This window comes from Flavobacterium sp. S87F.05.LMB.W.Kidney.N (assembly GCF_004366435.1).
Classification (GTDB): domain Bacteria; phylum Bacteroidota; class Bacteroidia; order Flavobacteriales; family Flavobacteriaceae; genus Flavobacterium.
Window position 1 is genome coordinate 1 of record NZ_SODX01000003.1, and the last position, 416,724, is coordinate 416,724.

Below are 416,724 nucleotides of genomic sequence, written 5' to 3' on the forward strand. Positions count from 1 at the left end.
TTTTCTCCCGGCTGCGGCCGGGAGAAGAAACTTTCTAAAATATATTTACTTTTCTTTATCTCAGTATGTTAAAATATTTGCCCGTCGCGGGCAGTCTTTAAGTCGAAAGATTAAAGAGTAAAGTCAAAGACTTTTACACTTTATGACCTTAGACTTTAGACTAAAAACCTTAAGGTGGTTATTGCGGCGGGGCTCACCTCTTCCCATCCCGAACAGAGTAGTTAAGCCCGCCTGCGCAGATGGTACTGCAGTATTGTGGGAGAGTATGTCGCCGCCTTTTTTTCAAAAACCCTGTTTCTGATCGAAACAGGGTTTTTTCGTTTTTATTGGTTTTTAGTTTAATGTAATTTCGGATTGTATTTATTGATTTTGAATCTAAATCCTGATTTATGCTTATGCCATTAGATTTTCTTGTCATTAACCTCATTTATAAATTTAATTACTCCATTCATAAAGATTTTTTGATCATCCCACATTGCTAAGTGGCTGCCATTTGGACAATATAAGTATCGTCCATTTTGAACTAATTTACTTTGTTCTTCCATAGCTTTTGGATCCATTGTGTCGTATTTGGCTCCTATCATTAAGGTTGGAATTATGATTTCATGTAATCTACTCTTAATATCCCATTTTGCTAATCTCCCGCTGATGCCAAATTCACTTGGACCTTGCATTAAGCTATAAATTTCTCCATTTATATGTTTGCTGGCACGATTTAATCCGTCTGGCCATTCTTTTAATCGGCACAAATGCTTTTTATAGAAATTGGGTATTAGTAATTCCATATATTTTGGATTATTGAAATCTTTTTTAACTTCTAAAGATCTTATTTGCCTAAGAATTTCTGGGTTCATTTGTTTTGCTAAAACCTCATCAGCATATTTTCCGTAATCTGGAGCACTTGCCATCATGTTAGAAACTAATAATCCTTTCATATTTTTTTGATATTTCAAGGCGTACTCCATTGCAAGAATTCCTCCCCATGAGTTTCCCAGAACATAAAAATTATCTTTATCTGCATTTATTGCTTTACGTACTTGTTCTACCTCATCGACAAATCGTTCAATTGTCCATAAACTACTATCTTTAGGCTGATCGCTGTAATAAGATCCCAACTGATCGTATTCATAAAATTCGAAGCCTTCTCGTTGAAAGAATGTTTCAAAACACTCCATATATTCATGCGTCATTGCAGGGCCGCCGTGTAGTAGAAGTATTTTGATTTTTGAATTATTTCCAAAACGTTTTGTCCAAACTTTAAATTCGCCAAGTGGAGTCTTTATTGGGATCATTTTTACTCCTGCAGATTCTACATCACCTTGATTGTAGCTGAAATAATTAGTAAGTTCATTCGATTGGTTTTCTTTTTTACAGGATGCTGTTAGTAAAAAAACTCCAAAGATCAGGATATAACGCATGGGTTTAAAATTTAGTAGTTTGAACTAATTTACAAATTATTTTCCATATCGATTTTTTTTCTTTTTTTGGTGAAATTGCAATGTATTAATCTTGTAATCAGTTGTATACATTGCATTTTAAAACACTAAAAAAATCTTAAATAGATTTGAATAAAAATTTTCTTGTAGTAAATTAGTAATACTATACTTAAATAAATCATTATGAAAACGAAAATATTTTTAGCCATAGGATTGTTAAGCTTAACAATCTCGGTCAGCGCACAGAAGAAGATCGAAGTATCAGAATTGCCAAAACCAGCTCAGGAATTTTTGAAAAAACATTTTAGCGAAACGACAGTCACAAGTGCTAGTAAAGATGCAGAACACGGTGAGAAAGGTTTTGAGGTAAAATTGCAAGACGGAACAGAAGTAGAATTCTGGAAGGATGGATCATATAGAGAAGTAGACGGCGGAGACAAACCAATTCCAACTGCTTTTATTTCAGATAATATTAAAGAGTATGTGTCAAAAAATTATCCGAATGAAAAAATTACTCATATTGATTATGGGCATAAAGATTTGGATGTGGATTTAACAAATGATATTGATTTGGAATTCACTAAAGAAGGTAAAATCCTTAAAGACAAAAAAAATGGCATAAAAGAAAAATAAAATTGATATTTACTATGCTTTGTTCGTCTAAAGTAAATCTTCAAATTAAAAGAAGGGCTTATTTTAGATGGACATTTTATTTTGAACCATTTCAGTAAAGCTAATCTTGGGAGAAAATAGTTTATATTTACATTTCTATTTTTTATTTCATGGAAGAAAATAAACATGTAACGATTTATGATATTGCTGAACGATTAAATTTGGCTACATCGACCATTTCACGGGCCTTAAAAGATCATCATACCATAAGTGATAAAACAATAAAGAAAGTGAAAAAAACTGCTGAAGAAATGGGATTTGTTCCTAATACTTTAGCAGCAGGTTTGCGAGGCAATAAAACCAGAACTATTGGTGTTTTGATTCCGACTGTTACTCAGCCATTTTTGTCATCACTAATTAGCGGTATAGAAATTACAGCTCAAAAGTCGGATTATACCGTAATTATTATGCAGTCGCATGATTCTTACGAAGAAGAAGTCAATATGGCTAAATCACTATACAGCAATCGTGTAAGTGGTGTGATTTGCTCTCTTGCAATGGAAACCAGAGATACAGCTCATTTTCATCAGTTTTCAAATAATAATATTCCGTTGGTATTTGTGGACAGGGTTCCTAAAGATTATAACACTTTTAGGGTTGTTATTGATAATTATACAGCAGGGTACAAAGCTACAAAACATCTTATAGAACAAGGATGTATTCGAATTGCTCATTTAACGGCTGGTTCAGAATTAGGTAATTTGTACAACGAAAGAAAAAGAGGTTATATCGAAGCTTTGAAAGATCATAATATAGAAGTTGAAGAAGAATTGATTATTAACTTGAATTCGGTTACTTACGAAGATGGTGTAAAAGCCAGCAATGCATTGTTTGATTTAAATCCAATTCCAGACGGTTTATTTGCACCTGGAGATATCCTGGCAGTAAGTGCTGTACAGACTGCAAAGAAACGAGGTATTAAAGTGCCAGAAGAATTCAAGGTAATTGGCTTTAATAACGATCCAATTTCACAGATTATTGATCCTAATTTATCTACAATTACACATCCCGCTGAGAAAATGGGAAAAGCAGCAGCTGATATTATTATCAAAAACCTGAAATCATCTAAAAATGATGATGCCAAGGAAATTACTTTTTTAAATACAGAAGTATTAGCTAGAGAATCTTCGCAGAAAAGTTAAAAATAGGATTTTAATACAAATTCAACCCAGTTAAAGCAGGATAGTTTTTATAATTATCCTGCTTTTATTTGTTATACTAATTATTTTTTGAAAAAAAGACAGCTAAAATTTTTTTCTTATATAACAATCTTATATTTTTACGCAACCGATTGCAATCAGTATTTTATTTCAGATAATGTATTTTTTAAATTAAAATTTTGTCAAATACTTTTATTAAGGAATTAAATATTGATTCTTTTAAAATAAAATTGTAAAGAATAAATTAAAACCAATGACTTCATTAAGATTTGTTTTCTTGTTTATTTTGATTTCCTTTTCAGCTTGGGCCCAAAAGGATTATAAATTGTGGCTTCAGTACAATGTTGTGAGCAATTCTGCAATTGCTTCAGAATATAAAAACAATCTTAAAAAAATTGTAGTCTTAGGAAATTCCGAAACCATAAAAATTGCTGAAAAGGAACTCAAAATAGGATTTTTAGATTTGTTCGGAAATATTCTTGAAATTAATTCGGATATAAAAGGAGAGAACAATTTAATAATTGGTTCACAATCGAGTTTAAATGCTGAAGTTAAAAAAGAAGTACAGTCTGATTTTGATAAAATAAATACAGAAGGTTTTATTATTAAATCTATTTCCCTTAAAAGCAAAAAACAAATCATTATTACGGGTAATAATGACATTGCAGTTTTGTACGGAGTTTTTAATTTCCTGAGAATATTGCAAACCAATAAATCAATCCAGAATTTAAATATTGTTGATTCTCCAAAAACAAATATCCGCATCTTAAATCATTGGGATAATCTCGACCGTACAATTGAAAGAGGTTATGCAGGATTTTCTTTATGGAATTGGCAGAAACTTCCTGATTTTATCGATCAGCGTTATATCGATTATGCAAGAATGAATGCTTCAATTGGAATTAATGGAACTGTTTTAAATAATGTGAATGCAAATGCTTTAATCCTGACCTCACAATATTTAGAAAAAGTTGAAGCTTTAGCGAATATTTTCAGGCCTTATGGAATTAAAGTATATTTAACTGCAAGATTTTCGGCACCAATTGAAATTGGAAAACTAAAATCTGCCGACCCCAAAGATCCTGAAGTGATGAATTGGTGGAAAAATAAAGCAAAAGAAATTTACAAACGAATTCCTGATTTTGGAGGGTTCTTGGTGAAAGCCAATTCAGAAGGTCAGCCTGGGCCTCAAAATTACGGAAGGGATCATGTTGATGGCGCCAATATGCTTGCAGATGCAGTTGCTCCTTTTGGAGGTGTAATTATGTGGAGAGCCTTTGTATATTCAGAACACGATACAAATGATCGTGCAAAACAGGCTTATGCCGAATTTCAGCCGTATGATGGAAAATTCAAAAAAAACGTAATTGTTCAGGTAAAAAATGGAGCAATTGATTTTCAGCCTAGAGAACCATTTCATCCTTTATTTGGTGCTATGCCAAAAACGCCTTTAATGATGGAATTTCAAATCACTCAGGAATATTTAGGATTTAGCACGCATTTGGTTTTTCTGCCCAAATTATTTCAGGAAGTTTTAGAATCAGATACGTATCAAAAAGGAAAAGGTTCAACCGTTGCCAAAGTTATAGATGGTACTTTATATGAAAATAAACTAACTGGAATTGCTGGTGTTGCCAATATCGGCAACGATTTGAACTGGACTGGGCATCCTTTTGCACAGGCAAATTGGTATGGTTTCGGAAGACTGGCTTGGAATCCGTATTTGGATTCAGAAACGATTGCCGATGAGTGGTTGAGATGTACTTTTTCAAACGATGAAAATTTTATAAAACCAGTTAAAAAGATGATGATCGATTCGCGTGAAGCCATTGTAAATTATATGACACCGCTTGGTCTGCATCATATTATGGATACAGGTCATCACTACGGACCGGGACCTTGGGTTTCAGATTTATCACGTCCAGAATGGAATCCTACTTACTATCATAAAGCGGACAAAAATGGAATTGGTTTCGACAGGTCAAAGTCGGGAACAAATGCCACTTCCCAATACGCGCCAGAACTAGAAAAGCTTTTTGATAATATAGAAACCTGTCCTGAGAAAGATTTACTATGGTTTCATCATATTTCGTGGGATTATAAACTGAAAAACGGTCAGACACTTTGGAACGGACTTTCGCTTAAATATCAGGAAGGTGTAAATCAGGTTACAGAGATGCAAAATGTTTGGAATAAAACAGAAAAATATATTGACTACGAACGTTTTAACGAAGTTAAAATGTTATTAGAAATTCAACAAAAAGAAGCAAAATGGTGGCGCGATGCCTGCTTATTATATTTTCAGCAGTTTTCTGGAAAAGAACTTCCTGAAGGAGTTGAAAAACCAACACAAACATTAGAATATTTTAAATCATTAAAATTCCCATTTGCGCCGGGAAATTAATTACATAATAAATTATGAGTAAAAAAACTGCAATTGTTACAGGAGGAAATTCAGGTTTAGGTTATGCCACAGCAAAAAAACTGTGTGATAACGGAATCAAAACGTATATAATTGGCCGATCGAAAGAGAAGACCGAAGATGCTTGTCGTGAAATTGGTGAAAATGCAATTCCAGTGATTTTTGATTTGAATGATTTGGCTGGAATTCCTGCAATGATTGAAAGTCTTACAAAACATGGTTCAATAGATATTTTGGTAAATAATGCAGGAATCAATCTTAAAAAAGAAATTCCAGACGTGACGGACGAAGATTTTCTTTCGGTAATTCACACCAATCTTTTGAGTGTTTTTACAGTAAGTAGAGAAGTGATTAAAAACATGAAAGAAAATGGCGGAGGAAGTATCGTTAATATCAGTTCAATGGCATCGCAATACGGAATTCCAAAAGTAATTGCATATTCTGCAAGTAAAGGCGCAATTGAATCTATGACACGCGCAATGGCAACAGAATTGGCTCCGTCTGGCATTCGCGTAAACTGTATTGCTCCAGGATTTATTAAAACTAAAATGTCAGCGGCAGCTTTGGATAATGATCCAGAAAGAAAAAATAAAGTATTGGGAAGAACTCCAATGGGATTTTTAGGAGAACCTTCAGATATTGCAGATGCTGTTTATTATTTTGCTTTAAACGAGTCAAAATATACAACAGGAACGATTTTGCCAGTTGATGGAGGAAATAGTATTGGGTTTTAATTGTGAAAATGCCACAAAGTCGCTAAGTCACAAAGGTTTATTTTAAAATATTTGTAAGAGAAAAACTTTGTGACTTAGTGCCTTCGTGGCATAAAAAAAAAAGAAGTATGATAAAAATGCAGCAAACCATGAGATGGTTCGGTCCTAATGACAATGTAAGTTTGACTGATATTAAGCAAGCTGGAGCAACGGGAATTGTAACCGCTTTGCATCAAATTCCGGTTGGTGATATCTGGACGATTGAAGCAATAAAGGAAAGACAAGAAATCATTCGGAATTATGGATTAGAATGGACTGTGGTTGAAAGTCTGCCTGTGCATGAAGAAATAAAAAGAGCCTCAGGAAATTATCTGCAATACATCGAAAATTATAAAATTAGTTTAAGAAATCTGGCAGAATGCGGTATCAAAATTATCACCTATAATTTTATGCCGATTTTGGACTGGGTTAGAACGAATCATAATTTTATCAACGGAGATGGAAGTAAGGCCTTACTTTATAATCAGGATGCTTTTACTTATTTTGATGTTTTTCTTTTAAAAAGACCGAGTGCTGAAAACGATTATTCTGAGATTCAAAAACACAATGCCTTAAACTTTGGGAATAAACTTTCAGAAGATGAAAAAGCATTATTATTTAAAAATGTTTTGTTGGGATTGCCGGGAAGTAAGGTCAACTTTACGGCAGAACAGATTTTATCTTTATTAGATAATTATGCCAATATTGATAATGAAAAATTGAGAGAAAACTTGATTTATTTTTTATCAGAAGTTGCTCCCATTGCGGAAGAAATTGGCGCAAAATTAGCGATTCATCCCGATGATCCGCCGTTTTCTGTTTTAGGATTGCCGAGGATTGTTTCTACAGAACAAGATATTAAAGCCATTTTTGAAGCTGTTCCATTACATGCAAACGGATTGTGTTATTGCACAGGCTCTCTGGGTGCAAATCCTAATAATAACCTGGAGAAAATAATAGACGATTTTGGAGACAGGATTCACTTTTTGCATCTTCGAAATACCATCCGCGAAAGCGAAACTATTTTCAGGGAATCAGAACATTTAAATGGTGATGCGAATATGGAAGCTATTGTAGAAAAATTATTGATACTGATGGATAAAACAAAAATAAGCTTGCCAATGCGTCCCGATCACGGATTTCTGCATTCAGCAGATGAAACGAAAGAAACCTATCCTGGATATTCTTTGGTAGGAAGACTAAAAGGTCTTGCTGAGTTAAGAGGATTAGAAATGGGAATTGCTTATAAATTAAAATAAAATAAACTTACGGTTTAGAAGATAAGTGTTCTATTTGTCATTCCGAGGAACGCGGAATCGCACGAGAAACTCTGCATAGAATGTCGCTAATCTTTGTCAAATCCTGAGTGCAATTTCTCCTTACTTCGAAATGATAAAACTGTGATCGTAGATTAGATAAAAACTATTAACTATTAAACCAAAAATATATGAAATTTATTAAACCTTATTTATTTGCCGTCACAACTTTACTGACTGTAAGCTGTACATCTCAAAAAGAAACCGCTTCACTAAAAGATGTTTACAAGAATGATTTTTACATAGGAACAGCTTTAAGTGCAGATCAAATCGAACAAAAAGATATCAAAGTGGATTCGTTGATTAAAAAAGAATTTAATGCAATTACAGCAGAAAATATCATGAAATCAATGTTCACGCATCCGCAGAAAGATAAATATGATTTTGTTTTATCAGATAAATTTGTGGAATATGGCGAGAAAAACAAAATGTTTATTCATGGGCACACTTTGATTTGGCACAGTCAATTAGCGCCATGGATGGAGAAAATTACAGACAGCACAGAAATGAAAGCTTTTATGAAAGATCATATCACAACTATTGTTTCTAAGTATAAAGGAAGAATCAATTCATGGGATGTCGTAAATGAAGCTTTAAACGATGACGGTACTTTGAGACAGTCTGTTTTTTTGAAAGCACTGGGCGAAAAATATTTAGTTGATGCTTTTAAACTGGCAGAAAAGGCAGATCCAAAAGCAGAGTTATATTACAACGATTATAATATCGAAGAACCTGCAAAACGAGCTGGAGCGATTGCTTTAATAAAAAGAATAAAAGCCGAAGGCGGAAAAGTTGATGGTGTTGGGATTCAAGGGCATTGGAGGCTGCAAAGTCCATCGATTGAAGAAATCGAGAAAAGTATTTTAGAATATTCTGCATTGGGAATTAAAGTTGCTTTTACAGAATTGGATATTACGGTTTTACCAAATCCGTGGGATTTAAAAGGAGCAGATGTCAATCAGAAATTTGAGGGAAATCCAAAAATGAATCCGTATTCTGAAAAGTTGCCAGATTCTATTCAAACAAAATTAGCAGAACGCTATGCATCTATTTTTAAATTATTTTTAAAACACAAAGACAAAATTAGCCGAGTTACTTTTTGGGGTGTTTACGATGGGCAATCCTGGTTAAATGACTGGCCAATTAAAGGCAGAACCAATTATCCGCTGCCCTTTGATGTTAATTTAAAACACAAACCAGCTTATGATAGCATTTTGAAGTTAAAAAATGCTGAAGAATAATTAGTTAAATATTGTTTCTATTAGAAAATTACTAACAAGCGGTTGTTTTTTAAAATATTATTGAAATAAAGTAAACTAAATTTGCATAATATGTTTTTTTACCTAATTTTACACAACCGATTGTTTTAATAAAGATTTTATTTCTGTCAGGTTTGAAAACCTTGCAGTAATGACTAAAAAAGCAGTGCGAACCAAGACCTACAATGTTTTGAAAACTTGCAGGAGAGAAGCTAACTAATCACAAAACCACTAATGACTAACATTTCACAAAAATTATCTATCAAAGAAAAAATTGGGTACAGCTTGGGAGACCTAGCTGCCAATTTAGTTTTTCAGACTTTGATGACATATCTGGCTTATTTCTACACTGATATTTACGGCTTATCGCCAACAGATTCATCTATTATAATGCTCGTCGTTGGGTTAGTTGCCGCTTTTATTTTTAATCCAATTATTGGAGTTTTAGCAGATAGAACCAGTACAAAATGGGGAAAATTCAGACCGTGGATTTTAGCAACTGCAATTCCGCTTGGAGTAGTAGCATTATTAGCCTTTTCAACTCCAGATTTCTCTTATAAAGGAAAAGTAATTTACGCAGTAGTAACTTATACTTTATTACTACTTTTTTATGCAGGAAATAATCTGCCTTATTCTGCTTTGAGCGGCGTTATAACAGGCGATATGTCCGAAAGAAACAGTATGTCTTCCTATCGTTTTGTAGCGGTTATGTTTGCTCAGTTTTTTGTTCAGGTTTTTATGCTTGGAATTATAAAAAGTGCAGGAAACGGAGACAAGGCAATTGGCATTGAAAAAGTAATGACAGTTCTAGCAGTTATTGGAACCATCATGCTTTTAATTACATTTTTGACTACCAGAGAAAGGATTATTCCAAAACCAGAACAAAAATCGAGTGTAAAAGAAGATTTAGGCGACCTAGTCAAAAACAGACCTTGGGTAATTATGCTTTCTCTTACTACTTTGGTTTTCATTACCTTGGCGATGAAAGGCGGTTCGTATGTTTATTATTTTGAAAACTATGTAGATAAAGAGCAGTTGGCAGTTTTTATTCAGCCTATTTTGGATACTTTATCAAATATCGGGTTGAATCATTTTGGAAATGATCCCGTTTCTGCAGGATTTGGATTGTTTAATGCCGGCGGAATTATATTTATGATCGTCGGAATTACATTATCTAAAAACCTGGCAGATAAATACGGAAAGCGAAATGTATTCAGATTGTTTTTATTTATTTCAACCTTATTTATTATCGCATTCTATTTCTACCCTCCAACATCAGTCAGATTGATGTTTTTCTCCCAAATTTTACATGGATTTTTCTACGGAATCACGATTCCAATTCTTTGGGCGATGATTGCTGATGTAGCTGATTATTCGGAATGGCTGAACAACCGCCGCGCAACTGCAATTATTTTCTCTGCAATGATGGTAGGTTTAAAAGCAGGATTGAGTATTGGCGGAGCCTTAACAACATTGTTTCTAGGTTATTTTCATTACGCTCCAAATTCGGCTGTACAGACAGAAACTGCCATTAACGGAATCAAATTATTGGTCAGCATCTTTCCTGCAATTCCATTTTTAATTGGAGCTGGATTATTGTTTTTCTATAAAATAAATAAACAGATGGAAGTGCAGATTGAAACAGAATTAAAAGAAAGAAGAACTTAATTATTAAACAAAGATATCACTATGCCTGAAGATAGTATTGAACAAATTAATTTCGAAGAAATTAATAAACTGGCAATTTCAAAGCCTTTAGTATCTCATATTTATACTGCAGATCCGTCTGCGCATGTATTTAATGGTAAAATTTATATTTATCCGTCGCATGATATTGATGCGGGAATTCCTTTTAACGATAATGGAGATCATTTCGGAATGGAAGATTATCATGTTTTCTCGATGGATGACATTTCATCAAAAGCCGTTGATAATGGTGTTGCACTTCATGTGAATGATGTTCGATGGGCCGAAAAACAAATGTGGGCGCCAGATGCTGCACATAAAAACGGAAAATATTATTTGTATTTCCCTGCCAAACGTGCCAACGGAATTTTTCAGATTGGAGTTGCTGTAAGTGATTCTCCAGTTGGGCCTTTTTTACCTCAGCCAGACGCCATAAAAGGAAGTTACAGCATTGATCCTGCGGTTTTTGAAGACGAAGACGGAAAGCATTATATATATTTTGGCGGTATTTGGGGCGGGCAATTACAGAAATATAGAAATAACAAATACAATCAAAATAACGAAGAGCCTTCTGGAAATGAACCTGCTTTAGGACCAATCGTAGCTTTGCTTCATGATGATATGCTTGAGTTTGCAGAAGATCCAAGAGAAATTAAAATTCTGGATGAAAACGGAAAAGATCTTTTAGCAGGGGATAACGACCGTCGTTTCTTTGAAGCTTCATGGGTTCATAAGTACAACGGAAAATATTATTTCTCATATTCTACAGGTGACACGCATTTTATTTGTTATGCTATTGGCGATAATCCGTATGGACCATTTACGTATCAGGGAAGAATCTTGAATCCGGTTGTAGGATGGACGTCGCATCATTCAATTTGTGAAGTTGAAGGTGAATGGTATTTATTTTACCACGATTCGAGTTTGTCAAAAGGTGTGACGCATTTAAGAAGCATGAAAGTTACCAAAATCGATTATCTTGAAGATGGTTCGATAGTGACGATTGATCCTTATGGGATAAGGAGATTGTTTGATTAGGATTTTTTAGTATAAAAAAATTTCACAAAAATCACAATCGGTTGTGTTGTTTGAAGTTTGAAATGAAATTTGAAGTTTGAAATGAAATAATATAATATAGGTCGCTCAGCTAGAGCTTTGCGACGATGAGGATGTCCTCTGGAGCTTTAGAGAAATTTATTTATAAATAATTCTAGTATTCCCAGCGGGGCGAAAATTTATAGAAACATTTATTGTATTAGTAACGAACTCCAAACGAGCGAAATATATCTTGAAAATATTTCGCTCCCTCCGAAGCTATTAAAATTATATAGAAAAGAATATCTAGCTTTTTTTTTGAAAACCGTCTGCGTGAGGGATAGTAGTGGAAAGCCCACAGCCTGACGAAGGAAGAGCGAGGACTTGAAGCGGATAGCCCGGCCGAAGGACACGCCCAAATTATTTTGATTTAAAAATTAACAATTTTAATGTCAAAAAGAATTTTTTATAAAATATTTTTATCTACTTTAGCATAACAGAACGGAACAGAACGGTATGCTAAAAGAAGAAGAAAAATTTGAATTTATAATCAATCATGATAGTGATATCCCGAAGTACCAGCAACTGGTTGACGGAATTACAAATTCGATTGCTGAGAATATTTTGCAAAAGGGAGATTTACTTCCGTCTGTAAATGTGATTTGTAAAACGTACCAGCTTTCGAGAGATACAGTTTTTAAGGCTTATTCGATTTTGAAAGAGCAGAATGTAATTGATTCGGTTCCGAATAAGGGCTATTATGTGGCAGGCGAAACGAGAAAAGTGCTTTTGGTTTTAGACACTTTTAAAGCATATAAGGAGGTTTTATACCATTCGGTTGTGAATAATCTGCCAGACAATGTGATTATCGATGTGCAGTTTCATCATTATAATATTGATGTTTTTAAAACGATTATCAACAACGGAATCGGAAAGTATTATAAATATGTGGTGATGAATTTTGACCACGCAGCTATTGCTCCAGCTTTGTCTGCGATTTCAAACGATAAACTGCTTTTAATTGACTGGAATATTCAAGCTGATAAAGCGAGTAATTATGTTTTTCAGGATTTTGGTAAGGCATTTTACGATTCATTGACACAAGCGGTTGATTTGTTTAAAAAGTATAAAAAAATAGATTTTGTTTATCCCGATTTTACGAATCATCCTTGGGAAACGGTTGAGTTTTTTAAGAAGTTTTGTGCTGATTTTAATTTTGAATATGGCATTATTACAGACCCTAAAAAGTTCAATATCGAAAAAGAAATTGCTTATATCAGTGTAAGTGACAGGATTCTAGGATATTTTTTGGAGCAGTGCAAAGAGAAAGATTTAGAACCTGGAAAAGACGTTGGATTTTTGTCTTATAACGAAACGCCAATGAAGAAATTTATATACAAAGGAATTTCGGTTGTGTCAACTGATTTTAAAGAAATAGGAACCAAAGCAGCGGCATTTATTACGCATGACGAAGATACTCAGTGTTATGTGCCGACAAATTTAATATTAAGAGAATCATTGTAAATTATGTATTATATCGGATATGATATTGGAAGTTCTTCTGTCAAGGCAGCCTTGGTGGAAGCAGAAACTGGTAAAAAAGTAATCGTTTTGAATGAACCGCAGAACGAAATGGAAATCCTTTCTATTCACCCAGATTGGGCAGAGCAGGATCCTGAAATCTGGTGGCAGCACATTTGTACGGCAACTAAACGAGCAATTAAAGAATCAAATATCGATGCATCGAAAATTCAGGGAATTGGAATTTCTTACCAAATGCATGGATTGGTGATCGTGGATCAAGAAAAAAAGGCACTTCGAAATTCGATTATCTGGTGTGACAGTCGTGCGGTAGAAATTGGTAATAAGGCTTTCGCCGAAATTGGAGAGCAAAAATGTATGGAGCATTTACTGAATTCTCCAGGAAATTTTACGGCTTCGAAACTAAAATGGGTAAAAGAAAACGAGCCTGAAGTGTATAACAAAATTGACAAATACATGCTTCCGGGAGATTACATCGCTTTGAAATTGACAGGCGAAGTAACGACAACCAAAAACGGTTTATCTGAAGGAATGCTTTGGGATTATAAAGAAAATAAAGTAGCAGACTGGCTTTTGGATTACTACGGAATCGATCAGTCTTTGACGCCAAAAATTGTAGAGAACTTTACAAATCAAGGAGTTGTTACGGAAGAAGCTTCGGCAGCATCTGGGCTTCCTGCTGGAATTCCAATTGTGTATCGAGCCGGAGATCAGCCGAATAATGCTTTGTCATTAAATGTTTTGAATCCGGGAGAAGTAGCGGCAACAGGCGGAACATCTGGGGTTTTTTATGCAGTAAGCGAAATGTCTTCTGGAAAAAGCACTCGAGTAAACAATTTCGTTCACGTAAATTACGAATTAGAAACGCCGAGAGTTGGTAAACTTTTAAATATTAATGGAGCAGGAATTCAATACAGATGGCTCCGTAATAATATGGGTAATGAAAGTTACGAAGTAATGAATGAAAAAGCTTCAAATGTCGAAGTAGGATCAGAAGGTGTTGTGGTAATTCCGTTTGGAAATGGTGCAGAGCGTATGTTCAACAACAAAAATATCGGAACACATTTTTTAAATCTAAACCTGAATATTCACAACAGCGCGCATTTGTTTAGAGCTTCTTTAGAAGGAATTGCCTTTTCGTTTGTGTACGGAATGGAATGTTTAAAAGAGGATAATGCGACGATTAATGTCATTAGAGCGGGGAATGATAATTTGTTCCGTTCTGAAATTTTCTCCAATACTGTGGCAACTTTAATTGGCCACGAAATTGAAATTTACAATACAACAGGAGCAGTTGGTGCTGCAAGAGCGGTTGGTTTAAAAGATGGTGATTATAGCAAATTTGGAGCTAATGTGAGTGACAATGATCATGTAATGACATTTTTACCACTTCACAACAAAGAACCATATGAGACTGCTTATCAAAAATGGAAAAAAGAATTAGAATTAATATTAACAAATAAATAAAAAAATCAAATGATAGTTTTAGGAGATAAAGAATACTACAAAGGTATTGGCCAAATTAAATTTGAAGGTAAAGAATCTGATAATCCGTTGGCATTTAAATATTACAATCCAGACCAAGTCGTAGCTGGGAAAACAATGCGCGAGCACTTTAAATTTGCTATCGCTTACTGGCATACTTTCTGCGGACAAGGAAGTGATCCATTCGGACCTGGAACACAGCAATTTGCTTGGGACCAATCTTCAGATCCATATCAGGCCGCTAAAGATAAAGCAGATGCTGCTTTTGAATTTATCAGCAAAATGGGATTCGATTACTTCTGTTTCCACGATTACGATTTAATTGCTGAAGGTTCAACTTTCGCAGAATCTGAAAAACGTTTGGCATTCATTACAGATTATTTAAAACAGAAAAAAGCAGAATCTGGAATTAAATTACTTTGGGGAACTTCAAACTGTTTCTCAAATCCAAGATTTATGAACGGAGCAGCTACAAATCCTGATTTTAATGTTGTAGCGAGAGCTGGAGGACAAGTAAAATTAGCTTTGGATGCAACAATCGCTTTAGGTGGAGAAAATTATGTGTTCTGGGGAGGTAGAGAAGGTTATATGTCTTTACTAAACACAGACATGGGTAGAGAATTAGACCACATGGCGCAATTCTTAGCAATGTCTAGAGACTATGCAAGATCACAAGGTTTTAAAGGAACTTTCTTCATCGAACCAAAACCAATGGAGCCATCAAAACACCAATATGATTTTGACTCGGCAACTGCAATTGGATTCTTAAAAGAATACGGTTTAGATAAAGATTTCAAAATCAATATCGAGGTTAACCACGCTACCTTGGCACAGCATACTTTTCAACATGAATTAGAAGTGGCTGCAAAAGCTGGAATGTTAGGAAGTATCGATGCGAACAGAGGTGATTATCAAAACGGATGGGACACAGATCAGTTCCCAAATAATATTCAGGAAACGACTGAAGCAATGTTGGTTTTCTTAAAAGCTGGCGGATTACAAGGCGGAGGAGTTAACTTTGATGCTAAAATTAGAAGAAATTCTACAGATTTAGAAGATGTTTTCTTAGCTCATATTGGTGGTGCTGATACTTTTGCAAGAGCTTTATTGACTGCAGATAAAATTATCACTTCTTCTCCTTATGAAAAATTAAGAAAAGAAAGATACAGCTCTTTCGATTCTGGAAAAGGAAAAGATTTTGCTGACGGAAAATTAAACCTTAAAGATTTATATGATATCGCGAACCAAAATGGAGAATTAACACTTCAAAGCGGTAAACAAGAATTGTTTGAAAATATCATCAACCAATATATTTAATTGGTTTAGATCTTCATATCAAACCTAACAGGTTTTCAGAGCCTGTTAGGTTTCTACAAAAAATATTTAGTGAGACAGCATACCTGAAATTTAAAGAGATAGTCAAATAACGTTAAGTTCTTTTGAAACTATTTTAAATATTTTTTTAAGATGAAATTTGAGAAATGTGTATTAAGATTATGACTTTTTTTTAGATTGAAATTTGATAAAAATAGCTCGAAGGTTTAGTTACTATTTTTTATAATGAAAACGAGGAAATAAGTCAGTTTAATAAAATAATAAGAAAGCATTTTATTGAAGGTTTTTTGAAGAACAGAATCATCGAAATGCACATTTGTTCTCACTAAAGTTTATACACAATCTTGTCATTTCGATTCCGATCCTTGGAATCAAAACGACAAATTACAAGGTTATACTCAAAATAAACCACTATTTAATCAAATTATTTAACCAAAAAACTATGAAATTTTTTATTGATACTGCGAATCTAGAAGATATTCGAGAAGCACAATCTTTGGGTGTCTTAGACGGCGTAACAACCAATCCGTCTTTAATGGCGAAAGAAGGAATAACCGGAAAAGAAAATATCCTTAAACATTATCTTGACATTTGTAACATTGTAGATGGTGATGTTTCTGCTGAGGTAATCTCAACCGATTATGAAGGAATGGTAAGAGAAGGAGAGGAGCTTGCTGCGCTTCATCCGCAGATTGTGGTAAAACTGCCTATGATCGGCGATGGTATAAAAGCCTGTAAATACTTTTCATCAAAAGAAATTAAAACCAATGTAACTTTAGTGTTTTCTGCAGGTCAGGCTTTATTAGCTGCGAAAGCCGGCGCAACTTATGTCTCTCCATTTTTAGGAAGATTAGATGATGTTTCTACAGATGGAATGCATTTAATTGAAGAAATCAGAGAAATCTACGATAATTACAATTACCAAACTCAAATATTATCAGCCTCAGTACGACATACTATGCATATTGTAAATTGTGCAAAAGTAGGCTCAGATGTAATGACTGGACCTCTGTCGGCAATTAAAGGTTTGTTGAAACATCCGCTAACAGATATTGGTTTGAAACAATTTGTTGAAGATGCTAAAAAAATGAATCTCTAAACTCTAAATACAGCATGGACCTAAGCCCTTTTCGTACTGAAAAGGGCTTTTTTTTTTAGCGATGCAGGGAATTTTACCAATAACAAATTTTAAAATAATGATGTAAAAACTTATTGCAAATTCTCCATCAACGTTTTCAAAAACGCAATAACCGCTTTTTTCTCATACACTTCTTTCAAAGAAATAAGCATCGCAGTTCTGGTCATGTTTTCTCCTTTTATGGGTATCGCATGCAAATCTTTTTCGTTTTCGATTGTTGTTTTAGTTAAAATGGTATGCCATTTTCCCGTTTTGATTAATTCAAGTAAAGTGGGAATATCATTAATTTCAATCGTAACTTCCGGATTGAGATTGTCTTTTTTAAAAGCTTTATTTATAAACTGTGTAGTACTGAAACCACTTGAAGGAAGTGCGAGCGGCAGAGAACTGACTTCACTCAAAGAAATACTTTTTTTAGTGCTAAATGATGTTTCGGTTGAGGTAACCAAAGCCATTGGAGATGTAAATAATTCCCTGTATTTAAAATGTGCTTCAGAAGCAATTTCTTCAAAAGTGAGAATCACATCAAGCTCAAAAAGATTTAGTTTTTGTATCAGTTCCTGCGAAGTTCCAAAGACGATTTCGAATTGAATTTTAGGATACTCTGAACTAAATAAAATCAAAGCTTTTGTAACCACATGACGAAGTGCGTATGTCACACCAATCGCTACTTTTCCATTTTCAAGATTATTCAAATCTTTTAAAAGTTCAAATCCGTCAGTTGCTTTGTTGACAGACTGCTGTGCGTAAACCGAAAATAAATCTCCTGCTTCTGTAAGTGTAATTCGTTTTCCAATTCTATTAAAAAGAGGTACTTGCAATTCATCTTCCAATTGTTTAATTTGCTGTGATAAAGTGCTTTGACTGATATGAAGCGCAGTTGCGGCTTCTGTAAAATTCAATAATTCTTTTGCTTTCAGAAAATATTTAAGTTGTCGAAGTTCCATTTCTAAATCGGTTTTATCGATTGATTTTATCGAAAAATAAGGTTTTACAAATATAAAAAATCTTAAGAACTTTGTATTGTCGCAAAATTAAAGCAGAACAAAAATGAAAATTATAGCTTTACAAGAAGGAAATTATATAGCTAATTCTAAAAAGGAGTTTAAGCTGATTACAAAAGAAACAACCGATACAGGTCTTAAAATGGCAATACAACCTTTTTTGGTCATTACAGATAATGATGTCATATTATTAGATTTGGGTTTAGGATTTATGAATGATGGAATTCCGTTTATTCATGAAATGCTGAAAAAGAATAATATTACACCAGACCAAATAACAAAAGTTTTAGTTTCACATCTGCATAAAGATCATATCGAAGGAATTGGTTATTTTGAGAATGGAAATTTCGTTTGTAATTTTCCAAATGCTAAGATTTACATTCAGGAACGGGAGATAGATTTTGCTTTAGAGCAAATCAATAATCCGTCTTATGTTTTTGAGATTTTAAATGAGCTGAAAAAACTGCCTAATGTAGAATTAATGCATAATGACAGCGGGCAGATTACTGATGAAATTTTCTACGAAGTTTCAGCCGGACATACCAAATATCATCAAGTTTTCTGGATCAAAGCCGATGATGAAATTGTTTTTTACGGCGCAGACGATTTGCCTCAAAAAATATACTGGTCAATGCACGTTGCTTACAAAACTGACTTTGATGGAAAACGCGCTATGGAATCACGAAAAAAATGGGAACAGCAGGCAAAAGACGAAAACTGGAAAGTGCTTTTTTACCACGATATGAAAATGCCAGTTCTGGAATTTTTTGAACAAAAAATGGAATACGTATCATAAATGAAAGATTTACAATCAATGCCTGCATTAATTATTTACGGTTCGCTGGCACCGGGCGAATCCAATCATTCTGTTATGAATCCTATTAAGGGAGAATGGCAGAAAGCAGCTATAAAAGGGAAATTGCAGGAAGGAGGCTGGGGATCATCTCTAGGATATCATGGTTTTATTCCTGTCAATGCAGAAGAGGCAGAAACTATCAATTGTTATGTACTTTTTTCTAATGATCTAACAGCAAATTGGGATTATCTTGACGAATTTGAAGGCGACGGTTATATGCGAATTCAAACGGAATATGAACTCGAAAACGGAAAAAAGGGAACAGGATTTATTTATGCTTTAAAACAATAAAAGGAAAATTCAGATTAAATTATTTAGTCTGAATTTTTTTTTAGCTGAAAATAACAAAAACAATACACTCCTTACTTTTTCTTCTAAAGAAGAACGGAGAATAGAAAAAGCTTTAGTAATCTGAGCTTCAACCGTTTTTATAGAAACGTCTAAATGTTCTGCAATTTCAATATTAGTCAAACCTTCTTTTTTACTCAAAATGAAAACCTCTTTACATTTTGGAGGAAGATTTTGAATCTCTTTATTTACCGCATTTAAAACTCTCTGAAAAGCTTCTGAATTATCTTCCTGAACGATTCCGTTCAAAGCATCATAATATGATTTTTCTAAAGAAAATAAAGATTGATTTTTTCTGTACAAATCTATAAACTCATTGTAAGTCAGTTTGTAAAGAAAACTTTTCAAGGCATGATCCGATTTTAATCGCGTACGATGTTCCCAAACTTTAATAAAAACATTTTGCACAATGTCTTCGGCACTGTACACATTTTTGACTAAACTGTTGGCGTAAACGCAAAGTTGATGATGATAAGTATCGATTAAATAAGTATACGCCGTTTCATCTCCATTTCTGAGAGACTCAATCAGTTTATCATTATCGTTGTAATCATCAGTTTTCATAGAAACAAATATATAAATTAATAGGTTTTAGGGCTTAAATTAGACTGTATTTGGTTCAATTTTCCCGATTTTTTGATTTTCTATTTGAAAATTATTACAAATAAAAGGAGCAAAAAATGCAAAAGTAAAACCATTTACCCTTTTATTTCTATCAAATTAGTAGTGTTTGTTGAAAGAAAAAACTTGTGAAAAGAAAAAAAATCAGCAAAATGAAAAAAACTTTATCAAATTGTTAGGGTTTTGTTTTTTTGCTTCGTAATAATATTAAAAACAACAAAAATGACAGTGAAAAAATCAGAGCGGTTAATCGTTAAATTTATCACAAATCAGGCAAGTCAGGAAGAAATTGAGAAGCTGACAGAATGGTTAAAAGAAGATGAAAACCAAATTGTGTTTAAGGATTTTGTGAAAACCAATTACGCAATAGATACTGCTATGAACAATTTTGATTCTACCGAAGTAAGAAAACAGCTTTCTCAAAGAATTCAAAACGAAAATAATGTTTTTGCAAAAAGAAGATTTTCATCTTATTATAAATATGCAGCGATTTTGATTGTGGCTCTGGGAGGATTTTATCTTTATAAAAATTCAGAATCTTCACCTTCAAAGCAAAATGTAGTGATTCCGAGAGAAGATGAAATTGTACTGCAGCTAGGAAATGAATCGCAAACTCTTGATCCTAATGAAGCCAGAAATGTAACCGACAAAAATGGAAACATCATTGGTAAACAAGAAAAAAATAGATTGGTTTATAACAAAGCTTATTCTGAAGGAGAGCTGGTTTATAATGTCCTTAGAATTCCATATGGTAAAAAGTTTGAAGTGCAATTATCAGACGGCACATTGGTGCATTTAAACGCTGGGACTTCATTTCGATATCCAGTGCAATTTGTAAAAAATCAAAACCGACAAGTTTATCTTCTTGGAGAAGGCTATTTTGAAGTAGAAAAAGACAAGCAGCATCCGTTTATGATTAATACACAAAATGTAAACGTTGAGGTTTTGGGAACCAAATTTAACGTAGATACATATACTGAAAATATAAGTACTGATGTGGTTTTGGTCGAAGGAAAAGTATCGCTTTATAAAGATCAGAAAGCAAAAGAAAATCCTGTTTACTTAAAACCTGGTGAAAAAGGATCGACTATAAAAAGTCGTTCAGAAATTAAAATAGAACAAGTTAATACAGACTATTATACGGCTTGGGTAAAAGGAAGCTTAGTGTTTAAAAATGCTTCGTTTAATGATATTATCAAGAAGCTGGAACGTCATTATAATGTCACGTTTATAAACCGAAATAAAATGCTCGGAAAAGAAATTTTCAATGCCCGATTTGATAACGAACCCATCGAAGTGGTTTTGAAATATTTTAGTGATAGTTACGCAATAGATTATATCATTGACAGGGATAAAATCACGATTAAGTAAGTTGTTAGTTATTAGTTGTTAGTTGTTAGTTGTTAGTAGTTAGTAGTTAGTTTGAATGTTAATACTCTAAAATCTGCAATCTAAAATCTAAAATCACCAATCTAAAATAAAAAGCGCCTATGTAACAAAAGTCCAAAAATGAAATGGATCGTTATTTATAAAAAAACCGGAAAATGCGCCAACATTTCCCGGTAGAGTAAATGCGGTCAGTTAATTAACCAACCAACATTAAAAAAACATTTTAAAAGTATGAAAAAAGTATTGAACAAAATCAGGTTCGACAAGCCTTTTTTGAAATTTGATTTGAAGATGAAATTGACCACATTATTTTTATTCACCGCCTTAACAATAATGCACGCCGGAACTACTTATTCGCAAAAAGCTAAAATCTCTTTTAGTGCTAATAATATGACTGTTGCTAAAGCTATTGAAAAGCTCGAATACACAACCAATTACAGATTTGTTTACAATGTAAGATCTGTCGATTTAAATAGAATCATTACTATTAATGAAAGTAATGTTGCTATTGAGACACTCTTAAATACCATTTTTGGAGATACAGGAACTGACTATAAAGTTTCTGGAAATCATATCGTTTTAATGGCTAAAAAAGCTCCTGAAGAAAGAACAGTAAAAGCCGAAGCAGACTTTATCGTAAAAGGACGTGTAACCGATGAAAAAGGTATGCCTCTAGTTGGCGCCGCAATTTCTGATAATGGTTCGGGTAGAGGCGTTCAGACAGATTTTAATGGAGAATATCAAATTATAGCGGTAAGCAGCGAAACTACTTTAGCATTTGCTTATTTAGGATATGTAAGACAAGAAATTAAAGTTGAAGGAAGAAGTGTTATTAATGTTGTATTGAAAGAAGATGTACTAGAACTAGAAGGTTTAGTATTAAAAACTGGATATCAAAATATTGATGCGGAAAAGGCTACAGGATCTTTTTCAAATTTAAAAGCTGCAGACTTTAAAGAACAACGTTTAAGCAGTATAGATAAAATTTTAGAAGGACGTATCGTAGGATATCAGGATGGTAAAATTCGTGGAACGACTTCAATGACTGGGTCAACAGCGCCTTTGTATGTTATTGATGGGTTTCCTGTTGAAAACACTAGGCTAACTCCTTATAGTACACTAGAAGAAAATCTTCCAAGTCTGAACTTAGAAGATATTGAAACGATAACGGTTCTAAAAGATGCTGCGGCTTCGTCTATTTATGGTGCTCGTGCCGCAAATGGAGTTGTCGTTATTACAACTAAAAAAGCAAAAGCAGGAAAAACAACTATTTCATTTTCAAGTAATTTAACGGTTACTCCTTATAGAAATTATACCGGAAACCTTACGAGTTCTGCTGATATTATTGGTTTAGAAAAAGGATGGGCAGACGGAAATCCTAATTTAAAAACGGCTAATGCAAGTACGTATGCACAATCATTGCTAAACAATGCCGTATTTACAAGTTTAGGAATGCAGACTATTTTAAATGGTTATGCAGGAAAAACTTCAATGGCAGAAATGAACAGTCGTTTGGATGCGCTTGGTTCTCAAGGTTATAAATATTATGATGATATAGCGCGATATGCAAAACGCGATCAATATTTTTTGCAGCATAATCTTAGTCTAGGAAAAGCGACAGAAACGAATACTTTCAATGCTTCTTTAACCTATAAAAATAATCAGCTTGAAGATATTTATTCTGAAAATGAAACAGTCGGTCTTAATTTAAAAAACTCAACTCAAATTAACAGCTGGTTATCTTTAGATTTAGGGACTTATGTTAATTTCGGAAAAGGAGATACGCAAAGTTACAACCCTATTAATTCGTCTTCCAGTACCCTTAATGCGGGTTATAAACATCAGCCATACAATCAATTAGTTAATAATGATGGAACTAATTTTGTATCTACACCAGAATCTCGCTACAATAGTTTTACACTTAATTCTATAAAGAATTATGGTCTTTATGATATGAACATCACTCCGATGGATGAGTTGGGGAGAAATTTAATTGAAAGCAAAAATTTCTTAAACAGGACGTATGCAAAGTTTAATGTGAAATTTAGTAACGCATTTACATACAATGCAATGTTTCAATACGAGTTTGGTTCAGATCGTGCTAATCAATTATTTGGTAAAGACTCTTATTATGTAAGAAGTAAGGTGAACGGAATGGTGACAATTGCCAATAACAAAGCTGTTTATAATTTACCATACGGAGATATTATAAAAGAAACCAATCAGTATTCTAATGCTTATAATTTCCGTCAGCAATTAAACTTCAATCAGACTTTTGCCGAAAAGCATGATTTTTCTGCGATTGCAGGTATGGAAATCCGCCATTCCAAACAAGAATATAAAGATAATACACGTTACGGATATGATTCGCAGACTTTAGGTTTTGCGCCAGTCAATCAAGCTGATTTATTAAAAGTGTACGGAACTGTTTTTAGTGGTTATATGTCACAAAACGAGTTTTCATTAGAAAAAGAATTACAAAATCGTTTCGTTTCGGTTTATGGAACTGGAGGTTATACTTATGATAAAAGATATACACTTTCTGGAAGTATTCGCTGGGATCGTTCTAACCTTTGGGGAACAGACAGTGAATACCAAAACAAACCAACTTGGTCAACAGGAGCCGCATGGAATATTGACAAAGAATCATTTTTTGATGCTGCATGGGTAGACGGGCTTAAACTTCGTGCTTCATATGGTATTGGAGGAAATATCGCTAAAGATTCTGCGCCGTACTTAACAGCATATTATAATTCTAACTCCAATGTTGGAGGAAACCAGGGAACTGTAAGCAAGAGACCAAACCCAGAATTGTCTTGGGAAAAAACAACGACAACTAATATCGGTTTAGACTTTTCATTTTTTAAGAGCAGATTAGGCGGAACTCTAGATTTATATAATAAAAAAGGAGAAAATTTGTTAGCGAGCAGCCAAGGAATTCCAACAGAAGGATGGGGTTATTCGACTTACACGCTTAACAATGGGGAAATGACCAACAAAGGTATCGAAGTTACTTTAAGAGGAACTATTGTAAAAACGCCTTCATTCTCTTGGGATGCATCTGTTTTATATGCTTACAACAAGAACAAAGTCGATTACGTAAATGTAAAAGCGCCCGTTTATTACCTGCAATTAGATTACCCACAGGCTTTTCCTAGAGTTGGAACAAGTTTTAATTCTATTTATGGTTACAAGTGGGCTGGCTTAAGCAGTACAGGAATACCTCAGGTTTATGATGCTTCTGGAACGGCAGTAAAATACAATCCGGGACAAATAGATGCTATTCAGGATTTTGGTTCAACAGTTCCTACGCACAGTGGATCTTTCCATACTTCTGCAAATTATAAAAACTTCTCACTTTCAGCACTTTTCATTTACGAACTAGGTCATAAAATTAGAAATACGTTTCTGCCAATGTTAGATAATGTTTATTCGGGTGCAATGGGAGGTTATATTACCAATATTTCAGTTGTTAATAATCATATTGCAGACCGTTGGCAGCAGCCTGGAGACGAAGCTTTCACAAATATTCCGAGAGCAGTATACGAATATGATCCAGAATTTAGCTCAGATTCTCGTACTATTTATTCCTATGCAGATATTAATATTTTAGATGCATCGAATGTAAGATTAAGCAACATTTCATTGGCTTATCAAATGCCAAGTGACATTATAAAAAGAGTAAAATTAGACGGTGTACGTTTCAATTTAAACGCAGAAAACGTATATACTTTTGCTAAAAGCAGAGATGCAAAGTATCTTTTAAATGGTTTCCAATCTCCAAGTTTTGTTTTGGGTGTAAACGTTAATTTCTAATTTATAAAGACTAGACGATGAAAAATATATATAAAAAGATTGCGTGCTTATTGGCTTTAGGATTGACTTTAGCATCTTGCGAAGATTATTTGAGTGACATTCCAAAAGGATCAAAATCACCAACAACATTAGCAGATTATGAAGCTTTTTTACGTGACGAATACACAAATCATAGAGTTGATATTACTGGAGCTTCACAATTATTAAATGACCAATATGTAACTGTTGCCTCTTTGGCAAATAATAGGTTATATGCTGCCAATTATATGTGGGACGAGAATGCAGACCGTATTGCATTGAAGGTATCTGATGAAACGATGTATTACTCAAGTTATGCTGGAATTTCGACATTTAATTTAATTATTGAAAATGCATTAAGTACCACTCAAGCAACGGAAGCAGAACAAAGAGTAGTATGGGCAGAAGCAAAAGTACTTCGTGCCATGAATTACTTTAATTTGGTGAATTTTTATGCAGATACTTATGTAGCTTCATCAGCTTCAACAAAATTATCAGTTCCGTTGATAACAAGTGCCAATATTAATGCACCGAGCAAACAAGTAACGATTCAGGAAATGTATGATTTCATTTTGAATGATGTTAAAGAAGCTTTACCCTATTTGTTGAAAGTTTCTCAAACGCCTTTACATCCAAATTTAGGAGCGGGTTACGCCTTTTATTCAAGAGTTTATCTGCAAATGAATAATTATACAGAAGCGTTAAAATATGCAGATTTAGCATTAGCAGAAAATAATAAATTGTATGATTGGATTGGATATTACAATACCAATAAAGCAATTATTGATGTTCCAAATTCTTATACTGCAACAACTTCTCCTATGGGATTTAACTATGTAGAAAATTATAATTATCGTCATGGTATTACAAATAATTTATCGACAGAAAATAGTATTCCAGTAGAGCGTGCACAGCGTTTTGAAACTGGTGATGCCCGTTTTATTTCTCGTTGGAAAATTTACACTGTTGGTGCAGAAACCTATTACAGAAGAACTTTGTCTGGCTTTTTTAACTTTGGCGGAATCACAACTGTAGAAGTTTATTTAATTAAAGCTGAATGTCTGGCTCGTGCAGGACAAATTAGTGAGGCGCTGAATGTTTTAAATACAGTTCGTAAAACTCGTATTCTTCCAGCTTCTTATCAGGATATTTCGACTACAGATAAAACAACAGCTTTGAATGCTATTTTCAGAACAAAAAACAATGAACTTACGAACACATTGATTCCTTTTGCAGACGCACGCCGTTTAAATGCAGAAGGTGTTTATAAAGTAAGTTATACTAAAACAGCAAACGGAACTACGTACACATTATCATCAGATTCTCATTTATGGACAATGCCATTTCCACAGGGAGCAACGCAAAATCCAGGAAACGGAACGATAACTCAAAATGTAGCGAAGTAAAAATCCCAAAGCTTCCTGAGTAAGAATCCCGAAAGGGAAGCTTTATTAAACATCAATCAAAAAAAATGAATACAATTAAATACAAAGTATTAGGATTGTGTGTATGCCTATTTGTAATTTCAAATAACGGTATTGCACAAAAGAAAAAAGCAATAGCGCTTGCACCAGCTTCTTATTCCATTGAAGGAAATATTACTGGTCTTGCAGACGGAACAACAGTACAATTAACACCGGGCGCAACACATTCTTCTGAATCGCCAGTCGCTGAAACAACCTTGAAAGAGGGTAAATTTACCTTTACAGGAAAATTAAATGAACCGCGTTTTTTTTATCTGGTTTTTGGAAAGAATAAAGGATATATTCATTTAATCGTTGAAAATTCTAAAATAAAAGTTACGGCAGATGGAGAAGTTTCAAAAAGTGAAGACGAGCGAATTAACTTTAAAAATGAAGTTATTACAGGTTCTAAATCAAACGACTATTATAAAAAGGAAACTGCTTTTAAAGCTGAATTAAATAAAGATTACGAAAACTATCATAAAGGTACAGAAGAACTTGGAAAACTATATTCGAAAGCCAGAACGTCTGGAAATAAAAAGCTGATAGACTCTATCGGCAATTCTCCAGAATGGAAAAAATTCGAAGCAGATGAAAAAGCATTTTTTACCAAAGTACAAAAAACAACAACAGATCTTATCGCCAAACATAAAACAACTTGGTGGGGACCTTTTTTCATGATGACCCAATACAGTTATTTTACGCCAGATCAAAAGCCGCTTTTTGAGCAATTTTCTGAAACGGCAAAGAAAAGTTATTACGGACAATTGGTAGACAAAGATTTGAATCCTAAATCTCTAATAGGAACAAGTGTTGCTAATTTCGGATTAAAAGATAAAGACGGAAAGGCTTGTACAGCTAAAGAAATCGTAGCAGGAAAAAAATATATCTTAATTGATTTTTGGGCTTCGTGGTGCGGTCCATGCAGAAAAGAAATTCCGAATTTAAAAACAGCTTATTCTGAATATGCCGATAAAGGATTTGAAATTTTAAGTATCTCAATTGATAAAGATGAAAAAGCCTGGCAGAAAGCACTAGGAATAGAAAAAATGCCATGGCACAATCTTTTAGACGATGATAAAGTAAGTAAATCGTTTAACGTAAAAACAATTCCAGCCACTTATTTAGTAGATAGTAAAGGTATAATTATCAGCGATAATTTAAGAGGTGCAGAATTGGAAGCAAAATTAAAAGAGCTTTTGAAATCTTAATTATTAGGAATTAAAAATTGAGAATTAAAAATTAAAAAACACTTGATCAGAAGTATAACTATGTTTGTTTTAATAAATGAAATGTATTTTTTAAAGCTTACAGCATCTATGATTCTACGTGTTTAAATAAAAAATAACAACAAAAAAATAACATGAAAAGTACAATCTTAAAATCAGGTTTGACTGCTTTGGCATTTATAACCGCGCTTTCTTCTTGTTCCAAAAAAGAAGGATTTACGATCAATGGCACAATCGTAGGATTAGATAAAGGAACGGTTTATCTGGAAAACACAGATGAAAAAGGAAACAAGAAAATAACCGATTCCGCACAAATCAGTCCAGAAGGAGCTTTTACTTTTACGGGAAAAGTTTCAGAACCATTGCTGCATACTATTAAACTAAAGGGAGAAGAATACGGTGCCTATTTTCTTTTGGATAATGAAGATATAAAAGTAGAAGCTAAAAAAGATTCCATTTTTAAAGCTAAAGTTAGCGGCGCGACACAAAACGATATTTATAAGTCGTATTATGATAACGAATTCAAAAAAATACAAAACATCGCTGGTCCTATTTACAAATTGTCTGATTCTTTAACTCAGAAGGGAAAAGTAAAATTAAATGCAGAACAGCAAACTGCAATGGATAAAAAATGGAAAGATCTTGCCGCTTTCGCTGATGATTTAACCGACAAGTTTATCCGAAAAAATAAAGATAAAATAGCAGCTGCTTTAATAATTAATGATCGAATTGTTTCTTACGGAACTCCAGCACAAGTAAAAACGTATTTTGCTGTTTTGTCTCCAGAAGTACAAAAATCATTTTACGGAAAACAGTTAAAAGAAGCCATTGATCTTAATGATAAAACAGCTGTTGGTTCTCAGGCACCTGAATTTTCTCAACCTGACGTAAACGGAAAAGCTGTGAAATTAGCCGATTATAAAGGAAAATATGTTTTGGTTGATTTCTGGGCAAGCTGGTGCGGTCCATGCAGAAAAGAAAATCCAAATGTAGTTTTGGCTTATAAAACGTACCATGATAAAGGATTTGATGTTTTAGGAGTTTCGTTAGATGATAAAAAGAAACTTTGGGAAAAAGCAATTGAAAGAGACGGATTAACGTGGACTCATGTTTCTGATTTAAAAGGCTGGCAGAACGAAGCTGCCGTTTTATACGGTGTAAAAATGGTTCCAACCAACTACTTAATTGGACCTGACGGAAAAATCATTGCCAAAAATCTTAGAGAAGCTGAATTACAATCAAAATTGAAAGAAATCTTCAGTAAATCTTAAATTAGTTTTCAGTCACAGTTTTCAGTTTCCAGTGGAACTGCGACTGAAAACTGTGACTGAAAACTAAAAAAATAACATCACAAAAAAATGAAAAAATACATCTTTTTGGGCTATTGCTCATTAGCTTTTTGTACGCTTGTTTCTGCGCAGAATAAATCGGTTAATTTTAAGAAAATTAAAGAAGTCGGCGGAATCGAAGAATATTTATATCAGCCCAACGGAATGAATATCTTGCTTTTGCAGGACAACGCTTCGCCAGTTGCAACGGTACAAATTGTATACCGCGTAGGATCAAAACATGAAGTTTTAGGAAACACGGGATCAACGCATCTTTTAGAACATTTAATGTTTAAAGGAACTCCGACTTTCAACAAAAAAAACGGAAATACAATTACTGATGTCCTTCAAAATACAGGCGCGCAGTTAAATGCGACAACTTGGTACGACCGTACCAATTATTTTGAAACACTTCCGAGTGATAAAATCGAATTGGCGATTCAAATCGAAGCCGACAGAATGCGAAATTCTTTATTATTAAAAGAAGATAAAGAAGCGGAAATGACAGTTGTGCGCAACGAATTTGAACGTGGTGAAAACGATCCGAACAGTTTATTAGATAAAGAAATCTGGGCTTCTGCTTATATTGCACATCCATATCATCATTCAACAATTGGATGGAAATCAGATATTGAAAAAGCGCCAATTGAAGTCTTAAAAAACTTTTACAATACCTATTATTGGCCAGATAATGCAACTTTAACAATTATCGGAGATTTCAAAAAAGAAAATGTTTTTGAATTGATTGAAAAGTATTTCGGAAAAATTACGAAAGCGCCACACGTCATGCCACAGCCATATACAGAAGAGCCTCAGCAATATGGAGCTCGTAAAATTGTGGTTAGAAAACCAGGAGAATTGGGCGTTGTAAATAAAGCCTACAAAATTCCAGGTGCATTGCATGAAGATCTTCCGGCATTGAATATTTTGGGAGAAATCATTGGTTCGGGTCCTTCGGCTATTTTAAACAAAACTTTCGTTGATACCCGAATGGGAGTTTATACGTATGCAAATGCAACGAATTTTAAAGAAGTCGGACTTTTTACCATTGGTGTTGGTTTTCCAACCACATCAAAACATGAAGATGTCGATGCTAAAATCACTGAAGTTGTAGCTAAAATTCAGAAAGAAGGCGTAACACAGGATGAGGTAAATCGTGTTGTGGCAAAAATTAGCGCACAAACAATCTTATCTCGTGACGGTTCTGGTGTTATTGCTTCCGAATTAAACGAAGCCATTGCAGCTGGAGACTGGACAGATTACATTACAGGAGTTGACCGTTTGAAAAAAGTTACTCCGGCAGATGTTATTCGCGTAGCGCAGCAATATTTAGTTGAAGATCAAAGTACAACTGGATATTTTATTCCGAAACAGTCAGGTTCTCAAAATAAAGAAACAGCTCAGGCAAATAATTTTTTACCAGAAAACGGACCATTTTATTACAGACATTCAGAGGAAGGACATGTACAGGAAGAAAGTTTATCTGTTGCTGCTTCAGCAATAAAAAATATTTTAGAGGTAAGTATTTCAAAAGAAAATATTGAAAAGACAGCTTCCGCTTATAAAAGAGAAAAGGTATCAGGAATAGATGTAGTTTCGGTTAAAACTTCGGCTAAAGATTTTGTGACAGTGGCAGCTAGCATTTCGTTAGGAAATTATTCGGGAGAACATAAAAACCCGATTATTCCAGCTTTAACTGCTTCTATGTTGTCTAAAGGAACAACTTTAAATGATAAATTTAAATTCTCAGAAAAGCTTCAAAAACTAGGAGTAAACTTGAATGTCAATGCATCAACATTTAAAATAAATATTGGATTTAAATGTTTGAAAAAAGATCTAGATCAAGTAATTGCTTTATTGGCTGAAGAATTGAGAAATCCTCTGTTTGATACAAAAGAGTTTGAAAATTTAAAACAACAGTTTATCGGAAACACACAACAAAGTTTAAACGATCCAGGCGAAAGAGGAAGCATTGCTTTATCTCAAGCCATTTATCCAAAAAACAATCCAAATTACAGCTTGAACGTTGAAGATAATATTTCGAATATTAAGATTGCAACGTTGGATGAAGTTAAAGCTTTCCACAAAAAATATTTCGGAACAACATCAATGCGTCTGGTAATTGTAGGAGACACAGATGGAGCGAATTTAAATGCTTCATTAAAAAAATCTTTTAAAAATTGGAATGGGGGAGTTGCGGAAAACTTGAAATTTGAAGAAGCTTCAAAAACTTCGGCTAAAACAGAAGTCGTTACAATTCCAGAAAAACCAAGTGCAGAATTGTTTATAGGACAGTTTACAGGTTTAAAAAGAGCAGATGCAGATTATATTCCGTTTTATATTGCTAATTATACTTTGGGAGCTGGTTTTGCAGGACGTTTAATGCAGACAGTTCGCGATAATGATGGTTTGACCTATAGTATTTCGTCAGGAATTGGCGGAAATATTCAGACAGGTGGTTACTGGTTTGTAAATGCTTCTTTCAACCCAGCGTTATTTCAAAAAGGTTTAGACGCGACGATGGTTCAAGTTGATAAATGGGTAAAAAATGGAATTACGGCAGAAGAATTAGAAAACAAGAAAACCAACTTAATCGGCAGTTTTAAAGTTGGAATGTCCACGACAAACGGAATGGCAAGAACAATTTTGAGTTTTATAGAAAGAGGTTTAGAGCCAAACTATATTGACCAATATCCAAAAGATATTCAAAAAGCAACTTTACAGCAGGTAAACGATGTGATTAAGAAATACATCCAACTGGATAAAATGATTATCATTAAATCTGGTTCTCTTGACCAAAACGGTAATCCGTTGAAGTAGTTTTTTTAAGTGGCAGTTTACAGTCACAGCTTTCAGTTAGTAACCTAATCTGTAAACTGTGATTGTAAACTGAGACTAAAATCATCAATCAGTAATCGTCTTTCATTATTTCATTTTAGAATCTGAATTAGTAAGCCATTTTCTATGAAAGACCTTTTAAGAGCTGTCGGCAAGCAGCTCTTTTTTATTTGGATTTAAGCTAAAACTTTCTTTATGAAAAGTTTTACGATCTTTATTTTTTAGATTTGTTAGTACAAAAATTTACTGTAATTATTTTCCCAAATGATATTTTGGATCAATTGCCATTAGTAATTTTTTAAAGAGCTGAATTAAACGATTTCTAATGGAGTTGAGAATTAGTGTTATAGCATCAAAATTTTCTACTTCTTTTTTTGCTTTTATTGCTATAATATTGCTGATTATAGAGATACCATCACTTACAATTAATAAATTCATTACTGCGGTTACAAACCAATTAAAATTGTAATTAAGCCCCTTACTCATTAAAGCCAAAGCAGTTGGAATTAATAAGACAGCTAATTTAGAAACAAAACCTACTGCTAGTTTTTTGAAACTAAAATGATTATTGAGTACTATAGTTTTGATAATTCCTAGAAAGGTGTCCATTATCATTAAGTAAAACAATACTTTAACAATTCCAGTATCCATTTCTAGGTACATAAAAATTCCGTAAAGTAATAGTTTTAATTCGTTTGAGTATTCTGAGATTTTATTTATCATGACTTTTTGCTTTTAGAAATTTTATTAAAGTTTTTAGATAAAATCTTTTGGGGTATGAAGCCCCAAAAGATTATTTAGTCACACATTCTATTTACAAAATCCTGCCTGTTACTGTGACAGTATTACTGTAAGGAGATGTGTATCCATTAGAATTAATTCGAATTTGGTATGAATAAGTTAAACCATTTGATAATTTATCATAGTAAAAGGTATCAGTTGATGTTTGAACAAGCATTGGTCCTCCACCATTTATACTGCGATATAATTCGTAAGTTAATGCCCCAGAATCAATAGAGTTAGGCCATTGAAGTATCATGTTTTCGCCTCCATAATAAGCATGCTGTAATGTAGGAACTGTTGGCTTCACAGTGGCTGCATTTATAGTTGTGGGATTGGATAAATTTCCAGCAGCATCTTTTGCTCTGACCTGAAAACTATATGAAGTATTGGTTAATAGTCCTGTAACATTATAAGTTAAAGTGTCTTTTGCTAACTCGGTTAGAGGAGTTAGACTATTATCTTTATAAATCAGATAATTAGTAACGCCTACATTATCTGTAGATGCTGTCCAGCTTAAGGATAATGAGCTGCTGGCAATATTTGAAACTGTTAGATTTTCTGGACTTGTTGGTGCTATTGTATCCACGGGACCAGTAATATTTCCTGTATATTCTATGAAATGAACGATATGATAAGGGTTAAGAATATTTACTGCAGTTGGAGAATTTCCTTTATTTACTGCATTTAAATATTCTTTTTCTCCTCCATATTCTATATCTGTTGCATTAATATATCTATAATCACCTCCGCTGTTGTCACCTTTAGATACTGGTAATGTCAGATCTAACTGAGGAATGTTTCCTTGTGTCAATATTTTATTTTTAGAACCACCATCCCTTATGTTCCAATTATTAAATTCGGATTGATTATTGTCAAAGCCAATAGCCATTCTTCCTCTTAAAGGAACATATTCTTCCCAGCCTTCTGGAAAAGGAGCAGGTTTCCCCCAAATAGCGATCATACCAATTGGAACTGTAGAAGCAGGTCTATCTTCTAAAATGGTAATACGATTAATTAAAGATTCAAGTAGAGTACTGCTTTTAACAACTTGATTTTGATTGTTTACTGCTAATAAATAATCACTTGTAGTTCCTGTATTTAAGTTGTTTAAATATAGATGATGAGTTCCAAGATTCAAATCTCCCTGCATTGCTTTTGAGCCATCAATTGGAAGATAAGATTGTTTAATAGTGTTAATATTTGTTTCAATTGAGCGAATATTTCCTTCAACAGCAGTAACATTAGCTTTTATAGCATCAATATTATCTCCAACTGCTTTTAGAATTTCTTCTATAGATTTTAGATTTTTTACAATTACAAAATCTTTTAAATCATAATAATTAACTGCTTGGTTATCATTTGTTACTGGAGTTCCTGCATCACCTACATATTCTGCTTCATAATCAGTATATGCAGTTTGTGAGTTTCCGTCTCCGTAAGTTAAATTGGTGGTAGTTTTGGTTGTTTTTAAGTAATTATTTGTAATTCCTGTTTTTATTGGATACAAAATACCTTCTCCTGTTTGCGTAGGTTCGTGAATAACTGCCCAACCTCTGGTTTTATCAGTAGCATGAGCTATAATATAATTTTTGCCTTTTTCAATACTTAAATGTGCTTTTATAGCTTCATATAATTCAGATCTGTAAGCTGTCTGAAGCCTTTCTAAAGTTTCCTGCTCGAGAGGAAAACCTCCGGGATGACTAAAATTTACTTGTTTCATTTTTTATTGATTTATATTATCTGTTGTTTTTATTTTTGGATTTCATTTTTTGATGTGTAACTATAACTTTGGTAACTTTTGCCTGCTAGTTTATAAAAGTTAAGAAGATTGTGATACTCGGCCGAAATGATGTTAATTGCTTGCGTTTGCTGATCAGGAGAATTTCTATGCGTTTCAGCCACTATAGTTTGGTTGGTAATTAAATTTTCTGGAATAAAAACTCTAAAATTCGCATAAGAAATTGTGGTATAATCTTCTCGATGAGCTAAATAAACAGGTTTGTGATCTCCGTTTTCATACTCGTAATTTCTAAAAATTTCAAACATTGGAATTCTTAAATCACCTTTAACGATCGTTCCGTCAGAAGATTTGTCCGGATTATAATATTCTTTGTGCAGATACAAATATTGTAATGAAGGTTTAATCGATTCATCAATATAAATTAATCCCTCTTGTCGTTTTTGCCCGATGCTTAAATTTGGATTGTAATTTTTGCTGATGTTAAAAGCTTCGTTAAGTACTTTCTCCAGATAAATTACCTGTCCAGTATGCTGCATTTTATAAAGTATGCTTTCATAAAGAGAATGAAGCGGAGTTAGCAAAACATCAAGCCACTCTACATGTGTTTTTTTTCTGAGAATAGGGGGGATGAGCCATAGCAAAAGCTTCTCCCATTTTAAAATTGTGTATGTATTCATTGTAAAAGTATTAGGCTATTGTTTGTCGCGGTAAAATGTATAAGGAATGTAGTTTACTTCAATTTCCAAGGCATCCATATCAAAATATCCGGCTTTAGGAATAAAATATTCTATTCGTGTAACATCCGTTAAATCGTTATTGTCATCGTCATTTGGATTTTTCGCAATAGAAGTTTCAACTTTATTTAATATCGGAATTTTAATTCCTTCCGCTTTTTGAATAGCATCAACCAAAAATGTTTTTACGAAAGCACCATTAAATTCAATATTTTTTAAGTGGTCTTTAACTGCATCCAATACAGGAAAAATGGAATTATTTAAGATTAATGAACCGTTTCTTATATCTAAAGGTTCTGCCAACAAATCTTCTTCGTATTTTTTTAATTTGGCCTGTTCTTCTGCTTCTAAAGTTCTGTTTAAACTTTTTAACTGATAATATTCAATGTCTTTTGGATTGATATAAATGCTCAAAGGATCTACATAAACATTTAAGTTTAATTTTAAAATATCACCATCATCAGAAGTTATATAAACCTGATTTCCTGCGTCTTTAATTCTAGCGATGTATTCCTTAAAAGCAAAAAGCTCATTCGGAACATCAATTCTTGAAATTTTGTCGTCCTTTTCCGTGGCCACTTTTATAAAAACAACCCCGACTTTATTATGGAAATAATCAGAAAAAATTTCTTTTACTTTTTTTTCAGGGTTGAGTACTGTTTCCAGATCAATTTCGCTTACAGCACAATGTTTGATTATTTTAGATTCTTCAATTTGAGTCTCAGAAAGGTTTTTAGTGTCAAACTGATAAGAACCATCTTTCCAGATCAATGACATTCCGTTACTGGAATTTGGATCAAGAGGAGAACCATAATGAAAATTTAAAGCCTGTTCGCGATACCAGTTTAAGGTATGTGGTCTAGATATTAGGGCGTTTTTCTCTACTATTTTTTCATGTACCCAAATAGCGGTCGCTACGATATTTACCCATAGTCCCCAAATGCTTGTTTTTGAGCTGCTGTTTAAGCCATTGAGGGAACTTTGTTTCTTTTTTTCATTCAGAATTTCATCCTGAATTTCAGCAATTGTACGTGCCATATTTTATTTTTAGATATAGTTTAGCCTGTAAGACATGTTTAATATGCTTATAGATAATTGTTTATGATGATTTGTGAATTACTACAGGGCTGTAGTTTTGTTTTAGAAGTCCTAAAAGAGAGGATTTGAATGTAATGTGATCGTGAATGAATTTCAATTCAGAATTTATATTTGGAGATTTTTAGTAAATAATAAAATCCTCCTCAATAATCATATAGTCAATTCCAGAGAAGTTGTTCAGTAAATATTGTTCTTCTTCACTAATTGAAGTGGCAGGTTTTAAATTTCGCGTATTGTAGTATTCTACAATATCTTTTTTAAAAGCTTCCCTTCCGATTTTTAATTCGTTATAAACAGAAATATCTTCTGTAAGGTCGAATTTGTCATTGTCTTCTAAAAGGTCAAATACTTTCTCAATGCTTCCATATTCTTGCAGAGAGATGTCAAAAATGTTTTGATTTTCTTGTGGTTTAATAGTTTCCATCGATTTTAATGTTTTGTAAATCGTTGACATCTAATGTTTTTACATGAAAATTGTCATACGATAATTGTTTGTCTATTTCGTTTTCTAGTCTCAGCCTGGAAGTTGCATCCGGGCTGTTGATGTATTTTTTAATTCCTACTCCAAGAATAGGAAACTCTTTATAACTTCCTTTCTGGCTTAACAATAGATGCTCTATATTTTGCTGATCAGCGTCTTTAATGGCAAAATCTCCATTTGTAATTAACAAGTCTTCATCTATTATAAAATCTTTCATATGTCGTTATTATTATTTGTTATTGATTAAACATCTTTGAATTTGCGCGCCGTACTCAAAAGATGCTTTTTTTGATACTGTAAAATTAAGCTATGCAGATTCTTTTATCAAGGTTTTAAAGCTTAGTAATCAGTAGCTTCAGTAAGTTCTGCAAGTTGTTTTTTTAGTTGCTTTTTTTGATTTAAAAAGTATTTTTAGCAGCTGGAATAATCAGGTTCGTAATTATTTGAATAATCATTTTTATAATATTATTTTTAATGGTATTCAGTTTTATTTTTGAAATTCCTGCTGTTTGTAATGCCTGCAGTGCAGTTAAATCAAGCTGACTTTTTAAAAGCCATTCGAAATCTTCTTCGGTTAAATCTCCAGATGAAAAAAGAATAATCCAGCGTTCCAGTTTTTCTTTCGAAGCTTCCAAAAACAAGTTGAGATCTTTTTCCAGCTGAGGTTTAATATCTTTGTAACTGTTTGTTAGAATAGTTTTTAGTTCTTTTTTTAAGTTTTCTATTAATTTATCTTTGTCCATTTTTTATGTATTAAGATTTATAAGCTCTATAAGTTCATCTTTTGATTGTTTATCTTTTTTGATTTCATACTGGATAAGTAAATCAAAAGCTTCTAAAATTTGTTTCTTCGATTCTTCTGAAAATGATTGAGATACAATTCCTTTTGTTTCCCAACGTTTAAAAAATCCTGCTACTAGATTTTTTTCTTTATCATTAAGTAATTGCCACATTTGAAAAGTGATTTCATTGTCAGGTTTATTTTTTTCGTATTCAACAAGTTTTTCAATGTTCAAAAACAGTTTGTCAATATCTTCTTTGTTTTCAGAATAGAGGATTGTAGATTTATTCATTAAACTGACTGTTTCGACTTTCAATTCTATTGTTTTTTCATAAGAATACTGATCGAACAATGCGGTTCTGGTAGAGTTACAGGATGAAATTGCAAGTGAAAGAATAAATAAAAAAGCGAAATGTTTTAATTTTAAATACTTCATATTATTTGTATAAGATTACATAATTTTTTTTATCACGTTTAAGTCGGCTGAGCAGTTTCCAGTCGTCATATCCCTTTTTGTCAAAATGAGGAAGATCTTTAAACGTTTTCCAGTCGCCACCCCAGTTCCAGCCATTTTTTTTGAAGATGTCCACACATTCCTGCCAATCCGAAATCTGATCGTCGTCCCAGTCTTTTGCCGTATCCCATGAAGCAGTTTTTCCGTCAATAATTAGGCAGATATCTACAGCAAATCCGTAATTATGAATAGATTGGCCTCCTTTGGCATTCGTTACTTTTTTTCCAGGTTTGGTTCGGCCAAAAGCATAAAGATCCTCTTGCTCCTGAAAAGTTCTTAGACCTTGAGTAATGCGTACTTTTGCTCTTCCGGTTAATGCGAGATCACATTCTTCGATGATTTTAGTGACTTCTTCCCTGACGGAAGGATGAAGCAAATCAATGTGTTTTTTTGTTGTTTGGTCCATATTTATATTTATTAATGATTTAAGAATAAAAAAGCCTTCCCAATTGTTTGAAAAACAATCAGAGGATGAAAATGCAATAAAAATATTTATGTGTTTTTAGAATTTATTTTTGATTAAAAAGAAGGAAATAAATTCTGAAAAAATCTTTTTTTTAATCTCGTTTGGAGATTAAAAATGTGGTTTTAATTACAATGTAAAAATAAGCGGAAGTTGGCTGTTTTAGAAATAATATGGCATTGTAAAACAGTAGTTTCAGTAGATGAAAGAATGTTTTTTGGAAGGTGTTTATGGAGTGAAATTATAAAAAAATAACCCGTATTTCTAAAACTGAAAAACGGGTTTATGATTAAGAGGTGCAATAATATTGATTAATAAGAACCATCAACTTCTATATATCCTGCTTTTTTCATTATATAAAGTAACTCTAAAGTTTCTGCATCAAAATAAGCAAAACAAAACATTCCTTCAAATAGTGAAATAATTTCACCTTTTTTATTGTATTCTATTTGGTCTTCAGTTTTAAATGAAACAACATATACTTCTTTTTGTGTTTTTCTATCTCTCAAAACAACTAATTCTTTATATCACAATCTAAACCAATATCTTCGTCATATGAAAAATTATTCTTTGCTATCCATTTTTTTAAGGACTCCACTACTTGTTGTTTTGGATTCATATTTTACTGTTGGTTTTTAGAAATGAAATCTTTGAAATCTTCCATGAACTCAATGAATTGATTAAAAGTCCAGCTGAAATCTTCTTCCTCTTGAGGTGTTCTCCAGTCGAAAAAATAAACATATTCTTTATCTCTTGAAATTGCTAGGTTTCTTGAACCGTACAGGCATATGTGAATTTTCTTCGTAGTTTTATAGTTTGTAATTTAATTTTTTTAAATAAACCCTAACTCCATTTCTTCTATAGAACTATGCCAGAAATCGGTATTAACATCATTTTTTTCTACAGATATTAATCTGTTTTTTAACTCATGAGCATATTTCTTGTGGTTTAAATAATATTCTCCTAATGTTTGAGGAATTTTTATTTCATGGTGAAAGCGTGTAAATGTGTAGATATATTCAAGATATGTTTTTAAATCTTTATTGATAGTATAAGTTAATATTTCTTCGCTATAGTGAGTTCTCCCTATTATTTTTTCGGTTTTTATGTCTATGCACAACGCAAATGGTTCATTAAAGAAAGTATTTTTAGTACCAAATTTCAAATATTTGTTATCTAATAATTCTACGTTTCCAAAAAATTCATAATCTCCCCCAAAAGTGTGATGATTAGGTAATCCTATTTGGTATAATATATAAGTTGTTTCTTTGGATAGACCATCTATTAAATTACTATCTTTAAATTTTACTAGACTATCGGAATAGTATTTTTGGATTTCTGTTAAGCTCATTATTCTTTAATTAATTTATCTAAATCTCTTTGTCTCTTTGTTCTAGACTTTAATCTAGATGCAATTATTTCTGGAGTATCTCCTACACCACCGGTCCCGGGATATTTATAACTATATTCAACTTTTATATTTGGAAAATTATCCTTTAAAACCTTTTTGCATTGAGATTGTCCTAAACTACAGGGCTCTAATTCTGAATAGATTTTCTTTACATTTTTATATGGAATATTATTATCCCTTAACCATTTCATCCCTAATATTTCTGCATGTGTTGTACTCTCAATTTCTGTAGAAATAGCTTTATACTGTTTTGCCCCGTCTGTATCAATAAACTTGAACACTGCAATATTTCCGCCATGTTTTGGCATTGCTAAAGATTTACGATGTTCGATTGCTAATTTACTCATTTTTGATTCTCCTAAAGGGATTTGTATAAATTTAGTTTCTACAAGTACTTTTTTAGTTAGAATATTTTCAGCAGTGTCTATAAATTCAGCATATTGTTCAGGATCTCCTTTTTGGTTTTCTTTAAGAAATTTTTTAAACTCCTTCTCTGTCATCTTACAAACATCTTTCCCTGTTTCAGCTTTTACAAGTTTATTGGCTTCATCTGTAACTTTTTTTATTTCTTTCGCATCTTCAACTGTTTCTGACAATTCAGCTGCGGCATTTCCTTCTCTGGCTATCTTTGACATATTTGGTAATCCAAATGAAAAAAGGTCAACTGTTACGCTAAAACCAATCCAGAGATTGGCCAACCAGCCATAACCATTGTCATGTAATTTCTGTAAAGTATCATTGCTGAGCATGGCATAATGGGCAACATCTTTTGCTAAAACAACACCTGCTAATGTCCTTGCGGCTATTGGAGCTCCTTTAGCTAATAGAATACGTAATGCACCGTAAGCAGACAATAAACTCAGTAAATCTGTAGCAACATTAAACAAGTCCCAGTTAGATTGTTTAGTTGACATATTATGGATTTTGAGAGCAAGAACAAAAGTGTTATCGTCACCCACTTGTTCGCCTAGTTCACCTAATTTGGTTCCGAAGTTTAATTTTGCAAGAGGATTAAAAGGTCTATTTAGAATATAATATTTTGGTATGTATACTTCAGAAACTCCAGGCGGATACATTCTGTCAAGTTCTTTTGGATTATATGCTTCTCTAGGTTTTCCGACCAATTGAGTCGCATCTTTGTAATTATTTAATATTATTGTTTTTCCTGACCATTCCGTTTTTATGTGAGTATCTCTAAACAAATAATAGCTATTGTCAAAATAGACCGTTTCTGTTGGTTTTGTGTTGTCAAACTCAGAGACTAATCGAGTTAAAAAACGAAGTAAATCCTGTACTTCTTCGCCGTGAAGTTTAGAATATATTTCATACAGTAAATCAGTATCTTTAAGTTTTAGATATAACTTTTGCCTGTCTTTTATTGCGTAAAGAATTTGGAGGACAGCTTTATCTTCATTTGTATCAAAGTCTGTAAGAGCCGTCATTCCTTCAAATAAAGAATTGTCTTTTAAAATAAGATTAAGATGTCTATATAGTTCCTCGTCATCCATTTTGCCAAATAGAGTTTTGGGCAACGATTCATAAATTACATCTAATTTATTTGGGTTGTCATTGGCTTCTTTTATCTTTTTACGATATAAATCAATAATTATTTGTTCGTCACTAGTAATTATAACTCCTAATGAGTCTAGTAAGGTAAGAAAGTGATCAAAATCGTAAACGATAAATTTGAAAGCAATTTTTTCAAGATTATGATCGAAAATGGCTAAAGTAAATTCAGTATGATATTTGCCAATTTTTATATTAGGTTTAAAAGTTTTTGGAATTAAGTTTAGCCCTAAAAAATAGTTCCATTCTAAATGTATGGCTCCTGTTTTTTGCGTTCCATGACTGTCGTTGTAAAACATAATTCCAGTTTTTTCTGGAGTACTGTTTGGAAGTCCTATAAAATCACTGAAAAGCATTTTTGGATAAATTTGCTTAATGTTTCTTTTAATACAATCTATAACTTCTACTATAGAAATGAAATAAGCGGTGTTAGTGATTTGTGAACTTTTAAAAGAATCAACCATTATTTTTGCATTCCTATCATCCTCAATCTGCTGTCGCCAAATGTTGAGCATAATTTGTCTAAACCTTGCCATTTCAGAAGCGCTGGTGTCATTTAGTTCTATAGTATGGTTTTTAATAATCATGATTTTGGTTTTTACAGAAAGGGATAAAAAAAATATGCTTTTATAGTATTTCTACTTTTACGGGTTTTGGCTGAATATGATCTGAGAAAGCGGTTGTGATATTAAGTCGTAAATCATCTTCCTGCTCGATTTTTCCATCGCCTCCGAGATAACAATTTTTAAAAAGGACTTCAAGCGCTTTGAATTCATCCATTTTTGAAGCCTGTAAAACAGCAGAACGAATACTCATGTCTGGTTTTTTGAAATAAGCAAAAAGGGTAGTGTCATCATCGTCTTTAATAGAAAGTTTAACCACTTTTTTATGTTTGTATTTCCATTGGTTAAATTGTGCTTGAGTGATATTTCCATCAAGAATTTCTGTATTTTCTGGTGTTTTTGTTTTCATGTTGAAAATCGATTTTATTAAAAAAAGAGGCTGCCTGAGCTTTATTTCAGGACGAAATGCTCAGAGCAGCCTTCTGAAGTAAAAAATTGTTTAAAAACGGACTGCTAAAAGAGCAGATAAGAATAGTTTGCATGCAAAAATCATGTTGCTCAGAACTTCTTTTTTGCGTAAAGCATGGTAAAATTGGTTTTCTCTTTTGGGTCGGTTTTTAAACAATTTTATAGTTAAGGAAAGTATTTTAATAGATTAGTTCCATTCAATATGAGAACAAATCAAATCGAAAGAAACCGCAATTTTAGTATCTCCCTGGCTAATTCCTCTGCTGTTTGAATTGAATTCGCAGTTTCTGATGGTATGTGTTATTACTTCATTACTGTCGTCTAAGTAGCTTACAATGATACTAAAAGGATTAATATCTTGTAATCTTTGACCTTTTGGTAAAGCGGCCAATATAGCCTCAACTTCATAATTGTATAAAGTCATAGAAGCTTTGGCTTCATATTTTCCTCTACCTCTGTGTACAGGCATATCGCCCGCACCATAATGGTTTTCTTTAGAAACTGAGTCGCTGTAGTTTACAGCAGTAATTCCTGTAATAATATTTCCTGCAATGCTTACTTCAATTGATGACCAGCTGTGTTGTTGTCCGTTAATTAATGGCAATTTATTCATATGTCGCTTTTATTTGTTTTCATACCTGTAATAACTGTTTACGGCTATCACATTATATTATCGTTAGAATTTAAATTTTTTTGGGAATTGTAATTTGTGAAAATTATGCCTTATCGATTCCGAAAGGATTTTTAAATCCTAAATCGACCACAATTTTGCGGGCAGTTCCAACAGGAGTGATTTCTGCTTTTACTTTTAATTCTGAAGTTGCTAAGATGTTTTGTTTTGGATCTACATAAACATCAAAAGCAGATACTTCCTGATTGGCAACCATGCCTTCTAAAGCGTTTCTGCATAAATCCTCGAAACTTTTAGAAACCGACTGCGGTAATTTACCATCAATGTCAACTAAAACCGGAGAAGCCAATTTTGGTAATAAAGCAGTACGCAGTAATCGGGTCGCTTTGTTTATAGTACGGTTATTCTCGATATAGGCAAAGTCTGAAGTTGCTGAGGTGCAAGTGTGGCTGTCATTAAAATAAACCCCCGCCAAACCAGTGTGAGTCTGCGTAAAAATGTATCTTTTATCATTTAAAGTTCTTAAATCTCCAAGTGATTTAATTTCTTTTCCACCCACAAAACCTGGTTTTGCAAAACCATTTCCTGTAAGATTGAATTTTTCAATCCAAGCAATATTTTCAGATACCTTTGCTTTAGACAAAGCTCCTAATGCTAAACCAACTGCAGCAGTATTTTTGTAATAAACTGCTTTTTCCACATCCATTGCAACTACTACAGATACATTTTCTGAATTTAGTTCTGCTAAAGACGGTGAGGTAGCCTCTGCTGCAGTGTCAAAACCTTTTCCTTCTAAAAGGATTTCAAATGGCATATAATCAGTGTAAGCAAGGTTCGCTTGTTCTTGTGCTATTGCTAATGCTGCTTTTGTTTGAACAAATGTTGTTTCGCTAGAGCAGATAATCGCCATTTGACGAATGTTTCCATTTGCTTTTTCCTGCATGTCTATTGCCTTTTTTACAGTGTCGGCAAACGATGCTGCATCTACAACCATAATGTACAAATCGCCTGAAGGATTCATTCTAAAAAACTGCTGAATTTGGTAATAGGCAGATTGTCCGCTTAAGTCGTAACTTTCTGTAATGCCAAGGTCTTCTGCATCTTCTAATGAAGCTAAGCGCTCGATTTTGTCAAATTTTAAATTTAAAGTTTCTTCACCGCTAAAAAGTAATCCTGAAACCATGTCCTGTTCTGGATTTCTTCTTCCTAATCCGCCTGAAAGTTTGTTAATTGCTACATCGTTTAATGTACTCATAATATAATTATTTTTAATTGTTTAATTGTGTTTTAGTTTGCTGGATAAAAGCAAAAGAGTGGCCGTAACAAGTTGTTAAACTTGTTAATATGAATGTTATAGTTTGAGAATGTGATTGTAACTCCTAATCCAAAAATCTGGTTTTTGATTTTTTGAATTTTCTGTAATATGTAGTTTTTTTGCCTCGATTTCACCTTAAGCCATGTGGTAAAATATATACTTATAAGCGAGAACAAATTTAAGTTTCATTGCTGTTTTTTCCAATTTTTTTAAACTTCAAAGCCAGTAGTTTCAGTTATTTATGCTTTGGCTTCTGTAGCAAGTCCTTCGTTGATAATAGTGTAAATGGTGCGTTCTGTAAGAAATAAAGTGTCTGAAAGTTCTGCAACTACAACCTTCATTTGTTTGGCTTGATTAGTGTTAATGTAGTTCATAACATAATCTCTCCTTTTGTCTAATAATGTTCTGCTTCTTTTCATGATTTTTCGGTTTATAATGTATGTTTATTCTTTTTGTTTTTAAATGGCTTTGTATGGTTGTGCTGCAGTTTTTTCAGACTAAATATTATTATTACTTATATCAACACTTCCTTCAACTTGATTTGGGTTGATTCCGATAATTCCGGAAGTCAAATTATACCCTAGTTCTTCCAGTTCTTCGTTCGATAATCCATTATTGAAAAGAATATATTTCTTTTTTAAGATGTTTTCGATCAAAGTAGTTTTATAAGTAATCTCCCAAATGAAGTAATCGTTTTTAGTCCAATAGTCATATTCATTACAATACTGTTTCTCTTTTATCTTAAAAGTAGAATTAGTATCAATAAGTGAATTGCTAATGTCTGCTGATAATACAGATTTGTCAATACGTTGGGCAATTTCAAAAACATCTTCGTAATTTGAAGATTCACTTCCACTTGGCATTACCACATAAAGGCAAAATGAAACTTCAGCTTTATAATTTTTTTCAGAAGATGTCTCCCAAAATATATTATCATACTTAAACATTACTATAGGTTTTTCTATAGGCGTTTTAAAAATAGCATCGCTATATAAATGAACTGTTAACGAGTCAGAAATAAATTCTGTTTCGATAGCTTTTTTCTTTTCTTTATAAAATTCTTTTAAAATCATATGTTGGATTATTTTTGAGCAAATTTAAAACATATGTTTTAATTTAGCAAACATATTACATATAAAATCGCAATAGTTTCAGTAATATGATTTAACTATTTGACTACTAATATGTATGATAATTCATAAGTTTTTAAAATATAATTAACTGATAATCAGTAAATTTTAAAAATATTTAATAGTAAATGTGATTATTTGTCATATATTGTGTAGATTTGCAACATATACTTGAAGTTTTGCTTTAAGTAAACATATTACATAATCAGCCAAACGAGTTGCAAAATGGAAATACACGATAAGATAAAACGTATTATAGATGAAATGAAGTTAAATAATAACTCATTTGCAAAGTTAATTGGAGTTACAAGTACTACTATTGATAGTATTACTATTGGAAGATTACAAGTCGATGGTGAACGAAAAAGAACAAAACCAGGTTTTGATTTGCTGCAGAGTATTATTTCACATTGTCATGTAAATCCAGAATATTTTTTTGGAAATAGTGAAGATATTTTTACCACTAAATCAAATAATGCGGTTAATTTAAATGTCCCTAAAATTATAACGGTAAATGATGAAGGAGATGAAAATATCAATTTTGTGGGAGTAAAAGCCCGTGCAGGTTACCTAGATGGTTATGCAGATCCGGAATATATGGAAAGTCTTCCTTCTTTTAGTATGCCAATGCTTAAAAACGGTACTTATAGATGTTTTGAAATTAAGGGAAATTCAATGTCAACAACGATTCATGACGGAGATTATCTTTTCGGAAAATATGTAGATAATTTTGACGATATACTTGACGGAAGAATTTATGTTATAGTCAGTAAGAATGATGGAGTAGTGGTAAAAAGGGTTTTAAACAGAATCAGGGAAAGCGGAAAATTGATTCTGAAATCTGATAATAGAGACGGAAATTATCCAATGTATTCTATTTATGCCGAAGATATCCTGGAAGTTTGGTACGCTAGTATGTACGCATCCAGACAAATGCCCGATCCGATTAATATTTATGAAAAGATTCATGATCTGGAGAGTAAGTATTATGAATTGGAAGAAAGTTTAAAAAAGAAGCTGAATTGAAATAATAAAAGTCAAATACAATTTATAAAAAGAAAGAGAAAGTCTTAAATAATAATAAGGCTTTCTCTTTTTTATTTGATATATGTTTTATGATGTATTTCTATTTTGTTTCTTTTTAAATATGTTAACTTGATAGGAACTCAATTTGAATTTATTTTACGATTAAGGTATATTTAGTTTTTATTCCAATTACATTAAAAAAAAATTCTAATTGCTTATACATATTGTCACTCAAATCTAAGTTTTCAATTTTACCAAAAGTTTCTTTTGTTTTGCATTCAAAACAAATTTCTATATATTCGAATACTTTGTTATTCTCATCAAAGAAAAGAATAGCATTTCTAGGAAGATAGCAGCCTCTTGTAATTTCTGAACAACTTATATTCAATTTTGAACAAGTGTTGTACAAGATGTCAGACAACTTTTCTATTTGAGGAATTGTTAAAGTTTTTATTTGAGCTACATTTTCTAGGGATAACGAATCTAAATTCTTTCTCGGTAATTCAAAAGGAGTTATATACTCTAGATTTGTTATATTGACTTCACGTTTTTTGTTTACTGTGTCAGTTATTATACTTGCAACTAAATTTTCGTTATTTAAACTTAAGTTACAAGAAATAATTTTTATCTGAGAGGATTTATTAAATGGATATGAATTAATACGTTTTGAAAGATTTGCAATATTTTCTTTTTTTGTATTAAGAATTTTAGGCTCGGATAAACTATTTTTTTTTGATTTATTTTGGGCGCTAACAATTATTGACACTAGAAAGATTAGGCTTAAAAGTTTTTTTTTCATTTTTATAAGTTTATTGTTTAAAATCAGGATACTTATTTTCTACTCCATTTTTCCAAAAGTCAAAATTATTTTTCCCATATTTTTTTATATAAAACGTCTCCCACGAATTTGAAAAATATTGCTGAGCATATTCTAATTTATCACTTTGATTTTTTGTTAATTCTTTTTTTCGATCTATTAAGTCATATATTTTTGAACGATTTTTACTGTATATCCATAAATCTTTTTTTGTTGTAACTGTTTTTTTTTCTTCAGAGTCGTAATATATCCATCCATCTGTTTTTATCCAATCTTCAGAAGCAACTAAAAAGTTGTTTAAAATTGAACCATATCCATTATAAATTAACTTTCCCTGTTGTCTATAATCATTATTTTGTTTAACCTTGACATAGTTAGTGCATCCAAAGACTTTAATTTTTTTATTTGAAAAACTAGCTAATTCAATTAAGAAATCAGGAGTTTTTCCTTCCCAGCAAGCTACAGAAAACAAACAACCATTGTCAAGTAATTCATTTATTATTATTTTTAAGCTAAAAAATGCTTCAATCCATTTTTTAGGAACACCTATAATCTTTTTTTTAGATTTATCAGCTGACTCAATATTAAATACTGTAATAGTTTTACTTTTCTCAAAAACATCAGTTATATATTCATCCTTAATTTCTACAGGCTCTTCATCTGCTAATAAAATAGCTTTCTTTATTTCTTTCATAACCGAAGTGTCCAAGTGTACTTTGTTTGCATCATTGAAAGAACGATCTGAATAAGTATATCCATGATGAACAATACAAATGTTTTTATATTCGTATTTCTTATTAAGTTCTTTAAAAAATTGAATATCAGCAAATGTTCTAATGTACTTTACAACCCAAATGTCATTTTTTACATCGCTAAATTGTTCTATACTGTCATCATCCAAAACTATTAAAAGGTTTATTTTTTTCTTATCTACAATTAACGTTTTATCCTGAAAACTAGTATCTCCGTTTACTTCTTTTATTCTAAATATTCTTTCCATTTTTAGTAACTAGTTTTCATTTTCAATTGAGATTTCTTCTTTTAAAACCGCAAAACCATCTACATTTACCTCTCCACTAAATTTTACCAGTTTGGTATTTGATTTGATATTTTTGCCATTCGCTTCATCTATTACAATGACTACTGTTTCTCCTTCATTGTAGTTTTTTGTCTTTACAACAAGGCTTACTTTGTCGCCAATGTTTGTGGAATTTATCTCATTTTCCAAATCATTATTTTTCCAATTAACACTTACAATTTCTTTTTTTAAAGGTGTTACTACAGGTGGAGAATAATTATCAAATATAACTATTTTAGAACCTGTTTGAAGAGAATTTGTAATATTAATCTTTCCTCCAGTTCCGACATTACACTTTAGCTGCGAAGTTTCCAACAAAGCTTTTTTATTTCCTCCATATACATTATTTGAAGGGGTTTCCCATTTAGCTATTATTAGAGGATTGCATGGATTATTATTTTTTAATTTGCAAGTTCCAAAAGGATTTTTAAAAGTAATATCATTTTCAGTAGCCATTAATTTTTCTTGGATAAAAATTGTGTTTTGAGAGTTAACATCTACAGTACTAGGTGCAGAACCTTGGTCGCAAGTGCATGAAGCACCATTGCAAACATATTTTACTCCCATAATTAGTTTATTTTTACATTATTACCTGTGATGATAGTATCTCCAGAACCATTGATGTTTATCTTTTCTGTAGATTTCATATTTATATTTTTTGCTTCTATGTGAATATCTCCTTCAGTTTTAATGTTTATTGCAGTCTTGCCTTTTAGTTCGATTAGATTTTGATCGTCTTTCTTTAAACGTATATTGTCACTTTCTCCATTTAATTCAAGAGCTAATTTTTTAAGTTCATCTTCTTCAAATAAATATCCAGCAATTTTATTTTTTTCAATAGCTAATGAAGCTTGTTTTTTATCTTCATTATTTTTTAATAAGATATTGTATTTATCTGATGCTACTTGCATAGAATTTAATTCTATGCCTTTATCATTTTTAAATTTAAGAGAAACGTTGTCTTTAGAAACATTTAAGGTTAAACGTTCTTTAGTTTCTTTATTTTCTATTGAATTAAAAGTCGTTGTAAGACTATCAGGTGTAAAATGAGTAATTGCCAGAGGTTTTTCATCCTCATCAAAATAGCTGATTTTAAAATTTTGACTTTCATTAAATTCTATTTTGGCAACGTCAATAATTTTTGTCTCATTGATTTCGGCTTGATCATCTGCCTTTATATAACGAACATATAGTTTATTACCATCTGCACTGTAATCAAAAAACAATTTTGGATCGTTTACTGCCTGGATTCTTCCCATTATTCGATCTACTTCAGCATATTGTGAAATAAAAGCCCTCGTTTCCACTCCGTCAATAATCGAAGCCAAAACCCAGCTGTCTTTTTTAGGAATTGTAATAATTCCCTGTTCCAGATCCTGAATGGATGCTTTTAGGCGCACATTTTTAATAATGGCACCATCAGCTCGCATGATGTTTACTGTATATGCATCTTCTGGATTGTGAAGTGATTCTTCTTCTTTGTTTATTTCAATGACTTTTGCCGCAAAAGTTTCAATGTTCTTATTGTTGCTGGCGACATTTTTTATTAAATCTTTTATGTTTCCCATTTTCTATTATTTACACAGATTCGACTCTTCTTCCTAAATAAATTTTTTGTCTATAGCCATTTTCGCCATAATTTCTTTCTACTTTTTCAACTTGAAAGGTTCCGTTTTTTTCTTTGTCTTTGGCGTTTTCAAGAATAACTTTATCTGTCGGGCGTACAAATGGTTCGCCAAAAGTGAGAATATAGCCTTCAAGCCCGTTTGGTTTAGATTGCATAGCTCTCAAAGCCCCATATTGGTACAATTCTGAAGCTATTTCTGTTGTTGTTTTTTCAAAAACTGCGGGATCTTTTGGCAGATTTTCATTGTCATCATGTAAAACATGTGTTTTTACAAGCTGACCGTTAGGATCTCCTAATTCGATATAAATTGGCGTGTTTGAATTTTTAAAGTATTTCTCAACTCGTGTTCGGGTATTTTTGCTTGACTCGTTGACAACTACCAATTTATCTTCAATAATATTATGTCTGAATCTAAAATTTACTCTTCCCGAAAAACCTCCGGCAATAGACTGTAAGGCTTTGTTTAATTGTGAAGCGAGAAGATTAAGGCCTTCATTAATCAGTTTTTTTACCAACGCTCCCGAGATTGGACTTTTGATAAAATTGCGATCAATGAAACCAGATAATTCATTTGCCGTATGCTGTTGCGGATTGTTGGTTATTGTTAAAACGGGACCTGTCAGCTCAGTTTTAAAATAAGTATAAATTCCTTTGTCTTTAAGCATTTCAAAAACTTGTGATAAGCTATGATTTCTGCTGACGACTATATTTCCTAAGTTTTCATCAAGAGCATTAACTTTAAAAGGCAGTTTAAGTTCTTTAATTCTTTTTTCGAAAAAAATTTTAGGATTAAAATTGTCAACATTTGTGGCTGGATTAACAGCAACAATATTGAGATTATCTTTTTTATCCTGAACATTATTGTCTTTTACCGCTTTTACTTTTTTAAAAGCGTACATAGCATCTTCGCAGGTTATTACAGCATTTGTGTCGGATTGAACTCCGGTAATATAACCTCTAAAAGCAGGTTTGTAATCACCATCATATCCTAAAAATATTTCGATATAATTTTCAAGTTTAAAAAAATCATGAATTGTTTTTTCCTCTCCGCTCGCGTTTGTAAAAAGACTTTGATCATATCCTTTGGTGTCGGTATAAACTTTTTGCGGCATTACGATAGTTGCCGTATCTGTAAGCGATTTATAGGAACTATTTATGCTTACATTTTTAACATAATTAAATTCATAAAATTTAGGCGAGGGGATAAGGCGTACGGTTTCGTAAACTTTAATTTTGGCATTGAGTTTAAGCATTATCTCTAATTATTAGTTCGACGGTTTCATCTGATGTAGCGCTGGCAGTAAATTTTTGGATATTTTTTGTTCCGGAAATAGAAGGAATAGAATACGAATCAATAACCAATTCGTAAATACCAAAACGATTCAAAATGGCATGTGTTACTCTTAAAGAATAAGGCGCATTAAGAAATTGTTTCAACAAAAAAAGCTTTTCTTTAGGATATTCATCTCCAGTTTCATTGGCAATTAAACCCTCCATAGAAATACTAAAATCACCATTTGTAATGTGTTCTTTGATAGTTGAATCTCTTCCTTCAACTCCCTCTTTTTTAATAGTTTTAGAACGGCTTAAATTTACCGTAACAGCATCGACCCTTAAACTTGGCAGGTTAAGGTCATTTTTTATAAGTGGTTCAAAAACTAAAGGAGCAAACACGCGAAGATTAAATTCACCTCCGGTTTTATCAATAATGAAATCTTTTGATTCTGATTCGTTATAGTTAATACCGCTGTATTGAATGTCTTTTGGTTCTAAAATTTCGTTTACATTAAAATTGAATTTCATAATGATTTTGTTTTTTATCTTTAGTTTGAAAATGTTTTGGCAAAAGCTGTAATCATAGTATTTTCCATTCGGCTGTCACTATGTTTTTGAAGCCAGAGTGCTTCCTCAAGAAGTTTATAAAATTCATCCATGGGAAGTTTGTACGGGTCTACCTGAAAAGCATATCGAATAAGCGCTGCAGATTTTTTAAATTCATCTTTCTGCGGAGTTGCATTAATTGTAAATTCACTATCTTTTTTTATCGTTGCTACAATCGAATTTCCTGCAGAAAGCATGAACTCTTCATCGTAACTTTCTTTGTCAAGAAGGCATTCTTTAAATAAAAATAAAATCGCTTCGTGCGGATTGTCTTTATATTTATTTTGATATTCCAGATAGATGTCAAAAGTTGGTTTTTTACAATAAACCGTAATTAATTGATCATCAGAGGTAAGTTTTAATATTTTTCCGTATTTTTCTTTAAGGTTTTGGATGGATATTTCGTCTGTCATTTTTTTGTTTTTTTTTTTGAGATTAAATACAGCTGTCTTTGCTTTCTTTTTTTATGATTTCAGCCAAACTTTCACTTTTTTCAGTTGAAGATAAAGGAGTGATGTTGAAGTTTTCTATAAAAATGTTTCCAGAAGATTGCGATTCCAGTGGATTTTTAAAACTGCTCATGTCTGGTATTTTAGGTGTTTCACCTAAATCTTTTGGTGTATAGTCCATGATTGGTAATTGTTTAATGTTTGACGTAATTATTTGAATGATTTATGCAATAAGAGATGACTTTCTGAAAATATCCTGAAAGTAAATCGTGGTATTTTGAAATGTTTTGGAGAATCTAATAGAGGCATTAGAGTCTGTAAAAGTAGAGTAGAGGATGCTAAAAAAAAGAATAATTAGGCCTTGGTTTTCAGTAGTTTCAGTGGAAATTAAGTCTTCTTTTTTTGCTTGTAAAATGAGTCCTTTTTTTTTAAATAAAATCCACAGTCTATTATATTTTTCTAAAATATATTTAGTTAGCATTACAGATAAAAAAATCCAAGATCATAGAAAATTATTTTCTTATAATCTTGAATTTTTTAATAAAAGTTATACTATAGATGTAACATTATTTTGTACCCAACCCGTATCTGTTTTTGTGTAAATTACTGATCCAGTTGTTATATTTAAACATTGAACTGTATCGCCCTTTTGAGCCTGTCTATAAGTGCTATTCAAAGATGAAGTACTTAAAGCGTTTGTCGTATTATTTGTAAATACTTTTGTTAATGCGATTTCGTAATCTCCTGAAATTGTTGGAGCTGGAAATCTTAAATTGGCATTAGCTACTGGCTCTACAATTTGAATTTGTGTATATCCGGATGCTCCCGTTTCTTTTACCTGAAATTTTCCATTACCGATGATAAGATTTGAATTATTTACATCTTTCTTTGAGGCAAAACTTATCTGATTATCTCCACTTGAATCATAATTGAAAAAAGCTTCGTAAAATGACGTTAATTTAGTATTCCCTTTAATTGCGTAACCTCCGGCATTCAGCACATTTTCCAATGTAATAGTATCTCTAAAATCTTTTTTATCCAATCCAATCACTTTACCTTGATCATCTAAAGCAAGAAGATAGTTTTTTTCAGAATAAATTAACTTTGTCCATTGGCTGCTAGACCAACTTACACCATAAAAATTATTCTCAGAGTCTTTGTAAATATCTCTAAAATTGGTACCAACTTGGTTTGCTATAACTTTTGACTCACCCGAAGGTTTAATTAGAGTAAATTGTGATATAAATAATGGAGAGTAATTGCTATACACAATTATATTGTTTGAATTGTCAAAAATGATGTGTTGTGGCCATTGTCCCGTAGTTCCTTCAAGAACAACAGAACCTTCAGAATCCAAACCTATCAGTTTACTATTTGTGTAATCTAATATATATATGATACCGTTTTTATATGCTATATCAGTAATTGATTTTAATAAATAAATAGGTGTTATGATATCCTCATCAGATCTATATACACCTTCATTGTCGGTACAGTAAAATTCGTTATTATCTCCTAAAGTAAAATAAGAGTAAGGCTTTATGTTACAATGTATTTCAGTTTCGCCTGTATTAGTATTTAATTTAATTACTGAGCCAGTCTCTCTATTAATGCAAAACATTATTTTATTTGAGAAAAACAAGGTTGTGTTTGTTATATTGGTTAAAAAATTTTCAATAATATTAAAGTCTGAATCAATTTTGGTAATACTGTTATTAGAGTGCGATAGATACAAATTATCAGAAGAATCATATGCAAGACTTATTGCTATACTAGATAATATAGTTGTGAATTTAACAACTCCATCTGTATTTAGAATATCAACTTTATTTACATTTTGATAGGTAATAGCAATATCTCCATTATTTTCATTTTGGGCAGTTAACATTGGAAATGATTCAGAAGTTCTAACTGTTGTTTTTGTAAATGAAGTATAATTTTTTAAATCGGCAAATTTTAAGCCTGAATCATTTAATATTCCAGAAGTAACTACTGCTGTATTTCCATCAATTGATATTAAAGAATTTTCGAGACCATCACCATTCCCATTAAATGTAGGTATTACATTCGGAGTTCCTGAAATATTGCCGCTTGGTAAATTAATGTTTCCTTCCTCATCTGCAAACTCTCCATTTACGGATACAGGTATTATATTTGTAGTACCATCAGGGTTTTCGGGTAGATTAAAAAAATTTATTCCAGGTATATTTCTTTTTAAATATAAGTGGTTAACACCTCCTCCAGAACTTTGATAATCTGATCTTAAATAAGAACCTTGAGATATTAAATGAGTAGAGTTCCCCTCATTATTAAGAGAAAGTGAATTTGGATGCAAAAAGATTTCTGCTGTTTCATCAAAATTACTCAATGTTAAAGTTTTTCCTATTGCTGTATTACCTTTTTCAAGTGTTTGGTCTAAGTCAGAAGAGGCAATTAAACTAATATTACCAGTACCAACTATTGATTCACCATTGACTGTTTTAAAATCGGATTTAACAGTAACTTCTTTGTCACTAAAAATTACATTTCCATCATTATCCAAGGTTAATAATTTAGTATCTTCTTGTAAAGTAATTTTTATAAGATTATATGAAGCACTATTGCTGATATATACGATCCCTGATTTTGCTACAGTCATATATCTTGGAGATTTACCTGCCGAGCCTAAAATGATTACTTCTCCCAGAGGAGAAATTTTATAAACTAAACCATTTTCATAATCATTATTATGCACATAAAGAAAACCATTTTCTGATACAAAAGGTTCGTTTGCTTTGTAACCAATTGAAGCAAAAAATGTTACGCTAGTTCCATTTTTATCTACAGAGTAAATATTTATGTCAGCATAATCATAGGGTGTAATATATAAGGATCCATCAGGCTTCACGCAACCGTTTCCAACTTCCAAATTAAGTAAGGCAAAATTGGTTATTATGCCAGATTCATTTATTTTGTAAATTACATTTCGAGATTCAAAATCGAAAAAGTAACCATTTAATTCCTCATCAAATCCTAGGAAGCCTAATGATAAATTTCCAGCATAATAAACAGTTTCGCTTATTGTATAAGTGTTTATTTTGAAAATTTTTCTTGAACTACGTTCCTCTACATATATATTATCATTTTTATCAATATCGATATATGAAAAATATGAATTTGAAGATTTTAAAACAGACAAAATGCCTGATTCATCAAATTTTATCAGTATATAGGAAACTCCATCAAAATAGATTAGAAATAAATCTCCATTTTTTGGACTTACAATAATTTTACTTTGTATATAATCCCCTTCGGAAAATGAAAAATAATCTACAACTGTTTTATCAAGATTTACTTTTTTAACAGTATTTCCATAAGGAAAATAAGCTGTTCCGTCAATTCCAGCAGATGGAATAACATCTTGATTATATACAATTTCACTTATGCTTTTGAATTGATTTTTTAAATTTTTAAGTTTCAAACCACTTTTACCATCAATTTTACTGTTAATTTCGGTATTAGAATTGATAATTATTTTATCTCCAGTATCAGTAATATTTGATTGTATCAAATTTAGTTTTTCTTCAGAATCATATCCAATCTTAGTTAGTCTGTTTAAATCTCCTGAAATTGATGTTTTTGGGATAGATTTTTCAATTAATTCTTCAATTCCATCTACATCTTTTACCGGAACTTTATCGAGTTTATGTCGAAAAGAATCCCAAGTGTCCCAAAATTGTTGCTGAGAAGGTTTTAGAGAAGTTTTAAACCAGTTTTTTATTGTATTTAATGTTTGTATTGCCATGATTTTAAGTCTAATTAAGTGATTGTTTTTGGAAGTTGATTTTCTTTCATCAGGATCTGATGAAATTGATTTTTAAAACTATTCTTGTCGGGAATTTTAGGCATTTTTACTTTGCCTTTTACTAATAAAGGATTCATAGTGGTATTTATTTAATTGATTTATATACTAATTGAAGTACCGTTTTTAAAAATAGCTTGAGATAAAGATTGTGTTAAAATGTAATAGCTATTAAAAAATTTGAGGATGTAAAAGTAGTTTGGAAGGATACAAAAAATGAAAAAAATGAAGTTGGTTTTTCGGTAGTTTCAGTAAGAAATAAATAACCCAGAACAACCGGAAATTTCTTTTCTCCAATTATTCTGGGTTTTATTTAAATAAAGTACTTTTACTTTTGTTTTTTAGAAGTAAATTATTGAGTTTGCGCAATGACCGCCTTTTTTCCAGTATCGATAGTCAATCGTCCAAAGGATGTAAACAAGTATCCAGCCTAAAAAAGATAATTTTTTATTGATTTGATTTTTTCCTAGTGCGCTTGAAATTGTTTCCCCTTTTGTACCAAATTGATAACCGTTTCGTTTTCTTAGAATAGTATTCCACAGTGTACGAAACTCGTAATTTGCAAAAATGTCTAAGCCAATTGCTCCAGTAAAAAAATATTGATCAAGTGATTTAAAAAAACCACTGCTTTTTGAATTTTTCCAGACGACAACAATTATATTTAAACATGTTAATGGTAAAAATAATAGTACAGCTACCAAGTATAATAATATTCCCATGCTATAATTAAAAATTGAACATTCCGTCTGCATCCTGTTCAATAATGTATGCCGACATAATTGTTTTTAATGGTATGTTTTTATCTAAAATTAACATTGTTATATAGTCAAATGCAGGCATTCTGTAAAACTTTTCTTGTTCATTGATAATAATACCGTCTTCATTTTTTTGCTCTTCGTATTCAGGATTTAAAATTGGCTGAAACTTGTCATCTCTAACGATTATTTGTTGTGTATTATCTATGTGCCATTCTGGTACTTGTGTTGTAAACTGACTGCTTACATCTTTATCATCCTTATTATATAAAATGCGATAATAAATATCAAAACTTGTAGAATCAGAGTTTATATTTATTCCTATTATATTTAAAGTGCGACTTACTTCTTTAAAGTTTTTGCTGTTTGAAATTGATTGTTCTATTAACATAGTTTATTCTTATCTAATTGTTTCTAAATAAAGTGCGTAGTTATTTAATCGAATTGTTCTATCAGTATTTTGTCCATAAGTATTTGTAGGATCTGCATATGTAACAGTGTTTATAAAGACAAAACTAAAAGAAGCTTCGCTTCCTCCAAAAGTTCTTGTATTATCAGCATTTCGTAAATAGTATGTCGCATCATCATTGGATATTACACCATTATTGATTTTCTGAACAACTAATTGAATTGTTGACCACTGTGCTAATAAAGGATTAGAATTTTGAATATTCGTCATAATTGGATTTTGATAATTTTTAAATCCATTATTATCTAATCCAGAAAATTCCATAATCAATACTTGATTTGTAGGATTTGAACCATTGTAGTGAGTTGCAAAATAGCCATTATTTATTTTTAAAAAAACCTCAGTTTTTGCAACTAGTGGGGCTATTATTCCTGAACTAGGGCTTGGATAATAAACTTCATTTAAGGCATTCAATCTCATAATTGAATTATTTCCAATTTTTCCTGTAATTGTGTTGATGGAGTAATTTTTTGCTGTTGCTGATACACTTCCAGCTATATTTATCTGAATAACTGAAGGTTGTTTAAAGGCAATTAAAATCACACCATCTGAGGTTGTAATGAGTCTAGACCTTACTCCAGAATGGGTTTCCCATAATTGCCCGCTTGAATCTCGTTCAATTGCTCCATTTTGAGGTACGGTAGTTAATGTTCCATTCGGAATTATTAAAGAAGGACTAGTGGTTGTTCCAACTGCAGTTGTAATAAAATCACTTGCTAAAGCAACAGTTCCTGACTTATTTGGTAATATAATATAATTATCTTGGGTGGGAGGTTCAGGTTGGAATTGGGTTAGAAATCCATTGGAAATCCATCGAAGAAGACCAGCTTCATATTGTGCTCTAACTAAACCGTAAATACTATTTATTTGTACAGAAAAAACACTACTATCAACTTGAGATGTATAAGTATAATTTCCTGTGACTTTTTCTGCTTTAATTCCTTTTGGAAAGTTCCAAATTGCACTAATTGTTTGAACATTTGATCTTATCCAGATCCACCAATTAAATAGCTTGGAACGACTAACAACTTTATTGTCTTCAGTAGTTTGAGCTGTTATTTGTGTTTCTGCATCTGTAGCAATTGTGGCAGTTAGTTTTGTTTCGTTTAACTTTTTACCCATTTCGGCAGTAAGTGCTTTTGTAATACCGCCACTAGTAAGATCATTTGTCAAAATAGTGCTTAAAGACATCTGGACATCCTCAATTGCGTCAACAATTTCTTGAATGGTATCTAGGTTAACATTATCAGAAGATAATAGCGTATTAATTCCATTTATTTGATTCTGCAAATTTTTACCCTGTTCCGCACTTAGTAATGAACTCGCGCCTCCAGTAACCAGGTCATTAACTATATATAAATAGTTATTTGCGATTTTTACCATCGAATCAAGAGGGACATATCCATCAGCAATACCTTTTTGTGATTTGTCTTCTTTATTTGTTTCTAATAATTTACCCATTTCAGCTGTCAAAGCTTTAGTGGTTCCTCCAGTAGTAAGGTCATTTACAAAAATAACATCCAACGACGTTTGGATTTGCTGAATAGTATTCACGATTTTCTGAATCGTATCAAGATCAATATTATCAGATGCCAGCAACGTATTTACAGCAGTTATTTGGTTTTGTAAAACAACTCCTTGTTCTGCTGATAATAAAGAAGTTGAACCTCCCGATGTTAGATTATTAATTATATTAAGATAATTATAAGCGATTTTAGAAAGTTCATCTAACGGAACATAACCGCCCGCAGTACCTTTTTGTGATTTATCCTCTTTTGCGGCAAATAATTCAGCATGAGCATTTTGATTTGTATTGTGTTCCTCTAACTGCAATTTGTCAACTTTTGAATCAAATACTGAATCAAGTCCTTCAATGTCTGTCATTGGAACTTTTTCAAATTTATGTCTAAAAGAATCCCATGTGTCCCAGAATTGTTTCTGAGATGGTTTTAGGCCAGTTTGAAACCAGCTTTTTATAGTATTTAATGTCTGTATTGGCATTTTTTTTTAATTATATGATTTATTGATTTTGAGTTCGATAGTATTTAGGTATCGAAAAAGCATGAATTGAGAGTTTTCCAAAATTCCTCTAGGATTTATAAAAAAAAATCCACTAGAATTTTTTTTGATTGGAAAAAAATAAAATTTACTCTTGTCGGGAATTTTAGGCATTTTTCTAATGCCTCTTAATAGTAAAAAATCCATAACGGCTATTTTAATTGATTAATAATAAAGTCGAATGTGGTATTTTTTTGGTGTAGATGAGGATATGATTTGTAAAACAACAGCGTGTTTTAATTTCATTTTTGGAAAAACAAAAGTAGGAATAGTATTATGTGAATGACGAAAAAAAAGTTGTAGGATTTCAGTAGTTTCAGTAGAAAGAAAAGTTGCTGAAACTACTGAAAACAAAGAGTTTGTAATTTTAAATTGTTATAACATGAGACTATTTTTGCATCTAGAAAAATAGTCTCATTATGAATAAAAATACAATTCACAATTTCAACCTAGTAATAAAAAATAGTGCTTATACAGAAAGGCCAGAGGATTTGACGAAAACTATTATAAAGGAACTGGCTGAGGTATCAAAAGAAATTAGCCAGCATAAAGATATCGTACAAGTTTGGCAGGAGCAAAACACTTTAAACACTGTAATAAATAATATTGGAGACTCAGTCGGAGAAGGCGTTTTCGATACCAATGCTGTAATTGAAACAGCTACATCGCCCAACATTACTTCTTCGGCTTCAGAGTCTCATTTTTTTGCGCCAAGTTTTAATGCTTCAATCGGAAGAGACGCTTCCGATACTACTGAAAGGAAAATTATCAATTCTTTTACATCAGCTAGCAATACTCTTCCGATTTCAGAAGCTGAAAATATAATTTTAGACAATCCAATTAGCCAAATTTACGAGAGCATTGAGTCAAAACAAATGCTGACAGTACCACAAACACTTAGTGCAGAGCCATCTGTAGAGCTTATTAAAGCCGAAATCAAAAAGAAATTGGATCTTGCTGTTAAAGAAAATGATATTGAAATTATTCAGTATTGGAGTCGTATTCAGAAAGCTTTTGATGAAGGAGCCACAGCTGCAGATTTTTATGAGAAACCAAATGAAATGTTGTTTACACAAATGTATGTCGCTTTAAAGCAGTCAAGTTCATCATTCGTTGACATTCAAAATTTTAATTGGGAAATCGTTCGTGAAAAAATGATTAAAGCAATCGATGCCAATATACTTAAAGGGTTTATTTCTAAAGTAAATAAAGACCGTTGGCAAATAATCAAGAACCAGCTGCTTAATGAGAAAATAAACATTGCAAATCTTTTTGAGCAATATGATGAACTGTTTTTATTACTAAAAGAAGTTGAAGGTCTTGATAATTTGCCTGGAAGTATTACCATAACTACTAAAACAAAAATTTATCCAAATCTAAGTGCAGACAAAACATATGCTTCTATTGGTCGGGAAGATGTTTACGTGTTCCTTAAAAATGTTAGTGAAAAGGATTCTGATGGAAGCGCAGTAAACAAAGGCGCGGTACAAATTAGGAACAGTACATCATCTTCATTTATTGTTGGTGAAAGTTTGGAATTCTTCATTGATGAAGCTTTTATAAATCAGAAATCACATCAAAAAGAAGATATAAACTGGGTGGTTTGTAATACAAATTCAAATAAAGAAACTATTTTTAAAAATGAAGGTACATCATTTAGTTATAATTTCGATAAGCCAGGAATATATAGAATTGATGCCTATGGAAAATATCATACAGTTAAACAGAAAAAAAGTGCAGCTACAGCTACTTTCATAGAGCTTAAAGTCGTGGCACAAGACATTATAATTACACCTCCAGCAAATGCTAAGGCTGAATTTATAAGACCTTTTGCTGAAGAGAAAACTTTTAGAGTAGCTCTGAAAAATACTGAGGTACAAACGATAAATCCTCTAAAATTATACTATCAGATCGAAACTACGATTACCGGAAAAACAACTATAATTTCAGAAGAAAAAGAATTAGACTCAACGGGTAGTATCAAACTTGCTATGCCCAATTTAGGGACTTATAAAATTAAAGTTATAAGTAAAGACCAATATGGATTGGTGAAGGAATTTAAAACTTCAGTAATTAACAATGAAGTTATGAGTATTGGCATTAAAGATTCCTCAGATAAAGAGGTGTTTTTATTAGGTGATTCAAGTAATAGTTTAACTCTGGAAGTCAAAAAATATAAAATAGATCCAGCCGTAGATAAAGAAAAAGAAGGCGTAAAATGGATGATTTATGATTCAAGTAATAAACCATATTTGCCAGCTGGAGAAATAATTATCAACGAAAACGGAGATTCTAAAAAACCATATATCCATAAATGGGATTTATTTCCTGTGCATATTCCTAAAAAGGAAGGGCATTATACTATTGAAGCCTATTTAAACGATAAAAAAGGTCCTAAAAATGGTGTTATATATAAAATAGAAGTAAAACAGCCAGAAATAGCAGAAGCTTGTTGGGCATGGAGCGGGGGAAGTAAAAAAATAACTTCTGGATTTTCAGGAGAAAGTAATTATATAAAAGCTAATATACCTCACTATGACATTCAAAAGGTTAGAATTTATTTTTATCTGAATGACAAAAAAACAAATCACTATATTGATGTAAAAACCAATGAAAAAGGAGAGATTTTTGAAAAGATAAATTTTGATTCTAATTTCCAAAAACTTATTGGATTTCACGATAGAAAAGATGCCAAAATTGGATTTACGCTATTAGGGATTCAGAATAGTAAACCTTATCCATTTAAGTCGCCAGCTAATTACGATACTAATACAACGATGTCTCTTACAGCAGATAAAAAAGTACTCGATGTTTATTTTACCTATAATGGCAATAGAGTAACACCAGAAGATGAGGTTCCGTTTGGCAAAAAAGGTGCAATTGTAACCATTGTTGCGAAAACCCAAAATATGATTGGAGAAGAAGTTGCATTGACTGCTCATAAAGTAAGCGAGAAACCATCTTTCACCAGTAAAGCAATAGTAAACTCAGAAGGAGTTGCTACAACAAGTTTTCTTTTAAAGAATCTTGATAAGAAACTCAAGTTAGGATCAAAAATAAATTATTACGCAGGTGTTGAGGGTTATTCTACAAAGCATTTTGTTAATAAGGTTTTGGTTATGATTGTTGGGGAAGGGAAAATAAATAGAAAGGAAATTATTGATGAAAAGGATCCACAATTAATTTGGGGATCTAGAGTAAGTAAGGAGTTTAGAATTAAGGTTGTAAAAATATGTAAAAATATAGAAGAGAAAAAAGATGTTGCATTCTCTCCTAATGTATTAATGAATATTATGGCTTTTGAAACAGTAAATACCTTTTCTCCCAAAGCAGGTACTTTTAAAAACATTATGGATGATGATAAAAAAGCGGGATTTGTCGGATTAATACAATTTGGGAAAGATGCTTCTGATCATCTAAAAATAAAACGTTCTGAACTATATAATATGACTGCTGAAAAACAGTTAGATTATGTTGAAAAATGGTTTTTGTTAAAAACTAAAAATGAATTAAAAAGTGCAACAGATATTTATTTGTCAGTAAATTATCCTGTAAAAGCAGGAAAAGGACATTTAGATCATGAAGTTGTTTATGGTGATCCAAATGCAGCTTATCGAGCTAATAAACCGTTCTTAAGGGAAGCTGATGAAATTGATGAAAATGGAAAAAAAGTTGGTATAGACGGTGGTAAAACTTACGTTTGGGAGGTTAGAGAAGCATTGGAAGAAAGTGAAAAGGAAGGACAATATGCTAGAAATATATGGTGTAATCCTCTTGATAAAATGGAGTTAAGAGGATGGTACAGTACTTGGAGACCAGAAGATAGTAATGATGGTATAGTTCCGACAAGAACTGCAGGTAAGCATGATGGACTTGATTTGTATGCTCCTGTTGGAACTCCAGTATTTGCATGTGTTGATGGAGTACGTGTTAGGGTTGGTCCCAATCCGTCAAATACTTATGGAAATACAATTACAATTAAAGGTTTTTATAATGGTAAAGAATACTATTTCTTTTATGCTCATTTAAGTGAAACTTTTATAAAAATAGGTGAGAAAGTTAAAGCAGGAAAAAAAATTGGATTAACTGGTAAAACTGGAAATGCAAGAGATTTATTAGCTAAAATGACACATTTACATTTTGAAGTGAGAAATTCAAGTGCAAGTCAGGGAGCTTCTTTAAAACCTTTCAAAGCAATTTCAGAATTAAAAGAATCTGTCAATATAAATCCTAATAAGGAAAATCAAAAATAGTGAAGGAAAATAATATTATCTTCGTAAAAAATATCAATAATGAGAAATGTATTATTTATTTTAATATTTGCTTTCTTTTCGTGTAATCAAAAGCAGAAGTACGAAAAAGTAAGCAATAGATCATCTGTGGATAAAAACGATATTCATAAAAGTGAAGCTAAAAAATTTGTGATTAATAATGTGTATGATGAAAATGATTCTGATTTTTCAGATGTACAGGTCAATTATAATATAGGAAAATTTGTTTTCGACAAAAATTATAATGAATTTATTATTGATTCAACTTGCGATCAGGACATCGCATATCAAAAATTAAAGGATTATTTACTAGATCAATATGCTGACGACAAAAATATTATTCGATTATCTAATTATGTTTTTTCACTTCAAAAAGACGAAGGCTTTTTATACATAGGTCTTTTTAGAAGAATAGATAGGAATAAATGGAAATGTAAAGATTTAATAAAACTTGAAAAATATTCAGAATTAGGTGAATATAATTACATTTTAGGAGATGGAAAAATCTTTAGTTATACATGTAATACAAGTTCGGGAGACTCATGTTTTGCAGTAGTTATTGATAAAGTTAATTCAGGAGGCAAATATGATAAGATTTTAAAAGCTGTTAAATTCGATATAGTAAATGAAAAGATTATTGAAATTGACCTAAATAAAGAAAAAATAGAATGTCTCCCAGAAAATGAGTGATCAATAAGAAAAATATTCTTGAGGTATATTTTTAAAAACAATAATTAGCAATAAAAAAGCGCAAAAAATCAGAAGATTTTTGCGCTTTTTTATGTTTAGTAATTCATAAATAACCATTTCAGATATTTTTAAAAAAAAAAGATGTGTTTTCGTATAAAAATAATTTATGAAAAGTAATATTTCTAATATTTGTATTTATAGTCATTTCTTGTAATTCTAAAAAGAATGAAAAAGTAGAAGAGAAAGAAATTACTAATAAGCCAAAATTAAGTAGTAAAATTTTGATAAAATCTTAAGAATAAATGAATATGTATATAGTGTTTCTGATTATGGTGATTTTTTTACAACATCTTATGATAATGGGATAATATATGATCGTAAGCAAGGATTTGCTTTTGTTATAAATTTAAAAAACATGAAATCTATCTTAGATACATTTCAAGGTACTTTTAAAGTTGAAACCGAGGGAGAATAGAATGGAGAAGGTCATACAACTTATTATTTTTACGATTACAAAAAAATAAAATTATGTTAAGAAAAGTCTTCTGTATACTAATAGTATCAATAAATATAACCTCATGCAAAAAAGAGAATTCTTTTGACGATAAAAAAGTCTTTAATGGAGTTGTAACAAATTTTGAAGGCTTAAATTTATTTTCTGACAAAGATTTATTTTAGGAAAATTGCACCACTAAATTAGGCATCAAAAATTAAGATCATCTCGATTGATAGTTTTAAAAGTATTGTAAAAATTCAATACGGAAAACAAGAATTTTATACATCGTTAAAATATTTCGAGTTATTTTCTGATGATGAAAATGCAAAAAGTTATTTTACAAATGTTAGGCTTGAAAGAAATAAAAACAATTAACTATCCTACAAAATATGATACGATATATTATTTTGTTAAGGATAATAAAATAAGACTTTATAAAAGAAATTTCTTCATTCCAACCTAGTTATGAAAATTTAACAATCTTATCCAAATTAGATTAAATCTATATAAAAATTCATAAAATCTACATTAAAAGTCAGAATGACAATAACTTGGTAAAATATAGTATTTACTGAATATTCTATTTAATTTTAAGCTTAAAAAAGAGATTTGTTGAAAAAAAATTTTACTAAAACGTTTTTGTAAGTTTTGCTTACATATATTTGCGATGTACTAAAATATTCAAATATAAATTTATTACCCGATGAAAAAGATTACAATTAGAGATATTGCGAAACAGGCAGAAGTTTCGATTTCTACTGTGTCTTTTGTTATCAACGGCAAAGGCGAAAAAATGGCTATCAGCCCCACTGTAATCAAAAAAGTTCAGGATGTGGCGCAAAAACTGCACTACAAACCAAGCATGATCGCCAGCAGTTTGCGAACAGGAAAAACAAGATCAATAGGACTTATTGTTGAAGATATATCGAACCAGTTTTTTGCAGATCTGGCAAGAGTTATTGAAGACGAAGCCAAAAATATTGATTACAGGGTTTTTTACTGCAGTACAGGAGATGATAATAATCGTTCGGAAGAATTGATAGAAAGTCTTTTGCAAGCCAATGTAGAAGGGTTTATTATTACTCCAACCCGAAATTTAGAGAAAACAATCAGTCATCTTTTAAAATTACAAAAACCAGTTGTACTAATCGATAGGTATTTTGCCAATCAAAAAGTAAGTCATGTTGTAATGGATAACTACGAAGGATCTTACTCGGCTGCTAAATTCTTGATGAACAAGGGACGCAAAAATATAGCTGTCGTTAATAATAAATCTGGTATGATCCAGATGAAGCTGAGAGAAAAGGGATATGTTGAAGCGTTAAAAGAAGAAGGTATTTACAACGAGAATTATACGCTGCATCTAGATTACCATGCTAGTGAACAAAGCAGAATTGAAGCAATCATAGACTTTTTTAATAAAAATAAAGAGATAGATGCAGTTCTGTTTTTAGCAAATTACCTCGGACTAGCAGGACTTCAGGCTTTTAGGGCCTTAAAATGCAAAATTCCAGAAGACATTTCGGTTATCAGTTTCGATGATCACGACAGTTTCAAACTTCATACACCAACAATAACTGTTATTGCGCAGCCAATAGAGGATATAGCGGTAAAATCAATTCAGCTCTTAATGAATCAGATGACAAACTTTGATGATTTCAAAATAGAAAAGGTTCTCGAAAAAGGAACTTTGATCGTAAGAGAATCGGTTTAAAAAATTTAAAAAAAGGTGAGGACTTTTTTTTTAATCATTTTGCTAAAACGATTTAGTAAAAAAACTAAAAATCAACTGCAGCCTTAAACAGCTGTTTATTATGATATTGCAAACAGAGTACAATTTTTTATTAATTATTTAAAAACAAACACAAATCAACAAAACGAGTCAAAACCAATAACCAAAACAAAAAGCTTATGAGACGAATATTAGCAGTGTTAGGAGTGATATTGCTTAGCAGTTTAAGTGCTGCCGCGCAAAATCGATTAATAACCGGCATAGTTACAGATGCAGAAAACAAGGGAATTGTTGCTGCGTCAATCGAAGTTCAAGGAAAACCATTTAGTGCTGTTACAGATGCCGAAGGGCGTTTTAAAATGAATGTTCCTGAAGGGAAAGTTACTCTTAATGTATCCTCGATGGGATTTCAGTCAAAACAGGTGGTACTTCAGGAAAACGAAAGCAGAGTTTCTGTTGTATTAATTGAAAACACACAGGAATTAAAAGATGTTGTAGTAACTTCATTCGGAGTTAAAAAACAAAAGAAAAGTCTAGGGTACGCCGTAGGAGAATTAAAAGGCGAGGACCTGACAAAAAATAAGGAAATTAACTTAGGAAATGCACTTCAAGGTAAAATTGCCGGAGTAAACGTTTCTGCACCAGTTACAGGACCTTCTGGTTCGAGCCGTGTTGTAATTCGTGGAGCAACTTCTGCGTCTGGACTTAACCAGCCTTTATATGTTGTAGATGGAATTCCGATTGACAATACTCAGCAGGGAAATGCTGGAATGTGGGGTGGTGCCGATAAAGGTGATGGTATGTCTTCTTTCAATCCAGATGATATTGCTTCGATGTCTGTATTAAAAGGTAGTGCTGCTTCTGCGCTTTATGGTTACAGAGGATCAAATGGTGTTATCTTAATTACAACTAAAAAAGGTAAAAACGGATCAGGAATTGGTGTAGACTTCAGTACAAATTCTACTTTCAATACACCTGCTAGCCTTTTAAAATGGCAAGATCAATATGGTGCCGGGGCTCCAAATGCAAGCGGTGTTCCAACTAGATTTACCAATTTACAAGAACTTAGAGATTCCTACTATTTTGCATGGGGAGATAAATATGACGGAACACCTTCATTATCTCTTGACGGTAAAACTAGACCTTATCAGGCTTACGGAAAAGATAATGTGGAGAATTTCTACAGAACAGGATATTCTTTCAGTAATACTCTAGCAATTTCTGGAGGAAATGAATCAACAAACTTTAGATTATCTTTTGGAAATACTAAAGACGAATCTATCTTGCCAGAAACTACTTTTGGAAGAAACAACGTGGCTTTGAGTTTAAATTCGGCTCCAAATAAAAAAATAAGCATAGAGAGTAATGCTCAGTATATTTCGGAGAAAAGTCATAATCGTCCATACTTAAATGATTCACCAAGAAACCCATCTTTCCCAACGACTTTCATGACTCCAGGAACAGATATCAGATGGATAAGCAATCCTTATGATGCAAACGGTGGTGAAGAAGACTTTTTAGGAGCCAATGTATATCATACAAACCCATATTTTGCTACGAAATCTCCTTTAAATGACGATCTTAGAAAGCGTTTTATTGGTTCTGCAAAAGTAAATTATAACATTACAGATAAAATTTATGCTAAAGCTGTTATTGGTATTGATGATATCAATTATGAATATACTGAAATTGAGCCTACTGGAATAAATTACAACCCAGGAGGATCTATTGAAAACAGAATTGAAACGCGTTCTGAAGTAAATGCTTCTGGTTTTTTAGGCTACAAAGGAGATATTGCTAAAGACCTTTCATTGGATGCCTTTATTGGTGCAAACCGTCAGCATAATAGATACAGCGGTATTAAAATGAAAGGAAATAACTTCATTGTTCCGTTCAAATATTTCTACGGAAATACACAGCCAGATAAAACTGAAAAATTATTTTCTGAAAGTGAAGTAAACTCTCTTTTCTATTCAGCAGATATTGGATACAAAGATTTCTTATTCTTAAGTTTAACAGGCCGTGAGGATTGGTTCTCCACTTTAGATCCTGCAAATAACAGCACTTTTTATCCTTCTGTAAGTTCAAGTTTTATTTATTCTGAAGTTATAGGTCTTCCTGAGTGGATTTCGTATGGTAAAATTAGAGCAGGCTGGGGTAACGTTGGAGGAGCATTACCAGATGCTTACGCTTTAGCATTGACTTATACTACGCCAGACGGACAAACAGATTCATTAGGTCAGCCAATTTTGGGTGTAAATGGAGAAACAATTCCGAATAGAACTTTAAAACCGTATAACGTAAGTACAATCGAATTTGGTTTTGAAAACACATTTTTCAACAATAGAGTAAGTACAGACTTAACATTCTACAGCAAGAAAACAACAAATGATATTACAGATGCCGATGTTTCTCAAGCTTCAGGATATAGAACTACAAAAATTAATGTTGGAGAAATCCTAAACAAAGGGGTGGAGTTTGCTATTAATGTAAAAGCAGTTAAGACTGAAAATTTCTCTTGGAACGTAGGTTATAATTTTGCTTACAACGATAGTGAAGTTTTAAATCTTTCTGATAAAATCACAACAAAAACATTAGAAGGAAATAGAGATGGAAGAGCTAATGTAGTTTTAGAAAAAGGACAGCCTTTTGGAGTTATTAAAGCGTACGATTATTTAAGAGATGCAAATGGTAACATTGTATTGGATACAAATGGAAAATTCTTAAGAGGAAATTTAATCATTGCGGGACAAGGTGTTGCGCCAACATCTATGGGACTTTCAAATGATTTTTCATATAAAAATTTCACTCTTTCTGTTTTTGTTGATGCTAAATTTGGAGGAGAAATCTATTCTGCTACCAATCAGTTAGGAACACGTTATGGATTATCTGAAATCACACTTCCAGGTCGTGAAACAGGAGTTGCAGTAAGCGGTACAGATGTTAACGGAAACCCTGTAAACACAACAGTTTCGGCATACGATTACTGGAGAAGCTACAGTGATGTAACATCAAACTTTGTTTACGATGCTGATTTTGTTAAGCTTAGAGCGATTTCATTTGCTTATAATTTCCCAAAAGAATATTTAAAAAGAACACCATTCCAGTCTGTTAGTTTAGCATTTTCTGCTCATAATTTATGGACTATTTATGACAAAGTTCCAAACATCGATCCAGAGTCAAATTACTCAAACAGTAATGCGCAAGGTATGGAAAGAGCTTCTATGCCTTTGACAAGAAACTATGGTTTTGCACTTAATGTCAAATTCTAATTCTAAAAAAGATGAAAAATAGATATATCAAAATATTTTGTATCGCAATAGTTGGTGTTTTGACATTAGCTTCATGCGATAAAGGATTCGAAGAAATGAATAAGAATCCAAATGCTTTAACAGATCCAGCGGTAAAATCAATGTTTACACTTGCAGAGATTTATGTAGACGGACAAGATTTCTCTAACACAAGAGGAAACAATTTATATGCAGCTCAAATTGTACAGCAATTTTCTTCACTTGGAGGGCCAGGTTCAAAATACACGTATTCTTCGGAATATTCGGCTGCTCTTTTTGGTGAAACTTACGGAAAAGGATTAAATCAGATTTTCCAATTGTTATCTGTAGTCGAGAACACGCCAGAGAATTCAAATATGATTCAGGCCTGTAGAATTATGAAAGTTTTCTTGTTCCAAAAACTAACAGATACTTACGGTGAAGTTCCTTATTTTGAAGCAGGAAAAGGATACAATGGAAACGTATTTTCGCCAAAATATGATACGCAAGAAGCTATTTACAACGATCTTTTAAAAGAATTAGATGAAGCTGGAACGGCATTAGATGGTGGAAAACCTTTTGTTGGCAATGCCGATTTGTATTATCAAGGTGATGTTGCAAGATGGAAAAAACTAGCAAACTCTTTAATGCTAAGAGTAGCCATGCGTTTGTCTAAAGTAAATCCTGCAAAAGCAAAAGAATTTGTAGAAAAAGCGTTTGCTAAAGGTGTTTTTACATCAAATGATGACAGTTTGGTTTTAAAACATGATGCAGGTCCTGCGGGAGTTAAAACAAACCCTATTACTTCTTCATGGGTTAGAAATGATTTGAATGGAGGAGAATCGAACATTAAATTCAGTAAAACTTTCATCGATTTATTGAAAAACACAAACGATCCTCGTTTAAGAATTTATGCAAAACTAGAAGCTACAGGAGATAATAATCCTGCAAGTCAGCAAGGTTTGGCAAATGATGCAAAAGAATTTCCGGGAGGAGACAAAAAACTTTTCTCAGATCCAAATACTTCAACAGTATTACGTTTAGATGCTCCAACATTAATTATGTCTTATGCTGAGGTTCAGTTTTTATTGGCTGAAGCGGCAGTAAAAGGATGGAACGTTGGCGGATCGGCTCAAACGTATTATGAAAATGGAGTAAGAGCGGCTATGAATATCTTAATCATTTTTGGAGATAAGGTACCGGCAGTTTCACCAGCAGAATACAATACTTACATTACAACATATCCTTTTAAAGCTTCAGGAACAGAAGCAGAAAAGATCGAGCAGATTATTACTCAAAAATGGATTGTATTATTATTCAACGGTTTTGAAGCATTCTCAGAATACAGAAGAACCGGTTATCCAGTTTTAGTTCCTGTGAATGATCCAACGGGAGACACAAAAGGAACAATCCCGAGAAGATTAATTTATGATCAGTCAGAACTTATTACAAACGAGGCTAATTATAAAGAAGCAATTCAACGTCAAGGTTTAGATTTAATGACCACAAGAATCTGGTGGGATAAATAATTTTTAAAGTGGTTGGTTAGTTAAGATAAGTCGGGTAATGAGCATACCCGGCTTATTTTTAAAATCATATAATGGATTGATTTAAAAAGTAAGCAATTTGAAAAGTTACTTTACAGATTCAAACGCCTTTTTTTTCGCAGCAAACTGAGAGTGATACTGCTGAAAAAGATGGATTTACTTTCTGCATTTTAAATGTTTCAAAAAGCCGATACTTAAAAATTTGTTCCATTTTTTGAATTTAAAAAGACTCATATCAAAACCAAAATAAAGCAAAAGGCAGTGGTAAAGAAGATATTTCTAGTTGTATTTTAGAGTTACTAACAAAAAATAAATTCTAAAGAGAAGGAATAAACTTGGTCATTTCTTTCCTTCTCTAAACTGCCAAATTAGTTACCTTTTTACTAATTTTAGAAGGTATTAATATAGAATTCCATAAAATGAATTGTCAAAAAAAACTTCATTGTGTCATGTGCCTATTTTGGGTAGGTTTTACATCAATTGCCTTTGCACAGCAGATTGATTTAAAAAACAATTGGAAATACCGTGAAGAGAAAACGCAAAAATGGTATCCGGCGACTGTTCCGGGAGAAATTCATACAGATTTGCTAAACAGTAAATTAATACCAGATCCGTTTTACCGAGATAATGAAGAAAAACTGCAATGGATAGAACGTAAAAACTGGGAATACAAGACCACTTTTCAGGTTACAGCAAATATGCTGAAAAAGAAAAACACAGATTTAGTTTTTGACGGATTAGATACTTATGCATCTGTTTATGTAAACAATCAACTGGTTTTAAAAGCGGATAATATGTTTCGTCAATGGCGTGTTGAGGTCAAAAAAGTATTGAAATCAGGAAATAACGATTTACGAATCGTATTTCAATCGGCACAAAATGTGGTTGATTCGTTGGCTAAAAAAGATTATCCATTCGTAATTCCAGACAATCCACGTGCTTATGTACGTAAAGCACAATACCATTTTGGCTGGGATTGGGGACCAAAATTTACAACTTGCGGAATCTGGAAAACGCCAAGATTGGAATCTTATGACAAAAAAAATCCTGAGAAACCTTATGTTTTAAATCGAAAGATTGAATTAATACAAGAGCCAGATAGTTTGGGGAGATCTTTCTATTTTAAAATTGATGGAAAGCCAGTTTACATGAAAGGAGCCAATTATATTCCATCAGACGCTTTTCTTTCTAGAGTAAATAAAAAAGAATATGAAAAAATAGTTTTATCTGCCAAAGAAGCCAATATGAACATGCTTCGCGTTTGGGGCGGAGGCATTTATGAAGACGATTATTTTTACGATTTATGCGATAAATACGGAATAAATGTCTGGCAGGATTTTATGTTCGCTGGTACAATGGTTCCTGGAGATGACGCTTTTTTTGATAATGTAAAAAAAGAAGTTCAGTATCAGGTAAAGCGATTGCGCCATCATCCAAGCATCGTTTTATGGTGCGGTAACAACGAATCTGATGAAGCCTTTAAAAATTGGGGCTGGATGAAAAGTTTCAAAATTTCAAAACAAGATTCAATCCGTTTGTGGAAAGATTATACACGTTTATTTCATGACAGTATTCCGAAATGGGTAAGAGAAGTCGATGGTAAACGTCCGTATTTAAGTTCGTCGCCTTTACATCATTGGTCAAAAGCAAAAAGTGTAACCGAAGGAGACAGCCACTATTGGGGAATTTGGTGGGGATTGGAGGATATTGAAGCCGTTCAGAAAAAAACAGGACGTTTTGTGAGCGAATACGGAATGCTGTCTTTACCGAATTATGCTTCAATTGAAAGTTTTACTTCTCCAGAAGACCGTTATTTATATTCAGATATACTAAAAGTACATTTAAAAGCGGGCAAAGGTTTTGAAAAATTAGATTCCTATCTCGGTAAATATTTTATCGATGCTTCTAAAATAAAAAAGATGAACTTGGAAGATTATGCCTATTTGAGTCAGTGTCTGCATTATTATTCAATCAAAAATATTGTTGGAATTCATCGTTCGAAAGCGCCTTACAATATGGGAACTTTAGTTTGGCAGTTAAATGATTGCTGGCCTGTAGCAAGCTGGAGTATTACTGACTATAATAACCGACAGCCAAAAGCAGCCTGGTATGCTATAAAGGAAGCATACAGAGATGACATAAAACCAGAAACTGATTTTACACATCCGAAAGATCTGCAAATGGAAGATCCAAAAATCAGCTGGGAAATAAAAGGAAATAACATAATCGTAAAAGCTCAGAAAATGGCAAAATACGTTTGCATCTCGATGAAAGGGTATAACGGAAAATGGAGTGATAATTATTTTGATTTAAAAGAAGGAGAAGAAAAAACAATTTCGTTTGAAGGGAAAATAACAAAACCAGAAATTAAAATTTATTCTTTGTTTGAGGTTTTGGAAAGATATAAATAGAGGTTCAAAAACTCAGAGATACAAAGGGACAAAGGTTTCGTAGAGACGCACTGTATTGCGTCTAACACGCAGAATTAAAAGATAAAATATGAGAATACTATTAAGCGGTGTCTTGGCATTAAATTTATTTTTTGCTAATCCGGCAATTTCACAGCAAAAAAAAGGAAAACAAACCGATATAAATTATACACAATATGTAGATCCGCTTATTGGTTCGGCGGGGCATGGTCATGTTTTTGTGGGGGCCAATGTTCCTTTTGGAGCGGTGCAGTTAGGTCCGGTAAATATTTTTGAAGGCTGGGACTGGTGCAGCGGTTACAATTATGCCAGTAATACCATTTTGGGTTTCACACACACGCATTTAAGCGGAACTGGAATTGGCGATTTAAATGATATTTTGGTGCTTCCTGTAAGTGGAAAAGTCAGTTTGACAAAAGGAACGAAAGAAGATATGGTAAACGGTTACGGTTCGTATTTCTCTCATAAAAATGAAGTGACTAAACCAGGATATTACAGCGTTTTATTGGATAAATATAAAGTCAAGGCCGAATTAACAGCCAGCGAAAGAGTTGGTTTTCATAAATATACTTTCGAAAACACAAGCGATTCACATATTTTAATTGATTTGGCTGACGGAATTGGCTGGGACAGACCCGTAAAAACTCTCATTAAAAAAATAAGCGAAACCAAAATTGAAGGATATCGCTATTCTGCAGGCTGGGCTTCAGATCAGCGTATTTATTTTGCGATGGAATTTTCTGAACCAATCACCAATATGATGGTTTATGATAGTACAGCTGTGATGAAAGGAACGGAAGGAGAAGGCTTGAAAATAAAAGCGGTTTTAGATTTTAAAACTTTAAAAAACAAACAGATTCTGGTAAAAGTCGGAATTTCTCCAGTAAGTGCCGAAAATGCATCTGCCAATATAAAAGCAGAAATTCCTGATTGGGATTTTGAAGCTGTCGTAAAATTGGCAGATTCAAAATGGAACAAGGAACTTAATAAAGTTCAGATTAAAGCTGATGAAAAAATAATGAAAGTTTTTTACACTTCATTGTACCATACCATGTTTGCTCCTTCTATTTTTAATGATGCCAACAGAGATTACAGAGGAACAGACAAAAAAGTGTATGAAAAAGCCAATTTTACCAACTACACGACTTTTTCGCTTTGGGATACTTACCGTGGACTGCATCCATTGTACACCATTACACAACCTGAAAAAATCAATGATATTGTAAAGTCGTTTTTAGCGATTTATCAGCAGCAGGGCAGATTGCCGGTTTGGCATTTAATGGGTAACGAAACTAATACAATGAATGGAAATCATTCTATTGCCGTTATCGTCGACGCTTATTTAAAAGGATACCGAGATTATGATGTCAATTTAGCTTACGACGCCATTAAAAAAACAGCAATGCAAACGCGTGACGGAATGGATTATGTTCAGAGATTAGAATATATTCCTGCCGATAAAATGCTGGAATCTGTTGGAAATGCTTTAGAATATGCTATCGATGATTATTGTATTGCTTTGATGGCAAAAGCTTTAAATAAAACAGACGATTATAATTATTTTACCAAAAGAGCCAATTTATACAAACTGTATTTTGATAAAGAAACCACTTTTATGCGCGGTAAATTAACCAATGGAAATTGGAGGACACCGTTTAATCCGCTTTCTTCAGCACATCGAAAAGACGATTACGTTGAAGGAAATGCGTGGCAGTATACTTGGCTGGTTCCGCAAGATCCGTACGGTTTAATTGATTTGTTTGGCAGTGAAGATAAATTTATTGCAAAACTAGATTCACTTTTTTTAATAACTGATAAAGTAGAAGGTGAAGATGTTTCGCCAGATATCAGCGGTTTAATAGGTCAATATGCTCACGGAAACGAACCAAATCATCATATTCCGTATTTGTATGCTTATGCTGGACAGCCTTGGAAAACAGCGAAATTAATTCGAGAAATCGATGATAAATTCTACTCAACAAAACCAGACGGATTATGCGGGAACGAAGATTTAGGACAAATGTCGGCTTGGTATATTTTATCTTCTATGGGATTTTATTCGGTTAATCCTGCAAACGGAATTTATGTTCTAGGAAGTCCGTTAGTAAACAGTGCTGAAATTCATCATAAAAAAGGCATTTCATTTACAATAAATGCGGTTAATAACGGCGCATCAAATATCTACATCCAAAAAGCAGAATATAACGGAAAGCCATATACAAAATCATATATCACGCAGGAGATGATCGTAAAGGGAGGAGAATTGAAATTATACATGGGAAGCAAACCGTCATCAACTTTTGGGGTTAAGAAAGAAGATAGGCCAATTTAGTATTGAAAAGTAAAAAGTAAAAAGTAAAAAGTAAAAAGTAAAAAGTAAAAAGTAAAAAGTAAAAAGTAAAAAGTAAAATGTAAAATGTAAAGTGTAAAGTGTAAAGTGTAATGGACAGATCACATTTACATCTCACATCTCACATTTCACATTTCACAAATCACAAGACTATGAAAATAAAGAGTTTAATTTTTTTAGGAATATTACAATCCTGTCTTTTTTTAAACGCGCAGGTAAAAGCTTTAGATCCTGTAGAATATGTAAACCCGTTAATGGGAACACAATCATTACATAATCTTTCGAACGGAAATACATATCCCGCCATCTGCAGGCCGTGGGGAATGAATTTCTGGACGCCTCAAACGGGCAAAATGGGCGATGGATGGGCTTATACATATACAGCAGAAAAAATTAGAGGATTTAAACAGACCCATCAGCCTTCGCCTTGGATGAACGATTACGGTCAGTTTTCGATTATGCCCGTTACTGGTAAATTGGCTTTCGCCGAAGACGAAAGAGCAAGTTGGTTTAGTCATAAAGCGGAGGTTTCAAAACCTTATTATTACAGCGTTTATTTGGCCGATCATGACGTTACGACCGAAATTACAACAACTGAAAGAGCAGCACATTTTCAGATTACATTTCCCGAAAACGAAAAATCTTCTATTGTAATCGATGCTTTTGATAAGGGTTCTTATATCAAAATAATTCCATCAGAGAATAAAATAATAGGTTATACAACACGAAACAGCGGTGGTGTTCCACAAAATTTCAAGAACTATTTTGTATTAGAATTTGATAAAAAGTTTGAAAGTAATTCGACTTGGTTGGATAAAGATTTAACCGCTGATAAATTAGAAGCTGAAGGAAATCATGTAGGAGCAGTTATCGGATTTCAAACTAAAAAAGGAGAAAAAGTAAATGTTAGGGTGGCATCCTCTTTTATAAGTCAGGAGCAGGCAGAATTGAATCTGAAGAACGAATTAGGCACGTCGACTTTTGAAGAAACAGTTTCGCAATCTAAAGCAGAATGGAATAAAGTTCTTGGGAAAATTGCGGTAGAAGACACCAATACCGATCAGTTAAAGACTTTTTATTCTTGTTTATACCGTACAGTTTGTTTTCCTCAAAAACAATATGAAATTGATCAAGACGGAAAAATTGTGCACTACAGTCCATACAACGGAAAAGTGTTGCAAGGCTATATGTATGCGGGAACGGGATTTTGGGACACTTTCCGTGCTTTATATCCTCTGTTAAATCTCGTTTATCCTTCTATAAACAAAGAAATGCAGGAAGGATTAATAAACGATTATAAAGAAGGCGGATTTCTGCCAGAATGGTCAAGCCCAGGTTTTAGAAATGTAATGGTAGGAAATAATTCTGCTTCTGTAGTTTCTGATGCTTACATGAAAGGATTACGCGGCTATGATATCAATACTTTATACGAAGCTTTGCTGCACGGAGCCAATAATGAAGGGCCAATGGATGCTGTGGGCAGAAAAGGAGTTCAATATTACAATACTCTTGGGTATGTTCCGTATGACGTGAAGATTAATGAAAATGCGGCTAGAACACTTGAATATGCCTATGATGATTTTGCGATTTGGAAATTGGCAAAAGCATTAAATCGCCCGAAAAAGGAAATCAGCCTTTTTGAAAAACGAATGCTGAATTATAAAAAACTGTACAATTCGGAAATTGGATTAATGAGCGGACGAAATAAAGACGGAAGTTTCCCTCCTAATTTTAATCCGTTTAAATGGGGAGATGCCTTTACTGAAGGAAACAGCTGGCACTACAGCTGGAGTGTTTTTCATGACATTCAAGGTTTGATTGATTTAATGGGAGGAGAGAAAAATTTCACAGCGAAATTAGATGCAGTATTTACAATGCCTCCCGTTTTTGATGACAGTTATTATGGAGCCGTTATTCATGAAATCCGCGAAATGCAGATTATGAATATGGGACAATACGCTCACGGAAACCAGCCAATTCAGCACATGATTTATTTGTACAATTATGCAGGAGAGCCTTGGAAAACACAATATTGGTCAAGAGAAGTCATGAATCGTTTGTACAAGCCTACTCCAGATGGTTATTGCGGAGATGAAGATAACGGACAAACTTCTGCTTGGTATATTTTCTCAGCCATGGGATTCTATCCAGTTTGTCCGGGAACAGAAGAATATGTTTTGGGAGCGCCTTTGTTTAAGAAAACAACTTTGCAGTTAGAAAACGGAAAGCAACTTATTATCAATGCGCCTAATAATTCAGAAACTAACAAATATGTAAACGAATTAAAATGGGATAATGTTCTTCATTCTAAAAATTACATCAATCACTTTGATGTGTTGAAAGGAGGAGAATTAAATTTTGATATGACCAATTCTCCTAATTTTAAAAGAGGTACAACAAAAGAAGCATTCCCATATTCTTATTCAACTTCAAAATAAAAATATATGCAGTCACGTAGAAAATTTATAAAAAACGCAGGCATTTTTTCAGCAGGATTATTAGCACTTCAGACAGAAGCTTTCGGATTTAATTCAGATACTTTTCAGTTTCCACTAAAAGATTTTATTTCAAAAAGACCTCCCGTTGCCGAAAGAAAATTTACAAGTAAAGCAATTGAAGCCGCTATCGTGCGCATTAAAAAACAAATTGCCAATCCAGAACTGGCGTGGATATTTGAAAACTGTTTTCCAAACACTTTAGATACCACTGTCGATTTTGAAATTATTGATGGAAAGCCAGATACCTACGTAATTACAGGAGATATTGATGCTATGTGGTTAAGAGACAGTACAGCGCAGATCTGGCCGTATATTCCGTTTGTAAAAGAAGATCCAAAACTGGCAGAATTGGTAAAAGGAGTAATTAATCGTCAAGCGAAATGTATTCTTTTGGATCCGTACGCAAATGCCTTTTATAAAGATTTTACAAAAGAAAGCGAGTGGAAAAATGATCTTACCAAAATGCAACCTGGAATTCATGAAAGAAAATGGGAAATTGACAGTTTGTGTTATCCCGTTCGATTAGCGCATGGATATTGGAAAGCAACAGGAGACATCAGTTTGTTTGATGCAAAATGGAAAGAAGCGATGCTTTTAATTCTGCAGACTTTTAAAGAACAGCAGCGAATGGATGGCAAAGGCGGACCTTATAGTTTTCAGCGTCAGACGGCGTGGGCAACAGACGGAGTTCCGCTAGGAGGTTATGGTTATCCTGTAAAACCTTGCGGACTAATCGTTTCAACTTTCAGACCAAGCGACGATTCTACTTTATTCGGTTATCTGATTCCGAGTAATATGTTTGCGATCGAAATCTTAGGATATCTAATTGAAATTTTTTCTCTTCCAGCCTTAAAGGATAATGATTTAGTTGCGAAAGCCACAAAATTAAGAGATGAGGTTCAGAAGGGTCTTAATGAACACGGAGTCATCAATCACCCAAAATTCGGAAAAATTATAGCTTTTGAAGTAAACGGATATGGCAGTTTCCACATGATGGACGATGCCAATGTACCGTCATTATTATCATTGCCGTATTTAGGTGCTATTGCTCCAAATGATCCTTTATATCTGAATACAAGAAAAGTAGTACTGTCTGAGAATAATCCATTTTTTTATAAAGGAAAAGCAGGAGAAGGTATTGGTGGTCCGCACACAGGAGTAGATACGATTTGGCCAATGAGTATTGTTTTGAGAGCCATTACAAGTGTAGACGAAAAAGAAATAAAAAACTGCATCAGCAATTTAATACAAACAAATGCCGATACTGGATTTATGCACGAATCATTTCATAAAGACGATGTAAACAAGTTTACGCGTAAATGGTTTGCTTGGGCGAATACATTATTTGGTGAAATGATTGTTCACACCAGTGTCCATTACCCTCATATTTTGAAAGATAAAAATATCTAGTACTAAAAAGCGAAATAATTAAAAATGAATACATCACACGCCATTGGGCTTGATATAGGAGGAACGCATATTACAGCTGCGGTTATTAATAAAACAGAGATGAAGATTCTTGATTTTTCTCTCTGTAAAGAATCTTTCGATTCGAATAGACCTGCAGATGAGGTTATGAGCATTTGGAAAAAAGTAATTCACACCGCAATAGAAAATTCTAAAATTAAAGATATCGCAGGAATTGCAATTTGCATGCCTGGACCATTTGATTATAAAAATGGCATTTGCTGGATTAAAGATCAGTCTAAATACGAACATTTTTACGGATTAAACATTCGAGAATTGCTTTTAGAAACTCTAGATTTTCCTGCAAATTTTCCAATTCTTTTTGAAAATGACGCTGTTTGTTTTGGAAAAGGAGAAGTTTTTAAACAACAGGAAAATCTTTCTAAAAAAGTAATGGCTGTAACATTAGGCACAGGATTAGGAGCTTGTTTTATTGACAAAGGAGCATCAATAAGTTCGGGTAATTCTGTTCCCGCTGATGGCGAAATATACAATTTATCTTATAAAGATGGAATTGCAGAAGATTATGTTTCAGTTAGAGGTCTTTTATCACATTACAAATCATTAAGTGGTAGCGATCTTAATAATGGTTTAGAACTTTACAATCTAGCGAAAAATGGAGATAAGCAGGCAATTCAGGTATTTGAAAGAATGGGAGAGGACTTAGCAACAGTCGCAATTCCATGGATTGCCAACTTTACAGCAGATCATATTATTATTGGTGGAAAAATAGCCAATGCAAGCGATTTGTTTTTGCATTCCTTTAATAAAATAATTCAGGAATCTGATTTTAAAATTGAGGTTTCCATTTCAAATGACAATGAAGTTGCAGCCTTATTAGGAGCAGTCAGTTTTCTTTGTGATTAAAAATAAAAACGGATGAGTCAATTACTCATCCGTTTTTATTTTACAGTTGTTTTAAAGCTTCTTAGGTTGCCTTTGTAAAAGTTTTGTCGGTTCTGTGAAAACAGTATATTTTCTATTAAAAGCAATAAAAAAAATCCTTTAAATCGTAAGATTTAAAGGATTTGACTTTTAGAGTTTCTTCTGAAACTCAATCTGGCGGAGGAAGAGGGATTCGAACCCCCGGACCTGTTACAGTCAACAGTTTTCAAGACTGCCGCATTCGACCGCTCTGCCATTCCTCCAATAGAACGCAATAATTTTCTCATTGCGGGTGCAAAGATAAAATGTTTTTTCAATTCTAGAAATTTATTTAATAGTTTTCTTAAGAAAATATATTTTTTCGCGTTTATAGCTTTAATTTAAAGTGTTAATTAATTGTAATTCAGTGTTTTAATTAATAAAAAATTGAATATTAATTGATCTTAGTTATTTCTATATATTTTGATATGATTAGTTCAAATTGTGTCCGCACTGTGGACACAATTGAAAGTATTTGTAAATGTTTTGAATGATTCTGAAAAATCTTATCAATGCTTTCCTGTTAAGCGCAATGGAAAAACAGAAGCAGATGGTTTTTACCGGAAATGGAGCTAAAGTTGCTTGAGCAAGAGCTCGCAAGCTTTCTTTAGAAATCTAGAAAGTTTTAAAAGAAATTAAAAAGTTTCTAGCCAAGAACTAAACAATAATCCACTATTATTTAAAATGCCTTTAAATTTAATTTGAAGGTATTTTACATTTTATTGATTTCTAATACTTTTTTAGAGGCCAATAGCAATTGAAAAATTGTTATTATTACCTGCAATAGTCTCTTGAAAAAAGTGCTGATAACCAATTTTAAGATTAAACTTATTATTTTCAGCTATTTTAAATGCAAAATAAGATTGAAACGACGTTACATAATCTTTGTCCGTATTAAATAAACTTTGAATTATCTCCTTTTGTCCCACCGCACCCTGAAGTATCATTGAAAACAGCCATTTCCCTGGCTCATATTCCCCGTTGCTACTATAAAATCCTGCTTCACCATCTCCTTGAAATGTAAAACCAACACCGCCAGAGCCAACAATTTCGATAGAATAGTCATTTGTTTTTGGGTGAAAAATATTCAATCCTCTAGCATCAGCATAAAATCCAAAAAGCATTTTTTCCTGGTAATGTTCATTATTGCTTATTTTAAATGATGGCATTATACGCATAGTAATTGGTGCTGCCTCATAATCTAAAACGTCAATTGCACTGGCACCGCTTATGGAATCATAAGATGTTGATAGCTTTGAGATCAGCATAAAAGGAATATTGTATTTATAATTTGTGTTTTTGTCGACCGGAGTAAAAACTTTAATCTTATATGAAATAACTTGAGAATTGACTGATAATCTATTGGCACCTTTGTTAATCAAAGAAAGTGCCAAAGAGTTATTTTTAAAAAAATCAACATCTTTGCTTTCTTTTGTGTCTGTACTAAGAATTCCATTAGTTTTTAAAGTTGTTGCGTCAGTACTTTTATTTGCCGCAACATATCCTTCCATATCAAATTTTTTATATTTCTCTTCTACTTTTTCCACAAAATTTGGTTCTTGCGCCAATGTAGTAAAAGGGGCTTGTGCAGATAATTTTGAAAATAAAATGAAGAATAAAATTAGGGTAAAGTTTTTTTTCATAGATTCTAATTATTTATTTCAGAGTTTGACAAATACTATTGACTACTTATTAAATTTTAACGAACTGCATCTAATCTCTTTTTCCAGGCGGACTTACTTGACGCAAATTGCTTTTGAAATGGGGCAAGAAAATCTTTATATGGTTTAATTTCATCGCTCACTATTGTTCCTTTCAATGCATTTGTCAGGCTGTCAAAATTTTCAATGAGATTTATAAAGACTTTTCTCTTCTCTGATGAAGGATTTTCTTTTAAAACATCCTTAATCATTTTTATTGCAACCTCATTAACAGCCAACGCTTCTTCGACCCACATTTCTTGTAAACTTATTCCATCGTTGCGAAAAAAGTCGCCAGTAAGCAAGCCATCCATACATGGAGGAAGTGGGTAAGCAGTATTATTACAGTAATACTTAAATTTGTCGGTGGTTGCATAATTATACCATACCGGATCGATAATTGTAAAATATGATGTTGGTGCATTTTGCAAATCAAGCCACTTTTGTTGTGTGATTAACTCATCACTTAATGCAGGATCAACTATCATAGGAACAACCTCCTTACCTTCATTCACAAATACGAGTATTGCAACATGATATGCCCAACTTATATTTGGGCTTAGTCCAGCTTTGCTCGTGGCAGTTGGTTTTTGGGATTTATTAAACAGCGAAACTAGCATTGGATCAAAATTCCATATTTTATAGTGTTTGATTTTTTTTGCATTTAGCAATAATGATACTGCATGTGCTCTTTTTTCACAGCCAGCATAAGAATATTTAAATTCAATACCGGTTTCATTTTTAACATAATTAAAGATATCCACAGCTTGCTTCATAGATACGAGCTGATCGTCTGTATAATTGCTGAACGTTGGCAGACTTCCAAAACCTTGAGAATATGATATCGTAAATTTTGTTTGTCCTTTTGATAAATTGACTATTAATAAAAAAATGATTAAATAAATTGACTTTTCCATTTTAAATCTGGTTTATAATAATATTATTTGTGACCACTTAAAAACAATTCTACATAATTTCAACAAACTTATCGCGTTTATTTATTAAAACTGAATCGAATACTCTAACTAAAAAAGGAAAAGAGCTAAAGCTGGAAGCAGAGAAATCTCAAAAGTAATTGATTAAAAAAGCTTCGTTTGAATTCGGTTTTACGTGCTAAATTTTCGTATATAAATCATTATTAATTTTTGTTGATCTTACATTTTCTGAACGTGGATTTCTTCCAATACACGCTAATACATGAGTATCTTCATATTTATTACCAGAATTATCGGCAAACTTTGGCTTCATAATATTTATGATTTCGGTGGAAATATTATTATCACTACCATGATGCGGAATTTTCAACCAATAGATATCTTTTAACTCTTTTTCCCAATCTGGAATATTTTTAAAAGAACAAATTCCTGCATCTCCTGTAAACAGATATCTATCTGTAATATTATCAATTGAAATTATTATGCTAGCCTTATTAGTTGGAGTTAATTTAGCGTTTAAATCTGTTTTAAGGAATTGACAAGGATTATCTAAGTAACTGCTTAATGCCACAAATCTTTCAAAATTTACGATCCCTTCCATTTTAATGTCAACTATTTCCTCAAGCAAAAGTTTTTCTAATGGATGAGAATCTGGAAAAAGGCTATTGTAATATTCTTCAGTTGGACCTAAAACTTTCATTTCTGGCCACCCGGGATAAAAATAACCAGCAAAAGCTTGTCGCAATTTATGAGGTGGTATCTTACGTACAAATGTATCCAGTTGGTTTATAGACTCAATCAGTAAATTCCTTTTGTCAATAATAGCTACTTCTTGAACATGCTTATTAAATGACATAAAACTACTATCAAGCAGAAGCTCGTCCGTAATTTTCAAATGATTTAGTTCTTCACTTGAATTTTTAAATGTTAAAGCTTCATTTACCAATTTTGAAGAATGATGTACCCATACTTCTTTTATATTATCTATGTAGTCATCTATTAATGGAATTAATCCGCCAATATGATCACTATCGTAATGTGTTGCGACTACTATATCAGGTGCTGATTTTCCATTCTTTTCTAATATTGGAACAAGCTTTGGCTTAACCGTCGAATGATAATGGCTGGCTTCCCCTCCGTCGATAACCACAACTAGATTTTCGCTTTCTTTTTTTAATGTAACTATTATCGCATCTCCATCACCAACATTTAATACGTCAATTGTTCCCTCCATATTTATAGCTATTTTTTGTTGAACATTATTATTAATATGAAAATTATAGATTTAAAGTACCGATGTAAGTCCCTAAGGAGTGATTCGTGATTCTTTCATTTTTAAGAAAATCTACTGTGTAACTTGTACTTGAAGAATAAAAATGCACTTTTCCTTGAAGACATTCCATAGTAATATCTTGTGCTGAATTTTGAGTTATTGTGTTGTAACCTTTATAATAATCAATATCATCGCAAGAAGCTTCTCCAATAATTATTACTTTTGGCTTAATTTCATCCAGAAACTTTTTAGAAACCTTTCCCGATTTTCTTCCATGGTGAGGCGCAATCAAAATATCTGTAGCCGGAATACTTATATCATTAATAATGGAATCCATAAAAGGTGTTTCAAGGTCTCCCATCCAGATTACAGAAGCTCCATTTTGTAGCGAATATCTAAAAATAGGTGAAATATTATTAGGACTTTCTCCTACGTTGGCCTTTTCTAATGCAGTAAGAAAGGTTCTATTATCTGAAATTGGCCACAATATATTTATTCCCGAAGATCCTCTTTCAGCATCACCTAGATTCATCCATTTTCTTGTAACTCCTTCACTAATATAAAAAGCTTTATCTGAATCATGTAATTCTCTATACTTTTGAAAGTCTACATTATCTGAATTTTTTAAAGCATCATTTTTCACAACGTAAAAATTCGCAATACCAATTTCTTCATCCAATGTTTTGATACCACGTATATGATCCAAATCAGGTGAGGTAGAAATAAATCTTACAATTCCCTTTTCTTTAGCTAAACTTTTAAGTTCATTTATTCTGACGATTTTATCATCATTAATCAAATTACAATCAATTATAGTAAAGTTATCACTACCATGGAAGATATAAAACATATCCCCGTTACCTACAGAAATGGATTTTATTACACTCATTTTATAATAGTTTTGCTAAAGTTGGACAGTAAAGCTTTATTAATATTTCAGTAAGTACTTCTCCGTGCGTGGATAATCTAGTTATTGTCTCTTTTTTCAAAGCTGTTAGATTTGTACCTACCCTAGAAATCTCATCAATTTGTTCGTCAATTAGTCCATTCTTAATTATCTCAGTTAAGCCAATCTTCTTTGAAAGATAATCATAAAGTTCTTCAATACTCAGATTAAGTTTATCCTCATCAACTTCATGATAATCAAGTACGATTTGAGAAATTTGATTATTCTTCGCGGCTCTAACAAACTCAACCAAACATGATTTATATTTCCAATTTAGTGAAAAGTAAGCAATTTCTTTATCTGCAGAATACACGTCCCGAATAAACTGTAAATTCTTTATCTTTCTCATCATTACATCTAAAGCACGATAAAGGATAAAGACAGTATTAAATGATAAAAAATTACCTGTAAAAGGCTGTGAGCCATCACTTACAATTAAAATATCACATGAATACGTAGAATTTTTCTGAGTTAATTTGTGAATTCCTTGATTATCATACAAACCACCATCAATAAGTTTGGGTTTTACCCTAAATTTATCTTTCTCACTTTCAAAGTAAATTCTATCTATCTCAACGGGTCCAAATGGAACTGGAACACAAGTACTTGATGCAACAGCAATAGCTACTGGCATCTTTGAACAATTAAATCCAATAGGCTTTCCCCCATCTTTAATATACTCATAACTAGAATCGGAGCATTTTCTTCTTGAAAATGTAAATAATGTCCCCGTAGATAAGTTAGTTGCGTTAATAGCTAAAAGAGGTTTACTTGGCAAATCTGAGATTGTTGACTTCCCGAAGAAAATACTTTTGTATGCTTTAATTTTCAATTTAGTTAAGGGAAAAATTTTGAAAGGAAAAATAAATAATAAAACAACTAATACTAAAAGCAAGCAATTAACTAACCATTTGGGAAGCTGTAAATTTAAGGGATCAAATAGTAAGAAAGAGACATAGCCCAACAAAATAATTGAAGTAGTGAGAAAACGTGTACTCAATAATATCTTTCGAATACAACTTTTTTGTAATTTTTGTGTAAAAGATTTTTCAAAATTTTCAAAATCTCCCTTGTTCAGTGCATAATACGTTCCAATTATGGATCCTCCAGAAATTGTTGAAATGACATCAAGATTCTCCAAAATCTTCATTTCATTTAATTTCCTAAACACTCCCAAATGAAATGCAGCTGCACGATATCCACCTCCTGATAAGGCCAACCCAATTTTAAATTTTTCCTTCAATATGTAATTTAATTAAATTTATAGGGCTAAAATAAACTTTCTCTAGTGGATTGATTAGCGTATTTTTACCTGTTTTTTATAAATAAAAGTATAAATCAATGAAATTTTTAGTTAAAAATTAGTATAATATTTACAAATACACATTGATGCAACTTCAAAGAAAGTATCAGTTACATTACTGAAATAATATTAGCCATATTACATGAAGATAATCCCAATCGCCATAATCTAAAGTCACATGTAAGTGCGTCCCCATCTAATAATTTTGTAAAACCTTTTAAAACTGAAACGCAGGAGTGATAAATGATTGTGATTCCCCGAAAATCTCGAACATTAGTTAAGACAAATTTAAAAGGCTCATCGCTGCTGCATTTGTTCCCAATGATTTTTGCTTTCCCGCCTTATTTTTGACTTGTCGCAGATATAAATATGCATTCTACAGTTGTGTAACTGCCTGCTTATTACCGAGAATTTCAACTTGAAGCAGATTAATCACATTCCCTAATCTCATGAAATCATCAAAAGTTAATGCACTGAATATGATCAATAACTAAATGATTTATTATTAATATGCTTAAATAACGTAGCAACTGGAAAAGCGGTAAATAATAAAATAAAATTAAGAGCAGAAATAACTTTATTATTTCAAAAAATTAAATTAGGTTATGATCGCTCTGCAGTTCGAACCTCAGTAGAGAAAATTTTGAATTTAATGAATTTTAAGAAGAATTTGCGTTATGTGCCACGAGTACGCCACAAGACTTGGAGCACTATATTATTTGTAAATTCGCTAGCTTTTTGCAGCAGAAAAGGTATCAATTCTGTTAAATAAAGAAATTAAAATATTATTAATTACACCAAAGTGGGTTAAAAAGCAAACTAATTGCTTTTTACGGAAGATAATTGTTTTTGGAATTCTTCGATTGTTAAATATTCAAGAGCTGAGTGTCTTCTGCAGGTGTTGTAGAAATTTTTGATATAATTGGTGACTGATGTTTTTGCTTTTTTAATGGATGTATATTGGTTTTGATAAATTAACTCTGATTTAATTGTCTTGAAAAAACTTTCTGCAACTGCATTGTCGTAGCAGTTTCCTTTTCTGCTCATACTCTGAGTAATCTGATTGCTTTTAGATAAAATGTATACAAAGGCTTTGCAGGCATATTGGATTCCGCGGTCTGAATGAAATATTAATTTTTGGTTTCGAATTAATGGACGGTTGCGCAAGGCCTGCTTAAAAGCAGCTATAGTTGTATCTATTGCTTTCATTGTTTTGCTTATGGACCAGCCTATAACTTTACGATCGAAAAGGTCTATAACCGCGGTAAGGTATATCCAGCCTTTCTTAGTTTGGATGTAGGTAATGTCAGATACCCAGACTTGGCTTTGGTTTCTAACTTTAAATTCCTGATTTAATAAATTGTCAGCTGGATATTTGGGAGATGAGATTGTAGTTCTTTTGAACTTTAGTTTTGCGACCCGTTGAAGATGATTCTCTAGCATTATCTTTCCAACATACGTGCGGGATACATTTATGCCTATTGCTGAAAGTTCTTTAGTGACTCTTATGCTTCCGTACCTTCCTTGGCTCCAATGATAAATTCTTAAAATTTCAGATGTTATAAATATTTTTCTTTCAGCTCTGCTCGTTGGTAGGTCTTTCCTCCATCTGTAGAAACAGCTTGAATCTACCTTGAAAATTTTACACATCTTAATAATTGGAAATTTATCACAGTTTTCCATAATGAATTTATAGCGAAGCCGTCTTTTTTGTAAAATAATTCCTGTGCTGCTTTCTAAAATATCCTTCTCTATCTGAATATTTTTGATTTCTTTTTTTAATCTTATTATTTCTTTCTGGTCGGCATCTAAATCTGATTTTTTCTCAAGGGTCAGTTTTCCTTCCTTGTAAAGTTTCTTCCAATGTTGGAGGCTATTTTTACTGATGCCCAATTCTTGAGCTACAGTTAATACACTTCTATATTGATTACTGATTGTGACGGCACAAATTTTAAATTCCAGCGGCCACTTTTTTCGAGTATTTTCCATGGTTTCAAATTTATAGAGTAATGAATTGTTTTGTAATTATTTATTCTTACAATTTATCAAATTAAAATCTAATAAGTGTTTTTAAAACCGCCTTAGCTTTTTGTGGCAAAAAAGGTATCACCTCCATATTATAGACAGTGAGAATATTGCAGTTATTATTTATTTATTTATTTATTTTTACGAAATAGTTCGCTGTGTAAGGTTTCGCTGATTCTGTTAATGCAGGCTTTGTGGTATGATTATTCAGAGAAGTTTCCGGTTTCTCTGTGTAAAGTTCGAATTAACAACAACCATCCAAGAAAGATTTTAACATCACTTAGCTGGGACCATATTAGGAGATTTATCCCAAATATAATTTTAATAGCTGTAGAACAATATTTGGTGAATTAGGTAAAATATTAATTAATACAAAATTTAGAAATGTATGCAGAAATCAAAGATTCATTTAGTATCACTTCTTATCTTCATTATACTATGTCAGCCTGTTTTTAGTCAATATATTCCGTACTGTGAGAAAGGTAAATGGGGATTTGCAGATATTGATGGTAAAATAATCATACCATGTATATATGATGCTGTGGACTTTTACTCTGATGATAACCTTGCAAAAGCAAAAAAAACAGAAAAGATAGGATATATTAACAGGGAAGGAGTGACAGTAATTCCATTTCAATATGACCAATGCACCCGAATTTATGAAGTTTATCATGGCCAGCACTCAGTAGGGATTAAAAACAATCCTGATATACATTTAAATAAAGATTTTGATTTCCAGGACATTCCTAATAATAGATTTATTGTCACCAAAAACAAAAAAATCGGTGTGATGCGTCTTATGGATGGAAAACCTAAGGTATTAATTCCCCTGACCTATTCCAGGATTCAATTTGATCCTTCAAATAAAACATTTCACTGCGATTACAATGGCAGCACGGTATATTTTAGTGCAAACGGAAAAAAGCTTACAGAACAAGAAGTTAATAACATTGAGAAAATTCAGTATTCAGGGGTTATCATGGGAGAAATGGAAAGCCCAAAAATTATTAAAAGCAAAGGTAAAATGGGGGTTATTCTGAAAAATACTTCGCGGATGCAGGTCGCCTTTGATACATTAGTTCCTGCAATTTATGATGACATCATTACTGAAAAATATGACAATAACTATGCTCCGGGCAACGATGTATTTGGTGTAAGGATTGGCAGAAAGTGGGGGATAGCCGGCAGTAAAAATATTGTTCTTCTGCCAGTTGACTTTGATGAGATCAATTTTGATCTGAGTAAAGACTCAAGGCACTGGGCAGCTTATCAGCGTATTTTTGTAGTTAAGAAAAACAATCGATGGGGAATTATTGGAAAGAAGAATGACAGCAGCATAGATCTCAACGTACTTCTTCCTTTTGAATTCGACAAAATTAATAAAATGTATTACTCTTATCTTGTGGTTGAGAAGGAGAATAGATTTCAGGTATTCAATATGGAGACTTACAATTTAATCAGTGGGAAAAATTATTCATCAATAAAGCCATATGAATATGAATCAGTTAATGATTTCCAGATCTTTGAAGTGACTAATAAATTAGAGCAGACTGTATATGTTGGAAAAAATGGTGTGGAATTTTTTACAGATTAGTGAGAAATTATTAGTTTCAGCAATCCTTCTGTTTTGCTTCACTTTATACCTTAAACTTAAAGCTGGAGCAATTTTATAAAATATAAGTTGTTGATTGGAATGGGGAGATTATCTTAATACTTTAGGGAAAGGATTAATATATAATCGAACCTAAACTCGGGAAAGCTAGATTTTACTTAGTTTTTCACTTTCTCAAAAAGTAATGTGCCAAGATTCTGCCACAAAACTAGCAGCATGTCATTTAGTTTATAAAACTTTAGCTTTGTGACAAAATCAGAGCAGATATATTTAAGATATTATAATTATTTGCAGACAGCTGATTCTTACCTAATTTTGATGTTTTCTGATTCAGTTTTTAAATCATTTAGCCAGTGTGTTATTGAAGTATCAAGTCCCGATTGAAATTTGCTTTCAAATAAAGCAACTAACCAGCCTTCCATACTTTCATTAACTTCCACAAGTGTTCTTCCATTTAGATTTTTGAATTTCCAGGAATGAATGGCAAAAGATCCAAATGCTGGTCCCGACCAAACTATTTTTTTGTTTGAATTAACGGTGTTTAACGTTGAATGAATAGTTAAACCGTTCGATTGCCAGTCAAAGGACACACCTTCTTTAAACGAACCATTAATTTTACTGCTTGAAATCTCATTCTGCCATGAACTCCACTTATCCACATCGCAAAAAATCCTCCATACTTTTTCAATTGCAGCATTAATTACAATTGTTTTTTTTGTTTTGACAGGGGCGTCATTTCTAATTTCTGCCGAAGCTTTATAATCACTCTTATATTCAAGAATCACTACACAGACTGCTAATACAGCTGCAGCGGACAGAACGGCTTTCAATACTTTTTTCCAGATTTTGTTTTTCATATGCATAATTAAATGTCTCATAGTCTTTTTTTAAGTGATTTGATGAGACAAAACTACAATGGAGATAGCCGCTAAAATTGTAAGAAAACGAAATCAGCTTTTTGAGTAGCAGTTATCCCGCTGTAATTTGAGATATTTGGCCGAAACTACATGTTTATAATGCTTAAAAAAGGGCGGACATTTGTCCGCCCTTTTATTAATTGTTGTTTCCGTGAAAAATATTGGAATTGAAATAAATTTTTCCTTTATTTTAATTTCTCTAATGCCTTAAGTACCTTGTGTTTTCGAAGCTGCACAAATTTCGTTGTGTAGGTAAACGAGCCTTTCTTTTCAGGATAGGTAATAATCATTTTGAGCAGTATGCCGTGAAATTTATCCTCAAGACCACGAAAAAACACAGGGGGGCTGTTTTTGGCCGGGCAGGGCTGCAGATAAACCTCATAGCGCTCTCCCTCCTTGGTTAGATAACTGACTTTTTTGACTTTCTTTCCCTGTAAAAATGAGTTTTCAGTTTTGTAAGTTTCATTTTTATGCCATACAGCTGTGAATTTAAATCCCATTTTCTTTTTACCGAGAGGCTCCCATGGAATTTTATTAGTCTGTTTTTCAAGATCCTTTCCAATATCTTTGAACCTGTCTTTTTTAAAATCAATAAGATAATACGTTTCTAATAATTCCTGCATGTCTGTTTTGCCGTTGAAATCCGATAGATATATTCCCAGCATCTTTTGGACCGCAAACCGGTGGCTTACAAAAATGCTGTCATCAGGCAATTTCAGTGATTTGCCTAGTTTGCCATATCCTCTGCTTACCAGTGAAATCACATATACACCCTTAGAGTTCTGCGAAAAGTTTTTTACCGGCATAAGCATTAGAAAGAAAACACAAACCAAAAAGGGGAAAGAAAAGATTTTCATATTAAAAACCGTTGTTGTACAAACCGTTTGACCCAACGACACTGGTAATATTTGCAAATCTGTTTCCATGTACTGGAACGGGCGTACCTTGAGGAGCATTTAAATTCCCTCCCACTGTGAACCATGCGGAGTACTGGCCGGGTGCTGTACTGCTGCTGGTTTCGGACCATCCGAGAGGCCCATAATCGCCCGAAAGATAGCTGGCTTGATGCTGGGCCGAATAGATGGAGTAACGGCCCTGAAAAGGCGAAAGAGGACCATTATCTCCAACCATAAGATTTTCCTGCGAAATCAGGTTGAATAAGCCCAGAGCATTTTTTAGAATGGTCCATCTGTAAATAAGCCTTTGCAGGCCGCCCGAGAAGTTATCCAGTTCTACGCTGGCTCCATAATCAGGCTCGGACTGGTTCTGGGGCTGAAGCTGCATATATTCCCCAATAGTATAGGAAGCTGTTTTTGCACTGTTTTTTGAATCTGAATTTATTTTTATAGTCGCATTTGAACTGCTTCCTTCTATCAAATATTTGTAATCCTCAGGCTTTTTATCCAGATGATTTACAATAAGCTGTCTTTCAGACTGGCTTAAGGTGCTTTTATCAGGGGTCCTCATCAGCCTGATCACTGCGGCATCTGCCTCAGTCTGCCGGTTTTGAGTTTCTTCTGCACAGGAATACAGCATTCCTAAAATGAAAACTAAAATAATTTTCTTCATAATTTTAAAAAGTTAATGTTATTAATAATTACGCTGTGTAATTTTAAGTAAGAGCGGTAAATAGATAAAATGGGCGGAAGAAAAAAAGTTAAAAAAAAGTTAATTTTGTAAGTTTAATATGTAGTATTCTGATTACGAAATGATTAGGGAAGTGATGTTTTTCAGTGCATTAAAGCAGACTCTAATTTTAGAAGTAAAAAAAGTTCACTTAATTTTATTTTTAATCTTACCATAGGTGCAAAAATATAATGAACACAAATGGAATAAGCCAATTTCTCATCTTAGTGGAACTACAGGCAATAGTAAAAGTTATTTTTTGCAGCCCAAAAAATCGCAGCTCCACTTTTAAACAAGAAAATAAATGACGCTTTTCTGGTTTCTGTTTTTTTTGTGACGCAGTTTATATAGCCGTATTCATTTAAATCTTTTATGCACCTGTGATACGCAGCAGGACCGGACATTTCGGCTGTTTTCATAATTTCATGCCCGCAGGCTCTGACAGGATTGATACTGCCTTCATTGGCTCTGAATTGAAGCAGTGTGGCAAAAATTCCAATAGGGGTGATGCTGATGCGCTGGTCTTTATTAAATGTATAGCGGATAGGGTGTTTCTTTGTTTCTTTTACAAAATAAGGGTCGACATTTACAGGACAGCGATCAGGTAATCAGATGGGTGGGAATAATCGGTTGTTAGGAATTGTTTGCGGAATCTAATCGGGATGATTAGCATTGTCAATCGCATTTAATATTTTTTTAGGTTTAATATTATTTTTAGGAGCTTTTTCCCGCTATCCGCTGCAATCTTTTGCGCCTCCCGAAGCCTCGGGACCGGCACAAAAGGATTTCCACTGCTATCGGGGCTAAAAAAATGCTAACGGCTGTTAGCTGTTCACCCATTATCTCATAAAATCCCTGGCTAAGTTCCTTGCCATTTTATCAGTAATTTTTTCCCATTGGTTAGGATGGATTATTCCAATTCTTGATGTGTATAACGAAATATTTTCATCTAATAGGCCTCTATCAATAAGTGTTAGACTCTTAAAATTCCCTGTTAAATCTTGGCTGGTCCAGTAGACACTTTCATTCCTGCGCTTTTGCCTGCAAGCATTCCTGAATAGGAATCTTCAATGGCAGCACACTGCTCTGGTTCTACTTCCAGCTTACGGTATGTAGTTAAATATACACCAGGATCAGGTTTGCCATTTCGTTCTGATCAGAGGAGGATACTGCATCAAAATATTGTGCCAATTTTAATTTTTTGAAAATTTCAAATTCTGCTTTCTGCCACAAAGGTTCCCATTAAACCAGCACTCTGTCCATTAAAAATAATTGCCGTTGTTTGTAAGTTGCCACATCCATTTTCTGTAGTTATTTTAAAATCTGGACTTGGAACCATACTACAAGGTTTTAATGTTTACATGCGTTCTCTACATGATATGAGTGTATTTGGAATCTTCCTTGCTTATAGCCAGCTTAAAATTGGAAACAAAGATTTGGCAAGTTACTGTAGATGTCCACGGCCGCTTTGCAACGAGAAACTTCCGCAGCAAGACATTGTAAATCTGAATTTTACTTCTGCTAAATTATGCAACCAATCTGAAATTAAACTTAACTGTTGATCAGTAAATTCTCTTTGTGCGAGAAAAGTTTTAAGTCCAAATTTAATGAGCCATGATTTTGTCAAAGAATTTATACGTTAGTTATCTGTAAATGGCTTTGCCTTTCTTGCAGAAAAGCCATCATATAAAGTTCAAAGGGTTATGAATTTTAATTTTTTCCATTGGTTATTCCACTGTTTATCATCTGCTCTTTTTTGAAATATAATCTGGTTGAAATTTGGCGTAGGTCTAACCAGTAGATTAAATAAATCATCTAATCCGTAAGGCGCCAGTATTTCGATTTCATCATCTGAATTTAATCTAGCTGCCACCGCTGTTGCGGTTTCTGGCCAATGTGATATGGCATTTCTCGTATCATCATATTTGCTATGATTATTTCGAAGATGCATTCTCGCCTGATTTTTAACCGACCATTTAAAGGTTTTATTTAGTTCTAAAAGTTTTTCTTCAATTTCTTTTTCAAGCCTTTCCGAAATATCTGATTCATCAAAAAAGATTACATCCACATCGTTAAACTGTTCTGTTGTCAGCTCATGTAAAACATCCCAAACTTTATTTCTTATACATCCAGCTCCTACCCAGCAGTCATTTAATTTTAAACCTCTGATTATTTTGAGTATTTCAAAAATTTGTTCGTCTTCCGCCAATATTTGTATTAATTTAATTCTGTATTCCATCTTTAATTTACAGACTGTATCACATTGAGTTACTTATAGCCTTACATTTAGTCGCGCACTGCCTTGTGTAACAAAAATAATAAAAACCCTTGGACTTGATGAAGTATTAAGAAATACTATGGAATGTAAAAGAAGGGTTGCATTTTTTCAAGATATAAAATTGGCACCGTTTATTGGGGATTGCCTCAACTGAAATGTTGATCCAGATTCAAATAAGAAGTTTTTCTCTCGCCGCATAAATTTTTTGTAAAAAATAAATGTAAAAAAGGAGGCTGGAAAAGAAAGTAAAAAATTTAAATTAGAAATCGCCATTATAAGACTGGTAAAAACAAATGCTGAGGTATGGACCTTTGTCGAGTAAGACGTTTGTCCTATTTGGATCTTCTGCTGCCTTCATCTGTTTCTATGTAGGCTATATCAGAAACCCAGATTTCGTTTCTTCTGGCTGCCTTGAAAATTTGTTCTAATCTGTTTTCTGCTTATCTGTTATTACGGGGTGGGCTTGTAGTTTTTTTATATTTAGATTTTGCAATTCTTCTCAGATAGTTTTTCTTCATAATCTGCCCGACAAATTTTCTGGAAACTTTTATCTCTATGGAATCTAATTCTTTAGCAATTCTCGGGCTTCCGTATCGGCATGGCTCCAGTGGTAAATTCTTATAATTTCTTTTATTATATTGGCTTTCCGCACTACGTTGCAGTGGGTGTTCTTTTCCTCCATCGGAAGAACTGCTCTTGTGAATCTGAAAAATCCGGCACATCTTCTCGACAGGAAATATTTCAGCATTTTCTCTAATGAATTCATATTTCAACCGCCGCTCCTGGAGAAGATATTTTGAGCCTTTTTTAGGATGTGCCTTTCCATTTCTAATTCTTTTATCAGTTTCCGAAGATTCTGCAGCTCATTTTTATGGGATATTTCAGATGAAGTTTTCTTTATGGTAAATCTGCCTTCTTGGTAAAGCTTCTTCCAGTGCTGAAGGTTACTTGTAATGATGTTGAGTTCTCTTGCCACGTCGCAGACTCTTCCGCAGTGGATGCTCATGGAAGCGGCAACGATCTTAAAGTCTAAAGTAAAGGTTGTTCTCGTATTTTCCATGCTGTTTAAAATTAGCAGGAATAAAATTAGCTGCCAGTCAGAATTTTTGAGGCTATATATCTTCATTTTTTATTGCTTCAGATAAACACTGCCTAAGCTTTTAGTCGCAAAAAAGGTATCAACTCCAATTTTAAGCTATATATCTTCATTTTTTACTGCTTCAGATAAACACTGCCTAAGCGTTTAGTCGCAAAAAAGGTATCAACTCCACTTTTTTGTAGACTTTGAATAGTTTCCTTTTACCCAACCGCGGATGCTCCGCCATTCGAACCTGTATTCAAGAACCTTTTATTTTGCTGAGGTGCTGCTTTTCATAACTATAATGCGCCATGATTCTGCCACAAAACTTAAATTGGGTAAAAATTGACAAAATTCGCCTTAGCTTTTCTTGGCAGAAAAGTATGAAGTCCACTTATTCAGCTTTAAACAACCAATATATCGATTTTTCTATTCTTTCCGGTGAATGTTATCTATATGTAAAGTACTTTTAAAATCGATTTTAACAAAATTATCGCCATTATTTTAATTATATCTTTCAAAATCATGCGAAATAATTGAAAAACACTTCCTTTTGCTGATAAAAGTTATAGATTTGTTTCGAAAAACAATAGCAATTTTATTCTTTTAATGGAGAATACCACAACAGATATTTTATTATGGCAGCAGATTAAAAAAGGTGATATTACCGCCTTTGAAAAGCTCTATGATATCTATTCTGATGGTTTACTTACTTTTGCTTTACAATATACTACCGAACCATCTATTGCTAAAGATGCAATTCATGATGTTTTTCTTGATATTTATAAATATCGAACCGGTCTTGCTGAAAGTGTAAATGTAAAATCATATTTATTTAAAATTACACAAAGAAATGTTTTAAAAAAGAATAAAACTTCTCAAAAAATTTTTCATTTAAATACTGATTACAGCAAACTTACACCCAAAGAAGCTTCTTTCGAAGAAACTTTAATTGAAGAGGAAAACAATTTAGAATTAAATGCAAAATTAGCTTTTGCCATGCAAGAACTTACCGAAAATCAACGCAAAGCATTGTTCTACAGATTCAACGAAGATAAACCTTACGAAGAAATTGCCTCTATTTTAGGTATCTCTATCGAGTCTTGCAGAACGTTGATATACAGATGTTTGAAAGAACTTCGAAAAAAGCTTTAAAAAAAGGTTATTTTTTTTGTCTATGTTTCTAAATAGTTGTTCTCTATAGAAATATATACCCCATAAAAAACATCGCCTTGCAAATTAATTTTAACAACATATCAAATGATGAAAAAGATTCTTTAAAGAATCAAATTCGTCTCGGACTAATCGAACTGGAACAAAAAGAATCCAGACGCAGGAAAAAGAAAAGACTTCTAGCCTTTGCTGCTGCTGCGAGTGTCGCATTATTAGCCGCTTTATTTATGAATCAGAATTCCTCAGAAAGCGCCAAACCTCTAACAGCATTAGAACAATTTGCCCAAACCTCTAAATCAACAGAATCAAACCTAGATTTAGAAAATATTTCTCTTGTCTTGCAAGACCAGAAAACTATTACGGTGCAAGATAGCACCGTAATTAGCTATGAAAAAAACGGTGAAAAAGTTACTGTAGGTCAGCAAGCTATAAATACTAATCCTACTAGCGTTTCTGCCTTTAATACCGTTAGAGTTCCTTACGGGAAGAAAACCCAAATCGTTTTGACTGACGGCACAACCGTTTGGCTTAATTCTGGTTCTTCTTTAATTTATCCTACTCAGTTTTACGGATCAATACGGGAAGTTTACTTAACTGGTGAAGCTGCTTTTGATGTAGCCCATAATAAAGCCAAACCGTTTTTCGTAAAAACAAAAGAGTGCAATGTGCGAGTACTTGGAACAGTTTTTAATGTAAGCTCTTATCCTGAAGACGAAACGGTACAAACTGCTTTATTGCAAGGAAAAGTTAGAATTACCTACAATAAAAAAGGAATTTTAAACAATCAGGAACTTCAAGAGGATTTAACTCCTGGCATGATTGCTACCATCAATAAAGATCAAAAACAGCTAAAAGTAGAACGAAAAGATGTTGCTTCTATCTTGTCTTGGCGTGAAGGTTATTTTACTTTCAAAAGCCAGTCATTAAATAGTATTCTAAGCAAACTTTCAAAATATTATAAAATTGAATTCATAAAAGGTGCAGGTTTGAATCTGGATGCTAATTATTCTGGCTCTTTTGCTTTAAATGAAAACCTTAATTCACTTGCAAATACATTATCTAGTATAACTAATAACAGCTGCACTGTTAACGCAAACCAAAGAACTATTACAATTAAATGAATAAAAAAATCAATTCAAAAACCGTAAACGCCTATGATATAAAACCAAAAATAAACATATCAACCTTATTTGTAAAAACTAACCAAAAAAAAAACCAAAAGATGTTGGAACCATCTTTTGGCATTGTAGAACTGTAGTCAACGCTAATTGACTATCTCTTAAATTCAAAACAAAATTATGAATAAAAAACATAATTCAGAAAAGTATTTTTCTGGACGATACCACTATTACCTATATCTGCTGCTTATGAGATCTGTTACTGCATTTATTTGGATAAGTATGTGTAGTTTATATGCGAACCCTTCTTTAGGACAAAATAAAATACATGTTCGTTTCAAGAACACTCCGCTAACTGAAGTTTTTTCTACTTTAGAAAAACAGACTAATTATGTCTTCTTTTATAATGATGATGTACTAAAATCTGCCAATACCATTACTTTGGACAAAGATGCTACTATAGAAGAAATCTTGAATAATGCTTTAAAAAGTAACAATCTTACTTTTGATATCATAGATAAGCAAGTTGTTGTAAAAAGAAACAAAAAAAGAGCTGAACAGTTAGAATATGATTTAACTGGTAAGGTTACCGATAAAAAAGGTGCACCGCTTATTGGTGTAAATGTTATTTTAAAAGGCAAACAATCTTGGGATATTACTAGAAAAGAAGGAGACTATCGAATGAGAGTTTCTCCGTATGATACTATTGTTTTCAGTTCTTTAGGATATAAAACTGTAACCGTTGCCGTTAACAATAAAAGAGTTATCGATGCAACACTTGTACCAGATGTTATGGAACTTCATTCTGTAGAAATTCCTGTTTCTAACGGTTATACAGAAATTCCAAAAGAAAGAGTTACTGGAGCTATCGGGGTAATGACTGCAAAAGAGCTGGCCGAAGTTCCAACAGTAGACATTCAGTCAAGACTGGAAGGAAAAATGGCTGGTGTAAATGTTGATCCAAGAACAGGTTCCATAAGCGTAAGAGGAACTAATAGTTATAGCGGAACAGGACAGCCATTAATTGTTATCGATGGTTTTCCGCAGTCAAGAGAAGATTTTGCTTTCTCTAAAAGAGGTGTTCCAGGCTCTTCTATTTTAAGTTTTCTTAATCCAGATGATGTAGAAAGCATAACCGTTTTAAAAGATGCCGCTGCAAGTTCAATTTGGGGATCTATGGCCGCTAATGGTGTTATTGTAATTACAACCAAAAAAGGAAAAAAAGGTGAGCCAATTATAAGCTTTAACACCACTACAAGCATCGGAGAGAAAATAGATTTGGGAAAACTGCGTGTCATGAATACAACTCAATATATTGATTATGAAAAAGACCTTGTAAATGGTGGATTCGTTGTTGATAACATTTCCAACTGGCAGGCCCTTAATCCAAGTGCTGCACAGGAAATCATGTTTAGACAAAAAAGAGGTGAAATTTCTATAGCGCAAAGAGATCAGTTATTAGCCCAGCTTGGACAAAATGATAATTTAGGACAGATCAATAGATATTTGCTAAGAAATTCGGTTACAACGCAATATGATTTATCTATAAATGGCGGAAATGAGAAAAGTACTTATTATTTGTCTTTAGGATATAATAAGGATGAAGCTGCTATGAGAGGAAATGATTCTCAATCTTATAATATCACATTAAATAACTCTTTTCAGCTTAAAAGCTTCTTAAAGTTAAATACAGGAATCAATTATGTTCCAACGTCATATCAAACAAATACAGTTGTAAACGAAGCTTTGTCAAATGTATCGGCTACAGCTTTACGCCCTTATGATATGATCGCCGATGAAAACGGAAATGGAATTGACCGTTATTTCCTTTTTAGACCAGAAGTTTCAAAAGGATTTGAGGCAAAAGGATATTTACCTTGGTCTTACAATTATTTAGATGAACTAAATTATTCTAACGTAATAACAAAAGGAGCTAACATTAGATTAAATGCGAGTTTAACAGCAACAATTACAGATTGGTTAAATTTTGAAGCATCGGGAATGTATACTTCTATTACAAATAAGACCAAATCTTTGAGTGAATTAGACAGTTATTATACTCGAAACATGATTAACCAGGCAACATCTGTTAATACAGCTGGAAAATTAGTGTATGGTATACCGCTGGGATCTTATCTATACAACACAAACTCTAACAACGATAATCAGAATATGCGTTTTCAAATGAATATCAATAAAAACTTCAATGAAAACAACAGTTTACATTTTTTAGCTGGTACAGAAATTAGAGAAGAACGAAGAGAAGGTTCAAGCCAAAGATATTATGGTTATAATACTGACACAAACTCAGGACAATCTGTAAATCCTACCGTTTATTACAATACCGTTTATGGATGGCAGAGCATTATTGGAGCTTCAGATAATAGCATTAGTAAATCAAGAAGCCGTTATTTGTCCTACTATGGACTGGGTTCTTATGATTTTATGAGCCGATACCATGTTTCAGGAAGTCTCCGTTTTGATGATACTAACTTAGTGGGAGCTTCTAGAAAAAATAGAGCATTACCGCTATGGTCTGCAGGTGGTAAATGGGATATAAATAAAGAATTTTTCTTAAGTGATTTAAATTGGCTGAGTAATTTAGCTTTTAGAATTACTTACGGTAAAGGCGGAAGTTCGCCTACTGGTGGTTTTGGAAGCCAAAGTCCTATAATTAGTATTGGATCTGTAGATTTTAATACGCAGCTACCAACAGGCTCTATTAGTATACCTGAAAATCCTGAAATTAAATGGGAGACAACATCAACATTCAATTACGCTTTAGATTACGGTTTTTTCAATAATCGTTTAAGAGGAAGTGTTGATCTATACTATAAAAAAACAAAAGATATTTTAGTAAATCTTCCTTTTAACCCTACTTACGGATGGTCTTATGTAAATTATAATACCGCAACTTTAAAAGGAAATGGTATAGATTTATCTCTTTCAGGAACTATTATAAATTCTGAATTTAAATGGAACAGCAGTTTAAATTTCTCTTATAATACCAATGAAGTTACAGACTCTCGTTTTATAGCAACGACCACTAACCAATACCTATCTGGTGTAACAACAAAAGGTAATCCTATCGGATATATTTATGCTTATAATTGGGCAGGTTTAGATAATACTGGCCAGTCTACTGTGTACAAAAAAGACGGTACAATTGTGAATTCAACTCAAGGAATTGCATCAATTGATAAAGAAGATTTAAAATATATGGGAACTACTTTTGCTCCTTATTTTGGAGGTTTCATGAATGATTTCTCTTTCAAAAATTTTAAATTAGGGGTTCAGATTACCTATTATGCAGGACATGTGTTTAGAAATACAGTTTTACAAAATTATCCTTCATATACTGGAGTACAATATGGATCTGTTGCTAAAGACGAATTAGTGGCAGAACGCTGGAGACAAGCTGGAGACGAAGCTTTTACAAAAGTTCCAGGCCTTACAAATATTAGCTATAACAGTTTAAACCGTTACCAGATGGCAGATATTAATGTACTCCCTGCAGATAATGTGAGATTACAGCAGGTTTCATTAGGCTATAATGTACCATCAGAATGGCTACAAAAAACTTTTATTAAGTCGTTAAGTTTCAATTTTGCAGCGAGAAATTTAGGATTGTTATGGGTTAAGAATGATTTAGGAATAGATCCTCAATACCTGTCAAACAATAACTATAATACGCTTCCACCACAGCGTAATTACTCTTTACAGTTTAATTGCAGTTTTTAATTTTAAAAAACAGACTATTATGAAATTTCTAAAATCCACGTTATATATATTCCTTCCTTTACTTTTACTAAACTCATGCCGAGATTATGTTGAAGTTGAACAAGTTGGAAACAACAGAATTTTAAAATATACTTCTGATTACAGAGCTTTGGCAAACAATTATAATGACATAACTTCTTCTGGAGGAATTTATCTTATTGCTAATGCTGATGTCGAATTCCCAACAACTTATCAAAACGGAGTCACTACTATTTGGGGTAACAGTTATACTTGGCAGGATAGAATTTATGATCCTTCTCAAGGTGATTCAGACTGGACAGGATTATACAAAGCGGTTTATTACAGCAATGTAATTCTTGATGGCGTGATGGGCAGTGAAAAAGGAAGTGATGCAGAAAAAAAGGAAATTTATGCTGAAGCTTTCGTACATAGAGCATTTGCTTATTTGCAGTTGGTTAATACTTATGCACCACAATTTGATCCTGCTTCTGCCAATTCAGAAAAAGCAGTTCCAATTTTGTTAAAACCAGAATTGTTTTCTTCATTAGAAAGAAGTACAGTTGGACAAGTTTATGATCAAATTATATCCGATTTAAAAAGTGCTTTGGAAAATGGCATTCAGGACGATCCTCAGTTTAATGTGCTTCCTTCAAAAAGAGCCGTTTATGCATTGCTTGCGAGAACTTATTTGTTAATGGGACAATATCAATTGAGTCTTGAAAATGCCGAGAAAACGTTACAGATGCAAAATGGTTTAATCGATTTAAAAACATTTGCGTCTGGTTACAGCTATCCCGTTTTAATTCAGAATCCTGAGGTTATATTTTCAAAAACTTTGCTTTTAGCTTATAACAGAGCTCCTTTGTCAAATGATTTATTAAATAGTTTTGGGTCAAGTGATTTGCGCTATGATTATTATACAATCGCTGGAAACATTGCGATTTCTCCAACTTATACAGGAAGAGGATTTGGAATTGCAACTTACAGCTACACAAACGGAATTAATGTAGGAGTTTCTGTTCCTGAAATGTATTTAATTGCGGCAGAATGTTATGCAAGATCTGGTAAGATTGCAGAAGCAGTTAATTACCTAAATATTCTAAGAGCAAAACGTTTTAAATCGGGATCAGCTTACACAGTTAGTGCAACAACAAACAAAGAAGCTTTAGATTTAGTGTTAACAGAAAGACAAAAAGAATTTATCGGAAGAGGATTTCGTTGGTTTGATCAGCGACGTTTAAACTTAGATCCAGCTTTTCAGAAAACCTACACCAGAGTTTTTAAAGGCCAGACTTACACTCTTGCACCAAACAGTGATGGATATGTATTCCCAATCAATCAAAATTATATCGATCTAAGCCCTGAATTAGGGAAATAAAAAAAAACTTACAATGTTTAAAAAAATAAAGAATATCAAATTATTGGTATTGGCGATCTGCGCCTTTACCCTACAGGTTACAAGTCAAGAAGTTAAATCCAGATTGCAAGGAATGATCGACATTCCGATTCCTGGAGCTTCTTTCAGCATGACTTATGATCCAAAAGGCGGACCATTAGAAAATGTGAAAAATATTAGTGGTTATGCTTATGTTTTCAATGATTACAGATGGGAAATTGAAGATCTTAAAATGAAAAAAAATGGCGCTGTTTACAGCGCCGATTTTACAGTTCCAAAAAACTGTGCTTTTATGGCTTTCAAATTTTACGGAAATACCGAAAATGGCTTGGTAACAGACACCAATCAAGACACCGGATATATGCTGGTTGCTTTTAAAGAACCAAAAGTAAAAATGCCAGGAGCCGATTTAGCTTGGGCGACTTTCAGAAACAAAGATTTCAATGGTCAGTTTGGCGGTTACTTCAAAGATTTTACAATCGATGGCGACGCTACTGAATATTGGTTAAAAAAAGAAGTTGCAGCTAACGGAAATAGATTTCCAGAATTTTTTGATACCTATTTTAAAGTATTGAAAGTGCAAAAACCTGAAAAGTTTCAAGAATTAGGAACTCGTTTTCTAGCAGATTTTACAAAGAAAATGAATGGAATGCCAGAAGAAGTTTATCTTAAAGTTCATAACATTTATTTATATGAATTAAAAGACAAAGCCAAATCAGATTCTGTTGAAAATGTAATCGTAAAACAATTTCCAAAAGGCGCATTTTTACGACAAAAAGCGTATCAAAAAATTATGCTGATTGCAGATGCATCGGAAAGAAACAAAGTTAGCAGCCAATTTTTAGTTGATTTTCCATACACTTCAGATGTACCAGATTCTCAAAAGTATTTCTACGATAATATTGTAAAAATGCAGTTTGGTTATTATTTTGAAACTAAAGATTACAAAAGTATTTCAGCTATGATTCCAAACATGAATTTTGCTAATCTAAATGATGCTTACCACCAGAATATTTCGAAAGCGCTGTATCTGAAAGTTGTTGATCCTGCTGTTATCGAAGCTATGGCGGTGCCAATAATCAAGCAGATGCAGCAAAAAGTAAATGATATGTCTTACATGCAAGGACTTTACTGGTCACCGAACCAAGCGACAGAAAATGCAAAAAATCAGCTTAATAATGAGTTGGTTATTCAGATTCGTATGTACGACATTTTGAAAAAGTACAAAGAAGTTTTAGAAACTTTTGAATTGCTGCCTATCGAAAAACGTTACGAAAAAGCAAGCATCAATGATATTCATATTAAAGCTTTAGAAGCATTCAACAAACCAATTTTAGAGGTTTTAAAAAATGCAGCAAGAGCTAATACTTTATCTGAAAGTGCCACAGCAAAACTGAAAGAGTTATATCTGAAAGAAGGCAAAAAAGAAGCTGATTTTCCTGCGTATTTAGAACAGTTGAAAAAAGAAAATAAACCTGAAGAAAAAATCGCTTTAATGGATCCAGTTCCTGCACCGGCAATTAAAGTGCAATCTGCAGACGGAAAAACAAAAGATTTAGCTTTAAACAGCGGTAAAATTATCGTAATCGATTTTTGGGCAACTTGGTGCGGACCTTGTAAAAAGGCATTCCCAGCAATGCAGCAGTTGGTAAACAACTTTAAAGAAGACAAACAAGTTGAAGTCTATTTTATCAGTACTCAGGAAACCAAAGAAGGCTACAAAAAAGATGCTCTGGCATATCTAAAAGAAAAAGGTTTAAAAATCAACACTTATTTTGATTTAGTTAAAAAGGGTGGCGGAACAAATAACGCTTCTTTCACGAACTATGCTAAGATTTTTAAATCAAGCGGTATTCCTAGAAAAGTAGTGATTAAAAACAGGCAGATTCGTTTTACATCTGAAGGGTATTCTGGAAATCCAGGTCAGTTGGTCGATGAACTTACTAACGTGATTAATGCTTTAAAAAACGAATAATTGCTTTCTGAAAATAAAAAAATATGAAAAAAATAGTTTTACTATGTGCACTCGCTTTGAGTTTGCATAGTTTATCTGCGCAGAAAAAGGCAGTAGACGAATCGGCATATCAATCATGGAAGAGAATCAACAGCAAAGCTTTGTCTTACAATGGTAAATGGATGTCTTACAGTACCGTTTTTCAAGATGAAGAAAAAGAAAATAAAAAACAGATCGTTATTCAGGAAGCTCCAAAAGGAAAGCGTCTGGTGCTGGATAATATCAGTGATTTAAAATTCATCGGAAAAAAAGACTGGATTCAGTACAGTAAAAACGACAGTACGCTTTTAGAAAATTTAAAAACTGGAGTAAAAAAACTTTGGAAAAGCAAACATTACACCAATGCTCTTGAAGGAACCGATTTCTTGTATTATACGCGTCCTGAAACTCCAAAAGGACAATTCTTTTTGCAGCGTTTAGTTTGTTATAATCTTGAAACTAATGATAGTTTATTTGTGAACAACATTAAATCATCCCGCTTTTTAAAGAACAAATCAATTGTATATGTACAGATTGAAAAAGACCAAGTTTTTCTGAAACATGGAACAATCGGAGGAAAACAAGAAACCGTTTTCAGCGGAAAAACATGCGATTTTGGCGATTTTCAATTAAATGATAAAGAAAACGGTGGAACTTTTACTTTAAAAGGTAATAACAGCTCCGATTTCAATATGGTTTATTATTTTAATTTGAATACAAATGCGACTCGTCCTGTATTCAATTATGATGAAATTGCTTTAAACAATTCTAATTTTTCTGTCTCTAAAGTGGCTTACGGATTAAATGAAAATAGCAATTTCATAAACTTACTAGTAAATTCTAATAAACGTCCTGAAAACACGCAGATTGCAAAATCTAATATTGAAATCTGGAGATCAAATCAAGGAACTATGGAGCGTAGGCAAGAACTATTGAGAAGTTCTAAAACACTTCCTAGCGAACCAAAATTCCTTTATAATATTGCAAATAAAAAAGTAATCCAAGTAGCTTCAACAGGCGAATTTGATCAAGTTTTAATACCAGAATCTGGTAATTTTAAAGGTGTTTTTGCTATTGATAAAAAACCGTATACAGTAGAAACTGACTGGACTTTTAACGAACGTAACGACATTTATTGGATTGATGCTATAACCGGAAAATCGACCAAAGTACTTACAGGCGTTTTTGGAAATCCAAATTGGAATCCGCAGGGAAGTTTTGCTGTATATTATGACGGAAAAGCAAAAATATGGACCATTTTTGATAGTGCTTCTTTAGAGTTTAAAAACATCAGCACACAGATTCCTTATCCTGTTTCAGATGATAATGTAGACATGAAATCGGCTGACACTGCTTTTGGAATTGCAGGTTGGTTAAACAATGGAAACACGGTAGTTCTATACGATCAATTTGATTTGTGGGCTATTGATCTTACGAATCAAAAAGCAGCTTATTCAATAACTCAAGGTTACGGAAGAAAAAACAAAATTGAACTTCGATATGGAGAAGAAGGTTTTATTGGCAATTTGGATCAGAAGAAAAAAGTTACTTTAATTGGTTTTGATTTTGATCATAAATCTAATGGAGTTTATACCTTAAACAACAATAATTCGATAACAAAAGTATTTGCCAATTCGGATTACAATGCGCGAATAGAAGCCGTTTCTGGAGATAATTCTAGTGTTTTATTTTCTAAATCAAGTTATACTATTTTCCCAGATTTATGGTGGGCAACGTCTAGTTTTGGCTCACAGTCCAAAATTTCAGATGTCAATCCGCAACAAAAAGACTACGCATGGGGAACGGCAAAAGTATTGACTTGGAAAACTTTTAACGGAAAAGAAAACCAAGGAAATCTATATTTGCCAGACAATTACGATAGCAAAAAAACATATCCGGTAATTGTTCATTTCTACGAAAAACATACGGCAGAATTTAATAGCTATCAACTACCAGAAATGAGTTCTTCAAACATTAATATTCCAAGTTATTTAAGTAGAGGTTACATCGTTTTTCAGCCAGACGTACATTATGTTTATGGCAATGTTGGAAACAGTGTTTACAATGACGTAATGAGCGGTGTAGATTATTTAATTGCAAACGGTATTACGGAAAAAGGTAAAATCGGGATTCAAGGACACAGTTTTGGAGGCTATGAAACTTCTTTCTTAACTACTAAAACGGATATTTTTAGCTGTGCTATTGTAGGTTCTGGAGTAAGTAATTTTACTGCCAATTATCCTGTTATGAGATCAAATGGTATTTCGACCATGTTTAAATACGAAGCCGATCAATATCGTATGGGAAGTTCTATGCATGATAATCTTGACGGTTATATTAAAAACTCTCCTTTATTTGCAGCAAAAAATATCAAAACGCCAATCCTTATTTTCCATAATGATAATGACCGCGCAGTTCCTTATCAAGAAGGACAATCTTTGTTTTTTGCACTTCGCCGTTTAGGAAAACCTGCTTTGCTGATCAACTATAAAAAAGAAGGGCACACTTTAAACGATGCTGCCAACAGAAAAGACTGGACACTCAAAATGCAGCAATATTTTGATTACTACTTAAAAGGTTCCGCAAAACCAGACTGGATGTAAAACATACAAGCCTATAACTTTATTATAAACCTAAGCCTGTTGTTTGAAGGTTTCTCACGAAACCTTCAAATACACAGTAGGGACTTCTTATACCATTTTCAAACTAAAATTCAATCAAAAAAAAGAACAATAACGATCAACAATGAAAGCAAAATTAATTTTAGCGCATTTCTTAATCTTGGGTTTAACTCAGGTTTCGGCGCAGTTTAAAACCACTTTTCCACTTCCTAAAGAAGTCGTACATGGAACGCTTCCGAACGGAATGCAATATTTTATCATGCACAACGAATGGCCAAAAGAGAGAGCCGATTTCTATTTTGTACAAAACGTTGGAGCAATTTTAGAAAACGACGATCAAGACGGATTAGCGCATTTTCTGGAGCACATGGCTTTTAACGGGACAGAACATTTTAAAGGAAAAGGAATCATCAACATGCTCGAAAAACAAGGTGTTTCTTTTGGAAAAGATATTAATGCCTATACAGCTTATGATGAAACGGTTTACAACATCAGCAATGTTCCCGCAGATAACAAAACTTTATTGGATTCTTGCATGTATGTTTTACATGACTGGTCAGGTTCTTTGCTTTTGGCTAATAACGAAATTGATGCCGAAAGAGGCGTAATTCGTGAGGAATGGCGTACCAGAAGAAATGCAGATTACAGAGCGGGTGAAAAAATTGACAAAGTAGTATTTGCAGGTTCTAAATATGCGAAACGAAATGTAATTGGAGATTTGAATGTTATTAATAATTTCAAATATCAGGTTTTAAGAGATTATTATAAAAAATGGTATCAACCGCAAAATCAGGCTGTCCTGATTGTAGGAGATATCGACGTCAATTTAATCGAAAAACGTGTTAAAGAAATTTTCGGTTCGATACCAACTCCAAAGAAAATCAACAAAAGAGAATACGAAAAAATTCCGTTGCAAAAAGAAAATCGTTATGTGCTGGCAACCGACAAAGAATTACAGCGTTCTGGAATTTCTCTTTCGTTTACACAGCCCAAACCTTTAGTTCAAGATCAGGCAGAAATGACCAAAAGCATGCAAGAAAGATTGGCGATGCAATTGATGAACATTCGTTTTGGAGAATATATTATCAATAATGAAACAGCTGGTTTATCTTTTGGAGTTTCTAACAATAATCTATCTAGGTTAGCAAGTAAATTTTCGCTAAACATTACACCAAAAAAAGGGAAGTTTTTAGAAGCGTTTTCAGAAGCCTACAGAGAATTTGCTAGAGCTATTCAAAACGGATTTACACAACAGGAGTTAGATCGTTTAAAAACAAAAATGCGTAGCAGTTATGACAATCGTCTAACGAATAAGGACAAAATCAGTAACGCATCTTGGGCAGAGCAATTACAGCTTTATTTCTTAGAGTCTAATCCAGTAATGACAATGGATGAAGAATTTAAGTGGATGAATTACTTCTTGGATAAAGTAACACTGCAGCAAATTAATACTGTTTTTAGAGCTTTAGAACCTAAACAAAACTTAATCTTATCGGTTTCTGCTCCAGAAGATGGTGTCACTAAATTTCCTGAAGCAAATGACTATTGGAATGCAATGAAAACCATTTCAAACAGCAAACTAGAACCGTATAAAGAAGAAGAATTAACGGCTTCATTGGTAAAAGAGCAATTAACAGAAAAAGTGATTGTAAAAACCAGCGAGATTAAACCATTTGCGAATGCAAAACAATATACTTTGGCAAATGGAGCTAAAGTGATTATTTATCCTACTGCATGGAGTAAAGACCAAATTCTATTTTCTGCTTACAGTGCAGGAGGAAGTTCATTGGCAGATTGGCAGGATCTTCCATCAACTCAAATTGCATCGGCTGTGGCTGCTTACTCTGGTTTAGGCGATTATAAGTTTACCGATTTAAAAAAGAAACTTACTGGCAAAACAGCGAGTGTGAGTCCGTATATTGGCGGGTTATACGAAGGTTTTAACGGGAACAGTAATAAAGAATCTTTAACGACTTTATTGCAGCTTACGTACCTTTATTTCCAGCACCCAAGATTTGACACCACTACTTTCGATAAAATTAAGGAGCAATATCAAAACAAATTAACAAATGCTTCAAATAGCAACGAGAAAGCACTAAGCGATACAATTTCAGTTTTAAACACCAATTACAGCAAACGAAATTGGTTATTGACACAAGATTTTATCAATGCTTTTGATTTGAATAAAGCAAAGAAATTCTACACCGAACGTTTTTCGAATGCAGCAGATTTTACTTTCTTATTTGTCGGAAATATTTCTGAAAAAGATATTGCACAAATCAATACTTATTTGGGTAATCTTCCATCAACCGCGAAAACAGAAAAATACGTTGATCACAAAATCTACATGAAAGACGGAAAGACCGAGAAAACGATCTTCAGAACAATGGATACACCAAAAACGACAGTTTACCTTCATTTAGAAAACAAAGACGTCGTGTATTCAAAAAAGAACAAAATCATAAGTTATGTGGTTTCTGAGTGGCTGACTAAACGTTATTTGGAAACCATTCGCGAAGAAGAAGGTGGAAGCTACGGCGTTCAGGTTGGAGCCGATCTATTACATTCTCCTACTCCATTATTTTCATTAGAAATCAATTTTGACTGTAATCCTGACAAGGCAGATGCATTGGTAAAAATTGTTCATGCTGAACTTGCTAGAGTGCAAACGGAAAACATTCCTGCCAATATGTTGGAAGACATCAAACAATCTATAATTAAGAATTATCAAGAACAGATAAAAGAGAACAGTTATTGGCTGAATGCCTTAACCTCTTATGTTCGTAATGAGGAAACACCTCTTGATATAGAACTTCTTAAAACTACTTTAAGTACTATAACTGCTAAAGATTTAAAAGAATTTACTGTAAATGCTTTGAAAAAATCGAACAGCGTACAAGTAGTGATGAAAGCAAAATAAGAATCTCTTATAAACTAAGTTTCCAGATGGTTTATAATATTCTTATCGATTTTTTTATTTTTTATTTTAATTAGTTTTTAAGGGCTGTCTACAATGTAGGCAGCCTTTATTATTTATAAAATTCATTTAAAAAATTAAAGAAACAGAAAAACTACTCAAATTGACTGGCTTTTTGAGATCGCTCCGCCATTCGAATCTGTATTCAAGAACCTTTTATTTTACTGAGGTGCTGCTTAGAAATAAATCAATTTTTAGCTTATGTTGAACAGCCGGGAATGTGGGTTCTGTCGCATCTGTTAGATAACTATTATATTTAGACCTAAAAAATACATTAAATGAATACGAAAGGTTATTGTTATCCCAAAGCTATTATATTGCAGGCTGTTTATTTTAAATTAAGATTTACATTGAGTTACCGGGATGTTGGAGGAAATAATGAAAATGCGAGGAGTAGCAGTTGATCACGCTACAATTCAGCGTTGGGTATTTAAATTTTCACCTCTGATTGACTCGGAACTCAAGAAGAGAAAGAAGAGTGTAGGAGCCAGCTGGCGAATGGATGAAACCTATATAAAAGTAAAAGGTGTCTGGTGTTACTTATATCGAGCTGTTGATAAATGGGGTAATACAGTGGATTTTCTTTTGACCACAAGGAGACAGTGAATGAGTGCGCAGTCATTTTTAATAAAAGCGATAAGAAATAATTGCAGGCCAACGGTAATAAATATAGACAAAAGCGGCTCTAACACCAGTGCAATACGGGTTTATAACAAACGATCATTTTCGAATATAAAGATTCTTCAATGTAGATATCTCAACAATATTGTTGAACAAGACCATCGCTTCATAAAGTGGCGGATACAAATCGGCTTGGGTTTTAAAAGTTTTGCGTCTGCCAAAAGAACCCTGGCAGGAATTGAAGTTGTACAAATGTTGAGAAAAAATCAAATGCTTAACCAAGGAACAAGTATGTTCAAATCATTTTGTAAATTGGCTGCATAATTTTCGGGTTTCTGATTTCTTGCGGATTTACATGGCAGATGCGACAGAACCCTTATAATTGATTGTTATTTATTTTAATTATAGTCAGCTATTGAGTAGTTTTGTCTTATGGAAAATAAAAATAGAATTCTTGAAATGGTCGAAAGAATGGGCGTAAGGGCAGAGAAGGACGGTTATCCGCCGGCCGCTGCTCGCATTCTTTCATTACTTTTAATATGCGATCCTCCCTTTCTGACTTTTGATGAAATTAAAGACACGCTGCAATTAAGTAAAAGTGCTGTAAGTAATGGCATAAGTTTATTGGAACAGAAATGCTTGATCGAATATTTTACACAGACAGGGAGCAGAAAAAGATATTTTAAAATTCAAAGCACCGCTTGGTACGAATTTATGAAATCTATAGTGCGAACCCAGCGGCCATTTACCATCGATGTAATTCCCGAAGCATTAGCCTTTAGATCGGACAAACATCCTGAGACCAATAAAATATTGAAGGAGGCGAAAGAATTTACCGACTATATGTTTGATCAGATGGATGCTGCATTAACCAAATGGGAGCTAAAAAATAAGATAAAATAAAAATTTTTACTTTTTGGTTCTTTTTGTTCAGAACTAAGTGTATATTTGCGCAATGAATTACTTTGTTATTGTCGCAGTTTGTGTACTTATGGTCATTTTTGTATTTCTAGGCTTTCGATTAACCGGCCTGGAAAATTATTCATGGATGCTATCAGCAGTTATTGTTGGATTGCTTGGATCATATCCCTTAATTTGGTACGGGGTTCTTCCCTCGCAGTTGGATAAGGTTCTCCGAACAATTGTCCATTTTGATATGGGAGTATCAGGAATTCTTTTATTTTTCGTGCTGATACGGGAAATTATTGTCCTGTCTGTAAGGGTCATAAACGACCACGCTGGAGAAATTTTATATTCTAAATCAGCAACGCTGAGCATCATAGTGTTCTCGGTAATTTTGGTTATGATCGGTTATTTGAATGCATCTTTGGGGCCTAAACTGGTAAATGTTGAAATCCCTATTGATAATCTTCCATCTGATTTGACAAATATCAAAATCCTGCAGATAAGTGATCTGCATGCGGGTGCAGGTATCGATTCATCTTACGTGCAGAAGGTAGTCGATGTCTCAAAAAAAAATAATCCGGATGTAATAGTTATGACAGGTGATATCGCAGATGGTGATTTTGAAAAATATAAAGGTGAAGTTGAGCCATTATTTGCCCTTAACTCCTGCCCGGTGCTCTACGTTACCGGGAATCATGAATATTTGAGGGATTCTGAAAAATGGAAATCTCATTTTGAAAAAATGGGAATGATTTTTTTAGATAACCAGTACACCATTATAAAGAGAAATTCGGCGACGATGATGTTTTCAGGAGTCGATGATCCGTCGGGCAGGGAAGTAAATCCGTCATTCGGTCCAGATTTAAAAAAGTCATTGCTGGGAGCTGATGATGCTGATGTTAAAATATTATTAGCTCACCAGCCAAACATTGCCGATAAATCGAATGTCCTATTTGATCTTCAACTTTCAGGACATACACACGCAGGACAGTTTTTCCCTTGGAATCTGCTTATTAAAATATTTCAGAAGTACGACAGGGGGCTGAAAAAGTCCGGCGATATGTGGGTTTATACCAGTCAGGGGACTGGTTACTGGGGACCACCTCTGAGGCTGGGCACAAGATCTGAAATTACTTTGATACGATTAAAGAAGAAATAAAATATTTGAACAATTCATAAATAAGCGTGTTTAATTGGTTCTTTTTGTTCGGAACTAAAAAAATAAGTTAATATTAATATCTAAATAATTTTACATGAAGTACAAAGTATTAGGAAACACAGGTCTTTTTGTGTCTGAAATGTGTTTAGGAACAATGACTTTCGGCCAGTCAGGTGGAAAGTATGCAGCTGCATCTGGTGTATTACAAGATGAAGCGAATGCAATCATCAAAAAAGCCTTTGATTCCGGCGTCAATTTCATTGATACAGCAAATGTTTATGCTCGCGGAGAGTCGGAGCAGATCGTAGGAGAAGCAATTAAAAAGTTAGGAATTTCGCGCCACGAAATTGTGCTTTCCACTAAAGCTGGACACTCGACAGGAGGAGGACCGAACGACGGAGGTAATTCACGCTACCATCTTATCAATCAAGTAGAGCAGAGCCTAAAAAGGCTGGGAACTGATCACGTGGATGTTTTTCATTTGCACGGCTGGGATCCGGCTACGCCCTTGGAGGAAACAATGCGTGCGCTGGACGACCTTGTAAAAAGAGGTCTTGTAAGATACTTGGGTGTTTCTAATTGGACAGCATGGCAGATAGAAAAAACACTTGGGATTTCCGCAAATTTGGGAAAAGAACGCTTTGAATGCGTTCAGTCATATTACTCTTTGGCAGGAAGGGATATTGAAAGAGAAATCCTTCCTATGCTTGCTTATGAAAACTTGGGCTTGATGGTTTTCAGTCCTCTGGCAGGCGGCTATCTCTCAGGAAAATACTCTAATGGCGAATCTGGCAGAAGAACTACTATTCAGTTTCCACCTGTTGATGAATCTAGAAGCAGAGAGACGTTATCGGTTCTCGAAGAGATTTCGAAGATTCATAATACCACGCCTGCCTCAGTCGCTTTGGCTTGGCTACTGCAAAATAAACACGTTACTAGTGTGATTTTGGGCATTAAAAAGATAGAACAGCTTGAGGATAATCTTGGCGCTTCAAAAATTTCGCTGTCAACCAAGGAAATTATAAGTTTAAATGAGTCCAGTGAACTTCCTGTTGAATATCCTGGCTGGATGGCAGGAACAACTGCTCATCGCCAAGAATTATTACATTCTGGTACTTTACAATAACAATTATAGACTGGCAGAGGGTTCATCTGCCAGTACTATTTTCTTTGCAAGATATAAATCAGCAGGCAAAAACAAACTAATTTCGTATATGAAAAAAAATTTTGATGACATTTCTTTTCAGTTGTCCCGGTCAGTTACAAAGACGTATAGCACGTCATTTTCGCAATCAGTTAGGTTTCTTTCCCCGCATTTCAGGCAGGACATTTATAATATCTACGCATTTGTAAGATTTGCCGACGAAATCGTAGATTCATTTCATGATTACGACAAACAGACACTTTTAGAAACGTTCAAACAAGACTGTAAAAAAGCGATCAGCAGCGGTATAAGCATGAATCCTGTGCTCAATTCATTTCAATCTACCGTAAATAATTCTGACATTCCTTTAACACTGATTGATTCGTTTTTTAGTAGTATGGAATTGGATTTGATCAAAATCAGATATAATTCTTCAGACCAGCTTAAAGAGTACATCTATGGAAGCGCGGAGGTGATTGGAATAATGTGCCTGAAAATATTTGTAAAAGGTGATGAGGTGATGTTCGAAAGACTTAAGCCTGCAGCTATGAAACTCGGTTCTGCATTTCAAAAGATAAATTTTTTACGTGACTTAGGTGCTGATATGTCCGATTTGAACAGGATATATTTTCCAGAACTAAGCAATGAAAAATTTCAAGAATCCGCTAAAATCTTGATTCTGAAAGATATTGATGATGACCTGAAGGCCGGACTCAGCGGCATAAGCCAACTTCCTTCTACGGTGAGATTTGGGGTTTATCTATCATATGTTTACTTTAGCGCCCTTCTTGATAAACTTAAAAGACATCCAATATCTGAGATAAAATCAACAAGAATCAGACTAAACAATTTTAAAAAGACACTTATTTTATTCAGGAGTTTTATTTTTTATAGGTTGTGAGCGCGTACTCTAAATTTTAGCCGTTACAACAAAATCAAGTTTATTTAGCTTATCATGCCCTAATTTACTCTTTGCATATTCAAATAATAAAATCTTTTTTTTAAATAAATGTTAAAATGCTATTATGATTTATGTTTTTAAAACTTCGGTAGACAGCCCATTAAAACTACAAGCTGCCAGCGAATTGCTGGATCAATTATTTCCAAACTGTAAATGGAATTTTGATCTTGAGGACTGTGACAATATTTTAAGAGTGGACAGCAGATTGAATGCCGCGGCCATGCTTGAGAACAACACCGTTTTCGAGTGTATCGAATTAGAATAGTGATTAAAAAGAAATAAAAAATTGCTGATAAAAGTTTAATAACAGTTGGAATTACATGTAGTATATGTTTTGTGGAAAAATCGTGAAGAAAGAAACAAAGATGTTAAGCTGTTTTTTTAAGTTCTTTTAGTGATATTTAACGACTACTTTATACTTGGAACGATCTTTAAATATTATATCCTATTAATTAGATTATTTTTCTTAGAGATTGAGAAAAGTTGACTGTTAAATTTTTCCGTAAATGGGATCAAGAAATAAATTCGAACTTCTCAGTATTACACAACTTGCCTGTTGATGGTATTTTGTAAGTCCTGGGTACAAAAGCCTGATTATTGCATATAGCACAGAAACCATTTTGGCGGAGATTTTAATGAAATGACGGATGAAGGCCCGAAGAGAGTGGAATTCGTATACCAATGCGTTCTTGCTTACATGCGCAGTGACGTACTTCAGACACCACTTAAATTAAAGCACTCTTTCAACTAGATAATTTATCCCAGTTTTATGCTCTGCAGCAAAACTGCTACCTGTAAGATACTGTCGTTAGGTTCTTGATCGTCTGCACAGAACTTCTCACTTTAAATCTTCGCTTAACCAATGTTTAGGGCTAAGGTTGGATGGCTTGCCAATGCCTCTGAATTCCAAAACCTCTTGAATGAAACCCAATCGCATTTCAAAATGCAGCGGTTAAATTTGTCAAGGCCGAATAAACAAAAAATCTTTATGCCGGCATAAACGGCCAGAATGGCCCCGCATTTTTAAGGAAACCTTCAAAGGGCATTCCTTCGCTTGCACCAGGAAATGAGAGACAGAAATATCCAAATTCTTCTACGTTCATTAATCTAAGTTTTAATAAGATGAATAATTTATTTACAAAAATATAGGACAGTTCCAAACTGTCCTATATTATATAATGTTTGATATTTATTATTATATTTTTTATCAAACTAGTATTTGAATCATGTTAATGACCGAATGAAGAATTTGAAAATATTCTGTTTAAAAAAAAATGTTTCGTTTTGTAATTTTATTCTTTTATTGTAGTATAAAGTTTCGAGACTAAGCTACGAAAGCCTTGATTTTGCTGGTTTTGTAGTTGCGTAAAATTTAGATTACAATGTTTTTGCAACAAAACTTAAAACGTCTTTTTTGAAAATAGATTTAGATTAGGTATGGTAAATTTGTTGCGGATGAAGAGGTTCCGCTTTTGAATTAGTATGACCGTAGTAAATACTAAGTTTTATATTTTATCTGAGAGAAGATGTAGAAAAAAAGTGTACCTCGAAATTTTAAACCATTTCTTTGAACAAATATAGTTAAAAAACAGCCTAAATATATAAAATTATATGGGATTTCTAGAGCTTTGAAAATCTAAAATTGATATCTATTTGTCAATTGATATATTTTGAAGGTATCCTTAAAACATTATTATGGGGCTTTTGAGTAATAAGAGTTGTGATGATGTTAATCTATTTCAAATTTGGATGATCCAATGAAATAATGCATATAGTTTTGAAAGAAAGATTGCACCTGCAATTTTATGATAGAGTTTTATTTATAAGGTTGAATGCTTTTAGAGTTCTACTTATATTTTTATGGGATCCAAATAGTATGAAGTCCAATCAATAATTTTTGATTTAAAGATAATAAAATTGCGCCATCTTATTTTACAGAATTATTTAAAAATCTACTTACTTATTGTTCTTCCAATGACGCTAAAAAGTGAGTTGTTTCCCATTTAGCGGGCGGACTAAACTGTAGAATTGAAAACAAGAAAATAGTAGGTTTAAGATTATCTAGAAAATATATTGAATTTGTAAAAGAATATACAAAACAACAAGTCTTTGACTATCACGGTAAGCCAACATTTGAACTTATAGACGATATGGCATTTGGTGGTTTTGACTATTCAATCGAAAACTATATTTTAGTCTACGAAACAAAAAGGATTAGTTTTTATTTTGACCCAAATAGTCTAAAATTGAAAGAAATAAACACAAATAAACTGAATTATGAATGTTTTACAGTTGAAAAATAGATTACCTACAGCGAACAGCTTCAGTAGATTTTGGCAATTGACTTAATGGAAAGTTAGTTTTGTATTTGGAGATCAACCTTAAGGGGACTCGAACCAAATTTCCTTGAAACAAAGGTTTTTAAATTTCCAAGAAACTGAAACAAAATTTATCGAACCACAAAAAAAGCCTGAGAATCTAGATTTTCAGGCTTTTTCTTTTTTATAGTAGCAGGAACAGGACTCGAACCGGATAATCAGAAAAAAACAACTAGAATAAAAAGCTGTATAAGTTTCGAACCTAACTTCGGGAAGCTTTTATTTTACTGAGTTATTAATTTGTAAAGAATCAATGTGCCATGATTTCGCCACAATTTTAGATTTTGCATTTTTTTGTTTTTGTTTGTTTAAAGTGCTGATATATAGACTTTTGTTTTGGTTAATTATTGTTTGGCCAAATTATGAGTCAAATAACTAATGGTTTATTCTATTTGATTTAGTATGAAATGGAAAGAAATTTTAGTCTGCATCTTATTTTTACCTTGACTTCTCTTAATTACTAGGAATAAAAGATTCTAACTGTATGCATCGTAAATTTATTAATATATTGGTAATGTTTTTGACAAAAATGTTTTCAATAATTACGACCATTCAAAACTTTATGATTTTCATTCTAACAGAGTAAATAAATCAGATTTTAACAATTTCAGGATACGTAGTTATGGTATGTTTTTTAATAATATTCAAAGATAAATAAATGAGAATAAATCTTACAATAGTTCTGTTGTTTACACTGTTGGCATCATGTCATGAGAATAAAATGCAGTTAAAATTAATCAATAAAGAAGTTGTGTGTAAAGGTTTTTCTTCAGATACGATAGAGTCCTTTTACAATCATTCCGTGTTTAGTAATGAAAATCAAAAATTTGATTATACGAATGTTGTAAAATTCCAAGTGTCAAATGCAACAGATAAGAAATACTTATTATTTATTAAAAATTTTAGTTTGTCTGATATATATAATGTAGATATACTCATAGAGGATGAACATGGTAATGTATCTAAGAAAAATGCCCCTTTAATTGATCCCTCATACAGCTGTAAGCTAATCAGTGTAATGGAACAGGATTTTGATGTGAAGTTTGAAAAAAAAAGAATACTTAAAAAGATGGGGTATAATATAAATAGTGGAAATGTAAATTATTATGATCAGGAAGTAGTGATTTCTTCCGGAGAAAATTATATTTTTCAATCATCATTATCTCTTCCATTTGTAGTAGAAGACAAAGTGGAGAATTTAAGAAGTCCAGTCTATTTTAAGTTAAATCCTGAAAAAAAATATACATTCCGCTTAAGGTATAAATTAAAAGATGACATTGAAAAAAAATTGCCAAAAGATATTTTATCCAATTACAAAGAAAATAATGTAGAAATTTTTAAAGGTGAAATAATGTCTCAAAAAATTCCAATTGTATTTAAATAAAGGAGAATCGGTTGGAGCAGTTTTCATTAAAGAGCATGATGCTGGTTTTTTGGGATATCATAGTTTTTTCGGTATCTTTTAAAAATTATTAAAGCCTTTGAAGTTATTTTTTCAAAGGCTTTTTTATTAATTATTGTTGATTAGAGGCTGTAATTCTAACCTAGTAGAAAAGAGTACGATTTTACTGATTTTATCCAATTCTTTAGTTAGATATTAGTTAGATATTAGTTAGATATTAGTTAGTTAGTTAGTTAGTTAGTTAGTTAGTTATTTGTATATAGTTTCGAACCTTAAATTGTTAAAAACTATTTCTAGTTTTAAATACATCCTTTCTTTGCTGCGATTTTTGCAAAAAAAAAGATTGCTAAATATCTGTAGAACTTCGATAACTTCTTCGGTAAAATTGGAGGCAGCTCCTTTATTTATTACAATGAAGATTCTTTAATTTTGAGCTAAAGAACTTTAGTATTGAAAATTTGGATTTAAAATTTTTATAAGTATAAAATTCTGATATTTTGATAAATAATAAAACTTTTTATTATGTTTACATGATCTTACAGGGATTTTTATCTATATCATAAATAACAAATCAATGGCATTTTTATAATTTATTTCATTATTTATAAATATTTATTTGAAAATAAAATTACTTATAATTTTCTTCTTTTTATCATTTTCTTCCGTTGCACAAAGGGAAGCAAGTGTTTGGTATTTTGGCAGAAATGCCGGAATTAAATTTAATGCCGACGGATCTGTAACTGCTTTAAAAGATGGAAAATTGAACACCAATGAGGGATGTGCTTCAATTGCAGACAGTAATGGCGATTTATTGTTTTATACTGATGGGAGGACAGTATGGGACAAGAACCATTTGGTGATGCCTAATGCTGATTATTTAGGGGGTACTGGGCTGTTAGGTGATCCTTCCAGTACAAGTTCAGCAATGATTATTCCTAAGCCTGGAAACCCTAAGATTTATTATATTTTCACCCTCGATGAACCGCACCATGAAAATGCAGCGGTATATCCAAATGCTTTTTCAGGAACTTATGTAGACAGCGATAGTGGTAAAACTCCAAGCGATGACGATGGTTTAAACAATGGTTTGAATTATTCTATCGTAGATCTAAGCATTATTGGGAATAATGGAAGCAGTGGTGATGTGGTCAGCCGTAATAATCCGCTGATTACTTATGACATTAATCCTTTTGGTGAGGAAATAAAATATAAATGTTCAGAAAAATTAACGGCAGTCCGTGATGGGGCTGGAAACGGTTTTTGGGTAATTACACAATTCTCAGCTAATTTTTATGCTTTCCATGTTACTTCATCCGGGGTGACAGCAGCACCGGTTAAGTCATTGGTGCTTCCTGCTGTTCCAACTTTTGGATACCGCAGAAATGCAATAGGAGCTCTCAAAGCATCTCCTAATGGAAAAAAAATAGCAGCTGCATACGACCAGATTGATACAGAGATGAGTCCTTACAGTAATTACAAAGGGAGTGTATATCTCTATGATTTTGATAATTTTACAGGAAAAGTTAGTAATCCGAAATTGCTCCTAACCGAGGTCAATGCTTATGGTGTGGAGTTTTCAGGTGATTCAAATGTTCTGTACGCCAGTTACAATGACTTTAAAACTTCACAGTCCCTGGCGCAGTTTGACCTGCTGAGTGATGATATAAAAAATTCGAAATTCTTACTTTTTAATTCATTTTATGGCATTGGTGCTTTGCAGTTAGCGCCTAATAATAAAATTTACTATAGCAGCTATTTTCTTAATTCTCTCGGGGTCATTAATAATCCTACAGTTTTGGGCGCTGGCTGTGGTTTTAATGCAGTCGGGCAAATCTTGGCTGAAGATAAAATTCATGCTAAGGGACTTCCTCCATTTATGTCTTCATTTTTCAATGCTTTTTTTGAGGCTAAGCACTTATGTCTTGGTCAGGAAACAAAGTTCTCATTAAATGCATCTCAGACGGTTACATCCGTTGGATGGGACTTTGGGGACGGAAGCAGTTCTGTTGAAATTAATCCTATTCATAAATTTGCCCAGGACGGGATTTACAAAGTTTCAGTTACCGCTGCTGGGCCTGATGGCACAGCCAGTTACAGCAGGGAAGTAATAATATCTAAAATGCCTGAAGCTTTCAAACCAAATGATCTTCTGGTCTGTGACGATAATAATGATGGATTTTATATATTTGACTTGACCATAAGAAATGAAGAAATTTTAAAAGGACAGGATCCTGCATTATTTGAAGTAAATTATTTTAAGGATAATGTGAAGATCGTTAATCCAGCTGCATTCATAAACCGTGTCGCGTATCAAAAAGAAGCTGTACAAGCAGAAGTAGTTAGTAAATTTAACAACGAATGTAAAAGTACTACAGATTTTATGGTTGGAGTATTTGACATGCCAACTCCAAATCCATCCATTACAATTCCGGCTCTTACCATTTGTGATAATACAAGTGTGGGTACGGAAAATGATGGAAAGGTGCTTTTTGATTTAACCCAAAACAGCGTTAATATTTTAAAAGGGCAGTCTGAAGAAAGGTTTTTAATTTCCTATTATAAAGATCAGTTTTATACCCAGTTGATAGCAGATCCGAAGGCTTATCAGAATAATGATAAAAGTGAAAAAATTTATATTAAAATTACAAATAAGGACAATCCTTTATGTTTAGCTTTTACCTCATTTGATATTGAAGTTTTTGAGCTTCCCTTAGTTCCAGAGGTAGTTTACCTTAAACAATGCGATGATGATACAGATGGTTACAGCTTTTTTAATTTAGAAGAGGCAATCGGTAAAATATCGCTAACTTCGACCAATGGCAATATTAGTTTTCATCAAACAATACAAGATGCTGTAAGTAATTCAGATCCAATTTCAAATACCACTACCTATAGAAATAATGCAGTAAGTACGGATAAAGTTTTCGTAAGAGTTTCAAACGGTAATGGATGCAGCAGAACGACAGAGTTAAATCTCATTGTTTCAACTACACAGATACCTTCAAGTTTTGTTAAAGTCCTTACACAGTGTGATGATGATAGTTTGGGAACTAATAGCGATGGAATTGCAGCATTTAACTTGAGTAGCGTAACAAATGAAATCCTTAGCATTTTTCCTGCAGGACAGTTTTTGGATGTTACATATTATCAAAAAATTGAGGATGCGCTAGCGGAAAAAAATCCTATTATTGATTTGTTCAATTACAGGAATTCGCTGTCTCCATTTGAACAGAAAATATTTATCAGGGTAGACAGCAGACGTGATAATGACTGTTTAGGACTAGATTATATTACTCTAAAGGTAGAGCCTGTTCCTTTGATTAAATCTGTTGAAAGAAGTCATTGTGATGATAATCAAGATGGTATGTTCGCTTTTGACACTTCAGATATTGAATCTGAATTGTTAAATGGACTGACGAATGTTACTATCTTATATTATGATAATGATGATACTTTGCTTCCTAGCCCGCTTCCAAATCCATTTATGACAACTTCCCAGACGCTAAAGGCTGTTGCCGTAAATGCTAATAGCTCTCAGAGCTGCAGTTTTAGCACTTTTATTAAATTTACAGTCCAAGATCTTCCTGAAATTTTTGATATTAACCCATTATTGACCACAAGCTGTGACGAAGAAGAAGATCCGCTTTTACAAGACGGTAAATTTGCATTTGACACCTCAGATTTTGATTCTTTATTATTAGGCGGTCAGAAAGAAATGGAAGTTCATTATTATGATATAGATAACAATAAACTACAGAATCCTTTGCCAAATCCTTTTATTACAGGCACACAGAATATAAAAGCGGAAGTTGTAAATCCTAAAAACAGCTCTTGCAGCGCCAGCACTATTATTCGTTTTGTTGTAAATACAGTTCCTAAAATCAGTTTAAAAGGGGAAGAATTGGTATGTAATAATCTATCTTCTTTCACAAAAGTGATTGACGCGGGTATCTCAGACTTAAATTTAATTGACACCTATAATTACCAATGGTTTTTTGATGGTAACATTATTAGTGATCAGAGAGGTTACAGTTTGGAGGTAAACAAGGAAGGCAGGTATGAGGTACTGGTAACAGACAAATTAACCGACTGTGAAAGAACCAGAATGATAAAAGTTAGCGCATCCGACAAAGCTTCCGAAATTTCTGTAACTGTTGACCAGGCCAATACAGTTTCTGTTTTGGCTGAAGGAAAAGGAGATTATATTTTCGCTCTTGATGAAAGCGACGGAACTTATCAGTCTGAAAATATATTCCAAAATGTCAAACCCGGTATTCATATGGTGTATATCAAAGACAAAAACGGATGTGGGGTTGTTTCAAAAGATATTGCGGTTTTTGGTATTCCACCATTTTTCACCCCTAATGTGGACGGTTATAATGATTACTGGAATGTAGAAGGAATCGATACAGTTACCAAGGAAAAAGCACGGATTGAAATCTTTGATCGATACGGAAAGCTATTAAAAGTAATCACTGCCTTAAGTCAGGGATGGGATGGTACTTTTATGGGCAGACAGATGCCCGCTGATGACTACTGGTATGTGATAAAACTAGAAGGTGGAAAGGTTTTCAAAGGTCATTTTGCTTTGAAGAGATGATTATAAATATTCCCGACAGTGTGATAAAGTATATTTCGCATCCTAGTGGATTTAGCAAATTTTCTAATATTTATTAGATTCTCCCAAATCAATAATTCTAACTTGGTGTGTACAAGTTACATTATTTTGGTTTAACTTTTTCTTGCATTTTTTATTTACAGAATATCCTTTAAATACTGGCTTTTTGGTTTTAACTATGTAAAAATTAACAATTTATATGTTTATTTGAATAATTTAATAATATTTTTTTTGTAAGATTGTATATAATTTAACATAATTTTTTAAGGTTTAATTTTATTAATTTACACTTATGAGAAGATTATTTTTAGTGTTTTTCTTATTTTACTGCCTTTGCTCCGAAGCACAGCATCAGATAACTTTCCAATATGACAGCAGTGGTAACCAGACCAACAGGACATACTGTTTCGGCTGCTCTTCAAAATCGGTTAAAGAAATTAAAGAAATAGAAGCTGTCCAAGAGGATGATTTTGAAAAATTTTATCCAGAGGATCAAATTTCGTACTATCCAAATCCCGTAAAAGAAGAGCTTTATCTTAAGTGGACAGCTTCCGATGAATTAAATGTAAATTCTATAGGTGTCTATTCTATTACAAGTGCGGTTTTAGATTACTATCCTATCAAATCTGGTCTTAATAATCAAAATCTTCCCTTTCAAAGTTATTCAGTAGGTGTTTATTTTGTTGTACTTAATTACAATAACGGAGAGCAAAAATCTATTAAAATCATTAAAAGATAATTAATTTATGAAGAAAATTTACTTTATTCCTATTTTTTTATTTTTCGGTTTTTGTGCTTTAGGGCAGACCATACCAACGGGATCTTCAGCTGAAGTTGGTGAAACTGGAGGGCAGTTGACAGTATCTCTCTCTGGAGGAGCAAACTATGCCATTCCCATCAAAGTTCCGCCAGGAATAAATGGCGTAGAACCACAAATTAGTTTAGTATATGATAGTCAGTCAGGAAATGGATCTGCCGGTTACGGTTGGAATATTGGAGGACTTTCCACTATTTCCCGTATTCCATCAACAAAATTCCACGATGGAAACGCAGGTACTATAAAATATTCTATAGAGGATAAATATGCCTTAGATGGCCAGAGGCTAATTGTCAAAAGCGGAACAAATGGGGAATATGGAAGAGACGGAACAGTTTATGAGACGGAAAATTTTTCTAACGCTAAAATTACTTCATATGGGGCACAATCTTCCAATGGAGATAATGGTCCTGCCTATTTTAAAGTAGAGTATCCAGACGGTTCCAAAGCTTATTATGGTTACATATCAGGCAATAGCTCAAATTCTTTATCACAAATTCATTATGCATTAACATACTGGGAAAATCCACAGGGAATTAGAATAAGTTATTTTTATAATATTACTCTTTTTGATAAATTGATGCTTACTAGCATAAAATATGGTTCGAAAAATGATGATACACCGCCTAATGAAATTAATTTTATATATAAGAATAGAGCACTAAACGATATACAGATTATTGCAGGGGATTATAAACGAGATTTAGTAATCTTATCTGAGATTAATGTTAAAACAAATGGCATCGGATTTAGAAATTACTTTTTAGGCCATGATCTTTCCTCTAGTAAATATGAGAGGTTAACTTCTATAACAGAAAAAAGCGGTGATAATTCAAAAAGTCTGAATCCGACAGTTTTTTCGTATGTAGAAAATCAAGGAGCTGTTGGGATGCAAATGGAATGGAGTAGAAAATCCCCTGGAATTAGTTTGACATCAAGTGATGGCAAGATTCTGACGGCTGACTTCGACGGGGATGGAGAAGCGGAATTTATATCAGCGCCTTCATCCAGTCAAATTGTTATTGGGAAGATTAATGAAGATTATACAACTAAAAACACTTCTTTCACGCTCTCAAATAGTGACAAAAGATATGCAATAAATTCCCTTGATAGTAATTTTGGAATTTCAAGCAAACAGAACTTGTGTATAGCAGTTACAGAAAACAATCTAAATAAATATAAAATTTACAGCTTTAATTCCTCTCTAACTAGTCTTACACTTGATTATGAAAAAACAAGCCCAATAAGCGAAGGATATCCTTCAAAAGATTTATATGGTGATTTTGATGGGGATTATTTAACAGACCTACTTGTTTTAAATGAGCCGGTTAATGGAATTTGTTCGTTAAAATTAATTAATTTGGATCGTCAGATAACCTCAAATTTTATTTCCAGTGCAGGTCAGATCGATATAGGGATATGGAACGATAATGGATCTGGCCAGATTAGCGGAACCCACATAATAAAAATAGCGGATATAAATGGAGATGGAAAATCTGATATAGTTATTTTCAGAGGAGCACCCTACAATGATATCTTAGGATATACTCTTAAGAACAATACATTTGAAAAGTTTATTGAATGGGATTATAATATCCCTGGAGATATTGGAGATACAAGTCATTACAGTGTTAACGAGTTTCCTGTTTTAGTGGGGGATTATAATGGTGACGGAAAAAGTGATATTTTTTTGGTAGCTACTGGTAAAATTTTAATTTCAACTGGTGGATTGTATTTTTCAGAAGAAGTTCTCCCGGCAACTTATTCGCCGCCTACCTACCCATATACTCCATACGAACAGATAGTAGCATTTGATTTTAATAATGACGGCCGATCTGATATCATAAGAATTAAACCTGGTAGAAGAGACTATACGCCACCTATTCCAAATAGTGGTGTTTATTTGAACCAGGAAACTTTGGAAGTATTTTTGTGGAGTAATACAAGGGAAAATAGCAATCAGTGGGGATTCCAGAATTTTTACAGATATGTTTTTCCCTATCCTTATGGTAATTTTTATAATTCGGCCGATCCAGATCCTTATTTAGTAGATATAACTGCACTAGTTTCAAGAAAGAGCAAATTAAGTCCCAATAAAGCTGAACTAGCAGTTAATGTAGGGGGGAAAGTAGTTTTTTTATCCAATAACAGCTTTTCTACTGACCAACATCTTTTAAGATCTATTACAACAGGAAATGGAGTAAAAGAAGACATTACATATAGTTCCTTAAAAAAGGATAATGGCGTTTACGAAGCAGGTGCAGTAAAACCATATCCCTATCTGGCGATTCAGAACAGTCCGGAATTTAAGGTAGTATCTCAAATAGATTATCCTAGTAATGAACAGAGCAAAAAAGTTTTTAAATATTTCGATGCTGTAAATAATGTTGAGGGGCTAGGTTTTATGGGATTTCAGGCAGTCTTAAGAACTAATCTTCATAATTCCACTGTGCCTGTAATCTCTAATGTAATCAAGAATAATTATCTTTTAAGGGGAGCAAATGTTGAAAATTACAGCGTGGATGGACTTGTGGTTCCTTCTGCAGCCACACCGGGGAGCTTCATCTCTAAATCGGTTTTGGAGTACAATTCCCCAGTTGATGCCCTGCAGAGCAACAAAGTATTTAAATTAAAGAATATTGGCTTAAAACAATATGATGGATTAACCAACACTAGTTCAGAAATTTCAACAGGTTTTGATTCATTTAATAATCCTCTCACGGCTGCCATCATAATCAAGGAAGGGGCTTCAGTTGTGCAGACCAGCATTAAAAATTTGTCGTATGATGCTCCAACTTTGTCTCCTTACATTGTCGGGAGACCCAACAGCAAGACAGAATCAGTTTCATATAATAATGATACCGCACTTAGTGAAGAAGTTTATACATACAACTCCCAGCAGTTATTATCACAGGTCAAAAAAAGACCCGATGGAACTGTGGGATATATCACCGAAGATAATATCTATGATTCATTTGGAAATTTAACATCAAAGACAATTACAGCAGGTGCAAATTCAAGAACTACGGGATGCTCATATGATACTTCAGGACGTCTTTTATTAACAAAAACAGATATTGAATCATTACAGACGGTTTTTACCTACTATCCAAATGGAACTTTAAAAACCCTGACGAATCCTTACGGTCAGACTTTAACTTATGAATATGACTCTTGGTTTAGAAAGATAAAAACAACTGATTATTTACAAAAAATAATTACATATAGTTACACTAAAGATACAGGCAATAATACAACCATTTTGTCTTCTGTTAATAGTGATGGTACAGCAAGCTCCGATATTTACAATGCACTGGGGCAGATAATTAATGAAAAAGTAAAGGCGAATGTAAATGGTCTATTTATAAGCAAACATTATTTTTATGATATAAATGGAAGAATCATAGAAGAAGGTGTTCCTCATTATCCGTATTCTATACGCCGAACTCTTACACAATACGATGTTTATGGAAGAATTATAAAGCACCAGGGTCCAGAATCATCAGGTATAGGAACTGGAACTGTAATTTCTTATTCGGGTCTGTTGAGTACTTTGAATGACGGTACTCTGACCAAAACAGTTAAGAAAGATGCTGTTGGAAATATTATTGAAGTAAATGATGGATCAGGACAGTTAATAACTTACGGTTATTTTGCAAATGGAAATTTGAGGCAGAGCAGCTGTGGAGGGGTAAATATTTCAATAATTCAGGATAAATGGGGACGAAGAACCCAGCTTACGGATCCCTCGGCAGGTATCGTAAAATATACTTATAATGATTTTAATGAGCTGACTCAAGAAGAAAATTCTAATGGAATCACTACCTATAGCTTCAGTCCGCTTGGGAGGCTGGAAGAAAAGACTATAATTGGATCAAATACGAATTCTAAGACTGTGTATAGTTATGACGCAGGGTCAAAGAAGATTTCATCATCATTATTCACAGATTATTTTAATGGAGGGACAACAATAACAAATACTTACTTCTACGATTCATGGAAAAGGTTATATAAGGTGGTTGAAGCAGCTCCCTATGCTACATTTACAAAGACATTTGCGTTTGATAGTTTTGGAAGGGTTGACACCGAGACGTCAGCAGCCTCTTCAGGAAATAAAGCTAGCAGTAAAACATTAAAAAGGACATATCAGAATGGGGCCCAATATCAGATTCTCGATGGAAACACTGTTTTATGGCAGAAAGATAATGTAAATGATAACGGGGAACTGCTTTCCGGAGTATTTGGAAACGGCACCAATGTTCGGCAAGATTATAACGGTAATGATTATATGATTAATAACGATTATAGATTGGGAACAACAAGTTTGCTGAAAATGGAAACTTCTTTTAATGTACTAAAAGGGAATTTAGAAAGCAGAAATAACAGCCTTTTTAATTATACAGAAGAATTTAAATATGATAATATGAACAGGCTTACTGATATTACAGCAACTAACCAGTACATGAATTGTACATTTAGTACCTCTGATGTAGAAGGATTTCAGGGTGAAAACGGAGGTTCTGTAGTTAGTTCAGCTGGTGGCCTGAGTGTAGCAATACCTAATGCAAACGGTGCAGTTAAAAGGTCTTTACTTACAGGAAAATCACCTGGTGATGAACTTACAGTACGATTTGATATTAAAAAGGTTTTAGGTACTGACACATTTAATGTTTACATACAGGAGCAGGATCCGGTTACCTTAGCAAGCACAAAATATTTTAAGGGCACTCTTCCTACTTCTGCTACAGGGACTGTTATGAATTTAAGCCATACCGTGGTTCAGTATCCCAACGTTAATTTAAGGATTGAAAAAGTAAATACAACATCAATCAATGTCTTTATTCTTGATAATGTAACTGGTGGACAGAAAAGTAAAACGCTGCAAACATATGATGTTAAGGGAAGAATTACCTCAAATGAATTGGGATGGTATAATTATCCAAGCAGCGGAAAGATTTATCAAAATTCGTCTATTAATGTCAATCCGAGTTCAGTCGCTTATTACCAGAGCAGACCCACGCAGCTTATCACTTATAACACCTTCAAGTCACCTTATCAGATAGAGGATACAGGAATTGATAAAATCAGTTTTGAATATAATGATGATAACGGCCGAAGTGCAATGTTTTATGGAAGTACTCAAGATAAGCTTCTTAGGCCTTTTCGAAAATACTACTCTGGTGACGGAACAATGGAAGTTAAGCAAAATACGTTAACAGGTGGTTTTGAATTTCTAACTTATATAGGGGGAGATGCATATACTGCACCCATAGTACTTAAAAGCGACGGCACAAATGAGAATTATTTATACTTGCAGCGCGATTTTCAAGGATCAATAATGGCTGTGGCTAGTAATACGGGGACGATATTGGAAAGACGTCTATTTGATCCATGGGGAGGCATACTCTCAGTACAGAATGGAGCAGGAACTGCTCTGAGCGGTCTTACCATTTTGGACAGGGGATATACTGGACATGAGCATCTGCAAAGTGTGGGTATCATTCACATGAATGGAAGATTGTATGATCCAAAGCTTAGGCGTTTCCTTCAGCCAGATAATAATATACAGGATCCGCTCAGTGTCCAGAACTATAACCGTTATGCATATGTAATGAATAATCCATTAAAATATACAGATCAAAGTGGCGAATTCTGGAATGTTGTATTTGGTTATCTTTTCAGCGCCTATGTGCATGGTGCTTATTCAAATGGAGGTGAATTGAATCCATTTAAATGGAATTCGATAGGTTTTATTAATGCTGCTTCAAGTACAGTCTCATTAGGCGCCAGCAATGTTGCAACAAATTTTACAAATAATTACCTTGATAATTATAACAAACCACCAGAGTTAGGTATTAATGGACTTTACGATAAGACTGGATTTTATAAAAATAAAAGTATAATGTACGGTGATACTGAAAAAAGTGTTACATTAACCAATGATAATATTGATTTTTTGACTGCTGTCGGGGTTGGTTCTTGGGCAGGAAATTTTCTTAGATTTAAAGAGATGTATGGTTATACATTAGATAAATCAGGATTTTTAATTGGAACTTACAGTCCGAAAAATGCTATTGATTTGACTGAAAGTATACTACCCGGCCAATTTAATATATACGAAAAAGAATATGTGGAATCCCTTTCAAAACTGAAAGTTATAGGTTCGGCAGGCAAAATAGTTGCTAAAGGAGGATATTATCTAGGTTATTTAGACGGTTTAAATAAAGCAAGCCAAGGAGATTTAGCAGGTGGCGCTGCTTCTGCAGGATCCAATTATGCTGCGGACGCTATTGGCACTTCCTATGGATGGGGATACGGACTTGCTTTTCAATTGACTTGGGTAGCTATGGACAAACATGTTAGCCAGACAGAATGGTACAACAGGTTTTTTTTCGGAAAAGATTCTGATACTTACAGAGAAAGAGGAATTTCGAATGGATGGTATTTTGATAATTGGATAAGATAAATTAATTTTCAAATTAGAAAGATGAAATTTTTAAAGGATTTTTGGCTCGATTACGCCGTTTCAAACTATGTTAGATTAAAAAAACATGATAATGATCCCGAAATAGATATTCTTTTGAATACGTCTTTTATACAATCAATAAATTTAGATATTTTGCTTGTAATAGTATTTAAATTCGTCGATTTTAGAATTACTGATTATAAATATTTGATTGTTACAACAGTTAGTATATTCGTTTTCAATTTTGTCTGGTACAATAGATTAAAAGCAGCGAAAAAAATAGAGCTAAAGGAAAGGGTTCCTAAATACGGTATAGGTTTTTACAGGACATATGCATTATTTTCGGCTGTTAGTTTATTTTTAATAGTTTATTTATTGCGTTGAGATTTGATAATCTACAAGATATCATGGGGAGTGGTAGTGTTTAAAAGTTAGTATTATGGAAATTTAGATTTGTGACGTACTGAAATAGAATAATTATTATTGAAAAACAATTTAAAGATGAGCAGTAAATGCTCATCTTTTATGCTTTAATATTGCCTTAAATGAACTAAAATATATAAAAGTAACTTAGGGGTTTTTCTTTGCCGTATACAGTTTCGAACCTAAAGCCGGAAAGCCTTGATTTTCCTATGTTTATCATTTCCTAAAATCACAAGTGCCACGATTTTGCCACAAAACTCAGATTAATGATTTTTATAACATTTTATTGTAGTAATGTTTCGAACCTAGGTCTATAAGTGACAGTTGTATAGTGTTTTGCGTTGCCTTGTAAAAAAATTGCACCGATTCTGCACCCAGAATCTAGTTGATCCATTTGAATATTTTATTATGCCAAATATCGTCCTCTAAAAGTTTCGAACCTAAACTTCTTAGACCTTGATTTTGCTGAGCTTGTAGTTTTCAAAAACTCCATGCGCCAGGATTCTACCACAAAACTTAGACTGGTGAAACATATTTAATAACCGCCTTAACTTTTTGTGGCAAAAAAGGTATCACTTCCAGCCGGAAAGTGCACCGATTCTGCACCTTTAATTTTGTGAGCATTTATAAATATTGAAAACAGCCCATAAAGCAAAAAAGCCAGTAAATCATCGGATTTACTGGCTTTAAGACATTTTTTAAGGCTTTTTGAAAAGATTGAAAACTTTAAGTTTTACGGCTTTTCGGCCTTTCCGTGGGGAGAGCAGGACTGGAACCCTTGAGGTATCTTTTCAACATGTTAAAGATGCTGATGTAAGGATAAGTTTAAAATTGATAATTCTTACAAATTGGTGTATTGTTTACGTCTCATTTTAATGTTAAAGTGATGCATTTTTATATTTATTTTTAATTAATTGAATTTCTTTTTCAAGTTTTTCAAGCGTGGTTAAATCTTCTGTAGAAATCTGAGTTGTCTGCGGATTGAGTTTTTGATTTAGTAGAGACATTTCTCTTCCTATAGTTGCTTGTTCTGTTATGGCATACGCTTCTGTCTGCTTTACGGATGAGTGTCCAAGCAGTTCTTTTACTACGTTAATAGGTACATTATTGTTCAATGTTACCGTGCTTCCAAATGTGCGGCGTGCCATATGGGTGTTAAGTGGGAATGGAAACCCGCATAATACGGCAATTTCTTTAAGATAGCCATTCATTTTCTGATTAGAATAAACTGGCAGTAGAGTACCTCGTTTAATGCAGACAGGATGATTTTTATATTTTTCAAGAATTTTGACAGCGTGCGGAAGAAGTGGAATTTTTGCTGTGGAGTTCGTTTTCTGTCTTTCAGAGATAATCCACGGTTTTCCATCTACTCCGTCTTTTATATCAGCACTTGTGAGCTGATAGGCATCAATGTATGCAAGTCCCGTGTAGCATTGGAATACAAATATATCGCGGACTATATTGAGCCTTTCTATCGAAAATTGATGTGCTTCCAGTTCTGCTAATTCTTTTGCAGAGATAGGCTTTTTTACAATTTTCGTTTTTTTGCCTTTAAAGCTCTTGAATGGATCTTTTTCGATAATTTCTTTATCAATTGCTCGTATTACAATTTTTTTGAAGTTGGCAATGTATTTAAGGGATGTATTATTGCTGCATTTGCGGACAGATCGAAGGTAAAACTCAAAATCTTTTACGAATTCAAGATCTAAATCGGCAAATTCAAAATCATCAGCATTATACTTGAATTTTATAAATGTGGACACATGATTTTTGGTTATGTTAAACCTCTCCAGGGTTGCACCAGTATAGCCATTGCCAACCAGTGCCTCCAATTCATCATTATGTTTTTGAAATTCTTCAAGAACTTTTACCCTTGGAGAATTTCTTTCCATGACATGATCCATTATTTTCTGAGAGGTTATTGGTTTTCCACTGTAGAGGATCTCTGTTTTGATGTCATGGATTTTTGTGGTAAGTGAGTCCAAGAAAAAATTCAAGGATTTTGCATCTTCTTTTGTGCCTATTGCTCTCTCTGTTCTTTTGTTCCAGCGTTCAATGTCCCACTGGCGTCTGGTAGATGCTTCTTTTGGGATACCGTCTACTGTAATCCTAAAATAAACGGTTCTAATGTTACTTGCATGGCGGGGTACTTTCAAAAAGAAAATTAACCCAAAGCTGTTCTCTAGCATAATTCAACTTATTAGATTAGTAAATGTAGAATTATAACCTTATTTAAACAAGATGTAAACGTGCTTAACCCCTTTGATATCGGGACTTAAGATGAAATTTTGTGGCACAATTTTAAAATCTTAGCCTGTGCCATGAATGCGCCACGAAGATTTTGTTTGTTTTTGTAAATATTGAAAAGCGGTATAAAAGAAGAAACCCTGCAAATCGTTTGATTTGCAGGGTTTTCCGTGAATTTTAGCCTTTTTTGTAAACTTTGAAAAGTCTCATTTTAAGCTTTCAGCGGAGAAAGAGGGATTCGAACCCCCGGACCTGTTACAGTCAACAGTTTTCAAGACTGCCGCATTCGACCGCTCTGCCATTTCTCCAATATGTCGCTATCATTTCGTGATTGCGAGTGCAAATATAGTGCGCTTTTCCGATTATAAAAACTTTTTTCTGAGTTTTTTTAATATAATTTTCAAGTATCTAATTATCAGTATTTCCGAAACACGATTTTTTTGTAAATTAATCCAAATCGTCCAAAATCGGGGTCGGTTTTTTGTTCTCATCAACTGCAACAAAAGAAAAAGTTCCCGAAACTACCGTTTCGCGAAGCTCAGAATACATTTGTTCCATAAAAATATCAACATGGATTTTACAGCTGGTTCTTCCAACGCTGTCTACTTTTGCAACTAATTCGATTAAAGTACCGGCCGGAATTGCTTTTTTAAAGTCAATTTGTCCTGTAGATATTGTAACAACTTTTTTACGGCTAAAGCGTGTTGCGCAAATGAAAGCAACTTCATCCATTAAATGAAGTGCAGTTCCTCCAAATAAAGTATCATAATGGTTAGTTGTGCTTGGAAAAACGGCTTTGAATATACGTGTCTCAGATTTCTGAATTCTTTCTTCTATTGTCCCCATATTAGTAATTAACGTATTCTGTAATTTCAAGTCCGTAACCAATCATACCAACACGTTTTGTTTGCTCTGTATTCGAAACTAATCTAATTTTAGAAATATCAATATCATGAAGGATTTGAGCACCAATTCCATAGTCTTTGCTGTCAATAATAACTTTTGGAGCTTTTAATGTTCCTTGCGATTGGAGGGATTTAAGTTCTGAAATTCTGTTTAAAAGATTTACGGCGGTCATATCTTGATTGATAAATATAACAGCACCTTTTCCGTTTTCATTAATCACTTTAAACATGTCGTCTAACTGCTGTTCTGCATTATTAGTCAATGTTCCTAATAAATCATTATTTACCTGAGAAGAGTGGATTCTAGTTAATATAGGTTCTCCAGAACTCCACGTTCCTTTTGTTAATGCAATATGAATTTGTTTATTGGTAGTCTGCTCGTAAGCTCTCAAACGAAAAGTTCCAAAACGAGTTTCGATATCAAAATCTTCTTTTTTAACGATCAAACTATCGTGCTGCATTCTGTAAGCAACCAAATCTTCAATCGAAACTAATTTCAAATTAAATTTCTGCGCCACTTTTATCAATTCAGGTAAACGAGACATTGTTCCGTCTTCGTTTAAGATTTCACAGATTACACCAGCTGGTTTAAAACCTGCTAGTCGAGCAAAATCAATTGCAGCTTCGGTATGGCCTGTTCTTCTTAAAACACCGCCTTGTTTAGCGATCAAAGGAAAAATATGACCAGGACGAGCTAAATCGTGTGGTTTTGTATTAGGATCAACCAAAGCTTCAACTGTTTTTGAACGGTCGGCAGCCGAAATTCCAGTTGTAACTCCATTTCCTTTTAAATCAACAGAAACTGTAAAAGCAGTTTCCATATGATCTGTATTGTTAGTAACCATGGCGCGAAGGTCTAGTTCTTTACAACGGCTTTCTGTCAATGGTGTACAGATTAAACCGCGTCCGTGGGTAGCCATAAAATTGATCATTTCAGGTGTTATTTTTTCAGCTGCTGCTAAAAAATCACCTTCATTTTCACGATCTTCATCATCGACTACAATGATTACTTTACCTTGACGAATATCTTCTATAGCTTCTTCAATGGTATTCAGTTGTATTTTTGTTGTTGACATAATTATTGTTGCTTTTGAGCAGGTGAGAACCGCTCAGAAATTTTCTGAAATAGTTGTGAAATTGGAGTTGTAATCGCATCAAAATTAATTAATCCGTTGTCGTTTGTTGCTCTATAAGTCAAAAGAACTGCTAACGGCAATAAAATAAACGACGACATCCATGATCCCATAAAAGGAGTCATACCGCCCTCTTGTGATAATCTTTTTCCGAAAGTATTGATAAAGTGAAAAGTAATAAAGATTAAAACGGCAAAAACAATTGGAAGCCCAAGTCCGCCTTTTCTAATAATAGCACCGAGGGGAGCTCCAATAAAAAACATTAAAAAACAGGCAAAGGCAATAACAAACTTTTCGTAAAAAGCACTTAAATGTTTGTTGATTTCACGTTGTTTGTCCTTTAAATCTTTTTGAGTAGTTTCTATTGAATAAATATTACTTGTAACAGTGCTTGCAGCCATTTTTAAAATGTCTACTTGGTCTTTGTTAGAATACATTGACATAAGATCGTTAGGAAGTTGTTTTTTCTTAAAATCTTTTTTTACTGTTACTGGAGGAGCTTTTCTAATTCCGACACGCTGATTAATATTCTCTGAAAAAGAAATAATTTCGTTGTCTAAGTTTTTGTTTAATGAATCTAATGTGTATCGTAATTCATTAACATTCAACATTGCATTTGTACCAGCGATACTTTCCTTGCTGTCATCCACTTTGTTTAATTCCGATAAATCTATGTTGATGATCTGTTTTTTGAACTTTCCTTTTATAAAAGGAAGTTTAGCGCGATCTTCGTATTTTTTTGGAGTGACATCTTGATAATAATAACCATCATTTAAAATCAGTTTTAAAATACTAGACTGCTCGCTGCTTACCAGTTCGCCAGTTTTAGATTTTATAACTGTTTTGTTTTCGCCCATATTATTAGGCTTTTCATGAATGGTTACTCCTGTAAGATGATTTCCGTTTTCGCCTGTTTTTTTATTGACCTTGATATTATAGAAGCCAACATCGTTAAACTGACCCTCAGCAATCGCCATTGCAGGTTTAGCTTGTGCTATATTTTTTCTAAAGTTGACAAATTTATATTCAGCGTAAGGAATAACATTGTTAGCAAACCAAAATGCAACAATACTTAAAACGAAAATAAAAATAATTAAGACTCGCATCGCTCTCTGCAGCGAAATCCCTGACGATTTCATTGCGGCAAACTCATAGTTTTCGGCTAAGTTTCCGAAAGTCATAATAGAGGCCAATAAAACCGATAAGGGTAAAACCAGAGGTATAATACGAGGCATAGAAAAAAGCAGGAATTTCACAACCAATATTAAGTCGAGATCTTTACCTGCTAGTTCTGATATAAATAGCCATACTGTTTGAAGTATGAATATGAAAAATAAGATTACAAATACCGTAGTAAATGTAAGTAAGAATGTTTTTAATAAGTATTTGTCTAGAATTTTCAACCTTCTGATTAATCTAATTTATTGATGTAGTATTTCGGATATTTACTCGCTACAAAGGTAAATTGATTTTTTGATAAAGGCTGATTGGTTTTAAAAGAATTAACGGTTAAAGTTGTTTTTGTTCCGTTTTTTCCAGTTTCAATCAAATTATAGATGTGTTTTGTCTGAACATCAATACCTAAAAGAATTTCTTTTCTTTGGTCTTTTCCAGTAGTTGGTACTAGTTTAATGTATTGAATTTTTCTTCCTTTTACGTTTTGTACAATATCCATATTGTATTTATAACCAGAATTAAAGAAAGTAAGCATTTTTGAAGGAGTGATAGCATTATCATCTTTCTCGTTCACTTTAGAAACTGTAACTTCTTCGTCTTCAGGAACAATAGTGTATGTTTTTTGTCCGTCAAAAATTTTAGTAACCCCCATGAAATTTAATACATATTGGTTGCCTTTCATGGTAACATTTCCTTTACTGTCTTGATTGATATTTTCTTTGGCATTGTTCAAAGAGTATTTAAAATCAATAACAATATTATTGTAGCTTTTTATTTTAGAAGTTACTTCGTTCAATAAATCTTTAGCTTTTTTATCTTGAGCCTGAACAGAAGTGAAGCTCAAAAGCAATATAGCTGCCATTTGAAAACATCTTTTGGTCATGTTTGTGATAGAATTGTTGTTGATTTCTTGAATTTTTGCTTTCATGATTGGATTAATTTTGTTCATTGTTAAAAAATTGATCAAGAGCATTTAAATCTAAGATGTTTACACTGCGTGCTTTACTGCCTTCGAACGGACCAACGATTCCTGCTGCTTCCAGTTGATCGATCAAACGACCGGCTCTGTTGTATCCTAATTTTAATTTTCGCTGCAATAAAGAAGCTGAACCTTGCTGCGCATTGACAATAATCTCTGCCGCTTCTCTAAATAAAGTATCTCTTTCAGAAATATCTATATCAAGATTAATGCCACTTTCTTCTCCAACAAACTCTGGAAGCAAATAAGCTGTAGCATACGCTTTCTGGCCTCCAATAAAATCTGTAATTTTTTCAACTTCTGGAGTATCTATAAAGGCACATTGTACACGTACTACATCATTTCCATTGGTATATAATAAATCTCCACGTCCAATTAACTGATCGGCTCCTTGGGTATCAAGAATTGTTCGCGAGTCAATTTTAGAAGTTACCCTAAAAGCAATTCTCGCTGGGAAATTGGCTTTAATTAAACCTGTAATAACGTTTACAGATGGTCTTTGTGTTGCAATAATTAAGTGAATTCCGATCGCACGGGCTAATTGTGCTAAACGGGCAATAGGAATTTCGACTTCTTTTCCAGCTGTCATAATCAAATCGGCGAACTCATCGACAACCAGAACGATATAAGGTAAAAATCGGTGGCCAGCTTCTGGATTCAATTTTCTGGATTTGAATTTTTCGTTGTACTCTTTAATATTACGAACCATCGCATCTTTTAGTAAAGAATAACGATTGTCCATTTCCACACAAAGTGAATTTAAAGTATTTACAACTTTTGCATTATCTGTAATGATAGCATCTTCTGTGTCTGGAAGTTTGGCTAGATAATGTCTTTCTATTTTATTGAAAAGAGTAAGCTCTACTTTTTTCGGATCGACCAAAACAAATTTTACCTCTGCAGGATGTTTTTTGTATAATAATGAAGTTAAAACCGCATTTAATCCAACAGATTTTCCTTGTCCCGTTGCTCCAGCCATCAATAAGTGAGGCATTTTGGCTAAATCGACAACAAAAGTTTCATTCGAAATGGTTTTTCCTAAAGCAATTGGCAGTTCCATTTCAGCTTCTTGGAACTTCGCTGCTCCAATAACACTTTTCATAGAAACCATAGTTGGATTCTTGTTTGGAACCTCAATACCAATCGTTCCTTTTCCTGGAATTGGCGCAATAATACGAATTCCTAATGCAGATAATGATAAGGCAATGTCATCTTCTAAACTCTTAATTTTAGAAATTCTAATTCCTGCTTCAGGTACAATTTCGTATAAAGTTACCGATGGTCCAACGGTTGCTTTAATCTGCGCAATTTCAATTTTGTAATTACGAAGTGTATCTACAATTTTGTTTTTATTTTCTTCTAATTCCTCTTGATTAATTGTAATTCCGCCAGTCGAATATTCTTTTAATAAATCGATGGTTGGGAATTTGTAATTGGATAAATCCAAAGTTGGGTCAAATAATCCAAAATCGGCAACTAGGCGAGAAGCTAAGTTTTCTTCAATAATATCTTCTTCTTCCGCTTTTTCAATTACAAACGCTTCATCAGGAGAAACCAGCGGTAATTCCTGTTTTGGAGTAATTGGTTTTAAAATCGGATTCAATTCAATTTCTGAAGAATGAGAAATAGTTGGTTTTAATGCTTCTTTGTTGATTTCAAATTGAGAATCGACAGTTTTGATATGAATATCATCTAAATCAGGATCTTTTTCTGGTTCTTCAACGGCAAATTCTTCTAAATTATAAGCGCTTTCTGGCTGTTGAACAGCAGGTTTTAAAGCATCTAATTCTGATTTGAATTCTTTTTTAGTAGAATCAAAATACGATTGAATTTTTTCTGGAGATAATTTGATTTTGAAAATCAAATATACAATTAACCCAAAAAGCAGTGTAAGCAAAGTGCCAGTTTTTCCGATATAATCTTGCAGGAATAAATTTAGTTCGTAACCAATTGTACCGCCTAATTCTGGTGCAGAAGTAGCAAAGAAACCAAATAAAATAGAAACAACTATGATAGCAAAAATATCCCAAAACCAAGTATTTTTTAGTTTTTGGGTAGAAAGTTCTAATGCTAAAAACATTCCAGTAAGGAAAAATAAACGTACAAGAATGAAAGAGGCGATTCCAAAACCTTTGTAAATAATCAAATCTGCTAAAAAAGCTCCAAATTTTCCGAGCCAGTTCTCAGCAACTTCTGTACGGTCGCCAAGCTGGTCTACAACACTTTGATCATTCTGCCATTGTCCATTAACATAAAAAGAAATAAATGCCACTAATAGTGCAATAGAAAAAAGAACCAAAAGACATCCTAAAACAAATTTTTGTTGTTTAGATATCTTAAAAGATCTTTTATTTCCTTCCTGTTTGTCGTTTTTTTTATCTACAGTTTCTTTTTTGCTAGTTTTTGCCATTCTTGCGTTTCCCTTTGCCTAAATAAATTTTGGAATATAAATAATCAAGCCTATTGCTATTGCAGTCATTGCAGCAAAAAATACTGCCCCTGCAGCAATATCTTTGATAAAACCGATCCTTTTACTGTAATCGGGATGAATAAAATCGGCAATTTTTTCAACTGCCGTATTTAATCCTTCAACACTTAAAACCAAACCAATTGCCATTGTTTGACAAAGCCATTCGGTTTGTGAAATATGAAAATAGAACCCCGCAATGGTCATAATAATTCCCAATGAGAATTGAACCATAACGCTGTGTTCTGTTTTAATCAATTTTACAGCTCCTTTAAAAGCATAAGTTACGCTCTTTAATCGACCTGTAACAAAAGTATTATCTTTTTGAAACTCCATTTAAGGGAAAATATTATAGTGCTGCTAAAGCTGCTTCGTAATTAGGTTCGTTTGCAATTTCAGCAACTTGTTCTGTGTGAACGATTTTTCCATCAGCATCAACAACAATAATTGCTCTTGAATGTAAACCAGCTAAAGGTCCGTCAACGATTTCTAAACCATTTGCTTTTCCAAAATCACCAGTTTTAAAATCAGATAAGTTTACAACATTTTCTAAACCTTCAGCACCACAAAAACGTTTTTGAGCGAAAGGTAAATCTCTAGAAATACATAAAACAGTAGTGTTGTCTAATCCGCTTGCACTTTCGTTGAATTTTCTAACAGATGCAGCACAAGTTCCTGTGTCAACACTTGGAAAAATGTTTAAAACTAATTTTTTGCCAGCGAAGTTACTTAATGAAGCAACAGATAAGTCATTTTGAACTAATTTGAAGTCAGCTAATTGTGATCCAACTGCTGGTAACTCGCCTGATGTATGAACTGGATTTCCTCCTAATGTGATAGATGCCATGATTTTTGTTTAAAATTAATGAGGCTCAAAAGTAAGGATTAATATTTGAATCTAAAAGTATTTGTTAGGGGTTTAAGGAGAGATTAAGGAGGTGAATTTTTATCTGGCTTTTCTCATAGATTGAACCCCGATGACACGGATTTGCTTACGCAAAAATGCGGATCTAAGCGGATTTTTTTCTTTTTACTATTAAGTAGGAAACAACAAAATTCGTTTAGATCCGTGACTTTACGAAGTGAATCCGTGTCATCCGCGTGCCATTTGACACAACCAAAAAAAAGCGTCTCTAAAATAGAAACGCTTTCTCAGTCATGTTTTTTTTTTTTTGTGATATAGAGGCCGATTTATTTATCGATAGAACCTAAAACACGTTTCATGAACGTATTTAGAGCTTCTTTTTTATCTGTTCCTTGAGCAACCAATTTTTGTACTTCAAGGGCACCGTACATATTCGAAATCAATTCACCAATCACGTCTAATTCTTCATCTTTAAGAGAAGGAATTTCAGTCATCGCTTCCAAAACTTCGATCGTTTCGATAATATAATCTTGATCGTTTTCTTCGATAAATTGCGTTAAATGCTTTATTACGGGTAATTTCATAATTTTAGACTTCTTAGATTTTTAGACATTCTTAGACTCCTTAGACTTTTTTAAAGTTTGTAGACAACTTCTAAGAAGTCTAAAAATCTAAGCCAGTCTAACTAATCTAAATTTAAGCAATTGCGTTAACTAAATCGATTAAAACTTCTTGTTTGTTGGTTTGAGTTTCGCCAACTAATTGTCCGTTTACGAAAGTTGCAAATGTAGGCAGGTTGCTCACATTAGCTAATTTTCTTGATTCTGGAGAGTTTTCTGCATCAACCAAAACAAAAGTGATAGCTTCATTTTCTGTTGCTAATTTTTTGAATTTTGGTTTCATAATACGGCAATTTCCACACCATGAAGCTGAATATTGTACTACTACTTTTTCGTTTTTAGCAACTAAATCTGCTAACGTATCTTCGTTTAAGTCGATTAACATAGTTTTTTATTTTAAGACACTAAGTTGCTAAGGTTCTAAGAGGCTAAGTTTGCTCTCGAACCGAATAACTTTGTGTGGATTTATTTGATTTTTTTTAAGTCGTTGAGATTCTAAGATCTAAGTTTAATCTTAGAATCTCTTGACTTTTATTGTAGAATTGTATTTAAGATTCAAAAGTTAAGTTAAAAAACTTAGCATCTTAGAACCTTAGTATCTTAGCAGCTTAATTAGCGCTTAAGTATTCAGCAGTACTAACTCTGTCTGCAGACATAGCTTCTTTACCAGCTTCCCAGTTTGCAGGGCAAACTTCACCTTTAGTTTGAATGTGTGTGTAAGCGTCAACCATTCTTAAGTATTCGTTTACGTTACGTCCTAATGGCATATCGTTTACACTTTCGTGGAAGATTTTTCCAGTTTCGTCAATAAGGTAAGTAGCTCTGTAAGTTACGTTTGAACCTTCGATGATAACTGAATCAGTATCTTCGCTGTAGCTTGTAGATTCGATATCAAGAATACCTAAAATGTTAGCTAAGTTACGGTTTGTATCAGCTAAAATTGGGTAAGTAACACCTTCGATTCCACCATTGTTTTTTGGAGTATTTAACCAAGCAAAGTGAACTTCATTTGTGTCACAAGAAGCACCAATTACGATAGTATTTCTTTGCTCAAATTCTGGTAATGCAGCTTGAAAGGCGTGTAATTCAGTTGGACATACAAAAGTAAAATCTTTTGGGTACCAAAATAAAAGTACTTTTTTATTGTTGTTTACTGCTTCTTCAAAAATGTTGATTTTTAAATTGTCACCCATTTCTGAGATAGCATCTACTGCAATACTTGGGAATTTTTTTCCTACTAAAGACATATTTTTCGTTTTACGTTAAAAATTTATTTCTGGTGCAAAAGTAGGGCATAAGTACAGGTACTTACAATAAGATGTGATTATTAATATTTATAAGTTGATAGTATTTGATTATTAAGAACTGTAAGTTATTGGATATCAATATTTACAGGAAGAGTCCCATTGCAAGGAATATTTTCTAAAAATTGATTTCCTGCTGTTTTTTGAAATTCGTTAAAATCCTGATACGCCTGAATCAGCCCTGAAGCCTTTTTTAGATTCGGAATTATGGGCAAAACGTAGGGATTTCCGAAAACATAAACGATACATTTTTTGGTTTGAAGCAAATCTGAAAGCAGCGCTAAAACTTCATCGTCAATTTCAAAATTATTCATAGGTTTTGCCTTTGGAACAAATAATGAAATAATAATCGTTTCGAAATTTTCAAGTTCTTTTTTGATTGATGAAATATCAGAAACTTCTAAATTTTCAAAAGCAAATTCTGGTGAAGGTAATTTTGAATTTAAAGTTTTGAAAAAAGTATTTTCATTATTTTTATATAAACTTAATTTCGCTAATTGATTGTTTTTCTGTGCGTCAAATGCTAATTCTGTATTTGAATTATCTATAATTTTTGTAATTGAGTTTCCTGCAATTTCAAGATTTAATTTTGATGCACTTTCGAAATTTAACTCACCAGCAGTAAAAGTATTTTCAGAAAGAATTCCAGCTTTTTCTTTTGCTTTCATGATTCGGTTGAAGCTTTCTTCGATTCTTTCTGGTGAAGCATTTTTTAGAATTTCTTCAATTCCTTCAGGAACATTTTCCGCGAAGCATAAAACATCATTTCCAGCGTTAAAAGCTTCCCATTCTAAATGTCCTTTTGTTTCATATAATTTTGAAACGCTGTGCATATTTAAAGCATCAGAAATTACCAAACCGTCATAGCCTAATTTATCACGCAAAAGATCTTGAATAACAGCTTTTGATAATGTTGCAGATGTGTCTTTTCCATCATTTAAACTCGGAACCGCCAAATGACCAATCATAATCGAATCAACATTATTTTCAATTCCCTTAATGAATGGATACAATTCGTTTTCTAATAATTCTTCCAAGGTTTCTTTTAAAACCGGAAGTCCTAAATGCGAATCAACATTGGTGTTTCCGTGTCCAGGAAAATGTTTAAGGCAACCTAGAACGCCAACTTCTGACATTCCCTTTAAATATTCAACTGCAAAATTGGCTACTTTTTCTTTGTTTTCACCAAAAGAACGATAACCAATAACAGGATTATTTGGATTATTATTGATGTCTGCCAAAGGCGATAAATTATATTGAATTCCAGCAGCTTTTAAATCTAAACCAATTTGTTTTCCAACTTCGTAAATTAAATTTGATTTATTTTCAGGCAATGCACCAAGCGTAATGGCATACGGATATTGAGGTGTTTTTTCAATTCGCATTGCCAATCCCCATTCTGCATCAATACTGATTAAAAGCGGGGTAGAAGCCGCTTTTTGGTAACGAACAATTAAGGCTTTAATTTTTTCGTAACTGTCATCGTTAAATACAACTTTCTTTTTACTTTCATAGTTTGTTGCAGCGCTTGCACGACTGTGAAAAAAGGTTAATCCGCCAATATTGTGTTCTTTAATAAGGCGTTCGGTTTCCTGAATGTTTTCTTCTGTGTCGTTGATAAAAACAGCAGGAAAAAAGAATTGTCCCACTTTTTGTCGTAATGCTTGAGCTGTCATTTTCATTATTATAAAGTCTTTTTCATACAGACGCTGTTATCCATCTTTTCATAAGGAGGATAATTTGGAATTATGCTGTAATTTAATTTTTGATATAAGTTAATAGCTTCCGGCTGATTTTTGCCAGTTTCGAGAATGGTGTAAGTGTAACCAACTTCTTTTGCCCAGATTTCTAATGCTGCTAAAACAGCAGATGCAATTCCTTTTTTTCTGTGATCAGGACGAACGTACATTCTTTTGATTTCTGTTGTTCCTGGTTCTTTTTCTCGAAAAGCGCCACAGCCAACAGGAATTCCGTTTTCGTAATAAACAATCGTATGTTTTATTTTATCGGTTTTATTAAACTGATTGTAAAACGCATGATCTTCTCCGTCTCTAATCGCTAAATCCTGATCTAATAAAACAACCAGATTTATAAAATCAATATCGTCTGAGTTTGTTCGTTTTAAGGTAATCATGATTTTGTGTAAAAAAGTAATTTTATTTCAATTTCGCTTTCTTTTGTTTAGCCAATTGTTTTTGGGTTTCAAGAGCTTTTTCCAATCTATTTTTAAAACGGAAAAGCTTTGGCAGTCCTTCAAGTCGGTCTTCAATGGTAATTTCTTCGTAAACGATAATGGCTTTTTCTAAAACTCGAATTTCATTTTCCAGATCATTTTGGTTTTTGTAGATTGTTGCTAATCGATCGTACGGGTGATTTCCTTTAAAACCTTCTGCAGCATTTTGTTCATACAACTCAATTGCTTTGTCAAGATCTCCGGTTTTTTCGAACTCAGCTCCTTTCAGATTGCGTTCGGCCTGCAAATTTTCATTGATTTCCATATATAAAAGTTTGATTTGGGATTAAACTTCTTCTGTTTTCTTCCCAAAATCTTTCGGGAAAATTAAAAAACGTGATAAAATAAGACCTGGAATTGTGGCAATGAAAACCCAAATAAAGAAGTTTTGATAGCCTAAATATTGTTGTATAAAACCGCTTAACATTCCTGGAAGCATCATTCCTAATGCCATAAAACCAGTTGCAATTGCATAGTGTGCGGTTTTTGATTCTCCTTCGGCAACATTAATCAAAAACATCATGAAAGCTGTAAATCCGAAACCGTAACCAAATTGCTCTACAATAACAACGGCATAAATATAATAAATAGATGATGGGTGAAAAAATGCTAATAAAATAAATCCAATTATTGGTAAATGCATTGCTAAAAACATGGGAAGCATCCATTTCGTAAGACCTTGTTTTGAGATTGCGATTCCTCCCAGAATTCCTCCTAAAGTCAAAGCGCCAACGCCAAAGGTTCCGTAAATTATTCCAACAGCTTCAGTATCCAATCCCATTCCGCCTAATTCTTTACCATCCAATAAAAAGGGGCTTAACATTTTAAGCAATTGTGATTCTCCCAATCTGAAAACCAAAATAAAAGCTAAGATCAATCCGATTTGTTTTTTCTTGAAGAAGCTGGTAAATACAGTTGCAAAGTTTTGATGGTTATGAGTTTCCTTATTTTGAGTTGTATTAATTTCGTTTTTTGGAGTAAAGATGAAATTATAAACAGTTATAAATGTCATTAGTAAACCAACTGCAATCATAGTATAGGACCAAGCTTTTGTATTGTCGCCGTATTTGTGCTCCAAATATCCAGCAAATAATACAACCAAACCATTTCCTGCGAGCATAGAAAGTCTGTAAAAAGTACTTCTGATTCCGATAAAAAACGATTGTTTGTCTTCTGGTAAAACTAATAGATAAAAGCCGTCGCTCGCAATATCGTTTGAGGCAGAAGCAAAAGCAGCTACCCAAAATATAGACAATGACATTATGAAAAAGCCGTTGAGCGGAATTATAAATCCGACCAGTAAAAATGCGATTGAAATTAATAACTGCATTGCTAAAAACCATTTTCTTTTGGTTCCAACTAATTCAATTAGCGGACTCCAAAGTGGTTTTATTACCCAAGGAAGATATAATAAACTGGTGTAAACTCCAATGTCTTCATTTGAAATTCCCAGATTTTTGTACATAATTACCGAAACCGAAATAATTATGGCGTATGGTAATCCAGAAGCAAAATTAAGAAGCGGAATCCAAAACCACGGTTTATTATCTATTTTCATTTGGCTGAGCTGGTATATAGTTTTTAAATGGTTTTTTTAGATCTATTGCTGTTGGTGTACTTTCGTTAGCGTAATAATCAATAAAAGTGACTGCACATGCTTTGAAAAGATTTAGTTTTCCGGCAGCAATTGAGAAAGTAATTGTTCCATCAACTTCTTTTACGGTTACTTTTTCGATAATTTTTGTGGCATCATTAATATCGATTTTCGAAACGTGGTCGCTTCCGTAAACTACCATATAACGAACTTTGGTATTCAGCGGACTTTTGAAGGTAAAAGTATAACGAATACTGTCTTTGTTGTATTCAATTGCTCTTGGTGTGTCAATAATTACATGTCGTAAATTAGGAACAGCAGCAGGAAGTGCTGGATATTTATATTGATTTTCTTCTAAATGACGAACGACATCAAAATTCTTATTAATGAACCATTTTGAACTAAAATAGGCACTTCCCGAAACATTTTTGAAACTTCTCGCAAAGTCAATCTGCGTTGGAATTTCGTTCATAAAATTCCAGTTTTTGTCTCCGTCAGCTCTAATTTTGTATGATGCATGTCCGATGTAAACGGCAGTGTTATTAGAATTTTCTGCCCACCATTTTACTAATTTTGAATAAGATGCTCTCGGATTATTCATACTCCAATACAATTGAGGCAGGATATAATCGATCCATTTTTGATCCATCCACAAAAGCGGATCAGCATATAAATCGTCGTAATTTGATGTTGATTGTGTCTCCGAGCCTCTTGGATCCTGCGATTTATTTCGCCAAACCCCAAACGGACTAATTCCGAATTGAACCCAAGGTTTGCTGGCTTTTATAGTAGTTGAAATGGTATGTACAAAGTTGCTCACATTTGCGCGGCGCCAATCGGCAAGGCTTAAACCTGCGCCGTATTTTTTATAAGAAGCCGTGTCGTTAAAAACTTTTCCAGGAACGGCATACGGATAAAAATAATCATCAAAATGAATCGCGTCAATATCATATTTATCAACAACTTCTTTTACCACTTTAGTCAAATGTTCTTGAACTTCTGGCAAAGCAGGATCGTAATAATATTTTCCGCCATATTCGATCATCCATTCTGGGTGCTTAAAAACATCATGTCCTGGACTTAAAAGATTTTTATTTAAATCGAAAGTCGCACGGTATGGATTTAACCAAGCGTGAAATTCAAATCCTCTAGCGTGAGCCTGCTCGATCATCCATGCTAATGCATCATAATAAGGGTTTGGAGCAAGACCTTCTTTTCCTGTTAAAAAACGAGACCACGGCGCCAGTTCTGAAGGATAAATAGCATCACCAACACTTCTAACCTGAACAATTACAGCATTGTAGTTCAGTTTTTTGTAAGCCTCTAAAATTTCAAGATAATCAGCTTTTTCTTTTTCTACGTTATCTATACTTGCCTTTGGCCAATCGATATTTACAACGGTTGCGATCCAAACACCTCTAAATTCATTTTTTGGGTGCATTGTGTTTTCCTGCGCTTGAGAAATCGTCGAAAAGAAAAATATAGATAGGATAGAGAATATTAAATACTGATTTTTATGCATTTCAATGTTTTTTAACAGAAACCAAAAATAGTTTTTTTAGGTGATATAAGAAATTTAAATTTTGCAATAATAATTATGGTTTTTCTTCAAAAATTAGACTTTGAAAATAATCTTATTTTTATAAAAATACCACAATACACAACTCCATAATAAAATGTAAATTATAGAATATGTTAAGGACGAAAGCATTTGATTTTCAAACAGCGGACTAATCCAAAAATTATAAGCATAATCTCTAACGTTTATTTGTTCGGAAATATTTTCTGGGTCTTGAATTTTAATCATTGTTAAGGTGCGCGGTAAAATTCCAGAAACAAAAAACACAATCATCGGATTAACGCCCCAAGTCAGTAAAAAAGTTGTCCATTTTTTATAACCTCGAACATCTATTATGTAATAAATTAGTGAAAGCAATAATAAGGCCAAACCTGCGGTGAATAAAACATAAGAACTTGTCCAGATGGATTTATTTATAGGAAAAGCCAATGACCACAGCAAGCCAAGAAGAATTAATACTAAACTAATTCCAGCCATAATTTTGTTGATTTTTATTTTCTGGATTGGCTGGATTAAAAGCTGTCCGATTAATAAACCAATTAAACCGTTTCCAATTACTGGCAAAGTGCTTAATAAACCTTCTGGATCCCAAGTCTTGGTTTCGACATACATATGATTTTCGAGTAAAACGCTGTCTAACCAAGAAGCTAAATTTGTTCCAACTTCTAAATTCGGATATCCAATACCAGGAACTGGAACTAGTGTCATTAAAGCCCAATATCCTAATAAAATTGAAGCACTCAAAATAATTTGAGTTTTAATATTGGTTTTTAAATAGATAAGAGAAACAAAAAAGTAAACAATTCCAATTCGTTGTAAAACACCAAGTAATCTAATTTTAGCAAAATTCTCATGTCCGCTGTAAGCCAAACCAATTAGAATTGCAAAAATAATCAGTGCAAGAATGTTTTTTGTTTTAGGATTGAAATCTCCAATTAACGCATAACCAACGCAGAAAGTGAAAAATAAACGAATGCACAAAAGTGTAATTCCAGGCTGCAATCCCATGAAATGAATTGAATAGAAATAGCTTAGAAATAATCCTAAACAAAAAATACGTAAAGATCGCGTTATAACTTTAGTGATATTTTCGGCATTGTCTTTTTTTATTGGCATAGCCAATGGAACTGCGATTCCCACAATAAAAATGAAAAACGGAAACACTAAATCTGCAAGGGTACAGCCATTCCATTTTGCGTGGTCTAAAATCGGGTAAACGTAACTCCAGCTTCCGGGATTGTTCACTAAAGTCATTAATAAAACAGTCAGTCCTCTTAAAACATCAACTGAAATTATACGGTCTTTCATTGTTTGTGGTTTTGTGGTTAGATTGGGTTGTTAGTATTTTTAATCGGGCATTGAAATTTTTCCCATAGTTACTGATGGAATTTTTACAGAATTAAATTTGAAATCTCCTCCAGCAACCGTTTCGTTGGCTAAAATGGCAAACAAAATTGCTTCTTTTGCATCGCTGTTAATTCCTAAATCATTGCTTTTGAAGAAAGAACACGGCAATAATTCTTTTAACCACTGCACTAATAAAGGATTATTTGCACCTCCGCCTGACATATAAATTTTAAAATCCTCAATTTTATGAGAACTATTTTTGACAGCAAATTGAATTGCTTCGGCAATAGTTTCGGCGCTAAATCGCGTTAGGGTTGCTAATAAATCTTCAATAGAAATAGTTGTATTCCCGCTCTTTTCCAGATTTTTATTGACATATTCGTACCCAAAAAGTTCCTGGCCAATTGTTTTTGGAAAATCTTTTTTGAAGAAATCATTGTCTTTTAAATGCTCCAAAAGCGATTGGTTTACAATTCCTTTTTTGGCTGTCTCCGCATCTTTATCATAACTTTTTTCTGGAAAATGACGCTTTACAAAAAGATCAATTAAAGTATTTCCTGGTCCTGTATCGGTTACAAAAGTGTCTTCTGTAGTTATGGCAGCTGGTAAATAAGTGAAATTGGCAATACCGCCGATATTGAGCATAATTCTGTTTTCGCCTTCTTTTCCGAATAAAAAATAATCGCCATAAACGGCCAAAGGCGCGCCTTCGCCTCCTGCGGCAACGTGTTTCTGCCTAAAATCAGATAACGTAATAATTCCTGTTTTTACAGCAATATGATCGCCGTCGCCAATTTGTAAAGTAGCATTTGGAAACTTTTCCTGCTGATGTAAAAATTTAGGCGCATGCAAAACGGTTTGTCCGTGCGAAGCAATTAAATCAACTTCTGCAGCAGCAATATTCCATTTCTTTAAACTGGTATTAATCATCTCTGCATGAAGAATTCCGATCCATTCGTTGAGTAAAACCAAATGCTGAAAATCAATATTTTTTTGAGCAAAAACTTTACGAATTTCTGTTTTGATTTCATCTGAGTAATCAACCGTTTCAAATTCAATAAGTTTAACTTCTGTATCAACACCAGATCCCGAAATTTCACACAATGCAATATCAAGTCCATCAAGAGAAGTTCCCGACATCAGCCCAATAATTCGTCTCGTTTCTTTTTGGGCAATTTGATAAAGTGCTTTAATATTTTTGTTCATAAAAGTTCATTTAAAATGCTGCTAAAGTTAAACAGTTGGTAGCATTAATTCTAACACATAGAAACATAGATTTTATTAACTTTATAAAAAGTCCTTTCACTCAAAATAAAGCACACGGCTCTATGTGTTTAATAAAATCTAAGTTATTTTAGTATAGATTCATAAATTATTTTCTGAATATCTTCTCTAATTTTTTCTTTGGCTAATTTATTGCCTTCCTCGCCAATTTTTGGATAAGTCCTGTTTGATAAAAACACATAAACCGTTTCATTTTCTGGATCAACCCATGCCATATTTCCTGTAAAACCCGTGTGTCCAAAACTTGAAGCAGAAGCGCATTGGCAAGTCGGGCCGTCTTTTCCTAATCTTTTATCAAAACCTAAACCTCTTTCTACGCCTTGAGCACAGTAAAAGCAGGTATTAAAAGTGTCAAATGTTGCTTCAGAAAAATAACGTTCGCCACCATAACTTCCTTTTTGGAGAAAAAGCTGCATCATTTTAGCCACGTCCATTGCATTCGAAAAAACGCCAGCGTGACCAGCGACACCGCCTTCCATTGCAGCCGCCATATCATGAACATAACCCTGAATAAGTTGATGTCTGAAATAAGTATCAATTTCGGTTGGAGCGATTTCATTTTTATCAAATCGCAGCAGCGGATTGTATGTCGTGTAATTCATTCCGATAGAATTGAAAAAGTTATTTTGGCTTAAATCTTCTAACTTTTGATGCGTTACTCTTTCTAGATATTCTTTTAGAATGATAAAAGTAAAATCGCTGTATTTGTATTCTTTTTTAAGCGAAATAGGAGAGTCGGCGATAAACTTCATGATCGTGTCGTGATAATCATTTCGAATAAAAAGACTGTCTGCTACTTTGGTCGTGAAATTTTTCTCTGGAATTTTTCTGTAATATTTCTCCAAAGGATAACCTTTCGCATCAATTGTCGATTTGTAAAACGGACTCCACGCAATAAGTCCTGCATAATGATTTAAAAGATCTTTAAACGAAATATCTTTTTTGTTAGATTTCGCAAACAACGGCAGCATTGTACCTAATTTTGTTTCTAAGGTAACTTTGTTTTTGTCATACAACTGCATCACATTTGGCAGTGTCGAAATCATTTTTGAAATCGAAGCAACATCGTACAAATCGGTATTTGAAACTTTTACATCTTTATCATATGTGTGATATCCGTACGATTTCTGGAAAACAACATTTCCTTTCCTTGCCACCAAAACCTGCATTCCCGGTGCCATTTTGCCATCAATTGCTTTTTGGGCAATGGCATCAATTTTAGAAAGAATAGCAGAACTCATTCCGAGATTTTCTGGCGTATCAAAAGCTAAACGATCTATTTTCTGCGTATTAATTCCAGCATTGACTTTGAAATTTTCGTTTATAGAAACTGGCAGTTTTCCTTTTGCTTCTTTCGCTCCAAATAAAATTTCAGCAGAAACAATTTGAGAAATGTTTGAATTTTGATACGAAACCACCAATCCTTCCAGATCATCAAAATTCTGGATTGGAAGTAATGTGTAAGGTTTTGCAAAAATGTCGAGAATAACTTTATTGTTTTCGGCGATTTTGTTTAGAAAAAACAACTCGTTTGAACTGAAATCTTGTTTTTCCCAAGCTTTATTCACTTTGTGATAACTCACAATTACCAAATCGTATTTTTTTAATTCTTCGTTTAAAGCATCAATATTGCTATTAGAAATCTCTGTAATATTGGTATACTTTTTTAAAGTAGTAATAAAATCACTGTTTACATCTTCTCCCAATTTTACGTAAGCGATTTTTTGTTCCAGATCTTTAATTGGAAGAATGTCTTTTTCATTTTTTAAAACCGTAACGGCATTTTCATACAAAGTATATTGAAGTGCGTCTTTATCAGGGCTGTTCAAATCTTTTTGCAGATTATTCAAATCAATTGGTTTGTATTTATTTAAACCAGCTTTGAATTTATAATGCAGTATTTTTTTAACCGAATGTGCCAAACGCTCCTCTGTTATTTTTCCTTCAGAAAAAAAAGTTTTTAATTTTTCTAAAGCCACTGGAACATCATCAGGACAAAGGAAAATATCATTTCCAGCTTCTAAAACGGCCAATTCCAGATCACCGACACCTTTAAAATTACTCGCGCCTTTCATACCTAAACCATCCGTAAAAATCAGACCTTCAAAGCCTAATTGTTTTTGAAGCAGGTCTGTAACCACATTATAAGAAGCAGAGGAAGGAATATTTTCTTTCGGTTCTAAACTCGGAATATTAAGATGCGCGACCATAACCGAAGCCAGACCTTCATCAAAAAGCTGTTTGTAAGGATATAATTCGACTTCATCCATATGTTCTTTGGTAAAAGAAACTGTTGGAAGTGCTTTATGAGAATCGACAGCCGTGTCGCCATGACCCGGAAAATGTTTTCCTGTGCACAAAACACCTTGACTTTGAATACCTTTCATTAGTGCAGTCGCGCGGTTGGCAACGTTTGTTTTGCTTTCGCCGAAAGAGCGATTTCCGATAATAGGATTCAGCGGATTGGTATTGATGTCTAAAACAGGAGCAAAATTGAAATGAATTCCCATTCTTTTGCATTCTATTCCCATATTACGGCCAACTTTTTCGATTAAATCCAAATCCTGAATGGCGCCCAAAGTCATGTTCCAAGGATAAGCGTAAGTCGAATCTAAACGCATGCTTAATCCCCATTCGGCATCAAGTCCTATGAACAAAGGAATTTTAGCTTTCGCCTGATATTCGTTAGTTAATTTCGCCTGACGAACTGGTCCGCCTTGAAAGAAAATAAGACCGCCGACTTTATAATTAGCAACTAAATCTTTTATTTTATTTACGTGAACAGAATCTTTATTGGAATAAGCCGAAACAAAAAACAACTGCCCTAATTTTTCGTCCAAAGTCATTTTGCTGTAAATGCTGTCTGTCCAGCGATTTTCGGCATCAGAATCTTGAAGGAAGTGTTTTTTCTCGGCTTGAGTTTTGGGTATATAAACTTCTTTATTTTCGGTAGAAACAGGCTTATTTGTTTCAACCGCAGTTTTACTTTTTTTAGAAACACCACAATTGATGATAAAAAAAAGCATTATTGTAAACAAGCCTATTTTGATAATAGCATTTTTCATGAAATAGTTTTTGGGCAATTAAAAAGAGATTCTTTCTGAGGTGCGTTTACTGGTAAAATAAATTCCGATATAAGTGAATAAGCCGTTGATTATGATTAATTCATTATCAAATGTATAACCGAATAATTGAGCCGAATTTTCGCTTAAAAAATATGTCAGTATCGGCGAAATAATACAGATTATCGGGATCAATTTGTCGTTTACTAATCTTGATTTTTGTAATAATCCAAAAGCATATAATCCTAATAACGGGCCGTAAGTGTAAGATGCGGCTCGGAAAATCAAAGCCACAACAGAGGCATCGTTAAAGGAATTCAGCACAATAATTACGAGAAAAAGTAATATGGAAAATCCGAAATGTACCCAATGTCTTGTTTTTACATTTTTGTTATTTCCTAAATTTTCAGATTTATCCATTCCGAGAAAGTCCACACAAAAAGAAGTTGTAAGTGCCGTTAACGCAGAATCGGTTGTAGCAAAAGTCGCGGCGATAATTCCTAACAGGAAAACAAACGCTGGAACAATTGACAAATGATTTAAGGCAATTTCTGGAAAAAGTAAATCGGTTCTTGGTTTTCCTGTTGCTAAATCTAGCGGAATCGCAACGCCATTTTTATCGGCATAGATATAAAGTAATGCGCCTAAACTCAAAAATATAATGTTGATTAAAACAAAAATTCCCGTAAAAGTGAACATGTTTTTTTGCGCTTCGCCGATGTTTTTACAGCTCAGGTTTTTTTGCATTAAATCCTGATCCAGTCCAACCATTGCGATCGTAACAAACATTCCTCCTAAAATTTGTTTTACGAAGTGATATTTGCTCGTAAAGAAATCATCAAAGAAAAAAATCTTTGAATAATTGCTTTTTTGAATGGTTGAAACAGACTCAAGAACAGTCAGGTTAAGACTGTCACAAACAAAATAAATGGTTATAAACACGGAACTAACTAAAAAAAACGTCTGTAAGGTATCTGTAATAATAATGGTTTTTAAACCGCTTCTAAACGTATATAAAAATATAAGTGCCAGCGCTAAAAGCACAGTAACCGGAAACGGAATATTAAAATCATTAAAAACATAACGCTGTAAAACAATAACAACCAAATACAATCTAAAAGCGGAACTAATGGTTCTGCTGACTAAAAATATAGAAGCTGCAGTTTTGTAACTTCGAACTCCCATTCTTTGCTCGATATAACTGTAAATCGAAGTCAGATTCATTCTGTAATAGAGCGGTAGGAGGACTTTTGCAATAATGACAAATCCGATCGCATTTCCTAAAACAAATTGAAAATATTTGAATTGTTCTCCGTTTGGTGAACCAACTTCTCCGGGTACAGAAATAAATGTTACGCCTGAAAGCGCTGTTCCAATCATACCAAAAGCAACTAAATACCATTTAGAATTTTTATTTGCTTTGAAAAAAGAATCATTGTCTTGTCCTTTCTTACTGATTATGTTTGAAATAAAAAGCAAAAGACCAAAGTAAACAAAGATGAAAATGAGAATGGTGGTAGAAGACATTTGGTTTTGGATTTAGAAATTATATTATTTTTTGCTGTTATGATCCAGCAGCACAGCGCGTACACTTTTATGTTTATGCAGTAATTCTTCGGCTAAATCATATTCAATTTCCAGTTCTTCCATAATCATTTTGATGCCTCGTTTAACCAGTTTTTCATTCGATAATTGCATGTCAACCATTTTGTTGCCTTTTACTTTTCCAAGCTTAATCATAACCGAAGTTGAGATCATATTCAGCGTCAGTTTTTGTGCCGTTCCCGCTTTCATTCTGGTACTTCCAGTTAAAAATTCAGGTCCTACAATTAATTCAATTGGATGATCTGCTTCTTGGGCAATAAGTCCATTACTGATGCAGGAAATACTTCCAGTTTTAATATTATGTTCTTTGGCTTTTTTCAAAGCGCCCAAAACATAAGGCGTATTTCCAGAAGCCGCAATTCCGATAATAAAATCCAGACTTGAAATCTCAAATTTAGCTAAATCTTTCCATGCTTGTTCCGTATCATCTTCGGCATTTTCTACCGCTTTTCTAATCGCAGTGTCGCCGCCCGCAATTATTCCGATAATCATATCGTGTGGAACGCCAAATGTTGGCGGACATTCCGATGCATCTAAAATTCCGATACGGCCAGAAGTTCCAGCACCGATATAAAATAATCGTCCGCCAAGCTGCATTTTTTTTACGATTGCTTTAACCAGTTTTTCAATTTTAGGAATTTGTCCTTCAATGATATGCGGTACTTTTTTGTCTTCTGTATTAATGTTCGTCAAAAGTTCTTTCACGCTCATTTGATCCAAATCTTTGTATAAAGATTCTTGTTCAGTTTCAGGATTTTTATTTTTCATTTTTCTTTTTTTTTGATTTTGAAGCCCTTCTTTTTCTAATTTCAAGCTTCAATATTTTGCATTAGTAGTCTCTATTTTATTAAAAAATAGTTTGATTTGGGGGAAATTTAGGGATGTAAAAATGTTTTTTTTAATAAAGCATATAAGCTTTTCTCATCGTTTTAAAATCTTCTAAACCTTTTTTCCAGCTGTCTCGAATATCTTTTTCAGAAACTCCAGCTTCGATTTGCTGCTGCAGTTTTTTTGTGCCGGCCAATTTGGTAAAAAACGGAATAAAAAATTTCGATTTATCAGTGGTGTTTTGATATGCTTTTAAAAGCCATTTTAATTCTAATTGATTCACTTTTGGTGCTTTAGAAAGATCTTCGCCATAACATTCTTTTCCGTTATAAACAGGATCTTTGGCTCCAAAATTTGGTTTTGGCGTAAATTTAAAATTGGTTTTGGTTAAATAAGGAGAACCATAAATCTGGAATTGCTTTTCTGTTCCTCGTCCAAGGCTCACATTTGTTCCTTCAAACAAACATAAACTGGCATATAAATTTATTGCCTGATCGTTTGGAAGATTTGGTGAAGGTTTTACAAGCAGACTGTACGGCATGTCTCTTTTGTAATTGGTACAAGAAATTACAATCAATTTACATTGTATGCCGTTTTTAAGCCATTTTTCACCATTAATCATTTGGCCGTATTCGCCAATTGTCATTCCGTGTAAAATTGGAATTGCGTGCATTCCCACAAAACTGGTAAATTCTTTTTCCAAAATAGGTCCGTCAACGATGCTTCCGTTTGGGTTCGGGCGATCTAAAATAATTAACGGTATATTGTTTTCTGCGCAGGCTTCCATCACATAATGAAGTGAAGAAATGTAGGTGTAAAATCTAGCTCCAACATCTTGTAAGTCAAAAACTAAAACATCAATTGCAGCTAATTGTTCTTTTTTTGGTTTTCTGTTTTCTCCATAAAGTGAAACAATCGAAAGTCCAGTTTTGGCATCTTTTCCATCAATAACATGCTCGCCTGCATCGGCAGTTCCTCTAAAGCCGTGTTCTGGTGCAAAAATGGTTTTAATGTTGATTTTTTTCTCTAATAAAAAATCAACCAGATGTTTTTTATTGGATAAAATTCCAGTTTGATTGGTGACAATCCCAACTTTTTTGTCTTTTAGTAAAGGAATATATTTCTCGAAATTATCAGCTCCTGTTTTAATTTCATTACTGCTATCATTGATTTTATTTTCAATTATTTCGGTTGATGAATTGGCATTCGATGCATTTGAAATGATTAAAAATAAAATAAAAGTGATTTTTTTAAAGGATTGAAACATAAGACAAAAGTTTAAATTACAATTAAAATTACGTTTAATAAAGGACAAAAAACTAAATTGGGTAATTAAATCGAACCACTTTAATCAGAAAGTGGTTCGATTTTTTAGCTTATTTATTTGTTATAAAAGTAACAGACGGAGCATTTGATGTCGCCGTTGGCAGTCCACCGATAATTCCTCTGCAATAAATCGTATACACTCGTCCTGCTCTAGGAATAAAAGCGGTACTTGCCGGTGAATTCGCAAGATTGGCAATTGTTGTTCCAGTTGTTGTTCCTGGAACATTTGTTGGTGAACCAGCCACACGAACCTGCAATTGATATCCTCTTGTATCTTTTGGATCTTGAGGCTCAATCGGGATGTATTTTTCGTCACCGCCTTTAAAAGTCACATTTCTATAAGTGTAAACTTCTTTTGTAGTCACAGGTGTTGCGCCAGAGATTGAAGTTTCTTTTAGTAATCCTAAATCATAACCTGCTGGAGCAGAATTGCTGATGACATTTATAAAACGAATGTAAGCCTTAGTTGGGTCTAAATCTGCTACCGATAAATCGTCATTTAACTGATAAAGAGAATATACTGGAGGCGTAACAGAAGGCGGAGTTGACAGCAGGAAACTAGTATAATATTTTCCTGTTTCGGTAACAATATTTCCGTCATAAATAGTAACTGCTGGAGTTGCAGGAGTTACAATACTCAAAGGCTGTGTTCCAGGTTTCATCAAAACATAATTGATTGGAACTGGATACTGCGCACCATAACTCATGCCAATTGGAACTCCAGTTGAAACACCGACAGCAGAGATTTTTTCTGCTCCTGTAAAGTAATTGATTTGAAAATTAGTTCCGTTTGGACCTACAGCCGCATGAACAAATTTTACGTTAGAAGCATTTGCTATTCCATCCTTAGTTTGATAAGGAGTTTGATCGTTCTCGTCACCGCAGGATGTAAACGCAAGTACTCCAAAAACGGGAATGATTAACTTTTTAAAATGGTTAAATATATTTTTCATCTGATTCGATTTTTAGTTTAAAATTACGGTTGAGAAAACCACATTTCTTGTGTGTGATAATCTACTTTATCGGCTCCGATCGCTTTTAAAGCATCAAAATTCCAAACATATTCTGAGTTAAATCTCGGACGAACTCTGTAAGGTAATTTTCCATTATTGTCAACAAATATTCCTCCATTTGGTGTTAAATTCATTGATTTGTAAATGTCAGTATTATAGTGATATTTACGTAAATCTGTCCAAGTTTCTAACATTCCATAACCAAATAAAGCTACATATTTTTGAAGCATAATATGACTGATAGTCAAGTCTGCAGCCGCTGGAACAATATTGACATTCGTTAAAAATGCTGTTTTCTCTGCAGCTGTAATTGTTGAGGTAATAGGGAAAGTTGTGCTTACAACCGTATTTGCATTTACAAAATCAATATTGGCGTCAATTGCTTTTCTGTAAGCATCTAAAGCCATCGCTTTGTCTCCTTTAATGAAGGCTGCTTCAGCTTTAATAAATTGAATTTCAGAATACGTCATCAAAGGAAAATTCGCTTTATCTCTAAAAAGATATCTTCCAGGAGTTGTAATAGTTCCCGCAACATAGGTTCCATAAATATTTGGGATTCTGCTTACGTTGGTTGCAACTGTTGAAGCTGTAGTATTTAAAGGATTTCCATTAAAAGTATATTTACTCGGATCTGGATTTGCAGCAGAAGCCGGAGCAGTTTCAGAAAGACCTACAGATGGCGCTAAAACTCTAGAAATTCTAGGATCTTTTACGTTTCCAAAAAGAGTTCCGTCCATTGTTCGTACTGCAAAATCAGTTTGACGGTACGTATTGAAATTGTTTCTTCCAGGACCGTAAAAATTGATATCGGCAGCTACTGTTCCGTTGTATCGAATTAAAGCATTGTCTGCGTTTGAAGCCAATGATTTATCGCAGTATTCGATAACTTTATCTGGATTGTAAGAAGCTTTATTAATTTGATTATTTAGGTTTCTAGCCAAAACTCCGTACGCAAATTTCACCCATTTAGAGCGGTCGCCGCCGTACATTTTGTCGCCTGAAGCCGTGTAAGTCTGCGAAACATTTCCATCTGTACGATCTAAATCGACTAAACCTTCGTTTAATAAACGAACAACTTCAGCATAAACTTTATCCTGAGAAACATAGTCAAAAGAAAGACGTGAAGTGAAAACCTGATCAAAATCAATTAATTCTGAATGATAATCTGTTGCAACCTGCCAAGACCAAGCTCTGATAACTTTTGAAATTCCAGTAATATCATGACGCTGCTCTGCAACGGCCTTTTCTTGTAATTTGGTTAAGTTTAAACCAATAGCAAAATACGCCATTTTCCAGATTTCACCGCCTGTATCGCTGTTTGCCTGATATCCAAAACGATCCCATTCGCTTCCTACTGCACCAACCGTAGCAATACTGAAATTTTGAATGTATCGTCCTAGACAACGGTTGTCAAATTGCAGTCCAACAGCCATTTGTTGTTCGATTGGCGGTAGTAAAGCTGGAGCAGAAACATCAACAGGAAAACTAGGATTCACGTTTATATCCTCTAAATCATTGCAAGAAATCATTGTGGTTACAAGACCTAATGCGGCTATATATGTTTTTATATTTTTCATGGTCAATTAATTAAAGTCCGATTTTCAATCCTAAGTTTACACCTCTTGGCGTAGAAACTACCCCAAAGTCAAAACCTGTTCCTCCAGCACCTCCAGTCGAAGCATTAGTTCCGTTAACAGAAGGATCTGCTCCAGTGTAATTAGTGATGATGAAAACATCGGTCATTGTTAAATAAAGCGAAAGATTGTTGATGAATGTTTTTTTCAAGATTTCTGAAGGCATTTGATAGCTTAAAGTGATATCTCTCATTCGCAGCCAATTAATGTCTTTTTCAATAAAATCGGCATCGATAGCTCCAGTTCTATAATATTCGTTTTGAACACTTGGTCTTACCGGAATATTATTTTGTGTTGGAGTAGCTGAATTTTCTAAGCCATCTCTTAGCACACCTTTTACAATTCGGGTTTGATCGCGATCTAAAGTTTTAGTAGACAATCCGTTTTGGTATAAATAAAACTCCGTTGCATTGTAAATATCGCCGCCTTTTCTAATGTCTAACAAGAATGATAAACTAAGGTTTTTGTAAGTAAATGTATTTTGTAAACCAAGCATAAAATCTGGATTTCTGTCTCCAACAATTTTAAAGTTTGGATCTTTTAAAGGGAAACCAGTATTGGGATCAATTAAAGGTTCTCCGGCATTATTTCTTAAATAATCATTTCCAGTTAAAGTTGTTAACGGATTTCCAACGGTTACCCCGCCGCGAACATTTCCGTAAAGCCAAGTATCTGAAACATAATATTCAGAAACTACAGAAGGAAGATTTAATAATTCTGAACGCGTTTTGCTGAAGTTCGCACTTACATTCCAAGAAAAATTATCTTTTTGAATTGGACTTCCGCTTAAAGTAATCTCTAAACCTTGGTTTTGTAAATCTCCAAAGTTTGCAGAAGTTACTACGAATCCAGTTCCGTAGCTTAAACGCATATTTTTCAAAATTGGATCGATCGTTTTAGTACTGTAAACAGCAACGTCTAATCCAACGCGGTTTTTAAAGAATTTTAATTCTGTACCAAATTCAAAAGATTTACGGAATTCAGGTTTCAAATTCGGATTCGCACCTGTAACTCCATATGCATAACCTCCATCTGTAGTCAATTGCGGTGTGAAAACCGGCTCTGCAGAATAAGGCGATGGAATATTAGCTGCTTCCGCATACGAAGCTCTTAATTTTCCGTAAGAAAGAATTTCTTTGTCTTTCAATCCGTTTAAGTTTGTGAAAACAAAACTCGTTGAAACAGAAGGATAGAAAAATGGATCAGGTAATACAGAAGTCCAGTCTTCACGTCCAGTCAAAGTCAGATAAACAATTTTATCGTAATCTAAACTCAGCTCAGAAAAGAAACCAATGATTCTGCTTTGGATAATTCTCTCTTGAGATCTTTGCGTTGTAGCATCTGTATTGTTGATAGAGTAGAAGTTAGGATCGAAAAATTTGCTTCCTGTTGTAGATAAAATTTTATAATCATTATCGTTAACCGAATTACCCACCATCAGTTTGGTATTGAATTTTCCGAAAGATTTCTTAGCTGTAACTAATAAAATCGTGTTTAAATTACTCGTATTCGAATAGTAAGATTCGATATAACCACCAGAAGCAATACCCGCAGCAGATTCTGGATGAATGGCTCTGTAACCTTGAGCAGAATTGACATCCCAGCCCACACGGCCAGTTAAGTTTAACCAAGAAGTTGGATCATAGATTAATCCAACATTCGTAATAAAACGATTATTGAAATCCTCCGATAAATTTTTGTTTACCTCCCAATACGGATTATCGGTTTCGTTATCCAAAGCACCGCTGGTGATTTTTCTTCTCGTTCCGTCAGGATTTAGATAAACACTTGCATCATCATTTGCCGGCCAAGTTAATAATGAAAGCAGATAACCTGCATTTGTTACTCCTGGAATCTGTATGGCAGATCCAGCTCCCTTTGCTGCTTTTTGATTGTCTGATTTTGTAAAATTAAAACTAGCTTCTGATCTTAATTTTGAAGATAATTTTGCAGAAGCATTCAAATTAGCAGTTAAACGGCTGTATCCTGTATTTGGCACAACACCTTCCTGATCTAAGTTGGCAATAGACAAACGGTAAGAAGTAGTTTCTGTACCCGCCTCAAATGACAAATTATGATTGGTTGAAACTCCAGTTTTAAAGAAATTTTCAACATTATTATAAAATTTAGTTCCTGGTTCGTAAGCCGTTCCAAATTGTCTTCTGTAATCTGGATTGTTTACACCATCAGAACCTCTTTGATATACTTTTTGAATTTCTGGGAAACGATATAAATTATCAAATCTTGTGTTCGTAGAGTAGGTTAGTCTTCCAACTCCTTTTTTACCTTTTTTAGTTGTAATAACGATCGCACCATTTCCAGCCTGCATTCCGTAAAGCGCTGCCGCCTCAGGTCCTTTTAAGATAACTACAGATTCAATATCGTCTGGGTTAATGTCTGCACCTCTGTTGGTGTAATCCTGCGTTCTGTTTGGAGCATTAGAAATTGTTACACCTTGGTCCATTGTTTCGTTATTCACTGGTAATCCGTCAACTACATACAAAGGAGAGTTGCTCCCGCTAAGCGAATTTACACCTCTTAACTGAATCGCAGCAGAGGCTCCCGGTGCTCCAGAAGTACTCGTTACGGTAAGACCCGCAACACGACCTTGCAAAGCCGTAGCAAAGTTTGGGCGCTGAGTGTCTGCGATTTCTTTTCCTTTTACTTCCTGAACCGCATATCCTAAAGACGATTTGTTTCTAACAATACCCATAGAACCCACAATAGTTACATTGTTCAGCGTTTGAGCACTTTCTGAAATAACAATTTTAAGATTGCTGCCATTTACAATAACTTCTTTGGTATTAAAACCAATGTAAGAAACAAGAAGTACTGCTCCTTGGTTTGCTTTGATCGAAAAGGTTCCATCAACTCCAGTCGAAGTTTGATCTTTGGTTCCCTGTACTAGAATGTTTGCGCCTGGCAATGTGTTACCGCTGCCATCTGTAACGACACCTTTTACTAGATTGTTTTGCGAATAACTGGTTAGTATTCCAAAAATGAAAAGTAAAAGAATTAAATGCTTTTTTTTCATAAGGGTTAATTTATGGTTAGAGATGCGAAATGTATAAAATATTTTTAAAAAATTGCAACTTTATGTCGTATTTTTATTAATCCTATTCAATAATGCATAAAAACGCACAAATAACTTTGAATTAATTGGAATTATGGAAATCGTAAAAAGTTTTATTTTGAGGATTTTCAAAACTGCGATGTTTTTCTAAATTTGTAAAAAAGAAGATCTTATGCTCAAAAAGGAAAGACATCAATTCATTATGAATAAATTTCAACAAGTCGAAAAAATAAATACGATCGACTTAGCTTTAGAATTGAATATTTCTGAGGATACTATTCGCAGGGATTTTATTGAGTTAAATGATAAAGGCTTAATAAATAAGGTGTATGGTGGCGCATTTTTAGCCAAAAACAATCATAAAAATGTTTTCGACATTACTATTATTAATGAGGATAAGAAAATAAGCGTGGCTAAAAAAGCGCTTTCTTTTTTGAATGAAGGTCAAGTGATTATTATGAGCGGAGGAACAACAAATTTGACTCTCTGCAAACTTATTCCGCTAAATTTTACCGCTACGATTTATACCTACAGTCTTCCAATTGCGATGCAGTTATCGCAGCACCCCAATATCGAATTGATTTTTATTGGCGGGAAATTGCAAAAGCAGGCAATGGTAACCGTTGGTATTGATGTGGTTCAGGTGCTCTCCAAAATTAAAGCCGACATTTGTTTTATGGGTGTCAGCAGTATCGATGTAAATCAAGGACTTACCGAAATTGGTTATGAAGTTTCGGTTATTAAAAAAGAGATGATTAGGGCATCAGACAAGGTAATTGCGCTTTTTACCTCTGAAAAAATGAACAGCAAAATGCCACATAAAGTTTGTGATCTTGATAAACTTTACGCCGTTGTAACAGACCTAAATGTTGCAAGTCCGAAAATAAAGAATTTTGTAGATTCTGGAATTAAAGTATTGTAGAATTATTTAAAAATGCATTTTTATGCGTTTTTAAAAAAATGTGGTATATCCTACAAATAAAGTATAAAACTTATTTGCTTTTCTATATATTTGCCTTCAAACCAATTAAATTTTTTAAGTTATGATTATAGTTATAATCCTTGTTGTTTTTTTAGCAGTTGGCGTATTTATTTATAATTCTCTTATCGAAAGAAGAAATCAGGTTACTAATGCTTTTTCGGCAATTGATGTCATGCTTAAAAAACGTTTTGATTTGATTCCCAATCTTGTTGAGATTGTTAAACAATACACCAATTACGAACAAAGTACATTAACTAAAATCGTAGAACTTCGCGCAAAAGCAGGTTCAGGTTCACTTACAGAAACCGAAAAAGCAAGTTTAGATACGGAATTAAGTACAGCTGTAAAAGGTTTAATGGTTACCGTTGAAAACTACCCAGACTTAAAAGCCAATACTAATTTCCTGAATTTACAATCGACTTGGACAGAAAGTGAAGAACAAATCGCAGCTGCGAGAAGAACTTATAATGCTTCGGTTACTAGTTACAATAATGCTATTATGATGTTCCCAGGCAATATGTTTGCGGGAATGCTCAATTATACTAAAATTGATGTTCTGGAAACACCAGCAGAAGAGCGTAAAAACATTAGTGCAAAAGAGCTTTTTAATAATTAATGGATTCAGAAAATACTACTTATAAAGCTTTACAGGAGGTTTTAAATACATTAGAAATTGACCGAAAAAAAATAGCAGAAACCTATAGAACCTGCTATATCTTGTTTGGTCTTGCTGCATTAATTTTAGCTATTGGTTTATTAATTAGGTTTCCAATGTTAGCCTTTTTTGGAGCTTTAGTTCCTCTGGTTATTGGTGTTGTAATGTATTTTCAAATACAAGATGAAGTCAAAAAATACAAATTTGTTTATAAAACCAATGTTGTTTCATCAGCATTAAAAGAGATTAATGAAACTTTTTCGATTACGCCTCAAAGCGGACTTCCCGAATATGAGTTTATAAGCTCTGAACTTTTTACAACCGAACCAGATCGTTATAAGACCCAAGATTTAATAAGCGGAACTGCCGATAAAACTGCTTTTTGGTTTGCCGAAGTTCACGCTGAATATAAAACCGAAACCCACACCAAAAACGGAACGAAAACAACTTGGCATACAATTTTTAAAGGAATTATTTTCGTAGCCGATTTCAATAAAAACTTTGAAGTGTCGACGGTCGTGCGTCCAAAAGGTGTTGGAGATGCTATTGGTGCGTGGTTTTCTAAAAACGTTTTTAGCTTTGGAAACAGTGAGTTAGTGCATTTAGAAAATACCATTTTTGATGAGATTTTTGTTACCTATTCTAGAAATCAAATTGAGGCGAGATATATTTTAACTCCAGCCATGATGGAAAGAATTTTAGAATTAAACAAAAAATCAGAAGATACTATTTCGCTCTCATTTATAGATTCGAAAATGTATATTGCTTTTCCGCTGTCTCATAACTACTTTGAAGCGCCTATCCATTCTTCGCTATTAGTTCCTAATTTACTTACTGATGATCTTTCGATAGTTCAGTTTATGCAGGATATTGTTCATGAACTGGATTTGAATACTAGGATTTGGGGGAAGGGGTAAGAATCTTATTGCGAAGATATCTTTTTATTTAAATTCCAATTTTTTAAATCCCAAATTCCAAAAAAATGGAAGTTTAACTTGTCATAATCCTTCGACTACGCTCAGGCTGACAATTGTGTTTGGAAGAAATCTCTGAACCTTTGCCACTTTGGACCTCTGCACTTTACTTCAACACAAACTCATTTTCTTTTAACTTTTTCAAGACTGCAGCAATAATTTTAGAACGGCATTCTGAATTTTCTGTTGTTGATGCAGTTTTCACCCAATACCGTATATTAAGCTGAATAACACCTGCAGCAGCGACATCAGTAATTACGGCTGCGTTTTCGTGGTCTTTTTCGGTGACGTCTTCGCTGTTTCCAAGAACTTCTTTTACGAGTTCGATAGCACGTGTGTAATCAGAACCGTATTCGAGTCCGACTGTGAAAGTCTGGAGCAGAAAACCTTCGCTGTTGTAGTTAATGAGCGTGTTTTTTATTAAAAGTGCGTTTGGAATATAAATGATTTTCGAGTCGCTTTTTACTTCCGTATCGCGCAGGTTGAGGTTAATTACTTCGCCTTTAACGCCATTACTTTCAATAATATCTCCAATATTAAAAGGTCTTTTAAAAGCCAGCAGAATTCCCGCAAGGAAATTTTCGCCAATATCTTTAAGCGCAAAACCAATTACAAAAGCAGAGATTCCGGCACCGGCCAGCATGCTTTGAGCGATTCCGTCAAGACCGATAATTCGGAACATAATAAGAATCCCGATAATAATAAGAACAGACTTAATTAAACGAGCGATAAAAGTTGCCAGAAGACGATCGTGCATTCTGACTTTTAGTCGGTTGCCTGCAAAAATTCCGACACGGCTTGCAATAAACCATGAAACCAAAATGACCAGAACTGCCAGAATAAATTTTGGCGTAAGATCGACAATGCTATAATAATATCCTTCTAAATGTTTGACAACGTCTTGCAGAAAGTCTTCCATAATAAATAAGTAATTGGCATAAAAAAGTTAAATTCTAAAAGTAGAGATTTAGAAAGTGGAACACTTTACAGGATTCTCTTAGAATTTTATAAAATCTAATGGAGGAATCAGATAAAATCACAAATTATATCAATTTAATCTGCTATATTTTTATATTTGCTGTCTGAGTTTTTTCAGAACTATTTTATCAAAAAGCACCACTTACATGTTGACCCAATCTCATTTAGAGCAATTAGCCGATACTCTCGAAGGCAAACTTTTATACGATGATCTTCATAAAACACTTTATTCTACAGATGCATCAGTGTATCGGATTCGGCCAAATGCAGTGGCTGTGCCTAAGACGGTAGAAGATATCAGCAAATTAATTCGCTTCGCAGCACAACATAATATTTCGATTACGCCAAGAACTGCTGGAACTTCACTGGCCGGACAAGCGGTAGGGGACGGACTTGTGGTGGATGTTTCGAAAAATTTCACCAAAATTATTTCGTACAATGCCGAAAAGAAAACCGTTACGGTACAGCCTGGTGTTATTCGAGATGAACTGAATTTATTCTTGAAACCTCACGGGGTATTTTTCGCGCCAATTACATCAACCTCAAACCGCGCTATGATTGGCGGAATGGTTGGAAATAATTCATCTGGAACAACTTCGATTCGGTATGGTGTTACGCGCGATAAGATTGTTGAGGTTAAAGCAATTTTGAGCGACGGTTCTGAAGTAGCTTTTGGCGAACTGACTTCGGCGGAATTTATGGAGAAAACCAAAGGAGATTCTTTAGAAAATAAAATCTACAAACGACTTTACGATGAACTTTCGGAAAAGGAAAATCAGGAAGAGATTATAAAAGAGTTTCCGAAACCAGAAATTCACAGAAGAAATACAGGTTATGCCGTTGATATCCTATTAAGATCCGATTTATTTGGAGGAACAGAACCTACAATTAATGTTGGAAAATTACTTTGCGGAAGCGAGGGGACTCTGGCCTTTACAACAGAAATCACTTTGAAAGTTGACGATTTACCACCTGTACATAATATTATGGTGGTTGGACATTACCATACGATTCAGGAATCTTTAGAATCTGTGGTGGTGGCAATGAAACATCATTTGTACACTTGTGAAATGATCGACGATACCATTTTGGATTGTACAAAAACCAATCGCGAACATATAAAAAATCGTTTCTTTTTGGTAGGTGAACCAAAAGCTATCATGTTGTTTGAAGTGGCTTCTCATTCTCTAGAAGATGCCGAAAGACAAGCTAATGATTTAATAGCCGATTTAGAAAAACATAATTTTGGTTACGCCCGCGTAAAGATTTACGGTCCAGATATTGATAAAGCTAACGAACTGAGAAAAGCCGGTCTTGGACTTTTGGGAAGTATTGTTGGTGACAATAAAGCAGCCGATTCTATTGAAGATACAGCAGTTGAATTAAGTGATTTACCAGCGTATATTGCGGAGTTTTCGGCGATGATGCTGAGCCACGGACAAGAAGCGATTTATTATGCGCATGCGGGTGCAGGCGAACTGCATTTGCGTCCGGTTTTGAATTTGAAAAAAACGGAAGATTTAAAATTATTCAGAACTATTGCAACCGATGTGGCGCATTTGGTAAAAAAATATAGAGGTTCATTGAGCGGTGAACATGGTGACGGAATTGTGCGAGGGGAGTTTATTCCGTTTATGATTGGCGAGAAAAACTACGAATTGCTGAAAAGAATCAAATTGGCATTTGACCCGAATTCGGTTTTTAATATCGGAAAGATTGTCAACGCCTTGAAAATGGACGAAAATCATCGTGTAATTTCAGGAAGAGTAGAGCCGGATATTAAAACCTTTCAGGATTTCTCAGACAGTTTAGGAATTCTTCGTGCAGCCGAAAAATGCAACGGTTCCGGCGATTGCAGGAAAATGCCATCGGCGGGAGGAGCGATGTGTCCGAGTTATCGCGCGACCAGAAATGAAAAAGAAACGACGCGCGCCAGAGCAAATGCTTTAAGAGAATATTTGACATATTCTGAAAAAGAAAACAAATTTGACCAGAAAGAATTATACGAAGTTTTTGAGTTGTGTGTGAGTTGTAAAGCCTGCGCAAGCGAATGTCCGAGTAACGTGGATGTCGCAACGCTAAAAGCCGAATTTTTATACCAATATCAAAAAGCAAACGGATTTTCGACCCGAAGTAAAATTTTTGCCAACAATGCAAAATTGAACAAAATGGGAAGTTTGTTTCCATCGATTACTAATTTTATTTCGAATCAGTCGCTTGTTAAAAAGTCAATGGGAATTGCGCCAGAAAGACAAGTTCCGCTTTTGGCGAAAAAGACTTTCAGAAAATGGTATGAAAATAACAAGCCTGCAGCCAGTGATTTTCCAAACGGAAAATTGTATTTGTTTGTCGACGAATTCACCAATTATTATGATGTAACTATCGGGATCGACGCTTTTGAATTATTAACGAAATTAGGATATCAGGTTTTAATCGCAGATCACGAAGAAAGCGGCAGAACGTATTTATCGAAAGGATTTTTGGAAGAAGCCAAAAAAATCACCGATATCAATATCAATATCTTCAAAGATTTAATTTCAAGTAATGCGCCGTTAATCGGGATCGAACCTTCGGCAATTTTAACTTTTAGAGATGAATATCTGCGATTGGCATCGGACAAAGAAAATGCAGAGAGAATTTCGCAAAATGCTTTTACTATTGAAGAATTCTTTAAAAAAGAAATCATCGACGGGAAAATAACTCCAGATTCATTTTCTGAAGAAACTAAAGAAATCAAAATTCACGGACATTGCCATCAAAAATCGTTGAGTTCTGTTGAAGCAACTTTCGCGATGCTGAATCTTCCTAAAAATAATACTGTTACGATTTATAATTCAGGCTGCTGCGGAATGGCAGGTTCTTTTGGATATGAAAAAGAACATTACAAAGTAAGTATGCAAATGGGAGAGGATACTCTTTTCCCAAAAGTTAGAAATACTGCTTCAAACGTAAAAATCGCCGCTGCGGGAACGAGCTGTCGTCATCAAATTTATGATGGAACAAAACGTGAAGCGCAGCATCCTGTTTCGATTTTGAGAAGTTGCTTAAAATAAGTTTGACCGAAAAGTTCGCAAAGTTTTTATAAAAGATAATTCGTGAATTCGTGGCTATTTTTTCCGCCACGAATTCACGAATTGAAATAAACTATTTTAATGAAATTTTCTTGCCGGTTTCTGCTGCTTTATAAATCGCATTAATAATTTTCATGTCTTTCATTCCTTCTTCTCCAGTAATATGATTGGGTAGTTTTTTGTTTGCTAAAATCACTTTACAAATTTCATCCATTTGGGTTTGCTGTTGGTTTATCACAGGAAAATTAAATGCTTTTCCATCAGATCTTTTACCTACAAAAGGTCCATAGCTCACAGCAGGACTCATTTCAAATGTGCCTTCATCTGCGGAAGCGAAAAATCTATCAATACCAAAACCATATGAACTGCTGCAATTAGCCACAGCACCACTTGGAAATTCCATTTGCCAGGTAATATTTTCTTCCACCTGAGCAAACATATTTTTATTATTTACAGTTCCAAATTGTGCCGTTACAGCAATTGGTTCTTCGCCTAATACATAACGCGAAACCTGAATACAATAAACGCCTAAATTGATTAAAGTACCGCCTCCAGCTAGTTTTTTATTCAATCTCCATTGGTTACGGGCATTTAAATCTACAGGTGAATTAATATCACGAAAATCATACGTGCTGTAACCAAGAGAGGCTTCAATAAAACGAACCTGACCCAAAACTTTTTCCTGCCCAAGTCGCTTTACTTCCAGATGATTAGGTTCATAATGCAGACGATAACCCATTGCGAGTTGTACATTGTTTTCATTACAGGCTTTAATCATTTCTTGGCAGTCTTCGATAGTAATTGCCATCGGTTTTTCGACAATAACATGTTTTCCAGCTTTTGCTGCCCTAACGGTAAGTTCTTTGTGCAGTGAATTGGCAGTTACGACATAAACTAAATCAATATCTTTGTTTTTTACGATGGAATCGAAATTCTCATAATTGTAAATGTTCTTCTCTGGTATATTATATTTCTTTTTCCAATTTTCGGCTTTAGCAGGTGTTCCTGTCACGATTCCCGCAAGCTGGCAGTATTCAGAAACTTGAAGACCTTCCGCCAGAAGTGAAGCGTAATTTCCCAAGCCGCAAAGCGCAATATTTAGTTTTTTTCCAGTATAAGGCATTTTATTTGTTTGCGGCGCAGATAAAAAAGAAGGAAGAGCTGTCATCACAACAGACGCGCCAACGCCAATTCCAAATTTATTCACAAACGATCTTCTTGAAATTTTTTCCATATAATTTATCTTTTAAGTTAAATAGCAATTTATTAGTAAGCTGTTTTTGATAAATGTTACATTTGTGTTTGATGTTATTGACTTAGGATGTTTTTGTTTCCCGCAGATTCCACAGATCTAGCAGATTAATTTTAATGAATAAATTTAGATAAAACGATTCTTTTTGTTTCACGCAGATTTGGCAGATTTTAGCAGATTTACTTTTAAGTTTATAAAAAATAAAATCTGCGTAAATCATTTAATCTGTGGCAAAAAAATAATTCGAGAAAATTCGAGAAATTCGTGGCAAAAAAACACCCTCAAAAAACAAAATCGTTTTATATATTTGAAATCAGGATAATTTTTGCATTATTTGCAAAATAAAACCATAAAGTCCGAAGTAAATTAATTTTATAATAGCAAAACATATATGGCATTTTCAAGTTTATTCCGAAAGAAAACAGTACAGGATATTCTGAAGCAAGTTGCTCAGAACGAATCAGATGGTCATAATGCATTAGGAAAACATTTGACGACCAAAGATTTGACTGCATTCGGAATTGCGGCTATTGTTGGGGCAGGGATTTTTAGTACTATCGGAAAAGCCAGTGCAGACGGCGGACCAGCTGTTATTTTCTTGTTTCTATTTACAGCTTTAGCTTGTAGTTTTGCTGCTTTTGCTTACGCGGAATTTGCTTCGATGGTGCCGGTTTCAGGAAGTGCTTATACCTATTCGTATGTTGCTTTTGGAGAATTAATCGCCTGGATAATCGGCTGGGCTTTGATTATGGAATATGCCGTCGGAAATATAACCGTTGCCATATCATGGAGTGATTATTTTACGGGACTGCTCCAGAGCGGCGGTATACATCTTCCGCAATGGATTCAGATGGATTATTTAACGGCATCAAACGGATTTAAAGATGCCGAAGCTTTAATGCGAGGCGGAAAATCATTCGAAAATTTAAGTACAGCTTTACAGCAGGCCCATACAGCTTGGACAACAGCGCCAACAATAGGATCTTTCCATTTTGTTACTGATTTACCGGCGTTATTTATCATTATTTTGATTACTGCCTTAGTTTACAGAGGAATGAAAGAATCTCGTAACGCCAGTAATTTAATGGTTGTTGTTAAACTTTGTGTAGTTCTTCTAGTAATTGCTGTGGGTGTATTTTACGTAGATACAGCAAACTGGGATCCGTTTGCTCCAAATGGAGTTGGCGGGGTTTTAAAAGGTGTTTCTGCTGTTTTCTTTGCTTATATTGGTTTTGATGCGATTTCGACAACTGCCGAAGAATGTAAAAATCCGCAGCGTGATTTACCACGAGGTATGATGTGGGCAATTATCATTTGTACGATTTTATATATCGCTATTGCTTTAGTTTTAACGGGAATGGTAAAATACCACGAACTAAATGTTGGAGATCCTCTTGCATTTGTTTTCGATAAATTAGACCTAAAATGGATGTCGGGAATTATTGCTGTAAGTGCTGTAGTAGCTATGGCAAGCGTTTTATTGGTTTTCCAAATGGGACAGCCTCGTATCTGGATGAGCATGAGCCGTGATGGTTTATTGCCAAAGAAATTTTCTACCGTTCACCCAAAATATAAAACACCATCTTTTGCTACGATTGTTACTGGTTTTGTGGTAGCAGTTCCAGCTTTATTTTTAAACCTTACAATGGTTACTGATTTATGCAGTATCGGAACTTTGTTTGCCTTTGTATTAGTTTGTGCAGGGGTTTTAGTGTTACAAAACAAACCTGAAATTCCAAGAGGAAAATTCAAAACGCCATATGTAAATTCAAAATATATTTTACCAGTTTTAATGATTGCTGGATTGTATTATGCTTTTACGTTCAACAATAAAGCTACAATGGCTTTTATAAATAATGAGGCGCAAACGAATGATGCGACAACAATTATTACTTCTTTAGATAAAGAAGAATCGGCAAAAGTTTTTAATTATTTGGAAAGCATTGACGTTCAAAATAAAACTGCAGAAACATCAGATTTAGAGCATTTGCTAAGTCAATACCAAGACGACGACGCAAAATATGCTGAGGTTGTAAAAGGATTACCAATTAACGATTCTTTAAAATACGAATCAGGATTCAGCTTATTCAAACACAAAATTCCAATGTGGATTTTCTTATTTGTTTTGATTGGATTAGCCGTTTGGGCATTCAGAAAAAATCTATCTTTAATTCCGCTTTTAGGATTAATTTGCTGCCTGTATATGATGGCCGAATTAAGCGTTTGGAACTGGATTTACTTCACCATTTGGTTACTAATCGGATTGTTTATTTACTTTACTTATAGTAGAAAAAATAGTAAACTAAATACTCAAGTTGTGAGTTAGAAGTAAAACGTTATATGTGAAAAGCCGTTCTGAGAATAATTTCAGAACGGCTTTTTTCATATAAAATTCACTCAAATTTTCTCGCGCAGATTGTGCAGGTCTAGCAGATTTTTTTATAGATTTCTACAACAATAAGCATGATCAGCCAAATCTGCGAGAGAGAAATCTTAGTGAACCTCTGTGTAAACTTCTTTACTAATCTCTGGGGAATTCAAAATACCAAGCTCAACCATACAAGCTTTCATCATTTGGTAAGTGCGTTCAATATCATTATCCAATCCAATAGAAAAGCGAATCAAACCGTCTGTTAATCCCATTTCTTTTTGCTCTTCTAACGGAATTTCACTAGAAGTAGAGGTTCCGGGTGCGCTGAATAACGTTTTATAAAAACCTAAGCTTACTGCCAAATATCCAAGGTTTCGTTCCTGCATCAATTCCATTAATTCATTAGCTTTTTCCAAAGTTCCAACATCAATCGTTAGCATTCCTCCAAAACCATATTCGGGATTAATCATCGTTTTATACAATTCATGACTCGGATGGCTTTTCAATCCTGGATAAACCGTTTTTAAGCCATCTTTCTCAAATTGATCGGCAAGAAAATGCGCATTATGACTGTGCTGTTTGATTCGGATGTGAAGCGTGCGAAGATTTTTCATTACAGAAGCCGAACGCAAACTATCCATCGTTGGCCCTAACAGCATACTTGCACCAGAATTTACATTTTTTAGCGAATTAATAAATTCTTTTGATGCACAAGTCACACCTCCGACAGTATCGCTGCTTCCGTTAATGTATTTTGTCAAACTATGAATGACAATATCGGCGCCTAATTTTGCAGGAGAAACAGATAAGGGTGAAAATGTATTATCAACAACCAATTTCAAATTGTACTTTTTGGCTATTTTAGCTAAACCAGCAATATCGGCAACTTCCAGAAGTGGATTACTAACCGTTTCGCAATATAAAACTTTCGTTTTTGATGTAATTGCTGCTTGTACAACGTCCAACTTAGTAATGTCAACAAAGCTTGTTTCAATTCCGAATCTTGGAGTAAAGTTTTTTAGAAAAGCGTATGTTCCGCCATAAATAGTTCGGCTCGAAACAATGTGATCGCCCGCACCGCACAGCTGTAATAGAGTAGGCGTAATCGCACCCATTCCTGAAGCCGATACATTTGCTGTTTCCGTTCCTTCCATTGCCGCCAAAGCCTGATCCAAATACAAATTGCTTGGCGATGAATGACGCGAGTATAAATAACAGCCTTCCATATTGCCTTCAAAAGTATCAAACATCGTTTTGGCCGAAAGAAAAGTATAAGTAGAAGAATCAGAAATCGAAGGATTTACACCTCCAAATTCACCAAAGTACTGCAAATCCTGAATTTTATCTGCTGGGTTAAAGTTTTTCATTATAGTTGGTTTTTGTTTTGTTTCAAGTTTTAGGTTTCAAGTTGAGAGCGAGGAAGCTCGTTTCTAAGAAATTCTATCCAAAATAAGATCTATTTAGAATATTAATCAATCATAAATTGAATAATTAGATTTTAAAACTATAAAAACTTATTTTTAATGATTTTTAATCTAAATTTGGTGTTAAAGATGTAATCCAGTAGATTTTCTTTCTAGTAAAAAAAAAAAGAATAAATATTAATCAGAGGATGAGATTGCTTCGTTCCTCGCAATGACGTAACTATGACTCTAGACGCTACAGATAAAAAACTTCTGGTTTTACTTCAAACCGACAGTAAAAAAACAACCAAAGAGTTATCTTTAAAACTTGATCTTTCTGTTACAGCAGTTTATGAAAGAATTAAAAAATTAGAACGCGAAGGGGTAATTAAAAACTACGTCGCCTTAGTAGATAAATCCAAAATTGAGAAAGGGTTTGTAGTTTTCTGTCATCTAAAACTTATTCAGCATACTAAAGAGTTCCTAACCAAATTCGAAAGCGAAGTCATCAAACTAAACGAAGTTTTAGAATGCCATCATGTAAGCGGTGATTACGATTATATCTTGAAAGTTTTAGTAAAAGATATGGAAGCGTATCGTGAATTTTTGGTTACCAAATTGACTTCGCTTCAACATATTGGCAGTACGCAAAGTATGTTTATGATTAGTGAGGTGAAGAACTCGACGGTAATTTCTTTTTAGGAGGTTCAAAGGTTTTAAAAAAGAGACTAAGATTCTAAGTTACTAAGGTTCTAAGTTTTTTTAATAGCGTCCAACTTTAGCTGACGCAACTAATCTTTATTCTTTAAACTTTGCGACTCTGCGTCTTTGCGAGATTAAAAAACAAAACTTTGCATAATTCTTAGCGTCCTTTGCGGTAAAACCTTCCTCCAAAATTTCACACAAAAAACATTGAGATTTAAACTTTAAACAAAACTTTATTCCTTAAATTTGTGACGCTAAAATTAAAAATAGACAAACTATGAGTTCATTTGACGTAGTCATTATAGGTTCAGGTCCTGGCGGATATGTATCAGCAATTCGTTGCGCACAATTAGGTTTCAAAACTGCCATTATAGAAAAATATAATTCATTAGGCGGAACTTGCCTTAACGTAGGTTGTATTCCTTCAAAAGCATTATTGTCGTCTTCTCATCATTATGCTGAAATTGCTCATTTTGCAGATCACGGAATCGAAGTTTCTGGAGATGTAAAAATCAATTTAGAGAAAATGATCGCGCGCAAACAAGCAGTTGTAGATCAAACCGTAGGTGGAATCAACTACTTAATGGATAAAAATAAAATTACTGTTTTCACTGGTTTAGGTTCTTTCGTAGACGCAACGCATATCGCAATTGCAAAAGCTGACGGGACAACAGAAACTATCGAAGCAAAATATACTGTAATCGCTACAGGTTCAAAACCATCTTCTTTACCATTTATCAAAATTGATAAAGAAAGAATCATCACTTCTACTGAGGCTTTAGCTTTAAAAGAAGTTCCAAAACACTTAGTAATTATTGGTGGAGGAGTTATTGGAATCGAGCTTGGACAAGTTTACTTGCGTTTAGGAGCTCAGGTTTCTGTAGTAGAATTCATGGACAGAATTATTCCTGGAATGGACGGTTCTCTTTCTAAAGAATTGACTAAAGTATTGAAAAAACAAGGAATGAAATTCTACGTTTCTCACAAAGTAAAATCAGTTGAAAGAAACGGCGATGCTGTTGTAGTTCAGGCTGAAAATGCAAAAGGAGAAACAATCACTCTTGAAGGAGATTATTCATTAGTTTCTGTTGGTCGTCGTCCTTACACAGACGGATTAAATGCTGACAAAGCTGGAGTGAAAATTTCAGACAGAGGACAAGTTGAAGTAAACGATCATTTACAGACAAATGTTCCAAATATCTATGCAATTGGTGACGTTGTTCGTGGAGCAATGTTAGCGCATAAAGCGGAAGAAGAAGGAGTAGTAGTTGCTGAAATTTTAGCAGGTCAGAAACCGCATATCGATTACAATTTAATTCCTGGTGTGGTTTACACTTGGCCGGAAGTTGCAGCAGTGGGACAAACTGAAGAGCAATTGAAAGCTGCGGGAGTGAAATATAAATCTGGAAGTTTCCCTTTCAAAGCGTTAGGACGTGCAAGAGCAAGTGCTGACTTAGACGGATTTGTAAAAATCCTTGCTGATGAAAAAACAGATGAGGTTTTAGGAGTTCACATGATTGGTGCCCGTACAGCAGATTTAATTGCTGAAGCGGTTACTGCAATGGAATTCAAAGCTTCTGCTGAAGATATTTCAAGAATGAGTCATGCGCACCCAACTTTCGCGGAAGCGGTAAAAGAAGCAGCATTGGCAGCTACTGAAAATAGAGCTTTACACGTATAATTTGCGTAAATCATATTAACTAAACCGTCAGAGCAATCTGGCGGTTTTTTTATACGTTATTTTAGCTTCTTAATAATATAATAATTCAAAATAATTTTGTAAATTAGATGTGTATTTCAAGTGCTATCTTTATGATTATTAAAAGATAACATTATGAAAAGTAAATATATAGTTCCGATTTTGATTGGAGCAGGAATAGGAATTGCCCTTACATCTTGTGGAGGAGGTATTCCGAAAAAAGCACAAGCTGTAACCAATTTTGACAGCAAAAAGTATCTCGGAAAATGGTATGAAATCGCTAGATTAGATTACAAATGGGAAAGAGATCTGGACAATGTAACTGCTGAGTATTCTTTAAACGAAGATAAAACTATAAAAGTCGATAATAAGGGCTATAATGTCAAAAAAGACAAATGGGAACAAAGTGTCGGGAAAGCTAAATTTGTCAAAAAAGACAATATTGGTATGCTGAAAGTCTCATTTTTTGGTCCTTTTTATTCAGGATACAATGTAGTAGCTATTGATCCTGACTACAAGTATGCACTTGTTGCTGGTGAAAGTTTAAAATACATGTGGATCCTTTCGCGTGAGAAAACTATTCCAGAAAGTATAAAGGCAGACTATTTAATTAAAGCTCAAGAAATTGGATACAAAGTAACCGATCTCATTTGGGTTAAGCATGATAGAACGAATTAAAAAAGAACCCGACAGTTTAAATAGCTGTCGGGTTTTATTTTTAGTTTGAAAAATAATTTATGGTGTGAAAATACTTTTATAATTACCCCAATATCTGTAAATCAAAAATAAATTGGCTAAGAATAATAACACTGCAATTGGCAGGCCTTCTGGAGCAAGAAAATAATTGATAAACAAAATATTTACCGTAATAGGCAGGATCAAAATATTAGCAAGTGTTACATATCGCCCAGTTATAAATGCAATTCCACACAGCAATTCAATTGATTTAGCAAGTGGCATTAAATAAGTTGAAGCCATCAAACCTACATTAAAAGCTTTAAAATTTCCTGTAGTTTCTGGTTCAGGCATTAAATGAAAAAAGTAACTGATAGAGGCAAAAAGTAACAAAAGACCAATTAAAACGCGGACAATAATTGTGGCAATTTTCATAATACTTAGGATTTTTTAAGGTTAAAAAATATAATTAAGTTATTGGAAAAGATACAATCTAAGGTCTCAAAAATTAAAAGCACAAATCATTTTTTGTGGTTCTTTTTTAAGAATTTTACAGTCATACTAATTCAATTTTGGGATTAATCTAAGAGTATATCAAATATAACGAATTTTTTCTTATAAAAAGTAAGTCTTTTTAACACTTTTGCTTTGCTGTTATTATCGTTTCATTATTTCTTTTGCGTTCTAGTAGTAAAGGAATTTTGTCGTAATTTTGAAGTTTAAAATTTACCCATTTTTGAGAGTTTCCATTCATAAAAATATTGCAAATCCAGAACTGTTTAAAGAACAGCTATTAAGTTGGGCGCAGCAGTTTCGCGAAGTTATTTTTTTAGACAGCAACTCCTATCCGCAGCAATATTCTAATTTTGATTGTTTATTGGCGGTAGATGCTTTTACCTCTTTAAAAACGGACTATTACAACGCTTTTGAAGATTTAAAACAATATCAGCAGAATACTAAAGACTGGCTTTTTGGTTATCTTTCTTATGATCTAAAAAATGATATAGAAAATCTTCATTCCCAGAATTTTGACGGATTGAATTTTCCTGATTTGTTTTTCTTTCAACCTAAAAAACTTTTTATACTAAAAGGGAATCAGCTTGAAATTCAATATTTAATGCTTTGTGATGACGAAGTTGAAGAAGATTTTGAAGGAATAGTCGAAAGTCGAAAGTCGAAAGTCGAAAGTGACGAAAAATTGAATATTCAACAACGTATTTCTAAAGAATTATATATTCAGAAAATAAATAAAATGCTCGAACATATTCATATTGGAGATATGTATGAGGCAAATTTTTGTATGGAATTTTACGCTGAAAACGCCCTTATAAAGCCGTTAGAAAAATTTCAAAAGTTGAATGAAATTTCTAAAGCTCCTTTTTCGGTTTTCTTTAAAAATTACAAACACTATCTGCTTTCTGCTTCACCAGAGCGTTATATTAAAAAAGTGGGAGATAAAATTATTTCTCAGCCCATTAAAGGAACTTCTAAGCGATTTTTGGATCCGGTTGAAGATGAAAAGTCAAAAAACATTTTGGTTTCAGATGAAAAAGAACGTGCAGAAAATATCATGATAACCGATTTGGTTCGAAACGATTTGTCGCATACTGCACAGAAAGGTTCGGTTGAGGTTGAAGAGCTTTGCGGGATTTATTCGTTTTTGCAGGTACATCAAATGATTTCTACCATAACTTCAAAATTAGATGCGCAATATTCTGCTGTAGATGTTTTAAAAACAACTTTTCCAATGGGAAGCATGACTGGCGCGCCAAAAATTTCTGTCATGGAAATTATTGAAAATCTGGAAGAAACAAAAAGAGGATTATACAGCGGTGCAATTGGATATTTTACGCCTGAAGGAGATTTTGATTTTAATGTGGTCATTAGAAGTATATTATATAATCAGGAAAATAAATACATTTCTTTTTCGGTTGGAAGTGCCATTACATCACTATCCGATCCTGAAAAAGAATATGAAGAATGTTTATTAAAAGCTAAGGCAATGCACGAAGTTTTACAATAAAGTGAACTTGTCGCGAATTAGCGGAATTTGCAAGAAATTTTTTTGCCATAGTTTATTAAGATTTACACAGATTTAGAATTATTTTAATCTTCTAAGCTGTGGCTTTTTTTTTTTAAAGTTTTGCAAATCAATTAGTGGAAATTTAATTCCGGCAGAAAAAATAACCGCTTAACATTTCATTTAAAAATAGAACGAATTTAATTTTTTACATTTATCAAATGTTTTCAAAATTTCAAAATCATATAATTTCAAGATTTCCTTTTTTAGCAGAAAAAAAGCTTTTTCTGGCAGTAAGCGGTGGCTTAGACAGTATGGTTTTACTGCATTTGTTCAATCAATTACCTTATGAAATCGCAGTTTTACATTGTAATTTTCAACTTCGAGGATTAGAAAGTTTTGGAGATCAGGAATTTATTCAAAACTATTGCGATCAAAATAATATTCCGTTTTTTACGACTCACTTTGATACCGAAGCTTTTGCTAAAGATTATAAATTATCTACGCAGGTTGCAGCAAGGGAACTTAGATACAGCTGGTTTTACGAACTTTTAGAAGAAGAAAACTTTGATTTTATTTTAACGGCGCATCACGCAGATGACAATTTAGAAACTTTTATAATCAACTTGACGCGAGGAACAGGTTTAGAAGGTTTAACGGGAATTCCAGAACAGAACGATAAAATCATTCGTCCGCTTTTGCCATTTTCCAGACAAGAAATTCTGAAATATGCGGAAGAAAATAATATAGAATGGCGCGAAGACAGCAGTAATGCTTCGACTAAATATCTTCGAAATAAAATTCGTCATGATTTAATTCCTGTTTTAAAAGAAATCAATCCTAATTTTTTGGATGCATTTCAAAAGACACAATCATTTTTGCAGGAATCAAAAGAAATGGTTGAAGATGCTTCGATTATGATTTATCAGCAAGTTGCAAAAGAAGCAGGCGATGATATTCATTTTGATTTAAATCAGTTAAAAAAACTTCCCAATTATAAATCATATTTATATCAATGGCTGAATGAATTTGGTTTTTCTGCTTGGAATGATATTTACGATTTGGTCGAAGGGCAATCGGGAAAACAAGTTTTTGCAGAAGAATTCAGATTATTAAAAAACAGAGAAACATTAATTTTGAGTCCGCTTTCTGAGTTGTCAGAAAAAGAAGAATATGAAATTAATTCAAACGATACAGAAGTTAATTTTCCCATAAAATTAAGCCTTTGTAACGTAGGTCACACAACATTCGATTCAAATAGAGTTATATTTGTGGACGTCGATAAAATCCACTTTCCTCTTATATTACGTAAATGGAAAGAAGGAGATGTTTTTCAGCCTTTTGGCATGAATGGTAAGTCAAAAAAAGTCAGTAAACTTTTTAAAGATGAAAAGTTATCATTGATCGAAAAAGAAAAAACATGGATTTTATGTTCTAATGACCAAATAGTCTGGGTTGTCGGAATAAGGCAAGATGAACGTTTTAAAATTGAAAAAGCCACAAACAAAATACTAAAAATAGAACTACAATAATGAACTTTACTCAAAATCTTCAGACAAGCTTGTCAAAAAATATTTGGACTAAAACTATTTTACTGCTGTTGTTTTTCTTTGCTTTTGCAAAAGGTAACGCTCAAATTCTAGAGCCGGTAAAATGGACTTCAAAAATTGAAAAAAAAGGGAATAATGCTGTATTAATTTTTGATGCTGTTATCGAAAAAGACTGGCATATGTATTCGCAGTTTACACCAGAAGGCGGACCTCTTGCTCTGGAAATTGCTTTTAAAAATCAAAAAGGTAATTACGAATTAGTAGGAAAAGCAAAAGAAGGAAAAACGAAAACTTCTTTTAATGATGTATTTGGTGTAGATGAAACCTATTTTGAAGGAAAAGCACATATTGAACAAGAAATAAAAATCATTAACCCGAACTTAAAAACGGTTGATGTGGATTTCGATTTTCAGGTTTGTAAAGAAGTTTGTATCAATTCGAGCAAAAAGTTCTCAATTGCAGTTCCATCAACTTTTAAAATGGATCAAGTTCCAGTTGTAGCAGAAGCTCAAAAAGACGAAACTAAAGTAGTTGGTTTAGCAGTTGATACTATTCAAAAAGAAACTAATGCTGCTAAAGATCAAACTGTAAAAGCAGAAAAAGAAGTTAAAGCAGCAGAAATTCCTGCTCCTGCACCTGCAAGAAGTTTGTGGTCAATCTTTTTTATTGCTTTTTTATCTGGATTTGCAGCATTGTTAACGCCTTGCGTTTTCCCAATGATCCCAATGACAGTAAGTTTCTTTACTAAGCAAAGTAAAAGCAGAGCAAAAGGAATTAGAAATGCAGTAATTTACGGACTTTCTATTATTGCTATTTATGTAATTTTAGGACTTATTGTAACTAAAATATTTGGTGCGGATGCGTTAAATGCTTTGTCTACCGATGTCTGGTTTAACCTAATTTTCTTTGTAATCTTAGTTGTTTTTGCAACTTCATTTTTAGGAGCTTTTGAAATTATGCTTCCAAATTCATGGGCAAACAAGGCTGATCAGCAAGCGGATAAAGGCGGAATAATCGGAATATTATTCATGGCTTTGGCTTTGGCAATTGTATCTTTTTCTTGTACAGGACCAATTGTTGGAACTTTATTAGTTGAAGCAGCTTCAAATGGAGGAATCGCTCCAGTTGTTGGAATGTTAGGATTTTCATCTGCATTAGCTTTACCGTTTATGTTATTTGCAATGTTCCCAGGATGGTTAAACTCATTACCAAAATCTGGTGGATGGTTAAATACTGTAAAAGTGGTTCTTGGATTTTTAGAATTGGCTTTGGCATTCAAATTTTTATCAAATGCAGATTTAGTTTTACAATTACATTTCTTAGAAAGAGAAGTTTTCATCGCAATCTGGATTGCAATTTTTGGAGCTTTGACTTTATATTTATTCGGAAAAATTACATTGCCTCATGATAGCCCAATGAATCATATTTCTGTTGGGAGATTATATTTAGGACTACTTACTTTAGTATTTACAATGTATTTAATTCCTGGACTTTGGGGAGCTCCATTAAAATTAATTAGTGCATTCCCGCCGCCGCCGCAATACAGCGAAAGTCCGTTTGGAGTAGGAGGATCAGGAAATGGAGCCGTTTCAGGAGAACCAATAAAAGGGCTGCCAGAAGGAGCAGAATTAGGCCCTCACGGAATTATGGTTTTTCACGATTATGAGGATGGTGTAGCTTACGCGAAAGAAATCAATAAACCTATAATGCTGGATTTTACGGGTTACGCTTGTGTAAACTGCCGAAAAATGGAAAACAATGTGTGGTCTGATCCTACGGTCTTACCAATTCTAAAAAATGATGTTGTTTTGATTTCACTTTATGTTGATGACAAACGTGAACTTCCAAAAGAAGAACAATTTACAACTGCCTCTGGAGATAAAATTATTACAGCGGGAGATAAATGGACAGATTTTATGATTTCTAAATATAAAACTAATACACAGCCTTTATATGTGATTACAGATTTAGAAGGAAATAATTTAAATAGTACTAAACCAACTATTAGTTACGTTAGTACAGAAGAATATTTAAAATGGTTAAAAGAAGGTATTTCTAATTTTAAATAGATTTTAGACTTTTAAAATTTCAAATCTATCCCGAGGCTTCGGGACTAAAATTTAAAATATATTGGGGTTGAAATTAATTCAAAACAAAAAGCGCTCTAAGTAATTAGAGCGTTTTTTTATGATCAAGATTTAAGCGGATTAAAGTTTTTTAAAGGAGTTTTTTTTGTTGAATAATTAAGGTTGTTAATTTGTTAGCCTGTAGTGAAATTAATTCAGATAAATAAAGTTCCATACATATGTGTGTGTTTACTCAAGATATACATAAAATTAAATCTTTAAAGGACTTCTTAGATTGCTTAAAAATTAATTCAAACAAAAAACGCTCTAATTACTTAGAGCGTTTTTTTTATCAAGATTGAAAGTTGAAAATTAATTTCTTATAGGAATTCTCCGTGTTGAGAAATATCTAAACCTAATTCTTCTTTTTCTTCAGTAACTCTTAGAGGTGTAATTTTATTTACAATAAAGAATAAAATGTAAGAACCAACAAAAGCAAAGATTGATACCACAACAAGAGCAGTTAATTGGTTGATGAATAAAGTTGGAGTTCCAAAGATTAAACCTTGATTATCTCCAACAGCTGGGTTAATTGCTTTTGAAGCAAAAACTCCCGTTAATAACATACCTACCATACCACCAACACCGTGACAAGCAAATACATCTAAAGCATCATCAATTTTTCCTTTAGGGAATTTACTAACTACAAGGTTACTTACAATTGCAGAGAATAAACCAATGAAAATTGCGTGAGGAATACTAACGAAACCAGCAGCAGGCGTAATAGCTACAAGACCCACAACAGCTCCAATACAAGCTCCAAGAGCAGATAATTTGTGTCCTAAGATTTTATCAAGGAAAACCCATGCCATAGCAGCGGCTGCAGCAGCAACAGTAGTTGTTCCTAAAGCTTGTACGGCTAAACCATTTGCTCCTAATGCAGATCCAGCATTGAAACCAAACCATCCAAACCAAAGTAAACCAGTACCTAATAATACGTAAGTAATTCTAGCAGGATTAACTTTTTGTACTTTTCTTTTTCCTAAGAAGATTGCTCCAGCCAATGCAGCCCATCCAGCGCTCATGTGTACTACCGTTCCACCAGCGAAATCAAGAACTCCCATTTTGAAGAAAACTCCATCAGGATGCCAAGTCATGTGAGCTAAAGGAGCGTATATTAATAATATAAATAAAACCATGAATAATAAATAAGCCCAGAAACGTACACGTTCTGCAAAAGCACCTGTAATTAAAGCAGGAGTAATGATGGCAAATTTTGCTTGAAATAATGCGAATAACATAAAAGGAATTGTTGGTGCAAGGCTCCATGCAGTATTGGTTCCAACACCTTCAAAGAATAAATTATGAGACGGATCTCCAATAATTCCTCCAATAGTTGGTCCAAAAGCTAATCCGAAAGCAACGACAGTCCATAAAATAGTAACAATTACCATTGCCATAAAACTCTGAAGCATAGTACTAATTACGTTTTTCTTACCTACCATTCCTCCGTAGAAAAATCCTAAACCAGGAGTCATTAACAATACAAATGCAGTTGCCACGATCATCCAAGCTGTATCTCCTGTGTCAAACTTAACCGCTTCAGCAGGAATTGGGTTATCTGCAATTATAAAGTTTGATATAAAGGTTAGTACCAAAATAGTGATAAGAATCACAGTTAAAATAATTTTTCGCATAGTTATTTAGTTTTAAAATTTTTTATAAAAGTATAAAATGATTTCATACCCCCTAAAAAAATAGGGTTCAATGTTTAATTTTTGTTAAATTTAAAATTTGACCCCGTAAATTTTGCATGAATTTGTTAAAACAGACTTAAAATTTGTAATTCATCAACATTTATTTTCGTCTTATTAAGACTTTTAATAATTTTTGGGTTAATTGATTGTTACTTTTTACGATATATTGGATATTTGTTGTTTAAAAACGTCTGATGTTTTTTAAACGAAATAGTTTTTTAATGTTTTTTAACAATTTTGATGATTAAAATACAATGGCTGATAGAAAAATTAAATGGGGAATAGTTGGGCTGGGTAATATTGCAAGCCAGTTTGCGTCAGATTTATTATTGATAGATGATGCTGAGCTAACGGCAGTTGCTTCAAGAGATATTTCTAAAGCAGAGTTATTTGCAGAAAAATTTGGTGCTTTAAGAATGTATAATTCTTATGATCTACTTTTTGAGGACAGTGAAGTTGAAATTATCTATATCGCAACACCACATAACTCGCATGCAGAATTATCCATAAAAGCACTTGAAAAAGGCAAACATGTGATATGCGAAAAACCAATGTCGCTATCTTATAATGATGCAGAGAGAATGATTGAAGCTTCTACAAAAAATAACAGATTTTTTATGGAAGCGTTTTGGACACGTTTTATTCCGTCTATTCAAGAGATATTACAAAAAGTAGATAACGGAATAATTGGTGATGTAAATTACATAAAAGCCGATTTTGCTTTTCACGGAAGTGAAACTGAAAACAAAAGACTTTTTGACAAAGAATTAGGTGGCGGAGCTTTATTTGATATTGGAGTTTATCCATTATTCCTCTCTTATATACTATTAGGAAATCCAAAAGAGATAATTGCAAAAGCCATCAAACACAAAAATGATATTGATCTACAGACTTCTATGCTATTGCAATATGAATCGGCTCAATCGGTTTTGCATGCTTCGATAGTTTCAGAATCTGATATGAAAGCATCTATAAGCGGATCAAAAGGAAGAATTGAATTGAACTCGCCTTGGTTTGTTGCCGACGGATATTCTTTATTTATAAATGACGAAAAAGAAGCTGCTTTTACTTTGCCAACTTTAGGGAAAGGATATTCACACGAAATAATAGAATGTCACAATTGCATTCGAAACAATCAAATAGAAAGTAAACTTTGGTCGCATCAAAATAGTTTGGATTTGAGTAGGATTGTGGAGGAAATTAAAAATCAAATCGGATTAAGTTTTGCTTAATCCGATTTCCGTATAATTATATTCCATTAAAAATTTAATAGAAATCAATATAGTACATCCATTCTTCGGTTTTCCTATTTTTTGCTAAATAAATATTACCATTATCTACAATATTCAAATTAGCTTTTTCATCAGAAGATATTTGGAAAACAAATTCGTAATCATCTCCAAAATATACTCCTGATTGACAATAGGTAGCGTATCCCCCAAGTTTATGACCGTAATTGTTTTCAATTATATCATAATAAGAATCTATAATTCCTTCGTCTTCAAGTTGAAGTATTTTATCTGATATATCTTCTGGAATTTCACGATCTTCCCAAACCGGATAATCTTCTTCAATTAATTTATTTGACAATGGAAAAGGTTTAATGTGAGAACTTTCATTTTTTAAATCTTTAAATATTATCTCATTAGTATTTTTATATTCTCGTAAAACCCAATGATTTCCATTTGGAGTTAGATCCATTGGAATATTTTTAGAAATGAATACTGTTATTATTTTAGTATTTGTGAGAATATCAGGGACGAATGGTAATTCATTTAAACATAATTGAAATAAAGGTAACATTAAGTCACCGTTATTATCGACAGGAATTTCTTCATTTTCTCGATATAAATAAACTCTTCCAATCCAACTTTCTGTATTTGAATTTGTTGGCTTAAATCCTCCAGTAATAAATCCTGATGCTCTTTTTGCAAGTTTGGATTTTATTTTTTCGAGATCATTCATATAAATAATAAATTTTGAAAGAGTTAGTAAAAAGTAATAGAATATTTACAAAAATAATGATTTTTTGTCTATAATTAAATATTTTTACCTTTTCATTTAAGATTAATTTATGTTGACAAAAGTTTACGGAAGTGCTGTTTTTGGAGTTGAAGCTACAACTATTACTGTTGAAGTTCATATGGATAAAGGAATTGGTTATCATTTAGTTGGACTTCCCGACAATGCAATAAAAGAAAGCAGTTATAGAATCGCAGCCGCGCTTAAAAATAATGGCTTCAGTTTGCCAGGAAAAAAAATTACCATCAATATGGCGCCTGCAGATCTTCGAAAAGAAGGTTCTTCGTATGATTTGACCCTCGCCATGGGGATTTTGGTAGGCTCAGATCAGATAAAAGCTCCCGAAATTGAACGTTATATTATAATGGGTGAACTTTCTTTAGACGGAAGTCTGCAGCCTATTCGCGGTGCTTTACCAATTGCCATTAAAGCAAAAGAAGAAGGTTACAAAGGCTTTTTTCTTCCTATTCAAAATGTAAAAGAAGCTGCCATCGTATCTGATTTAGATGTTTATGGAGTAGAGAACTTAAAAGAAATCATTGACTTTTTTGCAGGTAAAGGAACTTTAAAGCCGACAGTTATTGATACCCGTGCTGAATTCTACAAAACTTTAGATTTTCCCGAATTTGATTTTTCAGATGTTCGCGGACAGGAAAGTATAAAACGCTGTATGGAAATTGCGGCAGCCGGCGGACATAATATTATTTTGATTGGCCCTCCTGGTGCAGGAAAGACAATGCTTGCAAAACGTGTTCCAAGTATTTTGCCACCAATGACTTTGCGAGAAGCGCTTGAAACCACTAAAATTCATAGTGTTGCAGGTAAATTAAAAGAGGTTGGGTTGATGAATCAGCGTCCGTTTCGAAGTCCGCATCATACGATTTCTAATGTTGCATACTTAAACTATGTGGACTATATTTGTTGTACTAAAAGTTAATTTATGGGTAGGATTTGCATTTATTCAAGAGTTTCAACAGTTGATCGACAAGATTATAGTCGCCAGATTTCTGATTGCTTAGAAGCTATAGGCGATCGCTATCATTCTGACGATATAGATGTATATAAGGAAAAAATCTCTGGTTATAAAGCACATGGAGAACGTCCTGAACTCACTCGCATGCTACACACCATCGAGCAAGACAATAAGTATTACGATCGTATTTATGTGACTGAAATTTCACGTCTAGGTCGTGACCCATCCGCCGTTAGAAATCTTGTTGATTACCTTAGTGATCTTAAGATTCCAATTTATTTTACTTCCATTAATCAATGTACACTTGATGACAATGGAGATCGCTCATCCACAATGAACATTATAATACAGATTCTAATCGAATTTGCGAACAACGAAAGCATTACTACTAAAAAAAGAAGTAAGTCTGGGCTACTGCAATCTGCAAAAAATCAGAATGTAGGAGGTGGTAAATTCATCGCATATGGATACAAAAAAGGTGATGACAAAAAGATGATCGTTGATGATGAAGAAGCAGAAGTTATCAGAAGGATCTTTAAGTGGTATTCAGAAGGTAACGGCTTTAACAAAATTGCTGGTTTTCTCAATAATGAAAAGGTACCAACTAGAGTAAACAAATTTGGTACCCAGTTAATGAAATTTCAAACCGAGAAAACTGCTGACAAAGTAATCTGGAGTAGTAAGACCGTTAATGATATTGTTGCTAATCCACTTTATAAAGGACAAAGGCGTTACAAAGGTGAAAAACTTACCAGCGAAGAAGAAAAAAATTATGATGGAATTATTACAAAACGCGGACAAGAAAAATTTAAAACATTGTTATTGGATGCGCCTGCAATTATTAACGCTGAGTTGTTTGATAGGTGTAATGAGCTGATAAAAACAAAAACACATAGAAATTCAATAAATCAATATAGCTATCTGTTGAAAGACCTGCTTACGTGTGGGATATGCGGCAGAAATGTTTTTGCAAGATACAAGCCAACACCTCGGGGTGATAAGGTTTATATATGTTCGTCACGATTAACAAGTGCTGGTAATTGCGGCAACAAAGGCGTTAATATAACTTATCTGGAAAGTGTGGTATATGACATTCTAATCGGTACGAAAGCCCTTCATAATCATATCGACCAATCTGATAAGTTGATTCCCACCGTGAAAACTGACATTGAAACTCTGAAAAGGCAGCTTTCGGTTGCAGAATCTGCACTCGAAAAGCAGACTAAAAAAAAATATAAACTCGAGTTGCTTTTTACTTCAACTGACATGACCATTGAACGATACAAAATGATATCAGCAGAGTATTCAAAAGAACTTACAATTACCAAATCTAAAATTGATTTGCTTTCAAAACATTTGAGCGAACAAACAGAAATATTGAAGAAAATTACGAACAAAAGTAAAGACGTACAATTTCTGGCTCGCTTGTCATCTGAAAGGCCCGAAGTTATCGCTATATTTAAACAGTTTATTAAAAAAATTTATATAACCAAGATGACACGTAACAATAACGTGTTAGTTGATATCCATTTAAATATCGGTAAACAAAAACCCGGAATGTCACTAAAGCTAATGCTAGATTTGAACGTAACAAGGTTCAAAGAAAAAACGCAATATACTTATAAGCTGAGAGGGCATCATTTGTTGACAACATATGATGATCGAGGCACTCTAATTACAACCGAGGACGAAATTGACAAATCATTCGGGGATTACAGTATAGGGAAATACATAGTTCCTGACGAAAATATAATGAAATTATGATATAAGATGCGAATTATTATGCAATAACAGCCTTTTAATTTAATTAAGATTATACTGGAACTGTTTGCAATTTTTAACGAAACTTATTAGTATTTTGGAAAAAAGTCGATGATTTTACCGCTTTCCAGTCGTTTTTTATTTTCTGTTCATAAGTAGTCAGGATCAATTGCGTTTAATAGTAGCAGGGTTTTAATTAATTTTTCACCAATCTCCTCTTGAGTGATTTTACCATCAATTTGAATGTTCCAAACTTCAATTGTATTATTAATCGCTTTTGTGTTTGCAAGTTTTAGTTTTTGCCATCAATATAGTTGCAGTCCTTTGCTGGTCTTAATTCAATATAAACTTTTTTGTAATGTTATATCGCATATTTAACCGATGATAACCTTCGGTAAATGACGTTATTCAAAATCAAATAAGGCATTATTCCTAAATCTTCTAATTTTTATCGTGATAGCGCTCTAAATAATTGTTTAAATTCCATATGTAGTTTATTTGATATTTAATATAATTGTTACAAAAAATAACATATTTAGTGGTTGTTGAAAATTAGATTATGATATATAAATTATTCTCCTTAGAAAAAACGATATTTGTTGCAACTCCTTTCAGTTTATTTTTAAATGATTATTGAACAAACCCAAAATATAGCAGATAATTTTCAAACTATTGATAATATCGATACAAAATCCACTAAACCTATCTTAAAATGGGCAGGCGGGAAAACTCAATTAATACAAGAACTTCTAAAAAGATTTCCAGAAAATTTCAACAATTACATCGAGCCATTTATAGGTGGAGGAGCACTTTTTTTCCATACTCAGCCATCTAAATCAATTATTGCCGACATAAATCCCGAGTTAATAAATTTATATACAGTAATTCGAGATTCTCCAAAAGATGTAATCAAAATTCTAAAAAGCTTCGATAATAACGAAGATTTTTTTTACGAAATCAGGAATTGGAAAAGAGAAGAGCTTTCAAATACTTTGCAAGCTGCTAGGACACTTTTTCTAAATAAAACTTGTTTTAATGGATTGTATAGAGTTAATAAAAAAGGAGAATTTAACACTCCTTACGGTAATTATAAAAATCCTAATTTTGTAAATGAACAAGGACTTTTACAAGCATCAAAAGCATTAAAAAATGCAAAAATTGTAAATTTAAACTATAAAGAAACGTTAGAAAAATATGCCCAATCCGGGGACTTAATATTTCTTGACCCTCCTTATCTACCTATCAACAATAATGAAGATTTTAAAAGATACACTAAAGAAGGATTCACTGAAGGAGACCACTTTGAATTAGCCGATTATGTTAAAAAGCTTTCAAATATGGGTTGTCATGTAATTTTAACCAATTCAAATTCTCCGCTCGTATACGATTTATATAGCAATTTTGACATTTCTGTTATAAAAACAAAACGCTTTATAAATAGTGATGCTAATAAAAGAATTGGTGAAGATGTTATAGTTTGTGCACCTCCAAAAGTTGGATTTAGAATTAATTCTCAGAATAATACTATTCCAGAGCAAAACAGTTTATTTCCTCAAACAAGATATATGGGGAGCAAGCAATCTCTGCTTAAGCAGATATCAAGTGCTACCTCCTCTTTTGCTTTTGATTCTGTTCTTGATTTATTTAGTGGAAGCGGAGTGGTTTCTTATTTATTTAAAACATTAGGAAAAAAGGTAATTTCTAATGACTATATGACAATGAATTCGAAGATAGCTTCTGCTCTTATTACTAACTCAAAAACTATCTTGTCAGATAAAGATATCGAATTGCTATTAAGAAAATCTGATGATGTAGATTACTTTGTGTCAAAAACATTTAAGGGTATTTATTATTCAGATTCAGATAATGAATTTATTGATTTAGTTCGAAGCAATATTTCAAAATTAAGGAACGAAACAAAGAGAGACATTGCTATGTGTGCTCTGATAAAAAGTTGTGTAAAAAAACGTCCTAGAGGTATTTTTACATACACAGGACTCAGGTATGATGATGGTAGAAAAGATTTAAAAATGTCATTTGAGGAGCAATTTCGAATAGCTGTAGGAACGCTTAATAATGCCGTTTTTGACAATGGTAAAGACTGTAAAGCCTTGAATCAAGATTCTATGGAAATAAAAGTTAAAGCAGATTTAGTGTACATAGACCCGCCATATTACAGCCCTACTTCCGATAATGAATATGTTAGACGTTACCATTTTGTAGAGGGCTTGGCTCGAAATTGGGAAAATGTAGAAATGCAGTGGGAAACTAAAACAAAAAAATTCAAAAATTATCCTACTCCATTTAGCACTAAAATTGGTGCATATGAAGCGTTTGACAAATTGTTTAAAAGATATAGAGACAGTATTCTAGTTGTATCATATTCATCCAACTCTTTTCCTACGAAAGATGAAATGGTTGGATTAATGTCTAAATACAAGGATAATGTTGATGTGATTGCTATTGATTATAGATACAGTTTTGGAAATCAAGGGCATAAAGTTGACGATAATAAAAATCAAGTTCAAGAATATATATTTATTGGATATTAATTATATACTATGACAGAAGTAGAACAATATTTTAAAAACTATAAAGACGCTGGCTTTCACTTCCCAAATTCCTTATTAACTAACTATGCTTTATCATTGGTATCAAAACCTTTTGTAATATTATCAGGAATCAGTGGCACTGGAAAAACAAAAATCGCTCAACTTTTTCGTGTTCCAAAAATTAATACTGACATACTTCCTGATGCAGTGAGAGACGCTAATCCGCTATCAATTAAAGTTACCTCAGAATTCGGACGTTTTAATTTCCCTCAACAAATTTTATCAGATCTTTTAACTGAAGAAGAATTACAAGATTGGGAAACAAAAGCAGAGGAGTATAAACAAAGAGGCAATATTGGTAATTTTACAAATACATACATATTAAATGTTGAAGATCAATTTGGAACTTTTAAATTAGGCTTTTATGGACAGAGAGCGGTAAGTCCATTGCTAAGAGTGCGTTTTTTTAAAAGTAACAGAGATAAAACTTCTCCAGACTATGATGCGACTGAACATTTAACGAAATTTTACAAGGTAGGAGATGTTTTAGAGCTTGAAAAAACAGGAGATAAAAGATACATAGTAAAATCAGTTAATAATGATTTAGTAAAAAAGAAACTAACTGAATTTGAGATCAGCTCTATAGAAAACCATTGTTTCATTTCAGTACGAAGTGATTGGACTGATAACAATGAACTCCTAGGGTATTTTAATCTTATTGAAAAAAAATATCATGTTCCAAGCTTCCTTGAGTTTGTTTTAACTGCAAGGAATAATCCTGAATATCCATTTTTTGTAATTTTAGACGAAATGAATTTATCAAAAGTAGAGCACTACTTTAGTGATATCCTAAGTTGTTCTGAAAGTAGAATACAAACAGCTGAGGGAATTACCCAAGAAAGTATTGTTTTGCATAATGGAACTGATAGACTGGAAACAGATTCTGAAAATTTCGAATTTATTAGCAATAAGATTGAAATTCCATTTAATTTATTTATAACTGGTACAGTGAATATTGACGAGAGTACATATTCGTTTAGTCCTAAAGTTCTCGATAGAGCAAATGTAATAGAATTTAATGATGTTGACCTACTCGCTTATGGTGGTAAGGAAATTGAGGATACTAGTAGTTTTAGTTTGCAGAAATTTCCTGATTTTACACAGGTCACTGTGCCTGCAAAATTCTATTATGAATTGCTATCTGACGAAATTAAAAGTTTTCTCGTTGATCTGAACGCAATTCTTAAAAATCACAATCTTCATTTTGGATATCGTGTAGCAAATGAAATCGCTTTGTATTTGCATAATACGAAGAAGTTTATTGGAGAAGATTCAACAATACTAATGCAAGCAATTGATTACCAACTTATCCAAAAGGTTTTTCCTAAATTAAATGGTGATTATGCAACGTTAGAGGAACCTCTAAGAGAAGTTATTCTTTTTCTTTCTGGTGATTCAGAAATTTCAAACGTTGAAGCTCAAAAAACAAACTTCCCAAATACGATCAAAAAATTGAAAAATATTTACAGTAAATTATCTAAAACAGGTTATGCAAGTTTCATAGAGTAATATTATGAAAATTTACAAGTTATCAGGAGAAGAAGTAGATTATGAATTGATTGAAAATCAAACGTATAAATTAGATTTTCAGTCTGAAGATTATTCCTTGATATTAAAAGAAATTAATAATGCCAAATTGTCAAATTTTATTGATTGGCAAGAAGGTAACAGATTAGGAAAACTTTGTATCTCAAACTACATTGGCAATATTTATTTCTTTAAAAAAACATACAATGTTAAAAGTGTTAAATTTTTAAAAGAACTATCTGGAGTTGAGCAATTTAAAAAGGTTCTAAATGAAATAGAACAGCTTTCAAAGAATATAATTTTTTCATATAATTCACCTTCATTTATTTTAAGAGAGGTTGATTATAAAAACACAAATCCATCTACACTTTTAATATTTAATTATTTCAAAAAAATAATACTAGATTGGGATTCAACAATTAATCTAGAAACCAGTATTAGTAGAATTTTAAAAAACCCAAACTTTAAATATTCTAAGTTATATGAAAAGGATAAAATAGAAAAGATTAAAAAAATAAACAACAAGACAATTAAGCTTATAGTTAATAAAACTAATGAAGTTACTAAGTTACGTAATCAAGATACTCATCTTTTAAATCTTCCATTAACACAATTTTTATCAAGAAACTCTTCTGAAAGTTATTTTCCAACAAAGAGCTTCATGGAGAAAAATAAACTTAGTTATGACACTCTTGAAAATAGATTTGTAAAGCATTTCGTTAGATACGTGGCAAGTTTTGCTTACAGATTAAATTTTGTGAAAAATTTGCCCGCTTCAGTGCATGATGAAAAAGAACTCATATTAAAAGTTTGTAGGAATATATTAAATAAGTCTTTTTTTAGAGAGATTGGCGAAATGACCGTAGTACCGACAAACTCAACAGTTCTACAAAGTAGAATCGGATATAAAGACATTTTACAACATTACTCAAGAAGCCAATTTGGTATTATGCATATTTTTGAGGAATTTGAAAAAAACGCACTATCAGTTGACTTAAAAAGAATTTCTGATTTATATGAATATTGGGTGTTTTATAAAATTGCTAAGGCTTTTCTTGGAAATGATATAATAGTTGAACAACAAAGTATACTAACAGAAGAAGGAAACTTATCTTATGGAGTTTGTTTTAAAAATGAAACTATATCAGTTTATTATAACTGGACTGAATCAAAAGCAAGACAATCCTCTTACAGCGTATCGTTTCGACCTGATGTAACTGTAGCTATAAAATCGAAAGATGGCTCAATTATGAAACTAATATTTGATGCAAAATATAAAGTTGAGCGCAAAGAGAGGGAAGATAATACTGAAGGACATGTCAAAATTGATGACATCCACAAAATGCATGCTTATGTTGATGCAATTAAAGATACCTTATTTGCGATTGTTGTTTATCCAGGAACAGAATTTTTATTTTACGAAAAGCAACATAATACTTCTATAAAAAGGTCGGTAAATGAAATAGATACATTTATAGGTGTGGGTGCAATACCATTAACTCCGGAAAATATTGAACAAGACATTCAGTTACAGTTACTTGTAAATAGAATTAAAGATTTTTTATTTTAATACAATTATGTAGGTTTAATTCTTGATTAATGTTGTTTTTAGATTTTGTTAATAATTAATGCTAATTGTGAGTAATATGAATGATAAAATAATAAAATGTGTTGTGACAGATTTAGATGATACTATTTGGGATTGGCTCAATATGTGGTACGGCTCGTTCTATCCTTATTTTAAAGAGATTAAAACAAGATATGAAATTGATGACACTATTTTAAAAGCTGATTTTAAAAAATTACATCAAAAATACAATACTACTGAAGTGTCATTTGCATATGATGAACTAACCTCATTAAGCAGTGCGAACAAATTAGATATAATTGCCAAACCAAAAAAGGGAAAAAGCATATACCACAACTACAATTCTAATAAAAAGTCTAAATTAAAACTTTATGATGGAGTTCTAGAAACATTAGTAGAATTAAAATCCAAAGGAGTCCTTATAATTGGCTTTACTGAATCAAATGCTTTTTTTACAAAATATCGGATTAAGCATTTAGGATTAGATGGAATTTTTGACTGTATTTATAGCCCATTAGACACTGGGATTCCACAAAACACCCATCGCGTTTATGATGACGAATTTTGGGAACCTAAATTAACTGAAATAAGATATCTTTCAAAAAGTACAAAAAAGCCTGACAGTGAAATTTTAGGAATAATTCTAAGAGATTTTAAAGTTAAAAATGAAAATGCTATTTATATAGGAGATAAAATTGATAGAGATATTAGAATGGCAATTGATACAGGTGTTACTAGTGTTTATGCAAAATATGGAAGCGAAATTGATAATAAGAAATATCAACTTTTAAAAGAAGTAACCCATTGGACAAGTGAAGATGTAGCCCGAGAAATTGAATTTCAAAACAAACACAAGAATGATGAAATTACACCAGATTATACTCTAAATTACTCTTTTAATGAAATATTATCTCATTTTTCTTTTTCATCTTATCAAGATAAATTAAATATAGATTTACTTCCAACAGTAGTGAGTATTTGGAGTGACACCGTAAAAGTTCAACAACACTTTAATGATATAGGCCTTCGAATTAGAAACTTATCGTTAACTGCATTTACCTTTATTATCGCAACATTAGGATATATAATAAAAGAGAATTTAATTTTTAACGTCGGTAATTATGAAATTAAAGCAGTTTCTCTCATTGCACTTATAGGAGCATTAATCATTTGGTGCTTTTTGTTTATGGATAAAAATTGGTATCATAAGTACTTAGTCGGCGCTAGTATTCAAGCTTCATGTATTGAAAACAAATGGAATAAACTTCTTCCAGAATTGAATTTAAGTACTTCTATTTCAAAACAAAGCACTTATCAATACTATTTCGTTAATTTCAAGTCTTTTAAAAAATTTGGAGTTACATTAAATTCTAATAAAAGATTTAGATTTTTCTATTATCCATTAATTGGAGTACTATTAGTATTTAGTTTTGCTTCTTTTTTTATGGACTCAAATGCAAGTAAGGATAAGGTAAAAGACAAACAAGTAATTTTCCTTTATCCAGTTACGAATGCTTTAAACAAAATAAATGGTTTGCCTCAAAACAAATATTCAAAAGCAAGTACTGAGTCTGCAAAGAAAGGATTAAATAATATTAGCAGAAAAACTAATGATTTAACAAATATAAATAAGGATAAGGATAAACATTAGATATTAACTTTAAAATGTTAGAACTATAAATGCCGTAATGTCACATTTATTTTCCTAGTAAAAATGATATAATTTTCTGTGCAAAATTATATTATACCTATACGTTGCACAATTTGTCCATAGTGGATTTTTGTAAAAACGAAACAAAACTTTGTGCAAAATACACTACTCTAAATTTGCACAAAATATTCAAATTTTATATCTTTGAAAAATAAAATGAGAAGAATAGAACTATGAAGGCAAGATATATTAGAATAAGCTCAGGAACACAATCAGTATTAAGGCAATTGGTAAAGGCCCATCCAGATGAAATGTTGTTTATTGATATATGTTCCGGTTCTATTTCATTTAATGAAAGGCCAGAAGCACGCAAATTAAATTATGAGATAAATTTAGGAAATATTAAATCACTATCTGTTTCAAGTGTTGATCGACTTGGACGTAATAGTTTTGATGTACAATCAACGTTAAATCAAATAAACAAAAAGGGAGTTAATGTATTTATTGATAATCTTGGAATTTGTTCGATTGTTGAGGGAAAGCCAAGTTCAATTTTTAAAATCATAACCGATGTTCTAGCCAACGTGGCGTCAATGGAACGTGAATCTCTACTCGAGCGTCAACGTGAAGGTATAGAGGCAGCTATTCGAAAAAATCCAGATACTTATAAAGGTAGGATGAAAGGGACTACTGATACAGAAGAAGAGGTTCTTGCAAAACACAAGTCATTGGTTAAAATAATACGGGCAAATCCAAAATTATCTTTAAGAGATCTTTCTAAATTATCAGTTGATAAAGATAGGGGATATAAGGCTAGTCCTAATACAGTGAAAAAGGTTAAAGAACTACTTAATATACGAAAAGAGAAAGCGGTTGTTTAAACCGCTTTCTCTTTTTTTAAAGTTATATAGTTCCACCAGCAGGAGTTCCACCAGCAGGAGTTCCACCAGCAGGAGTTCCACCAGCAGGAGTTCCGCCAGTAGAGGTTTTCTTTGCATAAATGGCCGCTTTCTTGCCGGCAACCTCTGTTATATTATCTATATTTGATTTGCTATTATCTGCTTCTTTTTTAGTTGATGCATTACTAAATGCGACGTTTATACCTACTCCAACCCAAAGTTTTTCATTATAAATCCAGTTCATTTTTCGATCATTTTTATTTAAAAAATCACCTCCTAAGAATAGACCCAAATTAGCATTCTTAGCAAATTTAAAAACGGTACCAAAGCTTAACGTTAATGCTGTTGCAGTTCTGTTTTCTGTTGCATCGCTATTATCTTTGGTTAAATTTATACTAGTAACTCCAATTCCAACTGAGGCATCTAGCCAAGATTCTTGAGAATCTCTTGTGCCGATGCCAAAAGCTAAATTAGTGGATAACGAAAGAGCAGCTTCAAAATCACAATTTTTCGCAATTCTTAATTTATATGGTACAGTATACATACCAACGCTGACTCCTTTGTATCTTTGAAACTGTTGTTTTGCATAATAGAAAAACAAATATTTAGGTAATGTTTGTTCAAAGATATCTACTTTGGCCTCTTTTGCTTGCTTAGTATTTACACTTTGAAAAGTAATGTTATCACCTTCCTCTTTGATGATTTCAACAAAATCATTTTTAATAATGGAAACATCTTCAGGAATACCATAGTCACCTTTTTTAAATTCTCTACTTTCAACAATTAAATATCGACCTCCGACAAGAGTTTGTCTATTATTAATCTCTGTCTGGACTTGTGAATAACTTATTAATGTTGTTAAATACATTAATTATATGGGTAAAATTTTTTTCATAGTTTTTGTTTTTAGTTATAAACGAAAATACGAAAGTAAATCCTGTTAAAATCAGGTATAAATACTTGTGTTTAAATAATAATGAGGTTCTTTCTTTTAATAAGAATTAAAAGGGAGTTATCGTGATAAATAAATTTACTTTGAGCTTAAAACGTTCAAAATAGATTGTAAATGTGTTTTTAAAATAAAAAAATGTTGTATAATTGTCTTGAAATGGAAAACACAGGAACACTAATAATTCGTGTCTTAGGTACTTCAAATGGGGAAAAATTGTCTCCTTCAAACTACGATATTAAAGAAATTGTTAACCTTTTAACTAATATCGAAGATGTGCTGTATCCTAATCAAAAACAACGCCCTCTCATAGCATATGAGTTGGGTGAAGGTTCTGTTTTACATAGATTTAAAACTACTTTACAAGCTGTCATTTCATCGACTGCTATTTTCGCAAGTGTTCAGAAGGCACAATCTACGGAGCATTTAGAGCTCCAAACAGCTAAGGCATTGGAGGTTATTCAAAAAATTTCATATCAGAAGAATTATGTATTTGAGATAAGTTCTTCAGAATCTGAAAATGTTATACTAGAGATAAATCCTCAGACAAAATTCATAATTGCTAAAGATTATTTTGTAGAAACAGAGTTGTATGTATATGGTGAATTAACTGATGCAGGAGGAAAAACAAAACCCAACTTACACTTAGATACATTGGATTATGGAGCTTTGACAATACAAGTTTCAAAAGAGGTAATTAAGGAATTAAATGGAAATCCTTTATATCGAAACTTTGGAGCACGTATTAAAACTAAACAGCACGTAAATACTGGAGAAATAGATAAGACTTCAATTGTATTTTTGGAGTTAATTCCATATGATTCCAACCTAGATGAAGAATATCTAAATGACTGTATCAATAAAGCAACTCCTAATTGGTCAGATTTTGATAGTGACACATGGCTTGATGAAATGAGAGGAGGTTATGATGCATAAAGCAGTTTTAATTGATACTTGTTTTTTAATTAAGCTTTTAGATAAAAATAGCGATTTACATCAGAATGCGGTAGATTACTTTCGTTATTTTGTGAAGGAAAAGATAGTAATGAAAATTTCAACTATTTCAATAGCGGAGTACTGTGTGAGAGGTAATCTTGAAGATATTCCAATTAGAAATTTACAAGTGTTAAATTTTAACTTGCCTCACGCAGGTTTGGCAGGATGTTTTGCTGAAACTGTATTTAGACATAAAAGAAACGGAGATATAGGGGCAGAAATAAGAGCAATTATTCCTAATGATACAAAATTATTTGCTCAAGCTTCTTATGAAAATACGATTACTTGTTTTGTTACTTGCGATGGAAAGGCGGAAACGGTATACAATGCAATTAAATCAGAGCATATGGTCAGTTTCGCATTTTGGAATATCAATACGCCTGTTAGTGAGATGGTAGGATTATTGCCTTTTTAGGTTAAGAAGTAATTAATTTAATACTATAGAATTGTTCAATCTTTTGCAAGAACGTTTCCATATCTAAATAAAGGGCTTTTTAATTATTTAGATTCTATATTAAGATTTAATCTTTTATATTACAAAGATACATATATTGTATTAATATATACTGGTTTCAAATATTAAATCGATACACTTCGAGTTATGATACGAAAGGCAATCAGGTTGGCCATAAATCAGTGAAGCTTTTAAAGCTATGGCAAATCTTCCAGATAACAAATCAATCAAAGGAAAAAGTTTCACTTCTATCAGAAGTGAAACTTTTTAATTATTTATGCTTTTGATAGTTTTGCCATTTACCTTTATTTGGAATAGGTGCAAAGCCAAATGTTGCAGATTTTTTTCTTTGTTCTCGAACAGCTTTTGCTAATGTTGCATGTTTTTCGACTACGATGTCAGTCCGGCTTTTACTTATTATTATATAAAACCCGTCAAATAACAGACACTCATTACGCCATATAGGTCTTTCAATACGAATGTGGAGTACACTGCCAGGAATAATTTTTCGAGTATCAATTTTATAGTCTTTAAAATCTATATACTCATTCTCAATATATTTGAGTGTGTCATATAAGTGAATTAATTCTCCCCAACTTTTGTTCTTTGGTTCGCCATATAAAATTGTTAATTTTATATTTTTTTGGACATCACTGGAAAAGTCGATGTAGCTGTTGTTAATATTTTTCGTTAATTTATTCATTGAATAGCGTTATATTGTTAACTATGATTTTGTAGCTAATGATTATTTGATAATTTATGACATGCTCATTTTCGAATTTTAGTCTTAGTGCCAGTATATATTGATTTTTAAACAGGAAATTGACGTACAAGTAAATCTGAAGGAATTTCTTTAACCTTGTCGATCTGTTTAAAGAAAAACGGAATACGTTTCTTCTTGCAGTCATCTCTAATTAATCTAGCCCATTGACAGTTAAAAGGCCTTTTTTTAGAGCCGCTTTCTCCACCATTTATTACCCAATCCACGATATCTAATAAGTTTTCCTCACTATCGTTTTTAACTTTAGCCATCAAATTAACTTCCTCCAATTGAGGTTCGATAGATAAAAACTTTTTTCCGTTCACTTTTGAAAGTTGGAAGGTTAAGTTTTTCGCCGTTTTTTGATCAACTGGTGAAGTGCCAAACATAACATTTGCCGGGGGATTATGTTTCCAACTTTGTGGAATAAACTTATTAATATTGGAAGGTCTTTTAGTTAGCAATAGGAAAATTAGATTTGGTGAATTCGGAACAATTTCATTGAAGAACTTTTCCCTTAATTGACCAGTATGCCTGAATTCACTCTCAGATCTCAGTAGCGGATTTCCCTTATAGTCGACTAATGGCATGGACTTTTCGAAAATATCCATCATGCTGCCGACAAAAACACGATGAGTCTCGCCTGCTTTTTCAGCCTCCTTTTGAAATTTAGCGATCTGTTTCCAAACATCCTTCACTATTCTTCTTGGTTTATCATTCCCCCAAACGTCATTATTCCTCCACTTCGCAATATTCAACGCATAACAATTGTCACATCCCGCATGCACCTTATCGCAGCCCCACCAAAGGTTTGCTGTATGATCGGTCCATTCTATTTTGCTGTTCTTAGCCATAATTTTAATATTTAAGTAATAAGCTTCAGTGCTTTTACACTACCTTATACAAGAAAGTTTTGAAAAAGTTTAATTTATTTTTCAAATTATTGAATTTTTTTATTTCTGGCGAAGAAAAAGAAATGCATAAGATTTGATATTTAATGGTTTAATACTTTTTTTGAAAGCAAAAAATATTAAACTTAAAGCAGTTATTTTATTGTGGCAACTAGATTATTCTATAGTGGTATGTCTAGGTATTCCCACGTGCTAACCTATCGTTTACATTTTTCATTGCACTTCTCGCAACCTCGAAATTGTAACATTATAAAGATACAATCTGTGGAATTGAAGGGAATAGATATTTTATGCGATTAACATTTAAAATTTAGTTATATTTATTCAACGTTAAGAACAATCTAATGAATATTGATTATCAGGACTGTAATATCTTTGAGACAGATTATATTTTCCGAATCCAGACTTTTGAAAACTACCTCGGGATTCCTATTTCCTCGCAGGAGCATTATGCGAATTATAAAGCAGGACTGATACCTAATATCTTTTATGGGCATAATTTGGAGGAAGTCTTGGAACTTTTCCGAAAAGAATTCCGTGAAGTAAAATCAGGACTTGAAAAGTATGAAATGGATAACAACAATGATTTTCCAATGCTGAAATCCTACGTCAACACCGAAAGGGACCTGCGCAAAATTTTGGATGAGAGTCAGCTCCAGGTTTATACAGGGCTACTGGAAAGGTCTTTTGATAATCAAAAGCTGGATCAGAATGCTGCGGCAGTCAGCCGGTTTTTCCTCTCAACGCCGATATTGAAAAGCTATATCTTTCAGATAGAGAAGATATTTGGAAAAGGTATTCTTGACTGATGTGATAACTTGTCGAGCAAGTTTTTATACTATAGAACAGGGTAAAGAAGGGAAACAAGATAGAATATCTCATCACATTGTTAATTTGCCAACAACTTAAAAATATTGTGTTGAGCTGCCAATTGCAGAGAGTTTTCTCAGACCGGCAAAAATGCCTAATATTCCAGATGATTTAAAATAAACCCTTCCAGTTCCTTGTCGATCAGCGGGTCACGCTCGACCGATGTGAGTATCTTACTGAAAAGGACAATCAAATTGTCACTTAAGAACTCATCCAGTGCGTCAAGGCACTTTAGAAATGTAGGCTGAGAGGTTGCCCAGAGGTATTTACTGCTGTCGGCTATGTCAGTCAGGACAACCTGATAACTATTCTGCTGTTCGGAGGTGGCAGTTTTTGTAACTGTAACTTTGAGTTCAAAATCATTATCATGGTCGTTAAATGATCCGGTAAGAAAGTAGGCGGTAGTCATCATTAGTACTTATTAAAATGCATTTTTTCACTTTAAATTACATTAAAACAGTAATTTAAAAAAAGATACTCTGGGCTTTCGCCACCGCTTTTTTCATGTCAATCCCTTTTTTGAGCGATCCTTTAAAAATATCACCTTCAGATCTCATTCGGGCTATTGAATTCTCTATGGTAAAATCTTTCATGGCCAGTCCCTTTTTTACCTCTTCCCAATGTAGGGGCATCGATACAGTTGCTCCGACTTTTGGGCGAAGCGAATAAGGGCAGGCGATTGTGGCACCGGGCCTGTTCTGCAAAAAATCAAGGTACATTTTTCCGTTCCGGTTTTTAATCTGACGCTCCAAACTTGTGAAATCCGGAAGCTGCGAATGCACGATCGATACAATCATCTTTCCGAACATCTGCGACTGGTCGTAGCTGTATTTGGCGCCCAATGGTATGTAAATGTGAATTCCCGTTGAGCCTGATGTCTTGACATAACCGGTAATATCCAATGCGTCAAGTATGTTTTTTACTTCACACGCTGCTTGGATGACCTGCTCAAAAGTATTCTGATCGGGATCAAGGTCTATGACGCAGTAGTCAGGGTTCTCAGGATGCTGCACACGGCTGAACCACGGGTTCATTTCTATACATCCCAGCGAGGCCATATACAAAAGCGTCTTTTCGTCGCCGCCGACAAGGAATTCCTTGCTTTCCCCGTCACTTGTGATGTATGGAAAAGTATCTGCCCAATCGGGCGCTTTTCCTTTGACATCTTTCTGGTAAAAGCTCTTGCCGTGGATGCCGCCGGGAAAGCGGTTCAGCGACAGCGGTCTGTCTTTAAGGTAAGGAAGTATAAATTCAGCCGCCTGATAATAGTAATTGAACATGTCGCGTTTGGTGAAACCGACCTCAGGCCAGTAGATTTTACTTAAATTCGAAAAGGTTATATTAACGCCTTTTATTTTCTTTGTCTGGGTTTCCTCTGACGGGTTCAGCAGTGTCCCGCGCGACGATTTCCCAGGTGCTGTAAGCGGTGAGGACCCTGACTTCTTCTGGCTCTTTTTGCCATCTTTAACGATAGATGAAGCAGAGTCTTCTTTTTCCAGCACAACATCACCTGCATTTTTATCGCATCGCATGCCTTCGAAAGATGGGTGGCGGAAAACGCCGTCTGATGTTATTTCTGCAAAGCTGACCTCGCAGACCAGTACAGGTTTCAGCCAGACTGCCTGCGCATGGGGAGGGTTAGGGCGGAAGCGGGACGGTTTATTGATATCCGGCTCTGATTCAAAAGGAATTGTTTTGGTTATGAGTGGTTTGAACTGGTCCATCATTTCCCTCTGAATTTTATCTGAGAATCCCGTTCCGACTTTTCCGGTATAGACTAGCTTTCCATTCTGGTAGACCCCTAAGAGGAGTGAGCTGAAAAGCTTGGAAGAAGAATCATTTTTGGTATATCCCGCAATAACGACTTCCTGTCTTTTGTTTGCTTTTATTTTAAGCCACTGCTTGTTTCGACTGTCCGGGCTGTACAAGGAATCTTTCCTTTTTGCCATGATGCCCTCAAGTCCCATTTTTGCTGCAGTCTCAAAAAAGTCGATGCCTTCGCTAAAGGTTTGGCTCAGGCGAATCCTGTCGTCGTCTGTCGGCAGAATGTGTTTTAGGATTAGCTGCCGCTGGGAGAGTTCCAGATCCATAAGTTTAATTCCATTGTACCACAGAATGTCAAACACGTACAGGACAAGGTGTCCGTCCGCTTCACTGCGCCAGTTCTGTAGCGCACTGAAATCTGCTTTACCATCCTCTTTTATTACAAGGATTTCCCCATCCAGTACTGCATCGTTTTTCCATTGCTGTAATGCCTGCGTTATGGGATAATATTTGTCGGTAAAAGGTTTGTTGTTCCTTGAGGAAAGTGAAACTTCACCTTTTTTGATATAGGCAATCGAGCGGTAACCGTCCCATTTTACTTCATAGCTCCAAAGCGGATCGTCAAAAGGTTCGTTTACAAGTGTTGCCAGCATCGGCTTTATACCGGCAGGCATGTTTGAGGCAGTACCGGTTTTTAGGAGTGCTTTTAATTCCTGCACGCTATTTGAGATATCTTTCTTCTTTGCCATTTTCATTGTTTTAAATATAATAAATAAAAGGTGCAGGCGCATCTGTGGTAAAATACTGTAGAGCCTGCCCCGCGGATTACGAGACAAAAAATCCCCAGTACATATATTCGAATATGCCGGGGATTTGGATGTGTGATGGGCTTTGCTATTTGGAGCGCAGCACCTGCGCAACAGCGTCTGCAGAACTACCTGCCTGGTCAACGGCTCTTTGCAGTTCTTCCCTGCTGACATTGAACTTATCTGTCCAGTAGGCTACCTCGTGATCCTCATTCATATTGATACGTGACCTGTCCTGTTGGCCTTTTTTATTTAAATCGTCGCTCATGATTTCTTATTTTTGATTTAATAATTTTAAATATCAGCTGTTTGTAGCTGCGCTTCCAGTGCTTCCTGCACCTCCTGAGTTATTGTTCCCGCCATTTTCATTAGGTTCCGGATTTGATCCCTTCTGGTCATCTTCAATATCACCCCAGTCACCGGTATTTTCGTTTGGATCATCTTTACCACCTTGCGCACGTTGATGGTATGGACATTTTTGCAATTCTTCTTCGTTGAAGTTATCTATATTTTCCATGATATTAGTATTTGAAATTATGTACTTTAAAGTTATGCAGATTATGCGAACGCGGCTTACAGGAATATTTTCAGATGTTATTAAATTAACATGCATGACAGCACAGGTCGGACAATGAAAACATTGCTTTTAAATATTAAAATATAATTCTTCTGATATTTTCTTGAAAAGCTATCCAATATTTTGTAAATTAGGATATTGAATAAAAAGAAGAATATCATGGTACAGCATACTCTTGTTTTGTCGACAGCAAAAATTTCACTGCCCGATAGTGTTTCAATTGATTTTGTTTCTGGCCTTATTAACAGGGGACTAACCCAGGTGGAATATTTCGGCTGTGAAATCGATCATCATTGCGATATTGTTAGTGAGGATATGGAAGCAGTGACCAAGGAAATCACGTACATTGACATGCACTTTGATTCCGACACGCCAATCAACTACGAGGAATTTGATCAAACTGATGTATTTAACCTCGCAACAAACCTGCTTGGGGACTGCAGTCCGGAAATACGAAAAGATGAGAAAGACATAACGATCTATTTATAAATAGACTTTGCAACTGTGGGCACGTTTTGTCGATGGTCTATAATGGAGCGAGTCATTGGGCTGTATATTTTTTCTTGTAGCAAGACAGCAGGAGTTGACGAGAGCTGCACTTTCTAAAAAGTACCTATAATATAAGTTAAAGATTATGAGCGACGTATCTGAATCCTTAAAAGAGAATTGTGACTATGGCACAGAAGCTGTTTTAATAGCACCTTACAAACTGCCAGACGACTATACGCTGGAAAAGCTTGCGGAGCACTTCGCCTTAAAGTTGAGGTGCGCGGTTGAGCATGAAAACGGAAAAGTGTCAGGGGAGGGTATAACTCGTGAACTCTATAAAATGCAGCAATCCAGCGGACCGGATTATGTCTTAGTACTGGGAGAATCGGATTTGTCATTTTACAAAGAGTTTGTAGTGATTCAGCCCGCAGGTGAATTCGAGGATTTTTGTATATGGAGGGATGATTTCGAAGAAGGAGGAAGTGCAGTTAAATTTTATGACCAGTATGCATTGGACGATTTGAGGAATCTTGGTATAGATGAGCTATATTGCATCAAAAATAACCTAATACCTAATGATGCATTGTCTGTTTGTTCTCTGTGGCATGATGTTGAGGCACATCTTCTAGACGAAGAGGAATATTTTATTATTCCACTTCTGGTTGATCAACAATAAATCAAATAACTCCTAGAACAATTCGTACTGCATTGGCAGGTCGAGATTTATAGCATTGAGGCTTCCGCTATATGGAAATGCGAATTCGGATATTTTAACGCTCTGATTAAGCCACGCGCACTCATCCTGTTTATTTAGCATAATTGGCATTCTGGCATCATGAATATTTCCTGATTTTATGGATTTGCTATTGTGTACATATTTCATAATATCATTACCTTCCGTTGTAACCATGGTGAAACTGTTTACCGTATGGCCAAAATTTGTATCGGTCCATGAAGTGTAGAGTCCGGCAAAAGTAAAAATATCGTCATCATTTGATACAATCTGATGTTTTTCCTTTGACTTTCCCTGTTTATCATTCCAGTGCCACTCATAGTAACCAGTAGCAATGATTAAACACCTGTTTTGAATAATGTCCTTGTATGAACTCCTGCTGTCCAGAGTTTCAATTCTCGCGTTAAGGGTTTTCCTTCTGGCAAAAGTTGCAGGATCTGCCCATGACGGAAGCAGGCCCCAGTTATGACCCGTTGTTATTACAGCGGGCGAGGTATCGAGTATCACAGGTATGTTTGGAAATTTAAATCCCGTTATAAAATCTGATTGGAGGAAGTTTTCCTCATTGTCCACTTCGGCTTTAAACCTTCCTTTTACTGCCTCGATAGTGGCCATCTGCTGCGTATAATAACACATCTTTCTAGTATTGATTTATAAGTATAACGTTGCCTTTATTAAAGTTAGTGTAAATTTCTATATCATTAAAAAATCCTTTCTAAATAATTTGGAATTTGTTTTAAGAATTCATTTTATGCCTTGGCAGGTTAATTTCATGCTCCTGCGGATAAGGAAGTCTTTCTGTTGTGCTTACGTCTTCCCGGATAAGCTCCTGTGTCCTGTATTGATCCTTGGCATCCATATAGCGCGGATCAGGGATAAAGGGCATTTTTGCCATTTTGTGAATGGTAATAGTGGGGAAGTGATAGTCAATTTCCACTGTGCCAAGCAATAAATAACAGCCGCCTCCCTTAAAGGGATACTCCACAAGGGAATCGGGAAAGTGGGCCGTATCAAAATACGCCCCCTCGTTGTCGATCCAAGTGCCGAAATACATATTTCCCTTTTTTGTCGGGACTTGCTTAGTAGAAATCAGGTAGGCAAGCATCCTTACCTGTCTTTTATGGCAGGAGGGCAGGTCGCGCACTTTTATATCCCCTCGATGTTTGGTCTGCAGCAGGTCAAAAACTGTACAGGAAACAGGGAAGCTTAGAAGCTCAATTTCATCAAAGGCATCTTCAAATATTGACCTTTCGATTGTAGGCAGGTTATACTCTTTTACCGGTTCCTGCAGCAGCATTGGTGCCCTGTTTTCGGGTTTGAAATTGTTTAAAAGCAGGCTGGCAATTACAAGCAGCTGATTTTTGGTTTTGCTGGTAAAGCGGAAAGCGCCGATAAAAATGAGGATCTTTACACTTTCAATACCCATCGGGACTCGGTTTATGAAATCTTCCAGTGATTGATACAAACCGTTTCTTTCCCGTTCAGATTCTATAAACTGTGCCATCTTAGAGTCCAGGTTCATCAGGTGCATAAAGCCCAGATAAATGTCATCCCCATAAAGTGTGGTCTCAAAAGTGCTTTTATTTACACATGGATTATGGATCACGGCACCTGCCATCCTTGCCTCATGGATATATATCTCAAGCCTGTAAAAACCGCCACCGTTGTTTATAACTGCTACCATGAATTCAATTGGGTAGTGAACTTTTAAGTAAAGACTTTGGTAGCTTTCAACCGCGTAAGAAGCTGAGTGCGCCTTACAGAAAGAGTAACCGGCAAAGGACTCGATCTGGCGGTATATTTCCTCGCTGAGCTGTTTCGGGTGGCCCTTTTGCGCGCAGCAGGCAAAGAAATTATCTTTCACTTTCTGAAGTGCCGATTTAGATCTCCCTTTTCCCGACATGGCACGTCTGAGAATGTCACCATCTGCTGCGGGAAGCCCGCCATAGTGAAGCGCGATTTTAATCACGTCTTCCTGATAAACCATGATACCATAAGTCTCGCCAAGCTGCTGCTGAAATACTGGATGGAAGTATTCAAATTTTGAAGGGTGGTTGTGACGGAAAATGTATTCCTTCATCATACCTGACTGTGCCACGCCGGGACGTATAATGGAGGAGGCAGCTACAAGGGTCTTATAATTGTCGCATTTTAATCTTCTCAGCAGTCCACGCATGGCAGGGCTCTCTATGTAGAAGCAGCCGATGGTTTTCCCCTCGGATAGAAATTTATTGGCGGAGGATTCATTTTTAGAGATTGACGTATCACGGATATTGATGCGGATGCCCCTGTTTTTTTCGATCAGTTTCACACTCTCGTCAATATGCCCGATACCGCGCTGACTTAGGATGTCAAATTTCTCAAAGCCGATGTCCTCGGCAACGTGCATATCAAAAAGCGCAATGGGAAAACCCTTCGGTGGCATTTCCAGAGGTGTATAGTTGGTGATTGGCTCTTCGGATATCAGGATGCCGCACGAATGCATACTTCTTTGGTTGGGATATTTCTCGAGCATCATTCCGTACTCCTGCACGAATTTTACAATTGAATTTGACTCATGGAATTTCATGGGATTTTTCGCCAGCATATCGAGTTCTTCCTTAGGAAGACCGAATACTTTTCCAACCTCCCTGAAAATGGAGCGGTACTTGAATTCGACATTTGTCCCACAGAATGCCACATGTTCATAGGTATAACGATTAAAAATATATTCCAGAATGACATCTCGTTCTTTCCAACTCCAGTCGATATCGAAATCCGGAGGGCTCTTACGGTTCTCATTTAAAAAACGCTCAAAATATAAATCAAGTTCGAGTGGACAGATGTCCGTTATACCCAGACAGTAGGCCACAATACTGTTTGCGCCGCTTCCCCTTCCAATATGAAGAAAGCCTTGGCTGTTACTGAAACGGATAATATCCCATGTGATAAGAAAGTAACCACTGAACTCAAGCTGGCTAATTACCTTGAGTTCCTTTTCCATCCGCTCCCTTGCCTTTATATTTTTTGCGCCATAACGCCATACCAGTCCCTGTTTCGCCAATGAGGTCAAGAGGTCTATATCGCTTTTTTTGCTGTTAGTATAGTATTTTTTGTTTTTTGGTGTCTGGAAGTCATAGGTGAAATTACACCCTTCTATAATTTTCTGTGTATTTTCAATGATCTGCGGATATTCTTTATAGAATTCCAGAAGTTCACCAAGCGGCATCATCTTGTCCGAAGTACTGCAGGTATCCCCGGGTTCCAGTCTGGAGAGGATTACATTACGGTCAATAGCACTTAAGATGCGATGCAGATTGAATTCCTTTTTGGTACGGAACGTGACCGGCTGAAGGATGACCATTTCAGCGATGCGTTTTCTCCATTCTGAAAGCACCAGCTTTTGCAACTGGTCGGGACGTATGCCGATGAATTCATTAGGAAGAAGTTTTTCTGGTGCGTTTGCTAAAGGATAGATCACGAAAACATCTGTAAAAGAAGGGGCATGCTCCGGGAGCGGTTTCTTTTCAAAATTGTAACCAGTTAAAAAACGGTTCATTTGTGAGAGTCCCGTCGCATTTTTAGCAAGTCCGATAAAACGCAGCTGAAATTCGCAGCGGAATTCCATCCCGACTATTGGCTTAATACCCGCCTGGTGACATTGTTTTATAAAATCGTAAATTCCCGTTACTGTATTGATATCGGTAAGCGCCATAGCCTTGACCCCGCAGGCTAAAGCCTGAGGCACCAGCTCGTCCAGCGGTATGGTTCCATAGCGCAGGGAGTGATAGGAGTGACAGTTGAGGTACATGGCTTCTCAGGGTTTACGTTTTAAGATTTCATTTTTAGTATTGGGCTTGAAAGATGCTCCTGCACATCGCATTACGGCATCGAAACCATAACGGCTTTTCATGCGGTCCATAGCCTGGTATAGGGCAAGCATTTCTTCAGTATCCTGAAAAAGATCTATCTGATAGGTTCCTCTGACAAGTCCGCTGAAACGTATACCAATTAAGCGAAGACGCATGCGGCGCTGGTAGAGTTTGTCAAAAAGTTCCTGTACGGTTTGCGTCAATATATGATCCGCTGAGGTATAGTGCACCCTGCACTGTTTGGTTTCAGTGTCAAAGTTGGCATACCTGATTTTAACGGTAACCGTTGAGGTCAGCCATTCTTCTGAACGAAGCTGAAAAGCCAGTTTTTCGACCATACCCAAAAGGACCCTGTTTAGTTTAGGGATGTCAATAGTATCTTGCAGGAATGTATGTTCGGTTGAAATGGATTTACGCTCGGTGTAAGGTTCAACCGGATTGTTGTCAATCCCATTTGCCTTTTTCCATAACTCTCCCCCGTTTTTCCCGATCATCTGCTCAAGCACATCCAGAGGCATTTTAGAAAGATTTTCAATGGTTCGGATGCCAATACGCGATAAAAGCTGGAATGTTTTTTCCCCTACCATAGGTATTTTCTGGATTGACAGCGGATTTAAAAAGGACTGCACCACATGTTCAGGAATTTCCAAATTCTGTTTTTGTTTTCCTTCTCCTGTGCCTATCTTGGAAACAGTTTTATTTATTGACAGGGCAAAGGTGAGGGGAAGCCCGGTTTCTTTTATTATTTTTTGCGCAAGCTCATCGGTCCACTTGTAGCTTCCGTAAAATTTATCCATGCCGGTAATGTCAAGATAAAATTCATCGATACTTGCTTTTTCTACCACTGGCGCTTTTTCCTGGATTATCTCGGTAATGTCGTGTGATAATCTTGAATAAAGTTCCATATCACCCTTCATCACTTTGGCTTGGGGGCACAATCGCAATGCCATTTGTATTGGCATGGCCGATCGTACGCCAAAGCGTCTGGCTTCGTAGGAACACGAAGCCACAACGCCGCGTTCTCCTCCGCCAATAATCAGCGGAATGCTATTAAGTCCTGAATTTGAAAGCCTCTCACAGGAAACAAAAAAGGTGTTCATATCTATGTGTACAATTGATCTCTCCATAATCTCGTCCATTTTATACTTGTCAAAATTAGTACAGATTGGAACAATGATTCAAAAATATTTTGTTATTAATAATAACAACTTTAAAAAATCCTTATTTTTCAATAGGTTTGAAAATCTTCAAATAACACCAAAATCGGCTTTATTCAGAATTTACGCTATTCTAAATTCTGATCCTTCTTTTATAATTTAAGAAATGGTAATGTTTTAAATAGGTCCTTATCTAATTGATTTTTTAATATTTAAAAAAATGATTAACTTTAATTATGCACAACCTGTTAAAATACTAATATTTATCATGAACAACCTTAATCGATTCTTAGAAGCGCAGGACAATGTATACCATCAGGCAATGCATGAAATCCAAAATGGAGAGAAGAAGTCGCATTGGATGTGGTTTATTTTTCCTCAGGTAAAAGGGCTGGGTTTTACACAGTACAATATTTTTTTCGGCATTGAAGATCTGAAGGAAGCGCAGTTATATTATGATCATCCTGTTCTTGGAAAAAGACTCATCGAGATTACCTGTGCATTACTTGAAATTGAAAACAAAAGCGCAGTTGAAATTATGGGCAGGCCGGACGAAAGAAAATTGAAATCCAGTATGACTTTATTTAGTCTGCTGCCAAATTCATCACCTTGTTTTGAGCTTGTATTGCAAAAGTTTTATAACGGAGAAGTCGATGAAAAAACCATTCAGATTTTAGCAATAAATTAAGTTTGTTCGTAATTTTTTGTGCATTGACATGGGCTTTACAACTGCCGGATAAAATCTGCAATAAATATAGGCTATTATGATTTTGGATATAAATTAGTACTAAAAAACGAGGTAGAAAATCAATATGAGAGCTAAAAATTAAATATTTTTCGTAATATACTGACTTACAGGTTTTAAAAGTATGCATTCTGCTGTGCTATTCTTATCTTAAAAAAATGAAGTTTTGTTAATGAAAAATGCGTATTACAAAAAAATCCCGTTTTATAGATGATCAAGCCACAAAATATAGTAGTTTTAATATTTACATTTTATTGAAGAGTCAATTAGATTTTCGTACAAACTATTTGGAACCGAAGAATGAATGTATCTATTTAAAACTTTAATTTGCATATATTTATTATTGGATCCGTCAAAAATTGCACTTTTATATCGATGATTAATAATTCAGCAATGTGAGACTTAACTCTAAATATTGTGAGATTAATATAAGAAAAATCAATAGCCCTTCCCGCTTCAATAGGACAATTTATGCGTTTGTAGTTAATCTGTGCAGTAATAGTCACAAGCTCATAAATGAATTCCAACGCGAGCTTTCTGACTAAAGAAGAAGATTCTGAAAGTTAACGCTTCCGTTTAAGTCAGCACTTCTGTCTTAATTAATATATATTTTTCTGAAATTATCTTCCAATTTTCTTTTATAATAACGTGAGTCATCACTTTAATCAAACAAAGTATTACGGACATCCCTGAATCTTCCATTTTGTACTTTTAGTTTTATCGTAAGCCCGTTTGCAGATCATAAATTATATCATTAAAGTTTAGCTCATTAAAATCGTCGTCATTCGTAAAAAGATCCAAATATTGCATATAACGAAAGATTCCCGGAAGGTACTTTTTATGCGCGATTATACTTTCTGGTAAAAATTGATTCATTTTATGAAAATTAGAACCGTCAATTTCAACTCTTTTCACTTTGCAGTTTTTACCTCCGGTATATAATGATTTTATTGTGCTATCAATGGATAAAATATCCCCAATATGATTCGGTAGACCGAGTAAATTATCAAGTAAATTTCCAGTTAGATGTATAGAGTTACCAACATACTTAGGTGAGCCTATTAGAGTCTTCAATTTATTCATATTTAAAAAGCAGCTCTTTTCGACGAGTTCAGGTCCACACTCCATTGACTCTAATTCATTAAGAAAAGCATTGAAATCACCTTTTATATGCATAGGGACACCTCTTAACGCTTTTAAAGAGTTTTCGTTGCATGAGTAACTACCTCCTACTTCGAGCGGTGCGTATTTAAGCGATTTTAACTGGTTGTTGGCACAACTGAAATTACCACCAACAAAATAGGGAGCACCTTCTAATGTTTCTAACTTATTATGACTGCAAATAAAGTCACCATAGACCTTCCCGAACTTTAGAGGCAACTTCCTCAGTAATGTATTGGTAATAATCACATTGCCATTTACATCGATCTTATTATCTCTAAGAGCGAAACTCGAGATGCGTATATTGTATTTTTTTTTAATGTATCCGACCTGTTCTCTTGTAACTATACCTTTGCTCATGGAAGTGTTTTAAGCAAATATAGTCCTCCCTTAAAATATATACCAGTCCACCGGTAAAAAATAAACAAAAATGAACAATTTCTGGTCGTTAAATGTATAATAATCAATTAGAAATCTTTTTCTCTGGATGTTGTCAATTTTTTAAATATGTTAAAAGTAATAACTATATCTAAACTTAATGAGTTGAAAATTGTATAAGTGTAAGGCTAAAACAATCAGAGTGAGAGAGAGAGGGAAAAGACATACTAAACCATATGTCCCCCTTTTATTTGTTCGTCAAAATAACAGTTAATTTCAATGAGGGACATCAATCTTAATATATATATATAATAGTAACTGATTTTTAAAGATACAATAGCTCCCGGCTCACATATAAATATATTAGGTAAAAATGATCTTCAACAAGTACGCAAATTGCAAAAAATTTTCTAATGAGAAAATTACACTGGACCAGCTTTTTATTTCCATACTAGATAATCCGAAGAAGAAGGAAATTCTACATTTGAGATCTTTGGTATACAAATCATCTTATTATAATAAATTGAAACTGAAATTACCAGTAATAACCCCCCATGGAACATTTGCTGATTCAAAAAAAGAAAGTATTGAGAATCTTTCTGGATATCTTTATTTTGACATCGATGGTTTTGCATCGACTGATCAACTTAATGACAGTATACAGAAACTTAATACAGAATTTCCATTGACTATTATTTGTAAAAGTTGCGGTGGAAAAGGTATTGCATTCCTTTTAAAGGTTGACGGAGTTACAAAAGACAACTTTCAAATAATGCATTCTTTTATTCGGCATCAATTTAAAGAGAAAGGATATGATATTGATGACGCAGCTGGAGGATTAATCAGGAAGTGGGTCGTAAGCTACGACCCAGACGTTATTTATAATCGCGATCACGAATATAAAATTGATGAGGCTGAATTTAAAAAGTTTACTGTGGTTCACAAAATCGCGCCGGCCACAAAAATAAAAAGAAGAGATCCAGCGCCCATTTGTGCGAATTCTATTGATCATCCCATACCTTATTTGCAATTATGCACAGAGATCAAAACTGAAACAGAGTATCAAGGCTTAATAGCGGGTGATTTTAGTATTGACGCAATGGAGTACTATAGGATTATCCATCCCCTCCATATCAAAGACGGCACAAAGCATAAAACTTATATCCGAATAATTAATGCGCTATATTACTTAAACGACGAAATTAGTCAACATCAGGTTTTTTCTTATATTTACCATGTCAACAATTTTGCCGAAAACAAAATGTGCCCACTTAAACTAAAATCACTGGTAACAAATATTGGAAATAGAATTGAAAGTACAGGACAAATCTTCATTAAAACTCGAACGAAGATAATACACTTCAGTAAAGAATCGAAATTGTCAAGAAATCAAAAACAAAGTATTGGTGCAAAGGTAAATGGCGCACTTAAATTAAATAAGACAAAGATGTTAATTGAGACAGCAATATCTAAACTTGAAGCATCTAACATCAAAGTAACCAAGAAAAAGATTGCAGAAGAGCTGGGAATTTCTGAAAAAACAGTCCAGAGAAATTGGAAAAAGAAAGTTCAGGAAATATCAGAACTGGATTTTACATTTATCGATAAACCAAAAAATAATAACAATATTTTATCCGAGTTTGATTACGATGAGCAGAACATTTCGTTCGACGATGAAGATGATTTTAATTCTGGCGATTTTGATTTTTGGAACTAATATGTCCAACGCAATTTTATAAGAAATCAAATTGATATATACAAAATATAAATTCGGTTTGTACTTATAGATTACTTAACATTATTGAAATGAAGGGCTTCCCTACTTTTTATACCTAATCCTTCAATAGTGCAGATAATTTGTTAGTGCATGAATTGTTAATAATCTATAGAAAATAAAAAGTCAGTCTCTAAAGACTGACTTTCTAGTTGCATAATTTACCTGGCATCAGTCTCGACGCTCAGTAAAGTATGCCCATATAGCGCTTGCTATTAATGTAATAATGATATACGAAAGAATCTGGCCGTAGATAGTATTTAAATAAAATGCAACAGCTAATAAACCTATTAAGATCGGAACAATTACTTTCCAACGTGGCACTAACTTTCTAACAATAGACATTACTTTCTTTGCGCTTTCTACATCATTGTTATTATTATAGCTTTTACCACTAAGTTGGTTTTGCAGACTTTGGATTGACTTTAATTCATCACTATAGTCCTTGATATGTTTTGGTTTTTTCGCTGTAAAGTTACCATACTCAAAACTTTGATTAGATACATCCTCACTAATCGACTTGGAACTGTTATTTGACTTAGAATTAGAATCCTGACTGGAATTTTTCCATTGTGTTGCGCACCTGTTACTGCAAAAAGAATAACCTAAGATCAAATTCCTACGATACCAAACCGTGTCGTGATCCGACACTTTCTTATTGCACCACTTGCAAATATTCATATTTAAAAGATTTAAAAGGTTATTGTTAGTTTATTTAGTAATTACGTTTGTCCCAATATCAATAATGAAATTAAAATCCCCTTTGAAAAGACACTTTTCAAAAGTGACATTTGATTTTTTCTTGGCAATAATTTCAAAAGTTCGATCAGTATTATTTTCGAATGTGCAATCTTTAAATTTTACCTCTGAATCGTAAAATTCCATCAACACAATCCCAAAAGAATTTAATACCGGGTTATCAATAAACTCATACTGTTCAATTGTGTAAATAAAATTTAGACTAGAATATGTAATATCATTATTATCCGAGTGAAAAAATAGAGTTGAATTAAATTTCCATTTAGGATTTGAGTTTAATTCCTTGGGATCGAGATAAATATTATAACTGCTATTATCTCCATTTACATTGAGTTTCACATCTTTTAAGTGACGAAACAGATGGCAATGATTTACACTGCCATTTATAGCTATTGAAGCCTCTTTAAGATCTTTATTTTGTATTTCTGTAATAGCATCAAAAAAACTATTAGTGTCGCCGACAAGATACTCTTTCATTACAATGTTGTAATATAGATTTTTTCACTAGTACTTGTTCCCAGACTATTTGTAGCAGATCCGACTATGTAATATTTGCTTTTTGACGATAACCCGGAAATTTCAAATGTCACTGGTGCGTAAATGTTGCTATTGCTCCATCCACTACCACTAACTAATTTTCCGACATTATTACCGTCCATATCAAAGCATTTTGCATTAATCGCTGTGATATTATCACTTCCTTGTTTTAGCACCTTTACAGTAATATAAACAGTGTTTTTACTTGCGCTGACTGAAGCTTCAACCGTAGGTTTGTCACCACCGATCGTCTTTACCCAAATTTGCTGTCCATAACTAGTACCAGCTGCACTCGTCGCATATGCTCGAACATAATACTGAGTAAATGGTTTTAAGCTTTTTAAATTAGAGGTAAAAGAACCTGCACCATTTCCGTCTTTAGTTCTGTCATAAGTTATAGTAGGGTTAGGAGCAGTATCCCAGCAGACACCCCTTTCTGTTACTGGATTACTTCCTTCCTGTAAGACTACACCACCTGAGACAGCAGTATTTTCAAGTATTGATGTAGCGACCGTTGTTGAAACCGTTGGAAGTACGAAAGATGTTGTTTTAAACGAAACAACTTCTCCTAATGCTGTTCCTGCAAGATTACTTGCAAATGCACGTACATAGTAGATTGTATTAGGTTCCAAATCTGTAACCGAATTAGAGAATTCAAAATTTTCGTTGCTTTCAATTTTTTGATCTTTATACTCAGGTTTAGAGTTTGTTTTGCTGAAATAGAATCCTTTAGATAATAGCTTGGAAGAATCATCATTTTCAATCTTTCCATTGAATACAGCACTATTTTGCGTAACCGAGGAAACTTCCAAAGTGCTTACAGTGGGAACGCTAATGTTTTTGGTCGTAAATGTAATTTCGTTCCCATAAATAGTTTTCGAATTTGTTGTAATGAAAGGTCTTGCATAGAATTTGGTATTGTACGGCAGATTTTCAAATTTAGCTGTATACAATCCCAAAACATTCCCTTGCTCTTGATGCTTTGTGTCATTAATCGTTGGATTAGTTTGCGTGCCGATACAAATGCCGCGAAACAAAACATTTTCGTTTCCATTCGAATTTAAATCAGCACTTACGACCGCGGAAGTTTCAGTAATATTGGTAATTTCAGTTATTTCGTTATCAATGGTTACTTTTTCGGCATCTCGTTCATTGTTTGAACAGCTAACGCTCATTTGTAAAAGACTGCTGAACAATATAACACATAGTGAAATTAGAAAGTTGCTAGTATTTTTTCTCATATTAAATTAGATTTTTGGTTTTACAATTTTAGGTTTCGCTAACAAATATATTTAAAAAAATTCTATTTTATAGTGTACTATTTACAGGAGTACCATACAAAGGACAAAAACTTGAGATTTGTGTATGGAAAACTCAAGAAAAAAAGATAGTATTCAAGAATTAGACGCTATTGCTATTCGACTAAAAGAATTAAGGAAGGCAAAGGGATATACCAATTACGAGCATATTGCATACGCCTTAGAAATGAGTCGCTCGGCATACTGGCGACTTGAATCTGGAGCGAATTTTGAATTAAAAACACTGATAAAAATCTGCAGATTGTTGGATGTAAGTCTACAAGAATTTTTTACAGGAATTGATATTCCTAATTCAAAGCAGATTTCTTGACCAACATTAGTAAAAATAATAAGCGTGATGCTTTATACGCTAAATACAACAAAATAGCTTGACCTGAAAAAGAACGATGCTCTTCTACACGGCCATTTATTACAAGAAAGCTCAATAATTTGTCAGTTTTGAAATCGTTAATTCTTTACTCCTTAATCGCTTCACTTGCCGTTTTTCCCTTACAAGAATAATTTACTAAAGGCAGTATAGAAAGTTAATTAACTTTCTATAAAATTTTATTTCGAGATATTGTAAATAAATTAAATAGAATTATCTATAAATATTTACCACCCACTTTGCCACTGCAAGTAATGTTGCGCTTGTTGGCGGCGGCAGTTACCCACAGCCGGGAGAAATTTCGATGGCACATAATGGGGTCTTGTTTTTAGATGAATTGCCAGAATTTAAACGAGATGTTTTAGAGGTAATGCGTCAGCCTTTGGAAGACCGAGAAGTTACGATTTCGCGTGCCAAGTTTACTATTACGTATCCTTCATCGTTTATGCTTGTGGCCAGTATGAACCCAAGTCCGAGCGGATTTTTTAATGATCCGAGTGTGCCTAATACTTCTTCGCCACACGAAATGCAGCGTTATATGAGTAAAATTTCAGGTCCATTATTAGACCGAATAGACATTCATATTGAAGTTACACCAGTTCCCTTTGAGAAATTGGCAGATGAACGAAAAGCAGAAAGCAGTGTAGAGATTCGTAAACGCGTAACCGCAGCAAGAGAAATACAAACCAAGCGATTTGAATCTGTTGAAAATGTTCATTACAATGCACAAATGAGCAGTAAATTGATTAGAGAATATTGTGTTTTAGACGAACCCTCAAAAGAATTACTGAAAACGGCAATGGAAAGACTAAATCTTTCGGCGCGAGCTTACGACAGGATTCTAAAAGTCTCCAGAACAATTGCCGATTTAGATAATGCACCCAATATAGTTTCATCGCATATTGCAGAAGCAATTCAATATAGAAGTTTAGATCGAGAAGGGTGGCTGGGATAAGTTAGTATAGTCCTGATAAATAATATCAGGACTATATTTTTTAAAGTATCAATCTTCGTATTTTGTAATATTCCAGAAACGCATTTTTCTTCTGGTAACAAAACCAAGTTTTTCATATAAGTTGATTGCACCAATATTACTCTCAACAACATGTAAAAAAGGAGTTTTGTTTTCTGTAAAAATTTGGTTTACAACATATGCAGTCAATTGTTTGGCATATCCTTTTCCAGTATAATCGGGATGTGTGATAATAGCGCTGACTTCTGTAAAATCATTCATTTTCATTCGTTCACCTGCGACAGCAACTAATTTTTGATCTACAAAGATTCCGTAATAATTTCCCAGTGAAGTTGTTTTTGGTTTAAAAATACCCTGGTTGCACTAAATTGACCAAATCCAATAATTCGTGCTTATAATCATCCGTCAGTTTGATGATTTCATTGTCGATTTTTAGTTGAATTTTTTCATGAATAATCATTTGAAGACAAACCAATTCTTTAGCAATTTTTAAAGAACTTGAAATTGTGCGATTTCTAAAGTATGTTCTTTTTTGACGCTTTCAAGCTTCTTATCAAATAAGCTTTGAATCCTTCCCTGAATAATTCGTGTAATGATTAAAGTAATCAATGTTGAAATAATCGAATAGCTTAAGATGTTAGTAAATATGTTGTTCATTTTACTGGTCTTTACTTACAAATATATGCATTATCACTTAGTTTTTAGTGAAAAAAAATGATTGTAAATTTGTTTAAAGGTGACTAAAAAAATAAAGTTGAAAGTTTTATTTTATGTATTTACGGTTTTCTGTAATCTTTTATTTATTAAAATTTTTAAATTAGCAAACTAATTAAACGATATTAAATGAGAAAAATTACACTCCTTCTCAAAAGCTTTACGCTTTTGTGCTTTCTTTTACTCCTTTCAAATTGTGGTATAAATGAAATTGAAGATAATTCGACTGCTAGCGCAGTAAATGAAGTGAAAAATTGGTATGGTTTACACAAAAATGAACTTAATTCACCAATCTTTGAATATATAGACGCACTAGAATGGGAAAATGCTATAATTTCAGATGGTGCAGATGGTGTTGTAATTGAAGTTCCATTTACTTTACAAAGCCAATTGCAATCTTCAAATGAAAAAGCTAGTTTATTTAACGACCATCACCGATTGATGTTCTTAAAAAATGACCAAAATAAGTTTCGTGTTTTTTATGTTCAGATTTTTACAGATTCTAAGCAATCAAATGTTGATAATAATAACTTCAATTATTATAATATTAACGAAAATTTTGATGGAAAAGTTTTTTTACAAGACTTGTCTAATGGTGTGAATACTCAATTGCAATTTAAAGATGGAAATAAAGTTTTACCTTCGCAAACTGCAAAAATGCGTGAAGAAGCAATAACTTGTGTTTGGATTGGATGGTGGAAGGAAGATGGTTTTCATCCGATTCAATTGTTGTATTGTGAAGGTGGAGGACCAACAGGAGAAGAAGACATTCCTCCAAGCTATGGCGGCGGGGGCGGCGCTGGTTCAAATCCTGGAGCAAGTACTCCAGTTAAACCACAAATTATTGATAATCTTACTGGTAAGGCAAAATGTCTAAATAGTTTATTGAGTAGTAATGGAAACAATTTTGTCCAAAATATATTTAATCAATTTGCAGGGAATTCAGAATTTAATATTCAAATTGTTTCACTTCCGAATGTTTATTCATCAACCACTCAAGAAGTAAATGGGACTACAAGTTTTGATAAGGTGAATAGACTTATAACGATAGAAATAAGTACAAATAGATTGGATGGATTGGCAGCTTTAGAATCTGCTAGGATTATCTTGCACGAATACATACACGCAGATATTTATCGAAAGTTAAATACGACAAATTCTAATGATATTGATGCGAGTAATTTTAAACAAGTTTTTGAAACTTACGAAAATCAGCATAATGCAATGGCTCAGGTCTATCTTAGTAGTATGAAAGATGCTTTAAAAGCATTTCATAAAACAGTTTTAAGTGCTGATTATAACAATTATACTAATTATTATGGAGAAGAGCCAAGCGACGCTTTCTATGAGGCTATGGCTTGGGGAGGTTTAAAGGATAGTAATGTAAAAGCTTGGACGGATTTGCCTGAAGACAAAAAAACTTCGATTAATTCGTTAGCAAGTAGAGTGCCTATTTTAGGTAAAACAGTTTCTTGTCCATAAAAAGTGCAAAATAATTGTACTTTTATATTATGTACCAAAATTCAATTACCTATTTTTAAAATCGAGTTATGAAAAAATATATATATTTATATGCGGCATTCTTATTTGGATTCAGTTTATATGCTCAAGAAAAATCGAATGGCACATTTTTTTTTAAATTAGATGATTCATACATTGTCGAATCCAAAACTAGCCCAAATAAGTTTTTATTAAAAGACAAAAATGAAGATGAAGTATTTTATTTTAAAGGAGTCGAAATTGTAAATGACTTAAAACCTAAAGAAGTGCTGTGTCTTAAAGATTTTGTAAGAACTTCAAAATACTACAATAAAAACAAAAAGAACAAATTGAATAACTCTGAATTGGTAAACTTTTTTAGTAACTCTACGGTTTATCTAGTTAAAAGAAAAAATGATAAAACAGAGTTTATTAAAGTGAATCCAATTGTTGAAATTTATGATTAGATTGTCTGTTTAAAATTTCAAACCTCGAAATTACTTTTCGAGGTTTTTTATTTATGCTAGTTTAAGTTTGCTTACTTCTTTGAATTTGTTCATTATTTTTCAATATGTTGCTGTATTTGATCTGGTCTTATTTCTTGTTCCGGCTTATGGTAACTGTTTCTATTTGTAGTTATAACTATAACTCCTGCTTCGCCGTAATTTCCATAAATTTTTAAGCCAGCTTGCTTTTCGAAGGTAATAATTTTTTTGATTTCAATTTTAGAAAGTACTAGTTTTTCTTTTTCTAAATCCTGATAACGATGAGGAATTCCATCAACAACTACTATTGGATGAGGCGTAATTTTGCCGGCATTAGCAAGATCCGAAATAGAATCTGAAAGATAGAATTTATCTTTGCCTTCATCCGAAAGCTCATATCTGTTTTGAGAAAAAGCGGTAACTGAAACGAATAAAAAAAGTAAACTCAAGAATTTCATTATTTGTCTGTTTAAGTGGTCACAAGATAGTTTATGTTTTCAAATCGAAAATACAAAAAAATCCTGCATACGCAGGATTAAATATAATTGCACAACCAAAATTGCTCATGCTTGTTTAGCAAAAATCTCATCCAAACCTTCCATTGCAATAGTAAAGCCTTCTTTAAAGCCCATTTGAATGATTGCTTCCAAATCAGAAAGTTTTTCGTGTTTGATTACTATATCAACAAAAGTATGATCTCCTTCTTCCGAAAAAGTCACATCCCAATTTGAGCGTGGAAAATCTGTGTTCAAATTTCCTTCACTATCGCTAAAAGCATCCTTATATTTAAAATTAGTTTTTGGACTAATAGAAGTAAAATCTGCAATTGCCCAATGTTCTTCACCTTCGGGACCAACCATTGCATATAATCTTCTTCCGCCTTCTTTAAAATCCATGCTTTTTGTGCGTGATTTCCAAGGAGCAGGCGCCCACCATTGATCTAAAATAGCAGCTTCTGTCCAAGCAGACCATACATTTGACAACGGGGCATTAAACTCACGTTTTACATTTACGGTATTATTTTCCTTATTTACAGTAAAATTCATTAATAGATTCGATTTCATTTTCTTTAGATTTTAAATTCATTAATAGTTATTTTGTAGAAAGATTTTATTTTTTTGCTTTCAGAATTTTTTCTAATCCTTGCAGTGCGCTTGTAAAGCCTTCTTTGAATCCCATTTCAATTATTTTTTCTAATTCTTCTAAACTGCCGCGCTTAATAGCAATATCCACAATTGTAGAATCGCCATTTTCAGAGAAATTAATGTCCCAGTAAGAACTGCCTAAATCAGAATTAGGAACCCCTTCTGCATCGCAGAAAGTAGATGAGTGTTTAAAATTTGTTTTAGGAGAAATTGAAGTATATTCAAAAACAGCCCAGCGTTCTTCTCCTTCTGGACTTACCATGGCGTATAATCTTTTGCCGCCTTCTCTAAACTCCATAAACTTTGTTTTAGATTTAAATGGAGCCGGCGCCCACCACAAATCTAAAATTGCGGCATCTGTCCAAGCAGACCAAACGTTTGATAATGAAGCATTAAATTCGCGTTTTACATTGACAGTTTTATTTTCCTTGTCTACAGAAAAATTCATTAAGAGATTAGATTTCATTTTCTTTAGATTTTAAATTCATTAATACCTGATCCAATTGATCAAAACGCTGTTCCCAAATCTTTTTGAATTGCTCCAGCCAGTGATCTATTTCTTTCATTTTATCTATTTTAAGTTGATAGTAAATTTCTCTTCCTAATTTTTTTTCTTCCAATAAATCACATTCATTCAATATTTTGATGTGTTTAGAAACGGCTTGTCTTGTAGTTTGAAACTGTTCTGCGATAGCATTTGGGGTTAATGCAGTCGAAGAAATCAAAACTAAAATTGCTCTACGTGTCGGATCGGCAATAGCCTGAAAAATATCTCGTTTCATTTTTTTTATATTTGCGCAACTAATTAGTTGCAAATATACGCAACTTTTTGGTTGCGCAATAAAAAAAACAATATTTTTTATTGATTAATTTTGAAAACAAAAAAAGGCGCATTAAAAAAGCGCCTTTTATGTATTTTAATATGAGGTAATTATCTTCTAAATTTATTGCGAACAATAATATCTTTTAGCTTAGCTTTCAGGTCTTCACCTGTATCAAAAACCATTTGTTCGTTATTAGGAAACGGAACTGGTCGTTTTGCAAAATAAGTTTGATAATTGTCTTCACAAGCATTTCGATCCCCTTTATATTTCGAATAAATATTCTCAAAAACAAATTCGCTGCTTATTGGAAACGTTTGCACCAGCTGATTCGATTTTAAATCCACATAATCGATTTTTGCCGTTACCTGACACGATTTAAATTGTCTAAATTCATAAACTGTAGCACGAAGAATTTTATAATTATCTACTTTTATTTCTCTGCCCAAACTATCTTTTACAGGTCTTCCGCGGTTGTCCAAAAGCGTTTTTACACCATCTTTTATCTGTCTCTCTTTGCTAAATTCTTTTTCTTTAATTTGTTCTGGAGAAATATATATATCCCTAAAATTAATAATCAAACTATAATCATAGTTCACATTTTTTTGTCTTGCACTATGATAAACTGTCCATTTATCATTTAATCCGTAAGTTTTAAAATCCAGCAAATCATCCTGAAGCATCTTAGGAATTACCATATTGGTTTCGTTTTTTGCATAAACATCCACAAAATCGGTTCCTTTAAAAAGTGCATCATCCATTAATTTTTTGGTATTTTTATACCCAGGATTAATACTTTCCAAATACGAAAAATCATCATACGCTTTTCTAAAATCCATTTTGTTATTCGATTTCAGAAGTGCAGAAGCATTCTCATACAAATATTTCGAAAGTGCATTTTTACTGTTCACAATCTCATTTGAATAATTGTCAAATGCAAAATTCGCATTTCTGCCTTGCTTTATTAATTTCAAAGGCAAAATCGGACTAATTTTTTCCTGACGGCTATTCAGCTGTAAATAAGTATTATAAATACGCTCTGCATTGGCAGGATTTGCATCTTTCGACAGTATTTCCAGATCACGCAGATCTCGGTCTTTCGCTTTTGCAAAAGCCTCTTCGAGTAAATACACATAATCTTGTTTTCCTTTCGAATCCTTATTAGTTCTCAATGCTTCAAGAGCGCGGTCAATAGCACCATCATAATTTCCGTCGCTTATCAATGCCTGAGTCGTTTTTACGCCGCAGGAAGAAAGAGCCAAAAAGAATATAAAAAATAGTAAAGTAGTTTTTTGCATAGTATTTCTTTTGAAGGTGTAAATATATCTTTTTTAACTTTCAACAACTATGCCTTTTTTTGATTTATTTTTAGAAGCAGAAATACAGGTTTTCACAAGAACTTTTAGTCCCGCTTTCACCTTTATCTCTCCATTTCATTACGAGGATATCGGCTCTATCGGGGCTAGAATAGAACATTTTGTTTTCATAAAATCCTTTTTAAATTCGATTATTCGATTACTTTTTTATACTCAAAAGTACCAATTTGTGGAGTTGTAATAATTCTTTTCTGAGTATCAAAGTAGTCAATACTAAATTTTACAGGCATTAAGATTGCAATAATAGTAAGCTCTTTATTGTCTTTAGACAACTTCCATTTCGCTTTGTGCGATTCGTCGCCAACCAAACTTTCAAAATCACCATTTTCTTTAAAAACCTGAAAAACCTGATCGGTTTTATAATATTCCTGAATATTTTTGTCCTTACCGTTTTTGGTCCATTTTACCAATTGCCATTTTCCAATAAGCTCTTTAGAAGTCTGTGCACTTGTCGATAAACCAATTAAAAGAACAAAAGCTAAAATTAATTTTCTCATTTTAAATAGATTAGGATTGAAGAATAAATTTAGTGAATTTCCGAATTATATAAAATCCTTTAATCCTCCCAATTTTCAATCAAATTATCTTTCCATAATTTTTGGGCAAATTCTTTAAAAACTTTTGGACCTTTTTTGAAATTTTCATCCAATTTATATTCACCGCCAATAAATTGTTTTTCGCCGTTGTCGAGAACTCCAACTTGAACTCTGCTTTCGCCGCGCACCGCATATTTTGTGCTTCCTTCATACATAATAATTTTCATGTCACACGGACTCACATCACCGTGGCAGGTTGTTTTGTACATCATCCAAGTTTCAGCGATTCCGTTATTGTTTAAATCAGTTACTTGAAAAGTATCTTTTACAAACGAAGCCACAATATCAACTGGGCAGTCTGCAATAAAATCGTAAACTTTCCAAGTTTGTTTTACTTCATTTCCAGAAATTATAAAATGATAAGCAAACAATTCAGCATCAGAACTGTCTTCAAATTCATGCTCGAATTTTTTGTTGATATGATATCCTGTTTCGGTAGTAATAACAATATTATCGCCCAATTTGTCTTTCCATCGAACGGCATTTTTTACAAAACCTTCATATTTAATAGAAGATGGAAATTGTGTTGAATCGATTTTTTGTACGTTTAAAATAAAGTTTTCGTTTTCAGTTTTATTTAATTCTTGGTTTGTCGATTCTTTTGTTTCTGCTTTCTTCTCATCTTTACAACTTGAAAAGAAAATAAAACCCACTAACAAAATGGCAATTTTTTTCATGGATAGTTTTTGGCTTTTAAATATTTTAATTTGTTAATAGTTTTTTGATCAATACAATTTGTCCTAAATGATAATAACTATGTTCCAGCATAGCTTCGATATTTCTTTTGTAAGTTCCGTATTTTTCATCAACAAAAGCATGATCTAATTTTTCGTCAGGGATTTGCTCAACCAGCGAAGCGAATTCTTCAGCTTCATTCCAAAATTTAATTAAAAAGTTTTCCCATTCTTGCTGTGAATGAATAGGAGGAAAGTCGAAGCTGAATTTATCTTTTATATCCAGCGTTCCGCCTTTAAAAACATTATTTATTCCGTTAATGTAATAATGAATGTGCTGCGCTAAAAGTGCGATCGTATTTAAATTTTGAAATGGAGTAACTGCAATTTCCCAATTTAGATTCTGTAGTTGGTCTTTGTAATTTGTGTTGGCAATCCAAGTTCCGTTTAAAATGACTTCTCTAAAACGATTCGCTATTTCTGTATTGTTTTTCATAATCAAAATAGTTTAGAAGTTAATTTATTACAATTTTATTCCTGCTGAATCCAGTTGTATTTTCCGTTATCTAGATAAATAATCCCGCCTCCGCAGCTTTCTTCGGCGTGAATAAAGATTCCATCATTTGGCAATTTTATTTTATCTTCTTCTTTTACTTCTTCGTCGGCCATAATTTCGCCGTCGTCATTTATATTATTCCAGTAAATTTCACCTTTCGGTGCTTTTTCAAATATTCCAGCCCAATCAATTTCGTCAAAACCTTGATCTAAAATTGTATTTCCCAGACCGAAATAATCTGTTCTTTTCCCGTTTCCGTAAGTAATTTTTATCCCACTTTTGTTGTTGTTTGTACTTCTTACAATTTCTACGGTTTCATTTTTTCCATCTCCATCGAGATCGCAGAAAATTTGGTTCGTTTTATGTTTTTTTGAAATTACGATAGTGTCTGTTTTTTCGGTTTCAGATTCAGGAATACTCTGTACACTATCTTTTTGTACAACTGGAAAAGTTTCGGTTTTGATTTCCTTTTTACAAGACACAGCAATTAAAGAAAGGAGAATTAAAATTCTGGTTTTCATATTAGAATTTTTGGCTTGGAATTTTAAAATGCTAATATAAAAAAATACCTACGAAATTCTACAATTTATCATGTCATAAAGACGTATCACTTAAATATATTTCAGCCACCAATGATTATTTTCAGTCTTATATTTTCCGAACCATTGACAAGGTTTATAAAGTAGCGCAACAACAAAAATCCAGATACAATAAATTGCCCAAAGAGGTAAACCACTTTCAACGCTTTTAGGTCTGCCAAAAGTTCCCGAAGCAAATTCCAATTGGGACCAATTAAAACCTTGTGCCAAAAGCATAAAAAGTGTTAGAATATGAATGACATAAAAGTGAACAACGAAATAAAATAAGGGCACTTTTCCGTAAACCATAGTTGCTTTTTTAACCGTATTATGAAATTGTTCTGCAAAAGCGAGCAGTAAAAACATAATGCCTAAAGTAACCAAACAGAATAGGAGAGAAGGCGGATATTTGGTTACATTCATAAATGATAAAAAGGTGAAAGTTGAGTCTTTTTGTGTAGTCCATAAAGCGGGATCACCATAAATATTTACCAATCGAATTACCGTAAATAAAGCTAAAGCACTCAAACCGATTTTTAAGAATAGTTTTTTTCTTTGTCCTTGTGCCAGTTCAAAGAATTTTCCTGCTGCAAAACCAACGAGCATAATTCCAAGCCACGGAATTGGCGGATAACCCATAATAAATGCTTTTCCTGCAAATGGAAAAACCGCTGGTCCAAAGAGGGGAGTTAAGATGGTTTTTAAAACTGAATTTTCTGCAAATGGAATAATTGGCAGGAGATTATGGAAAAAGATAATTACAAGTCCCACAATACCTAAAGTTTGAGAACGGACTTTTAATAATAAACTCAAAACGACAAACCCAAAGCCTATTGCGGCTATGACTTCAAATAAAAGGGTATGAAAACCAATATCGAAAAACAATCCAAAATTGACAACTGTAAATTCAAGCAGGATTAACCAAAAACCTCTTTTCAATAAAAGCTGTCTGGTTTCGGCAGCATTGTTTTTGTTTTGAAGCGAAAGATAGACCGAAGTTCCCGCCAAGAAAACAAAAATAGGCGCGCACAAATGTGTAATCCAGCGTGTACAAAACAACAAAGGAGAAGTCGTTGCCAAATCGGTTGGGCTTTGTGTAATCGAATCGACATGCATTAAATCCCGAACATGGTCAAGAGCCATAATAATCATTACAATTCCGCGTACAATGTCTATCGAAGGTTGTCGTTTCATGTTTTTGATTTTTAAATACTTAAGGGTAAAACTATGAATTATTTTTTAAGTTTTATAATCAATATTTTGACTTTAAAATTATTAAATGATAAAGTAAAATGAATTGCCTCCAGCTTTAGCGGGAGGTCACCTATAGCAAAAAAAAATGGCTTTAGCCAAAATAAAATTTATTCATTTGGTTAAAGCCTATTCTAGTCTAACTATATGAACCTCAAGCTAAAGCTGGAGGCAATTGAAAGATTATTGCTTTCTAATTTTTATCTGATACACAATCTCCCAAAAAATAATAGAAAGAACCGCATTAGCAAAAATGGCCGTTTTAACCTGATATGGATCGTAATTTACAAGCAGATGCAGATTGGTAAACTGTAGAGCTAGGAACATAGCTAAAGCCGCAATCCCGACAGCGCAAAGTACGTTAAGCAAAGGTTTCCATTTTAGGGCAAAAAAAGCATAGATGAGATTTAAAACTCCAAAACCAACTCCTAAAACTACAAACGGATCGCCTTTTATTTTTTCGTTTAACGACAGTAAGAAAGGTGTCGAAGTCAGATATAAAAAGAATAAGATGGAGTAAAGAAGAATTCGTATTTGTGGTTTCATTTTGTGTTTTTTTATCCAGCAAAATTAAGCATTTAAAATGAAGCTGTGATTAGGATTTATTGTAAAAGAGCTTCGATCTTAGTTTCAGACTTTTCTTTTAACGGACTATCTGCCTGCAAACTCCAAATAATTAGAAATTTTCCTTTTGCCAGATATTCTTCTGGATGTTCAGCTGTTGGTTCGCCTGCTTTTCCCCAAAGCAAACCTTGCAAAAATCGATCGCCTTTGAAAACGTGATCAAATTCAAAATACATAATAGAACCGCGGTCTGCTTTGCTTTTAAAACTTTGAATGGCTTTACTTTTTACAGTTCCAACAATATTGCTGTAGGTTTCAATATCATTATAAAAATTGCAGGCTTGCGGCGTAATACAAATATTTCCGTCACTTACCATATAACCGCCTTTTGGAATTTCTTTTGGTTTTAGTTTTAAATCAGCAAGGGTTTGGCTGAATAAATTAGTTGTAAGTAGTAGGAGTAGGGTTGATAGGGTAATTGTAAGTTTCATTGATTTTTGGGGATTGATTTGGGAAGGCTAAAATAATATTTTTTATTTGAGTTTATTGAGTTTGATGTGTAGAGAAAAATCTGTGTCAAGCTATTTAATTTCCTTTAGACATTCTTGATAAATTTTTTCACGCCATTTTTTAAAAAGTTCAATTAAATCGAAAAATAGCTTTTCGGATGGATTTTCTGGCTGCGGTTTTTTAAGTAAAATTCCGATTCCAACATTATGAGATACACCGCCATGATTAATAACAAAATGCTGAGTGCTCATATCATCCATACTCATATCTGCGTAATAATATTTTAATGTTAAAGGATCAAGATTCATTAATTCAGAAATTATATTTTTAATCTCTAAAGGGACTTCGCATCCAAATTGCTTTTCATATCTGGTGCTATCGCGATTCCATGTGCGAAAATCAATATCAACTTTGCATTCGAAAATTAGATCAATATAGATTCCTACTCCCAATGATCTTTCAGACCAGCCATCAAAATGGTCATAAGAAAGAACGTAATCGTGATTTAATTTGAAATTTCCTGTAGAATCTACTTTACGAATATCGATTTGTTTGAAGTTCATTGTTATTTAAATTCTCAGTTTCTTTTTTATTGAATGTTTCGGTTATTAAATGTAGAATTGGATTCATGTTTTTTTGTTTATAAAAAAAGCACAGAGTAAAGTGTTACTTGTGCTTTTTAGAATTTATATTTTAGAAAATTATTTACCTTTTAATAATTTTTCTAAATACTCAACTTTGTCTTTTTCAGCCTGGACCAAACGTTCGTAAAGTTCTATAACTTTATCAAGCGGATTGAAATTACAAATATTATTATGACCAAAATTGCTGTTTGAAACGGAATCATTAAATGTATTAAAATAATTAAATACATTTTCTTCAGAAAAACTTTCAATTGCTTCTACTGTAACGCCTAGCGCTTCTGCAATTTTCGTAAGTTTTGTTTCGTCGATAGTTTCGCTTCCTTCAATACCAGAAATCGCCTGTTGATTTGTGCCAATTGCCTGCGCAAGTGCTTCCTGCTTCATACCTCGAAGTTCTCTGATTCGGCTTATGTTTCTGCCAATATGTTTTGGTTTTAGTGTTGTGCTCATATTTCAAAGGTATTTAATTTTTTATTTATTTGAATGAAATAAAAATATGTTTTTTCTGATAACGACTAATATTTGTGGAGCGATTTAATTTCTTGCGTAAATAAAATTTAATTGTATTCTTCTTCAATTCTTTCTTTATTACCTGCACTATTTAAAACTTTTTTTATTTGCAATTCAATTGAATCATTTAATTTTTGTGAAAAATTTACTTCTGATGAATCTAAACCTAAATCAAAAAATTCTTGATTTTCAATTTTTGATAAGTAATCAATAAACTCTTTTACTCTTTTTATCCGTAGTTTAATTCTCGACATAAACTCTCTTTCGTAATAAAGTTTAAGCTCTTTTCCTGCAGATTTTACAAATGAATTATTTAAGCTCTCATCGTATATTCCTGTGTCAAAACTTATTAAGTCTATATATGCAAAATTAAATGCTAAATATTCAAAAATATAATTTCCTAAAGCTGTAATTTTAATTTGATTTACATCTTCGGAAAATTTTTCTAATCTATTATTCGCTTCTATTAAACCTTTTTCTAGATATAAATCTAGATGTGCTATACAATCTTCTTTCGAATCATATTTAACATCAAAATTATGAATAAGAAATTTTGCATCAATAAAGCCATTTGAAATGTTGTCACCAGCTTTATTATGTAGATAACTCATAATTCGTAATCCAGTAAAATGAGAGCTATTAGTGTCATTTCTAAGTTGATATAGATTTGGTATTCTGCTATGACGCTCATCATAAAAAAACCTATCTGGAATCATCATTGGTTTAACTACTTGATGAACTTGGAATACCCAGTCTGGATGTGGTGCCATTTCATTAATATTTGTATAACCCGATGTTAAAAAACCTTTGAAAAATTCTAAAGCTTGTCTCACGTCACCATGTGTGGCATATCTCAGAAAATAACTTAAAGGTGATGTTTTTCTAATAAGTTGTGTTTTACATATATTTAAAAATGCAACTAAAGTCTTTAATTCTTTGGTATCTTTTATTGCGAATTCAGAATCAATATCAATAGTAAAATTAATTTTGTTTAATATATAATTTATTCTTTTAATTATTACTTCAGTAATAACCGGAGAAGAAAGATGAAACCCAGGGCTCTGATATGCATCCAATACACCTCGTGAACTTGCTTCAGCATATCTTTCTTCTCGCATTGAAACAATTGCTAAACAACTTAATTTGTCTGATATTTCACTTGCTGTTAAAAAACAAACATCTTGCAGTTCAGGCGGTAATTGATCCATATTATCAATAAAAATAACTAATGCTTTATTTTTATCTTTCCATTTTAAGCTAATCTTTTCGCATATTAACTTTGTATTCTTTAAGTTTTTAGAGATAAATTCTCTTACTAATTTGTGATATTCATTATCTGTTTCATCTAATTCAGCAAGCATTTGTTTTTTATAAACATTAAATTCATCCGAAAATAAATCTAATACTTCTTCACGAGTTCCATTTCTTAAATTTAATGTGTCAATACTTTCTAGTAATTTTTGCCAAATTTCTTCACTTAACTGTTCTTTTGTTTGGGCTGCATATAGTAGTGTAATTAATCCAACTTGGGAATGCATCTTAATTTCAATTGGTTGTGTATGATATAAGAAACGTTTAATAAAAGTTGATTTGCCAGCGCCTCTCCCGCCAAAGAGAATCATTACATTGTTTAATTTTTCTTTTTTTATTATTTCAGCGATTCGTATTCCGAAAGCTCCTCCCTTTTTATCATCAGAAAAATCTCGAAATCCAAGATTTTTAAAGTAAGGAGTCAAAGAGTCGTGTAGAAAACCTTGCATATCTTTTTGAAGAGAATCATATAGTCCTTTGTTTGTTACATAACAAGAATCCATAAAATCTTTGTCTGATTCGGGTATCGGTCCTAAATATTTTAATGAAATTGATTTTAATGCTCCGGCATATGTGTTACTATTTACAGGGGTATTATATGCTACAATATTATTTTTTGGATAAAAAATTTCAGAATATGTTTTTTTTGTGACCCCAATATTCGTGTTCAATGAATCAGAAGTATTTACAGCTTGATATCCAATAAGATTTATTGCGGTTGTAAAATTCTTTTCAAAATAATTAAGATCCTTAATGACATACGCAGGTAATTTTTTCCAAGGTTTTAATTTTGAATGAATTCTAAAAATTATCCATACTTTACCATTACAAATTGCAGCAAAATTACATAATAAGTCTTCGGCATATTCTTTTACTTGTAAAATAGCGTCTTTTATAGCAACGTCAGTTAAAAGTTTTTCAATTGTAATTTTTTGAAAAGATTCTTTGCTATTAGCGGACAATGGTAATTCAAAATATACTTCATTTTTTTTGCTTTCTATTATAATTAATGGGCGATCATTTTTGTCTTTTAAAACATAATCAGCTCTGTTGCCATTAATATACTTTTCCGTTGTAATTGTTTCTTTTGGCCATTTTAGTATGTCCACAAGTAACGTGTCAATTATTTGAAATCTCGTATCTGCTTCATTTAAATCAGCTTCTTGAAATTTCTGTTGTAGTTGATTCAAAATTTCTAGTTCTGTCATATAGTTTTTGGTTAGATAATAATTAGTGGTTGCTTCTTTGGTTTTTGCTAAAATAATTATTTTTTTTTTACAATATTAACATGATTTTTCTTTTTTTTTAATAAAAAACATTTTCTGCTTGAACATTGTTCTTTGATTTTATGGTTTTTATGGACTATTTAGATCAAGTAAAAAATAAATTTAATTTAGGTAAATTAAAAATTATAAAATATCCTTTGAGTTGTTAATTTTTTACTGACAATATTGGCAAAAAAAATCCCGCTTCAATTAAGAAACGGGACTTCGTAGATATTCTCTTTTTTTTTATTTTAAACTGTTGCAGCAATTTCTTCTGGCAACGGAATTTGATTTTTAAGTAAATCTTCGAAAGTTTCGGCTTGGCGAATCAAGATTCCTTGTCCGTTCATCCAAAGAACTTCGGCTGGTTTGTATCTTGAATTGTAGTTCGAAGACATTGAGAAACAATAAGCTCCAGCGTTTCTGAACGCTAAAATGTCTCCTTCTGTGATTTCTGAAATTCTGCGGTTGTTGGCAAAAGTATCCGTTTCGCAAATGTATCCTACAACTGAGTAAAAACGCTCTTTTCCTTTCGGATTTGAGATGTTTTCAATATGGTGTGAAGATCCGTATAACATTGGGCGAATTAAGTGGTTGAAACCACTATCAACTCCAGCGAAAACCGTTGACGTTGTTTGTTTTACTACGTTTACTTTTACTAGGAAATGACCTGCTTCGCTCACCAAGAATTTTCCTGGTTCGAAAATCAAAGTTAAATCTCTGCCATATTCTGCACAGAAAGCATTGAATCTTTTAGATAATTTTTTACCTAATTCTTCGATATCTGTTTCGATATCGTCTTTTTTGTAAGGAACTTTGAATCCGCTTCCGAAATCTAAGAATTCTAGATCTTTGAAGTTTTTCGCTGTATCGAACAAAATTTCAGCAGCATACAAGAATACTTCGATATCTAAAATATCAGATCCTGTGTGCATGTGAATTCCAACAATACTCATTTTTGTGTTCTCCACAATTCGTAAGATATGAGGAATTTGGTGAACAGAGATTCCGAATTTACTGTCGATATGGCCAACAGAAATGTTAGCATTTCCACCCGCCATTACGTGCGGATTGATACGAATACATACCGGAATCTGCGGATATTTTGTTCCGAATTGCTCCAGAATAGATAAGTTATCAATATTGATTTGAACACCCATCGCGGCAACTTCTTCGATTTCTTCTAGAGAAACTCCGTTTGGTGTAAAGAAAATTTTGTCAGGATCATAGCCAGCATGAAGTCCCAATAAAACTTCTTGAATTGATACAGTATCTAAACCAGACCCCATGTTCTTTAATAACTGAAGAATCGCAACGTTTGACAATGCCTTCATGGCATAATTAACTCTTAAGTTTTCTACCTTAGAGAAAGCTTTAGTTAACCTATTGTACTGAGATTGGATTTTTTCGGCATCATAAACATATAATGGACTTCCAAATTGGTCTGCTAACTGCAGTAAATCTTTTGCTTGCATTTTTAAATCATTTTGGGCAAAGTTATTACACTTTTATCTACTGACAAATAATTTGTAGAAAAATAACAAATTATAACAAATTGTTTGTTTTTAAACAAAAAGTTGGTTGTTTTGGATTTTTATAACCTTTACGATACTAAGGTTCTGAGATATAAAGATAATAAGTTTTTTTGCAATGAATTCACGAATTTGACTAATTCTTAAATGCTGCTGAGAATTTTTTGCCACAGATTTTACTGATTAGCACAGATTATTTTTAAGAATTAAGTTAAATTGAAAAAAAATAAATTAGTGGAAATTAGTGTAATTCGCTGCAAACAAAAAAACATTTAATCCATGTTATCTGTGGCAAAAAAAAAAACAAAACCCCTGAATATAAATTCAAGGGTTTGTAAGTAGTTATGTTGTTTATAGGAATAAAGATTAAATAAAATGCAAGGAAAAAACTTAGCATCTTAGAACCTCAGAACCTTAAAATTAAAGACTCGGTAAATCTCCTTTTCCTTTAGTAGGCAGGTTAGTAGATCCCATAAGGAATAAATCTACCTCTCTTGCTGCTTCGCGACCTTCTGAAATAGCCCACACGATTAATGATTGTCCTCTTCTCATATCACCAGCAGTGAAAATGTGAGGTATGTTTGTCTGATAGTTATGCGCTTTGTAATTGCTTCTTGCATCAGTTTCAATTCCTAACTGCTCGCTTAACGTTTTCTCTGGACCTGTAAATCCAAGAGCCAATAACGCTAAATCGCAAGGCCAGATTTTTTCAGAACCTTCTTTTTCGATTAATTCAGGTCTTTGTCCTGGAGTCATTTTCCATTGTACTTCAACGGTTTTTAGTCCAGTTAATTCTCCTTTATCATTAGAAATAAATTCTTTAGTATTGATTAGCCAGTTTCTGTCACAGCCTTCTTCGTGAGAAGAAGATGTTTTTAACTGCAACGGCCAGAAAGGCCAAGGAGTTGACTCGCTTCTTCCAACTGGAGGCTTTGGTAAAATCTCAAAGTTAGTCACCGATTTAGCTCCGTGTCTGTTTGAAGTTCCAATACAGTCAGAACCAGTATCTCCACCACCAATAACGATTACATCTTTTCCAGTTGCTTTAATTTGGTCTGGAATAGATTCTCCATATAAAACTTTAGTCTGCTGCGTTAAGAAATCCATTGCCTGAACAACGCCTTTGCTTTCGATTCCTTTAGTTGGCAAGCTTCTTCTTTCTGTTGCTCCTCCGCATAAAACGATAGAATCGAATTGGTTTAATTCTTCAACACTGAAATTTACACCAACATTTACGTTAGTTTTGAAAGTGATTCCTTCTGCTTCAAGAATTACTACACGTCTGTCGATAATTTCTTTTTCTAATTTGAAATTCGGAATCCCGTAACGTAGTAAACCTCCAATAGCATTGTCTCTTTCAAAAACTGTAACGGTGTGACCCGCTCTGTTTAATTGCTGTGCAGCTGCTAATCCTGCAGGTCCAGAACCAATAACGGCAACTGTTTTACCAGTTCTTGTTTTTGGAGCTTGTGGTTTTATCCATCCTTCAGCAAAACCTCTTTCAACAATGTTTTTCTCGATGTTTTCGATAGATACAGGATCTTTAATAATACCTAATACACATGCTTTTTCGCATGGAGCAGGGCATAAGCGTCCTGTAAATTCTGGAAAGTTATTAGTAGACTGTAAAATCTCTAATGCACTTTGCCATTCTTCCTGATGCACCATATCGTTGAAGTCCGGAATTAAATTTCCTAATGGACAACCGCTGTGGCAAAAAGGAATACCACAATCCATACATCTTGAACCTTGTTCTTTTATTTTATCTTTTGCTAACGGAATAGTAAATTCGTTGTAGTTAGAAACACGTTCTGCTACTGCTAAATTACTTTCGTCGGCTCTATTATATTCTTTAAATCCGCCTATTTTACCCATGACATTTTAAATTAAATTCCAATTTCTTTAAATTCCAAATTCCAATCCTTCGACTTCGCTCAGGAAGACATTTTCATTGGCATTGACATTGCCATTGGAATTTGGAATTTTATTTTTTGAAATTGATTTTTATCCAGCTATTAATTCTTCTATTTTTTTCTCTTCTGCAATTCTTTGTAATGCTTTTTTGTAATCAGTTGGCATTACTTTTACGAAGTGTTTTTGTTCATTTTCCCAGTCTGCTAAAATTCTTTTTGCTAATGGACTGCTTGTGTACAATGAATGATTTTTGATCAATCGTCTTAGTTTGGTAACGTCCTCTTCTTCCATCGGGTCGAATGCAACCATTTCCATGTTACATACTGTCGAATCGAATTTCTTATTTGGATCGTAAACATAAGCAACACCACCGCTCATACCAGCTGCGAAGTTTCTTCCTGTTTTTCCTAAAACTACCACTGTACCACCGGTCATGTATTCGCATCCGTGATCTCCAATTCCTTCAACAACTGCTGTTGCTCCAGAATTTCTCACACAAAAACGCTCACCGGCCATTCCATTAATATAAGCCTCTCCGGTAATAGCTCCGTAAAGGGCAACGTTTCCAATAATGATGTTATCTTCAGGTTTGAAGGTTGCAGTAGGAGGTACTTTTACAATTAGTTTTCCTCCAGAAAGACCTTTTCCTAAGTAATCATTACAGTTTCCGTGAATTTTAAACGACAATCCGTTTGTTGCAAAAGCACCAAAACTTTGTCCGGCAGAACCTTCAAAATCAACTAAAATAGTGTCTTCAGGTAAACCTTGTGCGCCATATATTTTTGAGATTTCGTTACTCAAAATCGCACCTACAGAACGGTCTGTATTTTTAATTTTAAAGGTTACTCTTGTTTTCTCTTTTCTATAGATTGACGGAATTGCTTCTTTGATGATGTCAAAATCCAATACGTTTTCAAGTTGGTGATCTTGAGTAGTTGTATTATGATTTGGCTCTGTTTTGGCTTTTTCCGGTTTGTATAGAATTGTAGACAAGTCTAAACCATTTGCTTTATAATGTTTAATGGCTTTGTTCACATTTAATTTTTGTGACTGTCCTACCATTTCTTTTAAAGTTCTGAAACCTAACTGCGCCATGATTTCTCTCAGTTCTTCAGCAATAAAATACATGAAGTTGATTACGTGCTCTGGAGTTCCTTTGAAATTTTTTCTTAATTCTGGATCCTGAGTTGCAATACCAACTGGACAAGTATTTAAGTGACAAGCTCTCATCATGATACATCCAGAAGCAACAAGAGGTGCAGTTGCAAAACCAAATTCTTCTGCTCCTAATAATGCAGCGATAGCAACGTCACGACCAGTTTTCAACTGTCCGTCACATTCTAAAACGACACGGCTTCTTAAATCATTTAAGATCAAAGTTTGTTGTGCTTCAGCTAAACCAAGTTCCCAAGGAATACCTGTGTGCTGTAAAGATGTTAATGGAGCAGCTCCAGTTCCTCCGTCATAACCAGAAATTAAGATAACGTCAGCTTTTGCTTTCGCAACACCGGCAGCAATAGTTCCAACTCCAACCTCAGAAACTAATTTTACGTTTACACGCGCTTCACGATTGGCATTTTTCAAGTCGTAAATCAATTGAGATAAATCCTCAATAGAATAAATATCGTGGTGAGGAGGAGGCGAAATCAAACCTACATAAGGTGTAGAGTTTCTTGTCTCAGCAATCCAAGGCACCACTTTTTCTCCAGGAAGCTGACCACCTTCACCAGGTTTCGCTCCCTGAGCCATTTTAATCTGGATTTCTTTAGCGTTTGTTAAATAGTTGATTGAAACACCAAAACGTCCCGAAGCAACTTGTTTAATTGCAGAGTTTCTAGAATCTCCGTTAATTTCTTTTTGGAAACGTCTTGGATCTTCTCCACCTTCTCCAGAATTACTTTTACCACCGATTCTGTTCATGGCAATTGCTAAATTCTCATGCGCTTCTTGACTGATAGAACCGTAAGACATTGCTCCGGTTTTGAATTTCTTAACAATTTCTGTCCAAGGTTCTACCTCGTCAATAGAAATTGGATCTAAATTGTTGAATTCAAATAAACCTCTTATAGTCATTAAGTTTGAGCTTTGCTCGTTAACGGCATTAGAGTATTCTTTATAACTTTCTGGGCTATTTAAACGAACCGCTTGTTGTAATTTAGAAATAGTGGTTGGGTTAAACATGTGTTTTTCACCACCGCGTCTCCATCTGTAAATACCTCCAATTTCAAGAGAAAGCAAGTTTGCAATTTTTGAATTTGGGAAAGCTTTTTGGAAACGTTTTTTAACCTCTTTTTCAACTTCCATTAAACCAATTCCTTCAATTCTAGATGGAGTATAAGGGAAATATTTTGATGTAAATGTTTTGTTTAAACCTAAAATCTCGAAAATTTGGGCAGCTCTGTACGAATGTAATGTAGAGATACCAATTTTGTTCATGATTTTTACGATACCTTTTGCAATTGCTTTATTGTAATTTACAATTGCATAATCAGCTTTTACACCTGTAATAAATCCTTGAGCAACTTGATCATAAATGATTTCGTTTACCATGTATGGATTGATCGCGCTTGCACCGTATCCAAACAATAAAGCAAAATGATGAGGTTCGCGAGGCTCTGCAGATTCGATAATGATTCCGAATTTAGAACGAACCTGTAAAATGTTCAAAGAGTGATGAATGTATGAACAAGCCAATAACATAGGAATTGGAGCTAATTCTTCGCTTACACCTCTATCTGATAAAATAATGATATTACATCCTTCAGAAACAGCTTTGTAAGTTGCCTGAACACATTTTTCTAGCGCACGCTCTAAACCGTTAACTCCTTTTTCTATTTTGTATAAAGTAGAGATAGTAGCCGATTTGAAATCTGGGTGATCAATGTTTCTGATTTTATCCAAATCCTCGTTAGAAATAACTGGATTTTGGATTTTTAGTTTTTTACACTGCTTAGATTCAATTTCAAAAATATTGAAATCGCCGCCCACTGCTAAACTGATATCCGTAATAATTTCTTCACGAATACCATCCAAAGGCGGATTAGTAACCTGAGCAAATAATTGTTTGAAATAGTTATACAACAATTGAGGCTGGTCTGACAATACTGCCAAAGGCGTATCGTTACCCATGGAACTGATTGCTTCAGCTCCCTGGCCTCCCATTGGGTTGATGATTGTTTTTAAATCTTCAATAGTATAACCAAATAACTTTTGTCTAGTTACGAAATCTAATTTTTCAACAGGAGTTGGGTTATTTGTGTATGGAATTTTAGCTAAAGGCAATAAGTTAGCATCTAACCATTCTTGGTAAGGACGTTTTGTTACAATTGCTTTTTTAACTTCTTCGTCTTCAATAATACGACCTTCGTTCATATCAACCAAGAACATTTTTCCTGGCTCTAAACGACCGTGCTGAATTACATCTTCTGGATCGATATCTAGTACACCAATTTCAGATGACATAATTACGAATCCGCTTTTTGTTAAAGTATAACGAGAAGGACGCAGACCATTTCTGTCTAACAAGGCACCAATAACGTTACCATCTGTAAACGGAATAGAAGCAGGACCATCCCAAGGCTCCATAATACAAGCGTTGAACTCGTAAAATGCTCTTTTTTCTGGAGACATTGTCTGATGTTTCTCCCAAGCTTCTGGAACAACCATCATCATTGCCTCAGGAAGAGAACGGCCAGTCATTAATAAAAGTTCAACCACCATATCCATAGAAGCAGAATCTGATTTTCCTTCTAAGATAATTGGGAATAATTTTTTGATATCATCGCCAAAAACAGCACTCTGCATAAGCTCTTCACGAGCACGCATACGGCTAACGTTTCCACGAAGTGTGTTGATCTCACCATTATGACACATGTATCTAAACGGTTGAGCTAAGTCCCAAGAAGGGAATGTATTTGTAGAGAAACGCTGGTGTACAAGTGCTAAACGAGTCACCAAGTCTGGATCTTTCAAATCTATATAATAACGGCTGATGTCTTCCGGCATCAATAGACCTTTATATATTATAGTAGTTGTCGATAAACTAGTAAAATAAAACATGTGGCTTTCTGAGGTTTTAGATCCTCTTACGGCATGTTCAGCAATTTTTCTAGCTGCAAAAAGTTTTGCATTAAATTCTTGTTCAGTTAAGTTTTGTCCGTTTTTAGAAACGAAAACTTGTTTAACTGTTGGTTCTTTTTCTGCGGCGATTTGCCCTAAATTTTCAACGTCAACAGGTACATCTCTCCAACCTAAGATCTTTAAGTTTTGATCTTTAATAGTTGCTTCAAATGCATTAATACAAAAAGAAACCTGGTTTTTGCTTTTTGGTAAAAAAACCATTCCTACTGCATACTCACGCGCTTCTGGGATTTCAAAGTCACAAACTTTCTTAAAAAAATCATGAGGGATGTCGAATAAAATTCCGGCCCCGTCACCAGTTCGTCCATCAGAACTAACTGCACCACGATGTTCCAATTTAATTAAGATGTCTAATGCTTTGTGAATGATGTCATTTGACTTAATACCATTCAAATTACAAATAAATCCTGCACCACAATTGTCGTGTTCAAATTCAGGCAGATAAAGCCCTTGTTCTTTAACTCTCATTCTTGATATTTTTTCTACAAAAATAAAGATTTCGTTAAACATAATGTATTGAAATTATGTATTCGCTTTCATTTTTATAGTAATATTAGAAAAAGGGTTCTTAAATGATAATATTATTATATAAACGATTGCGAATTATCAAAATCATAATTGACAATAAAATATATTAAGAAAAATCGTCTCTAAGGTATTGAATTCAGTGAAGTTTTTGTTAAATATCAAACGTTTTAGCGGTTTTGTGTTAACATTAACAAAGTGTTTCGTTAACTATTTGTTTGCTTTCAAAAAGTTTCAACGTTTAATACCTATGGGTAACATTTATTTAATTGAAAAAGATTTTACTATTAAGTTGTATTTTGTTACTTTTGTCGCACTTTTATTCTGAAATAAATTCAGAACCAGACAAATTCTATATTATGAACATACACGAATATCAAGGAAAAGAAATTTTAGCGAGTTACGGAGTACGCGTACAACGCGGAATTGTGGCTAACAATGCGGTTGAAGCTGTAGCTGCTGCAAAACAATTAACTGCCGAAACTGGTACAGGATGGCATGTAATAAAAGCGCAAATTCACGCAGGTGGTCGTGGAAAAGGTGGTGGAGTTAAGCTGGCAAAAAACTTACAACAAGTTGAAGAGTTAGCAGAACAAATCATCGGAATGCAATTGATCACGCCTCAGACTCCGCCTGAAGGTAAAAAAGTAAACAAAATATTAGTTGCAGAAGATGTTTACTATCCAGGTGAAAGCGAAACTTCTGAATTTTATGTTTCTGTTTTATTGAATAGAGGTACAGGACGCAACATGATTATGTATTCTACTGAAGGTGGAATGGATATCGAAGAAGTTGCTGAGCATACTCCACACTTAATCTTTACTGAAGAAATTGATCCATCTGTTGGATTACAAGGTTTCCAAGCTAGAAGAGTTGCTTTCAACTTAGGTCTTTCTGGAAATGCTTTCAAAGAAATGGTGAAATTCATCGATGCGTTATACAATGCTTACATTGGTTCTGATGCTTCTATGTTTGAAATCAACCCAGTTTTAAAAACTTCTGATAACAAAATCTTAGCTGTTGATGCTAAAGTAAATATCGACGATAACGCTTTATACAGACAACCTAAATATGCTGAAATGAGAGATATCCGTGAGGAGAATCCAATTGAAGTTGAAGCTAAAGAAGTTGGTCTAAACTATGTTGACCTTGACGGTACTGTAGGATGCATGGTAAACGGAGCTGGTCTTGCAATGGCAACTATGGACTTAATTAAATACGCTGGTTTTGAGCCTGCTAACTTCCTTGACGTTGGTGGAACTGCTGATGCTAAACGTGTTGAAACAGCTTTCAGAATTATCTTGAAAGATCCAAACGTAAAAGCTATTTTGATTAACATCTTTGGAGGTATCGTTCGTTGTGACCGTGTTGCTCAAGGTGTTGTTGATGCTTACAAAAACATGGGAGACGCTATCAATGTGCCAATTATCGTTCGTTTGCAAGGAACAAATGCTGAAATTGCAAAAGAATTAATTGACAACTCTGGTATGCCAATCTTATCTGCAGTTCAATTCCAAGAAGCTGCTGACCAAGTTAAAGCTGCACTTTCTTAATCAAATAAGAAATCAATTTATATAGAAAATCCCTTCGATATTCGGAGGGATTTTTTTTGTGGGCAATTTAACCGCAAAGAGCGCAAAGTTTTTTATTTATAGGATTTAATATAACCGCAAAGTTCGCAAAGCTTTATCAATAAAAACTTTGCGAACTTAGCGTAAATCCTTGTGCCCTTTGCTGTTAAACTTTAACAGTTATTAATTATTTTTTATTCTTACCGTTTTTGAAAACTACTTTTTCTACAACAACTGGTTTTCCATTTCCTTTTGGGAATGCTTTCTTTTTAGGTTTTCCAACTGATGAACCTGACTTTGAAGAACTTTGATCGCCTCTGTATTTTTCTGAATCTTTTGGAGCTGCTTTAAATTCTGGTCTTTCTTTAGACGTTTCCTTCTTCGGAATTTCAGCCTTATGTTTCGCCAAAACGTCATTTGGGTTTTTAGGGTTTTCTTTCGTTCCTCTTAAATGAATTACCAATCCGTTTAAGAAATTACGCAAAACCTGATCGCCGCATTCCATGTAATTTGGGTGATCTTCTGCTCTAAAAAAAGCACCTAATTCTGATTTTGTAATTCTAAAATCTACCAATTCTAAAATTTCAACTATTTGGTCATCACGGAGCATCAAAGCCACGCGAAGTTTTTTAAGTATATCGTTATTCGTCATAATTTTTGTTTCAGGTTTTTTTGTTTCAAGTTTAGGATTTAAGTTTTTCCAATCTTTACTCCAAGTTAAACTCATTATTTATTTTTTGCAAAGGTAGTTTTTTTAAATGATTAAAATTGAGAATTAAATTCATTTAAAATACTAACCAATTTGTCCAAATCTTCTTTAAGATGATTGGCTGTAACTACAATACGATTGAGAGGTTCGGCATCTTTTGTGTATTTAAAACTGGCAATAATTATCTTTTCCTGTTTTAATTTTTCTACTAGATCATTTGATAGAAGATAAATTAAAGGATAGCTTTTATCAAATTTAATATTGATGTTTTCGTTTAATATCGAATCTAAGTAACTTAAGTTATCTCTAAGTTTTTGATGCTGCTTAGCATAAATTTCGGAAGCATCAGAAATACTCTGAACAAAAGAAGGATTCATTCCTGCTGCACTTGTAAAAACTTCCATTTCTTTTATTTGGTTGATAGTGGCAGCATCGGCCGCAATAACACCTCCGGTTAAACCAAAAGCTTTCCCCAAAGAAGAAACCATGATTTTTCTTTTAATTGGATATTGAATTGAATTGAAAATTCCTGAGCCATTTTTTCCAATAATTCCGAAAGAATGGGATTCATCAACAATTAGTGTGATTTCTTTATGATCGGGGATTTCTTTCAAGAAAGAGAAATCAACAGGTTTTGTTTCAAAAGAAGGAACTCCATCCGTTAGAATCGTTATTTTTTCAGATTTCGGATTCAGTAATCGATCATTTAATTTACCATTTTCAAATAAGGAAAGACTGTTTTCGATTCTAATTGCGGCATGTGTATCATTAAAATGAAAGAAACAATCCGTTTGTTTTTTCATTAAATCTATGACCAATTTTCCAGCCAGCATTCCTGAGGAAACCGTAACAGCATTTTCTGATCCAATATGCGATGCTAGAAACTTTTCACCGCTATCATAAGCACTTAATTTGACATTGGCAGTTCTGGAGCTTCCATATGTAGTTCCCCAAGTGCGAATGTTGTGGATTACTAAATCTTGAAATTCTTTGTTTGTTGGTAAACCTAAATAGGCAGTTCCGCCAAAATACAAATATTGCTTTTGGTCAATTTGAATAATTCGATCTGGAAATTGTTCGACTTTCATTTTTATAAAAGTGTAACTCCAGTTCCGTTAAGATCAGAATAACTTACAACACCGTCTTTTATAGTGACGCCGGTTGCAATATCTTCAGCCAATAGAAGTGCGCCATCCATATCCACATAATCCAATTGAGGCAGTAAATGTGCGATTGCAGAAATTCCAACAGTAGATTCGGTCATGCAGCCTACCATGGTTTTTAATCCCAATTTTTTAGCTTCTTCGATCATGCGTTTTCCAGGAGTTAGGCCGCCGCATTTTACCAATTTAACGTTCACGCCATGAAAATGATTGAAGCACTTTGCAACATCTTCTTCAATAATACAACTTTCGTCTGCAATTACAGGAAGAACAGAATGTTTAAAAACTTCTTTATGTCCTTCCCAATTATCAGCTTTCATGGGCTGTTCTAGAAATTCGACCCCTAGTTTTTTTAATTCAACCGCATTGTTGATTGTTTCCTCAACTCCCCAGCCGCAGTTGGCATCAATTCTAAAAACGGCATTGGTATGTTTTCGTAGTTCTTTTACAATTTCAATATCTTCTTTTGTTCCGAGTTTAATTTTATAAATAGGCCAAGGAAGTTCCTGCATTTTTGAAACCATTTTGTCGATAGAAGCAATTCCGATAGTATAATCTGTCATCGGGTTTCTTTCGGTTGTGTAGTTCCATAATTCGTATAACTTTTTACCTTTTTTTCGGGCATATAAATCATTATAAGCCAAATCTAAAGCGCATAAAGCAAACATGTCATCTTTTAAATATGGATGGATTTTTGCCCAAAATACCTCCGGAGTTTCATTTTCTGTACTTTCAATAATGCTTCTAATTTTTTCTAAATCCTGCATCATCATCGGAACCGTTGTATTGTAATACGGATTTGAAGTTGCTTCTCCAAAACCAGAAAGACCGTCGCTTTGTAATTCAACAATTAGCGAAGGCTGAAAATCAATTGATTCTCTTGAAATCGTGAAAGTATGTTTTAGTTTGAGATTGTATTCTCTTAAAATTAATTTCATTTTTATAAAAGTATTTTTTTATTAATAACCCAGCCAAATTAAAGCTTCAGCAAAATGATCGCGCCAAAGTTTTTCATTGTGTTCACCATTTTTTACAATTTTGGTTTTGTCCAGATGAAGGCAGTAACAACGTTTGGTATCTAGTAAACGTTTCATTTTAGTTAAATCTTTTACCATATCGTCACTTTCTTTATCACCGCACAGAAAATAAATTTTAGTTTTGATTTTGGATTGTTTTTCTGTGAAAGTATAAATATCATTAGAAAACCAAAAAGAGGGAGAAAAAACACCTGCTTTACCAAAAACGTCTGGATATTTCAAAGCACCGTAATAAGAAACCAAACCGCCCAATGAACTTCCGAAAAGAATGGTGTTTTTAGGTTTTGTTTTGGTTCTGTAATTCTTGTCGATATGCGGTTTTAGCGTTTTTGCAATAAATTCCAGATAATTGTCAGCGTTTCCGCCACCGTATTTTTCGTTTTTAAACGGAGTAAGTTCATCGATGCGTTTTTCATTTCCATGTTCAATTCCCACAACAATTACGGGAGCTTTTAAGCTGTCTAATTTTTCATCGATATTCCATTCGCCAGAAAAAGAAGTTTTAGCATCAAATAAATTCTGCGCATCGTGCATGTAAATAACACTGTATTTTTTTTGAATAGTTTTTGAATAGTTTTCAGGAAGATAAATCCAGATTTTTTTTGAAGTATGGAGTTGAGGAGCTTCAATTGTAAAAGTAGATACATTTTTTGAAGCTGTACTTTGTGCTTTTCCGATAAGAGCAAATAGAAGTAAAACTGCTAGGAAAATCCTCTTCATTATCTGTGTTTTGTATTTTTGTTTAAAAGCAATATTTTAGCTAAAAATAATAAATTGATGAATACAGAAGCAGAAAAAAGAAGTTTACTTTTAGAAATGATTATGTTCGCTACTGTCGATGGACATTTGCATAAACGTGAGCTTGAATTTTTAAGACTTGTAGCTTTGGAATTGAGTATTAGCGAAGAAGAATTTCAAGATTTATTTCATCAGGAAACCAAAACGATTCCTATCAAATCTGAAATGCAACGTATCAACCAATTTTATAGATTGGCTTTATTAATGCATTGCGATGGTGTTTTACACGAAAGGGAATTCAAAGCAATTCAGCAGATTGCATTAGAAATGGGGCTAAATCCATCTGCTGTAAAACGTGTTTTGGAAATGATGAAAAAAGCCCCTAAAACCGTTATCAATCCAACTGTTGTTTTACAAGTTTTTCAAGAACAGCATAATTAAGCCAGCTGTTCTTGTAATTTTTTAATTTCGTCTCTCAGTTTAGCTGCTTGTAAAAAGTCTAATTCTTTAGCTGCTTTTTCCATCGTTTTACGTTTTTCCCGAATCATTTTTTCCAATTCACCTTTAGATAAATAAGCTGTTTCAGGTTCAGCAGCAACAGGGATAGGATGTCCTAATTCGTATTCTACCAACGGATTTTTGGTGAAAGCGCTTTCGATTTTTTTATTTAAAGCCTGAGGAGTTATGTTATTTTCAACGTTGAAATTAATTTGTTTCGTTCTTCGATATTCAGTTTCGTCAATTGTTCTCTGCATGCTGGCAGTAATTTTATCGGCATACAAAATTGCTTTTCCGTTTAAGTTTCTTGCCGCACGGCCAATAGTCTGCGTTAAAGATCTGTGATTTCTTAAGAAACCTTCTTTATCGGCATCTAAAATAGCAACAAGCGAAACTTCGGGTAAATCTAAACCTTCACGAAGTAAGTTTACTCCAATTAAAACATCAAAAATACCTTTACGCAAATCCTGCATGATTTCTATTCTTTCTAAAGTGTCGACTTCAGAATGGATGTAACGGCAGCGAATGCTTACTTTCGTCAAATATTTGGCTAATTCTTCAGCCATTCTTTTGGTTAGAGTAGTTACTAAAACCCTTTCGTCTAATTCGCAGCGAACCTGAATTTCTTCAATTAAATCATCAATCTGGTTTAAACTTGGTCTAACTTCGATAACAGGATCTATTAATCCAGTCGGGCGAATAATCTGTTCAACATAAATACCATCTGATTTTTGTAATTCATAATCAGCAGGAGTTGCAGAAACGTAAATTACCTGATTTTGAAGAGCTTCAAATTCTTCAAATTTCAAAGGACGGTTGTCCATTGCAGCAGGTAAACGGAAACCATATTCTACTAAGTTTTCCTTACGCGAGCGGTCACCTCCGTACATCGCATGAACCTGCGAAACGGTAACGTGACTTTCGTCAACAACCATTAAATAATCACTTGGGAAATAATCCAATAAGCAGAAAGGTCTTGTTCCAGGCTGTCTGCCGTCTAGGTAACGAGAATAATTTTCAATTCCAGAACAGTAACCTAGTTCCCGAATCATTTCTAAGTCGAAATTGGTTCTTTCTTCCAGACGTTTGGCTTCTAAATGTTTGCCTATTTCTTTAAAGTAATCAACTTGTTTAACCAAATCCTGCTGAATTTCCCAAATTGCACCTTGCAGTACTTCTGGAGAAGTTACAAACATGTTTGCTGGATAAATAGTCAGTCTTTTGAACTTTTCAATGACTTGTGAAGTCTTAACATCAAAAGATTCAATTTCCTCAATTTCATCTCCAAAAAAGTGAATTCTGTAAGCGTCGTCAGCATAACTTGGATATACTTCAACCGTGTCAACTTTTATTCTAAAATTTCCAGGGTTAAAATCTGCTTCTGTTCTGGCGTACAAACTTTGTACAAGGCTGTGAAGCAGTTTCGTTCTCGAAATTACCTGATCTCTGGTTACCTCAATTACGTTCTTTTTAAATTCGACAGGGTTTCCAATACCATACAAACAAGAAACTGAGGCAACTACTAAAACATCTCGACGACCAGAAAGGAGGGAAGAAGTAGTGCTCAAACGCATTTTTTCAAGCTCTTCATTGATAGATAAATCTTTTTCAATAAAAACCCCAGTTACCGGCATAAAAGCTTCGGGCTGATAATAGTCGTAGTAAGAAACGAAATATTCAACGGCATTGTTTGGGAAAAACTGCTTGAATTCAGAGTATAATTGTGCGGCCAAGGTTTTGTTATGTGCCAAAACCAGAGTAGGTCTTTGTACTTCTTCAATTACATTAGCCACAGTAAATGTTTTACCAGATCCTGTAACTCCCAATAAAGTTTGATATTTTTCTCCGTCGATTACACCTTGTGCCAGTTTCTGTATGGCTTGAGGCTGATCTCCTTTTGGACTATATTCTGAGGAAACTTGAAATTTCATGTGTTTACGCTGAAAATTTGGTTTTGTAAAGATACAAAGTTTGACTGCTATTCTAAAAAATTAATGATTGCATCATTGGTGATTTTAGATTGGTCTATCGATAAAAAATGACCAGCATCTTTTATAGTTTTTGTTTGGCTGTTTTTTAAATATTTTTGTGCTCTTTTTAGGCTTTCGTCAGAGTTAATTACGTCTCTATCACCAATTAATACCAAAACAGGATTTTGAATTGATTGTAATTCTTTATCTGAAAATGGATGCATTTTAAGCATGCTCGAATTTGATTTTGCATATTTGTTGGCGAGATAAAACTGCCTTTTATAGATTTGGCTTATTTTTTCTGGATGCGTAGAAAATGTGGTCAATGTTTTGCCAAATTTCTTTTCACTTGGAAATAATTTCAACATCAAAGCTGACGTTGTTTTTCCAACTTTATCAATAAATTTAAAAGTTTGTGCTGGACTTAACAAAACGATTTTATCAATCGAATTTGGTTTTTGTGTTGCTAATAATGTTGCAATCCAACCGCCGCGAGAAGCGCCTATAATATCAAATTTCTTTAATTTATAATGATCGAAAATTTCGTTATACCAAATCGCAATTTCTTCGGTCGAAAGAGGTTTTGCAGTTAAGTTAGATTTCCCGGGTTCCATCAAAAAGTCAATGGCATATATACGGTGGTTTTTGGCTAAAGCCTGAATGTTTGGATACCACATGGTAGAGCTGGCGTCCATTCCGTGAAGTAAAACTAAATCTTTCCCGTTTTTTGGCCCTGCAATAACTACGTGTGCTGTTCCAAAAGTTGTTTTAACATTTTCCTCGGTATACGGGATATTCCAAAGTTTTAGGGCTTTATCGTAGGCAGTTTCATATTTCAGCTCTTCGCTTTTAGTTTTAAAAACATAATCTTCAAATTTTGCTTTTTTAGAAGCACAACTTGTAATTAAAAATAGTACGATTACCAAACGAGAATATAGTTTCAACATAGTTATAAAATTCAATTTAGCTTAAAGTTACGGGTATGGTAAGCGAATAGTGTATCAGAATTTTATTTTAAAGTATCATAATTTTACGATTTATCATCTTTCAAAGTGAGATAATAAATTTGGACAAATGCTAAAATGGCATTAGGAATAATCACTGGTAAAAGCCATTTGCTAAAATCACGGTAGTCGATTAAAAAAATGCCATAGATTACAAAACAAATGCATCCAAACATATTAATGAAACGGATGGTTCTAAGGTTTTTCAGCATGAAACCGCCAACAATAAATACTGATGCGAGATAACCAATATATTCTGCCATGATCTTGATTTTAAATTGCTTACAATAAATGTAGCGAAAGCAAATTATATAATCAAGATTTTGTTTTGGAAATCAGGCGTTTAAAATGTTTTTTTGTTTGAAGTAAAAAGTAAATTATATTTTTTTAGGATTTTGACTAGTGTGTCTAATTCTTAAAATCTGAATTTCTTTTGGGGTAATTTATAGGTTATTCGATAATTATAAATTTCGTAAGCACGATAATTTTTGTCATTAGGAATTTTCATTTCATCCAATTCATAAATTTCCCAATTAGTCCTTAAGATAACAGCGGAATTATAAATGCTGTCAATTACTTTGTTAGGGATATTTTTACTTTTGGTTTCTTTGTATAAATAAGAGTAAATTTTTTCAAGCTGATTTTGAGCAGTTCTTGACCAAATTATTTCTTTTTCCATTGTTCAATTTTATCTTTAATTTCATCGTGGGAATAAAAATTTCCACTTTGAATTTCCTCTTCTGCAGTGTTTAGATCTTCATTATATCGCTCAGAATAATTTTTAGGTAAAGTTTTACGACTTTCCAAGATTGTTTTTAATGCAGATAAAAATGTATCGTCATCAATTTTTTCGATTTCAGAAATTAGAATATTTTTGAGTTGAAGAGTGTTCATAATTGAATAATTTTATCGAAGTTACAAAACAAAAAGGATATATGAGTTTTGAAATTCTTAAAATTTCCAAGTGCTATAATCTGCATCGGTTATAAAACTCCACGCCACAATACGGCTGTTTTTTTGCCCTTGTGACATTTCAATTGTTTTTACAGAAACGGCATTTACTTTTTTCAGAATTTTATAAATAGAAGAAAGATTTTCTTTTTTAGAAACCAAAGTGGTAAACCATAAAACCTGCGAGGCATATTTGGCACTTTCATAAATCATTTGGGTTATAAAACCGATTTCGCCGCCGTTGCACCATAATTCGGCATTTTGACCTCCAAAATTTAAAACAGGATTTGTGTTTCTTTTTTCTTTGGGATTTAGATTGGAAACTTTTCTAGAGGTACTTTTATTCGCTTCTTCTGCAGAGGCATGAAAAGGCGGATTGCACATTGTAAATGTAAATCGATCTTCCGGCGTTATAATATTTTTAAATATAAAACGAGATTCTGTTTGCTGCTGCAGACTTATAGCTTCAATTAGTTTTGGGTTTGCTTCAATGATTTTACTGCAGTTTTCGATAGCTTTTTGATCAATATCTGTTGCTACAAAACTCCAATTGTAAATCGAATTTCCTAATATCGGATAGATTAGATTTGCACCTGTTCCGATATCTAAACCTAATATGTTGGATGTTTCTGGGATTTGATTGTTATGGGTTTCTGCCAATAAATCAGCAATGTAATGAATGTAATCTGCGCGTCCGGGAATTGGCGGACAAAGGTAATTTTTCGGAATATCCCAGTTTTGAATATCGTAATATGTCTGCAGTAATGCTTTATTTAAAGTTTTTACAGCAAGAGGATTACTGAAATCTACAGTTTCAATTCCATGCTTGTTGATGGAAACGAAAGCTTTTAATTCGGGACAATTTGAAATAAGAAGTTCAAAATCATAACGGGAACGATGAAGGTTTTTTGGATGTAAATTGTCTTTTTGTGAATTGTTTTCTGCTTTCATTTTTCTTTATTTCTATGCAAAGATAGGTATTCCTTTTTTTACAAAAAGATATTATGAAAATGACAGCATGATCAGCTTCTAATCAAAACACTCCATCAAAAGCAAATCACCTCCGCGATGTGTTATGGTTACGATGCCATCTTTTTCGACAGAATTACTGCTCCCGGTTCGATAACCCATTGTTAGGGTGTCGTTGTTCAATTCGTATTTTAAATTGCTGGAATTAATTCCGTTTACAACTCCAATTGGAATAAGGGAAATTGGAGTTTTTGCCGTATACCATTTTTCGAATTTTGATGGTAAAAGGAATATTTTCGAATGATCGTCGAGAATTACAATTTTAAGTAAATTGCGGTAACGAACGATATTGGTAAGATTGGTAATCGTGTGATCGGCACGTCTGCCAGTTGCCCAAACAACATTTACAGCAGGAATTTTTCTATCAACAAGATAATCAAACGCTTTTTCTAAATCTGTTTTGTCTTGATCTGGGGTGTGAACGATTTCGATAGGAAATTGAGAAGTTTTATAAATCTCAGGATCAAAACCACGATCAAAATCGCCCAAAAGTACGTCGACTTTTATGCCCAATTCAATCACTCTTTCGATAGCAGAATCTAAAACGATAACTAGCGGAGACCATTCTAACAATTGCCCTAATAATTCAGGATCGCAGGAGGCTCCATTTGCAATTATTAAAGCAGGTTCCTGATCGTCTCGAACTATATGGTGTGATGACATGTGATTTTTTTTGAATGTGGTGCTAAGTTACATTTAGAATTTTAGATTTCTAGTTTTTTGCCACAGATTTCACAGATTAAAAGGATTAATCTCTTTAATTCTTTTAATCTGTGGCAAAAAAATTAAAAATCAAGAAGTCTTCGATGGTAATTAATTTGACCTAAATGATAGGCAAGATGTGTCGCAAGATGCACTAAGAAAAATCCAGTTGTCATTTCTTTTTCAAAAACAATTTGTGGATAAATTGCATTCAAATCTTCTTCAGTTAAAACCTCAAAGGCATTATTTACCACTATGATAGTATCTTCAATTTTCTGAATCAATTCTGATTTTGGAATGTCTTTTAATGAAAATTCTAAAGGACGATTTCTAATGTATCCTGTTTTTCCAATTTCTGCTCCAATGTAAGTATTCAAATTACCTATTAAATGAAGACAGAGATTACTGCCAGAATTAGAAATGTCGTTATTAACAGTCCACATTTGATTTTCGTATTCATACGATTCAATTTCAAATTTGAGTTTATTTAAATCTCTATTGAAAAGTATTTTTAGTGTTTCGATTAGCATATCAATTTCTGTTTTTTATGGGAATCCAGATTTTTTCTTCAGAATCGGGATCATCTTTTTTATACTTTTCATCCATAACAGCAAAATGAGGTCTCTCGTCTACAACATATTCGGAGTTTGGAAGCCATTCTGTGAAAATATAATGATAGGTTTTATGCGCTTCTGCTGCTGGTCCTAAATGAAGAAAAACGGCATATAAGCCACTTGGCACAATTAGTGTTTTCATTGGTGTAGGATGATCATCAAAATCTGAAACTTTTACAGCCGCCCATTTTTGAAAATTGTCATTAGGATCAAAATTATCAAAATGATTTTCAGGATAAACCTCTAAAGAATATAAATTAGGGTTTACTACGTTTTTTATCTCTTTTCTTTTGGGCATAAAACCACTCCACAGTTGAAATGTTTTATTTTCTATGAAAGACATTTCAATAGAATGACCGATAAGTTTTTTTTCGGCTAAGGTTTTAATTTGTACTTCCATTTTTATTTTGAAGTTATTTTATACTTGACTGTGTACGTTTCGCAAAGTGAAAAATAGCCTAAAGGATAATTTTCTTTAGTAGTTACATTGACAATATTTCCTTTTACAGTTGCCGGAGGAGATTGAAATGGTCCTCCAAAATTACTACCAGCAATACTTACTAAAATACTCATATAATTAAAGTATTGTTTTGAGATTCCAGAATGTGTGATTTCAATTTCATTTCCAATTTCTAAATCATCATCATCAGAAAGACTGAAAAATTCATTACCGTTGAAAAATTTATCCTCATCTACATAATAAGTTGATTTGACTTTATTAGGGTAAACATATTTGTATAAATAATAATTATCTGCATCGGCAGGATCATTATAAAACGCTTTTATTTCAATATCTTTTCCTGTAAACCCGCCTTCATTATTCTGATCTATTCGGGTAATGGGTGCTACTGATTTTAAGGTTTCATTTGCGATATATCTACTGCCTCTGCTAATTACAGTTAACGTGTATTGTTCGTCGATAACTGGCTTAAAATTAATACATACATATTGGCCGGTTTTTTTAACTTCTATAAAATTAAATTGTTCGTTATGACTATTTGTTATATAGACAATTGCACCAGAAACCGTTGGGATTGTGTTTTCAAAATAACCAGTTGTTGTAGTTAATCTAATTGTCTGTTCATTTCCTGTTGTGCCTTTTTCCCAATTAATGGCAGCTTCTATTACTAATTTTGGAGGCGCTGTATCTAAATCAACATCAACCACCTCTTCACAACTTGCGAAGAAGAATGATATAAAAAACACGATTAATAAGGTTGCTTTTTTCATAATATATCTTTTATTTCTTTGACAGAAAGTATTTTTAGAACTTAAAATTATAACTAACGGCTGGTACAATTCCAAAAATGGATGTTTTAACAGCTTCGTTATCACCAGTGTCTACATTTTGTCTAAAATTTATAGACGCAGCATTCATACGATTATAGAGATTGTAAATACTGAAAACCCATTCGCCTTTCCAATTCCTATCCTTATTTTTTCTTGGAGTTAAAGTCGCAGAAATATCCAAATGATGATAAGCAGGAAGTCGGTTTTCGTTACGTAATCCGTAGCTTGGAACGGTAATTCCCAAATATTCATATTGCCCATTCGGATATGTAACCGGCTGTCCAGACTGCAATGCAAAATTGGCCCCAAATGACCATTTTTCATTTAAATTATAAGCGGATGTGATAGCTAAGTTGTGTGTTTTGTCATAAGCCGAAGCATACCATTGTCCGTTATTAATTCCAATTTCTTCTGGTGTTCTGCCAGGAGTCTGCTGTTCTGATTTTGACAATGTATAAGAAACCCAGCCATTAAACTTGCCTGTATTTTTCTTAACCATAATTTCTAAACCATACGCCCTCATACGGCCATTTAAAATTACTTGTTCAATAGCATCATTAGCAATTAAGTCGGCTCCATCAATATAATCGAGTCTATTTTTAACTTCCTTGTAATAGGTTTCAACTTCAAATGAATATGCTCCGCTGCTGATATTTCTAAAATATCCTAATGCAACTTGATCTGCAAGCTGCGGTTTAATGTATTTGTCGCTCGGCATCCATACATCTAATGGAGTAGGAGATGAGGTATTTGAAATTAATTGAAGATACTGCGCCATACGATTGTAACTTGCTTTTATGGCTTGGTCGTCATTTAATTGATAAGAAACTGAAAACCTAGGTTCAAAATTATTATAATCTTTTATCACTTTATTTTTGCCAAAATATCGTGTAGAAGTTGGTGTTCCTTTTTCGTAAATCTGAATATCGCTATTAAAAACGACTGCTTGATTATTGTCATAATAATTAATAGTTGAGGAACCTAATCTATAAAAAAGGCTGTAGCGTAATCCGTAAGCAACAGTAATTTTATTTGAAAGCTGACTTTCCGCATCTAGATAAACAGATGGTTCAAAAGCATATTTTTTGTCTAATTGATCGGGGTTAATTCCAGAATCTGTGCTGCTTGGTTTTATGGTTCCTGGATTAAACTCATAATAAGTTGCGTTTAAACCATAATTAAGTTTTAATTTATCCGAAAGATAATGTTTGAAATCGTATTTGATGTTATAATTTTTAATTCCAGAATCCCATTTAAAACCTACAAAATCAAGATCTAATCCGTAATAGTAATCGCTGTAAATCAAAGAAAGATTTGAAAATAATTTATCAGAATATAAATGATTCCATCTTAAATTCAAGATCGAATTTCCGTATATATTGGTGAAACTTTTATTTAAACTGAAAACATCACGGCCAAAATAACCTGATAAATATAAACTGTTATTATCGTTGAGTTTATAACTTAATTTGGTGTTTAAATCGTAAAAATAAGCAGCATTGTTTTTGTCATCTTCGGAAAGTTTTAAAAATAAATGAGCATAAGAAGCTCTTCCTCCAATTAAAAAAGAGCCTTTGTCTTTTACAATTGGACCTTCGGCAAGAATACGGCTTGAAATTAATCCGATACCTCCGTTCATATGGAAATCCTTACTGCTTCCGTCTTTTTGGTAAATGTCTAAAACAGAAGAAGCTCTTCCGCCGTAACGCGCAGGAATTCCCCCTTTATACAATTTTAAATCTTTGATTGCATCGGGATTAAAAACAGAAAAGAAGCCGAAAACATGCGATGAATTAAATATTGTGGCTTCGTCTAAAAGAATCAAGTTTTGATCTGCGCCGCCTCCGCGGACATTAAATCCAGAAGCGCCTTCTCCGGCATTTGTAACGCCTGGAAGTAATAAGATAGATTTAAGTACATCGACTTCTCCTAAAACAACCGGCATTTTTTTTATAGTGGCAATAGAAAGTTTATTGGCACTCATTTCTGGCGATTTGATGTTGATTTTGCTTCTGTTATCTGTAATGACAACTTCTTGAAGTTCTTCACCGTTTTCGCTGATAGAAAAGTTATTTTTGGTATTCTGATTTAAAAGGATATTTTTTTGAATGGTTTGGTAGCCAACATAGCTAATCTCAATTTCGTATTCTCCTTTTGGGATAGAAAGAGAATAAAATCCGTATTCGTTTGTTGTAGTTCCTATTTTAAGAGTTGGAATATAAATATTTACTCCAATTAAAGTTTCGTTGTTTTTGCTGTCGCTGACAGTACCGCTTAAAGTGAATCGTTCCTGTGAAAAGGATGTAAAAATCGTTAAAATAAAAAGAAAAAATGCGCAGGTATTTTTTGTAATCATTACATTGATTTTGATATACATAGTTAACAATTCTTACTTAACATTTTAGCGGAACTTTTGTTAAACATAAGTTAAGATAAAAAAAGGACAACTTTTTGAGTTGTCCTTTTTAATATCATTGAAAAATGCACTATTAGTACATTTTGACAATTATTTAATTTTTGCAATAATAGCGTTGAATGTTTCGCTCGGACGCATTGCTTTACTTACTAACTCAGGAGTTGGCTGGTAATAACCGCCAAGAGTTTGAGGTTTTCCTTGAGCACCAATTAATTCTGCATCGATTTTTGCTTCGTTAGCTTCAAAATCAGCAGCAATTGGAGTAAAGATTGCTTTCAATTCAGCATCTTTGTTTTGAGCAGCCAAAGCTTGAGCCCAATAGAATGCTAAATAGAAATGAGAACCACGGTTGTCAATTTGTCCAACTTTACGAGCAGGAGATTTATCGTTTGCTAAGAACTTATCGTTTGCTTCGTCAAGAGTTTCAGCTAAAACAATTGCTTTAGAATTATCTAAAGTTTGTCCTAAATGCTCTAATGAAGCACCAAGAGCTAAAAATTCTCCTAATGAATCCCAACGTAAATATCCTTCTTCTGTAAATTGTTCAACGTGTTTAGGAGCAGAACCTCCAGCACCAGTTTCGAACAATCCACCACCATTCATTAATGGAACGATAGATAACATTTTTGCTGAAGTTCCTAATTCTAAAATTGGGAATAAATCTGTTAAGTAATCACGTAACACGTTTCCTGTTACAGAAATAGTATCTAAACCTTTGATGATTCTGTCTAAAGTAAATTCAGTGGCAGCAACTGGGTTTAAAATACGGATATCTAAGTTTGTAGTATCGTAATCTTTAAGGTATTTTTCAACTTTTACGATCAATTCTCTATCATGTGCTCTGTTTTCGTCTAACCAGAAAACAGCAGGCGTACTAGATAAACGAGCTCTGTTTACAGCCAGTTTAACCCAGTCCTGAATAGGAGCATCTTTTGCCTGACACATTCTGAAAATATCATTTGTTTCAACGTTTTGTTCCATTAAAACATTTCCATTTTGATCTACAACACGAACAACTCCGTCAGCTTTTATTTGGAAAGTTTTATCGTGAGATCCGTATTCTTCAGCTTTTTGAGCCATTAATCCGACGTTAGGAACACTTCCCATTGTTTTAGGATCAAAAGCACCGTGTTTTTTACAGAAATCGATTGTTGCAGTATAAACTCCCGCGTAAGAACGGTCTGGAATAACAGCAATTGTATCTTGCGCTTTACCATCTTTGTTCCACATTTGTCCAGAAGTACGAATCATTGCCGGCATAGAAGCATCAACAATAACATCCGAAGGAACGTGTAAGTTTGTAATTCCTTTATCAGAATTAACCATTGCCAAAGCTGGTCCGTTTTCGATCGCTTTAGTAATGTCAGCTTCAACTTCAGCCTGCTCAGGTCTTCCAGCAATTTTAGCATAGATATCACCTAAACCATTTTTAGTATCCACATTTAACTCAGCAAATAAAGTTTCGTATTTTTTGAAAAGATCTGCAAAATATACTTCAACGATAGCGCCAAAGATAATTGGATCAGAAACTTTCATCATTGTAGCTTTTAAATGCACAGAAAGTAAAACACCTTCTTTTTTTGCTTCAGCAATTGCATTAGCAGCAAATTCTTTTAATTTTTTTACACTTAAAACAGAGCTGTCGATAATTTCGCCTGCTTTTAGCGGAGTACTTGCTTTTAAAACAGTAGTTGTTCCGTCTTTTGCAACAAATTCGATTTTAACATCATTTGCATCTGCAACAGTCAATGATTTTTCACTTCCGTAAAAATCACCATTTGGCATAGAAGCAACTTTAGTTTTTGAGTCAGCAGACCAAGCACCCATTGAGTGCGGGTTTGCTTTTGCGAAGTTTTTAACTGCTCTTGGAGCTCTACGATCAGAGTTTCCTTCACGTAAAACTGGGTTTACAGCAGAGCCTAAAACTTTTGCATATTTTGCTTTTATTTCCTTTTCAGCATCGTTTTGAGGATCTTCTGGGAAATTTGGCACGTTATATCCGTGAGATTGTAATTCAGCAATAGCCGCTTTTAATTGAGGTACGGATGCTGAAATGTTAGGTAATTTAATAATGTTTGCTTCTGGCTGAGTTGCTAATTGGCCTAATTCTGCCAATGCATCTCCAGTTTTTTGAGCATCTGTCAAAGAATCTGGGAAGTTTGATAAAATTCTTCCTGCCAGCGAAATATCTCTGGTTTCGATTTCAATTCCAGCTGTTGCTGTAAAAGCTTGAACAATTGGTAACAAAGAGTAAGTTGCCAATAACGGCGCCTCATCAGTTAAGGTGTAAAAAATTTTTGATTTATTCATTTTCTTTTTTTTTTATAATCGTATCGTCAGGAGTTAACGATGTAAAAGATATATTCGGCTCAAAATGAGCGGAGCAAATATAATAAAATCACAACGAAAACGGTTGAGTTTTCCTGAGAAAAGGAGAAATTAACAGATTGTTAATTCGAGCTCCTTAAATTGCTAAATTGATGATTTTGATATTAAAAAATTACAGTTTTGATAGTGATGAAAATAGAACATAAAAAAAACTCGTTTCAAATAATATGAAACGAGTTTTTTATAACAATTCGATAAATGATTATCTTCTTTTATCTTTAATCTTAGCTTTTTTACCAGTAAGTTGTCTGAAGTAGAAAATTCTAGCTCTACGTACAGCACCTTTCTTGTTGATTTCGATTTTTTGTAAAGCTGGTAAGTTTACTGGGAAGATACGCTCAACTCCAATAGCTCCAGACATTTTACGAATAGTAAAAGTTTCTGTGTTACCAGAACCTCTTCTTTGAATTACAACTCCTTTAAAAAACTGAGTTCTAGTTTTTTCACCCTCTTTAATTTCGTAGAAAACTGTGATTGTGTCTCCAGCTCCAAATTCAGGGAAATCTTTTTTAGCAACGAATTCGTTTTGAACGAATTTTAATAAATCTGCCATGATAATTTTATTATTATAGTTTAGATAGAGTAACATTCACGGATTTCGCCAGAGGTTAGTCTAATTCGGGTGCAAAGATAAATTAAAAAAATAAAAATCCAAGAAATAAAATTCCAAATTCAAATTTTTTAATGAACTGATTATTTGGGATTTGGGATTTTTTGAGTTTCAAATTTATTCTAATAAATCTGGTCGCCTGTTTTTAGTGTGTTCATACGCCATATCTTCTCGCCATTTATCGATTTTGGCAAAATGGCCGCTGGTTAAAACTTCTGGGACTTTCCATCCTTTATAATCTGCAGGCCTTGTATATATAGGTCCAGAAAGTAAATTATCTTGAAAGCTGTCTGTTAATGCTGAGGTTTCGTCGCTCAATACACCAGGAATTAATCGAATTAAAGCATCAGATAAAACCAAAGCTCCTAATTCTCCTCCTGATAAAACATAATCACCAATCGAAATTTCTTTAGTAATAAAATGATCTCTAACTCTTTGGTCAACACCTTTATAATGCCCGCATAAAATGATAATGTTTTCGTACATAGACATTTTATTGGCCATTTTTTGATTTAAAGTTTCACCGTCAGGCGACATATAAATGATTTCATCATATTCTCGCTGACTTTTCAAATGGGTAATACAGTCATCAATTGGCTGAATTGTCATTACCATTCCAGCACCGCCCCCAAACGGATAATCATCAACACTTTTCTGTCTGTTCGTGCTGTAGTCACGAAGATTGTGAAAATGTACTTCGACTAAACCTTTGTCAATGGCACGTTTCATAATCGAAGCCTCAAATGGACTTCTTAATAATTCTGGTAAAAGTGTAATGATATCAATTCGCATTTTCTGTAAGTTATTCTAAAGTGCAAAGATACAAGTTAATATTTGGCAATAAAAAAACAAAATTCAAATCCTTAGAAATGTTTTTAAATATGAACTCATTATTAGTGTTGAGTAAAAATATTTATACTACAACTTATTGCTTTTTAATTCGTTATGTAATAATTATATAACACTAAAATGTAATTATGTAATTTTTTATTTTGTAATTTTAAGTACCATTACACTACCTAATTATATAATTAAAGTTTTACAAATTCCAAAAACGTATCTATATGAAAAAATTAATACTGTTTACCGCAATACTTTTGCAGCTTTCATGCTCAAGTTCGAAAAACGCAATGAATAATTCTGTTGGAGAAACCAAAGCGAAATTGATAAAAACTTGGGGATCTCCTGTGCGGACTTTGGCTGATAATCAAGATGGACAAATTCTTGTATACGCGGACCAAGTTTTTACGAATGAAGATAATTCTGATGGTTCAAAAATAGCTGGTCAAAATTATTGGACTTATAATTATATATATGTAAATAAAGAAGGTAAAGTTACTTCAACAAGACAAGAAAAACAGAATTATCCTCCTCAGGCTATTGACTCACAAAAAATGGAAGGGATGAAATTGTTAACTTCGAAGTGATGGTATTCTAAAATTGAAATATTTTAACGGTGAATCAAATTGTTAAAATATTTTTTATTTGACTTAAATTGTAGCTGTTTTTTGAATATATTTAGCAAAAAGTATATGAAAAAAATAGCTATTATTGTTTTTATATTATTATGTTCTTGTAATAAGGAAAAACTAAAAAATACTGCAAAAGAGATCCGAAAAGATATTCCTAAAGCAGCATTATATTTTACGCAGATCAAAGGTAATGATGTCAAACTAGGAAAACCTGTTTATGGGGATTGGCTGTTTTCCCGCAAAGAAAAAGGACAAACTTTTGAACAATACTTTTTATCTAAACATATCGTTCCGACAAAGGATGAAAATATTATTTATATACGACCAATTGGGAATTTTAATTCTTTACAAAAGAAACAAATTGAATTGTTAAATGAATATTTAGCAATTTTTTTTCAATTAAAAACAAAAACTCTAAAATCCATTTCTAATGATGTAGTGCCAAATTCTGCAAGAAGAATGATGTTTGGGCACGAACAATTATTGGCTGGTTATCTTTTAGATGATGTATTAAAGAAAGAAAAACCTGCAAATAGAATTGCGTTAATGGGACTTTCAGAACTTGATCTATATCCTAAACCAGAATGGAACTATGTTTTTGGTTTGGCTTCTTACCGCGACAAAGTTGGTGTGAGTTCAATTTACAGACTGCAGGATGGAGAACTGACTTCTGAAAATTTTAATGTTTGTTTGTCTCGATTACTCAAAATAAGTTCTCATGAAATAGGTCATATGTTTGGATTACATCATTGTATCAATGCCGATTGTGTAATGAATGGATCTAACAGCATGAGCGAAACAGACAAACAATCTATACGATTATGTTCTGTCTGTCAGCAAAAATTAAGTTCTTGTATAAAATACGATGACAGGAAGAGGCTGGCAGATTTAGAGGATTATTTTAAACGAAATAATATGACTCCCGAATTTTTGGCAATGAAAAAGGATGCTGAGGCTGTTTCAACAAAAAACGATTTATAATTATTTGGATTTACTAAAAAATGATTACTAGAAGAAATTTTATAATTAATACGGGTCTGGCTGCAACAGCAGTTCTGGCTTCGCCGTCATTCGCATTTTCTATGAATAAAAAAGAAATAGGTTTACAATTGTATACACTTCGTGAAGAGCTTCCGAAAGATGTAAAAGCAACTTTAGAAAAAGTAGCGAAAGCAGGATTTACAACTGTCGAAACATATGGTTTTTCAATTAAAGATCAGTTTTGGGGATTAACGCCAAAAGAATTGAAAAAGATTTTGGATGATAATGGACTTAAAGCAGTAAGCGGCCATTATAATTTAGGGAGCTTTTTATATGATGGAAATATCGAAGAACTAGTAGCTTCAATAGAAGCTGCAAAAATTCTAAAAAGTGAATTTTTAACCATTCCGTGGGTCGACGAACCTTTTAGAAGAAATATAGCAGATTATAAAAAGATCGCTGCCCGAGTAAATGAAGCAGCTGTAATGTGCAAAAAAGAAGGTTTGAAACTGGCCTATCATAACCATGATTTTGAATTTCAAAAACATGATGGAGCTACTGGTTTTGAAATCTTATTAAATGAAACCGATAAAGATTTGGTTTATTTTGAATTAGATTTATACTGGGTGATTCATTCTGGAAATGATCCTCTAAAATTATTTAAAGAAAATCCGGGACGTTTTAAAATGTGGCACGTAAAAGACAAGGATAAAAATAATAATGATTTAAATACTGAAGTTGGTAGCGGAACTATAGATTTTAAGTCTCTGTTTGCGGCAGCAAAACAATCTGGAATGATTCATTTTTTTGTGGAACAAGAGAATAATTTTGCCGTAAATTCTTTTGATTCTATTAAGAAAAGCTGTGATTTCATTTCTAAAAAATTGCTTTAAAATGACTAGTTAAAATGCTTATTTTTGTAAAAAATCAATTTTAAAGTTATGCAGAACATAGGAACAAGCAAAGAATTTATAAAAGGAGATGATATTGAATGGGAAGTAGTTGGTGAAGGAATCAAACGCAAAATCCTAGCTTATGACGATAGAGTAATGCTCGTAAATGTGCATTTTGAAACTGGAGGAATTGGTGTTTTGCACGAACATTACCATACACAAGTCACTTATGTGGCAAGCGGTAAATTTGATGTTACAATAAATGGTGTAACAGAAACTTTAAAAGAAGGCGATAGTTTTTATATTCCGCCTCACGCAGTGCATGGAGTGGTTTGCTTGGAAAGCGGTATGCTTACCGATGTTTTTGGCCCAGCGAGAGAAGATTTCTTAAAATAGATTAAATAGAAAATCAATAAGTATGAGTGTCTTCCTGATAGTGAATCTGAGTAAATTGTGTCCTAAAAATTGACGCTGATTAAACGGATTCGCTATCGGGAAGACGCAGATTTAGACAGATTTTATAAAAAAAATAACTTTAATTATAAATATTGATGGTATTTTTGCAAAATGAATTTATCTAAAACCAACGTCCTGTTTATGGCAGTTTGCACTGGTCTTATAGTTGCAAATCTTTACTACTGCCAGCCTTTGATTGTTTTAATTGCCAACGAATTTAAAATTCCAGAAGCCAGCGCCGGAACTATTACGTATTTAACGCAGGCCGGTTATGCTATTGGATTGTTTTTTATGGTTCCTCTTGGTGATAAAATAGAAAGAAAAAGGCAGATTTTAATGACCACTTTTGCATCTGTAATTGCATTATTGATTGCAGCAACAGCAAAAAGTTTTTTGATTTTACAAATTGCTTCATTGCTAATCGGAATCACATCTATTGTACCACAGCTTATTCTGCCTTTAGCAGCTTCTTTGAGCGCTCCCGAACAACGCGGAAAAGTTGTTGGAACCATTATGAGTGGTCTTTTGGTTGGAATTTTGCTTTCGCGAACTTTAAGCGGTTTTATTGGTGAAGTTCTAGGTTGGAGATCAATGTTTTATATCGCGGCAGGAATTTGTCTTTTGATCTTTTTTGTAATTCAAAGTAAATTTCCAGTTAATAAACCACAGTTTCAAGGAACTTACGGCCAATTAATTAAATCCTTATTTACACTTATAAAAACGCAGCCGGTTTTGCGTGAGGCAACAGCAATTAATGTTTTTAGTTTTGCTCAGTTTGGAGCTTTCTGGACGACAATGGTTTTACTGCTATCTGGAGAACCTTTTCACTTTAATAGTGCGACAATTGGATTATTCGGAATTGTCGGTGCATCTGGAGCATTGGCAGCGCCTTTGGTTGGTAAACTTGGAGATAAAGGAAATTCAAGAATTGCAGTGGGTTATGGATGTTTGCTGATCTTGATAAGCTTTTTGGTTTTTTATTTTTCAATAGAAAGTGTAATCGGAATTGCGATTGGAATTGTATTTATTGATATCGGAATCCAAGGTGTTCATATTTCAAACCAAACGAGGGTTTATTCACTTTTGCCAGAAGCTAGAAATAGATTGAATACCGTATTTATGTCTTTCAGTTTCTTAGGAACTGCTGCAGGATCTGCATACGGATTATTATTATGGAAATTGGGCGGATGGCATGCTGTAGCTATTGGCTGTATGGTTTTATCGTTAATTTCATTGGCAATTTATGGACTGACTTATAAATCGACCCCGAAACGTCGGGACTAAAAAGCAAAAGCACAAATTGATTAAAAAATTAATTTGTAAATTTGCGTTCAAATTAAAAATAACAACATGGAAAACGGAATATACGCTAAATTCAACACTAGCAAAGGTTCGATTTTAGTAAAACTAACACACGATTTAACACCTGGTACTGTAGGGAACTTTGTAGCTCTTGCAGAAGGTAATATGGAAAATAAAGTTAAACCTCAAGGACAAAAATTCTACGACGGATTAACATTCCACAGAGTAATTGCTGATTTCATGATTCAAGGTGGATGTCCTAAAGGAACTGGAACTGGAGATCCAGGTTATAAATTTGATGATGAATTTCACCCAACTTTAAAACACGATCGCCCAGGAGTTTTATCTATGGCAAACTCTGGACCTGGAAGCAATGGTTCTCAATTTTTTATCACTCACGTTCCAACTCCTTGGTTAGATGGAAAACACAGTGTTTTTGGTTATGTTGTTGAAGGACAAGACATCGTTGACGCTGTAGCTCAAGGTGATAATCTGGATTCAGTAGAAATCATCAGAGTTGGTGAAGAAGCTCAAAAATGGAATGCTATCGAAGCTTTTATTGGTTTAAAAGGTGCTCGTCTAAAACGTGAAGCAGCTTTAAAAGCAGAATCTGAAGCGAAAATGGAACAATTAGCTGCTGGTTTTGATAAAACAGAAAGCGGTTTACGTTACAAAATGATACAAAAAGGTGATGGTAAGAGAGCTGAAGCTGGAAAAACAGTTTCTGTTCACTACGAAGGATCTTTAGAAAACGGAAAAGTTTTTGATTCATCTTACCCGCGTAAAAAACCAATCGAATTTAAATTAGGAATTGGACAAGTTATTGAAGGATGGGACGAAGGTATTGCTTTATTACAAGTTGGAGACAAAGCTCGTTTTGTAATTCCATCTGATTTAGGATACGGACCATCAGGTGCAGGAGGAGTTATTCCGCCAAACGCAACCTTGATTTTTGACGTTGAATTAATGGACGTAAAATAAGACTTTAGAAGCAATTTACTATTGTTTTAAATAATAATCCCATGCGCTGTGGCGTATGGGATTTTTTTTATATTTACTAAAAAACATTATAATGAGAAAAATTTTAATTTTGGCAGGAACGGTTTTAGTTTTAGTAGCGTGTGGTGCTAAACAATCAATGGCTGAAGCTCCTCCGCCACCTCCACCACCTCCTTCAAAGGAAGTATCTGCTAAAGATCTTGTATTTGGAGATCCAGCTTTGGCACAAGGAAAACAATTGTATGATAATAATTGTGCAAAATGTCATAAATGGTACGAACCAAAACAATTTAGCAAAGAAGAGTGGAAACCAATTTTAGTAAGAATGCAGAAAAAGGCGAAACTTGATGATATGCAAATGGCTTCAATAACTAATTTTATTGATTCTCAATTGTAATTCGTATTTCAAAAAATAAAAAAAAACGATTCAATGATTTATTGAATCGTTTTTTTGTTTTCAATTAGATATAAAAAAACACCTTCACATAATGAGGTGTTTAAAAAGTTAAGAATGATGTACAGCCGAATTATCTACAGCAATTACTTTTAAAGTTTTTATACCTGCCGGTAATTCCCAATCTACTTGGTCATTTTCTTTAAAACCAATAATAGCAACACTTAAAGGAGCTAGAATTGAGATCTTAGATTGCTTTACATCTGCAGCAGAAGGTAAAACGATTTGAATTTTCATTTGTTTGTTGGCTTTTACATCTTCAATCGTTACAAAAGAATTGATCCTGATAACGGTACTGTCAAGTTCGCTTTCTTTGCTTATAACAGCACGATCTAATTCTTGCGAAAGCTGATTGGCTTCTTTAGTATTTGTTGAATTTTTACTTTTTAAAATCAATTCTCTTAAAAATTGATAATCTGATTTACAGAAAGTGGGTGTTGGTTTCATATCTATTGAATTTATTGTTATACTATTTGAAATGATTTTCTTCTTTTGTATTGTTTAAAAACTGTTTGTTTCTCAGTTCATGAGAAAGAGAAAAATTTTAAATGTTTAATTTGAAAAACAAAAAGATATCTGAACAAAATTGATTTTGTCAAATAAATAGATGTTTAAGTTTGATGTAATCCTCCGTCAGAAAGAAGAAATTGAAATAGACGGAGGCCTAATTAATAAAGGCCTTATTATGCGAAATAATTACAGCAGGTAGTGGTTCTCCAGAAAAGGAAAACAACTTTGCAGGCGCTGTAAATGGTATTCTATTTCCCATAAGGATAATTAAATTGATCAGCAAAGATAGGTAATCTTTTTGAATTTAGTGAGGTTTTACTTCCATTTAATGCTGCAGCCAATACTTGGTTTTTGCGGTTCTTTTAAACTTCTGTTGTAAATTAAAGCATCTATAGCGCCTCTAAGGTCACTTCCGCTGAGTGAAATTCCGTTGCCCGGCCTAGAATCGTCAAGCTGTCCGCGGTAAAATAATTTGTCTTGGTTGTCAAATAAATAGAAGTCAGGAGTGCAGGCTGCATTGTAAGCTTTAGCGGTTTCTTGAGTCTCATCATAAAGATAAGGAAAATCAATTTTGTTTTCTATAGCAAATTCTGTCATCAATTCTGGAGAATCCTGCGGATACTTTACAATATCATTGCTGGAAATAGCAACAATGCCGATTCCCTGCACGCGGTAATCATTAGCAATCATTACAACTTCTTTTATAGAATGAATCACAAACGGACAGTGGTTGCAGATAAACATAACCAAAGTACCTTTAGAACCTTTCAAATCTTCAAATGAAAGCATGTCATTTGAATTAGTGTCCTTTAAATAAAAATCAGGTGCAATAGTTCCTAAAGGAAGCATTGCGGATGCAGTTTGTGCCATTTTTGCAAGATATTTGAATTCCAAAAATAGTTTTAAATATCTGTAAATAAAAGAGCACAAGAATAAAAAAATACCCAAAGAAGCAGTTAGCTTTATCAGCTTGCTTCTTTGGATGCTTTTTTATATTTTTTTATGAATTTAAAAACTGAAGTAAATCTTCATTTAATTTTTCTTTTTCTGTGTAAAACAGACCGTGAGGAGCGCCTTCGTATTCAATAAAAGTATTATTGGCAATTCCTTCTGCCGCTTTTCTTGAAGTAAGGTCTATTGGGACAATTTTGTCATCATTTCCATGAATGATTAATGTTGGAACTTTTACAAAATCAAGTTCGTCTCTAAAATCTGTAAACGAAAAAGATTCAGCACATTTTAAAGTAGCTCTTGGAGAAGCAAGAGAACATAACGTTCTGTAATATTCTAACAATGGAGTGCTTATAGGTTTGTTGATAATATTGATTCCAAAGAATGTTTTCCCGAAATTGTCTACAAAGCCAATACGATCTTCTTTAATTGCTGCTGCAGTAGTTTCGCTTTTCTCTTTCGGATGCCCGTCCGGGTTATCGTGAGTTTTTAAAAGGAATGGAATAATAGATGAAATTAAAGCTGCTTTAATAACGCCTTTTCCGCCGTGACGGCTGAAATAACGTACAACTTCGCCGCCTCCCATTGAGAATCCAACCAGCGTAACGTTTTCTAATTCCAATTGTTCAATGATTTCTTTAAGGTCATCGCTTAAAGTATCATAGTCATAACCATCCCAAGGCTGAGATGATTTACCAAATCCGCGTCGGTCATAAGCAATAACGCGATAGTTATTTTGTACTAAATGATCAATTTGATATTCCCACATTTCATTAGAAAGAGGCCAGCCATGAATAAGAATTACTGGTTTTCCCTGACCGTAATCTTTCACATAGAGTCTGACGTTTTGTGCTGTTTCTATATATTTATCTGTATGAACCTGTTTTAAATTAGATTCAAAATCTTTTATTGACATGCATGCATTTGGTTCAGTATGTTCCATGTTATATGTTTTTTTACGTGAGTGTATAATTTTCCTCAAGTAAAATTAGATTGTAAGTAAAAGAAAATGGTTATAGAATTAGGAGGATTAATTACAAAATTAATAGGTTTGTAAGACTAAATAATTAATAATGGATTTAACTTGGAATGAATTTGAACGCACCGATATGCGCGTAGGAACTATTATAGAAGTAAATGATTTTCCTGAAGCAAGAAAACCTGCTTTTCAATTAACAATCGATTTTGGTTCAGAAATCGGAATTAGAAAATCATCTGCACAAATTACTAAAAGATATCAAAAAGAAGATTTAATAGACCGCCAGATTGTTGCGGTTGTTAACTTTCCAAGAAAGCAAATCGGAAAATTTATGAGTGAATGTCTTGTTTTAGGAGCTGTAGGAGAGGAAGGAGATGTGATTTTATTAGCTCCTGATTTTAAGATTCCTAATGGATTACGTATAGGGTAGTTTTTTAGTCAATATATTCCGCAAAGCACGCAAAGTTTTTTTGTAAGTGGTGTTTTTGGAAAAGGTTAAAGTTCGCAAAGCTTTGTGAACTTTATCGACAAAAACTTTTCAAAAAGCCTTGCGATCTTTGTGTAAATCTCTGCGTGCTTTGCGGTTAAATTAGAGTTCTGTTTTTTCAATAAGCTTTTTAAGAATCAACTGTCCTTCTTCCCAATATTTTAAATCAGAATCGGAGTTGATGTGGCCTTGCTGACCAACGTTTACGAAATCGCTTCCCCATTTTTCGGCAAAATATTTTTTTCTTTCAAAAGAAGCATAAGGATCATTTTCGCTGGCTACAACTACAGAAGGAAAAGGAAGTTTGTATAGAGGAATTGGCGAAAAGTTTCTTGTACATTCTGGTGTATGTTCGGGTGAATCTACATCTGCAGGAGCGACTAAAAAAGCTCCAACTATATTTGGATTATTGTTTTTTTCTGCCCAGTGTAATACCAGTGAAACTGCTAAACTGTGTGCAACTAATATTGTAGGTTTATCAAGTTTTAAAATATTTTCGTTTAATCTTGCAAGCCAATCTTCTCGAAGCGGTTCGTCCCAATTGTCTTGTACAACACGAATTGAGTTTTCGAATTTTTTATGCCAAAAAGTCTGCCAGTGTTTTTCTCCAGAATCTCCAAGTCCTGGAATAATTAATAGTTGTGTCTCCATTGCCGTGGATTTATTTAGTGATTATTTTTTATTTTCTTTAATAATGCGGTTTACTTCATTAACTAAGAGCGGAAAACCAGGTTCGGTCATTCCGTGGCCATAACCGTCAAGTTCGTAAAGTTTTGTTTGTTTGTGTCCAACCAGTTTCATCATTCTTGCCATATAGGCGTTTTCTTCATAACGTCCCAGCATTTCTAATTCACGATCTCCGGTAATTAGCAACATTGGCGGAGCGTCGGCACGAACGTGGTATAAAGGTGCAAAAGCGTCAATAGTTGGCTGTTTTTCTGGAATTCCATTTTCTCTTCTAATTTCAAAATGAGTAATACATTGTCCGCTGAACGGAATAAGTCCGGCGATTTTATCAGCATCTATATTTTCTTTTTGCAGCCATTTTTTGTCCAGACCAATCATCATTACTAAGTAACCTCCGGCAGAATGTCCAGAAACGAAAATCTGAGATTTGTCACCTCCATAATTTGATATATTATTAAAAGTCCAAGCAACTGCTGCTGCTGCATCTTCGATCGCTTTTTCAGCTTTTGCTTTTGGTGACAATCTGTAATTTACACCAATAATAGCAAAACCTTTATTTTTTAAAGCTTCAGGAATTTCTTTATTTCCGCCTGTTAGTCCACCGCCGTGAAACCATACGATAGTTGCGAATCCAATTTTGTTTTTAGGATAATAAATATCCAAAACACATCTTTCATTAATGTATTTATCAGATTTATTTAGTGCTGAACTGTAATATTGAATGTTATTTTTGGTTTCATATTCTACATTCTGTGCAGACAATGAAATTCCGTATAGAAAGAAAGTTAGAAGGATAATTAATTTTTTCATTTTAGTTTGTTAGAAGTTTTAAGTAAGATGTTAAATGTGAAAGAGAAGCATCTTAAAATTCGTTTGTTTTATTTCACATTTTACAAATCACATTTCACAATAAAATAAATATATAAAAAAAGTCCAAAATGCAGAACAAATTGGACTCGTACTTTATAAAAAGTTTATTTTGAATTAAATATCGTCAAAATCAATATCTGTAAAGCTAGATCTTTGGCTTTCAGATTTTTCAGAACTGTATTCTTTCTTAAAATCTTTTTGATGTCTTTCAGAAATTACTTCTTCGCCTTTGTGGTTCAAAACATAAGATGTCATTTCTTCTAGTATTTCGGCAAAAGCACTAAAATCTTCTTTGTATAAGTAAATTTTGTGTTTCTTGAAATGAAATGAACCATCTTCCTCAGTAAATTTTTTGCTTTCGGTAATAGTGATATAGTAATCATCAGCTTTGGTAGCTCTCACATCAAAGAAATAAGTTCTTCTTCCTGCTCGTAATACTTTAGAAAAAATCTCTTCTTTTTCTAACATGTCATTTTCTCTCATAATACGTTCTATCATTTTTGGAATTAATAGTACTCAAAAATCATAAAAAATTATCTATTACGCAACAATTAAAGTAATTCTTTTTCCGAAAGTTGTTTTAAATATAACGATGCATAATATCCTTCCTGATTTATTAATTGATTATGAGAACCTTGTTGAATGATGCGGCCATCTTCTAGTATAATAATTTTGTCTGCATTCTTTGCAGATGATACACGATGGCTTACAATTATAGTTGTTTTATCTTTAGAAATTTCAAACAAATTATTCAAAATCATTTCTTCTGTTTCGGTATCAACGGCAGACAAACAATCGTCAAAAAGTAAAATAGCAGGGTTCTTAATTATCGCTCTTGCAATCGAAACACGCTGTTTCTGTCCGCCCGAAAGCGTAATTCCTCTTTCTCCTAAAATAGTATCATACTGTTTGTTAAACGCAATAATATTATCGTGAACAACAGCATTTTTAGCAGCTTGGAATACCTCTTCGTCAGTAGCATTTTGATTTCCGAATTTGATATTATTTTTAATAGTATCCGAAAACAGAAAAGCATCCTGAGGGACAATTCCGATATTATTTCTTAAATCATTTAAATTTAAAGTGCTGATTTCGTTTGCATCAATCCTAAGTTCACCTTCTGTTACATCATACAATCTTGAAATTAAGGAAAGAATGGTCGATTTTCCAGAACCTGTTTTTCCTAAAATGGCCAGTGTTTCTCCTTTTTTTACCGTAAATGAAACATTTTTTAAAGCTTCAATATTCGTGTCTTGATAAGTGAAAGAAACATTATCGAAAGTTATTGTTCCTTGAATATCTGATGAATTTTCGTTATTATTTTTTATTTCTGGTTCGATTTTCAAAAATTCATTTAGACGTTTTTGAGAAGCTTCCGCTTCTTGCACCATTGACGAAACCCATCCTAAAGAAGCAACAGGCCAAGTCAGCATATTTACATATAAAATAAATTCGGCAATAGTCCCAATATTCGGAATGGTTCCGTTGATGTACATTACGCCTCCAAAATAGATTACTACTAAATTACTGATTCCGATTAGGGCAATCATTAAAGGACCAAATAAAGACTGTACTCTCGCTAAGCTTAAACTTTTGCGTTTGCTTTCTTCCGCAAGATCTACCATATTGTTTTGATGCTGGTTTTCTAACGAATAAGCTTTGATGACACGAATTCCAGAAAATATTTCTTGAGTAAAACTCGAAACTTTTGATAAGTATTGCTGAAAGGTGGTGCTTCGTTTATTGATTTCTGAACTTAATTTAAAAATACAATACGAAAGTATAGGAAGCGGTAATATAGTATATAAGGTAAGAAGCGGCGAAACATTATACATATATAGTATAACAATCGCGAAACGAATAAATGTATTAATAGTATACATAACCGCCGGCCCAACATACATACGGACTTTAGAAACGTCTTCACTTATTCGGTTCATTAAATCTCCTGTTCTGTTTTGCTTGTAAAAAGTCTGAGAAAGATTTTCATATTGTCTAAAAACTTCATTTTTTAAATCAAACTCAATATGGCGTGACATTACAATTAAAGTCTGGCGCATTAAAAAAGTTAAAAATCCAGCTACTATCGTAGTAGCTATGATTAGCAATACGTTATGAATCAAATCTTGTCTGAAAGCTGCAATTACGACTTCTGATTTTTGGTCAGTCGGAGATAATTTGTCAAAATTCTCAATAGCGTTTAAAGACTTACTGATTAATTTTGGAGTAAATAACGAAAATATTTGTGCGATTATGGTGATTAAAATACCCAGCGAAAAACTGTATTTATACTTAATGAAATATTTGTTTAAATAGCTTAATTCTTTCATTTTTTTAAGAAATATGATATAGAATTGATTTGAAATTGTGAATTATTACTAATTAAAATTATAATAAATTGCAATTTAATCAAAACAATTATATTGTAAAATTGTTATTTTAAAGATAAAAAATTAGCACATGTGTATTTTTTAATTATGTTTGAGAAGTCTTTTTGACAAATTCATAATTTTAACCTAATTAATACTAGCGCTATGGATGCAACTTTCGCAACTGGAAAGGAACTTCAAAAAATGGATCCTGTTTTTGGTCAATTATCTTTTGACGATCACGAACAAATTGTATTTTGCAATGACAAAGATACAGGTTTAAAAGCAATTATTGGTATTCATAATTCGGTTATGGGTCCAGCTTTGGGAGGAACTAGAATGTGGAATTATAACACAGAATGGGAAGCTTTAAATGATGTTTTACGTCTTTCAAGAGGTATGACTTTTAAATCTGCCATTACTGGACTTAATATTGGTGGAGGTAAAGCTGTTATTATTGGCGATGCTAAAACTCAAAAAACACCTGAATTGATGCGTAAGTTTGGTGAATTTGTACATTCATTAAGCGGAAGATATATTACTGCAGAAGATGTCGGAATGGAAACAAAAGACATGGATACTGTAAGAGATGTAACGCCTTATGTGACTGGTATCTCTGAAGAAAGAGGCGGGTCTGGAAATCCTTCTCCTGTAACTGCTTACGGAGTTTATTTAGGAATGAAAGCTGCTGCTAAAAGTCAGTTTGGAACTGATGTTTTAGATGGTAAAAAAGTTTTGGTTCAAGGAATTGGACACGTGGGTGAAACATTGGTGGAGTATTTGACTAAGGAAGGAGCTCAGGTAACTATTACTGATATTAATGAAGAAAAATTATATCAAGTTGCTTCAAAATACAATGCAACAATTTATACCGGCGAAGATTTATATACAGCAGATGTTGATATCTATGCGCCGTGTGCAATGGGAGCAACAATTAATGATAATACAGTAAACAAAATTAAAGCTAAAGTTATTGCTGGTGCAGCCAACAATCAATTAGCTGATGAGAATGTTCACGGTGCAAGATTGCAGGAAAGAGGTATTTTATACGCTCCAGATTTCTTGATCAACGCGGGTGGAATTATCAATGTTTACGCTGAATTAGCGAACTACGGTAAAGCTGAAATCATGATGAAAACAGAAAATATCTACAATACAACTTTAGAAATTATTGATTTTGCTGCTCAAAATAATATGACAACTCATAAAGCGGCTCTTACAATTGCTCAAAATCGTATCGATCAAAGAAGAATCGAGAACGCTGCGAAGTAATTTTTTTAGTTTACAGTCGCAGTCTCAGTTTTCAGGTTTTTCTGGAAGCTGGGATTTTTTTTAGTTTATAGTCCCAGTCGCAGTTTACATTTTTTTTGAGGACTTCATTATTTTGCTGAATACTGCGACTGAATACCGCGACCGCGACTGAATACCGCGGCTAAAACTGAATACTTTTTTACGAATTAATTTTAATATCAGGATTGAAATTCCTAATTTTGCAGACTAATTTTTAAATGTTCTTACAAGGTGGTAAATAGAAGACACATACGCGTTAAAGTAATGCAATCCATTTATGCAATGCACCAAAGCGGTTCTGATAATATGGAAAAAGAAGAAAAATTTCTTTTTTATAGTATTGATAATATTCAGGACTTATATCTTATAATGCTTTCTTCATTGATAGAAATCTGCAAAAAAGAAGCTGTCTATTTGCATCTTTCAAGTAAAAAACACCTGGCAACTGCCGCAGAACGTAATCCGAATGAAAAGTTTGTAAAGAACAAAATTTTTCAACTTCTTGCCGAAAGCAATTCTCTTAGTATCGCTCTAGAAAATCGTAAAATCAATAACTGGTCATTAAACGATGATTATATCATTTTACTTTTAAATGATGTAAAAGCCAGTGATTTGTACAAAAACTACATGAGCAATAATGTAAATACATTCGAAGAAGACAGACAATTTATTATTGATTTGTTCGAAAATGTTATTGTTCCAAACGAAAAATTATACGAGTATTTGGAAGATGATAAATTGACTTGGGTTGATGATATTCCTGTTGTAAATACGCATATCGTAAAACAATTAAAAGCAATTAAAACAGAAGATCCAGACGATTTTAGAGTTCCGAAATTGTACAAAGATGTTGAAGATAAAGATTTTGCAAAAGATTTATTTAGAAGAACTGTTTTGAATGAAGCTGCTTTTGCAAAAGAATATGAAGATAAAACGCCAAACTGGGACAGTGATCGTATTGCTGAAATTGATACAATTATCTTAAAAATGGCAATTTGCGAATTTTTAAAATTCCCTTCAATTCCAGTAAAAGTAACTCTTAACGAATATTTAGAAATTGCAAAAGAGTATTCTACACCAAAAAGTAGTATTTTTATCAACGGAATTTTAGATAACCTTGTTAAGGAACTTACAGCCAATAAAAAAATGGTGAAAGTAGGAAGAGGGTTAATGTAAAAACAACGAAATTTCAAAAAGAAAAATCCAAATTCCAATGGCTTTGTCTCTATGAGCGAAGTCACAGATATTAAAAAAGATATTAATAATAAATCAAAAACAAATTTAAATTATGGGACAATTAACTCAATTTGCGCCATTTCTATTGATGTTTGTGGTAATCTATTTCTTCATGATTAGACCACAACAAAAAAGAGCTAAAAACGAAAAAGAATTTGAAAACAGCCTAAAAGTAGGTGATAGAATAGTTACTAAAAGCGGTTTCCACGGTAAAATTGCAGAATTAGCAGAAACTACAGTTGTAATCGAAACAATGTCTGGAAAATTAAAATTAGAGCGTTCAGCTATTTCTCTTGAATTGAGTGCTGCTTTGAATAAGAAAGCATAATTTTAAATTACAATATTTTAAATCCCAAATTCCAAAAGGAGTTTGGGATTTTTTTTGTTTTGAAATTAACGAGCTGCATTGTCATTGCGAGGAACGAAGCAATCTCATTTACTATTTCAAAAATTATCTTTTGTTAGTAAGGTTGCTTCGTTCCTCGCAATGACATTTTTGCGCATAAAAAAACCTTTGTCAAAGTTTTAAACTTTGACAAAGGTCTCTGATTACTTGGAATTTGGATTTTAAATATTGAAATTTAACTTACCTGTATTTATCATTCAATCCAACATTATTCAAAATCATGGGAATCACTTTTTCAATTCTCGAAAGTTTTGTTTTTTCCTGTTTTGCCGTTTCAATATATTCTAAAAACTCATATTGTTTATAGGGCGAAAACTTGGCAAATGCTTCTTTTAAAGCTGGATTTTTTGTCATTTCTTGATCTAAAAGTTCAGAAACAATTGCTTCTTTTTTAGAAGGTTTAATAACTTTTCCTTGCTTTTCGTTTTCAATCGCTTCGTGAATGTATTCTAAGACTTCTTTTTCGTTTATTTCATCCTTCGAAGTAAAACGCCATTGACGCATTGATTTTGTTTTGTCTTCCTGAGCATTGATCAACCTCTTTTTCTCATCTTTCAGAAAAACACCGTTTAAAAACCAGATTGCAAAATAGTTTTTAAAACCTCCAATTCCGATAACATTTTTTTTGTTGTAAACATAAATAGGTCCTCCCCATTTTATGGTCTCAACCAGTTCAGTTTTGTCAATAATTGATTTAAGAAAAAGAAGTTCTTCTTCCCACTGATTGACTTTGTCCCAAACGTGCTTTTTATCAGAATTCGGTTCCACTTTATCTTTTTCTTTTAGGTTTTTCAGTTACATCAAAAATTCCTGGAATTGCAGTAAGCTCAGCAATTTTTACGATTACGTCTGTCGCTTTTTGAATGCTTTCGGCAGGAACATATTCATATTTTCCGTGGAAATTATGTCCGCCCGCAAAAATATTTGGGCAAGGTAATCCCATAAAAGATAATTGAGAACCGTCAGTTCCGCCGCGGATTGGTTTGATGATCGGTTTGATGTTTAATTCTCGCATCGCTTTTTCAGCGATATCAACAATATGTTTTACTGGCAGAACCTTTTCTTTCATATTGTAATATTGATCTTTTACGACTGCAATTACGATATCTTCACCAAATTTCTTAGCAAATTTTTTATTGAATTTTTTGGCAATTTTTTCGATAAGCTCTTTTCGCTTTTCGAATTTCTTTTTATTATGATCACGTATAATCAATTCTAAAACTGTTTCTTCGATGTTTCCTTTTATGTGATGAACGTGAAAAAATCCTTCGTAACCTTTTGTTTCTTCTGGGGTTTCTCCTTTTGGAAGTTCATTGATAAATTCATTTGCCAAAAGCATAGAATTAATCATTTTTCCTTTTGCATAACCAGGATGAACACTTTTTCCTTTAAAAGTAATTTTAGCTCCAGCTGCGTTGAAATTTTCATATTCTAACTCGCCAATCTGACTTCCGTCCATCGTATAAGCCCATTGCGCTCCAAATTTTTCTACATCAAAATGATGCGCACCACGTCCAATTTCTTCATCTGGAGTAAATCCAATTCTGATTTTTCCATGTTTAATTTCTGGATGCTGAATTAGATATTCCATTGCCGAAACAATTTCTGTAATTCCCGCTTTGTCATCGGCACCAAGAAGTGTTGTTCCGTCGGTTGTAATAATGGTTTGCCCTTTGTATTGCAGTAAATCTTTGAAATAATTTGGAGATAAAACAATGTTTTTTTCTGCATTCAAAACAATATCTTTTCCGTCGTAATTTTCAACAATTTGAGGCTTCACATTGGCACCGCTAAAATCTGGCGAAGTATCAAAGTGAGAAACAAAACCTACTGTTGGAACTTCGTGATCTACGTTGCTTGGCAGCGTTGCCATGATATACGCTTTATCATCAATAGTTACATCTTCAAGTCCGATTGTTTTTAGTTCTTCAACTAATTTATTGGCCAAATTCCACTGCTTTTCAGTACTTGGCGTTGTTTGCGAATTTGGATCTGATTCTGTATCAATTGTTATATAACTAATAAAACGATCTATGATATGTTGCATTTCTTTGATTTTTTAGCAAATATAGAAAATTTTTCTCCTGCATAATTTAGCTTTCCATATCTGAATTAATAAAAAAAGGGATTCTGTGCAGAATCCCTTTCATTTGTTTTTTTACTATTATTTGCTTTTGACGCATCTAAAACCCACATGATTTGCCGCAGATCTAATTTCGCCTTTTCCTCTCGTTCCAACCATGTATCGTGTGCAATATTGGTCGGTACATAAAAATGAACCGCCTCGATGAACTCGTTTAACTTCTGTCGGATCATTTGGATCATTATAAGCATCAGGTCCTTGCGGATTTTTTACTGTTTTGCCGCTATCGGCCAATGATTTGTAATAGTCAACACTATACCAGTCATTTACCCATTCCCATACATTTCCTGCCATATCATATAAGCCATAAGCATTTGGTGCATATTGAGCTGTAGGAGCAATTCCTTTAAATCCGTCTTCGCCAGTATCGCCATCTTTAATTGGGAAATGCCCTTGATAAATATTGGCTTGAAATTTCCCTTTCGGTTTTAAATCATTTCCCCAAGCATATAGATTTCCTGTTTTACCACCTCTAGCAGCAAATTCCCATTCTGCTTCTGTCGGAAGTCTTTTTCCAGCCCATTTTGCATAAGCTGCTGCATCTTCGTATACTACATGTACCACAGGATATTTTTCTTTGCCTTTAATTGTACTTTGAGGACCATCAGGATGTCTCCAGTCGGCACCTGGCTCATAACGCCACCATTGCAGGAAATTGTTTAAATTAACAGCAGATGGAGTAGGTGTAAAGACAACCGAACCCGTTACAAGATCGTTTTCATTCGCACCAGGAAATTCTTCTTTGGTTGGTTTTTGCTCTGCAACCGTAACATAACCAGTTGCTTTTACAAATTTTTCGAACTCTTCATTGGTAACTTCGGTTTTATCCATATAATATCCATCAACATATACGCGGTGAATAGGAGCTGCATCTTTCGTTACACCTTTGATACTACATAAACTTTCATCTTCGACATTGCTTCCCATTGAGAATTCTCCGCCTGGAATCCAAACCATACCTTCTGGAGCTTTTCCTGCAGGTTTATCTTTATTTTCGATAGTTGGCTTAAATACTGAGGGTGCTGAAGTGTTTGGAATTTCATGACATTCTGCAGTTTCAGCTATTTCTTTTTTAGGCACCATTAATTTGGTATAACCGTAAGCAAGAGAAATAATAGAAATTGTCAGGACAGCAAAAATCCAAAAGGTTTTATTTTTCATGGTAATTGATTTTGATCTGAATTGGTTGTCAAATTGATGGGATAAAATTATAAAAATAATTATTAATACTATAGTAATTATATAGGATTAATAAATTATTTGTCTTTTTCAACAAGAACTACTTCATATTTTTCTTTGCCGTCAACTTGAACGGGTTGATAATAAGTTTCTCCAAATTTTACATATTTTACATCTCCAATCGTAACTTCTTCGCCGCCTTCTGGTAAATTATCAACTATTGTTCCTGCTGTTGGAGGCACAACCTTATAAGTATTGCCGTCTTTTTCATAATAAGTTCCTCCATAGTAATAATTATTTACTGTTCCTGTATTAACAGTTTGTGCGCCGCTTGGAATATTATTAACAGTTCCTCCAACTGGAGCCGGAACAGCCGTGTAACCTCCGTTAGAAGGTGCATACCAAACTCCCTGATCATAATGATATTGTGAACTTTCGACGCTTACTACTATTGCTGTAACCGCTAAGGTTGCTACAAAAAATCCCCAAGGATGCCATGTTGGTCCATAGTAATAAGGTCTGTAAGGATGAAAATAATATGGATTATAAGCATGATATCTATAACCGCCATATACATACGGAGGACGTGCATACACAACAGTATTTCTTCTCACGACAGTGTTTCGGTTATTATTTATCGTTATATCTCTACTTCGGTCAACATTTCTTGTATTGCCGCTTATGTTTGTATTTCTATTGCCTGAATTTATGGTGTTATTAGAATTACGGTTTGTTGTATTGTTTCTGTTGTTAATGCTAGTGTTCGAGCTATTTGTAGGTCTGGTTACTTTAGTTCCCGAGCCATTAGATCCAGGTCTAGTTACTGCTGGTTTGTTTGTAGAAGGTCTGTTTACAGCTGGTCGGGATTGGTTTGCGGGTCTTGTTGCCGCAGGCCTTGTTTGAGTTCCTCCACTCGGTCTGTGAACTCCTCCGCCATTTCCTCCAACTCGTCGCTGCGCCATGCTGTCAATAGAAATCAAAAAAAACGATCCAGCTAAACAAGTTAGTACTGCTTTTCGTATTGTTTTATTTATATTTTTCATTTTCAGTATTTTAAGTTAGATAAAGTTATTAAAAAAAAGAATTTGTATTTAAGATTTAGGCAAGTATTTTTGATTTAAAAAATAGAATATTCTTACAATGAAATATCCCATTGTATTCTAAAACGCCAGCCTTGCTCAAGCGGTAAAGTTTTATCCTGAAAACTAAAATAACTTACTTCAGAAGTTAGTTTATTTTTATGGCCTTTAAAAAACCAATTAAAAGCCAATGTCGACTCATCTTGTCTATTTTGTCTTATTGAATTATCTGGTCTGTAAGCAGCATGTCTTCCTGCCATTTCCAAATGTTTTGGCCACCAATCGAAAACATTATGAAAGAAATATCCAGCCTGAACATAATATCCTTTTAGCGTTGTTGTTTCATTATTGTTTAATTTATCAATAATTTCTTTAGTATGCCATTCGCTCTGCCAAGAAAAACCACGATACATAAAAGCCGTTTCTACATTCCATTGATTAACTCTATATTGACCTGGCAAACCATTTTCGTATCCTTCTAAGGAACCTCCACCAGCTTGAGAAAAACGAGTGTATGGACTTCTATTTGTTATGGCTGAAAAAGCAATAATTGGTGTAAGTTTTTCGTGAAATTCTAAATCACAGCCTTCAAAATCCAAAAATCGACCCAAAAAATTCCATTGCGCTCTTCCAAAATACATTAAATGGCTGTCATCATTTACCGAACTTCCTCGTCCAGTTCCTGTCAGCGCAGCCGCCCAGTAATTAAAGTCAGCTATGCCGCTGCCTTTCAAATGTCCGTAAACTTCGACTCCCAATTGTCTGTCTACTGTAAACGGACGATTAATTAAAGACCGCTCTGCCATTTGCTGTTCGCCGCTGCTAATGAAACGTTCGCGGGTAAATTCTGTTTTCCATTGCCCGACTTTAAAACTCAGCCACTCCCATTTTTCGATCATAATTCTAAAGTCAAGTAAGTTGGACTGACTTAATTCGTATTCCCAATAGTATTTTAGCCAAGGTTCAAAAGCATGTCCGCCGACTTTTAATCTGGCACGATTTATTTTAAAAACCGTTTGTGCATCTTGAGCATAATCATCGTAAGTAACTGGATCTGCATCGTAAGGAGTAGAAAAACGAAACTGAAATCTGCTTTGTAATTGAAATAGAAATTTATTATCTCGTGTTTGTAATTCGATTCCCTTGTTGCCATAACGGACAGTCATCAGTTTTGTAGTGTCTTTTTCATGCTGCGAAAAGCCTTTAAAACCAATTAATAATATGAGAATTAATGACAGAATGATTGGGTTTCGATTTGTTGGATATTCTTTATACATATAGTTGCATTGATTTGTATAAAAGATTCTTAATTGCTTCAAAATTAATTAATAAAAAATCTGAAGCAGGTAGTTTAAGTGCTTGAAGTTGTTTCATATTATAACTTGCAACCTTAAAAATTGAATTTTTGACTTTATGTTTTTAATTATGTTTTTGAAGAATGAAACAAAATTGAAATTATTTGTTTTTGTAAAAAAGCACCTTTTTAAACTATAATATTTAAATTTGCACCCAAAATAACAACAACACACTCATGTATAAATTGATAATTCGTCCGATACTTTTCTGGTTTGATCCTGAAGAAGTGCATTACTTTACTTTTTCATTTGTTAAATTCATTTCAAAAATCCCAGGAGTTTCGTCAATTATAAGATCAATTTATGAAGTAAAAGATTCTCGATTAGAAAGAGAAGTTTTCGGAATTAAATTCAAAAATCCCGTTGGACTTGCAGCAGGATTTGACAAAGATGCAAAGTTGTACAAAGAACTTTCTGATTTTGGTTTTGGTTTTATTGAAATTGGAACCGTTACGCCGGTTGGTCAGGAAGGAAATCCAAAAAAACGTTTATTTCGTTTAAAAGAAGATCAGGCAATTATTAACCGAATGGGTTTTAATAATGGCGGCGTTTTGGAAGCTGTAGAACGTTTGAAGAAAAATTCTGGAGTTTTGATTGGAGGAAATATTGGAAAAAACAAAGTAACTCCAAACGAAAATGCTGTAGACGATTATATCATTTGTTTTGATGCTTTGTTTGATCATGTAGATTATTTTGTAGTGAATGTAAGTTCGCCAAATACACCAAATTTAAGAGCTTTACAAGACAAAGAACCTTTAACTGCTTTGCTGCAGACTTTGCAAAACAGAAACATTGAAAAGCAGAAAACAAGTACGCAGAAAGTAAAACCAATTTTATTAAAAATTGCTCCAGATCTTACAGATGAGCAGTTGTTAGATATCATAGATATTGTAAAAACTACCCAGATTGCTGGAGTAATTGCAACCAATACTACAATTTCAAGAGACGGTTTACAATCTGCAAATCAGTCAGAAATGGGAGGTTTGTCTGGAAAACCATTGACAAAACGCTCTACAGAAGTAATTCGTTTTCTTTCTGAAAAAAGCAATAAAGCATTTCCAATTATTGGAGTAGGCGGAATTCATTCTGCAGATGATGCGATCGAAAAACTAAATGCAGGAGCAAGTTTAGTGCAATTGTATACAGGTTTTATTTATGAAGGTCCAGCGCTGATTAAAGCAATCAATAAAAAAGTTTTAGGGCAGTTGTAAAAGAAGCGCCTGAAGAATTAATCCGACTATTATCGCGATTCCGAAACTAATTAAAGTACCAATCATCACGTATTCGGTGAGCTTGCGGTCTTTGGCTTCTTTTAAATCTCCAAATCGAAAGATAGATTTTGCGGCCAATAAAAACCCTATTGCTTCAAAATGAGCAGTTAGGATAAAGCAAAGTATAAATAAACGTTCTAATATGCCAATGTAATTTCCTGCACTGGCAAGAGAATTGTCTTGATGGCTGTTTTGACTTTCTGGACTCCAGATCGAAATAATGGTTTTTATGAAAATAGAAGTGGGCTTGGTTACCAATAAAATTCCGGTGATTAAAATCCAGAATTCATTCATAACCCAAAAGTCGATAATGCCATTATTTTCGTAAAGCATTACAACGGCAATTAATATAATAATGTGCGCAATTTGGTCTGCAACAAACCAAGTTCGCTTTGTTTTTGCTTTTTGAAAATTGAGTTTAATTAAGTCAATGATACCGTGGGTAACAGCAATTAAAACCGCATAAGGTATAAAACTGACTTTTCCAGCCACAAGCGCAGCTAAAACTCCGTGAAGTAAAATATGAACATACAAGTAAATACTTTTATGTTTTTTAATTTCTTTATCGGCTACCCAAGAATTAGGCTGCCAGATAAAATCTCCCAGTAAATGAGCTAAAAGCAGTTTTATAAATAAAATCATGAGGCTGTAATTTGTTTTATTTCTTTTCTAAAATAGCGGTCTAAATTCATAACCAAATCAAACTGAGCGCGTTTTTGTCTTCGGCTTACCGCAGCTTGATTAATTCCTAGTTTTTGTCCTAATTCTTCTTGAGACAAAGTGGGATTTTCTATCGCGACGGCCACAAATTCTGCCGATTGCACCAGCCAGCTGTCCATAAAAGTTAAAGCTAACTGCAGCATTAAATTTAGTTTTTCGTCAAAATCATTGTTTCCAGTTCGAAGTGCCAATGTGACTTTCTGTTTTTTTAAAGTCTCAAAAAGTTCTCCAGAATGTATAAAGGCAGAACCATTACTTTCGGATATTCTTTTGGCATTATGAGTTTTATCTCCAAAGCCAATACTCATTCGCGCATCTGATTTTATAGCTCGTAAATGCGCTTTTACCAAAATGGCAGCTAATATAGCGTCTTCTGGATTTGGAATCTCAATTTGAAATTCATCTCCGCGGTAAACCTCCCATTTATTGGGTGTTGATCCAAATGGAGCTAAGATGTTTTTTAAATCATCTACCCAATGATCTGATTTCTGCTGTCTTGAGCCAATTATATCGCCTGTAATTACGCTAGTCATAATCAAATATAATTAAAAAATAATAAACTTTGTATTACAAATATAAGTAATAAAATTAATTATTACTCTTTTTGGTAATATTTAAAATTATTACATTTTTAGGTAATAATTCTTTCTATTACGATATTAGGTAATAACTGCATTATCTAAAATTATCTTTTATTTATTTAAAAAAGAAACTAACTTAGCCTTTTACAAATGAGTAAGCTTTGAATAAAGAAATCAAAATTATTGAATGCCCTAGAGATGCCATGCAAGGCATTAGGGATTTTATTCCGACCAAAAATAAAGTTTCCTACATACAAGCTTTGCTTAGAGTAGGCTTTGATACTATTGATTTTGGAAGTTTTGTTTCTCCAAAAGCTATTCCGCAAATGCAGGATACTGCTGAGGTTTTAGCACAGCTTGATTTGTCTCAAACTTCAAGTAAACTACTTTCTATAATTGCCAATACTCAAGGAGCGGTTAAAGCATCAGAATATGAGCAGATTCAATATTTAGGATTTCCGTTTTCTATTTCCGAGAATTTCCAGATGCGTAATACACATAAAACGATTACAGAATCTTTAGTTACGCTTGAAGAAATTTTAGAAGTTGCTTCTAAGAAAAATAAAGAAGTAGTCACCTATCTTTCAATGGGTTTTGGAAATCCTTACGGAGACCCTTGGAATGTTGAAATTGTGGGAGAATGGACGGAAAAACTTGTTGGAATGGGAGTGAAAATTTTATCACTTTCAGATACTGTTGGAAGTTCTACCCCAGACGTTATTACGTATTTGTTTTCGCATTTAATTCCTAAATATCCTCAAGTAGAATTTGGCGCTCACCTGCACACCACACCTGACAGCTGGTTCGAGAAAATCGATGCTGCCGCAAAAGCAGGCTGTACTCGTTTTGATGGTGCAATACAAGGTTTTGGAGGCTGTCCTATGGCAACCGATAAATTAACCGGAAATATGCCGACAGAAAAACTAATTTCTTACTTCACTGCTAATAAAAAAACTACAGGCTTAAACGCTCTAAGTTTTGAAAGCGCTTATAATGAAGCTTCAAAATTGTTCGGAAAGTTTCATTAAAAAATAGTTATTTTTCTTACCTTAGATAATGAATGTAAACATTAAGCGTTACATTTATTATTCATATAATTTTTGTTATGAAATCGAATTCTTCGCGCAAAATTTCAAGCATAATACTTTTGGCTTTTTTATTTTTTTCCTGTTCAAGTGATTTAGATTTCGATCAGGTAAAAGATTTAAAGTTAGAGCCCGTCTTCGTAGCAAATCTTGCTTATTTTGATATTCCTGCTAATCAGCTTATAGATGATGGGGGAACTCACATTGCTTTTGATACAAGAAGCTTTGACGTTTTTAAAGAAAGCTTTTTTACCAACCGTTTGAAGAAAGCAGAATTTAATTTCGAAATTGAGAATAATATTGATAGAACTTTTATTGTGAATCTGCTGTTGATGAACGATGATAATCAAATATTGCAAACCATATCTTATACCGTTCCGGCTTATCAAGGAATGACGAATGTTATAAAATATCCGACAGAAGTGTTTGAAAACGAGCGATTAAATCTTTTAAAACAAACGACCAAAATTGGTTTTGTAGTTATAATCGCCGCTGGGCCGCCATTAAATAATGAAAGTTTAGGAAATTTAAAATTGAGATCAAGTGCAACAGCTTATTTAGTGATCGAATGAGAAAAATATATCTGATTTTCTGCATCGTTTTTCAGCTTTCTTGTTTTTGTCAAAATAAAGAACTGTTGTATAATTTCACTTCTATTCCACAATCCTCTCTCGTGAATCCTGGAGCCGACGTATCGTATAAATACTATTTTGGTTTCCCAGTTCTATCTGGAATTTCTGCCAATGTAGGTTCAAACAGCTTTTCGGCGTATGATTTATTTGCCGATAATGGAGTAGATTTTAATCAAAAAGTTCGAGACGTAATTAATAGATCGTCTAGTAATGATAAAGTAGTAACCAATCAACAGTTAGAAATATTCTCTGGTGGCTTTAGAGTTGGAGGCAGAGAAAGCCGTTCGTACGTTTCGTTCGGATTGTATCAGGAATTTGATTTTTTCATGTACGTTCCAAAAGACCCGGCTTTATTGGCGTTAAACGGAAATAGAGATTACATTGGAAAATCATTTAATCTCGGAGATATAAGTGCTAAAGCTGAGGTGCTTTCTGTATTTCATGTCGGATATCATAAAAAAGTAAGCGATAAATTTGTATTTGGAGGACGCGCCAAAATCTATTCAAGTGGTGCAAATGCTACTTCAACTAAAAATTCCGGTTATATCTATACAGGACAGAATGCTGGAACTCCAAATTTGTACAATCAAATCATTTCTTCAAATTTAGAATTAAAAACTTCTGGAATTTCTAAATTCACAAAAGATGAATACGAAGGAAATGTAGTCCGAGATATTGCTCATAATACCTTCTTTAATGGAAGTTTAGGACTCGGATTAGATGCTGGAATTACCTATTATATAAAAGAAAATTTACAGCTTACAGCAAGTATAGTCGATCTAGGTTTTATAAGGCAGACAAAAGATATTGAAACACGCACCTACAAGGGAACGTATCAATACAATGGTGTAAATCCTGATTTTATGGGTACTGATAACCCAGAAAATGTTTTTGATGAATTTAAAGAAGCCATACCAGAAGAAACACTTTACAATAAATATACAACTTGGCGTCCTACTAAATTTTATTCCTCAATTCAATATTCATTTGGAGAAGCGCGTCCAGATGACGAATGTAATTGCAGAGGACAAGTCGAAAAATATTATAAAAATGCAGTAGGAGCACAGCTTTTTGCCATGACAACGCCACGTGAACCTTTAGTTGCTTTGACTGCTTTTTATAGAAGAAATATTTTTAGAAAATTAGATGTAAAAGCCACTTATACCTTCGATACATTTTCAAACAAAAATATCGGATTAGGACTGGCGGGAACAATTGGTTCAGTCAATCTTTATGCTTTGGTAAATAATATTCTCGAATACAAAGATTTGTCCAAAGCCAGAAGCGCGGCATTCCAGATCGGAATCAATTTTGTATTCCAAGATCGAGAGGATTAATTCAAAAAACTTTCAATTTTTTAAATTCCAAATTCCAATTAGATTGGGATTTGGGATTCAAAAAGATTGGAATTTGAAATTTAAAAGAATGAAAATTTCAAATTGAAAATTTGTAAAACTATTCTTGTAAAGTTAAATTTATGAATAAGTTAGTATTCAAGTTTCCAATTTATTCACTATATTTGCACGCAATTCAACTAGAAATTGCAACATGATAGCACACAACTCCAAGATTATCGGCGAAGGTTTAACTTACGACGATGTATTATTAGTACCTAACTACTCGAATGTGCTTCCCCGCGAAGTGAGTATCAAATCAAAATTCTCAAGAAACATTACATTAAACGTTCCGATTGTATCTGCTGCTATGGATACTGTTACAGAAAGTGCAATGGCAATTGCTATGGCGCAAGAAGGCGGAATAGGTGTTTTACATAAAAATATGACTATCGAACAACAGGCAGGAAAAGTTCGAAAAGTAAAACGTGCTGAAGCAGGAATGATTATCGATCCGGTAACATTACCAATGAACTCTACAATCGCTGACGCTAAAAATGCCATGAAAGAATTCGGAATCGGAGGTATTCCAATCGTTGACGAAAACAAAATCCTTAAAGGAATTGTTACCAATCGTGACTTACGTTTCGAGAAAAATGGTGCAAGACCAATCGCTGAGGTTATGACAAGCCAAAACTTAGTAACTGTTTCTGAAGGAACTTCATTAGAGCAGGCAGAAGTGGTATTACAAGGTCATAAAATCGAAAAATTACCAGTTGTAAACGAGAAAAACGAATTAGTTGGTTTAATTACGTTTAGAGATATTACAAAACTGACCCAAAAACCAATCGCTAACAAAGATTCATTTGGTCGTTTAAGAGTTGCAGCTGCTATTGGAGTTACTGGAGATGCAGTTCAAAGAGCTGAAGCTTTGGTAAATGCAGGTGTAGATGCAATCATTATCGATACAGCACACGGACATACAGAAGGTGTGGTAAACACATTAAAAGAAGTAAAATCAAAATTCCCTCAAATAGATGTTATCGTTGGAAACATTGCAACACCAGAAGCTGCTAAATATTTAGTAGAAAACGGTGCTGACGGTGTAAAAGTTGGAATCGGTCCTGGTTCTATCTGTACGACACGTATCGTTGCAGGTGTTGGTTTTCCTCAATTCTCAGCAGTTTTAGAAGTTGCTGCAGCTATTAAAGGAACTGGAGTTCCAGTTATTGCTGATGGTGGAATTCGTTATACAGGTGATATTCCTAAAGCAATCGCTGCCGGTGCTGACTGTGTAATGTTAGGGTCATTATTAGCAGGAACAAAAGAATCTCCAGGTGAAACTATCATTTTCGAAGGAAGAAAATTCAAATCTTACCGCGGAATGGGGTCTGTTGAAGCTATGCAGACAGGTTCTAAAGATCGTTATTTCCAAGATGTTGAAGACGATGTTAAAAAATTAGTTCCAGAAGGAATTGTTGGACGTGTTCCTTATAAAGGTGAATTAAACGAAAGTATGCTTCAATTTATTGGAGGTCTTCGTGCTGGAATGGGATACTGTGGTTCAAAAGATATTCCAACTTTACAAGAATCTGGGCGTTTCGTTAGAATTACTTCAAGCGGAATCACTGAAAGTCATCCACATAACGTAACTATTACAAAAGAAGCTCCAAATTATTCTAGATAATTTTTAGTTTTTTATATAAAAGCAAAAGGCGTAAGATTTAGTTCTTACGCCTTTTTTAGTTGTTAATCTTTAAAACTAATACCATTCTTTTTTAATTCTTCTAATAATTTTGGAATGCTGCTTGGACCAATTCCATGCCAAGATAAAATTTCTGCTTGACTATACTTAGATAAATCTTCGACCGTATTTATATTTTTACTTTCTAAAGCTCTTCGAGCGGGAGCTGATAGAACAGATAAAAGTCCTGATTTTGGTTTTCTCTGCGCTTCGCAAATAGGACAAGTAGGGCAGTCACTAGTTTTGGTATAGCGATGCCCTTTTTTGCAAGTTCTATTATTTTCTGAAGAAGTCATTTTTGAATTTATTCTTTTGATTTGTACTTACTAAATTTAGCATTCCATCCATCTTCTGAATAAGATTCCCCATGAATTCCATCGCTAAGTTCAACGATGTTTTCCCCATTTACTGATATTTGAATATTGTTTTCAAAATCAGCCAATTCTTGTAATGAAAAAAGAAAATTATGAATTGCTGTATCAATACTTTTAATAATAATTTCTTTGATTAACTCTTTTTGTGATTCATTAAATTTACTAATTTCAGTTTGTATTTTTAAATTTGAAGGCGCTTTAGATTTATTGTTTAAAAGGGTTTCTGCATTTTCAATTCCATTGTCTCTTAAATTTTTAACTAAGAATTCTCCAAAAATATCGAGCGATTGTTTTGACATTTTAATCTTTGATTATAGTTTCAATCTTTCAAAATTATTGAAAAATACTCAAATTAATTTCATAATTATTAAAACCTGCTATCTAAAATATCTTGTGCAACAATATCAGAATGCAGTAAATCTTCCATTTTCTTCGTCATACGCTGTGCTTCTAGAGCATAACCAAACATCTTTTTCTCGTAATCAGCAATTGCATCGTCAATTGTTTCGAATTTTCCTTCGGTTAGGTTTTTAGTTAAATGATAAGCATCAAATAATCCCATGTTTACACCTTCACCTGCAAACGGCGGCATTAAATGCGCTGCATCGCCGACAAGAGTAATGTTAGAATGTTGTTTCCAAGGTTCTTCTAGTGAAAACAATCTTAAAGGTAAACCTGAAAATTCACTAGAAGCAGTAAAGAATTTTTTATAATCGTCTCCCCAGTTTTTAAACTTTTCGTTTAAAAATGAAATTACAGCTTGATCATCTTCAAAATCAATTCCGTTGTTCAGAATCCAGTTTTCATCGGCTTTAAAAGAAACCCCGAAATGTACTGATCCATCTCGCATGGTATGGGTGTAAAACATTTTATGATCACCCATTGCCATCACATTTCCGTTACCATACTTAGGTTTAAATTCAGGATACTCTTGATCTGGATTTGATATTTCTCCCTGAATTATATAGGTTCCAGAAAGCTGCGGTTCTTGATCGCTTACAAATTTTCTAGCATTCGATCTTCCTCCGTTTGCCACAATTACGAAATCAGCGACTGCAGTTTTTCCATTTTTGAATTCTAAAAAATATTGATTTTCAGTTTTTTCAATATTAATTAATTGACTGTTCCAGACAACTGTATTTTCTTCAAGATTATCCAGCATTATTTTTCGGAGATCATTTCGGTCAATTTCTGGGCGTGAAAAAGCATTTGTTTCATCTGGCATTTCGTCAGATGTTATATTTCCGTCCATATCGGCCATTTTTTCGCCAGTCGGTCGGGCATATTTAAGAAATTCCTCCATTAAGCCTGCTTTTTGAATTGCCAACTGACCAGAATTTGAATGTATATCAAGCGTTCCGCCCGAAGTTCGAGCTTGAGCATTTATATCTCTTTCATAAACCGTAACATCGGCACCATTTATTTGTAAAATTCGGGCAGTTGTAAGTCCAACAGGACCGCCGCCAATAATGGCTATTTTTTTATTTTCTATAATTGAAGTTTTCATTTTATTAAAATTGAATTTAATATGATATTGAAATTTAAAATTGCATTTTGATAATGTTAAGGTGTCAGTGCTTTTAAAACCAAATTAAAAGTTTCATTTTTTAGATCGTCATTAAGTACAAAAGATTTTCCAGACATCGATTTTCCCTCTCTATGAAGTTCTAAAAGAGAATAAAGTGAACCGTAAGCAATGCTCCAAAAAACTTCAAAAGTGACAGGAACAAGTTCTTTTTTTTCAATTGAAGAAAGCATAAATTGTGACATAGTTTGTTTAAATTCGCCGGTAATTTCTGCTAAAATTGCATCACCGTAAGTAGAGTGTTTCAAGAGTTCAAAACAAGTTGCTTCTAAAGTAAAATTAAGCAGGAAGTCAATCCGATTTTCCCATTGATTTCTCAATCCGTCTTTAAAAGACATTTCTGGAGAAAACCCGTTAAGCATTTTATTGAAAAGATTACTGCCAATTTCAATTCCAATCTTCCGGATCAAATCTTCTTTATCTGAGTAGTAAATGTAAAGCGTAGCAACAGAAACCCCACATTCTTTTGCTAAACGGTTCATTCCAAAACCTTCAACACCTTGCTTAACAATCATTTCTATTGCTTTCTGTTTTACAATTTCTTCTTTGTTAATATCTCTTGTCCTCATAATTCTAAATTAATTATGATGCAAAGATATAAATAAATAATAAATGAACGATCGCTTATTTATTATTTTTATAGGTGCAGAGAGACAAGGGTGCTGAGGGACTGAGGTTTTATTGGTGGTTGATGGTTGGTGGTTTATGGTTGGTGGTTAATGGTTGGTGGTTAATGGTTAATGGATAATGGATAATGATTGGTTATTGATTATTAAAGGTTGATTTGTTCGTGGTTGATGATTTTGTTTGAGGTTTTGTGCGATTGGCTATAATCAATTGAATAGGCTCCAGCTTTAGCTGGAGATTTTGGAAAAAATAGGGGAAAGGCTTTAGCCGAATACTTTGTAATTTTGAAAGGCATAAAAAAAGTCAGCTGAAACAATATTTAATCGTTTCAGCTGACTTTTTTACTAAATAAATATATTTTACATAGTTTTTGTTGGCTCGGCTTCTCTTAGATTTTGATTTTCTAGGATCTCTTTTAGAAACGGTTTTACCTGAGTTTCAATTTCCGATTCTGATATTTTTAAAGCTTCGGGATCAGTGGCTAATTTTAGCCAAGGTTTTGGTCCGTCAAAATCATAGCTTCCAAAAACTACAACTGGAGTTCCTTTTACTTTTACATTTTCCTTGTCTTTTAAAATCCATTCATCAGCAAATTTGTAAAGGTATTTAGCATCTTTCTCTAATAATCTTAAACAAGAATGCGAGGCAGGATAACCTGGCAGTTCATATTGGTGAAAACCAACTCCAAGTTTATTTTCGATATTGAAATTCCATTTCAAATCCCATTCGTCATTAAATGTACTGGTAGTTTTTTCTGCTTTCCAATTCGTGAAAAATAGTCCAGTTGGTGTAGGATCTTTTTTTCTTCCCATATTTGTTGGCCCTGTGTAAACTAACTCGCCATTTTCGTAAGCGGCAAAAGTTTGTGTCGGATATGAAAAAAGAATAATCTTTGAAACTTCCTGTAAAGCTGAAACATGCAATGGAAATGGAAGATAATATACTAAATCGCCAGTAAAATCTCCAGGAATTACAACAGAATCTAGTTTTTTAAAGTTGGCTTTATCAGTCCTGTTTAGTGCATATACAATATCCATTTTACTGCTGTCAGCTTCATTAATTTTCAGCCAGTCTTTAGTGTTTTCAACTTTATATGTAATAGCAGATTCCGGTTTTTTATACTCAATTGCTTTTTTAGTAGTTTTATTATTCTCAGTTAAATTGATTGTATCGCTTTTTTTGCAGGAAACTGCTAAAGTCAAAATCAAAATAAGTAACGCGTTTGCTGTGTAATATAACTTTTTCATAGGTTGTATTTTTATGATTGTAAAGTTATAAATGTGATAGCTGAAAAGGGTTACATAATTTTTTGAATTGTTTGTTTGATTTACATTTGAGTAAATAAATCGTGCTAAATCAAACCTTTTATTTTAGCATGTTGTAAAAGCAAAATAGTCTTAGCATCTGTAATTTCTCCAGATTCAATCATTTTGTAAGCTTCATCAAAAGTATATTCTAAAACTTCGATATTTTCCTGTTCGGCATCTAATCCGCCGCCTTCGCTAACTTTCATACTTTCGTCGTATTCACCAACAAATAAATATAAAATCTCTGTTACGGCGCCTGGAGACATATAAGTTTCAAAAACTTTTTGGACTTTAGAAATGCGATAACCAGTTTCTTCTTCAGTTTCACGAATGATCGCAGTTTCAGGATTGTCTTTGTCTAAAAGTCCTGCGCAGACTTCAATCATCATTCCAGATTTATTTCCGTTAAGGAAAGTTGGTAAACGAAATTGACGTGTTAAAATAACCGTTTTTTTAGTTGAATTATATAATAAGATTCCTGCGCCATTTCCGCGGTCGTAAACTTCGCGGTTGTGTATTTCAGGTTCTTCGTTTTCTTTTTTATAGCTGAATGAAACACGGTTTAAAATATACCAATTATCGGATAATAACTTAGTTTCTTTAATTTCTATTTCTGGATTTTTTCTCATATCAATATTATTCAAAAAAAACGCCCTGATTATCAGAGCGTTTTTAAATGTATTATTTTGTTATTGTTTGTTTTCTATCAGGTCCAACCGATACAATTTTGATTGGCACTTCGATTTCTTTCTCAATAAACTCAATATATTCTTTTAGCTCAACAGGTAATTGATCGTAAGTTGTAAGTCCTGTTAAATCTTGCTTCCATCCTTTAAACTCTTTGTAAATTGGAGTAACATTTTCTGGTTCAATGTTGTAAGGGAAGTGAGAGATATTTTGTCCTTTGTAGTTGTATTCAGTACAAACTTTTAAAGTTTCAAAACCAGAAAGTACATCACCTTTCATCATCATTAATTGAGTAACTCCATTTACTTGTACAGCATATTTTAAAGCTACTAAATCTAACCATCCGCAACGTCTTTGTCTTCCTGTTACAGATCCAAATTCGTTACCCACTCTTGCCATTGTAGCACCAACTTCGTCAAAAAGTTCAGTTGGGAAAGGTCCGCTTCCTACACGTGTAACGTAAGCTTTGAAAATTCCGTAAACCTCTTTGATTTTGTTAGGAGCAATTCCTAAACCAGTACAAGCTCCAGCTGCAGTAGTGTTTGATGAAGTTACGAAAGGATAAGTTCCGAAATCAACATCTAATAAAGATCCCTGAGCACCTTCACAAAGAATAGATTTACCAGCTTTTTGAGCTTGGTGCATGTATTCTTCACTATCAATAAAATCTAATTTTTTAAGCTCTTCAATAGCTTCGAAGAATTCTTTTTCTAATTCAGCTAAATTATATTGAATATTAACGTCGTAAAAAGCAATCATAGCTTCGTGTTTGTCTGCTAATGCTCTGTAACGCTCTTTGAAGTCTTCTAATTCGATATCTCCAACACGCAAACCATTTCTACCAGTTTTGTCCATGTAAGTTGGCCCAATACCTTTAAGTGTAGAACCAATTTTTGCTTTTCCTTTTGATGCTTCAGAAGCGGCGTCAAGCAAACGGTGTGTTGGTAAAATTAAATGCGCTTTTCTAGAAATGATCAATTTGCTTTTGATATCAAGATTGAATTTCTCTAAACCTTCAATTTCTTTTTGAAAAACTACTGGGTCAATTACAACACCATTTCCGATGATATTTACTGAATTTTTATGAAAAATTCCAGAAGGAATTGTTCTAAGTACGTGTTTGATTCCGTCAAATTCTAATGTATGTCCTGCATTTGGTCCTCCTTGAAAACGTGCAATAATATCATAATTTGAGGTAAGAACGTCAACAATTTTTCCTTTACCTTCATCTCCCCATTGTAATCCTAGTAATAAATCTACGGTCATTCTGTTTTAATTTGCGTTGGGACAATCTAATTTGTCCTACTGATTATGTAGTTAATTTTTCTTTTTTTTATTTTTTTGAATAATTCCTTTCTGGATTATTGTTTTTCTTTTTTGTTTCCGTAGAAATAAAGTGAGTGATTCGTAATTTCGATATCAAATATTTCTTCGATTGTTTTTTTGATGGTTTGAATTCTTGGGTCACAAAATTCAATTACTTCGCCAGAATCAGTCATGATAATGTGATCGTGCTGTTTGTCGAAATATGATTTTTCGTAGTAAGCTTGATTTTGCCCAAATTGATGTTTTCTAACCAAAGCACAGTCTAACAATAACTCAATCGTGTTGTACAAAGTAGCTCTACTCACACGATAGTTTTTGTTTTTCATTTTGATATAAAGATTTTCTATGTCAAAATGTTCCTCGCTGTCGTAAATTTCCTGAAGTATAGCATAACGCTCAGGAGTTTTGCGATGCCCTTTTTGTTCAAGATACATTGTAAATACGTTTTTTACAATTTCTTGATTTTTAGTGTTGTCAGTTGAAATGAGTGTCATATCCGGCAAAGATAAATTTTTATTTTTAATCAATAAAAGTTTCGGGTTTAAAGTTTAGTTATAAAACCCTTATAGATAGGTTAAAAAGTTAGGTTCTGTATTCTCTGGTAACTTTATCAACTCCGTCAATTTTCTTAATTGCATTAATCATTTTCTTCAAAATGGTGTTATTTTTTACAATTACAGCAATCTGACCGTGAAAAATTCCTGCATCTGTACTCAGCGAAATACTCTGGATATTTACGCTCATATTGTTCGAAATTACTCTTGTCAATTGGTTGGTAAGTCCTAAAACATCCATTCCCGTAATATTGATAATCGCTTTGAATTCCTCTTGCGACGAGTCAATCCATTTAGCGCTCATGATTCGATACGCATAATTAGACTGCATTCCAATTGCGTTTGGACAATCTTTTTTATGTACTTTAATTCCTTCATTAATAGTCACAAAACCAAAAACATCGTCACCAGGAATAGGGTTACAGCATTGTGAAAGTTTGTAATCGAGTTTGTCATGTTCAGTTCCAAAAACCAGCATGTCGTAATTACTGCTGATAACTGGTTTATGAATATCCTCAGCTGCAGTCGTATCTTTATTTCTTTTGATTTTATTTTTAAAGAAATTGATAAACGAATTGCTTTTCTGAGCGGCATAATCTTTTAACTGCTGATTTTCAATCGCGCCGATTCCGACTCTATAAAATAAATCTAAGCTCGTTTTGAGTTTAAAAAAGTTAACTAACTCGTTTGTAACCTGTTCGTTAAAAGTAATTTTTAAATGTTTCAGTTTTCTAATAAGCAATTCTTTTCCTTCTTCTGCGATCTTTTTAGTGTTCTCGTTCAGAACATTCTTGATCTTATTTTTTGCTCTAGAAGTCGTTACGTATTCCAGCCAGTTTACCGTTGGTTTCTGATTTGGAGAAGTAATTACTTCAACCTGATCACCACTTTTAAGTTCGTAATTCAAAGGAACTAATCTTCCGTTTACACGTGTTCCTCGAGTCTTAATTCCGATTTCAGAGTGAATGCTAAAAGCAAAATCCAAAGAAGTCGCTCCTTTAGGCAGTGATTTGATTTCTCCTTTTGGCGTAAAAATGAAAATTTCTTTTGAATATAAATTCATTTTGAAATCTTCAACAAAATCTACTGCATTGGTTTCAGGGTTTTCTAATGCTTCTCTCAAAAGATTCAGCCAAACATCTAAACCACTTTCTTCTGTTGCTCCATTTTTATATTTATAATGTGCAGCATATCCTTTCTCAGCAATTTCGTCCATACGTTCGCTTCGCACCTGAACTTCAACCCAGCGTCCTTTTGGTCCCATTACTGTAATGTGAAGTGCTTCGTAACCGGTAGATTTTGGTGACGAAATCCAATCACGTAAACGGCTCGGGCTTGGTCTGTAATGGTCGGTTACGATTGAATAGATTTTCCATGCCACAAATTTTTCATCGTGGGCATCCGATTTATAAACGATTCTAAGTGCAAATTTGTCGTAAACTTCATCAAAGCTTACATTTTGAGCACGCATTTTTCTACGGATAGAATAAATAGATTTTGGTCGGCCTTTGATGATATAATCAATACCTTCATTGTCTAGAGATTTCTTTAAAACATCAGAAATATCTTTGATGTAAGCATCTTGTTCTTCCTTGGTTTCACGAATTTTACTGACAATATCATTGTAAACAGCTGGTTCGGTATATTTTAAGCCTAAATCTTCAAGTTTGGTTTTTATATTGTAAAGTCCCAAACGGTGGGCTAGAGGAGCATAAATATATAAAGTTTCAGATGCGATTTTGGTTTGTTTATATTCCGCCATCGAATCCATTGTCTGCATATTATGAAGACGATCGGCCAATTTAATGAGAATAACGCGGACATCATCATTCAATGTCAGAATCATTTTTCTGAAATTTTCAGCCTGCATTGAAGCATTCAAATCTTTTTGAACTAACGAAATCTTAGTAAGGCCTTCAACCAATTGCGCTACTTTCGGATTAAACAAACGCTCAATATCTTCAACTGTAATTGGAGTATCTTCTACAACATCGTGAAGTAAAGCCGCGGCAATAGAAGTCGCTCCCAGACCAATTTCTGAGGCAACAATTTTTGCAACTGCAATAGGATGAAAGATATACGCTTCTCCCGATTTGCGTCTCTGCTCTTTGTGGGCATCAACAGCAACATCAAAAGCTTTTCGAATTAATTTTTTATCAGCTGGGCTTAAAGTTTGGTAACTTATTCGAAGTAATTCCTTGTATTCCTGCGCAATAGCTTTATTTTCTTTTTCAATATCTATTTCTGTCATAACGGCATAGTTCAAGTACTAAAAATAAGAATTAGTTTCTATATACACAAGGTTTTGCGGTTGTAGATTTTAGTCCCGAAGCCTCGGGAAAGATTGTAGATTTTTGAAGGGGTAAAATTCCAAATTTTTTAAATCCCAAATTCCAAAAAGGAGCGAAGCGACTTTTAGAAAATCTAAAATCTATCCCGAGGCTTCGGGACTAAAATCTAAAATCAGAATCCTCTCTGGCGCTTCGCTTCAAAAATTAAAATCGCGGCAGCTACAGAAACATTCATACTGTCAATTTCGCCCCGCATCGGAATAATAATATTTTGAGTAGCAGCTTCACGCCATTCCTGCGTTAGACCTGTTGCTTCTGTGCCAACAACCAAAGCGGTTGGAGCAGTAAAATCTTGAGTATGATAAGAAGTTGAATTTTGTAAAGTTGCGCTATAGAAATTAATCTTTTTTTCTTTTAAAAAAGCAATAATTTCAGAAGTGGTTCCGCTTGCAATTTGATTGGTAAAAAGACAGCCCACACTTGAACGCACAATATTCGGATTGTATAAATCACTTTTTGGATTGGCAATTAAAACAGCGTCTAAATTGGCTGCATCTGCAGTACGTAAAACGGCACCAATATTTCCTGGTTTTTCCAGTGATTCAACAACTAGAATTAATGGGTTTTCCGATAATTTTAAATCGGATAATTTTAGTGATTTGCTTTTAGCTACAGCCAAAATTCCTTCGGTAGTATCGCGATAAGCCAGTTTTTGATAAACTTCTTTATTGATTTCGATAATTTGAAACGGATTCTGAATCAGTTTGTTGATTTCATTTTCAGAAACTAATTCTGGTAAAAATAAAACCGTTTCAATTTCATAACCGCCTTTTATTGCTAATGAAATTTCTCTTAAACCTTCAATTAAAAATGTTCCGGTTTGTTTTCTGGCTTTGGATTTTTCTTGAAGTAAAACCAAAGATTTTATAAACGGATTTTGAATTGAAGTGATTTGTTTCATTTTTTTAAAGGCTCAAAGTTGCAGAGGGGCAAAGGTACAGAGTTTTTTTCTTCCTGCAAGGTTTTTAAAACCTTGTAAGTCTTATAAAAAAGTTTGCCGCGAATTTCACGAATTTCCACTAATTTTTTCTCGCAGTAATGCAAAAATGAATTCGTGTAAATTCGTGAAATTCGCGGCAAAAAACTATTCTTCTGTAGAATTATTTTCTTCTAAAAGTGCAGTTTCTTCTTCTGCAGGTCTAGCAACAACTTGGTCTTTGCTACCAAAAAGAAATTTCTTTACGGCTGCAAAAGCGGCAATAATTCCGATTACGATGAACTTTCCGAATTTTGCTAAAATGGCGAAAAATCCAACTTTTGCTAATACTTTTCCAGCAACTAAACCGCCAATTGTCCAAGCAGCGACTGTGTCTGTATCGGCATCAAAATCTAAATATTTGTTTCCATCATTAAACTCAACACTTTTGATAATTCCAGGAATACTTGCTTTTACTTCTTCTAACTGATTTACACCAGCAACAGCCGAAATATTGTACATTCCTTTTCTTCCCAGAACCCTTAAATCGTAGTTTAAAGTGTGGTTTTTATCAACGCCAAACTGCAATTCTTTTGCCCAGTGAAGTACTTTTAACTTGTTGTCGTAAAAAGGTTTAGAAGCCCATCCAATTAATTGAACTTCAGGATAACCAGCGTTTTTTCGCTCTACATTTGCAGTTGCAACATCTTCTTTCATAGTTTTAAGAAGATCATCATAATCAATATCATCGGCATCATCATCTTTTACATAACCATCACCTTGATAGCTGATTACAAACATCCAGCTGTCCATGTGTGTGACACCTTTTCCGTCAGGAACTAATGAACCCAGAATGGATTTATCCTCTGGATTTCCCCATAAATTACTTAGAACATTTTGGGTTTGCTCTGCATTTAAAAACTTGAAACCTTTAGGAACATTTAAAGTTCCGTCGCCTTCAGGAAGTGTAATTTTTCCCGATTCGTAATTGAAGGATTTTTCAATTTTGTCGTAATAAGCTGTGAGCGTGTCCAGCTGTTGTGCAGCCATTTTGAAAATAGAGATCGTCCATAACAAAACGACTAGTAATGTTTTTTTCATTGAATTGGTTTAAAATGGTTAATTATTTTGGGTTTTTGGTTTCGTTAGAATAATTCTGAAATTTCTTTTTCTACAGGATGGGACGTTTTAAAATCGTATCCCATAATTTTTGCTAAAGTCTGAGCAAATTGTTTTTGATACACTTGAGAGTCGGTTTTAATTTCGCCTTTTGGAGCAATTTCAGGTCCCATTGCAGCAAACCAAATTTCAGATGCACCAGGAACGTCTGAACCATGGTCTGTCCATTGTGCTTTTACTTTGTCGCCTCGGCCGTGGTCAACCGTTATAAATAAAGTAGTTTTGTTTTTGTACTGCGGGTCATTTTGAACAAAATTCCAAATTTCCTCGATCCATTTATCGACTTGGTTTGCAGCGTCTAAATACGAACGATATTGTGCATGATGTGCCCATTCATCGGTTTCGCCATACGCGATGTACAATACTTTTGGCTTTTTCGTTTTAAGTTCATCCATTGCCTGATAATGCGTAAAAACATCGAGACATTCATCCTGATGGAAAGGCTTATAGGAGTTGTCACGCATTTCATTTAGTAATTTTTGAGCCGATGTAGGTTTATTACCGCCAACTTTATCAAAGGCAGAAATGACAGGAAACCCGCTTCTTTCTTCATTTAAAATTCTATCAAAAGCATCCCAAGCACCAAAAGCGACTACTTTTCCTTTTAGTTTAGGCTGCTGGTTCAAGAACTCTAAAACATTGACATTTGGGTTGGCTTTGTAACTGTTTGAATTGACTTTCAGGTCAACATTTCCAGTCATTATTTCGCTGTAGCCTGGATAACTAAACCAATACGGATTGGCAACATCGACCTTATTTCCTAAATCTCGATTACCGTAAATCTGACCTTTTGAAGCGATTTCGGACCAGAAAAAAGGCATTAATTTTTTACGTGCTTCTTTGATATCGGGATTGGAATATTTTTTATAAATATAGGCGCTGTCCCCCTGATTGAATTTTTTATCATTGGCAATCGCTGGGTCAATTCCTTTAAAAACTTCCTGCCATCTAAAACCATCTGTAGTAATGATGATTATGTTTTCTGTTTTTTGTGCCAGAGATTTAAAGCTTAATAAAATGAACAGAATTGGGATTAATTTTTTCATTTTTTATTAATTGAAATTACAATGAATCGTTTTGATTTTTTTTCAAAACTAATTAATTTAATCAATTAATTTTTACGTGATAACGTATGGTAACTTTAACTTAATAGAAGGGAAAATTTATAAAATTCCTCTAGACTTAATTTCCAAATATTTGTTAATGGCGTCAAGCGTAAGATTTTCTGGCTGTGTCAAAACCGAATGGATTCCGTATTTTTTCAGTTCGTTTACGATTAATCGTTTTTCGAACATAAATTTTTCAGCAATTACTTTGTCATAAACTTCCTGAATAGTAGTTGTTTTCTTATTGATGATCGAATTCAGTTCGGTATTTTGAAAGAAAACAACAACCAATAAGTGACTTTTTGCAATTCCTTTTAAATAAGGTAACTGGCGATTCAATCCGTCCATTGTTTCAAAGTTGGTGTACAGAATAATTAAACTTCTTTGATTGATATTTTTCTTAATATCAACATATAATCGGCTGTAATCGCTTTCGAAAAAATCGGTTTTTACATTGTATAAAGTTTCTAAGATCTTTTGCATTTGAGAAGCTCTTCTTTCGGCAAAAACTCTGTTTTCTACCTTTTTAGAAAATGAAAAAAGTCCTGCTTTATCTTGTTTTTTCAGAATGACATTTGATAAAACCAAAGCCGAATTTATAGCATAATCTAACAAACTCAATCCGTCAAAAGGCATTTGCATGACACGGCCTTTGTCAATTGCCATATAAACAGTTTGCGATTTTTCGTCTTGAAACTGATTGACCATCAAAGAATTTCTTTTGGCAGTAGCCTTCCAGTTTAATGTTCTTAAATCATCGCCTTGTACATATTCTTTAATCTGCTCAAATTCCATTGTGTGTCCAATTCGGCGGATTTTTTTAATTCCGTATTGAAAAAGATTATTAGAAAAAGCAATTAAATCGTATTTTCTTAACTGAATATAAGATGGATACGTCGGAACCATTTGGTCTTTGTCAAAAGCAAATCTTCTAGCAATTAGTTTTAAAGGCGAAGATACGTAGACATTTAAAGCTCCAAAATGATATTCGCCTCGTTCTGTCGGACGAAGTTCGTAGCTAATTTCTTTTTGCGTTGATGCTTTGATCGATTTTACAATCTTGAAATCACGAACTTGAAACTGAAACGGAATTTCATCAATTATCTTAACCGAAACAGTAAAATTGTAATGATTTTTTAAGTTGATTCGAATAGGATTTAAATCTCCATTAGATAATTTTTCCGGCGTAATTCTTTCTGCTTCAAGTCCAGTTCTTGCCAAATATAAAATCAGGATATCAAGACCTAAAAAAGTCACCAAACCTAAAACAATAAGCCAAACCGCATTATAAAGATTCGGAAAAATAAAAGCACAAATAAACATTCCTATTATGCCTAAAAGCAAATAGAAGAAGAAATTATTCAGATATAGACTTTTTATGAACTTCATTTGTTCGATGTTTCAAGTTTCAAGTTTCAGGTTTCAAGTTTATCCCAACATTAACCATTAACAATTTATAATTAATAATTATCGTGGAATTTCTACAGTTTCGATAATTTGTTTAATAATTTCTGAGCTTGTAATACCTTCCATTTCACGTTCTGGCGTTACAATAACACGATGCTGTAAAACAGGAATCGCAGCTTCTTTAATATCTTCTGGCGTAACAAAATCACGTCCTCGGATGGCGGCAAAACCTTTAGCAGCATTCAAAATAGCGATCGAAGCACGAGGAGAAGCTCCTAAATATAAAAAGGCATTTTCGCGCGTATTAACCACGATTCGAGCAATGTATTCCAGTAAATTTTGTTCTACTCTAATTTGTTTTACCAAACCTTGATATTCTTTGATTTCATCAGAAGAAAGAATTGTTTTTATCGCATCTAGTTTTCCATGATCTTGTAAAGAATGTTCTCTTTGAATGATCAAAATCTCTTCATTTAATTTTGGATAATCGATAGTGATTTTGAAAAGGAAACGGTCTAATTGCGCTTCTGGAAGACGATAAGTTCCTTCTTGCTCGATTGGGTTTTGGGTTGCAATTACCAAAAACGGCGTTTCTAATTGATAACCAGATCCGTCGATTGTAATTTGACGTTCTTCCATAACTTCAAAAAGCGCCGCTTGTGTTTTGGCAGGAGCACGATTTATCTCATCAATTAAAATTAAATTAGAGAAAATTGGTCCTTTTTTGAATTCAAATTCTGAAGTTTTTAGGTTAAAAATCGAAGTTCCTAAAATATCAGAAGGCATTAAATCTGGCGTAAATTGAATTCTGCTGAAACCAATATTTAATGTTTTTGATAATAATTTGGCTGTGATAGTTTTCGCAACTCCAGGAACACCTTCCAAAAGAACATGCCCGTTTGACAAAATTGCAACCAAAAGCTGGTCCACCATTTTATGCTGCCCGACAATTACAGTTTCAATCTCTTTTTTGATTGTATTTACGTGCTCTAAAAGAGGTCCTAAATTAATTCTGGTTTCAAAATTCACATTTTCATTTGTGATTTCGTTTGATGTATTGATATCGTCCATAATTTGGTGTTTTTTTTATTTGTTTTTTGCCACAGATTAAAGGATTAAAATGATTTTGACTAATCTCTGTTAATCTTTTAATATGTGGCTAAAATATTAATGTAAAATCTTTTCTATTGCTGTATTTATTCGGATTAAATCTTCTTCCAGACTTCCGTGATAACTCTTTCTGTGATTGTTTATTAAGTCGATAAGTTCTTGAATGTCTTTTTCGTCTTTTCCTGTTTTATAATGCAATTTTTTGATAAAATCATCGTCTAATTTTGACGTATCAATCAAATAATCGGTTCTGATTTTTTCTAGGAAATAAATAATCTTTTTATCAATAATATTAGTGTGATCTCCTTCCTGATAATATAAATTTCCAATGGTTTTGGTAAAATCAACCGTTAAATTCTGCAATGGTTTTATAATTGGTACGATACGCTGCTTACGTTTTGCATTAAAGATCATAAAAATCAAAATACCAAGTAAAGCTAAATACCATGCCCATTTTAAAGCTGGCTGCGATAAAATATAGCGCATCGGAGAATTTGAAATTCGCTTATCGTTAAGACTTTTATTGTACCAAAATATATCTCCTTTTGTAAAGTACGACAAAACATTTTCGGCATATTGATAATGGTCTTTTTTCAGCAGGTTATAATTTGTAAACGCTACCGGCTGCGTATGCAAATAGACATATCCATTTTTATAAGGAACTTCAATAAAATTAATCTGTCTTTTATTTTTATTGCTGTTTTGATAGCCTAAAACTTTTGTAGTTAGAGTATCTATTTTGGAAAAATAATCGCTTAAACCAGTATTAAAAGTATATTTTTTGGTACTGACTTTTTTATTGGCCATCCAGATTGAAACATTTTCAGATGGCATAAAATCTGTTTTTAATTCTACTTTTAAAGAATCTAGTAATAATTTTGGAAATGCTCTCATGCTTAAAAAAGCCTTATTTCCATGCGAAACAAAATATAAAATCTCTTTCATAGATTGATCGTCAATATTATTGGCTTCAGAAATATTGATGAAAGTACCTTTAATTTTATAATTCTCTACATTTTCATTTTCATCATATTGAGAATCTAGATACTCATAAGGCGTTTCGGTTGAAATTTTTTGGATTTTTTGTTTCTTAAAAAAGACGTTAACTTCATGATCAAAAATGTATAAACCAAATGGAATTTTATCATTGACAGAATAAGTTGGAGTCCAGTCAATTGGTTTTTGCTGTCCCTTGTCTGTTAATAATACGATGCCTAATATTAAAACCAGAATCGCAATGTAGATTTTCATATTTTTATCCATTGCCGAAGGTTTTTAAAGCTTTTTTAAATCTGTTTTCAGTTTTTTGGAATATTGCATCATCAATTTCAAATTCGCCGTACCAAATGTAATTATACAAATAAGAAAGATAGGTAAACTCTTCTTTATGGGCAGGCTGCTGTAACTCGTATAAGTAATCTGAATTTGTTTTTTCGATATCCCATTCAATATAATTATGCTGCGCCATTACTTTTAAAAGCCACAGATAATAATATCGTACAGCAATTCTTCTTTCGCCAGCTTCGATACTCTCTTTTATTAATTTTTCGAAATCTAAAAGATGTATATTTTTTTCGGCATCAGAATAAAAGATCGCTTTCTTATTGGCATTTTTTCCAAAAATCCATCTCCCATCTTGTTTTGTCAGATTCCTTGCTATCAAGTAAATCAATACAATAACTATTAAAACGGCTAAAATCCGAAATAAAATACCAACAAAAGTCAGTGAGGTTTTAACGCTTTTGAAATTGAAAAGACTGGCAAATACTCCAGCCAGCCAATGCATAAAATGATCCCACCAGCTTTTTTCTGGCGCTTTATATTCGTAGATAAATTCGGGATCGGTGTATTTTTTTTTGAAATTTTTCTCAAAATGTTTCGCTTCGACAGAATTCGAATCAATTTGAATGTCCTTTTCAGTATATTTAATTCCAGCAATTTTTGGTGGATCCTGTGGTATAACAATTGAATCCTGAGCCTTAGAAACGCCGCAGCAAAAAAGAAAAGATAAAATAAATAATAATCTTGTCATTACTTGGTCTTAAAGATTTTTGGCGGTTAAAGAATGTATTTTTTTGTGCACAATAAAAGGATAAATCAAGTAATAGAATGAGATAATCGCAAGTGTAACCAGAATAATAAAAAAGCTTAACCAATTGGGCATATCGATAGAATATCTGGTAATAAAACCTTCTAAAAATCCAGCGCTTATCGTGAATGGAAAAGTACTCAAAAATATTTTAAAACTGTTTTTAAATCCAATCTTAAATGAATTTATTCTCGAGAAGGTTTTAGGAAATAGGATAGATGCACCTAAAATAAATCCAGCAGTAGTTTCTATAACAATGGCAAAAATTTCCATAGAACCATGAATCCAAATTCCTCGAACGCTTTTCCAGAAAACACCTTGCTCGTAAAAGAAATACTGAAAAGAACCCAGCATAATACAGTTTTGAAGGAAAATATTAAAAGTTCCGATACCAGCAAAAATTCCGTAAAAATAGCATCGAGCACCAACAAAAAGATTGTTGACAGTAATGCCAATAAAACTTCCCCAATTGCTTCCAGAACCGTATACGGCCATTGGATTACCTTTTTTGATATTCTCCAACGTCATATTGACATATTCGTCTCCTAAAATTAAACGAACAAAATCTTGATCGTAACGGGCAGAAAGTACTCCAATAGAAACCGTCACAAAAAATAAAGCAAATGCATAAAGCAAATACCTTTTGTACTCGTAGACCAAAAGCGGAACATCAATTTTAAAAAAATCAATAATCTGATTTCTGTCTGTTCGTTTGGTTTTGTAAATCTTCTGATAAATTTGAGAGGCAAGATGATTCAAGTAGACAACCGTTTTACTTTTAGGGTAATACGTTTGAGCGTACGACAAATCATTCATCATTTGAATGTATAAATTAGCTAATTCATCAGGATTTTTTTTAGCTTTACCAAAAATTGCCAGCTCAAATTCGAGCCATTTTTCTTTGTTTTGTTTTATAAAGGCGATTTCTCTCATTGTTGGCTAAAATATAAAATATGTCAGAATTATCTATTAATACGACACAAAATGTCAAAATAAATTTTATTGCTGCTTCTGTAGGCGAAAGATTAGGTGCTTTTTTCATTGATTTGTTCATTATAATCTGTTATTCTACGGCAATTTCAGTAGTTCTATTTGACTGGCTTCAATTAGATCGCTTGATGGCTAGTTTAGACAGCTGGTCTCGCGGCGCAGTATATTTAATCTTGTATTCACCAATTATAGTTTACTCCTTAGTTCTTGAAAGTATTTTTGAAGGACAATCGCTTGGAAAAAAATTAGTAAAAATTAAAGTGGTAAAAATTGACGGTTATCAAGCTGGTTTTGGCGATTATTTAGTGAGATGGTTTTTTAGAGTAATAGACTTTTTCAGTCTTTTTGGTTTACCAGGAATGATTGCAGTAATTACCAGTCAGAAATCTCAGCGCCTGGGTGATATGGCTGCGGGTACGGCAGTTATAACGTTAAAAAATAAAATTAATATTAGCCACACAATTTTAGAAGAAATAGGAGATTCGTATGTTCCCACTTATCCTTTAGTGATAAAACTTTCAGACAATGATATGCGAATCATCAAGGAAACATACCAAAAAGCCGAAGCCAAAAATGATCATGAAATCATTTATAAATTGGTAGCAAAAATAGAAAGTGTAACCGGAATTAAAAATCAATCTGGAAATAACAGCGATTTTATCCGAGTAATTTTAAAAGACTACAATTTCTACACACAGCATATGTAAAAATTTTCTTTAAGGAATTAGAATTATTTTGAATCTTTAGATTTTAATTTTTTATATTTAACTGATTATTTAGTTATGATATTTTTAATTAAAAACTCTGAACATGAAAAGTAAAAAGCCACTCCTCATTATATTAATGTTATTTACCGTTGCTTTTAGTTTCGCTCAAGGCGGAAAAAAATTGGATAAAATAATAAAAAGAGATTATCAGGTTATTGAATGTACGATTTCAAAAATGTCTGATAAAACCGTAGAATATTCACTTCCAGGCGAAACATTAGTAATTTCACTTGACATTTCGCAGATTGCAAGAATTGATTTTGCCAGCGGAAGATCACAAACTTTTGATGTAAGTTCTGGGAATAGTTCGCCGTCTTCAGGTTCGTCAACAATTACAGCGTCAGAAATGAAGCCCAATACAATTGCGGTGCTTCCAGTTCCTTACGTGAATTCAGATACGCAGGAAAGCTCAGGAGACATGGCTAAATTTGCTCAAAACGATCTTTACAATAAACTGCTGGACAAATCATCAAATATTTTTCCGTTAACAGTTCAAGATTTAAGAACCACAAATAGTTTACTTCATAAAGCTGGAATAGATCATAATAATATTGATGAAACTCCAATTGAAGATCTTGAGAAAATATTAGGAGTTGATAATATTGTTGCTGCAAAAGTTTCTTATACTATAAATTCTGGTACTACAGCCACTACTTATAATAGCGGAAATGCAAAAGTAAGCGACAATAACAAAAAAATAAAAACAAACGATATTTCTACAACTACAGCAAACACGCAGGTTTATTATTACTATACCGTTTATTTTGACATGTATAGAAATACGACCAAAATATATTCTCAAACTCGTAAACCGCTTTTAGCAGTAAAAGACAGCTGGATGGATTCTGTTACTTATTTACTAAAAAGAAGTCCTATTTACGTTAAAAAATAATAGAATAATAGATGGAAAAATTCAAATCTAAAATTGATTTATGGTTTGTAATTCTGGTAAGCATATTATTTACGCTGATTCTAATACGATTAGCGTATGATCAAAATTGGTTTGGTTTTATTTTCATAATTTTTGTAATTAGTTATGTCATCTATTCATTTTCAACAACGATGTATAGTATTGAAGGCGATAAACTGAAAATAAAATGCGGCTATTTCTTTAATTTTTTAATTGAAGTTAAGGAGATAAAAACAATATCGGAGACTTTTAATATTATAAGTTCGCCTGCACTTTCTTTTAACCGATTAGAAATTTTATATAATAAATATGATACGCTTTTAATTTCTCCAAAGGATAAAAACAGATTTTTAGAAGCAATCAAGAGAATAAATCCTGAAATAAAAATAGTACTAAAAAAATAGAAACAATTATAAAAATCTCTGCACCTTTGTACCTTTAAATCTTTGTAGCTTAAGAAAAAATGTTTCACTTACTAGATATTATTGGGACAATGGCGTTTGCTATGTCTGGCGCTTTAACCGCGATGCATAAAAAACTAGATCCGTTTGGGGTTTTTATCATTGCATTTGTCACCGCGGTAGGAGGAGGAACGCTCCGTGATGTTCTTATTGGACGAACTCCAGTAGGCTGGATGCGTGATATGCAGTATGTTTACGTGATTATTTTAGGATTTTTTCTAGCCATTATTTTTAGAAAAAAATTCGATAAACTCAGAACTTCATTATTTTTGTTTGATACAATTGGTTTGGGAGTTTTTACTTTAATTGGTCTCGAAAAAGGAATTGTGATTGGACTTCATCCCGGAATTTGTATTGCTTTAGGAACAATGACCGCGTGTTTTGGTGGTGTAATTCGAGATATTTTATGCAACGAAATTCCGAACGTTTTTAGAGAAGAAATATATGCTACAATCTGTATTTTTGGCGGATTCGTATTCTTTGGTTTAAGAGCACTAAATTTAAACGTCGATGTTTTATATTTAGTTACTTCACTTGTAATTATTGTAATTAGACTGCTGGCAGTAAAATACAAATGGCATTTAAAAGCATTTGATCATAAATAATTGATGACAAAATATACTGTAAAAAAATACAATCAAAATGATTTTGCCATTTGGAACGATTTTGTCGCTCAGGCAAAAAATGCCACGTTTCTATTTCACCGTGATTTTATGGAATATCATCGCGATCGTTTTGAAGACTTCTCTCTTTTAATTTTTGAAGAAGAAAAACTACGTGCCATTCTTCCAGCCAATAAACGAGAAAATGCCGTGTATTCTCATCAAGGACTTACTTACGGTGGTTTGGTCTATTTATCTAAATTGAAGGCAGAAAAAGTATCATTGATTTTAGACGAAATTTTACATTTTTTGAAAGAAAATAAAATACAAACCTTTTATTATAAACCAATTCCAGATTTTTATTTTTCGGAAGGAAATAAAGAAATCGAGTTTTTTCTAATCAAAAGAGGCGCTGTTTTAGAAAGAAAAGAAATGAATCTGGCGGTTAATTTGTCTATGCCTTTAAAGATTTCGAAAAGTAAATTAAAGCACTTTAGAAGAATTGAAAAAAAAAATGATTTATATATTGTTGAAGAACAAAATTTTTATCCTTTTTGGGAAAAAATTTTAGCGCCACGATTACTAAAAAAATTTGGCGTAAAACCTGTTCATTCTAAAGGAGAAATTACACTTTTAAAATCTAAATTTCCTCAAAATATCAAACAGTTTTCTGCATATAAAAATGATCAAATAATTGCCGGAATAACGATTTTTGAAACCAAAAATGTCGTTAAATCACAGTATGGTGCAACTTCAAAAACAGGAGAAGAATTTAGAGCACTCGATTTTTTATTCATTAATCTAATACAGATGTATAATCAAAATGGGAAGTGCTTTTTCGATATGGGTATTGTTGATGAAGATAATGAATCAGGTTATAATGAAGGGCTTTTGAAGCAAAAAGAAGAATTAGGGTGTTCTGTTTATGGACAGGAATTCTATAAAATTAGTATAAAATGATACTGTTTTTTAATCAAAAAATAAATTGATCAAATGAAATTATGTTTCAGAAAAAATGGAAAGCAGTCTTACATAATTTCTGGTATGTTTTAAGAAAAGAAGAAGTAACATCGGCGAAAAATCTAATTAAATTATGATTTAGTATTAAAAAAAAATTAAATCACTTCTAAATTGAATTTCTATAAAAAAATAGGTCAAACCAGTTTGTTTAAGATAACTTCTTTAAACAGTTTCAGCATTGTTCTAAAAATCGGAATTGGATTAATTACATCAAAAATACTTGCCGTTTTTGTCGGACCAAGCGGCATGGCTTTGGTTGGAAATCTTCGTAATTTTTTAACTTCATTAGAAAATATTTCCACTTTAGGATTTCAAAATGGCATCGTAAAATACACCGCCGAAAATGAGAAAAACAAAGTTGAACTTCAAAAAATAATTACAACTGTTTTTATAAGCCTCTCATTCATAGCCGTTCTTCTAGGTTTTGTTTTGTTTTTTACAGCCCAATATTGGAATACCAGAATTTTTGGAAATAACACCGAATATTTACCAGTTTTTAAAGTTTTGGCTTTGGCTTTGCCTTTTTATGCCGTTTCAATTTTTTTTGTTGCATTAATTAATGGTTTAGGGAAATTTCAAAAAGTAATATGGATCAATATCATCGGAAACATCATTGGTTTAGCGGTTTCTCTCTTTTTGATTTTACAATACCAAACGATTGGAGCTTTAATGGCTATTGTGATTGCGCCCGCGCTTTTGTTTTTCGTTACTTTTTATCTAGTTCAAAAAGAAATTAACTTTTTTCAAATTATTAAACTGGATTTATTTGACTTTAAAATCATCAAAAATCTTTCCTCGTATTCCTTAATGGCTTTGGTTTCTTCGGTTCTAGGGCCTTTTGTGTTCTTAGCAATTAGAAATCATATTATACATGATTTAGGAATTGATCAAGCTGGATATTGGGAAACCATGACGAGAATTTCGTCTTATTATCTCTTATTTATCAGCACTATTCTAACCGTTTATTTTTTGCCGAAACTATCAAAAGCATCCACTAATCAGGAAACAAAAAGTGTTTTTTGGGAGTTTTATAAGTTCATTCTGCCTGTTTTTGTTTTGGGTTTAATTGTGCTTTATTTGGCTAGATTTTTTGTGGTTAAACTGCTTTTTAGTAAAGAATTTTTACCTGTAACAGATTTGTTTTTTTGGCAGTTTCTCGGAGATATTTTTAAAGTTTGTTCACTGATATTAGGCTACCAGTTTTTTGCCAAAAAATTGACTTTGGCTTTTATACTTACAGAATTATTTTCCTTATTTATTCTGTATACGGCTAGTGTTTATTATATTCAAATATTTCAAATAGAAGGAGTTGTAATAGCTTACGCTTTTCAAAATTTGAGTTATTTGATAGTCCTTGCGATCTATTTTAGGAAAAGTTTGTTTTAGTTTTCGTTCCATTTCTGCACGTATTTTTGAGCAATATTCATATAATTATGATGTTCTTCTATAAAAGTTCTGGCACGTTGTGCTATTGCCGTAATTTCTGCTGGATTTTCAATTAAAAAAGACAATTCATTTACTAGGTAATCTACATTTGGAATAGCGTTTATACATACTTTTTCAGTAAGATTGTAATATTCCTTAAATTCAGTTTCGGCGTTGGTAAAAACGACTTTTCCTTTTGCCATTGCTTCAAGTGCATTGTATCCTTGATCGTATCCATAAATTTGATCTAATAAAATATGTGATCTATTATACAAATCGATATATTGAGAATATGGAATACTTCGAACAGTGATTATTTCAACTTTTGAACCGTATTTTTTCTCAATTATTTCCAGAGCTTTTTCAAAATAATCATTTCCCTTTTTTAAATAATTATCATTGTTGATGCCATGGAAAATGATGATTTTATCAGAAATATATAAAGATTCAAATTGAAGGTTGTCAATATTAATTGGGTTTGGAATCATTCCCAGATATTTACTGTTTCCTATTAATGGAAGATGATAATCTAAATCTGAAGCAATAATGCCCCTGCAGTTTTTGTAGATAAATTGATGCAGTTTGAGGAACTCTTTCTTGCGGAATTTTAAAACATTCGCGAAAGATTTTTTATCTATTTTATGATTTTGATATAACGGAATTACAGATTTAAAATCAGGGTTTTCAAAGCAATATTTCACATTTAAATAGTCGTAGCCACAACTCAGTAAAAACAATTTCTTATTGTTTTTTAAAAGGCTCGAAATGATTTTCTTCTCGAAATGATACGTGCAATGAAAGCTGTTTTCGTTAATTAACTGCACGACATCAAATCCTGAACATTGTTTTTCGAATGTTAGAAACTGGCGATACGTTAAATACGAGGTAATATCGAATCCAGAAAGTTTATATACTGCAATTTTTACTTTTTTTAGAAAACCAGAATCCCATTTTTTCTGAATAGGAAAGTCGACTGGGAAGTTTTTAAAACCGTCGCTCTGACCAATAATAAAAACATCATGTCCCAATTTTCGCAAACCATCTTTCAAAGAATTGTGCAAATGACTGTATTCGCCTACCAGTAAAACTTTCATTTATGTGTATATTTGACAAATATATTTACTTTTTTAGTTAAAAACATGAATAAAAAGAAAGTTGCAATTGTTTCAAATTCTTTAGGAAAAGGAGGAGCAGAACGTTTCGCAGCTTTACTGACTTTTATGTTAGAAGAATCTGGGTTTGAAGTCCATTCTATTGTTGTAAATAATGTTGTAGATTATTCATATACAGGAACTTTATTCAATTTAGAAAAAGAAAGCTTAGGCTCTTTTTCTTTCCTCAAAAAATTAAAAAAAGGAATTTTACTACGTCGCTATTTGACCAAAAATAATATAGAAATTGTCATAGACAGCAGAACTAGAAATGTATTGCTGAGAGAATTAATTACAAGATTAATTTATCAAAACACAAAAATCTATTACGTTGTGCATAGTTATAATTTTAAAAATTATTTTCCTTCGTCGGTATTTTGGTCGAAAATAATGTATAAAAATACTGAGGCTTTAATTTGTGTCTCAAAAGCAATCGAAGAAAAAATAAATCAGCTTTATAAGTTTAAAAACACCATTACAATTTACAATCCTTTTTTTATTGCCGAAGAAGAATTAAAAAAAGAGACTTTAGAAACCCAAAAAGTGATTTTGTTTTTTGGACGATTTGATGAAAAAGTAAAAAATTTTACACTAATGCTGGAAGCTTTTTCTAATTCTCAAATTTTTTTGAAAGGATATGAATTACATCTTTTAGGTTCTGGTAATGATTTGGATTTTATAACACAAAAACTTGAAAGTTTAGATTTAAATAATTACGTTAAAACATTTCCTTTCAAACAGAATCCATTTGATGAAGTTCGTAAAGCTAAATTTACCATTCTGACAAGTCATTACGAAGGGTTTCCACTTTCCATAATAGAATCATTAGCTTTAGGAACGCCTGTTGTGGCTGTTGATTGTAATTCTGGGCCACGAGAAATTATTCAGAATGAATTTAATGGTTTATTGGTTGAAAACAACAATATTAAAGCTTTATCCAAAGCCATAAAACGGTTTGCAGATGACAACGAATTGTATCATTTTTGCAAAAAGAACGCCTCAGAAAGCGTTAAACATTTGTCTTTAAAAAATATTTCTGAACAATGGAAAAATCTTCTAGCCAATCAAAAATGACCAGTATTTCAGATATTCAATTAATCGAAATTCCTAAAATTCAGGACAGAAGAGGGAATCTTTCAGTTGTTGAAGGAAATACGATTCCGTTTGTTTCCAAAAGAGTGTATTATTTATACGATGTCCCAAGCGGAAGCAAAAGAGGCGGACATGCACATATAGAGCAGCAGGAATTTTTGATTCCTTTAAGCGGCAGTTTTGATGTGATTTTAAAAGACGGGAAGAATAAAGAAATCATTACCCTTAATAAGCCAAATGTTGGTTTGCTTATTGTTTCAGGAATTTGGAGAGAACTTCAGAATTTTTCTTCAGGAAGTGTTTGTTTGGTTCTTTCTTCAGCGGAATTTAATGAAGAAGATTATATTCGAGAATATAAAAAATTCAAGTTATTTAAAAACAGATGAGCCTAAACCTAAATTGGCTAATGAAGTTTTTACTTTGGTTAAAAAAACTAAAGCAAAAGAAGGAAGAAACAATAAAATTTGTTTTTTCAAACCTAAATTCTTCATATCAATTGGTTGAGAATATTTAGTAAAAAGTGCTTTTTCTCCAGCTATTTTACTTTTTACAGCCAATGAAAACCGATTCAAATCGAGAAACTTTTTCAAATCTAAATTGGTTTTTTCTATTTTCTCATATTTCGAAAAATCCATTTTTTCGTGAATCAGTTTGTTATTTTTCGAAAGGCTTTCAGGATCGTAAACGTATCGGGCTAATATTTTCCAAGAAAAAACTACAGGATAAATAAGACCAATTCTAATCCATAAATCGGTGTCTTGACCGCTTTTAATTTTTGTATCAAAATTTCCAGCATCTGAGAAAACAGTTTTATGGAAAACAGCGCAGGAAGTACAAAGAACAGTTTCTTTTAAACTGGCTTGAAAGTAGTTTACAATTTCAAATTCGTCATTAGATTTTGAAATCGAATATTGTACTGGAATTATTTTTTTTGAAGTATCAAATTCAATTGCAGCAGAAAATACTTTTTGATCTGGAATCTTGGAAATAAGATTAAACATTGTTTCTAAAAACGTCGGATACCAATAATCGTCTGCATCGAGAAATGTTATAAAATCGGCAGCTGCTTTTTCGATTCCGTAATTTCTTGCGGTAGAAGCACCTTCGTTTTTTTTGCTATAATAATTAATTCTAGCATCATTAAACTGCAATAATTTTTCTTCGCTTTTATCTGTTGATCCGTCATTTACTACAATGATTTCAAAATCTTGAAATGTTTGATTCAAGACACTTTGTATCGTGTTTTCGATAAAATCTTCTTTGTTGTAAAGCGGAATTATGATAGAAAAGAAAGCCATTTATTTTGATTTTAAAAAGCAATAACAGCCTAATTTATAAATGTCAAATAAAAATAGTGACGGTTTTTCTGAAACTAAATTTCGCTCAATTTTAGTTTCCAATTTTCTAAAGACAAAATTAAAAACAGAGATTAGTTTTAATCTGTTTAAAAATTCAAATGATGCAATAATTTTACTTTCCTTTTTTGAAATTTTATTTGAAGCATCTAAAAATACCAGATTTTGTAATGCCGTTTTTGTTTTACTTAAAAATAGGGCAGAGGATTCTAGATTTAAATGAAAAACAGGATTTTCAATATGTGTAATCGCAATAAGATTGGATTTTAAGACGGAGAAAAAAAGTAAATCTTCATAACCGTATTTTGTCAGATTTTCGTCAAAAGGAAAACGAACAACGATTTCTTTTTTAATTAATAAATTAGAAACCAATGCAAAATCAGATGGATTCTGAATTCTGTCAGCTAAGCTTAAAGCTTCTCTTTTTCTGCCATATATCCATCGTAAAAGCAGCTCTTTTGCAGGTTTTTTATTTTCGTATAAAATCCCTCCAAAAACAACTTTTTTATTCTTTTTTATTGCTTCAATATAATTAGAAATGAATTGATTATGAACAGGAAATGTATCAGCATCCAAAAAAAGCAAATTTTCATAAACTGCTTTTTGTGCTAATAAATTTCGAATGGTACTACGGCCAATATTTTTTTCTAAAATAGAAAAAGAGCTGTTATTAAATTGATTAATTCTTTGGTTTTCAATTATAAAATCTTGCGAAGCGTCGTCTAAACAAATAATTTCAAAAGGAATATTACATTCCAAAGTTTGTTTACGCAGCGTTTCTACGAGAGTAAAAATGTTGTAATTGTAAACCGGAATTAAAATCGAAAGCATTACACGCTTCTTTGCACCACTTCGAAGATTCTTTCATCTTCACATTTTAGTGTTTTAGAAGGGAATTTCATCAATAAAGCATAATCGTGTGTTGCCATAATGATGGTTTTTCCAGTTGCATTAATTGCTTTTAATACTTCTAAAACTTCAGAACTTGTCTGCGGATCAAGATTTCCTGTTGGCTCATCGGCCAAAATAAATTCTGGATCATTAAGAAGTGCTCTTGCAATTGCAACACGCTGTTGTTCTCCTCCAGAAAGCTGATGCGGCATTTTGTTAACGAAATCTTTCATGCCAACTTTATCCAAAACTTCATCAATTTTGTGCAGCATTGCATCTTTTTCGTGCCAGCCGGTTGCTCTTAAAACAAAAAGCATATTGTCTTTGATTGAACGGTCTGGAAGCAATTTAAAATCTTGGAAAACAATTCCGATTTTACGTCTCAAGAATGGAATGTCGTTTTCTTTTATCCCTGCCAAATCAAATTCAACGATATGTCCTTCTCCTTCAACTAATGGTAAATCAGCGTATAAAGTTTTTAGGAAACTACTTTTTCCAGAGCCAGTTTTTCCGATGATGTAGATAAATTCACCGTGGTTAACGTCTAAATTAATATGAGAGATAATTTTTCTTCCTTCTTGATATATAGTGACTTCTTTAAGAGATAGTACGGTTTGTGACATAATAAATTGATTTGAATCGTAAAAGTAATAAGATAACGCTTGTATTCAAAATAAATTTCAATCATTTCTTAAGAAAAAGTTTAAAAAATTAAACCATTAGTGCCATAAGTTCATTTTAATAAATTCCAAGTAAAGCTTTTAATGCTTATATTGCTTAGACGGTTTTGATTTATTTGCTTTTTAGAAAGTTTGAGAACCAATATTTTGAAGTTTTGTAATGCAAAAAATCACAGCCGTTTAATAATTTGTTCATAATAAAACCTCAAAACGTTTCGTTATAAACGTTATAAAATGATACATTTGAATACTAAATATTACAAAAATGCGTAAACTTTCCTGGTTCTTTTTATTCCAAATTATCCTTATTTCGACCACAGTTTCGGCACAAAAATCAGCTATATATACCTACGATTTAAAGGATTTTGACAAAGCACTGGCTTTATATAATGACAAACAATATGCTTCGGCACAGCTTATTTTTCAACACGTAAAGAGCAATGCGACGACCGAGGAAGTGGAGTCAGACTGCGCGTTTTACATTGCTAATTGTGCGATAAGAACCAATCAGGCAAATGCTGATGCTTTAGTAGAAAAATTTGTCAGCGATTATCCAACGAGCACCAAACAAAATCAGGCTTATATAGAAGCAGCGCAGTATTTTTTCGATCAGGGAAATTATCCAAAAGCTCTGCAGTGGTTTGACAAAGTAGACGAAAGTTACATGAGTAAAACCGAGTCTGATAAGTTTAATTTCATGAAAGGTTACAGCTATTTTAATGCAAAAAAGAAAAAAGAAGCCACCAATTATTTTAATAAAGTAGTGAATTCTAAAGAATACGGTTCTCAAGCCAAATATTATTTAGGATTTATGGCTTATGAAGGCGACGATTATAAAGAAGCGACTAAATATTTTGACGAAGTTTCTGGCGAAGAAAAATACAAAGAAAAGCTTTCCTATTATCAGGCTGATATGAATTTCAAACTTGGAAATTTCCAAAAAGCAATTGACTTAGGGCAGACTGCAATGGCTAAATCGAATGCTTTAGAACAATCAGAATTGAATAAAATTATTGGAGAAAGTTATTTCAATTTAAAACAATACGACAAAGCAATTCCGTTTTTAGAAAAATATGAAGGTAAAAAAGGGAAGTGGAATAATACCGATTTTTATCAGTTAGGTTACGCATATTACGAGCAGAAAAACTACGAAAAAGCAATTTCTCAATTCAATAAAATTATTGAAGGAAGAGATTTCGTCGCACAAAACGCCTATTACCATTTAGGTTTAAGTTATTTAAATATAGGTAAAAAACAGGAAGCTTTAAACGCTTTTAAAAACGCTTCAGAAATGGATTTCAATGCGCAGATTCAAGAAGATGCGGCTTTGAATTATGCTAAATTAAGTTATGATATCGGAAATGCTTATCAGGCTGTTCCTGGAATTTTGCTTGATTTCTTGAAAAAATATCCAAACAATTCAAGTCGCTCAGAAGTAGAGAAATTATTGGTTGATTCTTATATTTCTTCTAAAAACTACAAAGAAGCGCTGACTTTATTAGAAAAAAACAGAACGGCTGAAAATAAAGCTGCGTACCAAAAAGTATTGTTTTACCGCGGATTAGAGTTGTATAATGAGTCTAATTATCAAGAAGCTGGCAAAATGTTCAAAAGCGCTGTAAGTGAGCAAAAAACTCCAGAATTTACAGCCCGTGCTACTTTCTGGAAAGCAGAAACAGAATATCTTAATGATGATATGCAAAATGCATTGTTAACCTACAAACAGTTTGCAGGAATGGCAGCGGCAAAATCTACAGATGAATATAAAAACATCAATTATAATATTGGTTATACGTATTTTAAACTAAAAGAATACGATCAGGCGGCTAATTCTTTTCAAGCGCAAATTGATAATTCTCCTTCAGATAAAGTTCGTTTAAACGATTCTTACTTACGTTTGGGAGACTGCCGTTTTGTGACTTCAAAATACAGTGCAGCAAATGAAGCTTATGGAAAAGCAATTGCAGCAAAAGGTGTAGATGCAGATTATGCTCAATTTCAAAAAGCACTTTCTTACGGATTCATGTCAAATAATGCGAAAAAAATTGATGAACTGAACAATTTTGTTAAGATGTACAACAAATCATCTTACCGTGACGATGCTTTGTACGAATTAGGAAATACGTATGTTGCAGAAAAGAAAAACGACCAGGCTTTAAAAGCTTACGATCAATTGATTTCTGAATTTAAAAACGGATCATTTACTTCAAAAGCAATTTTAAAACAAGGTTTAATTTATTATAATTCTGATCGTGATGAGCAGGCTTTAACAAAGTTCAAAAAAGTTGCTGCAGAATTTCCAAAAACTCCAGAGGCTTTAGAAGCAGTTTCTACAGCAAGATTAATTTATGTTGATTCAGGAAAAGTAGATGAATACGCAACTTGGGTCCGCACTCTTGATTTTGTTGCCGTGACAGATGCTGACTTAGACAACGATACATACGATGCTGCTTTCAAACAATACAGTCAAAACAATGCTAAAAATGCAATAACTGGTTTTGCTGGTTATGTGAGTAAATTCCCGAACGGAATGCATGCGCTTGAAGCTAACTTCTATTTGGCACAATTGTACTACACAGAAGGTTCTGAAACTAAATCTATTGCGAATTATCAATTTGTAATTGATCAGCCGAGAAATGAATTTACAGAACAGGCATTAAACAGATTAGCTCAAATTTATTTAAAAGCCAAAGACTGCGATAAAGCAATTCCAGTTTTAGTGCGTTTAGAAAGTGAAGCAGATTTTCCTCAGAATAAAAACTTTGCACAAGCGAATTTGATGAAGTGTTATTATGATAAAAAAGATTATGATAATTCAGTTGTTTCTGCAGAGAAAGTATTAGAAAATCCAAAAGCAGATGCAGGTGTAAAAGCAGATGCACAAATTATAGTTGCCAGAGCAGCAATACAAACTGGAAATGAGGATAAAGCAAAAACAGCTTATGCAAAATTAGCGACAACTTCTAAAGGAGAATTAGCGGCAGAAGCGTTGTATTACGATGCTTATTTTAAAACAAAAGAAGGAAAATTTGATGCCTCAAACACTGCCGTTCAAAAATTAGCAAAAAGCTATTCTGCTTATAAATATTATGGCGCAAAAGGTTTGGTATTGATGGCGAAAAACTTCTACGGATTAAAAGACAGTTATCAAGCAACTTACATTTTAGATAACGTAATCAACAATTTTACCGATTATCCAGATGTAGTTGAAGAAGCTAAAAAAGAATTGAGCGCGATAAAATTAGAAGAATCTAAAACAAATTCGTCGATTAATAAATAAGTTAGAAGTGAAACGATAAATGTCTTTACATTTTACATCTCACAAAACACATTTTACAAGTTATGAGTTTACCCTTTTATATAGTTGATGTTTTTGCCGATAAAAAATATGCTGGAAATCAGCTGGCAGTTTTTATGGATGCAGAGAATCTAAGTTCTGAACAAATGCAGCAAATTGCTCGTGAAATTAATTTCGCAGAAAGCACATTTGTAACCAAATTGGACAGAGAAAACAATAAAGCTGAGATTAAAATTTTTACTCCGGCTAATGAAATGCAGTTTGCAGGACATCCAATTATTGGAACTTCATGGGTTTTGATAAATAAAGTATTTGAAAATTCACCAAACGAAATCAAACTTAAAGTTCCCATTGGGGAAATTCCAATTCACCAAACAGAAGATTTGATTTGGTTAAAAGCAGCTCAGCCAAAATTTTGGGATATTTTTTCAAAAGAAGATTTTACACTTTTCAGTAATTTACAAGTAAGCGATTTTGAAAATCAATTTCCAATTCAGGAAGTAACAACTGGAAGTGCCTTTGTTATGGTTGGATTAAGCAGTAAAAGAGCCCTTGAAAATTTAGTTTTAGATAAAGATAAAACAGATGATTGGCTTAAAAAGAACTGTAAAACAACACATAGAGCCCTGTATTTTTATTATTTAGAAGGTTCAAAATTGTTTAGCAGAATGCTATGTATTGAACATAACCAATTGGTGGAAGATGCAGCAACTGGAAGTGCAAGTACTTGTCTTCAGGCTTTTCTATTAAAGTATCATAAACCTGAATTTGAATTGATTAATTATCAAGGAGATTATATAGGGCGTCCGTCTCAAATTTATTTTAAAGGGAAATTAATTGACGATCAGTTCGATATAAACATTGGAGGAAAAGCTCAATTTATTGCTAAAGGAGAGTGGGAAGCTTAGCTCTAACATAATAGAATAAAGAGTAAAGAAGATAGATTATAAAATCAAGAAATAAAAACAGTATATAGAGGAAATTAGAAAAAGAAGAGAAGTCTATATTCTTTCTTCTATATTCTTTTCTCTAAAAAAGAAAGAAATATGAAATTAAACTGCCGACATAAAATAATCATTTTGTTAGTGTTATTTACAGCTCAGTTTTCGATTGCGCAGAAGAAAAATGAAAGTATCGGAACGGAGACTGTAAACGTAGTAAAACCTTATTCGCCGACTATTTCTGATGCTTTTAAAGTAAAAGAAACTCCTTCGCTTGACGACAGCGGCAATCAGCCGAAAGAAGTTATTAAATATAGTATTTTATCTGTTCCTGTTGCTTCGACTTTTACGCCGTCTAAAGGAAAAGCAGAAGGTGTTGAAAAAGCTAAAAAAGAAAGATTGTTTAATAATTATGCCACTTTAGGACTTGGAAATTACAGTACTTTAAACGCAGAATTATTCGTAAATCAGGATTTAGGGAATAATGATTATCTGGCAGGAATGTTCCGTCATCATTCTTCGCAGGGAGGGATAAAAGATGTGGAGTTAAATGATGAATTTTACGATACCGCAATTAATGTTGGCTACGGCCAAAACAATAGAGATAATTCGTGGAATGTTGATTTAGGATATCAAAATCAGATTTACAATTGGTACGGACTTCCGTCAGATTTTGGTTCTACAATTCCAGATCAGCGTTATGATTTAGTAAATAGTATAAATCCAGATCATTCTTATAACACAATTTGGTTGGGTGGAAATGCTGAATTTACAGAAAGTATTTTTAGTAATCTTGCTGCAAAATTCACTCATTTTTCAGACAGCTATTCTTCATCAGAAAATAGATTTTTTGTGAAACCTACGTTTACTGTCGATGTAATGGATCAGGCGATCAAAACAAATGTAATTGTAGATCATGTAAGCGGTTCTTTTAAAAATAATTATTTACAAGATAATACAGAAGCTTTAAAATACAGTTTTACAAATGTTGGAATTGAACCGAGTTTTGTAATTAATGAAAATGACTGGACATTAGAATTAGGAGCTGGAGTTTTCTACAGCGCAGATTCTGAAAACAGCGGCAACAAATTCTACATTTATCCAAAAGTAAATGCTTCTTATAAATTGGTTGGTGATCTAATGATTTTCTACACGGGAGTAAATGGAGGTTTAACTCAGAATTCTTACGCCGATTTTGTGAATGAAAATCCATTTTTGTCTCCAACTTTAAACATGCGTCCGTCTAGCACACAATACAATGTTTTTGCAGGTTTGAAAGGAAAGCTGGCAAATAATGTCAATTATAACTTGACAGGTTCTTATATGAATGAAAAAGATAAAGCATTATTTAAAGCAAATGATTACACAGAAGTAATTACAAATGAAGATTATGCTTTTGGAAATTCATTTGGGGTAGTTTATGAGGATATTAGAACTTTCCGTTTTTACGGAGAATTAAAAGCCGATTTTTCGCAGAATGTTACTTTCGGAATCAATGGAACATTCAATAGTTACAATACAGATAACGCAGTTGAAGCATGGAATTTACCAACAATGAAATTAAGTTCAACTTTAGACGTTAATATTACTAAGCAATGGTATGCAGGATTAAATGTATTTTACGTAGGAGAAAGAAAAGATATGCAGACGAATACCTCTTTAGGAGTAAATGCTGAGCCAATTACTTTAAAAAGTTATTTTGATGCAAATGCTCATTTAGGTTACAAGTTCAACGAGCGTTTAACATTTTTCCTAAAATTAAATAACATTGGAAATCAAGCTTACGAAAAATGGTTAAATTATCCTGTACAAGGATTCCAAGTTTTAGGAGGTGCAAATTATAAATTTGATTTTTAAAGCATAACCACAAAGACACCAAGGCACAAAAATTATATATAATATAAAAGTGCCTTTTTTTTCAGCCATGAACTCATGAATTTTTTGGAGTAGATTCGTGAATTCGTGGCTGTTTTTTTTAATAAAGGAAAAACCTTTGCATCTTTGTGCCTTAGAACCACAGTACCTCAAAAAAATGACTTTTAAAGAAAAAATATATTCCCATTATACACAAATGGTTCAAGACCGAATGGATGTTTTTAGAGACATGATTACGAACTTAACCGAAGATTCTAAAAACGATGCCAAAGGTTCTGCGGGAGATAAACACGAAACTGCTTTGTCGATGATGCATATTGAACAAGAAAAGCTGACTACTAAACTAAAAGAGGCGATTGAACAAAAAGCAATTTTAGACAAAATAGATCCGCTTAAAACTACTGAAAATATAGTTTTAGGAAGTTTAGTAAAAGCAAACGGAATCTATTTGTACGTGAGTGTTGCACTTCCTAAAATAACAATTGACGGAATTAATGTTATTGCGCTTTCGCCACAGTCTCCGCTTGGAAATCATTTGATGGGAAATAAAGTTGGATTTCAGTTTGAGATTAATAAAACCCATTATACAATTGAAAGCATTGAATAATCTGTTTTAAGTTTACGAAGAACTTTGTCAAAGTTTTAAACTTTGACAAAGTTGAATTAACCAAAAAGTATTCTCCTTAATATTGTCATTCCTCGTTCTTTGGAATGACAAACGAATGTGAATTACTAACTATATGATAATCTTAAAACATGATTTAAATTAGTTATTGAAGATATTTTAAGGTTTCTTTAAAATCTCATAATTTAATTCAAAGAATTACATCTAACTTTCAGTTTTAAACCTTTTTTTTGTTCCAAATTAAAATTTTCAAGTTTGGAGCTAATTTTTACTTCTAAATTTTACATTTTGTATGTAAAAATACAAATATGATTGAAATTTGTAATTGAAATGACTATTTGTGTTTTTCAATTGTAACCAATACCGCATCTTTGCCCTATCAAAATAAAATTTAAAAATAAAAATATAGAATTATGTGTGGAATTGTATGTGCCTTTGATCTAAAACAAAAAGCCGAAGCGTTAAGACCTCAAGTATTAGAAATGTCTAAAATCATTCGTCACCGCGGACCAGACTGGAGCGGAATTTACAGCAATGATAAAGCGATTCTTTCTCACGAGCGTTTGGCAATTGTAGATCCAGCTTCAGGAAAACAACCTTTATTTACAGAAGATAAAAAATTGGTTTTGGCTGCAAATGGTGAAATTTACAATCACAGAGACCTGCGCAAACAATTCGAAGGAAAATATAACTTTCAAACTGAAAGTGACTGCGAAGTTATTTTAGCTTTATATAAAGAAAAAGGCGTAAGCTTCGTTGACGAATTAAACGGAATCTTCGGATTTGCTATTTACGATGTTGATAAAGATGAGTATTTTGTTGCTCGCGACCATATGGGAATTATTCCATTATACATTGGATGGGATCAACATGGGACTTTCTATGTAGCTTCTGAATTAAAAGCCTTAGAAGGATATTGTACCAAAATTGAATTATTCCCTCCAGGACACTATTTATCAAGCAAAGACGGTGAATTTGTACAATGGTATAAAAGAGACTGGACAGAATATGATGCTGTAAAAGATAACGAAACAAGCATTCCAGAAATCAAAAAAGCGTTAGAAGCTGCGGTTCACAGACAATTAATGAGTGATGTACCTTACGGAGTTTTACTTTCAGGAGGTTTAGATTCTTCTATTACTTCGGCTGTAGCCAAAAAATTTGCACAAAAACGTATTGAGTCAGATGATACGACAGATGCTTGGTATCCGCAATTACACTCTTTCTCAGTAGGTTTAGAAGGTTCTCCAGATTTAGCTGCTGCGCGTAAAGTTGCAGATCATATCGGAACCATTCACCACGAAATTAAATTTACAATCCAAGAAGGTTTAGATGCTGTTCGTGATGTAATTTACAACTTAGAAACATATGATGTAACTACAGTTAGAGCTTCAACTCCAATGTGGTTGATGGCGAGAGTTATCAAATCAATGGGAATCAAAATGGTTCTTTCTGGTGAAGGTGCAGATGAGTTATTTGGAGGTTATTTATATTTCCACAAAGCGCCAAATGCTAGAGAATTTCACGAAGAAAACGTTCGTAAATTAGGAAAACTTCATATGTACGATTGTTTACGTGCCAACAAAAGTTTGGCAGCGTGGGGAATCGAAGGACGTGTTCCTTTCTTAGACAAAGAATTTATGGATGTTGCAATGCGCATCAACCCGCAAGATAAAATGATCAACAAAGAACATCCGATGGAAAAATGGGTAGTTCGTAAAGCTTTTGAAGATATGCTTCCGGAAAGTGTAGCTTGGAGACAAAAAGAACAATTTTCTGATGGAGTAGGATACAGCTGGATCGATACTTTGAAAGAAGTGGTAGCTAGAGAAGTTTCAGACGAACAATTGGCAAACGCCAGATTCAAATTCCCATTGCAGACACCAACTTCAAAAGAAGAATATTACTATCGTTCGATCTTTACAGAACATTTTCCTAGTGATGCAGCGGCTTTATGTGTGCCTCAGGAAGCAAGTGTTGCTTGTAGTACAAAAATTGCTTTGGAGTGGGATGAAGCTTTCAAAAACATGAATGATCCTTCTGGTAGAGCGGTAGCAAGTGTTCACGATGATGCTTATGTTAAAGCTTAAAAAACGAGTTTAATTTTTAGAATTAGTATATATATTGCAGAAAGACGTCCTAATAAGGGCGTCTTTCTTGTCTAAAATTGTTAAATTCTCTATTTCAGTTCTTTGGAAAAAGTTTTTGGCATTTATTTAACTTACTTTTTTTATATTTGACATTCCCCGAATAAAGTTAAATCCCCGAAATTTTAATATAGAAAATTTAGGAAAGCAAAAAATAATATTTAGTTTTGCTTTCAACAGAAATTTTAATGATTTTTTAATGTACAGCTTACTTTAGAGTTGGGTACATAAGAATAAAAATAAAAAATAGAATAATATGTCTGGATTATTGGCCGTTATTGGTAAAGGAAAAGACCCTAAGCTTGTAAAAGAACTTTCAGAGAGAATGTCCCATCGCGGTCCTGATGAAAGTGATATTCATATTATGGAAAATGGCAGCATACTTTGTCATGAAAGTCTGTCTATTATTGATCTTCACTCCGGAAAACAGCCTATTCAGGGAACTCAAAAAGCTTGGATGGTGCATGATGGAGAGATTTATAATTATAAAGAACTGAAGGAAACGGTTTTAAAAGAACATACTTTTAGAACAGAATCAGATTCTGAGGTTATTGTACATCTTTATGAAGAGTTTGGTTATGATTTTTGTAACAAACTTGATGGTGATTTTGCTTTTGTGGTAATTGATGGCGATAAATATATTGCAGGTCGTGACCCAATTGGAGTTAAGCCCTTATATTATGGTTTAGATGAAAGAGGAAGGATTTATTTTTCTTCAGAAATGAAATCAATTGCAGATCAATGCAAATCATTTTCTACTTTTCCTCCAGGACATTATTATACGGCAAAAACTGGTTTTGTAAAATATTACCATCCAGAATATGAAGATCATAAAAAAGCAGATCATTCTTTAGATTTAGATTCAATTCGCCAAAGTTTAATAAACGCAACAAGCAAACGTTTATTAGCAAATGTTCCTGTAGGTGTTATACTATCAGGAGGATTAGATTCCTCTTTGACATCTGCTATAACTTCTCGTTTATTAAAAGGAAACGAAGAAAAACTGCATTCGTTTTCAATCGGATTAGATGCAGATTCACCAGATAATATTGCGGCGAGAAAAGCAGCAGAATTTTTAGGAACAGAACATCATGAAGTTCATTTTTCTGTAGAAGAAGGTGTCCAGATTTTAGAAAAAGTAATTTATCATATCGAAACCTACGATATTATTTGTGTAAGATCTGGTGTTCCGATGTATCTATTGTCTAAAGCAATTGCCGATCAAGGTGTTAAAGTGATTTTATCAGGAGAAGGAGCAGATGAGGTTTTTGGAGGACATTTGTATTTTAGAAATGCACCATCGGCAGAAGAATTTCAGGATGAAACAATAGAAAGAGTTCAGAAGTTGTTTACGGCAGATTTACTTCGTGCAGATAAAACGACAATGGCACACGGACTAGAAGTGAGATTTCCGTTTTTAGATACAGAATTCTTAGATGTAAATATCCGTATTAAAACAGAAGAAAAACAGCCTAAGACTTATGATGGAGTTGAAAAATACATTTTAAGAAAAGCCTTTGATACTCCCGAAGATCCATACTTGCCGGCAGATGTTTTATGGCGCCAGAAAGAACAATTTTCAGATGGAGTTGGGTATAATTGGGTTGATGAATTAATTGAATATTGTGCTTCACAAGTTACAGATGAACAATTGGCTGGTGCAAGCGCAGAATTTCCATACAATTCGCCAACGACAAAAGAAGCGTATTTATATCGATCAATTTTCCATAAATTCTATCCGCAGGTAAGTGCCGCGCAAACAGTGCGTAAGTGGATTCCAAAATGGCAGGAAAACCTTGATCCAAGTGGAAGAGCAAATGCTGCACACTTACAAGGAAACTTTGAAAGCGTAAAATCTGGAGTTGCAGTTTAAATCCCAAACTTTTAAATCTCAAATAAATAAATTCCAAATTCCAATTTGGGATTAGCAAACAAAACCGAAATGCAATCCATTGTAGTTTCGGTTTTTTTTATTTTTTTATGTTCTATGTTTTAATTTTTGGAATTTGGAATTTCAAAATTGATTTTTTTATTTCTAATTTTTGGAATTTGGGATTTAAGAGATTGGAATTTAAAAAAGAGCCTTTTTTACGTTATTTCCATTTTTGGAATTTGGAATTAAAGAAAATTTGAATTTAAATTCATTTTTGAAGTTATTTTTAGGTTTTTCAGACAATTGTGTTAATAACTTAAGTGCTTTAAGTCGTATTTTAATGGGTATATAGCCTGCGTTTTTATATATTTGCGTGTTAGACAGTAAATACATTTATTAGAATAAATTATATGAGCGAAGAAATCAAGAAGAACAATTATTCAGCAGATAGTATTCAGGCATTAGAAGGAATGGAGCACGTAAGAATGCGTCCATCGATGTATATTGGAGATGTAGGAGTTCGAGGACTGCATCATTTAGTTTATGAGGTTGTTGATAACTCTATTGATGAGGCCATGGGAGGGCATTGTGATACCATTGGTGTTGCAATTAACGAAGATGGTTCGATTACAGTTGAAGATAATGGACGTGGTATTCCAGTTGATTTACATAAAAAAGAAGGTGTTTCGGCACTTGAAGTTGTAATGACGAAAATTGGAGCCGGTGGTAAATTCGACAAAGATTCATATAAAGTTTCTGGAGGTTTACACGGGGTAGGGGTTTCGGTTGTAAATGCCCTTTCAGTTCACATGAAATCTACTGTATTTAGAGATGGTAAGATTTATGAGCAGGAGTATGAAAGAGGAAAGTCTTTGTATCCTGTAAAACAAATTGGAGAAACAGATAAGAGAGGTACACGCCAGACTTTTTATCCAGATAACACTATTTTTACTCAGACTACTGAGTTTTCATACGATACGCTTTCAGCACGTATGCGTGAGCTTTCTTTCTTGAATAAAGGAATCACAATTACATTTACAGATAAAAGAGAAGTTGACGAAAAAGGTGAATTTAAAAGTGAAGTATTCCATTCAGACGAAGGTCTTAAAGAATATATTCGTTATTTAGATGGAAACCGTGAGCCAATTATTTCTCATGTAATCAGCATGGATCACGATAAAGGTGAAATTCCAGTTGAGGTTGCCTTGATTTACAATACAAGTTATACAGAGAATATTTTTTCTTACGTAAATAATATTAATACACACGAAGGAGGAACGCATTTGCAAGGTTTTAGAAGTGGTTTGACAAGAACACTTAAAAAATACGCAGATGCATCTGGAATGTTGGATAAATTGAAATTCGAAATTGCGGGAGATGACTTCCGTGAAGGATTAACAGCTATTATTTCGGTAAAAGTTGCAGAACCACAATTCGAAGGACAAACTAAAACTAAACTTGGAAACAGAGAAGTAGTTTCTCCAGTTTCACAGGCTGTTGGAGAAATGCTTGAGAATTATTTGGAAGAAAATCCAAATGATGCTCGCGTAATTATCCAAAAAGTAATTTTAGCGGCTCAGGCACGTCACGCAGCGAAAAAAGCTCGTGAAATGGTACAGCGTAAAACCGTTATGGGCGGCGGTGGACTTCCAGGAAAATTATCAGATTGTTCTGAGCAGGATCCTGCAAGATGTGAGGTTTACTTAGTCGAGGGAGATTCGGCTGGTGGAACAGCAAAACAAGGACGTGATCGTAACTTTCAAGCAATTCTGCCCTTACGTGGTAAGATTTTGAATGTTGAAAAAGCAATGCATCATAAAGTATTCGAAAACGAAGAGATCAGAAATATATTTACTGCTTTAGGAGTAACTGTAGGAACTGCAGAAGATAGTAAAGCCCTTAATATTGAAAAATTACGCTACCACAAAGTAATCATCATGTGTGATGCCGATGTCGATGGTAGTCACATTTCTACCTTAATATTAACGTTCTTCTTCCGTTTCATGAAAGAGCTAATCGAAGAAGGCCACGTTTACATTGCAGCGCCTCCTTTGTATTTAGTTAAGAAAGGAAACAAAAAAGAATATGCTTGGAATGATGTGCAGCGTGATCAAGCTAACGAGAGAATGGGTGGAAGCGCCGCTATTCAACGTTATAAAGGTCTTGGAGAGATGAATGCGGAGCAATTGTGGGAAACTACAATGGATCCAAACTTCAGAACATTACGTCAGGTAACCATTGATAGTTTAGCAGAAGCAGATAGAGTTTTCTCTATGTTAATGGGTGACGAAGTACCGCCTCGTAGAGAATTTATCGAGAAAAATGCAGTTTACGCAAATATCGACGCATAAAATAAAAAATTAATAATTTCAATTCGTTTAATTGTTTAAATTTACTAGACAATTAAACGAATTGTCTTTTTAAGGGATAGACAAATAATTAATAACCGATAAAGTATAAAATATGAAAGTTACCATTGTAGGAGCAGGAAATGTTGGAGCTACATGTGCTGATGTTATTTCTTATAGAGGAATTGCCAGCGAAGTAGTATTGTTGGATATTAAAGAAGGTTTTGCCGAAGGTAAAGCATTGGATATTACACAATGCGCGACAAATACTGGTTTTAATACTAAAGTATCTGGCGTTACCAACGATTATTCTAAAACTGCTGGAAGTGATGTTGTAGTTATTACATCAGGAATTCCAAGAAAACCAGGAATGACAAGAGAAGAATTAATTGGTATAAATGCAGGAATTGTTAAAACAGTTGCTGAAAATGTATTAAAATATTCTCCAGATACAATAATTGTTGTAGTTTCGAATCCGATGGATACTATGACGTATTTGGCTTTAAAAGCGACTGGTCTTCCAAAAAATAGAATTATAGGAATGGGCGGGGCTTTGGATAGTTCTCGTTTTAGAACATATCTTTCATTAGCTTTAGATAAACCTGCAAATGATATTTCAGCAATGGTAATTGGAGGGCATGGTGATACAACTATGATTCCGCTAACTCGTTTGGCATCTTATAATGGAATTCCAGTATCAGAATTTCTTTCAGAAGAAGTATTGCAAAAAGTAGCAGCAGACACTATGGTAGGAGGTGCAACTCTTACAGGTTTATTGGGAACATCTGCTTGGTACGCGCCAGGAGCTTCTGTAGCCTATTTAGTAGATAGTATTTTGAACGATCAAAAGAAAATGATTGCATGTTCTGTTTTCGTAGAAGGAGAATATGGTCAAAACGATATATGTATAGGAGTGCCATGTATAATTGGTAAAAACGGAGTAGAAGAAATTTTAGATATTAACCTAAACGATCAGGAAAAAGCATTATTTGCTAAAAGTGCAGATGCAGTTCGAAGCATGAATGATGCTCTAAAAACGATTTTAGTATAATAAAAACGGCAAAAAAGAGAAAAGGCTGCACTTTTGCAGCTTTTTTTTTGAGATTAATTAATAAATAAATTGGTTAATATTTTCGTTAATTATATATTTGCTCGGTTTAAAAAAAAATTGGTAATTCGTGATCTCGTATTTTTGTTTTAAAAAATCATGTCAGGGCTTATTTTATGGGACTTTAAAACAAAAACAAAAATAAAACATAATTAATTTTTAGTAATAATGCAGAATAAAGGACTTATTAAATTTTTCGCAATTCTATTTGCATTGGTGAGTATTTACCAACTATCATTCACTTTTGTGGCAAATGGTGTCAAAAGTGAAGCTAAAGCTTTTGCAGGAGATAATCCTGATAAGGAGCTGAAATATTTAGATTCTATTGGTAAAGAGAAAGTATTAAATCTTGGTTTTACTGATTTCACTTATAACGAAGTGAAAAACAAGCAGCTTAATAAAGGTCTTGACTTAGAAGGAGGAATCAACGTTATTCTTCAAATTTCTATTAAAGATGTTTTAAAAGGTTTAGCTAATAATTCTAAAAATCCAGTTTTTAATAAATCATTAGCTGATGCATCTGCAAATTTAGAAGGTAACAAAACATATTTAAATAAGTTTTTTGAAGCTTTTGATGCAAACTCAAAAGGAAGCGTAAAATTAGCTTCTCCAGATATTTTTGCTAACAGAAGTCTTCAAGGAGAAGGTGGTGTAGATTTTCAAATGTCTGACGCACAGGTTCAAAAAGTTATCAAAAGAAAAGTTGATGAGTCTGTAGAAAGTGCTTTTAAAGTATTAAGAGAGCGTATTGACAAATTTGGTGTAACACAGCCAAACATCCAAAAATTAGGAGAAACAGGAAGAATCTTAGTAGAGCTTCCAGGTGCTAAAGATGTTGATAGAATTAAGAAATTATTAGGTGGAAAAGCTCAATTAGAGTTCTGGGAAACTTATAAAGTTGAAGAAATTGGTAATTTCTTAGTTGCAGCTAACGAAGCTTTGAAGAAAACTGAAGTTAAGAAAACTGAAACTAAAACTGTTGCTAAAGATTCATTGAATGCTTTATTAACAGATGCTAAAGATTCTGCTGATACTAAAAAAGGAAATAATCCTTTATTTGATAAAATTGTAGGTCAAGGTGGTGGACCAGTTTTAGGTTACTTCGCACCAAAAGATACTGCTACTATCAATGCTTATTTTAAAAGACCAGAAATTAGAGTTTTATTGGCCGCTGACCAGCATTATGCAAAATTTGTTTGGAGTAAACCAACTACTATAAAAGATCAAAAAGCAAAAGATTTAGCAAGTGCTAAAGATATTGAAGTTGTTGAATTATATGCTTTAAAAGGAAACAGAGACAATAACCCAGCAATGAGCGGTGGTGTTGTTACTGATGCAAAAGATACTTTTGACCAGATGGGTAAACCTGCAGTTTCTATGCAGATGAACAGCCAAGGTGCTAAAGTTTGGGAAGAGTTAACAGGTAGAGCATTCGCTCAAAAAAGTTATATCGCTATTGTTTTAGATGATATCGTATATTCTGCTCCAGGTGTAACAAGTGGTCCTATTGCTGGAGGAAGATCTGAAATTACAGGTTCATTTGATGTTGCTGAAACTAAAGATTTAGCTAACGTTTTAAACGCAGGTAAATTACCAGCTTCTGCAGATATTATTCAATCAACTGTTGTTGGTCCATCTTTAGGGCAGGCAGCTATTGATGCAGGTACAATTTCTTCTGTATTAGGATTCTTATTAGTTTGCGTTTGGATGGTATTCTATTATGGTAAAGCTGGATGGTATGCAAACCTTGCTTTATTATTAAACTTACTTTTCTTATTCGGAATTATGGCAAGTTTTGGTTTTGTATTAACATTACCAGGTATTGCAGGTATCGTGTTAACATTAGGTACAGCGGTAGATGCTAACATTATTATATACGAAAGAGCAAAAGAGGAATTACGTGAAGGAAAATCACTTTCTGAAGCAGTTGCAGCTTCTTACGGATGGCACGGTGCAATGCGTTCTATTATTGATGCTAACGTTACTCACGTTTTAACTGGAGCTATCTTATTCATTTTTGGAACAGGTCCTATTAAAGGTTTCGCTTTAACATTATTAATTGGTATTGTAACTTCATTGTTTACATCAATCTTTATTGCTAGAATCTTTATTGATAGAAATATTGCAGGAAAAGGAGATTTAACTTTCTCTACAAATATTACTAAAAACTGGTTTACTAATTTCCATTTTGACTTTATCAAGATTAAAAAATTCACTTACATCTTCTCTTCAATTGTAGTTGTAGTAAGTTTAATTTCTATCTTCTTCGTTAACGGATTAGATGAAGGTGTGGATTTTGTTGGAGGTAGAACTTTCCAAGTTAAATTTGAAAAACCTGTAGATGCTACTGCAGTTTCAGATGAGTTATCTGCTGCTTTTGGAACTCCGGTTGAGGCTAAAATTTTAGGTGATGATGATCAATTAAAAATCACTACTAAATATAAAATTAAAGAAGATGGTGTTGCTATTGATGAAGAAGTGAACCAAAAATTATATGCTTCTTTACAGAAATATTTCCCAAATACTACTTACGATAAATTCATCAATTCATTTGATGGAAAAAGAGTAGGTGTATTACAAGCTTCTAAAGTTGGAGCTTCTATCTCTGAGGATATTAAAACTAACTCATACTGGGCAGTTCTTGGTGCGATGGCAGTTATTTTCTTATACTTAATGGTTTCTTTCCGTAAATGGCAGTATTCATTAGGTGCGATTGCGGCTGTTGCGCATGACGTGATCTTCGTATTAGGAATTTACTCTTTATGCTACAAATTCATGCCATTCCACATGGAAATGGATCAGCACTTTATCGCTGCGATTTTAACTGTAATCGGTTATTCTATGAACGATACTGTAATTGTATTTGACAGGGTGAGAGAGTTTATCATCGGAAACCGTAAAGGTAGTTTCGAAGATATCGTAAACGCTTCTATTAATACTACATTATCAAGAACGTTGAATACTTCATTAATGATGATCATTGTATTATTAACAATGTTTATTTTTGGTGGAGAATCAATTAGAGGATTTATCTTTGCTATGTTAATTGGTATTATCGTGGGTACTTATTCTTCATTATTTATCGCTACTCCAGTATTGGTTGATACGATTTCTAAAGATGAGAAGCATACAATCGAAGACAAACACAACAAAGCGTAATTAAACTTTGTTTTTAAAATAAAAAAGATCCAGTGAAAACTGGATCTTTTTTTTATGTTTGTATCTCAGATCCAAATCCTATTTATGAGTAGAAAAAGAATATTCACGGTAGTTCTTCTGTTTGCAGTACTGAATATCAATGCTCAGCAGAAAAGCAGTGACTTTAGAATAGGAATGAGTTATGGTTTCGGAAGCGAATTCAATAATACTGATTATACTTTTACCAATCATTTTTATAAAGCGCAGTTGTATTATAGACTGAAGAAAACTCGAAATTTTGAATATAATATTTTAGTACAGCCAGAAATAAATTTTGGAAAACATCAGTTATTGAATTTATACTTCGTAAAGCCGGAGACGCCAAATTTTGAACAGAAAAGAGTTGAGTATATGCAATTGAAAAACGTTCACGAATATGTTCTTAATTTGGGCTTTATGTTGAGAAAACCAATAGGAAAAGTATTCTCCTGTTACGTATTAGGAAGTATTGGACCAATGATAACAGATACAGAAACTGAGCGTATGTCTAAAGGTTTTGCGTTTGCAGATGTTTTGGCGGTTGGTTTTACGGCTGCTTATGATCAATTCCAGCTTGATATTCGTCCGAGTTTGCGACATGTATCAAATGCAGGTTTAGGAAGCTCAAATGCGGGCTATAATACAAAGAATATTGAGTTTGGTATTTCGTATCAATTATAAAAAATAAACGCCCAATATCTTAGATATTGGGCGTTTTGATATAATGTAAAATTATTATGATTCTGCAAGAGGATTTCTTTGTGCTCTAATTATGAAGAAAAGTCCAATGATTATGAATGGGATACTCAGCCATTGTCCTGTTGAAAAATAACCTAAATCTTCTTCTATACCGCCTTGGCTTTGTTTTACAAATTCAACAACAAATCGAACAACAAATAAAAGAACTAAAAACAATCCGAATAAATAACCAGATTTAAGTCTAGTATTTGTTTTCCAGTATAAGAAGTACAAAATTGCAAAGACAAAAATATAAGAGAACCCTTCGTATAATTGTGCAGGATGTCTTGCTGGAACCTGAGCTAATAAATCAGCAAATTTTGGATTTGTAGCAATTGCATTGTAGGCTTCTACAGGATCGGCAATTCCAGTTTTTTGTACAGCTTCATTTTTACTGAATTTATCATGTAAAAAACGGATCCCAAATGCAGATGTAGTTTCGTTACCAATAATTTCTGAGTTGAAGAAATTACCTAAACGAACAAAAATAGCTCCACTGGCAACAGGAATTACTATACGGTCTAAAATCCATAATAAAGGACGTTTTAGAATCTTTTTACTATAATAATACATAGCAACAATAATAGCAATTGCTGCACCATGACTCGCTAATCCTTGGAAACCTGTGAATTCGAATTTTGGTTCGAATCTAAAAGGAAGGAAGATCTCCAGTAAATGGTTTCTGAAATATTCCCAATCGTAAAAGAAAACATGTCCTAAACGTGCACCAATTAAAGTTGCAAGAACTGTCCAAACAAATAATGAATCTAATTTTTCTAGTGATTCGTTTTCTCTTTCGAAAATCTTTTTCATTAAGAACCATCCTAAAAGAAAAGCAATTACAAACATTAAGCTGTAATAACGAATCATAAAAAATCCTAAATTGATTCCTTCTGAGGGATTCCAAACAAAATTTAAGGCGTGTGTCATGTAAAATGTTTTATATATTGTAAAAATAAATATTTAATGTAAAGTACCGTTTTATAAAAGGTTAATGTTTATGATTGCATTTCTTTTCTGGTACAGGATCGTAACCGCTTCTTCCCCAAGGATGACAGCTTAAAATACGTTTTAGTCCTAAAAATCCGCCGTAGAATAATCCATGAGTCTGCAAAGCTTGGATCATGTAAGTCGAACATGTAGGTTCAAATCTGCAGGACGCCGGTGTAAACGGAGAAATTGCCGTTTGATAAAAACGAACCAAGAGTACAAATGGATATATTAGAATTTTGGATAACATTTTATCAATACTTATTGTCTAGTTTTTCCAGACTTCTATTTGTTGTCTTTAAAAGAATTTTGTTACATCCAAAGTTTTAATTTCTTTACTGAATGCTAAAAGATGTTCCTTCTTTTCCGTCTTTTAGTTGTATTCCTAAAGCAATTAATTGGTCTCTAATCTGGTCAGAAAGGGCAAAGTTTTTATCTGCTCTCGCCTGATTTCTCATTCCGATAAGCATATTAACTACTCCTTCTAATTTATCATTGTCTCCTTCAGCACTTTTTTCATCGCTAAGTCCTAAAACATCAAACACAAAAGCATTTACAGCTGTTGTAAAATCTGCTAAATCATTTGCAGAAATAGTTTCTTTTCCGTCTTTTAATAAGTTGATATAACGAACGGCTTCAAACAACTGAGCGATTAAAATGGGTGTATTGAAATCGTCATTCATTGCGTCATAGCAAAGCTGTTTCCATGCTGCAAAATCTATAGAACTTGTATTTCCTGGATTAATATTTGGTAAAGCATCAACTGCTTCCATCAATCTTTTATATCCTTTTTCTGCAGCAACAATTGCATCATCAGAAAAATCTAATATACTTCTGTAATGTGCCTGAAGCATGAAAAAACGAGTTACAGAAGCAGAAAATGGTTTGCTTAGAATGTTATTGTCTCCGCTAAGAATTTCGCCTGGTAAAATATTATTTCCAGTCGATTTAGCCATTTTCTTTCCGTTTAAAGTCAGCATATTAGCATGCATCCAGTAATTTACAGGAGATTGGCCAGTACAAGCTTCATTTTGAGCAATTTCACATTCGTGGTGAGGGAATTTTAAATCCATTCCGCCTCCGTGAATGTCAAAATGATTTCCAAGATATTTGGTACTCATAGCAGTACATTCAAGATGCCAGCCTGGAAAACCATCACTCCAAGGTGAAGGCCATCTCATGATATGTTCTGGTTCTGCTTTCTTCCAAAGTGCAAAATCCTGCGGATTTCTTTTGTCAGATTGTCCGTCAAGATCTCTCGTGTTTGCAAGCATATCATCGATATTTCTACCGCTTAGAATGCCGTAATTATTGGTTTCGTTGTATTTTACAACATCAAAATATACCGATCCGTTGGCAACATAACCAATGCCTTTATCAATAATTTTTTTGATGATTTCAATCTGCTCAATAATATGTCCCGTCGCTGTTGGCTCAATACTTGGTGGTAAAAAGTTGAAAGCTTTTAGAATGTTATGGAAATCTACAGTATAGCGCTGTACAACCTCCATTGGTTCTAATTGTTCTAAACGGGCTTTTTTTGCAATTTTATCTTCACCTTCATCAACATCGTCAACAATATGTCCTACATCGGTAATATTTCGAACATAACGCACTTTATAATCTAAGTGCAGAAAATATCTAAAGATGACATCAAAAGACATAAAAGTTCTCACATTTCCCAAGTGAACATTACTATATACTGTAGGTCCACAAACATACATTCCAACATTTCCATCATGGATTGGTTTGAAATCTTCTTTTTCACCCGAAAGTGAATTGTATATTTTTAAGGGCTGACTGCTATATAGTGGCATATTTTTTATTGTTTAATCGTTTAACCGTTAATTTGTTTAATCGTTTAAATGTTGGTTTTTTTGATTATGTAAAACGTTTAATCGTTTCTAATAACTTTTTTTATTCTTTAGAAAGATAGTATTTTTTTAAACTATTTATCTGATTGCATTTTAGTTGCAATCAAGTTTGAACTTCTATTACTTTGGTCTCTAAGAAAAAGGTTTGTTTTTAAATGAGGTTTTTGAATTAAAATTCAATTAACTGACAGATTTATCTAGCTAATCTCAATTCAAATCCTCAATTTTTCTACTTTCGCCATCAGAGTAACAAACTATTAACTAAAAACAATGAACTTTTAAAACTGTGTTTCTAATTTAATATAGTCCAAAAATTCTCTTTTCGTTTGAGGGTCTTTGAATTTTCCGCCGAATTCAGAAGTTACAGTACTGCTTTCGATATCTTTGATTCCGCGTGAATTTACACAAAGATGTTTTGCATCTATAACGCAGGCAACATCTTCGGTTCCTAAAGCTTTTTGAAGTTCTTGTACAATCTGCATTGTTAAACGCTCTTGAACCTGAGGTCTTTTAGCATAATATTCAACAATACGATTCATTTTAGAGAGACCAATAACTCTTCCGCTTGAGATATAAGCCACGTGAGCGCGTCCGATAATTGGAAGTAAATGGTGTTCGCAGGTAGAATAAACAGTAATGTTTTTTTCTACTAACATTTCACCGTATTTATAATTATTGTCAAAAGTAGAAGCTTTTGGCTGTTTTGCAGGATTAAGACCTCCAAAAATTTCTTTTACAAACATCTTTGCAACTCGATTTGGAGTTCCTTTAATGCTGTCGTCTGTCAAATCCATTCCAAGAGTTTGTAGAATGTTTTCGACATCTTTTTTTATTTTTTCTATTTTTTCTTCATCAGTTAAGTCAAAAGCATCTTCTCTTAAAGGGTTTTTGGCGTTACTGCTGAAATGACTGTCACCTATTTCGTCTAAAAAATCTTCGTTATTTATCATTAAAAACTACTATTATATTGGGTATATCTTTTTAAGGCGGTAAAGATAATTAATAAATAGGAAACCTTTTCTATGGTTTTTACGATTTAATTGTTCCTTTTTGGATATAATCTAAATTAACGATCATAATATTCTAATTTAAAACACAAAAGACAATAACGAAAGGGTTATTGTCTTTTTGAATTTTGTTTTTAAAATCTTGATTATCTGTTATTATAAACCAATAATGCTTCTTTTAAAATATTTACGGCAGTAATTAAATCTTGCTTATTCAATACATATGCAATTCTCACTTGATTTAATCCCATGCCAGGGGTTGAATAAAAACCTTTGGCAGGAGCAATCATTACAGTTTCACCGTTTAAATTATAGCTTTCTAAAAGCCATTGTGCAAAATCATCAGAATCTTTTATTGGAAGCTCAGCAATACAATAAAAAGCGCCTTTAGGTTTTGTAACAATAACTCCTTCAATTTTATTTAATTCGGCAATTAGCGTGTTGCGGCGTTCTTTGTATTCTGCAATTACTTCATCAAAATAACTTTGAGGCGTATCAATAGCAGCTTCGCAGGCAATCTGTTCAATTGTAGGCGGACTCAAACGTGCTTGAGCAAATTTCATTACCGTTGCTAAAACATCTTTGTTTTTAGTAACCAAACAGCCAATTCTTGCCCCGCACATACTGTAACGTTTAGAAACAGAATCGACCATAATTACGTTTTGCTGCACATCTTCTAAATTCATTACAGAAAAATGTACATCATCTCCGTCGTATAAAAATTCACGATACACTTCATCAGCAATTAAGTACAAGTCGTGTTTTTTAATCAAACCAGCCAATTGCTTAATTTCAGCTTCAGAATATAAATATCCAGTCGGATTTCCAGGGTTGCAAATCAGAATGGCTTTTGTTTTGGGTGTTATTAATTTTTCAACTTCGTCTATACTTGGTAAAGCAAATGCAGTTTCAATAGTAGAAACAAGTGGTACTACAGTTGCGCTCGTAGACGATGCAAATGCGTGATAATTAGCATAAAAAGGTTCTGGGATAATAATTTCATCTCCAGGATCTGTTATTGTGGCCAGCGCAAATAGTAAGGCTTCAGAACCACCAGTAGTTACAATGATGTCTTCTGTGTTAACGTTTACATTTTGGCGCTGGTAAAAATGAGCTAATTTCTTTCTATAGCTTTCATATCCGGCAGACGGACTGTATTCTATAAGAGTTAAATCAATATTTTTTACCGCCTCGATGGCCACTTCCGGTGTCTTGATATCCGGTTGACCAATGTTTAAGTGATACACCTTGTGTCCTTTTTTCTTTGCTAGATCTGCAAAAGGAGCAAGCTTACGTATCGGAGATTCGGGCATGTTTCTTCCCTTGTGTGAAATTGTAGGCATGAGTATAAATTATTGAAGTGCAAATTTGCATTTTTTTTTCGAATTTAACGTAAACAATAAGGGTACTTGCAAAAATGTAACAATAATAAATATATTTACTAATTTTATAATAAAATATTGCCAATGAAAAAATATATAGTATTGTTTTTTGGGTTATTCTTACCTTTTTTGCTTTTCGGACAAGGCGATTTTTTATTACAAAACAATGCAGCAAAGGCTACAGTCCCTTTTAAATTGATTAATAATCTTATTTTTATTCCCATTAAAGTAAACGGAGTAGAACTAAATTTTCTATTGGATTCGGGTGTTGAAGAAACTATTTTGTTCAGTATGGAAGACAAGCAGGAAGTAAGCTTTAATAATGTCGAAAAAATAAAACTTAGGGGTCTTGGAAGTGAAGAAGAAATTGAGGGTTTAAAATCAACAAAAAATATTTTAGAAACACATGGTTTAAGATCAGACGACCATATGGTTTTTATTATTTTGGATCAAAGTTTCAATTTATCTTCTCATATCGGAATCCCTGTTAACGGAATCATTGGTCATAAATTCTTTCGAAATAATGTAGTCGAAATTAATTATCAAAAAAAGAAAATTATAGTTTATGCCAGAAATAATAAATTTCAGGACAAATTGGATAAGAAATTCAAACAAATCCCGATAACTATAGAAAGATCAAAACCTTATATTCTAACTACAGCTACAGTAAATAATGTTGATATTCCGGCAAAACTTTTAATTGATATTGGAAATAGTGATGCTTTCTGGATTTTTGAGAATAATACAATCAGACTTCCAGACAAAAACTTTCCTGATTTCTTAGGAAAAGGCTTCAGCGGTGATATTGAAGGACATCGCGCTAAAATCGATAAATTTTCGATTGATGAATTTGATTTTAAAAAACCAATTGTTTCATTTCCCGATTCAGTTTCCATCCGAAATGTGAAGATGGTTCCAGGACGTATTGGTTCTGTTGGAGGAGAGGTTCTAAAACGTTTTACCGTTGTACTTGATTATAAGGAGAAAAAATTATACTTAAAGAAAAACAGCAAATTTAACGAGCCGTTTACTTATAATAAAAGTGGGATTACGGTTCAGCATAACGGCTTGCAGTGGGTACAGGAGACCGTTCATCTTGAAACTGTACAAGTGGCCTCGACCATTGATGAATTACAGGAAAAAGACAAAAATAATAACAATTTTAAATACAAATTTGCCCTTAAGCCGGTTTACGAAATAGTGAATGTGCGCAAGAACTCAGCCGCAGAAAAATGTGGTTTACGCAAAGGTGATATCATAATAAGCATAAATAATACGCAGCCATACAGATACAGTTTACAGCAGATAAACAATCTTTTAAAATCTGAAGATGATATTTGGATAAATTTAGAAATAGAAAGAAATAGTGTAGTACTCAAATTCAGATTCAAATTAGAAGATGAACTTTGAAATTGACAAAGAATAACTTAACCTTAAGTAAAATTGGTTTTTATAAAATTATTTTAAAGAAATTTTTATTTTTTGTGAAAAAATGTTTGTTAAAATTAGATTTTTGCCTAGATATTTTATTATGTTTAACAAAAATTTAATCTATGGCCAAAAACTACTTTAATTTCTTACAAATACTATTTGTTTTTACTTGTTTATTGGTTTTACCCACAAAAGTTGCTGCACAATGTGCAGGATCTGATGCACAATTAGATTTATGTACTACAATTGCAGATCCAGTAAATCAAAATATTTCTTTGTTTTCTTTATTAGGAGGAACTCCAGTGCCAGGAGGGACATGGACTGCAAATACTAACCCTCGAGGATTAGACGCAGTAAATGGAACGCTGAATGCTCAAGTTATAAGCAGTGGAGGTACTTATGTATACACTTATACTGCCCCAGTTACAGCAGGATGTACCAACAGAACCGCTAAGATCACGATAAGAATTGGCGCGTATGCTGGTGTACCAGCTCCTTATGCAACCGTGTGTAGCGACGAAAATTTTTTTAATCTCTTTACCGCTTTCAATGGTACCGTTATGGCTCCGCACACTAATGGAGTTTGGACAGACAGCAACGGACAGACTTTACCAGAATCATCTATCCCGATAACTGATAAAAAAGGAGCTTATCAATATACTTATACCGTTCCGCCTGTGCTTGCTTGTTCGACAGATTCGCCTTCTTCTACAGTAATTATAACTGTTGTTAGAGCACCAAAAGAAGGAACTCCGAGCGACTTATTAATTTGTGCTGATACGGAGATTTCAAATTATACAGACTTAGATTTAAATACTAGACTTTCTGGTCAAGACGGTGGCGGTGAATGGAGCGGTCCTGGAATTACTTCTCCAACAGATCATAATGTGAATTTAGAGGATTTATACAATGCACGCGGACCAGGAGAATATCAGTTTAACTATACTGTTTATGCTACTCCAAATAATAAAGTTTGCCCAGATAAAACTGCAGCTGTTAAGGTAACGATAGAAAAAAGACTTGATTTTACAGGAGCAAAAGTTGATGTCGTTAAAGATATATGTGAACCAGAAATTCCAACAGCGGTTTACTCTGCAACATTGACACAAGGGGCTCACCCTATTCCAAACGGACAATACGAAGTAACCTTTAATGTATCTGGACCAAACGGAGGAAGTCAAACGATTACTTCTAGTTTTGTGAATGGAGTTCTTAATTTTCCAGTTTCGTCTTCTTACTTTAGACAAGTAGGTAAATTTACGCTGACTATTACCAATATTGTAGCAACTACAAGTAAAAGAGCCTGTGTAAATATTGTCAATAATTTATCTGATGTTCTTGAAGTTCATCCAATTCCACGCTTAGATGGTGCAGTGTTAACGCTTGATCCAACATGCCAAAATAAAGATGCTTTGGCTTATTTAAAAAATGCAGCTTTACTGCCAGATGGCAATTATAATATTGTATACAATGTTACAGGAGATAATTTTGCATTAGGGCAGACACGGAATATAACAGTATCTGGGGGAGAAGGAAATTTTGTAATTCCAGGAAACTTAAATAGAAACAGCGGCGCTTCATCTATAGTAATAACTAATATAACCAATACCGTTACTACTTGTACCAATACAGCAAATGTAAGAGGGAATTTAATTATAAATCCGCTTCCAAATGCTGCGACAGTTAGTGTAGCAGTAAGCGATCATTGTTTAAATGATCCCGTTTCAGCAACAATTTCAGGATTAGGAAATCTAACTAATATTACAATTAATTATATGCTTCTTGGAGATAATATTGCTTCAGAAACAATTACTTTGACGGCTGTTAACGGAAAAGCAGAATTTCAGATTCCTGCAGGTTTACTTTTAAATACAGGTTCAACAATTATTTCATTAACAAATTTAAAGAACGATATTACCGGTTGTGATATTAATTTAACTAATGTTTTAGACAGTTTTATTATCAACCCAATACCAGTTCCGCCAACAGTTAATCCTCAATTTTTTTGTAAAGTTGATGAAGCTGCAGTTGCTAATTTAGTTCCCAACGGAAATCAATATAAATGGTACAATTCAGCAACATCAACCACGCCATTGGCAGGTACTTTGATTTTAGAATCTGGTAATTATTATGTAAGAGAAACTTCGCTCGCGGGATGTACTTCTGAAGCTGCCGTAGTTATAGTTACCATAAACGATTCACCATCTCCCGTATTAAATTCAGATGGGCAAAACTTCTGCGGATTAAATAATCCAACGATTGCAGATTTATCCAATAATACCAATGTTCCTTCAAGTGTGGTTTGGTATGATGCTCCGAATAATGGAAATTTATTATCTAGTACAACTCATCTGATTGAACAAGGCAGATATTATGGATTTAATTTTCCAAGTACAGACTGTTTCTCTTCAGAATATATCGAAGTCACTGTTACATTAACAGGATGTGATAATGTGCCAAATGACTTTTTTGTTCCCGATGGATTTTCTCCAAACGGGGATGGTACAAACGATTCATTTGTGATAAAAGATATTGAATTCTTATACCCAAATTACACACTTGAAATTTATAATAGATACGGAAACGGAATGTATAAAGGAGATAAAAATAAACCTGCTTGGGACGGAATGAACTATGAAAAGAGTGGTATCGCCGGCGGAGTTGCACCCAACGGAGTTTATTTTTATGTGCTTCATTTTAATAAAGATAATAAACCGCCGCAGCAAGGCCGTCTTTATTTAAATCGATAAATCTCTTTTTATATTTCTAATATAATTTTCAAATGAAAAAAATACTACTCTTTATAAATTTCCTTTTCTACTTATCAGTTTCTGCACAGCAGGATCCAGAATATACACATTACATGTACAATATGAGTGTCGTAAATCCCGCGTATGCAACAGGAGTTCCCGCAATGATGAATTTTGGCGGACTATATAGAACACAATGGGTTGGTGCAGTTGGAGCTCCAAAAACATTTACATTTTTCGGGCACACTGCCATTACAGATAAAGTAGAAGCAGGAATCTCGTTCATCTCAGATGATATTGGAGATGGTGCCAAAAAAGAAAATAATGTCTACGCCGATTTTGCTTATGTCTTAAAACTAGGCGGACAAAATAAACTTTCACTAGGTTTAAAAGCTGGATTTTCATCTATGCAAAGCAATTTTAATGGTTTTCGTTTCACAGACCCGCAAACTGATTTTGCTTTTTCAGAAAACATAAATGCCACTAAACCCAATATTGGAGTTGGAGCTTACTATTTTAGAGACAATTTGTATGTTGGATTATCTGTTCCTAATTTGCTAAAATCTAAATATATCGAAGAAAAATCAGGAGTAAATGCTTTTGGTTCTGAAGAAATACACACTTTTTTAACGGCAGGTTATGTTTTTCAGCTCAATGATGTGTTGAAATTAAAACCGGCATTTATGTCCAAATTTGTAAAAGGTTCACCAATAACTTTAGATGTTACAGCAAATGTTTTGTACAACGAAAAGTTTGAATTTGGTGCAGCTTATAGAATTGACGATTCGGTAAGTGCACTGTTCAATATAAATGTTACACCAACACTAAGAGTGGGTTATGCTTACGATTATACACTTACGAACTTCGGTCAGTTTAATTCAGGAACGCACGAAATTATGCTGTTATTCGATTTAGATTTACTAGGAAAAGGATTTGATAAATCACCAAGATTCTTTTAAAATGAAAAATATGAAAAAACTACTCGTTATTATATTCGTATTTTCAATACAGTTTATAAATGCCCAAGATCAGGAATTAGCTCGTGCAAAACGATTTTTTGATAAAACGTATTACAGCGAAGCAATTGTTTTATACCAAAAATTAGCTGACGAAAAACCTTCGCAAGAAGTAATAAAAAATCTAGCCGATTCTTATTTCTATACCAACGACTTGGTAAAAGCACAGCGCTATTATCGTCTACTAATTAATAATTATGGTAATAATTTAGATAGAGCTTATTATTTTAGATATGCGCAAACTCTAAAAGCAACCAATAGTGCTGATGATGCCAATGCAGCCTTAAAAGAATATTATTCTAAATCTACTAATGCAGAAGACATTATTAATTTCGAAAAAGAGCTTAAAACATTAGAAAATGTTACCGCAATAGGAAAGCGTTTCGAGATTAAAAACTTGCCCATAAATACTCCCAACTCTGAATTTGGAGCCGTAAAATATAAAGAGAATCTTGTTTTTGCAGGAGTTAAATTAAAGCCGGGCTGGTTTGATAAAAAATACAAATGGGACAATGAAACCTATTTGAATTTAGTTACCATTCCGTTAAAAAATATTAATGCGTCGGATTCTATTGTACACTATTTTGCTAAAGAATTAAAAACAGGAATGCACGAATCAAATGCTGTTTTTACCAAAGATGGTAAAACAATGTATTTTACCCGAAACAATTCTAAAAACGGAAAGAAAAAGAAAGACGACAAAAAAATCTCTAATCTTCAGATTTTTAAAGCTGAATTAGTGAACGGGAAATGGACCAATATTACATCGCTTCCGTTCAATAGTCCGAACTATTCTGTTGAACATCCAGCTTTAAGTGCCGACGAAAAAGTATTGTATTTTGCTTCTGATATGCCGGGTTCTCTTGGTTCGTTTGATATTTATGCTGTAAATGTAAATAAAGGAGCATTCGATAATCCAAAGAATTTAGGTTCATTAGTAAATACAGATAAAAGAGAACAATTTCCTTTTGCATCTGCAGATAATAAACTTTATTTTTCTTCAGATGGACATTTAGGTTACGGATCTTTAGATGTTTTTGTTTCTGAAATAAATGGAAATGAATATTCAAAACCAGTTAATATTGGTTTGCCGTTAAATTCAAATCTAGATGATTTTGCATTTAATATTGATTCCAATACCAAAGAAGGCTTTTTTGCATCGAATAGAGAAGGAGGAAAGGGAAGTGACGATATTTATCAATTCAAAGAAATTAAAGATTTAATTGTAGAAGATTGTAAACAATTTATCACAGGAATAATTACAGATGTTGATACGAAATTGGCTTTAGAAAATGCAACGGTAATTTTACAAGATGCAGAGAATAAAACTTTAAATACAATAACAACTGCAGCCGATGGAAAATTCAGTTTTACAGTGGCCTGCGAAGCTTCTTATAAAGTTTCGGCTTTTAAGGAGAAGTATACTAATGAGTCTAAATCGTTGACTTTAGGAAAAACTAGAGATGCTGTAAGCGATGCATCTTTAGCATTAAAATCTTTAGAAGCCATTAAGCAGGAAGAAAAACAAATTGCAGAAAACAAGAGAAAGCAGGAAATCATTATCGAAGAAGAAAACAAGAAAAAAGCTGAACTTGCTGCAATAGAATTAAAACAAAAAGAGAAAAAAGCCAAAGAAGCTGCAATAGCTGCGGCAGAAGTTAAAAAACAGGAAAAAGTAAAAGAAATTTTAGCGACAGAAAAAGATGTTGTAAGAGATAAAGACCGATTAATCATCAAAACCGATCCGATTTATTTTGATTACAATATGTGGTACATTCGTAAAGAATCAAAAGTTGTTTTAGGGCGAGTTGTCGATTTAATGAATAAATATCCAGGAATGGTAATCGAGATTGGATCACATACAGACTCTCGCGGAAATGCAAAATTCAATGAAGATCTATCTCAAAAAAGAGCCAATTCTACACGAGAATTTATAATTCAATCTGGAATTGATGCCAAGAGAGTTTCTGCAAAAGGGTACGGAGAATCTGTGCCAATTATAAAATGTAAAACCGATGAATCTTGTTCTGAAGAAGAACACGAATTAAACAGAAGGTCTGAATTTGTAATTAAGAATTTGTAAGCATTTTATAAACAAATCATCCAGCCCGACAGGTTTTTTAACCCTGTCGGGTTTTTGTTTTTTACAGAAAATTTTGCAAAATACTTTCTGTTGATTTCTTTTTTATTTAATTTTATAGAATAACCTCGAAACAAAATATTTAAAATATGAAAAACCTAATTTTGCCTTGTATGCTTGTAATCTGTATTGGATTACAAAGTTGTAAAAATGAAGAAAAACAAAAAGAAGCCGAAGCAGCAAAAGCTGATGGAGAAAAGATTGTAAGTACTGAATGCTATAGAGCGATATACGAAAAGGATACAGTCGATTTAAAATTAAATAATTTAAAAAACGGAAAAGTATCGGGTAACATGATAATGAAGGTTGCGCCTGTGACAGTAAGAACCGGTGAAGTTGCAGGAGAATTTCACGGAGATACTTTGTTTATAGATTATACTTTTAAAGAAGCAGCCACTAAGGACAAAATTTTCAAAAATCCAATGGCACTTTTAAAACGTGACAAACAACTTATTTTAGGAAACGGAACAATGCAGACTACGATGGGTGTTACCTATTTAGTAAAAGACAAACCAATCGATTTTGAACGTGTAAAATATAAATTTGATAGTGCAGAATGTGCTGAGAAAAAATAATATCAAAGTAATTACACAATTTTGTCATTTCTCCTTCTTCGAAATGACAAGATTTATAATAAAAAAAAAGCCGTTTCTTTAAATAGAAACGGCTTTTGTTATTTATAAGATTAAATTTTATAAAACTTCACCTTTAATTTTAAGGGCGACTCTTCCGTCAGGATAATTTACTGCATTTGTTTCAACAGTAATTGTTTTACGAATTGGTCCAGAAGCCATGTTGTATTTTACATCGATTTTTCCTTTTTTACCTGGCATAATTGCTGCCGAAGGTTTTGTTACTATAATTGAACTTACTGTTGATTCTGCACCAGTAATTAATAAAGGAGCATCTCCTGTATTTGTAAATTCAAAAGAGCGAAGCCCATTATCACCTTTAGAAATTTTTCCATAATCAATTGTATTGTCAGGGGCTGCAAATTCAATTTTTGGGCCGTTTTGTGCATAACTTATTGCACTAAACAATAAAACTGCAATAAAAGTGGCTGCATTTTTCATATGAAATTAGTTTTTAATTGTAAGTAAATATACATTCTTTTAATTAACACACAAATTATTATTTCTCTTTTTATAGTGTACTTAATTATTTACTTTTGCTCTCAGTTATAATTACAAAAATTGAACCAATTTTGGTGTTTAATTGTTTAATCGTTAATTCGTTTAATCGAATGAGGATTAATAATTGATCCGAAGACCAATTAACAATTAAACAGTTAGCCAAATAAACGATTAAACAGTTAAACGAATAAACAACCTATATAAATGACAATTCCAGCACAATTTGACGCTAAGACGATCGAGAACAAATGGTATGATTACTGGATGAAAAATAACTATTTTCATTCTGAGCCAGATCATAGAACACCTTATACAATTGTAATTCCGCCGCCAAACGTCACTGGAGTCCTTCACATGGGACATATGCTGAACAATACAATTCAGGATGTATTAATTCGTAGAGCACGACTTAAAGGTTTCAATGCCTGCTGGGTTCCAGGAACGGATCACGCATCTATTGCAACTGAAGCAAAAGTTGTAGCTAAATTAAAAGCAGAAGGAATCAATAAAAATGATTTAACACGTGAAGAATTCCTAAAACATGCTTGGGAATGGACAGATAAATACGGCGGAACAATTTTGGAGCAGCTTAAAAAATTAGGTGCCTCATGCGATTGGGAACGTACTAAGTTTACGATGGATCCAGATATGTCTGCATCTGTAATTAAATCGTTTGTAGATTTATACAACAAAGGTTTGATCTACAGAGGTTACCGAATGGTGAACTGGGATCCAGAAGCTAAAACAACTTTGTCAGACGAAGAAGTTATTTACGAAGAACAACAAGGAAAATTATTTTTCTTAAAATATAAAATTGAAGGTTCAGAAGATTTCTTGACGATTGCAACAACACGTCCAGAGACTATCTTCGGAGATACTGCAATTTGCATCAACCCGAACGATGAGCGTTTTACACATTTAAAAGGTAAAAAAGCAATCGTTCCAATTTGTGGCAGAGTAATTCCGATTATTGAAGACGAATATGTAGATGTAGAATTCGGAACAGGATGTTTAAAAGTAACGCCTGCTCACGATATGAATGACAAAACGCTGGGTGAAAAACACAATCTAGAAATCGTTGATATTTTTAATGAAGATGCGACATTAAATAGTTTCGGATTGCATTATCAAGGAAAAGATCGTTTTGTGGTTCGTACTGAAATTGCAAAAGAATTAGAAGAAATTGGAGCTTTAGCAAAAACAGAAATCCACTTGAATAAAGTAGGAACTTCTGAAAGAACAAAAGCGGTAATCGAACCAAGATTATCAGACCAATGGTTCTTGAAAATGGAAGAATTGGTAAAACCGGCAATTAAGTCAGTTTTAGAAACGGGAGATATTAAATTACATCCAAAACGTTTCGAAAATACTTATGCGCACTGGTTAAACAATATTCGCGATTGGAACATTTCTCGTCAGTTATGGTGGGGACAACAAATCCCAGCTTATTATTACGGAGACGGAAAAGAAGATTTTGTAGTGGCTGAAAATATCGAAGATGCTTTAGCTTTAGCAAAAGAAAAAACATCTAACAACTCACTTACAACAGCTGACTTAAAACAAGATGTTGATGCTCTAGATACTTGGTTTTCATCTTGGTTGTGGCCAATGTCAGTTTTTGGAGGAATCATGGATCCAGAAAGTCCAGATTTCAAATATTACTATCCAACAAATGACTTGGTAACAGGTCCAGATATTTTATTTTTCTGGGTTGCGAGAATGATTATCGCAGGTTACGAATATGCAGGCGAAAAACCATTTACAAACGTATATTTAACTGGTTTAGTTCGTGACAAACAACGTCGTAAAATGTCTAAATCTTTAGGAAATTCCCCTGATCCTTTAGACTTGATCGATAAATTCGGAGCTGACGGTGTTCGTGTAGGGTTGCTTTTAAGCGCTTCTGCAGGAAACGACATTATGTTTGATGAAGAATTATGTAATCAAGGAAAAGCATTCTCAAACAAGATTTGGAATGCCTTCAAACTGATTAAAGGATGGGAAGTTTCAGAAACTATCGCTCAGCCTGAATCATCAAAAGTGGCAATCGAATGGTACGAAGCGAAATTACAGCAGACTTTAGTTGACATTGAAGATAACTTTGAGAAATACAGAATTTCAGATTCATTAATGGCAATTTATAAATTGGTTTGGGATGATTTCTGTTCTTGGTTTTTAGAGATGATCAAACCGGCGTATCAACAGCCAATTGATAAAGCAACGTTTGACAAAGCAATTGAAATGTTAGAAAGCAACTTGAAGTTGTTACATCCTTTCATGCCTTTCTTAACAGAGGAAATTTGGCAGTTTATTGCAGAGAGAACTCCAGAAGAAGCTTTAATTGTTTCGACTTGGCCAGAATTAAAACCATTCAATGCAGATTTAATTACTGATTTTGATAATATTACAGAAGTAATTTCTGGAATTAGAACGATCAGAAAAGATAAAAATATTCCGTTTAAAGATGCAATCGAATTAAAAGCAATTAACAGCGAGAACCTGACAACGCATTTTGATTCAATTGTGACGAAATTAGGAAACGTTTCTGCTTTCGAATATGTTACTGCAAAAGTTGACGGGGCATTATCTTTCCGTGTAAAATCAAACGAATATTTCATCCCGATTTCAGGAAATATTGATGTTGAAGCAGAAATTGCAAAACTAACTGCAGAGTTGGTTTACACGCAAGGTTTCTTAAAATCGGTTCAGGCAAAATTATCAAACGAAAAATTTGTTGCCGGAGCGCCAGAGAAAGTTTTAGCAAATGAAAAACAAAAAGAAGCAGATGCTTTAGCAAAAATTGCTACAATCGAGCAAAGTATTGCTGGTTTGAAATAATAAATGGCTATCCTAACAGGTTTCTAAAACCTGTTAGGTATAAAGATAAAAACCCGATAAATTTTTAAAATTTGTCGGGTTTTTTATTTGTAATAAATGTATTACTTTTTCGTTTGATAAATAGTTTATGATTTTTAAATATAAGTATATTAAAAATCTATAATTTTAAGTACAACTTATCTCTTTAATTTTATTCTCATTTATAATGAAAAACAGTATTTTACTTCTTTTTATTTCAATCGTATTTTGGTCTTGTTCGAATAAAGAAAACAAGATTGAAAATGTTGAAAGGGCCTTTTACTACTGGAAAAGTAGTTCGTATTTTGATGATGAATCTGTTAAAGGGATCAATAAATTAAAGGTAAAAAAAATATACTATAAATTATTTGAAGTCGATTACAATGAGGCGATGGGTAATTTTCCTTATCAAAAAAATTCACCAAATGAATATATGTTTCGTAATCTGGATTCTCTAAATATTGTGCCGACTGTTTTTATAAGAAATGAGATATTTCAATATAATGATGAAAGATCGCTTGATAAGCTTGCAGATAATATTGTTTTTCTAATTGATAAATATCATAAGGAATCATATTACAATAGTCAAGAAAAGGTAATTTTTGAATATGATGAAATTCAAATTGATTGCGATTGGACAAAATCAACTAAAGACAAGTATTTTTATTTGCTGAAAAAGATTAAAGAACTCTCAAAAAAACAAATAAGTTGTACACTTCGTCTTTATCCTTATAAATATCCAGATATTATGGGAGTTCCACCAGTAGATAAAGCAATGCTTATGTGTTACAACTTAATAAAACCATTAGAAAACAAAACAAAAAATTCCATTTTAGATCTGGATGAATTAAAGTCATATTTAAATAAAAGAAGAAGTTATCCATTACATTTGGATGTAGCATTACCCGTTTTTTATTGGACACAATGGTATCAAAATGATCGTTTTTCTGGCTTGTTGAATATAAATTCTGCCGATATGAAAACATTTACAAAAGAAGTTAAGCCAATGTGGTATGAAGTAACAAAAGATACTACTTATAATGATAAGAATTATTTTAGAATTGGTGACCAGATAAAATGTGAAGAAGTAGATTCAAAAAAAATAATGGAGGCAATTTCAATTATAAAAAATAATGTTGAGCTGGATAAAAACACCACAATTTCATTATTTGATTTAGGCGAAAGTACTTTTAAAAAATACAGCAATGCAGAAATTTCTAGTTTTTACAGCTCTTTTAGTAAGTAGCTTTTTCAAGAGCTTTGCTTGCGGTTATTCTCCGTATGGCGAGGACATTCGGTATTCTATTCTTAAACCAGAGTATTTTAAATTTTCCGGATTCGGAGCATTTTATTATAATGCTAATATTTTGGGATATAATTATGATGAAAAAAATAGTAATAAAGCAATTGATGCTAATATTATAGATTGGTATAATTATACCAATAAAAAAGTTTCAATAAATGAAATAGAGGATTTTAATTTCAATTTATCATTTACAGATATTAATCCAAAAAGTAATAACGAATTTATCAGGTATTTATATGAAAACAATAAAAAAGAGGCTATTGCTTATTTAAAAATAGCTAAAAACAGCGAAATAAATCCTTATGAAGAAGACGTTTGGGAACGAAATGAATTTTTGGATCATGATCGAAGTGCGTTATTAGATAAAATAATTCACATTATACAAAAAGAACAAAACCAATATTTTAAGCGTAAGTATGCTTTTTTGGCAATTCGGCTTGCCTATTATTCACTAAGAAGCGAGAAGTTAGAATCCGTATTTGAATCAAATTTCAGAAATAAACAAAAAGATTATCTCTATTATTGGAGCCTGTTTTTTTATACAATGAGAAATTCAGATCCAGGGAAAATAATTGATGTCGTTAATTTGATGGCAAATTCTGCTGAGAAAAGATATGCAAGTTATTATTTTTTTGATTTTGAAGTTAAGGAAGCTTTAAAATATGCCAAAAGCAAAGAAGAAATAGCAAATATATATGCCTATGCTTCTGTACAGAAAGTAGATAAAAACCTTAATTATTTAAAAAAGATTTATATAAATAATCCAAAATCTGAAATTCTGGATTTTCTGATTTTACGTGAAGCTAATAAGATTGAAGATTGGGTTTATACTCCATATTACTCTAATTATTCGCCTTCCACTGAATTTGGATCATCTTGGTGGATCAATGAGGGTGATAAAATAACAACTGAAACTTTAAGAAAACGTTCTGAAAAAGACAGATTGTATGCAAAAGAAGTTCTGGATTTCATAAATTCGGTTGAAATCAATAAAACTCAAAATCCCTTAGTTTGGAAAGCGATTCAGATTAATTTCCAATTTATATCTAAGGATTATTCTTCTTGTTTAAAGAGAATTGAATCTTTTGAAAAAGAATATCCCAATGAGAAAATAACAGAAGAAATTGAAAAGATAAAGGCACTTTGTCTTACTGCGAATCAGGAAAATGGAAATGCTGTTATAAAACCTCAAATAGAAGATATTATTTTAAAATATAAAGATGATGAACGTTTTATTTTTGCTTTAGGGCGTGAATTAGAATTTAGAGGTAATATTGAAGATGGATTAGCTTTAATATCTTTAATTAGTAATAAACAAGATTATGGTTATAATTACGATAATGTGGAATGGCGTTCTAATAGAATTAAAACTTCTGGAAATCTAGAAGAATTTTACACCTATTTTGATTATTTAGATTTTGTTTATTCGGCAAATGATCTTCAAAAAATAGTAAATAAAATAGAAGAGAACAATACAACTGATTTTGAAAAGAAAATCTATGCTAAGCTTATTCGTGATAAAGATTATCTCAAAGATTTACTGGGAACAAAATACATTCGCGAAGATCAATTAAATAAGGCTTTAACCACTTTCAAAGAATTACCTGAAAAATACTGGCAGGATAATTATAATGGTTGGGAAAGAGGAAAATATGATGAGTATTATCTGTTTGACCAAAATCCGTTTTATGATTTTAAGCATACAAAAAACTTTATTCAGCATGAAGAAAAATATTTTGTAACCAAACTTTCTATAACTGAGCATTTGATTAAATATACCAATTTGGCAAATAACTCAAAAACAAAAGATCGGGATTATTACTATTTTTTAGTTGCAAATTGCTATTACAATATGACAGATTATGGGAATTCCTGGATGATGCGCCGTTATTCGAGTAGATCATATTGGGACAAATACAATAATGAATCCTATATTGATGACATTGAATATAGAAGTAGAAGTAAAGCTATCGCAAATTATAAATTAGCTTATCAAAATGCCAAAACAGATAAATTCAAGGCACTTTGTTTGCGAATGATGGATTATGCTGAAAAGAATGAATATTCTAGTTCAAAACGAGTTAAAAAACAATTTCCTGAATTCACTTCAGATTTATCGGGATGTGAAAGTTTAGAAGAATATTTTAAAGCAAGGAGATAGCAATATATTTTAGTAATGGACCCGACAGATTTCAAAAACCTGTCGGGTTTTGTTTTAAGTTATTTTCTATCCACTTCTGTGTACTTCTATTATTATGAAAACCTAATGTTTGGAATTCATCTATTCCTTCATCGGCTAACTTCTTAAAGGTCTAAAAAATATAAATAATTAAAATAATCAGACGTTTCTACGGAACGTAAATACGTTTTGTTTAACCTTTTTCTACCGACGAAATGTTCCGATAGAACAGAGTAATAATTGGCAGAAAAAAGACTAAAGTACTACTGTTTCATCGTAATATCTAAAGATTCAATATATGTCCCGTAGGAACATTTCATCGGTAGAAAAAAATAAAATCATAATCGTATCGTCCCTTCGGGACGTTTGAAAATTTCAAATTAACCCTTTTTAGTTTTCCTCAAAGCCAAAAATAAAGGATAAGAAACAATCGTAATTCCGATAATAATTATAAAACTTTTAGGATCACTGTAAATGAATCCCACTAACAAAGCAATAGAAGCTACAATAGCAATTATCGTTGTCCACGGATACCAAAATGAGCGGTAAGGTCTTGGCAAATTGGGCTCTGATGTTCTTAGTTTTAAAAGAGAAAAGTAGGCAAGTCCCCAAACGATAATCGAGATAAAAGCAGCAAATGAAAACAGCACTTCAAAAGAACCGATGCAGATCAAAAATAAACTTACGAAAGATGAAACTAACAATGCAACAATTGGTGTTCCTCCTTTATTGATTTGTGTTCCTTTTTCGATAAAAAATCCATCACGGCTTAATCCGTAAAGAATTCGGGGCGGAATCATCATAAAAGCATTCAAAATACTAATTAGTGAAAAGATAGAAATTACAGTAACGATTACAGCGCCATTTTCTCCAAAAAGAATTTTAGCCACATCGGCCGCCGCGAGATTTGATTGAGCTAAAGTTTCGATTGGCAGTACGTGGAAAAATGCAGCATTTACCAAAACATAAATTGCCATAACGAGTAAAACTCCACTATATAGTGACTTCGGAATATTTTTACTTGGATTATCATTTTCTTCGGCAAAAAAACAAGCGCTGTTCCAGCCATTATAAGTTCCGATAATAAGTTGTAATGATTTAAAAAATCCAAAGATTAATCCGATTTGAAAGAAGCTGCTGTCTGTTTGAATCGCTGGCACTTCAACACCAGAATACATGAAACAAGCTACAACTAAAGCCACAAAACAAATCACTTTTAAAAAACTGGTAATCTGTTGTATAACACTTCCGTTTTTGACGCCACTTAAATGAATTAATACAAAAGCAGTCAGAAGTGAAATCGCTATTACTGTTGAATAACTAGCCAATGCTGGAAATAAAATGATAAGATATTCACTGATTACGATGCAATAAAATGCAGGCGGAATAACATTTGTTATATAATCAAACCAGCCGGATAGAAAACCTGCATATTCGCCAAAAGCTCTTTTAATATAATTATAAGATCCTCCGGCTTTTGGTAACATTGTAGCCAGTTCTGCATAAGAATTAGCACCAAGCAAAACATAAAAACCGCCAAAAAGCCATGAAGCGATTATGAGCCAGTAATTATTAAGCATTTCTGCGATTGTTCCTGGAGTTCGTAAAATTCCAACGCCGATTGTTCCTCCAATTAATACGGCAATGTTAAAACTAAGGCCTAAACTTTTCTTTAATTGGTTTTTGGTGGAATCTGACATATATGAATTTTAAATTTAAATGGTATTTGATGACAAAAGTACTTATAAATAAAGACACATTTTTAACAAAATAAAAAACCTCACCTTTTGTAAGATGAGGTTTAAATTCTCAAGAACTCAGAAAGAGAAATCTAATTCAAAAATTTTAGAATTTATAACGTAAACTAGTCATTATCTGACGCGGCGCAATAGGATTGACACTGTAATTTTCGTGAACGGTATAATTTAATTCGTTTGTAATGTTCGATAATTTGCAAAGAATAGAGAACTTGTTCCAAGTATATCCCACAGAAGCATCAATTGTAACATACCCTTCTAAAGGTATTTCTCTATGGTAAATGCCATCAGGATATTTGGTAGTATCAGTACTGTGTTGGTCATTCCATCCACCTAAACGGTCGCCAATGTAATTTCCAACAGCTCCTAAAGATATTCCTTTAAAGAAACCATCTTGTACTGTGTAAAAAAAGCTTAAGTTTGCCGTATTCGCAGGAGTTCTAACCAAACGATCGCCTTCTATAAAACTTCCATTTAAACCAGATGTTTTAGAATAACGCATATCGTTATAGCTATAACCGGCAATAATACTTAAACCTTCAACGGGTCTTGCTGTAACATCAATTTCCACTCCTTTACTTTTAGTTTCACCGCTTAAAACTTTTACGTTTGTATCAGTGTTTAAACTTCCATCAGCTTTAAATTCAGCTGTTTGGGCTAGATTGCTGTTTACGATTTGATAAACAGTAACATTTGTGCTTAATAATCCTTTTAAAAAATCGGTTTTAATACCAGCTTCATATTGGTCAATAATAGATGGTTCAATTGGTTTTAAATCAGCTGTTGTTCCTGTATTTGGAGTAAACGAAGTTGAATAACTTCCGAATATTGAAACGTCTTTTCTTGGCTGGTATATCAAACCAAATTTTGGAGAAAATGCATTATCTAATTTTTTTGCACCAACAGTTGGGACTGCATTTTCTGGACGAACTGTCTGTACTCCTGAAACCGCAGTTTCCTTGTAAGTAGTAACTTCAGCTTCCTGCCATGACCAGCGCATACCCGCTAATACTTTAAATTTTTCAGTAATTGAAATCAAATCTTGGAGGTAAATACCAAAACGATTGGTTTCTGTTTTTGCAATTTGAGTTGCTCTCGCGTCAGGTATATCATTTCTTTGCGTTGACGGATCAAAATTGAAAAGATTGATAGTGTCATAATTTGCAGGATTAAACGCAAAAGTATAAGCTGTAGCAAAAGAGTTTTCCCAGTCTGCACCTGTAAATATTTGATGCTTTACAGATCCAGTACTAAAGTTTCCTTGAAGACTTAACTGATCTCCTAAAATTTGTTCTAAATTTTCATTTTGAACTAATGGTCTTGTCCAGTCTCCGTTATCTTTTATTGTAGATAATTGCGCTGTAGATTTTGAAGCCCTGTCATAAGACTGAAAAGAACTGTTGAAGTTAAGCTTCCAGTTTTTATTGAAATCATGATTTAATAATACAGAAGCGCTGGCAGATTTAGTTGTACCATTCGACCAAAGCGATCCGTAGAAAGCATTTCGAGGTAAATCAAGAATTTTGGTACCAATAATTCCAGTTCCAAAATCTGGAGTCCAGTCTGCACTTAAATAATCTCCCTGAACTGTAATTTGTGTTTTTGGATTAATAACAAAAAGCAACGATGGATTAATATATAAACGTTCGTTTTTTACAACATCTCTAAAGCTTTCTGAGTTTTCGTAAGAACCATTAATTCTAAATGCGATTGATTTCGTTAAACCTCCATAAAAATCAAATGCTGGTTTGTAATATGCATAGCTTCCTATTTGCATTGAGATTTCTCCTCCACTTTTAAATTGAGGCGTTTTTGTTACCAGATTTAAGATTCCTCCAGGAGCTACATTTCCAAATAATAGGGCAGAACCTCCTTTAAGAAATTCTACTTTGTCTAAACCAGAAACATCTGGAATAGAACCTGCATTATAGCGAAATCCGTTTTTAAACATATTGTTGGCAGACATGTCATAACCTCTAGAGAAAAAAGATTCTTGTGCACCTCCACGCGCAGAACCAACGTAGACACCATTAGCATTTTTTAAAACCTCACTTAATCTGATGGCTTGCTGCTGTTCGATAACTTCAGATCCTATAACTTGTATTGATTGCGGATTATCCATTGGTTTTAATCCTGAGCGCACTGCTGTTACAGATTTTGGTTCCTTGTTTTTAGTAACTACAACTTCATTTAAAATTTGTCCTTTTTTATTTTTTACAGTATCAGTTATTGAAGAAGTAGTTTCGTTACTTGAATAATCTTGACCGTAAGAGGCAAAACTCAATAATCCTAGTGCTAACAGTAAATTATATTTCATGGTATTTATTTAGATTCAATAAAAATTATCGAATGCAAATATAAAGAGACAGCATCTTTAACAGGAAATTAAGAAGTGATTTTCTTGCTTAAATTTTGCTTATTTTTTTCTTAAGATTAGCTTAAGAATTTTACATTGATGTTTTAATTTTGTATTAATCGAATTATAAACACAAAAAAACCTCGCCGTTAAGCAAGGTTTCTTGAATTGAAATTAATCTAAGAATGAATTTTTCTAGAATTATTTTACTGTTATTTGGTAAGTAGCCATTTTCCAGATTTCGTCGTATTTTTTCCCATTATGATCTCCAGAAGCTTTTTCAGTATGAGCATATTCTACCATGTAGTTTCCAGACCAGATAGGTGTAAAAGAGAATTCTCCTTTATCATTTGTCCATAACTCTTTCTCCCATCCGTTTGGAGCGATTACTTTAATTTTTGTTTCTTTTGCAGAGGCACCATCATAGATAGCAAATCCAGTTACTTTTTCATTCTTTTTAGCAACGTCAGCATTTTCAGAAAATAAACCAATTTGATTTTTGTTTGCTGTCGCATAGTTTCCCGAAGCTTTGTTTCCAACTACCACAGTTGCACTTGAATTGTAATCTAACTTCATTGTACCATAAACATCTTTTACTGTATGCTGCATTACAATAGTATAAACTCCATCTTCGTCTGGTGTAAAGAATGCTTGATATTTATTGTCCAAAGCTTTAGAAGTAAGTTTAGTTTCTTTTTTTGAAGGTGAAATTACTATCAAAGTGAAATCCTTTAAATCCGAAAACCATTTATCTGCTTTTGTAATGTCATTATCAGAGAATTCTCCAAAGTAAACAGAGATTTCCTGAGCTTTTCCTTTTGTTCCAGTTGCTTTAGTTTCGATCCAAAGTGCGTGAGCAAATATTTGTGGTGCTGCGAATAACATTAGGAATAAAAAGGTTAATGTTTTTAAAGTATTTGATTTCATAAGATCAAGTTTAAAATTATTAGAATGATATTTTTTACAAACATAACTCTTATTTAGAATAATTAAAAATAAAAAATCATAAAAAAAACTAGAATCCCATTGAAATAATCTTTAGTCGTATAATATTATTCTTGTTTAAACTCAAACGAATTTTCTAGGTCAATTAGACCAGATAAGCTAAGCCATGAATTTAAGAATGAGTTTTTTTAAATGCCAGATGAGATATTCTGAAAAGATTATAATTAAAAAGCGCCTCAATTTTTTGAATTGAGGCGTTGGTTTAGTATATCAGGTTTTTAAAATTTGACTGTTAAATTTGCTAATATGCTGGTTGGTGCCTGCGATGAACCCCAGAAATCCCAGTATTTTTTATTGGTTAAATTATTAAACTTTAAACCTAATCTCCATGACGGTTTTTCGTAATATACTGTTGCATTGTAAACAGTATAAGATGGCATATAAAACGTGTTTTCGGCTGTAAAATAATTTTTGTCAACATAGTTAGCACCCGCACCAAGTCCTAAACCTTTTAATTTATTTTGAAAAGTATAAGTTGTCCAAAAGTTAACTACATTTTCTGGAGAAGATGTTGCTTTATTTCCTTCAATTGCGGCAACAGAAGCTTTTACAATTCGGTTATCATTGTAAGCATAACCCGAAACAATACTTAATCCATTAAATGGAGTAGCCATTAATTCAAAATCTACACCTTTACTAACTTGCTTACCATCTTGTACAGTAAAACCGGCAGCATCAGTTCTTGTAGCATTGTCAATCGTAATGTTGTAATAGCTTACAGATCCGCTTAATTTTTTGTTGAATGCGTCAGCTTTAATTCCTCCTTCATACTGAACTGCATAAATTGGATCTAAAACTAATTGTGTTGCATCTGGCTGGGTGACCGGCTGCATGTTTTGGAAACCGTTCATATAATTTCCAAATACAGAAACTTGATCTTTTACAACTTCATACACTAATCCTAATTTCGGAGAAAGAGCAGTCTGGCTGTAACCTTCTACAGTTCCTACTTTCGCACGTTCAAAATTATCCAAACGTAAGCTCAACATTACAGAAAGTTTGTCTGTAAAATTTACTACATCGCAGGCATAAACACTAAAAGTTTTTTGATCTGCAACTGGTGACGTTGTTAATACAAGGCCTGCATCTACTGCTTTTCTTCTAATTGGTGAGAAAGGAGCTGTTACATCTATATTGTCAAGCGTAAAAGTAGATCCACCTGAGAAATTAGAGCTGTAAAGGCGGTAGTTTACACCAGTTAAGAATTTATGTTTGATACTTCCTGTAGAAAATTTTCCGTTGATATTTTCTTGAATGTTGGTATAGTTATTAAAAATTGGTCCCCACAAACCAACTCTTCTTGCCGTTTGTGTTGGAGAACTCCAAACAGCATAACTCTGATAACTGCGTTCTACATCTTCTCCTACAAATGAAAAAACCGTTGTAGATTTCCAGTTCTCTGATATTTCATATTCGGCCTGAGCGAAAAATTTTGTTGCAGTTGATTTCGCATCGTTATCATCATGAAACATCGATTTTTTATAATCGATTTTCAAATCGTTCGGATTGGTAATTCCAGAAGTTGCAGCATACGTATTGTAAGTACGTCTTGTATTGTTAACGTTATAAAGTTCTGCATCAAAATTAAAAGTCAGTTTTTCAGAAGCTTTATAAGTAAGACTCGGTGCAAAAAGAAGAGTATTGTTAAAACCATAATCCAGAAAACTCTTCTCTCTATTTACAGCAAGATTAATTCTGAATAGAACTGTTTTATCTTGATTTAGCGGCGTATTCACATCTGCTGTAAGACGGTTTAAATTGAAACTTCCTGTTGTGTAAGATACTTCGGCAGCGGTAGTTTCAAAAGGTTTTTTCGTAACAAGGTTTACAACACCTCCAAATGAAGAAACAGACGAACCAAATAAAGTTCCAGAAGGCCCTTTCATGATTTCGATACGCTCTACGTTACCAAGATCAACAGAAGAACGGCCGGAAGCTGTTTCCATTCCGTTTCTTGCATTAACTCCTGTAGAAAAACCTCTAAAAATTACCCCAACGCCTCCAGAAGGAAAGCTGATAGAAACAACACCAGGCGAATTTTGAACTGCGCTTTTAATATCTACAGCAATTTGTTCCTGTAAAAGTTCTTTCTGAATAACACTGTAAACCTGTGGGTTCTCAAGATTTGTTAATGGCATTCTGGCAACATAATCTGTTTTTTTAGATAAAATGCTTTTTTTACTATTTACCACAACTTCTTTAAGTTCTTTATTTGAAACTTTTAACTGCAAATCCACAGCTGCGGTTTCACTTTCTGAAACAATTACTTCTCTTTCTGAAGTTTCATAACCTGTTAAGGACACTTGTAAAATATAGCTGCCTGGCTTTACTCTGTTGAATTCAAAGTTTCCATTTTCATCAGAAACGGTCCAGTATTTTGAGTTTTTTAAGATGATATTGACTCCCGCTGCCTGTTCACCATCTGAAGTTGTGATGGTGCCTTTAACTTTTCCATTTTGCTGGGCAGACATGATAAAGAACGAAAAGACAAAACTAATTGCCAATAGAAAACGTGATGTTTTCGGATTAAAATATTTCATTGGTTTTTAAAATTGGTTTGTAATTAAATTTTATTTAGAATAAATAAAAACAGTGCAAATGTAGAGATTATTGTTTTTTTAACAAATAATATTGAAGTTCATTTTAGTTTTTTAATGCAATAAGTTTTAAAGCGAAGAAAAGTCTTTAATTTTTTTAAAATAAAAGCTGAAAATTGTATGTATTTATTAAAGCTAAAACAACCAATAATTTGTTTGAAAAGCCTTAATTTTGCAGTCTGAAAAATGACTTCATGATTTTATCTTTCTTCAAAAAAATTCAAAATACACCAAGAGGATACCGTATAGCTAATACTGTTTTCTTTTTTCTTTCTGGTTTTGGATATTCTTCTTGGGTCTCAAGAATTCCGCATATACAAGCACAATTGCATTTATCCGAAGCACAATTTGGAGCAGTTTTATTTGCTTTTCCGATTGGTTTAATGCTGACAATGCCTTTCACCGGAAAACTTTTAAATAAATACAGCAGCCGTTACATTATGCTTTTAGGAGCTATCATGTTCAATATTGTATTGTCTTTACCAGGTTTAGTTGCATTTGTATGGCAGCTGGTTATGGTACTTTTGATTTTTGGAGCCTCTCGCAATATTTTCAATTTATCGATTAATGCGCAGTCGCTTGAAGTACAGAAATTATATCCAAAATCTATTATTACTCGTTTTCATGCAGTTTGGAGTATTGCCGTTTTTTCTGGAGCTGGTTTAGGCTATGTAATGGTGACACAGAAGATTGCACCATCGCATCATCTATTAGGTGTGAGCGTTTTTATGCTGGCACTGACAGCTTGTTTTTATCCAATGAGTATTCATAATGAACCTGTTCCCGTTAAAAAGAAGTTCTTCTCAATGCCTGAAAAAAACTTAATTAAGTTTGCCTTAATTTGTTTTGTTTCTATGGCTTGCGAAAATACGATGTACGATTGGAGCGGAATTTACTTCGAAAACATCTTAAAAGCTTCTCCAAAATTAACCAGTGCAGCATTTGTATTTTTCGCATCTGCAGTAACCTTAGGACGTATATTTGGTGATTATGGGGTAATGAAATTTGGAACTAAAAAAATCCTCATGTACAGCGGTATATTAATTACAATAGGTTTCGGAATCTGTTTTGTACTTCCGTATGCATATCCAACTATTTTTGGCTACGTTTTAATCGGATTTGGGGTTTCCTGCGTTGTTCCGTTAGTATTTAGTATTGCAGGAAGATCATCTAAATTAAGCAGTGGTTCTGCCTTAACTTCTATATCTACAATTGGTTATCTTGGTTTTTTATTGGTTCCGCCAATGGTTGGTTTTATCTCTGAATATCTAAGTATGAAATGGGCGTTTTTGATTATGGCGCTTTTAGGTATTTTGATGATTTTTATGGTGAATAAGATTGGGGAGAATGAGTAGGTTTTTTTAAGGTGCTAAGGTACTGAGGTACTGAGGTTCTAAGTTTTCAGCGTTTCTTCATAACGAATCTTTCGGTATTGGGTTTGCCGTTTTTTAGCCCTGAAATTTCTGCAATTAATGAATCTTTTTCTACGAGATTATAAATAATTTTATTAGGAAAATCATGTTTAGGGTTTTCAAAAGTTATTTGATTTTCTGTTGCTGAGGTCATTTCGAAACTTACCGGTAATTCCTTATTTTGTCCAGGAACCGTTACAATATAAGCCAGTTTACCATTCGCTTCTACTAAACGAACATGCTCTGCAAAAACAGTGTCGTTTTGCCCCACCACAAAATAAGATTCGCCTAGATAAACTGAATCATTTTCTTTTTTCCAGCGTTCGGTAAGTTCACCTTCAGCCGATTTATTTCCCCATTCTCCAATAAACCATTCTGCTTTTGCAAGTTTAGGGTAGGTTTTTATAGGAGCTTCTGTTTTGGTTTCTTTTTTGCAGGAAGAGAAAATTCCTAAAACTACTATTAATGGAAATAAAATGCTGTTTAGTTTCATGATACATTATGATTTTTGTTTTAATCAATCAAATTAATATTTTGGATTTAAACGTTTTACTTCTAAAATTCTAATAAGTCAGTGCGTAAAATTACTTCTTCGTCATAACAAACTTCTCAGAACTAGGCTTCCCATTCAATTTTCCAGAAATCTCAGCTGTTAAAGTATTATTTGCGCCTTTTGTATAAGTGATTTTTTGAGGATAATCGTGTTTCGGATTTTCGAAAACCAATTGTTTTTCTGACTCTGAAGTAGAAGGGAAGAAAACAGGCTGATCGTTATTTTGTCCTTTTACGGTTGCTTTATACGTTAAAGTTTCTCCTAATTGCGCTAAAACAATAGTTTCAAAATGCAAAGTATCTTTTCCCTTTATGAAATAAGAAGATGCGCTGAAAGTACTATCGTTTAACTTTTGCCAGTTTTCAGATAATACACCGTCAGGAGTTGTGTTTTCCCAATTTCCAATTAACCAATCTGCTATTTTGATTTTGTCTTTTTCAACAGTTTCTTTTTTCTGGCAGGAAACAAAAGCTATTGTAAGTGCAATAAGAGTAATTTTCTGAAACATAATTTATAAGGTTTTGATTGTACTAAAGTATGAAAAATTTTGTTGCCACGAATTACACTAATTTTCACGAATTATTTTTGAAATTGGAATTGTTTACTTTGCCACAGATTAAAAGGATTGAAATGATTTTTCTCCCGCATAATTAAAGCGGATTTTAAGCTGCCACGAATTACACTAATTTTCACGAATTATTTTTAAAATTGGAATTGTTTACTTGCCACAGATTAAGAGGCTTAAAGTGATTTTTCTCTCGCAAATTCTGCGGGTTTAGGCTAATTACAGCAGATTTTAATAATTCAGATATGCAGAATCTGCGTGAAAAAAAAATTAGTGAAAATTAGTGTAATTCGCGGCAAAAAGCACAGTTCAAAAAAATCATTTCAATCCTTTTAATCTGTGGCTAAAAAATAAATTAAACGCTTTCCTCTAAAATCGAATAAACCAACTCTTTTGTAGGCTTTTGATCTTTTAGTTTAGCTCGAACTTCATCAAAAGTTACTTTAAAATCGCATCCTGATTTGTATGCTGCGCATCCGTAAGCGGTTTTTCCTTTTAAGATTGTTCCTTTTTTACATTTCGGACATATTAGAGAATCCGATGTTGGAGTGGCTGCAGTCTTTGGAGCTGTTTTTTTAGGTTCTAATTTCAGTTTGTAATTTTCTTCAAAACGAATTAAACCTTCAACCGTTCCATCCTCAGTCTTAAACCCTTTTATATTTACAGTTGAACCTTTTTGAATCAATCGTAAATACTGGCTTTCGGTAATTTTTTTATCGGCAAAAACATACGGCAATACAAAATCACAGCCCGATTTATATTCGCTGCATCCAAAAGCCGATTTTCCTTTTATGAAATTTCCTTTTTGGCATTTCGGACAAGTTTCGGCTAAAATCCCTGCTGCTTTCTTTTTTTCTGCTTTTACAACTGGTTTTTGTACCGTTGCCGCATGCGAAATGTTGGCATGTTTTGTTTCACTTCTTACTTCATAAACCAAAGCTTCAACCATACGTTTCATGTTTTTTATAAACGCTGAGGCTGTAAAAGTTCCTTTCTCAATATCTTTCAGCTGTTTTTCCCAAGAACCCGTAAGTTCAGCCGATTTAATCAATTCATTCTGAATCGTATCAATCAACTGGATTCCAGTTACAGTTGGTAAAACCTGTTTTTTATTGCGGACAATATACTGCCGTTTAAAAAGCGTTTCGATAATATTCGCACGCGTTGACGGACGACCGATTCCGTTTTCTTTCATCAATTCGCGTAAATCTTCGTCATCGACTTGTTTTCCTGCCGTTTCCATGGCACGCAGTAAAGTTGCTTCGGTAAAATGATTGGGCGGTTTGGTTTCTTTTTGAAGGAAAGAAGGTTCGTGCGGACCTTTTTCGCCCACAACAAAACTCGGCAGTAAATCGGGTTCTTTTTCTTTCGCATTCGGATCTTCAAAAACCACACGGAAACCTTTTTTCAAGATTTCTTTTCCAGTGGCTTTAAAAGTCACATCGGCAGCTTTTCCGATAACTGTGGTATTTGCGACTAAACAATCGTCATAAAAAACAGCAATAAAACGTTTGGTGATAATATCATAAACCTGCTGCTGATTGTACGGCAGATTAATTTCAATTCCAGTTGGAATAATTGCGTGGTGATCGGTTACTTTTTTATCGTTAAAAACCTTAGGCGATTTTTTAATTTTCTTTCCTAAAAGCGGTTCTGTTAAAGGAGCATAATGCGTTAGTTTTTGCAGAATACCAGACACTTTTGGATAAATGTCGCCCGGAAGAAAAGTCGTATCAACCCTCGGATACGTTATGGCTTTCTGTTCGTACAAAGTCTGCGCAATTTTAAGCGTTTCCTCTGCCGAAAATCCAAATTTCTGATTACAATAAACTTGTAAACCTGTCAAGTCGAATAACTTTGGCGCATATTCATTTCCGTTTTTTTTGTCAACAGAAACAATTTCGAAGTCACTTTCTTTGACTTTTTCAGCCAGAACTTCACCGTCTTCTTTGTTTAGAAAACGACCCTCTTCATAACTGAAAATCGTTTCTCTGTATAAAGTCTGTAATTCCCAATACGGCTGCGGTTTGAAATTTTCGATTTCTTTAAATCTTTCCACAACCATTGCCAATGTTGGTGTCTGCACGCGCCCAATAGACAAAACTTGTTTGTAACCGCCGTGTTTTACGGTATACAAACGCGTTGCATTCATTCCGAGAAGCCAGTCGCCAATTGCTCTTGAGAATCCGGCATAAAATAAATTATCGTAGTTTTCAGAAGGTTTTAAGTTGTCGAAACCTTCTTTTATAGCTTCGGTTGTAAGTGACGAAATCCAAAGACGTTTTATTTCGCCTTTATAATTTGCTTCATTCATTACCCAGCGCTGAATCAATTCTCCTTCCTGCCCGGCATCCCCGCAGTTGATAACCAATTCGGCTTTGTCGAAAAGACTTTTAATGATTTTAAACTGTTTTTGAATTCCTGAATTCTGAACCACTTTGGTTTCAAATTTTTCAGGAAGCATTGGGAGATTGTTCAAATCCCAGCTTTTCCAGTGCGGTTTGTAATCGTTGGGTTCTTTTAAGGTGCATAAATGCCCAAAAGTGTAGGTTACGGCGTAACCGTTTCCTTCATAATATCCGTCGTGTTTGGTATTAGCGCCCAAAACAGATGCGATTTCTCGTGCTACACTTGGTTTCTCAGCAATACAGACCTTCATTCTTTCTTTTCTTATTGAAGAGCGAAGTTAGGATTTTTTTTTTGGTTTGCCACAAAGGCGCGAAGGCGCTAAGTTTTATGATTTATGTTTGTTTTCAAAGACTGCCAAAAAAAGGCAATTTAAAATTAGAAATTTTAAAAGTAGAAGAGGAGGTTTAATATCCGTTTACGTTTTAAGTCAGCAGCATCCTAAAAAGAGATTTCTTTTTGGGATGTTTTTTTATAATTTTTCCGATTCACAAAAATCAATTTTGAAATATTATTCAGCTTAATTATTTATCATCGGATTCAAATTCTCATCTTTATTGCGTAAATCCAAACCACCTTCGTAAACCGATTTAAGATTGATGAGATAAAAATGCCAGCCATTGGAACAGCCCAATCTTATATATTGTTTCGAAGAATCATCTGTTGGAATATTATGATGACGAAGTTCTACTATCGTGTAATCATTGCTTTCGCTCAATTTTACATCTACAAGACAATCTCCTTCAAATGTAAACTGCAGTTGGTCTTTTCCGTTAGCAGCAATGATTTTTCCTTTCATTGTGTCATCATACAAATACCAAAGCCATTCATAGGTATTGCCTTCAGAAACATTTTGGTCTTTACTTACCAGCTCTTGATTACTATCAAAAAATGATACTTTTTCGAGAAACCATTTTTCAAGTTCCCCAGCCTTTGTCCAAGCGTTATAAATATCGCTGATTTTAGCTTTAACGGCTATTTTTTTGGTGAAAGAGGTCCAGTCGAAATTTTCCATGGTTTAGGTTTTTATAATATCAGTTGCATACGACCGATTGTATACAATCACGTAAAAATAATCTATTATTTCTAATTTCGTTTTGAAATAAAAATGGAAAATGATGGAAACACAGAATAAAGAAAGAGCCGAAGAATTGTTAGAATTAATAAATAAAGGAAGATATTTCACCAAACTAAAACCAGAGCTTAAAGAAGCCAACTCGTTTACCATACCGCTAAAAGTATCTTCTTATAATGAATTAAATCTAATGGTTTCAGATTTGCTAAAAGCAAGTATTATTTTACTTAATCCAGATGCAAACGGTTTGTCGAGTTTTACAAAAGACAATAATGTCAATGTAATGACTTTGCTTGAAATCGCCTTGCAGTTATTGCCAGAAGATGAAATGGAGTTGTTGGATGAGGTTTATAAGGTTGGGGTTGAGTTTTGAGTATAAAAAAACGCAAAAGGTTTTTTTAGACTTTTGCGCAGATTTTTTATTTCTATTTTAAAATAAAATCTAGTAAGATATCTATGAAAATTTTAAGCCAATTTTTCTTTTTTGGTTTAGTCTCTTTCATATTTTAGAAATTGTTGTGAAATATGATAGCGCGGATTTGCAATCCGTGCCTCCCCTACGCTAGTGCGAGCGTCCTGCTCGTGAACACAATAAAAATCAATTAAAAAGATTATGCACGATCGCTAAGCTCGCGCCAGCGGGGGCAAAAGTGGTTGAGGCTTTTACGCATTTTTTTTGTTTTATTTAGATCTCTTTAGTCTTTTTTTATATTTATATCGTCAAGAATAGAAGAATTATTTATTTTAGAAATTGTTGTTTTTGTAATTGAAGCTAAATCTTTATTATCAGTAATATTTGGAAATACTGGTTTTTTCAGGTTTGTAGAATTGATTGGTAAGGAGGAGGATAAACTGGGAAATATTGGTGATATAGGTCCCTCAAATTCACTTAATGCAGTAATTTCAGCAAAGTTAGGTAAAGTTGAGATGTCACTTATCATCTTGGCAACAGAATTACTGATATTTATATAGTCGGTTGATAATTTAGGCATTTTTAATTTCTCTAATCCTTCTGTTAAATATTTTTTATCTGATTCGGCTACTTTCAGTTCTTTAATTTTTGTCTCTAATTCTAAAATTAAATTATCTTTTTCTAGCATTTCCTGTTTGAAATTGTTTTCTTTATTCTGTAACTCTTTTTTTAGATACTGAATAAAAGTTCCCATTTCATCAGCACTACCAGCAAGTCTGTTTAGGATTAATAGAAATTGTCCAAAGACAGGATTGTCTTGGTCATATGGATATCTAATTGTATGATCGATTTCACTCCACGCTTCTTCAAAAATTGTTCTGACTTGAATTTCAGCAAAATATGTTTCTTTAGCTGGTTTCGTTTGAATAATATAATGAACAGAACGGTAACCATAATTATGCTCTTTGACTACACAACCCAGTTGTTCAAATTCCTTTTTATAATCATATGAATCTCCATCCCTATAATTTGCAACGGGAGTTTCCTTTAAATCCCATGTCGAAGTTATTACTTCATGAATAGAGCTCCATTCTTCTTTAAATAAATGTAGAGCTCGAAGACCAATTAAATCTGTTAATTCAGATTTATAATTTTTAATTGTAATAATTTGTTTTGGATCTTTAATTCTTTTTCGAATGATTTTTTCTATTACATGTTCAGCATCTTTTATCCTATATCTAACAGAATGAACATTTGATGTTTTCATGAGGCTATTAAAAATGTATATCGCAGATGATTCTAGTTTTGGAATTTCTTTACAATAATCTTGATAAATTGCTTTTAAATCGTTCCAAGCCAAAGTTGTAGCTTTGAATTTATCTGGATTTATATTATATTTTTCTAAGAAAAGTTTTTGCTCTATTAGTTTTTCCATCACGGTTAATTTTTTTTTAATTGTAATATGGCATTAAACGATTAATTATTGTAGATTACAATCTTCAAAATCTACAAAATACTAGAGGGCGTGGAAATGTCCCGAATTCGTACGCTTCACAGTAATTACTTTTAATTTTGAATTAATAACACTTCTTATAGCAGAGTAATTTTTTTAAATATTGCTTTTAATAAAATCGGGGGTTAATTGACTTATTTTATCATTCTTAATATAAACATGATTAATAAAAAAGATAATATTATTAAAATTTATGGGCAGAGGTATTTCAATCTTAGAAAGTTTATCTACAATAGAAGCTCTGTCAGCTTTGAAAATTTGTTTTGCTAAAGTATTATCTTCATCTAATATTTTTCTTAAATCTTCTCTAATGATACTAAAATGAAATTTGAGTCTATATTTGTTTCGTAGCATAGCTTCCCATTTTTTTTGTTTAAAGTGTTGGTAAGCTAGCTCATTGAATAATGATTTCATTGCTAAATCATTTACTTCTAAATTTGCATAAATTCCGTTCAGTAATCTCTCTTTCTCAGAGTGGTTTATCCAATCTCCTTTCGTTTTATATCTTAAACTATGGTCTATTTCGTGCCAACCTTCAGATAATATTGTTCTTAACTGTAATTCGAAAGTACTATCGGATAAAAGGAGGATTTCATTTTTAGTTATATTAATTACGCCATCAAAAATTTCTTTTTGACCTTTACTAAACGAGTATATAATATTTGTCCTTTTTGGTTTGAAAACTGTCAGCTCAATATCGTCAATTTCATCATCAACATAATCAAAAATATCAGAAAGAATTTTTTTTACTAAATTAACATCATCATAAAAATATGTAACAATTCGAACTCCAATAATGTCCTGCATTTTTTTTCCATTCTCACTGTAGGGCTCTCCCTGTTGTTTTTTTCTATTAATTTTTTCCATTGAAGAATTAATGTCTTTGACCCGACTAAAGATTCGATATAATATTCCTACTTTGTCAAGTCTTTCACATATTGTAGAGCAAATATCTTTTTCAATTAATTGTAAATCTCTATTCATTGATTGTTGTGGTTTAAATAATTCATTGCTTCTCTAGTTATAAATCCAACATCATCTTTGAAATGAAGAAATTCTTTACGAATTAAGGAATCAATTATAGTGTTGATTTCCTTATCTGAATATTCATTTAATCGAAGTTTTATCACTGAAAATTTTCGAGGTTTAGGCCTTTTGCTATCTACTTGTAAAAATTGATGCAACACCTGTTGTTCTGTCAATTCATTTTGCTTAATAACTTTATTTTCGTCATTATCCTTGCAATATAATGAGTTTATCTGTCTTAGAAAGTCATTGTTATCTTGACATACGTAGATTCCAAAGTCTTCGTAGATTATTTGTGTTCTACTTTCTAGTATACAATTATAAAATTTACAATTTTGAAATGATGATTTTTTAAAAGAAGAAGTCGAAAAAGTACAGTTTTCAAAAGTAATGCCTGCAAAAACACAGTTTTCAAAAATGTAATTTTGAAAACTTAAATCTTTTAAATTTCTGTCAGCTAAAAATAGTTGACTAAAATTCCGCTTGATTTCGTTCTGCAAAAAATAATCTGCATCAAAATAAAATTCACTATCATAGCCAAAATCATAACTATTATAAACTGTCCATAATTTAAATTTATTTTCGGTGCTTTGTATTTTTGAGGCTTCAATAGATATTTGCGCAAAATCTTGGGGAATAACTCTGCTAAACTTATCTTTATAGTGTTCTTGAAATTTTTCTAAAATTAGATTTTCACTGACCAAAAAACCGAATATAAATTCGTTTATAAAACCAACATTACCATCTGTTTTTCTATCCAGAAAAACGTGATTTGATAAAGTCTCAGTCAATTCTTCAATTGAAGGTTTTTCTTCAGATTTATATTCTTTAATAGTTTCTTGTAAAATTTTAATATTATAGTCTTTAATAAAATCCTTAATAGTTTCCTTTGTTTCTGCAGTAAAATTATATTCACACATGAATCTATTTAATTTCCTAAAAATTCTAAATTGTGCTTGATTATCTAATTTTAAATTCTGTCTTGTACGTTCTCTTGTCAATAAATAATCAAAATATTTATCAATTAATGTACTTTCTTTTGAAGTAAGAAAATCCTTTAATCTTTCCATTGGGATATTTCTCAAATAAGATAAAAGGACTGGGTTAGAGATTTGATTTATAGGAAAGCCATTTTCTTCAATAAATTTTGTTCGCTCTGGATGCAGCCAGTTTTCAATAGTTGGTTCTTTAATCTCAAATCTAGCAAGAGAAAAATCCTCTATTGATGAATTAATTGTTTCAATAAATTCATCACTATTTAAAATTGCTGTCTTTCTTGATGTTATAACTATTTTTGCATCATTTTGAAGTAAATCAACTATTGTTGATAGCATACTTTCTACATCTTCTTTGTTGCTGTCTTTAGTAATTAACTCATCAAATCCATCAATAATTAAAGGAATTCGACCTTTATAAATTTGTTCTAAAACAACATTTTGTTTAATACCATTAGGAAATTGTTCATCAATTTCATTTAAAAGTATATGTTTGAATACTCTTGCTTCTCTATTTCTAGATAATTCAGTAAAGAATGGTAGTTTATTGGAATTTTCAAGAGTTATGCTGTTTAAAATTTCATTTGCTGTACATGTTTTTCCAAAACCTGCTGGAGCTTCGATAATGATAAATAACGCACCTCTAGTTTGAGTAAATAAATCATTAATTTTAGAGATTATGCTATTTTCTTTCGAAGAGTATGATTTTGCTTCCGTGATTTCACCAAGTTTGTTTTGTACTATCAAATCAAAATCGCTATCAATATATTGATAATTGCTTCCTTCGGGTAAGTTCAAAAGTTGTTTACGAACGAAGTTTTTGTATCTATTTTTTAATTCATTACCTAGAGGTGTTTTTATAAAAAAACCTTCAAATAAATATTCTTCAACTTCATCTAGGTTTTTAACTACCTTTAAATCAGTGGCATATCCTAAATCGGATAATTCATTTTTAAATTTAGAAACATCAGTATTTTCATCGAAAGATATTATTTCTGCGGCGTGATACATTCCGTATTGTAAAGTATAAATTCTGATATCTGTGGTTGAATTTTTGGCAATTTTGTAGTTATATGATTCAAATAATTTATCAACCATATTAAGCTTTTCTGTCATATTCTTAGATTAATTTTAATTTTAGAAATTATGTTGTTAACAAACATCGCATTTTATCCAAACTAACCAACAAGTAAAAACACCTGATTTTAATAAAAAACGATATTCCAATTATTTTTGATAAAAGTAACCCTTTTAAAATCAGTGAATTTACGGAAATCCGTAAATGAGCTAAATAAAACCGAAAGCTTAACCGTGATAGAAGCGTCATCCTTTTAGACAAACAAAAAAAAGATCTTATTAAACCGAAAAAGTTCTGTCAAAAAGATATAGCGTCCCGAGGCTTTGGGAGCAGGAATCAGCTCCAAAAAATAATCCAAATCCCACTAAATATCCTCCACAAAAAACACAAAAAATCAACACTAGAATAATCAATAAATATTTCGTAATTTTGCAGTCCAATAAAAGGAATTAGAAAATGTTAGATAGACTTCAATATGTAAAGCAGCGTTTCGATGAGATTTCGGATTTGATTATTCAGCCGGATGTTATTGCTGATCAAAAGCGTTATGTGCAACTCAACCAAGAATATAAAAGCATAAAAGCTTTGGTTGAAAAGAGAGAAGAATACATTCTTGTTTTAGCCAATATTGACGAAGCAAACGAAATTATTGCTGATGGAAGCGATGCAGATATGGTTGAAATGGCCAAAATGCAGTTGGATGAAGCAAAAGAACGTTTACCGCAGCTAGAGGAGGAAATCAAATTTATGTTGATTCCTAAAGATCCTGAAGATGCTAAAAATGTTATGGTGGAGATCCGCGCCGGAACGGGTGGGGACGAAGCGAGTATTTTTGCTGGGGATTTGTTTAGAATGTATACTAAATATTGTGAATCACAAGGATGGAGAACATCTGTTGTGGATATGAACGAAGGTACTTCTGGAGGTTTCAAAGAGGTTATTTTTGAGGTTTCGGGAGAGGATGTTTACGGTACTTTGAAGTTTGAAGCGGGTGTTCACCGTGTACAACGTGTACCACAGACTGAAACGCAGGGTCGTGTGCATACATCGGCTGCTACTGTTATGGTTTTACCAGAGGCAGAAGAGTTTGATGTACAGATCGATATGAACGATGTTCGTGTAGATTTCTTCTGTTCGTCTGGACCTGGAGGACAATCGGTAAATACTACGAAATCGGCTGTACGTTTAACGCACATTCCGACAGGATTGGTGGCGCAATGTCAGGATCAGAAATCGCAGCATAAAAATAAAGATAAAGCGTTAACGGTTTTACGTTCTCGTTTGTACGAAATGGAATTGGCTAAGAAAGAAGCTGAAGATGCTACAAAACGTACTTCTCAAGTAAGTTCTGGTGACCGTTCTGCTAAAATTCGTACGTACAACTACGCTCAAGGTCGTGTAACTGATCATAGAGTTGGTTTGACTCTTTACGATTTAGGAAACATCATGAATGGTGATATTCAGAAAATTGTTGCGGAGCTTCAATTGGTTAACAATATGGAGAAATTGAAAGAGGCTTCGGAGGTATTTTAATTTTTGAAGGTTCTGAGGTTCTGAGGTGCTAAGGTTCTGAGGTTTTTTTTCTTCAGGTTCAAAGTTGTAGAGGTACTAAGGTTCAGAGGTTTTTTAATCTGAGGTTCAAAGTCGCAGAGGTACAAGGGTTCAGAGGTTTTTTCTTGAACTTATATATAAAATTTAAGCCGAACTTTGTTCGGCTTTTTTTATTTTGAAGTTTAATTAATTTTAAATTTATTAAACTTCAATTTTTTTGTTTTTGAATATTGTCAACGCTTTTTTCGTTGGCTCATTCTATAAAGTAAAAGAGACTGCTTACTAATGTAAACAGTCTCTTTTGTTAAGGTTGAGATTTAAGTTTCTATTATTTATAAAGACTTTACAAAATTTCGATTATCGAAATAAAAAACCTTAATAACTTAGAATCTTAGCACCTCAGAACCTCTAAAAAATATAGTGAAGGTCTTATCTTCATCAACCGCTTTCCCCAATAAGCGTATGATGAAAGTTAGATACCTAGAAATACTCTCGTATATTCAAAACATTTATATAGATTAGAGTAAACGTATACACCATTTTTTAATACTATTTCGCTTAACTTTTCCATAATATAAAATTTAAGTTTGACAATTACTCTCTGGATGGTTCATATTGTGATGATTCTTCTTCTGAAGTTTCACTTGAAAATTCGTCTGATTCATGATCGTGATGTGGTTTAGAAACCAGATTGGTTACGATAAGCTGTACAAGTGATCCTAATACTCCTTTGAACATTGAATCGCCTTTTCCGACGATGAATCTTTTTGCCAGATATCCAATTCCAATACTAATTGCAGACTGTGCCATGTGACTTTTAAAACCAACTGTTTCGTTAATTTCTTCAACAGTATTTCTAATTAAATTTATTGGTTTCAAATTCTCTTTGACATCCTCGATATGATCTTTGATGGCGCACCATTCTGAATCTTGACGGACTTCTAATTCTTGAATTTTTTGATTTAATTGATCAATAGTGTATATAGCCTCCATAGATTAGTCTTTTATAATTATTAATTAATTAAATCTTAATTCTTTGTTTCTTTTAAAATACTTGAAATAATAGTATTTCCAATAGGTGTTTTTATCAATTTATGATGTGATTTTACAATAACAACAGCAACAATTAAGTAAAAAAGTGCCATGATAAAAAATCCATAATAATATTCTCCAAGCAGTTGTCCAACCCATAAACTAATCCCTATATTAAGGAACAAAGTAAAAAATGCAACAACAATCCCGATTGCTATCTTAGATGCTAGCGATGAAACACCGTCGGCAACTGAACATACTGTTTTTAGTTTTAATAATTCTAAACTTGTTTTAGCATAGTTTTCAGCTTTTTCATATAGATTTAAGTTCTCGTTTGTTGTTGCATTTGGTTCCATGATATAGGGTTTTATGGTTTGAAAAATTCACTTATTAATAGCTATTATATTAATAGTTTGTTTTTACAGTTTTAGCTTCATCTTTGATAGAATTGAAATCATCTTTCACTTGATTAAGTTTAGATTTTCCTTCTTCGATAATATCTTTACCGTTTGAAGTAATAGTACTTACAATACCATCAAATTTTGTTTTAAGGTTATCTCCGTAATCTTTCGATTTATCTTTGATTTTTTTTCTTGTATTTGAACCTTTATCTGGTGCAAACAATACTCCTATAAACGCTCCCGCCGCTGCGGCTCCTAAAATTCCTAAAATTGTGCTACTAGTTTTCATAATAATTGATTTAATGGATTAATATTTAAAATTTGTTGATTTAATATTTAATTTAAATTTCTCGACCTTTAATAAGTCTTAGCAGTACTGCGATAATGGCAATAACTAACAGAATGTGAATAATACTTCCGAAACTGTAAACAAAGAACCCTAAAGCCCAAAGAATTACCAGAATCACTGCGATTGTATATAATAAATTTGACATGGCTTTTTATTTTAGTGGTTTATAATTAGTTCTCTTAATTTAACTTATACGAAAGGTATAATGTCAAATTGCTGTTTTTTGCATCTGGAATTGTGTAAGTTGTTCCTGCAACAGTTCTTTCTTTACCTACAGTTGTTAAACCATAATTGTAACGAACTCCAATGCTGATAGGATCAAAATCAACTCCAACACCTGCAGCAATACCTGCATCAAATTTGTTTAAATCATCTCTGTCAATTTCTTGGTCAAAATCAAAAGATCCGTCTCCTGTTACTTTAGAACTTACTAAGTAAGAAGCATAACCACCCGCATGTACATTAAAGTTTTTTGTAATATTTACTCTAACTAAAAGCGGAAGTTCAATATAATTTAATTTGAATTTTGTATTCCCGCTTGCAAAAGCATTGTTGTATTCAAATTCAGCACCTTTTGTAGTAAACAAAAGCTCTGGCTGAATCGCTACAAAATCTGAAATAGGAAGTGTAGCATAAACCCCGGCGTTAAAACCGTATAAAATATTATTGTCATCTACATCATCTCCACTGCCATAAAGGTTAGACATGTTGAATCCTCCTTTTACACCGAACTCGGTATTTACATTATTGTCTTGAGCGTGCAGCATTCCAAATGAAGCTGATAAAAAAAGTGTTAAGGCGCATAAAAAATTTGTTTGCATTTTCATAGTTAAAAAATTTAGTTAATTGATAGATAAATAGGCTCTTATACGTTTTGTATTGTTATTCTTTCGGTTTCCCTTAAGAGTTTATATTGTTCAGGTAAATACCTTGATACTAATTCTAGAATTTCTTTATCTTTTGTTTCTCTAGATATAGTTTCAAATAACTTAATCTGGCCGCTTAAAGCATCTTTCATTGCGCTTAAATAAACATCGTTAAATTCACTGCCATTTGCATCTATGAGGTTGTACAGGTCTCTTTTGTGTGTGGCATTAATTTCAGTAATAACAATGAGCTTTAATGTTGCCATTTTTGTTATTTCGCCCAGGATTTGATTTTCATGAATTTCTATTCTCTTACTCAATTCCTGAACTATGGTGTCTGAACTTTTTTGTTGTGCAATTTGACTTTTAGAAATAATTGACTTACTAGCATTTGCCGTTGAAATAAAGAAATAAGCTTCTGTTTCTTCTCTTTCTGTTATTGCTAAAGCTTGGTTCTTAAAAGTGTTTTCTATCGGATTTATTTTTCTGCAAGACGTGATGCATAATAATAGTACCAGTAAGAAAAACACTTTAAAAATTGAAGCTTTTAAGGGGGATTTTGCTTTCATTATCACTTCTTAAAGTATTACATTACAAAGATGCTAACGAATGAAACATTTTACTTTACAGCATAAAAAAGAAACTTTATATAATTCCCATAGTAGAATTATTTTTATAGTTTAACCTTTAAAATTCAGGTGATTAGTTGGGTTTGCTAGAATGCAAAAAAAAAAGAAATCACAGAATTTTCTATGATTTCTTTTTTTATTTTACTTAAAACCGTTGATTTTTTTTCTTACAATTGTATAATTGCGCAGCCAGTTCTTGAGATTAGGTTTTGTAGCTATTAATTGCCCTATATAATTGTATAAGAAAACTGCAAATTTTATATTTTTAGTCTGGAAGAAAAACAGTAAAAACAGATCCTTCGCCTATAGTGCTGTCGGCAATAATATGTCCTTTATGGTTCTCTACAATTTTTTTACAGATGGCTAACCCGATTCCGGTTCCAGGATAATCTGTTTTAGAATGCAGACGCTGAAAAAGAATAAAAATCGTTTCTTTAAACTGCGGATCAAATCCCATTCCGTTATCTGTAAAAGATATTTTATGAAATTTCTTTACAGATTGTTCCAGTATTTCAGGATAATCAGATGAGCTTACTTTTTCGCTTGAAATAGAAATTACAGGTTCAACATTTGGTCGGCTGTACTTTAATGAGTTTCCAATTAAATTAATAAACAATTGTTCAATTTGATAAGGAATTACAGCCAGCTTAGGAAGTTTATTACTTTGAATAACTGCTTTCTTTTCTTCAATAATTTCAGCCAATTCAGATTCGGCATTATCCAGCAGTTCATTCAAATTCATTTTAATAAACTCCTTTTTGGTTGTATTCGTTCTCGAAAATAAAAGAAGATCGTCAATTAAAACGCGCATTCTTTTTGCTGAGCTTTCGATTTTATAAATATAATTTTTAGCACTTTCAGACATTATATCCTTATCAGCATCAGAAACTCTAGAAATAAAAGTTTGGATTTTTCGAAGCGGTTCCTGTAAGTCGTGACTTGCCACATGATTAAAAGAAGCCAGTTCTTTATTGCTTTTTTCTAATTCTTTATTTCGTTCTTGAAGTTCTATATTTAATAAATGTTCATCAGTAATATCGAAATTAATTCCAAGTAAAATTTTACTTCCTTGCTGGTCAGTTACAATTTTACCGGTTGTCTTGAAGTAGCGAACTTCATAATCTGATCGAACAATTTTATAATACACAAACGGAAGCTGTTTTTTGTCAACAACTCCATCCATATATTTAGCAAATGTTTCTTTGTCGTCTGGATGAACAAATTTTAAAAGTGTTGCTTTATTTGGTACAAAAGATTTTGGTTCGAAACCTAACAAACGATATTGATTGTCTGAATAATCAATTTTATCGGCATCTAAATCCCATTGCCAAGTACTGAAATTACCAATGCTTTCAGATTCTGCAATCAGTCCATTTGAGATAAGAAGTCTTTTGTTGAAAATCTTTAGGCGTTGAAAATCTCGGCTGATTTGTCGGTAAGCCAGTAAAATGAAACTCAATGCAGCTAAAAATAAGGAAATCGAAAAAAGAGGACTTAATGAAATTTCTGAATCGTAAATTTTAAGTCTTTTTTTTAGAAAAGTCTTTTCGATATCATTCATTTCATCTACTTTAAAACGAATGTTTTCCATCAAGATTCTTCCGCCAAACATATGATTGTCTAATTTTCTTTTATCATATGTTTTAGGATCGCTGTATTTTAAACAGTTTTCAAAAGAAATAAATCGCTGGGTAATGAGTTTAAAAAGTTTTTGAAGATTGCGCTGTTGCTGCGGATTATCGGCAGTTAGTTTTTTTAAAGTGATAAAAGAAGTATTCACTTTATCGCGCGAATAAATGTAAGGGGTTAAAAAACGGGCATTGCGAGTGATGATATACCCTCGCTGGCCCGTTTCTGCATCTTTAATAGCCGACATTAAACGCTCTAGCTGGATGTTAATTTCGTAAGTATGCATAACCAATTTACTTGATTCGTTCAAGTCTTGATTATGTTTGTAAGCAATTGAAGAAAGAAATAACAGGATGAAAACTGCGATTACAAAAATAACTCTCAAAGAGTTTGAAGAATTAAAATTTGGTATCCACTTCATTATAGTATGCTCTTATTTTAGTCGCAGCAAGAAATTATCACGGTTTAAACCTGAAGTATGATAATGCCAGTTTACGGTCACGACTTCATTAATTATTTTTTTAAGCGTATTGAAATCGCTCGGTTTTTTAATGTAAATATTTGCGCCTTGAATAAATGTATCTTCGATATCTTCTTCAGAAGAAGATGTTGAGTAAATAGCAATGATTATATCTTTTAGACGATCTGTTTTTTTGATTTCAATTAAACATTCTTTACCTGTTTTTTTCGGCATGTTCAAATCTAGAAACAAAATATCTGGAAGTTTATTGTCTGTGTTCATTAAATGATCCATCAGCTGCATTCCGTCATGAACGAAACTTACATTCGTTTGTATTTTGATTTCCTCAAAAGCATCTTTAAAAAAAAGACGGTCATCTTCATCATCATCAGCTAGTAAAATGTGTAATGCGTTTTTCTGCATTTGATCGTGGTATTTGGGTTTTTATTTTAAATTTTCTCTTCGTTTCTTAATAATTCTCTGAAAAGCAGATGGAGTAATTCCAGTTGTGTTTTTAAACTGCGTACTCAAGTGCGCAACACTGGAGTAATTTAGTAAAAAAGCTATTTCTGTCAAACTCATTTCGTTGATAATTATCAACTGTTTTGCTCTTTCGATTTTTTGTAAAATAATAAAGTTTTCAATAGAAGAGTATGTCACTTCTGAGAAAACATTTGATAAATAGCCGTAACTATGATTTAGCTTCTCTGCTAAAAACACAGAACTTTTATAATTATTACTGTCATCCATAAAAACAAGCTCGATAATCGCGTCTTTTATTTTTTGGACTAATACACTTTTTTGATTTTCAACTACTTCAAAACCGCACGGAGTTAATTTATTTTTTAAATTCTCTAGTGCTTCGGCATCAAGATTATCTTCAATCTCAATTTCTCCAAATCCCAGAGTTGTAAAATTAATATTATTTTGTTCCAGGTTTTGTTTTAAATAAAGAGAGCAAATCGTGTTAATGTCAAACTTTATAAATAGTTTCATTTTATGGAAATTTGGTTAAAGATACTTAATTTATTTGGTGTTTTTGCGTAAAAATAGCTTAGAATTACAAGTTGAATGCATTTTAAAATAAAATTTTCAAAAAAATACCGTCTAATATTTTTTACTAGACGGTATTTCCTGATTGAGTTGCAAGGATTTACAAATCAGACAGCATTTGATGGAATTCTTCTTTCGTTTTTCCTAATTTTTGCTGAAGTCTTCCGTACATTTCGTCTTCTTTTCCTTCAGCAAACATCAAATCGTCATCTGTTAATTCAGCATATTTTTGCTTTAATTTTCCTTTTAACTCATTCCAGTTTCCTTTTATCTCGGTAGTATTCATGGTGTCTTTTGTTTGAAATTATTAATAATGTAAAGTTGCAACTTCTAAAAGAGATTTGCGTTACATTAATTTTTAAGACTGTTGTATAATTTTCATCCCAATTTAATAATTTGAATAACTTAAATTTTAATTATAACTAGAATTAAAAATTAAAAATTAAAAATTAAAAAATTAGAATTAACAATTAACAATTAAACCTGATACCTCCTCAAGATCCAAGCCATTTTTTCGTGCTCTTGCAAAAGTCCCGTTACAAAATCTGCAGAACCTGCATCATTTGTTTCATTTTCAAAAACGGGAATATAATCTCTAAATTCTGTTACCAGCTGCTCATGGTTTTCTAATAGTTCAGATAACATATGTTTTTGAGAGGCATATTCTTTTGGTGATTCCTTTAAAGTAGAATTTTCAATAAACTCTTTCATAGTACCAATTGTTTTTTCTCCAAGCTGGCTGATGCGTTCTGCAACTTCATCAATGTTAGCTTCTAAAATTCGGTACTGATCTTCAAACAACTTATGTAATTCCATGAAGCTGTTTCCAGAAATGTTCCAGTGAAATTTTCTAGTTTTTACATACAGTGTCATTTCGTTTGATAAAATCGTGGCTAATATAGTGGCGCTTTTTTTTAAATTTTTAGGTGATATTCCGATATTTGGGCTCATACTTGTATGTATTAAAGGTTTCTTCCAAAGATACTTTTCCAGAACTTGTTTTTTCTTACACAATTTTTGCGAGATGTTACAGGAATTCAATGTCGTAGCTAATTTGGTAAACCAATTATATTATTTGTAATTTTGCCGCACTAGCAAAATACAATATGACTACACAACAACTACACGAACAAATTCTTCAGAAAAAATCATTTTTATGCGTTGGTTTAGATCCAGACCTAGCAAAATTACCGCAGCATTTATTAGAAACAGAAGATCCTATTTTTGAATTTAATAAAGCGATAATCGATGCTACACACGATTTAACTGTTGGTTATAAGCCAAATACAGCATTTTTTGAAGCATATGGAATAAAAGGATGGATGTCTTTGCAGAAAACAATTAATTACATCAACGAAAATTATCCTGAAATATTTACGATTGCCGATGCGAAACGCGGAGATATCGGGAATACTTCGAGTATGTATGCAAAAGCTTTTTTTGAAGATTTAAATTTTGATAGTGTAACCGTTGCGCCATATATGGGAAAAGATTCTGTTGAACCTTTTTTGGCTTTCGAAAACAAGCACACTATAATGTTAGCTTTAACATCAAATGAAGGTGCTTTCGATTTTCAGACTTTAACCACAAACGGAAAAGAATTGTACAAACAAGTTTTGGAAACTTCTAAAATGTGGAAAAACAGCGAAAACTTAATGTATGTTGTAGGCGCAACAAAAGCAGAATATTTTACAGAAATTAGAAAAATTGTTCCAGACAGCTTTTTACTAGTTCCTGGAATTGGCGCTCAAGGCGGAAGTTTGTCAGAAGTTTGCAAATACGGAATGAATGATAAAATTGGTCTTTTGGTAAATTCTGCAAGAGCAATTATTTACGCTTCAAACGGAACTGACTTTGCTGAAAAGGCTAGGGAAGAAGCTTTGAAAGTACAGCAGGAAATGGAAGGAATTATTAATACAAAGTTTCAGGTTTAAGGTTTCAAGTTTATTACTTTGAACATAATTTTATCGCAAAGTCGCAACGCTTTATTTACAAAGCTTTGCGAACTTTGCGTTTTTATACAAAACCTATTAAATGTAAAACCTTTGCGTTAAAACCACGATCCAATTAACTTCAAACAAATAAAACTTGAAACATGAAACAACTTAAAGACCAGCTGGGCACTTTACATTCTTTTGAATCAGATCCCAAGCGTATAATTTCTTTAGTTCCTTCTCAAACCGAATTATTATACGATCTAGGTTTAGAACATAAAATTATCGGAATTACGAAGTTTTGTGTACATCCGTTTCATTTTAAGTCGACTAAAAAGATTGTTGGTGGGACAAAGAAAATTCACTTCGAGAAAATAAAGCTTTTACAGCCTGATATTATCATTTGCAATAAAGAAGAAAACACAGAAGAAATTGTAAATCAGTTACAGGAAATTTGTCCGGTTTGGGTTACGAATATTATTACTATTGAAGATAACTTTCAAATGATTTCAGATTTCGGGCAATTATTTAATTGTAGAACCGAGGCCCAAAAATGGAATGATAAACTGACTTTTGCTTTAAGCGATTTCAAGAATTATATAAAAGACATCCCGTCTAAAAAAGCAGCTTATTTCATTTGGAAAAATCCATATATGGTTGCTGGAAACGATACTTATATAAATGAATTATTAAAACTGAATCATTTTACAAACATATACGAAGATAAAGGACGTTATCCAGAAATTGAATTAAAGAAGATGCGTTTAGAAGGAGATCCAGATATTGTTTTCCTTTCTTCAGAGCCGTATCCTTTTAAAGAAGAGGATGCTTTTGAAATTGGAAGATTTACGCATCACGCTAAAACTATTTTCGTCGACGGCGAAATGTTCTCTTGGCACGGAAGCCGATTATTTAAGGCTTTTGCTTATTTCAAATTACTACACGAAAGGTTGAAGAATTAGCTTTGCAGTTTTTTGATGGATCGTGATTTTAATGCAAAGAACGCAAAGATTCTTTTTATGCAAGGTTTATAGAAAACATAAAGTTTACAAAGGTTTGTATTATAGCTTTGCGAACTTTGCGAAAAAACCTTTGCGTTCTTTGCGGTAGAAATTATGCTCAAAGTATAAGTAACCTGTAACGAAAATCTATAAAAAAAGAATGCCGGCATCTCGAAGACGCCGGCATCATTTAACTAACCAAAACCAAAATAATAAATAACCAGTTTATTACATTACAAATGTCCGACATATATCAATCTTATGCTGTTAAGGTTTTGTTATTACTTTGTTGAGCATAAGTTAAGATTTATAAAATCATTGTTTTGAGCTTTCTGCAGCATAAAATAATTTTTAATTATTAAAATATAATAACTATCAAATTTGTTTATTAATTCAGTTGGTTTTGATTTAATATAATGATAAAATATTAGAAATCAGAAAAATACATTTAAAGTAAAATTAACAACTGCTTGTAAAAAGCTGTTTTTCAACCTGCCAAAATACATACAATGAGGTTTCTTGAGGTTGTTTTTAAAAGATGAAGAGTTATTAAAAACATAAAACCCGACAGCGTTATAAACTGTCGGGTTTTTATTTTGTTTTATTAAATCTCAGAATTTCATGCCTAAGAAAAAACTACTGTTTTATTGCTGTAAACCATTGTTTTTCTTTCTGCATGCAATTTAATTGCCCTTGCTAAAACAATTCTTTCTAGATCGCGTCCTTTCATGATAAAATCTTCTACCGAATGAATGTGAGAAACTCTCGCAATATCTTGTTCAATAATCGGACCTTCGTCTAGTTCTTCTGTAACATAGTGACTTGTTGCACCAATAATTTTTACACCGCGTTTAAATGCTGAATGATACGGTTTCGCTCCTGGAAAAGCAGGTAAAAACGAATGATGAATATTGATAATTTTATTTTCGTAAAGCGCAATCAATTTTGGAGTGACAATTTGCATGTAACGGGCCAAAACAATAAAATTGATTTCATATCTCTTTAATAGCTCAATTTGTCTTGCTTCACCTTCTTCTTTATTCTCTTTGGTAAAAGGCACATAGTGAAACGGAATATCAAAACGTTCGGCAATTGACCTTAAATCATTATGATTACTAATGATAAGCGGAATTTCGACATTTAGTTCTCCAGCACTGTAACGACCTAAAATATCAAATAAACAATGATCATATTTAGAAACAAACAAAGCCATTTTAGGTTTTTGCTCCTGGCTGTACAAATCCCAAGACATATTAAATTTGACAGCGAGAGTTTTATCAAAATCTTCTTTTAAACTTTCAATAGTAATTTGCGGATTGGTAAATTCACATTCCAATCGCATAAAAAATACATTTTGCTCTACATCAACATGCTGATCAATATAGGTAATATTTCCTTCTACTTTAGCAATAAAAGTAGTCACAGAGGCGATAATATTCTTTTGATCTCCACAATGAATGAGTATTGTTATTTTTTGCATTTTGGTATTTAATTTTGGTTAGTGACAAGTTGCAAAGGTCCAAAGTTGCAAAGGCTGCTTTGTATCTTTGTGCCTTTGAATCTTTGTAACTTCAGAAAAAATTATTTTCCGTCCTGCATTGCAAATACACTTTTTAATAAAGGAGTTGTTCTTGCACTTATATTATTACGGATTTCTTTTTCTTCTACAGCAATCATTTTAAAAACTCCAGATAAAGCTTGAGTTGTTGTATAGTCAGTCAAATCTGGATTTACTTTTTTAACTAATGGAATCGTGTTGTATTTGTTTATGATTTTTGTCCAAACAACATCAGCGCCTACTTTTTCGAAAGAACTTTTAATCACAGGATTAAATTTTCCATATAAAGCAGAAGTTGTACTTCCTTGCAAATAGCTTGTAGCAGCGCTGTCGTTTCCTAGTAAAATATTTTTAGCGTCTGTAAAAGACATATTTTTTACTGCCGAAACAAATATTGGCGTAGCTTCTTTCACTGCATCTTCTGCAGCACGGTTCAGCATTTTTATTCCTTCATCTGCAAGAGAGCTTAAACCTACTTTTCTTAGAGTAGCATCTACTTTTTGTAATTCTTGCGGCATTAAAATTTTTACAGCTTCATTTTTATAAAAGCCATCTACTGCAGTTAATTTACTTACTTGTAGGGTAATTCCTTTGTTTAAAGCTTCTTTTAGACCCGAAGCAATGTCTACACCACCAACTCCAGGAATCTGGGATGATATTTGAGGTAATTGATTTAAGGTCTGTTGTACCTGCGCACAAGACGTAAGAGAAAATGTAACGGCTAATAATAAAATCTTTTTCATTTGTTGGGGATTATTAAGTTTCAAAAATACTACTTATTCAAAAATAAAGCCATAAAAATATTCTGAGAGGGTAAACAATTTGTTTGATAAATAACACTTGCTTGATAATTTATTTTCAATATGGATTCATTCCTTCTTTTATTGACCTTAAATAAAAAAATCATCTCATAAAAATATAAGATGATTTTGAGTTTTTTGTTGCGCTATTTTTTAACGATTACTAAAAGCAATTTCTTCTAAAGCTTTTGGATTACTGATAGCTTTACTCACTTCTTGTTTTTTCATATCGTCATTATCTCCTGTTCCAGTACTTAAAGTAAGCTCTTTCGGGATTGCAGGTTTTTTATCAAAAATGGTAGAATAAAGTAAAACTGCCTGAAGAAATCCGCCATCGTTTAAAAGATGAAGTGTGTTTTCTCCAAAACGTAAATTATCTTTATTTGCAACTAAATATTTATAATCATTTTTTCCATTGTATGCATCATTAACAGCGTCACCAACTCTTAATAATCCTGCGTTTTTTGTAGCTTCTGTAATTGAAATAGCATTTTTGCGCATTTCATCATAATACTCTTTGTATTCAGATTCTGTAAAAGGTAATGGAGACATTCCTTCGTAAATATAAATGGCAACGTCAGGACTGTTTTTGCGAATTTTATCTACAATCATTTTAACATTAGCTGCGTATTTATCTGGTTCTGCAAGCGCAACAGGTGTTGACTCCTGAATGATTACATAATCGTAATAATTACCATCTTTATCTGTCTTAGCAAAATTCTCTTCAGCTTCAGTTTTATGATCGTCATAAATTTTGTCAATAGAAACTCCCATTGTAACTAATTGATCAATATTCATGGGTTGATTATTGGCTTTACAAATTTCATCAAATAAAATTGGAGCGCTTACAAAATATTCTGTGTGGCTGTTTCCTATAAATAATATTCGTGGAGAACCTTCGGCTTTTGGAGCTTTAGGATGTGTAATTTCTGAACTTGAATTCCCCGCTGAATTTGATTTGTTGTTGCAAGCAGAAAAAAGAATCGCAGCAACACCCAAAAATAAAATGTGTTTTTTCATTGTGAGTTTAATTAATTATGAGATTTAAAATGGCAGCAAATCTCTTTTTAATCAATCACAATTATCACCCTAATAAGTTTTTAAAATACTAGTTTAGGACAAACTTTTTTAGAGAAAATATCATCATATGAAAAGTTTTTCATCGATTACTAAAAGCAATTTCTTCTAAAGCTTTTGGATTACTGATGGCTTTATAGACTTCTTGTTTTCGCATATGATCAGTATCACTTGTTCCTGTACTAAGAATAAGTTTTTTAGGAATAATTGGTTTTTCATCGAAAATAGAAGTATATAATAAAAACGGCCTGCAAAAATCCGCCATCATTTAAAAAATGCAGTGTTTCTCTTCCGAAGCGAAGACGATCCTTATTGTCTTTTAGGTATTGGTAACCACTTTTACCATTGTAAGCATCTTTAACTGCGTCACCAATTCTCAATAAACCTGCATTTTTTAAAAATGCTGCCGCTCCCATCGCATTTTTACGTAGTTCGTTATAGTAATTGTTATAGTTGGAGTCTGTGTAAGGTACTGGAGACATTGCTTGGTATACATATATAGCAGCATCTGGACTGTTTGTATGTATTTTTTCAACAATAAATTTTAAATTATTTTTATACTTCTCAGGATCGTTTAATGCAATTGGTGTTGCTTCTTGAAGCACAACATAATCGTAGTAATTTCCATCTTTGTCTATATTAGAAAAATTTTGGTTGGCTTCCGTTTTATTGGTGTAGTAAACTTTGTCAAGAGGAACACCCATTGTCACTAACTGCTGTACATTAATATGCTGCTGATTGGCATTGCATAGTTCTTGAAATAATGTTGAAGTGCTGACAAAATATTCTAATTGGCTGTTGCCCATAAATAAAATTCGCGGAGGGCCAACAGCTTTAGGCGCTTTAGGTCTGGGAATATTATGGGCTCCAATAAAACTTTCAGGTGTTTTTGAATTATTGCAGCCAGAAATTAGCATTAATATTGCAGTAAATAGAAAAAAGTATTTTTTCACTGTGATTTAATTAAAAAAAATTTCGGCAAATCTCTTTTTAATTAAAACCACTTTTAGCCCTTATATGCTTTTAAAGTATCATTTTAAGACAATATTAAAGTGAGCGTATTTATTAAATAGTAAACTCAGGATTGTAAACTGGATTATTTTTATTCAATTCTGCCAGAATGATTTGGGTATAATCTTTTCCACCTTTAATTAAAAAATAGAAAGATTTAATGACATAAACTGGCCCCCACGGGAAAGCTCTCCAGCCTAAGGCTAAATTTTTAAAGAAATGTTTTAAGGCATATTTAAAAGTTTTTTCTTCTGGGCGAACAAAATAAATATTTGAGCCTTTAAATTTTTTCATCAGTTTTGAAATAGTATTAGGAAAAATCACAAATCTTCCGCCTTGCTGCACTAATACATTTATCTCAAACATTGTTAGACCTTCGATATTATTTGTTTTCATAATAATTAGTTTTAAGTATTATAAAATTAGTGGTATAATTACAGGGCAAAATTCGTGAAGTTTACAGAAGTGAATTGCCTCTAAAAGCTTTAATAGTAATAACTTAAGTTTTTTTTGGTTACTAAAAGGGACTAAAAAAGAGAGAAACTATCAAAAAATGATAACTTCTCTCTAAAATTTAATAGAATTTATATTATTGAGCTACAACAGCATTTTCGCCAGTTAACTCTTTGTCTTTTTCATAAACATCCTGGAAGAAACCAATTTCACCATTTTCATTTACTAATGAAGTAAAATAGGTAATGTAAATTGGTACTTTTTTAGTCAATTTAAAACTGTTTTCTGTTTTTCCAGCCATAGCCTTATCAATTTTTGCAGGTGTCCATTCTGGATAATCTTTAAGCATTGCAACAGCCAATTCTTTTGCCATTTTTACATTTATACAACCGTGGCTGAAAGTTCTTTTTTCAAAATCGAATAAAGTTTTAGATGGCGTATCGTGCATGTAAATATCGTCTTGGTTTGGAAACATAAATTTCACTAACCCTAAAGAGTTGTCTGGTCCTGGTTTTTGTCTCACCTGGCCATTTACCATTTCCATATTTTTTTCTGCAAGATAATTAGGATCTGCAGCGATTTTAGATTTCAGTTCGTTTTGTACAATACTTTGAGGAACTGTCCAATATGGGCTGAAAACGATTCTGTCAATTTCTCCATTAAAAATGGTTGTTTTTGTCAAAGGTGCTCCAACAAACACACTCGAAGTCAATTCTACTTTTCCGTTTTTCACATAAACCAATTCAAAAGAGGGAACATTTACTAAAACATACTCATCGCTGGCTGCAATTTGAGCCGAAATTGCTCGGCATCTTTCCATGTTTAATTTCAAAGTCTCCACTCTGTCAGACAGCGGAATATTCATTTCATTAATATGCTCTTCTGCAAGAATATAGTTAGGTTTAAATCCGTTACGAACTTTGTATTTCATCACAGCATCCATTAATTCACGATCGTACACGTTGCTTTTAGAATCACTTTTTAAATCTCCTAATAAATACAAACGGGTTCTAACTTGAGCGATAGTGCTCGAAACAGCATCTGGACGTAACTCTTTATAAGGTATTTCTTCTGGAACAATTGGTTTCCATTTATTTGATCGTTCTAATCTTTTGTATTTTTTTAGAACGTCTTGTAATTTATAATATTGGTCATATTCTACTTTAACGTCTTCTGTTGTTGTTGAAGCAGTAGCTTCTTCGATAGTACTGTAGTTTAAGAAATCTTTCAACATTGCGTCGTAAGACAATTTTTTCTTATCTGCATTACTTTTTTTAGCATACACTACATATAAAGAACTTAAAAGCATATCTGCATCTGTTTTAGATAGCTTTGTTTCAGATGATCGGTCAAAAAGTTGATCAATTTCTTTTTGGTAAGGAATAACTAAATCATTTGTTTTTTTTGCTTTTTCATACAAAACAGTTCCAAATTCGTTAATATCATCTTCGTCAAACCAAATAGTTCCTAGAGTTCTGTTTTTGTACAATGACATTACATCAGATTTGTATTTTTTCAAATCAGAATATCTTTTAAAGAAGTCATTGGAAACTTTATCGTTTACATCATCATTGTTGTAAACAACCAAAGCGTTTGATGTTTTTTTATCTGAAAGAGTGTTTTTTTCAATTCTATTAAAAGAAGATATAAAGAAACTCAAACCTAAAATTACGGCGAATGAATAATATGTTTTCATTTTTTAAATTTTTACGTTATTACTTTTTATGTTAAGTTGTTTGGTAAAAATTTGGGGCTTTTCTACAATGCTAAATTACTCTAGAACATCTTGTAACATGTTTCCTGATTTTGTTTAAATGTTGCGAAATTGCCATGTCTTTAAGCTTTCTTTAACTATATCAATTAGTTACGTAAAATGTTACCCTTTTGGATTGCGAAATCGATTTATTTTTGTTAAGATAAGCTTATAGTAGGGATCGAATATTAAAATATTTTGTAAATTGCCCTCATAAAATTATCATATTCATAAAATGGAACAACAAATACCATATATTCCTAAAAATAAAGTAAGAATTGTCACTGCTGCTTCACTTTTCGACGGACATGATGCCGCCATAAACATTATGCGTCGTATTATTCAGTCAACAGGAGTTGAAGTAATTCACCTAGGCCACGACAGAAGCGTTGAAGAAGTGGTAAATACCGCCATTCAGGAAGATGCCAATGCTATTGCTATGACATCTTACCAAGGCGGGCACAATGAATACTTTAAATATATGTATGATCTGCTTCATGAAAAAGGAGCGGGGCATATCAAAATATTCGGCGGCGGCGGCGGTGTAATTCTGCCAAGCGAAATTGCCGAATTGCATGAATATGGTATTACCAGAATTTATTCTCCAGACGACGGACGTTCTTTAGGTTTGCAGGGAATGATTAATGACTTGGTTGAACGTTCTGATTTTCCTATAGGAGATCAATTGAATGGGGAAGTAGATCACATCGAAAATAAAGTTCCTACAGCCATCGCACGTTTGATTTCTGCTGCAGAAAATTTCCCAGAAATTGCAAAACCTGTTTTTGATAAAATTCACGAAAGCAATGCGAGTTCTAAAATTCCAGTTTTAGGAATCACAGGAACTGGTGGAGCAGGAAAATCATCTTTGGTTGATGAACTGGTTCGCCGTTTTTTAATTGATTTTCCAGAAAAAACAATCGGATTAATTTCTGTCGACCCTTCTAAGAGAAAAACAGGAGGAGCACTTTTAGGAGACAGAATCCGTATGAATGCTATAAATAATCCTCGTGTTTATATGCGTTCGCTGGCAACTCGCCAGTCGAATTTGGCTTTGTCTAAATATGTAGCCGAGGCGATTCAGGTTTTAAAAGCCGCAAAATACGATTTGATTATTTTGGAAACTTCGGGTATTGGTCAGTCTGATACTGAAATTATGGATCATTCTGATGTATCCTTATATGTAATGACACCAGAATTTGGAGCGGCAACTCAATTGGAAAAGATCGACATGCTTGATTTTGCCGATTTAGTGGCTTTAAACAAATTTGATAAACGCGGCGCGCTTGATGCTTTGCGCGATGTAAAAAAACAATATCAGAGAAATCATAATCTTTGGGATAAAAATCCTGATGAAATGCCAGTTTTCGGAACGATTGCTTCTCAGTTTAACGATCCTGGAATGAATACGCTTTACAAAGCGATTATGGATAAAGTGGTAGAGAAAACCGATTCTGATTTGAAATCGACTTTTGAAATTACCAAAGAAATGAGCGAGAAGATCTTCGTGATTCCGCCGGGAAGAACACGTTATTTATCGGAAATTGCAGAGAATAACAGGAGTTATGATGAAATCGCACTTTCACAGCAAAAAGTAGCCCAGAAATTATACGGAATTTTTAAAACCATCGAATCGGTTTCTGGTAAAGTGCCGCAAATTACTAAAGCTGGAATCGACGATTCGACTGTTTTAACTGCAGGCTTTCAAGAACACGACGAAAACCGAATCTTTTTAAATCTTTTACTGAATCAGTTTGATAAAGTAAAAATGGACTTAGATCCTTACAATTGGGAAATTATCCTGAATTGGGACGAAAAAGTAGCGAAATATAAAAATCCAGTTTATAGTTTTAAAGTTCGTGATAAAGAAATCAAGATTGCCACGCATTCTGAAAGTTTATCGCATTTACAGATTCCGAAAATTGCGTTGCCTAAATATGAAGGCTGGGGCGATATTCTGCGTTGGAATTTACAGGAAAATGTTCCTGGCGAATTTCCGTTTGCTTCGGGATTGTATCCGTTTAAGCGTGAAGGCGAAGATCCGTCGAGAATGTTTGCAGGAGAGGGCGGACCAGAAAGAACCAATAAACGTTTTCATTATGTCAGTGCTGGAATGCCTGCAAAACGACTTTCGACTGCTTTTGACAGCGTAACCTTATACGGAAACGATCCAGATTTGCGTCCAGATATTTATGGCAAAATTGGAAATGCAGGAGTTTCAATCTGCTGTTTGGATGATGCCAAAAAACTATATTCAGGTTTCGATTTGGTTCACGCTTTGACTTCTGTAAGTATGACCATCAACGGACCAGCGCCAATGCTGTTAGGTTTCTTTATGAACGCTGCAATCGATCAGCAATGCGAATTGTACATCAAAGCCAACGAATTAGAAAAAGAAGTTGAGGCAAAAATCAACAAAATATATAAGGACAAGGGAATCGAAAGACCAAAATACCAAGGCGATTTACCGGAAGGAAACAACGGTTTAGGATTAATGCTTTTAGGCGTTACGGGAGATCAGGTTTTACCTTTGGAAGTTTATAATGAAATAAAAGCCAAAACTTTATCGCAAGTTCGCGGAACAGTTCAAGCCGATATTTTAAAAGAAGATCAGGCGCAAAATACCTGTATTTTCTCAACCGAATTTGCGTTGCGATTAATGGGCGACGTCCAAGAATATTTTATTACCAAAAACGTTCGTAATTTCTATTCGGTTTCGATTTCAGGATATCATATTGCAGAGGCGGGAGCAAACCCGATTACGCAATTGGCATTTACGCTTTCAAATGGTTTCACTTACGTGGAATATTATTTGAGCCGTGGCATGAACATCAATGATTTTGGACCAAATTTATCATTCTTCTTCTCCAACGGAGTAGATCCAGAATATTCAGTAATTGGTCGTGTGGCGCGTAAAATTTGGGCAAAAGCCATGAAAAACAAATACGGAGCCAACGAAAGAGCACAAATGCTGAAATATCATATTCAAACTTCTGGACGTTCATTACACGCGCAGGAAATTGATTTCAACGATATTAGAACCACTTTACAGGCTTTATACGCCATTTATGACAACTGTAATTCATTGCACACCAATGCATACGACGAAGCGATTACAACGCCAACAGAAGAATCTGTACGTCGTGCCATGGCAATTCAGCTGATTATTAATAAAGAATTAGGTTTAGCGAAAAACGAAAACCCAATTCAAGGTTCGTTCATCATCGAGGAATTAACCGATTTAGTAGAAGCAGCAGTTTTACAAGAATTCGACAGAATTACAGAAAGAGGAGGAGTTCTAGGAGCAATGGAAACGATGTACCAAAGATCTAAAATCCAGGAAGAAAGTTTGTATTACGAAACCTTAAAACACAACGGAGATTTCCCAATTGTGGGTGTAAATACTTTCTTGAGTTCAAAAGGTTCGCCAACAGTAATTCCGGCAGAAGTTATTCGCGCAACCGAAGAAGAAAAACAGTACCAGATTACCATGCTGGATAATCTGCATCAATTCCACGAAGCAAAAGTAAACGAGCATTTAAATACGCTACAGCAAGCCGCTATTAAAAACGAAAACTTATTCGACCATTTAATGGAAGCTACAAAGATTTGTTCTTTAGGTCAGATTACTTCAGCATTGTTTGAAGTGGGTGGGCAGTATAGAAGGAATATGTAATTTTTTTATTTTTTAATGATATGGAAAACCTCTCAAGATTTTTTGGGAGGTTTTTTTGTTTGAAAAAAAATTGATTACCAGAAATTTTGGCTCTTTACGGTTTTCCTCAATTTTAAAGGAATTAGTTTATATATATTAGCGTTTGTACAAAGAATATAGTTGAAATATGAAATACGATTTATTACATACAGAAATATATCAAACTCCATGTCCAGAGTGTAAAGCTATTTCATTTCCGATTACACATGAAAATTTAGCAAACTATTTTCATGGAATAAAAATGAAATGTCCCAAATGTGATACAAATCTTGATTGGTGGACTTTATTATTAAGGCATTTTGAATGGGAAGTTCCTTCATATACCTATGCAATAGTTGGCGGTTTTACTACGAGTTTAAGAATCTTTATGAAACCAAATGAAATATTTAGCTTAGATTTAGGACAGATTGGTATTCCTGAAAAATCAAAAATTTTACAAACTAGTTATACTCCAAATGGAATTGGTCTGTTTCCTGTTGAGTTACATGGAAATACACCGCCTAGGCATTATATTCCAAATGTCATTAATTTATATGGTCGTCCATTTGGTGAGGTAATCGAAGAAATTTCGGTTAATGAAGAAATTCCAGTCGCAGTACAGATTAACTGGGCAGAAAAATCAGATACAAGTCAAATTTGGGAAAATCTTATTAATGCAGTCGAATCTTTTACATTAAAGGATTACAATAGTTGTGTAATTCCATCAAATGTCTCTGTTGAGTCTACATTAAACAATATTATGGCAAAATACTTTTCAGCATTTGCCTCTAAAGATAAAGTTGAAGATTTTTTAAGCAGCGGTGCTACTTACAGTTATCAATTAAATATTTTACTGCCTTTAATAGCTCATTATAATGGTTTTCCTAAAATTCCAGATTTTATTAGAGGTAATTTAAATAAGTTAAGAAGCCATAGAAATTCTTTGGCTCATACAGGTAAGACGAAAAAGCAAATTGACAAGAAGACTGCTTCTGAATTAGTATGTTCAGCTGCATTTGGCTTATCATATCTAAATCTGCTTGAAGAAAAAATGAGAAAAAATGAGATTTAAAAAAATGAAAAAATATACAGACATAATTTTTATTAATGTAATTGCTGTTGTTGTAGCGATGTTAATTTATTATCTCCTTAAAGAAAAGCCAGAAATTCCTATTGCAATAATAGCAACTGGAATTTCGATATCTTTTGGAATTAGACAAAGTATGATTGAAAATGATAAAATATTTAAAGAGTTATTTATATCATTTAATCAAAAGTATGACGAAAAGTTTAATAATTTATTGAATGAAATTGTTGCTAAAAATATAGAAAACAACAAATATCAATTAACATTGATTGAAGTTAAATTAATTAGGGATTATTTGAATTTTTGTGCTGAGGAATATCTTTGGTATTCAAAAGGAAGAATTGATGAATCAGTTTGGTTATCTTGGGAAAATGGAATGAAATACTATTTAAGTAATTCATCTATTTTACCATTTGTTATTAAGGAAAAAAAACAAAAAGATTCTTATTATGGATTATTTGAAAAATTAAAATTTATATTATAGAATTAAGCTTCTTTGCAGAACAATCGTAGCTGTAGAAAGTTTTAAATTAAGTAAGTATGAGTTATCAAGACTACATTTATCAAATACTAGGATTTGTCAGTATTTTTTCTTTACTATTTGCATTATCAATATGTTTTTTATTTGTTATAGGTACAAGTAAATAAAGTAGCCCCGATGGCGTGAGCGTCTCGCCATTGAATACAAAGAAATGTACGAGCGAGACTCTCGCACCAGCAACACAACAAAATTCCATAAAGTTTGTCATTTCGACGGAGGAGAAATCTTCGTCCGCTGAGCACGCACTGTTGCGGAGCTACTCGCGAAGATTTCTCCTCCGTCGAAATGACAAGATTGTGTAAAAACTTTGCGACTTAACGTCTTTGCGAGATTTTTTAACATTAGAACTCTGCAAACAGAAATCAACCAACAACCTCCCCAACATACCCCAAAAACTCCATTTCATTCATAGGAAACAAATGCAAAACAGTTTCCAAAATAAGACTCACATTAATAGCAGAACTTTTATCTGCTTTAGAAAAATTGTGCATGTCATTATCAAGCGCAAGAATGCATAATTTTAGTAAATCAGTAATAAGACAGCCGAGTTCTAAATAATTGACAACTTTAAATTGTGCGGTATAAGAATTGGCTTCATTGGTTGGTTTTAGCGTTGTAAAATACTGAGCGGTTAATTTTTGTAGCTTTTGTAAAGTTTCAGTTGCATTGGTTTCCATAAGGCGTATATTTTTAATTGGTTTACAATTTGACTTTTATAAATTTTGTATAAGAAAAATTGTACTTTTGTTTGATTCGGCGAAGGAAGAAATAGATTTTGCTGTACGAAATCATTTTTTGCTGTATCGCACGGGGTAAAATCTGTTTTTTACATTTTACCAATTTTGACACTTTATTATTATCTTTGAATTATGAGCACACTAACAAAACCAAATCATATAGGGCGAAAAATAAGCCGTATTCGTGAACTGCGAGATATGAAACAAGAAGCTTTGGCGCAGGCGTTAGGAACAAACCAGCAAGCAATTTCGGCTATGGAAAACAGCGAAACGATAGAAGAAGAAAAACTTGTTGAGGTTGCAAAAGCACTTGGTGTAACGGTTGAAGCCATTAAGAATTTTTCAGACGAAGCTGCAATTAATTATTTTAATAGTTTTAATGACGCTGTTCATAATAGTCACTTTGGGAATAATAATAATTGCACTTTCAATCCATTAGATAAATTAATGGAAACTGTAGAAGAGAATAAAAAGCTTTATGAACGTTTGCTGAAAGCGGAACAAGATAAAATCGAATATTTAGAGAAATTGCTAAAAGAGAAATAGTAATTGTGAAAAATAAAAAAGCATTCGCCAACACGAATGCTTTTCTCATTTAAAAAAAAACTATCTGATTTTTGAAAGTAGTATTAGAAAATAAAGGCATTAAAACAGACACTTATTATATACCGCCTTTTACTTTGTATGAAGGCGAGATAGTGGTTTTGTATTTGTACAACGGAAAGCATTTATATGATGCCGAGATTTTTCTCAGAGATATTTTTTGCGGTAAAACCAAACATGAAAGTGTGATTCTTTACAGAAAAATGACCTTTGTTGAGTATTTTAAAAGATCGTACTTCAGAGATACTTTTTTCCCTTTAACAGTTAAAAGGTATCTTAAACGGAATGCAAATCTTAAGAGTCCATTATCTCAAAAAATATTTGAAGATAAGTGGAAATGGATAACGCCAGAAACAAGATTGGAGAAAATTCCAGGAACGCCTAAAAAGCTTTTAACCTTATATGCGACTCTTTCTAAAAGCAATAATATAGTATTCGATTTGGGTGCGCTGGATGATGAAGGCTATGAATATTCCTTTAAAATTGTTGAAGGAATTGTAAAAGATGGAGGTTCAGCAATTTTATTGCATTGTTTTGATAATATGCAAGAATATGCATCTAAAATTGTAACCTTAGAATGGAACGCAGGGCATCCTCCGCCGGGAAATGAATTTCATTTCAATTTTTAAATAAAAAAAGCACCAGCCAATGACTGATGCTTTTAACTTTTTGGGCAAAAAGAGTGATTAACGGCGGAATCCTGGGCTATGATTAGCAGATTCGTCTAGTTTCACTGCTTTTACCTTTTTTGCAGCAACTTTAATTTCGTGTTTCGCAACTTTGTCGTTTGCTTTCACTTCTAGAACATAAGTTCCAGCAGGAAAACTTTCTAAACTAATTGTTTTTGAAACTTCCAATTTATTTGCTGCAGCGTCTCCTGCATAAAGTAAATTGTGATTCTCGTCGTAGATCGAGAAAGATGAATTCTCAACAGTGTCTAAAGTAAAGCTAACTACTTTTCCGTTTCCTGTTTTGATGTTTAAAATAAAATCACCTTTCCCATCAATGGCATAGGTAAACACAGTCGCTAAAAAAAAGGCAGCAACTAAACCGGCTTTGGTAAATTTTGTCATGTTTTTTTTAATTGTTAATTACTAAATGTGGAACGCGTAAAACTACAAATACAAATTTAATTTTTAGCAAAATTTTAGCATTTTTCGATGCTTAAGTTGCTGAATTGTAATCAGATCTGTGTTTTGTTTGAACTATGTACGTAATTACTGGGCTCGCGGATTACTTTTTTTATGTTTTTTTTTAATGCTTGAAAATCAAACATTTGAATTAATAAGAATATTTTTTCAGAAAGAAATTAGTGTAAAAATTACATTTATATTTTAACGCAAAAAAAACAGCTCCGTAACCAACCGCGAGCTGTTTTTCTTCTTCAACAATAAAATATTCTAATTTTTTCTAACCTTATTTTATACCTGTATAAAGTATAAAATATTAACGTGTTGCAACGCTTGTGTTTTTAGCAAAACCTGCTTTGTAAACAGAAGAAATCGCACTTCTTGATAAAGCTGCATTTTCAGTTATTGTAATTTCGTATTTTGCTTTTTTTACGTTGTCTTCAACTTCTAAGAAATAAGTCCCTTCTGGAAATTCTTCTAGGCTGAAAGTTCTTAAGATTCCTTCTTTACCTGAAGCTGTTTCAGAATAAATAAGTGTCCCATCTTTGTCATAAATAGCTAAATTGGCTTTCTGTACTTTGTTAAGTGCGAAAGTGATCAGTTTTCCATTAGCTTTTAATACGTGAAGATTAAATTCTCCATTTCCGTCAATTGCGTAAGTGCTTATTCCTGTGAATAGCAACGCTGCTACTAAACTCAATTTTGCAATCTTTTTCATGGTACTTAGTTTTTAAATTAATAGTTCTAATTCTCTGATGCTAAATTACTTACGAAATAGATAAAAAAGCGCAACTGTGTTTTCCAATTTCTATGCTATATTCTCATTTACGAAACCGTTATAGGTTAAAACTTGAATTATTTTTAACGTTTTTGTTAATTCGGTTGTTTTTATTCAAAGTTTTGCTTGATTTTTTATTTACGTTGAATTAAGGATTTATTTACAAAAAGAATTGGTTTTTATCGCAGAGATTCGCAAAGTTTTCACAGAGATTCACAAAGTTTTTTTTACTAAGCTTTTGCGAATCTTCGTGCTTTACTTTGTGAAGCTCTGCGGTAAAAGCTAAAAGTAAAGAGCAAAAAAAAACAGCTCTATAACCACAAAGAGCTGTTTTTAAAACTTTAAAAGTTTTTAAACTTTACTAACTATCTAACCTCACTTTTATACTTTATGAGAGTATAAACTTTTTTAGCGTGTCGCCACACTTGTATTTTTTTCGAAACCTGGTTTATAAACTGAAGAAACTGCATTTTGAGATAACACAGAAACATTATCAGTTACTTTAATTTCGTATTTTGATTTTTTCATATTGTCTTCCACTTCTAAGAAATAAGTTCCTTCTGGGAATTCTTCTAAGCTGAAAGTTCTCAAGATTCCATCTTTACCTGAAGCGCTTTCAGAATATATAAGAGATCCATCTTTATCATAAATAGATAAATTAGCTTTCTGAGTCTGATTAAGACCGAAAGTGATTAATTTTCCATTAGCTTTTAATACGTGAAGATTAAACTCCGTTCCATCAATTGCATATGTGCTAATTCCTGTGAAAAGCAATGCAGCTACTAAACTCAATCTAACAATCTTTTTCATAGTATTTAGTTTTAAAATTAATAGTTCTAATTCTCTGATGCTAAATTACTTCAGTTGTAAGTAAAAAATCACAACTATATTTTCCTATTTCTATGCTGTATTCTCATTTACGAAACCGTTATAGGTTAAAATTTGAATTATTTTTATCGTTTTCGTTAATTCGGTTATTATTTTTCAACGTTTTTGATGATTTTTAGTTTACATTGAATTAAAGATTTCTTTAATAATTGTAGGAATTGAACAATAAAGGTTAACAGTTAAGCGGCCAAAGATTTTTTATAGCTAGTCATAAAAACGCAAAATTCGCAAAGCTTGTAAAATAAAACTTTGCGAACTTTGTGTAAATCTTAGCGCTCTTTGCGGTTAAAAAACTATGCGACCCGAAAGTAAAGAGCAAAAAAAAACAGCTCAGTAACCACAAAGAGCTGTTTTTAAAACTTTTGAAAGTTTTTAACTTACTAACTATCTAACCTCACTTTTTATACTGTATTAGAGTATAAAACTTTTAAGTGCTGTGAAGTATGCACTTAACCTTAATATTTTCTTAGTTATTTGAAGTAGTTCCTTTTGAAGACAAAACAGAACTATTTGCATTTACAGTAATATCGTATTTTACTTTTTTGAAAGTATCAGCAACTTCTAAAATGTATTTTCCTTGTGGAAATTCTTCTAAGCTGAAAGTTCTCAAAATACCATCTTTACCAGAAGCGTTTTCAGTATAGATTAAGTTACCGTTTGTATCATATATACTAATAACTGCTTTCTGAAGTTGGTTAATACCAAAAGCAATTACCTTGCCATTTCCTTTTAATACATGAAGATTTAGAGCTTCATTTCCATCAATTGCATAAGTACTCATTCCAGTTAAAAGCACTGCACATACTAAACTTAATTTCATAATCTTTTTCATATTCTGTGGTATTTAAATTTTTAGTTCATTTCTCTGAGGCAAAGTTATAGCAGCATGTGTGTTATTTTAACAACTATATTTTCCAATTTATGTGCTATATTCTCATTTACGAAACCGTTATAGGTTAAAATTTGAGTTTAATGTTATGTTTCTGTTAATTTGGTTGTTATTTTTCAAAGTTTTGTAAAAATTAAATACTTCTTAAAATTTCTATATTTCTTACAAAAATTAATATATTTACATTAATTAGCCTTTTAAATAAGATTATTGAAAAAAATACCGATAAAAAAAATGAGACCTGAAAAAAAAGGCAGTTTTGGTATTAATTTCTCAGTTTGAAAAATGTGATTTTGATGTAAAATTCGCATTTACGAAACCGTTATAGGTTAAAATTTAAATTATTTTAGGTGTTTTTGTTAAATTTGCTATTATTTTTTAAAGAAATTATCATGAAGACAATTGCCCCAGCTCTTGAAGTGATAACTAACTCATACGGAAGTTCTTTTACCTACACTAAACACGCCGAAAAGACCAATAGCAAAGCTCATTTATGGCATTATCATCCAGAGATTGAGTTGGTTTATATTAATGGCGGGGCTGGAAAAAGACAAATAGGAAGCCATGTTTCTTATTACACGAATGGTAGTTTACTTTTAATAGGAGCCAATTTGCCCCATTGCGGTTTTACAAATGAGAATACAGGGAATACAAATGAAACTGTAATTCATATAAAACCTGAATTTTTAGGAAGTGACTTTTTCGTTGCTCCTGAAATGAAAAAAGTGCAGAATATTTTGAATCAGGCGAAAGGCGGAATCGCTTTTGGCGGTGAAACAAAAAAAAGAATAGGAAAGAAAATTGAAATGATGGAGAATGAACCTCCGTTTCAACGTTTGATCACGCTTTTGAGTGTTTTGGACGAATTAGAATCGGCTGAGGATTATACCATTTTAAATGCTGACGGATTTTCATTAGAATTGCAGACGCAGGATAACGACCGTATTAATGTGGTTTTTAATTTTGTGAAAGATCATTTTCAGGAATCTATTTCAATAGACGAAGTTTCTAGTTTGGTGAGTATGACTACACCTTCTTTCTGTCGTTATTTTAAAAAGATCTCCAATAAAACATTTACTGAATTTGTGAATGAATATCGTCTGGTTCATGCTTCTAAACTTTTGGCAGAACAGCCAATGAGTATTAACGAAGTTTGCTATGAAAGCGGTTTTAATAATTTCAGTCACTTCAGTAAATCGTTTAAACAATACACGGGTAAAAGCGCGTCGCAATACCGTCACGAGCATAAGATTATAATTAGCTAGTTTCTGATTTACCATTAATAGCAAGAATAAATAAAATAAATAAATCCGATTGATGATTTCAATCGGATTTTTTTTTATTTTTTATTTTTTTGCCACAGATTAAAATGATTTTTTTTATCTCTATAATCTGCTAAATCTGTGAGAGTAAATTTTTCCCTCAGATTCAGCAGATCAAGCAGATTAATCTGTGAAAATCCTTTAATCTGTGGCAAAATAATCCGTGCTAATTTGTGAAATTCGCGGCAAACAAAAAAACACCTAGTCGGATTTTTCATATGTTTTATTCTGAAAAAAGGTATATTTACAAACCCTAATCAGAAAAAATATATCAAAATGAAGAAATTTAAAATGCTATTATCTGCATTTTTGCTTTGCATGACCACCATGACATATGCAGCAAAAGTAGATACGTTACAAGTTGCCAGCACAGCTATGGGGAAAACCTATAAAGCTGCGGTCGTTTTACCCAATTCGTATTCGAAAAGCAAAGCCGCTTTTCCGGTTATGTATTTGTTACACGGAGCTTACGGACATTTTAGTGACTGGCTTAAAAATACACCAAATAAAAAATTAGTCCACAATCTGGCAGATCAATACAATATGATTATTGTAATGCCTGAAGGAGAAACGTTTAGCTTTTATTTGGACAGTCCAGTAAATAAAGAAAGTCAATTTGAGACATTTATCACGCAGGAAGTTATTCAAAAAGTAGATAAAACCTACCGAACAATTAGCAATAGAAACGGAAGAGTAATAACAGGTCTTTCTATGGGCGGACACGGCGCTTTGTATTTATCTGGAAGGCATCCTGATTTATTTTGTGCAGCCGGAAGTATGAGCGGAGCGGTAGATATGAGTGTAATGCTTAACAGAGATTCATCTGCTCAAGTAGTCAAATTAATGCAGCCTGTTTTTGGAGATAAAAGCGGAAGTACAGAATTGTATGAACAAAACTCTGTTTTAAGAATGGCTGATAAATTAAAAGCTAACAAATTACCACTAATTATAGATTGTGGTGTAGATGATTTTTTAATTGAACCAAACAGAGAACTTCATAGAAGATTGGTTTATAATAAAGTTGATCATGATTATACAGAGCGCCCAGGAGCACATACTTGGGATTATTGGGAAAACTCATTACCATACCATGTATTATTTTTCAATAAAATATTGCTTAAAAATCAAGTAACTGCAAAAAAATAAAGGTTTTTTTGACCGAAAATAAGCCGAATTACTTTTTTTGGTTTAATTTTTGGAATACCTTTATAGTATAATCCTTAAAAAAATAAAATTATGAAAAAGATACTTACCTTATTCGCTGTTGTTGGTTTAATAGCGTTTTCAAGCTGTGAAGGACCAGAAGGGCCTCCAGGACAAGATGGTTTAACTGGAGAAGCATTTGAGATTTTAAACACAAATTTTTCATTTAATGCTACTGACGGTTATTTTATATCTGGAACTTTTCAGAGTAAAGTTGGGGGTGATTTATTTGATGATGAGACAGTTTTAATATATAGATTAAAAGGAACAATAGATGCTCAAACTCCAATTTGGCAATTAATTCCAACTACGCTGTATTTTAATAATGGAGATGAAATAACATATGATTATGACTTTAGTAGAAAAGATTTTCAAATTTATGCAGGAGCGAATTATGATCTTGCAGAGACTCCAAGTTATGTAAATAACCAATCTTTTCGAATTGTTATAATTCCTTCTGCTTTAGCTACAACAGTAAATAAAAATAATTTTAATGATGTAATGTCAGTTCTGAAACTTAAGGAAAGTGATGTTCAAAAAATAAAATTATAATTATCAATAATAAAAAAAAGGAAATCGTAAGATTTCCTTTTTTTATGAATATATGTTTCAAGAATAACTATTCTTCACTTGACGAATCATTTAAAACTTTTTCTTCTCCAAACTTTAAAGAAACCAAAATACCAACTAAAAGCGATAAAGCAATAAATCCTAAAGAAGCCCATTCTGGAACGTGGAAGAAATCATGTAATAACATTTTTAATCCCACAAATGCTAAAATAGCAACTAAACTATATTCTAAATAGCTGAATTTTGCCAGCATATTTGCCAAGAAGAAATACATAGAGCGTAATCCTAAAATCGCAAATATATTTGAACTAAATACCAAAAACGGATCAGATGTAATAGCTAAAATAGCAGGAACGCTGTCTACAGCAAAAAGAACATCCATAACTTCAATTACAATCAAAGCAACAAAAAGTGGAGTAGCGGCTTTTTTGCCTGTTTCGGTTAAAACGAAAAATTTCTCATGCTCCATATGTGAAGTAATCGGAATAATTTTTCCCAATGTTTTGTAAACAAAAGAATCTTTTGGGTGAAAATCTTCTTCTTCACCAGAAAACAGCATTTTTACAGCAGTAAATATCAAGAAGATTCCAAATACATAAGTTGTCCAGGTAAATTTATTGATTAACATTACCCCGAAGAAAATCATTAATCCACGGAAAACAATCGCTCCTAGAATTCCCCAGAATAAAACGCGGTGCTGATATTTTTGCGGAATTTTAAAAGAAGCAAAGATTATAGCGATCACAAAGATGTTGTCTACGCTTAATGAAAGTTCTATTAGGTAACCAGTAATAAACTTCATAGAAGCTACTGCAGGTTTTAAACCATCGGGATTGGCAATATAATCTGTGGTATACAGCCAATAAATTACTCCAGAAAAAAGGAAGGATAAGGTAACCCATATTAAGGTCCATTTGCTGGCTTCTTTAGTACTAATAATATGTGGTGTTTTGTTGAAGACACCTAAGTCTAAGGCAAGAATAAAAACTACAGCAAGTAAAAAGAGAGTCCAGACTATCATGATAATTTTTTTTAATTGATCTACAAAGATAAGTTTTGAAATTTAACTTAAAAATTAATTTTAATCTTAAAATTAAGTAATGTTTGTTATTTGTAAAATGTTAATTATTATAAAGTTATGATGTTTTTGAAGGTGATTTTGTCTGTCTGGATATTAAATATATTAATTTTCGGTTTTAGTTTTGTCATTTTGAGGAATGAGAATCATATGAGTAACTCTGCACAATGAATCGCCAATCTTTGTAGATTCTCTAGCGTGATTCTCGTTTCTCAGAATGATAAAGGCAACGTAAAAAAAAAGCCGGCAATTATGCCGGCTTTTTAGAATATATTATAAGTTTAGAATTATAACGCTGAGTTAACAGTTTTGATAATTCTAGCAGCAATTTTGTATGGATCTCCGTTTGAAGCTGGTCTTCTGTCTTCCAACCATCCTTTCCATCCTTTTTGAACAGTCATCAAAGGAATTCTGATAGAACATCCTCTGTCTGAAACTCCATAAGAGAAATCGTGGATAGAAGCAGTTTCGTGCTTACCAGTTAAACGTTGGTCGTTGTAAGCTCCGTAAACAGCGATGTGCTCAGCAGTAACAGGACGAAAAGCTTCGCAGATTCTTTCGTAAGTTGCTTGATCTCCACATGTTCTTAAAACACTGTTAGAGAAGTTAGCGTGCATTCCAGAACCATTCCAGTCTGTGTCTCCTAGAGGTTTTGGGTGGTATTCAATATAGTAACCATATTTTTCAGTCAAACGATCTAATAGGTAACGAGCAACCCAGATTTCGTCTCCAGCTTTTTTAGCACCTTTAGCGAATAATTGGAATTCCCATTGTCCGCAGGCAACCTCTTGGTTAATACCTTCAAAGTTGATTCCAGCAGCGATACATAAATCAGCATGCTCTTCTACTAATTTTCTTCCGTGAGTATTTTTTCCACCTACAGAGCAGTAGTACATACCTTGTGGAGCAGGATAACCTCCAACAGGGAAACCTAATGGCAATAAAGTTTTAGTATCCATGATGAAATACTCTTGTTCGAATCCAAACCAAAAATCATCATTATCATCATCAATTGTAGCTCTACCGTTAGAAGGGTGTGGAGTTCCATCAGCATACATAACTTCACACATTACCAACCATCCATTGATACGAGTTGGGTCAGGATAAATTGCAACTGGAACTAACAAACAGTCAGAAGAACCTCCTTCAGCTTGTCTTGTAGATGATCCATCAAATGACCAGTTTCCAAGTTCCTCTAATGTTCCTTTGAAGTTGTCATGCTCTTCAACTTTAGTTTTACTTCTAAGATTTTGAGTTGGTTCATATCCATCTAACCAAATGTACTCTAACTTAATTTTAGCCATAATAATATAAATTAATTTTTTTGTTTTTTTTCGTTGGGTCAAATATAGATTTATTTTTTTAGTCCTAAAAATTAGGGGGCTATTTTGTTTAACGAAGTATAATTTTTTGGATAAGCGCAATTTTGAGAGGGGTATATTTTTAAAAAAGCAATTTTAATTACCTTAAAAAAATAAATTCGTAATAATTACGGCACATTTTTGAATTTCTGAGTTAAGAAATTATGAAAAAATGTTTATTTAATCAATATTACCGCACAGTTTTGTTATATTTCTATAAATTGAATTCATTATTCTTTGAAAAAAGCATCTTATATTGAAAAATCGATGGCTAAAATTCTCCAATTTATATTTAAAATAGGCTTTTTTATTGTTTATATTTGTTCCTCATTTTTTCAGTGAAAATTATTACGAATTTTAAAATTTACATACATGTCAACATTACGTTTTCAAGCTTTAAAAGAAGCTTCTACAAGAAAGCCGGTACATTTTGAAGAGATTGATAAAAAATCAAATCTTTTTGGTTCAAATGTGTTTAATGAAAAAGCAATGAAGCAATATTTAACTTCGGATGCTTTAAAAGGAGTGAGAGATGCCATTCAACATGGAACGAAGATTGACAGAAAGCTGGCAGATTATATTGCTATGGGTATGAAAGAATGGGCGCTGGCAAAAGGAGTTACACATTATACACACTGGTTTCAGCCTTTAACAGGAACAACGGCAGAAAAGCATGATGCATTTTTTGAAACTTCTTATGACGGAAGTGATCCTGTAGAAAAATTTGGAGGCGCGCAATTGGTACAACAAGAACCAGATGCGTCAAGTTTCCCAAATGGCGGAATTAGAAATACATTTGAAGCCCGCGGATATACTGCCTGGGATCCAACTTCTCCAGCATTTATTTATGGTACAACATTGTGTATTCCGACAGTTTTTATTGCCTATACAGGTGAGGCTTTAGATAATAAAATTCCTTTATTAAGAGCATTGTCTGCAATTGATGAAGCGGCAACAGAAGTTTGTAAATATTTTGACAAAAACGTAAAAAAAGTAACAGCAACTTTGGGCTGGGAGCAGGAGTATTTCTTAATTGATAAAGCTTTAGCAAATTCTCGTCCAGATTTGATGATGACTGGAAGGACTTTATTAGGACATACGTCTGCAAAAGGACAGCAGTTAGACGACCATTATTTCGGATCTATTCCAACTCGCGCTCTTACTTATATGAGAGATTTAGAGCAGGAATGTATGTTATTAGGAATTCCGGTAAAAACACGTCATAATGAAGTTGCGCCAAATCAGTTTGAATTGGCACCAATTTTTGAAGAAACGAATTTAGCAGTCGATCACAACTCTTTATTAATGGATGTGATGCAGAGAGTTGCCGAGCGTCATGATTTTAAAGTTTTATTTCACGAAAAACCATTTAAAGGTGTAAACGGTTCTGGAAAACACAATAACTGGTCACTGGCAACAGATACAGGGGTTAATTTGTTAAGTCCAAGTAAAACGCCAATGAGTAATTTACAGTTTTTGACATTCTTCATTAATACAATAAAAGCGGTAAATGATTACGAGACTTTATTGAGAGCCTCTATTGCGACAGCAAGTAACGATCACAGGTTAGGGGCTAATGAGGCACCGCCAGCAATTATGTCTGTTTTTATTGGAGCACAGCTGACAAAAGTTTTATCTGAATTAGAAAGTGTTACAACAGGTAAATTATCGCCAGAAGAAAAAACAGATTTAAAACTAAATGTTGTTGGTAAAATTCCAGACGTATTATTAGACAATACAGATCGTAACAGAACTTCGCCTTTTGCTTTCACAGGAAATAAATTTGAATTTAGAGCTGTTGGATCCAATTCAAACTGTTCGAATGCAATGACAACTTTGAATGCGATTGTGGCCAAACAATTGAAAGACTTTAAAAATGAAGTAGAAAATCTTATCGAGTCGAAAGACATGAAAAAAGATGATGCTATTTTTAATGTTTTGAGAGAATACATTAAACAATCTAAAAAGATTCTTTTTGAAGGAGACGGTTACAGCGAGGCATGGGAAAAAGAAGCGGCAAAAAGAGGTTTGAGTAACTTTAAAACAACTCCAGAAGCGATAAAAGCTAAAGTTTCTAAACAAGCGTTGGAATTATTTGACGAATTAGGAATTTTCAATCACGTTGAGGCTGAAGCTCGTTACGAAATTGAATTAGAAGAATACACTAAAAAAATCCAGATCGAAGGAAGAGTTTTAGGAGATATTTCTAGAAACCACGTAATTCCAACTGCAATTCGTTACCAAAATACATTAATTGAAAATGTAAAAGGATTAAAAGAAATCTTCGGAAAAGAATTTGAAACTATTGCAAGCGAACAAATTGTTTTAATCAAAGAAATTTCGGGTCATATAGAAGGTATAAATTCTAAAGTATTGGCAATGACAAACGAAAGAAAGAAAGCAAACCAATTGACTGATGCCCAAAAAATGGCAGAAGCATATTGCAATAAAGTAAAACCATATTTTGAAGATATTCGTAATCACTGTGATAAATTAGAATTATTAGTTGATGACGAAAGCTGGACATTAACTAAATACAGAGAATTACTTTTTACGAAGTAAAACTCAGAAAACAAATAAAAAGCCTGTCTCAAAAAGACAGGCTTTTTTAATTCTATACTTTATATACCAAAATAAGAAAGTAATTTCCTGTTTATATTTTAGTCTACTTAGGAACTTCGTCGAGGTAGTCTTACATTTGATCGGTAAAACTGTAAGTTATTAGAAAATAGGTGTTTATACTTGGTGTTTTTTGGATAAGTTTTTTAATTTTACTGCTGAAACGGAGAAGATAAATTCAAGTCTCCAATGAAATTTAATAAGGAAAACTAAAAGTTAAAAATAGAAAGCCAAAAGCTTCATAACCAATTTTATTTAGGAAAATCGGCAGAAAATATAATCTGCCGATTTTTTTTATTAATCAAATATCAAATAAACCAAAGAATTAAAAAAAGGGATTATCTTTGCACCACATCAACACAAACTAATTTTCATGAGTTCAGATTCTAGCAAAAGGTACGCACAGAGAGGTGTTTCGGCATCAAAAGAAGACGTACACAACGCCATAAAAAATATTGATAAAGGTTTATTTCCGCAGGCATTTTGTAAAATTGTTCCAGATTACTTAACACAAGATTCAGAACACTGCCTTATTATGCACGCAGACGGAGCAGGAACAAAATCCTCTTTGGCTTATATGTATTGGAAAGAAACTGGAGATCTTTCAGTTTGGAAAGGCATTGCTCAGGATGCATTAATCATGAATATTGATGATTTATTATGTGTTGGCGCAACCGATAATATTTTGCTTTCTTCAACAATTGGAAGAAATAAAAACCTAATTCCAGCTGAAGTTATTTCGGCAATCATCAACGGAACAGAAGAATTAATCAACGAATTAAAATCGTTTGGTGTAACGATTCACTCAACAGGCGGTGAAACTGCAGATGTTGGAGATGTTGTGCGTACTATTATTGTAGACTCTACGGTAACAGCACGTATGAAACGCAGCGATGTTGTAGATAATGCCAATATAAAAGCAGGAGACGTTATTGTAGGTTTAGCCTCTTTTGGTCAGGCTTCTTATGAAAAAGGCTATAACGGCGGAATGGGAAGTAACGGACTAACATCAGCACGTCATGATGTTTTCGGGAAATATTTGGCTAAAAAGTATCCAGAAAGTTATGATGCAGCAGTTCCAGAAGAATTAATCTATTCAGGACAAGTTAATTTGACTGATGAAGTAGAAAATAGTCCAATCAACGCGGGACAATTAGTACTTTCTCCAACGAGAACATACGCACCAATTATCAAGAAAATTTTAGATAAATATACTCCAAATGATATTCACGGGATGGTACACTGCAGTGGAGGAGCGCAAACTAAGATTTTACATTTTGTAAAAGATTTACATGTTATAAAAGACAATTTATTTCCAGTACCGCCATTGTTCAAATTAATTCAAGAACAATCAAAAACAGATTGGAAAGAAATGTATCAAGTTTTCAACTGCGGTCATAGAATGGAAATTTATGTTCCAGAAAATATTGCACAAGACATTATTGAAATTTCAAAATCATTTAATGTAGAGGCTCAAATCGTTGGTAGAGTAGAAGCTTCAGAAGAGAAGAAACTTACTATTACAAGCGAATACGGAACATTCAATTATTAAAAAAAATAACCATATAAGTGGTATAAGTTCATTTTAGTATTTTTTAGTACTTTTAATATGAACTTATATCACTTATATGGTTTTAAAAAATACTTCATTATGTACGAATTACTTTTTTGGAAATATCTAGATGAAATCTACTTGAATAATCAAGAAGTTTATGAAGCTCTTGTAGAAAAACAAAAAGTAGATGGTCTGGCTGTTCTTCAAATAGAAGTAATTGTAAATCGAATCAACTCCGTTTTTTCAGATTGGGAAAGAGTCGATGAAAACAGCTGGAAAAATCCAAAAGGAAAAGGTGCATTTCAAGTAATTACCACACCACAAAGCGTAAAAATTGACTGCTACGGAACAGAAGGAAAAACCATGAATAAATTAGTAGATGTCATGGAAGAATTCAAATGTCCGCTTTACGATCCGCAAGTTCCAGAACGTTATGATGAAATGAATGAGTAAGTTAGTTGTTAGTTGTTAGTTGTTAGTTGTTAGTTGTTAGTTGTTAGTTGTTAGTTGTTAGTTGTTAGTTGTTAGTTGTTAGTTGTTAGTTGTTAGTTGTTAGTT

Annotated in this window: 337 protein-coding genes, 2 tRNA genes, 1 rRNA gene and 5 pseudogenes; 140 read left to right on the top strand and 205 right to left on the bottom strand. The window is 33.1% G+C overall.

What is annotated here, in order from left to right:
• Positions 1-170: 170 nt before the first annotated feature.
• Positions 171-280: ribosomal RNA gene (rrf, locus tag EDB96_RS09350) — 5S ribosomal RNA — on the top strand.
• Between the two features lie 121 nt (positions 281-401).
• Here the strand turns inward: rrf and EDB96_RS09355 are convergent.
• Positions 402-1,418, bottom strand: coding sequence for a proline iminopeptidase-family hydrolase (locus tag EDB96_RS09355; RefSeq protein ID WP_134140387.1), 1,017 nt, complete (start codon positions 1,416-1,418; stop codon positions 402-404).
• Between the two features lie 201 nt (positions 1,419-1,619).
• On the opposite strand from EDB96_RS09355, the gene EDB96_RS09360 reads away from it, so the two are divergent.
• The 12 genes from EDB96_RS09360 (at position 1,620) to fsa (ending at position 17,199) form a co-directional block, all read left to right on the top strand.
• Positions 1,620-2,069 (top strand): PepSY-like domain-containing protein, encoded by a 450-nt coding sequence (locus EDB96_RS09360; protein ID WP_057119764.1) that lies wholly within the window; start codon positions 1,620-1,622, stop codon positions 2,067-2,069.
• 149 nt (positions 2,070-2,218) lie between these two features.
• Positions 2,219-3,250, top strand: coding sequence for a LacI family DNA-binding transcriptional regulator (locus EDB96_RS09365; protein WP_057119761.1), 1,032 nt, complete (start codon positions 2,219-2,221; stop codon positions 3,248-3,250).
• A 271-nt stretch (positions 3,251-3,521) separates the two neighbouring features.
• The gene (locus tag EDB96_RS09370; protein ID WP_057119759.1) at positions 3,522-5,672 is read left to right on the top strand and encodes an alpha-glucuronidase family glycosyl hydrolase; all 2,151 of its coding nucleotides are present in this window, start codon (positions 3,522-3,524) and stop codon (positions 5,670-5,672) included.
• 14 nt (positions 5,673-5,686) lie between these two features.
• Positions 5,687-6,424, top strand: a complete 738-nt coding sequence (locus EDB96_RS09375) for an SDR family NAD(P)-dependent oxidoreductase (RefSeq protein WP_057119757.1) — start codon at positions 5,687-5,689, stop codon at positions 6,422-6,424.
• 116 nt (positions 6,425-6,540) lie between these two features.
• Positions 6,541-7,701: a mannonate dehydratase gene (uxuA, locus tag EDB96_RS09380; RefSeq protein WP_134141133.1), complete on the top strand. Its 1,161-nt coding sequence runs from the start codon at positions 6,541-6,543 to the stop codon at positions 7,699-7,701.
• Positions 7,702-7,889: 188 nt separating this feature from the next.
• Complete coding sequence (locus EDB96_RS09385; RefSeq protein WP_134140389.1) at positions 7,890-8,999, top strand: endo-1,4-beta-xylanase; 1,110 nt, start codon at positions 7,890-7,892, stop codon at positions 8,997-8,999.
• Positions 9,000-9,251: 252 nt separating this feature from the next.
• Positions 9,252-10,685 (top strand): MFS transporter, encoded by a 1,434-nt coding sequence (locus tag EDB96_RS09390; RefSeq protein ID WP_134140392.1) that lies wholly within the window; start codon positions 9,252-9,254, stop codon positions 10,683-10,685.
• Positions 10,686-10,706: 21 nt separating this feature from the next.
• Positions 10,707-11,741: a glycoside hydrolase family 43 protein gene (locus EDB96_RS09395; RefSeq protein WP_134140394.1), complete on the top strand. Its 1,035-nt coding sequence runs from the start codon at positions 10,707-10,709 to the stop codon at positions 11,739-11,741.
• A 513-nt stretch (positions 11,742-12,254) separates the two neighbouring features.
• Positions 12,255-13,262: a GntR family transcriptional regulator gene (locus EDB96_RS09400; protein WP_134140396.1), complete on the top strand. Its 1,008-nt coding sequence runs from the start codon at positions 12,255-12,257 to the stop codon at positions 13,260-13,262.
• Between the two features lie 3 nt (positions 13,263-13,265).
• Complete coding sequence (locus EDB96_RS09405) at positions 13,266-14,747, top strand: xylulokinase (RefSeq protein WP_134140398.1); 1,482 nt, start codon at positions 13,266-13,268, stop codon at positions 14,745-14,747.
• 9 nt (positions 14,748-14,756) lie between these two features.
• Positions 14,757-16,082 (top strand): xylose isomerase, encoded by a 1,326-nt coding sequence (gene xylA / locus EDB96_RS09410; protein WP_134140400.1) that lies wholly within the window; start codon positions 14,757-14,759, stop codon positions 16,080-16,082.
• 460 nt (positions 16,083-16,542) lie between these two features.
• On the top strand, positions 16,543-17,199 hold the full coding sequence (gene fsa, locus EDB96_RS09415; RefSeq protein ID WP_057119742.1) for a fructose-6-phosphate aldolase: 657 nt from the start codon (positions 16,543-16,545) through the stop codon (positions 17,197-17,199).
• Positions 17,200-17,309: 110 nt separating this feature from the next.
• Here the strand turns inward: fsa and EDB96_RS09420 are convergent, their stop codons facing one another.
• The gene (locus EDB96_RS09420) at positions 17,310-18,185 is read right to left on the bottom strand and encodes a LysR substrate-binding domain-containing protein (RefSeq protein ID WP_134140402.1); all 876 of its coding nucleotides are present in this window, start codon (positions 18,183-18,185) and stop codon (positions 17,310-17,312) included.
• A 103-nt stretch (positions 18,186-18,288) separates the two neighbouring features.
• Here EDB96_RS09420 and EDB96_RS09425 point away from each other — a divergent pair, with 103 nt between their 5' ends.
• Together EDB96_RS09425 and EDB96_RS09430 are read left to right on the top strand one after the other, a co-directional pair.
• On the top strand, positions 18,289-19,038 hold the full coding sequence (locus EDB96_RS09425; RefSeq protein ID WP_134140404.1) for an MBL fold metallo-hydrolase: 750 nt from the start codon (positions 18,289-18,291) through the stop codon (positions 19,036-19,038).
• Positions 19,039-19,389, top strand: coding sequence for a gamma-glutamylcyclotransferase family protein (locus EDB96_RS09430; protein ID WP_134140406.1), 351 nt, complete (start codon positions 19,039-19,041; stop codon positions 19,387-19,389). It abuts the gene before it with no gap.
• A 9-nt stretch (positions 19,390-19,398) separates the two neighbouring features.
• On the opposite strand, the gene EDB96_RS09435 is transcribed toward EDB96_RS09430, so the two are convergent.
• Positions 19,399-20,010 carry an RNA polymerase sigma factor gene (locus tag EDB96_RS09435; RefSeq protein ID WP_134140408.1) on the bottom strand — a complete coding sequence of 204 codons (612 nt, stop codon included), beginning with the start codon at positions 20,008-20,010 and terminating at the stop codon, positions 19,399-19,401.
• 279 nt (positions 20,011-20,289) lie between these two features.
• Between EDB96_RS09435 and EDB96_RS09440 the strand changes: the two genes are divergently transcribed.
• The 6 genes from EDB96_RS09440 (at position 20,290) to EDB96_RS09465 (ending at position 32,130) form a co-directional block, all read left to right on the top strand.
• A complete protein-coding gene (locus EDB96_RS09440) occupies positions 20,290-21,438 on the top strand; it encodes a FecR family protein (protein WP_134140411.1) in 1,149 nt (382 codons plus the stop codon).
• Positions 21,439-21,687: 249 nt separating this feature from the next.
• Entirely contained in the window at positions 21,688-25,272 is a 3,585-nt protein-coding gene (locus EDB96_RS09445; protein ID WP_134140413.1) for a SusC/RagA family TonB-linked outer membrane protein, read from the top strand.
• A gap of 17 nt (positions 25,273-25,289) precedes the next feature.
• Positions 25,290-26,696: a RagB/SusD family nutrient uptake outer membrane protein gene (locus tag EDB96_RS09450; protein ID WP_134140416.1), complete on the top strand. Its 1,407-nt coding sequence runs from the start codon at positions 25,290-25,292 to the stop codon at positions 26,694-26,696.
• Between the two features lie 65 nt (positions 26,697-26,761).
• Entirely contained in the window at positions 26,762-27,964 is a 1,203-nt protein-coding gene (locus EDB96_RS09455; protein ID WP_134140418.1) for a TlpA disulfide reductase family protein, read from the top strand.
• 152 nt (positions 27,965-28,116) lie between these two features.
• Positions 28,117-29,253, top strand: a complete 1,137-nt coding sequence (locus tag EDB96_RS09460; RefSeq protein WP_134140420.1) for a TlpA disulfide reductase family protein — start codon at positions 28,117-28,119, stop codon at positions 29,251-29,253.
• Positions 29,254-29,340: 87 nt separating this feature from the next.
• Complete coding sequence (locus EDB96_RS09465) at positions 29,341-32,130, top strand: M16 family metallopeptidase (protein WP_134140422.1); 2,790 nt, start codon at positions 29,341-29,343, stop codon at positions 32,128-32,130.
• A 270-nt stretch (positions 32,131-32,400) separates the two neighbouring features.
• On the opposite strand, the gene EDB96_RS09470 is transcribed toward EDB96_RS09465, so the two are convergent.
• From EDB96_RS09470 to EDB96_RS09550, 17 genes are all read right to left on the bottom strand, one after another.
• Entirely contained in the window at positions 32,401-32,871 is a 471-nt protein-coding gene (locus tag EDB96_RS09470) for a phage holin family protein (protein WP_134140425.1), read from the bottom strand.
• Positions 32,872-32,962: 91 nt separating this feature from the next.
• A complete protein-coding gene (locus tag EDB96_RS21140; RefSeq protein ID WP_208326191.1) occupies positions 32,963-34,651 on the bottom strand; it encodes a fibronectin type III domain-containing protein in 1,689 nt (562 codons plus the stop codon).
• Positions 34,652-34,680: 29 nt separating this feature from the next.
• A complete protein-coding gene (locus tag EDB96_RS09480) occupies positions 34,681-35,349 on the bottom strand; it encodes a hypothetical protein (protein WP_134140427.1) in 669 nt (222 codons plus the stop codon).
• Positions 35,350-35,364: 15 nt separating this feature from the next.
• Positions 35,365-36,444 carry a hypothetical protein gene (locus EDB96_RS09485; RefSeq protein ID WP_134140429.1) on the bottom strand — a complete coding sequence of 360 codons (1,080 nt, stop codon included), beginning with the start codon at positions 36,442-36,444 and terminating at the stop codon, positions 35,365-35,367.
• Between the two features lie 181 nt (positions 36,445-36,625).
• A complete protein-coding gene (locus EDB96_RS09490) occupies positions 36,626-36,928 on the bottom strand; it encodes a hypothetical protein (protein WP_134140430.1) in 303 nt (100 codons plus the stop codon).
• Positions 36,915-37,202 (bottom strand): hypothetical protein, encoded by a 288-nt coding sequence (locus EDB96_RS09495; RefSeq protein WP_134140432.1) that lies wholly within the window; start codon positions 37,200-37,202, stop codon positions 36,915-36,917. Before EDB96_RS09495 ends, EDB96_RS09490 begins: the two co-directional genes overlap by 14 nt.
• 181 nt (positions 37,203-37,383) lie before the next feature.
• Positions 37,384-37,728 carry a hypothetical protein gene (locus tag EDB96_RS09500; protein WP_134140434.1) on the bottom strand — a complete coding sequence of 115 codons (345 nt, stop codon included), beginning with the start codon at positions 37,726-37,728 and terminating at the stop codon, positions 37,384-37,386.
• 3 nt (positions 37,729-37,731) lie between these two features.
• Positions 37,732-38,058 (bottom strand): hypothetical protein, encoded by a 327-nt coding sequence (locus tag EDB96_RS09505; protein WP_243839327.1) that lies wholly within the window; start codon positions 38,056-38,058, stop codon positions 37,732-37,734.
• A 145-nt stretch (positions 38,059-38,203) separates the two neighbouring features.
• Entirely contained in the window at positions 38,204-38,686 is a 483-nt protein-coding gene (locus EDB96_RS09510) for a M15 family metallopeptidase (RefSeq protein ID WP_134140439.1), read from the bottom strand.
• A gap of 368 nt (positions 38,687-39,054) precedes the next feature.
• Positions 39,055-39,252: a hypothetical protein gene (locus EDB96_RS21200; RefSeq protein ID WP_243839328.1), complete on the bottom strand. Its 198-nt coding sequence runs from the start codon at positions 39,250-39,252 to the stop codon at positions 39,055-39,057.
• Between the two features lie 323 nt (positions 39,253-39,575).
• Complete coding sequence (locus tag EDB96_RS09520; protein ID WP_134140441.1) at positions 39,576-40,094, bottom strand: hypothetical protein; 519 nt, start codon at positions 40,092-40,094, stop codon at positions 39,576-39,578.
• Complete coding sequence (locus EDB96_RS09525) at positions 40,094-42,307, bottom strand: nucleic acid/nucleotide deaminase domain-containing protein (protein WP_134140442.1); 2,214 nt, start codon at positions 42,305-42,307, stop codon at positions 40,094-40,096. The genes EDB96_RS09520 and EDB96_RS09525 overlap by 1 nt, the downstream gene beginning before the upstream one ends.
• Before the next feature lie 40 nt (positions 42,308-42,347).
• Positions 42,348-42,692: a hypothetical protein gene (locus EDB96_RS09530; protein ID WP_134140444.1), complete on the bottom strand. Its 345-nt coding sequence runs from the start codon at positions 42,690-42,692 to the stop codon at positions 42,348-42,350.
• A 246-nt stretch (positions 42,693-42,938) separates the two neighbouring features.
• Positions 42,939-43,364, bottom strand: coding sequence for a hypothetical protein (locus EDB96_RS09535; RefSeq protein WP_134140446.1), 426 nt, complete (start codon positions 43,362-43,364; stop codon positions 42,939-42,941).
• A gap of 103 nt (positions 43,365-43,467) precedes the next feature.
• Entirely contained in the window at positions 43,468-44,637 is a 1,170-nt protein-coding gene (locus EDB96_RS09540) for a DUF2586 domain-containing protein (RefSeq protein ID WP_134140448.1), read from the bottom strand.
• Positions 44,638-44,936: 299 nt separating this feature from the next.
• Positions 44,937-45,116, bottom strand: coding sequence for a hypothetical protein (locus EDB96_RS09545; RefSeq protein WP_035690512.1), 180 nt, complete (start codon positions 45,114-45,116; stop codon positions 44,937-44,939).
• A gap of 78 nt (positions 45,117-45,194) precedes the next feature.
• Positions 45,195-45,770, bottom strand: a complete 576-nt coding sequence (locus EDB96_RS09550; protein WP_134140450.1) for a hypothetical protein — start codon at positions 45,768-45,770, stop codon at positions 45,195-45,197.
• Between the two features lie 282 nt (positions 45,771-46,052).
• On the opposite strand from EDB96_RS09550, the gene EDB96_RS09555 reads away from it, so the two are divergent.
• Complete coding sequence (locus EDB96_RS09555) at positions 46,053-46,853, top strand: XRE family transcriptional regulator (RefSeq protein WP_134140452.1); 801 nt, start codon at positions 46,053-46,055, stop codon at positions 46,851-46,853.
• Positions 46,854-47,004: 151 nt separating this feature from the next.
• Here EDB96_RS09555 and EDB96_RS09560 read toward each other — a convergent pair whose 3' ends face one another.
• The 13 genes from EDB96_RS09560 to EDB96_RS09615 all read right to left on the bottom strand — a co-directional run bounded on the left by EDB96_RS09560 (position 47,005) and on the right by EDB96_RS09615 (position 59,771).
• Positions 47,005-47,652 carry a hypothetical protein gene (locus EDB96_RS09560; protein WP_134140454.1) on the bottom strand — a complete coding sequence of 216 codons (648 nt, stop codon included), beginning with the start codon at positions 47,650-47,652 and terminating at the stop codon, positions 47,005-47,007.
• Positions 47,653-47,662: 10 nt separating this feature from the next.
• Positions 47,663-48,670 carry a hypothetical protein gene (locus EDB96_RS09565; RefSeq protein ID WP_134140456.1) on the bottom strand — a complete coding sequence of 336 codons (1,008 nt, stop codon included), beginning with the start codon at positions 48,668-48,670 and terminating at the stop codon, positions 47,663-47,665.
• Positions 48,671-48,679: 9 nt separating this feature from the next.
• Positions 48,680-49,315: a DUF4280 domain-containing protein gene (locus tag EDB96_RS09570; RefSeq protein ID WP_134140458.1), complete on the bottom strand. Its 636-nt coding sequence runs from the start codon at positions 49,313-49,315 to the stop codon at positions 48,680-48,682.
• A 2-nt stretch (positions 49,316-49,317) separates the two neighbouring features.
• Entirely contained in the window at positions 49,318-50,316 is a 999-nt protein-coding gene (locus EDB96_RS09575) for a hypothetical protein (RefSeq protein WP_134140460.1), read from the bottom strand.
• 10 nt (positions 50,317-50,326) lie between these two features.
• Entirely contained in the window at positions 50,327-51,628 is a 1,302-nt protein-coding gene (locus EDB96_RS09580; protein WP_134140462.1) for a hypothetical protein, read from the bottom strand.
• Positions 51,621-52,178, bottom strand: a complete 558-nt coding sequence (locus EDB96_RS09585; RefSeq protein ID WP_134140464.1) for a DUF6046 domain-containing protein — start codon at positions 52,176-52,178, stop codon at positions 51,621-51,623. The genes EDB96_RS09580 and EDB96_RS09585 overlap by 8 nt, the downstream gene beginning before the upstream one ends.
• Positions 52,179-52,198: 20 nt before the next feature.
• The gene (locus EDB96_RS09590; RefSeq protein ID WP_134140466.1) at positions 52,199-52,669 is read right to left on the bottom strand and encodes a hypothetical protein; all 471 of its coding nucleotides are present in this window, start codon (positions 52,667-52,669) and stop codon (positions 52,199-52,201) included.
• A gap of 22 nt (positions 52,670-52,691) precedes the next feature.
• Complete coding sequence (locus EDB96_RS09595) at positions 52,692-52,886, bottom strand: hypothetical protein (RefSeq protein ID WP_134140468.1); 195 nt, start codon at positions 52,884-52,886, stop codon at positions 52,692-52,694.
• A gap of 366 nt (positions 52,887-53,252) precedes the next feature.
• Positions 53,253-56,489 (bottom strand): hypothetical protein, encoded by a 3,237-nt coding sequence (locus EDB96_RS09600; RefSeq protein WP_134140470.1) that lies wholly within the window; start codon positions 56,487-56,489, stop codon positions 53,253-53,255.
• Between the two features lie 14 nt (positions 56,490-56,503).
• The gene (locus tag EDB96_RS21255; RefSeq protein ID WP_262712542.1) at positions 56,504-56,626 is read right to left on the bottom strand and encodes a hypothetical protein; all 123 of its coding nucleotides are present in this window, start codon (positions 56,624-56,626) and stop codon (positions 56,504-56,506) included.
• Positions 56,627-56,887: 261 nt separating this feature from the next.
• Complete coding sequence (locus EDB96_RS09605; RefSeq protein WP_134140473.1) at positions 56,888-57,265, bottom strand: hypothetical protein; 378 nt, start codon at positions 57,263-57,265, stop codon at positions 56,888-56,890.
• A gap of 7 nt (positions 57,266-57,272) precedes the next feature.
• Complete coding sequence (locus EDB96_RS09610) at positions 57,273-57,692, bottom strand: hypothetical protein (protein WP_134140475.1); 420 nt, start codon at positions 57,690-57,692, stop codon at positions 57,273-57,275.
• Between the two features lie 9 nt (positions 57,693-57,701).
• On the bottom strand, positions 57,702-59,771 hold the full coding sequence (locus EDB96_RS09615) for a hypothetical protein (RefSeq protein WP_134140477.1): 2,070 nt from the start codon (positions 59,769-59,771) through the stop codon (positions 57,702-57,704).
• A gap of 476 nt (positions 59,772-60,247) precedes the next feature.
• Between EDB96_RS09615 and EDB96_RS09620 the strand changes: the two genes are divergently transcribed.
• From EDB96_RS09620 to EDB96_RS09665, 10 genes are all read left to right on the top strand, one after another.
• Complete coding sequence (locus EDB96_RS09620; protein ID WP_134140479.1) at positions 60,248-64,081, top strand: M23 family metallopeptidase; 3,834 nt, start codon at positions 60,248-60,250, stop codon at positions 64,079-64,081.
• A gap of 39 nt (positions 64,082-64,120) precedes the next feature.
• A complete protein-coding gene (locus EDB96_RS09625) occupies positions 64,121-64,789 on the top strand; it encodes a hypothetical protein (RefSeq protein WP_134140482.1) in 669 nt (222 codons plus the stop codon).
• A 1,199-nt stretch (positions 64,790-65,988) separates the two neighbouring features.
• The gene (locus EDB96_RS09630; protein WP_134140484.1) at positions 65,989-66,999 is read left to right on the top strand and encodes a LacI family DNA-binding transcriptional regulator; all 1,011 of its coding nucleotides are present in this window, start codon (positions 65,989-65,991) and stop codon (positions 66,997-66,999) included.
• A 197-nt stretch (positions 67,000-67,196) separates the two neighbouring features.
• On the top strand, positions 67,197-70,289 hold the full coding sequence (locus tag EDB96_RS09635) for a SusC/RagA family TonB-linked outer membrane protein (RefSeq protein WP_057119668.1): 3,093 nt from the start codon (positions 67,197-67,199) through the stop codon (positions 70,287-70,289).
• A gap of 11 nt (positions 70,290-70,300) precedes the next feature.
• A complete protein-coding gene (locus EDB96_RS09640) occupies positions 70,301-71,815 on the top strand; it encodes a SusD/RagB family nutrient-binding outer membrane lipoprotein (protein ID WP_134140487.1) in 1,515 nt (504 codons plus the stop codon).
• 467 nt (positions 71,816-72,282) lie between these two features.
• Positions 72,283-74,244: a beta-mannosidase gene (locus EDB96_RS09645; RefSeq protein ID WP_134140488.1), complete on the top strand. Its 1,962-nt coding sequence runs from the start codon at positions 72,283-72,285 to the stop codon at positions 74,242-74,244.
• 88 nt (positions 74,245-74,332) lie between these two features.
• Positions 74,333-76,594: a GH92 family glycosyl hydrolase gene (locus EDB96_RS09650; RefSeq protein ID WP_134140490.1), complete on the top strand. Its 2,262-nt coding sequence runs from the start codon at positions 74,333-74,335 to the stop codon at positions 76,592-76,594.
• 170 nt (positions 76,595-76,764) lie between these two features.
• On the top strand, positions 76,765-79,050 hold the full coding sequence (locus EDB96_RS09655; protein ID WP_134140491.1) for a GH92 family glycosyl hydrolase: 2,286 nt from the start codon (positions 76,765-76,767) through the stop codon (positions 79,048-79,050).
• Between the two features lie 6 nt (positions 79,051-79,056).
• Positions 79,057-80,520 (top strand): glycoside hydrolase family 125 protein, encoded by a 1,464-nt coding sequence (locus tag EDB96_RS09660; protein WP_134140492.1) that lies wholly within the window; start codon positions 79,057-79,059, stop codon positions 80,518-80,520.
• A 24-nt stretch (positions 80,521-80,544) separates the two neighbouring features.
• Positions 80,545-81,444, top strand: coding sequence for an ROK family protein (locus EDB96_RS09665; protein ID WP_134140494.1), 900 nt, complete (start codon positions 80,545-80,547; stop codon positions 81,442-81,444).
• Positions 81,445-81,637: 193 nt separating this feature from the next.
• Here EDB96_RS09665 and EDB96_RS09670 read toward each other — a convergent pair.
• From EDB96_RS09670 to EDB96_RS09700, 7 genes are all read right to left on the bottom strand, one after another.
• Positions 81,638-81,725, bottom strand: a tRNA-Ser gene (locus EDB96_RS09670).
• A 516-nt stretch (positions 81,726-82,241) separates the two neighbouring features.
• A complete protein-coding gene (locus tag EDB96_RS09675; RefSeq protein ID WP_134140495.1) occupies positions 82,242-83,144 on the bottom strand; it encodes a hypothetical protein in 903 nt (300 codons plus the stop codon).
• 56 nt (positions 83,145-83,200) lie between these two features.
• A complete protein-coding gene (locus tag EDB96_RS09680; RefSeq protein ID WP_134140497.1) occupies positions 83,201-84,118 on the bottom strand; it encodes a protein-glutamine glutaminase family protein in 918 nt (305 codons plus the stop codon).
• 196 nt (positions 84,119-84,314) lie between these two features.
• Positions 84,315-85,370, bottom strand: a complete 1,056-nt coding sequence (locus EDB96_RS09685; RefSeq protein ID WP_134140498.1) for an MBL fold metallo-hydrolase — start codon at positions 85,368-85,370, stop codon at positions 84,315-84,317.
• A gap of 43 nt (positions 85,371-85,413) precedes the next feature.
• Positions 85,414-86,298 (bottom strand): hypothetical protein, encoded by an 885-nt coding sequence (locus EDB96_RS09690; protein ID WP_134140499.1) that lies wholly within the window; start codon positions 86,296-86,298, stop codon positions 85,414-85,416.
• Position 86,299: 1 nt separating this feature from the next.
• Complete coding sequence (locus EDB96_RS09695) at positions 86,300-87,598, bottom strand: patatin-like phospholipase family protein (RefSeq protein ID WP_166669290.1); 1,299 nt, start codon at positions 87,596-87,598, stop codon at positions 86,300-86,302.
• A gap of 879 nt (positions 87,599-88,477) precedes the next feature.
• Positions 88,478-89,647, bottom strand: a complete 1,170-nt coding sequence (locus EDB96_RS09700; protein WP_134140504.1) for an IS3 family transposase — start codon at positions 89,645-89,647, stop codon at positions 88,478-88,480.
• A 424-nt stretch (positions 89,648-90,071) separates the two neighbouring features.
• On the opposite strand from EDB96_RS09700, the gene EDB96_RS09705 reads away from it, so the two are divergent.
• The gene (locus EDB96_RS09705; RefSeq protein ID WP_134140505.1) at positions 90,072-91,277 is read left to right on the top strand and encodes a WG repeat-containing protein; all 1,206 of its coding nucleotides are present in this window, start codon (positions 90,072-90,074) and stop codon (positions 91,275-91,277) included.
• 323 nt (positions 91,278-91,600) lie between these two features.
• Here the strand turns inward: EDB96_RS09705 and EDB96_RS09710 are convergent, their stop codons facing one another.
• The 7 genes and pseudogenes from EDB96_RS09710 to EDB96_RS09740 all read right to left on the bottom strand — a co-directional run bounded on the left by EDB96_RS09710 (position 91,601) and on the right by EDB96_RS09740 (position 97,242).
• Positions 91,601-92,173, bottom strand: coding sequence for an SRPBCC family protein (locus tag EDB96_RS09710; protein WP_134140506.1), 573 nt, complete (start codon positions 92,171-92,173; stop codon positions 91,601-91,603).
• A 224-nt stretch (positions 92,174-92,397) separates the two neighbouring features.
• Positions 92,398-93,018 (bottom strand): hypothetical protein, encoded by a 621-nt coding sequence (locus tag EDB96_RS09715; RefSeq protein WP_208326192.1) that lies wholly within the window; start codon positions 93,016-93,018, stop codon positions 92,398-92,400.
• A gap of 52 nt (positions 93,019-93,070) precedes the next feature.
• Positions 93,071-93,679: a hypothetical protein gene (locus EDB96_RS09720; RefSeq protein ID WP_134140509.1), complete on the bottom strand. Its 609-nt coding sequence runs from the start codon at positions 93,677-93,679 to the stop codon at positions 93,071-93,073.
• Positions 93,680-94,832: 1,153 nt separating this feature from the next.
• Positions 94,833-94,976 (bottom strand): annotated as a pseudogene (locus EDB96_RS21315) (HAD-IA family hydrolase); the annotation flags it as partial.
• 72 nt (positions 94,977-95,048) lie between these two features.
• A complete protein-coding gene (locus EDB96_RS21260) occupies positions 95,049-95,177 on the bottom strand; it encodes a hypothetical protein (protein ID WP_262712544.1) in 129 nt (42 codons plus the stop codon).
• A 354-nt stretch (positions 95,178-95,531) separates the two neighbouring features.
• Positions 95,532-96,077 carry a nucleotidyltransferase family protein gene (locus EDB96_RS09735; RefSeq protein ID WP_134140510.1) on the bottom strand — a complete coding sequence of 182 codons (546 nt, stop codon included), beginning with the start codon at positions 96,075-96,077 and terminating at the stop codon, positions 95,532-95,534.
• A gap of 808 nt (positions 96,078-96,885) precedes the next feature.
• Positions 96,886-97,242, bottom strand: a complete 357-nt coding sequence (locus EDB96_RS09740; protein ID WP_243839329.1) for a transposase — start codon at positions 97,240-97,242, stop codon at positions 96,886-96,888.
• Positions 97,243-97,803: 561 nt separating this feature from the next.
• Here EDB96_RS09740 and EDB96_RS09745 point away from each other — a divergent pair.
• The 17 genes and pseudogenes from EDB96_RS09745 to EDB96_RS09825 all read left to right on the top strand — a co-directional run bounded on the left by EDB96_RS09745 (position 97,804) and on the right by EDB96_RS09825 (position 132,685).
• A complete protein-coding gene (locus EDB96_RS09745; protein ID WP_134140512.1) occupies positions 97,804-98,349 on the top strand; it encodes an RNA polymerase sigma factor in 546 nt (181 codons plus the stop codon).
• 77 nt (positions 98,350-98,426) lie between these two features.
• Positions 98,427-99,488: a FecR family protein gene (locus tag EDB96_RS09750; protein WP_134140513.1), complete on the top strand. Its 1,062-nt coding sequence runs from the start codon at positions 98,427-98,429 to the stop codon at positions 99,486-99,488.
• 177 nt (positions 99,489-99,665) lie between these two features.
• A complete protein-coding gene (locus EDB96_RS09755) occupies positions 99,666-103,226 on the top strand; it encodes a SusC/RagA family TonB-linked outer membrane protein (RefSeq protein ID WP_134140514.1) in 3,561 nt (1,186 codons plus the stop codon).
• A 19-nt stretch (positions 103,227-103,245) separates the two neighbouring features.
• Positions 103,246-104,604, top strand: coding sequence for a RagB/SusD family nutrient uptake outer membrane protein (locus tag EDB96_RS09760; RefSeq protein WP_134140516.1), 1,359 nt, complete (start codon positions 103,246-103,248; stop codon positions 104,602-104,604).
• A gap of 13 nt (positions 104,605-104,617) precedes the next feature.
• Positions 104,618-106,597 carry a TlpA family protein disulfide reductase gene (locus EDB96_RS09765; protein WP_134140518.1) on the top strand — a complete coding sequence of 660 codons (1,980 nt, stop codon included), beginning with the start codon at positions 104,618-104,620 and terminating at the stop codon, positions 106,595-106,597.
• Between the two features lie 23 nt (positions 106,598-106,620).
• Entirely contained in the window at positions 106,621-109,218 is a 2,598-nt protein-coding gene (locus EDB96_RS09770) for an alpha/beta hydrolase family protein (protein ID WP_134140519.1), read from the top strand.
• A gap of 142 nt (positions 109,219-109,360) precedes the next feature.
• Positions 109,361-112,156, top strand: a complete 2,796-nt coding sequence (locus tag EDB96_RS09775) for a M16 family metallopeptidase (RefSeq protein WP_134140520.1) — start codon at positions 109,361-109,363, stop codon at positions 112,154-112,156.
• Between the two features lie 335 nt (positions 112,157-112,491).
• Positions 112,492-113,158: pseudogene (locus EDB96_RS09780) on the top strand (IS6 family transposase).
• Positions 113,159-113,266: 108 nt separating this feature from the next.
• On the top strand, positions 113,267-113,737 hold the full coding sequence (locus EDB96_RS09785) for a GbsR/MarR family transcriptional regulator (RefSeq protein ID WP_134140522.1): 471 nt from the start codon (positions 113,267-113,269) through the stop codon (positions 113,735-113,737).
• Between the two features lie 52 nt (positions 113,738-113,789).
• Positions 113,790-114,899 (top strand): metallophosphoesterase, encoded by a 1,110-nt coding sequence (locus tag EDB96_RS09790; RefSeq protein WP_134140523.1) that lies wholly within the window; start codon positions 113,790-113,792, stop codon positions 114,897-114,899.
• A 94-nt stretch (positions 114,900-114,993) separates the two neighbouring features.
• Complete coding sequence (locus tag EDB96_RS09795; RefSeq protein WP_134140524.1) at positions 114,994-116,025, top strand: aldo/keto reductase; 1,032 nt, start codon at positions 114,994-114,996, stop codon at positions 116,023-116,025.
• Positions 116,026-116,113: 88 nt separating this feature from the next.
• Positions 116,114-116,944: a phytoene/squalene synthase family protein gene (locus EDB96_RS09800; protein ID WP_134140526.1), complete on the top strand. Its 831-nt coding sequence runs from the start codon at positions 116,114-116,116 to the stop codon at positions 116,942-116,944.
• Between the two features lie 124 nt (positions 116,945-117,068).
• Positions 117,069-117,269, top strand: a complete 201-nt coding sequence (locus EDB96_RS09805; RefSeq protein WP_134140527.1) for a hypothetical protein — start codon at positions 117,069-117,071, stop codon at positions 117,267-117,269.
• A gap of 2,771 nt (positions 117,270-120,040) precedes the next feature.
• On the top strand, positions 120,041-120,766 hold the full coding sequence (locus tag EDB96_RS09810; RefSeq protein WP_134140529.1) for a hypothetical protein: 726 nt from the start codon (positions 120,041-120,043) through the stop codon (positions 120,764-120,766).
• Positions 120,767-121,400: 634 nt separating this feature from the next.
• Positions 121,401-125,384 (top strand): T9SS type B sorting domain-containing protein, encoded by a 3,984-nt coding sequence (locus EDB96_RS09815; RefSeq protein WP_134140530.1) that lies wholly within the window; start codon positions 121,401-121,403, stop codon positions 125,382-125,384.
• 310 nt (positions 125,385-125,694) lie between these two features.
• Positions 125,695-126,141 (top strand): T9SS type A sorting domain-containing protein, encoded by a 447-nt coding sequence (locus tag EDB96_RS09820; protein WP_134140532.1) that lies wholly within the window; start codon positions 125,695-125,697, stop codon positions 126,139-126,141.
• Positions 126,142-126,148: 7 nt separating this feature from the next.
• Positions 126,149-132,685: an RHS repeat-associated core domain-containing protein gene (locus EDB96_RS09825; RefSeq protein WP_134140533.1), complete on the top strand. Its 6,537-nt coding sequence runs from the start codon at positions 126,149-126,151 to the stop codon at positions 132,683-132,685.
• Positions 132,686-133,986: 1,301 nt separating this feature from the next.
• Here EDB96_RS09825 and EDB96_RS09830 read toward each other — a convergent pair.
• From EDB96_RS09830 to EDB96_RS09955, 26 genes are all read right to left on the bottom strand, one after another.
• Positions 133,987-135,297, bottom strand: a complete 1,311-nt coding sequence (locus EDB96_RS09830; RefSeq protein ID WP_134140534.1) for a site-specific integrase — start codon at positions 135,295-135,297, stop codon at positions 133,987-133,989.
• Positions 135,298-135,578: 281 nt separating this feature from the next.
• A tRNA-Ser gene (locus EDB96_RS09835) sits at positions 135,579-135,663 on the bottom strand.
• Between the two features lie 139 nt (positions 135,664-135,802).
• Positions 135,803-136,201, bottom strand: coding sequence for an acyl-CoA thioesterase (locus EDB96_RS09840; RefSeq protein WP_057119338.1), 399 nt, complete (start codon positions 136,199-136,201; stop codon positions 135,803-135,805).
• A gap of 1 nt (position 136,202) precedes the next feature.
• On the bottom strand, positions 136,203-137,336 hold the full coding sequence (ribB, locus tag EDB96_RS09845; protein WP_057119336.1) for a 3,4-dihydroxy-2-butanone-4-phosphate synthase: 1,134 nt from the start codon (positions 137,334-137,336) through the stop codon (positions 136,203-136,205).
• A 2-nt stretch (positions 137,337-137,338) separates the two neighbouring features.
• Positions 137,339-138,796 (bottom strand): LptF/LptG family permease, encoded by a 1,458-nt coding sequence (locus EDB96_RS09850; protein ID WP_134140536.1) that lies wholly within the window; start codon positions 138,794-138,796, stop codon positions 137,339-137,341.
• Between the two features lie 8 nt (positions 138,797-138,804).
• Positions 138,805-139,497, bottom strand: a complete 693-nt coding sequence (locus tag EDB96_RS09855) for a LolA family protein (protein WP_243839330.1) — start codon at positions 139,495-139,497, stop codon at positions 138,805-138,807.
• Between the two features lie 7 nt (positions 139,498-139,504).
• Positions 139,505-141,958 (bottom strand): FtsK/SpoIIIE family DNA translocase, encoded by a 2,454-nt coding sequence (locus EDB96_RS09860; RefSeq protein ID WP_057119334.1) that lies wholly within the window; start codon positions 141,956-141,958, stop codon positions 139,505-139,507.
• Between the two features lie 18 nt (positions 141,959-141,976).
• The gene (locus EDB96_RS09865; protein WP_095955157.1) at positions 141,977-142,351 is read right to left on the bottom strand and encodes a diacylglycerol kinase; all 375 of its coding nucleotides are present in this window, start codon (positions 142,349-142,351) and stop codon (positions 141,977-141,979) included.
• Positions 142,352-142,364: 13 nt separating this feature from the next.
• The gene (gene tpx, locus EDB96_RS09870; protein WP_134140539.1) at positions 142,365-142,862 is read right to left on the bottom strand and encodes a thiol peroxidase; all 498 of its coding nucleotides are present in this window, start codon (positions 142,860-142,862) and stop codon (positions 142,365-142,367) included.
• Positions 142,863-143,206: 344 nt separating this feature from the next.
• Complete coding sequence (locus EDB96_RS09875; RefSeq protein ID WP_008462029.1) at positions 143,207-143,464, bottom strand: DUF6952 family protein; 258 nt, start codon at positions 143,462-143,464, stop codon at positions 143,207-143,209.
• A gap of 112 nt (positions 143,465-143,576) precedes the next feature.
• Positions 143,577-143,885 (bottom strand): thioredoxin family protein, encoded by a 309-nt coding sequence (locus tag EDB96_RS09880; protein WP_007805605.1) that lies wholly within the window; start codon positions 143,883-143,885, stop codon positions 143,577-143,579.
• Between the two features lie 223 nt (positions 143,886-144,108).
• On the bottom strand, positions 144,109-144,747 hold the full coding sequence (locus tag EDB96_RS09885; RefSeq protein ID WP_057119327.1) for a peroxiredoxin: 639 nt from the start codon (positions 144,745-144,747) through the stop codon (positions 144,109-144,111).
• 125 nt (positions 144,748-144,872) lie between these two features.
• A complete protein-coding gene (locus tag EDB96_RS09890; protein WP_134140540.1) occupies positions 144,873-146,486 on the bottom strand; it encodes a glycoside hydrolase family 3 protein in 1,614 nt (537 codons plus the stop codon).
• Positions 146,487-146,488: 2 nt separating this feature from the next.
• On the bottom strand, positions 146,489-146,938 hold the full coding sequence (locus tag EDB96_RS09895; protein ID WP_057119322.1) for a GNAT family N-acetyltransferase: 450 nt from the start codon (positions 146,936-146,938) through the stop codon (positions 146,489-146,491).
• Positions 146,939-146,960: 22 nt separating this feature from the next.
• Positions 146,961-147,302: a hypothetical protein gene (locus EDB96_RS09900; protein ID WP_134140541.1), complete on the bottom strand. Its 342-nt coding sequence runs from the start codon at positions 147,300-147,302 to the stop codon at positions 146,961-146,963.
• A gap of 21 nt (positions 147,303-147,323) precedes the next feature.
• Positions 147,324-148,595 (bottom strand): MFS transporter, encoded by a 1,272-nt coding sequence (locus tag EDB96_RS09905; protein ID WP_134140543.1) that lies wholly within the window; start codon positions 148,593-148,595, stop codon positions 147,324-147,326.
• Complete coding sequence (locus EDB96_RS09910; protein WP_134140544.1) at positions 148,582-150,153, bottom strand: glycoside hydrolase family 10 protein; 1,572 nt, start codon at positions 150,151-150,153, stop codon at positions 148,582-148,584. The genes EDB96_RS09905 and EDB96_RS09910 overlap by 14 nt, the downstream gene beginning before the upstream one ends.
• 93 nt (positions 150,154-150,246) lie before the next feature.
• Entirely contained in the window at positions 150,247-151,518 is a 1,272-nt protein-coding gene (locus tag EDB96_RS09915) for an acyltransferase family protein (RefSeq protein ID WP_134140545.1), read from the bottom strand.
• Between the two features lie 39 nt (positions 151,519-151,557).
• Complete coding sequence (locus tag EDB96_RS09920) at positions 151,558-152,763, bottom strand: anhydro-N-acetylmuramic acid kinase (protein WP_134140547.1); 1,206 nt, start codon at positions 152,761-152,763, stop codon at positions 151,558-151,560.
• Between the two features lie 143 nt (positions 152,764-152,906).
• Positions 152,907-155,906, bottom strand: coding sequence for a glycoside hydrolase family 3 N-terminal domain-containing protein (locus tag EDB96_RS09925; RefSeq protein ID WP_134140548.1), 3,000 nt, complete (start codon positions 155,904-155,906; stop codon positions 152,907-152,909).
• Between the two features lie 18 nt (positions 155,907-155,924).
• Entirely contained in the window at positions 155,925-157,430 is a 1,506-nt protein-coding gene (locus tag EDB96_RS09930; protein ID WP_057119309.1) for a sodium:solute symporter, read from the bottom strand.
• A gap of 24 nt (positions 157,431-157,454) precedes the next feature.
• Positions 157,455-158,276, bottom strand: coding sequence for an N-acetylmuramic acid 6-phosphate etherase (murQ, locus tag EDB96_RS09935; RefSeq protein WP_057119877.1), 822 nt, complete (start codon positions 158,274-158,276; stop codon positions 157,455-157,457).
• Between the two features lie 130 nt (positions 158,277-158,406).
• On the bottom strand, positions 158,407-159,603 hold the full coding sequence (locus EDB96_RS09940; RefSeq protein WP_134140549.1) for an exo-beta-N-acetylmuramidase NamZ domain-containing protein: 1,197 nt from the start codon (positions 159,601-159,603) through the stop codon (positions 158,407-158,409).
• Between the two features lie 109 nt (positions 159,604-159,712).
• A complete protein-coding gene (locus EDB96_RS09945) occupies positions 159,713-160,615 on the bottom strand; it encodes a DUF4397 domain-containing protein (RefSeq protein WP_057119307.1) in 903 nt (300 codons plus the stop codon).
• A 23-nt stretch (positions 160,616-160,638) separates the two neighbouring features.
• Positions 160,639-162,252, bottom strand: coding sequence for a SusD/RagB family nutrient-binding outer membrane lipoprotein (locus EDB96_RS09950; protein ID WP_134140551.1), 1,614 nt, complete (start codon positions 162,250-162,252; stop codon positions 160,639-160,641).
• 10 nt (positions 162,253-162,262) lie between these two features.
• On the bottom strand, positions 162,263-165,343 hold the full coding sequence (locus EDB96_RS09955; RefSeq protein WP_134140552.1) for a SusC/RagA family TonB-linked outer membrane protein: 3,081 nt from the start codon (positions 165,341-165,343) through the stop codon (positions 162,263-162,265).
• Between the two features lie 211 nt (positions 165,344-165,554).
• Between EDB96_RS09955 and EDB96_RS09960 the strand changes: the two genes are divergently transcribed.
• The 3 genes from EDB96_RS09960 to EDB96_RS09970 all read left to right on the top strand — a co-directional run bounded on the left by EDB96_RS09960 (position 165,555) and on the right by EDB96_RS09970 (position 167,936).
• Positions 165,555-166,304: a DeoR/GlpR family DNA-binding transcription regulator gene (locus EDB96_RS09960; protein ID WP_057119300.1), complete on the top strand. Its 750-nt coding sequence runs from the start codon at positions 165,555-165,557 to the stop codon at positions 166,302-166,304.
• Positions 166,305-166,425: 121 nt separating this feature from the next.
• Positions 166,426-166,980: a LemA family protein gene (locus EDB96_RS09965; protein ID WP_134140554.1), complete on the top strand. Its 555-nt coding sequence runs from the start codon at positions 166,426-166,428 to the stop codon at positions 166,978-166,980.
• A complete protein-coding gene (locus tag EDB96_RS09970; protein WP_057119295.1) occupies positions 166,980-167,936 on the top strand; it encodes a DUF3137 domain-containing protein in 957 nt (318 codons plus the stop codon). The genes EDB96_RS09965 and EDB96_RS09970 overlap by 1 nt, the downstream gene beginning before the upstream one ends.
• A gap of 163 nt (positions 167,937-168,099) precedes the next feature.
• Here EDB96_RS09970 and EDB96_RS09975 read toward each other — a convergent pair whose 3' ends face one another.
• Positions 168,100-168,912, bottom strand: a complete 813-nt coding sequence (locus EDB96_RS09975) for a mechanosensitive ion channel family protein (protein WP_134140555.1) — start codon at positions 168,910-168,912, stop codon at positions 168,100-168,102.
• A gap of 205 nt (positions 168,913-169,117) precedes the next feature.
• Here EDB96_RS09975 and EDB96_RS09980 point away from each other — a divergent pair, with 205 nt between their 5' ends.
• Entirely contained in the window at positions 169,118-172,024 is a 2,907-nt protein-coding gene (locus EDB96_RS09980) for an FAD-binding and (Fe-S)-binding domain-containing protein (RefSeq protein ID WP_134140556.1), read from the top strand.
• A 91-nt stretch (positions 172,025-172,115) separates the two neighbouring features.
• On the opposite strand, the gene EDB96_RS09985 is transcribed toward EDB96_RS09980, so the two are convergent.
• Entirely contained in the window at positions 172,116-173,276 is a 1,161-nt protein-coding gene (locus EDB96_RS09985; protein ID WP_134140557.1) for a Gfo/Idh/MocA family protein, read from the bottom strand.
• A 409-nt stretch (positions 173,277-173,685) separates the two neighbouring features.
• Here EDB96_RS09985 and EDB96_RS09990 point away from each other — a divergent pair, with 409 nt between their 5' ends.
• Complete coding sequence (locus EDB96_RS09990; protein WP_134140559.1) at positions 173,686-175,620, top strand: amino acid permease; 1,935 nt, start codon at positions 173,686-173,688, stop codon at positions 175,618-175,620.
• Between the two features lie 167 nt (positions 175,621-175,787).
• Here EDB96_RS09990 and EDB96_RS09995 read toward each other — a convergent pair whose 3' ends face one another.
• Positions 175,788-177,032 (bottom strand): aminotransferase class I/II-fold pyridoxal phosphate-dependent enzyme, encoded by a 1,245-nt coding sequence (locus tag EDB96_RS09995; RefSeq protein WP_134140560.1) that lies wholly within the window; start codon positions 177,030-177,032, stop codon positions 175,788-175,790.
• A 279-nt stretch (positions 177,033-177,311) separates the two neighbouring features.
• On the opposite strand from EDB96_RS09995, the gene EDB96_RS10000 reads away from it, so the two are divergent.
• The 3 genes from EDB96_RS10000 (at position 177,312) to EDB96_RS10010 (ending at position 180,150) form a co-directional block, all read left to right on the top strand.
• Entirely contained in the window at positions 177,312-177,770 is a 459-nt protein-coding gene (locus EDB96_RS10000; RefSeq protein ID WP_095931859.1) for an Lrp/AsnC family transcriptional regulator, read from the top strand.
• Between the two features lie 280 nt (positions 177,771-178,050).
• The gene (gene lpdA / locus EDB96_RS10005; RefSeq protein WP_134140561.1) at positions 178,051-179,454 is read left to right on the top strand and encodes a dihydrolipoyl dehydrogenase; all 1,404 of its coding nucleotides are present in this window, start codon (positions 178,051-178,053) and stop codon (positions 179,452-179,454) included.
• Between the two features lie 153 nt (positions 179,455-179,607).
• Entirely contained in the window at positions 179,608-180,150 is a 543-nt protein-coding gene (locus tag EDB96_RS10010; protein ID WP_134140563.1) for a lipocalin family protein, read from the top strand.
• A 57-nt stretch (positions 180,151-180,207) separates the two neighbouring features.
• On the opposite strand, the gene EDB96_RS10015 is transcribed toward EDB96_RS10010, so the two are convergent.
• A complete protein-coding gene (locus tag EDB96_RS10015; protein WP_134140564.1) occupies positions 180,208-180,582 on the bottom strand; it encodes a DoxX family membrane protein in 375 nt (124 codons plus the stop codon).
• Between the two features lie 301 nt (positions 180,583-180,883).
• On the opposite strand from EDB96_RS10015, the gene EDB96_RS10020 reads away from it, so the two are divergent.
• The 3 genes from EDB96_RS10020 (at position 180,884) to EDB96_RS10030 (ending at position 185,786) form a co-directional block, all read left to right on the top strand.
• Positions 180,884-182,170 (top strand): anthranilate synthase component I family protein, encoded by a 1,287-nt coding sequence (locus tag EDB96_RS10020; RefSeq protein ID WP_134140566.1) that lies wholly within the window; start codon positions 180,884-180,886, stop codon positions 182,168-182,170.
• A gap of 218 nt (positions 182,171-182,388) precedes the next feature.
• Complete coding sequence (gene tilS / locus EDB96_RS10025; RefSeq protein WP_134140568.1) at positions 182,389-183,699, top strand: tRNA lysidine(34) synthetase TilS; 1,311 nt, start codon at positions 182,389-182,391, stop codon at positions 183,697-183,699.
• Complete coding sequence (locus EDB96_RS10030) at positions 183,699-185,786, top strand: protein-disulfide reductase DsbD family protein (protein WP_134140569.1); 2,088 nt, start codon at positions 183,699-183,701, stop codon at positions 185,784-185,786. Before tilS ends, EDB96_RS10030 begins: the two co-directional genes overlap by 1 nt.
• Positions 185,787-186,163: 377 nt before the next feature.
• On the opposite strand, the gene EDB96_RS10035 is transcribed toward EDB96_RS10030, so the two are convergent.
• Positions 186,164-187,480 carry an ammonium transporter gene (locus tag EDB96_RS10035; RefSeq protein WP_057119271.1) on the bottom strand — a complete coding sequence of 439 codons (1,317 nt, stop codon included), beginning with the start codon at positions 187,478-187,480 and terminating at the stop codon, positions 186,164-186,166.
• Between the two features lie 314 nt (positions 187,481-187,794).
• Between EDB96_RS10035 and EDB96_RS10040 the strand changes: the two genes are divergently transcribed.
• Positions 187,795-188,772, top strand: a complete 978-nt coding sequence (locus EDB96_RS10040; RefSeq protein WP_134140571.1) for a Gfo/Idh/MocA family protein — start codon at positions 187,795-187,797, stop codon at positions 188,770-188,772.
• A 34-nt stretch (positions 188,773-188,806) separates the two neighbouring features.
• Here EDB96_RS10040 and EDB96_RS10045 read toward each other — a convergent pair whose 3' ends face one another.
• Positions 188,807-189,505 carry a DUF1963 domain-containing protein gene (locus EDB96_RS10045; protein ID WP_134140572.1) on the bottom strand — a complete coding sequence of 233 codons (699 nt, stop codon included), beginning with the start codon at positions 189,503-189,505 and terminating at the stop codon, positions 188,807-188,809.
• Between the two features lie 109 nt (positions 189,506-189,614).
• On the opposite strand from EDB96_RS10045, the pseudogene EDB96_RS10050 reads away from it, so the two are divergent.
• The 7 genes and pseudogenes from EDB96_RS10050 to EDB96_RS10080 all read left to right on the top strand — a co-directional run.
• A pseudogene (locus EDB96_RS10050) lies at positions 189,615-190,478 on the top strand (YifB family Mg chelatase-like AAA ATPase); the annotation flags it as partial.
• Between the two features lie 24 nt (positions 190,479-190,502).
• Entirely contained in the window at positions 190,503-192,299 is a 1,797-nt protein-coding gene (locus EDB96_RS10055; protein WP_134140573.1) for a recombinase family protein, read from the top strand.
• A 623-nt stretch (positions 192,300-192,922) separates the two neighbouring features.
• Positions 192,923-194,848, top strand: coding sequence for a Dam family site-specific DNA-(adenine-N6)-methyltransferase (locus tag EDB96_RS10060; RefSeq protein ID WP_134140575.1), 1,926 nt, complete (start codon positions 192,923-192,925; stop codon positions 194,846-194,848).
• Between the two features lie 9 nt (positions 194,849-194,857).
• Positions 194,858-196,417 (top strand): McrB family protein, encoded by a 1,560-nt coding sequence (locus tag EDB96_RS10065; RefSeq protein WP_134140576.1) that lies wholly within the window; start codon positions 194,858-194,860, stop codon positions 196,415-196,417.
• A 4-nt stretch (positions 196,418-196,421) separates the two neighbouring features.
• Positions 196,422-198,005 (top strand): DUF2357 domain-containing protein, encoded by a 1,584-nt coding sequence (locus tag EDB96_RS10070; protein ID WP_134140578.1) that lies wholly within the window; start codon positions 196,422-196,424, stop codon positions 198,003-198,005.
• A gap of 76 nt (positions 198,006-198,081) precedes the next feature.
• Positions 198,082-199,674 (top strand): HAD family hydrolase, encoded by a 1,593-nt coding sequence (locus tag EDB96_RS10075; protein WP_166669291.1) that lies wholly within the window; start codon positions 198,082-198,084, stop codon positions 199,672-199,674.
• A 233-nt stretch (positions 199,675-199,907) separates the two neighbouring features.
• A complete protein-coding gene (locus EDB96_RS10080; RefSeq protein WP_134140582.1) occupies positions 199,908-200,555 on the top strand; it encodes a recombinase family protein in 648 nt (215 codons plus the stop codon).
• Positions 200,556-200,577: 22 nt separating this feature from the next.
• On the opposite strand, the gene EDB96_RS10085 is transcribed toward EDB96_RS10080, so the two are convergent.
• Positions 200,578-201,441 (bottom strand): hypothetical protein, encoded by an 864-nt coding sequence (locus EDB96_RS10085; protein WP_134140583.1) that lies wholly within the window; start codon positions 201,439-201,441, stop codon positions 200,578-200,580.
• A gap of 240 nt (positions 201,442-201,681) precedes the next feature.
• Here EDB96_RS10085 and EDB96_RS10090 point away from each other — a divergent pair, with 240 nt between their 5' ends.
• The gene (locus tag EDB96_RS10090; RefSeq protein ID WP_134140585.1) at positions 201,682-202,458 is read left to right on the top strand and encodes a hypothetical protein; all 777 of its coding nucleotides are present in this window, start codon (positions 201,682-201,684) and stop codon (positions 202,456-202,458) included.
• Positions 202,448-202,933, top strand: a complete 486-nt coding sequence (locus tag EDB96_RS10095; RefSeq protein WP_134140587.1) for a type II toxin-antitoxin system VapC family toxin — start codon at positions 202,448-202,450, stop codon at positions 202,931-202,933. The genes EDB96_RS10090 and EDB96_RS10095 overlap by 11 nt, the downstream gene beginning before the upstream one ends.
• A 310-nt stretch (positions 202,934-203,243) precedes the next feature.
• Here the strand turns inward: EDB96_RS10095 and EDB96_RS10100 are convergent, their stop codons facing one another.
• Together EDB96_RS10100 and EDB96_RS10105 are read right to left on the bottom strand one after the other, a co-directional pair.
• Positions 203,244-203,675 carry a hypothetical protein gene (locus EDB96_RS10100; protein WP_134140588.1) on the bottom strand — a complete coding sequence of 144 codons (432 nt, stop codon included), beginning with the start codon at positions 203,673-203,675 and terminating at the stop codon, positions 203,244-203,246.
• A gap of 107 nt (positions 203,676-203,782) precedes the next feature.
• Positions 203,783-204,586 carry a DUF5131 family protein gene (locus EDB96_RS10105; protein WP_134140589.1) on the bottom strand — a complete coding sequence of 268 codons (804 nt, stop codon included), beginning with the start codon at positions 204,584-204,586 and terminating at the stop codon, positions 203,783-203,785.
• A gap of 401 nt (positions 204,587-204,987) precedes the next feature.
• On the opposite strand from EDB96_RS10105, the gene EDB96_RS10110 reads away from it, so the two are divergent.
• Positions 204,988-205,452 (top strand): hypothetical protein, encoded by a 465-nt coding sequence (locus tag EDB96_RS10110; RefSeq protein ID WP_134140591.1) that lies wholly within the window; start codon positions 204,988-204,990, stop codon positions 205,450-205,452.
• Positions 205,453-205,607: 155 nt separating this feature from the next.
• On the opposite strand, the gene EDB96_RS10115 is transcribed toward EDB96_RS10110, so the two are convergent.
• From EDB96_RS10115 to EDB96_RS10130, 4 genes are all read right to left on the bottom strand, one after another.
• Positions 205,608-205,925, bottom strand: a complete 318-nt coding sequence (locus EDB96_RS10115) for a hypothetical protein (RefSeq protein WP_134140593.1) — start codon at positions 205,923-205,925, stop codon at positions 205,608-205,610.
• Positions 205,926-205,977: 52 nt separating this feature from the next.
• Entirely contained in the window at positions 205,978-208,026 is a 2,049-nt protein-coding gene (gene ligD / locus EDB96_RS10120) for a DNA ligase D (protein WP_243839331.1), read from the bottom strand.
• 145 nt (positions 208,027-208,171) lie between these two features.
• The gene (locus EDB96_RS10125; protein WP_134140596.1) at positions 208,172-208,351 is read right to left on the bottom strand and encodes a DUF3606 domain-containing protein; all 180 of its coding nucleotides are present in this window, start codon (positions 208,349-208,351) and stop codon (positions 208,172-208,174) included.
• A 33-nt stretch (positions 208,352-208,384) separates the two neighbouring features.
• Positions 208,385-208,600: a hypothetical protein gene (locus EDB96_RS10130; RefSeq protein ID WP_134140597.1), complete on the bottom strand. Its 216-nt coding sequence runs from the start codon at positions 208,598-208,600 to the stop codon at positions 208,385-208,387.
• Positions 208,601-208,819: 219 nt separating this feature from the next.
• Here EDB96_RS10130 and EDB96_RS10135 point away from each other — a divergent pair, with 219 nt between their 5' ends.
• Together EDB96_RS10135 and EDB96_RS10140 are read left to right on the top strand one after the other, a co-directional pair.
• The gene (locus EDB96_RS10135) at positions 208,820-209,149 is read left to right on the top strand and encodes a hypothetical protein (protein WP_134140598.1); all 330 of its coding nucleotides are present in this window, start codon (positions 208,820-208,822) and stop codon (positions 209,147-209,149) included.
• Between the two features lie 145 nt (positions 209,150-209,294).
• Positions 209,295-209,825 carry a hypothetical protein gene (locus tag EDB96_RS10140; RefSeq protein WP_134140600.1) on the top strand — a complete coding sequence of 177 codons (531 nt, stop codon included), beginning with the start codon at positions 209,295-209,297 and terminating at the stop codon, positions 209,823-209,825.
• A 12-nt stretch (positions 209,826-209,837) separates the two neighbouring features.
• Here the strand turns inward: EDB96_RS10140 and EDB96_RS10145 are convergent, their stop codons facing one another.
• The 3 genes from EDB96_RS10145 to dinB form a co-directional block, all read right to left on the bottom strand.
• Positions 209,838-210,518: an SOS response-associated peptidase gene (locus EDB96_RS10145; RefSeq protein ID WP_134140602.1), complete on the bottom strand. Its 681-nt coding sequence runs from the start codon at positions 210,516-210,518 to the stop codon at positions 209,838-209,840.
• Positions 210,519-210,618: 100 nt separating this feature from the next.
• On the bottom strand, positions 210,619-213,672 hold the full coding sequence (locus tag EDB96_RS10150) for a DNA polymerase III subunit alpha (protein WP_134140604.1): 3,054 nt from the start codon (positions 213,670-213,672) through the stop codon (positions 210,619-210,621).
• Between the two features lie 6 nt (positions 213,673-213,678).
• Positions 213,679-214,860 carry a DNA polymerase IV gene (dinB, locus tag EDB96_RS10155; RefSeq protein ID WP_134141137.1) on the bottom strand — a complete coding sequence of 394 codons (1,182 nt, stop codon included), beginning with the start codon at positions 214,858-214,860 and terminating at the stop codon, positions 213,679-213,681.
• A 250-nt stretch (positions 214,861-215,110) separates the two neighbouring features.
• Here dinB and EDB96_RS10160 point away from each other — a divergent pair, with 250 nt between their 5' ends.
• Positions 215,111-215,578 carry a DUF1810 domain-containing protein gene (locus EDB96_RS10160; RefSeq protein WP_243839333.1) on the top strand — a complete coding sequence of 156 codons (468 nt, stop codon included), beginning with the start codon at positions 215,111-215,113 and terminating at the stop codon, positions 215,576-215,578.
• A 774-nt stretch (positions 215,579-216,352) separates the two neighbouring features.
• On the opposite strand, the gene EDB96_RS10165 is transcribed toward EDB96_RS10160, so the two are convergent.
• Positions 216,353-217,156, bottom strand: a complete 804-nt coding sequence (locus EDB96_RS10165) for a hypothetical protein (protein WP_134140605.1) — start codon at positions 217,154-217,156, stop codon at positions 216,353-216,355.
• A 391-nt stretch (positions 217,157-217,547) separates the two neighbouring features.
• On the opposite strand from EDB96_RS10165, the gene EDB96_RS10170 reads away from it, so the two are divergent.
• On the top strand, positions 217,548-218,891 hold the full coding sequence (locus EDB96_RS10170; protein WP_134140606.1) for a BT4734/BF3469 family protein: 1,344 nt from the start codon (positions 217,548-217,550) through the stop codon (positions 218,889-218,891).
• Between the two features lie 768 nt (positions 218,892-219,659).
• On the opposite strand, the gene EDB96_RS10175 is transcribed toward EDB96_RS10170, so the two are convergent.
• Positions 219,660-220,184 (bottom strand): hypothetical protein, encoded by a 525-nt coding sequence (locus tag EDB96_RS10175; protein ID WP_134140608.1) that lies wholly within the window; start codon positions 220,182-220,184, stop codon positions 219,660-219,662.
• Entirely contained in the window at positions 220,184-221,485 is a 1,302-nt protein-coding gene (locus EDB96_RS10180; protein ID WP_134140609.1) for a hypothetical protein, read from the bottom strand. Before EDB96_RS10180 ends, EDB96_RS10175 begins: the two co-directional genes overlap by 1 nt.
• A 124-nt stretch (positions 221,486-221,609) precedes the next feature.
• Here EDB96_RS10180 and EDB96_RS10185 point away from each other — a divergent pair, with 124 nt between their 5' ends.
• Entirely contained in the window at positions 221,610-221,873 is a 264-nt protein-coding gene (locus EDB96_RS10185; protein WP_134140610.1) for a helix-turn-helix domain-containing protein, read from the top strand.
• Between the two features lie 298 nt (positions 221,874-222,171).
• Positions 222,172-222,885, top strand: a pseudogene (locus EDB96_RS10190) (YifB family Mg chelatase-like AAA ATPase); the annotation flags it as partial.
• A gap of 48 nt (positions 222,886-222,933) precedes the next feature.
• Here EDB96_RS10190 and EDB96_RS21205 read toward each other — a convergent pair.
• On the bottom strand, positions 222,934-223,164 hold the full coding sequence (locus EDB96_RS21205) for a GNAT family N-acetyltransferase (protein ID WP_243839334.1): 231 nt from the start codon (positions 223,162-223,164) through the stop codon (positions 222,934-222,936).
• Between the two features lie 582 nt (positions 223,165-223,746).
• Here EDB96_RS21205 and EDB96_RS10200 point away from each other — a divergent pair.
• Together EDB96_RS10200 and EDB96_RS10205 are read left to right on the top strand one after the other, a co-directional pair.
• Entirely contained in the window at positions 223,747-225,099 is a 1,353-nt protein-coding gene (locus tag EDB96_RS10200) for a hypothetical protein (protein WP_134140612.1), read from the top strand.
• 68 nt (positions 225,100-225,167) lie between these two features.
• Positions 225,168-225,563 (top strand): hypothetical protein, encoded by a 396-nt coding sequence (locus tag EDB96_RS10205; protein WP_057119264.1) that lies wholly within the window; start codon positions 225,168-225,170, stop codon positions 225,561-225,563.
• A 92-nt stretch (positions 225,564-225,655) separates the two neighbouring features.
• Here EDB96_RS10205 and EDB96_RS10210 read toward each other — a convergent pair whose 3' ends face one another.
• The 18 genes and pseudogenes from EDB96_RS10210 to gltB form a co-directional block, all read right to left on the bottom strand.
• On the bottom strand, positions 225,656-226,039 hold the full coding sequence (locus EDB96_RS10210) for a hypothetical protein (RefSeq protein WP_134140613.1): 384 nt from the start codon (positions 226,037-226,039) through the stop codon (positions 225,656-225,658).
• A gap of 105 nt (positions 226,040-226,144) precedes the next feature.
• Positions 226,145-226,645 (bottom strand): SRPBCC domain-containing protein, encoded by a 501-nt coding sequence (locus EDB96_RS10215; protein WP_134140614.1) that lies wholly within the window; start codon positions 226,643-226,645, stop codon positions 226,145-226,147.
• A 46-nt stretch (positions 226,646-226,691) separates the two neighbouring features.
• Positions 226,692-227,192 carry an SRPBCC family protein gene (locus EDB96_RS10220; protein ID WP_134140615.1) on the bottom strand — a complete coding sequence of 167 codons (501 nt, stop codon included), beginning with the start codon at positions 227,190-227,192 and terminating at the stop codon, positions 226,692-226,694.
• Positions 227,182-227,508, bottom strand: a complete 327-nt coding sequence (locus EDB96_RS10225) for an ArsR/SmtB family transcription factor (protein ID WP_095955027.1) — start codon at positions 227,506-227,508, stop codon at positions 227,182-227,184. Before EDB96_RS10225 ends, EDB96_RS10220 begins: the two co-directional genes overlap by 11 nt.
• Positions 227,509-227,657: 149 nt before the next feature.
• A complete protein-coding gene (locus EDB96_RS10230) occupies positions 227,658-228,845 on the bottom strand; it encodes a hypothetical protein (protein WP_134140617.1) in 1,188 nt (395 codons plus the stop codon).
• Between the two features lie 209 nt (positions 228,846-229,054).
• The gene (locus tag EDB96_RS10235; protein ID WP_057119254.1) at positions 229,055-229,420 is read right to left on the bottom strand and encodes a hypothetical protein; all 366 of its coding nucleotides are present in this window, start codon (positions 229,418-229,420) and stop codon (positions 229,055-229,057) included.
• Positions 229,421-229,479: 59 nt separating this feature from the next.
• Positions 229,480-230,196: a M949_RS01915 family surface polysaccharide biosynthesis protein gene (locus EDB96_RS10240; RefSeq protein ID WP_134140618.1), complete on the bottom strand. Its 717-nt coding sequence runs from the start codon at positions 230,194-230,196 to the stop codon at positions 229,480-229,482.
• A 25-nt stretch (positions 230,197-230,221) separates the two neighbouring features.
• Positions 230,222-230,689, bottom strand: a complete 468-nt coding sequence (locus EDB96_RS10245) for a DUF1572 family protein (RefSeq protein ID WP_134140619.1) — start codon at positions 230,687-230,689, stop codon at positions 230,222-230,224.
• 35 nt (positions 230,690-230,724) lie between these two features.
• Positions 230,725-231,270 carry a hypothetical protein gene (locus EDB96_RS10250; protein ID WP_134140620.1) on the bottom strand — a complete coding sequence of 182 codons (546 nt, stop codon included), beginning with the start codon at positions 231,268-231,270 and terminating at the stop codon, positions 230,725-230,727.
• 90 nt (positions 231,271-231,360) lie between these two features.
• Positions 231,361-232,521, bottom strand: coding sequence for a DUF1624 domain-containing protein (locus EDB96_RS10255; protein ID WP_134140622.1), 1,161 nt, complete (start codon positions 232,519-232,521; stop codon positions 231,361-231,363).
• A 240-nt stretch (positions 232,522-232,761) separates the two neighbouring features.
• Positions 232,762-233,124, bottom strand: coding sequence for a hypothetical protein (locus EDB96_RS10260; RefSeq protein WP_134140623.1), 363 nt, complete (start codon positions 233,122-233,124; stop codon positions 232,762-232,764).
• A gap of 56 nt (positions 233,125-233,180) precedes the next feature.
• Positions 233,181-233,633, bottom strand: coding sequence for a hypothetical protein (locus EDB96_RS10265; RefSeq protein ID WP_134140624.1), 453 nt, complete (start codon positions 233,631-233,633; stop codon positions 233,181-233,183).
• Between the two features lie 90 nt (positions 233,634-233,723).
• Positions 233,724-234,215: a hypothetical protein gene (locus EDB96_RS10270; RefSeq protein WP_134140625.1), complete on the bottom strand. Its 492-nt coding sequence runs from the start codon at positions 234,213-234,215 to the stop codon at positions 233,724-233,726.
• A gap of 138 nt (positions 234,216-234,353) precedes the next feature.
• On the bottom strand, positions 234,354-234,746 hold the full coding sequence (locus EDB96_RS10275; RefSeq protein WP_134140626.1) for a helix-turn-helix domain-containing protein: 393 nt from the start codon (positions 234,744-234,746) through the stop codon (positions 234,354-234,356).
• 107 nt (positions 234,747-234,853) lie between these two features.
• Positions 234,854-237,325, bottom strand: coding sequence for an AAA family ATPase (locus EDB96_RS10280; RefSeq protein WP_134140628.1), 2,472 nt, complete (start codon positions 237,323-237,325; stop codon positions 234,854-234,856).
• A gap of 308 nt (positions 237,326-237,633) precedes the next feature.
• A pseudogene (gene lysA / locus EDB96_RS10285) lies at positions 237,634-238,860 on the bottom strand (diaminopimelate decarboxylase); the annotation flags it as partial.
• Between the two features lie 474 nt (positions 238,861-239,334).
• Complete coding sequence (locus EDB96_RS10290) at positions 239,335-240,789, bottom strand: glutamate synthase subunit beta (protein ID WP_134140630.1); 1,455 nt, start codon at positions 240,787-240,789, stop codon at positions 239,335-239,337.
• A gap of 129 nt (positions 240,790-240,918) precedes the next feature.
• Positions 240,919-245,436 (bottom strand): glutamate synthase large subunit, encoded by a 4,518-nt coding sequence (gltB, locus tag EDB96_RS10295; RefSeq protein WP_057119232.1) that lies wholly within the window; start codon positions 245,434-245,436, stop codon positions 240,919-240,921.
• A gap of 416 nt (positions 245,437-245,852) precedes the next feature.
• Between gltB and sucC the strand changes: the two genes are divergently transcribed.
• On the top strand, positions 245,853-247,046 hold the full coding sequence (gene sucC, locus EDB96_RS10300; protein ID WP_071636805.1) for an ADP-forming succinate--CoA ligase subunit beta: 1,194 nt from the start codon (positions 245,853-245,855) through the stop codon (positions 247,044-247,046).
• Between the two features lie 205 nt (positions 247,047-247,251).
• On the opposite strand, the gene EDB96_RS10305 is transcribed toward sucC, so the two are convergent.
• From EDB96_RS10305 to EDB96_RS10320, 4 genes are all read right to left on the bottom strand, one after another.
• Entirely contained in the window at positions 247,252-247,716 is a 465-nt protein-coding gene (locus EDB96_RS10305; protein WP_057119873.1) for a DUF1456 family protein, read from the bottom strand.
• Positions 247,717-247,826: 110 nt separating this feature from the next.
• Positions 247,827-248,861 carry an aminotransferase class I/II-fold pyridoxal phosphate-dependent enzyme gene (locus EDB96_RS10310; protein ID WP_134140632.1) on the bottom strand — a complete coding sequence of 345 codons (1,035 nt, stop codon included), beginning with the start codon at positions 248,859-248,861 and terminating at the stop codon, positions 247,827-247,829.
• Between the two features lie 2 nt (positions 248,862-248,863).
• Positions 248,864-249,874 carry a dipeptide epimerase gene (locus EDB96_RS10315; protein WP_134140633.1) on the bottom strand — a complete coding sequence of 337 codons (1,011 nt, stop codon included), beginning with the start codon at positions 249,872-249,874 and terminating at the stop codon, positions 248,864-248,866.
• Positions 249,875-249,895: 21 nt separating this feature from the next.
• Positions 249,896-250,693, bottom strand: coding sequence for an alpha/beta hydrolase (locus EDB96_RS10320; protein WP_134140634.1), 798 nt, complete (start codon positions 250,691-250,693; stop codon positions 249,896-249,898).
• Between the two features lie 57 nt (positions 250,694-250,750).
• Here EDB96_RS10320 and EDB96_RS10325 point away from each other — a divergent pair, with 57 nt between their 5' ends.
• Complete coding sequence (locus EDB96_RS10325; protein ID WP_134140635.1) at positions 250,751-251,152, top strand: TerB family tellurite resistance protein; 402 nt, start codon at positions 250,751-250,753, stop codon at positions 251,150-251,152.
• Here EDB96_RS10325 and uvrB read toward each other — a convergent pair.
• From uvrB to trmD, 14 genes are all read right to left on the bottom strand, one after another.
• Entirely contained in the window at positions 251,149-253,140 is a 1,992-nt protein-coding gene (gene uvrB, locus EDB96_RS10330; RefSeq protein WP_134140637.1) for an excinuclease ABC subunit UvrB, read from the bottom strand. The two genes, EDB96_RS10325 and uvrB, sit on opposite strands and share 4 nt — an antisense overlap.
• Before the next feature lie 47 nt (positions 253,141-253,187).
• Positions 253,188-254,126: an alpha/beta fold hydrolase gene (locus EDB96_RS10335; protein ID WP_134140638.1), complete on the bottom strand. Its 939-nt coding sequence runs from the start codon at positions 254,124-254,126 to the stop codon at positions 253,188-253,190.
• 83 nt (positions 254,127-254,209) lie between these two features.
• Positions 254,210-254,446, bottom strand: coding sequence for a uroporphyrinogen decarboxylase (locus tag EDB96_RS10340; RefSeq protein WP_134140639.1), 237 nt, complete (start codon positions 254,444-254,446; stop codon positions 254,210-254,212).
• Between the two features lie 152 nt (positions 254,447-254,598).
• Complete coding sequence (locus tag EDB96_RS10345) at positions 254,599-254,862, bottom strand: type II toxin-antitoxin system RelE/ParE family toxin (RefSeq protein ID WP_134140641.1); 264 nt, start codon at positions 254,860-254,862, stop codon at positions 254,599-254,601.
• The gene (locus EDB96_RS10350; protein ID WP_057119215.1) at positions 254,847-255,077 is read right to left on the bottom strand and encodes a hypothetical protein; all 231 of its coding nucleotides are present in this window, start codon (positions 255,075-255,077) and stop codon (positions 254,847-254,849) included. Before EDB96_RS10350 ends, EDB96_RS10345 begins: the two co-directional genes overlap by 16 nt.
• Positions 255,078-255,134: 57 nt before the next feature.
• The gene (gene rlmF, locus EDB96_RS10355; RefSeq protein ID WP_134140642.1) at positions 255,135-256,085 is read right to left on the bottom strand and encodes a 23S rRNA (adenine(1618)-N(6))-methyltransferase RlmF; all 951 of its coding nucleotides are present in this window, start codon (positions 256,083-256,085) and stop codon (positions 255,135-255,137) included.
• A gap of 78 nt (positions 256,086-256,163) precedes the next feature.
• Entirely contained in the window at positions 256,164-256,826 is a 663-nt protein-coding gene (locus tag EDB96_RS10360) for a thiamine diphosphokinase (protein ID WP_134140643.1), read from the bottom strand.
• A 122-nt stretch (positions 256,827-256,948) separates the two neighbouring features.
• Positions 256,949-257,395, bottom strand: coding sequence for a DinB family protein (locus EDB96_RS10365; protein ID WP_134140644.1), 447 nt, complete (start codon positions 257,393-257,395; stop codon positions 256,949-256,951).
• Between the two features lies 1 nt (position 257,396).
• Complete coding sequence (locus tag EDB96_RS10370) at positions 257,397-257,879, bottom strand: GyrI-like domain-containing protein (RefSeq protein ID WP_134140646.1); 483 nt, start codon at positions 257,877-257,879, stop codon at positions 257,397-257,399.
• 2 nt (positions 257,880-257,881) lie between these two features.
• Positions 257,882-258,709 carry a DUF4249 domain-containing protein gene (locus tag EDB96_RS10375; RefSeq protein WP_134140647.1) on the bottom strand — a complete coding sequence of 276 codons (828 nt, stop codon included), beginning with the start codon at positions 258,707-258,709 and terminating at the stop codon, positions 257,882-257,884.
• Between the two features lie 34 nt (positions 258,710-258,743).
• Positions 258,744-261,125, bottom strand: coding sequence for a TonB-dependent receptor (locus tag EDB96_RS10380; RefSeq protein ID WP_134140648.1), 2,382 nt, complete (start codon positions 261,123-261,125; stop codon positions 258,744-258,746).
• A gap of 150 nt (positions 261,126-261,275) precedes the next feature.
• A complete protein-coding gene (locus EDB96_RS10385) occupies positions 261,276-263,495 on the bottom strand; it encodes an NADP-dependent isocitrate dehydrogenase (RefSeq protein WP_134140649.1) in 2,220 nt (739 codons plus the stop codon).
• A gap of 280 nt (positions 263,496-263,775) precedes the next feature.
• Positions 263,776-264,126, bottom strand: coding sequence for a 50S ribosomal protein L19 (rplS, locus tag EDB96_RS10390; RefSeq protein WP_057119870.1), 351 nt, complete (start codon positions 264,124-264,126; stop codon positions 263,776-263,778).
• Between the two features lie 174 nt (positions 264,127-264,300).
• Complete coding sequence (gene trmD, locus EDB96_RS10395; protein ID WP_057119198.1) at positions 264,301-264,975, bottom strand: tRNA (guanosine(37)-N1)-methyltransferase TrmD; 675 nt, start codon at positions 264,973-264,975, stop codon at positions 264,301-264,303.
• A gap of 272 nt (positions 264,976-265,247) precedes the next feature.
• Here trmD and EDB96_RS10400 point away from each other — a divergent pair, with 272 nt between their 5' ends.
• The 7 genes from EDB96_RS10400 to EDB96_RS10430 all read left to right on the top strand — a co-directional run bounded on the left by EDB96_RS10400 (position 265,248) and on the right by EDB96_RS10430 (position 270,683).
• Entirely contained in the window at positions 265,248-265,610 is a 363-nt protein-coding gene (locus tag EDB96_RS10400; RefSeq protein WP_134140650.1) for a hypothetical protein, read from the top strand.
• 105 nt (positions 265,611-265,715) lie between these two features.
• Positions 265,716-266,636 (top strand): archaemetzincin, encoded by a 921-nt coding sequence (locus EDB96_RS10405; RefSeq protein ID WP_134140652.1) that lies wholly within the window; start codon positions 265,716-265,718, stop codon positions 266,634-266,636.
• A gap of 20 nt (positions 266,637-266,656) precedes the next feature.
• On the top strand, positions 266,657-267,529 hold the full coding sequence (locus EDB96_RS10410; protein ID WP_134140653.1) for a sugar phosphate isomerase/epimerase family protein: 873 nt from the start codon (positions 266,657-266,659) through the stop codon (positions 267,527-267,529).
• 48 nt (positions 267,530-267,577) lie between these two features.
• Complete coding sequence (locus EDB96_RS10415; RefSeq protein ID WP_134140654.1) at positions 267,578-267,925, top strand: cupin domain-containing protein; 348 nt, start codon at positions 267,578-267,580, stop codon at positions 267,923-267,925.
• Between the two features lie 201 nt (positions 267,926-268,126).
• Entirely contained in the window at positions 268,127-269,269 is a 1,143-nt protein-coding gene (locus EDB96_RS10420) for an MFS transporter (RefSeq protein ID WP_243839335.1), read from the top strand.
• 66 nt (positions 269,270-269,335) lie between these two features.
• Entirely contained in the window at positions 269,336-270,268 is a 933-nt protein-coding gene (locus tag EDB96_RS10425) for a peptidylprolyl isomerase (protein ID WP_057119186.1), read from the top strand.
• 91 nt (positions 270,269-270,359) lie between these two features.
• Positions 270,360-270,683 carry a c-type cytochrome gene (locus EDB96_RS10430; RefSeq protein WP_057119869.1) on the top strand — a complete coding sequence of 108 codons (324 nt, stop codon included), beginning with the start codon at positions 270,360-270,362 and terminating at the stop codon, positions 270,681-270,683.
• 108 nt (positions 270,684-270,791) lie between these two features.
• Here the strand turns inward: EDB96_RS10430 and EDB96_RS10435 are convergent, their stop codons facing one another.
• The 3 genes from EDB96_RS10435 to EDB96_RS10445 form a co-directional block, all read right to left on the bottom strand.
• Positions 270,792-271,187, bottom strand: coding sequence for a GreA/GreB family elongation factor (locus EDB96_RS10435; protein ID WP_057119184.1), 396 nt, complete (start codon positions 271,185-271,187; stop codon positions 270,792-270,794).
• A 378-nt stretch (positions 271,188-271,565) separates the two neighbouring features.
• Positions 271,566-272,120 (bottom strand): thioredoxin family protein, encoded by a 555-nt coding sequence (locus EDB96_RS10440; protein ID WP_134140656.1) that lies wholly within the window; start codon positions 272,118-272,120, stop codon positions 271,566-271,568.
• Positions 272,121-272,250: 130 nt separating this feature from the next.
• Positions 272,251-273,144, bottom strand: coding sequence for an alpha/beta fold hydrolase (locus EDB96_RS10445; RefSeq protein ID WP_134140658.1), 894 nt, complete (start codon positions 273,142-273,144; stop codon positions 272,251-272,253).
• Positions 273,145-273,274: 130 nt separating this feature from the next.
• Here EDB96_RS10445 and EDB96_RS10450 point away from each other — a divergent pair, with 130 nt between their 5' ends.
• Positions 273,275-273,610, top strand: coding sequence for a tRNA-binding protein (locus EDB96_RS10450; protein WP_134140659.1), 336 nt, complete (start codon positions 273,275-273,277; stop codon positions 273,608-273,610).
• Between the two features lie 159 nt (positions 273,611-273,769).
• On the opposite strand, the gene EDB96_RS10455 is transcribed toward EDB96_RS10450, so the two are convergent.
• The 4 genes from EDB96_RS10455 to EDB96_RS10470 all read right to left on the bottom strand — a co-directional run bounded on the left by EDB96_RS10455 (position 273,770) and on the right by EDB96_RS10470 (position 277,554).
• Complete coding sequence (locus EDB96_RS10455) at positions 273,770-274,318, bottom strand: RBBP9/YdeN family alpha/beta hydrolase (RefSeq protein WP_134140660.1); 549 nt, start codon at positions 274,316-274,318, stop codon at positions 273,770-273,772.
• A gap of 21 nt (positions 274,319-274,339) precedes the next feature.
• Positions 274,340-275,164, bottom strand: a complete 825-nt coding sequence (locus EDB96_RS10460) for an alpha/beta hydrolase (protein WP_134140662.1) — start codon at positions 275,162-275,164, stop codon at positions 274,340-274,342.
• Positions 275,165-275,338: 174 nt separating this feature from the next.
• Positions 275,339-275,707 carry a PUR family DNA/RNA-binding protein gene (locus tag EDB96_RS10465; RefSeq protein ID WP_057119174.1) on the bottom strand — a complete coding sequence of 123 codons (369 nt, stop codon included), beginning with the start codon at positions 275,705-275,707 and terminating at the stop codon, positions 275,339-275,341.
• Positions 275,708-275,775: 68 nt separating this feature from the next.
• Entirely contained in the window at positions 275,776-277,554 is a 1,779-nt protein-coding gene (locus EDB96_RS10470) for an ABC transporter ATP-binding protein (RefSeq protein ID WP_113677947.1), read from the bottom strand.
• Between the two features lie 204 nt (positions 277,555-277,758).
• Between EDB96_RS10470 and EDB96_RS10475 the strand changes: the two genes are divergently transcribed.
• The 3 genes from EDB96_RS10475 to yajC all read left to right on the top strand — a co-directional run bounded on the left by EDB96_RS10475 (position 277,759) and on the right by yajC (position 280,447).
• On the top strand, positions 277,759-278,865 hold the full coding sequence (locus EDB96_RS10475; RefSeq protein WP_134140664.1) for a Glu/Leu/Phe/Val family dehydrogenase: 1,107 nt from the start codon (positions 277,759-277,761) through the stop codon (positions 278,863-278,865).
• A 282-nt stretch (positions 278,866-279,147) separates the two neighbouring features.
• Entirely contained in the window at positions 279,148-280,059 is a 912-nt protein-coding gene (nusB, locus tag EDB96_RS10480; protein WP_134140666.1) for a transcription antitermination factor NusB, read from the top strand.
• A gap of 112 nt (positions 280,060-280,171) precedes the next feature.
• Positions 280,172-280,447 (top strand): preprotein translocase subunit YajC, encoded by a 276-nt coding sequence (gene yajC, locus EDB96_RS10485; RefSeq protein ID WP_134140668.1) that lies wholly within the window; start codon positions 280,172-280,174, stop codon positions 280,445-280,447.
• A gap of 258 nt (positions 280,448-280,705) precedes the next feature.
• Here the strand turns inward: yajC and EDB96_RS10490 are convergent, their stop codons facing one another.
• The 5 genes from EDB96_RS10490 to EDB96_RS10510 all read right to left on the bottom strand — a co-directional run bounded on the left by EDB96_RS10490 (position 280,706) and on the right by EDB96_RS10510 (position 286,203).
• On the bottom strand, positions 280,706-281,293 hold the full coding sequence (locus tag EDB96_RS10490; RefSeq protein ID WP_134140670.1) for a YdeI/OmpD-associated family protein: 588 nt from the start codon (positions 281,291-281,293) through the stop codon (positions 280,706-280,708).
• A 1-nt stretch (position 281,294) separates the two neighbouring features.
• Positions 281,295-282,572 (bottom strand): peptidase T, encoded by a 1,278-nt coding sequence (pepT, locus tag EDB96_RS10495; protein ID WP_134140672.1) that lies wholly within the window; start codon positions 282,570-282,572, stop codon positions 281,295-281,297.
• A gap of 117 nt (positions 282,573-282,689) precedes the next feature.
• Positions 282,690-283,829 (bottom strand): formylglycine-generating enzyme family protein, encoded by a 1,140-nt coding sequence (locus EDB96_RS10500; RefSeq protein ID WP_057119160.1) that lies wholly within the window; start codon positions 283,827-283,829, stop codon positions 282,690-282,692.
• 95 nt (positions 283,830-283,924) lie between these two features.
• Positions 283,925-284,890, bottom strand: coding sequence for a DUF6515 family protein (locus EDB96_RS10505; RefSeq protein WP_134140674.1), 966 nt, complete (start codon positions 284,888-284,890; stop codon positions 283,925-283,927).
• A gap of 92 nt (positions 284,891-284,982) precedes the next feature.
• Positions 284,983-286,203, bottom strand: coding sequence for an OprO/OprP family phosphate-selective porin (locus tag EDB96_RS10510; RefSeq protein WP_134140675.1), 1,221 nt, complete (start codon positions 286,201-286,203; stop codon positions 284,983-284,985).
• Positions 286,204-286,457: 254 nt separating this feature from the next.
• On the opposite strand from EDB96_RS10510, the gene EDB96_RS10515 reads away from it, so the two are divergent.
• Positions 286,458-287,492 (top strand): quinone-dependent dihydroorotate dehydrogenase, encoded by a 1,035-nt coding sequence (locus EDB96_RS10515; protein ID WP_134140677.1) that lies wholly within the window; start codon positions 286,458-286,460, stop codon positions 287,490-287,492.
• Here the strand turns inward: EDB96_RS10515 and EDB96_RS10520 are convergent.
• Both EDB96_RS10520 and EDB96_RS10525 read right to left on the bottom strand, forming a co-directional pair.
• Positions 287,478-288,194 carry a DUF3307 domain-containing protein gene (locus EDB96_RS10520; protein WP_134140678.1) on the bottom strand — a complete coding sequence of 239 codons (717 nt, stop codon included), beginning with the start codon at positions 288,192-288,194 and terminating at the stop codon, positions 287,478-287,480. The two genes, EDB96_RS10515 and EDB96_RS10520, sit on opposite strands and share 15 nt — an antisense overlap.
• Positions 288,191-288,805, bottom strand: coding sequence for a hypothetical protein (locus tag EDB96_RS10525; protein ID WP_134140679.1), 615 nt, complete (start codon positions 288,803-288,805; stop codon positions 288,191-288,193). The genes EDB96_RS10520 and EDB96_RS10525 overlap by 4 nt, the downstream gene beginning before the upstream one ends.
• A 209-nt stretch (positions 288,806-289,014) precedes the next feature.
• Between EDB96_RS10525 and EDB96_RS10530 the strand changes: the two genes are divergently transcribed.
• The 4 genes from EDB96_RS10530 (at position 289,015) to guaB (ending at position 293,591) form a co-directional block, all read left to right on the top strand.
• A complete protein-coding gene (locus tag EDB96_RS10530; RefSeq protein ID WP_134140681.1) occupies positions 289,015-289,881 on the top strand; it encodes a hydroxymethylglutaryl-CoA lyase in 867 nt (288 codons plus the stop codon).
• A gap of 77 nt (positions 289,882-289,958) precedes the next feature.
• On the top strand, positions 289,959-290,510 hold the full coding sequence (locus tag EDB96_RS10535; RefSeq protein WP_134140682.1) for a hypothetical protein: 552 nt from the start codon (positions 289,959-289,961) through the stop codon (positions 290,508-290,510).
• Positions 290,507-291,907: a DUF5723 family protein gene (locus EDB96_RS10540; RefSeq protein WP_134140684.1), complete on the top strand. Its 1,401-nt coding sequence runs from the start codon at positions 290,507-290,509 to the stop codon at positions 291,905-291,907. The genes EDB96_RS10535 and EDB96_RS10540 overlap by 4 nt, the downstream gene beginning before the upstream one ends.
• A gap of 211 nt (positions 291,908-292,118) precedes the next feature.
• Positions 292,119-293,591 carry an IMP dehydrogenase gene (gene guaB / locus EDB96_RS10545; RefSeq protein ID WP_057119143.1) on the top strand — a complete coding sequence of 491 codons (1,473 nt, stop codon included), beginning with the start codon at positions 292,119-292,121 and terminating at the stop codon, positions 293,589-293,591.
• Between the two features lie 62 nt (positions 293,592-293,653).
• Here the strand turns inward: guaB and EDB96_RS10550 are convergent, their stop codons facing one another.
• The 17 genes from EDB96_RS10550 to EDB96_RS10630 form a co-directional block, all read right to left on the bottom strand.
• Positions 293,654-293,944 (bottom strand): RNA polymerase alpha subunit C-terminal domain-containing protein, encoded by a 291-nt coding sequence (locus tag EDB96_RS10550; RefSeq protein ID WP_134140685.1) that lies wholly within the window; start codon positions 293,942-293,944, stop codon positions 293,654-293,656.
• Positions 293,945-293,952: 8 nt separating this feature from the next.
• Positions 293,953-294,321 (bottom strand): DUF6547 family protein, encoded by a 369-nt coding sequence (locus tag EDB96_RS10555; RefSeq protein WP_057119139.1) that lies wholly within the window; start codon positions 294,319-294,321, stop codon positions 293,953-293,955.
• Positions 294,322-294,389: 68 nt separating this feature from the next.
• Positions 294,390-295,529, bottom strand: coding sequence for an FAD-dependent oxidoreductase (locus tag EDB96_RS10560; RefSeq protein WP_057119136.1), 1,140 nt, complete (start codon positions 295,527-295,529; stop codon positions 294,390-294,392).
• A gap of 56 nt (positions 295,530-295,585) precedes the next feature.
• Positions 295,586-296,176 carry a TetR/AcrR family transcriptional regulator gene (locus tag EDB96_RS10565; RefSeq protein ID WP_057119134.1) on the bottom strand — a complete coding sequence of 197 codons (591 nt, stop codon included), beginning with the start codon at positions 296,174-296,176 and terminating at the stop codon, positions 295,586-295,588.
• 417 nt (positions 296,177-296,593) lie between these two features.
• Positions 296,594-297,481 (bottom strand): L,D-transpeptidase, encoded by an 888-nt coding sequence (locus tag EDB96_RS10570; RefSeq protein ID WP_134140687.1) that lies wholly within the window; start codon positions 297,479-297,481, stop codon positions 296,594-296,596.
• A 104-nt stretch (positions 297,482-297,585) separates the two neighbouring features.
• Complete coding sequence (locus tag EDB96_RS10575; protein WP_134140688.1) at positions 297,586-298,170, bottom strand: NUDIX domain-containing protein; 585 nt, start codon at positions 298,168-298,170, stop codon at positions 297,586-297,588.
• Positions 298,171-298,222: 52 nt separating this feature from the next.
• Positions 298,223-299,494: an adenylosuccinate synthase gene (locus EDB96_RS10580; RefSeq protein ID WP_057119127.1), complete on the bottom strand. Its 1,272-nt coding sequence runs from the start codon at positions 299,492-299,494 to the stop codon at positions 298,223-298,225.
• Between the two features lie 95 nt (positions 299,495-299,589).
• Positions 299,590-300,048: a Fur family transcriptional regulator gene (locus EDB96_RS10585; protein WP_057119866.1), complete on the bottom strand. Its 459-nt coding sequence runs from the start codon at positions 300,046-300,048 to the stop codon at positions 299,590-299,592.
• 88 nt (positions 300,049-300,136) lie between these two features.
• Positions 300,137-302,359: a RelA/SpoT family protein gene (locus EDB96_RS10590; RefSeq protein ID WP_134140690.1), complete on the bottom strand. Its 2,223-nt coding sequence runs from the start codon at positions 302,357-302,359 to the stop codon at positions 300,137-300,139.
• A gap of 212 nt (positions 302,360-302,571) precedes the next feature.
• Complete coding sequence (locus tag EDB96_RS10595) at positions 302,572-303,360, bottom strand: TrmH family RNA methyltransferase (RefSeq protein WP_134140692.1); 789 nt, start codon at positions 303,358-303,360, stop codon at positions 302,572-302,574.
• A 183-nt stretch (positions 303,361-303,543) separates the two neighbouring features.
• Positions 303,544-304,476 (bottom strand): DUF2167 domain-containing protein, encoded by a 933-nt coding sequence (locus EDB96_RS10600; protein WP_134140693.1) that lies wholly within the window; start codon positions 304,474-304,476, stop codon positions 303,544-303,546.
• A gap of 44 nt (positions 304,477-304,520) precedes the next feature.
• Positions 304,521-305,600: a phosphoglyceromutase gene (locus EDB96_RS10605; RefSeq protein WP_134140694.1), complete on the bottom strand. Its 1,080-nt coding sequence runs from the start codon at positions 305,598-305,600 to the stop codon at positions 304,521-304,523.
• Positions 305,601-305,717: 117 nt separating this feature from the next.
• A complete protein-coding gene (locus EDB96_RS10610; protein WP_134140695.1) occupies positions 305,718-307,049 on the bottom strand; it encodes a DUF58 domain-containing protein in 1,332 nt (443 codons plus the stop codon).
• Positions 307,050-307,127: 78 nt separating this feature from the next.
• Entirely contained in the window at positions 307,128-308,138 is a 1,011-nt protein-coding gene (locus EDB96_RS10615; protein ID WP_134140697.1) for an AAA family ATPase, read from the bottom strand.
• Positions 308,139-308,234: 96 nt separating this feature from the next.
• Complete coding sequence (locus EDB96_RS10620) at positions 308,235-309,440, bottom strand: DUF4350 domain-containing protein (protein ID WP_134140699.1); 1,206 nt, start codon at positions 309,438-309,440, stop codon at positions 308,235-308,237.
• Positions 309,433-310,209 carry a DUF4129 domain-containing protein gene (locus tag EDB96_RS10625; protein WP_134140700.1) on the bottom strand — a complete coding sequence of 259 codons (777 nt, stop codon included), beginning with the start codon at positions 310,207-310,209 and terminating at the stop codon, positions 309,433-309,435. Before EDB96_RS10625 ends, EDB96_RS10620 begins: the two co-directional genes overlap by 8 nt.
• 9 nt (positions 310,210-310,218) lie before the next feature.
• Positions 310,219-311,199 carry a stage II sporulation protein M gene (locus EDB96_RS10630; RefSeq protein WP_134140701.1) on the bottom strand — a complete coding sequence of 327 codons (981 nt, stop codon included), beginning with the start codon at positions 311,197-311,199 and terminating at the stop codon, positions 310,219-310,221.
• A gap of 20 nt (positions 311,200-311,219) precedes the next feature.
• Between EDB96_RS10630 and EDB96_RS10635 the strand changes: the two genes are divergently transcribed.
• The 6 genes from EDB96_RS10635 (at position 311,220) to EDB96_RS10660 (ending at position 316,402) form a co-directional block, all read left to right on the top strand.
• Complete coding sequence (locus tag EDB96_RS10635) at positions 311,220-311,963, top strand: RDD family protein (RefSeq protein WP_134140703.1); 744 nt, start codon at positions 311,220-311,222, stop codon at positions 311,961-311,963.
• A gap of 103 nt (positions 311,964-312,066) precedes the next feature.
• Complete coding sequence (locus EDB96_RS10640; RefSeq protein WP_134140704.1) at positions 312,067-312,915, top strand: hypothetical protein; 849 nt, start codon at positions 312,067-312,069, stop codon at positions 312,913-312,915.
• A gap of 11 nt (positions 312,916-312,926) precedes the next feature.
• On the top strand, positions 312,927-313,337 hold the full coding sequence (locus EDB96_RS10645; protein WP_057119099.1) for a PH domain-containing protein: 411 nt from the start codon (positions 312,927-312,929) through the stop codon (positions 313,335-313,337).
• Positions 313,338-313,396: 59 nt separating this feature from the next.
• Positions 313,397-313,999, top strand: coding sequence for a trimeric intracellular cation channel family protein (locus tag EDB96_RS10650; protein WP_134140705.1), 603 nt, complete (start codon positions 313,397-313,399; stop codon positions 313,997-313,999).
• Between the two features lie 3 nt (positions 314,000-314,002).
• Positions 314,003-314,956: a FemAB family protein gene (locus EDB96_RS10655; protein WP_134140706.1), complete on the top strand. Its 954-nt coding sequence runs from the start codon at positions 314,003-314,005 to the stop codon at positions 314,954-314,956.
• A gap of 171 nt (positions 314,957-315,127) precedes the next feature.
• Positions 315,128-316,402, top strand: a complete 1,275-nt coding sequence (locus EDB96_RS10660; protein WP_243839336.1) for an O-antigen translocase — start codon at positions 315,128-315,130, stop codon at positions 316,400-316,402.
• Here the strand turns inward: EDB96_RS10660 and EDB96_RS10665 are convergent.
• The gene (locus EDB96_RS10665) at positions 316,399-317,535 is read right to left on the bottom strand and encodes a glycosyltransferase (RefSeq protein ID WP_134140707.1); all 1,137 of its coding nucleotides are present in this window, start codon (positions 317,533-317,535) and stop codon (positions 316,399-316,401) included. The genes EDB96_RS10660 and EDB96_RS10665 overlap by 4 nt on opposite strands.
• Positions 317,536-317,580: 45 nt before the next feature.
• On the opposite strand from EDB96_RS10665, the gene EDB96_RS10670 reads away from it, so the two are divergent.
• Positions 317,581-318,666, top strand: coding sequence for a glycosyltransferase (locus EDB96_RS10670; RefSeq protein WP_134140709.1), 1,086 nt, complete (start codon positions 317,581-317,583; stop codon positions 318,664-318,666).
• On the top strand, positions 318,636-319,070 hold the full coding sequence (locus EDB96_RS10675) for a sugar 3,4-ketoisomerase (RefSeq protein WP_166669293.1): 435 nt from the start codon (positions 318,636-318,638) through the stop codon (positions 319,068-319,070). Before EDB96_RS10670 ends, EDB96_RS10675 begins: the two co-directional genes overlap by 31 nt.
• Here the strand turns inward: EDB96_RS10675 and EDB96_RS10680 are convergent.
• Genes EDB96_RS10680 through EDB96_RS10690 form a run of 3 tightly spaced genes read right to left on the bottom strand, consistent with a single transcriptional unit; the run spans position 319,053 to position 321,553 of the window.
• Positions 319,053-319,982 carry a glycosyltransferase family 2 protein gene (locus EDB96_RS10680; protein ID WP_134140710.1) on the bottom strand — a complete coding sequence of 310 codons (930 nt, stop codon included), beginning with the start codon at positions 319,980-319,982 and terminating at the stop codon, positions 319,053-319,055. The genes EDB96_RS10675 and EDB96_RS10680 overlap by 18 nt on opposite strands.
• The gene (locus tag EDB96_RS10685) at positions 319,983-320,870 is read right to left on the bottom strand and encodes a glycosyltransferase family 2 protein (RefSeq protein WP_134140711.1); all 888 of its coding nucleotides are present in this window, start codon (positions 320,868-320,870) and stop codon (positions 319,983-319,985) included.
• Entirely contained in the window at positions 320,870-321,553 is a 684-nt protein-coding gene (locus EDB96_RS10690; RefSeq protein ID WP_057119081.1) for a cell division ATP-binding protein FtsE, read from the bottom strand. The genes EDB96_RS10685 and EDB96_RS10690 overlap by 1 nt, the downstream gene beginning before the upstream one ends.
• 322 nt (positions 321,554-321,875) lie before the next feature.
• On the opposite strand from EDB96_RS10690, the gene EDB96_RS10695 reads away from it, so the two are divergent.
• The 10 genes from EDB96_RS10695 to EDB96_RS10740 all read left to right on the top strand — a co-directional run bounded on the left by EDB96_RS10695 (position 321,876) and on the right by EDB96_RS10740 (position 339,683).
• Positions 321,876-324,890, top strand: a complete 3,015-nt coding sequence (locus tag EDB96_RS10695; protein ID WP_134140712.1) for a tetratricopeptide repeat protein — start codon at positions 321,876-321,878, stop codon at positions 324,888-324,890.
• A 62-nt stretch (positions 324,891-324,952) separates the two neighbouring features.
• A complete protein-coding gene (locus EDB96_RS10700) occupies positions 324,953-325,816 on the top strand; it encodes a PhzF family phenazine biosynthesis protein (protein ID WP_134140714.1) in 864 nt (287 codons plus the stop codon).
• A gap of 138 nt (positions 325,817-325,954) precedes the next feature.
• Positions 325,955-327,706, top strand: coding sequence for a TonB-dependent receptor (locus EDB96_RS10705; protein ID WP_057119075.1), 1,752 nt, complete (start codon positions 325,955-325,957; stop codon positions 327,704-327,706).
• A gap of 175 nt (positions 327,707-327,881) precedes the next feature.
• A complete protein-coding gene (locus tag EDB96_RS10710; protein ID WP_134140715.1) occupies positions 327,882-328,331 on the top strand; it encodes a hypothetical protein in 450 nt (149 codons plus the stop codon).
• 431 nt (positions 328,332-328,762) lie between these two features.
• Positions 328,763-330,439 (top strand): asparagine synthase B, encoded by a 1,677-nt coding sequence (asnB, locus tag EDB96_RS10715; protein WP_134140716.1) that lies wholly within the window; start codon positions 328,763-328,765, stop codon positions 330,437-330,439.
• 313 nt (positions 330,440-330,752) lie between these two features.
• Positions 330,753-332,369: an asparagine synthase B gene (gene asnB / locus EDB96_RS10720; RefSeq protein ID WP_134140718.1), complete on the top strand. Its 1,617-nt coding sequence runs from the start codon at positions 330,753-330,755 to the stop codon at positions 332,367-332,369.
• 410 nt (positions 332,370-332,779) lie between these two features.
• Positions 332,780-334,720 (top strand): DNA topoisomerase (ATP-hydrolyzing) subunit B, encoded by a 1,941-nt coding sequence (gene gyrB, locus EDB96_RS10725; RefSeq protein WP_057119070.1) that lies wholly within the window; start codon positions 332,780-332,782, stop codon positions 334,718-334,720.
• A 112-nt stretch (positions 334,721-334,832) separates the two neighbouring features.
• Entirely contained in the window at positions 334,833-335,768 is a 936-nt protein-coding gene (gene mdh / locus EDB96_RS10730; protein WP_057119067.1) for a malate dehydrogenase, read from the top strand.
• Between the two features lie 225 nt (positions 335,769-335,993).
• Entirely contained in the window at positions 335,994-338,984 is a 2,991-nt protein-coding gene (gene secDF, locus EDB96_RS10735) for a protein translocase subunit SecDF (RefSeq protein ID WP_134140720.1), read from the top strand.
• 84 nt (positions 338,985-339,068) lie between these two features.
• Positions 339,069-339,683, top strand: coding sequence for an acyloxyacyl hydrolase (locus tag EDB96_RS10740; protein WP_134140721.1), 615 nt, complete (start codon positions 339,069-339,071; stop codon positions 339,681-339,683).
• A 54-nt stretch (positions 339,684-339,737) separates the two neighbouring features.
• Here EDB96_RS10740 and lgt read toward each other — a convergent pair whose 3' ends face one another.
• From lgt to EDB96_RS10765, 5 genes are all read right to left on the bottom strand, one after another.
• Complete coding sequence (lgt, locus tag EDB96_RS10745; protein ID WP_134140723.1) at positions 339,738-340,670, bottom strand: prolipoprotein diacylglyceryl transferase; 933 nt, start codon at positions 340,668-340,670, stop codon at positions 339,738-339,740.
• A gap of 61 nt (positions 340,671-340,731) precedes the next feature.
• Complete coding sequence (gene yidD, locus EDB96_RS10750) at positions 340,732-340,980, bottom strand: membrane protein insertion efficiency factor YidD (RefSeq protein ID WP_134140724.1); 249 nt, start codon at positions 340,978-340,980, stop codon at positions 340,732-340,734.
• 85 nt (positions 340,981-341,065) lie between these two features.
• Complete coding sequence (cysS, locus tag EDB96_RS10755) at positions 341,066-342,547, bottom strand: cysteine--tRNA ligase (RefSeq protein WP_134140726.1); 1,482 nt, start codon at positions 342,545-342,547, stop codon at positions 341,066-341,068.
• Positions 342,548-342,882: 335 nt separating this feature from the next.
• Positions 342,883-343,554, bottom strand: coding sequence for a GTP cyclohydrolase I FolE (gene folE / locus EDB96_RS10760; protein ID WP_134140727.1), 672 nt, complete (start codon positions 343,552-343,554; stop codon positions 342,883-342,885).
• Between the two features lie 203 nt (positions 343,555-343,757).
• Positions 343,758-344,954: a pyridoxal phosphate-dependent aminotransferase gene (locus EDB96_RS10765; RefSeq protein ID WP_057119050.1), complete on the bottom strand. Its 1,197-nt coding sequence runs from the start codon at positions 344,952-344,954 to the stop codon at positions 343,758-343,760.
• A gap of 123 nt (positions 344,955-345,077) precedes the next feature.
• Here EDB96_RS10765 and EDB96_RS10770 point away from each other — a divergent pair, with 123 nt between their 5' ends.
• The 5 genes from EDB96_RS10770 (at position 345,078) to EDB96_RS10790 (ending at position 352,905) form a co-directional block, all read left to right on the top strand.
• Complete coding sequence (locus EDB96_RS10770) at positions 345,078-346,403, top strand: PDZ domain-containing protein (protein ID WP_134140728.1); 1,326 nt, start codon at positions 345,078-345,080, stop codon at positions 346,401-346,403.
• A 143-nt stretch (positions 346,404-346,546) separates the two neighbouring features.
• Entirely contained in the window at positions 346,547-349,174 is a 2,628-nt protein-coding gene (locus tag EDB96_RS10775; protein ID WP_134140730.1) for a gliding motility-associated C-terminal domain-containing protein, read from the top strand.
• 32 nt (positions 349,175-349,206) lie between these two features.
• Entirely contained in the window at positions 349,207-350,133 is a 927-nt protein-coding gene (locus EDB96_RS10780) for a type IX secretion system membrane protein PorP/SprF (RefSeq protein ID WP_134140732.1), read from the top strand.
• Positions 350,134-350,143: 10 nt separating this feature from the next.
• A complete protein-coding gene (locus tag EDB96_RS10785) occupies positions 350,144-352,273 on the top strand; it encodes an OmpA family protein (protein ID WP_134140734.1) in 2,130 nt (709 codons plus the stop codon).
• A 146-nt stretch (positions 352,274-352,419) separates the two neighbouring features.
• Positions 352,420-352,905, top strand: a complete 486-nt coding sequence (locus tag EDB96_RS10790; protein WP_057119044.1) for a hypothetical protein — start codon at positions 352,420-352,422, stop codon at positions 352,903-352,905.
• A gap of 117 nt (positions 352,906-353,022) precedes the next feature.
• Here the strand turns inward: EDB96_RS10790 and EDB96_RS10795 are convergent, their stop codons facing one another.
• Positions 353,023-353,403, bottom strand: a complete 381-nt coding sequence (locus tag EDB96_RS10795; protein WP_057119042.1) for a DUF1573 domain-containing protein — start codon at positions 353,401-353,403, stop codon at positions 353,023-353,025.
• A 264-nt stretch (positions 353,404-353,667) separates the two neighbouring features.
• On the opposite strand from EDB96_RS10795, the gene EDB96_RS10800 reads away from it, so the two are divergent.
• The 3 genes from EDB96_RS10800 to EDB96_RS10810 all read left to right on the top strand — a co-directional run bounded on the left by EDB96_RS10800 (position 353,668) and on the right by EDB96_RS10810 (position 359,786).
• Positions 353,668-356,301: a valine--tRNA ligase gene (locus EDB96_RS10800; protein WP_057119040.1), complete on the top strand. Its 2,634-nt coding sequence runs from the start codon at positions 353,668-353,670 to the stop codon at positions 356,299-356,301.
• Positions 356,302-356,506: 205 nt separating this feature from the next.
• Positions 356,507-357,565 carry a hypothetical protein gene (locus tag EDB96_RS10805; RefSeq protein WP_134140736.1) on the top strand — a complete coding sequence of 353 codons (1,059 nt, stop codon included), beginning with the start codon at positions 356,507-356,509 and terminating at the stop codon, positions 357,563-357,565.
• A complete protein-coding gene (locus tag EDB96_RS10810; RefSeq protein WP_134140737.1) occupies positions 357,525-359,786 on the top strand; it encodes a hypothetical protein in 2,262 nt (753 codons plus the stop codon). The genes EDB96_RS10805 and EDB96_RS10810 overlap by 41 nt, the downstream gene beginning before the upstream one ends.
• A 398-nt stretch (positions 359,787-360,184) precedes the next feature.
• Here the strand turns inward: EDB96_RS10810 and EDB96_RS10815 are convergent, their stop codons facing one another.
• From EDB96_RS10815 to EDB96_RS10830, 4 genes are all read right to left on the bottom strand, one after another.
• Entirely contained in the window at positions 360,185-361,504 is a 1,320-nt protein-coding gene (locus EDB96_RS10815; RefSeq protein ID WP_134140739.1) for an APC family permease, read from the bottom strand.
• A 145-nt stretch (positions 361,505-361,649) separates the two neighbouring features.
• Complete coding sequence (locus tag EDB96_RS10820) at positions 361,650-363,878, bottom strand: TonB-dependent siderophore receptor (RefSeq protein ID WP_134140741.1); 2,229 nt, start codon at positions 363,876-363,878, stop codon at positions 361,650-361,652.
• Positions 363,879-364,118: 240 nt separating this feature from the next.
• Complete coding sequence (locus tag EDB96_RS10825) at positions 364,119-364,844, bottom strand: DUF4198 domain-containing protein (protein ID WP_057119028.1); 726 nt, start codon at positions 364,842-364,844, stop codon at positions 364,119-364,121.
• A gap of 296 nt (positions 364,845-365,140) precedes the next feature.
• Positions 365,141-367,462, bottom strand: coding sequence for a TonB-dependent receptor (locus tag EDB96_RS10830; protein ID WP_057119025.1), 2,322 nt, complete (start codon positions 367,460-367,462; stop codon positions 365,141-365,143).
• Between the two features lie 251 nt (positions 367,463-367,713).
• Between EDB96_RS10830 and EDB96_RS10835 the strand changes: the two genes are divergently transcribed.
• Positions 367,714-368,874, top strand: coding sequence for an MFS transporter (locus EDB96_RS10835; protein WP_134140742.1), 1,161 nt, complete (start codon positions 367,714-367,716; stop codon positions 368,872-368,874).
• A gap of 46 nt (positions 368,875-368,920) precedes the next feature.
• On the opposite strand, the gene EDB96_RS10840 is transcribed toward EDB96_RS10835, so the two are convergent.
• The 4 genes from EDB96_RS10840 to EDB96_RS10855 all read right to left on the bottom strand — a co-directional run bounded on the left by EDB96_RS10840 (position 368,921) and on the right by EDB96_RS10855 (position 373,470).
• Complete coding sequence (locus tag EDB96_RS10840) at positions 368,921-369,424, bottom strand: DUF6265 family protein (RefSeq protein WP_134140743.1); 504 nt, start codon at positions 369,422-369,424, stop codon at positions 368,921-368,923.
• 91 nt (positions 369,425-369,515) lie between these two features.
• Complete coding sequence (locus tag EDB96_RS10845; RefSeq protein ID WP_134140744.1) at positions 369,516-369,992, bottom strand: DUF6265 family protein; 477 nt, start codon at positions 369,990-369,992, stop codon at positions 369,516-369,518.
• 412 nt (positions 369,993-370,404) lie between these two features.
• Complete coding sequence (locus tag EDB96_RS10850) at positions 370,405-372,708, bottom strand: type IA DNA topoisomerase (RefSeq protein WP_134140746.1); 2,304 nt, start codon at positions 372,706-372,708, stop codon at positions 370,405-370,407.
• Between the two features lie 267 nt (positions 372,709-372,975).
• Complete coding sequence (locus EDB96_RS10855) at positions 372,976-373,470, bottom strand: SRPBCC domain-containing protein (RefSeq protein ID WP_134140748.1); 495 nt, start codon at positions 373,468-373,470, stop codon at positions 372,976-372,978.
• A 103-nt stretch (positions 373,471-373,573) separates the two neighbouring features.
• Between EDB96_RS10855 and EDB96_RS10860 the strand changes: the two genes are divergently transcribed.
• Positions 373,574-373,903, top strand: coding sequence for a hypothetical protein (locus tag EDB96_RS10860; protein ID WP_134140749.1), 330 nt, complete (start codon positions 373,574-373,576; stop codon positions 373,901-373,903).
• A 322-nt stretch (positions 373,904-374,225) separates the two neighbouring features.
• Here EDB96_RS10860 and EDB96_RS10865 read toward each other — a convergent pair whose 3' ends face one another.
• From EDB96_RS10865 to EDB96_RS10875, 3 genes are all read right to left on the bottom strand, one after another.
• The gene (locus tag EDB96_RS10865) at positions 374,226-375,377 is read right to left on the bottom strand and encodes a RelA/SpoT domain-containing protein (protein ID WP_134140750.1); all 1,152 of its coding nucleotides are present in this window, start codon (positions 375,375-375,377) and stop codon (positions 374,226-374,228) included.
• Positions 375,378-375,551: 174 nt separating this feature from the next.
• The gene (locus EDB96_RS10870) at positions 375,552-376,439 is read right to left on the bottom strand and encodes a hypothetical protein (protein WP_134140752.1); all 888 of its coding nucleotides are present in this window, start codon (positions 376,437-376,439) and stop codon (positions 375,552-375,554) included.
• Complete coding sequence (locus EDB96_RS10875; RefSeq protein WP_134140753.1) at positions 376,436-378,592, bottom strand: NACHT domain-containing protein; 2,157 nt, start codon at positions 378,590-378,592, stop codon at positions 376,436-376,438. The genes EDB96_RS10870 and EDB96_RS10875 overlap by 4 nt, the downstream gene beginning before the upstream one ends.
• Before the next feature lie 418 nt (positions 378,593-379,010).
• Between EDB96_RS10875 and prfA the strand changes: the two genes are divergently transcribed.
• Positions 379,011-380,087 (top strand): peptide chain release factor 1, encoded by a 1,077-nt coding sequence (gene prfA, locus EDB96_RS10880; protein ID WP_134140754.1) that lies wholly within the window; start codon positions 379,011-379,013, stop codon positions 380,085-380,087.
• A gap of 612 nt (positions 380,088-380,699) precedes the next feature.
• Here the strand turns inward: prfA and EDB96_RS10885 are convergent.
• The 11 genes from EDB96_RS10885 to EDB96_RS10935 all read right to left on the bottom strand — a co-directional run bounded on the left by EDB96_RS10885 (position 380,700) and on the right by EDB96_RS10935 (position 387,475).
• Positions 380,700-381,098, bottom strand: coding sequence for a hypothetical protein (locus EDB96_RS10885; RefSeq protein ID WP_057118999.1), 399 nt, complete (start codon positions 381,096-381,098; stop codon positions 380,700-380,702).
• A gap of 35 nt (positions 381,099-381,133) precedes the next feature.
• Entirely contained in the window at positions 381,134-381,493 is a 360-nt protein-coding gene (locus EDB96_RS10890; protein ID WP_134140755.1) for a hypothetical protein, read from the bottom strand.
• Between the two features lie 49 nt (positions 381,494-381,542).
• Positions 381,543-381,827, bottom strand: a complete 285-nt coding sequence (locus tag EDB96_RS10895; RefSeq protein ID WP_057118996.1) for a YtxH domain-containing protein — start codon at positions 381,825-381,827, stop codon at positions 381,543-381,545.
• Positions 381,828-381,879: 52 nt separating this feature from the next.
• A complete protein-coding gene (locus tag EDB96_RS10900) occupies positions 381,880-382,032 on the bottom strand; it encodes a lmo0937 family membrane protein (RefSeq protein ID WP_109192514.1) in 153 nt (50 codons plus the stop codon).
• Positions 382,033-382,066: 34 nt separating this feature from the next.
• The gene (locus EDB96_RS10905; protein ID WP_057118993.1) at positions 382,067-382,714 is read right to left on the bottom strand and encodes a porin family protein; all 648 of its coding nucleotides are present in this window, start codon (positions 382,712-382,714) and stop codon (positions 382,067-382,069) included.
• A gap of 38 nt (positions 382,715-382,752) precedes the next feature.
• Positions 382,753-383,322, bottom strand: coding sequence for a DUF4142 domain-containing protein (locus EDB96_RS10910; RefSeq protein ID WP_057118990.1), 570 nt, complete (start codon positions 383,320-383,322; stop codon positions 382,753-382,755).
• A 325-nt stretch (positions 383,323-383,647) separates the two neighbouring features.
• Positions 383,648-385,432: a CHASE3 domain-containing protein gene (locus EDB96_RS10915; protein WP_134140757.1), complete on the bottom strand. Its 1,785-nt coding sequence runs from the start codon at positions 385,430-385,432 to the stop codon at positions 383,648-383,650.
• A gap of 12 nt (positions 385,433-385,444) precedes the next feature.
• Positions 385,445-385,894, bottom strand: a complete 450-nt coding sequence (locus tag EDB96_RS10920) for a response regulator (RefSeq protein ID WP_057118985.1) — start codon at positions 385,892-385,894, stop codon at positions 385,445-385,447.
• 21 nt (positions 385,895-385,915) lie between these two features.
• A complete protein-coding gene (locus tag EDB96_RS10925) occupies positions 385,916-386,467 on the bottom strand; it encodes a helix-turn-helix domain-containing protein (protein ID WP_057118982.1) in 552 nt (183 codons plus the stop codon).
• 157 nt (positions 386,468-386,624) lie between these two features.
• Entirely contained in the window at positions 386,625-386,810 is a 186-nt protein-coding gene (locus EDB96_RS10930) for a CsbD family protein (protein WP_057118980.1), read from the bottom strand.
• A 191-nt stretch (positions 386,811-387,001) separates the two neighbouring features.
• Entirely contained in the window at positions 387,002-387,475 is a 474-nt protein-coding gene (locus tag EDB96_RS10935; RefSeq protein WP_057118978.1) for a Dps family protein, read from the bottom strand.
• Positions 387,476-387,630: 155 nt separating this feature from the next.
• Between EDB96_RS10935 and pyrF the strand changes: the two genes are divergently transcribed.
• Together pyrF and EDB96_RS10945 are read left to right on the top strand one after the other, a co-directional pair.
• A complete protein-coding gene (gene pyrF / locus EDB96_RS10940) occupies positions 387,631-388,458 on the top strand; it encodes an orotidine-5'-phosphate decarboxylase (RefSeq protein WP_134140758.1) in 828 nt (275 codons plus the stop codon).
• Positions 388,459-388,619: 161 nt separating this feature from the next.
• Complete coding sequence (locus EDB96_RS10945; protein WP_134140759.1) at positions 388,620-389,420, top strand: ABC transporter substrate-binding protein; 801 nt, start codon at positions 388,620-388,622, stop codon at positions 389,418-389,420.
• Positions 389,421-390,084: 664 nt separating this feature from the next.
• Here the strand turns inward: EDB96_RS10945 and purU are convergent.
• From purU to EDB96_RS10975, 6 genes are all read right to left on the bottom strand, one after another.
• The gene (purU, locus tag EDB96_RS10950; RefSeq protein WP_134140761.1) at positions 390,085-390,939 is read right to left on the bottom strand and encodes a formyltetrahydrofolate deformylase; all 855 of its coding nucleotides are present in this window, start codon (positions 390,937-390,939) and stop codon (positions 390,085-390,087) included.
• A gap of 101 nt (positions 390,940-391,040) precedes the next feature.
• Positions 391,041-391,760 (bottom strand): DUF4197 domain-containing protein, encoded by a 720-nt coding sequence (locus EDB96_RS10955; RefSeq protein WP_134140762.1) that lies wholly within the window; start codon positions 391,758-391,760, stop codon positions 391,041-391,043.
• A gap of 210 nt (positions 391,761-391,970) precedes the next feature.
• Positions 391,971-392,837 (bottom strand): hypothetical protein, encoded by an 867-nt coding sequence (locus EDB96_RS10960; RefSeq protein WP_134140763.1) that lies wholly within the window; start codon positions 392,835-392,837, stop codon positions 391,971-391,973.
• 272 nt (positions 392,838-393,109) lie between these two features.
• Entirely contained in the window at positions 393,110-393,847 is a 738-nt protein-coding gene (locus tag EDB96_RS10965) for a membrane lipoprotein lipid attachment site-containing protein (RefSeq protein ID WP_134140765.1), read from the bottom strand.
• A gap of 112 nt (positions 393,848-393,959) precedes the next feature.
• Complete coding sequence (locus EDB96_RS10970; protein ID WP_057118966.1) at positions 393,960-394,301, bottom strand: hypothetical protein; 342 nt, start codon at positions 394,299-394,301, stop codon at positions 393,960-393,962.
• 193 nt (positions 394,302-394,494) lie between these two features.
• Entirely contained in the window at positions 394,495-396,054 is a 1,560-nt protein-coding gene (locus EDB96_RS10975) for a murein L,D-transpeptidase (RefSeq protein WP_134140767.1), read from the bottom strand.
• Between the two features lie 292 nt (positions 396,055-396,346).
• Here EDB96_RS10975 and EDB96_RS10980 point away from each other — a divergent pair, with 292 nt between their 5' ends.
• From EDB96_RS10980 to EDB96_RS10990, 3 genes are all read left to right on the top strand, one after another.
• Positions 396,347-399,787, top strand: coding sequence for a methylmalonyl-CoA mutase family protein (locus EDB96_RS10980; protein WP_134140768.1), 3,441 nt, complete (start codon positions 396,347-396,349; stop codon positions 399,785-399,787).
• Positions 399,788-399,953: 166 nt separating this feature from the next.
• Positions 399,954-400,877 carry a hypothetical protein gene (locus tag EDB96_RS10985; RefSeq protein WP_134140770.1) on the top strand — a complete coding sequence of 308 codons (924 nt, stop codon included), beginning with the start codon at positions 399,954-399,956 and terminating at the stop codon, positions 400,875-400,877.
• A gap of 4 nt (positions 400,878-400,881) precedes the next feature.
• Positions 400,882-401,376 carry a hypothetical protein gene (locus tag EDB96_RS10990; RefSeq protein WP_134140772.1) on the top strand — a complete coding sequence of 165 codons (495 nt, stop codon included), beginning with the start codon at positions 400,882-400,884 and terminating at the stop codon, positions 401,374-401,376.
• A 419-nt stretch (positions 401,377-401,795) separates the two neighbouring features.
• Here EDB96_RS10990 and EDB96_RS10995 read toward each other — a convergent pair whose 3' ends face one another.
• Positions 401,796-402,110: a hypothetical protein gene (locus EDB96_RS10995; protein ID WP_134140774.1), complete on the bottom strand. Its 315-nt coding sequence runs from the start codon at positions 402,108-402,110 to the stop codon at positions 401,796-401,798.
• 192 nt (positions 402,111-402,302) lie between these two features.
• Here EDB96_RS10995 and EDB96_RS11000 point away from each other — a divergent pair, with 192 nt between their 5' ends.
• Complete coding sequence (locus EDB96_RS11000) at positions 402,303-402,716, top strand: helix-turn-helix domain-containing protein (protein WP_134140777.1); 414 nt, start codon at positions 402,303-402,305, stop codon at positions 402,714-402,716.
• Positions 402,717-402,787: 71 nt separating this feature from the next.
• Positions 402,788-403,402, top strand: coding sequence for a hypothetical protein (locus EDB96_RS11005; protein ID WP_134140780.1), 615 nt, complete (start codon positions 402,788-402,790; stop codon positions 403,400-403,402).
• A gap of 57 nt (positions 403,403-403,459) precedes the next feature.
• Here EDB96_RS11005 and EDB96_RS11010 read toward each other — a convergent pair whose 3' ends face one another.
• The 4 genes from EDB96_RS11010 to EDB96_RS11025 all read right to left on the bottom strand — a co-directional run bounded on the left by EDB96_RS11010 (position 403,460) and on the right by EDB96_RS11025 (position 406,401).
• The gene (locus EDB96_RS11010) at positions 403,460-403,846 is read right to left on the bottom strand and encodes a hypothetical protein (protein WP_057118948.1); all 387 of its coding nucleotides are present in this window, start codon (positions 403,844-403,846) and stop codon (positions 403,460-403,462) included.
• 373 nt (positions 403,847-404,219) lie between these two features.
• Positions 404,220-404,621, bottom strand: coding sequence for a T9SS type A sorting domain-containing protein (locus EDB96_RS11015; RefSeq protein ID WP_134140782.1), 402 nt, complete (start codon positions 404,619-404,621; stop codon positions 404,220-404,222).
• Positions 404,622-405,089: 468 nt separating this feature from the next.
• Positions 405,090-405,491 carry a T9SS type A sorting domain-containing protein gene (locus EDB96_RS11020; protein WP_134140783.1) on the bottom strand — a complete coding sequence of 134 codons (402 nt, stop codon included), beginning with the start codon at positions 405,489-405,491 and terminating at the stop codon, positions 405,090-405,092.
• 544 nt (positions 405,492-406,035) lie between these two features.
• Positions 406,036-406,401 carry a T9SS type A sorting domain-containing protein gene (locus EDB96_RS11025; RefSeq protein WP_134140784.1) on the bottom strand — a complete coding sequence of 122 codons (366 nt, stop codon included), beginning with the start codon at positions 406,399-406,401 and terminating at the stop codon, positions 406,036-406,038.
• Positions 406,402-406,850: 449 nt separating this feature from the next.
• Here EDB96_RS11025 and EDB96_RS11030 point away from each other — a divergent pair, with 449 nt between their 5' ends.
• The 3 genes from EDB96_RS11030 (at position 406,851) to EDB96_RS11040 (ending at position 409,535) form a co-directional block, all read left to right on the top strand.
• A complete protein-coding gene (locus EDB96_RS11030) occupies positions 406,851-407,723 on the top strand; it encodes an AraC family transcriptional regulator (RefSeq protein ID WP_057118937.1) in 873 nt (290 codons plus the stop codon).
• Between the two features lie 333 nt (positions 407,724-408,056).
• Positions 408,057-408,926: an alpha/beta hydrolase gene (locus EDB96_RS11035; RefSeq protein WP_057118933.1), complete on the top strand. Its 870-nt coding sequence runs from the start codon at positions 408,057-408,059 to the stop codon at positions 408,924-408,926.
• Between the two features lie 90 nt (positions 408,927-409,016).
• A complete protein-coding gene (locus EDB96_RS11040) occupies positions 409,017-409,535 on the top strand; it encodes a hypothetical protein (RefSeq protein WP_134140786.1) in 519 nt (172 codons plus the stop codon).
• Positions 409,536-409,602: 67 nt separating this feature from the next.
• On the opposite strand, the gene EDB96_RS11045 is transcribed toward EDB96_RS11040, so the two are convergent.
• Together EDB96_RS11045 and EDB96_RS11050 are read right to left on the bottom strand one after the other, a co-directional pair.
• Positions 409,603-410,574 carry a TerC family protein gene (locus EDB96_RS11045; protein ID WP_057118928.1) on the bottom strand — a complete coding sequence of 324 codons (972 nt, stop codon included), beginning with the start codon at positions 410,572-410,574 and terminating at the stop codon, positions 409,603-409,605.
• Positions 410,575-410,918: 344 nt separating this feature from the next.
• A complete protein-coding gene (locus tag EDB96_RS11050; protein WP_057118926.1) occupies positions 410,919-411,935 on the bottom strand; it encodes a glutamine synthetase beta-grasp domain-containing protein in 1,017 nt (338 codons plus the stop codon).
• Positions 411,936-412,364: 429 nt separating this feature from the next.
• On the opposite strand from EDB96_RS11050, the gene EDB96_RS11055 reads away from it, so the two are divergent.
• From EDB96_RS11055 to EDB96_RS11065, 3 genes are all read left to right on the top strand, one after another.
• Positions 412,365-414,554 (top strand): glutamine synthetase III, encoded by a 2,190-nt coding sequence (locus tag EDB96_RS11055; protein WP_057118924.1) that lies wholly within the window; start codon positions 412,365-412,367, stop codon positions 414,552-414,554.
• 430 nt (positions 414,555-414,984) lie between these two features.
• On the top strand, positions 414,985-416,163 hold the full coding sequence (locus tag EDB96_RS11060) for an AIR synthase related protein (protein ID WP_134140787.1): 1,179 nt from the start codon (positions 414,985-414,987) through the stop codon (positions 416,161-416,163).
• A gap of 99 nt (positions 416,164-416,262) precedes the next feature.
• The gene (locus tag EDB96_RS11065; RefSeq protein ID WP_134140789.1) at positions 416,263-416,619 is read left to right on the top strand and encodes a hypothetical protein; all 357 of its coding nucleotides are present in this window, start codon (positions 416,263-416,265) and stop codon (positions 416,617-416,619) included.
• Positions 416,620-416,724 lie beyond the last annotated feature (105 nt).

Bases quoted from the DNA above. Each gene is read 5' to 3' on its own strand.
- rlmF (WP_134140642.1), bottom strand. From the start codon at position 256,085: ATGAAAGCAGAAAACAATTCACAAAAAGACAATTTACATCCAAAAAAC.
- EDB96_RS10535 (WP_134140682.1), top strand. From the start codon at position 289,959: ATGAAATCGAATTCTTCGCGCAAAATTTCAAGCATAATACTTTTGGCT.
- EDB96_RS10340 (WP_134140639.1), bottom strand. From the start codon at position 254,446: ATGGCAGAATATATTGGTTATCTCGCATCAGTATTTATTGTTGGCGGT.
- EDB96_RS10795 (WP_057119042.1), bottom strand. From the start codon at position 353,403: ATGAAAAATGCAGCCACTTTTATTGCAGTTTTATTGTTTAGTGCAATA.
- pyrF (WP_134140758.1), top strand. From the start codon at position 387,631: ATGACTACACAACAACTACACGAACAAATTCTTCAGAAAAAATCATTT.
- yajC (WP_134140668.1), top strand. From the start codon at position 280,172: ATGGGACAATTAACTCAATTTGCGCCATTTCTATTGATGTTTGTGGTA.
- EDB96_RS09535 (WP_134140446.1), bottom strand. From the start codon at position 43,364: ATGAATAAATTGCCATTAATTAACGGACAACAACACAGCTGGTCATCA.
- EDB96_RS10065 (WP_134140576.1), top strand. From the start codon at position 194,858: ATGACAGAAGTAGAACAATATTTTAAAAACTATAAAGACGCTGGCTTT.
- EDB96_RS09955 (WP_134140552.1), bottom strand. From the start codon at position 165,343: ATGAAAAAAAAGCATTTAATTCTTTTACTTTTCATTTTTGGAATACTA.
- EDB96_RS09895 (WP_057119322.1), bottom strand. From the start codon at position 146,938: ATGATTACCTTAAAACGAACAAACTCAGACGATATTGATTTTATAAAT.
- EDB96_RS10505 (WP_134140674.1), bottom strand. From the start codon at position 284,890: ATGAAAAATATAAATAAAACAATACGAAAAGCAGTACTAACTTGTTTA.
- EDB96_RS21255 (WP_262712542.1), bottom strand. From the start codon at position 56,626: ATGAATCCTTTATTAGTAAAAGGCAAAGTAAAAATGCCTAAAATTCCC.
- EDB96_RS10770 (WP_134140728.1), top strand. From the start codon at position 345,078: ATGAAAAAATATATAGTATTGTTTTTTGGGTTATTCTTACCTTTTTTG.
- EDB96_RS10275 (WP_134140626.1), bottom strand. From the start codon at position 234,746: ATGAGCACAACACTAAAACCAAAACATATTGGCAGAAACATAAGCCGA.
- EDB96_RS09860 (WP_057119334.1), bottom strand. From the start codon at position 141,958: ATGGCAAAAACTAGCAAAAAAGAAACTGTAGATAAAAAAAACGACAAA.
- EDB96_RS10670 (WP_134140709.1), top strand. From the start codon at position 317,581: ATGAATAAAAAGAAAGTTGCAATTGTTTCAAATTCTTTAGGAAAAGGA.
- EDB96_RS10935 (WP_057118978.1), bottom strand. From the start codon at position 387,475: ATGAGCCCAAATATCGGAATATCACCTAAAAATTTAAAAAAAAGCGCC.
- gltB (WP_057119232.1), bottom strand. From the start codon at position 245,436: ATGAGAGTTAAAGAACAAGGGCTTTATCTGCCTGAATTTGAACACGAC.
- EDB96_RS09655 (WP_134140491.1), top strand. From the start codon at position 76,765: ATGAAAATAAAGAGTTTAATTTTTTTAGGAATATTACAATCCTGTCTT.
- EDB96_RS10830 (WP_057119025.1), bottom strand. From the start codon at position 367,462: ATGAAATATTTTAATCCGAAAACATCACGTTTTCTATTGGCAATTAGT.
- EDB96_RS09945 (WP_057119307.1), bottom strand. From the start codon at position 160,615: ATGAAAAATATATTTAACCATTTTAAAAAGTTAATCATTCCCGTTTTT.
- rplS (WP_057119870.1), bottom strand. From the start codon at position 264,126: ATGGCAGATTTATTAAAATTCGTTCAAAACGAATTCGTTGCTAAAAAA.
- EDB96_RS09890 (WP_134140540.1), bottom strand. From the start codon at position 146,486: ATGAAAATGACAGCTCAAGCATTACGACAAAAAGTGGGACAATTCTTT.
- EDB96_RS09810 (WP_134140529.1), top strand. From the start codon at position 120,041: ATGAGAATAAATCTTACAATAGTTCTGTTGTTTACACTGTTGGCATCA.
- EDB96_RS10590 (WP_134140690.1), bottom strand. From the start codon at position 302,359: ATGACAGAAATAGATATTGAAAAAGAAAATAAAGCTATTGCGCAGGAA.
- EDB96_RS10945 (WP_134140759.1), top strand. From the start codon at position 388,620: ATGAAACAACTTAAAGACCAGCTGGGCACTTTACATTCTTTTGAATCA.
- EDB96_RS10040 (WP_134140571.1), top strand. From the start codon at position 187,795: ATGGCTGATAGAAAAATTAAATGGGGAATAGTTGGGCTGGGTAATATT.
- EDB96_RS09930 (WP_057119309.1), bottom strand. From the start codon at position 157,430: ATGTCTTCTACCACCATTCTCATTTTCATCTTTGTTTACTTTGGTCTT.
- lgt (WP_134140723.1), bottom strand. From the start codon at position 340,670: ATGACACACGCCTTAAATTTTGTTTGGAATCCCTCAGAAGGAATCAAT.
- EDB96_RS10850 (WP_134140746.1), bottom strand. From the start codon at position 372,708: ATGAAGGTCTGTATTGCTGAGAAACCAAGTGTAGCACGAGAAATCGCA.
- EDB96_RS09440 (WP_134140411.1), top strand. From the start codon at position 20,290: ATGACAGTGAAAAAATCAGAGCGGTTAATCGTTAAATTTATCACAAAT.
- EDB96_RS10010 (WP_134140563.1), top strand. From the start codon at position 179,608: ATGAAAAGTAAATATATAGTTCCGATTTTGATTGGAGCAGGAATAGGA.
- EDB96_RS10540 (WP_134140684.1), top strand. From the start codon at position 290,507: ATGAGAAAAATATATCTGATTTTCTGCATCGTTTTTCAGCTTTCTTGT.
- EDB96_RS09375 (WP_057119757.1), top strand. From the start codon at position 5,687: ATGAGTAAAAAAACTGCAATTGTTACAGGAGGAAATTCAGGTTTAGGT.
- EDB96_RS09610 (WP_134140475.1), bottom strand. From the start codon at position 57,692: ATGTTAATAGAACAATCAATTTCAAACAGCAAAAACTTTAAAGAAGTA.
- EDB96_RS11035 (WP_057118933.1), top strand. From the start codon at position 408,057: ATGAAGAAATTTAAAATGCTATTATCTGCATTTTTGCTTTGCATGACC.
- EDB96_RS10455 (WP_134140660.1), bottom strand. From the start codon at position 274,318: ATGGAGACACAACTATTAATTATTCCAGGACTTGGAGATTCTGGAGAA.
- EDB96_RS11060 (WP_134140787.1), top strand. From the start codon at position 414,985: ATGAGTTCAGATTCTAGCAAAAGGTACGCACAGAGAGGTGTTTCGGCA.
- EDB96_RS09960 (WP_057119300.1), top strand. From the start codon at position 165,555: ATGCTCAAAAAGGAAAGACATCAATTCATTATGAATAAATTTCAACAA.
- EDB96_RS09805 (WP_134140527.1), top strand. From the start codon at position 117,069: ATGATTTATGTTTTTAAAACTTCGGTAGACAGCCCATTAAAACTACAA.
- EDB96_RS09365 (WP_057119761.1), top strand. From the start codon at position 2,219: ATGGAAGAAAATAAACATGTAACGATTTATGATATTGCTGAACGATTA.
- EDB96_RS10170 (WP_134140606.1), top strand. From the start codon at position 217,548: ATGATCTTCAACAAGTACGCAAATTGCAAAAAATTTTCTAATGAGAAA.
- EDB96_RS10865 (WP_134140750.1), bottom strand. From the start codon at position 375,377: ATGGAAAAACTAATAGAGCAAAAACTTTTCTTAGAAAAATATAATATA.
- EDB96_RS10625 (WP_134140700.1), bottom strand. From the start codon at position 310,209: ATGACAAGATTATTATTTATTTTATCTTTTCTTTTTTGCTGCGGCGTT.
- EDB96_RS10665 (WP_134140707.1), bottom strand. From the start codon at position 317,535: ATGAAAGTTTTACTGGTAGGCGAATACAGTCATTTGCACAATTCTTTG.
- EDB96_RS10780 (WP_134140732.1), top strand. From the start codon at position 349,207: ATGAAAAAAATACTACTCTTTATAAATTTCCTTTTCTACTTATCAGTT.
- EDB96_RS10425 (WP_057119186.1), top strand. From the start codon at position 269,336: ATGGAAAACGGAATATACGCTAAATTCAACACTAGCAAAGGTTCGATT.
- uxuA (WP_134141133.1), top strand. From the start codon at position 6,541: ATGCAGCAAACCATGAGATGGTTCGGTCCTAATGACAATGTAAGTTTG.
- asnB (WP_134140716.1), top strand. From the start codon at position 328,763: ATGTGTGGAATTGTATGTGCCTTTGATCTAAAACAAAAAGCCGAAGCG.
- EDB96_RS10035 (WP_057119271.1), bottom strand. From the start codon at position 187,480: ATGCGAAAAATTATTTTAACTGTGATTCTTATCACTATTTTGGTACTA.
- lpdA (WP_134140561.1), top strand. From the start codon at position 178,051: ATGAGTTCATTTGACGTAGTCATTATAGGTTCAGGTCCTGGCGGATAT.
- tpx (WP_134140539.1), bottom strand. From the start codon at position 142,862: ATGGCATCTATCACATTAGGAGGAAATCCAGTTCATACATCAGGCGAG.
- EDB96_RS09990 (WP_134140559.1), top strand. From the start codon at position 173,686: ATGGCATTTTCAAGTTTATTCCGAAAGAAAACAGTACAGGATATTCTG.
- EDB96_RS10240 (WP_134140618.1), bottom strand. From the start codon at position 230,196: ATGAAAAAAATTGCCATTTTGTTAGTGGGTTTTATTTTCTTTTCAAGT.
- EDB96_RS10430 (WP_057119869.1), top strand. From the start codon at position 270,360: ATGAGAAAAATTTTAATTTTGGCAGGAACGGTTTTAGTTTTAGTAGCG.
- EDB96_RS10555 (WP_057119139.1), bottom strand. From the start codon at position 294,321: ATGTCAAAACAATCGCTCGATATTTTTGGAGAATTCTTAGTTAAAAAT.
- gyrB (WP_057119070.1), top strand. From the start codon at position 332,780: ATGAGCGAAGAAATCAAGAAGAACAATTATTCAGCAGATAGTATTCAG.
- EDB96_RS09395 (WP_134140394.1), top strand. From the start codon at position 10,707: ATGCCTGAAGATAGTATTGAACAAATTAATTTCGAAGAAATTAATAAA.
- EDB96_RS09605 (WP_134140473.1), bottom strand. From the start codon at position 57,265: ATGGGAATATTATTATACTTGGTAGCTGTACTATTATTTTTACCATTA.
- fsa (WP_057119742.1), top strand. From the start codon at position 16,543: ATGAAATTTTTTATTGATACTGCGAATCTAGAAGATATTCGAGAAGCA.
- EDB96_RS11020 (WP_134140783.1), bottom strand. From the start codon at position 405,491: ATGAAAAAGATTGTTAGATTGAGTTTAGTAGCTGCATTGCTTTTCACA.
- EDB96_RS09530 (WP_134140444.1), bottom strand. From the start codon at position 42,692: ATGAAAACAAAAACACCAGAAAATACAGAAATTCTTGATGGAAATATC.
- EDB96_RS09500 (WP_134140434.1), bottom strand. From the start codon at position 37,728: ATGGACAAAGATAAATTAATAGAAAACTTAAAAAAAGAACTAAAAACT.
- ligD (WP_243839331.1), bottom strand. From the start codon at position 208,026: ATGGCAAAGAAGAAAGATATCTCAAATAGCGTGCAGGAATTAAAAGCA.
- EDB96_RS10905 (WP_057118993.1), bottom strand. From the start codon at position 382,714: ATGAAAATGCAAACAAATTTTTTATGCGCCTTAACACTTTTTTTATCA.
- EDB96_RS10070 (WP_134140578.1), top strand. From the start codon at position 196,422: ATGAAAATTTACAAGTTATCAGGAGAAGAAGTAGATTATGAATTGATT.
- EDB96_RS09675 (WP_134140495.1), bottom strand. From the start codon at position 83,144: ATGAAAAAAAACTTTACCCTAATTTTATTCTTCATTTTATTTTCAAAA.
- EDB96_RS10235 (WP_057119254.1), bottom strand. From the start codon at position 229,420: ATGAGAAAATTAATTTTAGCTTTTGTTCTTTTAATTGGTTTATCGACA.
- EDB96_RS10260 (WP_134140623.1), bottom strand. From the start codon at position 233,124: ATGAAACCACAAATACGAATTCTTCTTTACTCCATCTTATTCTTTTTA.
- EDB96_RS11050 (WP_057118926.1), bottom strand. From the start codon at position 411,935: ATGGCTAAAATTAAGTTAGAGTACATTTGGTTAGATGGATATGAACCA.
- EDB96_RS10990 (WP_134140772.1), top strand. From the start codon at position 400,882: ATGAAAAAATATACAGACATAATTTTTATTAATGTAATTGCTGTTGTT.
- EDB96_RS10685 (WP_134140711.1), bottom strand. From the start codon at position 320,870: ATGCTTTCGATTTTAATTCCGGTTTACAATTACAACATTTTTACTCTC.
- EDB96_RS10570 (WP_134140687.1), bottom strand. From the start codon at position 297,481: ATGAAAAAGTTATATTACACAGCAAACGCGTTACTTATTTTGATTTTG.
- EDB96_RS10230 (WP_134140617.1), bottom strand. From the start codon at position 228,845: ATGCAAAAAACTACTTTACTATTTTTTATATTCTTTTTGGCTCTTTCT.
- EDB96_RS10710 (WP_134140715.1), top strand. From the start codon at position 327,882: ATGACTTTTAAAGAAAAAATATATTCCCATTATACACAAATGGTTCAA.
- EDB96_RS10075 (WP_166669291.1), top strand. From the start codon at position 198,082: ATGAATGATAAAATAATAAAATGTGTTGTGACAGATTTAGATGATACT.
- EDB96_RS21140 (WP_208326191.1), bottom strand. From the start codon at position 34,651: ATGAAACAAGTAAATTTTAGTCATCCCGGAGGTTTTCCTCTCGAGCAG.
- EDB96_RS10475 (WP_134140664.1), top strand. From the start codon at position 277,759: ATGGATGCAACTTTCGCAACTGGAAAGGAACTTCAAAAAATGGATCCT.
- EDB96_RS10210 (WP_134140613.1), bottom strand. From the start codon at position 226,039: ATGAAATTCTTGAGTTTACTTTTTTTATTCGTTTCAGTTACCGCTTTT.
- EDB96_RS09995 (WP_134140560.1), bottom strand. From the start codon at position 177,032: ATGAAAAACTTTAACCCAGCAGATAAAATTCAGGATTTGCAGTACTTT.
- EDB96_RS10200 (WP_134140612.1), top strand. From the start codon at position 223,747: ATGAGAAAAATTACACTCCTTCTCAAAAGCTTTACGCTTTTGTGCTTT.
- trmD (WP_057119198.1), bottom strand. From the start codon at position 264,975: ATGCGAATTGATATCATTACACTTTTACCAGAATTATTAAGAAGTCCA.
- EDB96_RS10365 (WP_134140644.1), bottom strand. From the start codon at position 257,395: ATGCTAATCGAAACACTAAAAATACTTTTCAATAGAGATTTAAATAAA.
- EDB96_RS09660 (WP_134140492.1), top strand. From the start codon at position 79,057: ATGCAGTCACGTAGAAAATTTATAAAAAACGCAGGCATTTTTTCAGCA.
- EDB96_RS09910 (WP_134140544.1), bottom strand. From the start codon at position 150,153: ATGCATAAAAATCAGTATTTAATATTCTCTATCCTATCTATATTTTTC.
- EDB96_RS09405 (WP_134140398.1), top strand. From the start codon at position 13,266: ATGTATTATATCGGATATGATATTGGAAGTTCTTCTGTCAAGGCAGCC.
- EDB96_RS09975 (WP_134140555.1), bottom strand. From the start codon at position 168,912: ATGGAAGACTTTCTGCAAGACGTTGTCAAACATTTAGAAGGATATTAT.
- EDB96_RS09900 (WP_134140541.1), bottom strand. From the start codon at position 147,302: ATGGAAATCAATGAAAATTTGCAGGCCGAACGCAATCTGAAAGGAGCT.
- EDB96_RS09830 (WP_134140534.1), bottom strand. From the start codon at position 135,297: ATGCTAGAGAACAGCTTTGGGTTAATTTTCTTTTTGAAAGTACCCCGC.
- EDB96_RS10115 (WP_134140593.1), bottom strand. From the start codon at position 205,925: ATGATGACTACCGCCTACTTTCTTACCGGATCATTTAACGACCATGAT.
- EDB96_RS10820 (WP_134140741.1), bottom strand. From the start codon at position 363,878: ATGAAATATAATTTACTGTTAGCACTAGGATTATTGAGTTTTGCCTCT.
- EDB96_RS10385 (WP_134140649.1), bottom strand. From the start codon at position 263,495: ATGAATAAATCAAAAATTTTTTACACCTTAACTGATGAGGCGCCGTTA.
- EDB96_RS09420 (WP_134140402.1), bottom strand. From the start codon at position 18,185: ATGGAACTTCGACAACTTAAATATTTTCTGAAAGCAAAAGAATTATTG.
- EDB96_RS09460 (WP_134140420.1), top strand. From the start codon at position 28,117: ATGAAAAGTACAATCTTAAAATCAGGTTTGACTGCTTTGGCATTTATA.
- EDB96_RS10400 (WP_134140650.1), top strand. From the start codon at position 265,248: ATGAAAAAATTAATACTGTTTACCGCAATACTTTTGCAGCTTTCATGC.
- EDB96_RS10360 (WP_134140643.1), bottom strand. From the start codon at position 256,826: ATGTCATCACACCATATAGTTCGAGACGATCAGGAACCTGCTTTAATA.
- EDB96_RS09445 (WP_134140413.1), top strand. From the start codon at position 21,688: ATGAAAAAAGTATTGAACAAAATCAGGTTCGACAAGCCTTTTTTGAAA.
- EDB96_RS10645 (WP_057119099.1), top strand. From the start codon at position 312,927: ATGGAAAAATTCAAATCTAAAATTGATTTATGGTTTGTAATTCTGGTA.
- EDB96_RS09710 (WP_134140506.1), bottom strand. From the start codon at position 92,173: ATGAGACATTTAATTATGCATATGAAAAACAAAATCTGGAAAAAAGTA.
- EDB96_RS10130 (WP_134140597.1), bottom strand. From the start codon at position 208,600: ATGGAAAATATAGATAACTTCAACGAAGAAGAATTGCAAAAATGTCCA.
- EDB96_RS09735 (WP_134140510.1), bottom strand. From the start codon at position 96,077: ATGGAATACAGAATTAAATTAATACAAATATTGGCGGAAGACGAACAA.
- EDB96_RS09705 (WP_134140505.1), top strand. From the start codon at position 90,072: ATGCAGAAATCAAAGATTCATTTAGTATCACTTCTTATCTTCATTATA.
- EDB96_RS09875 (WP_008462029.1), bottom strand. From the start codon at position 143,464: ATGAAATTACCCGTAATAAAGCATTTAACGCAATTTATCGAAGAAAAC.
- EDB96_RS09560 (WP_134140454.1), bottom strand. From the start codon at position 47,652: ATGAAAAAAAAACTTTTAAGCCTAATCTTTCTAGTGTCAATAATTGTT.
- EDB96_RS11040 (WP_134140786.1), top strand. From the start codon at position 409,017: ATGAAAAAGATACTTACCTTATTCGCTGTTGTTGGTTTAATAGCGTTT.
- EDB96_RS10525 (WP_134140679.1), bottom strand. From the start codon at position 288,805: ATGACTAGCGTAATTACAGGCGATATAATTGGCTCAAGACAGCAGAAA.
- EDB96_RS10375 (WP_134140647.1), bottom strand. From the start codon at position 258,709: ATGAAAAAAGCAACCTTATTAATCGTGTTTTTTATATCATTCTTCTTC.
- EDB96_RS09690 (WP_134140499.1), bottom strand. From the start codon at position 86,298: ATGAGTGTAATAAAATCCATTTCTGTAGGTAACGGGGATATGTTTTAT.
- EDB96_RS10245 (WP_134140619.1), bottom strand. From the start codon at position 230,689: ATGAAAAACAATACAGAAATAGCGAATCGTTTTAGAGAAGTCATTTTA.
- EDB96_RS09680 (WP_134140497.1), bottom strand. From the start codon at position 84,118: ATGGAAAAGTCAATTTATTTAATCATTTTTTTATTAATAGTCAATTTA.
- EDB96_RS21260 (WP_262712544.1), bottom strand. From the start codon at position 95,177: ATGGTTCCAAGTCCAGATTTTAAAATAACTACAGAAAATGGATGTGGC.
- EDB96_RS21205 (WP_243839334.1), bottom strand. From the start codon at position 223,164: ATGAATGATTTTACAGAAGTCAGCGCTATTATCACACATCCCGATTAT.
- EDB96_RS11025 (WP_134140784.1), bottom strand. From the start codon at position 406,401: ATGAAAAAGATTATGAAATTAAGTTTAGTATGTGCAGTGCTTTTAACT.
- EDB96_RS10370 (WP_134140646.1), bottom strand. From the start codon at position 257,879: ATGGAAGTACAAATTAAAACCTTAGCCGAAAAAAAACTTATCGGTCAT.
- uvrB (WP_134140637.1), bottom strand. From the start codon at position 253,140: ATGAAATTTCAAGTTTCCTCAGAATATAGTCCAAAAGGAGATCAGCCT.
- EDB96_RS11030 (WP_057118937.1), top strand. From the start codon at position 406,851: ATGAAGACAATTGCCCCAGCTCTTGAAGTGATAACTAACTCATACGGA.
- EDB96_RS10875 (WP_134140753.1), bottom strand. From the start codon at position 378,592: ATGACAGAAAAGCTTAATATGGTTGATAAATTATTTGAATCATATAAC.
- EDB96_RS09650 (WP_134140490.1), top strand. From the start codon at position 74,333: ATGAGAATACTATTAAGCGGTGTCTTGGCATTAAATTTATTTTTTGCT.
- EDB96_RS10595 (WP_134140692.1), bottom strand. From the start codon at position 303,360: ATGAAACAAATCACTTCAATTCAAAATCCGTTTATAAAATCTTTGGTT.
- EDB96_RS10575 (WP_134140688.1), bottom strand. From the start codon at position 298,170: ATGAGAAAAAATCCAGAAATAGAAATTAAAGAAACTAAGTTATTATCC.
- EDB96_RS09615 (WP_134140477.1), bottom strand. From the start codon at position 59,771: ATGCCAATACAGACATTAAATACTATAAAAAGCTGGTTTCAAACTGGC.
- EDB96_RS09905 (WP_134140543.1), bottom strand. From the start codon at position 148,595: ATGAAAATAGATAATAAACCGTGGTTTTGGATTCCGCTTCTTAATTTT.
- EDB96_RS10565 (WP_057119134.1), bottom strand. From the start codon at position 296,176: ATGAGGACAAGAGATATTAACAAAGAAGAAATTGTAAAACAGAAAGCA.
- murQ (WP_057119877.1), bottom strand. From the start codon at position 158,276: ATGAAAAATAAAAATCCTGAAACTGAACAAGAATCTTTATACAAAGAT.
- EDB96_RS09740 (WP_243839329.1), bottom strand. From the start codon at position 97,242: ATGAAGATATATAGCCTCAAAAATTCTGACTGGCAGCTAATTTTATTC.
- EDB96_RS10140 (WP_134140600.1), top strand. From the start codon at position 209,295: ATGAGCGACGTATCTGAATCCTTAAAAGAGAATTGTGACTATGGCACA.
- EDB96_RS09565 (WP_134140456.1), bottom strand. From the start codon at position 48,670: ATGGAAAGAATATTTAGAATAAAAGAAGTAAACGGAGATACTAGTTTT.
- EDB96_RS10700 (WP_134140714.1), top strand. From the start codon at position 324,953: ATGAGTTTACCCTTTTATATAGTTGATGTTTTTGCCGATAAAAAATAT.
- EDB96_RS09820 (WP_134140532.1), top strand. From the start codon at position 125,695: ATGAGAAGATTATTTTTAGTGTTTTTCTTATTTTACTGCCTTTGCTCC.
- EDB96_RS10585 (WP_057119866.1), bottom strand. From the start codon at position 300,048: ATGACACTCATTTCAACTGACAACACTAAAAATCAAGAAATTGTAAAA.
- EDB96_RS09760 (WP_134140516.1), top strand. From the start codon at position 103,246: ATGAAATTTCTAAAATCCACGTTATATATATTCCTTCCTTTACTTTTA.
- EDB96_RS11045 (WP_057118928.1), bottom strand. From the start codon at position 410,574: ATGATAGTCTGGACTCTCTTTTTACTTGCTGTAGTTTTTATTCTTGCC.
- EDB96_RS10765 (WP_057119050.1), bottom strand. From the start codon at position 344,954: ATGCCTACAATTTCACACAAGGGAAGAAACATGCCCGAATCTCCGATA.
- EDB96_RS10620 (WP_134140699.1), bottom strand. From the start codon at position 309,440: ATGGATAAAAATATGAAAATCTACATTGCGATTCTGGTTTTAATATTA.
- EDB96_RS10550 (WP_134140685.1), bottom strand. From the start codon at position 293,944: ATGACTTCTTCAGAAAATAATAGAACTTGCAAAAAAGGGCATCGCTAT.
- EDB96_RS09465 (WP_134140422.1), top strand. From the start codon at position 29,341: ATGAAAAAATACATCTTTTTGGGCTATTGCTCATTAGCTTTTTGTACG.
- EDB96_RS10225 (WP_095955027.1), bottom strand. From the start codon at position 227,508: ATGAAACGAGATATTTTTCAGGCTATTGCCGATCCGACACGTAGAGCA.
- EDB96_RS09400 (WP_134140396.1), top strand. From the start codon at position 12,255: ATGCTAAAAGAAGAAGAAAAATTTGAATTTATAATCAATCATGATAGT.
- EDB96_RS10510 (WP_134140675.1), bottom strand. From the start codon at position 286,203: ATGTATAAAGAATATCCAACAAATCGAAACCCAATCATTCTGTCATTA.
- EDB96_RS10640 (WP_134140704.1), top strand. From the start codon at position 312,067: ATGAAAAGTAAAAAGCCACTCCTCATTATATTAATGTTATTTACCGTT.
- EDB96_RS09765 (WP_134140518.1), top strand. From the start codon at position 104,618: ATGTTTAAAAAAATAAAGAATATCAAATTATTGGTATTGGCGATCTGC.
- EDB96_RS10045 (WP_134140572.1), bottom strand. From the start codon at position 189,505: ATGAATGATCTCGAAAAAATAAAATCCAAACTTGCAAAAAGAGCATCA.
- EDB96_RS10185 (WP_134140610.1), top strand. From the start codon at position 221,610: ATGGAAAACTCAAGAAAAAAAGATAGTATTCAAGAATTAGACGCTATT.
- EDB96_RS10090 (WP_134140585.1), top strand. From the start codon at position 201,682: ATGGAAAACACAGGAACACTAATAATTCGTGTCTTAGGTACTTCAAAT.
- EDB96_RS10095 (WP_134140587.1), top strand. From the start codon at position 202,448: ATGATGCATAAAGCAGTTTTAATTGATACTTGTTTTTTAATTAAGCTT.
- EDB96_RS10255 (WP_134140622.1), bottom strand. From the start codon at position 232,521: ATGAAACGACAACCTTCGATAGACATTGTACGCGGAATTGTAATGATT.
- EDB96_RS10500 (WP_057119160.1), bottom strand. From the start codon at position 283,829: ATGAAAAATAAAACCTTTTGGATTTTTGCTGTCCTGACAATTTCTATT.
- EDB96_RS09665 (WP_134140494.1), top strand. From the start codon at position 80,545: ATGAATACATCACACGCCATTGGGCTTGATATAGGAGGAACGCATATT.
- EDB96_RS10105 (WP_134140589.1), bottom strand. From the start codon at position 204,586: ATGGCTAAGAACAGCAAAATAGAATGGACCGATCATACAGCAAACCTT.
- EDB96_RS10775 (WP_134140730.1), top strand. From the start codon at position 346,547: ATGGCCAAAAACTACTTTAATTTCTTACAAATACTATTTGTTTTTACT.
- EDB96_RS09550 (WP_134140450.1), bottom strand. From the start codon at position 45,770: ATGATTTTAAAAGAATTTTATAAAGAAAAGAAAAAAGCTATCGAAACA.
- EDB96_RS10955 (WP_134140762.1), bottom strand. From the start codon at position 391,760: ATGAAAAAGATTTTATTATTAGCCGTTACATTTTCTCTTACGTCTTGT.
- EDB96_RS09585 (WP_134140464.1), bottom strand. From the start codon at position 52,178: ATGAAATTCAATTTTAATGTAAACGAAATTTTAGAACCAAAAGACATT.
- EDB96_RS10460 (WP_134140662.1), bottom strand. From the start codon at position 275,164: ATGAAAAAATTAATTATCCTTCTAACTTTCTTTCTATACGGAATTTCA.
- EDB96_RS09785 (WP_134140522.1), top strand. From the start codon at position 113,267: ATGGAAAATAAAAATAGAATTCTTGAAATGGTCGAAAGAATGGGCGTA.
- EDB96_RS10310 (WP_134140632.1), bottom strand. From the start codon at position 248,861: ATGAAAGTCGAACAATTTCCAGATCGAATTATTCAAATTGACCAAAAG.
- EDB96_RS09600 (WP_134140470.1), bottom strand. From the start codon at position 56,489: ATGGCAATACAAACATTAAATACAATAAAAAACTGGTTTAAAACTTCT.
- EDB96_RS10060 (WP_134140575.1), top strand. From the start codon at position 192,923: ATGATTATTGAACAAACCCAAAATATAGCAGATAATTTTCAAACTATT.
- EDB96_RS10080 (WP_134140582.1), top strand. From the start codon at position 199,908: ATGAAGGCAAGATATATTAGAATAAGCTCAGGAACACAATCAGTATTA.
- EDB96_RS10055 (WP_134140573.1), top strand. From the start codon at position 190,503: ATGGGTAGGATTTGCATTTATTCAAGAGTTTCAACAGTTGATCGACAA.
- EDB96_RS10175 (WP_134140608.1), bottom strand. From the start codon at position 220,184: ATGAAAGAGTATCTTGTCGGCGACACTAATAGTTTTTTTGATGCTATT.
- EDB96_RS10995 (WP_134140774.1), bottom strand. From the start codon at position 402,110: ATGGAAACCAATGCAACTGAAACTTTACAAAAGCTACAAAAATTAACC.
- EDB96_RS10135 (WP_134140598.1), top strand. From the start codon at position 208,820: ATGGTACAGCATACTCTTGTTTTGTCGACAGCAAAAATTTCACTGCCC.
- EDB96_RS09880 (WP_007805605.1), bottom strand. From the start codon at position 143,885: ATGTTAATCGACTTAAACGAAGATACGTTAGCAGATTTAGTTGCTAAA.
- EDB96_RS09965 (WP_134140554.1), top strand. From the start codon at position 166,426: ATGATTATAGTTATAATCCTTGTTGTTTTTTTAGCAGTTGGCGTATTT.
- EDB96_RS10270 (WP_134140625.1), bottom strand. From the start codon at position 234,215: ATGAACTTCAAACAAATCGATATTCGTAAAGTAGATTCTACAGGAAAT.
- EDB96_RS09745 (WP_134140512.1), top strand. From the start codon at position 97,804: ATGGAGAATACCACAACAGATATTTTATTATGGCAGCAGATTAAAAAA.
- EDB96_RS10885 (WP_057118999.1), bottom strand. From the start codon at position 381,098: ATGGAGGCTATATACACTATTGATCAATTAAATCAAAAAATTCAAGAA.
- EDB96_RS10800 (WP_057119040.1), top strand. From the start codon at position 353,668: ATGACAATTCCAGCACAATTTGACGCTAAGACGATCGAGAACAAATGG.
- EDB96_RS09480 (WP_134140427.1), bottom strand. From the start codon at position 35,349: ATGAATACATACACAATTTTAAAATGGGAGAAGCTTTTGCTATGGCTC.
- EDB96_RS10900 (WP_109192514.1), bottom strand. From the start codon at position 382,032: ATGTCAAATTTATTATATACAATCGCAGTGATTCTGGTAATTCTTTGG.
- sucC (WP_071636805.1), top strand. From the start codon at position 245,853: ATGAACATACACGAATATCAAGGAAAAGAAATTTTAGCGAGTTACGGA.
- EDB96_RS11010 (WP_057118948.1), bottom strand. From the start codon at position 403,846: ATGACAAAATTTACCAAAGCCGGTTTAGTTGCTGCCTTTTTTTTAGCG.
- EDB96_RS10325 (WP_134140635.1), top strand. From the start codon at position 250,751: ATGAATACAGAAGCAGAAAAAAGAAGTTTACTTTTAGAAATGATTATG.
- EDB96_RS09920 (WP_134140547.1), bottom strand. From the start codon at position 152,763: ATGAACAAAAATATTAAAGCACTTTATCAAATTGCCCAAAAAGAAACG.
- EDB96_RS10845 (WP_134140744.1), bottom strand. From the start codon at position 369,992: ATGTTTCAGAAAATTACTCTTATTGCACTTACAATAGCTTTTGTTTCC.
- EDB96_RS09970 (WP_057119295.1), top strand. From the start codon at position 166,980: ATGGATTCAGAAAATACTACTTATAAAGCTTTACAGGAGGTTTTAAAT.
- nusB (WP_134140666.1), top strand. From the start codon at position 279,148: ATGCAATCCATTTATGCAATGCACCAAAGCGGTTCTGATAATATGGAA.
- EDB96_RS09800 (WP_134140526.1), top strand. From the start codon at position 116,114: ATGAAAAAAAATTTTGATGACATTTCTTTTCAGTTGTCCCGGTCAGTT.
- pepT (WP_134140672.1), bottom strand. From the start codon at position 282,572: ATGCAACATATCATAGATCGTTTTATTAGTTATATAACAATTGATACA.
- EDB96_RS09755 (WP_134140514.1), top strand. From the start codon at position 99,666: ATGAATAAAAAACATAATTCAGAAAAGTATTTTTCTGGACGATACCAC.
- EDB96_RS10150 (WP_134140604.1), bottom strand. From the start codon at position 213,672: ATGTACCTCAACTGTCACTCCTATCACTCCCTGCGCTATGGAACCATA.
- EDB96_RS09865 (WP_095955157.1), bottom strand. From the start codon at position 142,351: ATGGAGTTTCAAAAAGATAATACTTTTGTTACAGGTCGATTAAAGAGC.
- EDB96_RS10180 (WP_134140609.1), bottom strand. From the start codon at position 221,485: ATGAGAAAAAATACTAGCAACTTTCTAATTTCACTATGTGTTATATTG.
- EDB96_RS09490 (WP_134140430.1), bottom strand. From the start codon at position 36,928: ATGGAAACTATTAAACCACAAGAAAATCAAAACATTTTTGACATCTCT.
- EDB96_RS11055 (WP_057118924.1), top strand. From the start codon at position 412,365: ATGTCAACATTACGTTTTCAAGCTTTAAAAGAAGCTTCTACAAGAAAG.
- EDB96_RS10910 (WP_057118990.1), bottom strand. From the start codon at position 383,322: ATGAAAGCAAAATCCCCCTTAAAAGCTTCAATTTTTAAAGTGTTTTTC.
- EDB96_RS09360 (WP_057119764.1), top strand. From the start codon at position 1,620: ATGAAAACGAAAATATTTTTAGCCATAGGATTGTTAAGCTTAACAATC.
- cysS (WP_134140726.1), bottom strand. From the start codon at position 342,547: ATGCCACTATATAGCAGTCAGCCCTTAAAAATATACAATTCACTTTCG.
- folE (WP_134140727.1), bottom strand. From the start codon at position 343,554: ATGATAAATAACGAAGATTTTTTAGACGAAATAGGTGACAGTCATTTC.
- EDB96_RS10985 (WP_134140770.1), top strand. From the start codon at position 399,954: ATGAAATACGATTTATTACATACAGAAATATATCAAACTCCATGTCCA.
- secDF (WP_134140720.1), top strand. From the start codon at position 335,994: ATGCAGAATAAAGGACTTATTAAATTTTTCGCAATTCTATTTGCATTG.
- EDB96_RS09980 (WP_134140556.1), top strand. From the start codon at position 169,118: ATGTTGACCCAATCTCATTTAGAGCAATTAGCCGATACTCTCGAAGGC.
- EDB96_RS10520 (WP_134140678.1), bottom strand. From the start codon at position 288,194: ATGATTTTATTTATAAAACTGCTTTTAGCTCATTTACTGGGAGATTTT.
- EDB96_RS10925 (WP_057118982.1), bottom strand. From the start codon at position 386,467: ATGAAACTATTTATAAAGTTTGACATTAACACGATTTGCTCTCTTTAT.
- ribB (WP_057119336.1), bottom strand. From the start codon at position 137,336: ATGTCAACAACAAAAATACAACTGAATACCATTGAAGAAGCTATAGAA.
- EDB96_RS09430 (WP_134140406.1), top strand. From the start codon at position 19,039: ATGAAAGATTTACAATCAATGCCTGCATTAATTATTTACGGTTCGCTG.
- EDB96_RS10320 (WP_134140634.1), bottom strand. From the start codon at position 250,693: ATGAAGAGGATTTTCCTAGCAGTTTTACTTCTATTTGCTCTTATCGGA.
- EDB96_RS10000 (WP_095931859.1), top strand. From the start codon at position 177,312: ATGACTCTAGACGCTACAGATAAAAAACTTCTGGTTTTACTTCAAACC.
- EDB96_RS10675 (WP_166669293.1), top strand. From the start codon at position 318,636: ATGGAAAAATCTTCTAGCCAATCAAAAATGACCAGTATTTCAGATATT.
- EDB96_RS10410 (WP_134140653.1), top strand. From the start codon at position 266,657: ATGATTACTAGAAGAAATTTTATAATTAATACGGGTCTGGCTGCAACA.
- EDB96_RS11000 (WP_134140777.1), top strand. From the start codon at position 402,303: ATGAGCACACTAACAAAACCAAATCATATAGGGCGAAAAATAAGCCGT.
- EDB96_RS10560 (WP_057119136.1), bottom strand. From the start codon at position 295,529: ATGAAAACTTCAATTATAGAAAATAAAAAAATAGCCATTATTGGCGGC.
- EDB96_RS10785 (WP_134140734.1), top strand. From the start codon at position 350,144: ATGAAAAAACTACTCGTTATTATATTCGTATTTTCAATACAGTTTATA.
- EDB96_RS09555 (WP_134140452.1), top strand. From the start codon at position 46,053: ATGGAAATACACGATAAGATAAAACGTATTATAGATGAAATGAAGTTA.
- EDB96_RS09825 (WP_134140533.1), top strand. From the start codon at position 126,149: ATGAAGAAAATTTACTTTATTCCTATTTTTTTATTTTTCGGTTTTTGT.
- EDB96_RS10975 (WP_134140767.1), bottom strand. From the start codon at position 396,054: ATGAAAACATATTATTCATTCGCCGTAATTTTAGGTTTGAGTTTCTTT.
- EDB96_RS09625 (WP_134140482.1), top strand. From the start codon at position 64,121: ATGAGAAATGTATTATTTATTTTAATATTTGCTTTCTTTTCGTGTAAT.
- EDB96_RS10790 (WP_057119044.1), top strand. From the start codon at position 352,420: ATGAAAAACCTAATTTTGCCTTGTATGCTTGTAATCTGTATTGGATTA.
- EDB96_RS10415 (WP_134140654.1), top strand. From the start codon at position 267,578: ATGCAGAACATAGGAACAAGCAAAGAATTTATAAAAGGAGATGATATT.
- EDB96_RS09595 (WP_134140468.1), bottom strand. From the start codon at position 52,886: ATGGACTATACACCAAAAGATTTAGGTGAAACACCTAAAATACCAGAC.
- EDB96_RS10345 (WP_134140641.1), bottom strand. From the start codon at position 254,862: ATGGAAAAAGAAATAATTTGGTCAAGAACTGCTCAAAATCAGCTTGAA.
- EDB96_RS10470 (WP_113677947.1), bottom strand. From the start codon at position 277,554: ATGAAAGAATTAAGCTATTTAAACAAATATTTCATTAAGTATAAATAC.
- EDB96_RS09715 (WP_208326192.1), bottom strand. From the start codon at position 93,018: ATGCCGGTAAAAAACTTTTCGCAGAACTCTAAGGGTGTATATGTGATT.
- EDB96_RS10015 (WP_134140564.1), bottom strand. From the start codon at position 180,582: ATGAAAATTGCCACAATTATTGTCCGCGTTTTAATTGGTCTTTTGTTA.
- EDB96_RS10970 (WP_057118966.1), bottom strand. From the start codon at position 394,301: ATGAAAACAAATAATATCGAAGGTCTAACAATGTTTGAGATAAATGTA.
- EDB96_RS09435 (WP_134140408.1), bottom strand. From the start codon at position 20,010: ATGAAAACTGATGATTACAACGATAATGATAAACTGATTGAGTCTCTC.
- EDB96_RS09545 (WP_035690512.1), bottom strand. From the start codon at position 45,116: ATGAAAAGAAGCAGAACATTATTAGACAAAAGGAGAGATTATGTTATG.
- EDB96_RS09505 (WP_243839327.1), bottom strand. From the start codon at position 38,058: ATGAATAAATCTACAATCCTCTATTCTGAAAACAAAGAAGATATTGAC.
- EDB96_RS09390 (WP_134140392.1), top strand. From the start codon at position 9,252: ATGACTAACATTTCACAAAAATTATCTATCAAAGAAAAAATTGGGTAC.
- EDB96_RS10165 (WP_134140605.1), bottom strand. From the start codon at position 217,156: ATGAGCAAAGGTATAGTTACAAGAGAACAGGTCGGATACATTAAAAAA.
- EDB96_RS09580 (WP_134140462.1), bottom strand. From the start codon at position 51,628: ATGCTTAAACTCAATGCCAAAATTAAAGTTTACGAAACCGTACGCCTT.
- EDB96_RS10215 (WP_134140614.1), bottom strand. From the start codon at position 226,645: ATGAAATCGAATCTATTAATGAATTTTACTGTAAATAAGGAAAATAAT.
- EDB96_RS09685 (WP_134140498.1), bottom strand. From the start codon at position 85,370: ATGGAGGGAACAATTGACGTATTAAATGTTGGTGATGGAGATGCGATA.
- EDB96_RS10680 (WP_134140710.1), bottom strand. From the start codon at position 319,982: ATGGCTTTCTTTTCTATCATAATTCCGCTTTACAACAAAGAAGATTTT.
- EDB96_RS10835 (WP_134140742.1), top strand. From the start codon at position 367,714: ATGATTTTATCTTTCTTCAAAAAAATTCAAAATACACCAAGAGGATAC.
- EDB96_RS10605 (WP_134140694.1), bottom strand. From the start codon at position 305,600: ATGAAAAAATTAATCCCAATTCTGTTCATTTTATTAAGCTTTAAATCT.
- EDB96_RS09795 (WP_134140524.1), top strand. From the start codon at position 114,994: ATGAAGTACAAAGTATTAGGAAACACAGGTCTTTTTGTGTCTGAAATG.
- purU (WP_134140761.1), bottom strand. From the start codon at position 390,939: ATGCAAAAAATAACAATACTCATTCATTGTGGAGATCAAAAGAATATT.
- EDB96_RS10435 (WP_057119184.1), bottom strand. From the start codon at position 271,187: ATGAAACCAACACCCACTTTCTGTAAATCAGATTATCAATTTTTAAGA.
- EDB96_RS10980 (WP_134140768.1), top strand. From the start codon at position 396,347: ATGGAACAACAAATACCATATATTCCTAAAAATAAAGTAAGAATTGTC.
- prfA (WP_134140754.1), top strand. From the start codon at position 379,011: ATGTTAGATAGACTTCAATATGTAAAGCAGCGTTTCGATGAGATTTCG.
- EDB96_RS09885 (WP_057119327.1), bottom strand. From the start codon at position 144,747: ATGTCTTTAGTAGGAAAAAAATTCCCAAGTATTGCAGTAGATGCTATC.
- EDB96_RS10335 (WP_134140638.1), bottom strand. From the start codon at position 254,126: ATGTTGAAACTATATTCTCGTTTGGTAATCGTACTATTTTTAATTACA.
- EDB96_RS09495 (WP_134140432.1), bottom strand. From the start codon at position 37,202: ATGAAAGATTTTATAATAGATGAAGACTTGTTAATTACAAATGGAGAT.
- EDB96_RS09525 (WP_134140442.1), bottom strand. From the start codon at position 42,307: ATGATTATTAAAAACCATACTATAGAACTAAATGACACCAGCGCTTCT.
- EDB96_RS10110 (WP_134140591.1), top strand. From the start codon at position 204,988: ATGAATATTGATTATCAGGACTGTAATATCTTTGAGACAGATTATATT.
- EDB96_RS10825 (WP_057119028.1), bottom strand. From the start codon at position 364,844: ATGAAATCAAATACTTTAAAAACATTAACCTTTTTATTCCTAATGTTA.
- EDB96_RS09570 (WP_134140458.1), bottom strand. From the start codon at position 49,315: ATGGGAGTAAAATATGTTTGCAATGGTGCTTCATGCACTTGCGACCAA.
- EDB96_RS09840 (WP_057119338.1), bottom strand. From the start codon at position 136,201: ATGGGGACAATAGAAGAAAGAATTCAGAAATCTGAGACACGTATATTC.
- guaB (WP_057119143.1), top strand. From the start codon at position 292,119: ATGATAGCACACAACTCCAAGATTATCGGCGAAGGTTTAACTTACGAC.
- EDB96_RS10315 (WP_134140633.1), bottom strand. From the start codon at position 249,874: ATGAAATTAATTTTAAGAGAATACAATCTCAAACTAAAACATACTTTC.
- EDB96_RS10690 (WP_057119081.1), bottom strand. From the start codon at position 321,553: ATGTCACAAACCGTACTATCTCTTAAAGAAGTCACTATATATCAAGAA.
- EDB96_RS09940 (WP_134140549.1), bottom strand. From the start codon at position 159,603: ATGTTTCAATCCTTTAAAAAAATCACTTTTATTTTATTTTTAATCATT.
- EDB96_RS10610 (WP_134140695.1), bottom strand. From the start codon at position 307,049: ATGAAGTTCATAAAAAGTCTATATCTGAATAATTTCTTCTTCTATTTG.
- EDB96_RS10205 (WP_057119264.1), top strand. From the start codon at position 225,168: ATGAAAAAATATATATATTTATATGCGGCATTCTTATTTGGATTCAGT.
- EDB96_RS10030 (WP_134140569.1), top strand. From the start codon at position 183,699: ATGAACTTTACTCAAAATCTTCAGACAAGCTTGTCAAAAAATATTTGG.
- EDB96_RS09575 (WP_134140460.1), bottom strand. From the start codon at position 50,316: ATGGGAAACATAAAAGATTTAATAAAAAATGTCGCCAGCAACAATAAG.
- EDB96_RS10440 (WP_134140656.1), bottom strand. From the start codon at position 272,120: ATGGCACAAACTGCATCCGCAATGCTTCCTTTAGGAACTATTGCACCT.
- xylA (WP_134140400.1), top strand. From the start codon at position 14,757: ATGATAGTTTTAGGAGATAAAGAATACTACAAAGGTATTGGCCAAATT.
- EDB96_RS10960 (WP_134140763.1), bottom strand. From the start codon at position 392,837: ATGAAAAAACACATTTTATTTTTGGGTGTTGCTGCGATTCTTTTTTCT.
- EDB96_RS10445 (WP_134140658.1), bottom strand. From the start codon at position 273,144: ATGGAACATACTGAACCAAATGCATGCATGTCAATAAAAGATTTTGAA.
- EDB96_RS10655 (WP_134140706.1), top strand. From the start codon at position 314,003: ATGACAAAATATACTGTAAAAAAATACAATCAAAATGATTTTGCCATT.
- EDB96_RS10515 (WP_134140677.1), top strand. From the start codon at position 286,458: ATGTATAAATTGATAATTCGTCCGATACTTTTCTGGTTTGATCCTGAA.
- EDB96_RS10915 (WP_134140757.1), bottom strand. From the start codon at position 385,432: ATGAAGTGGATACCAAATTTTAATTCTTCAAACTCTTTGAGAGTTATT.
- EDB96_RS09450 (WP_134140416.1), top strand. From the start codon at position 25,290: ATGAAAAATATATATAAAAAGATTGCGTGCTTATTGGCTTTAGGATTG.
- EDB96_RS10920 (WP_057118985.1), bottom strand. From the start codon at position 385,894: ATGCAGAAAAACGCATTACACATTTTACTAGCTGATGATGATGAAGAT.
- EDB96_RS10380 (WP_134140648.1), bottom strand. From the start codon at position 261,125: ATGATTACAAAAAATACCTGCGCATTTTTTCTTTTTATTTTAACGATT.
- EDB96_RS10600 (WP_134140693.1), bottom strand. From the start codon at position 304,476: ATGAAAAAAACATTACTAGTCGTTTTGTTATGGACGATCTCTATTTTC.
- EDB96_RS10705 (WP_057119075.1), top strand. From the start codon at position 325,955: ATGAAATTAAACTGCCGACATAAAATAATCATTTTGTTAGTGTTATTT.
- EDB96_RS10265 (WP_134140624.1), bottom strand. From the start codon at position 233,633: ATGAAACTTACAATTACCCTATCAACCCTACTCCTACTACTTACAACT.
- EDB96_RS10650 (WP_134140705.1), top strand. From the start codon at position 313,397: ATGTTTCACTTACTAGATATTATTGGGACAATGGCGTTTGCTATGTCT.
- dinB (WP_134141137.1), bottom strand. From the start codon at position 214,860: ATGGAGAGATCAATTGTACACATAGATATGAACACCTTTTTTGTTTCC.
- EDB96_RS10615 (WP_134140697.1), bottom strand. From the start codon at position 308,138: ATGGACGATATCAATACATCAAACGAAATCACAAATGAAAATGTGAAT.
- EDB96_RS10635 (WP_134140703.1), top strand. From the start codon at position 311,220: ATGTCAGAATTATCTATTAATACGACACAAAATGTCAAAATAAATTTT.
- EDB96_RS10840 (WP_134140743.1), bottom strand. From the start codon at position 369,424: ATGAAACTAAACAGCATTTTATTTCCATTAATAGTAGTTTTAGGAATT.
- EDB96_RS10305 (WP_057119873.1), bottom strand. From the start codon at position 247,716: ATGACGAATAACGATATACTTAAAAAACTTCGCGTGGCTTTGATGCTC.
- EDB96_RS09540 (WP_134140448.1), bottom strand. From the start codon at position 44,637: ATGAGTACATTAAACGATGTAGCAATTAACAAACTTTCAGGCGGATTA.
- EDB96_RS10405 (WP_134140652.1), top strand. From the start codon at position 265,716: ATGAAAAAAATAGCTATTATTGTTTTTATATTATTATGTTCTTGTAAT.
- EDB96_RS09790 (WP_134140523.1), top strand. From the start codon at position 113,790: ATGAATTACTTTGTTATTGTCGCAGTTTGTGTACTTATGGTCATTTTT.
- EDB96_RS09635 (WP_057119668.1), top strand. From the start codon at position 67,197: ATGAGACGAATATTAGCAGTGTTAGGAGTGATATTGCTTAGCAGTTTA.
- EDB96_RS09640 (WP_134140487.1), top strand. From the start codon at position 70,301: ATGAAAAATAGATATATCAAAATATTTTGTATCGCAATAGTTGGTGTT.
- EDB96_RS10860 (WP_134140749.1), top strand. From the start codon at position 373,574: ATGGAAACACAGAATAAAGAAAGAGCCGAAGAATTGTTAGAATTAATA.
- EDB96_RS09470 (WP_134140425.1), bottom strand. From the start codon at position 32,871: ATGATAAATAAAATCTCAGAATACTCAAACGAATTAAAACTATTACTT.
- EDB96_RS09510 (WP_134140439.1), bottom strand. From the start codon at position 38,686: ATGGACCAAACAACAAAAAAACACATTGATTTGCTTCATCCTTCCGTC.
- EDB96_RS10160 (WP_243839333.1), top strand. From the start codon at position 215,111: ATGATTAACTTTAATTATGCACAACCTGTTAAAATACTAATATTTATC.
- EDB96_RS10805 (WP_134140736.1), top strand. From the start codon at position 356,507: ATGAAAAACAGTATTTTACTTCTTTTTATTTCAATCGTATTTTGGTCT.
- EDB96_RS09520 (WP_134140441.1), bottom strand. From the start codon at position 40,094: ATGAGCTTAACAGAAATCCAAAAATACTATTCCGATAGTCTAGTAAAA.
- EDB96_RS09720 (WP_134140509.1), bottom strand. From the start codon at position 93,679: ATGAGGACCCCTGATAAAAGCACCTTAAGCCAGTCTGAAAGACAGCTT.
- EDB96_RS09645 (WP_134140488.1), top strand. From the start codon at position 72,283: ATGTGCCTATTTTGGGTAGGTTTTACATCAATTGCCTTTGCACAGCAG.
- EDB96_RS10930 (WP_057118980.1), bottom strand. From the start codon at position 386,810: ATGAATACTACCGAGATAAAAGGAAACTGGAATGAGTTAAAAGGAAAA.
- EDB96_RS10350 (WP_057119215.1), bottom strand. From the start codon at position 255,077: ATGAACACTCTTCAACTCAAAAATATTCTAATTTCTGAAATCGAAAAA.
- EDB96_RS09620 (WP_134140479.1), top strand. From the start codon at position 60,248: ATGAATAAAAATACAATTCACAATTTCAACCTAGTAATAAAAAATAGT.
- EDB96_RS10145 (WP_134140602.1), bottom strand. From the start codon at position 210,518: ATGTGTTATTATACGCAGCAGATGGCCACTATCGAGGCAGTAAAAGGA.
- EDB96_RS09950 (WP_134140551.1), bottom strand. From the start codon at position 162,252: ATGAAAAATATAAAAACATATATAGCCGCATTAGGTCTTGTAACCACA.
- EDB96_RS10695 (WP_134140712.1), top strand. From the start codon at position 321,876: ATGCGTAAACTTTCCTGGTTCTTTTTATTCCAAATTATCCTTATTTCG.
- mdh (WP_057119067.1), top strand. From the start codon at position 334,833: ATGAAAGTTACCATTGTAGGAGCAGGAAATGTTGGAGCTACATGTGCT.
- EDB96_RS10855 (WP_134140748.1), bottom strand. From the start codon at position 373,470: ATGGAAAATTTCGACTGGACCTCTTTCACCAAAAAAATAGCCGTTAAA.
- EDB96_RS09455 (WP_134140418.1), top strand. From the start codon at position 26,762: ATGAATACAATTAAATACAAAGTATTAGGATTGTGTGTATGCCTATTT.
- EDB96_RS10220 (WP_134140615.1), bottom strand. From the start codon at position 227,192: ATGAAATCTAATCTCTTAATGAATTTTTCTGTAGACAAGGAAAATAAA.
- EDB96_RS10420 (WP_243839335.1), top strand. From the start codon at position 268,127: ATGGCAGTTTGCACTGGTCTTATAGTTGCAAATCTTTACTACTGCCAG.
- EDB96_RS09485 (WP_134140429.1), bottom strand. From the start codon at position 36,444: ATGGCACGTACAATTGCTGAAATTCAGGATGAAATTCTGAATGAAAAA.
- tilS (WP_134140568.1), top strand. From the start codon at position 182,389: ATGTTTTCAAAATTTCAAAATCATATAATTTCAAGATTTCCTTTTTTA.
- EDB96_RS09370 (WP_057119759.1), top strand. From the start codon at position 3,522: ATGACTTCATTAAGATTTGTTTTCTTGTTTATTTTGATTTCCTTTTCA.
- EDB96_RS10450 (WP_134140659.1), top strand. From the start codon at position 273,275: ATGGATTTAACTTGGAATGAATTTGAACGCACCGATATGCGCGTAGGA.
- EDB96_RS10815 (WP_134140739.1), bottom strand. From the start codon at position 361,504: ATGTCAGATTCCACCAAAAACCAATTAAAGAAAAGTTTAGGCCTTAGT.
- EDB96_RS10870 (WP_134140752.1), bottom strand. From the start codon at position 376,439: ATGAATAGAGATTTACAATTAATTGAAAAAGATATTTGCTCTACAATA.
- EDB96_RS09700 (WP_134140504.1), bottom strand. From the start codon at position 89,647: ATGGAAAATACTCGAAAAAAGTGGCCGCTGGAATTTAAAATTTGTGCC.
- EDB96_RS09855 (WP_243839330.1), bottom strand. From the start codon at position 139,497: ATGAAAGCAAAAATTCAAGAAATCAACAACAATTCTATCACAAACATG.
- asnB (WP_134140718.1), top strand. From the start codon at position 330,753: ATGTCTGGATTATTGGCCGTTATTGGTAAAGGAAAAGACCCTAAGCTT.
- EDB96_RS09985 (WP_134140557.1), bottom strand. From the start codon at position 173,276: ATGGAAAAAATTTCAAGAAGATCGTTTGTGAATAAATTTGGAATTGGC.
- EDB96_RS11015 (WP_134140782.1), bottom strand. From the start codon at position 404,621: ATGAAAAAGATTGCAAAATTGAGTTTAGTAGCAGCGTTGCTATTCACA.
- EDB96_RS10630 (WP_134140701.1), bottom strand. From the start codon at position 311,199: ATGAGAGAAATCGCCTTTATAAAACAAAACAAAGAAAAATGGCTCGAA.
- EDB96_RS10125 (WP_134140596.1), bottom strand. From the start codon at position 208,351: ATGAGCGACGATTTAAATAAAAAAGGCCAACAGGACAGGTCACGTATC.
- EDB96_RS11065 (WP_134140789.1), top strand. From the start codon at position 416,263: ATGTACGAATTACTTTTTTGGAAATATCTAGATGAAATCTACTTGAAT.
- EDB96_RS09775 (WP_134140520.1), top strand. From the start codon at position 109,361: ATGAAAGCAAAATTAATTTTAGCGCATTTCTTAATCTTGGGTTTAACT.
- EDB96_RS10100 (WP_134140588.1), bottom strand. From the start codon at position 203,675: ATGAATAAATTAACGAAAAATATTAACAACAGCTACATCGACTTTTCC.
- EDB96_RS09425 (WP_134140404.1), top strand. From the start codon at position 18,289: ATGAAAATTATAGCTTTACAAGAAGGAAATTATATAGCTAATTCTAAA.
- EDB96_RS10810 (WP_134140737.1), top strand. From the start codon at position 357,525: ATGCAGAAATTTCTAGTTTTTACAGCTCTTTTAGTAAGTAGCTTTTTC.
- EDB96_RS10280 (WP_134140628.1), bottom strand. From the start codon at position 237,325: ATGACAGAACTAGAAATTTTGAATCAACTACAACAGAAATTTCAAGAA.
- EDB96_RS10465 (WP_057119174.1), bottom strand. From the start codon at position 275,707: ATGAGAGAAAATGACATGTTAGAAAAAGAAGAGATTTTTTCTAAAGTA.
- EDB96_RS10740 (WP_134140721.1), top strand. From the start codon at position 339,069: ATGAGTAGAAAAAGAATATTCACGGTAGTTCTTCTGTTTGCAGTACTG.
- EDB96_RS09925 (WP_134140548.1), bottom strand. From the start codon at position 155,906: ATGAAAAATGCTATTATCAAAATAGGCTTGTTTACAATAATGCTTTTT.
- EDB96_RS09355 (WP_134140387.1), bottom strand. From the start codon at position 1,418: ATGCGTTATATCCTGATCTTTGGAGTTTTTTTACTAACAGCATCCTGT.
- EDB96_RS10250 (WP_134140620.1), bottom strand. From the start codon at position 231,270: ATGAAAACCAGAATTTTAATTCTCCTTTCTTTAATTGCTGTGTCTTGT.
- yidD (WP_134140724.1), bottom strand. From the start codon at position 340,980: ATGTTATCCAAAATTCTAATATATCCATTTGTACTCTTGGTTCGTTTT.
- EDB96_RS10085 (WP_134140583.1), bottom strand. From the start codon at position 201,441: ATGTATTTAACAACATTAATAAGTTATTCACAAGTCCAGACAGAGATT.
- EDB96_RS10890 (WP_134140755.1), bottom strand. From the start codon at position 381,493: ATGGAACCAAATGCAACAACAAACGAGAACTTAAATCTATATGAAAAA.
- EDB96_RS10290 (WP_134140630.1), bottom strand. From the start codon at position 240,789: ATGGGTAAAATAGGCGGATTTAAAGAATATAATAGAGCCGACGAAAGT.
- EDB96_RS09590 (WP_134140466.1), bottom strand. From the start codon at position 52,669: ATGACAGACGAAATATCCATCCAAAACCTTAAAGAAAAATACGGAAAA.
- EDB96_RS09385 (WP_134140389.1), top strand. From the start codon at position 7,890: ATGAAATTTATTAAACCTTATTTATTTGCCGTCACAACTTTACTGACT.
- EDB96_RS10895 (WP_057118996.1), bottom strand. From the start codon at position 381,827: ATGAAAACTAGTAGCACAATTTTAGGAATTTTAGGAGCCGCAGCGGCG.
- EDB96_RS09915 (WP_134140545.1), bottom strand. From the start codon at position 151,518: ATGAAAGACCGTATAATTTCAGTTGATGTTTTAAGAGGACTGACTGTT.
- EDB96_RS10580 (WP_057119127.1), bottom strand. From the start codon at position 299,494: ATGACCGTAGATTTATTACTAGGATTACAATGGGGAGATGAAGGTAAA.
- EDB96_RS09770 (WP_134140519.1), top strand. From the start codon at position 106,621: ATGAAAAAAATAGTTTTACTATGTGCACTCGCTTTGAGTTTGCATAGT.
- EDB96_RS09630 (WP_134140484.1), top strand. From the start codon at position 65,989: ATGAAAAAGATTACAATTAGAGATATTGCGAAACAGGCAGAAGTTTCG.